386 protein-coding genes, 6 tRNA genes, 3 rRNA genes, 1 other RNA gene and 13 pseudogenes (2 of these 409 running past the window's edge) are annotated in these 461,373 nt (G+C 69.6%); 179 read left to right on the top strand and 230 right to left on the bottom strand.

Annotation, left to right across the window (positions count from 1 at the left end; translation table 11 throughout):
* From QQM39_RS29015 to QQM39_RS28990, 6 genes are all read left to right on the top strand, one after another.
* A protein-coding gene (locus tag QQM39_RS29015; RefSeq protein WP_302000504.1) for a hypothetical protein crosses the window boundary here: on the top strand, positions 1-295 show its end. Its footprint begins 902 nt before the window's first position; only the last 295 of its 1,197 coding nucleotides appear in the window; its start codon lies off the left edge, out of view; the stop codon is at positions 293-295.
* Positions 286-1,908: a hypothetical protein gene (locus QQM39_RS29010; protein ID WP_302000503.1), complete on the top strand. Its 1,623-nt coding sequence runs from the start codon at positions 286-288 to the stop codon at positions 1,906-1,908. Before QQM39_RS29015 ends, QQM39_RS29010 begins: the two co-directional genes overlap by 10 nt.
* Positions 1,905-3,239 carry an AAA domain-containing protein gene (locus tag QQM39_RS29005; RefSeq protein WP_302000502.1) on the top strand — a complete coding sequence of 445 codons (1,335 nt, stop codon included), beginning with the start codon at positions 1,905-1,907 and terminating at the stop codon, positions 3,237-3,239. The genes QQM39_RS29010 and QQM39_RS29005 overlap by 4 nt, the downstream gene beginning before the upstream one ends.
* Positions 3,240-3,592: 353 nt before the next feature.
* Positions 3,593-3,958, top strand: coding sequence for a hypothetical protein (locus QQM39_RS29000; RefSeq protein ID WP_302000501.1), 366 nt, complete (start codon positions 3,593-3,595; stop codon positions 3,956-3,958).
* 154 nt (positions 3,959-4,112) lie between these two features.
* Entirely contained in the window at positions 4,113-4,703 is a 591-nt protein-coding gene (locus QQM39_RS28995) for a bifunctional DNA primase/polymerase (RefSeq protein WP_302000500.1), read from the top strand.
* Positions 4,694-4,767 (top strand) — tRNA-Lys (locus QQM39_RS28990). The genes QQM39_RS28995 and QQM39_RS28990 overlap by 10 nt, the downstream gene beginning before the upstream one ends.
* A gap of 281 nt (positions 4,768-5,048) precedes the next feature.
* On the opposite strand, the gene QQM39_RS28985 is transcribed toward QQM39_RS28990, so the two are convergent.
* Positions 5,049-6,497 (bottom strand): M6 family metalloprotease domain-containing protein, encoded by a 1,449-nt coding sequence (locus QQM39_RS28985; RefSeq protein WP_302000499.1) that lies wholly within the window; start codon positions 6,495-6,497, stop codon positions 5,049-5,051.
* Positions 6,498-6,842: 345 nt separating this feature from the next.
* Here QQM39_RS28985 and QQM39_RS28980 point away from each other — a divergent pair, with 345 nt between their 5' ends.
* Positions 6,843-8,675, top strand: a complete 1,833-nt coding sequence (locus QQM39_RS28980) for a bifunctional diguanylate cyclase/phosphodiesterase (protein WP_302000498.1) — start codon at positions 6,843-6,845, stop codon at positions 8,673-8,675.
* A gap of 12 nt (positions 8,676-8,687) precedes the next feature.
* On the opposite strand, the gene QQM39_RS28975 is transcribed toward QQM39_RS28980, so the two are convergent.
* The 23 genes from QQM39_RS28975 to QQM39_RS28865 all read right to left on the bottom strand — a co-directional run bounded on the left by QQM39_RS28975 (position 8,688) and on the right by QQM39_RS28865 (position 31,693).
* Positions 8,688-9,824 (bottom strand): LLM class flavin-dependent oxidoreductase, encoded by a 1,137-nt coding sequence (locus QQM39_RS28975; RefSeq protein WP_302000497.1) that lies wholly within the window; start codon positions 9,822-9,824, stop codon positions 8,688-8,690.
* A 65-nt stretch (positions 9,825-9,889) separates the two neighbouring features.
* Positions 9,890-11,443 carry a pyridoxal-dependent decarboxylase gene (locus tag QQM39_RS28970; protein ID WP_302003761.1) on the bottom strand — a complete coding sequence of 518 codons (1,554 nt, stop codon included), beginning with the start codon at positions 11,441-11,443 and terminating at the stop codon, positions 9,890-9,892.
* Between the two features lie 60 nt (positions 11,444-11,503).
* Positions 11,504-12,427, bottom strand: a complete 924-nt coding sequence (locus tag QQM39_RS28965; RefSeq protein ID WP_302000496.1) for a DMT family transporter — start codon at positions 12,425-12,427, stop codon at positions 11,504-11,506.
* Positions 12,428-12,499: 72 nt separating this feature from the next.
* Positions 12,500-13,462 carry a quinone oxidoreductase gene (locus QQM39_RS28960; RefSeq protein WP_302000495.1) on the bottom strand — a complete coding sequence of 321 codons (963 nt, stop codon included), beginning with the start codon at positions 13,460-13,462 and terminating at the stop codon, positions 12,500-12,502.
* Positions 13,463-13,469: 7 nt separating this feature from the next.
* Positions 13,470-14,942: a methylaspartate mutase gene (locus QQM39_RS28955; RefSeq protein WP_302000494.1), complete on the bottom strand. Its 1,473-nt coding sequence runs from the start codon at positions 14,940-14,942 to the stop codon at positions 13,470-13,472.
* Entirely contained in the window at positions 14,939-15,391 is a 453-nt protein-coding gene (locus QQM39_RS28950; protein WP_302000493.1) for a cobalamin-dependent protein, read from the bottom strand. The genes QQM39_RS28955 and QQM39_RS28950 overlap by 4 nt, the downstream gene beginning before the upstream one ends.
* Before the next feature lie 81 nt (positions 15,392-15,472).
* Entirely contained in the window at positions 15,473-16,699 is a 1,227-nt protein-coding gene (locus tag QQM39_RS28945) for a fatty acid desaturase (protein ID WP_302000492.1), read from the bottom strand.
* Positions 16,700-16,816: 117 nt separating this feature from the next.
* Positions 16,817-17,092 carry a hypothetical protein gene (locus QQM39_RS28940; protein WP_302000491.1) on the bottom strand — a complete coding sequence of 92 codons (276 nt, stop codon included), beginning with the start codon at positions 17,090-17,092 and terminating at the stop codon, positions 16,817-16,819.
* Positions 17,089-17,988, bottom strand: a complete 900-nt coding sequence (locus tag QQM39_RS28935) for an EamA family transporter (RefSeq protein WP_302000490.1) — start codon at positions 17,986-17,988, stop codon at positions 17,089-17,091. Before QQM39_RS28935 ends, QQM39_RS28940 begins: the two co-directional genes overlap by 4 nt.
* Positions 17,985-18,500, bottom strand: a complete 516-nt coding sequence (locus QQM39_RS28930) for a flavin reductase family protein (RefSeq protein WP_302000489.1) — start codon at positions 18,498-18,500, stop codon at positions 17,985-17,987. Before QQM39_RS28930 ends, QQM39_RS28935 begins: the two co-directional genes overlap by 4 nt.
* A gap of 96 nt (positions 18,501-18,596) precedes the next feature.
* Positions 18,597-19,859: an MFS transporter gene (locus tag QQM39_RS28925; protein WP_302000488.1), complete on the bottom strand. Its 1,263-nt coding sequence runs from the start codon at positions 19,857-19,859 to the stop codon at positions 18,597-18,599.
* Positions 19,859-20,935 carry an LLM class flavin-dependent oxidoreductase gene (locus QQM39_RS28920; RefSeq protein ID WP_302000487.1) on the bottom strand — a complete coding sequence of 359 codons (1,077 nt, stop codon included), beginning with the start codon at positions 20,933-20,935 and terminating at the stop codon, positions 19,859-19,861. Before QQM39_RS28920 ends, QQM39_RS28925 begins: the two co-directional genes overlap by 1 nt.
* Before the next feature lie 34 nt (positions 20,936-20,969).
* Entirely contained in the window at positions 20,970-22,250 is a 1,281-nt protein-coding gene (locus tag QQM39_RS28915; protein ID WP_302000486.1) for an acetyl-CoA carboxylase biotin carboxylase subunit family protein, read from the bottom strand.
* Entirely contained in the window at positions 22,247-23,617 is a 1,371-nt protein-coding gene (locus tag QQM39_RS28910; RefSeq protein WP_302000485.1) for an acetyl-CoA carboxylase biotin carboxylase subunit family protein, read from the bottom strand. The genes QQM39_RS28915 and QQM39_RS28910 overlap by 4 nt, the downstream gene beginning before the upstream one ends.
* 21 nt (positions 23,618-23,638) lie before the next feature.
* Entirely contained in the window at positions 23,639-25,000 is a 1,362-nt protein-coding gene (locus QQM39_RS28905; protein WP_302000484.1) for an acetyl-CoA carboxylase biotin carboxylase subunit family protein, read from the bottom strand.
* 175 nt (positions 25,001-25,175) lie between these two features.
* Positions 25,176-25,943, bottom strand: a complete 768-nt coding sequence (locus QQM39_RS28900; protein ID WP_302000483.1) for a hypothetical protein — start codon at positions 25,941-25,943, stop codon at positions 25,176-25,178.
* Between the two features lie 47 nt (positions 25,944-25,990).
* Positions 25,991-26,290: a 2Fe-2S iron-sulfur cluster-binding protein gene (locus QQM39_RS28895; RefSeq protein ID WP_302000482.1), complete on the bottom strand. Its 300-nt coding sequence runs from the start codon at positions 26,288-26,290 to the stop codon at positions 25,991-25,993.
* 235 nt (positions 26,291-26,525) lie between these two features.
* Positions 26,526-27,545: an NAD(P)/FAD-dependent oxidoreductase gene (locus tag QQM39_RS28890; protein ID WP_302000481.1), complete on the bottom strand. Its 1,020-nt coding sequence runs from the start codon at positions 27,543-27,545 to the stop codon at positions 26,526-26,528.
* A 10-nt stretch (positions 27,546-27,555) separates the two neighbouring features.
* Complete coding sequence (locus tag QQM39_RS28885) at positions 27,556-28,479, bottom strand: 2-dehydropantoate 2-reductase (RefSeq protein WP_302000480.1); 924 nt, start codon at positions 28,477-28,479, stop codon at positions 27,556-27,558.
* A 132-nt stretch (positions 28,480-28,611) separates the two neighbouring features.
* Positions 28,612-29,196 carry a ScbR family autoregulator-binding transcription factor gene (locus QQM39_RS28880; RefSeq protein ID WP_302000479.1) on the bottom strand — a complete coding sequence of 195 codons (585 nt, stop codon included), beginning with the start codon at positions 29,194-29,196 and terminating at the stop codon, positions 28,612-28,614.
* A gap of 229 nt (positions 29,197-29,425) precedes the next feature.
* Positions 29,426-30,157 (bottom strand): SDR family NAD(P)-dependent oxidoreductase, encoded by a 732-nt coding sequence (locus QQM39_RS28875; RefSeq protein WP_302003760.1) that lies wholly within the window; start codon positions 30,155-30,157, stop codon positions 29,426-29,428.
* 22 nt (positions 30,158-30,179) lie between these two features.
* Entirely contained in the window at positions 30,180-30,878 is a 699-nt protein-coding gene (locus QQM39_RS28870; protein WP_302000478.1) for an HAD family phosphatase, read from the bottom strand.
* Between the two features lie 146 nt (positions 30,879-31,024).
* Complete coding sequence (locus tag QQM39_RS28865) at positions 31,025-31,693, bottom strand: ScbR family autoregulator-binding transcription factor (RefSeq protein WP_302000477.1); 669 nt, start codon at positions 31,691-31,693, stop codon at positions 31,025-31,027.
* A 221-nt stretch (positions 31,694-31,914) separates the two neighbouring features.
* Between QQM39_RS28865 and QQM39_RS28860 the strand changes: the two genes are divergently transcribed.
* On the top strand, positions 31,915-32,820 hold the full coding sequence (locus QQM39_RS28860; RefSeq protein ID WP_302000476.1) for a ScbA/BarX family gamma-butyrolactone biosynthesis protein: 906 nt from the start codon (positions 31,915-31,917) through the stop codon (positions 32,818-32,820).
* Between the two features lie 73 nt (positions 32,821-32,893).
* Here the strand turns inward: QQM39_RS28860 and QQM39_RS28855 are convergent, their stop codons facing one another.
* Together QQM39_RS28855 and QQM39_RS28850 are read right to left on the bottom strand one after the other, a co-directional pair.
* Positions 32,894-33,625: a decarboxylase gene (locus tag QQM39_RS28855; RefSeq protein WP_302000475.1), complete on the bottom strand. Its 732-nt coding sequence runs from the start codon at positions 33,623-33,625 to the stop codon at positions 32,894-32,896.
* 10 nt (positions 33,626-33,635) lie between these two features.
* Positions 33,636-34,445 carry an aspartate/glutamate racemase family protein gene (locus QQM39_RS28850; protein ID WP_302003758.1) on the bottom strand — a complete coding sequence of 270 codons (810 nt, stop codon included), beginning with the start codon at positions 34,443-34,445 and terminating at the stop codon, positions 33,636-33,638.
* Between the two features lie 204 nt (positions 34,446-34,649).
* On the opposite strand from QQM39_RS28850, the gene QQM39_RS28845 reads away from it, so the two are divergent.
* Together QQM39_RS28845 and QQM39_RS28840 are read left to right on the top strand one after the other, a co-directional pair.
* Positions 34,650-35,633, top strand: a complete 984-nt coding sequence (locus QQM39_RS28845) for a D-2-hydroxyacid dehydrogenase (protein ID WP_302000474.1) — start codon at positions 34,650-34,652, stop codon at positions 35,631-35,633.
* 70 nt (positions 35,634-35,703) lie between these two features.
* Positions 35,704-37,104, top strand: coding sequence for an amidase (locus QQM39_RS28840; RefSeq protein ID WP_302000473.1), 1,401 nt, complete (start codon positions 35,704-35,706; stop codon positions 37,102-37,104).
* Here QQM39_RS28840 and QQM39_RS28835 read toward each other — a convergent pair.
* Entirely contained in the window at positions 37,085-37,579 is a 495-nt protein-coding gene (locus QQM39_RS28835; RefSeq protein ID WP_302000472.1) for a DUF3830 family protein, read from the bottom strand. The genes QQM39_RS28840 and QQM39_RS28835 overlap by 20 nt on opposite strands.
* 47 nt (positions 37,580-37,626) lie before the next feature.
* Between QQM39_RS28835 and ehuB the strand changes: the two genes are divergently transcribed.
* The 6 genes from ehuB (at position 37,627) to QQM39_RS28805 (ending at position 41,847) form a co-directional block, all read left to right on the top strand.
* On the top strand, positions 37,627-38,559 hold the full coding sequence (ehuB, locus tag QQM39_RS28830) for an ectoine/hydroxyectoine ABC transporter substrate-binding protein EhuB (RefSeq protein ID WP_302000471.1): 933 nt from the start codon (positions 37,627-37,629) through the stop codon (positions 38,557-38,559).
* Positions 38,556-39,278 carry an ectoine/hydroxyectoine ABC transporter permease subunit EhuC gene (gene ehuC, locus QQM39_RS28825; RefSeq protein WP_302000470.1) on the top strand — a complete coding sequence of 241 codons (723 nt, stop codon included), beginning with the start codon at positions 38,556-38,558 and terminating at the stop codon, positions 39,276-39,278. The genes ehuB and ehuC overlap by 4 nt, the downstream gene beginning before the upstream one ends.
* Positions 39,275-39,925: an ectoine/hydroxyectoine ABC transporter permease subunit EhuD gene (ehuD, locus tag QQM39_RS28820; protein ID WP_302000469.1), complete on the top strand. Its 651-nt coding sequence runs from the start codon at positions 39,275-39,277 to the stop codon at positions 39,923-39,925. The genes ehuC and ehuD overlap by 4 nt, the downstream gene beginning before the upstream one ends.
* Before the next feature lie 10 nt (positions 39,926-39,935).
* Positions 39,936-40,712 carry an ectoine/hydroxyectoine ABC transporter ATP-binding protein EhuA gene (gene ehuA / locus QQM39_RS28815; RefSeq protein WP_302000468.1) on the top strand — a complete coding sequence of 259 codons (777 nt, stop codon included), beginning with the start codon at positions 39,936-39,938 and terminating at the stop codon, positions 40,710-40,712.
* Positions 40,713-40,886: 174 nt separating this feature from the next.
* Entirely contained in the window at positions 40,887-41,645 is a 759-nt protein-coding gene (locus tag QQM39_RS28810) for an IclR family transcriptional regulator (RefSeq protein WP_302000467.1), read from the top strand.
* A 128-nt stretch (positions 41,646-41,773) separates the two neighbouring features.
* Positions 41,774-41,847, top strand: a tRNA-Lys gene (locus tag QQM39_RS28805).
* Between the two features lie 238 nt (positions 41,848-42,085).
* Here the strand turns inward: QQM39_RS28805 and QQM39_RS28800 are convergent.
* From QQM39_RS28800 to QQM39_RS28780, 5 genes and pseudogenes are all read right to left on the bottom strand, one after another.
* A pseudogene (locus QQM39_RS28800) lies at positions 42,086-43,784 on the bottom strand (AMP-binding protein).
* Positions 43,785-43,824: 40 nt separating this feature from the next.
* Positions 43,825-44,340 (bottom strand): hypothetical protein, encoded by a 516-nt coding sequence (locus QQM39_RS28795; protein WP_302000466.1) that lies wholly within the window; start codon positions 44,338-44,340, stop codon positions 43,825-43,827.
* A 133-nt stretch (positions 44,341-44,473) separates the two neighbouring features.
* A complete protein-coding gene (locus tag QQM39_RS28790; RefSeq protein WP_302000465.1) occupies positions 44,474-45,079 on the bottom strand; it encodes a lytic polysaccharide monooxygenase in 606 nt (201 codons plus the stop codon).
* Positions 45,080-45,250: 171 nt separating this feature from the next.
* Complete coding sequence (locus QQM39_RS28785; protein WP_302000464.1) at positions 45,251-46,378, bottom strand: SPFH domain-containing protein; 1,128 nt, start codon at positions 46,376-46,378, stop codon at positions 45,251-45,253.
* A 57-nt stretch (positions 46,379-46,435) separates the two neighbouring features.
* Positions 46,436-47,887, bottom strand: coding sequence for a peptidoglycan-binding protein (locus QQM39_RS28780; protein ID WP_302000463.1), 1,452 nt, complete (start codon positions 47,885-47,887; stop codon positions 46,436-46,438).
* Between the two features lie 185 nt (positions 47,888-48,072).
* On the opposite strand from QQM39_RS28780, the gene QQM39_RS28775 reads away from it, so the two are divergent.
* The 4 genes from QQM39_RS28775 to QQM39_RS28760 all read left to right on the top strand — a co-directional run bounded on the left by QQM39_RS28775 (position 48,073) and on the right by QQM39_RS28760 (position 53,484).
* Positions 48,073-48,146 (top strand) — tRNA-Lys (locus QQM39_RS28775).
* A gap of 361 nt (positions 48,147-48,507) precedes the next feature.
* The gene (locus QQM39_RS28770) at positions 48,508-49,224 is read left to right on the top strand and encodes a FadR/GntR family transcriptional regulator (RefSeq protein WP_302000462.1); all 717 of its coding nucleotides are present in this window, start codon (positions 48,508-48,510) and stop codon (positions 49,222-49,224) included.
* A 325-nt stretch (positions 49,225-49,549) separates the two neighbouring features.
* A complete protein-coding gene (locus tag QQM39_RS28765; protein WP_302000461.1) occupies positions 49,550-51,550 on the top strand; it encodes a glycosyltransferase family 2 protein in 2,001 nt (666 codons plus the stop codon).
* The gene (locus QQM39_RS28760) at positions 51,547-53,484 is read left to right on the top strand and encodes a kelch motif-containing protein (protein WP_302000460.1); all 1,938 of its coding nucleotides are present in this window, start codon (positions 51,547-51,549) and stop codon (positions 53,482-53,484) included. The genes QQM39_RS28765 and QQM39_RS28760 overlap by 4 nt, the downstream gene beginning before the upstream one ends.
* A 52-nt stretch (positions 53,485-53,536) precedes the next feature.
* Here QQM39_RS28760 and QQM39_RS28755 read toward each other — a convergent pair whose 3' ends face one another.
* Positions 53,537-54,568, bottom strand: coding sequence for a glycoside hydrolase family 6 protein (locus QQM39_RS28755; RefSeq protein WP_302000459.1), 1,032 nt, complete (start codon positions 54,566-54,568; stop codon positions 53,537-53,539).
* A 200-nt stretch (positions 54,569-54,768) separates the two neighbouring features.
* On the opposite strand from QQM39_RS28755, the gene QQM39_RS28750 reads away from it, so the two are divergent.
* Complete coding sequence (locus QQM39_RS28750; RefSeq protein WP_302000458.1) at positions 54,769-55,437, top strand: ANTAR domain-containing protein; 669 nt, start codon at positions 54,769-54,771, stop codon at positions 55,435-55,437.
* A 221-nt stretch (positions 55,438-55,658) separates the two neighbouring features.
* Here QQM39_RS28750 and QQM39_RS28745 read toward each other — a convergent pair whose 3' ends face one another.
* From QQM39_RS28745 to QQM39_RS28725, 5 genes are all read right to left on the bottom strand, one after another.
* Complete coding sequence (locus QQM39_RS28745) at positions 55,659-56,324, bottom strand: class F sortase (RefSeq protein WP_302000457.1); 666 nt, start codon at positions 56,322-56,324, stop codon at positions 55,659-55,661.
* A gap of 2 nt (positions 56,325-56,326) precedes the next feature.
* On the bottom strand, positions 56,327-56,875 hold the full coding sequence (locus QQM39_RS28740; RefSeq protein WP_302000456.1) for a hypothetical protein: 549 nt from the start codon (positions 56,873-56,875) through the stop codon (positions 56,327-56,329).
* A 129-nt stretch (positions 56,876-57,004) separates the two neighbouring features.
* A complete protein-coding gene (locus QQM39_RS28735) occupies positions 57,005-57,784 on the bottom strand; it encodes an HAD-IIA family hydrolase (protein ID WP_302000455.1) in 780 nt (259 codons plus the stop codon).
* Positions 57,785-57,896: 112 nt separating this feature from the next.
* The gene (locus tag QQM39_RS28730) at positions 57,897-58,730 is read right to left on the bottom strand and encodes a hypothetical protein (protein ID WP_302000454.1); all 834 of its coding nucleotides are present in this window, start codon (positions 58,728-58,730) and stop codon (positions 57,897-57,899) included.
* A gap of 119 nt (positions 58,731-58,849) precedes the next feature.
* Complete coding sequence (locus tag QQM39_RS28725; RefSeq protein ID WP_302003757.1) at positions 58,850-59,950, bottom strand: ROK family transcriptional regulator; 1,101 nt, start codon at positions 59,948-59,950, stop codon at positions 58,850-58,852.
* A 162-nt stretch (positions 59,951-60,112) separates the two neighbouring features.
* Here QQM39_RS28725 and QQM39_RS28720 point away from each other — a divergent pair, with 162 nt between their 5' ends.
* Both QQM39_RS28720 and QQM39_RS28715 read left to right on the top strand, forming a co-directional pair.
* On the top strand, positions 60,113-61,186 hold the full coding sequence (locus QQM39_RS28720; RefSeq protein ID WP_302000453.1) for a Gfo/Idh/MocA family oxidoreductase: 1,074 nt from the start codon (positions 60,113-60,115) through the stop codon (positions 61,184-61,186).
* Positions 61,183-61,701, top strand: coding sequence for a heme-degrading domain-containing protein (locus QQM39_RS28715; RefSeq protein WP_302000452.1), 519 nt, complete (start codon positions 61,183-61,185; stop codon positions 61,699-61,701). Before QQM39_RS28720 ends, QQM39_RS28715 begins: the two co-directional genes overlap by 4 nt.
* Before the next feature lie 98 nt (positions 61,702-61,799).
* On the opposite strand, the gene QQM39_RS28710 is transcribed toward QQM39_RS28715, so the two are convergent.
* From QQM39_RS28710 to QQM39_RS28695, 4 genes are all read right to left on the bottom strand, one after another.
* Positions 61,800-62,657, bottom strand: coding sequence for a fumarylacetoacetate hydrolase family protein (locus QQM39_RS28710; protein WP_302000451.1), 858 nt, complete (start codon positions 62,655-62,657; stop codon positions 61,800-61,802).
* A 142-nt stretch (positions 62,658-62,799) separates the two neighbouring features.
* Positions 62,800-63,513 carry a YidC/Oxa1 family membrane protein insertase gene (locus QQM39_RS28705; RefSeq protein WP_302000450.1) on the bottom strand — a complete coding sequence of 238 codons (714 nt, stop codon included), beginning with the start codon at positions 63,511-63,513 and terminating at the stop codon, positions 62,800-62,802.
* 108 nt (positions 63,514-63,621) lie between these two features.
* Positions 63,622-63,933, bottom strand: coding sequence for a DUF6412 domain-containing protein (locus tag QQM39_RS28700; RefSeq protein WP_302000449.1), 312 nt, complete (start codon positions 63,931-63,933; stop codon positions 63,622-63,624).
* Positions 63,930-64,793, bottom strand: coding sequence for a class E sortase (locus QQM39_RS28695; RefSeq protein WP_302000448.1), 864 nt, complete (start codon positions 64,791-64,793; stop codon positions 63,930-63,932). The genes QQM39_RS28700 and QQM39_RS28695 overlap by 4 nt, the downstream gene beginning before the upstream one ends.
* Before the next feature lie 251 nt (positions 64,794-65,044).
* Between QQM39_RS28695 and QQM39_RS28690 the strand changes: the two genes are divergently transcribed.
* The 3 genes and pseudogenes from QQM39_RS28690 (at position 65,045) to QQM39_RS28680 (ending at position 68,056) form a co-directional block, all read left to right on the top strand.
* Positions 65,045-66,517 (top strand): glycoside hydrolase, encoded by a 1,473-nt coding sequence (locus QQM39_RS28690; RefSeq protein ID WP_302000447.1) that lies wholly within the window; start codon positions 65,045-65,047, stop codon positions 66,515-66,517.
* A 10-nt stretch (positions 66,518-66,527) separates the two neighbouring features.
* Complete coding sequence (locus tag QQM39_RS28685) at positions 66,528-66,941, top strand: hypothetical protein (protein WP_302000446.1); 414 nt, start codon at positions 66,528-66,530, stop codon at positions 66,939-66,941.
* Between the two features lie 93 nt (positions 66,942-67,034).
* Positions 67,035-68,056: pseudogene (locus tag QQM39_RS28680) on the top strand (SEC-C domain-containing protein).
* A gap of 498 nt (positions 68,057-68,554) precedes the next feature.
* On the opposite strand, the gene QQM39_RS28675 reads toward QQM39_RS28680, so the two are convergent.
* Positions 68,555-69,631: a YDG/SRA domain-containing protein gene (locus tag QQM39_RS28675; protein ID WP_302000445.1), complete on the bottom strand. Its 1,077-nt coding sequence runs from the start codon at positions 69,629-69,631 to the stop codon at positions 68,555-68,557.
* Between the two features lie 118 nt (positions 69,632-69,749).
* Here QQM39_RS28675 and QQM39_RS28670 point away from each other — a divergent pair, with 118 nt between their 5' ends.
* A complete protein-coding gene (locus QQM39_RS28670) occupies positions 69,750-72,911 on the top strand; it encodes a DEAD/DEAH box helicase (RefSeq protein WP_302000444.1) in 3,162 nt (1,053 codons plus the stop codon).
* Between the two features lie 4 nt (positions 72,912-72,915).
* On the opposite strand, the gene QQM39_RS28665 is transcribed toward QQM39_RS28670, so the two are convergent.
* Positions 72,916-73,560 carry an ATP-binding protein gene (locus tag QQM39_RS28665; RefSeq protein ID WP_302000443.1) on the bottom strand — a complete coding sequence of 215 codons (645 nt, stop codon included), beginning with the start codon at positions 73,558-73,560 and terminating at the stop codon, positions 72,916-72,918.
* A 224-nt stretch (positions 73,561-73,784) separates the two neighbouring features.
* Between QQM39_RS28665 and QQM39_RS28660 the strand changes: the two genes are divergently transcribed.
* From QQM39_RS28660 to QQM39_RS28645, 4 genes are all read left to right on the top strand, one after another.
* On the top strand, positions 73,785-74,633 hold the full coding sequence (locus QQM39_RS28660; protein ID WP_302000442.1) for a helix-turn-helix transcriptional regulator: 849 nt from the start codon (positions 73,785-73,787) through the stop codon (positions 74,631-74,633).
* Positions 74,634-74,665: 32 nt separating this feature from the next.
* Positions 74,666-74,848 (top strand): DUF397 domain-containing protein, encoded by a 183-nt coding sequence (locus tag QQM39_RS28655; protein ID WP_367669704.1) that lies wholly within the window; start codon positions 74,666-74,668, stop codon positions 74,846-74,848.
* An 80-nt stretch (positions 74,849-74,928) separates the two neighbouring features.
* On the top strand, positions 74,929-75,225 hold the full coding sequence (locus tag QQM39_RS28650) for a DUF6247 family protein (protein ID WP_302000440.1): 297 nt from the start codon (positions 74,929-74,931) through the stop codon (positions 75,223-75,225).
* Positions 75,222-75,509: a hypothetical protein gene (locus QQM39_RS28645; RefSeq protein ID WP_302000439.1), complete on the top strand. Its 288-nt coding sequence runs from the start codon at positions 75,222-75,224 to the stop codon at positions 75,507-75,509. The genes QQM39_RS28650 and QQM39_RS28645 overlap by 4 nt, the downstream gene beginning before the upstream one ends.
* Before the next feature lie 139 nt (positions 75,510-75,648).
* Here the strand turns inward: QQM39_RS28645 and QQM39_RS28640 are convergent.
* Positions 75,649-75,783 (bottom strand): annotated as a pseudogene (locus tag QQM39_RS28640) (aldo/keto reductase); the annotation flags it as partial.
* Positions 75,784-75,896: 113 nt separating this feature from the next.
* Here QQM39_RS28640 and QQM39_RS28635 point away from each other — a divergent pair.
* The 5 genes from QQM39_RS28635 (at position 75,897) to QQM39_RS28615 (ending at position 81,370) form a co-directional block, all read left to right on the top strand.
* Positions 75,897-76,235: a Scr1 family TA system antitoxin-like transcriptional regulator gene (locus tag QQM39_RS28635; RefSeq protein WP_302000438.1), complete on the top strand. Its 339-nt coding sequence runs from the start codon at positions 75,897-75,899 to the stop codon at positions 76,233-76,235.
* A 102-nt stretch (positions 76,236-76,337) separates the two neighbouring features.
* Positions 76,338-77,093, top strand: a complete 756-nt coding sequence (locus QQM39_RS28630) for a hypothetical protein (protein ID WP_302000437.1) — start codon at positions 76,338-76,340, stop codon at positions 77,091-77,093.
* A 620-nt stretch (positions 77,094-77,713) separates the two neighbouring features.
* Positions 77,714-79,312: an ABC transporter substrate-binding protein gene (locus QQM39_RS28625; protein ID WP_302000436.1), complete on the top strand. Its 1,599-nt coding sequence runs from the start codon at positions 77,714-77,716 to the stop codon at positions 79,310-79,312.
* 6 nt (positions 79,313-79,318) lie between these two features.
* Entirely contained in the window at positions 79,319-81,067 is a 1,749-nt protein-coding gene (locus tag QQM39_RS28620) for an ABC transporter permease subunit (RefSeq protein WP_302000435.1), read from the top strand.
* Positions 81,068-81,163: 96 nt separating this feature from the next.
* Positions 81,164-81,370 (top strand): hypothetical protein, encoded by a 207-nt coding sequence (locus QQM39_RS28615; RefSeq protein ID WP_302000434.1) that lies wholly within the window; start codon positions 81,164-81,166, stop codon positions 81,368-81,370.
* A gap of 93 nt (positions 81,371-81,463) precedes the next feature.
* On the opposite strand, the gene QQM39_RS28610 is transcribed toward QQM39_RS28615, so the two are convergent.
* Positions 81,464-83,185, bottom strand: coding sequence for a sigma-70 family RNA polymerase sigma factor (locus QQM39_RS28610; protein ID WP_302000433.1), 1,722 nt, complete (start codon positions 83,183-83,185; stop codon positions 81,464-81,466).
* Positions 83,186-83,427: 242 nt separating this feature from the next.
* Between QQM39_RS28610 and QQM39_RS28605 the strand changes: the two genes are divergently transcribed.
* Entirely contained in the window at positions 83,428-83,841 is a 414-nt protein-coding gene (locus QQM39_RS28605) for an SsgA family sporulation/cell division regulator (protein WP_302000432.1), read from the top strand.
* Positions 83,842-83,843: 2 nt separating this feature from the next.
* On the opposite strand, the gene QQM39_RS28600 is transcribed toward QQM39_RS28605, so the two are convergent.
* Positions 83,844-84,305, bottom strand: a complete 462-nt coding sequence (locus QQM39_RS28600; protein ID WP_302000431.1) for an Lrp/AsnC family transcriptional regulator — start codon at positions 84,303-84,305, stop codon at positions 83,844-83,846.
* A 107-nt stretch (positions 84,306-84,412) separates the two neighbouring features.
* Between QQM39_RS28600 and QQM39_RS28595 the strand changes: the two genes are divergently transcribed.
* On the top strand, positions 84,413-85,303 hold the full coding sequence (locus tag QQM39_RS28595; protein ID WP_302000430.1) for a bifunctional 2-polyprenyl-6-hydroxyphenol methylase/3-demethylubiquinol 3-O-methyltransferase UbiG: 891 nt from the start codon (positions 84,413-84,415) through the stop codon (positions 85,301-85,303).
* A 47-nt stretch (positions 85,304-85,350) separates the two neighbouring features.
* On the opposite strand, the gene QQM39_RS28590 is transcribed toward QQM39_RS28595, so the two are convergent.
* The 3 genes and pseudogenes from QQM39_RS28590 to QQM39_RS28580 form a co-directional block, all read right to left on the bottom strand.
* A complete protein-coding gene (locus tag QQM39_RS28590) occupies positions 85,351-86,118 on the bottom strand; it encodes a PE-PPE domain-containing protein (protein ID WP_302000429.1) in 768 nt (255 codons plus the stop codon).
* Between the two features lie 222 nt (positions 86,119-86,340).
* On the bottom strand, positions 86,341-87,996 hold the full coding sequence (locus tag QQM39_RS28585) for a hypothetical protein (RefSeq protein ID WP_302000428.1): 1,656 nt from the start codon (positions 87,994-87,996) through the stop codon (positions 86,341-86,343).
* A 523-nt stretch (positions 87,997-88,519) separates the two neighbouring features.
* A pseudogene (locus QQM39_RS28580) lies at positions 88,520-88,609 on the bottom strand (helix-turn-helix domain-containing protein); the annotation flags it as partial.
* A 419-nt stretch (positions 88,610-89,028) separates the two neighbouring features.
* On the opposite strand from QQM39_RS28580, the pseudogene QQM39_RS28575 reads away from it, so the two are divergent.
* The 5 genes and pseudogenes from QQM39_RS28575 to QQM39_RS28555 form a co-directional block, all read left to right on the top strand.
* Positions 89,029-90,024 (top strand): annotated as a pseudogene (locus QQM39_RS28575) (BTAD domain-containing putative transcriptional regulator); the annotation flags it as partial.
* Positions 90,025-90,716: 692 nt separating this feature from the next.
* A complete protein-coding gene (locus QQM39_RS28570) occupies positions 90,717-91,430 on the top strand; it encodes a DUF6585 family protein (RefSeq protein ID WP_302000427.1) in 714 nt (237 codons plus the stop codon).
* A 126-nt stretch (positions 91,431-91,556) separates the two neighbouring features.
* Positions 91,557-91,736 (top strand): annotated as a pseudogene (locus QQM39_RS28565) (LLM class flavin-dependent oxidoreductase); the annotation flags it as partial.
* Positions 91,737-91,836: 100 nt separating this feature from the next.
* Positions 91,837-92,334, top strand: coding sequence for a hypothetical protein (locus QQM39_RS28560; protein ID WP_302000426.1), 498 nt, complete (start codon positions 91,837-91,839; stop codon positions 92,332-92,334).
* A gap of 63 nt (positions 92,335-92,397) precedes the next feature.
* Positions 92,398-92,724 (top strand): hypothetical protein, encoded by a 327-nt coding sequence (locus tag QQM39_RS28555; RefSeq protein ID WP_302000425.1) that lies wholly within the window; start codon positions 92,398-92,400, stop codon positions 92,722-92,724.
* A 207-nt stretch (positions 92,725-92,931) separates the two neighbouring features.
* Here the strand turns inward: QQM39_RS28555 and QQM39_RS28550 are convergent, their stop codons facing one another.
* Complete coding sequence (locus QQM39_RS28550; RefSeq protein ID WP_302000424.1) at positions 92,932-93,333, bottom strand: VOC family protein; 402 nt, start codon at positions 93,331-93,333, stop codon at positions 92,932-92,934.
* 100 nt (positions 93,334-93,433) lie between these two features.
* Here QQM39_RS28550 and QQM39_RS28545 point away from each other — a divergent pair, with 100 nt between their 5' ends.
* Positions 93,434-94,921 carry an alginate lyase family protein gene (locus tag QQM39_RS28545; RefSeq protein ID WP_302000423.1) on the top strand — a complete coding sequence of 496 codons (1,488 nt, stop codon included), beginning with the start codon at positions 93,434-93,436 and terminating at the stop codon, positions 94,919-94,921.
* A gap of 66 nt (positions 94,922-94,987) precedes the next feature.
* Here QQM39_RS28545 and QQM39_RS28540 read toward each other — a convergent pair whose 3' ends face one another.
* Together QQM39_RS28540 and QQM39_RS28535 are read right to left on the bottom strand one after the other, a co-directional pair.
* Positions 94,988-96,463 carry an MFS transporter gene (locus tag QQM39_RS28540; protein WP_302000422.1) on the bottom strand — a complete coding sequence of 492 codons (1,476 nt, stop codon included), beginning with the start codon at positions 96,461-96,463 and terminating at the stop codon, positions 94,988-94,990.
* An 86-nt stretch (positions 96,464-96,549) separates the two neighbouring features.
* Positions 96,550-97,947, bottom strand: a complete 1,398-nt coding sequence (locus QQM39_RS28535; protein ID WP_367669184.1) for a DUF445 domain-containing protein — start codon at positions 97,945-97,947, stop codon at positions 96,550-96,552.
* 202 nt (positions 97,948-98,149) lie between these two features.
* Between QQM39_RS28535 and QQM39_RS28530 the strand changes: the two genes are divergently transcribed.
* Positions 98,150-99,487 (top strand): SGNH/GDSL hydrolase family protein, encoded by a 1,338-nt coding sequence (locus QQM39_RS28530; protein ID WP_302000420.1) that lies wholly within the window; start codon positions 98,150-98,152, stop codon positions 99,485-99,487.
* Between the two features lie 187 nt (positions 99,488-99,674).
* On the opposite strand, the gene QQM39_RS28525 is transcribed toward QQM39_RS28530, so the two are convergent.
* The 4 genes and pseudogenes from QQM39_RS28525 to QQM39_RS28510 all read right to left on the bottom strand — a co-directional run bounded on the left by QQM39_RS28525 (position 99,675) and on the right by QQM39_RS28510 (position 103,052).
* Positions 99,675-100,367: a DUF1707 domain-containing protein gene (locus QQM39_RS28525; protein ID WP_302000419.1), complete on the bottom strand. Its 693-nt coding sequence runs from the start codon at positions 100,365-100,367 to the stop codon at positions 99,675-99,677.
* 33 nt (positions 100,368-100,400) lie between these two features.
* Positions 100,401-101,419: pseudogene (locus QQM39_RS28520) on the bottom strand (ATP-binding cassette domain-containing protein).
* 9 nt (positions 101,420-101,428) lie between these two features.
* Entirely contained in the window at positions 101,429-102,193 is a 765-nt protein-coding gene (locus QQM39_RS28515) for an ABC transporter permease (RefSeq protein WP_302003756.1), read from the bottom strand.
* Positions 102,194-102,251: 58 nt separating this feature from the next.
* Positions 102,252-103,052 carry an ABC-2 family transporter protein gene (locus QQM39_RS28510; RefSeq protein ID WP_302003754.1) on the bottom strand — a complete coding sequence of 267 codons (801 nt, stop codon included), beginning with the start codon at positions 103,050-103,052 and terminating at the stop codon, positions 102,252-102,254.
* A gap of 227 nt (positions 103,053-103,279) precedes the next feature.
* Here QQM39_RS28510 and QQM39_RS28505 point away from each other — a divergent pair, with 227 nt between their 5' ends.
* Entirely contained in the window at positions 103,280-105,661 is a 2,382-nt protein-coding gene (locus QQM39_RS28505) for a transglycosylase domain-containing protein (protein ID WP_302000418.1), read from the top strand.
* A gap of 92 nt (positions 105,662-105,753) precedes the next feature.
* On the opposite strand, the gene QQM39_RS28500 is transcribed toward QQM39_RS28505, so the two are convergent.
* Positions 105,754-106,110 carry a co-chaperone GroES gene (locus tag QQM39_RS28500; RefSeq protein ID WP_128428777.1) on the bottom strand — a complete coding sequence of 119 codons (357 nt, stop codon included), beginning with the start codon at positions 106,108-106,110 and terminating at the stop codon, positions 105,754-105,756.
* Positions 106,111-106,166: 56 nt separating this feature from the next.
* A complete protein-coding gene (locus QQM39_RS28495; RefSeq protein ID WP_302000417.1) occupies positions 106,167-106,496 on the bottom strand; it encodes a DUF3618 domain-containing protein in 330 nt (109 codons plus the stop codon).
* 95 nt (positions 106,497-106,591) lie between these two features.
* Here QQM39_RS28495 and bcp point away from each other — a divergent pair, with 95 nt between their 5' ends.
* Together bcp and QQM39_RS28485 are read left to right on the top strand one after the other, a co-directional pair.
* Positions 106,592-107,059: a thioredoxin-dependent thiol peroxidase gene (bcp, locus tag QQM39_RS28490; RefSeq protein ID WP_302000416.1), complete on the top strand. Its 468-nt coding sequence runs from the start codon at positions 106,592-106,594 to the stop codon at positions 107,057-107,059.
* A 39-nt stretch (positions 107,060-107,098) separates the two neighbouring features.
* Positions 107,099-107,185: transfer RNA gene (locus tag QQM39_RS28485), tRNA-Leu, on the top strand.
* Between the two features lie 16 nt (positions 107,186-107,201).
* Here the strand turns inward: QQM39_RS28485 and rdgB are convergent.
* The 4 genes from rdgB to QQM39_RS28465 all read right to left on the bottom strand — a co-directional run bounded on the left by rdgB (position 107,202) and on the right by QQM39_RS28465 (position 109,595).
* The gene (rdgB, locus tag QQM39_RS28480; protein WP_302000415.1) at positions 107,202-107,807 is read right to left on the bottom strand and encodes an RdgB/HAM1 family non-canonical purine NTP pyrophosphatase; all 606 of its coding nucleotides are present in this window, start codon (positions 107,805-107,807) and stop codon (positions 107,202-107,204) included.
* A 168-nt stretch (positions 107,808-107,975) separates the two neighbouring features.
* Positions 107,976-108,380, bottom strand: coding sequence for a hypothetical protein (locus QQM39_RS28475; RefSeq protein ID WP_302000414.1), 405 nt, complete (start codon positions 108,378-108,380; stop codon positions 107,976-107,978).
* Between the two features lie 150 nt (positions 108,381-108,530).
* On the bottom strand, positions 108,531-109,268 hold the full coding sequence (gene rph, locus QQM39_RS28470; protein WP_302003753.1) for a ribonuclease PH: 738 nt from the start codon (positions 109,266-109,268) through the stop codon (positions 108,531-108,533).
* Positions 109,269-109,361: 93 nt separating this feature from the next.
* Entirely contained in the window at positions 109,362-109,595 is a 234-nt protein-coding gene (locus tag QQM39_RS28465; protein WP_031478364.1) for a glucose PTS transporter subunit EIIB, read from the bottom strand.
* A gap of 127 nt (positions 109,596-109,722) precedes the next feature.
* Between QQM39_RS28465 and QQM39_RS28460 the strand changes: the two genes are divergently transcribed.
* Together QQM39_RS28460 and QQM39_RS28455 are read left to right on the top strand one after the other, a co-directional pair.
* A complete protein-coding gene (locus QQM39_RS28460) occupies positions 109,723-111,012 on the top strand; it encodes a PTS transporter subunit EIIC (RefSeq protein ID WP_302000413.1) in 1,290 nt (429 codons plus the stop codon).
* A gap of 132 nt (positions 111,013-111,144) precedes the next feature.
* Positions 111,145-112,398, top strand: a complete 1,254-nt coding sequence (locus QQM39_RS28455) for a PTS transporter subunit EIIC (RefSeq protein WP_302000412.1) — start codon at positions 111,145-111,147, stop codon at positions 112,396-112,398.
* A 69-nt stretch (positions 112,399-112,467) separates the two neighbouring features.
* On the opposite strand, the gene QQM39_RS28450 is transcribed toward QQM39_RS28455, so the two are convergent.
* The 3 genes from QQM39_RS28450 to QQM39_RS28440 all read right to left on the bottom strand — a co-directional run bounded on the left by QQM39_RS28450 (position 112,468) and on the right by QQM39_RS28440 (position 115,061).
* A complete protein-coding gene (locus QQM39_RS28450) occupies positions 112,468-113,220 on the bottom strand; it encodes an MBL fold metallo-hydrolase (protein ID WP_302000411.1) in 753 nt (250 codons plus the stop codon).
* A gap of 208 nt (positions 113,221-113,428) precedes the next feature.
* Complete coding sequence (locus QQM39_RS28445) at positions 113,429-114,466, bottom strand: site-specific integrase (RefSeq protein WP_302000410.1); 1,038 nt, start codon at positions 114,464-114,466, stop codon at positions 113,429-113,431.
* 100 nt (positions 114,467-114,566) lie between these two features.
* Positions 114,567-115,061 (bottom strand): helix-turn-helix domain-containing protein, encoded by a 495-nt coding sequence (locus QQM39_RS28440; RefSeq protein WP_302000409.1) that lies wholly within the window; start codon positions 115,059-115,061, stop codon positions 114,567-114,569.
* Between the two features lie 143 nt (positions 115,062-115,204).
* Here QQM39_RS28440 and QQM39_RS28435 point away from each other — a divergent pair, with 143 nt between their 5' ends.
* From QQM39_RS28435 to QQM39_RS28405, 7 genes are all read left to right on the top strand, one after another.
* On the top strand, positions 115,205-115,384 hold the full coding sequence (locus QQM39_RS28435) for an AlpA family transcriptional regulator (RefSeq protein ID WP_302000408.1): 180 nt from the start codon (positions 115,205-115,207) through the stop codon (positions 115,382-115,384).
* Positions 115,381-115,590: a hypothetical protein gene (locus QQM39_RS28430; RefSeq protein WP_302000407.1), complete on the top strand. Its 210-nt coding sequence runs from the start codon at positions 115,381-115,383 to the stop codon at positions 115,588-115,590. The genes QQM39_RS28435 and QQM39_RS28430 overlap by 4 nt, the downstream gene beginning before the upstream one ends.
* On the top strand, positions 115,580-115,852 hold the full coding sequence (locus tag QQM39_RS28425; protein ID WP_302000406.1) for a hypothetical protein: 273 nt from the start codon (positions 115,580-115,582) through the stop codon (positions 115,850-115,852). Before QQM39_RS28430 ends, QQM39_RS28425 begins: the two co-directional genes overlap by 11 nt.
* Positions 115,853-115,948: 96 nt before the next feature.
* The gene (locus QQM39_RS28420; protein ID WP_302000405.1) at positions 115,949-117,409 is read left to right on the top strand and encodes an AAA family ATPase; all 1,461 of its coding nucleotides are present in this window, start codon (positions 115,949-115,951) and stop codon (positions 117,407-117,409) included.
* A 414-nt stretch (positions 117,410-117,823) separates the two neighbouring features.
* The gene (locus tag QQM39_RS28415; RefSeq protein ID WP_302000404.1) at positions 117,824-118,354 is read left to right on the top strand and encodes a hypothetical protein; all 531 of its coding nucleotides are present in this window, start codon (positions 117,824-117,826) and stop codon (positions 118,352-118,354) included.
* Between the two features lie 48 nt (positions 118,355-118,402).
* Entirely contained in the window at positions 118,403-118,624 is a 222-nt protein-coding gene (locus QQM39_RS28410; RefSeq protein WP_302000403.1) for a hypothetical protein, read from the top strand.
* Between the two features lie 777 nt (positions 118,625-119,401).
* On the top strand, positions 119,402-120,148 hold the full coding sequence (locus tag QQM39_RS28405) for a hypothetical protein (protein WP_302000402.1): 747 nt from the start codon (positions 119,402-119,404) through the stop codon (positions 120,146-120,148).
* A 53-nt stretch (positions 120,149-120,201) separates the two neighbouring features.
* Here QQM39_RS28405 and QQM39_RS28400 read toward each other — a convergent pair whose 3' ends face one another.
* The gene (locus QQM39_RS28400; protein WP_302000401.1) at positions 120,202-120,477 is read right to left on the bottom strand and encodes a hypothetical protein; all 276 of its coding nucleotides are present in this window, start codon (positions 120,475-120,477) and stop codon (positions 120,202-120,204) included.
* Between the two features lie 309 nt (positions 120,478-120,786).
* Positions 120,787-124,761, bottom strand: coding sequence for a type VII secretion protein EccCa (gene eccCa, locus QQM39_RS28395; RefSeq protein ID WP_302000400.1), 3,975 nt, complete (start codon positions 124,759-124,761; stop codon positions 120,787-120,789).
* A 394-nt stretch (positions 124,762-125,155) separates the two neighbouring features.
* Between eccCa and eccD the strand changes: the two genes are divergently transcribed.
* The 5 genes from eccD (at position 125,156) to QQM39_RS28370 (ending at position 130,586) form a co-directional block, all read left to right on the top strand.
* Positions 125,156-126,589 carry a type VII secretion integral membrane protein EccD gene (eccD, locus tag QQM39_RS28390; protein WP_302003752.1) on the top strand — a complete coding sequence of 478 codons (1,434 nt, stop codon included), beginning with the start codon at positions 125,156-125,158 and terminating at the stop codon, positions 126,587-126,589.
* Positions 126,590-126,702: 113 nt separating this feature from the next.
* Positions 126,703-128,247 carry a type VII secretion protein EccB gene (gene eccB / locus QQM39_RS28385; protein WP_302000399.1) on the top strand — a complete coding sequence of 515 codons (1,545 nt, stop codon included), beginning with the start codon at positions 126,703-126,705 and terminating at the stop codon, positions 128,245-128,247.
* Between the two features lie 17 nt (positions 128,248-128,264).
* Positions 128,265-129,515: a type VII secretion-associated serine protease mycosin gene (mycP, locus tag QQM39_RS28380; protein WP_302003751.1), complete on the top strand. Its 1,251-nt coding sequence runs from the start codon at positions 128,265-128,267 to the stop codon at positions 129,513-129,515.
* A 344-nt stretch (positions 129,516-129,859) separates the two neighbouring features.
* The gene (locus QQM39_RS28375; RefSeq protein ID WP_302000398.1) at positions 129,860-130,225 is read left to right on the top strand and encodes a WXG100 family type VII secretion target; all 366 of its coding nucleotides are present in this window, start codon (positions 129,860-129,862) and stop codon (positions 130,223-130,225) included.
* A 64-nt stretch (positions 130,226-130,289) separates the two neighbouring features.
* Entirely contained in the window at positions 130,290-130,586 is a 297-nt protein-coding gene (locus QQM39_RS28370; protein ID WP_062720929.1) for a WXG100 family type VII secretion target, read from the top strand.
* 182 nt (positions 130,587-130,768) lie between these two features.
* Here the strand turns inward: QQM39_RS28370 and QQM39_RS28365 are convergent, their stop codons facing one another.
* Both QQM39_RS28365 and QQM39_RS28360 read right to left on the bottom strand, forming a co-directional pair.
* Positions 130,769-131,158, bottom strand: coding sequence for a DUF6463 family protein (locus tag QQM39_RS28365; protein WP_302000397.1), 390 nt, complete (start codon positions 131,156-131,158; stop codon positions 130,769-130,771).
* A gap of 2 nt (positions 131,159-131,160) precedes the next feature.
* Positions 131,161-131,664, bottom strand: coding sequence for a DUF3995 domain-containing protein (locus QQM39_RS28360; RefSeq protein ID WP_302000396.1), 504 nt, complete (start codon positions 131,662-131,664; stop codon positions 131,161-131,163).
* 67 nt (positions 131,665-131,731) lie between these two features.
* On the opposite strand from QQM39_RS28360, the gene QQM39_RS28355 reads away from it, so the two are divergent.
* From QQM39_RS28355 to QQM39_RS28340, 4 genes are all read left to right on the top strand, one after another.
* On the top strand, positions 131,732-132,328 hold the full coding sequence (locus QQM39_RS28355) for a TetR/AcrR family transcriptional regulator (protein WP_302000395.1): 597 nt from the start codon (positions 131,732-131,734) through the stop codon (positions 132,326-132,328).
* 403 nt (positions 132,329-132,731) lie between these two features.
* Positions 132,732-133,874 carry a hypothetical protein gene (locus tag QQM39_RS28350; protein ID WP_302000394.1) on the top strand — a complete coding sequence of 381 codons (1,143 nt, stop codon included), beginning with the start codon at positions 132,732-132,734 and terminating at the stop codon, positions 133,872-133,874.
* Positions 133,871-135,055 (top strand): hypothetical protein, encoded by a 1,185-nt coding sequence (locus QQM39_RS28345; RefSeq protein ID WP_302000393.1) that lies wholly within the window; start codon positions 133,871-133,873, stop codon positions 135,053-135,055. Before QQM39_RS28350 ends, QQM39_RS28345 begins: the two co-directional genes overlap by 4 nt.
* A gap of 874 nt (positions 135,056-135,929) precedes the next feature.
* Entirely contained in the window at positions 135,930-136,124 is a 195-nt protein-coding gene (locus QQM39_RS28340; protein ID WP_302000392.1) for a hypothetical protein, read from the top strand.
* Positions 136,125-136,330: 206 nt separating this feature from the next.
* Here the strand turns inward: QQM39_RS28340 and QQM39_RS28335 are convergent, their stop codons facing one another.
* The 7 genes from QQM39_RS28335 to QQM39_RS28305 all read right to left on the bottom strand — a co-directional run bounded on the left by QQM39_RS28335 (position 136,331) and on the right by QQM39_RS28305 (position 146,136).
* On the bottom strand, positions 136,331-136,855 hold the full coding sequence (locus QQM39_RS28335; protein ID WP_302000391.1) for a hypothetical protein: 525 nt from the start codon (positions 136,853-136,855) through the stop codon (positions 136,331-136,333).
* Positions 136,856-136,911: 56 nt separating this feature from the next.
* A complete protein-coding gene (locus tag QQM39_RS28330) occupies positions 136,912-139,212 on the bottom strand; it encodes a hypothetical protein (protein ID WP_302000390.1) in 2,301 nt (766 codons plus the stop codon).
* Between the two features lie 100 nt (positions 139,213-139,312).
* Positions 139,313-139,828, bottom strand: coding sequence for a hypothetical protein (locus QQM39_RS28325; protein WP_302000389.1), 516 nt, complete (start codon positions 139,826-139,828; stop codon positions 139,313-139,315).
* A gap of 147 nt (positions 139,829-139,975) precedes the next feature.
* Entirely contained in the window at positions 139,976-141,169 is a 1,194-nt protein-coding gene (mycP, locus tag QQM39_RS28320; protein WP_302003750.1) for a type VII secretion-associated serine protease mycosin, read from the bottom strand.
* A 1,873-nt stretch (positions 141,170-143,042) separates the two neighbouring features.
* On the bottom strand, positions 143,043-143,570 hold the full coding sequence (locus QQM39_RS28315) for a hypothetical protein (protein ID WP_302000388.1): 528 nt from the start codon (positions 143,568-143,570) through the stop codon (positions 143,043-143,045).
* Positions 143,571-143,968: 398 nt separating this feature from the next.
* On the bottom strand, positions 143,969-144,763 hold the full coding sequence (locus QQM39_RS28310; protein WP_302000387.1) for a hypothetical protein: 795 nt from the start codon (positions 144,761-144,763) through the stop codon (positions 143,969-143,971).
* A complete protein-coding gene (locus QQM39_RS28305) occupies positions 144,760-146,136 on the bottom strand; it encodes an AAA family ATPase (RefSeq protein WP_302000386.1) in 1,377 nt (458 codons plus the stop codon). The genes QQM39_RS28310 and QQM39_RS28305 overlap by 4 nt, the downstream gene beginning before the upstream one ends.
* Before the next feature lie 262 nt (positions 146,137-146,398).
* Here QQM39_RS28305 and QQM39_RS28300 point away from each other — a divergent pair, with 262 nt between their 5' ends.
* From QQM39_RS28300 to QQM39_RS28290, 3 genes are read left to right on the top strand one after another with little or no spacing between them, the layout of a single operon-like run.
* Entirely contained in the window at positions 146,399-149,293 is a 2,895-nt protein-coding gene (locus tag QQM39_RS28300; RefSeq protein WP_302000385.1) for a type I restriction endonuclease subunit R, read from the top strand.
* The gene (locus tag QQM39_RS28295; protein WP_302000384.1) at positions 149,290-150,987 is read left to right on the top strand and encodes a restriction endonuclease subunit S; all 1,698 of its coding nucleotides are present in this window, start codon (positions 149,290-149,292) and stop codon (positions 150,985-150,987) included. The genes QQM39_RS28300 and QQM39_RS28295 overlap by 4 nt, the downstream gene beginning before the upstream one ends.
* Positions 150,987-152,576: a class I SAM-dependent DNA methyltransferase gene (locus QQM39_RS28290; RefSeq protein WP_302000383.1), complete on the top strand. Its 1,590-nt coding sequence runs from the start codon at positions 150,987-150,989 to the stop codon at positions 152,574-152,576. Before QQM39_RS28295 ends, QQM39_RS28290 begins: the two co-directional genes overlap by 1 nt.
* A gap of 178 nt (positions 152,577-152,754) precedes the next feature.
* Here QQM39_RS28290 and QQM39_RS28285 read toward each other — a convergent pair whose 3' ends face one another.
* Positions 152,755-154,965 carry a DUF262 domain-containing protein gene (locus QQM39_RS28285; protein WP_302000382.1) on the bottom strand — a complete coding sequence of 737 codons (2,211 nt, stop codon included), beginning with the start codon at positions 154,963-154,965 and terminating at the stop codon, positions 152,755-152,757.
* A 318-nt stretch (positions 154,966-155,283) separates the two neighbouring features.
* Here QQM39_RS28285 and QQM39_RS28280 point away from each other — a divergent pair, with 318 nt between their 5' ends.
* Positions 155,284-155,592, top strand: coding sequence for an NIPSNAP family protein (locus QQM39_RS28280; protein ID WP_302000381.1), 309 nt, complete (start codon positions 155,284-155,286; stop codon positions 155,590-155,592).
* On the opposite strand, the gene QQM39_RS28275 is transcribed toward QQM39_RS28280, so the two are convergent.
* The gene (locus QQM39_RS28275) at positions 155,593-159,096 is read right to left on the bottom strand and encodes a WD40 repeat domain-containing protein (protein ID WP_302000380.1); all 3,504 of its coding nucleotides are present in this window, start codon (positions 159,094-159,096) and stop codon (positions 155,593-155,595) included. It abuts the gene before it with no gap.
* A gap of 827 nt (positions 159,097-159,923) precedes the next feature.
* On the opposite strand from QQM39_RS28275, the gene QQM39_RS28270 reads away from it, so the two are divergent.
* Positions 159,924-160,136, top strand: a complete 213-nt coding sequence (locus QQM39_RS28270) for a hypothetical protein (protein WP_302000379.1) — start codon at positions 159,924-159,926, stop codon at positions 160,134-160,136.
* A 70-nt stretch (positions 160,137-160,206) separates the two neighbouring features.
* On the opposite strand, the gene QQM39_RS28265 is transcribed toward QQM39_RS28270, so the two are convergent.
* A complete protein-coding gene (locus tag QQM39_RS28265) occupies positions 160,207-160,401 on the bottom strand; it encodes a hypothetical protein (protein ID WP_302000378.1) in 195 nt (64 codons plus the stop codon).
* A gap of 33 nt (positions 160,402-160,434) precedes the next feature.
* Complete coding sequence (locus tag QQM39_RS28260) at positions 160,435-160,626, bottom strand: hypothetical protein (RefSeq protein ID WP_302000377.1); 192 nt, start codon at positions 160,624-160,626, stop codon at positions 160,435-160,437.
* Positions 160,627-160,999: 373 nt separating this feature from the next.
* On the opposite strand from QQM39_RS28260, the gene QQM39_RS28255 reads away from it, so the two are divergent.
* Together QQM39_RS28255 and QQM39_RS28250 are read left to right on the top strand one after the other, a co-directional pair.
* A complete protein-coding gene (locus QQM39_RS28255; protein ID WP_302000376.1) occupies positions 161,000-161,125 on the top strand; it encodes a hypothetical protein in 126 nt (41 codons plus the stop codon).
* 45 nt (positions 161,126-161,170) lie between these two features.
* Entirely contained in the window at positions 161,171-161,731 is a 561-nt protein-coding gene (locus tag QQM39_RS28250; RefSeq protein ID WP_302000375.1) for a type II toxin-antitoxin system PemK/MazF family toxin, read from the top strand.
* 34 nt (positions 161,732-161,765) lie between these two features.
* Here the strand turns inward: QQM39_RS28250 and QQM39_RS28245 are convergent, their stop codons facing one another.
* The 7 genes from QQM39_RS28245 to clpS form a co-directional block, all read right to left on the bottom strand.
* The gene (locus QQM39_RS28245) at positions 161,766-162,716 is read right to left on the bottom strand and encodes a PLP-dependent cysteine synthase family protein (RefSeq protein ID WP_302000374.1); all 951 of its coding nucleotides are present in this window, start codon (positions 162,714-162,716) and stop codon (positions 161,766-161,768) included.
* Positions 162,717-162,723: 7 nt separating this feature from the next.
* Positions 162,724-163,002, bottom strand: coding sequence for a MoaD/ThiS family protein (locus QQM39_RS28240; protein WP_302000373.1), 279 nt, complete (start codon positions 163,000-163,002; stop codon positions 162,724-162,726).
* Between the two features lie 114 nt (positions 163,003-163,116).
* A complete protein-coding gene (locus QQM39_RS46290) occupies positions 163,117-163,212 on the bottom strand; it encodes a putative leader peptide (protein ID WP_019759525.1) in 96 nt (31 codons plus the stop codon).
* A gap of 86 nt (positions 163,213-163,298) precedes the next feature.
* Positions 163,299-163,721, bottom strand: coding sequence for a M67 family metallopeptidase (locus QQM39_RS28235; RefSeq protein ID WP_302000372.1), 423 nt, complete (start codon positions 163,719-163,721; stop codon positions 163,299-163,301).
* 143 nt (positions 163,722-163,864) lie between these two features.
* On the bottom strand, positions 163,865-165,289 hold the full coding sequence (locus QQM39_RS28230) for an amino acid permease (RefSeq protein WP_302000371.1): 1,425 nt from the start codon (positions 165,287-165,289) through the stop codon (positions 163,865-163,867).
* Between the two features lie 341 nt (positions 165,290-165,630).
* Positions 165,631-166,239: a DUF2017 domain-containing protein gene (locus tag QQM39_RS28225; RefSeq protein WP_302000370.1), complete on the bottom strand. Its 609-nt coding sequence runs from the start codon at positions 166,237-166,239 to the stop codon at positions 165,631-165,633.
* Positions 166,240-166,283: 44 nt separating this feature from the next.
* Positions 166,284-166,601 (bottom strand): ATP-dependent Clp protease adapter ClpS, encoded by a 318-nt coding sequence (clpS, locus tag QQM39_RS28220; protein WP_024885384.1) that lies wholly within the window; start codon positions 166,599-166,601, stop codon positions 166,284-166,286.
* Between the two features lie 109 nt (positions 166,602-166,710).
* On the opposite strand from clpS, the gene QQM39_RS28215 reads away from it, so the two are divergent.
* Entirely contained in the window at positions 166,711-168,069 is a 1,359-nt protein-coding gene (locus tag QQM39_RS28215) for a nicotinate phosphoribosyltransferase (protein ID WP_302000368.1), read from the top strand.
* Between the two features lie 138 nt (positions 168,070-168,207).
* Positions 168,208-168,798, top strand: a complete 591-nt coding sequence (locus QQM39_RS28210; protein WP_302000367.1) for a nicotinamidase — start codon at positions 168,208-168,210, stop codon at positions 168,796-168,798.
* A gap of 161 nt (positions 168,799-168,959) precedes the next feature.
* Here QQM39_RS28210 and QQM39_RS28205 read toward each other — a convergent pair whose 3' ends face one another.
* The gene (locus tag QQM39_RS28205; RefSeq protein ID WP_302000366.1) at positions 168,960-169,304 is read right to left on the bottom strand and encodes a hypothetical protein; all 345 of its coding nucleotides are present in this window, start codon (positions 169,302-169,304) and stop codon (positions 168,960-168,962) included.
* Between the two features lie 121 nt (positions 169,305-169,425).
* Positions 169,426-171,774 carry an immune inhibitor A domain-containing protein gene (locus QQM39_RS28200; protein WP_302000364.1) on the bottom strand — a complete coding sequence of 783 codons (2,349 nt, stop codon included), beginning with the start codon at positions 171,772-171,774 and terminating at the stop codon, positions 169,426-169,428.
* Between the two features lie 399 nt (positions 171,775-172,173).
* On the opposite strand from QQM39_RS28200, the gene QQM39_RS28195 reads away from it, so the two are divergent.
* On the top strand, positions 172,174-172,422 hold the full coding sequence (locus QQM39_RS28195) for a hypothetical protein (protein ID WP_302000362.1): 249 nt from the start codon (positions 172,174-172,176) through the stop codon (positions 172,420-172,422).
* Between the two features lie 27 nt (positions 172,423-172,449).
* Here QQM39_RS28195 and QQM39_RS28190 read toward each other — a convergent pair whose 3' ends face one another.
* Positions 172,450-173,121 (bottom strand): RDD family protein, encoded by a 672-nt coding sequence (locus QQM39_RS28190; RefSeq protein WP_302000361.1) that lies wholly within the window; start codon positions 173,119-173,121, stop codon positions 172,450-172,452.
* A 90-nt stretch (positions 173,122-173,211) separates the two neighbouring features.
* A complete protein-coding gene (locus QQM39_RS28185; RefSeq protein WP_302000359.1) occupies positions 173,212-174,789 on the bottom strand; it encodes an RDD family protein in 1,578 nt (525 codons plus the stop codon).
* Between the two features lie 297 nt (positions 174,790-175,086).
* Between QQM39_RS28185 and QQM39_RS28180 the strand changes: the two genes are divergently transcribed.
* On the top strand, positions 175,087-175,566 hold the full coding sequence (locus QQM39_RS28180; protein WP_302000358.1) for an SsgA family sporulation/cell division regulator: 480 nt from the start codon (positions 175,087-175,089) through the stop codon (positions 175,564-175,566).
* An 80-nt stretch (positions 175,567-175,646) separates the two neighbouring features.
* On the opposite strand, the gene QQM39_RS28175 is transcribed toward QQM39_RS28180, so the two are convergent.
* Positions 175,647-177,053: an FAD-binding oxidoreductase gene (locus QQM39_RS28175; RefSeq protein WP_302000357.1), complete on the bottom strand. Its 1,407-nt coding sequence runs from the start codon at positions 177,051-177,053 to the stop codon at positions 175,647-175,649.
* A 103-nt stretch (positions 177,054-177,156) separates the two neighbouring features.
* Here QQM39_RS28175 and QQM39_RS28170 point away from each other — a divergent pair, with 103 nt between their 5' ends.
* Positions 177,157-178,644 (top strand): lipopolysaccharide assembly protein LapB, encoded by a 1,488-nt coding sequence (locus tag QQM39_RS28170; RefSeq protein WP_302000356.1) that lies wholly within the window; start codon positions 177,157-177,159, stop codon positions 178,642-178,644.
* A gap of 6 nt (positions 178,645-178,650) precedes the next feature.
* Here QQM39_RS28170 and QQM39_RS28165 read toward each other — a convergent pair whose 3' ends face one another.
* Both QQM39_RS28165 and hppD read right to left on the bottom strand, forming a co-directional pair.
* Positions 178,651-179,520 (bottom strand): Teichoic acid biosynthesis protein C (Precursor), encoded by an 870-nt coding sequence (locus tag QQM39_RS28165; protein WP_302000355.1) that lies wholly within the window; start codon positions 179,518-179,520, stop codon positions 178,651-178,653.
* Positions 179,521-179,630: 110 nt separating this feature from the next.
* Positions 179,631-180,776, bottom strand: a complete 1,146-nt coding sequence (gene hppD, locus QQM39_RS28160; protein ID WP_302000354.1) for a 4-hydroxyphenylpyruvate dioxygenase — start codon at positions 180,774-180,776, stop codon at positions 179,631-179,633.
* Between the two features lie 128 nt (positions 180,777-180,904).
* On the opposite strand from hppD, the gene QQM39_RS28155 reads away from it, so the two are divergent.
* From QQM39_RS28155 to QQM39_RS28125, 7 genes are all read left to right on the top strand, one after another.
* On the top strand, positions 180,905-181,384 hold the full coding sequence (locus QQM39_RS28155) for an Lrp/AsnC family transcriptional regulator (RefSeq protein WP_302000353.1): 480 nt from the start codon (positions 180,905-180,907) through the stop codon (positions 181,382-181,384).
* Positions 181,385-181,409: 25 nt separating this feature from the next.
* Positions 181,410-182,057, top strand: a complete 648-nt coding sequence (locus tag QQM39_RS28150; protein WP_302000352.1) for an ABC transporter permease — start codon at positions 181,410-181,412, stop codon at positions 182,055-182,057.
* A complete protein-coding gene (locus QQM39_RS28145; RefSeq protein WP_302000351.1) occupies positions 182,050-183,300 on the top strand; it encodes a betaine/proline/choline family ABC transporter ATP-binding protein in 1,251 nt (416 codons plus the stop codon). Before QQM39_RS28150 ends, QQM39_RS28145 begins: the two co-directional genes overlap by 8 nt.
* On the top strand, positions 183,297-184,193 hold the full coding sequence (locus QQM39_RS28140; RefSeq protein WP_302000350.1) for an ABC transporter permease: 897 nt from the start codon (positions 183,297-183,299) through the stop codon (positions 184,191-184,193). Before QQM39_RS28145 ends, QQM39_RS28140 begins: the two co-directional genes overlap by 4 nt.
* A gap of 647 nt (positions 184,194-184,840) precedes the next feature.
* The gene (locus QQM39_RS28135) at positions 184,841-185,779 is read left to right on the top strand and encodes a glycine betaine ABC transporter substrate-binding protein (RefSeq protein ID WP_302003749.1); all 939 of its coding nucleotides are present in this window, start codon (positions 184,841-184,843) and stop codon (positions 185,777-185,779) included.
* Between the two features lie 52 nt (positions 185,780-185,831).
* Positions 185,832-186,416 carry a transcriptional regulator gene (locus QQM39_RS28130; RefSeq protein ID WP_302000349.1) on the top strand — a complete coding sequence of 195 codons (585 nt, stop codon included), beginning with the start codon at positions 185,832-185,834 and terminating at the stop codon, positions 186,414-186,416.
* Between the two features lie 14 nt (positions 186,417-186,430).
* Complete coding sequence (locus tag QQM39_RS28125) at positions 186,431-186,631, top strand: hypothetical protein (RefSeq protein ID WP_302000348.1); 201 nt, start codon at positions 186,431-186,433, stop codon at positions 186,629-186,631.
* 46 nt (positions 186,632-186,677) lie between these two features.
* On the opposite strand, the gene QQM39_RS28120 is transcribed toward QQM39_RS28125, so the two are convergent.
* The 6 genes from QQM39_RS28120 to QQM39_RS28095 form a co-directional block, all read right to left on the bottom strand.
* Positions 186,678-187,463: a S16 family serine protease gene (locus QQM39_RS28120; protein ID WP_302000347.1), complete on the bottom strand. Its 786-nt coding sequence runs from the start codon at positions 187,461-187,463 to the stop codon at positions 186,678-186,680.
* A 121-nt stretch (positions 187,464-187,584) separates the two neighbouring features.
* Positions 187,585-188,694, bottom strand: a complete 1,110-nt coding sequence (menC, locus tag QQM39_RS28115; RefSeq protein WP_302000346.1) for an o-succinylbenzoate synthase — start codon at positions 188,692-188,694, stop codon at positions 187,585-187,587.
* Positions 188,691-189,491 (bottom strand): chorismate synthase, encoded by an 801-nt coding sequence (locus QQM39_RS28110; RefSeq protein WP_302000345.1) that lies wholly within the window; start codon positions 189,489-189,491, stop codon positions 188,691-188,693. Before QQM39_RS28110 ends, menC begins: the two co-directional genes overlap by 4 nt.
* Positions 189,492-189,593: 102 nt before the next feature.
* The gene (locus QQM39_RS28105; protein ID WP_302000344.1) at positions 189,594-190,235 is read right to left on the bottom strand and encodes an IclR family transcriptional regulator; all 642 of its coding nucleotides are present in this window, start codon (positions 190,233-190,235) and stop codon (positions 189,594-189,596) included.
* A gap of 372 nt (positions 190,236-190,607) precedes the next feature.
* Positions 190,608-192,401 carry a DEAD/DEAH box helicase gene (locus QQM39_RS28100; protein WP_302000343.1) on the bottom strand — a complete coding sequence of 598 codons (1,794 nt, stop codon included), beginning with the start codon at positions 192,399-192,401 and terminating at the stop codon, positions 190,608-190,610.
* A gap of 503 nt (positions 192,402-192,904) precedes the next feature.
* On the bottom strand, positions 192,905-194,359 hold the full coding sequence (locus QQM39_RS28095; protein ID WP_302000342.1) for an MFS transporter: 1,455 nt from the start codon (positions 194,357-194,359) through the stop codon (positions 192,905-192,907).
* Positions 194,360-194,561: 202 nt separating this feature from the next.
* On the opposite strand from QQM39_RS28095, the gene QQM39_RS28090 reads away from it, so the two are divergent.
* Both QQM39_RS28090 and QQM39_RS28085 read left to right on the top strand, forming a co-directional pair.
* Positions 194,562-194,633, top strand: a tRNA-Cys gene (locus QQM39_RS28090).
* 145 nt (positions 194,634-194,778) lie between these two features.
* On the top strand, positions 194,779-196,047 hold the full coding sequence (locus QQM39_RS28085; protein WP_302000341.1) for an LPXTG cell wall anchor domain-containing protein: 1,269 nt from the start codon (positions 194,779-194,781) through the stop codon (positions 196,045-196,047).
* A gap of 55 nt (positions 196,048-196,102) precedes the next feature.
* Here QQM39_RS28085 and QQM39_RS28080 read toward each other — a convergent pair whose 3' ends face one another.
* The 13 genes and pseudogenes from QQM39_RS28080 to QQM39_RS28020 all read right to left on the bottom strand — a co-directional run bounded on the left by QQM39_RS28080 (position 196,103) and on the right by QQM39_RS28020 (position 209,748).
* Positions 196,103-196,603 carry a GNAT family N-acetyltransferase gene (locus QQM39_RS28080; RefSeq protein ID WP_302000340.1) on the bottom strand — a complete coding sequence of 167 codons (501 nt, stop codon included), beginning with the start codon at positions 196,601-196,603 and terminating at the stop codon, positions 196,103-196,105.
* Positions 196,604-196,640: 37 nt separating this feature from the next.
* Entirely contained in the window at positions 196,641-197,870 is a 1,230-nt protein-coding gene (locus QQM39_RS28075; protein WP_302003748.1) for an SUKH-4 family immunity protein, read from the bottom strand.
* A 203-nt stretch (positions 197,871-198,073) separates the two neighbouring features.
* Positions 198,074-198,570 (bottom strand): annotated as a pseudogene (locus QQM39_RS28070) (phosphotransferase).
* A gap of 95 nt (positions 198,571-198,665) precedes the next feature.
* Positions 198,666-198,788: a hypothetical protein gene (locus QQM39_RS28065; RefSeq protein ID WP_279616769.1), complete on the bottom strand. Its 123-nt coding sequence runs from the start codon at positions 198,786-198,788 to the stop codon at positions 198,666-198,668.
* Positions 198,785-201,094, bottom strand: a complete 2,310-nt coding sequence (locus QQM39_RS28060) for a xanthine dehydrogenase family protein molybdopterin-binding subunit (RefSeq protein ID WP_302000339.1) — start codon at positions 201,092-201,094, stop codon at positions 198,785-198,787. The genes QQM39_RS28065 and QQM39_RS28060 overlap by 4 nt, the downstream gene beginning before the upstream one ends.
* Positions 201,091-202,767, bottom strand: a complete 1,677-nt coding sequence (locus QQM39_RS28055; RefSeq protein ID WP_302000338.1) for a 2Fe-2S iron-sulfur cluster-binding protein — start codon at positions 202,765-202,767, stop codon at positions 201,091-201,093. The genes QQM39_RS28060 and QQM39_RS28055 overlap by 4 nt, the downstream gene beginning before the upstream one ends.
* Positions 202,764-203,657, bottom strand: a complete 894-nt coding sequence (locus tag QQM39_RS28050; protein WP_302000337.1) for a xanthine dehydrogenase family protein subunit M — start codon at positions 203,655-203,657, stop codon at positions 202,764-202,766. The genes QQM39_RS28055 and QQM39_RS28050 overlap by 4 nt, the downstream gene beginning before the upstream one ends.
* A gap of 225 nt (positions 203,658-203,882) precedes the next feature.
* Positions 203,883-205,508, bottom strand: coding sequence for a beta-N-acetylhexosaminidase (locus QQM39_RS28045; protein WP_302000335.1), 1,626 nt, complete (start codon positions 205,506-205,508; stop codon positions 203,883-203,885).
* A 1-nt stretch (position 205,509) separates the two neighbouring features.
* Positions 205,510-206,361, bottom strand: coding sequence for a carbohydrate ABC transporter permease (locus QQM39_RS28040; RefSeq protein ID WP_302000334.1), 852 nt, complete (start codon positions 206,359-206,361; stop codon positions 205,510-205,512).
* 5 nt (positions 206,362-206,366) lie between these two features.
* Positions 206,367-207,266: a carbohydrate ABC transporter permease gene (locus tag QQM39_RS28035; RefSeq protein WP_302000333.1), complete on the bottom strand. Its 900-nt coding sequence runs from the start codon at positions 207,264-207,266 to the stop codon at positions 206,367-206,369.
* Positions 207,267-207,372: 106 nt separating this feature from the next.
* Positions 207,373-208,666, bottom strand: a pseudogene (locus QQM39_RS28030) (extracellular solute-binding protein).
* A 186-nt stretch (positions 208,667-208,852) separates the two neighbouring features.
* Entirely contained in the window at positions 208,853-209,146 is a 294-nt protein-coding gene (locus tag QQM39_RS28025) for a DUF3039 domain-containing protein (protein WP_302000332.1), read from the bottom strand.
* 29 nt (positions 209,147-209,175) lie between these two features.
* Positions 209,176-209,748, bottom strand: a complete 573-nt coding sequence (locus tag QQM39_RS28020; RefSeq protein ID WP_030054423.1) for a YqgE/AlgH family protein — start codon at positions 209,746-209,748, stop codon at positions 209,176-209,178.
* A 309-nt stretch (positions 209,749-210,057) separates the two neighbouring features.
* Here QQM39_RS28020 and murA point away from each other — a divergent pair, with 309 nt between their 5' ends.
* Positions 210,058-211,398, top strand: a complete 1,341-nt coding sequence (gene murA, locus QQM39_RS28015; protein ID WP_302000331.1) for a UDP-N-acetylglucosamine 1-carboxyvinyltransferase — start codon at positions 210,058-210,060, stop codon at positions 211,396-211,398.
* Between the two features lie 108 nt (positions 211,399-211,506).
* Here the strand turns inward: murA and QQM39_RS28010 are convergent, their stop codons facing one another.
* From QQM39_RS28010 to QQM39_RS27970, 9 genes are all read right to left on the bottom strand, one after another.
* A complete protein-coding gene (locus tag QQM39_RS28010) occupies positions 211,507-211,788 on the bottom strand; it encodes an HU family DNA-binding protein (RefSeq protein ID WP_007498188.1) in 282 nt (93 codons plus the stop codon).
* A 396-nt stretch (positions 211,789-212,184) separates the two neighbouring features.
* Positions 212,185-213,609, bottom strand: coding sequence for an NAD-dependent malic enzyme (locus tag QQM39_RS28005; RefSeq protein WP_302000328.1), 1,425 nt, complete (start codon positions 213,607-213,609; stop codon positions 212,185-212,187).
* A 333-nt stretch (positions 213,610-213,942) separates the two neighbouring features.
* Positions 213,943-216,255, bottom strand: a complete 2,313-nt coding sequence (locus QQM39_RS28000) for a UvrD-helicase domain-containing protein (protein ID WP_302000327.1) — start codon at positions 216,253-216,255, stop codon at positions 213,943-213,945.
* A gap of 69 nt (positions 216,256-216,324) precedes the next feature.
* Positions 216,325-217,098, bottom strand: a complete 774-nt coding sequence (locus QQM39_RS27995) for a zf-HC2 domain-containing protein (protein WP_302000326.1) — start codon at positions 217,096-217,098, stop codon at positions 216,325-216,327.
* A gap of 59 nt (positions 217,099-217,157) precedes the next feature.
* Positions 217,158-217,679 carry a sigma-70 family RNA polymerase sigma factor gene (locus tag QQM39_RS27990; RefSeq protein ID WP_010039908.1) on the bottom strand — a complete coding sequence of 174 codons (522 nt, stop codon included), beginning with the start codon at positions 217,677-217,679 and terminating at the stop codon, positions 217,158-217,160.
* Positions 217,680-217,998: 319 nt separating this feature from the next.
* Positions 217,999-218,595, bottom strand: coding sequence for a CGNR zinc finger domain-containing protein (locus tag QQM39_RS27985; protein ID WP_302000325.1), 597 nt, complete (start codon positions 218,593-218,595; stop codon positions 217,999-218,001).
* A 270-nt stretch (positions 218,596-218,865) separates the two neighbouring features.
* Entirely contained in the window at positions 218,866-220,017 is a 1,152-nt protein-coding gene (locus QQM39_RS27980) for a uroporphyrinogen-III synthase (RefSeq protein ID WP_302000324.1), read from the bottom strand.
* Positions 220,018-220,181: 164 nt separating this feature from the next.
* Positions 220,182-221,564, bottom strand: coding sequence for a NarK/NasA family nitrate transporter (locus QQM39_RS27975; RefSeq protein ID WP_302000323.1), 1,383 nt, complete (start codon positions 221,562-221,564; stop codon positions 220,182-220,184).
* Between the two features lie 199 nt (positions 221,565-221,763).
* Positions 221,764-222,837: a hypothetical protein gene (locus QQM39_RS27970; protein WP_302000322.1), complete on the bottom strand. Its 1,074-nt coding sequence runs from the start codon at positions 222,835-222,837 to the stop codon at positions 221,764-221,766.
* Positions 222,838-223,164: 327 nt separating this feature from the next.
* On the opposite strand from QQM39_RS27970, the gene QQM39_RS27965 reads away from it, so the two are divergent.
* Positions 223,165-223,314 (top strand): hypothetical protein, encoded by a 150-nt coding sequence (locus QQM39_RS27965; protein WP_302000321.1) that lies wholly within the window; start codon positions 223,165-223,167, stop codon positions 223,312-223,314.
* Between the two features lie 193 nt (positions 223,315-223,507).
* Here QQM39_RS27965 and QQM39_RS27960 read toward each other — a convergent pair whose 3' ends face one another.
* Complete coding sequence (locus QQM39_RS27960; protein ID WP_302000320.1) at positions 223,508-224,311, bottom strand: phosphatidate cytidylyltransferase; 804 nt, start codon at positions 224,309-224,311, stop codon at positions 223,508-223,510.
* Positions 224,308-226,089: a histidinol-phosphate aminotransferase family protein gene (locus tag QQM39_RS27955; RefSeq protein ID WP_302000318.1), complete on the bottom strand. Its 1,782-nt coding sequence runs from the start codon at positions 226,087-226,089 to the stop codon at positions 224,308-224,310. Before QQM39_RS27955 ends, QQM39_RS27960 begins: the two co-directional genes overlap by 4 nt.
* Positions 226,090-227,097: 1,008 nt before the next feature.
* Between QQM39_RS27955 and QQM39_RS27950 the strand changes: the two genes are divergently transcribed.
* The gene (locus QQM39_RS27950) at positions 227,098-229,497 is read left to right on the top strand and encodes a proprotein convertase P-domain-containing protein (RefSeq protein WP_302000317.1); all 2,400 of its coding nucleotides are present in this window, start codon (positions 227,098-227,100) and stop codon (positions 229,495-229,497) included.
* A gap of 78 nt (positions 229,498-229,575) precedes the next feature.
* Here the strand turns inward: QQM39_RS27950 and QQM39_RS27945 are convergent, their stop codons facing one another.
* Positions 229,576-231,981, bottom strand: coding sequence for a proprotein convertase P-domain-containing protein (locus QQM39_RS27945; protein ID WP_302000316.1), 2,406 nt, complete (start codon positions 231,979-231,981; stop codon positions 229,576-229,578).
* A gap of 176 nt (positions 231,982-232,157) precedes the next feature.
* Positions 232,158-233,747, bottom strand: coding sequence for a phospholipase A2 (locus QQM39_RS27940; protein ID WP_302000315.1), 1,590 nt, complete (start codon positions 233,745-233,747; stop codon positions 232,158-232,160).
* 339 nt (positions 233,748-234,086) lie between these two features.
* Here QQM39_RS27940 and QQM39_RS27935 point away from each other — a divergent pair, with 339 nt between their 5' ends.
* Positions 234,087-234,689, top strand: a complete 603-nt coding sequence (locus QQM39_RS27935) for a hypothetical protein (protein ID WP_302000314.1) — start codon at positions 234,087-234,089, stop codon at positions 234,687-234,689.
* 183 nt (positions 234,690-234,872) lie between these two features.
* Here QQM39_RS27935 and QQM39_RS27930 read toward each other — a convergent pair.
* A pseudogene (locus tag QQM39_RS27930) lies at positions 234,873-235,332 on the bottom strand (bi-functional transferase/deacetylase); the annotation flags it as partial.
* Positions 235,333-235,594: 262 nt separating this feature from the next.
* Between QQM39_RS27930 and QQM39_RS27925 the strand changes: the two are divergent.
* The 3 genes and pseudogenes from QQM39_RS27925 (at position 235,595) to QQM39_RS27915 (ending at position 240,238) form a co-directional block, all read left to right on the top strand.
* Positions 235,595-236,798, top strand: a pseudogene (locus QQM39_RS27925) (IS110 family transposase).
* Positions 236,799-236,975: 177 nt separating this feature from the next.
* Positions 236,976-239,228: an alpha-xylosidase gene (gene yicI / locus QQM39_RS27920; RefSeq protein WP_302000312.1), complete on the top strand. Its 2,253-nt coding sequence runs from the start codon at positions 236,976-236,978 to the stop codon at positions 239,226-239,228.
* A complete protein-coding gene (locus QQM39_RS27915; RefSeq protein WP_302000311.1) occupies positions 239,228-240,238 on the top strand; it encodes a LacI family DNA-binding transcriptional regulator in 1,011 nt (336 codons plus the stop codon). Before yicI ends, QQM39_RS27915 begins: the two co-directional genes overlap by 1 nt.
* Positions 240,239-240,779: 541 nt before the next feature.
* Here QQM39_RS27915 and dacB read toward each other — a convergent pair.
* From dacB to ftsE, 9 genes are all read right to left on the bottom strand, one after another.
* A complete protein-coding gene (dacB, locus tag QQM39_RS27910; RefSeq protein ID WP_302000309.1) occupies positions 240,780-242,381 on the bottom strand; it encodes a D-alanyl-D-alanine carboxypeptidase/D-alanyl-D-alanine-endopeptidase in 1,602 nt (533 codons plus the stop codon).
* A gap of 49 nt (positions 242,382-242,430) precedes the next feature.
* Entirely contained in the window at positions 242,431-243,426 is a 996-nt protein-coding gene (locus tag QQM39_RS27905) for a PHB depolymerase family esterase (RefSeq protein ID WP_302000308.1), read from the bottom strand.
* Positions 243,427-243,531: 105 nt separating this feature from the next.
* Entirely contained in the window at positions 243,532-244,560 is a 1,029-nt protein-coding gene (locus QQM39_RS27900; RefSeq protein ID WP_302000307.1) for a DUF4232 domain-containing protein, read from the bottom strand.
* A gap of 67 nt (positions 244,561-244,627) precedes the next feature.
* A complete protein-coding gene (locus QQM39_RS27895; protein WP_302000306.1) occupies positions 244,628-245,923 on the bottom strand; it encodes a hypothetical protein in 1,296 nt (431 codons plus the stop codon).
* Between the two features lie 167 nt (positions 245,924-246,090).
* Positions 246,091-246,459: a transfer-messenger RNA gene (gene ssrA / locus QQM39_RS27890) on the bottom strand.
* Between the two features lie 129 nt (positions 246,460-246,588).
* Positions 246,589-247,131, bottom strand: coding sequence for an SsrA-binding protein SmpB (gene smpB, locus QQM39_RS27885; RefSeq protein WP_302003747.1), 543 nt, complete (start codon positions 247,129-247,131; stop codon positions 246,589-246,591).
* Between the two features lie 59 nt (positions 247,132-247,190).
* On the bottom strand, positions 247,191-248,357 hold the full coding sequence (locus tag QQM39_RS27880) for a S41 family peptidase (protein ID WP_302000305.1): 1,167 nt from the start codon (positions 248,355-248,357) through the stop codon (positions 247,191-247,193).
* Positions 248,358-248,424: 67 nt separating this feature from the next.
* Positions 248,425-249,342 carry a permease-like cell division protein FtsX gene (ftsX, locus tag QQM39_RS27875; protein ID WP_302000304.1) on the bottom strand — a complete coding sequence of 306 codons (918 nt, stop codon included), beginning with the start codon at positions 249,340-249,342 and terminating at the stop codon, positions 248,425-248,427.
* A gap of 36 nt (positions 249,343-249,378) precedes the next feature.
* On the bottom strand, positions 249,379-250,068 hold the full coding sequence (gene ftsE / locus QQM39_RS27870) for a cell division ATP-binding protein FtsE (RefSeq protein ID WP_062706418.1): 690 nt from the start codon (positions 250,066-250,068) through the stop codon (positions 249,379-249,381).
* Between the two features lie 233 nt (positions 250,069-250,301).
* Here ftsE and QQM39_RS27865 point away from each other — a divergent pair, with 233 nt between their 5' ends.
* A complete protein-coding gene (locus QQM39_RS27865; protein ID WP_302000302.1) occupies positions 250,302-250,493 on the top strand; it encodes a hypothetical protein in 192 nt (63 codons plus the stop codon).
* A 105-nt stretch (positions 250,494-250,598) separates the two neighbouring features.
* On the opposite strand, the gene QQM39_RS27860 is transcribed toward QQM39_RS27865, so the two are convergent.
* From QQM39_RS27860 to QQM39_RS27845, 4 genes are all read right to left on the bottom strand, one after another.
* Positions 250,599-251,231: an LPXTG cell wall anchor domain-containing protein gene (locus tag QQM39_RS27860; RefSeq protein ID WP_302000301.1), complete on the bottom strand. Its 633-nt coding sequence runs from the start codon at positions 251,229-251,231 to the stop codon at positions 250,599-250,601.
* Between the two features lie 293 nt (positions 251,232-251,524).
* Entirely contained in the window at positions 251,525-252,631 is a 1,107-nt protein-coding gene (prfB, locus tag QQM39_RS27855; protein WP_302000300.1) for a peptide chain release factor 2, read from the bottom strand.
* A 437-nt stretch (positions 252,632-253,068) separates the two neighbouring features.
* A complete protein-coding gene (locus QQM39_RS27850) occupies positions 253,069-254,310 on the bottom strand; it encodes a serine/threonine-protein kinase (RefSeq protein ID WP_302000299.1) in 1,242 nt (413 codons plus the stop codon).
* 222 nt (positions 254,311-254,532) lie between these two features.
* Positions 254,533-256,203: a serine/threonine-protein kinase gene (locus QQM39_RS27845; RefSeq protein ID WP_302000298.1), complete on the bottom strand. Its 1,671-nt coding sequence runs from the start codon at positions 256,201-256,203 to the stop codon at positions 254,533-254,535.
* 364 nt (positions 256,204-256,567) lie between these two features.
* On the opposite strand from QQM39_RS27845, the gene QQM39_RS27840 reads away from it, so the two are divergent.
* The 8 genes from QQM39_RS27840 to QQM39_RS27805 all read left to right on the top strand — a co-directional run bounded on the left by QQM39_RS27840 (position 256,568) and on the right by QQM39_RS27805 (position 272,766).
* Complete coding sequence (locus QQM39_RS27840; protein ID WP_302003746.1) at positions 256,568-260,122, top strand: FHA domain-containing protein; 3,555 nt, start codon at positions 256,568-256,570, stop codon at positions 260,120-260,122.
* 293 nt (positions 260,123-260,415) lie between these two features.
* Positions 260,416-261,798, top strand: coding sequence for an ABC transporter substrate-binding protein (locus QQM39_RS27835; RefSeq protein ID WP_302000297.1), 1,383 nt, complete (start codon positions 260,416-260,418; stop codon positions 261,796-261,798).
* A gap of 67 nt (positions 261,799-261,865) precedes the next feature.
* Complete coding sequence (locus tag QQM39_RS27830) at positions 261,866-263,149, top strand: carbohydrate ABC transporter permease (RefSeq protein WP_367669174.1); 1,284 nt, start codon at positions 261,866-261,868, stop codon at positions 263,147-263,149.
* Positions 263,146-264,060, top strand: coding sequence for a carbohydrate ABC transporter permease (locus tag QQM39_RS27825; protein ID WP_302000295.1), 915 nt, complete (start codon positions 263,146-263,148; stop codon positions 264,058-264,060). The genes QQM39_RS27830 and QQM39_RS27825 overlap by 4 nt, the downstream gene beginning before the upstream one ends.
* Before the next feature lie 171 nt (positions 264,061-264,231).
* Positions 264,232-266,490: a bifunctional glycosyltransferase family 2 protein/CDP-glycerol:glycerophosphate glycerophosphotransferase gene (locus QQM39_RS27820; RefSeq protein ID WP_302000294.1), complete on the top strand. Its 2,259-nt coding sequence runs from the start codon at positions 264,232-264,234 to the stop codon at positions 266,488-266,490.
* Between the two features lie 189 nt (positions 266,491-266,679).
* Positions 266,680-268,881, top strand: coding sequence for a CDP-glycerol glycerophosphotransferase family protein (locus QQM39_RS27815; protein WP_302000293.1), 2,202 nt, complete (start codon positions 266,680-266,682; stop codon positions 268,879-268,881).
* A 1-nt stretch (position 268,882) separates the two neighbouring features.
* Complete coding sequence (locus QQM39_RS27810; protein WP_302000292.1) at positions 268,883-271,114, top strand: bifunctional glycosyltransferase family 2 protein/CDP-glycerol:glycerophosphate glycerophosphotransferase; 2,232 nt, start codon at positions 268,883-268,885, stop codon at positions 271,112-271,114.
* Between the two features lie 50 nt (positions 271,115-271,164).
* Positions 271,165-272,766, top strand: coding sequence for a hypothetical protein (locus QQM39_RS27805; protein ID WP_302000291.1), 1,602 nt, complete (start codon positions 271,165-271,167; stop codon positions 272,764-272,766).
* 32 nt (positions 272,767-272,798) lie between these two features.
* On the opposite strand, the gene QQM39_RS27800 is transcribed toward QQM39_RS27805, so the two are convergent.
* Complete coding sequence (locus QQM39_RS27800) at positions 272,799-273,098, bottom strand: hypothetical protein (protein WP_302000290.1); 300 nt, start codon at positions 273,096-273,098, stop codon at positions 272,799-272,801.
* A gap of 190 nt (positions 273,099-273,288) precedes the next feature.
* Positions 273,289-273,702, bottom strand: a complete 414-nt coding sequence (locus tag QQM39_RS27795; RefSeq protein WP_302000289.1) for an organic hydroperoxide resistance protein — start codon at positions 273,700-273,702, stop codon at positions 273,289-273,291.
* Between the two features lie 127 nt (positions 273,703-273,829).
* Between QQM39_RS27795 and QQM39_RS27790 the strand changes: the two genes are divergently transcribed.
* The 3 genes from QQM39_RS27790 (at position 273,830) to galE (ending at position 277,224) form a co-directional block, all read left to right on the top strand.
* Positions 273,830-274,309: a MarR family winged helix-turn-helix transcriptional regulator gene (locus tag QQM39_RS27790; protein ID WP_302000288.1), complete on the top strand. Its 480-nt coding sequence runs from the start codon at positions 273,830-273,832 to the stop codon at positions 274,307-274,309.
* A 166-nt stretch (positions 274,310-274,475) separates the two neighbouring features.
* Positions 274,476-276,146, top strand: coding sequence for a glycosyltransferase family A protein (locus QQM39_RS27785; RefSeq protein WP_302000286.1), 1,671 nt, complete (start codon positions 274,476-274,478; stop codon positions 276,144-276,146).
* A gap of 97 nt (positions 276,147-276,243) precedes the next feature.
* Positions 276,244-277,224 (top strand): UDP-glucose 4-epimerase GalE, encoded by a 981-nt coding sequence (galE, locus tag QQM39_RS27780; protein WP_302000285.1) that lies wholly within the window; start codon positions 276,244-276,246, stop codon positions 277,222-277,224.
* A 41-nt stretch (positions 277,225-277,265) separates the two neighbouring features.
* Here galE and QQM39_RS27775 read toward each other — a convergent pair whose 3' ends face one another.
* The gene (locus tag QQM39_RS27775) at positions 277,266-277,775 is read right to left on the bottom strand and encodes an ATP-binding protein (RefSeq protein ID WP_302000284.1); all 510 of its coding nucleotides are present in this window, start codon (positions 277,773-277,775) and stop codon (positions 277,266-277,268) included.
* Positions 277,776-277,941: 166 nt separating this feature from the next.
* Here QQM39_RS27775 and QQM39_RS27770 point away from each other — a divergent pair, with 166 nt between their 5' ends.
* Genes QQM39_RS27770 through QQM39_RS27760 form a run of 3 tightly spaced genes read left to right on the top strand, consistent with a single transcriptional unit; the run spans position 277,942 to position 279,907 of the window.
* Positions 277,942-278,754, top strand: a complete 813-nt coding sequence (locus tag QQM39_RS27770) for a DUF5753 domain-containing protein (protein ID WP_367669171.1) — start codon at positions 277,942-277,944, stop codon at positions 278,752-278,754.
* A gap of 11 nt (positions 278,755-278,765) precedes the next feature.
* On the top strand, positions 278,766-278,972 hold the full coding sequence (locus QQM39_RS27765; RefSeq protein WP_302000282.1) for a DUF397 domain-containing protein: 207 nt from the start codon (positions 278,766-278,768) through the stop codon (positions 278,970-278,972).
* Positions 278,969-279,907 (top strand): ADP-ribosylglycohydrolase family protein, encoded by a 939-nt coding sequence (locus tag QQM39_RS27760; protein WP_302000281.1) that lies wholly within the window; start codon positions 278,969-278,971, stop codon positions 279,905-279,907. Before QQM39_RS27765 ends, QQM39_RS27760 begins: the two co-directional genes overlap by 4 nt.
* A gap of 581 nt (positions 279,908-280,488) precedes the next feature.
* Here the strand turns inward: QQM39_RS27760 and QQM39_RS27755 are convergent.
* The 10 genes from QQM39_RS27755 to QQM39_RS27705 all read right to left on the bottom strand — a co-directional run bounded on the left by QQM39_RS27755 (position 280,489) and on the right by QQM39_RS27705 (position 294,496).
* Complete coding sequence (locus QQM39_RS27755; RefSeq protein WP_302000280.1) at positions 280,489-285,270, bottom strand: putative T7SS-secreted protein; 4,782 nt, start codon at positions 285,268-285,270, stop codon at positions 280,489-280,491.
* The gene (locus tag QQM39_RS27750; protein ID WP_302000279.1) at positions 285,270-285,878 is read right to left on the bottom strand and encodes a hypothetical protein; all 609 of its coding nucleotides are present in this window, start codon (positions 285,876-285,878) and stop codon (positions 285,270-285,272) included. The genes QQM39_RS27755 and QQM39_RS27750 overlap by 1 nt, the downstream gene beginning before the upstream one ends.
* Positions 285,875-286,366 carry an SseB family protein gene (locus QQM39_RS27745; RefSeq protein ID WP_367669169.1) on the bottom strand — a complete coding sequence of 164 codons (492 nt, stop codon included), beginning with the start codon at positions 286,364-286,366 and terminating at the stop codon, positions 285,875-285,877. Before QQM39_RS27745 ends, QQM39_RS27750 begins: the two co-directional genes overlap by 4 nt.
* 195 nt (positions 286,367-286,561) lie before the next feature.
* Positions 286,562-287,947, bottom strand: a complete 1,386-nt coding sequence (locus tag QQM39_RS27740) for a glycosyltransferase family 39 protein (protein WP_302000277.1) — start codon at positions 287,945-287,947, stop codon at positions 286,562-286,564.
* A 416-nt stretch (positions 287,948-288,363) separates the two neighbouring features.
* Positions 288,364-288,909 carry a hypothetical protein gene (locus QQM39_RS27735; protein ID WP_302000276.1) on the bottom strand — a complete coding sequence of 182 codons (546 nt, stop codon included), beginning with the start codon at positions 288,907-288,909 and terminating at the stop codon, positions 288,364-288,366.
* 109 nt (positions 288,910-289,018) lie between these two features.
* Positions 289,019-291,250, bottom strand: a complete 2,232-nt coding sequence (locus QQM39_RS27730; RefSeq protein WP_302000275.1) for an ABC transporter permease — start codon at positions 291,248-291,250, stop codon at positions 289,019-289,021.
* A complete protein-coding gene (locus QQM39_RS27725; protein WP_302000274.1) occupies positions 291,247-291,948 on the bottom strand; it encodes an ABC transporter ATP-binding protein in 702 nt (233 codons plus the stop codon). The genes QQM39_RS27730 and QQM39_RS27725 overlap by 4 nt, the downstream gene beginning before the upstream one ends.
* Before the next feature lie 96 nt (positions 291,949-292,044).
* Positions 292,045-292,458 (bottom strand): hypothetical protein, encoded by a 414-nt coding sequence (locus QQM39_RS27720; protein ID WP_302000272.1) that lies wholly within the window; start codon positions 292,456-292,458, stop codon positions 292,045-292,047.
* Positions 292,459-292,566: 108 nt separating this feature from the next.
* Complete coding sequence (locus QQM39_RS27715; protein ID WP_302000270.1) at positions 292,567-292,956, bottom strand: hypothetical protein; 390 nt, start codon at positions 292,954-292,956, stop codon at positions 292,567-292,569.
* Positions 292,957-293,869: 913 nt separating this feature from the next.
* The gene (locus QQM39_RS27705; RefSeq protein WP_302000269.1) at positions 293,870-294,496 is read right to left on the bottom strand and encodes a TetR/AcrR family transcriptional regulator; all 627 of its coding nucleotides are present in this window, start codon (positions 294,494-294,496) and stop codon (positions 293,870-293,872) included.
* 218 nt (positions 294,497-294,714) lie between these two features.
* Here QQM39_RS27705 and QQM39_RS27700 point away from each other — a divergent pair, with 218 nt between their 5' ends.
* The 4 genes from QQM39_RS27700 (at position 294,715) to QQM39_RS27685 (ending at position 300,664) form a co-directional block, all read left to right on the top strand.
* On the top strand, positions 294,715-295,635 hold the full coding sequence (locus QQM39_RS27700) for an ABC transporter permease (protein WP_302000268.1): 921 nt from the start codon (positions 294,715-294,717) through the stop codon (positions 295,633-295,635).
* A gap of 127 nt (positions 295,636-295,762) precedes the next feature.
* On the top strand, positions 295,763-296,572 hold the full coding sequence (locus QQM39_RS27695) for an ABC transporter ATP-binding protein (RefSeq protein ID WP_302003744.1): 810 nt from the start codon (positions 295,763-295,765) through the stop codon (positions 296,570-296,572).
* 163 nt (positions 296,573-296,735) lie between these two features.
* On the top strand, positions 296,736-298,955 hold the full coding sequence (locus tag QQM39_RS27690; protein ID WP_302000267.1) for a CDP-glycerol glycerophosphotransferase family protein: 2,220 nt from the start codon (positions 296,736-296,738) through the stop codon (positions 298,953-298,955).
* A complete protein-coding gene (locus QQM39_RS27685) occupies positions 298,952-300,664 on the top strand; it encodes a glycosyltransferase family 2 protein (RefSeq protein WP_302000265.1) in 1,713 nt (570 codons plus the stop codon). The genes QQM39_RS27690 and QQM39_RS27685 overlap by 4 nt, the downstream gene beginning before the upstream one ends.
* Here QQM39_RS27685 and QQM39_RS27680 read toward each other — a convergent pair.
* Complete coding sequence (locus QQM39_RS27680) at positions 300,573-301,886, bottom strand: hypothetical protein (RefSeq protein WP_302000264.1); 1,314 nt, start codon at positions 301,884-301,886, stop codon at positions 300,573-300,575. The two genes, QQM39_RS27685 and QQM39_RS27680, sit on opposite strands and share 92 nt — an antisense overlap.
* Positions 301,887-301,952: 66 nt before the next feature.
* On the bottom strand, positions 301,953-306,887 hold the full coding sequence (locus tag QQM39_RS27675; protein WP_302000263.1) for an NAD-glutamate dehydrogenase: 4,935 nt from the start codon (positions 306,885-306,887) through the stop codon (positions 301,953-301,955).
* Positions 306,888-307,839: 952 nt separating this feature from the next.
* Here QQM39_RS27675 and QQM39_RS27670 point away from each other — a divergent pair.
* Positions 307,840-308,406, top strand: a complete 567-nt coding sequence (locus QQM39_RS27670; RefSeq protein WP_302000262.1) for a DJ-1/PfpI family protein — start codon at positions 307,840-307,842, stop codon at positions 308,404-308,406.
* 157 nt (positions 308,407-308,563) lie between these two features.
* Here QQM39_RS27670 and QQM39_RS27665 read toward each other — a convergent pair whose 3' ends face one another.
* Positions 308,564-309,229 (bottom strand): HAD family hydrolase, encoded by a 666-nt coding sequence (locus QQM39_RS27665; protein WP_302000261.1) that lies wholly within the window; start codon positions 309,227-309,229, stop codon positions 308,564-308,566.
* A gap of 96 nt (positions 309,230-309,325) precedes the next feature.
* Positions 309,326-309,841 carry a hypothetical protein gene (locus QQM39_RS27660; RefSeq protein WP_302000260.1) on the bottom strand — a complete coding sequence of 172 codons (516 nt, stop codon included), beginning with the start codon at positions 309,839-309,841 and terminating at the stop codon, positions 309,326-309,328.
* A gap of 342 nt (positions 309,842-310,183) precedes the next feature.
* Between QQM39_RS27660 and QQM39_RS27655 the strand changes: the two genes are divergently transcribed.
* Positions 310,184-310,987, top strand: coding sequence for an Rv3235 family protein (locus QQM39_RS27655; protein WP_302000259.1), 804 nt, complete (start codon positions 310,184-310,186; stop codon positions 310,985-310,987).
* 154 nt (positions 310,988-311,141) lie between these two features.
* On the opposite strand, the gene secA is transcribed toward QQM39_RS27655, so the two are convergent.
* On the bottom strand, positions 311,142-313,961 hold the full coding sequence (gene secA, locus QQM39_RS27650; RefSeq protein WP_302000258.1) for a preprotein translocase subunit SecA: 2,820 nt from the start codon (positions 313,959-313,961) through the stop codon (positions 311,142-311,144).
* 274 nt (positions 313,962-314,235) lie between these two features.
* Here secA and QQM39_RS27645 point away from each other — a divergent pair, with 274 nt between their 5' ends.
* Both QQM39_RS27645 and QQM39_RS27640 read left to right on the top strand, forming a co-directional pair.
* Positions 314,236-314,835: a GNAT family N-acetyltransferase gene (locus QQM39_RS27645; RefSeq protein ID WP_302000257.1), complete on the top strand. Its 600-nt coding sequence runs from the start codon at positions 314,236-314,238 to the stop codon at positions 314,833-314,835.
* A 339-nt stretch (positions 314,836-315,174) separates the two neighbouring features.
* A complete protein-coding gene (locus QQM39_RS27640; protein ID WP_302000256.1) occupies positions 315,175-316,392 on the top strand; it encodes a winged helix-turn-helix domain-containing protein in 1,218 nt (405 codons plus the stop codon).
* 64 nt (positions 316,393-316,456) lie between these two features.
* On the opposite strand, the gene QQM39_RS27635 is transcribed toward QQM39_RS27640, so the two are convergent.
* The 7 genes and pseudogenes from QQM39_RS27635 to QQM39_RS27605 form a co-directional block, all read right to left on the bottom strand.
* Positions 316,457-317,203 carry a response regulator transcription factor gene (locus QQM39_RS27635; protein WP_062156068.1) on the bottom strand — a complete coding sequence of 249 codons (747 nt, stop codon included), beginning with the start codon at positions 317,201-317,203 and terminating at the stop codon, positions 316,457-316,459.
* A gap of 202 nt (positions 317,204-317,405) precedes the next feature.
* A complete protein-coding gene (gene raiA, locus QQM39_RS27630) occupies positions 317,406-318,131 on the bottom strand; it encodes a ribosome-associated translation inhibitor RaiA (protein ID WP_302000254.1) in 726 nt (241 codons plus the stop codon).
* 756 nt (positions 318,132-318,887) lie between these two features.
* A pseudogene (locus tag QQM39_RS27625) lies at positions 318,888-319,607 on the bottom strand (ComF family protein); the annotation flags it as partial.
* Between the two features lie 176 nt (positions 319,608-319,783).
* Positions 319,784-321,625 carry an LpqB family beta-propeller domain-containing protein gene (locus tag QQM39_RS27620; protein WP_302000252.1) on the bottom strand — a complete coding sequence of 614 codons (1,842 nt, stop codon included), beginning with the start codon at positions 321,623-321,625 and terminating at the stop codon, positions 319,784-319,786.
* Complete coding sequence (mtrB, locus tag QQM39_RS27615; RefSeq protein ID WP_302000251.1) at positions 321,615-323,690, bottom strand: MtrAB system histidine kinase MtrB; 2,076 nt, start codon at positions 323,688-323,690, stop codon at positions 321,615-321,617. The genes QQM39_RS27620 and mtrB overlap by 11 nt, the downstream gene beginning before the upstream one ends.
* Position 323,691: 1 nt before the next feature.
* A complete protein-coding gene (mtrA, locus tag QQM39_RS27610) occupies positions 323,692-324,381 on the bottom strand; it encodes a two-component system response regulator MtrA (RefSeq protein ID WP_199812060.1) in 690 nt (229 codons plus the stop codon).
* Positions 324,382-325,366: 985 nt separating this feature from the next.
* On the bottom strand, positions 325,367-326,104 hold the full coding sequence (locus QQM39_RS27605) for a GntR family transcriptional regulator (protein WP_302000250.1): 738 nt from the start codon (positions 326,102-326,104) through the stop codon (positions 325,367-325,369).
* 228 nt (positions 326,105-326,332) lie between these two features.
* Between QQM39_RS27605 and QQM39_RS27600 the strand changes: the two genes are divergently transcribed.
* From QQM39_RS27600 to QQM39_RS27550, 11 genes are all read left to right on the top strand, one after another.
* Positions 326,333-326,665: a hypothetical protein gene (locus tag QQM39_RS27600; RefSeq protein ID WP_302000249.1), complete on the top strand. Its 333-nt coding sequence runs from the start codon at positions 326,333-326,335 to the stop codon at positions 326,663-326,665.
* Positions 326,666-326,667: 2 nt separating this feature from the next.
* Entirely contained in the window at positions 326,668-328,005 is a 1,338-nt protein-coding gene (locus tag QQM39_RS27595) for an FtsK/SpoIIIE domain-containing protein (RefSeq protein WP_302000248.1), read from the top strand.
* Positions 328,006-328,028: 23 nt separating this feature from the next.
* Complete coding sequence (locus QQM39_RS27590; RefSeq protein WP_302000246.1) at positions 328,029-328,205, top strand: hypothetical protein; 177 nt, start codon at positions 328,029-328,031, stop codon at positions 328,203-328,205.
* Positions 328,206-328,282: 77 nt separating this feature from the next.
* Entirely contained in the window at positions 328,283-328,918 is a 636-nt protein-coding gene (locus QQM39_RS27585; RefSeq protein WP_302000245.1) for a DUF2637 domain-containing protein, read from the top strand.
* A gap of 19 nt (positions 328,919-328,937) precedes the next feature.
* A complete protein-coding gene (locus tag QQM39_RS27580) occupies positions 328,938-329,120 on the top strand; it encodes a mobile element transfer protein (protein WP_302000244.1) in 183 nt (60 codons plus the stop codon).
* Positions 329,121-329,136: 16 nt separating this feature from the next.
* Positions 329,137-329,490 (top strand): hypothetical protein, encoded by a 354-nt coding sequence (locus tag QQM39_RS27575; protein ID WP_302000243.1) that lies wholly within the window; start codon positions 329,137-329,139, stop codon positions 329,488-329,490.
* 92 nt (positions 329,491-329,582) lie between these two features.
* Entirely contained in the window at positions 329,583-329,762 is a 180-nt protein-coding gene (locus QQM39_RS27570; RefSeq protein WP_302000242.1) for a hypothetical protein, read from the top strand.
* A 5-nt stretch (positions 329,763-329,767) separates the two neighbouring features.
* Positions 329,768-330,595, top strand: a complete 828-nt coding sequence (locus QQM39_RS27565) for a phosphoadenosine phosphosulfate reductase (RefSeq protein ID WP_302000240.1) — start codon at positions 329,768-329,770, stop codon at positions 330,593-330,595.
* Positions 330,592-332,013 (top strand): replication initiator protein RepSA, encoded by a 1,422-nt coding sequence (gene repSA, locus QQM39_RS27560; RefSeq protein ID WP_302000238.1) that lies wholly within the window; start codon positions 330,592-330,594, stop codon positions 332,011-332,013. Before QQM39_RS27565 ends, repSA begins: the two co-directional genes overlap by 4 nt.
* Positions 332,010-332,198, top strand: coding sequence for a helix-turn-helix domain-containing protein (locus QQM39_RS27555; RefSeq protein WP_302000236.1), 189 nt, complete (start codon positions 332,010-332,012; stop codon positions 332,196-332,198). Before repSA ends, QQM39_RS27555 begins: the two co-directional genes overlap by 4 nt.
* Positions 332,198-333,406 (top strand): tyrosine-type recombinase/integrase, encoded by a 1,209-nt coding sequence (locus QQM39_RS27550; RefSeq protein WP_302000234.1) that lies wholly within the window; start codon positions 332,198-332,200, stop codon positions 333,404-333,406. The genes QQM39_RS27555 and QQM39_RS27550 overlap by 1 nt, the downstream gene beginning before the upstream one ends.
* Positions 333,407-333,659: 253 nt before the next feature.
* On the opposite strand, the gene mtnA is transcribed toward QQM39_RS27550, so the two are convergent.
* Positions 333,660-334,802, bottom strand: coding sequence for an S-methyl-5-thioribose-1-phosphate isomerase (mtnA, locus tag QQM39_RS27545; RefSeq protein ID WP_302000233.1), 1,143 nt, complete (start codon positions 334,800-334,802; stop codon positions 333,660-333,662).
* A gap of 140 nt (positions 334,803-334,942) precedes the next feature.
* On the opposite strand from mtnA, the gene QQM39_RS27540 reads away from it, so the two are divergent.
* From QQM39_RS27540 to QQM39_RS27510, 7 genes are all read left to right on the top strand, one after another.
* Entirely contained in the window at positions 334,943-336,271 is a 1,329-nt protein-coding gene (locus QQM39_RS27540; protein ID WP_302000231.1) for a glycerophosphoryl diester phosphodiesterase membrane domain-containing protein, read from the top strand.
* Positions 336,272-336,275: 4 nt separating this feature from the next.
* The gene (locus QQM39_RS27535) at positions 336,276-337,052 is read left to right on the top strand and encodes a DUF4129 domain-containing protein (protein WP_302000230.1); all 777 of its coding nucleotides are present in this window, start codon (positions 336,276-336,278) and stop codon (positions 337,050-337,052) included.
* On the top strand, positions 337,049-338,251 hold the full coding sequence (locus QQM39_RS27530; RefSeq protein WP_302000229.1) for a DUF4350 domain-containing protein: 1,203 nt from the start codon (positions 337,049-337,051) through the stop codon (positions 338,249-338,251). Before QQM39_RS27535 ends, QQM39_RS27530 begins: the two co-directional genes overlap by 4 nt.
* Positions 338,251-339,240: a MoxR family ATPase gene (locus tag QQM39_RS27525; RefSeq protein ID WP_302003743.1), complete on the top strand. Its 990-nt coding sequence runs from the start codon at positions 338,251-338,253 to the stop codon at positions 339,238-339,240. Before QQM39_RS27530 ends, QQM39_RS27525 begins: the two co-directional genes overlap by 1 nt.
* Complete coding sequence (locus QQM39_RS27520) at positions 339,240-340,550, top strand: DUF58 domain-containing protein (RefSeq protein ID WP_302000228.1); 1,311 nt, start codon at positions 339,240-339,242, stop codon at positions 340,548-340,550. The genes QQM39_RS27525 and QQM39_RS27520 overlap by 1 nt, the downstream gene beginning before the upstream one ends.
* Before the next feature lie 86 nt (positions 340,551-340,636).
* A complete protein-coding gene (locus QQM39_RS27515) occupies positions 340,637-341,758 on the top strand; it encodes an IS630 family transposase (RefSeq protein WP_367669156.1) in 1,122 nt (373 codons plus the stop codon).
* Positions 341,759-341,804: 46 nt separating this feature from the next.
* Complete coding sequence (locus QQM39_RS27510; RefSeq protein ID WP_302000226.1) at positions 341,805-342,377, top strand: S1 RNA-binding domain-containing protein; 573 nt, start codon at positions 341,805-341,807, stop codon at positions 342,375-342,377.
* A gap of 212 nt (positions 342,378-342,589) precedes the next feature.
* Here the strand turns inward: QQM39_RS27510 and rrf are convergent.
* The 4 genes from rrf to QQM39_RS27490 form a co-directional block, all read right to left on the bottom strand.
* A 5S ribosomal RNA gene (gene rrf, locus QQM39_RS27505) occupies positions 342,590-342,706 on the bottom strand.
* A gap of 69 nt (positions 342,707-342,775) precedes the next feature.
* Positions 342,776-345,895, bottom strand: a 23S ribosomal RNA gene (locus QQM39_RS27500).
* Positions 345,896-346,201: 306 nt separating this feature from the next.
* A 16S ribosomal RNA gene (locus tag QQM39_RS27495) occupies positions 346,202-347,729 on the bottom strand.
* Together the 16S, 23S and 5S rRNA genes form the textbook arrangement of a ribosomal RNA operon.
* Before the next feature lie 564 nt (positions 347,730-348,293).
* A complete protein-coding gene (locus QQM39_RS27490; protein WP_302000225.1) occupies positions 348,294-349,301 on the bottom strand; it encodes a stage II sporulation protein M in 1,008 nt (335 codons plus the stop codon).
* A gap of 130 nt (positions 349,302-349,431) precedes the next feature.
* On the opposite strand from QQM39_RS27490, the gene QQM39_RS27485 reads away from it, so the two are divergent.
* Positions 349,432-350,499, top strand: a complete 1,068-nt coding sequence (locus QQM39_RS27485) for an RDD family protein (RefSeq protein ID WP_302000223.1) — start codon at positions 349,432-349,434, stop codon at positions 350,497-350,499.
* 154 nt (positions 350,500-350,653) lie between these two features.
* On the opposite strand, the gene QQM39_RS27480 is transcribed toward QQM39_RS27485, so the two are convergent.
* The gene (locus QQM39_RS27480) at positions 350,654-351,268 is read right to left on the bottom strand and encodes a hypothetical protein (protein ID WP_302000222.1); all 615 of its coding nucleotides are present in this window, start codon (positions 351,266-351,268) and stop codon (positions 350,654-350,656) included.
* A gap of 151 nt (positions 351,269-351,419) precedes the next feature.
* Positions 351,420-352,877, bottom strand: a complete 1,458-nt coding sequence (ahcY, locus tag QQM39_RS27475) for an adenosylhomocysteinase (RefSeq protein ID WP_302000221.1) — start codon at positions 352,875-352,877, stop codon at positions 351,420-351,422.
* Positions 352,878-353,383: 506 nt separating this feature from the next.
* Between ahcY and QQM39_RS27470 the strand changes: the two genes are divergently transcribed.
* A complete protein-coding gene (locus QQM39_RS27470; protein ID WP_302000220.1) occupies positions 353,384-355,480 on the top strand; it encodes a fructose-specific PTS transporter subunit EIIC in 2,097 nt (698 codons plus the stop codon).
* Positions 355,481-355,647: 167 nt separating this feature from the next.
* Complete coding sequence (gene lepB, locus QQM39_RS27465) at positions 355,648-356,316, top strand: signal peptidase I (RefSeq protein WP_302000218.1); 669 nt, start codon at positions 355,648-355,650, stop codon at positions 356,314-356,316.
* A 105-nt stretch (positions 356,317-356,421) separates the two neighbouring features.
* Here the strand turns inward: lepB and QQM39_RS27460 are convergent, their stop codons facing one another.
* The 7 genes from QQM39_RS27460 to QQM39_RS27430 form a co-directional block, all read right to left on the bottom strand.
* Positions 356,422-357,402 carry a cation diffusion facilitator family transporter gene (locus tag QQM39_RS27460; protein WP_302000217.1) on the bottom strand — a complete coding sequence of 327 codons (981 nt, stop codon included), beginning with the start codon at positions 357,400-357,402 and terminating at the stop codon, positions 356,422-356,424.
* Between the two features lie 196 nt (positions 357,403-357,598).
* Entirely contained in the window at positions 357,599-358,750 is a 1,152-nt protein-coding gene (gene manA / locus QQM39_RS27455) for a mannose-6-phosphate isomerase, class I (protein ID WP_302000216.1), read from the bottom strand.
* A gap of 235 nt (positions 358,751-358,985) precedes the next feature.
* The gene (locus QQM39_RS27450) at positions 358,986-360,113 is read right to left on the bottom strand and encodes an SIS domain-containing protein (protein WP_302000215.1); all 1,128 of its coding nucleotides are present in this window, start codon (positions 360,111-360,113) and stop codon (positions 358,986-358,988) included.
* A gap of 422 nt (positions 360,114-360,535) precedes the next feature.
* Entirely contained in the window at positions 360,536-360,706 is a 171-nt protein-coding gene (locus QQM39_RS27445; protein WP_225074871.1) for a Trm112 family protein, read from the bottom strand.
* A 385-nt stretch (positions 360,707-361,091) separates the two neighbouring features.
* The gene (locus tag QQM39_RS27440) at positions 361,092-362,456 is read right to left on the bottom strand and encodes a phosphomannomutase/phosphoglucomutase (protein WP_302000214.1); all 1,365 of its coding nucleotides are present in this window, start codon (positions 362,454-362,456) and stop codon (positions 361,092-361,094) included.
* A 113-nt stretch (positions 362,457-362,569) separates the two neighbouring features.
* Positions 362,570-364,186: an L-lactate permease gene (locus tag QQM39_RS27435; RefSeq protein ID WP_302000213.1), complete on the bottom strand. Its 1,617-nt coding sequence runs from the start codon at positions 364,184-364,186 to the stop codon at positions 362,570-362,572.
* A gap of 151 nt (positions 364,187-364,337) precedes the next feature.
* The gene (locus QQM39_RS27430) at positions 364,338-364,715 is read right to left on the bottom strand and encodes a DUF3499 domain-containing protein (protein WP_031481227.1); all 378 of its coding nucleotides are present in this window, start codon (positions 364,713-364,715) and stop codon (positions 364,338-364,340) included.
* 342 nt (positions 364,716-365,057) lie between these two features.
* On the opposite strand from QQM39_RS27430, the gene QQM39_RS27425 reads away from it, so the two are divergent.
* Positions 365,058-365,507, top strand: coding sequence for a metallopeptidase family protein (locus QQM39_RS27425; RefSeq protein ID WP_302003742.1), 450 nt, complete (start codon positions 365,058-365,060; stop codon positions 365,505-365,507).
* Positions 365,508-365,786: 279 nt separating this feature from the next.
* On the opposite strand, the gene QQM39_RS27420 is transcribed toward QQM39_RS27425, so the two are convergent.
* The 3 genes from QQM39_RS27420 to QQM39_RS27410 form a co-directional block, all read right to left on the bottom strand.
* The gene (locus QQM39_RS27420) at positions 365,787-367,295 is read right to left on the bottom strand and encodes a DUF5719 family protein (protein ID WP_302000212.1); all 1,509 of its coding nucleotides are present in this window, start codon (positions 367,293-367,295) and stop codon (positions 365,787-365,789) included.
* On the bottom strand, positions 367,292-370,984 hold the full coding sequence (locus tag QQM39_RS27415; protein WP_302000211.1) for a glycosyltransferase: 3,693 nt from the start codon (positions 370,982-370,984) through the stop codon (positions 367,292-367,294). Before QQM39_RS27415 ends, QQM39_RS27420 begins: the two co-directional genes overlap by 4 nt.
* A gap of 235 nt (positions 370,985-371,219) precedes the next feature.
* A complete protein-coding gene (locus QQM39_RS27410) occupies positions 371,220-371,483 on the bottom strand; it encodes a WhiB family transcriptional regulator (protein WP_003975777.1) in 264 nt (87 codons plus the stop codon).
* 651 nt (positions 371,484-372,134) lie between these two features.
* Between QQM39_RS27410 and QQM39_RS27405 the strand changes: the two genes are divergently transcribed.
* The 4 genes from QQM39_RS27405 to QQM39_RS27390 all read left to right on the top strand — a co-directional run bounded on the left by QQM39_RS27405 (position 372,135) and on the right by QQM39_RS27390 (position 376,067).
* Positions 372,135-372,641, top strand: a complete 507-nt coding sequence (locus tag QQM39_RS27405) for a cysteine dioxygenase family protein (protein WP_302000210.1) — start codon at positions 372,135-372,137, stop codon at positions 372,639-372,641.
* A 33-nt stretch (positions 372,642-372,674) separates the two neighbouring features.
* Complete coding sequence (gene cofD / locus QQM39_RS27400; protein ID WP_302000209.1) at positions 372,675-373,634, top strand: 2-phospho-L-lactate transferase; 960 nt, start codon at positions 372,675-372,677, stop codon at positions 373,632-373,634.
* Positions 373,631-374,941, top strand: coding sequence for a coenzyme F420-0:L-glutamate ligase (locus tag QQM39_RS27395; RefSeq protein ID WP_302000208.1), 1,311 nt, complete (start codon positions 373,631-373,633; stop codon positions 374,939-374,941). The genes cofD and QQM39_RS27395 overlap by 4 nt, the downstream gene beginning before the upstream one ends.
* A 124-nt stretch (positions 374,942-375,065) precedes the next feature.
* On the top strand, positions 375,066-376,067 hold the full coding sequence (locus QQM39_RS27390) for a DNA-3-methyladenine glycosylase (protein ID WP_302000207.1): 1,002 nt from the start codon (positions 375,066-375,068) through the stop codon (positions 376,065-376,067).
* Positions 376,068-376,511: 444 nt separating this feature from the next.
* On the opposite strand, the gene QQM39_RS27385 is transcribed toward QQM39_RS27390, so the two are convergent.
* Positions 376,512-377,594: an NDP-sugar synthase gene (locus QQM39_RS27385; RefSeq protein WP_302000206.1), complete on the bottom strand. Its 1,083-nt coding sequence runs from the start codon at positions 377,592-377,594 to the stop codon at positions 376,512-376,514.
* A gap of 164 nt (positions 377,595-377,758) precedes the next feature.
* Positions 377,759-379,255 carry an N-acetylmuramoyl-L-alanine amidase gene (locus QQM39_RS27380; RefSeq protein WP_302003741.1) on the bottom strand — a complete coding sequence of 499 codons (1,497 nt, stop codon included), beginning with the start codon at positions 379,253-379,255 and terminating at the stop codon, positions 377,759-377,761.
* A 141-nt stretch (positions 379,256-379,396) separates the two neighbouring features.
* Here QQM39_RS27380 and QQM39_RS27375 point away from each other — a divergent pair, with 141 nt between their 5' ends.
* From QQM39_RS27375 to QQM39_RS27360, 4 genes are all read left to right on the top strand, one after another.
* The gene (locus tag QQM39_RS27375; protein WP_302000205.1) at positions 379,397-380,152 is read left to right on the top strand and encodes a TIGR03089 family protein; all 756 of its coding nucleotides are present in this window, start codon (positions 379,397-379,399) and stop codon (positions 380,150-380,152) included.
* A gap of 926 nt (positions 380,153-381,078) precedes the next feature.
* Positions 381,079-382,287: an LCP family protein gene (locus QQM39_RS27370; protein ID WP_302000204.1), complete on the top strand. Its 1,209-nt coding sequence runs from the start codon at positions 381,079-381,081 to the stop codon at positions 382,285-382,287.
* A gap of 227 nt (positions 382,288-382,514) precedes the next feature.
* Positions 382,515-384,314 (top strand): LCP family protein, encoded by a 1,800-nt coding sequence (locus QQM39_RS27365; protein WP_302000203.1) that lies wholly within the window; start codon positions 382,515-382,517, stop codon positions 384,312-384,314.
* 337 nt (positions 384,315-384,651) lie between these two features.
* Positions 384,652-386,238, top strand: coding sequence for an LCP family protein (locus QQM39_RS27360; protein ID WP_302000202.1), 1,587 nt, complete (start codon positions 384,652-384,654; stop codon positions 386,236-386,238).
* Positions 386,239-386,259: 21 nt separating this feature from the next.
* Here the strand turns inward: QQM39_RS27360 and QQM39_RS27355 are convergent, their stop codons facing one another.
* Positions 386,260-387,288: a glycosyltransferase family 2 protein gene (locus QQM39_RS27355; RefSeq protein ID WP_302000201.1), complete on the bottom strand. Its 1,029-nt coding sequence runs from the start codon at positions 387,286-387,288 to the stop codon at positions 386,260-386,262.
* A gap of 143 nt (positions 387,289-387,431) precedes the next feature.
* Between QQM39_RS27355 and QQM39_RS27350 the strand changes: the two genes are divergently transcribed.
* Entirely contained in the window at positions 387,432-388,886 is a 1,455-nt protein-coding gene (locus tag QQM39_RS27350) for an LCP family protein (RefSeq protein WP_302000200.1), read from the top strand.
* Positions 388,887-389,090: 204 nt separating this feature from the next.
* Positions 389,091-389,453, top strand: coding sequence for a four-helix bundle copper-binding protein (locus QQM39_RS27345; RefSeq protein WP_302000199.1), 363 nt, complete (start codon positions 389,091-389,093; stop codon positions 389,451-389,453).
* A gap of 91 nt (positions 389,454-389,544) precedes the next feature.
* On the opposite strand, the gene QQM39_RS27340 is transcribed toward QQM39_RS27345, so the two are convergent.
* Complete coding sequence (locus QQM39_RS27340) at positions 389,545-390,837, bottom strand: LCP family protein (protein WP_302000198.1); 1,293 nt, start codon at positions 390,835-390,837, stop codon at positions 389,545-389,547.
* Positions 390,838-390,956: 119 nt separating this feature from the next.
* Between QQM39_RS27340 and QQM39_RS27335 the strand changes: the two genes are divergently transcribed.
* The 6 genes from QQM39_RS27335 to QQM39_RS27310 all read left to right on the top strand — a co-directional run bounded on the left by QQM39_RS27335 (position 390,957) and on the right by QQM39_RS27310 (position 394,816).
* Positions 390,957-391,514 carry an acyl-CoA thioesterase gene (locus tag QQM39_RS27335; protein ID WP_302000197.1) on the top strand — a complete coding sequence of 186 codons (558 nt, stop codon included), beginning with the start codon at positions 390,957-390,959 and terminating at the stop codon, positions 391,512-391,514.
* Between the two features lie 462 nt (positions 391,515-391,976).
* Positions 391,977-392,168 (top strand): hypothetical protein, encoded by a 192-nt coding sequence (locus QQM39_RS27330; RefSeq protein WP_240121885.1) that lies wholly within the window; start codon positions 391,977-391,979, stop codon positions 392,166-392,168.
* Positions 392,152-392,676 carry a DUF6879 family protein gene (locus QQM39_RS27325; protein WP_302000196.1) on the top strand — a complete coding sequence of 175 codons (525 nt, stop codon included), beginning with the start codon at positions 392,152-392,154 and terminating at the stop codon, positions 392,674-392,676. The genes QQM39_RS27330 and QQM39_RS27325 overlap by 17 nt, the downstream gene beginning before the upstream one ends.
* Positions 392,673-393,503, top strand: coding sequence for a helix-turn-helix transcriptional regulator (locus tag QQM39_RS27320; RefSeq protein ID WP_302000195.1), 831 nt, complete (start codon positions 392,673-392,675; stop codon positions 393,501-393,503). The genes QQM39_RS27325 and QQM39_RS27320 overlap by 4 nt, the downstream gene beginning before the upstream one ends.
* A gap of 535 nt (positions 393,504-394,038) precedes the next feature.
* Positions 394,039-394,263, top strand: a complete 225-nt coding sequence (locus QQM39_RS27315) for a DUF397 domain-containing protein (protein WP_073757712.1) — start codon at positions 394,039-394,041, stop codon at positions 394,261-394,263.
* A gap of 85 nt (positions 394,264-394,348) precedes the next feature.
* Positions 394,349-394,816, top strand: coding sequence for a hypothetical protein (locus tag QQM39_RS27310; RefSeq protein WP_302003740.1), 468 nt, complete (start codon positions 394,349-394,351; stop codon positions 394,814-394,816).
* A 52-nt stretch (positions 394,817-394,868) separates the two neighbouring features.
* On the opposite strand, the gene QQM39_RS27305 is transcribed toward QQM39_RS27310, so the two are convergent.
* The 4 genes from QQM39_RS27305 to QQM39_RS27290 form a co-directional block, all read right to left on the bottom strand.
* A complete protein-coding gene (locus tag QQM39_RS27305) occupies positions 394,869-396,134 on the bottom strand; it encodes a DUF3987 domain-containing protein (protein WP_302000194.1) in 1,266 nt (421 codons plus the stop codon).
* A 175-nt stretch (positions 396,135-396,309) separates the two neighbouring features.
* Positions 396,310-397,056, bottom strand: coding sequence for a histone-like nucleoid-structuring protein Lsr2 (locus QQM39_RS27300; protein ID WP_302000193.1), 747 nt, complete (start codon positions 397,054-397,056; stop codon positions 396,310-396,312).
* Between the two features lie 500 nt (positions 397,057-397,556).
* Positions 397,557-397,901: a hypothetical protein gene (locus QQM39_RS27295; RefSeq protein WP_302000192.1), complete on the bottom strand. Its 345-nt coding sequence runs from the start codon at positions 397,899-397,901 to the stop codon at positions 397,557-397,559.
* A gap of 165 nt (positions 397,902-398,066) precedes the next feature.
* Positions 398,067-398,978, bottom strand: a complete 912-nt coding sequence (locus QQM39_RS27290) for a hypothetical protein (protein ID WP_302000191.1) — start codon at positions 398,976-398,978, stop codon at positions 398,067-398,069.
* Positions 398,979-399,020: 42 nt separating this feature from the next.
* Here QQM39_RS27290 and QQM39_RS27285 point away from each other — a divergent pair, with 42 nt between their 5' ends.
* Complete coding sequence (locus QQM39_RS27285; protein WP_302000190.1) at positions 399,021-399,308, top strand: hypothetical protein; 288 nt, start codon at positions 399,021-399,023, stop codon at positions 399,306-399,308.
* Between the two features lie 14 nt (positions 399,309-399,322).
* On the opposite strand, the gene QQM39_RS27280 is transcribed toward QQM39_RS27285, so the two are convergent.
* From QQM39_RS27280 to QQM39_RS27270, 3 genes are all read right to left on the bottom strand, one after another.
* A complete protein-coding gene (locus QQM39_RS27280; RefSeq protein WP_302000189.1) occupies positions 399,323-399,595 on the bottom strand; it encodes a helix-turn-helix domain-containing protein in 273 nt (90 codons plus the stop codon).
* A gap of 909 nt (positions 399,596-400,504) precedes the next feature.
* Positions 400,505-400,678 (bottom strand): helix-turn-helix domain-containing protein, encoded by a 174-nt coding sequence (locus tag QQM39_RS27275; protein WP_302000188.1) that lies wholly within the window; start codon positions 400,676-400,678, stop codon positions 400,505-400,507.
* Positions 400,679-400,748: 70 nt separating this feature from the next.
* Positions 400,749-401,300 (bottom strand): hypothetical protein, encoded by a 552-nt coding sequence (locus QQM39_RS27270; protein ID WP_302000187.1) that lies wholly within the window; start codon positions 401,298-401,300, stop codon positions 400,749-400,751.
* 57 nt (positions 401,301-401,357) lie between these two features.
* Between QQM39_RS27270 and QQM39_RS27265 the strand changes: the two genes are divergently transcribed.
* Positions 401,358-402,611 carry a site-specific integrase gene (locus QQM39_RS27265; protein ID WP_302000186.1) on the top strand — a complete coding sequence of 418 codons (1,254 nt, stop codon included), beginning with the start codon at positions 401,358-401,360 and terminating at the stop codon, positions 402,609-402,611.
* 199 nt (positions 402,612-402,810) lie between these two features.
* Here QQM39_RS27265 and QQM39_RS27260 read toward each other — a convergent pair whose 3' ends face one another.
* On the bottom strand, positions 402,811-403,968 hold the full coding sequence (locus QQM39_RS27260) for an acyl-CoA dehydrogenase (RefSeq protein ID WP_302000185.1): 1,158 nt from the start codon (positions 403,966-403,968) through the stop codon (positions 402,811-402,813).
* A gap of 218 nt (positions 403,969-404,186) precedes the next feature.
* On the opposite strand from QQM39_RS27260, the gene QQM39_RS27255 reads away from it, so the two are divergent.
* The 3 genes from QQM39_RS27255 to QQM39_RS27245 all read left to right on the top strand — a co-directional run bounded on the left by QQM39_RS27255 (position 404,187) and on the right by QQM39_RS27245 (position 407,852).
* The gene (locus tag QQM39_RS27255) at positions 404,187-405,530 is read left to right on the top strand and encodes a UDP-glucose/GDP-mannose dehydrogenase family protein (RefSeq protein WP_302000184.1); all 1,344 of its coding nucleotides are present in this window, start codon (positions 404,187-404,189) and stop codon (positions 405,528-405,530) included.
* A 375-nt stretch (positions 405,531-405,905) separates the two neighbouring features.
* Positions 405,906-406,490, top strand: coding sequence for a hypothetical protein (locus QQM39_RS27250; protein ID WP_302000183.1), 585 nt, complete (start codon positions 405,906-405,908; stop codon positions 406,488-406,490).
* A gap of 642 nt (positions 406,491-407,132) precedes the next feature.
* Positions 407,133-407,852, top strand: coding sequence for a plastocyanin/azurin family copper-binding protein (locus QQM39_RS27245; RefSeq protein ID WP_302000182.1), 720 nt, complete (start codon positions 407,133-407,135; stop codon positions 407,850-407,852).
* 101 nt (positions 407,853-407,953) lie between these two features.
* On the opposite strand, the gene QQM39_RS27240 is transcribed toward QQM39_RS27245, so the two are convergent.
* Positions 407,954-408,454: a CGNR zinc finger domain-containing protein gene (locus QQM39_RS27240; protein WP_302000181.1), complete on the bottom strand. Its 501-nt coding sequence runs from the start codon at positions 408,452-408,454 to the stop codon at positions 407,954-407,956.
* Positions 408,455-408,570: 116 nt separating this feature from the next.
* Between QQM39_RS27240 and QQM39_RS27235 the strand changes: the two genes are divergently transcribed.
* On the top strand, positions 408,571-408,930 hold the full coding sequence (locus QQM39_RS27235; RefSeq protein ID WP_302000180.1) for a VOC family protein: 360 nt from the start codon (positions 408,571-408,573) through the stop codon (positions 408,928-408,930).
* Positions 408,931-408,964: 34 nt separating this feature from the next.
* The gene (locus tag QQM39_RS27230) at positions 408,965-409,351 is read left to right on the top strand and encodes a VOC family protein (RefSeq protein WP_302000179.1); all 387 of its coding nucleotides are present in this window, start codon (positions 408,965-408,967) and stop codon (positions 409,349-409,351) included.
* A gap of 21 nt (positions 409,352-409,372) precedes the next feature.
* Here the strand turns inward: QQM39_RS27230 and QQM39_RS27225 are convergent, their stop codons facing one another.
* Both QQM39_RS27225 and QQM39_RS27220 read right to left on the bottom strand, forming a co-directional pair.
* Entirely contained in the window at positions 409,373-409,498 is a 126-nt protein-coding gene (locus tag QQM39_RS27225; protein WP_302000178.1) for a hypothetical protein, read from the bottom strand.
* 20 nt (positions 409,499-409,518) lie between these two features.
* Positions 409,519-409,878 (bottom strand): MerR family transcriptional regulator, encoded by a 360-nt coding sequence (locus QQM39_RS27220; RefSeq protein WP_302000177.1) that lies wholly within the window; start codon positions 409,876-409,878, stop codon positions 409,519-409,521.
* 69 nt (positions 409,879-409,947) lie between these two features.
* On the opposite strand from QQM39_RS27220, the gene QQM39_RS27215 reads away from it, so the two are divergent.
* Positions 409,948-411,078, top strand: coding sequence for an alkene reductase (locus QQM39_RS27215; protein WP_302000176.1), 1,131 nt, complete (start codon positions 409,948-409,950; stop codon positions 411,076-411,078).
* Here the strand turns inward: QQM39_RS27215 and QQM39_RS27210 are convergent.
* The 3 genes from QQM39_RS27210 to QQM39_RS27200 are packed head-to-tail and all read right to left on the bottom strand — an operon-like array spanning position 411,027 to position 413,907.
* Positions 411,027-412,217 carry a dipeptidase gene (locus QQM39_RS27210; protein ID WP_302000175.1) on the bottom strand — a complete coding sequence of 397 codons (1,191 nt, stop codon included), beginning with the start codon at positions 412,215-412,217 and terminating at the stop codon, positions 411,027-411,029. The genes QQM39_RS27215 and QQM39_RS27210 overlap by 52 nt on opposite strands.
* A 5-nt stretch (positions 412,218-412,222) precedes the next feature.
* Positions 412,223-412,750 (bottom strand): 5-(carboxyamino)imidazole ribonucleotide mutase, encoded by a 528-nt coding sequence (gene purE / locus QQM39_RS27205; protein ID WP_302000174.1) that lies wholly within the window; start codon positions 412,748-412,750, stop codon positions 412,223-412,225.
* Complete coding sequence (locus QQM39_RS27200; protein WP_302000173.1) at positions 412,747-413,907, bottom strand: 5-(carboxyamino)imidazole ribonucleotide synthase; 1,161 nt, start codon at positions 413,905-413,907, stop codon at positions 412,747-412,749. Before QQM39_RS27200 ends, purE begins: the two co-directional genes overlap by 4 nt.
* A gap of 175 nt (positions 413,908-414,082) precedes the next feature.
* Here QQM39_RS27200 and QQM39_RS27195 point away from each other — a divergent pair, with 175 nt between their 5' ends.
* Positions 414,083-414,643: a GtrA family protein gene (locus QQM39_RS27195; RefSeq protein WP_302000172.1), complete on the top strand. Its 561-nt coding sequence runs from the start codon at positions 414,083-414,085 to the stop codon at positions 414,641-414,643.
* Positions 414,644-414,785: 142 nt separating this feature from the next.
* On the opposite strand, the gene QQM39_RS27190 is transcribed toward QQM39_RS27195, so the two are convergent.
* Together QQM39_RS27190 and QQM39_RS27185 are read right to left on the bottom strand one after the other, a co-directional pair.
* Positions 414,786-416,060, bottom strand: coding sequence for an ATP-binding protein (locus QQM39_RS27190; RefSeq protein WP_302000171.1), 1,275 nt, complete (start codon positions 416,058-416,060; stop codon positions 414,786-414,788).
* A gap of 159 nt (positions 416,061-416,219) precedes the next feature.
* The gene (locus QQM39_RS27185; protein ID WP_302000170.1) at positions 416,220-416,897 is read right to left on the bottom strand and encodes a response regulator transcription factor; all 678 of its coding nucleotides are present in this window, start codon (positions 416,895-416,897) and stop codon (positions 416,220-416,222) included.
* Between the two features lie 485 nt (positions 416,898-417,382).
* Here QQM39_RS27185 and QQM39_RS27180 point away from each other — a divergent pair, with 485 nt between their 5' ends.
* Complete coding sequence (locus tag QQM39_RS27180; protein ID WP_302000169.1) at positions 417,383-418,888, top strand: peptide MFS transporter; 1,506 nt, start codon at positions 417,383-417,385, stop codon at positions 418,886-418,888.
* Between the two features lie 78 nt (positions 418,889-418,966).
* On the opposite strand, the gene QQM39_RS27175 is transcribed toward QQM39_RS27180, so the two are convergent.
* Together QQM39_RS27175 and QQM39_RS27170 are read right to left on the bottom strand one after the other, a co-directional pair.
* Positions 418,967-419,257, bottom strand: a complete 291-nt coding sequence (locus QQM39_RS27175; protein ID WP_302000168.1) for a DUF397 domain-containing protein — start codon at positions 419,255-419,257, stop codon at positions 418,967-418,969.
* On the bottom strand, positions 419,239-420,081 hold the full coding sequence (locus QQM39_RS27170; RefSeq protein ID WP_302000167.1) for a helix-turn-helix transcriptional regulator: 843 nt from the start codon (positions 420,079-420,081) through the stop codon (positions 419,239-419,241). Before QQM39_RS27170 ends, QQM39_RS27175 begins: the two co-directional genes overlap by 19 nt.
* 191 nt (positions 420,082-420,272) lie before the next feature.
* Between QQM39_RS27170 and QQM39_RS27165 the strand changes: the two genes are divergently transcribed.
* Both QQM39_RS27165 and QQM39_RS27160 read left to right on the top strand, forming a co-directional pair.
* The gene (locus QQM39_RS27165) at positions 420,273-420,419 is read left to right on the top strand and encodes a hypothetical protein (protein WP_302000166.1); all 147 of its coding nucleotides are present in this window, start codon (positions 420,273-420,275) and stop codon (positions 420,417-420,419) included.
* A gap of 169 nt (positions 420,420-420,588) precedes the next feature.
* Positions 420,589-420,774 carry a hypothetical protein gene (locus QQM39_RS27160; RefSeq protein ID WP_302000165.1) on the top strand — a complete coding sequence of 62 codons (186 nt, stop codon included), beginning with the start codon at positions 420,589-420,591 and terminating at the stop codon, positions 420,772-420,774.
* A gap of 136 nt (positions 420,775-420,910) precedes the next feature.
* Here the strand turns inward: QQM39_RS27160 and QQM39_RS27155 are convergent, their stop codons facing one another.
* The 6 genes from QQM39_RS27155 to QQM39_RS27130 all read right to left on the bottom strand — a co-directional run bounded on the left by QQM39_RS27155 (position 420,911) and on the right by QQM39_RS27130 (position 426,435).
* Positions 420,911-422,257, bottom strand: coding sequence for a hypothetical protein (locus QQM39_RS27155; RefSeq protein ID WP_302003739.1), 1,347 nt, complete (start codon positions 422,255-422,257; stop codon positions 420,911-420,913).
* 62 nt (positions 422,258-422,319) lie between these two features.
* Positions 422,320-423,402, bottom strand: coding sequence for a hypothetical protein (locus tag QQM39_RS27150; RefSeq protein WP_302000164.1), 1,083 nt, complete (start codon positions 423,400-423,402; stop codon positions 422,320-422,322).
* Complete coding sequence (locus QQM39_RS27145; protein ID WP_302000163.1) at positions 423,399-424,223, bottom strand: hypothetical protein; 825 nt, start codon at positions 424,221-424,223, stop codon at positions 423,399-423,401. Before QQM39_RS27145 ends, QQM39_RS27150 begins: the two co-directional genes overlap by 4 nt.
* A 40-nt stretch (positions 424,224-424,263) precedes the next feature.
* Entirely contained in the window at positions 424,264-424,953 is a 690-nt protein-coding gene (locus tag QQM39_RS27140) for an LPXTG cell wall anchor domain-containing protein (RefSeq protein ID WP_302000162.1), read from the bottom strand.
* Positions 424,954-425,204: 251 nt separating this feature from the next.
* Positions 425,205-425,807, bottom strand: coding sequence for an ATP-binding protein (locus QQM39_RS27135; RefSeq protein WP_302000161.1), 603 nt, complete (start codon positions 425,805-425,807; stop codon positions 425,205-425,207).
* A gap of 241 nt (positions 425,808-426,048) precedes the next feature.
* Positions 426,049-426,435: an STAS domain-containing protein gene (locus QQM39_RS27130; protein ID WP_302000160.1), complete on the bottom strand. Its 387-nt coding sequence runs from the start codon at positions 426,433-426,435 to the stop codon at positions 426,049-426,051.
* 239 nt (positions 426,436-426,674) lie between these two features.
* Here QQM39_RS27130 and QQM39_RS27125 point away from each other — a divergent pair, with 239 nt between their 5' ends.
* Together QQM39_RS27125 and QQM39_RS27120 are read left to right on the top strand one after the other, a co-directional pair.
* Positions 426,675-427,652 (top strand): RNA polymerase sigma factor SigF, encoded by a 978-nt coding sequence (locus QQM39_RS27125; protein WP_302000159.1) that lies wholly within the window; start codon positions 426,675-426,677, stop codon positions 427,650-427,652.
* A 211-nt stretch (positions 427,653-427,863) separates the two neighbouring features.
* Positions 427,864-429,429, top strand: coding sequence for an RICIN domain-containing protein (locus tag QQM39_RS27120; RefSeq protein WP_302000158.1), 1,566 nt, complete (start codon positions 427,864-427,866; stop codon positions 429,427-429,429).
* Here QQM39_RS27120 and hutI read toward each other — a convergent pair whose 3' ends face one another.
* The 4 genes from hutI to hutU form a co-directional block, all read right to left on the bottom strand.
* Complete coding sequence (gene hutI / locus QQM39_RS27115; RefSeq protein WP_302000157.1) at positions 429,430-430,725, bottom strand: imidazolonepropionase; 1,296 nt, start codon at positions 430,723-430,725, stop codon at positions 429,430-429,432.
* Positions 430,722-432,071 (bottom strand): formimidoylglutamate deiminase, encoded by a 1,350-nt coding sequence (locus QQM39_RS27110; RefSeq protein ID WP_302000156.1) that lies wholly within the window; start codon positions 432,069-432,071, stop codon positions 430,722-430,724. The genes hutI and QQM39_RS27110 overlap by 4 nt, the downstream gene beginning before the upstream one ends.
* A complete protein-coding gene (locus QQM39_RS27105) occupies positions 432,068-433,270 on the bottom strand; it encodes an allantoate amidohydrolase (RefSeq protein WP_302003738.1) in 1,203 nt (400 codons plus the stop codon). Before QQM39_RS27105 ends, QQM39_RS27110 begins: the two co-directional genes overlap by 4 nt.
* A 107-nt stretch (positions 433,271-433,377) precedes the next feature.
* Positions 433,378-435,096, bottom strand: coding sequence for a urocanate hydratase (gene hutU / locus QQM39_RS27100; RefSeq protein WP_302000155.1), 1,719 nt, complete (start codon positions 435,094-435,096; stop codon positions 433,378-433,380).
* A 141-nt stretch (positions 435,097-435,237) separates the two neighbouring features.
* Between hutU and QQM39_RS27095 the strand changes: the two genes are divergently transcribed.
* From QQM39_RS27095 to QQM39_RS27075, 5 genes are all read left to right on the top strand, one after another.
* Entirely contained in the window at positions 435,238-436,674 is a 1,437-nt protein-coding gene (locus QQM39_RS27095) for a diaminopimelate decarboxylase (RefSeq protein WP_302000154.1), read from the top strand.
* Positions 436,675-436,855: 181 nt separating this feature from the next.
* Positions 436,856-437,248, top strand: a complete 393-nt coding sequence (locus QQM39_RS27090; protein WP_302000153.1) for a hypothetical protein — start codon at positions 436,856-436,858, stop codon at positions 437,246-437,248.
* On the top strand, positions 437,245-438,042 hold the full coding sequence (locus QQM39_RS27085; RefSeq protein ID WP_302000152.1) for a transcriptional regulator: 798 nt from the start codon (positions 437,245-437,247) through the stop codon (positions 438,040-438,042). Before QQM39_RS27090 ends, QQM39_RS27085 begins: the two co-directional genes overlap by 4 nt.
* A 37-nt stretch (positions 438,043-438,079) precedes the next feature.
* A complete protein-coding gene (locus QQM39_RS27080; protein WP_302000151.1) occupies positions 438,080-438,619 on the top strand; it encodes a roadblock/LC7 domain-containing protein in 540 nt (179 codons plus the stop codon).
* Between the two features lie 14 nt (positions 438,620-438,633).
* On the top strand, positions 438,634-439,008 hold the full coding sequence (locus QQM39_RS27075; RefSeq protein ID WP_302000150.1) for a hypothetical protein: 375 nt from the start codon (positions 438,634-438,636) through the stop codon (positions 439,006-439,008).
* A gap of 23 nt (positions 439,009-439,031) precedes the next feature.
* Here the strand turns inward: QQM39_RS27075 and QQM39_RS27070 are convergent, their stop codons facing one another.
* The 3 genes from QQM39_RS27070 to QQM39_RS27060 all read right to left on the bottom strand — a co-directional run bounded on the left by QQM39_RS27070 (position 439,032) and on the right by QQM39_RS27060 (position 442,027).
* A complete protein-coding gene (locus tag QQM39_RS27070) occupies positions 439,032-439,586 on the bottom strand; it encodes a hypothetical protein (RefSeq protein WP_302003737.1) in 555 nt (184 codons plus the stop codon).
* Positions 439,587-439,697: 111 nt separating this feature from the next.
* Positions 439,698-440,558 (bottom strand): MurR/RpiR family transcriptional regulator, encoded by an 861-nt coding sequence (locus QQM39_RS27065; RefSeq protein ID WP_302000149.1) that lies wholly within the window; start codon positions 440,556-440,558, stop codon positions 439,698-439,700.
* The gene (locus QQM39_RS27060; RefSeq protein WP_302000148.1) at positions 440,555-442,027 is read right to left on the bottom strand and encodes an aromatic amino acid ammonia-lyase; all 1,473 of its coding nucleotides are present in this window, start codon (positions 442,025-442,027) and stop codon (positions 440,555-440,557) included. Before QQM39_RS27060 ends, QQM39_RS27065 begins: the two co-directional genes overlap by 4 nt.
* Positions 442,028-442,886: 859 nt before the next feature.
* Between QQM39_RS27060 and QQM39_RS27055 the strand changes: the two genes are divergently transcribed.
* Together QQM39_RS27055 and QQM39_RS27050 are read left to right on the top strand one after the other, a co-directional pair.
* Positions 442,887-444,158, top strand: coding sequence for an MFS transporter (locus QQM39_RS27055; RefSeq protein WP_302000147.1), 1,272 nt, complete (start codon positions 442,887-442,889; stop codon positions 444,156-444,158).
* 738 nt (positions 444,159-444,896) lie between these two features.
* Complete coding sequence (locus QQM39_RS27050; RefSeq protein ID WP_302000146.1) at positions 444,897-445,499, top strand: DUF402 domain-containing protein; 603 nt, start codon at positions 444,897-444,899, stop codon at positions 445,497-445,499.
* On the opposite strand, the gene QQM39_RS27045 is transcribed toward QQM39_RS27050, so the two are convergent.
* From QQM39_RS27045 to QQM39_RS27010, 8 genes are all read right to left on the bottom strand, one after another.
* Positions 445,496-446,851 (bottom strand): TldD/PmbA family protein, encoded by a 1,356-nt coding sequence (locus QQM39_RS27045; RefSeq protein WP_302000145.1) that lies wholly within the window; start codon positions 446,849-446,851, stop codon positions 445,496-445,498. The genes QQM39_RS27050 and QQM39_RS27045 overlap by 4 nt on opposite strands.
* Positions 446,848-448,269, bottom strand: a complete 1,422-nt coding sequence (locus QQM39_RS27040; protein ID WP_302000144.1) for a TldD/PmbA family protein — start codon at positions 448,267-448,269, stop codon at positions 446,848-446,850. The genes QQM39_RS27045 and QQM39_RS27040 overlap by 4 nt, the downstream gene beginning before the upstream one ends.
* Positions 448,270-448,282: 13 nt before the next feature.
* Entirely contained in the window at positions 448,283-449,350 is a 1,068-nt protein-coding gene (locus QQM39_RS27035; RefSeq protein ID WP_302000143.1) for a methyltransferase domain-containing protein, read from the bottom strand.
* Entirely contained in the window at positions 449,347-450,723 is a 1,377-nt protein-coding gene (locus QQM39_RS27030; protein ID WP_302000142.1) for an MFS transporter, read from the bottom strand. Before QQM39_RS27030 ends, QQM39_RS27035 begins: the two co-directional genes overlap by 4 nt.
* The gene (locus QQM39_RS27025; protein ID WP_302000141.1) at positions 450,720-451,505 is read right to left on the bottom strand and encodes a hypothetical protein; all 786 of its coding nucleotides are present in this window, start codon (positions 451,503-451,505) and stop codon (positions 450,720-450,722) included. Before QQM39_RS27025 ends, QQM39_RS27030 begins: the two co-directional genes overlap by 4 nt.
* Complete coding sequence (locus QQM39_RS27020; RefSeq protein ID WP_302000140.1) at positions 451,502-452,158, bottom strand: TfuA-like protein; 657 nt, start codon at positions 452,156-452,158, stop codon at positions 451,502-451,504. Before QQM39_RS27020 ends, QQM39_RS27025 begins: the two co-directional genes overlap by 4 nt.
* Positions 452,155-453,384, bottom strand: a complete 1,230-nt coding sequence (locus tag QQM39_RS27015; RefSeq protein WP_302000139.1) for a YcaO-like family protein — start codon at positions 453,382-453,384, stop codon at positions 452,155-452,157. Before QQM39_RS27015 ends, QQM39_RS27020 begins: the two co-directional genes overlap by 4 nt.
* 89 nt (positions 453,385-453,473) lie before the next feature.
* A complete protein-coding gene (locus tag QQM39_RS27010) occupies positions 453,474-453,614 on the bottom strand; it encodes a hypothetical protein (protein ID WP_302000138.1) in 141 nt (46 codons plus the stop codon).
* Positions 453,615-454,022: 408 nt separating this feature from the next.
* On the opposite strand from QQM39_RS27010, the gene QQM39_RS27005 reads away from it, so the two are divergent.
* Positions 454,023-454,466: a hypothetical protein gene (locus QQM39_RS27005; protein WP_302000137.1), complete on the top strand. Its 444-nt coding sequence runs from the start codon at positions 454,023-454,025 to the stop codon at positions 454,464-454,466.
* 430 nt (positions 454,467-454,896) lie between these two features.
* Here QQM39_RS27005 and QQM39_RS27000 read toward each other — a convergent pair.
* Positions 454,897-455,361, bottom strand: a pseudogene (locus tag QQM39_RS27000) (CBS domain-containing protein); the annotation flags it as partial.
* A gap of 103 nt (positions 455,362-455,464) precedes the next feature.
* On the opposite strand from QQM39_RS27000, the gene QQM39_RS26995 reads away from it, so the two are divergent.
* The gene (locus QQM39_RS26995; protein ID WP_302000136.1) at positions 455,465-457,111 is read left to right on the top strand and encodes a recombinase family protein; all 1,647 of its coding nucleotides are present in this window, start codon (positions 455,465-455,467) and stop codon (positions 457,109-457,111) included.
* A 113-nt stretch (positions 457,112-457,224) separates the two neighbouring features.
* Here the strand turns inward: QQM39_RS26995 and QQM39_RS26990 are convergent, their stop codons facing one another.
* On the bottom strand, positions 457,225-458,676 hold the full coding sequence (locus tag QQM39_RS26990; protein WP_302000135.1) for a replication initiator: 1,452 nt from the start codon (positions 458,674-458,676) through the stop codon (positions 457,225-457,227).
* Between the two features lie 246 nt (positions 458,677-458,922).
* Between QQM39_RS26990 and QQM39_RS26985 the strand changes: the two genes are divergently transcribed.
* A complete protein-coding gene (locus QQM39_RS26985) occupies positions 458,923-459,726 on the top strand; it encodes a GntR family transcriptional regulator (protein WP_302000134.1) in 804 nt (267 codons plus the stop codon).
* A 536-nt stretch (positions 459,727-460,262) separates the two neighbouring features.
* Here QQM39_RS26985 and QQM39_RS26980 read toward each other — a convergent pair.
* Positions 460,263-460,379 (bottom strand) — tRNA-OTHER (locus QQM39_RS26980).
* 774 nt (positions 460,380-461,153) lie between these two features.
* Positions 461,154-461,373 carry the 3' portion of a hypothetical protein gene (locus tag QQM39_RS26975; RefSeq protein WP_302000133.1) on the bottom strand. 107 nt of this gene lie beyond the right edge of the window, so 220 of the gene's 327 nt are visible here — the last part of the coding sequence; its start codon lies off the right edge, out of view; the stop codon is at positions 461,154-461,156.

Raw genomic sequence — 461,373 nt, 5'->3', positions numbered from 1 at the left:
CTGCGAGCTGGCCTTCCACTGCCGCGCCCGCTCCCGCGCGTCCGGCGCGGTGACGTCGCTGGGCCGTTCGGTGCGGGCCGAGCTGGGCGGCCTGACGATGGTCGAGGACGTCCTGTCGGCGGCCCGCGGCGAGTCCGGCGACCCGGACGACCCGGCGGTGGCGGCCCTGCGCCGGGCGGCGCGGCTGCGGGCCGAGGCCCTCGGCCGGGAAACCGGGGCGCCCGGCCGTGCGGCGGATGCCCTCGGGAGTGAGTCGGAAGCCATCGGCACGGAGGCGGTGGCCCCGTGTCACTGATCTCCACCCTCGCCCGCCTCGAAGCCGTCAGCACCGGCCGCGCCCAGCCCGCCGCCACCGTCCGCCACCGGCACCTGTCCGACCGCCCCCTGGTCTTCGTGCCGCTCACCACCGCCGGTGAGGCCGGCGCCCCGCTCGGCGCACTGGTCGGCACCGACCGGGACGCCCCGCACCTGCTGGTCGTACCGCAGCCCCGCGACCGCGACCTCAGGTTCGCGTTCCTGTCCGAGCTGGCGGACGTCGTCCTGCCGTACATCGACGCCCACGCGGAAGTCGTCGAGGCGGCCGAGCGCAATGAAACCGATCCGGAGACCGGCAAGCGGGTCAAGGTCGAGGTCGAGCTGTGCGCCGATGCCCCTCAGCTGATCGTGCCGAGCCGCGCGGGCATCGACTTCGTACGGCTCCTGGGCCGCTCCATGCGCTTCAGGCGTACGGCGGAACAGGACCCGGAGGCCCCCTATCCCGCGCCCCCGCGCGTACCGCTGCTCGGCCGCTGGCTGACCCACTTCGGCGAGCGGGCCCGCGTACCCGGCTCCTCGCTGCTGCTGGCCATGACGGACGTACTGGCCCGGCACTGGGTGACCGGCCAGTCCACCCTGGAGGACCAGCACCTGGGCGCGCTGCTCGCCTGGCTCGACCGGCCGGACGGTGAGACGGGCGCCGAGGCGGCGCTGCGGGCGGAGCTCGCGCGGGACCGGGAGGGCCAGTTGCTGTGCCCACCCGCGGGCCCGGCCACCGACCCGGCCTTCGACAACAAGCTGCTCGCCCCCGCCATCGAGCGCTACGACCGCGCCCGTACCGCCCTCGCCGCCGCCGAGGACGGCTTGGAGGCCGACGACCGGCTCGGTGACCTCACGGCCGCCGAGCGGGAGATCCGCGCCCTCGTCGAGACCCGGACCCGGCCCACCTGGGACGCGGTGTGGCGCGGCCTGGACCTGCTGCGGTCCCACCTGCCCGAGGCCGGGCAGCACGTCGAGGAGCGGTGGACCCGCGACCGCTGGTCGTTCACCGGCCACCGCGACCGCGTCCTCGCCGGCGAGCCCCCACAGCCGCGCCGGGACGACGCGGTCACCGCCGCCAACAAGCTCGCCGCGCGCGAGCGCGAACAGGCCCGCCTGGACGCGCAGGAGGCGCTCGACGACCCGCTGGTGATGGCGGGACGGCGGCTGGCCGGGGAGGCGTTCGCGGGCGAGGTCACCGAGGTCGTCATGGCGTACAGCGAGAGCAAGCGGCCGAGCCCGCGCCCGCTGGTCACCGTCCGCACGGACGACCGGCCGCATCTGGGCGAGCGGGCCAAGGTGTTCCGGTCGCTGGGCGGGAAACCGCAGGCGGCGGAGTTCGTCGGCCACGAGGATGCCCCCGACGAGAACGGCGAGGACGGCGGTGCGCTGGTCGTGCTGCGCGTGCTGGACAAGATGGGCCGCGGCAAGGAGCCGGAGGCGGGGTCCGTGCCGGAGAAGGGCGACCTGGTCTGCTTCACGCTGTTCGAGCACGAGCAGCGGGGCGGGGCCAAGCTGCCCGACCCGGAGCAGACGCCGTGGACGCACGGCGGGCCGCCCGGGGAGCAGGAGTCCGAGGCCGCCGATCCCCTGACCGAGGAGGATGTGCTGTGACCGCCGTGTTCGACCCCGGTGCCGCGGCGACCGAGGCCACCGACGCGATCCTCAGCGACACGCTGCACGGCACCGCGCGCGGTGTCGTCGTCGACTCCCCGCCCGGCGCCGGCAAGTCCACGCTCGTCGTCCGCGCGGCCCTGGAACTCGCCGACGCCGGACGCCCGCTGATGGTCGTCGCGCAGACCAACGCCCAGGTCGACGACCTGGTGCTGAGGCTCGCCGAGAAGAACCCCGAGCTGCCGGTGGGCCGGCTGCACAGCAGCGACGCCGACCCGTACGACAAGGCGCTGGACGACCTGCCGAACGTACGCAAGTCGGCGAAGGCGGGCGATCTGGGCGGCCTCTCGGTCGTCATCTCCACGGCGGCCAAGTGGGCGCACGTCAAGGTCGACGAGCCCTGGCGGCACGCGATCGTGGACGAGGCGTACCAGATGCGCTCGGACTCGCTGCTCGCGGTGGCCTGCCTGTTCGAGCGGGCGCTGTTCGTCGGCGACCCGGGTCAGCTGGACCCGTTCGCGATCGTGGGCAGCGAGCAGTGGGCGGGCCTGTCGTACGATCCCTCGGCCTCCGCCGTGACCACCCTCCTCGCCCACAACCCCGAGCTGCCGCAACACCGCCTGCCGGTGTCCTGGCGGCTCCCCGCGTCCGCCGCGCCCCTCGTCTCCGACGCCTTCTACCCGTACACGCCGTTCCGCAGCGGCACGGACCACGGCGACCGTCACCTCTCCTTCGCGGTCCCGTCGGACGGCTCGGGCCCCGACCGGGTGATCGACGAGGCGGCGGAGTCGGGCTGGGGCCTGCTGGAACTGCCCGCCCGGCACACGCCGCGCACGGACCCCGAGGCGGTACGGGCGGTGGCGACGGTCGTACGGCGTCTGCTGGACCGCGGCGGCGCGGCGACGTCGGAGCGCTCGCCCGACCCCGCGCCCCTCACCGCCGACCGGATCGCGGTCGGCACGGCACACCGGGACCAGGCGGCGGCGGTCCGGGCGGCACTCGCCGAGCTGGGCGTGACGGACGTCACCGTCGACACCGCGAACCGCCTCCAGGGCCGCGAGTACGACGTCACGGTCGTCCTCCACCCCCTCTCCGGCCGCCCCGACGCCACCGCCTTCCACCTGGAGACGGGCCGCCTGTGCGTCCTCGCCTCCCGCCACCGTCACGCGTGCATCGTGGTGTGCCGGGCCGGGGTGAGCGAGCTGCTGGACGACTATCCGTCGACGGAGCCGGTGCAGCTGGGGACGGTGGTGAAGTTTCCGGATGGTTGGGAGGCGAATCACGCGGTGTTGGCGCGGCTGGCGGAGCATCGGGTGGTGTGGCGGCCGTGAACGAACACGGCACGCGGGCCATCGGCGCAGACCGCAACGCCCCCCATCGCCGGACGCCCGCCGCGGCAACGGCATACCGATACCGCGGCACGCCGCCGGAGGCGGCCAATGAACACAGCCCGGATGGTTGGGGGGCGCATCACGCGGTGTTGGCGCGGCTGGCGGAGCATCGGGTCGAGTGGCGGCCTGGGTGACGGCAGCCCGGCTGACCTGTCACGGCGCCCACTTGCGCGAGCGCGGGACAATGGACTGTGGACCGGTTCACCGGGGGGTGCCCGGTTGCGGGGGTTGGTCGCCGGGGAGCAATGAGATCGGTGACGTACCAGATCGGTGATGCGGGAGAAGGAGAAAACATGGCGGAGCCCACGCCGCGTCGGAACGAACCGCGGCTACGCCCCGCGCCCCTGCTCTTCGAGCCCGCGGAGGTGGCCGCCGACCCGGAGCACTTCTTCGACCTGGAGTCGATCGACGACCCGCGGGCGCTGCTGGCGCGGGCGACCGAGCTGACGCAGGCGTTCCGGGCGGCGACGGACCGGGCGGTGGAGTTCCAGGCCATCGCGGCGGCCCAGCTGGCGGACCCCCGGCGGTTCGACCGGCTGACGCCCGCCGACATCGCCGCGCAGGCCGAATGGACCGAGGACTACGCCAAGAAGATGGTGGAGTTCGGCAGGGATCTCATGCGGGGGGTCGAGGGGCCCGGCCACGTCGACCCGGTGTGACCTTCGCGGACCGAGAGGGACCGACGAGAGGGACCGACGCGGGTGCCCCAAGGGCATATGCCAGGCGGGCAAGATACGCCCTGCCACCCCGCCCTGTCCCGATTTCCGGGAACTCTCGGGAACCGCGCGCTCACCGTCGGTAGATGTATCTGCCATGAGCAGCACACGCAACGCCCCGCCCTCCCCCGCCTCCCTCACCGCCGCCTCCCTCACCGCGGACGGCGCCGCCTGGCTCGCCTCCGCAGAACCGTATCCGCGCAGCATCCGGGCGCTCTGGGACGAGCAGCCGACGGCCCCCGTGGTCCTGGCCTGCGGTTCCGTGTTCGACATCGTGAGCGCGCCCACGGTCTTCGGGCGACGCATGGTCGACCAGCTGTGGGAGGAGGGGCCCGGATCGGGGCCGGTGGCGATGTTCCGGGGCCGGATGCTGCTGTTCGCCGCGCCCGGCACCGCCCAGCGGCTGCCGTCGCTGCTGCGGTGGGAGGAGTTCGGCCGCGCGGGTGACGTCCCGCCACTGCTGTGCCACGGCACGGGGGACGCGGTGACCGTCCCGGCCGGGTCCGGCACGGACGCCCCCTCCGGCTCCCGCTGGCTGGTCGCCCCCGACACCCGTCATCCCTGGTTACCGGGCCCCGAGGTGCTGCTCTGGGCAGCCGTGCGGGCGGCCCGCGCGGCCGTTCGGATATCGATTTTTCCCCACGCCGACCAGGGTGCTAAGGTCTACGACGTCAGCAGGCGCCGCTAGCTCAGTTGGTTAGAGCAGCTGACTCTTAATCAGCGGGTCCGGGGTTCGAGTCCCTGGCGGCGCACAGACGGTGAAGGCTCCTCGCGGAAGCGAGGGGCTTTCGCTTTTGAGGTCGGCTCTCCCGGTCCCGCAGGGGCGGCTGGGGGTCCGGGGTCAGCCCCCGGGGAATGCAGCATCAGCGGGTCCGGGGTTCGAGTCCCTGGCGGCGCACAGACAGTGGAAGCCCCTCGCGGAAGCGAGGGGCTTTTCGCGTGCGCCCCGGCGTACCGTTTCGCCCCGGCGCACCGCCCGGCCGTCACGCACCCCTCCCCCCGGCGTGAGCGTTACCCGAACCCGGCGCAGGCGCTATCCGACCGCCGTGATCTTCACCGTCCACGCCCCCGAAGCCGTACGCCCCTCCACCTCCACCCGCACCCCGTCCCCCGGCACGGTGAAGCTCTCCCCGAGCCCGACCGGCGCGTCCGCGAGGGGCGGATACACGGATTGCTCCCAGCAGGCCTCGCTGCGCGGGTGGGCGTCGATCACCTCGACCGGCCCGCCCCCGGAGTCGGCCTGGCTGCGCACCCGGTACACCAGCACCCCCTGCCGACAGGCCTGCGCGTCGTTGCCCACCGGGCCGCGCACCTCGAAGGCCAGGGCGCTTTCGGGACCGGTGCGCACGACGGCGAGCTTGGTGCCGTTGCCCAGCCCGAAGCCCGGCACTGCCCCGACCGCGCCGACCCCGCCGAGCGCGCCGTACGCACCGGCCGCACCGGCCGCGCCGAGCCCACCGACCCCATCGAACGCCCCCGGCGGCCAGGGCACCCCCGCAGCCCCCGCCGCACCCGTCCGCACAGGCATGGCACCCGGCCCCACCGACAGCGGCTCCAGCGTCAGCCGCGTGCCTCTGGTGCCGCTCCCCCGCACGCACACCACCTGCCGGGGCTCCAGCCACCCCAGTTTCCACTTGTGCCAGCCGAACAGGTCCGGAGCCATCCCGAACTGGCTGCCCATCAGGTCCCAGTCGCCGACGTAGGTGTCCCAGTCGCCCTTGCCGTCCGCCGGGCGGTGGTACAGGTCCGGCAGGTCGAAGACGTGGCCGGTCTCGTGGGCGAGGACCAGCCGGTCCGGCGGATGGTCCTCGAACACCGTGACGACGCGCCGGATGTCCGTGCCGTCGGCCCGCAGCGGGGTGTCCAGGTTGACGACCTTCGTGGCGTCCGAGTCGACGCCGGGCGCGTCCGGGTCGGCGACGAAGTAGACGACGTCGTAGCGGGAGAAGTCCACCTTCCGGTCCGCCGCGGCGAGCGCGTCGCGCAGATAGGCAGCCCGGTCGTCGACGTGCCAGTCACGCTGTATGGCGTACGCGGTGGACGGCTTCGGCATCGGGATCCAGTGCCGCAGTGGATGCGGGCGCAGGGTGAATCTGCCGTAGGAGGCGCGTTCGAAGAAGCGGGTGGTGGCCGGGAAGTGGTCGGCCGTCAGTTCGGCGGGTGTCGTCCGGGGTGCCGAGTCGGGGAAGGACAGGAACACCATGACCGCGTCGAGTTCGCGGGTCGGGCGCGGATAGGCGGCGTTCCAGGTGTCCAGGCCCTCGGAGTGGTGGGCCTCCGTGCGCTCCAGGGCGCAGGGCGTCGTGTCGAAGGGTTCGGCGGTCGAAGGGCCGGCGACCAGGGACGTCGCGGCGAGTGCCGACATCGTGGTGAACAGTGCGGCGGTGCTGCGCAGTCGGGGCCACTCCCACAGCCGGCCCATGCCGGGGAGCAGGGGGAACTGACGCGGCACGTCGACCTCCGGGAGCGGTTCACGGGACACCGCACCCAGCCTCAGTCAGATTGTCGTACTACGCCCTGTTTGCCTGCACCGGATGGGTGAGAGGGCCGAGGGATCGCCAGAATCGACCCCCCCGAATCGCTCACGGAACGTCACAATCGGTCGAGGGCCCGAAGAAGCCGTCCAGGTGCGGGCAGAAACGATCTGTCAGAAGGTCGGGTCACATGGGAACACTGAACAGTGGCTGGAAGGGCCCGGGACCAGCCTCTATGATCGGCACACTTTCCTGACACTTTCCTGCACGGACACGGCCTGGCGGCCGACCACCCCCCGGCCGGCCATTCCGATGAGACCCATCCGAGATCGAGTGCACTGCGGGAGCGAGCGGTGAGCGGAACGTCCGAAGGGCCGACGCCTACGGCAGACCTCATCCGGCCGGCCGTCACAGAGAGTAACGCACAGACACCCCCCCGTACCGGGGCGCCACCTCTGACGCCTCCCTACTCCTCCGTCTTCTCGGCCGCCCCCCTGGCAATGGCCGTGGTCGACCGCGAGGGTCTGGTGACCGGTGCCAACCCCGCCTTCGCCGAGCTGCTCGGTAAAGGGCCCGCGGAGCTGGCCGGTTGCGTCGCCGCCGATCTGGTGGACCTCACCTCCGACGCCCGCGCCTGGCACGCCTACCGCGAGGTGCTGCGCGGCCGCCAGGCCCAACTGCGCTGCACACGCCGCCTGAAGCACCCGGACGGACACTCCCTGTGGGTCCAGGTCACGGTCGCCCCCCTGCCCGCCGAGGAGCCGGGCGGCGTCCTGCTCTCCGTCGCCGACATCAGCGACCACCGCGAACTCCAGGCGAAGCTGCGGCACTTGCAGATGCACGACGCGGTGACCCGGCTGCCCAACCGCACGCTGTTCTTCGAGCGGCTGTCGGCGGCGCTGGAGGCGGAGTCGTACGAGGAGAACGGCACGACCGGCCGAATCGGGCTGTGCTATCTGGACCTTGACGGCTTCAAGGCGATCAACGACACCCTCGGCCACCGCGTCGGTGACAGCCTGCTGGCCGCCGTGGCCGAACGGCTCACGCACTGCGCCGAGGAGGCGGGGCTGACCAGGTCGATCCCGCCGCTGGTGGCCCGGCTCGGCGGTGACGAGTTCGCCCTGCTCGTCGAGGACTCGACGGGCACCGAGCAACTGGCCGACCTCGCCGAGTCGGTACTGGAGTCCCTGCGGGCGCCCTTCGACCTCTCCGGCCGGCGCCTGTCGGTGTCGGCCTCGATCGGCGTCGTGGAGCGCCAGGCAGCCGGCACCACCCCGACCGCCCTGATGCAGGCCGCCGACACGACGCTGTACTGGGCGAAGGCCGACGGCAAGGACCGCTGGACGCTCTTCGACCCCGAACGCAACGCCCACCGCATGACCCGCCAGGCCCTCGCCTCCACCCTGCGCCCGGCCATCGACCGCGGTGAATTCGCCCTGGAGTACCAGCCGTTGGTGAGCATGGGCGACGGCAGGCTGCGCGGCGTCGAGGCGCTTGTCCGCTGGAAACATCCTCAGTTCGGCGTACTGGCGCCGAATCGGTTCATCGGACTGGCCGAGGAGGACGGCTCGATCGTGCCGCTCGGCCGCTGGATCCTGGCGACCGCCTGCCGCCAGGCCCGCGCCTGGCAGGTCACGCACCCCGACGAGCCGCCGATCTTCGTGAGCGTGAACGTGGCCGTACGCCAGGTCTGGGACTCCGACCTGGTCGCGGACGTGGCGCGGATCCTCGACGAGACGGAACTCGCCCCGCACCTGCTCCAGTTGGAGCTCACCGAATCGGCGGTGATGGGTTCGGCGGGACGGCCGCTCCAGGCCCTCCAGGCACTCAGCGACATGGGCGTGCGCATCGCGATCGACGACTTCGGCACGGGCTACTCGAACCTGGCCTACCTCAGTCGGCTGCCGGTCTCGGTCCTGAAGCTGGACGGTTCCTTCGTACGGGGCTTCCAGTACGAGAGCGACAACAGCACCGCCGTGCCGCCGAACCCCGCCGACGAGGTCGTGGTCGAGGCGATGATCCAGCTTGCCCACCGGCTGGGGCTGACGGTCACCGCGGAGTGTGTGGAGACGCTGGCGCAGGCCTCGCGGCTGCGCCGGATCGGCTGCGACACCGGCCAGGGGTGGCTGTACTCACGGCCGGTGCCGCCGGATCGCATCTCCGAGTTGCTGGGTGTGCGGGTGTGAGGTTCCGGGGGCCTACGCGGCCGTGGGCAATCCGTAGGCATCCGCGAGGAGTTCGTACGAGCGCAGGCGTATGTCCGTGCCGGGCGCGTTGCTCGTGATCATCAACTCGTCGGCGCCGGTGCGCTTTTGGAGGTCGTCGAGGCCGGCGCGGACCTCGTCGGGGGTGCCGTGGATGACGTTGGCGTTCCAGGAGTCGGCGAACTCGCGCTCCAGCGCAGTGAATTCGTAGGCCTCGGCCTCTTCGGGAGTGGGGATGAGGCCGGGGCGGCCGGTGCGCAGGCGGATCATGCTGAGGGCGGCGGCCCTGATCTGGCGGCGGGCCTCCTTCTCGTCGTCGGTGGCGAGGGCGGAGACGCCGATGAGGGCGTAGGGCTCGTCGAGGACGGCCGACGGCTGGAAGGACTCCCGGTACAGGTCCAGGGCCGGGACGGTGTTCCGTGCCGAGAAGTGGTGCGCGAAGGCGAAGGGCAGGCCGAGGACGGCGGCGAGGCGGGCGCTGAAGCCGGAGGAGCCGAGCAGCCAGACCGGCGGGCGGTGCGGGGACTGGACGCCGCCGGGGGACGTCGCCTGGACGGGGCCGGGGACGGCGTGGATACGGCGGTAGGGGTGGCCGTCGGGGAAGTCGTCGTCGAGGAAGCGGGTGAGCTCGGCGAGTTGCTCGGGGAAGTCGTCGGCGCCCTCGTTGAGGAGGTCGGTGCGGCGGAGGGCGGCTGCTGTGGCGCCGTCCGTGCCGGGGGCGCGGCCGAGGCCCAGGTCGATGCGGCCGGGGGCCATGGCCTCCAGGGTGCCGAACTGTTCCGCGATGACGAGGGGGGCGTGGTTGGGGAGCATCACGCCGCCGGAGCCGAGGCGGATGCGGGTGGTGTGGGCGGCGAGGTGGGCGAGGATCACGGCCGGGGAGGAGGAGGCCACGCCCGGCATGGAGTGGTGCTCGGCGACCCAGTAGCGGTGGAAGCCGCGGGACTCCGCGAGGCGGGAGAGTTCGACGCTGGTGCGCAGGGCGTCGGTGGCGGTGCGGCCGGAGCTGACGGTGACCAGGTCCAGGACGGAGAGGGGGACGGGGGCGGTGCCCTGGGTGGTGCCCCGGATCCCGTCGGCCTGGGTCTCCCCGCCTCGTGCCGTGTCGCCCCTGGTCTCGTCTGCCGCCACGGTGGGTGCCTCCTGTTGTGGTGCCGTGCGCTGTCCGCACCCATCCAACAGGAGGCACTCTCCGGTTATTCCGCTCCAGGGGCGGAACGGCCGGCGCCCGCCCGCGCCCTCGCCTCCCGGACCTCCGTGGCCGCGGTGACGACGTCGTCCAGGAGTGCGTCGATCTCAGCGGTCGTGGTCGCCGGGTTCAGGAAGACCAGCTTCAGGTGCACCTGGAGCTCGCCGTCCGGGCGCCGTACCTTCGTGCGGGCGAGGAGGGCCCGTCCCTCGGCCATCAGGTGCCGCCGGACCGCGGCGTTCCAGGCGCTCTCGTCGTCGATGGGCCCACTGGTCCGGCACCGGAAGATCACGGTGCTGAGCACCGGTTCGGCGAGCAGTTCGAGGTCGGGGTCGCCGGCGATGCGGGCGGCCGCATGCCTGGCCTGCGCGTGGCAGGCGTCGACCCAGTCGCCCATGCCCTTGCGGCCGAGGGCGAGCAGCGACGCCGCGATTTTGAAGGCGTCGGAGCGGCGGGTGGTCTGCAGCGACGTCCCCAGGAGCGCGGTGTATCCCTCCGCCTCGTCGTCCGGCGGGTTGAGGTAGACGGCCTGCTGGGTGAGCGGGCTCATCCGGGCCCGGTCACGCACCAGCAGCACGCTGGAGGACGCCGGGGTCCAGCCGAACTTGTGCAGGTCGAAGGCGATGGAGTCGGCCTCGGCAAGACCGTCGAGGTGCGTGGCGAGGGTCTGGGAGAACAGGGCCCCGATCCCGTACGCGGCGTCGACGTGCAGCCATGTCCGGCGCTCCGCGGCCAGGGCGGCGAGCTCCGGCAGCGGGTCGAAGGAGCCGTGGTCGGTGGTGCCCGCGGTCGCCACCAGGGCGATGGGTGTCTCGTCCGGGCCGAATCCGTCGAGCAGGCGGCGGGCCTCGTCCGGGATCATCCGGCCCATGTCGTCCACCGGCACCTTCACCACCGCGTCGCGCCCCAGCCCCAGGAAGCCGGCGGCACGGGCGATGGAGAAGTGGGCGGCCGCGGAGCACAGGATCCGCGGCCGCGCCCCCTGACCGACCAGTCCCGTCTGCGAGACGTCACCGTCGGCGATGTCCCCGAGCGCGTGGTCGCGGCTGAGCAGCAGCCCCATGAGGTTGGAGATGCTCCCGCCGGGAGTGAGCGTCCCGGACGCCGCCTCCTCGTCGTAGCCGACCCAGCCGGCTATCTCGCGGATGAGCCGGCGCTCCAGTTCGAGGGCGAAGGGGCCGCTCTCCCACGAGTGGAGGGACTGGTTGAGGACGGCGGCGAGCAGTTCGGCGGCGACCGCGGCGGGCGTGGGCGCGCACTGCATGCGCGAGACGGCCGCCGGATGCGTGAGATCGGCGGCCCAGGTCGCGTACGCCTCGAACAGCTCGCCCACGCGGTCCGGTCCCGGTGCGCCGGTCAGGAATCCGTCCTGGCGCACCAGGTCCCGCACGGCGGCGATCGCCGCGCCGGGGCCGCCCGCGACGACCGGGCCACCTCGTTTGACGGCCGCGTCGCAGACCGCGTCGAGGGCGGTGTCCACCAGCGTGCGCAGCTGCTCGATGCCGTCGGCGGTGCCCGCCAGTGCCACGCGCCGGTCGGTGCCGGTGGTGGCGGGGTTCATGTCGTTCACGAATCTCGTCCTTCTGTGGGGTTCGGTGCTCGGGGCGGAGCCGGGGCGGGTTCAGGAGGCGGTACGGGTGCTGCGGATGACCCCGATCGACGCGACGACGACGGACGTGAGGCCTATCACCTGACCGGGCGACAGGGTCTCGCTCAGCACGATCAGCGCGACAACGGCGCCGATCGCCGGCTCCAGGCTCAGCAGCACGCCGAAGACCAGCGCCGACACCCGGCGCAGCGTCTCCATCTCGCAGGTGTAGGGCACGAGCGAGGACAGCATCGCGACGCCGAACCCGAAGGCGAGCACCCATGGGTCGGCCAGGGCCGCCCCGCCCTCGGCGAGTCCGAACGGCAGGGCGCACACGGTGCCGAAGAGCATGGCCAGGGCGAGCCCGCCACCACCCGGCAGCAGCGCGCCGACCCGGGCGGACATGGGCACATACGCACCCCAGAACACGGCGCAGGCGGCGGCGATCAGCATCCCCGTCAGGCCCGCGGCGCCTCCCTGCCAGCCGAGCATGGCGATGCCCGCGCCGGCCAGCAGGGTCCACAGCCGGTCGCGCGCCCGCCGGCTGGACAGCGCGGCGACCATCAGCGGTCCGGCCATGCCGACGGTCAGCGCCACGCCGACGGGCATGCGGGCCATGGACAGGTAGAAGCAGATGTTCATGCCCGCGATGGTGATCCCGAGGCCGGCCACCGCGAGGGCGGTGCGCCGATCCAGGCGGAACGAGGGCCGCCACCACAGCAACAGCACCACGGCGGCGAAGCCGAGACGGAGCACCGTCATGGCGGCGGGGCCCACCGTGCCGAACAACTGCTTGGCGAAGACCGCGCCCAGTTGGGTGCTGACCATGCCGATCATCATCAGCAGCGGCGCCGGGACCGTGCCGAGCCCTCTGGCCCGCGGGCCCGCCGTGTCCGTGCTGCCCACCGTGACGGCGGCATGCGCGGCCTTCGTCCCGACTCCCGCTTCGACACTCATGATTCAGCCTTCCTCGGCGCTCTTCGGCACCGTCCTCGGCGCTTCCTTCGTGCAGTCCGCCGCGCCGCGCCGTCAGGGCGTCAGCAGGACCTTCCCGGTCGTGCCCCGGCCCTCGAGCAGGTCGTGGGCCCGCGCCGCCTCGGCCAGGTCCAGCTCGACCTGCACGCGCGGCCGTACGACGCCGTCGGCGACGTAGCCGAACAGCTCCGCGGCGGCGGCGCGCAGGGACGCCGCGTCGGGCACGTGGTCGGCGAGCGACGGCCGGGTCAGGGTCACGGAACCCGCCGTACGCAGCCGTTCGACGTCGATCGCGCCGACCGGGCCGCTGGAGAGCCCGCAGACCACGAGGTGGCCGCGGCGGCGCAGCGAGCCGAGGCTGCGGTCGAAGGTGTCCGCGCCCACCGAGTCGTAGACGACATGGGCGCCTTCGCCGCCGGTGATCTCCCGGACCCGCTCGTCGAAGCCGTCGTAGGGCAGGGCGTGCTGGGCACCGGCCGCCAGCGCGATCCGGCGCTTTTCCTCGCTGGAGGCGACCGCGATCACGGTCGCCTTGCCGTGCGCGGCCAGCTGTACCAGCAGCTGGCCGAGGCCGCCGGCCGCGGCGAGGACGACCACGTTCTCACCGGTGACGATCGGGTGTGTGGTGTGGGTGAGGTAGTGCGCGGCCAGGCCCTGCAGCAGCACGGCCGCGGCGTCACGGAGTTCGACGCCCTCGGGGACGGGCACCAGCTTGGCGGCCGGTACGGCGGTGAGTTCCGCGTAGGCGCCCAGCTGGGTGGCGTAGGCGACCCGGTCGCCCACGGCGACGCCCTCGACGCCCTCGCCCACGGCGGTGACGGTGCCCGCCGCCTCCTGGCCGGGGACGAACGGATACGTCGTGGGGTAGGTGCCGTCGCGGAAGTAGACGTCGATGAAGTTGAGTCCGATCGCGGCGTTGCGCACCACGACCTCGCCGGGTGCCGGCGTGGGCTCGGCCAGTTCGGTCGGGTCGAGGGCCGCGGAGCCGCCTGCCCCGCTCACCTGGATCGCGCGCATGGGTACCTCACTTGCTCGCTGGGATGTCGGCACTGGTTCCGCCCAGTGACGTTGTCTGGTCGGTCTCTTCGAAAACATGGCGGAAGTAGTTGATGTCACCGGTGAGTCCGGCCATCAGGTTTCCGAGCCCGGCCTCGGCGTCGGGCACTGCCTGGAGCAGTTCCTCGTTGCGGCGGCGGTTGGCCGCGGAGAACGGCAGGGACCCCGCCGACAGATAGCGGATGGCGCCCTCGGCGTCGCGCCGCGGGATGATGTCCGAGCGGGCATGGCGGCTGGCGCTGAACGGGATGTCCAGCCGGCCCCGGTCGAACGCCTCGGCGACCGCCTCGATCAGGTCGGCCCGCTCGATCAGCGGTTCGACCAGGTCGGCGACCTCCGCCAGGATCCATTCCCGCTCGTCGGCGATGCTCGCCTCGTCGACGGTGAGGAAGCCCAGCAGCGGTGAGTTGGCCCGGTCCGCGAGCCTCAGGCCCGCCACGTTGGCCCCGGTGTCGGGGATGCCGTACGCCTCCTGGTAGGTCTTGGTGATGAGCTTGGAGGCGCCGCCGAGCCGGGCCACCAGCGCGCCGTAGAGGATGAGGTCCTCGGCGTTGCCGCGCTGCCGGGGGAAGACCCCCATGAACTCGTGCAGCACGGCGTGCACCTGGACACCGGCGGGCAGGTAGCGCTCGGCGAGGACGGGGATGCAGCGCAGCGCCGCGATGTCCTGGGCGAGGTGGCCGCCCTGCGGATACGCGACGGAGACGCAGCGCACGCCCGCGCGTGCGGCCAGCACCGCCTCGATGACGCTGATGGCCAGGCTGATGGAGGGCGGCACCAGGACGGCGGTGAGGGTGCCGAACAGCTCCCGGTCGATGATCACGCCGTGCTCGGCGAGCTCGCCGCAGCGGCGGTCGACGTCCTGCCAGGCCGCGAGGGACTCGGTGAGCGGCACCGCCTTGGAATACGGCAGGTTGTACGAGATCCCGCCGCCCTCGAACGAGGTGATCCCGGACGCGACGGAGACGTCGAAGAGCCGCCTGGCGTCCGGTGAGCCGTGCCGGATCTCCAGGGGAGCGGCGACCGACTCGTTCAGCTCCCGGCCGCGCCGCCAGCCGTGGGCGACCAGGGGATAGCCGTTGAGGTCGGCGGGGCGCAGGTTGAGGGTGCGCAGCGCCTCCTCGAACCGCTTGAGCCGGGTGTGCGAGTCGATGGTGAGGGTGAGGATGTCGGGGCGGGCCTCGGCCTCCAGGGTGGTCAGCAGGTGCATCATCTCGGCGTGCCCGCCGACCCCGCACCGGGGCTGGATGGCCACCCGGCCCGAGGCACGGCAGGCCTCGAGGACGTCGGCGGCCGTCGGTTTGCCGAGCGCGCCGATGTAGGCGGCCGACTCCGCGAGGGTGGGCAGGCCCGGGTCCGTGTCCCCGGCGGGGGTGTGCGCCGAGGGGCCCTTCCCGGCGGGGGCGCCGAGAAGGGCCAGCGGCTTGTGCGTCCTCGTCATGACGCCGTACGCATGGGCGCCGCGTGCTCCCGCGTGGCGCGCAACAGGTCCAGGAGCGCGGGCAGTTGGGCCGGGTCGGCCAGGATGTGGTCGACGCCGAGGGCATAGAGGCGCTCGTGGTCCGACGCGTCCTTGTGGCTGCCGACGGAGAGGTTGCCGCCGACGATGACCGGGCAGGCGATCTGCCCGGAGTTCTTGGCCTCCGCGAGTCCGCGCAGGTCCTCGTGGACGTGGCCGTTGAGGCTGCCGATGATGACGGCTTCGGCGTCGGGATGCTCGCCGCACGCTGTGGCGAACTCTTCGACGGGGGTGCATGTGCCGAGGTTGACGACATCGAAGCCGACGCCGCGCAACGAGTACGCGATCAGATGGTTGGCCACGGCGTGGCTGTCGCTGGCGGCCACGCCGAGGATCACCGTGCGGGTTGCTGTTGCTTGCTGGCTCTGCATGAACCTGTTTCCTCGTCCCACGTTTCTGTCTGCGGTCTTGTCCGTTGTCGATCGCGCCGGCCGCACCGGTCGCGCCGGCCGTCAGTCGTCGAAGGCCGCGAACAGTTCGCGCTTGCTGACCGCCTTCAGATGGTTGATGTCGTACTCCTGGGCGTCCGCGCGGGACAGCGAGTCGAAGACGTGGCTGATGGCGGGGACGAGGCCCCAGACCTCGTGGTACGGGGGCCAGCCCTGGTGGCCGGTGTCGATGTCCTCCTGGCGGGCGAAGATGTAGTTCGCCCAGTTCCGGGCCGCCGGGTAGCGGTGGTGGTAGTCGTGCACCACGGTGTCGCCGGTGAGCACCAGGTAGCGGGACGGCGCGTGCAGGAACACCAGCCGCAGCGTCCAGCGGGCCCAGGCCGAAAGGCGCTGCCCGAGGGGGAGGCCGACGGCGGGGACGGGGTCGCCGATGAAGATGGCGTTGGTCAGGCTGGAGAAGTACTCACGGCCGTGGCGGACCTCCACCCCGGGTTCGGGGAAGGTGTGCTTGACGCACAGGCGCAGCGTGTTGCTCATCTGGAACAGCGGGATCAGCGGCACGAACCAGATCACCAGCAGGGCCGGCCAGGCGCCGGTGAGTATGCCGGCCGTGACGGCGGCGCCGTACAGCACCAGCGCGGAGACCTTCTCGCTGCGGGCCGACTCGCTCCAGAAGGCACGGGTGCGGGCGACCGCGAAGGCGAAGTGGAAGCGCGGGGAGACGAGTTTGCCCAGCAGCCGGCGCCACATCTGACGGCGCGTCATACCAGGGTGCAGTTCGAGGCTTACCAGGAACGCCTGGACGGTGGGGTCCTTGAGCGTCATGTGCCCGGCGGCATGGTGGTCCTTGACGTGCTCGCGGCTGTAGCGCTGGAAGTTCTGGATGATGAGCAGGCTGGAGATGCCGTGCCCGATGAAGCGGTCCAGCTTCCGCTGCCGGTACATGTTCCGGTGCGAGCACTGGTGGTAGATCATCATCCGCAGGTTGCGCATGCCGTGCAGCGTGCTCGCCCAGCCGGGTATGAGGAGCAGCAGCCAGCCACCGCCCAGCACCCAGCCCAGGGCGCCGATCAGGACACCCGCCACCGTGGAGGAGAGCGCCGTGGCCAGGTGCAGGGTGGGAGTCCAGCCCGGGGCGGCCTGGCCGGGCAGCGCCTTTCCCGTGAACAGGGTCAGCGGGTACTGGAGCGCCTTCGGCAGGCGGGCCATGGACTCGCGGGCGTCACCGGGCCCGGGCGGGGACGAGGGTTCGACACCGGCACTCCGGACTGCGGAGTTGATCGCCGACACAACAGCTCCAATCGGTTCCGTGGTTCTCTGTTTCCGTGCTTGTCTGTTCTTCCGCTGCGGTTCTTCCGGTGCGGTTCTTCCGCTGCGGTTCTTCCGGTGCGCTGTTCGTCGTTGCGTTCAGCAGGCGGCCGTGCTCAGCGCCGAGGGGCGGGAGTCGAAGCGGACGCCCACCGAGCAGGGCACCGTCTGGCTGCGGTGATTGACGCCGCGCAGCGTTTCGCCGAGTTCGCCGGCGTGCTCCGGACCCAGGACGATCTCCACGTAGTCGCCCCCGCCGGCACCCGAGAGCCCGACGTCTCCGACGAGGACGTGGAGAGTGACGTTTCCCGCGTGGTCGAGCGAGACGGACACCGTCCCGTCGACGACCCCCGGGATCATTGCGTGTTGATTCATCGGACCTCCCCCAGACGGTTCACGTTCTTGAACGCGGTGGCGACCCGGTTGCCGTAGAGACCGACCACCAGGCCGAGAATGATCAGAGCCATGGAGAGCGACTTGATGCCCGGCAGCCGCTCGTCGAAGATCAGCACCGACCCCAGCAGCCCGAAGACCGGCACCAGCAGCGACAGCGGGGCGACGGTGGAGACGGGGTACTCCCGCAGCATCCAGTTCCAGACGGCGTACGCGAAGACGGTGTTCGGGTAGGCCTGGAAGAGGATCGACAGCACGGCCACGGAGTCGAGCCCCGACACCAGATCCGTGAACACGGCCGACCCCCCGGTCGCCCAGCCCAGGGCGAACAGCGGCAGCGGTGAGAAGAGGCTCGACCACACGAGGAACGCCAGGACGTCCTTCGGCGCCGACTTCTTCAGCAGGATGTTGGCCACGCTCCACGACAGGGCACCGCACAGCACCAGCACCACGCCCAGGGCGGTGACGCTGCCGTCGGTGACGAAGGCGATGGCGCCGAGGCCGAGCAGGGCCAGCAGAGCGCCCGCGTACTGGTGACGCGACACCCGCTCCCGGAACACCGCCGCGCCGAGCAGGATCGTGCTGAAGGCGCTGAACTGCAGCACCAGCGACGCCACCCCGGAGGACAGCCCGGTCGCGATACCGAGGTTGACGACGCCCCACAGGCCGACGCCGAAGACCAGGCCGTACCCGGCGACGTACCGCATGGGCACGTCGGGCCGCCGGATGAAGAAGACGGCGGGCAGGGCGCAGAGCAGGAACCGCAGTCCGGCCAGGACGAACGGGTCCACCGAGTCCAGCCCGATCCTGATCACCGAGAAGTTGACCCCCCATACGGCGGTGATCAGAACGGCGAGCAGCACGTGGGCCGGTTTCACGAGGCCCTCCGGGTGGAGCGGAACGCGCGCTGGTACCACAGCAGAGGCGGCGCCGAGCCGGGTGTGAGGACGCCGGTCAACTCGCCGATCAGCAACAGGTGGTCGCCGACCGGGACGCGGTCCACCGTGGTGCACCGCAGCACGGCGTTCGCGTCGGTCAGATACGGCAGTCCGCACCCCGGCCAGCTGCCGAAGTCCTGCTCCGCGAACCGGTCCACGTCCCGCGCGGCGAACCGGCCGGCGACCTCGGCGTGCTGCTCGCCGAGCACGTTGACGACGAAGCCGTCCGACTGGGTCAGCGCCGGCCGGCAGCTGGAGGTGTTCGACAGGCCCACCAGCAGCAGCGGCGGTTCGAGGGACGCCGACGTCACGGAGCTCGCGGTGAAGCCCTGGCGGTGACCCTGGGCGTCGAGCGTGGTGACGATGGTCAGCGGGGCCGCGAGCAGTGCCATCGCGTCGCGGAAGACCGCCGGATCCACCGGCCGCCGCACGTCATCGGCCAGCACGTTCATGACTTGCCCCCTTTCTTCTGGTCTTCTGGAATCCGGTGCGACCGGGGAGTCCGGTGCGACCGGTGCGTCCGGTGGCTCTCGTGGAGTGCGTCTCGCTCATGCCTCGACCGGGACGGGTGGTGTGCTCTCGCGTGCGGCGAGAGCCGTGCGGAAGCTGCGCATGGTCAGCGGCAGCAGCACCGCGCCGAAGGCGGTGAGCAGCAACGCCAGCAGTGCGACGAGCCGCTGCGGGCCGAGCGAGGCGCCGAAGGCGCTGATCAGCAGGCCGCCGATGGGGAAGGAGAGCAGGTTGAGCAGGAAGAACGGGCCCATCACCTTCCCCAGGTGCTCCTTGGGGATGACCCGCACGCGCTGGGTGCGGTTGTAGATGTTGAAGTAGGCGACGCCGCACATGCCCAGCACGAACGCCGTCCCGTAGACGCCGAAGGTCGGTGCGAGGCCGAGGACCAGCAGCGCGGCGCACAGCACGGAGAAGCCGAGCGCCCCGACGAACCGCACGTCGAACCGCTTCAGCAGCAGCGGGGTGAGCATCAGGTTGAGGAAGCCCGCGACGCCGACACACATGTTGAGCAGGGCGAAGGACGACTCCGGTGCCTTGAGCACCCCGGTCACCACCGCTGCGTTGGCCCCCAGCACGGTGGCGAACACCAGGTTGATGGAGAAGTTCACGCAGGCCAGCAGCATCACCGGCCGGTTGCCGGCCAGCAGCCGCCAGCCGAGGGCGAGTTCGGCCAGCGTCGCGCGGGCCGTGCCGGTGGCACCGTCGGCCGCGGCCGGGGCGGGTTCGCGGGCCGGGCGCGGCAGCGGCAGCCAGCACAGGGCCGCGACGGCGAACATGGCGGCGGCGAGCCCGAGGAGCCACAGCTTGCCGAGGACCACCACGGCGCCCATCGCCAGGCCCGGCCCCAGAGCCTGGGCGAGCAGCTCGGTGTTCTGCACCAGCGCCTGGGTCTTGGCGAGGTCGTCGCCCTTGGCGAGCAGGGGGACCACCTTCTCAATGGCCATGCGCACGGGCGCCACCAGCGTCGCCAGCAGCGCGCCGTTGACCATGAGCACCGCTGTGGTCCAGGACGGCCTGGCCAGGCACAGGGCGACGGCGCAGGCCAGCACGAGGGCGCGCCCGGTGTTGGCCCGGAGGAACAGCCGCGGTCCGCCGTCCCGGTCGGCGAGCACGCCGGCGAAGGCGTAGGCCAGCAGGCAGGGCAGCCATTCGACGGCGTAGGCGACGCCGAGGGTCGAGACGTTCCCGGTCTCCTGGTAGATGAGCAGGGGGACGCTGAAGAGCACGACCTGCTCCGCCGTCAGTCCCAGCAGCACCCCGCCGGCGAACAGCGCCCGCACTGTGCGTTCGGCGGCCATCAGCGTGCCGCCAGTGGGGCCTGGGCGCGCTGTTCGAGCTCGCGCACGCGCGGGACCACCTCGGTGAAGAAGTGGCGCATCTCGTCCCGGGCGGGCCAGCCGGAGAAGATGAACTGGCTGACCCCGGCCGCCTTGTACTCCATCAGGTAGGCGGCGACCTCGTCGTAGCTGCCGACCAGGCACAGCGCGGGACCGCCGCGGTAGGCGACGGCACCGGAGTAGATCAGCGGCGAGAGCCAGCCGTGGTCGGACTCGTCGGCCAGCCGGAAGGAGTTCTTCACGGCCTGGGAGTCCGCGGCGGCCACGAACCGGGCGACGAACTCCCGATGGTTCTCGTCCGTCTCGCTCATCACCTCCGCGAGATCGGCCAGCGCCTCCTCGCGCGTCCGACGGGCCAGCACCTGCATCCGTACGCCGACTTCGGTGCCCTGAGCGAGCAGGGGCTCGGCCGCCTTGGCGATCTCCGCGGGAGTGTCGCCGTAGCGGAACCAGCAGTCGCCGTGGGTGACGGCCGTGTGCTGGGCGACGGCGGAGGCGCCGCTGATGTAGATCTCCGGCCGGCCGCCCCCCTTGTGCCCGAGGCCGAGCTGCGCCTCCTCGAGCCGGTAGTGCCGGCCCTCGTACGACATCGGGGTCTCACCCCGCCAGAAGCGGTGCAGGATGTCGAGGAACTCACCGGCGCGCGCGTAACGGTCGTCGTGCGCGAGGAAGTCCCCGTAATAGGCCTGCTCGGCCGGGGAGATGCCCGCCACCACGTTCAGTGCGATCCGCCCGTCGGACATCCACGACAGGGTGTTGACGATCTGGGTGAACAACGTGGGGGACATCAGACCCGGGCGGTAGGCGAGGATGAACTTCACCTTCCGGGTCTCGCGGACGAGGGCCCCGATGACCGGCAGCGGGTCCGGCAGGCTGTAGCTCTGTGCCATCAGGAGGGATTCGACGCCCAGGGCCTCCGCGTCCTGGGCGTACTCGATCGCGCCGTCGAGGTCGAGCAGTTCGGACCAGTACTGCTCGGTCGACTTCTTCTGCCCACTGTCCAGTGCTGAGCCCCAGTGGAACCGGAGTGCTTCCATGGCTGTTGTCTGCTTTCTGTGGTCGAACGCCGGGTCAGGCGCGCGCGGCGGCGGCCACCGCCGGCTCGGTCGTGGGGCTGGGCCGGGAGGTACGGACGCGCAGGGAGGCGAACAGGCGTGCCATCCACTCCCGGGTCGCGTCGGGGGAGGCGGTGCGAGCGATGCCGGCGAGCGCCGTCTCGTGCGCGCCGTAGGTGATGTGGTCCGGCATCGGCGCGCCGACCGCGAGTTCCTGCCAGGTGACGGCCTCGGGTGCGGTGCGGAACGCCTCGGCGCCGTCGAGCCCCTCGAAGACGTGTCCGCTCAGGTGGTGTCCGGGGTGGACGAACCATCCGTACCAGGAGCGGTCGGTGGGGTCGGGCGGCGCGGGCAGCAGGTCGCCCACCTGTTCGCCGAGCAGGATCCGCAGCTCCCAGGAGGGCAGGTGGATGCCGGTGGCCAGTTCGAAGGTGGCGGCGACGTCGGCCCCGCCGACCCGGTTGCCGACCTCCAGGAAGACCAGCTCCTCGCCGTCGACGATCGCCTCCAGGTGGAAGCAGCCGTCGTGGACGCGTACGGCATCGAGGGCGCGGGCCACCCAGTCACGCGTCTCGTCCGTCAGCTCGATCTGGTACGAGCCCATGGGCTCGCCCCGCGCGTAGTCCAGGCAGGTGCCCAGGTACTCACTGGCGCCCAGGGCCAGCACCCGGCCCCGCTCGACGAGCCCGTCGAAGTGCCGGATCGGTCCGGTGACGAACTCCTCGACCTCGAAGTCGCCCACGCGGCCCGCCTCGTCCAGCTCCGTCACCCCGGACCGGCGGGCGGTGATCGCCTCGTACGTCTCGGCCGGGCCGTCGAACACGACGACATCGACGCTGGAGGCGCCGCTGTGCGGCTTCAGCACGGTCGGCCCGGACCAGTCGGCCCGCTCCGGGCCGGCGAGCAGTTCGGTCAGCGGCAGGAACCGCGGCACCCGTAGGCCGGCCGTTCGTACGGCGCTCTTCATCAGGACCTTGTCCCGCGCGAGCCTGACCTGTGCCACGCCGGCGCCTTCGACGCCGTACCGCTCGCGCAGCCGGGCCGCGTCGAGCAGTTCGTACTCCGACATCGAGATGATCCGGTCGAAGGTGCGGGGCTCGGCGGCGAGCCAGGCGGACGCCTCGTCGGAGGCCGTGGCCTCGCCGGGCCTTTCGACCCGCGTGCACCGCAGGTCCGCGGGCAGCGTCGCCAGGGCGGCGCCGGTGCCGAAGTAGGTGACGTCGTGCCGCTCGTGGTCGATGCCGCGGTGGTACTCGATCTTGGGATACGGGATGCGGTGCAGGATGAGGATGTTCATCGCGTGACTTCCAGCTCGGTCCGACGGTCCTGGTGGGAGGTGGCGTGCGCCGGGGCTGCGGCGGGGCCGCAGCTGCGCTCCAGCGCGGTCGGCCAAGCGGCGCGCAGCGTGTCCACGACCTCGCGCGCGGGGACGCGGTCCGTCCGCAGGACGACGCAGCCCATGGCGGCGAAGTCGGCGTTGTCCCGGGGGACGGCGTGGATCGGCCGGCGCCCGGGGCTGAGCCAGGCGAAGTCCATGGCGGACAGTTCTCCGGGGGCCAGCCCGTGGTGAGCCGCGGCCCGGTCGACGGCGTCCTCGAACGGGGTGGCGCCGGGGGCGACGTCGTCGGGGCCGAAGGTGCGGTCGCCGGCGACGCCCAGCATCACCGCCGCCGCGGAGCAGCCGGGTGCGGGCAGTTCGACGTCGCCGGAACGGCCGTAGGCCGCGTCCACCCAGAGCCGGTACAGGTCGACTCCGTACACCCACTCGGCCAGGGACCAGATCCGCATGCCGGCCGGGCGGCGGTTGGGTTCGACGACCGCGGCGTACTGGCCGTCGTCACTGAGCTTGATCTCGTTGTGGAACGGGCCGTCGCACTGGCCCACCAGCAGGTTCGCCAGTCGGCCGGCCCGTTGGAGCGTGCCGCGTTCGGCCCGGTCCACCCGCGCCGGCAGAATCTGCGCGACCTCCACCGGGTAGCGGCCGGTGGCGCTGACCTTCTCGGTGAGGAAGGACAGCCCGCCCAGCCCGTCGTAGGAGTACTCACGCCGGTAGGGGATGACCGTCTCGCAGATCACGCCGTCCTCGAGGTACGGCAGCACCTCGGCGAACGCCGCGTCCACGTCGTCACCGGGGCCGACCAGGACGACGCCCCGGTTGTTGCCCTCCTTGGTGGGCTTGACGACGAAGCCCTCCGGGTGCCGGGCGGCGAAGTCGTCGAGGCCGGCCCGTGAACGGATCCGGGCGAAGTCGGGGACGAGGACACGCTGGGCGGTGAGCAGGTCGCGGGAGCGGGCCTCGGCGCTGCGGTAGGCGTGCTTGCAGAACGCGCCGTCGGCGAGCGCGGGCGAGTCCACGGCGAGCCCGAGCCGCTTCAGCAGTTCGGCACCGCCGGCCACCGCGTTGTCGGAGAAGACCACGCCCGCCGCGAACTCGTGGCTGCGGTCGGCGAGCAGCTTCTCGCCCGCCTCGACGAAGTCGGTCCGCAGGGGGTCGAGGTCGATCACCTCGTCGCAGATGCGGTGGTCGGTCGCGGTCGGGTTCGGGCGGATGAGGGTGACCGCGGCGCCGTAGGCGCTCCGGGCGTACTCCGCCATGCGCTGGACGTCACCCACCCGGCTCAGGTTGTAGTCGATGATCAGGAACCGTGTCGCGGGTTCCGGCATGGTGCGCCTCCTGGGGGCCTGTCAGAGATCCGGCGTGGCGTCCGCGTACCGGACGTCGAGGGCGTGCGCGGACGTGCGGGCGAGTTCGGCCAGGTGTGCGGTGCTCTCCTCGCGGGGGAAGCTCCACAGCAGCTGGCCCAGGAAGACCTCGCGTGCGGCGGCGTCGACGACGTCACCGGCCTTGAGCAGCACGTGCGTCACCGTGGGGCGCAGCGGCAGGTCCTCGCGCGGTCCGATGTGCTCGATGCGGCCCTTCTCGGCGAAGAAGACCCGGAAGAAGGTCGCCGTCCGGGCGGGCGTCGAGCCGTCCTGCGCGTACGCGAGCGCCGCGAGCCGGTCCCGGAAGGCCGCCCGCTGCGAGAGCCCGCCGGCCCCGGCGAGCAGCGCGTCCATCCAGAGGTCCAGCATCCCGGCCTGTCCGGTCAGCTCCCTGACGCTGTGGGAGATCAGGGCGCCGCCGACTCGGGGGTTGATCTCGATCAGGTCCCAGTGCCTGCCGTCGTGCCGGGCCTCGATGTGGAAGCAGCCCCACCGCAGCTCGAAGTGGGCCAGCACCTCACGCACCCAGGACAGGCCCCGGGCCAGGTCGTCCTGGCCGACGCCGCGGGGCGGGCTGACGCAGGCGTTCTCCAGTACGGTGTCCGCTGCCTCGGTGACCTCGCACTTCTCGTGTACGGCCACGACGGAGACGGCACCGTCGTCGGCGATCACCTCGAAGCTGAACTCCCGCCCCTCGACGTAGTCCTCGACGAGGAAGGTCAGTCCGTCGTCGCCGAAGGCGGAGGCGTAGACGGTGTCGCCGCCGGCCTCCCGCACGATCCGCTCGATGTCGTCCCAGGTGGTTCCGGGCGACAGCGGGAAGGCGCCGTAGGAGGCGATGCCGCTCACCGGTTTGACGAACTGCCGCCGCTTGAGGCCCTGATGGGCCGCGAGCGACTCCCTGGTCAGCTCGGCCGCACGGGACCGGGTCAGTCCGGCGTCGGCGAGCCGGTTGCGCACGGTCAGTTTGTCGCGGAGCGTCAGGACCTGCTTGGGGTCCAGGTCGGGGACACCGAGCGCGGCGTTGGCGTGTGCCATCAGATGCCGGTAGCCCTCCCACACGCTGACGCAGGCGACCACGTCCTCACCACGTTCGCGCAGGTCGGCCAGGTACGCCTCGACGTCCTTCTCCGTCAGTTCGTGCCGAGGGACGATGCGCACGTCGTCGGCCTTCTCGCGCATCTCGCGCGGCCTGTCGAGCTGGTGCTCGGGCAGGGGCAGCGAGGACAGCACGTAGGACGCGAGAGAACGGGCGTCCAGTACTTCGACGAGGTCCTCCAGGAACGAGAACCCGACATGGCTGAGGACGAGTACTCCCTGGGCCTTCCCCGTGGCCGACTGCATGATTTCCCCCTGTCTGTCGTGGGCTCCACCGCGGGACGCGGAGTGGGATCCGAGCGGGTCCGGCGTGGCCGGCTGCGGTTCGGCCGCGCCCCTGAGGGGCGCGGGGAACCGCGCGACCAGCCACGACGGACCCGCAGCAGACCTACGGCCTGTCGCGGCCCTTCCAGCGGAGCGCTCAGGCGGCGGCCGTCTCCGCGACGGGCTTCTGGGAGGCCGAGAGGGTGTCCTCGTACAGCTCCTTGAAGTACAGGGCGAGGATCGACTGGTGCTCGCGCAGGTACGTGCGGAGCGCCTCGATGTCCTCCTCGTCACGGATCAGGAAACGCAGCGCCGCCCAGACCTCGCCCGGGTGGTCGTCGTTGATGTCGGTGTGCGAGTGGCTGATCTGGCCGCCGATCTTCTGCTCGCCGACCGACTCCTTGAGCGCGACGAGCTTGACCGGCTCGAGCTTCACGTTCACGTACTCGACGAGGTACGAGTACGCGACGACGCCGAGCGGGCCCTCGTGGTCGAGCAGATACGAGAAGTACCCGGCGAGCAGCTTCGTCGACAGATACGGCTCGGTCGCGAGGAACTCCTCGCGGGAGACGCCGACCTTGGCGAGGTCGTCGATGAAGAGCTCGTCGTGGAGCATCTCCTCCTGCTCGTAGGTCGCCCAGATCTGCGCGGCCTGCGGGTGGCGCTTGGCTATCTCGGTCAGCGCCTTGGACTCGGCGACGCGCAGCAGGCGGATGCGCCAGGCGGTCTCGACGAGGTGGCGCTTGTAGTACGCCGAGTCGACGTTCTTGCCCTCGAGGTGGGCGGCGGCCGGAACGGTCGCGTACCACTCCTCGATCTGCTGGTCGATCTGCTTGTCCATCTGCGCCCGCAGCTCGACGGAGGCGGCGGCGTTCAGGAACGGGGTACCGGCTTCGTACCCGACGTGGGCAACTCGGTTGCGCATGGCTGCTTTCTCTCCCTTGTGAATCGTGCGGTGAATTACGTGGGGGGTCACTGGTCGTCCGCGACGCGGACCGTCGCGGAGCTGATGAGGCGGCACTGGCAGGCCAGGCGGTAGTTCCCGCCCGTACGGCCGAGGTCCTCGAGGAAATCGGCCTCTTCGGCATCCATCTCGCCGAGTGACTCGAAGCCGTCGAGCACCTCGATCACGCAGGCCCCGCACGCGCCCGACTGGCAGCCGAACGGAATGACTCGCCGCGAGGTCTCGTATTCGAGCTCGGTCAGGGGCGAGCCCACTGGAAGGAGGACTTCCAGGCCGTGCGGCATCAGGGTCAGTTTCTTGAGGTCCATGTGCTGCGTGACTCCCTGAGGGCAGGTCGGATTCCGGCCGTGCCGGGCCGGGGACGGATGTCCGGAGGTGTCGGGCCGCACGGTGCCGTGGCACCTCGTGCGGTGTGTGGTGCGGGGTCCGGGGTGTGGGCGCGGGCGTGGAGGCGCGCCGAGGCGTGCCGCGCCGCGCGGAGAATCGCGCCGCACAGGGGTGGGCTGTGCCGGACTTCGCCGGCGTGTGGGGTCGGCGCGGGGGTCAGGTGACGGCGGCGGCCTGGAGCTGCGGCTCGGGCGCGGGCACGGCGTCGGAGGAGTGCTCCGGTGCCAGGCGCTCGCCGGGCCGCAGGGCCACGGCCGCGTGGTTGACCGCGGTGGCGGCCTCTCCGAAGCCGACCGAGATCAGAGGCACCCGGCCGGGGTAGGTACAGCCGTCCCCGGCCGCGTAGACCATGGGCAGACTGGTCTGCATGGTCGCGTCGACCTTGATCTGCCGGTACTCCAGTTCGATGCCCCAGTCGGCGATCGGTCCGAGGTTGGCGGAGAAACCGAGCGCGGTGATCAGGGTGTGCGCGGGCAGCGTCAGCAGCTCGTCACCGGCCCGGATCTCGACCCCCGCGAGCCAGGTCTCCCCCAGGCAGCGGGTGATCTGAGCGTCCGTGAGGACGCGTACCGGCGCGGCATGCAGCTGCCGCACGCTGTGCTCGTGGGCGCGGAACGTGCCGCGGCGGTGCACGAGGGTGACGGAGCGGGCGAGGGGAGCCAGCGCGAGCGCCCAGTCCACGGCGCTGTCACCGCCGCCGGCGATCACCACGTCACGGCCTCGGTGCTCCTCGAGGCGCGGCACGTGGTACATCACCCCGCGGCCCTCGAGGTGCACGGCGGCCTGCAGCTTGCGCGGGACGAACCTGCCCAGACCGGCTGTGACGAGCACCGCACCGGCGTGCACCTGGGTGCCGCGGTCGGTCCGCAGCGTCCATCGAGGTCCGGTCCGGGTGAGCGTGGTCGCGGTCTGGCCGAGGAGGTAGTGGGGTTCGAACGGGGCCGCCTGGCGGACGAGGTTGTCGACGAGGTCGCGTCCCTTGATCGCGGGGTGCGCGGCGACGTCGTAGAGCAGCTTCTCCGGGTACATCGCAGCCACTTGACCGCCGACGTGCGGCAGGGTGTCCAGGACGGCGGTGGTCAGGCCCCGGAAGCCGGCGTAGTAGGCGGCGTAGAGCCCGCTGGGTCCGGCGCCGACGATGGCGAGGTCGACGGTCGACTCGGCTCCTGAGTGCATGTCAATCTCCTTACGCATGCTCGGCGTTGGCGAGCGAGCGTGTCTCACGCACACTCAGCACGTCGTAGAGGAAGGAGTTGACCGGGGTCGCCACGCCGCTCTCGGCGCCCAGCCGCACCACCGCGCCGGTGAGCGCCTCGAGTTCCGAGGGCCGGCCGGCCAGCAGGTCGCGCTGGAACGAGGAGGTGCCGGCGGCGGGCTGCTGGTCGACGAAGTCCAGGGACCTGTGCACCACGTCGTGCGCCAGGTTCACCTTCCGGGCCCGGGCGACGCGCTCGATCTCGGCCATCGCCTCCGTCAGCAGCCGCCGGGTCCGCGGCAGGGTGCGCAGTTCGCCGATGGTGGCGTCCGCCGCCGCGCCGAGTCCGCCGAACGGCACGACGAAGAGGAACTTGGCCCACAGCTCGGCCCAGATGTCCTCGAGCAGCCCGCCCTGGATCCCGGCGCCCGCGAGGGCGTCGGACAGCCGGCGGGCGCGATCGGAGGGGTGACCGTCCCATTCGCCGAAGCCCAGGAGGCCGAGGCCGCCGAGGTGGCGGACGCGTCCGGGCGAGTCGAGCAGGGTGATCACCTTCGCGATCCCGGGCATGACCGCCGCGGTGCCGAGCGCCTCGGCCACCTGGTCCGGTGCCTCGACGCCGTTCTGCACGGTGACGACCGCCGTCTCCGGGCCCATCAGCGGCTGCACGGTCTTCAGGGCCGGCTCCAGCTGCCAGGTCTTCACACAGAGCAGCACATAGTCGACGACTCCGATCTCCGTGCTGTCGTGTGTCGCCCGCACCGGAACGACCGAGACGTCACCGTCCGGGCCCTCGATGGCGAGCCCGCCGCCGCGAAGCGCTTCGAGGTGGGCGCCGCGCGCCACGAAGTGCACGTCCTCACCTGCCGCGGCGAGGCGGCCTCCGAAGTAGCCGCCGATACCACCTGCTCCCACCACCGCGATTCTCACGGCACTTCCCCCCGTTCTTGTCCTGCGGTCCTGCTTGCCCTCAGAAGAATAGAGAACGATCGCTTTTTTTTCTAGAGCTTTCTCGACGAAAACCGGTCGACCACCCAGAAACGCAGGTCAGACACGGGTCGCGACCCCGCGCAGCACCACCGCCCACAGGCGTTTCATCTGTGCCGCCACCTCCACCGGCGCCTCGTCGACCCCGGTACGCACCGCCGCCTCCGCCCCGGCCACCAGATGCACCACCAGAGCGGCCATGACCTGCGGATCCACCTCCGGCCGCAGCTCCCGACGGCACTGCGCCTCGACCACCAGCCGCCGCACCACGGGCAGCCAGGTGTCCACCCAGCCGTCGCCGTCGGGACAGTCCCGGGCGAGCCGGGCCGCGGACCGGACGACGCCATCCGTCTCCAGCAGCTGGACCAGTCCGACGGTCAGGCGGACCAGCGAGGTCAGGGCGGGGGCGGGGGCGCTCACCAGCTGCCGCGTCCGGTCGTCGACGATCGCGCGGGCATCGGCCCGCACCGCGTCGGCGAGCTCACGCTTGGAGGTGAAGTGAAAGGTCAGCGCCCCCATGGACACGTGGGCGCGGCTGCAGATCCGGGCCAGCGTGGCTCTGTCGTAGCCGTTCTCGTCGATCTCGGCGGCGGCAGCCAGGACGAGGCGTCGACGGGTCCGGGCGGACCTCTCCTGAATGACCAAGGGTCACCTCCGGTTCACTGACGGGAAACAATACCGAAGCGATCGTTCGCTTTGTTTTCCTGGCCTTTCATTGTCCAGGACCTTGCCCCGTCCCGTAAGGCGGCCCGGGCGGCCGGGCTCCTCCGTGCGGCGGCGCGGGTTCCCGCGCCGGACGCGACGAGGGGCGGCCCCCCGGGGAGGCCGCCCCTCGTGTTCCGCCCCGATGTGGCATCGGGGCCCCTCGCGAACGTCAGACGGCGGTCCTCCCACCGTCCACGGGCATCGCCGTACCGGTGACGAATCCGGCCCGATCGCTGCACAGCCAGGCGGCGGCCTGGGCGATCTCCTCCGGCGCGGCCATGCTCCGGCGCAGCGTGTGCGCGACGAACCGCTCCTCCAGCTGGGGCGAGTCGGACAGCACCCGGTCCATCATCTCGGTCCGTGTGCTGCCCACGACCAGCGCGTTGGCCCGGATCCCGCGATCGCCGTACTCCCGCGCGGCGGCCCGGGTCAGACCGATCACCGCGTGTTTGGCGGCGACATACGCGGCGGACGCGCCCGAGGCGAGCACGCCGGCGACGCTGGAGGTGTTCACCACGGCCCCGCCGCCGGACGCCAGCATCGCCGGGATCTGGTACCGCAGGCAGTTCCAGACGCCCCGCACGTTCACGTCCATGGTCCGGACGTAGTCCTCCTCGGCCATCTCGTGCAGGGAAGGGCCGACGGTGGCATAACCGGCGTTGTTGAAGGCCGCGTCGAGCTTTCCGAAGGCGTCGACGGCCGTCTCGACGCACCGTTCGACGGCCGCGGACGAGGTCACGTCACCCTCCACCACGACCGCCCGTCCGCCCGCCGCACGGATCTCCTCCGCGAGGCTCGCCAGCCGGTCGCCGCGCCGCGCCATGAGCGCCACGGCCGCTCCCTCGGCGGCGAACAACCGAGCCGCCGCCGCTCCGATGCCGCTGGACGCCCCGGTGATCATGGCGACTCTGCCGCTCAGCACGTCAGCCCCGCCAGATGTCGCCGAGGGCCGCTTCGTGGTCCACCGTGCGCAGCAGGTCCTCGTCGATGGCGTCCAGGGAGCCGACCAGGTGCCGCACCCCGGTCTCGCGCATCAACTGCGGCTGGAAGCTGGCCTCGTAGTCGGTGGGATGGCCGATGAACGGGACGCCCAGCTCCTTGGCCACACGGCCCACGTTCGCCACGTCGTCGATGAAGACGGCCTCGTCGTACCGCAGCCCGAAGTACTCGGTGACGATCTCGTGGATGCCCGGACGGAACGCGTCGGTGCAGATGTACCCGGGCTCATCGAAGAGTTCGGCGTGCGCGCCGAGGAACTCGTCGAAGTGGTCCTTGGCCAGGCCGCCGTAGCAGACGGTCCGGAGCCCCAGGGCGCGCAGCCGCCGCAGGAGCTCGACGGCACCGTCGTTGAGCCGCACCGGGTGGTTCGCCAGGTACTGGGCGCGTTCCCGGAAGTACACCTCCAACGCCTCTTCCGGCGTGATCGGCCCGTCGATCGCCTCGGCGAGGAACTTGCTCGCGACCTGGCGCGACTGCGAGAAGATGCTGCGCTCCACCTCGGCGGTGTAGGCGCGCCCCCGGCTCACCAGGAACTGGTGGATGACGGGGCTGAACGTGTCGTTGAGCAGAACACCGTCGATGTTCACCGCGGCCAGGCGCAGCCGACTGAGCGTACGAACCATGAATTCCCCCTGCTGACGTCGCAGCCGAACACCATGAAAGAGCCGCATCGCCATGAGCATGGCGACGCGGACCCGGTGCACCTTACTTGGCGACGGCGGACGGATCACGGGGATTGGGCGATCTCGGGCCGGCTGTCAGGAGAACGTCATCCGACGGCCTCGTCCGAGGAGGTGGTCCGGACCATGGCCTCCATGGCCGGATCGACCCGTGCGGGATCCAGCTCGGTACGGGAGATCACCGCCGGTACGGCGACACCGGGCAGCAGCAGTCGCCACATCCGCACCACCCGGTCCGGCAGGTCGGCCCGGCCGCTCTTCGCCGCCGCGTACATCTGCATGCCGGTACAGGCCTCGACGACCAGCTCGGCGAATTCCCACGGCTCGACGCCCGCCTGCAGCTCACCCTTCTCCTGGGCGACCCGCAGGCAGTCCTCCATTATCTGACTCCACTCCTGGTAGGGGCTGGAGTCGCGCAGGCCGAAGGAGTCCTGCTCGCCGGTGAGCCGGACCCCTGCCCGCAGCAGCGGGTCCGCCTGCAGCCGGCGCGCCCAGAGCAGCGTGATGTCGACCAGCCGCTGCAGCCCCTGCGAGTGGAGCAGCGGGACGATCGTGTCCGGCTGGGCGTTCATCACCGCCTTGGCCAGGCCCTCCTTGGAGCCGAAGTGGAAGTAGAGGGCGCCCGCCGTGACCCCGGCCCGCCGGAGGATACGACTGATGCTGGCACCGGCGAAGCCGTACTGGTCGAACACCTCCGCGGCGGCGCGGATGATCGCCTCGCGCGTCTGGATCGCCCGCTCCTGTTTGGGTTGCCGCATAGCGCACCCTCCTTCACATTATGGAAACGTTCCTTATGTTATCGCGCAGCGGAACCTGCGCGTCCACCTGTCACCTCATCCCCCTTGGCCATTTCCTCACCCTTCCTTTGCCCGCACTTTACCGAAAACAAAACGAGCACTCTTTATGTTGTGGACGCATCAACGCAGTACCTCCATGTCCCTGCACACGAGGATCTGACGTTCATCACAGGGGGATCCGCATGTTCGCCACAGCCCAGGTGCCACGCGAGTACGTACACAAGAGAGTCCAGTCCGAGGTGCTCCTCACCGGATGCCGCACCGTCGGAACCGACAGCTTCCACATCACCGCGCGCTGGCCGGCCGACCACGACTTCTACCGTCCCGTACACGGCCTGTTCGACCCGATGCTCGCTGCCGAATCGATACGTCAGGCGGTGCCGCTGCTCAGCCACACCGCCTACGACGTCCCGTTCGGACACAAGCAGTCCTGGCACTTCTACCGGCAGACGCTGCAGCCCGGGGCCCTGGCCGGCGGCGGGACGGCGGCCGAGATCGACCTGTTCGTCTCCTGCGCCGACGTCACCCGCCGAGCCGGTCGACTGGCCTCGCTCACCATGCACGTCGAGATGGTCCGCGACGGCCTCCCGCTCGGCACGGCCGAACTGGGCTTCCGCGATCACGCGCCGGCCATCTACCGGCGGCTGCGCGGCCGGTACGCGGACATCGACGAAGCCGTCGCGGGGGCCATCCCGCTCGCACCCCCGGTCGCCCCCGAAAGGGTCGCCCGCGAGCAACTCACCGACGTCGTGCTGTCGGCGACGGACTCGCCCAGCCGCAGTCAGCTACGGGTCGACCTCTCGCATCCCGTGCTCTTCGACCACCCGGTCGACCACGTGCCGGGCATGCTCCTGCTCGAGGCCGCACGCCAGTCGGCCCACAAGGCGGCGCACCCGGTCCCGACCGTGGCCGTCGGCCTGGAGGCCGTCTTCAACCGCTATGTGGAGCTGGACGCCCCGTGCTGGATCCAGGCCGACCGCGAGCCGGCGGACACCGACCGGCAGCGGGTGCGCGTGGAGGCGGTGCAGAACGGAGAAAGCCGCTTCACCGCCACCGTCGCACTGGCTCCGGTCTCCTCGCGCTCATGAGACCTGTGAGGTCGTGAGACAGGTGAGGTCATAAGAGGGCTCCGTGGTCGCCATGTCGATCACGGAGCCCGGATCACACCTGCACGATCGGCTCCCGCGTGAACAGCGCCCCCAGTGCCGGCGCGTTCACCCGGCGGTCCGCCAGGCGCAGGGCCTCCCAGACCGTGACCTGGTTCGCCGTGAGGACCGGCTTGCCGAGTTCGGCCTCCAGGGCCGGGATGTGGGCCGCCGTGTGCAGTGCCGTGTCCGGCAGGAGCACGGCCTCCGCGTCCCCGGTGTTCGCCTCCTTGGCCAGCGCGAACACCTCGGCCTCGCCCCAGGTCCCGACCTCCGCGGCGGTGATGATCCCGGAGTCGCGCACCGCGGCCACCTCGACGCCCCCGGCCGTCAGGAACTGGGCGAAGAGCCCCGCCACGTCGTCCGGATACGTCGCCCCGACCGCCACCCGCCGCACCCCGAGCTCCCGCGCCGCGTGCACGAAGGCGAAGGACGTCGACGACGCCGGCATCCCGGCCGCGCGGGCGAGGGAACGCACCTGCTCGTGGGCGCCCTCCCAGCCGTAGACGAAGCTGCCGGACGTGCACGCCCACACCACCGCCTCGGCGCCCGTCAGCCGCAGTGCCTCCACGCCCTCGGCGAGGCGCTCGGCCGCGCCCATCCGACGCAGCGCGTCCACCCGGTGTGCGTCCTCGCCGATGTCGGTGTGCACCAGGTCGAGCCGGATGTCGCTGGCGAGCAGCTGCTCGATGCGTGGATAGTCGTCCTCGGCGGAGTGGCCCGGGTACAGAAATCCGAGTGCGGTCATGTCAGCCTTTCTACTGCTGTTCCTGTTCGGGAACATCCGGCACGTCCGGAAGCACGGGCCCGCTCCGGGCCGCCGGGTCGATCCGCGCCGCCGGATCGATCAGCGCCTGATAGGGCCCCACGGCGCGAGTACCCAGCCTGCGCAGCGCAGCCCACATCGTCACCTGGTTGGCCGAGAGGACCGGGATGCGCAGCTCCGCCTCCAGTTGGGGGATGACGTCGTAGGTGGGGAGGTTGGTGCAGCTGATGAACAGGGCGTCTGCATGGCGGCGTACGGCCCTGCGCGCCATGTCCGCCACATCGCGGTACGGCACCTTCCAGATATGCCGCGTCAGCCCCATGAACGCGCACCCCGTCACCACGGCCCCCGCCTCCGCCACGTACTCCTCGAGGGCCCGCGTCACCGACACGGTGTACGGCGTCACGAGGGCCACCCGCCGTATGCCGAGCTCGGCCAGCGCCTCCAGGAGCGCCCCGGACGTGGTGACCGCGGGTATCGCGCCCGCCCGTGTCATCGCCTCGCACATCGCCCGTTCGCCCGCGATGCCGCCGACGAAGCTGCCGGAGGTGCAGGCGTAGGCGACGACCTCGGGCGCTACCGCCGTCAAGGTGCGGACGCCGTCGCCGAGCGTCTCGTGTTCACTGACCAGGCGGGCGAGGTCCAGGCTGACCTCGACCGGGACGAACGGCGTCCGGGTCAGATGCAGCGAGACCTCGTCCGGCACCCAGCGCCACAGTTCCCGGTCCAGCGCGAAGTCGAAGGGGGCGATGACTCCGACGCCGCGCTGGGGGCGGGGGCCGCCGAGGAAGGAGATGTCCATGGCGCTCATGGCTGGCACCGTCCTCACTACGAGAAACAGGTGAGCAACGGACCGTACGTACGCCCGTGTTGACGAAGGTAGGTTCGGGTGCGAGCGTGGTCAAACCTCGCATGTCAGACGGCCATCACTTCCAGTAGAACCCCGAGAAACGGCCCCGCGCACCCCCGAAAAGACGACCCCCGCACCCCCGGAGAGACGACCCGCATGACCGCTGCCACCCCCGGTCCGCCGCCCGCCTCCGACGCCCCGCCCACGCTCCTGGTCCTCGACGCCGACCCCCTCCCCCGCCTCGGCCGCCTCACCGGCCGCGCCCGTGTCGAGCACGCGGACGAGTCGACCCTCGCCGAGCGCCTGCCACGCGCCGACGTCCTGCTGGTCTGGGACTTCACCTCGCACGCCGTACGCCACGCCTGGCCCGGCGTCGGCCCCCGGCCGCGCTGGGTGCACACCGCGAGCGCGGGTGTGGACCATCTGATGTGCCCGGAGCTCACCGCGTCGGACACGGTGGTGACGAACGCGCGCGGGGTCTTCGACCAGCCGATCGCCGAGTACGTCGCCGCGCTGGTGCTGGCGATGGCGAAGGACCTGCCGAGGACGCTGGAGTTGCAGCGCTCCCGGGAGTGGCGGCACCGCGAGGGGCAGCGGGTCGCGGGCACGCGCGCGTGCGTGGTCGGATCCGGCCCCATCGGGCGTACGATCGCCCGCACGCTCAAGGCCCTCGGCATCACCACCGCGCTGGTCGGCCGGACCCCGCGCACCGGTATCCACGGCCCCGACGACCTCGACCGGCTGATCGCCCGCGCCGACTGGGTGATCGCGGCCGCGCCGCTCACCGAGCAGACGTACGGCATGTTCGACGCCCGCCGCTTCGGCGTGATGCAGCCGTCGGCCCGGTTCATCAACGTCGGGCGCGGGCAGCTCGTCGTCGAGGACGCGCTGGCCGAGGCCCTCGCCAAGCGCTGGATCGCGGGGGCGGCGCTGGATGTCTTCGAGCACGAACCCCTCACCGCCGACAACCCGTTGTGGCGGGCGCCGGGTCTGATCGTCTCGCCGCACATGAGCGGGGACACGGTCGGCTGGCGGGATGAACTGGGCCGTCAGTTCGTGGAGTTGTACGAGCGATGGGAGGCGGGCAGGCCGCTGCTGAACGTGGTCGACAAGCAGCGCGGGTACGTACCGGGACGCTGAACTCCCTGCGGATTCTCACGGATTCACACGGATTCTCATGGTTTATCGCGAATTCGAGCCTGGAGGACGCATGACGGATCTCACCGAACTGACGGCCGTACAACTCCTCGACGGCTACCGCAAAGGAGAGTTCAGCCCCGTCGACGCCACCCGCGCGACCCTGGAGCGGGCCGAGCGGATCCAGCCGGAGGTCAACGCCTTCGTCCGCCTCACCGCCGACGAGGCCCTCGCGCGGGCCGGCGAGTCCGCCGGGCGCTGGCGGCGCGGCGAACCGTCGGGCCTGCTCGACGGCGTTCCGGTCACGGTGAAGGACATCCTGCTGATGCGCGGAGCCCCGACACTCAAGGGCTCGAAAACCATCTCCGAGAAGGGCAGTTGGGACGAGGACGCCCCCTCGGTGGCCCGGCTGCGCGCGCACGGCGCCGTCTTCCTCGGCAAGACGACCACCCCCGAGTTCGGCTGGAAGGGCGTCACCGACTCGCCCCTGTCCGGCGTCACCCGCAACCCGTACGACCCGACCCGCACCGCGGGCGGCTCCAGCGGCGGCGCGGCGGCGGCCGTGGCGCTCGGCGCGGGGCCGCTGGCCCTCGGCACGGACGGCGGCGGCAGTGTCCGTATCCCGGCGGCGTTCTGCGGCATCTTCGGCCTGAAACCGACGTACGGCCGTGTCCCGCTGTACCCCGCGAGCGCCTTCGGCACCCTGGCGCACGTCGGCCCGATGACCCGCGACGCGGCCGACGCGGCCCTGCTCCTCGACGTCATCGGCAGCCCCGACTCCCGCGACTGGTCGGCGCTCCCGCCGGCACCCGGTTCCTACGCGTCGGGCCTGACCGGCGGCGTGCACGGCCTGCGCGTCGCCTACTCCCCCTCCCTCGGCGGCCAGGTGGCGGTGCGTCCGGCGGTCGCGGCGGCGGTACGGCGGGCGGTGGAGCGGCTGGCGGGTCTTGGCGCGTACGTCGAGGAGACCGACCCCGACTTCACCGAGCCGGTGGACGCCTTCCATGCCCTGTGGTTCACGGGGGCGGCCCGGGTGATCCAGCATCTCGGGCCGCACCAGCGGGAGTCGCTCGACCCGGGCCTGCGGGAGATCTGCGACGCCGGCGCCCGTCTCACCGCGCTCGACTATCTGGCCGCGGTGGACGTCCGCATGGAACTCGGCCGCCGTATGGGCCGTTTCCACGACACGTACGACCTCCTCGTCACCCCGACCCTCCCCCTCACGGCCTTCGAGGCGGGCACGGAGGTCCCCAAGGGCTCGGGCCACCGCCGCTGGACCGGCTGGACGCCGTTCACCTACCCCTTCAACCTGACCCAGCAGCCGGCGGCCACCGTCCCTGTCGGCACGGACGGGGACGGTCTGCCGATCGGCCTCCAACTCGTGGCCGCCCGGCACCGGGACGATCTGGTGCTGCGGGCGGCGCACGCGCTCTACGAGGCCGGAATCGCCGGGCTCACACCCTCCGGAAGCTGAGCGACTCCCCCAGCGCCCCCGACCGCCACAGGTCGTTGCAGCCCTGGGCCATCTCCTCCAGCCCCGCCACGACCTGGCCCCAGACGATGCCGGGCACCCAGCCCACGTCGCCGTTCAGGAGCAGGTTGTTGCGCTCGTAGAACAGGGCCAGGTCGACCACCGTCGTGCCGGGGCGGACCTCACGGTCGTAGCCGTAGGACTTGGTGCCCAGCTCCGTGCCCGCGAAGGCGAAATAGCAGAGATCTCCGGGGATGGGGGTGACGGTCGGGTTTTCCAGGGGCGGCTCCGTTTCCGCGAAGGGCGGGAAGAGGGCGTAGATCTCGTTGCGGGCGTATTTGGCGTGGTAGACGTCGCTGGTCAGGGGCAGGGCGTCCCAGACGGCCGCGCAGGTGAGCGGGGCGCGGTCGTCCAGGAGTTTGGCCGTGCAGTGGATTCCCCGCTTGACCAGTGACACCTCGATGAACCGTTCAGTCATGCATTCCAGGGTGCATACATCGCATGGTCTCGGGTAGCCGCGCCGCCATGGCTCCACCACTGGAACATGTCGAAACACATGTCGGACACAGATCGGGCACCCCTACACGCCGGTCGCTGCTCGCGGGGGTGGCGGCGCTCGGCGCGCTGGGCGCGGCAGGCTGCTCACGCGTGGCCACGGCCTCCACGAAGGAGGGTGGCGAGCTGCTCGACCGGCTGCGCGCCGCCGGCGTGGTGCGGCTCGGGATCGCGGGTGAGATTCCCTTCGGGTACATCGACAAGAACGGTGAACTCACCGGTGAGGCGCCGGAGCTGGCGAAGGTCATCTTCAAACGGCTCGGCGTGGACCGGGTGCAGCCGGTGCCCACCGAGTTCGGGTCGCTGATACCCGGGCTGAACTCGCAGCAGTTCGACGTCGTCGCCGCCGGGATGTACGTCAATCCCGAGCGCTGTGAGCAGGTCATCTTCTCCGACCCCGACTATCAGATGCTCGATGCCTTCATCGTGCGCAAGGGCAATCCGAAGGGCCTGCACGACTACAAGGACGTCGTCGAGAAGAAGGCCAAGTTCGCCACCGGGACCGGCTATGCCGAGATCCAGTACGCCGTCGAGGCGGGGTACACGGAGAGCGACATCCTCATCGTCCCGGATCAGGTCGCGGGGCTGAACGCCGTCGAGGCGGGGCGCGTGGACGTCTTCGCCGGTACGGCGCTGACCGCCCGCGAGGTCGTCAAGAAGTCGGCCAAGGCGGAGGCCACCAAGGCCTTCGCGCCCCTCGTCGACGGCAAACCGCATGTCGACGGCGGCGCTTTCGCCTTCCGGCCGACCGAGACCACATTGCGGGACGCCTTCAACGTCGAGCTGCACAAGCTCAAGAAGAGCGGCGAGTTGTTCCGCATCCTTCGGCCCTTCGGCTTCACCAAGGCCGAGATGACCGACCTCACCGCGAAGGAGCTGTGCGCAGGGGGGACGGGCGGATGACCTCGGGACTCTGGGAACTCGTACTTCAAGGCATCTGGGTCACCGTCCAGCTGCTGGTACTGAGCGCACTGGTGGCCGCGGCGGTCGCCTTCGGGGTCGGCATGGCCCGCACGCACCGGCTGTGGATCGTCCGCTTCCTCGCGGGCTTCTACACCGAGGTGTTCCGCGGGACCTCCGCCCTGATCATGATCTTCTGGGTGTTCTTCGTGCTGCCGGTCGCGTTCGGCTGGCAGCTGGTCCCGCTGTGGGCCGGCACCCTCGCGCTCGGACTGACCTACGGGGCGTACGGCGCCGAGATCGTGCGCGGCGCGCTGAACTCGGTCGACCCGGCGCAGAAGGAGGGCGGGATCGCGCTCAGCTTCACGCCCTGGCAGCGGATGCGGCTGGTCCTGCTGCCGCAGGCGGTGCCGGAGATGATCCCGCCGTTCTCCAACCTGCTGATCGAGCTGCTCAAGGGCACCGCGCTGGTGTCCGTCATGGGCATGGGCGACCTGGCCTTCAGCGCCAACCTGGTGCGGCTCGCGCTGCAGGAGAGCACGGAGATCTACACGTACGTCCTGCTGATCTACTTCGTCATCGCCTTCCTGCTCACGCGGGGGATGCGCGGACTGGAACGCAAACTCAAGGCAGGGCTGGGCAAGCCGGTCGGGCGGACGCCCGAGCAGGAGCTGCGCCGTCCGGAGACGACCGGTGTGGGCGCGGGAGGTGCTCTCGGATGACCTGGGACTGGGGCGCTGTCGCCGACTTCATGCCGCGCTTTTGGGACGGACTGCTGCTCACGCTGCAGATCCTGGCCCTCGGCTCGCTGATCTCCTTCGCGCTGGGCCTGGTGTGGGCGCTGCTGATGCGCACGCCGACCCGCTGGGTGCGCTGGCCGGTCGGGGTGGTCACGGAGTTCATCCGCAACACCCCGCTGCTGGTGCAGCTTTTCTTCTTCTTCTACGTGCTGCCCGAGTGGGGCCTGACGTGGTCGGCGCTGACCACGGGCATCTGCGCGATCGGGCTGCACTACTCGACGTACACGATGCAGGTCTACCGGGCCGGCATCGACGCGGTCCCCGCCGGCCAGTGGGAGGCGGCGACCGCGCTGAACCTGCCGGTGCGGCGCACCTGGACCGTGGTGATCCTGCCGCAGGCGATCCGCCGGGTCGTCCCGGCGCTCGGCAACTACGTCATCGCGATGCTCAAGGACACCCCGATCCTGATGACGATCACGGTCATGGAGATGCTCGGCGAGGCGCGGCTGTTCGCACAGGAGAACTTCCAGTTCACCGAGCCCCTGACGGTCATCGGGGTGGCCTTCGTCTTCATCGCCTACCCGGCCTCCCTTCTCGTACGAGCCCTGGAGCGACGCCTTGTCCGCTGACACGCCTTTGATGAAAGAACCCGACGCGAGCGCCAACCCGCCGGTGGACGGCAGCGAACTGATCCGCTTCGAGAACGTCACCAAGCGCTTCGGGTCCAACACGGTCCTCGACCGGCTCGACTTCTCCGTCGAGTCCGGCAAGCACGTCACCCTGATCGGCCCGTCCGGCTCCGGCAAGACGACGATCCTGCGCATGCTGATGACCCTGCTCAAGCCGGACGAGGGCACGATCACCGTCGCCGGGGACCAGCTCTTCCCGGCGCCGGAGAAGCGGATCCGCGAGGTCCGCAAGAAGATCGGCATGGTCTTCCAGCAGTTCAACCTGTTCCCGAACATGTCGGTGCTGCGCAACATCACCGAGGCCCCGGTCACCGTCCTCGGCATGTCCAAGGACGAGGCGGAGGCACGCGCCCGTGAGCTGCTGGACCTGGTGGGCCTCGCCGACAAGTGCGACGCCCGCCCGACCCAGCTGTCCGGCGGCCAGCAGCAGCGGGTGGCGATCGCGCGGGCGCTGGCGATGCGGCCGCAGGTGCTGCTGCTGGACGAGGTGACCTCGGCGCTGGACCCGGAGCTGGTCGCGGGCGTCCTGGACGTGCTGCGGGACATCGCCCGCACCACCGACATCACGATGCTCTGTGTGACCCACGAGATGAATTTCGCCCGGGACATCTCGGACCAGGTCCTGATGTTCGACTCCGGCCGGGTCATCGAGTCCGGCTCACCGGAGAAGATCTTCAACGACCCCGAGAACGACCGCACACGGGAGTTTCTCAGCGCTGTGCTGTGACTTGGGAAGGCGGCTCATGACTGCGGCATATGCCAATGGGCTGGTACCGCAGTTGAGGGCGTCGCAATCTCGACAACAACCGCTCACTACAGGCCTCTTGCCCGTTATCGTGAAGGGGATTGGCTGACTCGAACCTGCCCCATTGAGAAGCGACGTGCGACCGCAGGGGGAACCGTGGCGCTGCAGCACGAGCCGACGACGCCGTACCACTCGGCCCAGGACGCCCTACGCGTCCTGGAGACCGTGGCGCGGCACACCACCGGAGTCACCGACACCGAGCTCGCCCGGCGCACCCGCATCGGCATGGAGCGCCTGACCAGCCTCCTGCGGATGCTGCGCCGCGAGGGCTACGTCGAGCAGGTCGCCGACGGGGCGTACGTCACCGGCGACGCCCTGAACCGCCTCGGTTCCGCGCAGGGCCGCGACCAGGCCCTGCGCGAGAACCTCCAGCGCACCCTGGACCGGCTGCGCGACTCGGTCGGTGCCGCCGTCTACATCAGCCGGTACATCGACGGGGAGGTCAAGATCGACCAGTACGCCGCCGGCCCGGGCACCCCCGTGGTCAACGAGTGGGTCGACTTCCGCTTCTCCGCCCACGCCACCGCGATCGGCAAGAGCCTGCTCGGGCAGCTCGACCACAAAGGCCGGCGCGACCATCTCTCCCGCCACAAGATGGCCCGGCTCACCTCGCGCACGATCACCAACGACAAGGTCCTGCTCTCCCGACTGGAGTCCCAGCCGCCGACGGTCCCGCACCTCGACCTCCAGGAGTACGCGGTGGGCACGGTGTGCGCGGCGGTCCCGATCACGGCCGGATCGTCGGTCGGCTGCCTGGCCCTGTCGCTCCCGGTAGAGCACGCCCACCGGCTGCGCCAGGCGGCGGACGCCCTGAACCGGAACGCGGCACCGGTGCTGCTGTCGCTGGCGATCTAGGGCCCTAGGGGTGCTGTCGGCGCTTCCCGGGCCTGGTCCGGGGTGGTCGGAAGCACCCTCGTGGACCAGGTAGTATTTTCTTCGTCGCCAGCCGCGAACCCCCTGGGAACGCGGTCGGCGGGAGTCATGCGCCGCTAGCTCAGTTGGTTAGAGCAGCTGACTCTTAATCAGCGGGTCCGGGGTTCGAGTCCCTGGCGGCGCACAGACAGTGAAGGCCTCTCGTGGGAGCGAGGGGCCTTCGCCTTTGAGACGGGCCCGGCAAGGCGGCTGGGGGTCCGGGGGTCATCCCCCGGGAAACGCAGCATCAGCGGGTCCGGGGTTCGAGTCCCTGGCGGCGCACAGACAGTGAAGGCCTCTCGTGGGAGCGAGGGGCCTTCGCGTTTGAGACGGGCCCGGCAAGGCGGCTGGGGGTCCGGGGTCATCCCCCGGGAAACGCAGCATCAGCGGGTCCGGGGTTCGAGTCCCTGGCGGCGCACAGACAGTGAAGGCCTCTCGTGGGAGCGAGAGGCCCTTCGACGTATGCCAGGACGTCCGCCTCGGTCAGCCTCCGGTACGCCCGCTCCCCGGCCGGCCGCCACCACACCGGATCGGCGCACCGCAGCCCCTCCCGCCTCAGCGCCGCCCGCTGGATCTTGTTCGTGGCGGTCACCGGCATCCGCTCCACCACCCGCACGAACCGGGGCGCCATCTTCGTCCCCAGATCGGGCTGGGCCTGCAGGAACCCGGCGAAGCCGTCCGGATCGAAGTCCCCCGCGACCGTCGCCATGACCTGGTCCCCGGTCACCGGATCCGGCACCGCGTACACGGCGACGGCCGCCGCTCCCTCGTACCGGTCGAGGATGTTCTCGATCATCGCGGCGGACAGGTTCTCCCCGTCGACCCGGAGCCGGTCGTCGCCGCGCCCCGCGAAGTACAGATAGCCGTCGGCGTCCCGGCAGAACAGATCCCCCGTCCAGTACCAGCCCTCCCGCCGCCGCGCCGCCTCCGCCTCCGGATTGCGCCAGTAGCCCTCGAAGGGGTTCGGCCCCCGGTTGACCAGCTCCCCGATGGCCTCGTCCCCGTTGACCAGCCGCCCGCCCGCGTCGAAGACGGCCGACGGACACTCCGCACCGGTCTCCGGATCGAGTACGACGAGCCCGGGCGCCGCCCGCCCCACGGCCCCCGCGGGCGTCCCCGGCGACCACTGCACGGCCGCCCCGCCCTCCGACGAGCCGTACCCCTCCACCAGCCGCACCCCGAACCGCCGCTCGAAGGCGGCGGCGTCCACGGCGCCCGCCTCGGTGCCGAAGCCGAGCCGCTGGGGGTCCCCCCGCTCGAGCGAAGCCGAGAGTGGGGGAGTGTGGGCCCGTCGTCGGGGCGCGGCTCGGTGGCGAGGAGGTACTGGATCGCCCGGCCCACGTAGGTGAAGTACGTCGCCCGATATCGCCGTACGTCGGCCAGGAACCCCGACGCCGAGAACCGCCGCCGCAGCGCCACGCCCGCGCCGGCCGCCAGGGCGGGTGCCCAGTCGGCGATCACCGCGTTGCCGTGGAACATCGGCATGCAGATGTAGTGCACGTCATCGGGGCGGACACCGAACTGCCCGGCCAGTGAACGCCCGGCCGCCGCCAGCCGCCCCTGGGTGCAGATCGCGGCCTTGGGGGCGCCGGTCGAGCCGGAGGTGAAGTAGAGCAGGAGCCGGTCGTGCGGGGTGGCACGGTCGGCATCGGGCCGGGCGTCGGCGTACGGCGCGAGCAGGGCGTCGTACTCCGCCGTGCCGGTCAGCAGCAGGCGCACGCCGGGCAGGTCGAGGCCGGTCAGGAGAGGCAGGTGGGCCCGCTCGGTGACCAGGATCCGGCACTCGGTGTGCAGGATGTCGCGGGCCAGTTCGGGGCCGCGGCGGGTCGGATTGGTACCGGCGACGGCGGCGCGGGCGAGGGCCGCCGCGCTCAGCCACAGGGGGTACTCGGGCGTGTTGTCGAGCAGCACCCCGACGTGCGAGCGGGGCGGCGCCAGGTCGGCCAGCAGTGCGGCCCGGGCCGCGGCACCCGCCGCCACCTGGTGATGGGTGAGCGTCTGCCCTCGAAACCACAGCCCGGGCCGGTGGTCGTCCCACCGGCCGGCGACGAGTTCCGCGACCGTACGCCTGTTGGACTCCATGGCGGCGCACGGTAGTTGATGGAGCGTCAGATGGGGAGGGTCACGGGGTGATCGTGACCCCGTCGACGACGACGGTGTCGGTGGTGTCGACCCCGTCCTCGCCGAAGCCGAAGCCGTCGAACACCTGGCTGTACGTGACCATGAAGCCGACGCAGAACACCGCGATCACCCCGAGGAACGCCAGGATGGCGATGGTGGACGCCGCCAGCCCGGCGCGGCCCGGGGACTTGGCCGTGGCGACGACCTCGTGCCCCTCGGCGTAGTGGACGGTGACGATGTCGCCCTCGATCGTCGTCGCCGGGCCACCCTCCTCCTCGAAGCGGACGAGGCGGCCGTCGCGCGCGGTGAACTCGTAGACGTGGTGCAGCGTGGTGCTCACGGACGTGTCGTTGCCGCCCCCATGGGTCGTCGTGAACATCCGCAGACAGCGCGCCTCAGCCGTCAGCCCGCTGTTCCAGGCCCGGCGGATCTGCAGCGAGCGGCGCACCACGCGGTACCCGCCGAAGAGGACGACGGCCAGGATGAGGCCGGGCACGGCGTAGAAGAAGAAATCCATGGCGCTTCCCCCGAGGTCAGGTACTGCTGGTCGTGGGGAACCTACCCTCGGGGGAAGCACACTTGTCTCAAGTAACGCTCAGAGATCCGGAGCCGGATCAGAGCGTTCAGGCCGCTCGGAACGCCCAGAACGCTCAGAACGTGACGTCCGAGCACGCGTAGAACGCGTTGCCGGTGTCGTGGACCGTCCACACCGCGAGGATGACGTGACGGCCGCTCAGCCCGGACGGCAGGGTGCCGCTGTGGGAGAGCGTGGACGGGGGTCGCTGGCCGCCGTACGGGACGGTCAGGAACGGGGTGAGGTTGAGGTCGGAGCGGGCCAGGTTGTGGTTCTGGTTCCAGCCCGGCTTGGTGACGTAGTACTTGAAGTCGGTCGTGGCATGCATGGCCGTGAACTGCCAGCGGAACGTGTAGCTCTGACCGCCGGTCACCTTGGTGGCGGGCCAGGCACCGCCGGACGGCGTCCTCGGGGCGCTGAGCTGGGCGAACTGACCCAGTCCCGCGTTGCATATCTGACCGTCGGACGGTCCTGAGCCCGGGAAGCCCTTCGGGCCCTCGACGCTCTGCGGCTCCCACTGGATCGAGCCGCAGTTGGTCACGGTGCCGTTCTGACAGAGCTTCTGCCGGCTGATGGGGAGGTCGGTGTAGCCGTGGCTGCTCGCGCCTCCGGCGGAGAGCACGAGGGCCCCGGCCGTGGTGAGTCCGAGTGCGGCGGCGTACAGCTTGGTCTTTCTGCGCATGCTGCGGCTCCTGGGAACGTGGGGGAAGTTCGGTGAGCTTGCAGGTTTAGACCAAGTGCCAGATTATTGCTGATCGTTGACAGTGTCCATATCAAAGACATGTCCATACCAATCAAGGGGCTTGTTCGACGGGTCGCCAGGGGCCCGTCATGGGGTCCGCCAGGGGCTCCGTCAGGGGGTCGCCTCTCCCCGTCCCGCGCAGAACGCCACCGTCAAGTCCTTGACCAGCGCCTTGCGTTCGTAGTCGTCGAGCTCGACCAGGCCCCGCACGGTCAGCCGGGTCACCGTGTCCTCCACCGAGTCGACGACCGAGGTGAGCACGGTCGCCCGGTGCTGCGCGTCCAGCGCGGCGATACGGCGGCGGTGCATGGCGGCGGCGACCTCGGGGGCGTACTCCACCCGCACCGGCCGTACCGAGAACACCTCGACCCCGACCGCCTCCGCGTCCCGCGTCACCAGCCGGGTCAACGCATCCCCGGCCATCTCGACGGACCCCCGCGAGGCACCCGGCATCTCCACCGGCACCCGGGCCAGCGCCGCCTCGACGCACTCACGCAGATATGTCTCGTGGTCGTCCACCCCGAGCGCCGCCCGCGCGGTGTCCCGCACCCGCCACACCACCAGTACGACCACCCGCAGCGCGACCCCGTTGCCGTCGGCCGCCGGCATCGGCTCGCTCCGCCAGTGCCGCAGCCGTACGTCGACCCGGCGGCGCAGCAGCAGCGGGTTGACCCACAGCAGACCAGTGCGCCGGACCGTCCCCCGGTAGCCGCCGAAGAGCCCGAGCACCCAGGCCCGCCCGGTCCGCCCCCGCGCCAGCCCGCCGAGGCCGACGAGCCCGAGGGCCCCGGCCCCCGTGTACGCCGCCCACTGCGCGGGCCCCAGCCCAGCCGCGGACGCCGGCAGCCGCAGCGCCTCCACCACCAGCGGCGGCAGCACCCCGGCCCACCACGAGGTGGCCAGGCATCCCCCCGCCCCGCAGGCCCCGGCGAACACCCCGGCCACCCCGGGCAGCACCCGCCCCGGCCGCTCCACCAGCTCGGGGTCGACCTCCGGCGCGGGGGGCGGCTTCGGCTGCACCGGGCGGCGCAGGCGCGGCTGCTCCCCCGTGCCCTGCCGACGCGCCACGACCGTCGGCCGGAGCGGCACGGACACCGGGTCGGGGCCGTCACGGAACAGCAGATGGACGGGGATCTCAGTGGTCCCCTCGTTCTGGATCAGCCGGGTGGGCCGGGCAGGCCCCTCGGCCGGCCCCGCGAGCCCCTCGGGCTCGGGTGTGGGTGAAGTGGTCGTGGTCATGCGTGCCTCCAGCCTCCGCGCCAGATGCGTCACAACGGTGAGCGTCGCGATGTCGGGTTACGAGAAGAGCCGCCGCCAGGTCTCCGGCCCCGGATAGCCGTCCGCCGCGCCGCCCCGCCAGCCCTGGGCACGCTGGAACGCCTCGACGCCGCGCCGGTCCGCCTCGCCCCAGCGCGGTCCCGGCCCGGTCTTGTAGTGCCTGCCGAACCCCTTCTTCACCAGCTGCTCTCCGAGCCGGGTGACGTACTTGTTGCTGACGCCCGGCCGGAACATCGCCCGACCCGGATAGCCCGGCACCCCGTGCGACGCGGGTGACGCCGTCGACGCGTGCGATGCCGTCGACGCGTGCGATGCCGGCGACGCGTGCGATGCCGGCGACGCGGGGGCACCGTGCCCGCCCGGCCACGTCGCCTGGATGTTCTTGCCCTTGCCCGTCACCAGCAGCGCCCAGGTCCGCGGCCCCGGGAACCCGTCCGCGTCCCGGCCCCGCCAGCCCTGCGCCAGCTGGAAGGCCTGCGTGGCCCTGCGGTCCGTGTCCGACCAACGCGGCCCCGGCCCCGCCGTGTAGTACCGGCCGGCGCCGCGCTCGACGAGCATGCGGCCCAGCTGGGTGACGTACTTGTTGTTGGCCCCGGGGCCGAAATACGCCCGTCCCGGGTAGGGCGCCCCGCGCTTGGGGCCCTCCGGTTCGGCGGTGTCCGGCTGCCCACCGCCCGGTCGCCCGCCCTCCGGCCGCCCGCCCTCCGGCCGCCCGGTGTCCGGTTTTCCACCGGTCGCGCCGCCCACGAGTCCCTTGTACCGGTAGGCCAGATAGCGGTCGGAGTGACTCCAGTAGGCGTACGGGGTGGCCTGCCGGCGGACCTGCGGGCGGGTCGCCTCGTAGGCGATGTAGTAGCTGTGCGTGTAGTCCGTCCAGCCGCCGAAAATAACGACGTGCGACCCTTTCTCGGGGTCCGCCGGATTGTGGAACAGCAGAATGTCACCGGGCTGAAGGTCCTCCTTCGAGATGCGTACGCCGTACTGGTCGAGGCTGCCGGTCCATTCGTTCCCGGGCAGCTTCCAGGCCATCGAGACGAAGCCGGAGCAGTCCTGCCGGTAGCCGTCCGACCAGTACTTGGACATGCTGTACGGCACCCGCGCGGCGACCCATTTCTTGGCCCGCCTGATGATCTCCGCGCGGCTCGTCGCGGGCGTCTCGACCACGCCGCCCGGCTTGGCCGGCTTGCCGCCCGGGCCGTGCAGCGGAGCCTTGCCGCCCTGGGGCGTCGCGGGCTCGTCACCTGCGGGAACGCCCGGACGGTCGGGGGCGTGGGGGGCGGCGAGGGCCGGGGCGGTGTGACCGACGGCGAGGGTGGCGGAGGCGGCTGCGGCGAGAATCAGCGCCCGGTGCGCCGCAGGGTGGCGGCCGGTCGTGGAATGCGGCAGAACACGTCGCCAGTGAACGCATCCGGGGCAGTCGCAGTCACTCGCCGGATCGAATTCCTCGAATACCGGAGTCCGAGCCTCCATGCGATTCCCCTCACACTCCAGTTGGAAATGTCCGCGGCTGTACACACCGTCAGTTTCACAACTGTCTTCCGGACTCGCATGTTGACGGTCCGAATGGTTTACGGCCGCCCCGGCCACCCTCCACCGCCCCCGCCCGCCGGTCCGGAGCACGCCCGGAGGTCATGTAGAGTTAACGCCGTCAGCGCGCGCCGCTAGCTCAGTTGGTTAGAGCAGCTGACTCTTAATCAGCGGGTCCGGGGTTCGAGTCCCTGGCGGCGCACCGACAGTGAAGGCCTCTCGCAACCGCGGGGGGCCTTCGCCTTTGGGACGAGGTTTCCCCGGCATTGCAGGGGCGGCTGGGGGTCCGGGGGTTACCCCCCGGGGAATGCAGCATCAGCGGGTCCGGGGCTCGAATCCCTGGCGGCGCACCGACAGTGAAGGCCTCTCGCAACCGCGGGGGGCCTTCGCCTTTGGGACGAGGTTTCCCCGGCATTGCAGGGGCGGCTGGGGGTCCGGGGGTTACCCCCCGGGGAATGCAGCATCAGCGGGTCCGGGGCTCGAATCCCTGGCGGCGCACCGACAGAACGGCCCCTCGTGCAAGCGAGGGGCCGTTCTCGTGTTTGGCCGGATACCCTCTGGCCATGGCAGCGCGAGACCTCCAGGAGCGGATCAAGAAGCTCATCATCGACCGCCGGCTGGCCTCCGGGGCACCGCTGCCGACGGAGCCCGAGCTGATGGCGCATCTCGGTGCCAGCCGGAACTCCGTGCGCGAGGCGCTCAAGGGGCTGCAGGCGATGGGCATCGTGGAGATCCGGCACGGGTTCGGGACCTACGTCGGCACGATGTCGCTGGCCCCGATGATCGAGGGCCTCGCCTTCCGTACGGTCGCCGGGCACTACCGGGGCGAGGACACCCTGCTCCAGCTGGTGCAGCTGCGGGAGGCCGTGGAGACGGGGCTGGTGTCGCGGCTCGCGGGGCGGGTGCCGGAAGCCGATCTCGTTGAACTGGACGCGCTGGTCGACCGTATGGAAGAGCAGGCGGCGCACGGCGGTGACGGCATCGCCGAGACCGACCGGGCGTTTCACGCCACTCTCTACCGAGGGCTGGACAACGCGCTGCTGGGCGAGGTCATGGAGGCGTTCTGGGACGCCTTCCACCGCGTCCACACCGACCTCGGGGGTGCGCCACAGGATCCGCGGGTCACCTGCCGGCAGCACCGGGAGATCGTGGACGCGGTGCGGTCGGGCGATGCGATACGGGCGGAGGAGGCCATAAGAGACCACTTCGGCAACATCCGCGCCCGCGTATCCACAACGGGTACACAACACCCCCACAGGTGCCACAATGAGCGCGTATGACCGGTAAACACCTCGTTTCGCATCTTGCGATCATGTGGAACGACGTAGAACCCTGGTGATTGGTTTTTCAAGATGCTGCGGATACGCGGCAGTTGGGGGGCAAGGAGCCGGTTGCCGGTTTTTTCCGGGAGGTAGGGGACCCGGTTCATGACCGCATGCCGAGGGGGGCATGATGCAACCGGAAGGTCGCTGTTCCATGTCTATGGTGGAGAAGATGTGGTGACTGCGGCCCACCACTGATACGCCTGTGAACGGTCGAGGGGGACCGGAGCAGTCGTAAAGGAACCGACAGACACGCGGTGACCTGCGTGTGGGGGGATGACTCATGACGTCGACGCCGACGGGCGCCCGGCACAACTACGACCCGTCTCAGACAACTCAGCTCAGGGTGCCTTCGCAGACTCGGACCGGCGCGTTCCGCCGGATCAAGAAGACGCTGCCGAAGTACGACTACGAGCACTACAGCCGACTGGCAGGTCCCCTCACCCAGCCCGACCCGAACAAGCCGTACCGGGTCCAGTACCGCTCGCTGATATCGCAGGAGCCGCACCGGATCAGGGTCGCCCTGATGCTGGCGGCCGCTCCGCTGCTCTCGCTGGTCCTGCTGTTCTGGCTGCTGCAGCCCGAGCACTGGACCGAACGTGACTATCCCGCCTTCGACTTCCTGCCGGCGCTCGACATCGTGATGCTCGTCTCGATCGGCCTGATCGAGTTCTTCCGCTGCATGAACGTACTGTCCAACGCGCACGCCACGCTGGTCGCCCGCGACCCGATCCCGGTGGTGCCGGAGACCGGCACGAGAGTGGCCTTCCTCACCTCCTTCGTGCCCGGCAAGGAGCCGCTGGAGATGGTGACGAAGACCCTGGAGGCGGCCGTCAAGCTGCGCCACCGGGGTCTGATGCACGTCTGGCTGCTCGACGAGGGCGACGACCCGGAGGTCAAGGAGGTCTGCGCCCGGCTCGGCGTGCACCACTTCTCCCGCAAGGGCATCGCGAAGTGGAACCAGGTCAAGGGCCCGCACCGCGCCAAGACCAAGCACGGCAACTACAACGCCTGGCTCGACGCCCACGGCGACGACTACGACTTCTTCGCCTCGGTCGACACCGACCACGTGCCGCTGCCCAACTACCTGGAGCGGATGCTCGGCTTCTTCCGCGACCCGAACGTCGGCTTCGTCATCGGCCCGCAGGTCTACGGCAACTACGACAACTTCGTCACCAAGGCCGCCGAGTCGCAGCAGTTCCTCTTCCACGCCCTCATCCAGCGCGCCGGCAACAAGTACGGCTCCCCGATGTTCGTGGGTACGTCGAACGCCGTACGCATCAAGGCGCTCAAGCAGATCGGCGGCCTGTACGACTCGATCACCGAGGACATGGCGACCGGCTTCGAGATCCACCGCCACAAGAACCCGGCGACGGGCAAGAAGTGGCGGTCCGTGTACACGCCGGACGTGCTCGCCGTAGGTGAGGGCCCGAGCGCCTGGACCGACTTCTTCACCCAGCAGATGCGCTGGTCGCGAGGGACGTACGAGACGATCCTCAAGCAGTACTGGAAGGGCTGGTACTCGCTGCCGCCGAGCAAGCTCTTCAACTACACGATGATGATCATCTTCTACCCGATGTCGGCCCTCAACTGGATCCTGGCCGCGCTGAGCTGTGCGCTGTTCCTGGGCCTGGGCGCCTCGGGTGTGAACATCGACCCGACGATCTGGCTGATGCTCTACGGCAACGCCTCCGCGCTCCAGATCGGCCTGTACGTCTGGAACCGCCGCCACAACGTCTCGCCGCACGAGCCCGAGGGCTCCGGCGGTGTGGCCGGCATGGTGATGTCCGCGCTGTCGGCGCCGCTGTACGCGAAGGCGCTGATCGACTCCGCGCTGCGCCGCAAGAGCAAGTTCGTGGTGACCCCGAAGGGCGATTCGGCCAGCCCCGACCGGTGGTTCGGGACCTTCCGGTACCACTGGTACTTCATCGCGATCTTCGGCGCGTCCATCACCGCCGGGTTCGTGTACGGGCACGCGCACCCCGCGATGATCACCTGGGCGACGTTCGCCATGCTGATCACCGCGACGCCGATCTTCGCCTGGCGGTACATGCTGCGGCAGGAGAAGAAGAAGCCCGCGGCGACCGTTCCGGCTCAGCCGACGCCGGCTCAGCCCGCGGCGTACCAGCCGGAGCCGCAACCGCTGCCCGCGCAGCACGCTTCCCACGCCCCGCACGCGGCGCACGCGCCGCAGCACAAGCCGAGTTGGGCCGCCTCTGGCAGTAGTGGTAACGATCAGACGATGCAGATCGCCCTTGGTGGACTTGGGGGACGTAAGGAATGAACGACCGTGCAGGCCGCCGCCGCGCCCGTCGACTCGCGATAGGTACGGCGGTGGTACTCGCGCTGGCCGGAATGAACGGGCCGTGGCTCTATCGCGTCGGCACCGAGAAATACCACCAGTACCAAATCAACAAGCCCGAGTACAAAGCCGAGAACGGCAAGTGGGAGATCGTCGATTTCCCGGAGGAGTACCGCCAGAACACCATCCACGCGGCGCTCCTGCACACCGGCAAGGTGCTGCTGATCGCGGGCTCGGGCAACGATCAGGACAACTTCGACGCGAAGAAGTACGACACCCGGATCTGGGACCCGGTCAAGGGCACGATCAAGAAGGTCCCGACGCCGAACGACCTGTTCTGCACCGGCCACACCCAGCTGTCCAACGGCAACCTGCTGATCGCGGGCGGGACGAAGCGGTACGAGAAGCTCAAGGGTGACGTCACCAAGGCCGGCGGCCTGATGATCGTCCACAACGAGAACCCGGACAAGCCGATCACGCTGCCCGCGGGCACCAAGTTCACGGGCAAGGAGAACGGCAGGACGTTCGTCTCCAAGGACCCGGTGCTGGTGCCGCGCGCGAAGAAGGTCTTCGACAAGGCGACCGGCAGGTTCCTGCGCAACGACCCCGGTCTCGGCCGGATCTACGTCGAGGCGCAGAAGAAGGGCGCCAAGTACGAGACCGGCACCCAGGACAACTACCGGATCCAGGGTCTGAGCGGCGCCGACGCGCGTAACACGTACGGCATCGCGCAGAAGCTCGCCCTCGACAAGAAGGACTTCCAGGGCATCCGGGACGCCTACGAGTTCGACCCGGTCGCCGAGAAGTACATCAAGGTCGACCCGATGCACGAGGCCCGCTGGTACCCGACGCTCACCACCCTGAGCGACGGCAAGATCCTCAGCGTCTCCGGCCTCGACGACATCGGGCAGCTGGTGCCGGGCAAGAACGAGGTGTACGACCCGAAGACCAAGAAGTGGACGTACACGCCGAAGGTGCGCCAGTTCCCGACGTACCCGGCGCTGTTCCCGCTGGAGAACGGCAAGATCTTCTACTCGGGTTCGAACGCGGGCTACGGTCCTGACGACGTGGGCCGCGACCCGGGCATCTGGGACGTCGACACCAACAAGTTCACCAAGCTGCCCGGGCTGAGCGACCCCAAGCTGCTGGAGACGTCGGGCACGGTGCTGCTGCCGCCGGCGCAGGACGAGAAGTACATGGTGATCGGCGGCGGTGGCGTCGGCGAGTCCAAGGAGTCCAGCGAGAAGACGCGGCTCATCGATCTGAAGGACGACAGCCCGAAGTTCGTGGACGGGCCGTCGCTGGAGAAGGGCACGCGGTATCCGCAGGCGTCGGTGCTGCCCGACGACACCGTGCTGGTGTCGGGCGGTTCCGAGGACTACCGGGGGCGCGGGGACTCCAACATCCTCCAGGCGCGGATCTACCACCCGGACACGAACACCCTCGACCAGGTCGCCGACCCGCTGGTGGGCCGCAACTACCACTCGGGGTCGATCCTGCTGCCCGACGGCCGCGTGATGTTCTTCGGCTCGGACTCGCTGTACGCCGACGCGGCCAACACCAAGCCGGGCAAGTTCGAGCAGCGGATCGAGATCTACACGCCGCCGTATCTGTACCGGGACGCGCAGCCGTCGCTGTCGGGCGGCCCGCAGACCATCCAGCGCGGCGGGACGGGCACGTTCACCTCGCAGCACGCCTCGTCCATCCAGAACGTACGGCTGATCCGGCCGAGCGCGTCGACGCACGTCACGGACGTGGATCAGCGGTCGGTGGCGCTGGACTTCAAGAAGTCCGGGGACAAGATCACGGTGACCGTGCCGAAGAATCGGAACCTGGTTCCGTCGGGGTGGTACATGGTGTTCGTGACGGACGATCAGGGGACGCCGTCGAAGGCGCAGTGGGTTCGGGTGCCGTAGCACTCCCGCGGGTTCGCAGCCCCGCGCCCCTTTCGGGGGCGCGGGGCTGCCGTTACTCAGAGGCTTTCGCGAGGCTCAGGGCGTACTCCGCCCACCACTCGCCCGCCTTCGGACCGCCCTTGCACTCGCCGTCCGACTCGCCCGGCCGCTTGACCCACACGTACGCGTCGACCAGCGGGTCCGCCGTCTTGGTCGTCGGCGTCTCCCCCAGCGCGCGGCCCGGCGGGTTGCACCAGCGCTCGTCCGGGTTGCCCCCGGTGTAGGGGCCGTTGCCGTTGCGGCTGGTGTCGATCACGAAGGGCTTGTTGCCCACCTTGGCGGAGAGTTCCTTGCCGTACGCGATCGAGTCCTGGGTCGTGTAGAAGTTGGAGACGTTGACCGAGAAGCCGTCGGCCTGGTCGATGCCGGCCCGCTTCAGGGGCTCGAAGATCTGGTCGGGGTGGCCCCAGCCGGCGTTGCCCGCGTCCAGGTAGACCTTGGTGTTCTTCAGCGCCTTGAGCTTGGCGACGGCGCCGCTGAGGAGGTCGTAGCGCTCCTCGTGGTACTCCTGCGCCGTGCAGTTGTCCACCATGTGCAGCACCGCGTCCGGCTCCAGGATCACCGTCGCCGCACGGTCGCCGATGCCCTTGGCGACGCTGTCGACGAACGCCCGGTAGGCGTTGCCGTCGGCGGCGCCGCCCTCCGAGAACTGGCCGCAGTCGCGGTGCGGGATGTTGTAGAGGACGAGCAGCGCCGTACGGTCCGCCTTGTCGGCTGCCTCGGTGAAGCCGCGCGCCTGCTCTTCCGGGCTCTCCGGGCTGATCCACTCGCCCGTCGGCTGTTCCGCTATCTTGCGGATCTGCTCGGCGTCCTCCTTCTTGCCGGCCTTCTCGAAGGCCGCCAGTTGCTCTGCCGCGTTGCCGTCCGGGTTCACCCAGAACGGATCGGTCTCCTTGGGCTGTTGGCTGATCCCGGCGTCGGCGTTGTCCTCCGGCTCGTCGCCGTCCCCGGAGGACGAACAGCCCGCGATCAGCAGTGCGGCCCCCAGCACCACCGCGGACGTCCGCGCGCGAGCGACCCTCCAGGCCCCCCTCTTCAGGTACATCCAGCTCCCCCTCGGGTGCACTGTTCCAAGTCTCAATCCTGACATACCTGTCGTGGGGCACACGAGGTCGCCGAGCCTTGTCGGGGAGCTGTTACAGCCACGGTTCGGGGAGCTGTTACAGCCGCTGCGGCGGTTCCGATGAGCGGGGTGGGGCGCGCCCGCGGAGGGCGGCGTCAACAGGGGCCCAGGCGAAGGGGAGTGTGCGGTTGCTGGCCGCGCGGGCCGCCGGGTTCATGCTGATCGGCGAGGGCCGGACGGTGTCGCTGGCGGTGCGCGGCGCGCACCGGGAGGTCGCGACGGAACTGCTTCAGGCGCAGCGCGACGGCGGGCCCTGTCTGGACAGCTACGGCTCCGGCCGGCCGGTGCCGCCGGTCTCGATCAGGGCGGCCCGGGAAGCCGCCCGCCGGCCGGAGTTCACCGAGCGGGCACTCGTCCACGACATCGCCGCCACCTACGCGGTCCCCCTGCGCCACCGGCGACAACTCCTCGGCGCCCTCAACGTCTTCGTCCCCGGCCTCCCCGCCGAGGGCGACGACGGTACGGCGCTGCGGCTGGCCCAGATCGTCGCCGACTGCGCGGCCCTCGGACTGCGGAACAACACGTCGTACGTCCCATGCCGCACCGTCGCCGACCAGTTGCAGCAGGCGCTGTCGAGCAGGGTGCGCGTCGAGCAGGCCAAAGGCATGCTCGACGAGCGCTGGAACACCGCGGCCGACCGCGCCTTCGCGGGGATGCGGCAGTACGCGCGCCGCCATCGGCTGCCCCTGGACCGGGTCGCGCAGGCGGTCATCGACCGGGTCGCGGACGACGCCGCGCTGCGCCGGGAGGCGGAGGGGGCGGAGGAGGCGGACGGCGAGGGACGCGCGTAGTACGCCCTTCACCTTCCTCTGGGCCCCGCCCGTCATCCGTTCTACAGTCTTCTCCGGACGACCCCAGCCCCCGGTCGGACGAGTCCCCACTCTGGTCACAAGCCTCCCGCGCCGGTCGCCGGGTTACTCCCGCAGCCCGTGCGTGCGCGGTCGAGGACCGGCCCGGTCGGCGACTTCGGGGGGAGCGGGTCGCCGACCGGGCCAGGTGCGCCCCGGGTCGCTCACAGCCCCGTGCCCGTGAGGTACGCCGAGACGATCACGTTCGCCGAGCAGCCGCGGGTCGCCCGGTCGAAGGGGCCGCCGCAGGTGATCAGGCGCAGTTCGGCCCGCCCGGAGCGGTGGGCGCCGTAGGCCTGCCGGGCGTCGAAGCGGTCGCGGGCGACGACCTGGACGTCGTCCACGGTGAACTCGGCGAGCCTGCCGTCGTCGCGGAGCACCCGCACCGTCGCGCCCGGCTTCAGCGCGCCGATCCGGCGGAAGACGGCGGGCCGGGTATCGGTACCGGCATACCCCACCATCAGCGCGGCCCCGGCGGCTCCCGGCTTCACCCCGGCCGCGTACCACCCGACGACGTCGGCCTGGTCGTAGGGCGGCGGATCGACGGCGCCCTGCCGGTCGAGTCCCCGGGCGACGACCGGGGCCCGCACATCGAGGCCCGGCAGGTCGAGGCGCTGCGGCAGCGCTGCCCCCAACGGCCGTGCGGCGGGCGGCAGTTCCACCTGTGGTGGCCGTCCGACGGCGGCGACGTCGCCCGACACCGGCGCGGACAGACCCTGCTGTACGTCGCCGGCCTCCCGCCCCCACAGCCACAGCCCGAGCAGCAGCACGACCCAGGCCACGCCCATGAGGAGGCGGCCGCCGTAGGCGGGGCGTTCGTGGTCGGCCATGGTCAGCGGGGCTCGCGTCTGCGGCGGGCGCTGCGCAGCGCCACGGCGGTGGCGGCGACGCCCGCGAGGACCAGCCCGGTCACGGTGTGCGCCGTGCCGGGGCCGGCCGCGCGGGCGTCCACGGCGGCGGCGTGTGCGGTGCCACCGCCGCCGGCGGGGACGGGGGCCACGGGAGAGGCGGGGCCCGAGGGAGAGGCGGGGGCCGAGGGCCGCGCCCCCTGCCGTACGACGGTGACGGCGCCCGTGCGGGAGGTGTCCCCGCAGGCGACCTTCACGTCGTACGTGCCCGCCGTGAGCGTGGAACGGATGCGGCTGTCGCCGACGAGCGTGCCGTCCGCTCCGGCGGTGAGGCGTGCGTCGGCGACGAACGCGGTGGAGGCGGCGGTGGCCGTCTTCTGCGCGCAGCCGCTCATCCGCAGCGCGATGTCGCCGCCGGGGCGGGGGGACGACGGACTGACCGAGACACCCCCGTCCGCCGCGTAGGCCGCCGGGACGGCGGCGACCGCACCAAGGGCGGCGACCGCACAGAGAGAGACCCGCAGTGATCCCATCGTGAACCTCCAGATATCTGGAGACTCCCCCCGGGGCACCGGCCCCGCATCCTCAGCGGGGCCTTTACTGCTCCGTACGGGTCGTGTTCCGGGCCGGCCGCCACGCGGCGGAGCCGCTTTCGGCCGCAGTCATATCCGGTCGACGAGGTCCGCGATCGAGTCCACGACCTTGGACGGCCGGTACGGGAAGTTCTCGATCTGCGCGGGCCGGGTCAGGCCGGTGAGCACCAGGAACGTCTGCATCCCTGCCTCCATGCCGGCCAGTACGTCGGTGTCCATACGGTCGCCGATCATGGCGCTGGTCTCCGAGTGGGCGCCGATGGCGTTCAGGCCGGTGCGCATCATCAGCGGGTTCGGCTTGCCCGCGAAGTACGGGCTCTTGCCGGTCGCCTTGGTGATCAGCGCGGCCACCGCACCGGTCGCCGGGAGCGGTCCCTCGGCGGAGGGGCCGGTCTCGTCGGGGTTGGTGCAGATGAAACGGGCGCCGTCGTTGATGAGGCGGACCGCCTTGGTCATGGCCTCGAAGGAGTAGGTGCGGGTCTCGCCGAGGACGACGTAGTCCGGCTCGTGGTCGGTGAGGATGTAGCCGATGTCGTGCAGCGCGGTGGTCAGGCCCGCCTCGCCGAGGACGTACGCCGAGCCGCCCGGACGCTGGTCGTCGAGGAACTGGGCGGTGGCCAGTGCCGAGGTCCAGATGTTCTCGATCGGCACTTCCAGGCCCATGCGGTTCAGCCGGGCGTGCAGGTCGCGCGGGGTGTAGATCGAGTTGTTGGTGAGGACGAGGAAGGGCTTGCCGGACTCACGCAGCTTCTTGATGAAGGCGTCGGCGCCGGGGATCGGTACGCCCTCGTGGATGAGCACACCGTCCATGTCGGTGAGCCATGACTCGATGGGCTTGCGGTCTGGCATGTTCGCGCTCTCCTGCCGTGCGTGCTGCGTGAGCCCCACCCTAAGCACAGGCCCGATCTTCAGGGAACGGTCAGTTTCCAGTGGCTTCCTTCCGTTCACCGGGAAGTCCGGCTCAGCGGCGCCTCCGGGCGACCAGCAGCGCGGCGCCGGCCAGGAGCATGGCCACGGTGGCGGTGAGGGTGGCGCCGTTGGGTGACGCGAGGCCGGTGCGGGCGAGTTCGTCGGCGAGGGTGAGCTGGTTGCGGGCGGTGCCGGGGCCGGGGGTGGCCGAGGGGCCCGGAGAGGCGGAGGGCGCGGGGTCGGCCGAGGCGTCCCGGGCTGCCGGGTCGGTCGCGTCGGCCGCGTCATCGGCCGCATCGGCCGGGTCGGCTTCGATGGTGAAGCGGTAGTCGTTGGACTGGCCGACCCAGTCGCCGTCGCTGTCGTGGCGTTGCACGACGGCCGCGTTGGCGATGACCTCGTTCGGTACGGCGTCCGAGGTGATGGCGAGGCGGACCTTCACGGAGACGGTCCTGCCGGGACCGACGGTGAATCCGGGGAAGCCGCGCGGGCCGCCGAAGGCGCCGACGAGTTCGTCCTCGTCGGTGGTCTCGAAGCGGACGGGGTGGGGGCGGGTGCCGTCCGGGCTGCCGTCCGGGCTGCCGTAGAACTCCAGGCGGGGCTGGGACGGCTTGAGGGCACGCTCGCCGTCGACGAGGACGACTACGGGGTGGATGCCGGTGCAGGTGCGGCCGGTCGTGTTGGTGAGGTCCAGGTACCAGATGCCGAATCCGCCGCCGGCGGCGTAGGAGGCGGGGCCGCCGTGGAGGCGGGTGGTGAGGGGGAAGGCCCCGTCGTCGGTGGCGCAGCTGGGGAGCGCGGCGAGGGGTTCCGCGCGCACCGGGGGCGCTGCGGCGAGGAGGGCGGCTGCTGCGAGGCAGAAGGGAACGGGTGAGTGCAGTCGCATAAACACATGACCATGCCGGGCGGGGGCGGCTTCCGGAGGGTGCCATTCCGTACGGCCCCCGCAAGTCCCCTCGATCAGCGCACGGGGATCAGGGCACGCCGATCAGCACCGGCACCCCCTCACCCCTCGGCCCGCCCGAACAGCGGCGCCAGCAGCAGCTGAGCCGCCCCCTCGGCGACCCCCCGCCCCCCGCCGGAGGCGACCCGCACCGGTACCGCGTCCCCGCCCGCGCGCCGGGCGCGTTCGTCGAGGACGGCGGCGACTCCGCGTACGAAGGTCTCGGGCGCGGCGGCGACGGTGCGGCCGCCCAACAGGACGAGGTCGACGTCGAGCAGGGCGACCAGGTTGCCGGCCGCGGTGCCGAGCACACGGGCCGCCTCCGCCGTCTCGCCCCGCGCCACGGCGGCCAGGCACAGCGCCTCGACGCAGCCGCGGTTGCCGCACCCGCAGGGCGGCCCGTCCAGCTGGACGACCTGGTGCCCGAACTCCCCGGCTCCCGTACGGGTGCCCCGGTGCACCGCTCCCCCGATGACGAGCCCGCCGCCGAGCCCCGCGCCGAAGTGCAGATAGGCGAAGGACGCGAAGGCCCCGGCCTCTCCGCCGACCGCCAGCCCGAGGGCGGCGGCGTTGGTGTCCTTGTCGACGACGACCGGCAGGGAGAGGCGCCGCGCGAGCACGTCCCGCAACGGGAAGCCGTTCCACTCGGGGAACCCGGTGACCCGGTGCAGCACACCGCGCCGATGGTCGAGGGGCCCGGGCAGCGCGACGCCGACCCCGAGCACGGCATCCGGTCGACGGCCGCTCCCGGCCGCCCTGTCCGCCCCGTCCGCCAGCTCCTCCACCTCACGCACCGCCCGCTCGACGACCGTCTCCGCACCGGCCCCCAGATCCAGCGGGGCCCGGCGCTGAGCGACCACGGCTCCCGTCAGATCACAGAGCACGGCCGTCAGCTCGTCCCGGTCCAGATGCAGCCCCACCGCATGCCCGGCCCCCGGCACCAGCCGCAGCACCGTACGCGGCTTGCCGCCCGTCGACGCCCGGCGCCCCGCCTCCGCCGCGAGCCCGTCCTCCCGCAGCCGGGCGGTGATCTTGCTGACCGCCTGCGGGGTGAGGCCGGTGCGCTCGGCGAGTTCGAGCCGGCTGATGCCCTCGGGGCCTGCCGTGCGCAGCAGGTCGAGCACGAGGGCGGCGTTGTGGCTGCGCAAGGCGCCCAGCTGCATCGAATCGCGGCTCCGCCGCGCGGCGCCGCCGACGGTGCCGCCGCCCGTGCCGCCCTTCATGGCGCCCGCCACCTCACCGCCGGAACCGCCCTTCGTCCTGTTCACGCCGCCCATTGTCCCCGGCGCTTGCACTTTGGCAACAGCGTTGCGAAAGTGGGCGGCATGAGTGCTACTCCCCTCCGCGTCGGCCTGGTCGGCTACGGCCTCGCAGGCTCCGTCTTCCACGCGCCGCTGATCGCCACCACCGAGGGGCTCGCCCTGGACACGGTGGTCACGTCGAACCCCGAGCGGCAGCAGCAGGCCCGCGCCGAGCACCCGGGCGTACGGGTCGCCGCCGACCCCGACGAGCTGCTCGCCCGCTCCGCCGACCTCGACCTGGTCGTCATCGCGTCCCCGAACAAGACGCACGTCCCGCTCGCGACCGCCGCCCTGGAGGCGGGCCTCCCGGTCGTCGTGGACAAGCCGATCGCCGGCACCGCGGCCGAGGCACGCGAGCTGGCGGCGCTGGCCGAGGAGCGCGGCCTGCTCCTCTCCGTCTTCCAGAACCGCCGCTGGGACAACGACTTCCTGACCCTGCGCCGGCTGCTGGCCGAGGGCGAGCTGGGCGACGTATGGCGCTTCGAGTCCCGCTTCGAGCGCTGGCGGCCGCAACTCAAGGGCGGCTGGCGGGAGTCCGGCGACCCGGCAGAGATCGGAGGTCTGCTGTACGACCTCGGCAGCCATGTCGTCGACCAGGCACTGGTCCTCTTCGGCCCCGTCACGCGGGTCTACGCGGAGTCCGACGTCCGCCGCCTGGGCGCCGAGACGGACGACGACACGTTCATCGCCCTCACGCACGCGAGCGGCGTCCGCTCCCACCTCTACGCCTCCGCGACGACCGCCCAGCTCGGCCCCCGCTTCCGGGTGCTGGGCTCGAAGGCGGGCTATGTGAAGTACGGCCTGGACCCGCAGGAGGCGGCACTGCGGGAAGGGCAGCGCCCGGACACCGCCGCCGAGTGGGGCACGGAACCCGAGTCGATGTGGGGCCGAGTGGGCTCCGGCGATTCCCCCCTGACGGGCGGCGGCCGCGTCGAACCCACCCTCCCCGGCGACTACCCCGCCTACTATGCGGCCGTGGCAAAGGCTCTGCTGGACGGCGGCCCCAACCCGGTGACGGCCCTGGAAGCGGCCGCCGCCCTCGACGTACTGGAAGCGGCCCGCCGTTCGGCCCGTGACGGAGTGGCGGTGGCACTGTGACGACGCACAAGACGCACAACCCGGAGATCACCCCGAAGTTCCACCCGGAGCTCACCCCGCCCCTGGAGGAGCTGGAAGCCCAGGAACGCCGTCTGGTCTTCCGGCAGTTCACCTACGACGACGCCTGGGCCCTCGGCTCCCTCCTGGTCGAGATGGCCCGCGAGCGCCAGGCCCCGGTCGCCATCGACATCCACCGCGCCGGCCAGCAGCTCTTCCACGCGGCCCTCCCCGGCTCCACCCCCGACAACGACGCGTGGATCGCCCGCAAACGCCGAGTGGTGGAGCGCTACGGCGCCTCGTCGTACGTCGTCGGCGCCCGCTTCCGGGCCAAGGGCACGACGTTCGAGGAGTCCTCCCGCCTGGACCCGGACACGTACGCGGCCCATGGGGGCTCGTTCCCGATCAACGTCGAGGGGGTCGGCGTGATCGGGTCGGTGACGGTGAGCGGACTGCCGCAGCTGGAGGACCACCGGTTCGCGGTGGAGGCGCTGGAGGAGTTCCTGAGCAAGCAGTAAGGGCAACGCCCTCGTCTTTCGTCTTTCAGGGGCGCGGGGAACTGCGCGACAAGCCACGACGAAGCCGCGGCCGCCCCATCACCGCAGCTCCCCGCCCCTCAGGCATCCTTGAATTCCTGCCGCTGCCGACCGAGCCCCTCGATCTCCAGCTCGACAACGTCCCCGGCCCGCAGGAACGGCTTCGGCTCGGGCTCCCCCAGGGCAACCCCCGCCGGCGTACCCGTGTTGATGACGTCACCGGGGTAGAGGGTCATGAACTGGCTGACATACCGCACGACTTCCGCCACCGGGAAGATCTGCTCGGCCGTCGTCCCGTCCTGCTTCAGCTCACCGTTGACCCACAGCTTCAGCGAGAGGTTCTGCGGGTCCGGCACCTCGTCCGAGGTCACCAGCCACGGCCCCAGCGGGTTGAACGTCTCGCAGTTCTTCCCCTTGTCCCAGGTCCCGCCCCGCTCGATCTGGAACTCCCGCTCGGACACGTCGTGCGCCACCGCGTACCCGGCGACATGCGCGAGCGCCTCCTCGGCCGACTCCAGATACCGGGCCGTACGCCCGATGACGACCGCGAGCTCGACCTCCCAGTCGGTCTTCGTCGACCGGCGAGGCACCAGCACGGTGTCGTTCGGGCCCACGACCGTGTCCGCGGCCTTGAAGAAGATGACCGGCTCGGCGGGCGGCTCGGCGCCGGTCTCGCGGGCGTGGTCGTGGTAGTTCAGGCCGATGCACACGATCTTGCCGATACGGGCCAGCGGCGGTCCGACCCGCAGCCCGGTCGCGTCCAGCGCGGGCAGCTCACCGGCGTCCGCGGCGGCGCGGATCCGGCCGAGCGCGGCGTCGTCGGCGAGCAGCGGTCCGTCGACGTCCGGCACGACGCCCGACAGGTCCCGCAGGGTCCCCTCGGCGTCGAGCAGCGCAGGGCGCTCCGCTCCAGCCGTACCGACTCGCAGCAGCTTCATGATCACAATCTCCCTCGATCGCGGGCCGCCCGCCGATGTGTGCAGCCATCGGAGGACTGGTCGATCCTCCAAGGTCGACGGCCATCCCGCAATACCTGGTTCACGTACTGGACCGTAGGTGCCCTCGGGACCGTGAACCGGGTCAGCGATAGAGCACAGCCCGCTCCACCGCGCTCCAGGTCGTGCTGGTCACCACGTACAGCGCGGCCGCCAGCGGCACCACCGCCACGGTGAAGAGCGTGAAGAAGGACATGAACGGCATGACCTTGCTCACGGCCCCCATCCCCGGCACCGGCTCACCGTCGACCACCGGCACCGCCGGATTCACGGCCATCATCCGCTTCGTACGGCGGTAGTTGAACGCGGCGACGCAGGCGACGACCACGAACAACCCGACGTACACGAGCCCCGCTCCCCCGAACGCCCCGCCGTCGCCGAGCGCGTCCTTCCAGTGGCCGCCGAGGGGCGCGGCGAACAGCTGGTGCGTGAGCAGTTCGTTCGCCTGCCCGCCGATCGTCGTGTTCGAGAACAGGTGGTAGAGCAGGAAGAACGCGGGCAGCTGGAACAGGCTCGGCAGGCAGCCGGACAGCGGCGACACCTTTTCCTCGGCGTGCAGTTCGAGTACGGCCTTCTGCAGTTTCTCGGGGTTCTTCGCGTGCTTCTTCCGCAGCTCGGCGATCTTCGGCTGCAGTTCGGTACGGGCCTGCTGCCCGCGCGCCGCCGCACGGGACAGGGGGTGGACGAGGAGCCGTACGAACGCGGTGAACAGGACGATCGCGGCGGCGGCCGCGGTCGCGCCGAACAGCGGGTGGAGCAGGTCGGCGAGTTGCTGAACAAGGTCGGCGAAAACGGACATGGGTGAGCCCTCCGAGGGTCTCGTCGTGCCGGAGTGATGAGCGAAATGCCGGGATACGGCATGGCGGCATGACGACCCGCGTGGGGTCACCCGTGGTGTCGGTGGGCCCTACGCGACGGTCGCCGGGAGGGCGTGCCCGGGCGCCCGGGGCCGTGGCCGACCCGAGGCGTCGGGGTCGCGTTGCGGCAGGAACGCCGTACGGCGGGCCCGGTCGCGGATGGCCGTACGCACCCGGGTGGGCGGCACGGCGGGCGCGGCGCGCGAGGCGAGGAGGGAGCAGACGGCGAACGCGGAACCGGCGGCGGCGGTCGCGGCGAGCGCGACGGTCGCGGAGAGGCTGCCGGTGTCGAGCAGCACGATCTCGAGGAAGAGGAGCAGCAGCACGGCGGCGGGACGCGGATTCGCGCACTTCCGCGTCATCGGTGCCCCTCCCCTCGTACGGCTCGTTCATCGCGCACGACTGGTTCCGCGCGCACGGTGCTCGTCCTGATGTTACCGGGGCCGCATGGAGACGAGCTTCCCCACACCACCAGCCGGTACTTCGACGTGTACTCCGGTGTGCAGGTGGTGAGGGTGAGGTAGTAGCCGGGGTCGTCGTAGCCGTGGCCGGGCCGGACGGTGGAGCGCGGGATCGGCCGGATCACGCTGCCGTCATGGGCGGCGGTCCACGGCAGCGTCTTGTCGACGGCGTACGTGTACGTCGCGCTGCTCGTCTCGACCCGCACGGTGTCCTTGGGCGCGAGCCGGTTGATGTACCGGAAGGGCTCGCCGTGGGTGTTGCGGTGCCCGGCGAGGGCGAAGTTGCCGGCCTGGCCCGGCTGTTGGGTGCCGGGGTAGTGGCCGACGTAGCCCTTGTTGAGGACGCCGCTCTTGCCGACGCCCTCGGCGACGGGGACGCGGAGGTGGAGGCGGGGGATGGTGAGGATGGCGTAGGCCTGGGACCAGTCGGGCGCCGGGGCGGGGTCGGCGGCGGACCAGTGTCGGCTGCCGCCGGACTGCTCGGGCGAGCCGGTGGACGCCGGCGCGGGCGGGGTCGTAGCCGACGGTACGGCCGCCGCACCGGAGTCGCCGCCTCCCCCGTCCCAGGCCCGCTCCAGTGCCCTGACCTCCCGCTCGGCGCCCGCCCTGGCCTCCCGGTTGGTCCACCACACCTGATGGACGACCAGCAGCAGGAGCACCACCCCGACGGTGACGAGAACCTCCCCACCGCCCCACACCACGCGCCGCCGACGCGCACGCCGCCGAAGACCGCTGTGCCGCACGACGCGAACCCGCACCATCCGAGAGCCTCCTCCACCGGGGCCGCCCGCACGATAGGGGCTGGGGCGAAAGGTCTCCAGACCCGTGCGCGGCCGGTTCGCGCAAGGTGGGTGTCCGGTACCCCGAACACTTCCTCCACAGGTTTGAGAAAGGGCTGTTGGAACCCTCGACAACCTCACCCGTCACACCCGATGCTTCCTGTCGGCATCAGCGGGACAGGCCACGACGCCGGTTCGACGACGACCGGCCGTTGAGCGAAAGCGGAGAAGTCATGATCCGACGCAGAACTCTGCTGGCGGCGACAGGCGGCGCATTCCTCGGGAGCGCCCTGGCGACGGGCACCGCACACGCGGACGCGACGATCGCCGTCAACCCCGGCACGTCGTACGGCACCTGGGAGGGCTGGGGCACGTCCCTGGCCTGGTGGGCCAACGTCTTCGGCGGCCGGAACGACTTCGCCGACCTCTTCTTCACCACCAACTCGGTGACGTACAACGGCACGACACTGCCCGGCCTCGGCCTCAACATCGCCCGCTACAACCTCGGCGCGTGCAGCTGGAACACCGTGAACGGCGAGGCGATGGTCGAGTCGCCCAACATCCCCGGCTTCAAGCAGATCGAGGGCTTCTGGCAGGACTGGAACAACGAGGACCCCACCTCCTCCGCCTGGGACTGGACGGCCGACGCCAACCAGCGCGCGATGCTGCAGAAGGCGACGCAGCGCGGCGCGACGACCGAGCTCTTCGCCAACTCCCCGATGTGGTGGATGTGTTCCAACCACAACCCCTCCGGCGCGGCGGGCGGCGGCAACAACCTCCAGACCTGGAACTACCGCCAGCACGCCTCCCACCTGGCGGCGACCGCGCTGTACGCCAAGAACAACTGGGGCGTGAACTTCGCGACGGTCGACCCCTTCAACGAGCCGGCCTCCACCTGGTGGACCGCCACCGGCACCCAGGAGGGCTGCCACATGGACCCGGCGGTCCAGGCGGCCGTACTCCCGTACATGCGCAGCGAGTTGGACAAGCGAGGCCTGACGGGCATCCGCATCGCGGCGTCGGACGAGACGAACTACGACACGGCCCGCTCGACGTGGTCGTCCTTCAACTCCGCCACCAAGGCCCTGGTCAGCCAGGTCAACGCGCACGGCTACCAGGGCTCGGGCGGCCGCCGCGACCTGCTCTACACGGACGTCGTCACGACCTCCGGCAAGAAACTCTGGAACTCGGAAACAGGCGACAGCGACGGCACGGGCCTGACCCTGGCCTCCAACCTCTGCTACGACTTCCGCTGGCTGCACCCGACCGCGTGGTGCTACTGGCAGGTCATGGACCCGTCGACGGGCTGGGCGACGATCGCGTACGACGCGAACACCTTGCAGCCGACGACCATCCAGACGAAGTACTACGTGATGGCCCAGTTCAGCCGCCACATCCGCCCCGGGATGCGCATCCTCGACACGGGCGTGAGCTACGCGGCGGCGGCGTACGACGCGTCGGCGCGCCGCCTGGTGATCGTCGCGGTGAACACGTCGACGGCGGCCCAGACTCTCACTTTCGACCTGTCCCGCTTCACGACGGTCTCCGGCGGCTCGGGCGGCCTGGTCCCGCGCTGGAACACGGTGACGACGGGCGGAGACCAGTACCGGGCGTACTCGAACACGACTCTGAGCGGGAAGTCGGTGGCGGTGCCGTTCGCGGCGAAGGCGGTGCAGACGTTGCAGATCGACGGGGTGGTCATCTGACGCGACGGGTGTGACGCGACCGGTCGTAGAAGTGAACGCCGACGACGAGGACGAGCGCGGGCGCCGGCACGGCCTGCTCCGGCACGGCCTGCTGGCGCCCGCCCTGGCGAACCTGGCCCTCGGCGTGCCCGCGATCCTCCCGCTCTACCTGACGTACTGGCTGTGGACCGAGTACGCGCCGCTGAGCTGCGACGCCTTCGCGACCCGGCCGGACATGTCGAACTGCGACTACCACACGCTCGATCACGCACCCGTGATGATGTTCCTGCTCGCACTGACCGGGGCCCTGCTGCTGATCCTGCTGCTGGCGGTGGACGTCCTGGGCCCCCGCGCCCGCGGCGACGCCCGTCCGGGCAGATGGCTGGCCATGGCGACGCTGATCCCGGTCCCGTTCCTGGTGCTGCTGTGCCTGGCGAAAGCGTGACCGAGGTCGGCGCCGCCTCGACCAGGCAATATCTGCACCCTGTTCCCCCCTCCGTTCTCCGCACCGCCATCCCTGGGCAGTACCGTGTCCCCCATGCGCCCCGACACGCCTGCCGAAAACGTCGACCACACCGCCGAAGCGGCACGCCTGGAACGAACCGCCGGCCTCTACCCCGAGGACGCCGAAGCCCTGCTCCTCCAGGCCGCGGCCCACCTGGAACTGTCCGGCGACCGCCCCGCCGCGACCGCGCTCTACGACCGCCTGCTGTCCTCGCCGACCGGCCTGGAGAACCCCCACCTGGTACGAGCCCTCAAGGCATCGAACCTCTGGGAGTACGGCCACGAGGCGGAGGCGAGAGCGATCATCGAGGGCGTCCGAGCGGCCTCCCCCGGGACCCGGCCCCGTGGGTGATCGTCGCGGAGGCCCTGGAGTCGCACGACGAGCTGGAGCAGGCGCAGGAGACGTTCACGGAGGGAGCCCGCCTGCTCCTCACGGACGTACCGGAGCCCCCGTACTCCACGCATCCGCTGATGTTCGGCCGCCATCGCGTACGCCGCATGCTGGGCCTGGCCCACGACGAGTGGGACACCCTGGCGGACACCCTCCACTCGATGCCGATCTCCCTGGACGAACTCCACGACCCGAAGCGCGTCTGGTCCCTCGGCTCGGAGAACCCGGCGGAACTGGAGGCGGAGATCTCCCGGCTACGAGCGGAACTGGGCGCGTACCGGGAGGCGCTGTCCCGCCCCTTCCCTGTAGCGGTACTGCACTGGACGGCGGATGAGCTGGCGGAGCTGGTGGCCGCGTATCCGTCGCTGGCGGTGGAGTACCCCTCTCACGGGGAGCACCTGACGACGATAGAGGCCTCGCTCCGGGAGCTGTCCTCCTCCGGCACCCCGAACCTGGGGATCGTGACAGGGACGGTTCCTTCGTACGAGGCCTTCGCCGCCTCGGAGGGCGCCTCACCGGAGGACACGACCCTGCTGCCGCAGTACGCGACGACGCTGGCGGCGCGCGGGCGGGCCGTGGCTTGGCCGCCGCAGCGGGGGGCTGGGTGTTGGTGTGGGTCGGGACAGGCTTACGGAGGATGCCACGGGGCGGAGTCGCAGGTCTGACGCCCCAACCGGCCTCCTGATGACTCAACGCCGCCGCGGCCTGGACTCACACCCCTCTCACACCCCTGGGCCCCCTGCGCATACCGCTGAGCGGAGGCGGCTCGACGCCGCCCCCCGATGCACGCGCTGGGGCTGTCGCGCGTAGGCCGCGCGGTCCTCACTCGCGATAGACGGGTGGGGCGTTGGCTGGCAGGCCATGCAGCCAACCCCACCGCAACCAACCTGGGCCACCCACCTTTCCGGGCGCCCGCTCGCTTCTCCCCCGTGCTGGAGCGGGCCGGGTCAAGGGTGGCCCGGAGGGCCATCGGTGCAGCCGACGCGGAACGCAGCGCAGCGGAGTGAAGCGCCCTTGACGCGACCCGCGGAAGCACGACACTGCCCAGAGAAGCGGGCGGCCCCAACGGTACGGGGGAACTCCGTCCGGCACGCTGAACGGAGGCGGGCTGTGACTTGGCCGCCTTGCAGCGGCCGCGGCTGCGGCCTCACTCCATGCTGGGGTCAAGCTTTCCCTTGCCACCGCTGGCGGTGATAGCGGATGTAGTCCAGGTGGATCTTGTGCTTCCGATGCCTCTTGAGTTTTGGCCGAACGTTTCCGCCAAGCGCTCCCGCGCGCACCACGATCGACCAATCGTCCTCAATGACGATGGCCCCAATATCGAGCCGCACATGGCAGTTCGGGCACAGGCACAGGACGTTCGGTTCCACATCCGGGCCTCGATGCGGCTTACCGAGTGGACGGATGTGTGCACCCTCGCTGTAGGGCTTCTCATCCGGACCCAGCAGACGCAGGCTACACACCTGACATTCTCCGTCGTAGAGCGCCTTCACGTTCCTTATCACTGCAGCGTCGCGCACCAGACGCTGCACTCGCGCAGAACGCGTCTCAGGGAATTTCTCCTCCCGTAGGAGCTCTTCCTCCGCCCCCTCTTCGAGCTCATCCTCCAGGGGCTCCAGCTCTTCTGGCTGCAACTCTTCCTGCCGCTCCAGCAGGTCAGAGATCTGACGTTCCACCGAGGTCGGATCTTGGAGTTTGTCAGGGAGACGCTTCAGGTCAAACTGGCAGATCTCGATAGGCGTGCCATCTGGTGCGGGCGACTTCGATATCGCCGTACGGATCTCCGTGATCTCGTACAGACCGTCGTACCTGTAGCAATCAATTGGAGAGTACCGCGGGTCACCCTTCCAACCACGAATGATCCGAATAGGGTGCCCTCTCTCATAGCTCCGCTTCAGAGCTGCATTGTCTTGGTATGACCATGATTGACTGGCTAGGAGCTTTGTAACCCCATTCGCCTTGTACTTGTCGGCATCGCGCGAGGCGCCCGTGTACCGAACCCAGGTCCAGTGGTCCTCATCGTCTTCGTATCCGCCGTGCAGGACGATGGCGTCAGCGACATCGCTACCGTCGTCCGGGTCCGCAAGCCAAGAGATCCCCCTCTGATTGTCTCCATGCAGCTTGGCCCGCTGCAGGGGTATCCGGCGGTGGTACTCCGCACCTGGGGCGATGCCTTCTATGTGACCGATCCTTCGCTCTCCCATAGCGGCATACTGGATCCTATTGATCACTTCTGTCACTTCAGAATCGATAGTTGATCGACTCACCCACCTCTGATCGCCTCCAACCCAGAGGACTTGCCAGTGACGTCTGTTACAACTGGGCGTGGTGGCAAGAGAGCGATCGAGGTGGCCCAGCGTGACCCAGCCAGGGGATCTGTCACAGCCTGTCGCGGGCGTGTATGAGGAGCTCATCACACTGCGATGTGAGCAGAAGTTGAAGGAGCTCTCAGACCTCGGTTGGCATCCCATCAGTGACTCGGTTGGAGCTGAATCAGTTCCTCACGTCCTGGCGAGGCACGTCGCACGGACAGTAAGGCGCGTGCTGTTGGGCCTCCCAACCGACGAGCGGGTATACGCGGCCAACCACATCCTGGAGTCCGTCAGCACCCTCGAAGGTGCCCAGGAGTGGGTGGACCTGGTGGCCGACGGCCCTCGCCAACTCCTTGCGCTGACACGGCAGGAGGCTCCCGGAGTCTTCGCCGTACGCCCAGGTATCCCGCTCTCCGACACAGCTCTCATCACCAACTCACCGGAAGACCCCAGCCTGGGCTTCGAGTTGCGTGCCGAACTCGCCACCGCTGACCGTGTCGATCTGCTCTGCGCCTTTGTGAAGTGGCACGGACTGCGCATCATCGAGCAGTCCTTGACAGCAGCTCGTGAACGCCACGTGCCGATACGTGTCATCACCACTACATATATCGGCGCAACCGAACGGCGCGCGCTAGATCGGTTGGTGCAGGAGTTCAACGCCGAGGTCAAGGTCAACTACGAGACTCGGTCAACGCGACTGCACGCAAAGGCGTGGCTGTTCCGTCGTGAGAGCGGCTACGACACGGCGTACGTCGGTAGTTCCAACCTTTCTAAGGCTGCACTACTCGATGGCTTGGAGTGGAACGTCCGGCTGTCCTCCATCGCGACGCCCGACGTGCTGCGGAAGTTCGAGGCAACCTTCGAGGCGTACTGGAGTGACCCGTCTTTCGAGTTGTACGACCCGGAGGCTGACGGCAGCCGCCTGCAGGAAGCGCTGGCGATCGCGGGAGGCACCTCCTCAACCGCCGCGGCAGAGCGCAGAATCACGCTGTCCGGTCTTGAGGTACGACCGTATCCGCATCAGCGCGACATGCTGGAGCGGCTGGAAGTCGAGCGTGAGGTTCATGACCGGCACCGGAATCTGCTGGTGGCAGCAACGGGAACCGGCAAGACGGTGATGGCTGCGCTCGACTACAAGCAGTTGCGTAAGAAGCATGGCCGAGACCTGCGGCTGCTGTTCGTGGCCCACCGCAAGGAGATCTTGCAGCAGTCCCTGCGGACGTACCAAGACGTCTTGGTAGACCCGAACTTCGGCGAATCGCTCCACAGCGGAGAGATCCCGGAACGCTGGACGCATGTCTTCGCCAGTGTCCAGTCGCTGAACGCGCGGGCGTTGGATCGACTCGCCCCTGATCACTTCGATGTGATTGTGATCGACGAGTTCCACCACGGAACCTCACCGACGTATCGGAAGATCCTCGACCACTTCGAGCCGTTGGAACTAGTGGGCCTGACCGCCACGCCCGAGCGTATGGACGGCAAGAACATCCAGGACGAGTTCTTCGGTGGTCGGATCGCGGCTGAAATGCGACTGTGGGAGGCCCTGGAGAACGAACTCCTCAGCCCATTCCACTACTTCGGCATCAGCGACAACACCGACCTGAGCACTGTGGAGTGGAAGCGAGGAACGTACGATGCAAACGCCCTGAGCGATGCGTTGTCCGGGAACACGACGCGTGCGCTGTTGGTGGTGAAGGCTGTCAAGGAGAAGATCGCCGAGCCGGACAGCATGCGGGCGCTGGGCTTTTGCGTCTCGGTGAGTCACGCCCACTTCATGGCGGATACCTTCCGCACAGCCGGCCTCAACGCCGTTGCTCTGTCTGGCAAGACGCCAGCCGACCAACGTAAGCAGGCACTCGCTGACCTCAAGTCGGGAGCGCTACAGGTCATCTTCTCGGTCGACCTCTTCAACGAGGGCCTAGACATCCCAGACGTCGACACCTTGCTCCTGCTGCGCCCCACCTCCAGCGCGACCGTATTCCTTCAGCAGCTTGGCCGTGGTCTCCGCCGTACCGAGGACAAGGCCGTGCTGACCGTGCTGGACTTCATCGGCCAACACCGTAAGGAGTTCCGCTTCGAGAACCAGTTCCGCGCTCTGACGAACCTGACCCGCAAGAGGCTCCTGGACCACATTGAGCATGACTTTCCGCAGCTTCCGTCCGGCTGCGAGATCATCCTTGAGGAAAAGGCCAAGAAAATCATTATCGCCAATGTCAAGGAACAAATCGGGGTCAACGTCACGGCATTGGCGCGCGAGGTAGCCGATTACGCAGAGCCCCAGCTCGACCGCTATCTCCATGAGAGTGGGCGTGACGTCAGGGAGCTCTACAAAGGCAGTGGCAACTCATGGACTGGGCTGCTTCGCCGTTCTGGCCTGTTGAAGGGTGGGGCGCCGGAAGGTGAAGCTGCGCTACTCAAGCGCGTCCCCGCCTTCCTCCACGTAGATGACCCTCTGCGGGTAGCGGCGTACACGCGCATGCTGGAAGACGACGCACCTCCCTACAGCGAGCTCGACGAGCAGGATCAGGCCTACGCCCGCATGCTCTTCTTCCAGCTGTGGCCCCTGGGTGGCATCACCCGCAAGGGCTTCGCGACATATAACGCTGGGTTCGCGATTCTCCGCAAGCAGCACGCCTTCCGCAGCGAGCTGCGCCAGGTGCTGGCGTACAACCTCGCCCACACCGAGCATGTTCCGATCCCACTGCGAGGAATCGGTGGTCCCAGCGGCCTCCCTCTGACGGTGCACGCCTCGTACAGCCGCGAGGAAATCCTCCCCGCCCTTGGCCAGTCCTCCATCGGCGGCTTCATGCCGGGGGACTTCCGCGAGGGCGTGAAATGGTGTGCGTCAATCAAAACCGATGCTCTCCTCATCACGCTCGAGAAGGACGAGAAGGACTTCTCCCCACAGACCCGCTATCACGACTACGCTCAGAGCGAGACCATCTTCCACTGGGAGTCCCAGAACCAGACCTCAGCCACTTCCCCCACCGGCCTGCGCTACCAGCATCACGCCGGCGAAGGAAGCCACGTCCTGCTGTTCGTACGCCGCTACAAATCCACGGATATCGGCGGAGCCCAGCCGTGGATGTTGCTCGGCCCGGCCGAGTACAAAGGACACACGGGCAGTAAGCCAATGGCGATCACCTGGGAGCTGAAGCACGAGATCCCAGCGGATGTCTGGACGTACTCGGCCATCACAGCCGGGTGACGTCTCACATGACGTCGGCCGTGACGCTTACTTCAGCCTCGTAGTGGGTCTGAGCGCGGTCGAGCACTTCATCCGGGTCGCAGCCATGCGCCCGAAGCCAGTGAAGAAAGTCTGTGATTACGTCGATCACCGCCTCCACGGCCATGGCGGCACTTAGCCTGTTCGGACTCGACGCGCGGGGCAGCTTCGCCTCCAAGTAGAGGTCAAGCAACGCCTCGGCCCGCATCACGCCCGGCGTTCTGACATGGCCGTTCGTGGAGGTCAGCCCGGTCGCCAGCTCGCACCAGGTGACCTTCCGGTCGGGGTAGAGCTGGACACCCCAGCGATCGGCGAGGGCGTCGACGAGAGCCATGCCGCGCCCACCCTCGGAGTCGAGAGTTGCGTCGATGAGGGTGGGGAGGGCACGGGTGTCGGGGTCGTGGACTTCGATACGCAGGTATGTGCCGTTCATGGAGACCGCGAGCATGGCCGGAGTGCCGTAGCCGACATGCGTGATGACGTTGGACACGAGTTCGCTCACGCAGAGTTGGGCCCCGTCGGTGACATCGTGCAATCCCCAGAGCCCCAGGTGCAGCCGCATGATGCGGCGCAGGGCGGCTACTTCCTCGGGTTCAGCCGTGAAGTCCAGGCCCCACGACTTTCGTGACATACACGCTTCCTGAATCACAAGACCCCTCTCATAGCGTGCCGATTCCGCCAGTCCCGGATGGTCAGCGGAGGGCCACAAGCGCTCACGGTGAGTCGCGTTGCTGGCAAGCGTGCCGGAGCGCATCCCGTCGTGCAATGTGCACAACGGGATTCCCACTTCTGAGTGATTGGCAAGCACGCCCCTTGGCGCGAGACTGAACTCCCGCTACCAGGAAGAGGGTTGGGATGGCCGGTTCACCGACGGCAAGACGTCGTCGTCTCTCGATCGAGCTGAAGAAGCTCCGCGAGAAGAGCGCGCTCACCTGCGCCCAGGTCGGCGAGGCTCTGGACTGGAGCGGATCCAAGGTCAACCGCATGGAGACCGGCAGCGGCCGCGTACAGCCGTCCGACATCGACGCCCTGTGCCGGTTCTACGGAACCAGCGACGAACTGCGTGAGTTTCTCAAGTCACTTGCCCGGCAGGCCAAGACACGCGGTTGGTGGCAGGTGCACGGGGCCGGCGTGCCCGAGTGGTTCAACATCTACATCGGGCTGGAGCAGGACGCCTCGACCATCCGCCAGTACCAGTGCGAGTTGATTCCCGGCCTCATGCAGATCGACGCTTATGCGCGCGAGCTCCACACGACCGGCGCACACATGTCTGCCGAGGACATCGACAGGGCCGTACGTGTACGCATGGAACGCCAAACCATGCTGACGCGATCTGACGCGCCGGATGCCTGGTTCGTCGTGAACGAAGGCGCTCTTCGCCACGTGATCGGAGACCGGGCGATCATGCGAGAGCAGCTCGAACGTGTCCTGGAAGCCGCCGCTTTGCCCACCGTGATCCTCCAGGTCCTGCCCTTCGATGCAGGCACGTATCCGGTCACAGGCTCATTCACCATGTTGGGCTTCCCTGCCCAGGAAGACCCGGACATCGTGTACCGGGACGGCATCACCGACGCCGTGTACCTGGAAGGCGAACATCATGTTCGTGAGTACACCAAGGCGTTCGACGGCCTGCGAGCCGCAGCCCTGAGTCCTCAACGCTCCATCCAATTGATCAAGACAGTGCTGAAGGAATACGCAAGTTGAGCATTGCAGCCGCCGATGTCAGCCACGCTCCGGTGTGGTTCAGGTCGTCGTACAGCAACGGTGCCGGAGGAGAGTGCGTCGAGTGCGCGCTGGCCGCGAACGACGCCTTCGTGCGCGATTCGAAGTGTGAGACGGGGCCCGTCATCACTCTTAGTAGCGGCGCGTGGCGCGCCTTCCTGGGTGGTGTTCTGGAGCACGGACGCTTGGCACAGTGACGAGGGAGTTTCTACCGCGGCACTCGTTCCGCTGTAGGACACTCGTCCATAGGACAGCGGAGAGCAAGGAGCTGACGATCGTGAGCGCACAGTACGAGGAGACGCCCCGGCCAGCGGCACTGCCGTTGAAGACCATCGGCGACATTCGAGCGGCTCTTCGGTCCGGACACGGCTTTCCGGGCGACCGGGAGTCCTTTGAAGCAGATCTGCAGCGTGCACTGGAGGCTTCGTCGGAGACGGACCTCAACGCTGTCGCCACGGTGATCGTCGACTACCGAGGCAGGATCCGGCTCTACCAGGATCCCGACTTCGACATCGCCGTGCAGGAGGGTATCGACCTCGGGGCACGGTTGAAGCAGGAGGCACAGGGCCGGTGAGCGGCGTGATCGCGGCCGTGACGGTGCGGGCGGCAGATCGAGCGAAAGCTCTCGGAGCCGAGCAGGCGCTGGAGACACTCCGGCAGGAACTGGAACAGGTGCCCAGGCTCGGGGTCCTGCTCGGGCCTCCCCGTCAGGACGGCACCGAAGTCCGCAAGACGAAGATCGAGCCCCGGGGCGGAGTGCCAGGGCTGGCAGTGGCGTACGTGTATACACCGGCACCGCCGCCTCCCACTGTGGCCATCGTCGCGGTTACACCTGACGACGGCCTTCCCGCTGAGTAATTCCTCCCCTCGTCTACCGATCCCAATGGCCTCCACGCCAGCGAGAGCCCGGCACGGAAGGCGTCCATGGCCTCCATAACGCCCGTGCAGCTCATCAAGCTGAGCCTGGCTGAAGTCCCCCGCTGTTACGGTCGGGTAAGCCCACCTTTGTGGAGAGCGTGAACTCCGGCAACAGATTGCCGGCTGTCCGCGCCAGCACCTCATGGGAGCGGAAGCCGAGATAGTTGGTGCTGGTGTCGATCGCTGTGACGCCGACGTCCAGTGCTCCGGTCAGGAGACGGCGTTCGTGACGAGACCGGTGTAGCCCGAGGACAACTCGGGGGTCAGCGCCGCGCATATCTCCTCCCTCACCAAGATCTCGGCTACGTCGGTGAGCATCACTACGACGTGATCCTCGGCGAACAGGCCCTGTACACGAACATCGGCGGGCCGGTCGTGATGCGTGGACAGATGGAGCGTCTCCTCCGCGGCATCGACCTGTCCTCTCTCACGCTCGGCGGGCTTCCCACCACCGCCGAGGTAGGCGTGGTCCCCATGCCCGGCTTCAACATGCACGGCGACGACCGGGCCCACTACGAACTCGTCTCCACCGGGGTGGACATCACCGACCCGGACGAACTTGCCCTCTACGACAAGGCGTTCAACGCCCTGAGTAATGCCGCGCGTTATGGGGACGCCGCGAAAGAGCTGATCAGCAAGGCCCTGGCCTTCTGGAGCACCGCATGACGGCGTCGTAGGGGCAGCCGCCACCGAAGGCGACCAAAGTCGCAGCCGCCGTAGACCATCGGCCGACGACAGCACGTGCGGCTGCCCTTCAGACTCGGCGGTGTGGAGCCGGAGATCAGACGCGTAGGGGCGGGGGACATGAGGGACACGGGGGATCTTTCGAAGAAGGGCGGGGCGGTGGACGGCGACGTCACCGTGATCGCTGAGTCGGCCTGGCTTCTCGCGCTCTTCTGTGTGGGGTGCGGGGCCGGGATCGGCTGGCTGGTGACCGTTCTCGCGAGGTGGCTCGTGACGTTGCGCTGGGCGCCGTTCAAGGGGCCGGCCGAGTTGCTGACCTCTGTTCCGGAGCCGTGGCTGAGCGTGGGAGGCGTCGCGGTGGGGGCGCTGCTGGGGCTGGTGGTCGGGTTTGTCGCGGTGCATGAGTCGCTGGCGGTCAGCGTCTCTCGCAGTCGCGTCGCTCTTGGCATCAGGGATGCGTCGCAGGAGTTCGAGGGCGATGAGATCGGGCTGGTGGCGCGGGACGGCAAGCAGCTCGTGTTGCTCGGGGCGGACGGCATGGAGCTTGCTCGGGAGGATTGCCGGCTGCCCTGGCAGCGGCTTGCCGGTGCCTTCACCGAGCACGGTTATCGCTGGGCTGATGAGGATCCGTACCGGGAGGAGTTCCGGCGCTGGGTTCCCGGGACGCCCGGTCTGCCCGAGGGAGCGGACGCGCTGTTGCAGGCTCGTGCCGCGGCGCGGAAGAAGGGGGAGGAAGATGCCGATGACGCCCGGGAGCTGCGTAGGGAGCTGCTGAGGCTGGGGGTTGTCGTACGGGACGAGAAGAAGAGGCAGTACTGGCGTATGCCTCAACTGCCCTGACGTCGGGACTCTCTCAGCCGGTGGCGGCGATCGGTCCGGTCGATTCGCCCCAAGTCGAACGCAATGGCCAGGTCTTTCCGTGCCGCCCCACTCCGGTGGGGCCGGACGGGAGCAGCCCACCGAGGCATCTCCCGGATCCGCGTTCACCGGAACCAACCGGAAGGACCGACACGCTTTCCCTACGCACACACCGCGCCCGCACACACCGCGCCCGCGCCCTCGGCGCCCTGGCAACGCTCGTTCTCGGCGGCGTCCTGCCGGAGCGCACTCCGCGTCCGCCGCGCCGCCGCGCCGCCGTGCAACGCCGGGGAGATCTGCCTCTTCCATCTACTGAAACCCGGCGGAATTCGGCAAGGTCGCCATCGGTGACTACTCCGCGGCCTGCAAGGCCGACGACAGGTTCGGCAGTCGTATCCACGCTCTGAACGAGTACGGCCACTGCCGGCCTTAGCCCCGCCGTCACGTGCGCTGTGGTGCGCTGTGGTGCGGTGTGGTGTGGGGCTTGAGTGGGGTCTCGTCTCAGTGGTTGAGGATTCATCAACCCGGTGAAGAGTTGGTAAGGCTTGCCTTATAGGCTGACGCGGCCCCGCCGACGCAGCACGAAACAGGACCCTGCCACCATGCGAACCATCCGCACCACCACCGGCACCACCCGCGCCACCATCGGAACCAACCGCTCAGCCAGCGGCGCCCCCCGCACCACCCCCCGAAGGCTCATCGCGGCGCTCGCGCTCACCCCCCTGCTCACCGGCTGCTTCGTATCTTCGAGCGAAGGCGGCTCGGACGCGGAAGGCGCCGCAGGATCGAGCGGGCGGCTGCGGGTCGCTCTCGCCGTGCCGCCCGTGCAGGCGCTGTCGCCGTACAGCAACGACGCCACCGTGCTGAGCAAGCTCTCCGTGGCCGAAGGTCTCACCGCGCTGGACGAGGACGGGGCCGCCGCGCCCGCGCTGGCGAAGTCCTGGAAGCGGGAGAATGCCACCACCTGGACCTTCGAGCTGCGAAAGGCCACCTTCCAGGACGGCACGGACGTCACCGCCGAGTCCGTGGTCAACGCGCTCGGCAAGGCGGGCGCCGCCGAGACCAAGCCCCGTGTCCTCAGCGACGTGACGCTGACCGCCAAGGCCGAGGACGCCGACACCGTCACCATCAGTACCAAGGCCGCCGACCCCGTGCTGCCGCTGCGGCTCGCCAGTCCCGCGCTGGGCATCCTGTCCCCCGAGGCGTACGCGAAGGACGGCACCGTCAGCCCGGTCGGTACCGGTAGCGGTCCCTTCGAGATCACGAAGCTCACCGGGAAGAGCAAGGCCACGCTCGACCGCTTCGACGGGTACTGGGGCGGCAAGGCCAAGGCGCCCGGCATCGACGTGACCTGGATCGCCGACGGCACCGCCCGCGCCAACGCCCTGCGCGGCGGCGACGTCGACATCGCGGAGTGGATCCCCACCGCCCAGGCGGGGTTGCTGGACGCGGACACCCGGCATGAGGTGCCCTCCGTGCGGACCGACAGTCTCGTTCTCAACACCGGCAGCGGCATCTTCACCGACGCGTCCCTGCGCGCGGCCGCCCGTGCGGCCGTGGACGGTTCCGCGCTCGTCAAGTCTGTCTTCGGTGGGTACGCCGATCCCGCGCAGGGGCTCTTCGGGCCTGCCGTCTCCTGGGCGGCCGAGAACCGGGTGGCGGTGAGCGGGAGGGCCTCGGCCGCGGCCTCCGCCGACGTCAAGGCGAAGACCAAGGGGAAGACGCTGCGGCTGGCCACCTACACCAACCGCGCCGAACTGCCCGAGGCCGCGACCGTCCTGCAACAGCAGCTGGAGAAGGCCGGGTTCACGGTGAAGCAGGACGTACGCGAGTACACGCAGATGGAGGCCGACCTCCTCGCGGGCAAGTACGACGCGCTCGTCTTCTCCCGGGTGACGCTCCTCGACACCGGCGACGCGGTCGCCTACCTCGCCAGCGACTACATGAGCGACGGCGTCTACAACATCGCGGGACTGAAGGACGCGGCTGTCGACAAGGCCGTCGAGGCGGCGGGCGAGGAAGGCGACACCGAGCAGCGCCGGGCGAAGATCATGCGGGCCGAGGCGGAGATCCTGCGCACGGACGCCGTCGTGCCGCTGGTCCACGAGAAGGTCGTGCAGGGCATCGGCACCGATGTCGAGGGCGTGCTCCTCGACCCGCGTGAGCGGTCCCTGGTCGATGCCGACACGCACCTGAAGTAGGCGGGCATGGCGACGGCTGGTGCCGACACCCATCCCGCTCCGTGGCGTACGGTCGCCGGCCGCGTCGTGGCCGGGGCCGCGCTGCTGGCGGCCGTCGCCCTGCTGCCCTGGCTGTCCGGGACCGATCCCGCGCTGACGGTCCTGCGGGCCCGCTCCGCCGACCAGGACCCGACGCCGGCGCAACTGGCCGCCGTACGGGAGCAACTGGGTCTGGACCAAGGGCCGTTCACGCATCTCGCGCACTGGCTGGGCGGGCTGCCGCGCGGTGACGCGGGCAGCTCCTGGGTGTCGGGCGAACCGGTTCTGCCGCAGGTGACGACCGCCTTCGCGGTCTCCGTGACGCTGATGCTCGGCGCGTTCGTGGTCACGGTGGCGGTGGCCGCGCTGGTCTGCGGCCGCACCCTGTACCTCGGCTCCCGGCGGCGGCTGCGGCGGGCGCGGGCGGGCACCGGGGCGGCCGTTCTCGCCGCGCTGCCCAAGTTCCTGCTCGCGTCGCTGCTCGCGACGGTGTGCGGGGTGTGGCTGGGCTGGTTCCCGTCCAGCGGGTGGGAGGGGCCGTCGTCGATGGTGCTGCCCGCGCTCGCCCTCGGCGTGCCGTCGGGGGCGATGATCGGCGGTCTCCTCGACCAGTCGCTGCCCGGCGCCTTCCGGGAGCCCTGGGCGCGGACCTGGTACGCCTTCGGCTTCTCGTCCGACGCCATCGCCCGCAACGCCCTGCGCCGCGCCCTCGCCGGTGTGCTTCCGCAGCTTCTGCCGACCGTCGTGGCGCTGGTCGGTGGCGCGGTCGCGGTGGAGAAGATCTTCAACATTCCGGGGCTCGGCCGACTCGCCCTGGACGCCGCCATCGCCCAGGATCTGCCACCGCTGCAGACGGCGACGCTGGCCCTCGTCCTGCTCGGCGTCGTCGCCGGCCTGCTCATCCAGGCCCTGCGGCGCGCGCTCCTCGGCCCCGCCCTGCGGGACGGCGCCCTGACCGCCCCGCCCCCGGCGGCCCTCACGCGACGGCGCTCCACGCGCTGGATCGCCGGGTTCTGTGCCGTCGCACTGCTCGCCCTGGTCGTGGCGGGGCTGTTGCGCGACCCCTTGCGGGTGGACACGGCCGCCCGACTCCTGTCGCCTTCCGCCGCACACCCGTTGGGCACGGACTCGCTCGGCCGTGATCTGCTGGCCCGGCTGGGCCACGGGGCGCTGCGCACGGCGGGCGTGGCCCTCGCGGTGACGGCGGTCGGCGTCCTCGTGGGGTTGCTGCTCGGCAGCGTGGCACGGGCGAGCGCGGGACTGGTGGAGGTCACGTCGACGCTCCCGGCCGTTCTCGCCGGACTGTTGACCACGGCGGTGACCGGGCCGTCGGTGTGGGGTGCCGCGCTCGCGGTGTGCCTGGTCGGCTGGACGCCGTACGCCGCCCAGGCCGCGGCGCTGATCGAAGAGGAACGGGCCAGTGGCCACATGCTCGCGTCGCTGTCGTTCGGCGCCGGGCCGCTGTACCTGCTGCGCCACCACTACCTGCCCGCGGTCCTGCCCGCCGTCCTGCGCAACGCCCTGTTGCGGCTGCCCACCACGGTCCTGGTGCTGGCCTCCCTCGGCTTCCTGGGGCTGGGCGAGCAGCCGCCCACGCCGGAGTGGGGGCGGCTGCTGTCGGAGAACCAGCCGTACTTCGAGCTGGCGCCGTGGACCGTACTCGGGCCGGCGTGCGCGCTCGTCCTGCTCTCCGTGCTCGCCGTGTCGGGTACGGCGTCGGGGCGCGGGCGCGCGTGAGGAGGGCGTGCAGGTTCGGCGTCGAGTGCCGACTGCGGTTCGAGGGACTGCTGTGCCTGCTGAGAGGATTGCGCGGACCGTGAAGGAAGAACGGGGATGAGCATGTTCGAGATCGTCGTCTTGTCCGGCGTGCTCGCGCTCGTCGTCGGAGGGTACGTCTGCGTCGTGTGGGCGGAGCGGGGCGGGCCGCGCTGGGTGCGTGGGGTGGCCGCTGTGACCCTGGGGTTGAGCCGGTTGGTGCGCTGGTTGGGGCGTTCCAGTGGGAGATCGGGATCGAGTTCGAGTTCGAGTTCGGACGACTGAAGGCGTCCCGCCGATCACCGGGCCACGGCGCAGGAAAGCGGGCCGCGCCGACAGGAAGTGGAACCGGTCGGCGCAGCCCGCGTGCAACTCAGGTCAGTTCGCGCAGCCGTTTCCGGGGTCCTCGGGTGTTGGTTGCGGGGCGGGAGCCGGGGCGGGTGTGGGTATGGGGTCGGCCGTCTCCGGCGGGGTGGGGGGCGCCGGGGGCGCCGGGGGCGCCGGCGTGGGCGTGGGTGAGGGTGAGGGGGCCGGCGCCTCCGGCTGCTCGTCCACCGGGGCGGCCGGTGCGGGGGCGGCCGGTGCGGGGGCGGCCGGTGCGGGGGCGGCCGGTGCGGGGGCGGCCGGTGCGGGGGCGGCCGGTGCGGGAGCGGCCGGGTCTTCGATTCCCGGCGTCGGCTCGTTCTGCGGAGGCGTGTCGTTCTGCGGAGGCGTGTCGTTCTGCGGGGGTGCGGGGTCCGCCGGGGGGTCAATCACCGGCCCGGCAGGGGGCGATGCAGGTGCACCGGCAGGAGGCGGTGCGGGCACATCGGCAGGCGGCGGTGGCGCGGGTACGTCGGCAGGCGGCGGCGGTGCGGGCACATCGGCAGGCGGCGGCGCGGGCACATCCCCGCCCGGCAGTTCGGCGTCCGGCTCCGCCTCAGCCACCCCGCCACTCACCGCCGTATCAGAACCAGCGTCAACAGCGACATCGGCGGCCAGAACCCCAACCCCGCCGTCCGTCCCGCGCTGCTCGGCCTGCTTCGTCACCGGCCTCTCCGCCCCGGCGACCGGCCCCTCCGACGGCCGGGCGACGACCGGCGCGTCCGCGCGCGGTACCCGGTCCGGGAGCGGCGTCGGAGACGACGGGTTGCCCGTCCCCAGGGCGAGCATCATCGCGAGGGCCGCGCCCGCGACCGTCGCCCCCGCCGCGATCGCCGTCGGCACCTTCGCGCCGCCCGTGCCGCCGGTCACCGCCTGGCGGGCCGCGTGCAGTGCGGTGCCGGCCTGGCCGCTCAGGGCGGCCGTGGCGCCGGCGGACCCGGCGATGAACGGCAGCAGGAACTTGCCCGCGCCGCCCATGGCGAAGACCAGCAGGGCCGGGCCGACCAGGGCGGGCAGGCGGTCGTTGGCGCGCATGAGTACCGCGAGCCGGCCGCGGCAGTCGGCGCAGGCGTCCACGTGGGCGAGCAGGCGTTCGGACTGGCGGGGCGTCGCGTTGCCGCGGACGTACGCCGGCATGCGCACCCAGTGGACCTCGCACGCGGGGTCGTCGGGGGCGCCGGTCTGGGAGCGGAGGAAGGCCTGACGCATGCCCTCGCGGGCACGGTGCAGGAGTACGGCCGTCGCGCCCTGCTTGGCGCCGATGCGCTGCCCGACCGTCTCCAGCGGCTGGCCCTCCGCCTCCGCCAGCCACAACGCCTGCACCCAGCGCTCGGGCAGTTGGCCCAGTACCCGTACCAACAGGTCCACGGAGGAGATCTGTTCGGCCGGGTCCGCCGTGTCCCCCGCGTGAACGGCGATCTCCGTGCGCTCGGCGGTCCGCGGGTCGTGCGGGGTCTCGCGCGTCTCGCCTACGACGGCCGTCGCCGCCAGGTGCCGGACCGTCGTCATCAGGTACGCCGGCACGTTCTCGATCTCGTGGCCCGCCGACAGCCGGCGCCAGACACGGAAGTGCGCCTCGGCGACCAGGTCCTCGGCGGCCCAGGAGTTGTTGCGGGTGAGCGAGCGGGCGTAGGCGACCAGGCGCGGCTGCTGTTCCTCGTAGATACGGGCGTACGAGGCGGTGGCGGACGCGGGCGGTGACGCCTGGGCGGGCACCTTCGGGGAACCGTCGGACATGGCTGGAACGCTCCGGGTTGCCTGCGGGCTGGTGGGCGCGGACGAGTTTGTCAGCGTAGATGACTTAAAACTCAACTAAATGGTTCACGTGAGTTAGATCACAGGGGCGGGGTTGCGGTTCCGCGTAATCAACGGGCCTGCGACGCGGTCGAGAAGGCGCACAGACATCAACAGCAGACATCAACAGCAGGCATCAACAACAGACACCCGACAACAGACATCGGTAACGGAGACGACCGACCATGCGCCTCGCCCTCGAACAGCCCGTCCGCGCCCGCCTCGTCACCCCCGAGTTCCCGGAGCTTCCGATCCGCCCCACGCTGCGCTACCGCGCCGCCGAACCCTTCGCCGTGCACATCGACTTCCCGGCCCATGTCTCGGCCGACGAGGACGGGGTCACCTGGACGTTCGCCCGCTCGCTGCTGGAGGAGGGACTCGACGGGGCGGCCGGGCTCGGGGACGTACGGATACAGCCGTGCGGCCGGTCCCGCACGGTCGTGGAGTTCCACGCGCCGCACGGCATGGCCGCGATCCGGTTCGGTACGGCTTCTCTGCGACGGTTTCTGCAGCGGTCGTACGCCGTCGTCGAGCCGGGAAGAGAGGATCTCGGGCCGGAACTCGACCATGGCCTGATGTCCCTGCTCGACGGGGTCTGAGCTCAGTGGGTCTCGATGGGCGTCAGTACGCGCGTGCCGGTCTGGTGGTAGATCACCGAGCTGCGAAAGCTCACCACCTCGCGGCGGGCGCTGAAGCGGTCCATGAGGAAGGCGTGCAGGTGCTCGATGTCCGGGACGGCCACGTGGACGACGAAGTCGTCGTCGCCGGAGACCACGAAGACCGAGACGACCTCGGGGAGTTGGGTGAGGTAGCTCTCGAAGTCATGGATCACCTCGCGGCTCAGGGGGCGCAGCCGGGCGAAGACCAGGGCCTGGAGCGAGCGGCCCAACAGGCGTGGCTGTACGGCCGCGTGGTAGCCGGTGATCACACCGCGGGCGCGCAGGGCGCGGACCCGTTCCAGGCAGGTGGAGGGGGCGATGCCGACCCTGCGGGCGAGTTCGCGGTTGGTGAGCCGTGCATCGCGCTGGAGATGGGTGAGGATCGCCGAATCAGTGTCGTCCATGGCCGTCATTCTTCCCGGGGTTCCGAATTTGGTTCGGTCGAGCCGCCCAACTCCCGTATTGCGCCCTAGATTTCCCTCGCCTGTCGGACCGAAGGGAGCCCTCGTCCATGACGATCGCTGTGCCAACCTCAGTGACGACCGCCGCCGCTCAAGCCGTCGCCCCACCTGAGGGCCGACCCGTCGATCAGGCCGTCGACCACTACGACCGGTTTCTCGCCGAGCACTACACCTGGATGCTCGGCGGCGATCTCGACGCGCTCGCGGCGGTGCAGCGCGCCTCCCTCTCGGGGTGGGGTGTGACTCCCGATGCGGCTGCCTGTCCGGCAGCCGGGTCGCTCGCCGTGGATCTGGGGTGCGGGCCGGGGCAGGCGAGCCTCGCGCTGGCCGGGCTCGGCTTCGACTCCGTCCTCGCGGTCGATCTGAGCCGGCCGTTGCTGGGCGAACTCGCCGCACACGCCGCCCAGGTGCCGGCAGTGCGGGTGATGCGGGCGGATGTGCGGACCGCGTTGCGGGAACTGGTGCGGCCGGGGTCGGCGGGGGCCGTCGTATGCCTCGGTGACACGCTGACCCATCTGCCGACCCGAGGGGATGTGGCCGCCCTCTTCGCCGACGTCGCCGCCGCGCTCGCGCCCGGAGGGACGGCCGTGTTCGCCTACCGGGACCTGACGGTCCCGCTCACCGGCACCGACCGTTTCCTGCCGGTCCGGGCCACCGAGGACCGGATCATGACCTGCTTTCTGGAGTACCCGGACGACTACGACGACTACACGGTCGTCGTGCACGACCTGATCCACACCCGCGACACCCCTGACGCCAACTGGACTCTCACCGCCCGCAGTTACCGCAAACTGCGGCTCTCCCACACGTGGGTGGTGGAACAGCTCCGCACGGCCGGGCTGCGCGTCAGGCACGAGGAGAGCGGGCCGGGGGGCATGCGGACGGTCGTACTCGAGCGTGGGACGCGGGGCGTGGGAACGCCCAGGTCAGGGCCTGCCTGAGCCTGCCTGACCTGGGCGTTCATGTCCGGGGCGGGTCCCGGCGTACGTCAGGACTCGTACCAGAACACCCCGTCGAGGCCGTCCTCGGCGATGGTCCGGGCCATGACGTTGCCGTCCTGGACGTAGCGCCCGTGCTTGTCGGTGAGGAAGAAGTCGAACGCGGCCACGGGCGTCGTGGCGTCGCAGGCCAGGTCGCCGCGGATGCAGAAGCGGGCGACCGGGACGCCCGGGAACTCCTTGGGGCCGGGGCCGGCGGAGGTGAAGCCGAAGGCGCCCAGGCCCTTGGGGACCTTGGCCCACATGCCGGTTTCGGGCTGCTTCGGGTCGGCGTACAGCATGCCGTTGACCTGGTCCCGGGGGATGTCCGTGGCGCCGTTCGCGATCGTCTCCAGGACCGCGTCCGCGGCCTGCGCGCCCTGCGAGTAGCCGACGATCGTGAGACGTGCGGTCGGGTCCTTGCGGTGGGTCTCCACGGCGGCGGCCAGGAGGTTCTCGTAGCCCTGGGCGACGCTGCTGTCGTAGCTCTGCGCGGTGATGTCCGGCGTGTTCTGGCCGTTGAGCCAGGGGCCGGCGCTGGCCGGGTAGCAGACGGGGACGACCTCGGCGCCCGCCTCCAGGTGCTGGTTGGCGAAGCCGTACGTGCGGGTGCAGTCGGGCGCGGGCAGCGCGGAGCCGGTGCCGCCGAGCTCGATGTAGTAGTGGCGAGGGGCGTCGTCGGCCTGGGCGACGGTGGGTGTGAGGGCGGCGGCTGCGGTCATCGCCGCCGTGACGGCGACGGCCTTGACGCGTCGCGTGAGTCGGTTGGTCTTCCGCATTGGGTGTTCCCCCGGTTCCGATGGCGTGCGGGTGCAGGTGGTTGGTGGGACGGCGCCAGACGTTAGGAACGGGCGATGAAATCGTCGTGAACCTCGATCCGGCGGAGGCGCGAGACGCCGGGGGCTGGGCACTGGGCACTGGACGCCCGGCACTGGGCGTTGGTCGTTGGTCGTTGGTCGCTGATCGCTGATCGTTGGCCGTTGGCCGTTGGTCGTTCGTCGCTAACGCTGTTGGTGGGCCTGGGCGAGGTGATCTTGCAGGCGGGCGTGGCGGAACTGGTAGACCGCGCCGGCCTGGCGCAGTACGCCGCGCTGGTAGGCGTCCTCCAGGAACGCGACCACGTTCCAGGGCAGGCGGCCGGTCAACGGCAGCCAGATGCGGGTGAGGACCAGCCACTGGCCCCAGGCGGTCAGGGTGAGGGCGAAGCCGAGGGCGCCGCCGAGGCCGCTGATGGTGCCGAGTACGAGGCCGGCCGTGGGGCTCCAGACGAGCTGGCCCAGGTGGCCCTGGAGGAGGTCGACCACGAATCCGGCGCCGACTCCGACCACCACGCCGAAGAGGGGCGCCCCGATCAGCAGTTGGGTGAGGACGGTGCGGCGGTTCGTGTGCAGGAGGCGGCGCGGGTTGACGGCGGACTTGAGGTCGAGAGGAGTTTCCAGGTGGTCGAGGAGGCAGAAGGTGATCGCGGCGCCGCCGCAGAAGACCAGGCCGTAGACGACCCCGTCGACCAGCGCGAGATCCAGGCCGACCGAGAGTCCGGCCTGCCAGTGGAACGTGTTGACCATGCCGACCACGAACCCGTAGCCGAAGCCGAAGGCCAACCCGCCCAGTCCCCCGATGAGGTGGCGGTGCCCGGACTTCCACTGGACGGTCGCGGGCCTGCCGCGGATGCGCAGGCGCATGGCGGACGGCAACACCGCCCTGTCCTTGACCGCGAACATGAGCCAGTACGCGAACCCGAACATGAGTCCGGAAAGGAGCCCTACGGCCGTCGCGTCCACGATCGGGAACGGCAACGGGTTGCCGATGGCGAAGGAGACGGCACAGTCGACGAGCGCGATGACCAACCCGGTCATCACCGCGGTGACCAGTGTGCGCGCGGCGGGGCGCAGTCCGCTGCCGAGCCGCCACCAGGCCAGGTCGGGGGTGTCGAGTCGGGTCAGGTGATGGGCGAGGTAGCCGAGCCAGTGGCGGGCGCGGTCGGGGTCGAAGGCGGGGCGTGGTTCGGCGCCGGGGGGTTGCGGGAGCTGGTGGCGGTAGACGGTGGGGAGGAAGTTTTCGAGGAGGTGGTCCTCCAGCTCCTCGGCGCTGCGGAACCGTTCGGTGTCCAGCAGCGAGGCCGGATCGTGGTCGGGGGTGTCGCTGTAGATGGTGCGGGCGAGCGTGACCATCAGTGGGGTCGTCAGGACCGTGGCGAGGGGGGACGCGGCCCCGTCCTGTGACTCCTCGCCCAGTTCGGTCAGGACGTGCTTCCAGGCGTTCGTGTCCGGGTCCGCGCGGCCGGTCTTGCGGGTGGTGAGGGGCAGGTAGTCGGCCAGGTCGTCGAGGGTCAGGTCGGTGAGTTCGATCGCGGCAGCGGCGGTCAGGACGTCGGTTTCGGCGACCGCGGCGGCGTATTCGTCGGGGCGGCTGGTGAGCAGGAGGGGGAGGGTGGTGGCGTTGAGGGCCTCCAGGGCGGGGCGGTGCAGGCCGTCGGCCATCTCGTCGAAGCCGTCCAGTACGGGGAGGATACGACCGGACTCGACCAGCGCGGAGGCCAGGCTCTCCCCGCCGGGGCCCTGTGCGGCGTAACCGGGGTGATCGCGCGTCAGCCGAGCGGTCAGCCAGTCCCGCAAGGTGATCTTGGTGGGGTTCCAGGCGCCGATGCTGAAGATCACCGGGACGGGGTCCGTGGGGCTGCGTGCGGCCAGGCAGTCGAGGACGAAGCGCAGGGCCAGGATCGTCTTTCCCGAGCCCGATCGGCCCCAGCACCACCAGTCGTCCGGACGGGATGCGCCGGAACGTCTCGGTGATCTCGTCCAGTTGGCCGTCCAGGTCGACGGGGTCGGCCGGGGCCGTGTCCCCGGGGCGGCGCCGGAGGATGATGTCCCAGTGGTCGGTCAGGGTCTCGGGGGCCGTCCGCCAGCGGACCGGGAGGGGGGAGGGGTCCTGGACCTGCCGCTGTTCTTCCTCGCGCTGCCAGCGGGCGGCCACCAGTCTTGCGAGTTGCTCGGCCGGGTCGGGGGGCGAGGCGGGGGCTGCCGGCTCGGGCTTGGGATCGGGCTCGGGCTCGGGCTCGGGACCGGAATCCGGATCAGGTGGTGCGGGCTGTCCCGGGTCGAGCAGGCCGGCGGCGATCAGTAAGGTCTCTCGGTCCTCGGGGCCCAAATTCATGGCGCCGGCCAGTTGCTCCACCGTGTTCATACGGGGGTTGGAGCGCTTGCCGGTTTCCAGGCCCCGGATCGTGCTCACACTCAACCTGGAGCGCTCCGCCAGCTGCTCCTGGGTCATCCCCTTCTCGCGCCGCAGCCGCCGTAACTCATCGCCGAACTCATTGGCCACAGTTCACGGCCCTTCCCCCTCAGAAGTCGATTTCCGCAGGTGGGGGACAGTAGCGCGGCTACCGGTCACATATGAACGGTTCGATGGCCTGTCCACGCTTCCTCCACCTCCGCGACCTTCGATGGCATCGACGGGATCGACATGGATCGACATGGATCGACCGGGTCGAGTGCATCGACCGGTCCGGAGAACGGGGAACCACCATGCCTTCGACGACCTCACGCCAGGGGCGCCCGAGCCATCCGAACCACCCGAGCCATCCGAACCACCCGAGCCACCCGAGCCACCCGAGCCACCCGAACCAGCGGAACCACCCGAGCCACCCAAGCCGCCCGAGCCCCACGGCCCTCACCGCTCGGGAGCGCGAGGTGCTCTATGCGCTCGGATGCGGCCTGGGGGACGCCGAGATCGCCGACGCCCTCGCGCTGCCCGAACATGTGGTGGCCGGACAACTGGGCCGCGTGCTGGTGAAGTTGGGGCTGCGGGACCGGGCCGCCGCCATCGTGTACGCCTTCGACTGCGGTCCGGTCCGGCCCGGCCAGGGCCCGCGTCGGCAGGCGGCGACGCGGGCCCTGGCCGGGGGCCGGCAGCGGACAGGCCCCGCGTCCGGGCCTTGGCTTCGGGTCTCCGTGCTCGGTCCGTTGCGGGCGTGGCTCGCCGGGCAGCCCGTGGACGTCGGCCCGCTGCGGCAGCAGGCCGTCCTGGCGGCGTTGGCGCTGAGCCCGGACCGGTCGGTCAGCCGACGGGAACTGCTGGACGGCGTCTGGGGGATGGAGTCGCCGGGCGGGAACGTCGTACCGGTCTATGTGTACCGGCTGCGCAAGAGCCTGCGTCTCGGGGAGAGCCCGGACTCGGTGATCCGGAGCGACCGGTACGGCTACGGGCTGGTGCGCGGTGTCGCCGAGGTGGACGTGGCGTGCGTGGAGGAACTCGTCACCGAGGCCGGGGCGGCCGAGCGAGCCGGTGACCTGTCCGAGGCGGTACGGCTGTGCGCCCGGGCACTGGAACTGTTCCGGGGCGAACCGCTCGCCGGACTGCCCGGCCCCTTGGCGGAGTTGGAGCGGCTGCGGCTCACCGAGCGCAGGGTCGCGCTGGCACAGCGGAAGGCGGAGTGGCTGCTGCGGCTCGGCCAGAACGCCGAGGCGATCGCCGAACTGTCCGCGCTGGCCCTGGAAGAGCCGCTGAACGAACCGGTCGCGGCACTGCTGATGCACGCGCTGCAACGCGGCGGCCGACGCGCCGAGGCCTTGTCCACCTTCGACCGCACGACCCGGCGGCTCAGGGAGGACCTGGGGGTGGCTCCGGGGGAACTGCTGGTGCGGGCGCGGTGGTCGGTCCTTCGTGGGGGTGGGGCGGGTCCGGGGCGGGGTGGGGCGGGTCCTGGCCGGGAGGGCTCGGGTTCCGGCCGGGGCGGCTCGGGTTCCGGCCGGGAGGGCTCGCCTTACGGCCGGGAGGGCTCGCCTTACGGCCGGGAGGGCTCGCCTTACGGCCGGGGCGGCGCGACTCACGGTCAGGGCAGCGCGACTCACGGTCGGGGCAGCGCGGCTTCCGGCCGGGCTGGCGGGACTCACCGTGGGGACGGCTCGGCTCAGAGCCGAGACAGCGCGACTTCCAGCCGGACCGGCACAACCCACCATGGGCACGGCTCGACTCAGAGCCGAGACAGCGCGACTTCCAACCAGACCGGCACAACCCACCATGGGCACGGCTCGACTCAGAGCCGAGACAGCGCGACTTCCAGCCAGACCGGCACAACCCACCATGGGCACGGCTCAACTCCCGGCCGGACCGGCACGACCCACACTCGGGACAGCCCGGCTCCCGGTCGGGACAGCACGCCCCACAGCCGGGACAGCACGCCCCACAGCCGGGACACCTCGGCCACCAGCCGAGGCAGCGCGACTCCCGACCGGACCGGCGCAACCCACCGTGGGAACAGCTCAACTCCCGACCGAACCGGCACGACCCCCAGCCGGGACAGCGCCACCCCCAGCCGGGACAGCGCCACCCCCAGCCGAGACAGCGCGGCTCACCTCCGTAGGCAGGCCGGTGCCGCATGAGTGAGCAGACTCCCCCGGGCCGTGCCGGCGACCGCGCCGACAAGTTGCTGCTGGCGAGGGTTTCCGAGGCCGCGGGCCGGGCACGGCTCGGCAGGCGGCGGGCCACCTATCGGGCGCCGCTCGCCGAACCCGGCCTCTGGTGGGCCGCCGCCGGGGGACTGCGTCGCCTGCTGTGGGCCGGCGGCAGGACGGAGGCGAGGGCGGGCGCGGGCGCGCGGCTGGACTTGTACGAGCACGGGCTGACGGTGACCGTCGACGGGCGGATCCGTGTCGTCCGCTACGACACCACCGTGGTGCGTCGACGCAGGGTGCTGTCCCCGCAGGGCCTCGCCCGCGCCCATCTGCTCGTCGACGTCGACGGTGAGCGGATCGTGCTGCGCTCCGGCGACTTCGGCCACCCGGAGGCGTGGGAACCGGAGATCCGCCGGGCCGTCACCGCAGCCCAGGTACCGCGGGCTCTGGCCGCGCTGGCCGAGGGGGCGCGACTCGTCTTCGGCCCCGTGTGGATCACCCGGGACAAGGTCGGCTCCCGAGGGACCTCCCTGCGTTGGGCGCAGATCCAGCGGATCGAGATCCTCAACGGCTCCGTCGCCGTACGCGCCGCCGGCCGGTGGCAGGTGTGGGGAACCGTCACCTCCGGGATCCCGAACCTCTGCGTCCTCCACGCCCTCGCCGAGCACCTGACCTCCGCTGACCGGGACGACGACTGACGTACAACCCCCTTTGACGTACAGCCCCTTTGCCGTACGACGCCTCGCACGTACGCCCCTCGTTTCACGGCGATTTCACCGCCCGCTCCTAGCGTCCGACCGGACGCGCCGGCGGCCCAACCCCGCATGCACGCGTACTACGCCTTCACCGGCGTGGCCGACCGCATGGTCGCCGGCCTGCTCACCACCCCGGCCGAGATCCGCGCCGCGCTCACCGCCTTCGCCGACCTGGGCGCGGACGAGGTCATGCTCTACTGCTACGGCCTCGACCCGGACCAGGTCGACCGCCTCGCCGACGTGCTGTAACGCCCCTGTTGCCGGAACTGTGGGCTCCACCACAGCCGGGTGCGCCGGGCCCTGTTGGACTCGGCTCACCCGTCCGTCGTCCGCCCGGCCCGGAGGCCACGTGTTCCTGCTGATCCTGCTGTTCGCCGTGGTCGCGGTGATCGTCGCCGTGGGTCTGTGCGGATACGGCGGCCGCACGCTGGCCGACCACGGCCTGCGGCGCGCGAGCGCTCCCGCCGCGCTGCGCGGCGTCGCCGCCCTCGCGGGTGCGGGCGCCTGCGCCCTGTGCGCATGGGGGCTGCTCGCCGTCTGCGGCGCCGTCATGACGGCCGAGGACGGCGGCACCGACTCGTCGCCGCCCCGGTCCTGCCGTACGGCGGGCTGGTCGGAGCGGCACCAACAGGGCATCGAGATCGTCGACTACAAGATCCCGTACGTCCCGCTCGGCTTCGTCTGCGAGACGAGCGACGGCGGAAGGTACGACAACGGTGACGTGCCCGGGTACGTCAACCCCGCCGTCCTGGGCCTGGCCCTCACCGCCGCCGGGGGCGCGATCGGCTCGGGGTACGTCTCGGAGCTGCGCGCCCGGGCGGAGTTGCGGAGGGGCGGGGCCGGTTAGCCTCGGTTCTCCAGGGACCGGCAGAAACGGTCGGGGCCCGGCAGAAGGTGGTGGGAGGCAGACATGGCGAAGATCCCCAGCGCGGTGGTCGCCGGGGGCGGGCTCGTAGGTGCCCGCCGCGCAGCGGCTGTCGGATGCAGCGAGGTGGCCCGCTGGACCAGGAAGCGTCAGCTGGGCGGGGCCGTACTGGCCGTCGCGGGGGCCACGGCCGCGCGGCAGTGGCGGCAGCAGGCGGGCGGCAAGGCCGCGGGGGCGCTGACCGCCGCGTATGTGGCCGCCTTCGCCGGGTCGCATCCGCTGGCCAAGAAGGTGGGTGCCTGGCCCGCTGTCTTCGGGGTGGCGGGGGCGGTCGCCCTGGCGTCCTGGGCGGTGGCGGACCGCAAGGGCTGAGGCGACGGGCTTGCCCCCCTCCGAGCTGGTGGTGGACCTGCGGGGACGGTCGTTCGACGCGCTCGACGACTTCTGGGACGCCCTCGCCGGCCCGCTCGGGCTGCCGGAGGGGTTCGGCCGGAACACAGCGGCCCTGCGGGACACCCTCCAGGTCGGGGACATCTCCGAGGTCGTCGACAGCTACGACGTGCGTTCGCGGGCCCGCGGTCACGGCTGGTCACCCACGTCGTCCCGGACTGACGTCCGTCCGGCGGGCAGGTGCGTCAGCACATTCACCACCCGTCCGTTCGGATCCCGTACGAAGAACCGCCGTACGCCCCATTCCTCGTCCCGAAGCTCCCGTACGACCTCGGCGCCCGACGCCACCACCTGCGCGTACACGGCGTCGACGTCCTCGACCTCCACACTCAGGTCGGGGACGACGGGCGCGGTGCGTTCCTCGGTGAAGAAGCTGATCTGGGCGGTGGGGTTGGCGGGGGAGGCCATCGTCATCATCCAGCCCATGTGCATCACCTCCTCGAAGCCGAGCAGGCCGTAGAAGTCCCGGCTTGTCGCCATCTGTTCCTCGGCGTCGACCTTGATGTCGGGCATGATCCGGCGGATGGTCATCGCTGCGGCTCCTGATCGGCGTCCGGAGTTTCTGTTATCCCCCGCAGTCTCCCCCGTCTCCTCACCGTCCCCAGCCGCAGGCACGCGAGGAATTGACGACGTGACACGACAGATCAGCCGCCGGAGCATGCTCAAGGCCGCGGGCGCGGCAGCCGGAGCCGTCGGTATCGGTACGGCCGTGCTGCCCACCCCTGCCGCGGCGGCCGGCGCCTACGCCCACCCCGGCCTCCTGCACACCCGCGCCGACCTCGGCCGTATGGCCGCCAAGGTGAAGGCCGGCGCCACTCCCTACACGGCCGGGTTCGCCAAGCTGACCGCCAACCGGCACTCCCGGAGTGGCTGGGCGGCCAACCCGCAGGAGATCGTGTACCGGGGGGCCGGCACGCCCCAGAACTACGCGACCCTCTACAACGACGTGCACGCCGCCTACCAGAACGCCCTGCGCCACCACGTCAGCGGCGACAGCGCCCACGCCGACACCGCCGTCGCGATCCTCAACGCCTGGTCGGCCAAACTGACCGCGCTGCACGGCAGCGCCGACCGCTTCCTGGCCGCCGGTCTGTACGGCTACCAGATCGCCAACGCCGCCGAACTCGTCCGCGACCACCCCGACTTCGAGCTCGACCGTTTCCAGGAGATGCTGACCGGCGTCTTCGCGCCGCTCAGCGACGACTTCCTGCTCAGGCACAACGGCGCCGTCGTCTCCAACTACTGGACGAACTGGGACCTCGCCGCAATGTGCTGCGTCCTGGCGACCGGCATCTTCTGCGACGACAAGGCCCAGGTCGCCCGCGCCGTCGACTACTTCAAGAACGGCGAGGGCCTCGGCTCGATCAAGCACGCCATCCCCGTCGTGCACGACGACGGACTCGCCGAGTGGCTGGAGGCCGGCCGCGACCAGGGGCACGCCCTGCTCGGCGTCGGCCTGATGGGCACCTTCTGCGAGATGGCCTGGAACCAGGGCATCGACCTGTACGGCTACGACGACAGCCGCTTCCTCAAGGGTGCCCAGTACGTCGCCAAGTGGGCCATGGGCGGTGAGGTGTCGTTCACCGCGAACACCCGCAGGAAGGGCGCGATCAACGGCTGGTCGGGATCGGAGACCGTGACCTCGGCCGCGCCCGTGGACCCGGCGATGGCCCGCCCCATCTGGGCGATGATCGCCAACCACTACACCAAGCGCCGGGGCCTGTCGGCGTCGTACCTCACGCAGGTCGCCGCGAAGTCCGCGCCGGAGGGCGGCGGCGGGGACTACGGTCCCAACAGCGGCGGCTACGACCAACTGGGCTTCGGCACACTGGCGTTCACCCGGGACAAGGCCACGGGGACGTCAACCGGCGGTTCGACCGGTCCGGCGGCGTCAGCGTCCGCGTCCCCCGCTGCCGGTTCGGGGTCGGACCCCCGACCGCAGACCGGCGGCTCCACGGCATCGCCCTCCGCGTCCGCCTCCTCCGCGTCCGGCGGTGACCTCGCCGCCACCGGCTCGAACGACGTCATCGGCTGGACCGCCGCCACGGGCATCACCGCCCTCGCCGGCGGCGTGCTCCTGCTGCGCCGCCGCGACCGGGCCCGGCGCGCCTCGCAGTAAGGGGCGAGCGAAGGACTCCGGTCCCGGCTCTACACCGGGGGAGAGCCGGGGCCGGTGCCAGGTCCCCTACGCCCCCGCCCGAGCCGGCCTGGCCACCGCCGTGAGCGGGCGGGCGACGTCCTCCAGCGACCGGCGTTCCGCGCGTACCGCGAGGAACGCCGCGGCCAGGCCCGCCAGGCACATCAGGGCCGCGCCGATCTGGAAGGCGAGGACCGTGTCGCCGACCCTGCCGGTTTCGGTGAGGTCGGCGAACAGCAGCGGCCCGCTGATGCCGCCGGCCGCCGTGCCCAGGGCGTAGAAGAAGGCGATGGACATCGCGCGGGTCTCCATCGGGAAGACCTCGGAGACCGTGAGGTAGGCGCTCGACGCGCCCGCCGAGGCGAAGAACAGGACCGCGCACCAGCAGGCCGTCAGCGTGGCCGCGCTGAGCGCGCCCCGGTCGAACAGCCAGGCGGTGCCGAAGAGCAGCAGGCCCGAGAGCAGGTACGTCGACGAGATCATGACCCGTCGGCCGACCGTGTCGAACAGCTTGCCGAGCAGCAGCGGGCCCAGGAAGTTGCCGACCGCGATGACGGCGAAGTAGTAGCCGGTGTTGCCGCTCGGGACGTCGAAGAACGTGGTCAGGATCGCGCCGAAGCCGAAGGTGATGGCGTTGTAGAGGAACGCCTGGCCGATGAACAGGGCGAAGCCGAGGATCGCCCGCCTGCGGTACTTCGAGAAGACCGTGCGCCCGATCTCCAGGAACGTCACGCTCCTGCGCTGGTGGATGGTGATCTCGCCCTCGGCGCGCGGCAGCGGCTCGTTCCGCTCGGCCTCGACCTTCCGCTCGATGGACGTCACGATCCGTTCCGCCTCGTCGTCGCGGCCGTGGATCAGCAGCCAGCGTGGGCTTTCCGGGACGTGCCGCCGGACAAGGAGGATGACCAGGGCGAGGACGGCGCCGAGCGCGAACGTCAGCCGCCAGCCGAGGTTCGCGGGCAGGACCGCCGTGTTCAGCGCGACGATCGACAGCAGCGAGCCGCCGACCGCGCCCAGCCAGAAGCTGCCGTTGATCATCAGGTCGACGCGGCCGCGGTACTGGGCCGGGATCAGCTCGTCGATCGCGGAGTTGATCGCCGCGTACTCGCCGCCGATGCCGAAGCCGGTCAGGAAGCGGAACAGGAAGAACCACCAGGTCTCGAAGGAGAGCGCGGTCAGGGCCGTCGCCGCCAGGTAGACCGCCAGCGTGACCATGAAGAGCTTCTTGCGGCCCCATAAGTCGGTCAGGCGGCCCCAGAACAGGGCGCCCAGGCAGGCACCGGCCACATACAGCGCGGCGGCCAGGCCGGTGACCTGACCGGAGGTGATCGGCAGTCCGCTGCCGGGCTCGGAGAGCCGGGGCGCGATGTTGCCGACGACCGTGACCTCCAGTCCGTCGAGGATCCACACGGTGCCGAGACCGATCACGATCGTCCAGTGCCAGCGCGACCACGGGAGGCGGTCGAGGCGGGCGGGGATGTCGGTCGTCACGGTACGGCCGGTCTCGGCCTGCGCGGTGGTCATGGGCTCCCTCCTCGTCGAGCGGAACCCGGGTCGGGTGCCCGAAGGGGGGTGTCCTACGCCCCACTACGCCACCACTACGGCTCCGTCTACGCCCCCAACGCCCGCGACACCGTGTAGATCACCAACCCGGCCAGCGACCCCACCACAGTGCCGTTGATCCGGATGAACTGCAGGTCGCGACCGATGTGCGCCTCGATCTTCTTCGTCGTGTGCTCGGCGTCCCAGCTCGCCACGGTGTCCGTGATCAGGGACGTGATCTCCTTGCGGTAGGTGGTGACGACGTACACCGCCGCGCCCTCCACCCAGCTGTCGACCTTGGCCTGGAGCCGCGGCTCGACCGCCATCCGCGATCCCAGCGACAGCAGCGAGGCACGCACGCGCAGGCGCAGCTCACTGCGCTCGTCCTCCGCGGCCGAGACGATCATCGACCGTACGGCGGTCCACGCGGACGCGATCAGGTCCTGGACCTCGCCGCGCCCCAGCACCTCGCCCTTGAGCCGCTCGACACGCGTGCGGGTGTCCGTGTCGGACTGCAGGTCGGAGGCGAAGTCGGTGAGGAAGCGGTCGAGGGCGCCGCGGGCCGGGTGGGAGGGCATGTCGCGCATCTCGGTGACGAAGCGGAGCAGCTCCTTGTAGACGCGCTCGCCGACCCTCTTGTCGACGAACTTCGGGGTCCAGCCGGGGGCGCCGCCCTGGACGGCGTCCATGATCTCCTCGTCGTGCAGGATCAGCCAGTGCTGCGCCCGCGCGACGATCAGGTCGACGGCCCGCTTGTGGCCGCCGTCCGCGACGATCTTCTCCAGCATCTTCCCTATGCCGGGCGCGATGTCCTGGGCGTCGGCACGACGGGTGATCGCCTCGCCCACCACCGCCTGGACGTCCGAGTCGCGCATGACCGTCAGGGCACCTCTCAGCGCCGCCGACAGCTCCGCCGTCACCCGGTCCGCGTGCTCGGGATCGGCCAGCCATCCGCCCAGCCGGCTGCCGATGCCGACGGCGCGCAGCCGCTGCCGTACGACGTCCTCGGAGAGGAAGTTCTCCCCGACGAACTCACCCAGCGAGACCCCCAGCTGGTCCTTCTTGTTGGGGATGATCGCGGTGTGCGGGATGGGGATGCCCAGCGGGTGACGGAACAGGGCCGTGACCGCGAACCAGTCGGCCAGCGCGCCGACCATGCCGGCCTCGGCGGCCGCGGCGACATAGTTCGCCCAGTCCCCCGCACCCGCGTTCGCGGCCCACTTGGCGAGGACGTACACCAGCGCCACGAACAACAGCATCCCGGTCGCGGTGATCTTCATCCGCCGTACGCCGCGCTGTTTCTCCTCGTCGGCGGCGGTGAACGTGGTCATCGCACGTACGGCCGATACGGGGACGCGCCGGTTATCGGCGGCATCCGGCCGGGCATGCTCCTCTATGTCAGATGTTCCCATTACATCCGGATTCGTACGTTCCATCCGCTCCACCCGTCCAGTGATCCCCCGCACACATTGTCCCTTCCTGACCGACTCCTGGAACGAATCAGGAGTTCCCGGCGTCTGTCGGATGGGGGGAGGTCGATGGCGAACTCCGGATGAACTCCGGCGGCCCAATGGGGGGTCCGTGCAACTCCCCTCTGCCTCATGACGCATCATGAGGTGATCACATCGGAGCCTCGGGCTCCCATCCGCCCGAGGAGACACGCACCGCATGACCAGGCGTAACGGTTATGCCTTGCTCGCCGCGATGGTCGCTCTGATCGTCACGCTTTCGGCCGCCATATACATCGGATTCGCCTCCGACGAGGGCAGCGCCACCGGCAAGAGCGCCCCCGCCCAGGAAGGCGCCGCGCGGGGCCCCGCCGCCCCCGCCTCCACCGGCATCTGGGTCGGCGCCTGGTCCGCCTCCCCCGTCGGCGCCGAGCCCGGCACCGAGGTCGCGGGCCTGGCGGGCAACTCGGTCCGCAACGTCGTGCACACCAGTGTCGGCGGCAAGAGCGCCCGGATCACCCTGTCCAACCTCTACGGCCAGTCGGCACTGACGATCACGCACGCGTCGATCGCCGTCTCCGCCGGCACCGGGACCGCGGCGGCCGTCGCGGACACCATGCGCAGGCTGACCTTCGGCGGCAACCCCACGGTCGTCATCCCGCCGGGGCAGCAGGTGCTGAGCGACGCCGTGCGCCTGGCGATCGCCGCGGACAGCGACGTCCTGGTCACCACCTACTCCCCCACCCCGTCCGGCCCGGTCACCTTCCACCCCCACGCACGCCAGACCAGTTACGTCGCCCAGGGCGACCTCACCGAGGACACGACCGGCGTGGCGTACACCGGGCGGGTCGAGGCCTGGCGGTACCTGACCGCGCTGGACGTCCTCAGCAACGAGTCCGACGGCACCGTCGTGGTCTTCGGCGACTCGCTGACCGACGGCATCACGTCCACCGAGAACGCCAACCGCCGCTGGACGGACGCCCTGTCGCGCCGGCTGCGCACGGCGATCGCGGCCGGCGAGAACGTGCCGCGCTACAGCGTCGTCAACCAGGGCATCAGCGGCAACCAGATCCTCGCCAGCGGCTCCGGGCGCCCCGCGGACAACCAGGCCGGCATCGGCCGGTTCAACCGCGACGTCCTCTCCCGTACCAACGTCAAGGTGGTCGTCATCGACCTCGGCGTCAACGACATCCTGCGCAACCCGAACCTCGCCGACCCCGACCGCATCCTCGACGGCCTGCGCACCCTGGTCCGCCAGGCCCACGCCCGCGGCCTGAAGGTCATCGGCGCGACCCTGATGCCCTTCCAGGGCCACCGCGGCTACACCGACGCCCGCGAAGGCGTACGCCAGCAGATCAACGCCGAGATCCGCGCGGGCCGGGTCTTCGACGCGGTGGCGGACTTCGACAAGGCCGTCCGCGATCCGTACAACCCCCGCAAGTTCCGCCCCGACTACGACTCGGGCGACCACCTCCACCCGAGCGACAAGGGCTACGAGCGGATGGCGGAGGCCTTCAACCTCCAGGACCTGAAGGGCGCGGCACCGGCGGAGCTGTAGGGGCCGGCCAGCCTGCGGGCCGTCGCGGCCTGCTCAGCCCGCGGGCCGTCGCAGCCTGCTCAGCCTGCGGGCAGTCGTGCCGCTGGGGCGGCGCCCGTCCCAAGGAAAGGCGGCACCCCGCCAGCGCCGGGCCGCGCGACCCACCCCGCCCAGCCACAACGCCGGGCAGCACACGGCAAACGGCAGCTCAGTCCAGCTCCCGCCGCCCAGCCTTCCGCTCCAACTTCTCCCGCCGCCGCGCCTCCCGAACCTCCTGCCGCTGCGCCCGCGTCAGCTTCCGCTCGACCCCGACCCCACCCCAGAAGGCGAACCCGGTCACGATCACGCGCGGCGCGCCCGGATCCCCCGGCACGCCCTCCTCACGGTGGTCGAAGCCCCCCATGATCCCGAACCCGCGCACCACGACCTCGACCCCGGGCGGCACCACGACCTGGACCCCGCCCATGATCGCGACGCAGTTGATCTCGATCTCCCGGTCCGCGAAGTTCGCCTCCCGCAGATCGATCTCCCCGCCACCCCAGAAGGCGAGGCAGTTGAACCGCCTCGGCGCCGTCCACCGCCCCTTGCGCTGGAACCCGGACATCACGGCGACACCCCACGTCGACGACCCCTCACCGCCGACGATCCGATCCGCCCAACTCCCCTCCGAGAGCTCGGCCTTCTTCACCATGTCGACCTTCGGAACGGCGACCGCGCCGACGGGCAGATCCCGGGTGATCGGCGCCAGTTCCCCGTACGTGCGCGCCTTGTACGTGGCGTCCAGACGTTCCCCGAACTCCTCCATGTCGAGCCGCCCCTCCGCGAGGGCGTCCCGCAGGATCTCGGCGACTCGTTCACGATCGGCGTCGGAGGCGCGAAGCTCCGGGGCATCGTCGGTCATGCACAGCAGCCTACGAGCAACCCCGCCCCGGGGCTACGAGACCGCCTTGCCCGAGTTCCCCGCGTTCGCCGCCTTCGCCGCCTGCTCGGCGTACATCTTCGCGATCACGGCCTCGATGTCCGGCTCCCGCACCGACAGATCCACCAGCGGATACTCCGCCGCGATCCGCGCCACCAGCACCGCCGCCGACTCGGCCGCCGGAAACGCCAGCCACTGCCGCGGCCCCTCCACCTTCACCACCCGCGCGGGCGGCGCCTCGATCGGCGGGAGCTCGCGCTCCAGGTCGACCACCAGGGTGCGCTCGCTCTCCCCACCTCGTGCAGGCCGGCGAGCGGACCGTCGTACATCAACCGCCCGTGGTCGATCACCATCACCCGCGAGCACAGCTGCTCGATGTCCTGGAGGTCGTGCGTGGTCAGCAGCACCGTCGTGCCGCGCTCGCTGTTCAACTCGCGCAGGAACTCCCGGACCTTCGCCTTGGAGATGACGTCGAGCCCGATCGTCGGCTCGTCCAGGTACAGCACCTCCGGGTCGTGCAGCAGCGCCGCAGCGATGTCGCCGCGCATCCGCTGGCCAAGGGAGAGCTGGCGCACCGGGACGTCCAACAGGGCGGACAGATCGAGGAGTTCGACGAGACGGTCGAGGTTCTCGCGGTAACGGGCGTCCGGGATGCGGTACATGCGGTGCATCAGCTTGTACGAGTCGATCAGCGGCAGGTCCCACCACAGGGTGGTGCGCTGCCCGAACACCACCCCGATGCGGTGCGCGAGCCGCATCCGCTCACGGGACGGGTCGATGCCGGCCACCCGGAGCCGGCCGCCGCTCGGGGTCAGGATGCCGGTCAGCATCTTGATCGTCGTCGACTTGCCGGCGCCGTTCGGCCCGATGTAGCCGACCATCTCGCCGCGCGCCACGCGGAAGGAGATCGAGTCGACGGCCCGCACCTGCCGCCGCTCCCGCTTCAGGAAACCGGTCTTCTTGCGTACGTCGAAGACCTTCTCGACGCCGTCGAGTTCGATGAACGCGTCCGCGTCCGTGTTCGTGTCCTCCATCGTCTGCCCCTAACTTCCCGTACTCCGATACGACCGCAGCCCGGCCCGCCACGCCAGTCCCGCCGGCGCACAGCACGCCGCCGCCACCAGCGGGGAGACGAAGGCCGCCCACTGCGGCAGGTCGAGCGGATACGGCCGCTCCAGCACATAGGCGGCCGGCACCCAGTTGACGAAGGCGAGCGGCAGCATGAACGTCACCCCGCGCACGAAGTCCTTGCCGAACACGGTCGGCGGGTACTGCAACAGCGTGGTGCCGCCGTACGTGAACGCGTTCTGCACCTCGGCGGCGTCCTGCGCCAGGAACTGGAACGCCGCGCCCGCCACGAACAGGGCGCAGAAGATCACCCCGCCGCTGACCACCATCACCGGCACCAGCAGCACCTTCGCCGGGGTCCAGTCGACGTCGACCGCCGACAGCCCCCAGCCCAGCACCAGTACCCCCTGGGTGATCCGGCCCAGGCGGCGCAGCGCGAAGTGGTCCGCGGCGACCTGGGCGAGCACCGGGGCGGGCCGCACGAGCAGCGTGTCGAAGGAACCGTCGCGCATCCGGCCGCCGAGGACGTCCATCGAGCCGAACGTCAGGTCGGCGAGCCCGAACGCCGTCGCCGAAAGCCCGTACAGGAAGGCGACCTCGGCCAGCGGCCAGCCGCCCAGCGAGTCGACCTGCGAGAACATCAGCAGGATCGCCACGAAGTCCAGGCCGGTCACCAGCAGGTTGCCGAAGACGGTGACCACGAAGGAGGCGCGGTAGGTCATGGTGGACCGGATCCACATCCCGGCGATCAGCCGATAGGCCCGCAGCCCCTCACCCGCCCTGGCGACACCGGAGAACTCAGCCACCCTGCACCACCACCCGCCGCGTCGCCGCCGACTGCACCAGCCGCCCGGCCGCCAGCAACGCCACCGCCCACGCCGCCTGGAAGGCGTACGCCCTCAGCGGGTCGGTCTCCCCCATGAGCACGTCCGCCGGCATCTGCAGCTGCGCCGCCCACGGCAGCACCCGCACGATGTCGCCGAACACTCCGGGGAAGGCGTTCAGGGGCAGCACCATGCCGGAGAAGAAGATCCCCGTGATCATCAGGGCCTGGTTGACGCCCATGCCGTCCATCAGCCAGAACACGCTCAGCGCCGCCAGGTAGCGGATCGCGAAGCTGACGACCGTCGCCAGCAGGAGGGCGACCACGAAGGCCGCCCAAGGGGTGACGTCCGTCGGCAACGCCATCGGGAAGAAGACGGCGCCGAACACGAACGGGAGCACTCCCCGCCCCAGCATCTGGAACAGCGCCCGCCCCACGTCGCCCGCCAGCCACCACAGTTGGAGATCGGCCGGCCGGTACAGGTCGACGGCGATCTCACCGGTGCGGATGCGCTGCATCAGGTCCTTCTCGGCACCGCCGCCCTGAATGGCCAGCGTCGCGTAGAGGCACTGGCCCAGCCACACATAGGTCACGGCCTGCGCCTGGTCGTACCCGCCGAGATGCGGCTTCTCGTCCCACAGCGCCAAGTAGGTGTAGACGAGGATCACGCCGAAGACGGTGTTGGTGAACACCCCGGCCGCCGTCGCCGCCCGATAAGTCGCGTATCTTCTGAACCCGCCCACCGCGACGGCTAAGTACAACCGCCCCGATCCCACATCCACAGCCCTCCTCGCCCGCCCGGCGAAGCGCAGGAGCCTAGTGCGCGCGAGACGGGGGCTGCCAGCCAATTTCGGGGACGCCCGGCGCGAGAGCCTGCTCACTTTCCGGGGACTCGCGCCGTTTCCGGGAACGGAACGCCCGGTGCGAGAGTCTTCAATGGGGGCGCAGTAGGCGTACGAGGCGTACGGGAACGTACGACGCGAAACAGGAGTCCGTGCACGACATGAGCGACGAGCAGCAGCCGCCACAGCAACCGACCCGGAAGCCGGGGCGGCCGAAACGCACGGGCTGGCGACGGATCATCCCGACCTGGCGCACCGTGCTCGGCACCTTCGTCATCGGCGCACTGCTGCTCTTCGGCCTGTTCTTCCTCGGCTACTCCATGGTCAAGATCCCGCCGGCCAACGCGCTCGCCACCAAGCAGGCCAACGTCTATATGTACGCGGACGGCACCGTGATCGCCCGCGACGGTCAGGTCAACCGGGAGAACGTCACCCTCGCGCAGATGTCCAAGGCCGCCCAGCACGCGATCCTGGCCGCCGAGGACCGCGACTTCTACACCGAGTCCGCCATCGACCCCAAGGCGATGCTGCGCGCGGCCTGGAACACGGCCACCGGCAAGGGCAAGCAGTCCGGCTCCACGATCACCCAGCAGTACGTGAAGAACTACTACCTGCGTCAGGACCAGACCGTCACCCGAAAGGTGAAGGAGTTCTTCATCTCGATCAAGCTGGACCGTGAGGTGACCAAGGACGAGATCCTCGAGGGCTACCTCAACACCAGCTTCTTCGGCCGCAACGCCTACGGCATCCAGGCCGCCGCCCAGGCCTACTACGGCATGGACGCCAAGGACCTGGACCCGGCCCGCGCCGCCTACCTGGCCGCGCTGGTCAACGCGCCCAGCGAGTACGACGTCGTCGCCCACCCGGAGAACAAGTCCGCGGTCGTGGCCCGTTGGAACTACGTCCTCGACGGCATGGTCACCAAGGGCTGGCTGTCCGAGAGCAAGCGGGCGGGCATGAAGTTCCCGATGCCGAAGGAGGCCTCGGGCTCCACCGGGCTGTCCGGGCAGCGCGGTTACATCGTGGGGATCGTCAAGGACTATCTGACCAAGAACAAGATCGTCAGCGCCGAGGAACTCGAGGCCGGCGGTTACCGCGTCACCACCACCCTGCACAAGGACAAGCAGGACGCCTTCGTCGACGCCGTCAACGACCAGCTGATGTCCAAGCTGGACAAGAAGAACAACAAGGTCGACACCTACGTCCGCGCGGGCGGCGCCTCCGTGGACCCGAAGACCGGCAAGGTCGTCGCGATGTACAACGGCATCGACTACGTGAAGCAGTACACCCCGAACGCCACCCGCCGGGACTTCCAGGTCGGCTCCACCTTCAAGCCGTTCGTCTTCACCTCGGCCGTGGAGAACGGGTCGACCACGCAGGACGGCCGCCAGATCACCCCGAACACGATCTATGACGGCACCAACAAACGCCCCGTCCAGGGCTGGAGCGGCGGCAGCTACGACCCCGCGAACGAGGACGACGTCTCCTACGGCGACATCAACGTCCGTACGGCCACCGACAAGTCCGTCAACTCGGTGTACGCGCAGATGGCGGTCGACGTGGGTCCCGAAAAGGTGAAGGACACCGCTGTCGAGCTCGGCCTGCCGGCGAGCACCCCGGAGCTGTACCCGTCCCCGTCCATCGCGCTCGGCGTGGCCACCGCCAGCGTCCTCGACATGGCGGAGGCCTACGCGACGCTCGCCAACCACGGCAAGCACGGCACGTACACCATGATCGAGAAGATCACCAAGGACGGCGCCGACGTCATCGAGATGCCGAAGCGCAAGACCTCCCAGGTCGTCAGCCGCGAGGCCGCCGACACCACGACCTCCGTCCTGCAGAGCGTCGTCGACAACGGGACCGCCACCGCCGCCCAGGCCGCCGGCCGCCCGGCGGCGGGCAAGACCGGTACGGCGGAGGAGGACCAGGCCGCCTGGTTCGCCGGCTACACCCCCGAACTCGCCACCGTCGTCGCCGTCATGGGCCAGGACCCGGTCACGGCCAAGCACAAGTCGCTGTACGGCGCGATGGGCCTGGACCGCATCAACGGCGGCGGCGCGCCCACCGAGATCTGGGCCCAGTACACGAAGACGGCGCTGAAGGGGAAGCCGGTCAGCGACTTCGACCTGGAGCTCCAGGAGGGCGCCGACCAGCCCCAGTACCCGACGACCGACCCGACCCAGGGCGACCCGGGCACCGGTGGCCAGGACAACGGCGGCACCACCGGGGACACGACCACCGGCGGGACGGACACCGAGGGCCAGACCGGTGGTGAGACGCCGGGCCAGACGGACGGCGGCACGACGGGCGACACGACGACCGGCGGCACGACCGACGGGGGTACGACCACCGACGGCGGCACCACCGGCGACACCGACACCGGCGGCACGACCGACGGAGGCACGACCACCGACGGCGGCACCACCGGCGACACCGACACCGGCGGAACGGGCACCGGAGGCAGTACGGCCGGCGACACCACGACCGGCGGGACGGACACCGGAGGCGGCGGAACGACGGGAACCACGGGCGGGCCGGACTAGCGGCCGCCGGTCGCCGTCAGCCCCCCGACCGCGACCAGCAGCACGGAAGAAGGGGCTGGTGACGATGGTCACCAGCCCCTCGAACCACTGAATTACAGGTAGAGCCCCGTCGAGTCCTCCGACCCCTCGAACCGGTCGGCGGCCACGGCGTGCAGATCACGCTCGCGCATGAGCACATACGCGACCCCGCGCACCTCGACCTCGGCACGGTCCTCCGGGTCGTACAGGACCCGGTCGCCGGTCTCCACGGTCCGTACGTTCTGCCCCACCGCGACGACCTCGGCCCAGGCCAGCCGACGGCCGACGGCGGCGGTGGCGGGGATGAGGATGCCGCCACCGGAACGCCGCTCGCCCTCGCTGGTGTCCTGCCGCACGAGTACACGGTCGTGCAGCATCCGGATGGGCAGCTTGTCGTGGTGGGTGCTGTGCTCGTTTCTGTTGGCGCTCACGCCTTTGAACCTACCTGCCTTTGCCGCGTCCGTACGCCGGTGGGTCCGCCGACCGCTCAGTCCCTGCGGCGCCGGGTGCCGAGGGCCAACAGCCCCACGAGGCCGACGGCGACGAGTGCGACGGGCACGATCCGCTCCAGGCGGGGCGCGCCCTCCTCGTCGGTGAACTTGGCCTTCACATCGCTCACGGCCCGGTTGACCCCGACGTAGGCCCGTCCGAGCGTGTGGTCGATGTTGGAGACGACCTTGGCCTTGGCGTCACCGACGATCGTCTTGGGGTGCACGCGCACCCCGATCTCGTCGAGCGTCTCGGCCAGCGCTGCGCGGCGGGCTTTGATGTCCGCCTCGATCTGCGCCGGTGTTCTGGTGTCCGACGTGTCCGCCACCGTACGGCCTCCGAAGTGAAGCTGATGCTGTTTGCGGACAGTCTGTCAGCTCTACGCCGGACCGCACTGTCAGGCTCCCCGGTTACGCTGGTCCGATGAGCGAGCGACTCCAGCCGGGGGACGTGGCCCCCGCCTTCACCCTGCCCGACGCCGACGGCAACGAGGTGTCCCTTTCGGATCACAAGGGCCGCAAGGTCATCGTGTACTTCTACCCGGCGGCCCTGACGCCCGGCTGCACCAAGCAGGCCTGTGACTTCACGGACAACCTGGAGCTGCTGGCCGGCGCCGGGTACGACGTGATCGGCGTCTCCCCCGACAAGCCGGAGAAGCTCGCCAAGTTCCGCGACCAGGAGTCCCTGAAGATCACGCTGCTCGCCGACCCGGAGAAGTCCGTCACCGAGGCCTACGGGGCCTACGGCGAGAAGAAGAACTACGGCAAGACGTACATGGGCGTCATCCGGTCCACGGTGATCGTGGACGAGGAGGGCAAGGTCGAGCGGGCGCTGTACAACGTGCGGGCGACCGGCCACGTGGCGAAGATCATCAAGGATCTGGGCATCTGACCACCCGGCCCGGCCAGTAGCATGGCCGGGCAAGGTCACGCGGCCGTGGTGGAATTGGCAGTCACGCTGGGTTTAGGTCCCAGTGGGGTAACACCCGTGAGGGTTCGAGTCCCTCCGGCCGCACCACCGCACCACTTACCGCTTACTGCGCGAGGAGTTGGCGCACGACCGGCACCAGCGCCCGGAACGCCTTGCCCCGGTGGCTGATCGCGTTCTTCTCCTCGGGGCTCAGCTCGGCGCAGGTCCGCGTCTCCCCCTCCGGCTGGAGGATGGGGTCGTACCCGAAGCCGTTCGTGCCCACCGGCGTGTGGCGCAGGCTGCCCCGCAACTGCCCCTCGACCACCCGCTCCGTCCCGTCCGGCAGAGCGAGCGCCGCCGCGCAGGCGAAGTGGGCGCCCCGGTGGACGTCGTCGATGTCGGACAACTGGGCCAGCAGCAGCTCCAGGTTGGCCCTGTCGTCACCGTGCCGGCCGGCCCAGCGGGCGGAGAAGATGCCGGGGGCGCCGTTCAGGACGTCGACGCACAGCCCCGAGTCGTCGGCGACGGCGGGCAGCCCGGTCGCCCGGGCCAGGGCGTGCGCCTTCAGCAGGGCGTTCTCGGCGAAGGTGACGCCGGTTTCCTTGACGTCGGGGACATCCGGGTAGGCGTCCGCGCCGACGAGGTCATGATGCAGCCCTGCGTCGGCGAGGATCGCCCTGAGCTCGGTGATCTTCCCGGCGTTACGGGTGGCGAGGATGAGACGGGTCATGGGCACCAGTATCCCGGGGCCGCGCGTCCCGGGGCGCCGCAGGCACCCAGGGGCGCGGGGCTGTATCGACCTGCGGCTCCGCCGCGTGGGCGCGACCAGCCACAACAAACCCGCAGCCCCCCACCCGCAGTACCCGGCACACGAGAGGCCCGGCCCAGCCAGCGGCAGCTACGACGTGCAGACCTTGGTCAGCTCGCCCGCCGCATCCGTGACCGGGCTGACGTCCGGCGTCTCGTCACCGTTCTTCACGGCGTCACGGACGTTGGTGACGGCCTGCTGGAGGTCGTCCACCGCCTTGTTGACGTCGGCGTTGTCCGTCTTGTCGCCGATCTTGTCGAGGTTCTTGTCGATGGAGTTCAGGGACTCCTCGAGCTGGGTCGGGTCGTTCGACGCGTTCTCCACGGCCTGTTGGAGTTCCGTGACGCTGTCGGCGATGGCGTCGGCGGTCTGGACGCAGTCCAGCGCCTTGTTGACGGCGTCGCAGCCGGTGGTCAGCCCGGCCGTCAGCCCGACTGCCGCAACGGCTGCGGCGGCTATGGCGATACGGCTTCGGCGGCGTCGGCTCGTGGCCATGGTTGACGTTCCCTCCCTGCTCCCAGGCCTCGCAGGGCCCCCGTTGGTCACTGGCCGGGCGCACGGTGGTGTGCCGTACGCCCGTACTCCTAGTGACGCCAGGAAAGGCTGCGCGGTTGCCCGGAGCTGCGGCTCTTCTTGGTGCGTCCTTTACTTTTCGAGGACGGTATCAAGTGCCTTGCGCTGCGCTTCCGCCAGCTCCCCGCAGCCGGAAACCGCGAGGTCCAGCAGGGAGTTGAGCTCCTCGCGGGCGAAGGGCTCGGCCTCGGCGGTGCCCTGGACCTCGACGAAGCGGCCGTCGCCGGTGCAGACGACGTTCATGTCGGTGTCGGCCTTCACGTCCTCCTCGTAGCAGAGGTCGAGGAGCGGTACGCCGCCGACGATGCCGACCGAGACGGCGCTGACCGTGCCGGTGAGCGGCTTGCGGCCGGCCTTGATCAGCTTCTTGCCCTGGGCCCAGGAGACGGCGTCCGCGAGCGCGACGTAGGCGCCGGTGATGGCCGCCGTACGCGTACCGCCGTCGGCCTGGAGGACGTCGCAGTCGAGGACGATCATGTTCTCGCCGAGCGCCTTGTAGTCGATGACCGCGCGCAGGGAGCGGCCGATGAGGCGGCTGATCTCGTGTGTGCGGCCGCCGATCTTGCCCCGGACGGACTCACGGTCGCCGCGGGTGTTGGTGGCGCGCGGCAGCATGGCGTACTCGGCGGTGACCCAGCCCTCGCCGCTGCCCTTGCGCCAGCGCGGGACACCTTCGGTGAAGGAGGCGGTGCACAGGACCTTCGTGTCGCCGAAGGAGACGAGGACGGAGCCCTCCGCGTGCTTGCTCCAGGCGCGTTCGATGGTGACCGGGCGGAGCTGTTCGGGGGTGCGGCCGTCGATTCGAGGAATTGAGGAGGTAGCTGCCATGGCGCGAGCCTAGCCCCCCATACGGAGGGGGCCGCTCCCTGTCCGGGAAGCGGCCCCTTCAGCGAGCTCGCAAGCTCACATCATGTCTTCGATCTCCGCCGCGATCGGGTCGGCGTCGGTGCCGATGACGACCTGGATGGCGGTGCCCATCTTCACGACGCCGTGGGCGCCGGCGGCCTTCAGGGCGGACTCGTCGACCAGCGAGGGGTCGGAGACCTCGGTGCGAAGGCGGGTGATGCAGCCCTCGATCTCCTCGATGTTGTCGATGCCGCCGAGCCCGGCGACGATCTTCTCAGCCTTGCTGGCCATGTCGGTCTCCTCACGCACTGTTGGCCCAACTTCACGAGCGATTGTGTCGTGCGTACCGAAGGATGACGTCACAGCAACCCAATCGTCGGTAACTGGTCTACACCACGTGACAGGCGGTCGCCAACCCATGAGTGCCGAGACCGAGATCTCCCCCGCGCGCAGGCGGTGGCAGGCGGCGTTCCAGGGCCTGCAGAAGATGGGCCGCAGCCTCCAGCTCCCCATCGCGGTCCTGCCGGCCGCCGGCATCCTCAACCGCCTCGGCCAGCCGGACGTGTTCGGCGACGACGGCCTGGGCTGGGACAACGTCTCGAAGGTGATGGACGGCGCGGGCGGCGCGCTGCTCGACGGCTCGCTCGGGCTGCCGTTGCTGTTCTGTGTCGGCGTGGCCATCGGCATGGCGAAGAAGGCGGACGGTTCGACGGCGCTCGCGGCGGTGACGGGCTTCCTCGTCTACTACAGCGTGCTGCGCGAGTTCCCGGAGGACTGCCCGGAGGGGACGAAGGAGATCCCGGACATCGGTTGCGCGGCGGCCGAAGGGGCGGTGAGCGCGTACGAGTACCAGAACCCGGGTGTCTTCGGCGGCATCGTGATCGGCCTGCTCGCGGCCTTCTTCTGGCAGCGCTACCACCGTACGAAGCTGGTGGACTGGCTCGACTTCTTCAACGGGCGGCGTCTCGTCCCGATCATCGTGGCGTTCGTGGCGATCGTGGTCGCGGTGCTGTGCCTGTGGGTCTGGCCGCCGATCGGTGACGCGCTGGAGAGCTTCAGCGACTGGATGAGCGACCTGGGCGCCTGGGGCGCGGGTGTGTTCGGCATCGCCAACCGCGCGCTGCTGGTCGTGGGCCTGCACCAGTTCCTCAACGTGCCCATCTGGTTCCAGTTCGGCAGCTACACCACGCCCGACGGCGAGGTGGTGCACGGCGACATCAACATGTTCCTCGCGGGCGACCCGGACGCCGGCCAGTTCACCTCGGGCTTCTTCCCGATCATGATGTTCGCCCTCCCGGCGGCGGCCCTCGCCATCACCCACTGCGCCAAACCGAGCCGCCGCAAGGAGGTGGGCGGTCTGATGCTGTCGGTGGCCCTGACGTCCTTCGTCACCGGCATCACGGAACCGATCGAGTACTCGTTCCTCTTCATCGCCCCGCTCCTTTATGCGGTGCACGCGCTGCTGACGGGTGTGTCGATGGCGGTGACCTGGGGACTGGGCGTGCACGACGGCTTCAGCTTCTCGGCCGGACTGATCGACTACGTCATCAACTGGAACCTGGCGACGAGACCCTGGGCGATCATTCCGATCGGCCTGTGCTTCGCGGCCGTCTATTACGTGATCTTCCGTTTCGCGATCACGAAGTTCGATCTCAAGACTCCGGGTAGGGAGCCGGAGGAGGAGGTCGAGGACGTCACAAAGGCCTGAGAAGGGCCTGAAAAGGGCCTGAAAGGGTCCGGAAAATCCCGCGGAATCGCGGGTTCCTTATCTCACCTTCATCGTGCTACAACAGGTCTACACCACTGAGTGGTGTAGACCACCACCCGATGGAGGAAGTCTATGAGCACCGCCACCTCGCCAACGGCGGCCCCCACGAAGAAGTGGGGATCAGGCCTGTTCCAGGGCCTGCAGAAGGTCGGCCGCAGCCTGCAGCTGCCCATCGCCGTGTTGCCGGCGGCGGGCCTGATGGTCCGGCTCGGCCAACCGGACGTCTTCGGGGTCGAGGGCCTCGGCTGGGACAAGGTCGCCGCGGTCTTCGACAAGGCGGGCGGCGCCATCACCGGCAGTCTCCCCCTGCTCTTCTGCATAGGCGTCGCCATCGGCTTCGCCAAGAAGTCCGACGGCTCGACCGCGCTGGCCGCGCTGGTGGGCTTCCTGGTCTACAGCAAGGTCCTGGAGGCCTTCCCGGTCACCGAGGCCAAGGTCCAGAACGGCGCGGACATAGCCGCGACCTACAACAACCCCGGTGTGCTCGGCGGCATCATCATGGGTCTGCTCTCGGCGGTCCTGTGGCAGCGGTACCACCGCAAGAAGCTGGTGGACTGGCTCGGCTTCTTCAACGGCCGGCGTCTCGTCCCGATCATCATGGCGTTCGTCGGTGTGGCCGTCGGCGTCTTCTTCGGACTGGTCTGGGAGCCGATCGGCGAGGCCATCGGCGACTTCGGCGAGTGGATGACGGGCCTCGGCTCCTTCGGCGCCGCCCTTTTCGGCGCGATCAACCGCGCGCTCATCCCGATCGGCATGCACCAGTTCGTGAACACGGTGGCGTGGTTCCAGCTCGGCGACTTCAAGGACGCTGCCGGCGAGGTCGTGCACGGCGACTACAGCCGCTTCCTGGCCGGTGACCCGACCGCCGGAATGTTCATGTCCGGCTTCTTCCCGATCATGATGTTCGGCCTGCCGGCCGCCGCGATTGCCATCGCACACTGTGCTCGCCCCGAGCGCCGCAAGGCCGTGATGGGCATGATGATCTCGCTCGCGCTGACGTCCTTCGTGACGGGTGTGACCGAGCCGATCGAGTTCTCGTTCATGTTCATCGCCCCGCTCCTGTACGTCATTCACGCGGTCCTGACCGCGGTGTCCATGGCGGTCACCTGGGGACTGGGCGTCCACGCGGGCTTCAACTTCTCCGCAGGCTTCATCGACTACGCCCTGAACTGGAACCTGGCCACCAAGCCATGGATGATCATCCCGATCGGCCTGGTCTTCGCGGCGATCTACTACACCGTCTTCCGGTTCGCGATCATCAAGTTCAACCTCGCCACCCCGGGCCGCGAGCCCGAGGAGGAGATCGAGGACCTCACCAAGGCGTGAGCCGCTCCTGAACAGCACTGAGGCTCCCGGAGCCATCCAGCTCCGGGAGCCTCAGTCACGTCGTACAGGTCAGATCTCGTACGTCATCCGCGGAGCCGCCAGTTCCACCGGCCCGTCGTACACCGCCCGCGCATCGGCCAGGTTGACCTCAGGGTCGGTCCACGGCGGGATGTGGGTGAGGAGCAGGCGGCGGGCGTGCGCGCGGGCCGCGGTCTGGCCTGCCTCGCGGCCGTTGAGGTGCAGGTCGGGGATGTCTTCCTTGCCGTGCGTGAAGGCCGCCTCGCACAGGAACAGGTCGGCGTCGCGGGCGAGTTCGTCCAGGGCGGTGCTGATGCCCGTGTCGCCGGAGTACGTCAGGGTCTTCCCGCCGTGCTCGATCCGGATGCCGTACGCCTCCACCGGGTGGGCCACGCGTTCCGTGTGCACGAGGAACGGGCCGATCTCGAAGGTGGACGGCTTGACCGTGTGGAAGTCGAAGACCTCGCTCATGGACGAGGCGGTGGGGGTGTCGGCGTAGGCCGTGGTGAGGCGGTGCTCGGTGCCCTCGGGGCCGTAGACCGGGATCGGGTCGCAGCGGCCGCCGTCGTGCCGGTAGTAGCGCGCGACGAAGTACGCGCACATGTCGATGCAGTGGTCGGCGTGCAGATGGCTGAGGAAGATCGCGTCGAGGTCGTAGAGACCGCAGTGGCGCTGCAGCTCGCCAAGGGCGCCGTTGCCCATGTCGAGGAGTAGCCGGAAGCCGTCGGCCTCGACGAGGTAGCTCGAGCAGGCCGATTCCGCGGACGGGAACGACCCCGAGCAGCCGACGACGGTGAGCTTCATGAAACAGAAACCTCCGCTGGCGGAAAAAGAGAGGATCGAGGGATGGGGCGTCGGGGGTCGTGCGGTTTGTCGAGCGTAAGGCGCAAAACCTCCGGTCGCTCCTCCGCCTAGGGCTGTTGTGGGCGAACTCACCTACAGGGCGCTGCCATCCGGGCTACCAGGCGCTCAGCCGTTCGACCAAGATCAGAGGGCACATCGAGGGCACATTTCAGGCAGCCTCCTGCAGGAACTCCTCGACCGCCTCGCGGGTGTCCTCATCGTCGTCGGGGAACAGGTGCGCGTAGATTCCCATCGCCACGACCACGGTGTCGCCCAGTCGCGCTGCCACGGTCTTCGGCCCCTTGCCGTGCTTGATCAGGACGCTTGCGTACGTGTGCCTCAGGGCATGCAGCCGCGTGCCCTTGGGGAGCCCGGCCGCCTTGACCGCCGGACGCCAAACGGTGTCGGCGAAGTGGTCCGCGTTGACGGGTCCTGCGAACAGGAAGCCGTCTTGTTCCGCCGGGTACGCCTTCAGGTGAGCGGCAAGGGCGTCGATCACGCGCTGTGGCACAGGCACAGTCCGATACGAGTGCTTCGTCTTGGGCGGACATACGACCACGCCGGGATGCGCCCTCTGAACCTGCTGTTCGACCCGAACGGTGCGGCGAAGGAAGTCGATGTGCTTGACCTGGAGGCCGAAGAGTTCTCCCGCCCGGAGCCCGCTTCCGACTGCGAGGATGACCAGCACCCGGTACCGGTCCGGCATGGCGCCGGCGAGCTTGTGCACCTCCGCCGAGGTAAGCGGGGCGACCTCGGTGTGGGGGACCTCCACGGCCTTCAGCCCGGCGCAGGGTGACGCCGGTATCAGCCGGTCGCGCACGGCCGCGTTGAACACGGCGGAGACCTTCTGCTGAACCTTCCTGGCGGTACGTGGGGCCAGCCCCTTCACCCGGACCAGACCCGTCAGCCACGCCTGCAGCTCACCTTGCCGGATCGATGTCAGTTGCCGGTCGCCGAACCTCGGATAGACGTACAGCCGCAGGACGGTCTCGACGTCCCGAGCGGTGGTCGCCCGGTGCGGTTGCGCCTTACGCCATTGCTCGGCGTACTCGCGGAAGGTGATCCGCAGCTCGCTGGGACGGACGTATGTCCCCTTGTCCAGCTCCATGGCGATCTCGGCCGCCCTGCGCTCCGCCTGGGGCTTGGTGGTGAAGTTCTCCTTCACCTGCTTCCGGTCCGGATCGCGGTACCGGACCTGCCAGCGCATGCCCTTATCGTGGACGGCGCTGGGCACAAGCGTCTTGGTCTTGGTGCTGTGCGCCTTACACGGCCGGGCGGCCTTGTCGAGCCGCGTCAGGTGCCAGCGATCAACTACCTGGGCCATCGTCTTTCATCTCTTCCCACGCCTCGACCGAGAATTGAGTCGGCCGCTCGAAGGGCTGTTGCTTCAGTTCCTTCTCGTTCAGATACGGCTGATTGGTCGCGCGCCACGGCAGCAACGCGACCCAGTCCTGACTGGCCGCCACGGCGGTCTCGCCGCGCACCCAATTCCACGCCGTCCGCCACTCGACGGACATCCGACTCGCCAGGGACACCGGCATGCCTGGATCCTCGTGCGGGAGCAGGAGCGCCGGAACGGAGACGCGCAGGACCGCAGCGAGGGCAACCAGGTCGTCTGCGTCCACGCGGCGCTCGCCTGCCTCGATGCGGGAGAGCCCGAGCGGGGGGATCTTCCTGCCGATCTTGTCGAGCCTCCGGGATACCTGCGCAAGCGAGAGGTTCTGCTGCTCGCGGAGCCGTTGCACGTTGCGCCGCACGTTCTCGCCGACTGGCCCCAACGGGTTCCTCTTGTCCGATGCCATAGCCACAGCTTCGCATCATGATGATAGATACACAAGCCCTCACGATCGACAGTGGCTCCCTCTTGACGCGACGCGTTAGGTCGCTCAACATCGAGCGAGAGGCATCGATGATGATGCCGATGTAACTCGAAAGGAGAGCATCGATGGCCGGACTCGCCACGCCCGACGAAGTGGCCGACTACCTGAAGATCCCCAAGCGGACACTCGACCAGTGGCGCTATCTCGGAATCGGACCGAAGTCGGTCCGGGTCGGCCGCCATTGCCGGTACCGCTGGGCCGATGTCGAGCGGTGGCTGGCAGAGCACGAACGGGGGGCAGCGTGACCAGCGAGCACACCCGGATGCCGGATGACTGCCGCTTGTGCGGCACTTTTGTCCCGGATGCGGAATTTTCGAGTGTCGTTCATGACACGGGCCGGCACTGCTCGGTGCAGTACCCCGTGTGCAAGGACTGCCACACACCCGAGTTCCAGGCCTACCTGGACGAGCTGTGGGCGTTCTGGAAGGGGCGGACCAACGATGCCGCCTGAGTACGACATCACCGCCGCCGACGTCGGCGGCCAGAGGGCGATGGTCATCCAGCCGTCGATCCTCGACGACCTCGACCCAGACCTGAAGTCCGCGCTCGCCGCCCGCCGGGTCGCGAACGTCACCGGGGAGTGCCCGGCGTGCGGCGCCCGCGTGCGGTGGCCCAACCGGGCGGAACGGCGGGCAGCGGCCAGGGCGGGGCGGGCGATGACCATCGTTTTCGTCCACGAAGACGACTGCGTTGCCCTGTGCGACGGGGACTGACATGCGACCGCCCCGGGCCGACGAACCCGGGGCGATGACCAAAACCCATAACCCGAACGTCCGCACGCGGGAGGGGCATCAACAGAGAGACACAACATGGCAAGCGTAGCCCCGTTCAACCCCAAGCGGCCCGTCGTGACGGCGGACGACGACAACCTCTCCGACACGGATATCGACAGCTCCACGACGCACCCGCCGGCGGCTGCACCACCGTCGGAAACGGCCAGCGTCCGGGACCTGCTAGATCAGTACAAGGACTCCGCGCGAGTGGTCAAAGCACTCCAGCGCGGCGACTTCTATGACGCCGACCTCGATGCGCTTTGGCGACTTGTTCCGCCTCATGTCGGCGACCAACTCAGCCGGGCCGCAGACGCGCTGGGCACCCCACTGGACGCGGTGGAACGGGGCCTTGAGGACCGGCGGCTGAGGGACGAGATCGAGCGGCGGCATCAGGCCGAGCGGCGGCTCGCGGCGGAGTCCGACGAAACCACTGATGCCGACGAGCAGGCCCTCGCCGCCATGGCCGCCGACACCTACACCAGCGACCGCCTGGACGAGCTGCCGCAGCCGGAGTGGTTGATCGACGGCGTTCTCCCCAGGGGCAAGCTGATCCGCACCAACGGTCCGCCGAAGTCGCTGAAGAGCTTCGTCACCCTCGACATGGCGGCGTCCGTCGGCACGGGCTGCGATTGGCACGGCCACAAGGTCGCTCCGGCGCGAGTCCTGTATGTGGTGGCCGAAGGGGCGTCCGGCACGAGGCAGCGGGTACGGGCGTGGGAGGAACTGCGCGGCTGCAACATGACCGATGTGGACTTCTACCCCCGGCCCGTGCAACTCGGTGACGACCCTCAGCTCCGCCTGCTGCGGCTGTACGTCCAGCGGGGCGGATACGGCCTCGTCGTCTTCGACACACAGGCCCGCTGCACCGTCGGCGTCAAGGAGAACGACGCGGCCGAGATGGGCGTGATCATCGACCGGCTGGGGCTGATCCAGGAGCGGACCGGCGCCTCGTGCTGGCTCGTCCACCACACGCCGGTCGGCGACGACGAGCGTGGCCGGGGGTCGTCGGCGGTCCTTGGGGCCGTCGACACCGAGTTCGCCGTGAACCGCAACCGGCAAGCAGGCACGGTCACGATCAAGAACACCGCCCAGAAGGACGCGGAGGAGATGGCACCCGCCACGTTTGACGTCGTGGAGTCCGGGACCTCGATCGCGCTCACGACCAGTGGCGGTGCGGGTTCGGCGCCCGTCCCGGAAGTGACCAACAACCAGCTCGCATACCTTCGGGCGTTGGCCGACTTCGAGGAAGTTGGTGCGACGGCTACGGAACTGCGTGAAGAGATGGGGATGGCCTACAAGGACCGGAACAAGGTCAGCAAGGTCCTCGGGGCGCTGGCGAAGAAGGGCCTCGTCCGCCGAACCGGCAGCCGCCACGCGATCAGCGAATTGGGGCGCCGCGCCATCCAACGGCACCGTCTCGACGAGTACGTCCAGGACGACCAGAAGGAACCGTACGAACAGCAACAGCTCCTCAATGGAGAAGGTGACTCTTCATGATCAAGTCACCCCGAAAGTCGCCCTCCCCGATGGGCGACAGTCACCCTCGGTCGCCTTTTGCGGTCACCCCTCTGACCTGCGAAGTCACCCTTGGTCACCCCCTACAGTCACCCCCGACGCACTTCGGAGTCACCCTCCCACCCTCGGTCTAGGAAGACCGAGGGGAGGTGACCGTGCCGGTGACCAGGAGCGTGAGACCTACCGAATAACCCTCTGGGCGATCAACGTCCAGGCCCGAATGGCGAAATGGCTGCCATCGGGGCAAGAGACGCCCTTCTCTGGAACGGGAAAACGCTGCTCCAGCTGGCAAGGAGCGGCCAGCCCGACGCTGACCGTCCAGCAGCGCGGCTGCCTAGCAGCCGCGGTCATCCAGCCAATTCGCATGCCTCGAACAGCGAGCGCAGGATGGTGTGTATGGCAACTGTAGAAGCGGGTGGACCCGCGTCAGTTCCGCCGATGCTCACGCCGCCTCAGATCGAATTGCGCCCGTCCGATAGGGGCGTTAAGCGAGACGAGATGGTCCTGCGGTTCCACATTGAGAACAGGGACCAGGTGATCGTTAATGCCCTGGGTTCCTGGCACGAATACGCGCCCATCTTGGCCTCGCTCGGACGGCACGAATCCGGTGCGCTCGTACTGAGCACCTTCGCACTGCGGGATGGCTGGACAGTTGATCGTATCGCTGCGTATGACCGCTGGCCGCGACCCAGCCTCCACGCCAGCGGATCAGCTCTACTCGATCAAAGACTAGAGATCTGGCCGACGTCTTTGACAAGTCCTGACGGGGAATCCGACCCTCGCAACGAGATCCACTACGACGTAGTGGTCACTACTGATGAACAGCTTGTGACCGTTAGCGTTCTGTCCGGCCAGAAGCACGAGAAGCGCGAAGGCCGGGCCCGCATACGTCCTGTCATCGATCCCATCCTCGACCTGTGGACCTGACGCATCTACCATCGAAGCAGCACCCCACACGTAGGAAGGGGCGGGTCCGTGTCAGACGCGCTCATGCCTGTACTCACGGCGAATCTAGATGGCTACGTATCGAGCAACGGCATCACGTACATCCATGATCATGCGCTCGACGGGGACGAGGACCTTTCCATCGACATGCCGGTTCTGATTAGCGACGGCTGTGGGCACACCGCCGAGGCCAAGATCATCGGCCGTGACGAGAAACTGGGCTATTGGTACTTGCAGTTCACCAAGCACTGACCCACGCCTTCGCAAATCCGACCTGCGCGAATAAAAAACGCCGCGCAAAAAAACGCGGTCGAGACCGCGTCGACCGGCTTCGCAAGGCTAACGCGCGACCCCCTCCCCCTTCCTACCCACACTCGGCTCCACATGGCTATAGGCCAGGGCAAGGGCAGGGCGTCGATCGCGTTGGATTTCATTCTTTCATCTTTTCATTAATTGATTGATTTGCTTTTCTGTGTAACAACTTGCGTCTGTCAGCAATAGCTGTAGGCAGTGCGGGTGGGGGTGGCAGGCCAGGGGTACGAAGGGACGACCTGGCACCCCCGCCGTCGGCCCGTCCCCGAGCCTTGCGGCCAGGGGCACCCGTCAGCAGACTGCCCCCTGTCCTGAAGTCGGCCGTAGACGGCCGCGGGCGCTGACGCCGCCGTCGGCCGAGCGGGGTAATCGCCAACCATTCGGTCTTCGCCTCCTCGTACGCGGTGTCCTGGGCGCCGACCTCGACACGGGCAGGCTTGCTTCAACCGCCGGCCGGCCAGGTGCGCCGACGGCGGGCCGCCCCTGTCCATCGGCCGACAGGGCGCCTGCTCCCATCACGGCGGTGTCGCTCCCGCCAGGATCTGGGCCGTCCTTAACTTCTGAATCGGTAGATCCAGGACCACCCGGTGGCCATGGTCCGACGTTGAGTAACAGATTGGCGTCTGACATTTGAGAAGTCTGCGGCCTTCATTACATTGACGCGCAAAACGCACCGGCGGGGATCGTGCCCCGATCGCAGTGACCTCGGGGAGAATCGTGTCCGCACCGCTGCCGCTGACAGATGTGCCGATACCGGGCTATGCACGTCGCTGTGTTGGCCGGGTGCTTGTGCCGATGGTGTCGGTAGGGATTTTCTCCTGGGCGCCTTTTGCCTGGACGGCGGTACGCCAGCGTTCATTCGCTGACGCCGTCCTCGCGGCGATCTTCTTCGTGGCCGTGATCGGCACGATGGCATACGGCTACAGCGGGGGGAACGGTGTTGCCATCTGGGTGGTGCTGGTGATGTTGATGCTGGGCGGCAGTGTGCTGGCTGGTATCCGCACTCCGCGCACGGAGAATGTGCGCACCGGTGGCAAGCCTGCCGCGGTCTGGCTGGTCGCCAGTCTGACAGTGGTTTACCTCGTCACGGCCGGGGCTCTCGCACCGGGCGAGTCACCGGACCACGATGAGACCACGCCGCCTCCTGTATCTCCTGCTCCTTCGCTGTCGCCTGAGCTAGAGCCCACCGCAGCGGTGACCGAGTCCGTTGCTCCACCCGACGTCCCAGAGACGGAGGAAGCAGAGGAATCCGACGCCCCAGAGACAGGGGAAGAGGAAGAAGCGGAGGCAGATGACAACGGCAGGACGAGCGGCCAGGACTTCGACGGTCAGGCGAGTATCCAGTTCGGATACGCCTGCTCCCCGGTCGGCGCTCTCGGTATCGCTGAGGACGGACGTCCCGCCAAATGCTTCATGGGCAAGGACGGCCGGGCTCGGTGGGGCTACGACTCGAACCGTGGCTAGCGTCGAGGTGGGGACTCCCGACGGCGATCCTTGCTCCGTACGGTGCTCGCGTTTCACGCCACTCCACCACCCCTACGGGCGGTGGCTTTGGCGGCTCGTGCGCGCGAGGAAGCCAGTGCCAAGCGCTGGAAGTACGCCTTGCGTGCGTGCTCGGCACGACGCGAACGTTCCTCCGGCGTCAGGCGGCCCTCGGGGTCCACCTCACGTTCGAAGCGGTCGAGGAAAGCCCGCCTCGCGGGGGCCGTGTGGGCGGCGGGGTCGTCGGTCTTCGCCCAGAGAGAGTGGGTGGCGATACGTGCGCGCATCGTGCGCTCGGCGGCGTTGGACATGGCAAAGAAGCCCCTCGACTGCATGGCGCCGGAAGAAGATGGGTGAGCGCTGTACGAGCGACCGTTACTCCTAGCAACAGAGCCACTCCACCGGCGCCCGTGCCAGCCTGGAGCCGGCATCCGGCGCTTCCAGTGGCGATTGTCTCGCGGTTGTGTGGAGGATGTTCTTGACTTCCCGAGCGCCCCAGCCATGGCAACGACATCACCGATGGCGTCGGACAGGACGGGACCCGGAAGTGAGCCACGGTGCTCAGCATGGCGCGGGCAAGGGCCGATCCCAAGGTGCTGGTGGGCTGGGCGTATCGGGCCTCAGCGACGACTTTCCTCTCCGATGAGCCCTGTCTGCACCAACAGGTTTCCACGCCGTCGCGAGACGAAGATCCCCCGCCCCGCCGGCATCGGGCGGGGGCGTACGTTGCCGAGGATGTCGCCCTCATTCAGGTCGCCGGAGAGCACGACGCCCTGTGCGCCCAGTTCCTTGATGCGCTGCATGAAGGGTTCGTACGACGAGCGGCCGGCGCCTGCGCTGTTTCTGGCGACGATGAAGCGGATCCCCACGTCGCGGGCGAACGGGAGGAGCTCCGTGAGCGGGGCGAGCGGGTTGCCGCCGGAGGTCGACACCAGGTCGTAGTCGTCGACCACCACGTAGATCGTCGGGCCGCTCCACCAGTTGCGGGCCCGGAGCTGGTCGGCGGTGACGTCGGGCGAGGGTGTGCGCCGCTGCATGAGGTCGGCCAGCGCCTGAACGTGGTGGTCCATGGCGTTGGACATGGGCACATACTCGGCCAGGTGGGACGCCGGGGCCGCGTCCAGCAGCGAGCGGCGGTTGTCGATCACGAAGAGCTTGCAGGAGTCCCCGTCGTGCAGGTCGGTGATCTGTTTGATGAGGAGGCGCAGCAGGTTGGACTTGCCGGACTCGCTTTCGCCGAAGACGAGGAAGAAGGGGTCCTGGTCGAAGTTGACGTGGACGGGTTCCAGGTTGTTCTCGTCGAGGGCGAAGGCGACGCCGCGGTCCGGCTGGGCGAGTGCTGCGGGCAGGTCGGCGAAGGAGATGTGACGTGGTAGGAGGCGTACCGCCGGTGCGCCGGGTGCCGTCCAGTGGCGGTCCACGTCGCGACTCATGGCGGCGGTCGCCTCGGACAGGTCGGCGTCGGAGTGGATGCCGTCGATGCGCGGCACCGCGCCCATGAAGTGCAGTGTCTCGGGAGTGACGCCCCGGCCGGGGACACCTGCCGGGACGTTTCCGGCCGCCTTGCGGTCCAGTTCGGAGTCCATTGGGTCGCCGAGCCGCAGTTCGAGGCGGTTCATCAGCAGGTCCTTCAGATTCGCACGGACCTCCATGGCGCGGGAGGCGGCAAGGATCAGGTGGATGCCGTAACCGAGGCCTCGGGAGGCGATGTCGAGGACGGCGGCTTCCAGGCCCTCGTACTCGGTGCGGAAGTTGCCCCAGCCGTCGATGACCAGGAAGACATCGCCCCAGGGCTGGTCCGCCACCGAAATCTCTCCGCGGGCCCGCAGCTTGCGGAAGGTGGCGATGGAGTCGATACCGGAGCTGCGGAAGTACTCCTCGCGGCGAGTCAGGATGCCGTACACCTCGGCGACTGTGCGGCGTACCCGCTCCGGGTCCAGGCGTGAGGCCACCCCGCCGACGTGCGGCAGCCCGGCGACGGCGGACATGCCGCCACCGCCGAAGTCCAGGCCGTAGAACTGAACCTCGTGCGGTGTGTGCGTCAGCGCGAACGCGGAGATGATCGTCCGCAGCAGCGTCGACTTGCCGGACTGCGGGCCGCCGACGATCTGCATATGGCCCGCGGCGCCGGAGAAGTCCCGATACAGCGGGTCACGCCGCTGCTCGAAGGGCTTGTCGACGACACCGAGCGGCACGATGAGGCGGCCCGCGCCCTCGTAGCCGGGCTTGGTGAGGCCTCGGCCCTGCTCCGCGGCGAGTCCCGGGAGGAGGGCGTCCAGCGACGGGGGGTTGTCCAGCGGCGGCAGCCACACCTGGTGCGCGGCCGGACCCTGCCCGGCGAGCCGCCGGACGATGACGTCGAGCACGGTGTCGGCCAGGGCGTCGTCCCCGCCCGCCCGCGGGTCCGGCACCTGGGCCCGGGGGTCGACCTGTGCGTACTGGACCGGCACGGGGGCGGCGGTGAAGGGCACAGGACGACGGTCCACCGGCAGCGGGCCGTCCCCTGCCGTGGCCCGGGTGGAGGTCGGCCGGTGCGCGCCGGAGACGTAGGCGGCCTTGAAGCGGGCCATCTCGTCGGTGCCGTACTTCAGATAGCCCGAGCCCGGGACGTTCGGCAGGTGGTAGGCGTCCGGTACACCGAGGGCGGCGCGGGACTCGGACTCGGAGAACGTCCGCAGTCCGACGCGGTACGACAGATAGGTCTCCAGACCTCGCAGGCGGCCTTCCTCCAGGCGCTGCGAGGCGAGCAGCAGGTGGACGCCCAGGGAGCGGCCGATGCGGCCGATCTGGACGAACATGTCGATGAAATCGGGCTTGGCGGTGAGGAGTTCGCTGAACTCGTCAATCACCAGGACGAGGGACGGGATCGGATCCAGAGCGGCGCCGGCTGAGCGGGCCTTCTCGTAGTCGTGGATGTTGGCGTAGTTGCCCGCCTTGCGGAGCAGTTCCTGGCGGCGGTTGAGTTCGCCGCGGATCGAGTCGCCCATGCGGTCCACGAGGGTCAGGTCGTCCGCGAGGTTGGTGATCACCGCGGCGACATGTGGCAGGTCCGCCATGCCGGCGAAGGTTGCGCCGCCCTTGAAGTCCGCGAGGACGAAGTTCAGGGTCTCCGAGGAGTGGGTCACCGCGAGGCCGAGCACGAGGGTGCGCAGCAGTTCGGACTTGCCGGATCCGGTGGCGCCGACACACAGGCCGTGTGGGCCCATGCCGTCCTGCGCGGCTTCCTTCAGGTCCAGCATCACCGGCGTGCCGTCCTCGCCGACGCCGATCGGGACACGCAGGCGCTCGGCACGGGAGCGCGGGCGCCACGTGCGGCCGACGTCCACGGATTCCGCGTCGTCCAGGTCGAGGAGATCGGTGAACTCCAGGTTGGCGAGCAGCGGTTCGTCCGAGTCGCCACCGGACGCCATGTACAGGGGCGCGAGCTGGAGGGCGAGTGCCTCGGCGGCCTCGGGACTGAGACGGTCGGGCGTCCCTTCGTAGACGAGGCCGTCGCCGGACTCCAGGCGCAGCGCATGCGGATGCACCACGACCGAGAGACCGCCGCGTGCCCCGGTGAGCCTGGCTGGCACGACCTCGACGATCGTGACACCCTGCAGCCCTTCGGCCGCAGCCAGCGCCGACAACGGCGACAACGCCTCTCCGTCGAGTACGACGACGATGTGCGGCTGCTCCAGCAGGGGCTGACCGCCGGCCTGGAACCGGGGACGCCCTTCGAGCTCCTCCTTGAGCAGCAGCTCCAGATCCTGCGCACTGGACGTGATCAGACGGCGGCTACCCGCTCCGTCACTTCCCTCGGTCTGGACGTGAGGCAGCCACTTGGCCCACTCCCAGTGCGGAGCCGCGTCCTGCCCGGCGGCTACAGCCACCACCAGGTCGTCGGGAGAATGCATGGTGGCCAGGGAGGCCACCATGGCGCGCGCCGCCGCTCTGACGTGAGTTTCGTCCCCGCTGATAGTGAGGTGGTAGAAGGCCCGCAACGAGATCGCCATGGGCAGGCCCTCGATCGTGCTGTGCGCGTTGAGGAACTGCTTCATGGCCCCGGCGGTGAGCGGCTCCAGCTCGTCCACCGGAGCGGTCTCGGGTGCGACCAGTGGGGTGGCGAGTTGTTGACTGCCCAGCCCGATCCGGACCTGCCCGAAGTCGTCGTCGCTAATACGGCGCTCCCAGAGGCGGCTGCCCTCGGCGACCAGCGCCCACAACTGCTCGGGAGCCGGATGCAGATAGAACTGGGCGTCGCGCTGCAGCCGCGCCGTACGCAGAACCGTACGGCGGGATTTGGCCAAGTACTTCAGGTAGTCCCGTCGCAGATCGGCGAGTTGGCCCTGGGTGCCGCGCCGGTACCGGACGAGCATGGCAATAGCCAGGGCGATCGTCGATGCGATCATGACCATGCCCATGATGCGCATGATCGGGTTCGGCGTCATGAAGAAGAAGACGACGGAACCGCCCATGCCCAGCATGGGCAGCAGCTGCATCAGGGCGCCCTCCTGCTGCCCTCTGGGCAACTCGGGCGGGGATTGCAACTGCACTGGATCGGCAGGCACATCCCTGGGCAAGGCCCTCGGCGGCCGTTTGACGACGATCTGGCTCAAAGCTGACCCGTCCCCCTCGCGGACTGAAGAGCCCTTGTCCGCACCCCCGTGGCGCCGACTCCATCCGGACCGGATCCTACTGGCGGGCACTGACATTGCGGACGATAGGGTGGCGCCACGCGTGTGCACACCCGCGAATAATCAATGGATTCAGGGTCATTCACGGTCATTCGGAACCGGAATGAGAGCGGACACGCGAACGGGACAGGGGCGCGGCCCGCGAGTTGAGAAGCACCGCGAGGGGGAGACGTACGTGCCTGCGACAGTTCGAGCGGCAGGAAACACCGGCGGTCACCCGGGACCATGGGGCCAAACGGGGTCGGGGGCTCATCCGGGACCGGGGCAGCCCTGGGGACCGGGGACGCCGACCACGCGCAGCACCGGCTTCCGCCGGATCATCGTGGCGGCACCCGACAGCCGCATCGATGTGGCGCTACCCGACGACATTCCCCTCGCGCACCTCTTCCCGGAAATCCTGCGCCTGTCCGGACAGACTCCGGCACCTGGCGCCCCCGTCGGATACCACCTGGTACGTCGGGACGGCACGGTCCTCGACGAGGCACGCTCACTCGCCGCACAGCGCATCGCCGACGGCGACTTCCTCCTGCTACGCCCGTTCTCCGACTCCCTCCCGCCCGCGGTGTTCGACGACGTCACGCACGCCACGGCCAGCGCCGTCACCCGCGACCGCACACTCTGGAACGACGAACTCCTGCGCACCGCAGGACTCTTCGGTAGCTGTGTCCTACTGATGCTGCTCGCCTTCGTGGCTTGGAGTTCCGACGTCCGGCACGACATGCACGGGCTCCCGGGCATCGTGGCCACGGTCTCAGGCCTGGTCCTCCTGGCGATCGCTGCGGTACGCGCACGGGTCTACGGCGACCGCGGCTCGTCCGTGGCCTTCGGCATCGGCGCCCTCGCCAACCTGGGAGTCGCCGGCAGCGGACTGCTCGCGCTGCCGGCCGGAGAGGGAATCGGAAGGCTGCAGTTCCTGCTCGCCTGCGCCGCCGTACTCGTGGGATCGGTGGTGCTGGTGTTCCTCACACCGAGCGGCGACGGCCCCTTCGTCGCCTTCGCATTCGCCTCGGCCCTCGGCATGCTGTTGACGTTCGTGTCCATCCTCGCCGAGATGAGCCCTGCAGAGACCGCGGCAGTCTCCTCCCCGCTCGCCCTGGGCGCTCTCGCCTTTCTGCCGGGCCTGGCCACGCGTTTCGCCCGCCTTCCCATCGGCTTCGACCCGCCGCGCACCGCCATCGGCAGCGACTACGCCGATGCCGATAATGACGCCGCCGAGGTGTCGGACGTCATCGACGCCGAGCGCATCGCCGCTCAAGCGCGGCGCGGCCACGAGTTGCTGCTCGGCCTGGTGGGTGGATGTGCGTTGGTCGCAACAGTTGCAGCCGCGGTGCTCGGGTTTTCCGACGACCTGTGGGCCCAACTCCTTGCGCTCGCCACGGGCTTGGCCCTGCTGATGCGCGCCCATCTGTTCCGACACACGGTTCAGGTGGGCTGCACGCTCGCGGCGGGCCTCGCCTCACTGGTGCTCCTGGGACTCGGGCTCTCCCTCAACCCGCCCGCTCGAATGGTCCTGGAGGCGCTACGGGGTGACGGCACGGCCATGGCAATCAGGCTGGTGTGGCTGTCGGTCGCGGTCGCCGTCGTCGCCGGTGCGATCGCCGCGATCGCGCTGGTCGTGCCCAGCAAGGGGGTCCCCCCGTTCTGGGGCCGCTTCCTGGAGATCGCAGAGAGTTTCGTGCTTCTGACGCTGCTGCCGCTGTGTCTTGCGGTGTTCGGCGCCTACCAGCAGATGCGCTCGCTCTCATCGTGAGAGCCGACGGGGCCTTGGCGAGCAGAGCGAGGCCACATCGACGTACGGGACCTGCTCCTCGTACGAGACCAGAACAACCAGATCAATCAGCGGGGGAATGAGGCAGCGGAACGATGGCATCGCGGCGGGATGAGTTGAACGCCTACACCTTCGCGCGACGGCGCCTGGTCGGGCAGTTCCTGCAGCCCAGTCCGAACGGCACCGAGGAGGGTTGGCCACGGCCACTGCGTGCGGTCGTGCCGGGTGCGATCGTCACCGCTGTCATCCTGGCCGGCTTCGGGGCCTGGGGCATGTTCAAGCCCGCCGCACCGCAGGGCTGGGACAAGGCCGGGGAGAACGTCATCATCTCCAGCAAGTCGACCACCCGGTACGTGATCCTCAAGACCGACGGCAAGACGCAGCTGCACCCGGTGTTGAACATGTCCTCGGCGAAGCTCCTCCTGCAGCCCGACAAGGGCAAGGTCATCAACGTCGATGAATCGGTCCTGGACAACGGCACGATCCCGCACGGCCCCACCCTCGGCATCCCCTACGCCCCCGACCGTCTGCCCGACGCCGACGAAGCCGGTTCGAAGAAACGCTGGGTGGTCTGTGAGCGACCCGGTGAGGGCGGCCGTGCCATCCAGAAGGCGGCGTTCATCCTGGCCGAGCGTGACATGGACCGGCCCGAGGGCGCGGAGCGGCTGCGGGGCGGCGAGCTGATGTATGTGGCAGGCCCGGGCCCGGACCGCACCCGCTACGTCGTCGACGCCCAGGGGACGGCGTACCCCGTGCAGAACGAGGAGCTGCTGCTGCGCACGGTCGTCGGCGAGGGCCGGGAGCCCCAGCGGGTGTCGGCCGGCTGGCTGGCGACCTTGCACAAGGGCGACCCCATCACCTTCCCGGAGATCCCGGGCCAGCCCGGCGCCGACGCCGGGATCCAGGGCCAGCTGCCAGCGGCGGCCAACAAGGTGGGCATGGTCCTGGAGGCCCCCTCCGGGACCAGGATCCAGAAGTACGTCGTCCTGCAGGGGCGGGTCGCCCCGGTCTCCGACTTCACAGCGAAGCTCCTGCTCAGCAGCAAAGCCCTGACCATCCTCGGACAGGCGAGCCGGGCGATGCCGGTCAGCGCCGGCAGCTTCACGCCCGGGACGCCCTTCGGCGCCGAGAAGACTTGGCCGCAGCAGGAGCCCGAGCCGGTCAACTCGGCGAGCACCGACGAGGGCAGCCGCAACACGGTGTGCAACGTCCTGCGCGACGTGGACGAGGACAACGGCGCCACGACACTCAGCACCTGGGCGGGCAGGAACTTCCCCGCCACCCTCCCCACCGGGTCGAGCAGCGCGTACGTCACCCCCGGATCGGGCCAGTTCTTCCGCCAGTTCACGGGTTCGTCGACTCGCTCCGGCTTCTTCTTCCTCGTCACCGACACCGGCCTGCGCTACGCGATGCAGTCCAACGGCGACAGCGAGACGGACGACGCGGGCATCGGCTCCTCCGGCTCGGCAGCCGAGCGGCGGGAGCAGCGTGAGGCAGCGCTGCAGGAGGCCCAGCAGGCACAGAACCGCCTCGGCTACAAAGACGTAACACCAGCGCCGATCCCGGCCGCGTGGTCCGCGTTCCTGCCGACGGGGCCACGGCTGTCGACGGGCGCGGCACGACAGCCGCAGGGGTCATGAGGGGGCGGGCCGAGCGGATGTGGACGCATCGCCACTTGGGCGGGCCGGGCCGTGTGCGTCTACTCGCCGCAACGGGGGCCGCCGCCCTCGTGTTCGTAGGCGTACCGATGACTCCCACCGCTACCGCCGCCGATCAGTGCACCTTCCCCGGCAAGCCGTACGAGGGCCGCCCCTGGGCGCTACAGCGGGTCCTACTGGACGAGGTGTGGAAGCAGTCCAGGGGCAAGGAGGTCCGCGTCGCGGTCATCGACACCGGTGTGGACGTCAAGAACCGCCAGCTCGCCCCGGCGGTAGACGTCAAGAGCGGCCGCAACTACCTGCCGCTGAACCTCAAGGACGACAACGGCAACAAGATCGCACGAGGCAGCGAGAACGGCACCACCGACACGGTGGGCCACGGCACGAAGGTCGCCGGAATCATCGCCGCTAGGCCAGCGAAGGACACCGGGTTCGTCGGCCTCGCCCCCGAGGCGACGATCATCCCGATCCAGCAGAACGACGCCGAGGGCCACGGCGACACCGACAGCCTGGCCAGGGCAATCAACTATGCCGCCAACGACGCCGAGGCCGACGTCATCAACATCTCCCAGGACACGGTCAACCCGATCACAGCCACCTCCACACTGGAACGCGCGGTGGACAACGCCCTGGCCAAAGAGATCGTCATCGTGGCCTCGGCGGGCAACGACGGCCTCGACGGCAACGTGAAGAAGACCTACCCGGCCTCATACGACGGCGTCCTGGCCGTGGCCGCCTCCGACCGCAACAACGAACGCGCCGCCTTCTCCCAGTCCGGCGACTTCGTCGACGTCGCAGCCCCCGGCGTCGACATGGTCTCCACCGTCCCCGGCGGCGGGCACTGCGCCGACAACGGCACCAGCTTCTCCGCCCCCTACGTCGCCGGCGTCGCCGCCCTCATCAAAGCCAAGCACCCCCAGTGGACGCAGAAGCAGATCACCGCCCAGATCATGCAGACCGCGGAACGCTCCATCCCCGGCCACGACCGCCTGGTCGGCTGGGGCATCGTCGACCCCGTACGCGCCCTCACCGAGGACGACAAACCGATCGACCACCCCGTACCCAGCAACGAAGGAGCAGGGCAGGCCAAGGCCCCCGCCGTGGCCCAACTCCCGCTCGGCGAAACCCCACAGGAACGGGCTACCCGCCTCGGCACCTACGTGGTGGTGGGCAGCCTGGTGCTAGTGGCAGTCATCGCAGGCGGGGCGGTGGGGATGCGCGACGGCCGGAGGAGAACACCCTCCGGCTAGCCGAGAAGGCCGTTGGTCCTGTCACTGGTAGTGGCTAGAGTGACACGCATGCAATCGGTGATGTTCACGTCACCGCGATCGCAATGACCCGCGGTCGTAGCTAACGGGGAGAACGGGGAGGGTGAGCGTCATGGCGCGCGCCGACGATGTTCGCAGCGGTGAGGGGCAGCCACGGGGCTGCAACGCTTCATGAGCGGGCCGGCCCCTCGGCCTGACAAGGAATGCGAACGCCTCACCACAGCCCACTGCGGCGGATCACACCGGACGAACTGCGCGCGTTCGCCATGCAGCCTCCCCAAGCCGCCGGGCCCACCACTGAACCGGAAATCGGGAAGGAAGAACAGATGGCAGGAACCCAGAAGGTCACAGACGACGTACTACGGCAGTTCGAGCAGGAGCTCAACGAGCGCTTCGGATCGGTGAAGCAGCAGCTCCAGCAGCTCCACGCCGTGATCGACAGTGTGGAAGGCAAGTGGCAGGGCCAGGGCGCCGTGTCCTTCGACCGCAAGCAGACCGAGATCAACGAGCGCATGGCCAACATCGGCAACCTGCTCGTCCGATTCCAGAACGCGGTCAACGACAACCGCCGCATCGCCGGCAGCACCGACGAAGAGATCTACCAGGCCCTGGCGGGCATCGACACGGGCGGCTCCGGCTCGGCCAGCGGCAGCGCCCCGTCCGGAAAGACCTCGGCCTTCTCCGGCATGTAGCGCAGCAGCACCGCAGCACTGCAATACACCGGAACACCGGCTACGAAAGGAAGTTGGAGCAGCCATGGCAGTGGACAACGGCACCATGCTCGTCACCTACGCGGAACTTGAGCGCGCCGCGGGGGACATCACCTCCCAGGCCAAGAAGCTGGACACGGACCTGGAAGCCCTCCAGCAGCGGATGAAGGACCTCTCCGCCTTCTTCGAGGGCGAGGCCAAGACCGCGGCGGACGGCCTCCACCGCGAGTGGGACATCAAGGCCAGGGAGATCCACCAGGCCCTGAACGCCATCGCGAACGCGGTCCGTGAGGCGAGCGCGGCGTACAGCGCCGCCGACCGTAAGGCCGCCGCCAACTACTGACGCGGCAGGCCTGATTCAAGACTCGGGGTGGGTACGCACGGGAGGTACCCACCCCTGAGTGGCTCCAGTTGAGTACGCGTACGCACTCCTTACCGGCCATCAGCGCCCATTCGCCGCGCTGCCCCGCCGCCATCCCTCCGGCACCCGCCTGGACAACCTGGACTACCCGGTGCTGCCATCTCCTAGTCCGCTGCTGCTGTTGTCCGACGGCTGTCTCCCGCACTGTCCCGCCGGACCGCGATCAGGGCCAGTACCCCGAGCACGATCAGTCCCGGTGCGCCGGAGACGGGGTAGAGAATCTGCAGCGGCACGCCGATGGCAAGCAGATACCAGCCCAGCTGCGCCGGGAGCCTGCCGGTGTCACGGACGATGCGTTGGCTGAGTGTGCCAAGGGCAAGGAGACCGAACCCGGCGAGGAAGAACCACATCTCGTACTCACGCTGCGGCTTCCCGGGGACGGCGTTCCAGAATCCGTCGTGGGCCACATCACCGAAGGTACTGGAGGCGATCAGGGATACCGCGAAGTGCACGGCAGCCAGTCCGATCACCAGTCGGGGAATCAAGCATGTCATCGTCAGCCTCCCTGATTCCTGCGGCCCTTGAGGCTCCTCATGACATGGCGCCGGTTCTGGCGGTGAGGAACGCGAGTGGAGGCGGCGACGTATGCCGTCAGCCCTCCGAGCGCCAGACACAGCGGGGAATACCGCATGAGGTCCCAGCGGGTGAAATCGGTCGGCCGGTTGGTCAGGGCGGACGAAGCCAGACCAGCGGCACCTCGCAGAAGCAGCACGCCTGCGACGACCCATACGCCCTGGCGCACCAAACGACGTGGCCGCACCCCCGAGAGCTGAGGGACCAAGTCGGCCTGGGCTGCGACTACATAGGACGCCGCTCCGAGCGCCGCCGCGACCGCGGCCGTCAACTCCGGTGTCGGCAGGTCGGCTTCGGCGACCCCGACGACCGTACGGGCGAAATCGGCACGGCTGGCCAGCGGCCAGGGAGAGAAGGTCCAGATCCCGTGCAGCGCCCCGACCGCACCGAGGCCGACTGCGGCCGTCCCACCAGCGAGTTTCGTCATCGTCATACGGCTCCCCCATCCACTCCATACAAGCCTGTATGGATCGACCATACAGTACTGTATGGGCATGACTAGAAGGCACCTCACCCCCCAGGACTGGTCGACCGCGGCGCTGCGCGCGATGGCACGCGGCGGGGTCGCCGCAGTGTCGGTCAACGCGCTCGCGGGCGAGCTGGAGGCGACACGAGGCAGCTTTTACTGGCACTTCAAGGACCGCGACGCGCTGCTGACGGCCGCACTGGAGACGTGGGAGCGGGACGACACCGCAGCGCTGATCGCGGAGTTGGGCGACATCACCGAACCCCGGCAGCGGCTGACGGCTCTGTTCACCATCGCGCTGGGGCAGGAAGACATCAACGGCCTGGAGCCCGCGATCGTCGCCCACGCCGATCACCCCGCCGTCGCCCCGGTCCTGCGCCGGGTCACCGAGCGGCGGATCACCTACCTCACCGAGCTCTACACAGACCTGGGCCTGAACACCGCCGCGGCCAGACATCAGGCGGTCACCGCGTACGCCGCCTTCCTCGGCTGGCTCGAACTACGCCGCTCCGCCTGCGACATCGTGCCTGAAGTCGCCGCCACCGGCACGACCGCCGCTGCCGCCCTGGACCACCTCATCACCCAGCTGGCGCGACCCGCCTTGCGCGAGGCAGGACCGGAGTAAAGCGGGTCGGGTACGAGGCTACGAGGCTGCTGGGTCTCCTCGTACAACACTCCTCGACTTCGGCGAGCACGGCTGCCAGCGCCTTGAAGGCGGGCCCGTTCGGTCGGCCAGCGCGTACCAGGAGGAGCACGTGGCTCAGCCCTAGGTACCTCACCGCGGCGCGACCCCGCGCGCTGCGCCCCACTCCCCACCGCGCTCGGCATCAAGATTCGGTGTCCGAAGCGAGCGCCGCCTTTGCTGCTGTCAACCGATGAATACACTGCTGGTCAAGATCCGCAGGCGCCCACTCCGACGTGCAGGACATGCGCTGTTGGTGCACCCGCGGGTGAGTGTGTGGTTACGGGAACGGCGCACGTGGGGGACCGGTTTGCGGCACCTGCCGGCGCCGAAGGGGGAACACGGGGTGAGTGAGACGGACGAGGCGCCCTCGGCGCCCGGTCGGTTGCGTCGAGTGCTGCCGACCAGCAGGCGCGGCCGGTTGTCGCTGATATCCGCGCTAGTGCTCGCGCTTGCGGGCACCGGCCTCGGCACGTGGGCGGCGCACACCTGGCCGTGGCCAAAGGAGCGTTACTGCTGGGGCGCGTGGGAGGAGGACAGCGGCCCGGAGTTCCTCGGTGACGAGGCCTTCGGCGACGATAACGACGGGTCACGCACCAGCGAGGAGATGGCGCCCACTCGCGAGCGCCCGACCGGCAGCTGCGAGGTCTCCATCGCCGGCGACTACAAGAGCAGTTACGACGGCGACAAGGTCTCCATCCGCCAGCAGGTGTCCGTGGAGTACGGCCCGGTCCCCAAGGCCGCGGAGGCCAGGCTGGCGATGGTCCAGGATGGTTTCCTGGGCGGCGACATGGTCCCGCTCCCGGACGGCCTGCCGGGCACGGTGAACGGGCGCGGTGGTCTGCTGGTGCTCCCGAAGTCCTGCGATACGAAGGACGGCAGGCCGACCGTCGTCACGATGCAGGCGTCCGGCACGTACTCCAGCGGAAACCCCTCGTACATCCAGAACGATCCGGCCGGTCTGGGCGGCGCCCGTGAGGCCGCGGTGCTGCTCGTCGCGGCGGCCAACCGTGGGATGGCGGCGGCCGGTTGCGCGCCGGACGAGCCGCTAAGGGTCAGCTCTCCCATCTACGACCTGCCGGGCAAACCGGAGGACAACTACAGCGCCTCTGAAGACGTCTGCGGCATCCGCGGCCTGAGCCTCGGCATGGAGGACATCACGGACCAGACCGGCGCGGTCACCCGGGACCTTCAGACGTGCAGCGTCCGTGGTGACGGCGTGCCGTACCTGGAGCTGGCGATGGTCGCGCAGCCCCGGCTGGCCGCCGTATTCGACGGAATCACGGGCGAACGCCCCGTGGCCCGCGGCTGGCGCGGCACGGGCAGCATCGGCGAGGACCACGCGATCGTACGCGCCGACTGCGCCGGCCAGCCCGCCACCTTCCTGATGGGCGCCTCCACCGACCCCGACCACCTCGCCGCCTTCGCCAACGCGGCCGCCGCCCGCCTGGGCTGCGCCCCCATCGCCCCCGAGGGAGCCGCCCGGTGAGCAGCACCGCGGACCAGCCGAACCGCTACGACCAGCCCCTGCCCGCCGACCGGGAGTCGCTCAGTGAGCGGTATCGGCGCCTGCGCCGGGAGCGGTGGCGCCGACGCCGCCAGCGTTTGCACTGGCGCCACCTGCTGCGTGGCCGGGTCCGGCCGCTGCTGGCCGCAGGGCTCGCCGGAGTGCTGCTCGGTGCCGGCGGCACGGCCTGGCAGACGCAGGCCGGGCCGTTCGCGCCCGACGAGGTGTGCTGGGGCGCGCTGTCCCGCGATGACCTCGCCACGACGTTCCGCGAGCCGGAGAACGTCAAGGCGGTCGAGGCGCCCGTGCTGCACGGTGCGCGCTCTATGGACGGCCCCGCCGGCAGCTGCCAGCTGACGAACAGCGACGGCGACGAATGGGCGCTCACCGCCCGGGTGCACCGGCTGGACGACCGGGCTGGCGACGACGGCAAGTGGGCCGATGAGTTCCTCTCCGCCCGTCTCACCCCGCTCGGCGGCGGCCTGCTGGGCATGGCCTCGGACAACCGCGCCTGGCTCGCCATCCCGGACGGCTGCCTGGGCCGCCCCGGTGATCTCGACGGGCCGACCGTCGTGGACATCGCCCAGGGGACGTGGATCGGCGACCTGGAGCCGCGTACCAAGGAGCGGGACGCGATGGCCCGCATGGTCGTGAAGCTCGTCAACAAGGTCAGTGCGGACCTGGGCTGCACCGGCACAATCGCCGATCCGGTCAACCGCCTGCCGGAGGCCGCCCGCTACACCCGCACGGAGAAGCCGGACGCGCTCTGCGGCGTCAAGGGGCTGACCCTGGGCAAGAAGCGCAAGCCGGACCAGTACCCCATGACCACCGACGGGGACGGCCCGGTGCGCACCTGCGACCGGGACTTCACCGGCTCGCAGCCGGAGCAGCGCCTGATGACCGTCGAGGACCCGCGGCTGGCCGCGATCTTCACAGGGATGACGCTGGACGCGGGCGACCGGGTGACCTCCACCGTCGGCTACGGCGGTCTCGGCCCCAACCTCGGTGTCTTCCGGACCCGTTGCCAGGCGGGCGAGACGGTGTTCCTCGTACAGGCCAACGACGGCGGGATGAGCGCGGACCTGCGCACCCTCTTCCCCCGCTACGTCGAGGCCGAGGCCGCCCGCCTCGGCTGCGGCCCGCTGAAGCTGAAACTGCCATAGCAGGGGGCCGGAGCCGCTGACTCCGCCCGGCCGTGTGCCGCAATGATGCGTAACGCCACGCCCTCGGCAGCTCGAATGCGGGGGCGTGGTCTACGAGGACGGCAGGAAGGCCAAGGGCTGGCACCTGTCCGTCCAGCGGGCCGGCGGGGATGCCACGCGTACCATCGCCGAACTCCGCACTGCCCTCACCATGGGCTACGGCTTCCCCGGAGACGCCGACGCTTTCGACACCGAACGGGCCCGCGAGATCAATCGCGTCGACCCGGCCGACCTCACCGGCATCGTCCGCCTGGTTGACGAGTTCCGCGTCCGGATCATCGCTCGCAGGTCATCGCGGAGTCACGCAGGAGATGCTCGCCCGCTTGCACATCCCCACCCAGCACAGGGACATAGCCGATTGCCTTGTCAAAGAGCGGTTTGGCTTCAAACTCGGCAGTCTCAGGGTCGCCCTGCGGCTTGGGGGCTTCCTCCAGGAAGCCAACTGTCCGGCCGGTGCATATACGGCGGACAGGGGCAACCTCCCCTGTGGAAGGGGCGATGTCGTCATGTCCTCAGCCTCACCGACCCGCCCCGCCGATGTCCTGAACGCCCCCACTAAGACCCGAGCGCTCCAAAGTCATTCCGGCGAGGAGTCCCGGGTGACACCAGGCGGCGGAGGGGGAGGCGGGTAAGGCGGCCGAGGCGGGATCCGGGGCCCGGGCGGGGGCAGTGGTGGCGGCGGCTGGGGTTCCAGAGACCGCCGGGGGCGGGGTGGTGGCTGCCGGGGCGTGAGAGGTGGGGCTGGGGACGGCGGTGGCGGCGGAGGCTCGATGGCCGGCAGCACCGGTCCGCCCGCGCGCAGCCTTTCGATGGTCTGCTCGGCTCGGCGGCGAGCATGCGGGGCGTCGTCGCGTTCGTAGCGGAGCAGGACACCAGCGCGACCGAGGTTCTCGGTGGCGATCAACCGGTAGCCGAGCTCGTAGGTGATCTGCTCGATCCGGCGCTGTCGCGACGCGTCCATGCGCCCGGGCAGCAGCTCGACACGGCCGCGTCCGTCGAAGTGCCGGACTATGTCCTCGTCCTTCACTAATCCCCGCCCGTCTCAGTTGCCCTTGTCCGACTTGGCCTGCATTGCTTTGCTGACCTTCTCCTCACGGGCGAGCATCAGTCCGAAACACATTGCGATGGATTAGGCGCATGCGATGGCACCTTATCCGCAGCGACCACTGCTATCACAATCAGGAAGCTGGCGAACGAAATGACACAACATGGGAGGATATCGGCCGAGCTGGAGGATCAGCGACATTCACCGGAGCCCTCAAGCGCCTTGGTGTAGGAAGTAATAAGGTTCTTCATTGCATCGGAATCAGATCGACCCGATGCAAATACCTGGATAACAGCATACAAATCTTGCCCTGGATGCTCCGTGGACTTGCAAGAATCCGTAGTCTTCCCAACCCCGCCAGCACCCGAATAGAAATAGCGATCACCATCCACTACTTGACCGCTGTCCATTTTTGCGTACGCAGCAGCAACAGAGGTAACGCTCTCCCCTTCATTCCACCACACCTGCACTTCTCGAACTACCGTCTCGCCATCGACAATCACGTCGCATCGTTTCGTCCCACCGTTTGGAGACGATTGCTTTACGTCCATCACCTCACCTCCTGGCAGGAATGGGTCAAGCAGTTCGGGATTAAATGAGATGCCGCATTGAGTGCGAGGGACTGTGTAGTTCTTTTCATCTCCGCCGCCGCTTGAGCAGGCAGTTGCGACCAGCGCTCCTGCAAGAGCGACGGAGACTGAAGTCGACGCACGCACGAGTGCTGAGCGTGAGCTACTTTGAGGGCAGAGCGCCATGCTTCCTCTCACTGATGTCAGATGTCGGTCTTGAGGTGCGGCGCCATGAACTGAGTGTTTGTGCCCGCATCCCTGAAGCCCGCCTGCGCCGCTGTGCGGGCCTTTTCGTCGATGCTCACGGCTTCCAGGTCGGTCCGATTGTGCGCCTTTGCCGCATGTTCAGCAGCTTTCTCACTGTATGACGCATTCTCGTCCAGACCGCTCTCCCACATCTCCCCCATAGAGGCTCCCGCGTTTTCCTTTGCATGGGCCTCGGCATTCGTGAACAGCGACTCAAGAACCGTGCTCCCGACAGTGGCTGCGACACCGCCCGCTACTGCACCAACTACCGGGCTAGCGACGAATGTTGCGCCGATGCCAATACCCGTACCCACGACACCAGACGCGACGTTCTTCCACTGAGCGACTGACTGATCGAAGATCTTGTCATCCTCATCTGCAGGACCGGCGACAGCTTCCTGGCGCCCGATGGCAAGCGTTCCCGAGACCTCGCCAGACCCATGGGCAATCTGGGTGATGGCGAATTGCGTATCCTTGGAGTATCGGTGGTCAGCCGTCAGGTCCGGCCTCATGTGATAGTCCATCAAGTTCGCCATGTAGGCCTTGTTTCCCACTTCGACGGCTGCGTACCCCTCTGGGTTCTGCCCGACGGAAACGAGTAGCGCAGTCACGTCCCGGTGATTGAGCGAGGCGGACGATCCAACCACAGGGAAGAGCTTGTCCGTGTCTCCGTCGGGGTCATCTGTCATGGCTCGGTTGATGTCGGGGAGATACTCGGAAGTAATCTGCCCGACGCTATCCGACATGTATCCGTGATCTGTAAGGCGCGCTGGGTCATCTGCAACAGAGGCCACGATGCTCTCGAACAGCTTGGTCTGATCGTCGTTGTGCGCAGGCGTATCCGGAGTGGGCATTTCTCCCGCCGGGTGTCCTGTAGTGGCAGCCTCCAGCGCCATCGCCAGGTTGTTTTGCCCAGTGTGCAGATCCTCTCCGTCGAGGCTCGTCTCGCTTGGCCAGTCCCGTTCCTCAAACAGGTACTGGAAGTTGGACAGCGGGACCTTTCCGTTTTTGCCGTTACCGTCCGTGTCCCGCTCGAAGGGGTTGTCCGGGTTGTCCTTCGCTACATACTCCTGGTTGAAGAAGGACGTCGCAGCGTCTGGGCTGTTGGAGAGGCCACGCAGGTAGCCGGCGAGCGGATCGGCACCGCTGTCCTCGCCAATGCGATTCAGGTACTGGCTGGGACCGGCGCCTCCGCCGAACTGCCAGACGCGGTTGGGGTTCTGGCCGTATCCTGTGATCTCTTTCTCTGCGGTCATGAGCTTCGTGCCGTAGTCGACCATGAATCGGTCGTCGTAGTCGCCGACGCGCATGAGGTTGCTCATGACTTGGAAGCCCATGGGCCCGGTCCCGCCTCCGCCGATCCGGGTCGTCCCGAGGTCGATCACGTCCCGCTTCCAGCTGGCCATGGCGGTGGAGTCACTCTGTGAGGCGTTGGCCAGGGTGAGGCTCAAACCACGCTGGAGGTCGTCGAGTTTGTCCATGCGGTTGGAGGAGATGTCGTAGTTGCGTGGGTCGGTGACACCTGTCCAGAACTCCAACGTCTTCGTCGGGCCGAGGGTCGTGGCGAACCTCTCTGCAAACAGCGGGTCATTGCTGTAGTCCTTGAGCCCGGCAGTGAGCTGGTCAAACTCCTTGACGGTGAGGTCCTGCGGGTCCTTCCTTGCCAGCCTGGCCATCTCGTCGGCCTTCTTGATGGCCTCCGCCGCGGTGTCACGGTCCTTGTAATCAGCCCCGGAGAAGCCTGTCTGACTCTGGTCGGCAATGGCAATGAGGGCAGTTTTGGCGGAGGTGTCGCTCTCGGTGGCCTTGTCGAGGATGCCCTGAATTTTGTCGCGGAGAGCGGTAACGTCGGCGGCGTTGTCAGGTGACTCGCCGGTCTTGGCCTGCGAGGGGACGTTCGAAGTAACGGTGAAAGCGTCCCCAGTGGGGAAGACAGCGAGGCTCTTGGCGCGGCCTTCGTCGACTGCTTCGACAAGCTGCTGATGGTAGCCCTTCAGTTCGCCGAGGGTGTCGCTGAGAATCCGGTGAATGGTCCTGGCTTGTGTGTGCGCGTCAGTGAATTCGCCAGCCGTCTTGCCGATGAATTCCTTGGTGACCTGGGAATTGATACCCGCCCAATCAGCTTTGTTCGCTGCCTGGTGAAGTCCGTCCTCGGCGTCCTTCTTCAGCCGCTCAAGATTGTTGGCGAGCGTGGACCAGTCCGCGACGGCGTCGGAGAAGAGTTTGAAATTCGCGTGGTACAGGGCGTCGAAGTTCATTTGGTTTCAATTCCTGGGAGTCAGAGGCCGGTTGTGGGTGCCGAGAGAGGCTGTTGGCGGGACGGTGAGTCCGCCGCCGCTCGAAGACCTCGGCCGCTTGCTACTCCTGCTTCTTGTTCGGCTCGCCGTACAGGTCGTTCTTCTTGCCCGGATCACCGACGCGCTCGTTGAACCCCGCATCGAGCAGTGCGATGCTGCTCATTTGCCGCGCAATGTAGTCCTCGGTCCCGGCGTGCAGCTTCTTCGTTACGTGCATGTGGTTGGAGATATGCGCGACCGCATCCATCAAGGACTTGAGCTGCTGCTCCCAGCGCTTCGATACATGCTGGAGCCCTGCCCCGAGCGCGAACCCCTGCTTCGACAGATCGGCCGCCGCGGAGTCACTGCCGGGCACGGCAACGCGTGCCCGGTCCCACAGGTCGTTGTACAGGGTGTGTGCCTTCTTACCGATCGCGGCGAGGTCTGCGTCGCTGGCTTTGAGCACCCCGTACTCACTAGGCATAACAAAGGGTCCGTACGTGCCGCCACTACCAGCGTCGGCACTATCCAACTGCATGCGCGCCGACTGCCGTTCAGCTGCCTGCGCCTTGAGCTGCTCCCACTCCTCCCACGCCATGCGTGGCCCCTCCCCGTTGCCTTGTCGTGTGCCGTCGAACAGTTATGAACGTGCGACCGCAATGCTGCGGTAGTCAAAAAGTACGGTAGCGCCACGGCACCACATGCCTCATCCGTAACTGCCGCCAGCGCGTCTGAGCATCTGTACTCAGTGCCCGAGGAACGCCGTGTTGCGGCGCCGGGCGCGCACTACAGGGACCGCGATGGCAGCGCCCAGCAGAGCGGCAGCGCCTACGCCCAGCGTGATCCAGAGAGCCGTGTCGCCGTCATCCTCCCGTGCAGGGACGGCGGCGGACTGCTGGTCCTCCTCGTCCTTGGTCCCAGCGGACTCAGACTCCTTCGGAGACGGCGACTTGGGCTCCGCGGCGGCCAGGTCGGGGAGCGGGTACTCGTCGGCTGGGCCGGGATCGCCGGGAGTCTTCAGGGCGATCCGGGGACGGACGACTCCGTAGCCGACGTAGTCGTTCCGCTTGGCGCCGCTGGTGGGGCCGGCTGCGGTGTTGAGCATGACCCGGAGGACCTGGTTGTTGGTCCAGTCAGGGTGCTTCGACCAGATGAGGGCCGCACTGGCGGAGGCGATGGCGGTCGCGTCACTCGTACCACGGGTCTCGCACAAGCCCGTCTTACCGCCACATGCATGCAGCATGTCGACGCCTGGAGCAGCTAGGTCTACCTGAGGGCCGTACTGGGATTCAGGGGCTTTACGGAGGTCTTGGCCAATTGATCCCACCGCAACGACCCCAGGGGTGGCAGCGGGGGACACGAGAGACGAGTCACCGTCGTTGCCTGCGCTTGCGAAGATCAAAGCTCCCTTACTCAAGGCGTACCTCACAGCCTCGCTCTCTTCCTCCCCTCCAGCGCCTCCTCCTACCGACATGGAAATGTTGATGACCTTGGCCCCTGCATCGGCGGCATACCTAATCGCCTCGGCGAATACGGTTGCTTTCAGGGGCACCCGAATGGGCAGAATCTTTGCCCCCGGGGCGAGGCCGAAAGCACCATCGCCTCCCCCGCTCTCGCCGGTTCCGGCGATCAATCCGGCCATGCCTGTCCCGTGGCCACTGGAGTCAGTGTGCTGATCGCCTGGGGCGTCTAGCGCAAAGTCCTTCCCCTTCAGTACTCGGCCGAGGAGGTCAGGGTTCTTGTCATCGACCCCGCTGTCGATCACCGCGACGGTGATGCCCTCGCCCTTGGTGACCTTCCACATCTCGTCCGCCTTCATAGCGGTCAGGTGCCACTGCTGGGAACGGATGGACTCCGCATGGGACGGCGTCGTGGCAATGCCCACCAGCAGGGCTGCCAGTACTCCCGGCAGCAGGGTCCGGTGAGTGACACGCTGCATTTTGCTGGTGGGCATCGGCATTCCTCTAGCGGTCCTCATGGAGTTCAGTCCACGACGGGCGGTGTGGCGCGACGTACGCCCTGCTGCCAGGTCTCTTCGTCTTCAGTGAGGTAGTCGGGGCGCTCGCCTCGGCGATCCTCAGGACGAGACTCCGCCGAGCGAGAGCCCGGGGGCACCACGGGTCCGCCACACCCAACAGGTCCTGCACCGTGCTGCGGATCGCCTGCCCGTCGCACCGTGCTTGAGACCGGCTGACCGCGGCGCGTGCCGCCCTGACCTGCAGGACTTGCGGGGCGCCCGCTGCCGCCCGGAACACCGTGGACCGCTCCAGAGCCGCCTGGGGTGAAGGGGCGTGCGCTCCCCATCCCGGTCTGCTGGGGATGGCCGCCGACGATGCCTCCGGTCTCCGGGGCGAAGCGACGACCACCCGTTCCACCGCCGGGTGTAGAGGGAGCCGTGCCACGTGCCGTGGAGGAGCCGCCGGCACCGATGGGACGGGCATTTACGCCCCCCGACCCCTGCGTGCGACCGCCGACAATGCCGTCGGGCTGCCCTGGGATGCGCCGGCCACTGCCCGTTCCGCCCTGGACGGCCGCTGGCCTTCCGGTACCGATGGGCTGACCCGCTTGACCACGGCCGGACACACCCTCACCGCCAATCACAGTGCCCCGAGGGATACTGCCAGTGGCCCTCCCCGGAGAGGGAGACACGGGCCTGCCGCCCGTAATGCCTCCACCCGTGGCGGGACGCTGCGCGGAAGGTCCGGTGCCCATCGGAGTCTGTCCAGAGGCTACCGGGGGTCGGAATCCAGGAGACGGGCGGCCTGTCCCTGACGAAGGGCCGGTTGGCCTTTGCGTGCTCCCGGTCACCGGAGGTACTACTCCGGGAGGCATCGTCGCAGTTCCCTCCGGGCGTCCCCCGGCCATCGGCGGGCCACTCGCCGGCGCCGACGGCGCAGTTGGCGCCTCGGGCAGGGTCGCGACGCTGTCGATCTCCATCCCCGTGGGCGGCTGTGGACGCACAACTCCTCCGGCAGGGGCTCCGGGAGCATCGGCTGAGGTCTCAGGAGCGCCAACTTGCCCGTTCACCCCACCGCTCTGGCCCGCCGAGCCACTGGCACGCCCACCGGATCCGACCGGTCCGGCCGTATCAGGTGCGGCTGTACCAGTGCCACCACCGGAACGCACGCGACCTTTACTCGTCATGTCGTCCCGCTCCGGCGGTAGTACAGCCTTGGGCGGCGGCGGGAACTTCGGCTTCTCCAACCCGTCCATCTGCTCCGCAGACAGCGTGTACGACTCCGCGAGCTTCTTCATCTGCCGAGCAGCCTCTTGCCGCTCCGACTCCCGCTTGGCCAGGACCATCTCAATGTCCCGGGTGGAGTCGCGAGTGACGGAAGCCGAGTCCGGGTCCTTGGGCGTCGCCTTCGCCGCTTCCAAGTTCGCCTGCGCTGTGGCCAGGGTGGACTGGCCGTACGACGTGTTCCGGGGGATCGACGCCTGGACACTCCCGATCGTGCCCGCAGCCTCGGTGAGCCACTTCGACGCGCCTCGGCTGTATTCCGCCAGTCTCAGGGTCGCGTTCGCGAGGTCCGCGCTCCAGGTGCGGAACGCATCCGCCCCCTCGCCCTTCCAACTCACCCACTGGGGGCGTGTCTTCAGTTCTTCGCCAGCCTTCTTGATCTCCTCGGCCACCAACACCAGCTTGGCCGCGGCAGCCAGCACCATGCCGGCGTCGGCCTCATCCAGCCAGGCGAGCATGTCCTCGTGGCTCATGCTCTCGAACGGTGTCTTCCCGCCACCCTTGCCCTTGTCGCCCATCTCGTCTCCCCGCTATCCCCGTGAGTGGCCCCGCGACGCGTGACCAGCCGCCGTCAGAAGCCCGACGCGCCGGACGTGTCGCCGCTTCCGGAGGCATCGCCGGGCTTCGTGGTCTTCCCACCCGGCGCACCCGGAACCTGCGGCTCGTAGCTTCCGCCGTAGTGCTCGGCCGTGTCCTTGCTGATCGCCAGCATGCGCCGGCTGACGTCCGCGTCCACGTTCTCGTAGCCCTTGTGCGAGGCCAGGACCGCGATGCTCATACCCTCGATGGAGTCAGTGAGCAGCTTCGAGAGCTTCTCCAACTCCGACATCACCGTCTCGTGAGCCCCAAAGATGTTGGCCGCCTCGGCCCAACCGCCGGATCCGCCACCGAAGTTGGCTCGCGAGGCCACGGTCTGCCCCACCTGTTTCGGACCGGCCGCGCTCTCCCGCAGGTCACGCAGGAGGGCGTCGATACGGTCCCGGAACTTCGTGAACGACTGCAGCTCGGTGATGACGTCGCCAACAGCCGAAACCGTTGCCTGGAGGCCCGACCCGACGCCGAACACGTCTGCAGCCGCGCGTGCTACTGGTCCCCCCAAGAGGCCCTCCGCGTATGCGGCTGGGTCCGCCACAGGTACGTCGATCGCCCCGTCCTCCGCCACAGCACCCTCCCCGTTAGCCAAAGCGTCAGGTTTCACTCTAGCTGCGGGCGCGGACAATTCGCCTCCCGCCTTTGCGGACGCAAGTAAGTGCATAATTGGGCAAGTTGAGCGCAGTCGGTCGCAACCGAACGTCACGAATGCGTGACAGTCGATCCCGTCGCAGATGCCGCCGGTGGCCAAAAAGCATTGCTGTGGACCGGTAGCCTCGCCCAGCAGCGCAAGAGACACTCCTTGCCTCCCAGCCAGATCACGAGTCCCACTCGGCGTCAGGTTTCGTGATGCGAATGCCGAGGACTCGGAGGGGCCGTGTTCAAGTCCATCGGGGACGAGGCCCGTCAGTGATCCACAGCCAGTGCCCCCTGGACGGGGAACTCCACCAGTGTCGCGGTACGCAGTTCTTCATCGCGCAGCAGGCGCAGCACTTCGGGTTGCTCGTCGCCAAGGACGAGGTCGGCACCGGGCAGCACGGCCTGTCGCAGCATCGACTGCCATACGTCGGCGAATGGCTGGTTGCGCAGCACGTCGAGAGCGTCGCGCATGCCCGCCTCGTCGCTGTCGCGCCTGGCTCGATCCCAGTCACGGATGAGGATCCGGGCTTCCTTGCGTGCTAATACCCGAGCCACGGGAAGGCGTCGCTCGTCCAGGTTCAGGCCCAGGACCTCGATGGTCTTCTGCCCCTTGGAAGTCAGCTTGCGGTAGGTGCCCTTGCCGAGTTCGAGGAAGAGATGGGCGAAGGGGTCCTCGCGTGTCGGGTCGATCAGCAGAGGCTCCCCGGTCTCGGGGTCGCACTCCCACCAATCATTCTTGTACGTACTGTTGCAGTCCCCGCAGGCCAACAGGTGGTTGGGCCAGCGAAAGGTCTGGAGCGGGTTCTTCTCTCGCGGCTCGAAGTGCTCGATGGCCATCCCCGTGGTGCCGCCGCAGTACATGCAGCAGCCGAGCACGCCGGGCGCCATGCGGTGAAGCACCGTACGTATGGACTTCTTGACGTCGCGCTCCTTCTTCCACAGGTCGTCGGCGTAGCTCTTGCGTCTGCCGTTGGCCTCGTCGCGCTTCTCGATGCGTCCGGTGAGGACCGCCATGCGCTCTTCGGTGGTGTCCGGGAGCGCCAGCCGCTGGATCGGAATCACGCCTCGCGCTCCCGGGAGGTGCGGTAGCGCCCCATCACCTCGTCCACGCGGGCCACCGGTGAGCTGGCGAGGCGGTCGCGTACACGCAGGTACTCCGCGGTCTGCTCGGCGTCGGCCTGCCCGAGGAGGACGGCGTATTCCAGCTCGGCAAGTCGGTCACGTAGTTCGCGTGCCGTTTCGGAGTACGGAGAGTCCAGGCCGAACAGTTCGGACAGAGCTGCGTCGTCACCCGTCCCGTACACGATCCGGCCGTACAGGTCCCCGTCCACTGCACGGGGAGGTTCCGAATCGCCGGGGCCGGGCAGGCGGATCAGGCCGCCGGGGTCGGCGGCCTGGCAGATGTATGGGCTGTGCGTGCTGACGATGAACTGGACAGCCGGGAAATGAGACTTGAGCCACTCCCCGATGTGCTGCTGCCACCAAGGGTGAAGGTGCGCGTCCACTTCGTCGATCAGGACGACTCCGGGGTGAGGCAGGCGAGGTGGCCCGCCTTGGTTGCCGAGGCCTTCGAAGGTGAGGTCGTCGTAGGCCGCGTGCATCTGCCGCACGATGTCCAGGACGAGGGCCACCGTCGTGCGCTGGCCGTCGCTCATCCGCCGCAGTTCAACGCGCGGGCCCGTGGGGCCCGACTTCGTCCATCTACGCAGCCACATTCCTTCGGAGTCCACGTCCTCGATCACGTAGGAGTCCGGTACCAGGCCGTCGCTGAGCAGCGCCAGGACGCCGGCCTTGAGTTCGCGGGCTCCTGGCCGCTCTTCCAGGGTGCGCAGGTGGACGGCGACCAGCCAATCGAATGCCTCGGTGAGGGCGGACTGTTCCTCGAAGAGCGTGCGTAGCGCGGCACTCCGGTCGAGCTGTGCGGCATTGCGCTCATAGAGCCCGGTGCCGGTCTGGCGACGGAACGGGCCATAGCCGGCGTGGAACCAGCCGGGCGGTGGGGCGGACGACCACAGGAAGGACAAGGGCGAGCGGGGGGCGGGAGAGATGAACTTCACTTCGGTGGGTGGATCGTCGTCGTCGGCATAAGCATCCGGCTCCGGCTGCCAGCGGAGGCTGGCTTCCGAGGTGCCGTCGCGGTCACCACCCGCACCGGTATCGATGCCGCTATCCGCCCGTACAGTGACGTCCACCCGGCCGGACGTCTGGCCGAAGGAGAGGTTTTCCTCCAGATCGCCGTCCAGCTGCGCTGCGCGACGTGGCCCGGCGAGCGCAACCCCGATGGTCCGCAGCAGCGTCGTCTTGCCCGATCCGTTGCGCCCGGCGAGCACGGTCCAGCCGGCGTACGTCCCATCGGGGCGGGCGAAGTCGAGGTCGCAGGCGCGTGGCCCGAAGAACCCTCGCACCCCGTCGATCCTGACTCTCGTCACGTACATAGCCCCGACCTCCTTTCGCCGTGCTGCGGCAGATGCCTGCGTGTGCCACGTGCTCCAGGGCCGTCACGTTGCGCGCGCGTGTTGTGACTACGCCCACTAACTGTATGAAGCAGCGCTGACAGCGGCGCCCTGGGGCCCAGCGCAGCCTTGAGCGGGGCTGCGCTGGCCCGATCTTTCCGTACCCTCCTGCCACGTGTACACGGCCTGCTGTAATCGATGTGCTCGGATGTACACCGTGTGACGTGCAACGTGGGGAGGGATCGTGAGCAGCACCGTGCCGCAGTGGGCCACGGAATCGGCAGCGAGTCTGGAGGCCGCGGGGTGGCGCGTGTGCACGCCCGGTACCCGTGAACTCGGCACACCGTACGAGGCCGTACAGACGAAGCCGCCCGAGCCGGACGTTGTGCTGTTCGTCCTGTACGTACGCGGTCAGATGTGTGGAGTCGTGGTGGCAGGGGCACCGCAGCGCGTACCCGAGGACCTCAGTGAGGAGACCGGCCGGCTGGCGGCCCGGGCGGCCGCCCTCGGCGGGTCGGGCGGCTGGCGCGGCGGCCTGCCGCTGCCGTTCCGGTATGTCACCGACGGCGCCCGGTGGTGGTTTCGCAACATCCTGGACGCCGAGCGCGTGGACGGCACGCTCCTCGTGGGTGCCCCGGAGGGCGGCGCACGCAGCCGCCGGGTCTTCGCCCCGCACCAGGGCGCCACGCTGGAGCGGTGGATGCGTCAGGCCCAGGCTCTCGCGGACACCCCGACGCTCCAGGCCCGCCTGCGGACCCTGCCCTCGAAGCCCCTCACCCGCAGGCGTCTGCGGGCGGCCCAGTACCGGTCGATCAAGAACCTGGAGAGGTCCCTGGCCCGCGGCGACCGCCGCTCCCTGATCCAGATGGCCACGGCCGCGGGCAAGACGTACACGGTGGTCGAGGAGAGCTACCGCCTGCTGCGGCACGCGCAGGCTCACCGCGTGCTCTTCCTTGTCGACCGCTTCAACCTGGGCGAACAGGCCTACAACGCCTACCGGGGTTTCACCCCCCTCGGCTCGAACCGGTCGCTGCACGAGCAGATGCCGCTGCGCCTGTTCACCAAGGGAGCGGTCGCGGAATCCGACAAGATCGTGATCTCCACGATTCAGCGGATGTGGTGCAGGATCTCCGGCACCGAGATGCCCGCTCCCGACGACGAGAACTTCGAGACCGAACGCGCCGACAAGCTGGCCGGGGACGTCGCCACCGTCCGCTACAACCCCGAGCTGCCGCCCGACTTCTTCGACTTCATCGTCGTCGACGAGTGCCACCGCTCGATCTACAACCGCTGGCGCCCGGTTCTGGACTACTTCGACGCACATGTCATCGGCCTGACCGCGACCCCGACGTTCCGGACCTTCGCGTTCTTCGATGACAACATGGTCAGCCAGTACTCGTCCGCCGAGGCGGTCGCCGACGGCGTCAACGTCGACTACGACATTTACAAGATCGCCACCCGTATCACGCAACAGGGCTCCACGATCCCCGCTCAGAAGGATTTCAAAGCCCCGGACGGCACGGTAGAACGCGTCAACTCAGTGATTTCCAAGATCCACAAGCCGACGCGCGCTGAGCGCTGGCACGCGGTGGATGACGACGACCCCTACGCGCGCACCGAGCTAAACCATCGGGTCCGCTCAAAGGACCAGATCCGTTTGGTGATCGAGACATTCCGCGACCGTCTGTTCACCGAGATCTTCCCGCCCGTCGTCGACAAGGAGACCGGCGAGATCTACAGCCGCCAGGAAATCCCGAAAACCCTCATCTTCGCGCACAACGATCTGCATGCCGACGCCATCGTGGAGGCGGTCCGCACCGCGTTCCCCAACAAGGGCGACGGCTTCTGCCGGAAGATCACCAGCCAGGCGCCGGGCGCCCGACACTCGCTGAGCGACTTCCGCAACAAGTCTCAACCCCGCATCGCGGTCACCGTCGACATGATCGCCACGGGAACTGACATCCCCGCCCTCGAATGCCTCTTCTTCATGCGGGACATTCAGTCGTGGGCGTACTTCGAGCAGATGAAGGGCCGGGGCGCACGCACCGTCTCGGACCACGACCTGCGCAAGGTCACGCGGGACGCCGTCCACAAGGACCGCTTCGTGATCGTCGACGCGGTTGGCGTCACCGAGCACGAGAAGACCGATGCCCGCCCCCTGGTCCGGGACAACGACGAGCCCGTCCCCAGCCTGGAGAAACTGCTGAGCGCCTGCGCCGAGCGCCGCAGGCTGCACGTGGACGACGTCGCGACGCTGGCCGGCCGGCTCGGCCGCCTGGGCCGCCGCCTCGACGGGAACGCTCGCGCTGCGATCGAGGAACACCTCGGGCCCGACGAGACGTACGAGGACCTGGTGCGCGGCCTCGTACATGCCGCCGACACCGACCGTCGCCTGGAAGCGCGGGCAAAGGGTGAGCCGGTGGACGAGGCCGCAGAGATCTCCGGCGCGGTGCGCCTCCTCGTCGAGAGCGAGGAACTGCGCGAGGCCCTGCTGTCCGCCGCCCGCGACAGCTGGCTGCTGATCGACGACATCAGCCTCGACCAGATCCTTGAGGCGCGCGGGCTGCGCAATGAGGAGGAGGCCCGCAGTGTCGTCGAGGACTGGCATACGTACATGACCGAGCACGCGGACGAGATCACCCCGTTGCGCATCGCTTTCCGCGAACGCCGGCGGCCGCGCGAGGTCCTCGACGCACTGAAGGAACTCATCGCCAAGGTCAGGGCGACTCGCCGTGAATGGACCGAGGCGAGGCTCTGGAAGGCGTACGTCGACCTGGGCATCGCCCGGGGCACCACACGCCGAAACGCGGGCCTGATCGAGTTCCTAACGGTGATGCGCTTCGAGCTGGGACTCGATGGCGATGAGTTCCGGCCATATCGCAGTACTGTGGAGGGTCGCCTGGAGGCGTGGCTGGCACGCCAGGACACGGCGGGCGTCACGTTCGACGAGCGGCAGCGAGTATGGCTGAGCCGCATAGCGGACGCGGTCGCCGCCAACGCCACGGTCAGCGTCGCGTCCCTGGACGAGGGAGCGCGGCGCCGGGCCGGCGGCTACGGCGCGTTCGTGGACGCCTTCAAGGACAGCCGGTGGGAGCCGGAGAAGCTGGTGGACGAGTTGGACAGGGAACTGGGTGCGTGAGCGGACGTATGACCTCCGGCCAAGGTACGGCCTCCGACGGGGCAGGTGTCTCTGAGGGCGCGGAGGGCGTCGGGAACGCGCCGGGCGAAGGCGACGGCAGAGACGAGCTCGGGGAAGGGGCTGTCGAGCAACCGGAGCTTCCGGCGGGGTGGGCCTGGGCGACAGTCGGGGATGTCGGCGATGTCGACCTTGGCCGCCAGCGGCATCCCAATTGGCATCACGGCCCTGAGATGCGCCCGTACCTGAGGGTGGCGAACGTCTTCGAGGACCGCATCGACACGACCGACCTCAAGGAGATGGACTTCTCCGGAGTCTTCGAGCAGTACCGCCTGCGCCCAGGCGACGTCCTGCTGAACGAGGGCCAGAGCCCGCACCTTGTCGGCCGGCCTGCCCTGTATCGGGGCGAGCCCGCCGACATGGCGTTCACCAATAGCCTGATCCGCTTCCATCCCAACACCGGGCTCCTGCCGGAGTGGGCGCTGCTCGTGTTCCGGCGGCACATGCACTTCGGGCGCTTCCTGCGCGAGGCCCGCATCACGACGAACATCGCGCACCTGTCGGCGGTGCGGCTGAAGTCGGTGGAGGTCCCGGTGCCGCCTACCGAAGAGCAGCGGCGGATCGTGGAGGTGTTCGGGGAGCGGGAGGCGCGGCTCAACGCCATCGAGACCAAAGTGCTCTGCGCTCAAGGTGACCTTGAGCGGCTGGAGAACGCTGTCATGACGGCGGCGGCAACGGGCCTGCTCACCTCGACGCGAGGGCGTGTCCCCGGGAAGATCGAGAACGCGCCAGGGGTTACTGACGGTGTGCTGTCCGACACGGCACCCGGTTGGGTGTGGCGCCGTCTGGACGAGATCGCTGAAGTCGTCGGTGGCGTAAGCAAGGACGCGAAGCGGCAGAGCAATGAATCGTGGCCTGAGGTCCCCTACCTTCGGGTGGCGAACGCTCAGAGAGCACACCTTGACCTGTCCCATGTGGCCAACATTCGCGTCCCGCGTAAGACCCTCGACAAGCTGCGCCTCCGTGAAGGCGACATCCTCATGAGCGAGGGCGGTGACCGGGACAAGCTAGGGCGAGGTTGGGTCTGGGAGAAGCAACTCGATGAATGCATCCACCAGAATCACCTCTTTCGTGCTCGGGTCGAAGGAGAGGCGACACACCCCAAACTGCTGTCCTGGTACGCCAATTCGGCGGCGCGGCGCTGGTTCGAGGTAAACGGAAAGCAGAGTGTCAATCTCGCTTCAATCAGCATTTCCAAGGTCAAGAAACTGCCCGTGCCGATTCCGCCGCCTGGTGAACAAGAGGGCTTGGTCCGGTCCGGTGAGCAAGCACTCCGCCGGGTGGCGTTCCTGGCTGAGCGCTGCCGGCGTGCACTGACTGATCTGGCCTACCTGCGCCGCGGCCTCCTCCAGGAAGCTTTCAGCGGCAACCTCGTCCCCCAGGACCCGGACGACGAGCACGCAGAAGAACTCCTCAAGCGGATTCAGGTCGAGCGCGAGATCGCCGAGGCGGAGCGCAAGGCGGCCCGGCGTGCTGCCCGTGTAGCCCAGCACGCGGAAGGCCAGCCGCAACGAAGCGTCCGGCGTAAGCAACGGAAGGCGAGTCCATCCGCAAGGGCAACCCAACCTCCTCCGCCCCACCGTGACACCTCTGCCTTTGACGGCGAACAGACCGCCCTTCCCTTGGAGTTCAGCTAGTGAAAACGGCCGCACGGCAACTCGTCGACCGCCTCTGGAACTACTGCAACGTCCTGCGCGACGACGGTGTGTCCAGTCAGGACTACCTGGAGCAGCTCAGCTTCCTGATCTTCCTCAAGATGGCCGCGGAACAGGAAGAGGCGAACGCGAAGAAGACCAACCCCGCGGACCACAAACACATCCTCCCGGTCACAGGCAAGTGGAAGAATCGTGGCTGGACCAAGCTGCTTGATCTCGAAGGCGAACCTCTGGAGGAGGCGTACACCCAACTCCTCGCCGACCTCGGTCATCGCAGCGCAAACGAGGACCACACCACCCTCAGCCTGATCTTCAACCGGGCTCGCAATCGCATCGAGAACCCTGCCAACCTGCGCCGCCTGATCGTCGACCTGATCAACGAGGAGAAGTGGCTGCACGCCCGCTCCGACATCAAGGGCGCCGCCTACGAGGCCCTCATCGCCCGCAGCGCGCAGGACACCCGGGGCGGGGCAGGGCAGTACTTCACACCGCGCGTACTGATCGAGTCGATCGTGCGGTGCATGCGCCCGACCCCGTACGACACGATCACCGACCCTGCCTGCGGGACGGGCGGATTTCTGCTGGCGGCGCACGACTACATCACCCAGGAGTACGAGAAGGACGACCTGCCCGACTCCGACTGGAAGGAGCTGCGGACTAAGCGCATCTGGGGCACCGAGATCGTCCCAACCACCGCCCGCATCGCCGCGATGAACCTCCTGCTGCACGATATCGGCGAGGCGACCGGTGCCCCTGTCATCGAGGTGACCGACGCGCTGCGCAAGCAGCCGACCCGCGACGCCAGCATGGTCCTGGCAAACCCGCCCTTCGGCCGGAAGTCGTCGGTCACCGTCGCAGGGAAGGGCGATGAGGACAGCGACGACGCCATCGGTGACGCCACGTATTACCGCCCGGACTTCTGGCTCGGCGAACGGACCACAACAAACAAACAACTCAACTTCCTTCAGCACATCGGCACCTTGCTGACCGATAAGGGCCGTGCCGCTGTGATCGTCCCGGACAGCGTCCTGAACGAAGGCGGGGAGAAGAGCGCGGGGGCACTAATCCGCCGAGAGCTGCTGACCAACTACAACCTGCACACGATGCTGCGACTGCCCGAGAACATCTTCCAGGCGGGTGGGGTGAAGGCGGTAGTGCTCTTCTTCGACGCGGTGCCCGGTTTCCGCGCAGAGACGGACCCTCCGCGCACTGGGAAGTTGTGGGTCTATGACCTCCGTACTGGCAGCAACTTCACGCTCAAGCAACGCCCCTTGCAAGCTGAGCACCTGGCCGACTTTGAGAAACAGGCGTTCAGCAAGGACGATCCCGATCGCACTCAGCGGAAGGAATCCGAGCGCTTCCACGCGTTCGACGCGAAGAAGCTGCTTGCCGACGCATCGGTGAACCTGAATGTGGGCGAGATCGACGCAGCTTCCTCCGACGGGCAAGGGCCCATGTCCATCAGCGAGTTGACTGTCAACGTCGCGCAAAATCTGCGTGAAGCCATGTCCGAGATCGAAGCGTTCGCTAAGGAACTGGGCGTGGAACTGCCCAAGGCGCAACAGGGCTGAGAAGCTTTTCGTTTCCAGGGCTGCCGTGCGCAAAGTTTGGGTTCGACAGGGAAGGAGAGCTTGTCAGCCCAGTTAGCAAGGGCCGCGGGCCATCGTTGATGGCGATGGGCGCCCCCGAAAACGCGTTCAGTCTGAGCGGAGGCCGTCAGTAAACTGACGGCCTCCGCGAAAGATCGAGTCAGCCCTGATCGAGCAGTCCTTGCGCGATCGCCTTCTGGCGTATGGACTTCAGAGGGATCAAATTCCCGCCAGAATCCTCGACATGCCAGAAGTCCCAACCGGGACACGAAGTGCCACCTAGTACGGCTTTTCCGGCGCCGGAGAGCGATCCAAACTCTTCGCCGCTCGACTCGATCCGCACACGGCCTCCCGAGATCAGGGTGGCGTCATGAGGGTAACCGCTGCGCTTGGATCCTCCGCGAATCTTTGCACCTTCTTGGACAAGACCTACCTGGATAAGGTCACTGACCTGCACGCCGTAATGCGTCTTCTTCCGTTGAGGCAGCTGCCGTTCCCGGGAAGGAGTCGCTACAACAGCCTTCGAGAATCCGATCCTCTGAGGGCTCCAGATGAGCTCGCACAGCTTCCGGTAAAGAGCTGAGCGGGATTCAATAGCTTCCTTGTCGAAGTTGTCTGCGAAGGCTGAGAAGTGCTCCTCAAGGCCGTGGTTCTTCCGAAATTTACGGAAGGCTGGTGTCCGCGAGTACGTGTTGGGGTGCAGGGATGCCGCAAGGAAGTTCTGGCGGTGGTAATGCGGCAGCTTGTCCATGTAGCGATCAGCGCCGAAGCTGGCGTTGTCGGGCTTCTCCAGCAGAAGGAGGGCGCCAAGACGGTTTCGAGCCTGCTGAAACTCTTGCTCGTTAGCGATTCCACTCTGAACGTGCAGGCTGTATTTGTTTGCCCATATGTGTTCAATTTCCCATGGCACGGCTTCTTCGCCTGAGGGATCTGTTCGGAGTCCGAGGTACCGGTCAACCTCATCGCTTCGACCGCACCCTACCTCGACGAAAGCGGTCAGCCGCGCAAGAAGGTATCGGACCTGCCGTCGGTTGTTATGCAGGCTGAATTTTTGGACCGCTTCGAAGCTGTAGGAGAGATCCGATGCTTCGTGGCCGAGCAATTCGCGCAACTCGTCTAGAGACGAGGTCTGCCGCACGGCCGGAAGTAGCCGATAGGCCTCTTCACGGAAGTGAAGCGGCTGAACCGCCGTATCGTTGTTCACTGTGCGGAGAATGAACAACAGATCCATGTAGGCAGCTAGGAGGCGCGCCTTCTCCCTAAAATTGGACTCAGTGTCATTGCTCCTCGCGGCGGCCATGATGAGCAGATACTGAGAGTCGATCCCATTCGAAGCGTTGTAGAAGATTTCTTCGAGCCCCTGAGTGCGAATGCGCGCGGCATCCAAGAGCGAGCTGAACTGAGTCGCCGCAGGTGATACGACCTCAAGCACGAAGTCGCTATAATCCTTCCCTTGGAGTCGAAGCCCCATGCGTTCCGGATTCGCCCGCACCCACTCATGGAAGGCGCGTGATATTTCAGTCACATCGCTTCCATCTATGGCTGCATACTTGGCTATTAGAAGTGCTTCGAAGAATTCGCTAGGGACCTGTCGGCCGTGACTGCTGAGCTTCGCAACGGTATCGCGCCACGCTGCGTTTAGAGCGGCCTGTTCCTGGCTCGCATGGGACAGGATGAAGCTCTTGAGGAGATCCAAAGATGTGAGGCCGGCCCCGCGGTCATTCATACGTTCAAAGATCTCCCAGCCCAGATCGCGATCGGCGGCAGTGATCTCTACGAGAAAGACTCGGTCAGCCAGCCAATCGGAAAAGGTGGCAAGGCAGTCGTCGACGAGCTCTTCCGGTATTGCTTCGGAAATGTCCTGAGCTCTCAGCCAGAGATTCTGTACCGATACGGTCTGGCCGGATGTGTCGAACTCTTCCCCGCTACGCAAGGCCTCCAAGCAGGCCCTCCGCTCATCAACGTCAATGGTGTAGTGATGGACCCCGCCGGCGTAGCGTCGGACCATCGCTCCCACCATGTGAGCGGAGTCAGCGTCTCCCTGCTCTGAGAGCAACTTCTCAAGGTGGATGAGCAGCAAATGGAGCGTTGTAAAACGCTGTTGCCCGTCCACCAGGTTCTTCTTGATGCCGGCAGAGTGACAAACGAAGGGGCCAAGGAAGTACGGTCGATACGTCGCGTACTGCTGACGGTCGTGGCCGGGATGCCAGTCCCTCAAGAAGGCGGACGTTAGGTCGTTGACCAGCTCTACGACGTGACGGCGCTCCCAGGTGTACTCACGCTGGTAGTACTCCAGCCCGTACTGCCTGCTGAACAGATCCCGGACTGTGTGTTCGCGGCCGTGCACACTCTGCTGAACGCCAGCATTCATCCCCGTGCTCCTGCGGTTCGTCACCCAGTGCGCATGATCGAGTGCGCCTGGCTTTCAGTTCTACAGCATGCGACTGACAGCCAGGGCAGTTTCAAAGTCCTGGCTGTCAGTGATCGCGCTGGTCACGCCAGTGTGACGATGTTCCGACGGACAGTCACCCCACGCAACGAAGCTCCTGCACGGTGAAAGGCCGCCACCCTTGTGCACCGGCGCATGACCTCCGCCCATCGATCCCGATCGTGCTGCGAGATCTCTTACCTTCGGCCGCTCTGCGACACGTACGCTGCGGTCGGGAGCTACGACTCGGGAGGGACTCGCATGGCCAAGACCACTCAGCTGCGCACCTACACCGTCCGGGAGGGCATGCTCGACGAGTGGGTGGAGCGGTGGCGTGCGGAAATCGTGCCGCTGCGCCTGGAGTTGGGCTTCGCCATCGGTGGCGCCTGGGTGGACCGGGAGCGTAACCAGTTCGTGTGGCTCATCTCGTATGACGGCCCGGAGTCGTTCGCCGAACGGAACGCGCTCTACTGGGCCTCGCCGGAGCGCAAGGCGATGAACCTCGACCCGGACGAGTACCTGGTGCACACCGACGACTGCACGGTCGAGACGGTCGACCTGCAGTTGTGATCAAGGGCTGAGCGGCAGCATGTGGTGCCGTCGCTCCTCGTCGCTGAGGACGCGGAAAACCCGGCCGCGTGCTTCCGCTTCAAGGCGGTCGAAGTCGGGCTCGGCGGCCCACACTCGGGCGGTGCCGTCGAAGGAGCCGGTGAGCAGGCGTGTGCCGTCCTGGGACCAGGCGACCGAGGCCACTTTGTCCTGGTGCACGCCGACGATCGCGATCTCCTCGAAGGTGGCGGACGACCAGAGGCGCACCGTGCGGTCGTCGGATCCAGTGGCGATGAGCCGGCCGTCCGGAGACCAGGCGATGGCGCGGACGCGGCCCTCGTGGCCCTTGAGGACATCGATGCGGCGGCCCGTCGTGGTGTCCCACACGGCCGCCGTCCAGTCCCCGGACGCGGTGGCAATGCGTTCCTCGTCGGGGGACCAGGCGACGTCGTCGACGTAGTTGTCGTGTCCGCGTAGCACGGTCAGCTGCCGGCACTCGGCAACGTCCCAGAGCCGGCACGTACGGTCGTCCGACGCGCTGGCCAGAAGGCGGCTGCTGGAGGACCAGGCGATGCGGCTGACCCAGTCCTGGTGTCCCGCCAGGGAGGTGAGTTCGACCCCGGCCTGTGCCGACCAGACTTTCACCGTGCCGTCGTGGCCACCGGTGGCGATGCGGCTGCCGTCGGGGGACCAAGCGACGGACTCGACTACAGGTCCCCGGCGATCGAAGGCACTGGCCTGGTTCTCCTGGACGAGGCGGAACACACCGTCGTTGGTGCTGAGGGCCAGGCGGTCGTCGAGCGGCGACCAAGCGGCGCTCCACACGCGGTCTGCCTGCTCGACGACATGGTGGGAGAGGGCGCCCGTGGTGGCGTCCCATACGCGGACCGTTCCGTCGTCCGAGGCGGTGGCAATGCGGGTGTTGTCGTGTGACCAGGCCGCTTGGTTCACAGGCCCGTGGTGTCCGTCGAGGAGCAGGCGTTCGGCGCCCCTCGGGCGTAGGTCCCAGATGCGGCCCGAGCCGTCGGTGGAGCTGGTGGCGAGCCGGTCGCCGTCGGGGGACCAGGTCACGCCCCACACCGTGTCGGAGTGTCCCCGCAGCACGGCGATCACCTTCGCATCGTGGGCGTCGACGATCCGTACGCTTTGGTCGGAGGAGGCCGAGGCGAGCGTCTGCCCGTCGGGCGACCAGGCGATGTTCCAGACGTAGTCCGTGTGGCCGCGGACCAGGAGCCGCTGCGCGCCGCTTTCGGCGTCGAAGATGCGCACCGTGTGGTCACCGGAGCCGGTGGCGATGCGGCGTCCGTCCGGGGACCAGGCGATGCCTTCGACGAAGTCGGAGTGGCCGGACAGCGTCGTCACCGAGGCGCCGGCGGCCAGATCCCACACGAGGGCGGTCTGATCGTGTGACGCCGAGGCCAGGCGCGCGCTGTCCGGGGACCAAGCGAGGCCCCACACGTCACCGCGGTGTCCGTGCAGCTCGTGGACGAGGTCACCCGTCTCGGCGTCCCATACGCGCACCGTCTGGTCGCGTGAACTGCCAGCTATCCACCGGCCGTCGGGTGACCAGGCAACCTGCCGCCCGATGTCAGAGGCGCCGGTGAGCAGGCGCAGGGGCTCTCCGGACGCAGCGTCCCAGATACGTACGACGCAGTCGCGGCCCACGGTGGCGGTCCGGGTGGAGTCCGGCGACCAGGCCACGCTCTCGACCATCACGCCCTCGGACGGCAGAACCCGCACCGAGCGGCCCGACCGGGCGTCGAAGACCCTCGATGTGCCATCCCTGGACGCCGTGGCCAGAAGCAGCCCGTCCGGGGACCAGGCGATGTGCCGGACGGTGTCCGTGTGCCCGTCGAGCTGGGTGCGCAGGTGACTGAACGCCAGAGCCGTCATCAGGCCACGCCGGGCGGTCGGAGTCGGCGCGCATTCGCCCAGCGCGGCCAACGTCAGCAAGACGGACTGCTCCGGCTGGTGTTCCACGGCGCCGAGCGCGTGCTGGCCGATGCTGTCCGAAACACGGCGCAGGAATGCGAGATCACGCCGTTGCGACGACTCGACGAGCGACTGCGCCGCCTCCGATGCCTGCCCGCTCTCCTGCAGCGCGAGCAGCCACCGCTGGGCCAGAGCCAGCCTCTCCCCGGTGAGCAGGTAGTCGGCGCCGCGCCCGGAGCGCTCCCAGTCCTCCGCCCACCGTTCGAGTTCTGCGCGTTGACGCAGCTGTTCGGCGCGCGCCTCGACCTCCTGCCGCAAGGGCGCCCACTGGCGGAACAACGCCTCGTGCGTGACCTGGGCGTAGGGCTCCTGGTGACCGGTGCGGACGTCGGACATCAGCAGGCGTGCCTCGACAAAGGCGTCCACGACGCGTCGCTCCTGTGCCGTTAGCTCGGCGAGCGGCACGCGACGCCGGGCCACCTCCTGGCCCTGGACAGTGACGAACCTCAGCAGCACCCGCAGCACGAAGTCGATGCCATCGTCCCCGGAGCCAAGCTCCGCCACGGTGTGGTCGGCCTGCCGGGCGAGGGCGCCGGCCACGCCGCTGAGACTGCGGTACAGCTCCTCGGTGACCGTCCCGCCGGGGCCGGAGGCGAAGTACAGCTCCTGCAGCAGGTAAGCGAGCAGCGGCAGCGCGTCGTCCGTGCCCGCGTCGTTGACGATGGCCTCCACGACGCCGGGCGCGAAGGACAAGCCAACAAGAGCGCCCGGCCGCTCGACCACCTGGGCGAGCTGGCTCCTGCCGAGCGCGCCGATGGCGACCGGGTGCTGGAAGAGGTCGGCGTGGGCCGTGGCGAGGAGCGGGCCCAGGAAGTCCACGCGCAGGGTGGCGAGTATGCGGATCCTTGTATCGCGGGTGACGCAGGTGTGGAGGGCGTCGAGGAACTGGGTGCGTTCTCGTTCGCCGGCGAGAGTGATGAGTTCTTCGAACTGGTCGACCACGACGAGCATGCGGCGGAACCTGCCTCCGCGTAGCCGGGACAACTCCGCGGGCAGTGAGGCGGGCTCCTGCCGAAGGCGCCGTAGCACTGTGCTCACCGGTTTGCGCTCCCCATCGGCCGCAGAGATGGCGGAGGCCAGGGACGCCAGGGGGTTGGGGCCCGGGGAGAAGGCGGGGAGGATCGACCATCGCCGACCGCGCAGCCGCGGCATCACCCCTGCTCGTACCAGCGACGACTTCCCGCTCCCCGAGGCCCCCACGAGGACGAGGAACCTGTCGGCGGGCCGGTCCTGCGCTTCGTGCAGCCGACGCGTCAGATCCTCGGACTGGGCCTCCCTGCCGAAGAAGACCGCGGCCTCATCCTCCACGAACGCGTCCAGCCCGGGGTACGGAACCCTGTCGCGGGGCCAGTCAGTCGGCGGAGGCGCAGGGTTCTCCAACCGATAGACGACGACCTGCACGACCACCATGGTGACGATCAGCAGTCCGATGGCCGGTATCGCGACCCGCTGGAGCACATGCAGGAGCCACGGCACGTCGTTCTCGTTGGTGGCGTAGTTGGTGACGATCCCAAGCAGACTTGCGACGAGCACCAACAAGACCTGAAGCAATAACTGCAAACGGTTCCTCATGGCGCACCAGTCAGCACGCCGCTACGTCGCCGCAGCACCCCACGCCCCCGCTCCGCTGCCACCGTTGCCCGCATCGGGTCACCGACACCCTTTGAACATCATCTGCGGCGGGCGGCGTGATCTCAACAGCGCCTGAGAAAACCAGTCACGGCGCCCCTCTCTTCGCTGACCCCAGGCTCGCCGGTTGTCTGGAGGGATGACTTCATCGGCCGCGTGGGCCTCGGCTGGGCGAGGGTGGTACTCGATCTTGCGCGCGCCCAGCAACACTCGGTGGTCTTGATGACGTGGTTGATCTTTCGTCGTAGACACCTACGAGTAGACGGCCAAGGCCATGCGGGCCCTGCGACGGCGAGGAAGAAGAGCAGGAAGCCGGAGCGGCCGGGGCTGCCTCTGTGTGCTTACGGTGCCCCATAGTGCAACGTAAACCTTCAACACTCATGGCTTCGGCTACAGTTACGGCTGCAGACCAATCCGCCGAGAGCCCGGGTTCCGACGTACCTGGGTAGGGCCGCTGGTGCGCCTTTGGAGAGGCAGTTGCATCAGCATGCCACCCTCGGGCTGGCTGACAGGGCCGGTTGGGGTCAAATGCGATGGCACTCGCACGACCGTCATCTACCCAACGCACGCGCTACCCCAATCGAAGGACGATGGACCAGCCGGATTAGCCCTGGCAAGGCACCGAGACCCTGAACGTCGGCACGGCCTCAGCAAGACCTCACGTTGTCACGTGGTGGTCGGGCTGAGAGCTGCGTGCCGAAGGTCCGATCACCGGAAAGGTACTCGGATCTTTGAAGCTCTCGTTCGGGGTCAAGGTGTTGATCGTCGTCATCTGCGCCTTGGTCTCCGTCATCGTCGGCGCACTGGCTGGCTATCTGAGCCACGAGCCAGGGGCACGTCACCGCCACGCCGTTCTCTTCGGAGGCGGAGTGTTCATTGGCGTCATGACACTTTGCCTGACTGTGCTGGGCTCTCTCGGTGTGTTGTCCACCGACGCCGCATGAACGGGCGCAAGCCCCGGAGACCAACCCTCCGGTGCTTCGTACGGTCGTCATGGCGTCAAGACCCACTCCTTCAGTGATCGGCCGCACCGCCGTCAAGCTGCCAGAGATCGCGGTAGAGAGCCACGACCATCCTGCACTTGTCGATCAGATCGAGAGCCTCCTCGGGAGGCACGCTCTCGCAGTAGTCACGGATTTCGGCGAGGGTCTTCGCCAACGCGGGATCGATCTCCTCTGCGAACGCGAGTCCTTCGTCTTCGCTGGCCATAGTGATCACTTCTTCGCGCGGAGGACGCGGCGCTCAGTCCCGGAGATACGGCCGGTGCCAGTGACGTTCGCTGAGGACCTTGGTCCACTCGGCAGCGAGCCGCTCCCGCCTGTCGTCAGGAAGATCGTCCAGGTTGGGGCGGAGTCCCTCGACGATCTTCGCGACCTCCTGCGGGTCGCGCCGGACGGGCAGACCGAGGTGATGGGCGATGGTGCGGAGAGTCATCGTGATCAGCTTCTTCGGGGGCTGTGCTTCCAGTGTGCGCCCCGCTCCTGGCATCCAGCCGAGGGCACATCGAGGGCACATCGGTGCGGGAAGTGCCACGAAACCGTGAGACCCACCGAGAGACGTTTTCGCACGTCAGCGGTCCTTCCCCGACATCCGCCCAGCTCACAAAACCACCCAAATCAGTTGTGGGCGAACTCACCTGTGGTGTCACCGGTTCGGCTGCTGACGCTGGCCAGTTGTTCGAGGTCGGCCCCGGGTGGCGTAGAGAGGTGCTTCGACCGGGCGATCCCGGATCGCACGAACCCGCCCGCCGGACTCGTCGCACACTTCGGAGCACCTGCCGAGGGGGGGTGGGTGGCAGGTCATCGACGTGTGGGAGTCGGAAGAACAGTTCCGACGCTTCCTGGAGGAGTCGGTCATCCCGGCCGCGAAGGCGGTCGGAGCGCCGCCGTTCGACAGTCAGGTGGTCGAGCTGTACAACTCCCTGATCCCGTAGGGCCGTGACGCGCGGGGGTGGTGGGGCGCCGGTACCGTCGTCCCTATGGACACGTCATGGTGGCTGGCGCTCGCGGCGGTGATACTGCTCGCGCTCGTCGCCGCGCTCGTGGACGGGTGGGGGCGCGGGCGGCGTCCCGAGAGGCGGCGGACGCGTCCGCCGGGGCGGTCGGACCGGCGTACTCCGGCTCGTCCGAAGGGGCGTGGTGCCGCTCGTCCGGCGCCCGCGGAGATCTGGTGGGCGAACGTGCCCTACGAGGACGGGCCAGAATCAAGAGGGGCCGCGCGATGGGGGTCCCCCCACGCTTTCGGCAGTGGGGGAGCGTCGGGTAGGGCGGTGACGGGAGACGGGCGGGCGAAGGACCGGCCGTGTCTGGTGCTCGCGGTGCGCGGGCAGCGGGTCACCGTCGCGAAGATCACCAGCAAGTATCACGGCGAGCGGGGCGGAGTGATCCCCCTGCCGCCGGGCTCCGTCGGGGACACCCGCGGGCGGGCGAGCTATCTGGAGACGGGCGAGCTGCGGGACGTACCGGTGCGGGACTTCCGGCGGCGGGTGGGGGTGATGGACCCGGTCGTGTGGGACCAGGTCCGTCACCTCGCGACGTAGGCGCTCCGCCGGGAGGGCCGGTGCAGGGCGCTGCTCATGCCCAGAGCTGACCCTGCAAGGTCTCGATCGCTTCCTCTGTCGTGGCCGCCGTGTAGACGCCGGTCGAGAGGTACTTCCAGCCGCCGTCGGCCACGACGAACACGATGTCCGCGCTCTCGCCCGCCTTCAGCGCCTTGTTCCCGACACCGATCGCGGCGTGCAGCGCGGCGCCGGTGGAGATGCCCGCGAAAATGCCCTCCTGCTGGAGGAGTTCGCGGGTACGGGTGACCGCGTCGGCCGAGCCGACCGAGAAGCGGGTGGTCAGGACGGAGGCGTCGTACAGCTCGGGTACGAAGCCCTCGTCGAGGTTGCGCAGGCCGTAGACGAGATCGTCGTAGCGCGGTTCCGCCGCGACGATCTTGACGTCCGGCTTGTGCTCGCGCAGGTAGCGGCCGACGCCCATCAGCGTGCCCGTGGTGCCGAGGCCGGCCACGAAGTGGGTGACCGAGGGGAGGTCGGCGAGGATCTCCGGGCCGGTCGTGGCGTAGTGCGCGCCCGCGTTGTCCGGGTTGCCGTACTGGTAGAGCATCACCCAGTCCGGGTGCTCGGCCGCCAGCTCCTTGGCGACCCGTACGGCGGTGTTGGAGCCGCCCGCGGCGGGGCTGGAGATGATCTCCGCGCCCCACATGCCGAGCAGATCGCGGCGCTCCTGCGAGGTGTTCTCGGGCATCACGCAGACCATGCGGTAGCCCTTGAGCTTCGCCGCCATCGCCAGCGAGATCCCGGTGTTGCCGCTGGTCGGCTCCAGGATGGTGCAGCCGGGGGTGAGGCGGCCGTCCTTCTCCGCCTGCTCGATCATGTGCAGGGCCGGGCGGTCCTTGACCGAGCCGGTGGGGTTGCGGTCCTCCAGCTTGGCCCAGATGCGGACGTCGGCGGACGGCGACAACCGCGGCAGGCGCACCAGAGGGGTGTTGCCCACCGCGGCGAGCGGGGAGTCGTAGCGCATACCGGTCTCAGGCCATGCCGCCGGCGACGGCCGGCAGGATCGTCACGGTGTCGCCGTCGGACAGCTTGGTGTTGATGCCGTCGACGAAGCGGACGTCCTCGTCGTTCAGGTAGACGTTGACGAAGCGGCGCAGCTGGCCGTCGTCCACGATGCGGGCCTGGATGCCCGTGTGCCGGGTCTCGAGGTCGGTGAACAGCTCGGCGAGGGTGTCACCGCTGCCCTCCACCGCCTTCTGACCGTCGGTGTACTGGCGGAGGATGGTCGGGATGCGGACCTCGATGGCCATGGCTCAGGGCTCCTGTCGGGAGTAGTCAGTCGGGGGCGCGCGGCAGCGCAAGTACAGCAGGTGGTGCGTGTGGGCAGCGCCGCGGCTCACGGCCGTACGGCGGCAGGGGCAGCGTCAACAGATGGCGCTGGCGAGCCTGCACAGGTCGACGTGCAGCCGCGCCACGAGCAGCATGCCCGGCGTCTTCTCGCTCACGTCATGGGAAACCATGGGCTCATCGTATCGATTCCCGGTCGGGCACCCGGAGTGTGATCTCGCATGGTGGACCGATTCTGGCCAGATAGTGGGACGAAGTATCAGTAGGCCGCTACGACCTCGACGTCCTCCTCCGTCACCTCACCGTCCACGATCCGGAACGAGCGGAACTGGAACTCGCCGAGGCCGTCGGTGTCGGCCGTGGAGACCAGGACGTAGTGCGCGCCGGGCTCGTTCGCGTAGGAGATGTCGGTGCGCGAGGGGTAGGCCTGGGTCGCGGTGTGGGAGTGGTAGATGACCACCGGCTCCTCGTCGCGGTCGTCCATCTCGCGGTAGAGCTTGAGCAGGTCGCCCGAGTCGAACTCGTAGAACGTGGGCGACATGGCCGCGTTCAGCATCGGGATGAAGCGCTCCGGGCGGTCCGAGCCCGCCGGGCCCGCCACGACGCCGCACGCCTCGTCGGGGTGATCCTTGCGCGCGTGGGCGACGATCTGGTCGACGAGGGCCTGGGTGATGGTCAGCATGCTCGTCAGGATAAGCAGAGGGCCGTCCCATACCGAAGGGTGGTACGGGACGGCCCACATGCCGGACGTCCTGAGCGGCAGCCGCCGGGGGCGCCACGAGTGCTCCCCGCGGCTGGACGTCCTCGACCGGGAGTACGGCGGACTCAGCCGACCTTCTCGAACTCCGGCTCCTCGCCGCCGCGCTCGGTGATCTGCGGGTTGCGGCTCTTGAGGACCGCCCAGCCGATGCCCAGCGCGACGGCCCAGCCGGCCGCGACGTACAGGCAGATCCGCGCGTCCTTGTCGTACGCGATCATGAAGGTCACGCCGATGAGGAAGAGCAGCGCGACCCAGCTGAACAGCGCCCCGCCGGGAGCCGGGAAGGACGAGGCGCGCAGCCGGCCGGCCTCGACCGCGGCGCGGTAGCGGATGTGGCTGACGAGGATCATCATCCAGGTCCAGATGCCGGCTGCGGTGGCGACGGAGGTGACGTACTGGAACGCCTTCTCCGGGACGACGTAGTTCAGGACGACGCCGATGCCCATGAGCGCCACGGAGACCGCGATGCCGACGGCGGGCGTCTTGCGGGCGTTCAGCTTGCCGAACGCCTGCGGGGCCTCGCTGTTGGCGGCCAGGTCGCGCAGCATCCGGCCGGTCGAGTACATGCCGGAGTTGCAGGACGACAGGGCCGCGGTGAGCACCACGAAGTTGACGATGCCCGCGGCGAGCGGGATGCCGATCTTGCCGAAGGCGTGGACGAACGGGCTCTCGCCGTCATGGAACTCGGTCCACTTGACGACGGAGAGGATCACCAGGAGCGCGCCGACGTAGAAGACGATGATGCGCCAGGGCAGGGTGTTGATGGCCTTGGGCAGGGTCTTCTCGGGGTTCTCGGACTCGCCCGCGGTGACGCCGACGAGCTCGACGGCGAGGTAGGCGAACATGACGCCCTGGAGCGTCATCAGGCTGGAGCCGATGCCGTTCGGGAAGAAGCCGCCGTGCGACCAGAGGTTGGAGACGGTGGCGGTGTCACCGGCGTCGGAGAAGCCGAGGGTGAGCACGCCGAGGCCGATGACGATCATGCCGATGATGGCCGTGACCTTGATCATCGAGAACCAGAACTCGACCTCGCCGAAGATCTTGACGGAGATCAGGTTGACGCCGAAGAGCACCACCAGGAACACCAGGGCGCTGACCCACTGCGGGATCTCGGGGAACCAGAAGTGGATGTAGATCGCGGCGGCCGTGAGCTCGGCCATGCCGGTGACCACCCACATGAGCCAGTACGTCCAGCCCGTGACGAATCCGAAGAACGGGCCGAGGAATTCACGGGCGTACTCGGCGAAGGAGCCGGAGACGGGCCGGTAGAGGAGCAGTTCGCCCAGCGCCCGCATGATGAAGAAGATGACGACGCCCGCGAGGGCGTACATGAGGATGATGCTGGGGCCGGCCTTCGCGATGTTCGCTCCGGCGCCCATGAAGAGGCCGACGCCGATGGCGCCGCCGATGGCGATCATCTGGACCTGACGGCTGCCGAGCCCGCGCTCGTAACCCTCTTCAGGGGTGGCGGTGACCTTCTCTGAGGTCATGTGTGGTGCACCCTTTCTCCATGCCGACCCAGGCCTTTCGTCGGCCTCGGATCGGGCCTCGATCCCCCCGGACTGCTGGAGCTGTGCCTGACCGGCGATCCGCCGGCCACGTGGCGCACCCGGCGGACATAAGGGTGGTGTTCGCCGGGCGGTCGTGAAGATTTATCACGGCCGCAATGGTGATCGGCTACGAGACATGTGGCGCATCACACAGGAAGAAGCGGACAAACCGATCGCCGCCCCCCAGAGCGGGCGGCGGCGGTGACACGATCGTTATCCGGATTTGAGCGTCTGCTGAGCGAACACAAAACCATCACATACGGCTACAAGAACATCGCGATCTACGGCAGGAGCGTGGCGACCAGCGTCTCCTGGAGCCCGCCCAGCCACAGATACGCCATCACCATCGGCTTGCGCGGGTCCTCGTCCGGGAGCCGGTAGAGCAGGTCGGTGTCGTCCTCGGCGGTGATCTCCAGGCGGGAGCCGATGGCCAGGCGCAGGTCGTTGAGGGCGCCGAGCCACTGCTGGGACTCCTCGGGGGAGAGCTTGAGCACCGCGCCGCCCTCGCCGGCGGAGGCGGAGCTGAGCTCGTCCAGGGAGCGGACCACCGCGAGCGCGTTGTCGCGCTTGCCGCTGCGCAGGTCGTTCTCGGTGTAGCGGCGGAACTCCGCGGAGTACGCCCGCTGCTCCTCGGCCTCCTTGGCCTGGGGTGTGCCCTCCGGGTCGATGTAGGCGTCCGGGAAGAGGCGCCTGAGGACCGGGTCGGCCGGCGGTTCGCTCGGGCCCTCGGCGAACAGCTCCGCGAGCGGGTCGTCGGAGGCGTCCTCGGCGGGGCCGGGGCCGATGAGCTCCAGGAGCTGGACGGCCAGCGACCGGATGATGGAGATCTCGACGTCATCGAGGGCGACGGCCGCGCCGCCGCCGGGGAGCGGTTCGAAGGTTCCTGGCATGGAGGCGATTCGCTACTTCCGGTCCTGCGGGCGTGGGCGAGCGGTCATTTGCGGTCGTGCTGGAGGGTGGCCCACAGACCGTAGCCGTGCATGGCCTGCACATCGCGTTCCATCTCCTCGCGCGTACCGCTGGAGACGACCGCCCGGCCCTTGTGGTGGACGTCGAGCATGAGCTTGGTGGCCTTGTCCTTGCTGTAGCCGAAGTACGACTGGAAGACGTAGGTCACATAGCTCATGAGGTTGACCGGGTCGTTGTGGACGATCGTGACCCAGGGGACGTCCGGCTCGGGGACGGCGAAGACCTCCTCCGCCGACTCGGTTCGTTCGATCTCTAGGGGAGCGGGTGACGTCACAGAGCCCATGCTGCCACCCGAGGGGGGTGGTCGCACAAACGGGCTGCGCAAGCGCGTCTGTTGTGACCTCCGCCCCATAAATCGTCAGACTGACGAAATGGGGGTAGCATCTACCCCCATGAACACAGCGGACCTTGGGCTGCCGGTGGACGTTCCCTCGACGGCGCTCTTCACGGATCACTACGAGTTCACGATGCTGCAGGCCGCCTTGAAGGCGGGCACCGCTGAGCGGCGGAGCGTGTTCGAGGTCTTCACCCGGCGGCTTCCCGAGGGGCGGCGCTACGGCGTCGTGGCCGGCACCGGCCGCGTGCTGGACGCCGTCGAGAACTTCCGCTTCGACGCCGGCGTCCTCGGCTTCCTGCGCGAGCGGAAGATAGTCGGCGAGGAGACCCTGGCGTGGCTCGCGGACTACCGCTTCTCCGGCGACGTCTGGGGCTACCCCGAGGGCGAGGTCTACTTCCCGGGCTCGCCGATCATGCGGGTGGAGGGCACCTTCGCCGAGTGCGTGCTGCTGGAGACGGTGATCCTGTCCATCCTCAACCACGACTCCGCGATCGCCGCGGCCGCCTCCCGCATGGCGTCGGCCGCCGGTGACCGCCCGATCATCGAGATGGGCGCCCGGCGCACACACGAGCTGGCCGCCGTCGCCGCGTCGCGCGCCGCGTACGTCGGCGGCTTCACCTCCACCTCCGACCTGGCCGCCGGCTTCCGCTACGGCATCCCCACCGTCGGCACCAGCGCCCACGCCTTCACCCTGCTGCACGACCGTGAGCGGGACGCCTTCCAGGCTCAGGTGAACTCCATGGGCCGCGGCACCACGCTGCTCGTGGACACCTACGACGTCGCCGAGGCGGTCCGTACGGCCGTGGAGGTCGCCGGGCCCGAGCTGGGCGCCGTCCGTATCGACTCGGGCGACCTGCTGCTGGTCGCGCACCGGGTCCGGCAACAGCTGGACGAGCTGGGCGCGACGCACACGAAGATCATCGTGACCTCCGACCTGGACGAGTACGCCATCGCCTCGCTGGCGGCGGCGCCGGTGGACGCGTACGGCGTCGGCACCCAGCTGGTGACCGGGTCCGGGCACCCGACCTGCTCGATGGTCTACAAGCTGGTCGCCCGCGCCGAGTCCGCCGACCCGGGAGCCCCGCTGGTACCGGTGGCGAAGAAGTCGAGCGGCGGCAAGACCTCCATCGGCGGCCGCAAGTGGGCCGCGCGGCGCCTCGACGAGTACGGCGTCGCGGAGGCCGAGGTCGTCGGCACGGGGCAGGTGCCGGACGGGCTCGCCGACCGGCAGCTGCTGGTCGAGCTGGTCAAGGGCGGTGCCGTGGTGGCCCGTGAGCCGTTGGACGTCGTACGGGACCGGCACACGGCCGCTCGCGCGAATCTGCCGCTCTCCGCGACCCAGCTCTCGCGCGGGGAAGCCGTCATTCCGACGGAGTATGTCAATGGGCGCACGGGGAGCCGTACGGGGGCGTGAAGTGAGCGCGCCCGGCGTGCTCACTCCATGCCCCCTCCCGCGCGGCACCCGAAGTCTCTAGGCTCGGAAGTTCACGGCCGGGCCAGCACCGATTTTCACCGTCCCGACCCCAGCGTCCATAACCGAAGGACACCTCCCATGCGTCGCGCCTTGATCGTCGTAGATGTGCAGAACGACTTCTGCGAGGGAGGCAGCCTCGCGGTGCCCGGCGGTGCCGACGTGGCCGCCGCCGTCACCGAGCTGATCGGGCAGGCGGGCGGATCCGGCTACCAGCACGTCGTGGCCACCCGTGACCACCACATCGCACCCGGCGGCCACTTCTCCACGAACCCCGACTTCGCCCACTCCTGGCCCGCGCACTGCGTCGCCGGCACCGAGGGCGTCGGCTTCCACCCGAACTTCGCCCCGGCCGTCGCCTCCGGCGCGGTCGACGCCGTGTTCGACAAGGGGGCGTACGCGGCGGCGTACAGCGGGTTCGAGGGGGCCGACGAGAACGGGGTGCGGCTCGCGGACTGGCTGCGGGCCAGGGAGGTCTCGGAGGTGGACGTGGTGGGGATCGCCACGGACCACTGCGTGCGGGCCACTGCCGTGGATGCCGTGCGGGAAGGCTTCCGTACGCAGGTGCTGCTGGACCTGACCGCGGGGGTGGCCTCCGAGACCACGGAGCGGGCACTGGAGGACATGCGTGAGGCGGGCGTGGAGCTGTCCGGGAAGCCTGTTGTCGCGTAGCGCTCTACCGGGCGCTCCACGGGGTGCCTCGTCCGGCCGTCTGGCGGCTGCGGCGCCGTGGGGGCTGGTCGCGCCCACGCGGCGGTAGCCGCACATCGACACAGCCCCGCGCCCCTTTAGGCCGTTGCGGGTGCCGCATAGTGATGCAGTCCCGCGCCCCCTCAAGGCGTGGCAGCCGGGCGTCTCAGCAGCGCCCTGATCGGGTGCCACAGTTCCTGGGTCGGTTCCGGGCCCGCTACGACACCGTTGTCGGGCGCCGTTCGCCATATCAGGCCGTCCGGGTGATGCAGGACCGCCGTGATCTCGTCCGGGGTCGGCGGGGCGGCGTTGCCGCGCAGGTAGACGGCCCGCATGCCGAGGTTGCGGAGCCTGGTCAGGGCTCGGGCGCGGTTGTGGGCGTGGACGAGGACACGGACGCAGCCCGTGCCGTCGGCGGTCGGTCTGGGCAGGTTCAGCGCCACCACCACGCTGCCGGTCGGCAGCTTGCAGAAACCTCCTGCGGCCATGCGGTCACACCCCCGTGCGAGTCGGTGTCAATAAGAGAAGCACAGGGTGCACCTAAACACGATCGGCGGCAACCCGCCAGGGGGCTGCCGCCGATCACGCTCCGACCTGCGAAGATGCCGTTTACTTCACCGCGGCGCCGACCTCGACCGTGACCGTCGAGCCGTCCTTGGCCTCCTTGATGATCTTGATCTTGGTGTTGGTGTCAGTGATCTTGACGCCCGCGGTCGGGGTCGCCGCGTCGTAGTACGTGTGGGTGCGGTCGTTGAAGACCGGCACCCCCGCACGCGACGGGATCCGGGTCGCGACGTCCGCGTTGTGCAGCGTCATGCCGTCCGTGCGGAACCGGCTGAACGGCGAGTCGTAGGACTGGATGCGGTTGCGCATCAGCGTGCCGTCGGACCACTTCAGCGGCGTCGGGTGGGAGTCGACCGGCAGGACCAGGCCGACACCGGGGTGCTGGCTGGTGTTGTTGTCCGCCTGGGAGGTGTCCCACTTCCAGATCAACAGGCCGTTCTGGTACGCGTAGTGCTCCACCCAGTCCGGACGGGTCTGCGAGAAGCCGTAGTTGTACGGGCCGGTCTTCAGGGTCTTGTCGTACGACACGTACTGACGGTTCTCGGCGATGTAGTACTGCGCGTAGTCGTCCGTGATGGACGCGCCGATACGGGAGAAGCCCTTCGTCGCCCAAGCCGCGTCCGCGGTCTCCGCGTTGTCGGAGAACAGGGCCGTACCGTCGGCCGTCACGGTGATCTCGTCGGCCGCGAAGCCCTTCTGGGCCACGCCGCCGTCGGTCTGGTAGCGGAAGCGCAGGTCGATCTTCTTGCCCGCGTAGGCGTCGAGCGGGAAGACCAGCTTCTTGTAGGCGTCCACGGTGCCGGTGAGCGCGGGCTTGTTGCTCGCGTCGCGCGGGATGGCCGCACCGTCGACCGTGCCGTCGACCGCGGTCCAGTTGGCGCCGCCGTCGGTGGAGACCTCGGTGTAGAGGTAGTCGTACTCGGCCTCGATGTCGTACCAGCCGTCGAGGGTCAGCGAGGCCGCCGACTTGCCCGTGAGGTCCACGGAACGGGTCAGCGTGTTGGCGAGGTTGTCGCCGCTGCCGCTCCACCACTGGTTCGCGCCCTGCGCCGGGGCGACGATCTCGGTGGTGACCTTCTTCTTGGGCAGCTCGACCACGAGGGCCTGCTTGTGCCGGGTGTTGTACTCGGCGACGCCCAGCTTGTGCTCGGACTCCGTCGCGGCCTTCGCCTTGTCGTAGTTCAGCCAGCCCAGCTGGAGCTTGTCCCAGGCGGTCATGTCGCCGGGCAGGTCACCGATCTCGCCCTTGCCCGTGCCCAGCCAGGAACCGGAGGACATCAGGGTCCAGAAGCCGGTGGAGTTCTCGCCGCCGGAGGTGTCGTAGTGGTCCGGCAGACCGAGGTCGTGGCCGTACTCATGGGCGAAGACGCCCAGGCCGCCGTTCTCCGGCTGGACGGTGTAGTCGCCGACCCAGATGCCGGTGGAGCCGATCTGCGCGCCGCCCAGCTTGTTGTCGGCGGGGCCGGTGGCACCCGCGTCGGTGCCGAAGGCGTACCAGCGGTGGGCCCAGATCGCGTCGGTGCCCTGCGCGCCGCCGCCCGAGGACTCGTCCTCACCGGCGTGCACGATCTGGAAGTGGTCGATGTAGCCGTCGGCCTCGTTGAAGTCGCCGTCGCCGTCGAAGTCGTAGCGGTCCCACTGGTCGAACTGCGCGACGTCCGACTTGATCTCGGCGTCGGTCTTCCCAGCTGCCTTCTGCTGGGCGACCCACGCGCTGAGACCGTCGCTGACGACGTTCCACACGCTGGAGCAGTTGGTCTGGCCGCAGGCGTTGTTGCCGTAGCGGGCCTCGTTGTAGGGGACCTTGACCCAGTCGGTGACCTCGCCGTCGACCGAGTAGCGGCCCGAGGACTGCTTCTCGTAGTACTTCTTCAGCGACTCGGTCTTCTTGCCGGTGCCGAAGTAGAGGTCCTGGTAGTGCTTCTGGTTGTAGTCCGCCTGCCAGGCCGTCGAGTTGTCCTTCTTGCGGTCGGGCTCGGCTATCTGGTTGTGGGCCGGGCCGGGCGTGCCGCCGAACTCGCTGATCTGGTCGCCGAACTCGACCAGGATCGTGAAGATCTTGTCGGTCTGCTCGCGGCCCAGCTCGACGTACTTGCTGTCGCCCTTCTTGCTCTTGAGCTCGACGACCTGCGAGCCGGCGCGCTCCTTCACCTTGGCCTTGCCGGATATGACCTGGTTCAGGGCTTCTTCGCGCTGAGCCTCCTGGGTCTTGCTCAGGGGGCCTTCCAGGTCGTGGTCGGCGTGAGTGTGCTCCGCCGGGTCGTGCCGCTCCACGGATGCCGTCGAGGTGTCTTCGCCGGCCTGCGCCACCGCGTAGGTCGAGCCCGTCGCCGCGGCCGCCGCGAGCGCGACGGCGGTTGCCGCCGCTCTGAACGTCCAGGGTCTGCTGGTCACTTGCTTCCTCCCCCGCGTCCGGGCGCACGGAGGGAAGGGTCCCGGTCATGGAGGGTTCCGCGCGCACCTGATCAACGCGTGTAGTCAAGTGACGACATTTGACTAGAGGTTAAGCAGAAAAGACAGACCTTGACTTGCACACCTCAATTGCACTATGCGGAGCCGGTGTTCGTTTAACGGACAACGATCTTTCGCCAACGGGCGCGTGGCGCCGTCCACTTGATGGACGACATGACTCCGTGCGCCCCCCGTGCACCGGCACTGTTGGTTAGGTCACGCTTACGGTTTGTTCCCCTCGGGCATGCACGCGGTTAGAGTCGGATGGCGGAACGCCCGGACGTCGGCGGAAAGCCAGGCCGAGACCCCCCGTGCACCCCTGATTCCGAGGACACGATGATCATGCCTCGTCCGACTGCCGCACAGCTCTCCTACGGCTCGTGCACCGTGATCTTCTCGACGCTCGCCATGCTGCTGCTGTCCCAGACGAGTTCGGGTGTGGGGATCGCGGTCATCGCCGTCTCGGCGCTCCTGCTCGGGCTGCTGGTCGCCATGACGGTGCCCATGCCGAAGAAGCCCCGCGTGGTGGCGGTGCGCAAGCCCGCCGCGAAACGGGAACAGACCGAAGAACCGGTGCTGACGCGCCCCTGACGCACCTCAGGTGTTCCCTGACCCGCCTCAGGTGTCGGTGCTGACCACCACCGTCTTCGCCGCCTTGTCGTGCAGGCCCTGCTTGTAGGGCCGGTCGAAGAAGCTCCAGCCGCCGCAGAGCGCGGTCCAGAGGCAGGCGCAGCAGAACGCGAACGGGATCCACAGCACCGCCGCCCGGATCAGCGCGGTCTGCACCAGCGGTGTGGCGCCGTTGTCGAGGTTGGCCACCCGCATGTTGAGCAGCTTCTTGCCGAGGGTCTGCCCCGTCCTGACGGTCATGAAGGTGTCGTAGCCGATGAAGAGCAGGGCAGCGACCAGCGACTGCACGAAGGACTTGCCGTACTCCACGTCGTCGGCGTCCACGTCGTACTCGGTGACGCCGAATCCCCACGTGAGCAGCCAGACCACGACGCCCACCAGGATCATGTCGATGATGCGGGCCAGCGTGCGCTTGCCGCTGTCGGCGAGCGGCGGCATCCCGGCGAGCGGGTCGGTGGGGTGACCGCCGCCGCCGTACGGGTCCCCGCCGTAGGGACCGCCGCCGTAGGGACCGCCGCCGGAGGGGGGCGGCGGCTGGCCGCCGTACGGGGGCTGTTGGCCGTACGGCGAACCCGAGCCCCCGGGCGGCGGCGGCTGCTTCCTGAACGGGTCGTCTTCCGGGGGCTGCTGACCGGAGCCGGGAGGCGGTTCACTGCTCATGGCCCGAGTCGACCGCGAACCCCGCGACTTCGCATCCGGCGCGGGGCCGTCCGGGGTACGTAAATCGTCCGGGCCGTTCGCCGTACGCGGTCAGCCTGCGACGAACGTACGCGCCGCCTTGTCGTGCCAGCACTGGTGCCACGGCCGGTCGAACAAGCACCACAGCACGCCGACGACCCCGATGCCGAGCAGGCCGGGGATGCTGTAGACGAGCCAGCGGCGCAGCGCGGGACCGAAGGTCGGGGGCTCGTGGGCCTCGATGTCCCGCACCTCCAGACCGAGCACCTTCTTGCCCAGCGTGCGGCCCCACTTCATGGTGGGCACGACCTCGTAGACGACGCCGAACAGGAGCAGGACGGCCAGGACGATGCCGAGATACATGGAGGTCGTGCCGTCCAGCAGCCAGACGGTGACCGTCTCGCCGGACAGCTTGGCCTCGTCGATCTTGTCGTTGACGTGGTCGAGCGCCTGGGTGCCGAGCGGCACGGCGGCCACCGCGGTGACGGCGGCCAGCACGACGGTGTCCAGCAGCCGGGCGGCCAGCCGCTTGCCGAGGCCGGCGGGGCGGGCGGCGGCCTGGCGCCTGGCGGCCGCCTGGAAGATGTCCTCGACCGGGGGCTTCCAGGGGGCGACCGGCTGGTCGTCGTCGGCCGGGCCCGCGAGCCGGTGCACCTGCTGCGCCCAGGAGGACTGGCCGCCGCCGACACCGGAGCTCATGGGCGGGGCGGACGCCCCGGCCGCGGACTGGGGGCCGGACTGCTGAGGGACCGTCGGGGCGGCCTGCTGCGGGCCGGAAAGGGCCGTGGGGGCGGCACCGGGCGCCTGGGCGGCAGCCGCGGCCTGAGCGCCCGCCTGGGCCTGTCCCTGGGCCCCCGCGGCGCGCTCGGCGGCGGCCTTCCCGGCGCCGAAGCCGGGCCCCTGCGGGGCGCCGGGCGCCGAGGGGTGGTGGGCATCCGGATGTGCGGCGCCCGGGCCGGCGGACGCGCCCGTGCTCCCGGCCTGCGCCCCGGCCGCCCCGCCCTGCTGCCCCGTGCGCGGGGACAGCGCGCGGATGGCCATGGTGCCGTCGACGGGCGCGGAACGGGCCGGGTTCGGGATATGCGGGGCGGCCTGCCCCGAGGCGCCGGAGGACGGCGCTCCCCCGGACTCCGCCACCGGTCGGCGGATCATGAACGTGTCACCGGAGGCGACGCCCCCGGCGCCCACGGCGCCCGCGTCCGGCTCGCCGGGCGGGACGGAGGCGGCACCGTCCGCCGCGCCCGGGTCCCTCGGGTCGGCGCCCTGCGGGGCGCCCCAGGAGACGCGGCGGTCCTGCTCGCCGCCGAAGCCGGACTGGTGGGCGGAGTCGGCACCCCAGGCGGACGCCGGCTCGGGGCGGCCGCCGTGCTGGGCGTCGGCCTGCGGGGGCTGCTGGGCCGGGTCCTCGTCGAAGAAGTGGGGGCCCGTCTCCTCGACCGAGGCGCCCGGGGCGGGCGCGGCCGAGGCGGGCTGGGCCGGGTTCGCGCCCGGTGGCGGGCTGAGCGACTCGCCGTCCGTCGGGGCCGGACGGCTGGTGCCCGGTACCCAGGAGGCACCGTTCCAGTACCGGACATATCCAGGAATGGACGGGTCCGGATAATACCCTTCGCGGGGCCTGTCGTCACCGGGGGCCGGGGTTGGGGCGCTCATGTCCGTCGTCCGGTATCTGCTCGAGGGTCTATTGGGGGCCTCCACATCTATCAGACCGGCGCAACAAGCACCGCCAGTCCCGTCGGACCCACACTTTTGAGAAGCCTTGTGTGTACCTCGGCCGGAGGTCCGGGGGTTGCCCCCGGGTCTCATGCAGCACACGTACGGAACCGCCCCGGGACAGGGCCGGAAAAAAGTTCCGCGAACCCGCGTAATGATCCACCCCTCTCCTCGCTCTCCACTCGTACGGGCCCGCCCACAGGACCCGCACGCGTCACGAGAGAGGACACCCACGCCATGCACCACGCCGTCGTAGAGCGCGAGCTGGAGCTCAAGCTCATCCTGTCGCCCGAGCGCAGCATCCCCGTCCCGGCCAGGCTGAGCTACCACAGCGACGATCCGTACGCCGTCCACGTCACCTTCCACATCAACTCCGAGCACCCCGTGTACTGGACGTTCTCCCGCGATCTGCTGGTCGAGGGGGTGTTCCGGCCGTGCGGGCACGGGGATGTGCGGGTGTGGCCGACGAAGGTCGACGGCCGCAGCGTCGTGCTCATGGGGCTGAGCTCGCCCGACGGGGACGCCCTGCTGGAGGCGCCGGCGGCGCAGGTGTCGGCCTGGCTGGAGCGGACGCTCAGGGTGGTGCCGCCGGGGACCGAGGGCGAGCAGTTGGGGATCGACGACGCGCTCGCCGAGCTGCTCGCCCCCACCCCCGCCGACGACCTGTGGCAGCGAGACCCGTGGCCGAGCAACGGGTCAAAGGATGAAAGTGAGTGAGCCGCAACCATCAATTGAGGAACCACGACGGCGATCAGCCACGTCCGCGAGAGCGGCGGCGGTTCAGCCGCAAAGGGGAGTCAGAACAACTTGCCCGGGTTCAGGATGCCCAGCGGGTCGAAGACCTGTTTGATCCCGCGCTGCATCTCCACCCCCACCGGGCCGATCTCGCGCGCCAGCCACTCCTTCTTCAGGACGCCCACGCCGTGCTCGCCGGTGATCGTGCCGCCGAGTTCCAGGCCGAGGGCCATGATCTCGTCGAAGGACTCGCGGGCGCGCCGGGACTCGTCGGGGTCGGCCGCGTCGAAGCACACGGTGGGGTGGGTGTTGCCGTCGCCGGCGTGCGCGACGACGCCGATGGTGAGCTGGTGCTTCTCGGCGATCCGCTCGACACCTTCGATGAGGTCGCCGAGCCTGGACCGGGGCACGCACACGTCGTCGATCATCGTCACGCCCCGCACCGCTTCGAGCGCGGTGAGGGACAACCGCCGTGCCTGGAGGAGGAGTTCGGACTCGGCCGCGTCGTCCGCCGGGACCACCTGGGTGGCGCCGGCCGCCTCGCACAGCGCGCCGACGGCGGCGAGGTCGGGAGCGGGGTCCGGGGTGTCGAAGGCGGCCAGGAGGAGGGCCTCCGTCGTCTCCGGCAGTCCCATGTGCGCCAGGTCGTTGACGGCCTTGACCGTCGTACGGTCCATCAGTTCGAGCAGTGACGGGACATGCCCGCCGGCCATGATCCGGCACACCGCGTCGCAGGCGGCGGCCGCGGACGCGAACTCGGCGGCGAGGACCAGTTGCTGCGGCGGCTGCGGCTTGAGCGCCAGGACGGCCCGTACGACGATGCCGAGCGAGCCCTCGGAGCCGACGAAGAGGCGGGTCAGGTCGTATCCCGCGACGCCCTTGGCCGTACGGCGGCCCGTGGACATCAGGCGTCCGTCGGCGAGGACGACGTCCAGCCCGAGGACGTACTCCGCCGTCACTCCGTACTTCACGCAGCACAGGCCGCCAGAGGCGGTGCCGATGTTGCCGCCGATCGTGCACATCTCCCAGCTGGAGGGGTCCGGCGGGTAGTACAGGCCGTGTTCGCCGACCGCGCGGGAGAGGGCGGCGTTGATGACGCCGGGCTCGACGACCGCGATCCGGTCGACCGGGTTGATCTCCAGGATGCGGTCCATCCTGGTCAGGGACAGCACGATGCAGCCGTCGGAGGCGTTGGCCCCGCCCGACAGGCCCGTGCGGGCGCCCTGTGGGACGACCGGGACGCGCAGCTCGGTGGCGGTGCGCATGACGTGCTGGACCTCTTCGACGGTGCGCGGCAGCACGACCACGGCGGGGGCGCCGGCCGGGCAGAAGCTGGCCATGTCGTTGGCGTAGGAGGCCGTGACGTCGGGGTCGGTCAGGACGGCCTCGGCAGGCAGACCCGCGAGCAGCCGCTCGGTGAGGTCACCCCGGGCCTGGTCGGGTGCGGCTTCGGTACGGCTCATGATCACAGCGTGACACCCGGGGCCATCGGTGTGAACCCCGCGTACGGCAGCCGCCGCCGGACGGGTGTGGTCGTCGTATTGACGCAAGGTTTCACGCACAGTGATCGCCATGGAGAACAGCGCCACGGAGAACGCCGCCTCGAAGAACGAGAACGACGCCGCTGGGGATGACCGGCCCACGCCGGACCGTCCGCGCGTCCGGCGACGGGTGCTGGTCGCCGCGGTGGCGGGGTGTGCCGTGCTCGGTGTGGTGCTGGCGCTGCTGCCGTGGGGGACGACCGGGACGCGGGAGCCCGCACCTCCGGCGCCGGGGGCGCAGGCGCTCACCGCGGTCACCACGGGGGTGCCGGCCGCGCTGCCCGATCTGGCGGTGCTGATCGACGAGCGCGAGGCCCGGGTGCGGACGCATCCCAAGGACGCGAAGTCGTGGGCGGTGCTGGGCGCGGCGTATGTGGAGCAGGGGCGGCGGACCGCGGAGCCGGTGAACTACCCGAAGGCCGAGAAGGCGCTGCGTACGTCGCTGAGGCTGCGGGCGAGGAACGCCGAGGCGCTGGACGGCATGGCGGCGCTGGCGAACGCGCGGCGGGACTTCCGGGCGGCGCTGACGTGGGGCGAGGCGGCGCTTCAGGTGGACCGGAAGCGGTGGACGACGTATCCGCAGCTGATCGACGCGTACACGGGGCTGGGCGAGTACAAGGCGGCCAAGCGGACCCTGGACCGGCTGCTGAAGCTGCGCTCGGGGCCGGCGGTGCAGGCGCGGGCGGCGGCCGTCTACCGGGACCGGGGTCACCGTGAGGACGCGGCGGCGGCCCTGTCCGACGCGGCGGCGGCCGCCGAGGCACCGGCCGAGCGGGCGGCGTATCTCGAACGTGCCGGTCAACTCGCCTGGGAGCGCGGCGACTTGGAGGTGGCGCTGCGGCACTTCCAGGAGGCCGTACGCCTCGACCCCGACCAGCGGGCCGCGCTCGCCGGGCAGGGGCGGACGCTGGCGGCGCTGGGCCGCACGACGGAGGCGCTGAACGCCTACCGGGTGGCGCTCGCCAAGCAGCCGCGCCCCGAGTACGCGCTGGAACTGGGCGAGTTGTACGAGTCGCTGGGGCTGGGGCAGGCGGCGGGGGTGCAGTACGACCTGCTGCGGGAGCGGGCGGCGCGGGCCGCGGCGGGCGGGGTGGACGAGGAGCTGGTGCTGGGCCTCTTCGAGGCGGACCACGGCGACGCGTCGCTCGCCGTACGGCGGCTGCGGACCGAGTGGCGGCGCCAGCCCGGCATCGCGGTGGCCGACGCGTTGGGGTGGGCGCTGCACCGGTCCGGAGAGCACAAGCGGGCGCTGAAGTTCGCCAGGATCGCCACCGACAAGGCGCGTGGGGGTGGGGTGCGCAGTGCGCTGTACGCCTATCACCGGGGGATGATCGAGCGGGAACTGGAGCTGACGGGGCCCGCGCGGCGGCATCTGCGGGAGGCGCTGCGGATCAATCCGCACTTCTCGCCGACCCGGGTGCCCCTGGCCGAGGCGGCGTTGGAGGAGTTGGGCGAGCCGTCGGTGGAGGACGTACCGGACATGGACGCGGCAGTGGACGCGAAGCCGCGGCGGGGGTGAGCCGGGCTACGACTCGCGCTTCTCCTTGACGAAGATCGAGAAGCGACGTGCCCCCAGCTTCCCGGAGGCGAACCCGAGGTACACCCGCGGATTCGACCCGCCGCGCACGGCGATGCCCTCCGGCTCGCGGTGCACGAGGCTGTACCCGGCCTCGGTGCGCTCCTGCTGGAGCAGTTCGCCGGTATGGACGTCGAGGCTGGACACGTACGCGTTGCCCCGCCCCGCGACCGGGTTGCTCTTCGCGTCATAGGCCGTGCCCGCCAGCTGGTAGACGCGGTCGCGGTGGAGGGCAAAGCCCTGGAAGGGGATCTTCGGGTCGGGGTGTGCACCGGTCTGGGGGAAGTCCGCGACGGGGTTGTCGTAGTCGCGGGCGACGAAGGCGTCGAGGTCCCAGACGCGGTAGCGGGGCTCGCCCGCCGCGGTGCGGTAGCGGACGGCGATGCGCCTCGATGCCATGCAGACCGAGGGCTGGTTGTTGACGGAGCCCGGTATGGGGTGGCGGATCTTGACGTCCGCGCCGGTGCGGACGGCCCCGCCTGCGAAGTGGAAGCGGGTGACGCCCTGCCCGTAGCCGTTCTCGGCATCGGCCTCGGTCCAGATCCAGATCCTGCCGTCGGTGTCGTCGCGCTGCAGGCCCATGCTGACGCCGTGGCCGAAGCCCTTCAGGTACATGTGGCCCAGCCGGTTGCCCTTGTAGTCGAGCTTGTTCAGACACAGGTCGCCGGCCGCGTGGCCGGTGGCGGTGACCTGGAGGACGTACAAGTGCTTGCCCACCTCGTCGAAGGCGAACGACTGCAGAACCGTCGGCTCCTTCAGCGTGCCCTTCTGCCACAGCCAGCGGTGCGACGGTACGGCGAGGTCGATGCGGGTGGTCACTGAACTCCCCCATGTCCTGTGGGTGCCCCCGTGGCACCCACAGGACATGAGAGCGTCAACTGCCGTTGGTTGGTTGCATGTTCTACGAATTCACAGCAGTCGCACAGGCCTCAGAGGTTCCCTCGCTTGGCCTGCTCCCTCTCGATCGCCTCGAAGAGCGCCTTGAAGTTGCCCTTGCCGAAGCCCATCGAGCCGTGCCGTTCGATGATCTCGAAGAAGACGGTCGGACGGTCCTGGACCGGCTTGGTGAAGATCTGCAGCAGATAGCCGTCCTCGTCGCGGTCCGCGAGGATCTTCAGCTCGCGCAGGGTCTCCACGGGGACGCGGGTGTCGCCGACCCACTCGCCGAGGGTGTCGTAGTACGAGTCCGGGGTGTCGAGGAACTGCACGCCGGCCGCGCGCATCGTCCGCACCGTCTGGACGATGTCGTTGGTGTTGAGGGCGATGTGCTGGACGCCCGCGCCGCCGTAGAACTCCAGGTACTCGTCGATCTGGGACTTCTTCTTGGCGATGGCGGGCTCGTTGATCGGGAACTTGACCTTGAGCGTGCCGTCGGCCACGACCTTCGACATCAGCGCGCTGTACTCGGTCGCGATGTCGTCGCCCACGAACTCCTTCATGTTCGTGAAGCCCATGACCTTGTTGTAGAAGCCGACCCATTCGTTCATCCGGCCGAGCTCGACGTTGCCCACGCAGTGGTCGATGGCCTGGAAGGTGCGCTGGGCGGGCGGTTCGACCATCGGCGCGGCGGAGACGAAGCCGGGGAGGTACGGGCCCTCGTAGCCGGTGCGCTGGACGAGGGTGTGGCGGGTCTCGCCGTAGGTGGCGATGGCGGCCAGGACGACCGTGCCGTGCTCGTCCTTCAGCTCGTACGGCTCGGCCACCGAGCGGGCGCCGTGTTCGAGGGCGTAGGCGTACGCGCGGCGGGCGTCCGGGACCTCGATGGCGAGGTCGATGACGCCGTCGCCGTGCTCGGCCACGTGCTGGGCGAGGAAGTGGCCCCAGGTGGTGGCGGGCTTGATGACGGAGGTGAGGACAAAGCGGGCGGAGCCGTTCTCCAGCACGTAGCTCGCGGTCTCGCGGCTGCCGTTCTCCGGTCCGGAGTAGGCGACCAGCCGCATACCGAAGGCGGTCGAGTAGTAGTGCGCCGCCTGCTTGGCGTTGCCCACGGCGAAGACGACCGCGTCCATTCCCTTGACCGGGAAGGGGTCGGCCTGCCGGGCGGTGTCGGGAGTGTGGTGTGTGGTCTGCGTCATAGGCGCAGCCTCACTCCGGTGCGGCAAGGTGCGCAATAGTTCGCGTATTCACTGGGCAATATGACCAGTGCAGTGCACGTTTCTGCGGGCTCTCTGTACAGGATGACCACCGCGCTCGGGAGGTTGCTGTGGGGATCGATCATCTGGACGGGCGGATCATCGTGCTGCTGGCGCGGGAGCCGCGGATCGGGGTGCTGGAGATGTCCCGGCGGCTGGGGGTGGCACGCGGGACCGTGCAGGCCCGGCTCGACCGGCTTCAGTCGAACGGAGTCATCCGCGGCTTCGGGCCCGAGGTGGATCCGGCCGCGCTCGGGTATCCGGTCACCGCCTTCGCCACGCTGCAGATCAGGCAGGGCCAAGGGGCGGACGTACGGGCGCACTTGGCGACCGTGCCGGAGGTGCTGGAGCTGCACACGACCACCGGGAGCGGGGACATGATGTGCCGTCTCGTGGCGCGTTCCAACGCCGATCTCCAGCGTGTGATCGACCGGGTTGTCGGTTTCGATGGGATCGTCCGGGCCGCCACCGCGATCGTGATGGAGAACCCCGTTCCGCTGCGGATCATCCCGCTGGTGGAGCAGGCGGCCCAGGACCGGGAGAGCAGCTAGCCACGACCTGGTGGGGTGAGTCCGAGTGAGCTTCTGGGAGTACCTGGGCAACCGCCACCAGCAGCTGCTCACCGACGCCTACCAACATGCGAGCGCCGTCTTCCAGTGCATGGTCGTGGCGACCCTGCTCGGGGTGCTGATCGGCGTGGCCACCTACCGCAGCGACCTGGCGGGCAACCTCGCCACGACGTCCACCTCGACCGTCCTGACCATTCCGTCGCTCGCCATGATCGGTCTGCTCATCCCGATCGTGGGGCTGGGCGTGGCGCCCACGGTGATCGCGCTGACCCTGTACGGGCTGCTGCCCATCGTGCGCAACGCGATCGTCGGGCTGCGCGGTGTCGATCCCTCGCTGGTGGACGCCGCCCGGGGCATCGGGATGTCCCGGCCGGCCCAGCTGCTGAGGGTGGAGCTGCCGCTGGCCTGGCCGCCGATCCTGACCGGGATCCGGGTCTCGACGCAGATGCTGATGGGCATCGCGGCGATCGCGGCGTACGCCTCCGGCCCCGGCCTCGGCAATGTGATCTTCCGCGGGCTCGCCTCGCTGGGCAGCGCGAACGCGCTCAATCAGGTGCTCGCGGGCACCCTCGGGATCATCGTGCTGGCGCTGCTGTTCGACGCCGCGTACGTCTTGCTCGGACGGCTGACCATTCCCAGGGGGATCCGTGTCTGAGACGTCCGCTGCCGCTGCCACGACGGGTGCCACGATCGAGCTGGAGAACCTCAGCAAGCGGTACCCGGGCAATCCCAACCCCGCCGTCGACAACGTCACCATGGAGATCAAGGCGGGCGAGACGGTCATCTTCGTCGGCCCGTCCGGGTGCGGTAAGTCCACGACGCTCAAAATGATCAACAGGCTGATCGAACCGACCGGCGGCCGGATCCGCATCAACGGCGAGGACGTCACCGACATCGACCCGGTGAAGCTGCGTCGCAAGGTCGGTTACGCGATCCAGTCCGCCGGTCTGTTCCCGCACATGACGGTCGCGCAGAACATCGGACTCGTACCGAGGATGATCGGCTGGTCGAAGGCGCGGATCGCGGCGCGGGTCGAGGAGTTGCTCGACCTGGTCGGCCTGGACCCCGGGGAGTTCCACGGCCGCTATCCGCGTCAGCTCTCCGGCGGGCAGCAGCAACGTGTGGGGGTGGCACGGGCGTTGGCGGCCGATCCTCCTGTCCTGCTGATGGACGAACCGTTCGGCGCGGTCGACCCGATCACCCGTGATCATCTCCAGGACGAGTTGATCAGACTCCAGCACGAGCTGCACAAGACGATCGTCTTCGTCACGCACGACTTCGACGAGGCGATCAAGCTCGGCGACCGTATCGCCGTTTTGCGCGAACGCTCCCACATCGCGCAGTTCGACACCCCCGAGGCGATCCTCACCAACCCGGCGGACGACTTCGTGTCCGGGTTCGTGGGCGCCGGAGCGGCGCTGAAGCGGCTGAACCTGACCCGGGTCCGGGATGTGGAGGTCACCGACTATCCGACGGTGACCGTCGACGACCCGCTCCAGGAGATCTTCAACCGGCTCCGATCCAGCGGCACCAACGAGATCCTGCTCCTCGACAAGCGGGGCCGGCCGTACAAGTGGCTCAGGCGCGGCGATCTGATGCGGGCCAGGGGTTCGCTGGCGCGGGCGGGGACGCTGGTGCACGACACGGTGACCCGGGACGCCACGTTGCGGGACGCCCTGGAGGCGGTCCTCATCGACAACGCGGGGCGGGTCGCGGTGACCGGGCGGCGCGGTGAGTACACCGGTGTCGTCGACATGGAGACGCTGATGAACTCCGTGCACGAGCTGCTGGAGGCCGACCGGCTGGAGGCGCTGGAGGCCCAGCACGAGCTGGAGGGCGCCCGGGCCGACCGGACCCATGCCGAGCAGGAGGGCAACGGAGGGGAGGCGAAGGCGTGAACGCTCCCGAGGCGCGCAAGACGAGCGGGGTTGAGGAGATGTCCGGGGTTCCGGAGGCCGCCGGGACTTCCGCGTCGAGGCTTGCGGAGGGGGCGGAGAGGGCCGAGGAGGCGGAGGGAGCCGAGGAGACCTCCTCCCCCACAGCCGCGAAGTCCCCGTCCCGGAAGGTGAGTTGGCAGAAGCTGACCGTCCTGCCCGCCCTGCTGGTGGCGATGCTGCTCGCGACCTGGCTGTGGTTCCAGCAGGCCGACCTGGACGCGGTCTCCGAGAACGCGCTGTCGGGCGGGCAGGTCTCCAAGGCCCTGTGGCAGCACATCGAACTCACGGTGATCTCCACGTTCTTCGTGCTGATCATCGCGATCCCGCTGGGGATCCTGCTCACCCGGCGGGCGTTCCGAAAGGCCACCCCGGTGGCCATGGCGTTCGCCAACATGGGCCAGGCGACCCCCGCGATCGGTCTCCTCGCCCTGCTGGTGATCTGGCTGGGCATCGGCCGCAGGGCGGCCCTGATCGGCATGATCGCCTACGCCGTCCTGCCGGTGCTCTCCAACACGATCGCCGGCCTGAAGGCGAACGACCCGACGCTGCTGGAGGCGGCGCGCGGCATCGGCATGTCCCCGACGGGGGTCCTGACACGGGTGGAACTGCCGCTCGCGGTCCCCCTCATCCTCGCGGGCGTGCGCACCGCCCTGGTCCTGAACGTCGGTACGGCCACCCTGGCGGTCTTCGGCGGGGGCGGCGGCCTGGGCGTCCTGATCACGGCCGGCATCACCAACCAGCGCATGCCGGTACTGGTGCTGGGCTCGATCCTCACGGTCGCCCTGGCCCTGCTGGTGGACTGGCTGGCGTCACTGGCGGAACTGCTGCTGCGGCCGCGGGGGTTGGGGACGTGAGGCGGCTTACGGGATCTTCGGGGGCGGGGGTGCGGGCGGCGCGGGTGCCGGGGGTGCCGGGGGTGCCAGGGGCAGGACTGCGGGCGGCGCGGGTGCCGGAGGCACCGGAGGCGGGACTGCGGGCGGCGCGGGTGCCGGAGGTGCCGGGGGTGCCGGGGGTGCCGGGGGTGCCGGGGGTGCCGGGGGCAGGACTACGGGCGGCGCGGGTGCCGGAGGCACCGGAGGCAGGACTACGGGCAGCGCGGGTGCCGGAGGCACCGGGGGTGCCGGAGGCAGGACTACGGGCAGCGCGGGTGCCGGAGGCACCGGAGGCAGGACTACGGGCGGCGCGGGTGCCGGAGGCACCGGGGGTGCCGGAGGCAGGACTACGGGCGGCGCGGGTGCCGGAGGCGCCGGGGGTGCCGGGGGTGCCGGAGGCAGGACTACGGGCGGCGCGGGTGCCGGAGGCACCGGAGGCAGGACTACGGGCAGCGCGGGTGCCGCGAGTGCCGGGGGTGCCGGGGGCAGCACTGCGGGCAGCGGGACTGCCGGAGGCGGGGCGGCGGGCAGCGGGACTGCCGGAGGCGGGGGCGCCGGTGGCCAGGTTGCTGGTGGCGGGTGCGCCGACGACAAGGCTACGAGCGGTGAGGCTACCGGCAGCGAGGCTGCTGGCGGCGGCGTTGCTGGTGGCGAGCTCCGGCTGCGGTCTGAGCAGCGGCTCCCCGCTGGTCGACGACGTACGTCCCGGCGTGATCGGACAGGGCGAGCCGCTGAAGGGCGCCGACCTGACGGTGACGTCGAAGTCCTTCACCGAGCAGCTCATCCTCGGCGCCATCATGGGCATCGCCTTCGAGGCGGCCGGCGCGGAGGTGCTCGACCGCACCGGGATCCAGGGCTCCATCGGCAGCCGCGAGGCGGTCAGGAAGGGGGACGCGGACGCCGGGTACGAGTACACGGGCACGGCCTGGATCACGTACCTGGGCCGCAGCGAACCCATTCCCGACCCGCAGGCGCAGTGGGAGGCGGTGCGCGAGGCCGACGCGAAGAACGGGGTGAGCTGGCTGGCCCCCTCCGCGCTGAACAACACCTACGCCCTGGCGATGAACCAGGACAACCACAAGAAGTACGGCACGAACACACTCTCCGACGTAGCCGCGCTGTCGAAGTCCGACCCCGGCGCCGTGACGCTGTGCGTGGAGGTCGAGTTCGCCAACCGGGCGGACGGGTTGCCGGGCATGCAGCGGGAGTACGGGATGAGCGTGCCGACGAAGAACATCACACAGATGGACACCGGGATCATCTACACCCAGGCCGCGAAGGGGAGTTGCACGTACGGAGAGGTCTTCACCACGGACGGCCGCATCAAGTCGATGAACCTCGCGGTCATGGAGGACGACAAGAAGTTCTTCCCCAACTACAACGCCGCCCCCATGATCAACTCCAAGACCCTGAAGAAGTGGCCGGCGATCGCGGACGTCCTCGACCCGATCACCAAGAAGCTGAACAACGCGGTGGCGCAGGAGCTGAACGCGAAGGTGGATGTGGATGGGGAGGATCCGCATCAGGTGGCGTTGGACTGGATGAAGGAGGAGGGGTTCGTGAAGTAGTCATGCAAAGGAGTCGTTGCAAAGAACTCTTTGCAACACTATCTTTGTAAGTGTGACAGAGCCGGAACAGCCGAAGGTCCACAGCCTCGACGCCCGCTCCCTACGCGGGCTCGCCCACCCCCTGCGCATGCAACTGCTCGACGCCCTGCGTTTCGGCGGCCCCGCCACCGCATCCCAACTCGCCGAGAAACTGGGCGAGTCCAGCGGGTCCACGAGCTACCACCTGCGCCAGCTCGCCGCCCACGGCTTCGTCGAGGACGCGCCCGAGCGGGGCAAGGGCCGGGAGCGGTGGTGGAAGGCGGCCGTACAGGGGCTGGAGTTCGACGACGCGCTGCTCCGCGACCCCAATCCGGCCGTGCGCGGAGCAGCCGACCTGTATCTGCACGAGGTCGCCACCACACAGACCCGGGAGCTGTCGACCTGGCTCGGCACCCGCCAGGAGTGGTCCGAGGCGTGGAACCGCAGCTCGGACATGAGCAGCATGACGCTCCGCCTTACCCCGGAACTCGCTGACGAACTTGCCGCGAAGATGCACGAGTTGGTGGACAGCTACCGCGATCTGCCCGCCATTGAGGACCACCCCGAGGCCGAGACGGTCCGCGTACAGACACGAACCTTCCCCATGAAGACGGATTGAGAGGCCGAAGCCCGATGCAGCACCCCGAGACCCGCCTCGCCCTGCACCACGCCCGTGCCGCCGACCTCCGTGCCGAGGCGCACGCACACGCCCTCGCGGCCGGAGTCGAACCGGCCCGGGACCTGCGTACGAGGGTCGGCTGGACCCTCGTAGAAGTCGGCCTGCGCCTCGCCACCCCCAAGCCGGTACTCGTACACCAGCAGTTAGGGCACTAGGGAGCGCCCACGGCAAAAGGTTTCCAGCACGACGGACCTGGCCGACCTAGCAGCCAGGAACCGAACCCTTCCCCGACTCCAACGCCTCCAGCGCCCCCACCGCCCCCTTCAGCGTGGTCACCGGAATCAGCCGCAGGCCCTTCGGGAGTTCCGCCTTCGCGTCGGAGCACTCGTCCTTCGGTACCAGGAAGACCGTCGCCCCGTCCCGCTTGGCCGCCTGGGTCTTCAGGGACACGCCGCCGACCGCGCCGACCTTGCCGGCGGCGTCGATCGTGCCCGTACCGGCGATCGTGCGGCCGCCGGTGAGGTCGGCGCCGGTGCCGTTGAGCTTGTCGATGATCCCCAGGGAGAAGAGGAGGCCGGCGCTGGGCCCGCCCACGTCCGCGAGCTTCAGGGTGACCTTGATGTTCTTGTCGTTCAGGTCCAGGTAGTTCAGCGCGGCCTCGGTCGCGGCGTCCTGGGACTCCTTCATCTGCTCGGTGTTGTACTTCTCGATCTCCCGGGTGCTCTTGCCGCTCGGATAGACCGAGTCGCGCGGCATGACCGCCCTGTCCGTGCGGAACCAGGCGTCGATCACGTCGCCGAGGGTCACCTCGGTGTCGGGCGAGGTCGCCACGATCGTGGTCATGCGCAGCTCGCCGCCCGTGTCACCGGTCGGCGCACCGGAGATCGTGATCACCGGGTCGCCCTTGTCCTCGCCCAGTACGTCCGTGGTCTGGCCGGGCTGCGCCACCGAGAACGGCAGCGGCGCGAAGGCGGCCGTGGCGAGCAGGGCCGCGACCGGCAGGGCGCAGACGGCTAGGGCCTGGGGGCGCGTGAGACGAGAGAACACGGGATCAATCTAACGTGGCGGCGAGTTCCGGCCTGGCGCAGGTCGGAGCTGCCCACCACTGCCCAGGTCAGCTGCCCACACTGCCCACGTCAGCCACCCACCACTGCCCAGGTCAGCCGACTCAGGCCCCGTACAGGTCCCGCCGCTGCCTGGTGAAGCGCCGCAGCGCCTCCGGCAGTGGCTGCACCCCGATGCCCGGCGACCTCGGGACCGGCAGATGGCCGTCGACCAGCACGAACGGCTCCGTGATGTCCTCGGCGAAGTAGCGGCTGGAGGCGGAGGTGTCGCCGGGGAGCGTGCAGCCGGGCAGGGCCGCCAGGGCCAGGTTCGGTGCGCGGCCGATGCCCGTCTCCAGCATCCCGCCGCACCACACCGGCACCCCGTGCGCGTACGCCACGTCATGGACCCGCCGCGCCTCCAGGTACCCGCCGACCCGCGCGGGCTTGACGTTCACGACCCGGCACGCGTCCATCGCGATCGCGGACGCGGTGTCGCGGGCGTTGTGCAGGGACTCGTCCAGGCAGACGGGGGTCGTAAGGCGCTGCTGGAGGCGGGCGTGGGCGTACAGGTTGTTCTCCGCGAGCGGCTCCTCGATCAGCAGCAGCCCGAACTCGTCCAGCCGCCGCAGATGCTCGGCGTCCGCGAGCCTGTACGCCGCGTTGGCGTCGACCTGGAGCGGCAGCTGCGCCCCGAAGCGTTCGCGTACGGCCCGTACGGGCTCCAGGTCCCAGCCGGGCTCGATCTTCAGCTTGATCCGGAGGTACCCCTCGGCGAGATACCCCTCGACGGCGTCCAGCAGTTCCCCGACGCTCTCCTTGATCCCGACCGACACCCCGGCCGGCACCCGCTCCCGCACCGCCCCCAGATACGTCGCCAGCGGCATGCCGTACGACCGCAGCTCCGCGTCGAGGACCGCCGTCTCCAGCGCCGCCTTCGCCAGCTCGTGCCCCTTGATCTTCTCCAGCGCCGGGGCGAGGTGGGCCGTACCGAGCACGGGGAGGGCGGCGGCGCGCGGCAGCAGGAAGTCGCGCAGCACGATCTCCGCGCCGGCCACGAACTCCGAGCAGTACAGCGGCTCGGGGTCGGCCGCGAACTCCGACCAGCCCTCGGCCGTGTCCGTGACGACGTGCAGCAGGAAGGTGTCCTTCGCCGTCATCGTGCCGAAGGAGGTACGGAAGGGGGTGACCAGCGGGATCGCCACGTGGACGATCTCGACGCGTTCGAGTTTCACGAGGCGGCCTCCGGGCGGGTCAGCGTGTACCAGCCGTCACGGGACATTCCCGTCGCGGTGAACCCTTCGGCGAAGGCCTTCGTGAACACCTCGCGGACGGCCCGCCGCCAGCGCAGCGCCAGCTGTGGGTCGGCGGCCCGCAGCGCCACGATGTCGTCCGGTACGCGGCACCAGACGTACCGGTCGCCCAGGTCCCGGCGGGCGAGCGGTCCGCCGTCGGGGGCGGTGTGCGTGCCGGGTGCGGCCTCGCGATCAACGGTGTCGCCGGGGTCGCCAGTGCCTCCGGTGTCGCCGGTGTCGTACGGCTGTCCCGGTCCGGTCAGGTCCCAGACCACCGTCAGCCGGTCGCTCTCGTCGCCGTCGTTCACGCCGTCCGCCATGGGGCCGTAGAAGTCGACCAGGTACTCGGTGCCCACGGCGCCCAGCTTGACGAAGTTGAACCGGGCGTTGCGCCCGACCAGCGGGTCGAAGGTCCAGCGCATGGTGCGCGCCCCGAGCTCCACCGCCCAAGCCCGCTGCGCCTGCTTGACCCGCACCCCGAGCCCCTGGTCGGCGGCGGCGACCAGCGAGTACGCCTCCCTGGACGCAGGCTGCCCGAACACCGCGACCGACGCCCCGGCCAACCGCACGCCGTCGTACGCGGCATGCACGGCCCCGCCCGCGTGGACAAGGCTGTGCAGCACCTCGGCCGGGTACGGCGGGGTGCTGCGGGGCGTCTGCCACACGTCGCTGAAGTGGTCGGCGACGGCGGAGAGACCGGTGACGTCGTGGACGGTGCGGATGCTGACAGGGGTCATGTACCGAGTGTCGGAGGCGGTGCCGACCCTGCCTAGAGGGCCTGACGCACACCGTCCCGGCACACGTCGGCGCAACGCCCCCCGCCACCGCCCCGGCACACGTCAGCGCAACGCCTCCGCCACCTCCCGCGCCGCGTCCATGACCCGCGGCCCCACCCGCTCCGGCACCGCGTCGGCCAGCATCACCACACCCACGCTGCCCTCGACGCCCGTGACCCCGAGCAACGGCGCGGCCGCCCCGCTCGCCCCGGCCTCCAACTCGCCGTGGGTGAGGGTGTATCCGGGTTCCTCCAGCGACTGCTGCCGGGCGGCGAGTATGGCCCGGCCCGCGGCCCCCCGGTCCAGGGGGTGCCGGAAACCGGCCCGGTAGGCCACGTGATAGTCCGTCCACGTCGGCTCGACCACGGCGACGGCCAGCGCCTCCGTACCGTCCACCAGTGTCAGATGGGCCGTCGCCCCGATGTCCTCGGCCAGCGAGCGCAGCGCGGGCAGCGCGGCCTCCCGCACCAGCGGATGTACCTGCCGGCCCAGTCGCAGCACGCCCAGCCCGACCCGGGCGCGGCCGCCCAGGTCACGGCGTACGAGGGCGTGCTGTTCGAGCGTGGCGAGCAGCCGGTACACAACGGTCCGGTTCACGCCCAGTTTGTTGGAAAGCTCGGTGACGGTCAGCCCGTGGTCCGTATCGGCCAGCAGCTTGAGGACGCGCAGTCCTCGGTCGAGCGTCTGAGAGGTCTCCGCGGTCACGACGCCCACTCCTTAGTGGTGAGGTCGGCAGCCTCCTCGCGGCGGGTGCGTCACCGAGTCCCGTCAGTGACGCGCTTCAGAGGCCGCCGATCGGCCGGCGGCCCGGGCTGTCCCGAACCGCGTCGCTTCACGGCTGCGCTCCGCGGCGGCGCTGCCACGGGGCGTGTGCGTAGCGGGACATTAGCGAAGGCGGTTCGCTGAGCGGAAGGCTCCGTCCAGAATCCGGGCAGCGGCGGGTACGGACCACGTCCCTTTGCCCTGATACGCACGGCGCGTGGCGGCCCGTAAGGGGCGCGGGACCGTATCAATGTGCGGCTCCGCCGCGTGGGCGCGACAAGCCCCCACCGGCCCGCAGCCGAAATACAAGCGCCGTCACTTCATCCGCGTGGCCCACTCCTGCACCTTGGCGATGCGCTGCCGCAGCTGCCCCGCCGTGGCCTCGGCGCTCGGCGGCCCGCCGCACACCCGCCGCAGCTCGGTATGAATGACCCCGTGCGGCTTGCCGCTCTGGTGAACGTACGCGCTGACCATCGTGTTGAGCTGCTTACGGAGCTCCATCATCTCCTTGTGCGAGACGACGGGCCGCCGCTCAGCGGGCAGCTCCAGCAGGTCGGCCTCGGCGTCCGGCTTCTTACGGCTGTGCGCGATCTGCCGCGCCTGCCGCTTCTGCAGCAGCAGCTGGACCTGATCCGGCTCCAGCAGCCCCGGAATCCCGAGGTAGTCCTGCTCCTCCTCACTCCCCGGGTGGGCCTGCATACCGAACTCGGCGCCGTCGTAGAGCACCCGGTCGAAGACGGCCTCGGACTCCAGCGCCTCGAAGGAGAACTGCTCCTGCTCGCCGGTGTCCTCGTCCTGCTCCTTGTTCGCCTCCTCCATCTCCTTCTCGGACTCGGCGTACGGGTCCTCCTCGCCCTCCTTCTTCGGCTTGTCGAGGGCGTGGTCGCGCTCGACCTCCATCTCGTTGGCGAAGGTGAGGAGATCGGGGACGGTCGGGAGGAACACGGAGGCGGTCTCACCGCGCCGGCGTGACCGTACGAAACGTCCGACGGCCTGCGCGAAGAAGAGCGGGGTGGAGATGGTGGTGGCGTACACCCCCACCGCCAGCCGAGGCACGTCGACCCCCTCGGACACCATCCGCACCGCGACCATCCACCGGTCGTTGTTGCCGCTGAAGTCGTCGATCCGCTTGGACGCGCCGGCGTCGTCGGAGAGGACGAGGGTCGCCTTGGTGCCGGTGATCTCGCGGATGAGTTTGGCGTAGGCGCGGGCGGAGTCCTGGTCGGAGGCGATGACGAGGGCGCCGGCGTCCGGGATGGCCTTTCTGACCTCGGTCAGCCGCTGGTCGGCGGCGCGCAGCACGCTCGGCATCCACTCACCGCGCGGATCCAGCGCCGTACGCCAGGCCTGACTGATGGCGTCCTTGGTCATGGGCTCGCCGAGCCGAGCGGCGATTTCATCGCCGGCCTTGGTCCGCCAGCGCATGTTGCCGCTGTAGGAGAGGAAGATGACGGGCCGCACGACATGGTCGGCCAGCGCGTTCCCGTACCCGTAGGTGTAGTCGGCAGCGGACCGCCGGATCCCGTCGTTGCCTTCCTCGTACGTCACGAAGGGGATGGGGTTGGTGTCGGACCGGAAGGGCGTACCGGTGAGCGCGAGCCGCCGCGTGGCGGGCTCGAAGGCCTCGAGGCAGGCCTCGCCCCAGGACTTGGAGTCACCGGCGTGGTGGATCTCATCCAGAATCACCAGGGTCTTGCGCTGCTCGACCCGATTCCGGTGCAGCATGGGCCGCACACCGACACCGGCGTACGTGACGGCGACGCCCTGGTAGTCCTTGCCGAGCGGGCCCGCGCTGTACTCGGGATCCAGCTTGATCCCTATCCGCGCGGCCGCCTCCGCCCACTGCTTCTTCAGATGCTCGGTCGGCGCGACCACGGTGACCTGCTGCACGACATGGTGGTGCAACAGCCAGGAGGCGAGCGTCAGGGCGAAGGTCGTCTTCCCGGCGCCGGGCGTGGCGACCGCGAGGAAGTCACGCGGCTGCTCCTGGATGTACTTCTCCATCGCCCCCTGCTGCCAGGCACGCAGCTTGCTGGCGGTGCCCCAGGGGGCGCGGCCGGGGAAGGCGGGGGAAAGGTGGTGCGAGGAGGAGGCGGCGGTGGTAGTCACGGTCTCCGTAAGGGGGTCGGGCTCGGCTACGTATGACAACCGGGCCACCCTACCGGCGGCCCGGTGGTACCGATGCGCGAACGAGGCCGGGTCACGCGCGGGTGGGACCGACGTCACAACGTCGCCCACCCACCCCCTGGGGGACTCCACCTCTCGGCACCGGCCCGTGTCCTTCAGCCCGTCCGGCGTTCGAGGACGGGGCCGCACCACCCCTGGCCCCCCGGGGGGCTCCACCTCTCGACGTCGGCCCAGGCAATCCCAGCCCGTCCGGCGTTCGAGGACGGGGCCGCACCATCCCTAGCCCCACCCACCCGGCTGGGGGCTCGACCTCTCGACGCCGGCCCAGGCATTCCAGCCCGTCCGGCGTTTGAGGACGAGGCCCGTTCAGGGCCGAAGCGGGGGTCTGGGGGCCGCAGGCCCCCAGGGACCGGGGTCGAAGGGGCAGCGCCCCTGGAGGATGGGACGGGTAGGGGCGGCGGGGGCGAAACCCCCCGGCGCCCAACTCACCGCTCCCGCACCCGAGTCGTCACCCAAGCCCCCACCAACGCCACCCCCGCCATAGGCAGAAACACCGCCGCGAACGCCGCCGTATGCGCCCCACCACCGGCCACCCCCGTCGCCGCATGCCCCACCGCACCACCCCCCAGGGCCGCGAAGGCAGCACCCCCGGCAGCCAGCAGCACGACATTGGACAGCCCGTCGGAGATCTGCAGCGCGGCGGAGTTGGTACCGGCCTCCTCGGGAGCGGAGAGACGGAGCAGCAGCACACTGGTGGACGAGATGACCAGCCCCATCCCGAAGCACCCGAAACTCCACGCCACGGCGACGGTCCAGGCCGGCACGGAGTCGATCAGCACACTCGGCGCGGCGGCGATGGAGGCCGCCACCAGCACCATCCCCAACGTCATCAGCCGTTCCTGATACGGCTCCACCCGCGCCCGCGACTGCACCCACGACCCCAGCGCCCACGTCCCCCCACCCGCCGCGAGCGAGAACCCGGCGAGCGTCGGCGACAACCCCCGCTGGGTGACCAGCATCAACGGCACAAAGGACTCGGCGGCGATGAACGACCCCGCGGCGACCCCACGCAACAGCACCACGGACGGCAGCCCGCGCGCCGCCCGGTACGTGCCGCGCGGAAGCAGCCCGAGCACGGCCGGCACGAGCAGCGCGGCACCGGCGACGCCGGGCACGAGGGAGAGCCACCGCAGGTCCTGGGCGGCGTACTGCAACAGCCCCGCGCCGAGGGAGATACCGAGGGCGAGCCGGATACGCCGCCGGTCGAAGGAGGCGCTGCCCGCCGAGCCGTCGACCGGCCCCGCCGCCCGCCGCCGTATCTGCGGCAGCGCGAGCGCGAGCGGAAAGACGGCAAGCACCGGAATCCCGAGAAACACCCAGCGCCACCCGAGATGCTCGGTCACCGCGCCGGAAGCCAGCGGCCCCACGATCGACGGCACGACCCAGCTCGCCGAGAACGCCGCCATGATCGCCGGCCGCAACCGCTCGGGGTAGGCCCGCCCGACGACGACGTACAACGCGACGATCACCAGCCCGCCCCCGAGCCCCTGCACGGCCCGCCCGAGAATGAACAGCCACATGGCCCCGGCGGTCCCGGCCAGCAGCAGCCCCACCCCGAAGGACGCGATCCCGGCGGTCAGCGGCCCCAACGGCCCCCGCCGGTCCGACCACTGCCCCGCCAGCACCATCCCGAACAGGCTGGTGGTGAAGTACCCCGAGAACGCGAAGGCGTACAACGACACCCCGTCCAGCTCCCGCGCGGCCACCGGCATGGCCGTCCCGACAGCGGTGGCCTCGAAGGCGATGAGCAGCACGACGGAGACGATCCCGACACTGAGCGCCCGATAGGTCCGACTCAGCACGGTGTCCTCAGGCCCGGAAACCAAAGAAACATCGGGTGTCTTCGCGACACCGGCGTCGCGCGGATCGAGGGCAGCCATGCCCGCCAGCGTAAGGGCCACAACCAACTTTGACCCCTGTCGAGAGACGGCCCCACCCTGAGACCTTGGTCGTACGACCGCCGGTGTTCATGAACGGCGTGTGGCAGTCCCATTGCAGGGTCGGCGGGTCCCTTGAGCGGTTGACGTGCCCGCGCTTACGGTCACATCACTGACCAGGGCCGAACACCCGAAGTCAGAAAATGGCCGTGTGCCCGAGTGGTTCAGGGGCTCGCCTGCAAAGCGAGTTACGCGGGTTCGAATCCCGCCACGGCCTCCCTCTCTCCCCCTTGCCCCCAACCTCTCCCCACCGTCTCCTCAAACGGCAGCACAACCCTGGACGCCCTCCAGCTGTCCAGGACATGACTGGACGGCAAACCTCCGGTCGCCGTGCTTCCTGTTCCCGACGAGGAGACCCACCCGTGCGCCAGCGCCTCCGCCCCTCGCAGATCCGCCACTCGGCGGCCTTCGTGGCCGCTGCCGCGATCGCCGCGGCCGTTCCCGCGGTCGTCGCTCCCGCGGCGCATGCCGAGGAGGCCGAGCCCTCCCTGGTGATCTCGAGTCTGCCGAGTACGTCTCCCAAGCCCGGTGAGGTGTACGACGAGTCCGTCGTCATCACCAACAAGGGCACCGCGGCCGTGGACGGCCTCACCTTCCGGATCCGGCTGACCCGGGGGCTCGACTTTCCCGAGTCCGTCGAGGGCTGCGCCTACTCGACCATCGAGGACCAGGTCCGACAGGCGCTCTGCGAGCTCGACACGGTCATCGAACCCGGTGCCTCCGTCGAAACCCCCGTGCGGTTCAAGGCGCTGCCCAAGGCACTGATGGAGGCCGTCGAGTACGGCACCGGGCCCACCGGCGAAGCCCCCGGCGAGGGGTTCGGCGACAGCTACCGGCGTCTGGCGCTGACCGCGGACAGCTCGGCCGATCTCGTCGCGGTCGGCGAGTGGACCGAGGCGCTCGCCGGCGACAAGCAGTCGGTCACGGTACGGCTCCGCAACGACGGCCCCGGCTGGATCCAGAACAACGAGAGCGACGACCAGCCGGCGCTCATGGTGCAGATCCCGCCGGGCGCCTCCGCTGTGGAGGTCCCCAAGGAATGCGCGCCGTTCGGCATCGACGGCCCGTCCGGCCCCGGGGGAACGCCCGGCAAGTCCAAGTACGTCTGCTCCCCCGCCGACCACACCATCGAGGTCGGCGAGTCGCTCGCGTACACCTTCATGCTGAAGATCGGCGCCGATGTGAAGGGCACCATCAAGGGCGAGGTGAAGGCGACCTCCGTCTACGACATCCACCCGGCGTTCGACAAGAACACCGCCAACGACAAGGACTGGCTCCGCATCGACATCCCGACCGACAACGAGGACGGCCCCGCCACCTCCGGCGGCTCCTCCACCGGCGGCTCGACGGACGGCGGCTCCACCACGGGCGGCGACGGCAACGACCCCGACGGCCAGTCCACCGGCGGCACGGGCGGCACCGGCAGCACGGGCGCCACGTCGGCCGGCACCTCCACGGGCACCTCGACCGGCGGTTCCACCAGCGGATCCGTCGACGGCAACCTGGCGAGCACCGGCTCCGACGGCACCCCGCTCATCGCCGGTGCCGCGGCCACCGCAGCAGCCCTCGGCGGCGCCCTGGTCCTGACCGTCCGCCGCCGCCGCACCGCCGCCAGGTCCTCGTCCTCCTGACGACACCTGCCCCCGAGGCCGACAGCCGGCGGCACCCGGCCTCGGGGATACGGCCTCAGTGATACGGCACAGCCCGTGTGACGTGGGCCTGGAGGAGGCGCGGCGGGTTCTCGAAACCCTGGCGGGCGTACGCGGGGATCGCGCGAGGTGAGGAGTGGACAGTGACCCGCTCCAGACCGAGGTCCCTCGCCCTGGCCAGGGTCTCGGCAATCAGTCGGCCACCCAGCCCCGCGTCGCGCGCCTCCGGGACCACGTACACGCACTGAAGATCACCGGACGCCCGGTGCAGCGCGTGCGGCGTCGGTACGCGGTGGACCACCGCCAGCCACGCCATGCCGATGATCCCGAGGCCACCGCTGACGTCCCCGTCGACGAGGACCATGCAGCGGTGCGAGGAGGCGTTCTCCTCGGCCCAGGTGACGAAGTGACGGACGAAGGCGTCGCGGTCGACGGCTGCCGGCGCCGCACCGTCGTTCTCGAGGATCCACTGCCACCGCAGTCCCGCGACGGCTGCCAGCTCCCCCGGCCCGGCCGGGCGGACGATGACGTTCTCCATACGGGCATTGTCGATCTCCCGCACCACGGCCCGCCCCTCACCTCATCCCACCCACCGACTCCAGCACCCCACTCGCCTCGTCCTGGAACACCTCCGTCCAGTAATGCCGCCCATCCCCGCCGGCGGCCCTGGTGCCGGTCGGGTCGACCGTCGACAGGACCTGGAGCATCGTCATGGCCAGTTGGTCGTAGGTGTCGGTCGTCAGCTCATGGCCCGACTGCTCGTCGATCGCCTGCTCGCGGTGGAGCAGCCAGAGAGTGAAGGCGAGGGTCGAGACGTCCGTGTTCAGGGGGAACAGCCTCGCCTCGGGCTCGCTCCAGTTCAGGACCGCGCCCGTCTCGCCGTCGACGACCAGGCTGTCGTCCTCGACGAGATGGCCGAGGCGTATCAAGTGATCGGCCCGCGCGGGCAGTTCGGCGACCGGCTCCTCGTCGGCGTAGTACTCGGCCAGCGTCTGCAGCGGCACGTCCGTTTCCAGCGAGAACAGGAAGCCGTCCTCCGGCAGGCCCACCTCGCGCAGGAAGCGGCGGGTCGGCTCGTGCGTGAGCGTGACGGGGAAGTCGACCTCCTCGACGCGCACCACCTTGCCCTGGCCGAACTCCTGGTCCAGCAGGCGCGGCGGCAGGTCCAGGGCCAGCCCCGACTCTCCGGCCCGGCCCGCGACGAGCGCCAGGGGACGGATCAGGGCCGCCATCTTCCAGTACGGCGCCGGCTCGCCGTCCGCGCCGTCCTCGAACACCGCCAGCAGGTGTTGCGAGGCCTGCGCCACCGCCTTGGGGCCGTAACGGCCGACGTAGGAGGCGAACTGGCCGCGCAGGCCGGCCAGTTCGTCCGTCGCCTCCGCGAATCGGACCAGCGTCCGCAGGGACGGTGCCAGCGGGCGGCGGTCCATCAGGTCGGGGCGGTCGTGCAGGAAGTACGTCGTCGAGATCTCGCCCGTCGCGCCGTCCAGCAGGACCGACTCCGTCTCCAGACCGCCGGGGCCCAGCAGCCCGCCTATCACCAGCTGGTCCCGCAGCTCCGCCGCCAGCCGGCCGTCCGGACCGCCCGTCGAGTCCGCCACCGTCCGCAGGCCCTCCCGACCCTCACGGCACAGCTCGGCGAAGCTCAACACGCCGCTTTCGCACGGCAGTCCGGGTCCCGTGAGCCAGCGCCGCGTCGACGCGTGCGTGACATACGGAGCCAGCTCGGCGTCGGTCAGGATGATCGCCGTGTCGCTGACGCAGGTCGTACCGGCGTAGGCCGTACTGGCGTAAGTCGTAATCATCGTGCTCATGGCTCCCCCGCATGCGCTTGCCCACCGCCCCCGGGCAGGGCACGGCCGACCGACCGGCCCGCCGGCTCCGGCTGCCGTCCCCACTGCTCAGAACACTACGCGCCACCACTGACAACGCCCCGGATCAGCACAACCGCTGAACAACACCCCCGGCCCAGCACGGCCACTGACAGCGCTTCACATCAGTAAGACGCTCAGTCCACCCTCGCGCGTTCCCGCCCCGCCAGAATCGCCTCGACGGTCTCCCCCACGGTCAGCTCCGACGAGTCCACCCACAGCCCGACCCGCGGCGTCTGCGCCCGCAGCGCCCCGTCCAGTCGCTCGACCGTCCAGGCCCCGTACCCCGTCTTCGCCCGCCCTGCCTCCCGCGCCGCCACGGCCGCGGCGCCCGGCGCCAGGACCACCACGTACAGCGGACGCGTGCGCAGCAGCCGTACGTACGCCGCCAGCTCGGCACCCAGCACGACGTCCTGCACGACCGCCGTGAACCCGGCCTCCGCGTAGGCGTCCGCCGTCGCCGCCGACAGCCGGTACCGCAGCCGCAGTTGGGCCTCACCCTCGCCGCGCACGCCGGGGTCGTACTCCTCGCGTCCGGAGACGATCATGCGCCGGAAGACGTCCCCGCGCACATGAGCCGCCCGCGGCAGCTTCCCCCACTGCCTTAAAGGCGTGGGGGGACCCCCATGGCCAGCGCCTGCGCGACCGTCGACTTCCCGGCCGCCTCCCCCGCTGCCTGAAGGGCGCGGGAGGTGCCCCCATCGCCGGTGATCAGCACGACCCCGCGCCTCACGTGAGGTACACGCCGCCCAGGACGACGGCGATCGCGGCGAGCAGGAACAGCAGGATCCACAGCGCCAGCCTGCCCACACCGGGGGCCGGTTCGTAGCGCGGCGGATCCGGCTCGGTCACTGCCCCGTCACCACCGCCGCCTGCGGCCGGATCGGCAGGCGGTTCACCGGGCGGCCCGTCGCGGCCCGTACGGCCGAGGCGATGGCCGCCGGCGACGTCACCACCGGCACCGCGCTCACCGCTTTGGCGCCGAAGGGCGCGACCACGTCGCGTTCCTCGACGAGCTTCACGATCCGGATGTCCGGGGCGTCCAGGGCCGTCGGCAGCGCATAGCCCGTCAGGTCCGGGTGGCGGATCACGCCGCGTGCCGAGCGCAGGTTCTCCGTGAGCGCGATGCCCACGCCCTGCGTCACCCCCGCCTCGATCCGCGCCTCCAGCTGGGCCGGGTTCAGCACATGGCCGACGTCCTGGGCGAGCGCCAGCTCTACGACCCGTACCGAGCCGAGTTCGATGTCGACGTCCACCACCGCGCGGATCGCGCAGAAGGACATGCCCACGAAGGCGTCGCCCTGGCCGGACTCGTTCAGCGGCTCGGTCGGGTGCGGGCGGCACTGAGCGGTCGCCCACAGTTCCTTGCCGTCCAGCGCCTCGGTGACGGTGGTCGACAGGACGCCGTCGTACGAGGTGATCTTGCCGTCGGTGATCTGGAGCAGCTCGGTGGACATGCCGAACTTGTGCGCCAGGGGCTGGAGCAGCTGCGTACGGACCATCTTCGCCGCCCGCTCCACCGCGCCGCCCGACACCCAGGTGTGGCGGCCGCGGCAGCCCGCACCCGCCGGGGGCTGGTCGGTGTCCACGGGCGCCACATGCACCTCGTCGATGCCGAGCGTCTCCTGGACGATCTGCCGGGCCAGTGTGGTGAAACCCTGGCCGGTCTCGACCGCCGCGCACAGCACGGTCGCGACGCCGTCGTGGACCTTCACGGTCGCCGTGGAGACCTCGTCGGCGCCCTCGGCGCCGAGCATGTGCACCATGCCCAGGCCGTAGCCGACGCCGCGGCGCACCGCGCCCGGCTCGCCCGCGCCCTCGGGGCCGCCGGGCAGCAGCCACTCGTCCTCGGGCGTGTCCTTGGGGAGGGCGGGGAGCGGGTAGTCCCGTACGGCCTGGAGCAGTTCCGCGACCGGGGCCGGGCAGGTCACCGTCTGGCCCGTGGGGAGTACGTCGCCCGTCGCCATCACGTTGCGCAGGCGCAGCTCGGCCGGGTCCAGGCCGAGCTTCTTGGCCAGCTTGTCCATCTGCGCCTCGTAGGCGGCGCACACCTGCATGGCGCCCTCGCCGCGCACATGGCCGGAGGGCGGGTTGTTGGTGCGTACGGCCCAGCCCTCGATGAAGGCGTTCGGGACGACGTACGGGCCGCAGGCGAAGGCGACCGCGGCGGCGAGGGCCTCGGAGGAGGTGTCGGCGTACGCGCCCGCGTCCAGCAGGATCTGCGCCTCGACCTTCACGAGTCTGCCCTCGACGTCCGCGTGGTGGCGGTAGCGCAGGAGGGTGGGGTGCCGGTGGGTGTGGCCGAGGAAGGACTCCTCGCGCGTGGCCGTGAGCTTGACCGGGCAGCCCGTCTTCAGCGCCAGCAGGCCGAGCGGGAGTTGGAAACCCTGGTCCTCACGGTCGGCGGTGGCGCCGGGGACGCCGGTGACGACGACCTTCACGCGCTCGGGCTCCAGGCCGTAGCAGGCGGCGGCCCGGTCGCGGTCGGTGTGCGGGTCGGTGGAGGCCAGGTAGAGCTCGACGCCGCCGTCGGGGCGCGGAACCGCGAGGCCCGCCTCGGCTCCGATGGGGGCCGGGTCCTGGCGGCCGATGCGGTACAGGCCCTCCACGACGATGTCGCCGACCGCGTCGGCGTCGCCGTGACGCAGCGGGATGTGGCGGATCAGGTTGCCGGCGGGGTGCAGCGGCTCGGCCTCGAAGGCCTGCTCGGGGTCGGTGATCGGGTCGAGTACCTCGTACTCGACGATCACGGCCGCGGCGGCCAGGCGCGCGGTGTCCGGGTGGTCGGCGGCGACGGCGGCGATGGGCTCGCCGTGATGGCGTACGACCTCGGAGGCGAAGACCGGGCGGTCCGCCGTGCCACGGCCGAGCAGCGGGCTGCCGGGGACGTCCTCGTGGGTGACGACGGCCCGTACGCCGGGCATCTCGCGCGCGTGGGAGGTGTCGATGGACGTGATGCGCGCGTGCGGGTGCGGCGAGCGCAGGACGGCCGCCCAGAGCAGGCCCTCGGCCCACAGGTCGGCCGCATACGGGAAGGTGCCCTCGGTCTTGGCGCGGGCGTCGGCGGCCGGCAGGGAGGCGCCGATGCCGTGCGGGATCAGCTCGGGGGCGGGTGCTGCCTCCGCGGCTGTGGTCGCGGTGGCGGCTTCGTTGCTCACGCCTGGCCTCCGTCCTGTCCGTACGCCTGGTCATGCGGCCGCGCAGGCCCCGGGTTCATCGCTCCGGGTGCCTCGAACGCCGACGGGTTGACCCCGCCGGCCCCCGGGCCCGCCTGGTGAGGGATACGCGGCTCGTCGCCGTCCTGTTCGCCGTCGTCGGCCGCCGTGTGCGCCTCGCGCTCGGCGACGACCTCCTTGACGGCCTCCAGGACGCCCCGGTAGCCGGAGCAGCGGCACAGGTTGCCGCACAGCGCCTGGCGGGCCTCCAGCTCGGTCGGCGCCGGGTTGCCCTCCAGCAGGTCGTGCACGGTCATCGCCATGCCCGGCACGCAGAAGCCGCACTGCACGGCGCCGCATCGCGCGAGCGCCCGCTGCACGTCCGAGGGCTGACCGTCGACGGCCAGGCCCTCGACCGTACGGACCTCGCTGCCGGCGGCGGTCACGGCGGGCACCAGGCAGGACGCGACGAGCCGCCCGTCGACCTGCACGTTGCACGCCCCGCACTCGCCCTGCGAGCAGCCGTCCTTGGCGCCCGCGAGCCCGAGCCGCTCGCGCAGCACGTAGAGCAGCGATTCGCCGATCCAGGCGTCGGAGACGGGCCGGTCGGCGCCGTTGACGCGCAGGACGTAGGAGGCGAGGGGGTGTTCCTCGCCGTGGGGTGCCGGTACGTCGTCGGAGGCGGCTGCCTGCGCTGGGTCCTCGGCGGCCTGCGGGTCGGTGTCTCCGCCCTGGGTCGCGGCGGGCTCGGCGGAGGCCTCTGCGGGGCCCTCGGCGGCCTCTGGGGCGCCTTGGGCGTCCGTGGCGGCCTCGTCGGGCTCAGGAGCGCCCTGGGAGGCTTCCGAGGCGGTCTCGGCCGACGGCTCGGACGCGGTCGGCTCCCCGGGAGCGTGCGCGCCGGAACCGGGCTCCACGCGCGCGTGCGGGTCCGGGCCGGGCTGCTCGCCGGGGTGGTCGGTGGTGTGTACGGCGTGCTGGTCGCCGGCGTGCGTCCCGGGCTGTCCCGGGTGCCCGGGCGCGTGCCCGGCTCCCGTCAGCTCTCCCGTCGCCGGAGCGGCTCCGAGCGCCTCGTCGGTCGCCGCCGCGGCCTCGGCCTGCTGCCCCCACGGCTGCCCGGTCGCCTGGGTCGCCCAGGGTGCGGGCGCGCCGCCAGGCAGTGTGGCCGGAGGCGTTCCGCCCCACTGCTCGACGAGCGACGACGTGGTGAACTCGCCCGACTCGTCCGGGAGATCACCGCCGGCGACGGGGATCGACCACTGCCCGGTGACGTCCTGACCAGGTGCGGGAGCCGCCTCCTGGCCTGTCGCGGTCTCCGAGAAGTTCCACTGCTGGGTGGCCCCGGGGTTGTACGTGAACTGGCCGGTGCCCGCGTCCTGCGGGGCGGCGTTCGGATCGGGCCACTGGGCGCCCTCGACGGGCGCTCCCGCGACCGGCCAGGCACCGGGGGCCGCGGGGTCGGTGCCCTCGGCCGGGCCCGGCGCGACCGTTATCTGCGGCGGCACGTACCCGTGGCCGGGCGCCGCGAGCGGACTGTCGGAGGAGGCCAGGAGGGCGTCGATGCCCCCTTCGGGGAGTTTGACGAAGGCGGTGGCACCGTCGTCGTAGTCACCCTGGGGCAACGGGTCCCAGCGGCTCCCGCCCTGGGGCGTGCCCTCTCCGTGCTGGTCGTCGGTCATGACAGTGCCCTCCCCAGTGCTCGTCGGGCCAGCGCGGCGACGGTGCGCCGCAGGTGCAGTACGGCGGGCGGATGCTGGGTCACGGAGCCGTCCTCGGCCGGGACCGGGTCGGGGATGCAGGCCGCGGCGACGTACTCCCCGAAGGCGCTCAGCGCCTCGGGGACGATCGCGCGGTTGTTGTCCCAGTCGATCAGCTGGGCGACCCACTGCTCGGCCTCCAGCGGCCTGAGCGCCATCGGCGCTATGGCGCCCACGGCGCACCTGACCCCGCGCCGGGCGGGGTCGAGGACGACGGCGACGGACGCCATCGCGCGCCCCGGTCCGGTGCGGCCGGTGGCCTTGAGGAAGACCTGCGGGGCGTGCAGCAGCGGCACGCGCACGTAGCCGATGAGTTCGCCGGCGCGCAGCATCTCCATGCCGGCCAGCAGGTGCGACACCGGGATCTCCCGGCGGGCTCCGCCCGGGCCCGCGATGATCAGGGTCGCTTCGAGGGCGGCGAGGACCGGCAGCGCGTCACCGGTCGGGGACGCCGAGGCGATGTTGCCGCCGAGGGTGCCCGCGTTGCGGATCTGCGGCGGGCCGGCCGCGCGCGCGGCGGCCGCGAGCGCCGGGATCAGGGCGGCGAAGTCGGGGCGGCCCATCCGCGCGTGCGTGAGTCCGGCACCCAGCAGGGCGTGGCCGTCCTGGTACTGCCAGCCACGGATCTCGCTGATCCGGCCGAGGCCGACGAGGGCGGCGGGCCTGAGCTGCCCGGAGTTGACTGCGGCCATGAGGTCGGTGCCGCCCGCCACGGGCACGGCGGCGGGCGTGTCGGCGAGTGCCGCCACGGCCTCGTCCAGCGTCGTGGGCAGCGTGACGGCCTGCGCCGCCTGCGGTGTGTGCGTGGTCAAACCGGCTGCCCCTTCCCGCTGCCCCACCTGGTCCCACCTGTGCTGCCGTACGGTACGTGCTGACAGGGCGGACGTGGCAACTCTGGCACATCTTCGCAGGACCCGAAGACAGGGGTCCGCTAGGAGGCATTCGCCCACCTCACCGGGCAGATGGTCCGTTTTCGCACCCCATCACCGGTGCATACCGATTGACACTCTTCGGTGACACTGTGCCGGTTTTTTCCATTACCTGTTCGGGGGCGGGCCGTCGATCGGACGGCCGAGCACACCGGGGCGCCGCTGCCACGGCCGCGGTCCCGTCGGCGGCCGGTACGCGACTCCCAGGGCGTCAAGTCGCCGGTAGTGGGCGGCCATCCGCCGCTCGAAGTCGGCGAAGTCCCGTTCCGCCGGGGCCGGCAGGCGGCTCCAGGCGACCTCGGCGAACGCGGCCAGGCGCGGGAAGGTCTGGTAGTCCACGCGCGCGTGGTCCTCCATCACCTCGGTCCACACGTTGGCCTGCGTCCCGAGCACGTGCCGGGCCTCGTCCGGCGTCAACTCCGCGGGAACGGGCTCGAACCGATAGACGTCCTCCAGGGTGCGGACGTAGCCGATGGGGACCGGCTCGTCCGCGCCCTCGTCCTGCCGGTGGTCCAGATACACCTGCTGCTCGGGGCACATGACGACGTCGTGGCCGGCGCGGGCCGCCGCGATGCCGCCCGCGTACCCGCGCCAGGAGGACACCGCCGCGCCCGGGGCGAGCCCGCCCTCCAGGATCTCGTCCCAGCCGATCAGCCGCCGCCCGCGCGCGGCGAGCCAGGTGTCGAAGTGGCCGATGAACCACGCCTGGAGCTCGTCCTCGTCCTTCAACCCGAGTTCCCTGATGCGCTCCTGCGCGGTGCCCGACCGCCGCCACTGGTCCTTGAGGCATTCGTCACCCCCGACATGAATGAACTCCGAGGGGAACAGCTCCAGGACTTCCTCGAACACCCCCTCGTAGAAGCGCAGGGTGTTGTCAGTGGGGGCGAGTACGTTCGGATTGATCCCCCAGGTGTCCCAGACCAAGAGCGTGGAGGTGTCGATGACGTCGGTGTTGCCGAGTTCCGGGTACGCGGCGATGGCGGCCTGCGAGTGGCCGGGTACGTCGATTTCGGGGACGACGGTGATATGCCGCTCGGCGGCGTAGGCGACGATCTCGCGGATGTCGTCCTGCGTGTAGTGGCCACCGTGCGGCTTCTCGTCCCACAGCGGGGAGGCCCGGTGGCCGAATTTCGTGCGCGCCCGCCAGGAGCCGACCTCGGTGAGCCGGGGGTACTTCCTGATCTCGATGCGCCAGCCCTGGTCGTCCGTCAGGTGGAAGTGGAAGACGTTGAGTTTGTGGGCGGCCAGGAGGTCCAGGTAACGCAGGACACCGTCCTTGGGCATGAAGTGCCGGGCGACGTCGAGCATGAGGCCGCGCCAGCGGAAGCGGGGGCTGTCCTCGATCGTGACGTGCGGCACGGTCCAGCCGCGGTCGCGGCCGATCGGCGCCCTGCGGTACGCGTCGGGGCCGAGGAGCTGCCGCAGTGTCTGGGCGCCCCAGAAGACGCCGGCCGCGCTGCCGCCCTCGATGAGGACGCCGCTCCAGTCGCTGACGAGGCGGTACTCCTCGGGGCCGAGCCCGGGATCGAGCTGGAGCCCGATGCCATCGCCGTCGGTGTCGTCGAGCTCCCGCCCCTCGCGCAACGGCAGGCCGGTGGCCTGATGGAGGACGGTGCGCAGCCAATGACCGACGCCCTCCGTCGCGGTGCCGGCGTAGAGCCGGGAGTGCGCCGTCAGCCGCACTTCGCCGGAACCGGTGACGACGCTGCGGGGCGCTGGAGTCAGTTCAGTCACGTCAGTCCTTTACCGCTCCGCCCAGCCCCGACACCAGCCGTCGCTGCACGAGCACGAAGAAGATCAGCACCGGAATCGTCATCACCGTGGACGCCGCCATCACCCCGCCCCAGTCCGGCTCGTCCGGCTTGTAGAAGACGAGCAGGGCCATCGGCAGGGTCGACTGCGAAGTGTCGCTGATGATGAAGGACTTGGCGAAGAGGAAGTCGTTCCAGGCCGAGATGAAGGAAAACACGCTCGTGGCCACGAGCCCCGGGAAGACGAGCGGGAAAAGGATCTGCCACAGGAATCGCGACCGGCTCGCCCCGTCCATGTACGCGGCCTCCTCCAGGGCCTCGGGAACCGCCTTCACAAACCCCCGCAGCATCCAGATCACGAAGGGCAGCGAGAAGGCGATGTGCGGCAGGATCAGCGCGCCGAGCGTGTTCAGTTGGCCGAAGTCCCGCATGAGGAAGAACAGGGGGATCGTCAGGGCCTCCACCGGCACCATCTGGGCCACCAGAAACATGATCAGCAAGGTGGTCCGGAAGCGGAAGCGGAATCGTGTCACCGCGGTCGCCGCGAGAAACGCGATCAACGCCGAGACGATCACCACAGTGCACGCGACGACAAGGCTGTTGAGGAAGTAACGGCCGAATTCGTTCTGCTCGAAGACCCGCCGGAAGGAATCCAGGGAAGGCGCGAGCGTCCAGGGCCGCGGCTCGCTCGACTCGATCTCCCCGGCGGGTTTGAAGGCGCTGAGCACCATCCAGTACAGCGGAAAGGCCACCACCAGGGCGATCAGCAGCGCGGACGCCTCGGCGAACAGCCGCCAGGGACGCCGTACGAATCCCACGGACCTCGCGGAACTCATGGACCTCACAGTTCCTCCCCCTGCCTGCGCAACAGCCGCAGATACACCAGCGTCACCGCCAGCAGGATCAGCAGCATCACCACACCGATCGCCGAGCCCAGGCCGTACTGCGAGGACGCGAATGCCTTTTGGTAGGCGTACACGTTCAGGACGAGGTTCTGGCCCGCGATGCCGCCGCCGTTCGTCATGACGTAGATCTGCGTGAACACCTTGAAGTCCCAGATGACGGACTGGATGGTGACGACCACCAGGATCGGCCGCAGCATCGGCGCCAGCACCGACCGCCAGATCCGCCACTGCGAGGCACCGTCCAGCGCGGCGGCCTCCAGCACCTCCGCCGGTACGGCACGGATGCCGGCGTACACCGTCACCATCACGAACGGGAAGGAGCACCAGACCACTTCGAGCAGGACCAGGAAGAAGGCACTGAAGCGCCCGTACGTCCATGAGTGGTCGCCGAGGCCCAGGACGCGGTTCACCGGCCCGAAGTCCGGGTCGAACAGGAACAGCCACACCGTGGACCCGGTGATGGCGGGGGTCGCCCAGGCCCCGAGCGCGGCCAGCATGAGCGCCAGCCGGGGCAGCGCCCGCACGCGTGTGAGTAGTACGGCGAGAGAACAGCCGACGGCGAGGGTCGAGACGACGCAAGCTGCCGCGAAGACGACGGTGGCGACCAGCACCTGCCAGAACTGCGAGTCCGAGAACAGGTCCGCGTAGTTCCCGAATCCCTGAAAGGTGGTCGGTTCACCGCCACTGACCTGCGCCTGGGTGTACTGGAAGAGCGAGATCAGCCCGAGCTGACAGATGGGGTAGACGAGCAGCCCGCCGAGGACGATCAGGGCAGGGGCAAGGTAGAGCCAGGGAGCCGCGGGACCCTTCCGGCGCCCCGCGCCGCCACGCCCCAAGGGCGCGGGGCTGTGCTGAATATGCGGCTACCGCCGCGTGGGCGCGACAAGCCACGAACTACCGGCAGCCGCAAACGATCCGCAGCCCCCGAGCTGTGGGGCGCCGTCATCCGGCGGAGCCGAACGCGTCGTCCATCTTCTTCGCCGCGTCCTTCGAAGCCGCCGCCACGTCCTTCTTACCGCTGATGACCTCCTGGAACATCGTCGGCAGCACCAGCGACGAGTCGATCTGCGCCCACGCGGGCGAGGCAGGGACGAACCTGGTCCCCGCAGCGAGGGTCTCCGCGAAGGGCTTCACATACGGCTCCTCAGCCGCAACCTGATGCCTGACGTCGGAGAAGGTCGGCAGGAACCCCATCGCCTCGAACATCGAAGCCTGCGTCTTCTTCGAGGCCAGCTCCTCCATCAGCTCAACGGCCAGCGTCCGATGCGACGTGCTCTTGAGCACCCCGATGTTGTTGCCCCCGGCGAACGCCGGCGCAATGGACCCCGCCTTCACCCCCCGGCAACGGCACGACCGCGTACTTGCCCTTCACCTTCCCGGCCTCCACGGCGGTATGGCTGAAGTCACCGCCGATCGCCATGCCCGCCTTGCCGGCCGCGAACGCGGTGACCGTGTCGTTGCCGCCCATGCCCGCGCACTTGGCGGCGGGACAGTTGTCGTCGGTGAAGAGCGAGGTGTTGGCCTTGATGCCCTTCCGGGCGGCCGCGCTGTCGATCGCCGAGGTGTACGAGCCGCCCTTGTCGGCCGCGATCTCGCCGCCGTTGGCCCACACGAACGGCATCGCGCCGTACGTGTACGCCCCGCCGACCACGAGCCCGTACAACTCGGGCTTCGCGGCGCGGATCTTGCGGGCCGTGATCGCCAACTCGGCCATGTTCTGCGGGACTTCAAGGCCGAGTTCCTCGAAGACGTCCGAGCGGTAGTACAGGGCGCGGACGCCGACGTAGAAGGGCGCCCCGTAGATCCTGCCGTCCACGGTGACGGACTGCTCGGCGGTGGGGTCGGTGTCCTTGGCCTCGCTCCAGTCGCCGAACTCCTCGGTGACGTCGAGGAGTCCGCCGTCCTTGACATAGCCGGCGGTGTCGGTGTTGCCGTACTCCATCACGTCGGGGGCGGAGTCCGGGTCGTTGAAGGCGGCCTTCACGCGCTGGGCGCGGGTCTCGACGGGGATGTACTCGACGTCGACCTCGGTGCCCTCGTGGGCCTTCTCGAAGGCGGTGACGACGGAGTCGACCACCTTCTCCTTCGGCTTGTTGCCGACTTCCTGGAAGAGCCAGACACGCAGGGTGCCGGTCTTCTCGTCCTTGTCGGAGGAGGAGTTGGCGGAGGTCTGCGGGGCGCAGGCGGTGACGGCCAGGGCGGTGAGCAGTACGGCGAGTCTGGGGGCGAGCTTCATGGAGCGGTCCTCCGAGCGTGCGTTGCAACATATGCAATGACGGTTTCGCTCTGCACAACGCATCGGAGCCTAAGGACTACGTGAACATGCCCACAAGAGGTCTCAACCACTTCGTGACACGCGAAAGCCCCCGGGGCGCGCCGAAACGCACCCCGGGGGCCTCGCGGAACTCAGCCGAGGGGAGGGTTACTTCTTGTCGCCGCCCTTGCCCTTGTCGTCGCCGCCGCCGCCGGCGCCCATGGACTCGTAGATCTCCTTGCACATGGGACACACCGGGTACTTCTTCGGGTCGCGGCCGGGCACCCAGACCTTGCCGCAGAGCGCCACGACGGGGGTGCCGTCGAGGGCGCTCGCCATGATCTTGTCCTTCTGGACGTAGTGGGCGAAGCGCTCGTGGTCGCCGTCGCCGTGGGACACCTGTGGCGTCGGCTCTACGAGGGTCCCCGTACCAGTCCCGCGCTCGGGCTCGAGAGTGCTCATACCGCCAAGAGTACTGAAGCTCACACGCATCAGTTGAGCGACGGGTCGTCGGGGTACGTGGCCACCATCGCGAGCTCGTTGCGCTGACGGCGCAGGACCTCGCGCCAGAGTCTTTCCGGCGACGGCGAGGAGACGTCCCCGGGCTCGGACTCGACGACGTACCAGGCGCCCTCCACCAGCTCGTCCTCCAGCTGGCCGGGTCCCCAGCCGGCGTATCCGGCGAAGATTCTCAGACTGCCGACGGCCGAGGCGAGCAGCTCCGGCGGTGCCTCCAGATCGACGAGCCCGATCGCGCCGTGCACCCGGCGCCAGCCCAGCGGGGCGCTCTCGCCGTTCGCGTCGCCGGGGATGACGGCGACGCCGAGCGCCGAGTCGAGGGACACCGGGCCGCCCTGGAAGACGACGCCCGGCTCACCGGCGAGGTCCGCCCAGCCCTCCAGAATGTCGCCCACGTCCACGGGGGTGGGACGGTTGAGGACGACACCGAGGGAGCCCTCCTCGTCGTGGTCGAGAAGGAGCACCACCGCGCGGTCGAAGTTCGGGTCCGCCAGGGCGGGCGTTGCCACGAGCAGCCGCCCTGTGAGCGAGGACACCTCGGTCATGCCAGACATGATCCCGCATCTTCCCTTCGTGTGGGGAGGCAATGCCGGTTCGGGAGTGAATGCAGCCATGAATTGAAGGAGCGGCCTGGTAAGGCCTCGTTTGAGGGTGGTGGTGGGAGACGGCAGGGCGGAAAGGAGCGCCGAGCGGCGCACGGCCGTGATGGTGACCGCTTGTGCCCGGCAGGGAACGGTTCGTGTTGTGACAGAGCTATGACGTTCCTGGGCCGTCCTCGGGCTTACTGAAGGGGGGTCGGCGGCGATTACCCTTTCCCTCCTGGCCCCTGCCCAACTCATCGGAACGCGAGATACATGACCGTCAACGACGATGTCCTGCTTGTCCACGGCGGAACCCCGCTGGAGGGCGAGATCCGTGTCCGCGGTGCGAAGAACCTCGTACCGAAGGCGATGGTCGCCGCTCTGCTGGGCGGCGAGCCAAGTCGACTGCGCAACGTGCCGGACATCCGTGACGTGCGCGTCGTACGCGGACTGCTGCAGCTGCACGGGGTGACGGTCCGCCCGGGTGAGGAACCGGGCGAGCTGGTGATGGACCCGTCGCACGTGGAGAGCGCGAACGTCGCTGACATCGATGCCCACGCGGGTTCGAGCCGTATCCCGATCCTGCTGTGCGGCCCGCTGCTGCACCGCCTCGGGCACGCCTTCATCCCGGGCCTCGGCGGCTGCGACATCGGCGGCCGGCCCATCGACTTCCACTTCGAGGTGCTGCGCCAGTTCGGCGCGACGATCGAGAAGCGGGCCGACGGGCAGTACCTGGAGGCTCCGACGCGGCTGCGCGGCACGAAGATCCGGCTGCCGTACCCGTCCGTGGGCGCGACCGAGCAGGTGCTGCTGACGGCCGTGCTCGCCGAGGGCGTCACCGAGCTCTCGAACGCGGCTGTGGAGCCGGAGATCGAGGACCTCATCTGCGTCCTGCAGAAGATGGGCGCCATCATCGCGATGGACACCGACCGCACCATCCGCATCACCGGTGTGGACAGCCTCGGCGGCTACAACCACAAGGCCCTCCCGGACCGCCTGGAGGCCGCCTCCTGGGCGTCCGCGGCGCTGGCGACCGAGGGCAACATCTACGTCCGTGGCGCCCAGCAGCGCTCGATGATGACGTTCCTGAACACCTACCGGAAGGTGGGCGGTGCCTTCCAGATCGACGACGAGGGCATCCGTTTCTGGCACCCCGGCGGCCAGTTGAAGTCCATCGCGCTGGAGACGGACGTGCACCCCGGCTTCCAGACGGACTGGCAGCAGCCGCTGGTGGTCGCCCTCACGCAGGCGACGGGCCTGTCCATCATCCACGAGACGGTCTACGAGTCCCGCCTCGGCTTCACCTCGGCCCTGAACCAGATGGGCGCCCACATCCAGCTCTACCGCGAGTGCCTGGGCGGCTCCGACTGCCGCTTCGGCCAGCGCAACTTCCTGCACTCCGCGGTCGTCTCGGGCCCCACCAAGCTCCAGGGCGCCGACCTGGTCATCCCCGACCTGCGCGGCGGCTTCTCGTACCTCATCGCCGCCCTGGCGGCCCAGGGCACGTCCCGCGTCCACGGCATCGACCTCATCAACCGCGGCTACGAGAACTTCATGGAGAAGCTTGTGGAGCTGGGCGCGAAGGTGGAGTTGCCGGGCAAGGCGCTCGGCTAGGCGCCACGACCCGGTCGTAGACACGACGATGGGGCGGCCCCCGGTGAAGGGGGCCGCCCCATTGGCGTTACTGAGCCTCGTACGTCGTCCCGAGACGCACCGTCAGGCTTACTTGCCCTTGGCGGCTTCCTTGAGCTTGCTGCCCGCGGAGACCTTGACGCTGTAGCCGGCCGGGATCTGGATCGGGTCGCCGGTCTGCGGGTTGCGCGCGGTGCGAGCGGCACGGTGGGTGCGCTCGAAGGTAAGGAAGCCAGGGATGGTGACCTTCTCGTCGCCCTTGGCGACGACCTCGCCGACGGTCTCGGCGAACGCGGCCAGCACGGCGTCGGCGTCCTTGCGGGTCACCTCGGCGCGGTCGGCCAGCGCGGCCACCAGCTCACTGCGGTTCATGTTGTTACTCCCGTGTTCTTCTTGCTGTTGAGGCGTGCCACGCGGCGGAGCCGCATAGTGGGCACAGCGAAAAGCCGATGCTGCCAGGGTCCTCGGACAGTCCCCGGACCCGGGTCCGTCCGTCAGACCCTCGCGCCCAGGGACGCATCCTGCCCCTACCTGCAGCGGGAAAGCCAATCCGGCACCCGGAGGAGTCGTGAGAACACCCTTGGGAGTCACACGAAGAGAGGGCCTGAGCTTTCGCGTCACGATAAACGGCGGCTGGAGGCCCTTGGTTCCACGACGCGCCGTTACAAGGGCTTGCCGTGGCGATCCTCACAGCCGCCACACACTTTCCGGGCGCAGCGGGGGCCGGGAGCGGCAGCCCCCGGCAACGCCCGCCCCGGCGCCGGGTGACTACTCGTCCGACGCGACGGCGCTGACGGCCTTCGCCGCTTCCCGCACCGCGCCGGCGACCGCTCCCGCGACCTTGTCGTTGAAGACGCTCGGGATGATGTAGTTCGGGTTCAGCTCGTCCTCGGTCACCACATCCGCCAGCGCCTTCGCGGCCGCGAGCATCATCTCGGTGTTGACCGTGCGGGACTGCGCGTCCAGCAGACCGCGGAAGACGCCCGGGAAGACCAGCACGTTGTTGATCTGGTTCGGGAAGTCGGAGCGGCCGGTGGCCACAACTGCCGCAGTCTGACGGGCGATTGCCGGATCGACCTCGGGGTCCGGGTTCGCGAGCGCGAACACGATCGCGTCGTCGGCCATGGCGGCCACGTCGTCGCCGTCCAGGACGTTCGGGGCGGAGACGCCGATGAAGACGTCCGCGCCGCGCACGGCCTCCTTCAGCGTGCCGGTCAGGCCCTCGGGGTTGGTGTTGTCGGCGATCCAGCGCAGCGGCGAGTCGGCGGGGGCGTCCCGCAGGTCCTCGCGGCCGGCGTGCACGACGCCGTGGATGTCGGCGACGACGGCGTTCTTCACGCCCGCCGCGAGCAGCAGCTTGAGGATGGCCGTACCGGCCGCGCCGGCGCCGGACATGACGACGCGGATGTTCTCAATCGCCTTGCCCGCGACGCGAAGTGCGTTGGTGAGGGCGGCGAGGACGACGATCGCCGTGCCGTGCTGGTCGTCGTGGAAGACCGGGATGTCGAGGGCCTCGCGCAGCCGCGCCTCGATCTCGAAGCAGCGCGGGGCGGAGATGTCCTCGAGGTTGATGCCGGCGAACCCGGGGGCGATCGCCTTGACGATCTCGACGATCGCGTCGGTGTCCTGGGTGTCGAGGCAGATCGGCCAGGCGTCGATGCCGGCGAACCGCTTGAAGAGGGCCGCCTTGCCCTCCATGACGGGCAGCGCGGCCTTCGGGCCGATGTTGCCGAGGCCCAGCACCGCCGAGCCGTCCGTCACAACCGCAACGGAGTTGCGCTTGATGGTGAGGCGGCGGGCGTCCTCGGGGTTCTCGGCGATGGCCATGCAGACGCGGGCCACGCCCGGCGTGTAGATCATCGAGAGGTCGTCACGGTTGCGGATGGGGTGCTTCGACGCCATCTCGATCTTGCCGCCGAGGTGCATCAGGAACGTACGGTCGGAGACCTTGCCGAGCGTGACGCCCTCGATGGTGCGCAGCTGCTCGACGATCTCGTCGGCGTGCGCGGTGGAGGTGGCCGCGATGGTGACGTCGATGCGGAGCTTCTCGTGCCCGGAGGCGGTGACGTCGAGGCCGGTGACCGAGCCTCCGTGGGACTCGACGGCTCCGGTGAGCTGGGACACCGCGGTTCCGCTCGCGGGCACCTCCAGCCGGACCGTCATCGAGTAGGAGACGCTGGGCGCCGTTGCCATGGCCGACTTCCTCTGCTTTCACCGTGTGACGCTGGATGCCGTCCGATCGTCGCACCTACCGTCGAGTAGGAGTTAGCCGGGCTTGGATTGCGAACGTATTGTTCGCCACGTCTTCCTATAAAAAGAGGTCCACGTCACATCGTGACGTGGACCTCTTCAACGTTCATGACACCGGCCCGCCATGCTCGCCTCGCGGCAAGTGGTCGCTCGTAGCGACGAAGGTTGGGCCCGGGGGCTTGGATCGAGCCGGTGCCACACCCAGGCTAACAAACAGATCCCGTAAGGCCATTCCCGCACCGCGAGTTCGTTTTCCTGCCGCCCACGATGACCCGATCAGTCCCTCAGCAGGTCCGGCACCCCGGTCGCGTCCGGCTCGTCCCGCTCCCCGGACACCACCGTCAGCTGCTGGGTGGCCCGGGTCAGCGCGACGTACAGCACGCGCAGGCCGGCCGGGGACTCGTCCGCGATCTCCGCCGGGGAGACGACGACCGTGGCGTCGTACTCCAGGCCCTTCGCCTCCAGGCTGCCGAGCGCCACGACCCGGTCGCCGAGACCGGCGAGCCACTTGGCCGCCTCGTCACGCCGCTGCATGGCGACGACGACGCCGACCGTGCCGTCGACGCGGTCGAGCAGCCGCGCGGCCTCCTCGCGGACGGTGTGCGCGAGGGAGTCCCGTACGACGGTGCTGTGTCCTTTGTTCGTTGTCACGAAACGAGGCTCGACGCCGGTGGAGCGGACCGCCGACGGGGACTGCGAGCCCGGCATGGCGAGGGCCAGCACCTTCGCCGCCAGCTCGGCGATCTCGGCCGGGTTGCGGTAGTTCACGGTGAGCTGGAAGCGGCGGCGTGGACGGGAGCCGAGCGCCTCGTCGCGGGCCTGGGCCGCCTCGTCGACGTCGGACCAGGAGGACTGGGCCGGGTCGCCGACGATCGTCCAGGTGGCGTGCCGGCCGCGGCGGCCCAGCATGCGCCACTGCATCGGCGTGACGTCCTGGGCCTCGTCGACGATGACATGGGCGTACTCGACGCGCTCGGCCGCCAGCCGCTCGGCGCGCTCGCGCTGCGACTCCTCGCGGACCGGCATCAGCTCCTCCAGGCCGGTGAGCTGGTCGAGCGGGTCCAGCTCGCGCTTCCGCTTCGGGCGGGCCGGGCTGCCGAGGATGGCCTGGAGCTCGTCGAGCATGGCGATGTCGTGCACGGAGTGGCCGTCCCGCTTGAGCGAGCGGGCGACCTTGCGGACCTCGCCGGGGTTGAGGATCCGGCGGGCCCAGCGGCCGAGCCGCCGATCGTCGGCCATCGCCTCCAGCACGGCCTTCGGGGCCAGCTCCGGCCACCAGGCGTCGAGGAAGGCGATGAAGCTGTCCTCCGAGGTGACGTCCTCGTCGAAGGAGGAGCGCAGTTCGGCGGCGAGCTCCGGGTCGGAGTGGCGGGTGGCGCCGCCCGACTGCGCCCACAGGGCGTCGAGCAGCAGCTTGCGGGCGCGTGGGCGCAGCAGGTTCACGGGTGCCGTACCGCCCAGGGCGTTGCGGCGGATCCGCTCCAGCTCGGCCGCTTCCAGTTCGAGCCGGCGGCCGAAGGCGACGACCCTGAGCCGGGCCGGCGAATCGTTCAGCTCCAGGGCGCCACGGGCCGCCTTCCGCAGCACCTTGAGCATGCGGTACGAGCCCTTGGCGCGGGCCGTGGCCGGGGAGTCGTACAGCGTGGCCTCGGCTCCGTCGACGAGTGAGCCGATCGCCCGGATGGCGACCTGGCCCTCCTCGCCCAGCGACGGGAGCACGCCCTCGGTGTACGCCACCAGCAGCGGGGTCGGCGAGACGATCAGGATGCCGCCCGCGTACCGGCGACGGTCCTGGTAGAGGAGGTAGGCGGCGCGGTGCAGCGCCACGGCCGTCTTCCCTGTCCCCGGCCCGCCCTCGACGTACGTCACGGAGGCGGCGGGGGCGCGGATGACCAGGTCCTGCTCGGCCTGGATGGACGCCACGATGTCCCGCATGGTGTGGCTGCGGGCCTGGCCGAGGGCGGCCATGAGGGCGCCGTCGCCGATGACGGGCAGCTCGTTGCCGCCGAGGAAGGCCTTGAGCTCGGGGCGCATCAGGTCGTCCTCGACGCTCAGCACCCGGCGCCCCTTGGAGCGGATGACCCGGCGCCGTACGACCCGCCCCGGATCGACCGGGGTGGAGCGGTAGAAGGGGGCCGCGGCCGGGGCCCGCCAGTCGATGACCAGCGGGGAGTAGTCCTGGTCGAGTACGCCGATGCGGCCGATGTGCAGGGTCTCGGCGATGTCGGCGGTGTTGTCGTCGCGTACGGCACCCTCGGCGGGCTCGACGGCGGTGTAGGCGCCGTCGGGTCCCTTCTTGCCGTCCTTGCCGAGGAGCAGGTCGATACGGCCGAAGAGGAAATCCTCGAACTCGTTGTTGAGCCGGTTGAGGTGGACACCGGCCCGGAAGACCTGTGCGTCCCGCTCGGCGAGTGCGCCGGGCGTGCCGACCTGGCCGCGCTTGGCCGCGTCGTTCATGAGGAACTCCGCCTCGTGGATCTTCTCCTCGAGCCGTTGGTACACCCGGTCCAGGTGTTCCTGTTCGACGCCGATCTCTCGGTCTCTCAAGGAGTCTTCGAGCGCGGTTTCCTGTGGAGCCTGAGCGGCCACCGGGCCCCCTTCTGACGTGCTGGGCAGCCGTCAACCGTACGCGAAGGGGACCCGGAAAAGCTACGGCGACTACACGTCGACCTCGACCAGCTTGTCCCCGCCCTGCTCCACGACCTCGAACTTGTCGATCTGGTTCGGGCTCGGCGCGGCGCCGCCACCGATGTACAGGGGCTGCTTGGACTGCTCGGTCTTGCCGTCCGGGAGGCCGTAGCCCCACTTGCCGACGGACCAGGAGGACACGGTCCAGCGCTCGCCGTTGGTGCCGACGGCGATCAGGGAGCACTTGAGCGGGCCCTTGACGCCTTTGAGTTCGAGGAAGGCCGAGGTGCCCCAGTCCTTCTCCTCCATGGCGACGGTCGCGCTGACGCCGGTCGCGGCGTCCTTGCCCGACACCTTGGTTTCCATGGAGTCGAAGATCTGCTTGGCGGAGCTCGACAGGACACGCGGCTGGTCGCTGCCTCCGGATTCACCACCGCCGGCGGCCATCGCGGCGAACGGACCGCCGACGATCAGCGCGGCGGCCGCGGCCACCATGTAGAAGCTGCGTCGGCGCTTCTGGGCGCGGCGCTCGGCGACCTCGTCGACGAGCTTGTTCACCAGACGCGGGCTGGGCTTCGCCGACAGGGACTCGCCGATCGCGGGCGAACCGGAACCCGGCAGGTCCGCGAGCGCGGCCAGCATCGGCTCCATCCCGGCGAGTTCGTCCAGTTGCTGGGCGCACCATTCGCAGGTCGCGAGGTGGGCCTCGAAAGCGGTTGCTTCGGCGTCGTCGAGAATCCCGAGGGCATAGGCACCGACGGTTTCGTGCTCGCTCGGGCCCGGATGTCCCTGCATGGGGCTCATGGACCCAGACATACCCGAACCGCCCATCCCGAATCCCTGGTTTCCCCCGTAAACACTCATCACGCCGTCACCCCCCGCTCCTCCAGAGCAAGCTTCATCGACCGCAGGGCATAGAAGACCCGTGAGCGAACGGTGCCACTGGGTATGCCCAGCGTCTCGGCCGCCTCATTGACGGTACGCCCCTTGAAGTACGTCTCGACCAGGACCTCCCGGTGGGCGGGGGTCAGGTCGTCGAGTGCGTCCGACAGCGTCATCAGCCACAGCGCCTTGTCGATCTCGTCCTCCGCGGGGATGACCTCCAGCGGCGACGGATCGACCTCCTGCGGCCGGGCCTGCCGGCTGCGGTGGCCGTCGATGACGATGCGCCGGGCGACCGTCACCAGCCAGGGGCGTACCGATCCGGTCGCTCGATTGAGCTGTCCGGCGTTCTTCCAGGCACGGATGAGCGTCTCCTGCACGACGTCCTCTGCTCGTTGCCGATCACCGGCGACCAGTCGAAGGACATACGCGAGGAGGGGTCCGGCGTGCTCTCTGTACAGCGCACGCATCAGCTCCTCATCAGGTTCCGAGGGCTGGGACATGCGATGTCGGGCCCTCGATCCACGTTCATTGGCCACGACGGAATCCTTGCGCACGCCCACCTCCGATGTCCGAGGGTTCCCCCAGTCGGTCGCTCGACTACCCGTACGCAAGCGGTCGGTTGAGTGTTCAAAGCGATGCGACAGTTTTCTTCGGAGTGACCTGACGAGCGGGACATGGCGGCACATTCCCACCGTGCGATCTTTACATTTCCACCACATCGACAAGATCGAGCCGCCGCTTCCCTACGGGCGCGTAGGTAAACGGCATGTAATCGAAATCACTTCGACAGCCGCTCCACAGAAGCCGCATAACGGACCGTCAGGTGCGGGCGAGGGCGGCGCGACGACGGTGCCGGGCGACCCTTTCCCGATTCCCGCAGACCTCACTGGAGCACCAGCGCCTCCTGCGCCCGCGGGACGAATCGAGATAAACGATCGGGCAGTTGTCGCCCTCGCACTCCCTCAGCCCGGCCCGCGCGACCGGATCGGTGAGCAGTTCCACGGCGTCCCGCGCGATGGCGCCGAGCAGCGCGGCGCACTCGGGCGGATGATCCAACTGCCTCACGAGGGTGCCGTCTTCACCCCGTACGGCACGGGGGGCCGGGGGCGCGGTGCGGGCGATGTCGTTCACGTGGGCGAGCGCGATGTCGTACGACGGCCAGGGCTCGGGGGCGATCCCGCCGCGCACCAACTGTCCGATACGTCCACGCAGTTCGCGGAACCGGACGAGCCAGGAGGCGTCGGCGTGGGCCAGCGTGGTGCCCGGCGGGACGAGCCCGACGCCGGTGATCCAGGCGCACAACACCTCGACGGAGTCGAACCGTTCCTCGGGGTGCGTGGTCGCGAGGAGATCCAGACAGATCCGCCCGGCGTCGAATCGCAGCTCGTAGGCGTCCGTGACCGTACCCAGTGCCATGTGCCTGTCACCGCCTAGGGGGTCACCCCGGGAGAACTGGGAGAAGCGTTCCCTCTAACAGTGCCTGCCCGATGGCGAGTCCCGGAACCCCTCGTACCGGACGGCCCCACCTCTCAACGCCGGTCCGGGCATTCCAGCCCGTCCGGCGTTTGAGGACGAGGCCCGTTCAGGGCGGGAGCGGGGGTCTGGTGGCCGCAGGCCCCCAGGGGGCAAGGTCGAAGGGGCAGCGCCCCCTTCAAGGATGGGACGGGTAGGGGCGGCGGGGGCGGCTCACGTGTCCGCGTACTTCGCGTCCGCCGCCGGATCCAGGGCCAGCCGGTACCCCCGCTTCACCACCGTCTGGATCAGCTTCGGCGCCCCCAGAGCCGTACGAAGCCGCGCCATCGCCGTCTCCACCGCGTGCTCGTCCCGCCCCGCACCCGGCAGCGCGCGCAGCAGCTCCGCGCGGGGCACCACCCAGCCCGGCCGGCGGGACAGGGCCCGCAGCAGGGACATGCCCGCGGGCGGCACGGGGCGCAGTACGCCGTCGACCAGGACCGCGTGCCCGCGGATCTCCACCTGGTGCCCGGCGATCGGCAGGGACCGAGCCCGGCCGGGCAGTTCCTGGCACAGCAGCTGGACCAGCGGACCGAGCCGGAAGCGCACGGGCTGGACGGTGTCGACGCCGAGTGCCTGCAGGGGCAGCGCGGTGACCGGGCCGACGCAGGCCGGGAGGACGTCGTGGTTGAGGGCGGCGAGCACTTCGGGAAGCAGCCCGCGCTCCTCGGCCCGCGACAGCAGGGACGCCGCGGCCGGGGCGCTGGTGAAGGTGAGGGCGTCCAGGCCGCGCGAGACCGTGGCGTCCAGCAGACGGTCGACGGGGCCGATGTCCTCCGGCGGCAGCCACCTGTAGACGGGCACCCCGAGCACCTCCGCTCCCGCGGCCCGCAACGACTCCACGAACCCGGGCAGCGGCTCACCGTGCAGCTGGATGGCGACCCGGCGCCCGTCGACGCCCTCCTCCAGCAGGCGGTCCAGTACCTCGGCCATGGACTCGCTGGACGGCGACCACTCCTCCGTCAGCCCGGCGGCGCGTACCGCGCCCTTGACCTTCGGTCCGCGCGCGAGGAGCTCGACCCCGCGCAGCCGTTCCAGCAGGTCCTCACCCAGTCCCCACCCGTCGGCGGCCTCGATCCAGCCCCGGAAGCCGATCGCGGTCGTGGCGACCACGATGTCCGGCGTGCGCTGGATGATCTCCTTGGTGGCGGCGAGCAGCTCGCTGTCGTCGGCGAGTGGCACGATGCGCAAGGCAGGAGCGTGCAGCACGGCGGCGCCGCGTCGCTGGAGCAACGCCCCGAGTTCGTCGGCCCGGCGTGCGGCGGTCACGCCCACGGTGAACCCCGCGAGGGGCCCGTGTTCGGATTGCTGCTGTGTGTCGTACATAACTCTCGTCCCGCACTCGAGTTGTGGTGCCTGCGCCAGGTGGTCCACCGGGGGTGACCGGGAGCGGCTCCTGATCGCACCCTTGGTGGGTACACCTGCATGCCGAGCGAGCCTGTCAACGGTGCGTGACAGGCTCGGTTCGGCTTGATGTCAGCGGTGTTACGTCACACTTCTGCGTAGCTGAGCTGCGGCTTTGCCTCCGAGGCCGATGTGGTGTGCGTCTCCGAGGCGGCCGGGCGGCGAAGGTATACGGCCCAGGTGACCAGGAAGCAGACGCCGTAGAAGGCCAGGAAGGCGCTGAAGGCGCCGGTGCCGGAACCTACGGAGAGGAAGGACTGGCGGAAGGCGAGGTTGATGCCGAGGCCGCCGAGCGCGCCCACCGCGCCGATGAGGCCCATGGAGGCGCCGGAGAGACGGCGGCCGTAGGCGGCGGCCTCCTCACCGGTGAGTCCCTTGGCGAGGGCCTTGTTGTGGAAGATGCCGGGGATCATCTTGAACGTCGAGCCGTTGCCGATGCCGGTCAGGACGAACAGGGCGATGAACGCGATGGTGAACAGCGGCAGCGACTTCTGCATCGAGGCCACGATGATGACGCCGGTCGCGGCGGCCATGGCGACGTAGTTCCACAGCGTGATCTTCGCTCCGCCGAACCGGTCGGCGAGCGAGCCGCCCACGGGCCGGATCAGCGAGCCCAGCAGCGGGCCGATGAAGGTGACGTAGGCGGCCTGCAGTGGCGTACGGCCGAACTGGGTCTGCAGGACCAGGCCGAAGGCGAAGCTGTATCCGATGAAGGAGCCGAAGGTGCCGATGTACAGGAAGGACATGATCCAGGTGTGGGCCTCCTTCACAGCGTCCTTGGCGGCGCCGGTGTCGTTCTTCACCGACGAGATGCTGTCCATCTTGAGCCACGCGAGTACGGCGGCGATCACGATGAAGGGGATGTAGATACCGAGCAGCAGGCGCGGGCCGCCGCTGGCACCGATGACCGCCAGACCGATCAGCTGCACGACCGGCACGCCGATGTTGCCGCCGCCCGCGTTCAGACCGAGCGCCCACCCCTTCTTACGCAGGGGGAAGAAGGCGTTGATGTTGGTCATGCTGGAGGCGAAGTTTCCGCCACCGATACCGGCCAGCATCGCGCACAGCAGGAACGTGGTGAACGACGTCCCCGGCTCCATCACGGCGAAGGCGGCGACGGTGGGCACGAGCAGCAGGCTCGCCGAGATCACCGTCCACAGCCGGCCGCCGAAGACGGCGACGGCGAAGGTGTACGGCACGCGGACGATGGCGCCGACCAGGGTGGCCATCGAGACGATGGTGAACTTGTCGGCGGGGGTGAGCCCGTACTCGGGCCCCATGAAGAGCACCATCACGGACCACAGGGTCCAGATCGAGAAGCCGATGTGCTCGGAGAGGACGGAGAAGAAGAGGTTCCGCTTCGCGACCTTCTCTCCGGTCTCCTTCCAGAACGTCTCGTCCTCGGGGTCCCAGTGATCGATCCAGCGGCCTCCCCTGCTTGCAGCGGGGGCTGTGCTAGGGGCTGTCATGACGCCTCCACGGTACTTCGGGGCTCGGTCGCACTTCGAGTGGCTGATCCCGAAGGTAGGGAGGGCTCGTTTCCGCCCTGTGGCAGCGGGTGACCGGAAAGGAACTTTGCTCTCACCCGGCGGGGAGGGTGGATGAGAGGTTGTGTGCGTCCCTACATGCGGCGTCCCTATATAGGGGCGCGATGCGGGGACGGCGGTGTCAGGGCTGCGGGGGCTGCCAGTGGGGGTTGTGCTGGGGGTTCTGCTGCGGGTAGGGCTGTGGCTGGCCGTACGGCTGCTGGGGCTGGTGTGGCGGCTGGTGCTGTGGGTGCGGCTGCGTCTGGTGCTGTGGGTGCGGCTGCGCCTGGTGCTGTGGGTGCCGCTGCGGCTGCGGCTGCGGTGTGGCGTACGGGCCCTGGGGCTGGGGGGCACCGTAGGGGCTGGGGGCGGGCTGGTCGCCGTACGGGGGGAGGGCGGCCGCGGGCTGAGCGGGATAGGGACCCGGGGCTGCGGGCTGAGCGGCGGGGTACGCCCCGGGGGCGGCGGGCCGGCCGGGGGCGGGGTACGCCCCGGGGGCGGCGGGCCGGCCGGCGTACGGCCCGGGGGCCTCCTGGCCGTAACCGGCGGGGGCGCCCGGGGTGGGAGCGGCAGCCAGGGGCTGGTTGCCGTACGGCCCGGCGGCGAAGGGCTGCCCGGGCAGCCGGGTGCCCGGCGGCAGGTAGCGCACCCGCCCGGACTCCTCGGTGAACGGCATGAACCCGGCGGACCGCAGCCGGGCGGCGAACTTGGCGTTGCGCTTGCGGTTGACGAGGAAGACCACGCCGAGGATCGCCATGAAGAACGCCCATGTGAGCAGCGCCGCGATCCAGGCGGAGGCGTCCCCGCCGAGCCGCACCCCGAGGATCCCGGCGCCGAGGGTGACGCCCACGGCGGCGTAGCCCGCCCGCTTCTCGGCGTTCTTGCCGGTGAGGTCGAAGTTGATGCGGGCCTTGAGAAGCTCGAAGGCGTCCGGCACGAGGGGTGGCACGGAGACCCCGTCGTGGGCGTTCGGATACTGCGCCCGGTTCTGCGCGGCGCGGGCGCGGGCCTGAGGGCTGGGGTCGGGCGCGATCATCATGATGAGCGCGCCGTTGCGCCCGGTGCTCTGCCGTACGTCCAGGTACTCGTACCCGAACTGCTGGGCGACGACGGCGAGTTTGGCGAGCTTCTTCACGGAGGCCATGGGGCTGGTGAGCTCGACGGGCCCCCCGCTCGCCATCAGCTGCAGCATCTTCTGCACTTGCCGCTTGCTCATTGCCGTCCGCTCCCCACCGACCACCTGGGCCACTCGGCCCACCCCGTTCACTTGGGCAACGTCGTCAGTGTTCCACGGGGGTCTGACAGTCGGGGCCTGGGTGGGCGTGCTTCACGGGATCTTGGGGGAACCTTGCCGCGGGGATGATGTGCACGCGAACAAGGTCATTGCTCGTGGCGGGTGAGCGGTGGATCACTGAGGAATGGCCCGCATTGCAGCCTTGGGTGCGCCATCGGGTCCCCACGCGGCCAGGGCGAGCCGTGTGCTGCGGATGCCCATCTGCGCAAGGGCATCGCCGGCTCCGGCGGCGGGGTCAGCCTCGCATCCTTGGGCAACGCCGGAAGTTCGGCCGACGGCCTCGACAGCGAGTACGGCGCCTCGGGATGGGCGGTCACCAACTTTCCGCTGCTGATGGGGTCCGGCACAGAGGTCATCGCCCCGGCGAGTTCCTGGAAGACACGCATCGCCATCGGGTGACGCCCACGACCGCAGAAACGGTCCAGGGCCATGGCCCGGCTCGGCCCGGCCCGGCTCGGCTCGGCTCGGCTCGGCTCGGCTCGGCTCGGCTCGGCTGGAGGGTGACAGGGGCTCGCCCTCCGCGTCAGTCCTCCGTCAGTCCCTCGTCAGTCCCTCGTCGCCGTCTCCGCCGCCCGGCCGGGGGCGATGAGGGTCAGCCCAGGACAAGCAGGACTGCCAGTGCGATGAGCAGTGAATCGATCCTGTCCAGCAGGCCGCCGGAGCCGGGTAGCCAGCGGCCGGCGTCCTTGGCCTGCGCTCCTCTTTTGATCATGGATTCGAGGAGGTCGCCGGCCGGGCCGCCGACCGCCACCGCAACCGCCATCGGCCAGCTCGGCGTGGACAGCACGGCGAGCACGCCGAGGCCGGCCGCTGCCCCGGCCAGAGTGCCGCTCCACCGCTTGGCCGGTGACAGGGGCGACAGCCGTGGCCCGCCGAGCCGTTGACCGGCGAAGTACGCCGTGATGTCGGCGATCGAGACCGCGACGAACAGCGCCAGCGCGCTCGCCCCGAGCGGCACGAGCGCGGCCAGCACGCTCAGCCAGGCCAACCCGAGCAGACCGGCGCCGAGCCGGTGCAGGCCATGGTCGGCGTCGCCGGCCAGGAGCGGCACCGCGGCCACCGCGAGCGCCCCGACGGCGGCCACCCGGAGCACCTGTCCGGGCGCCAACCAGGTGGCCAGCACCACGCCTGTCACCGCCACGGCCAGTACCGCCCGGTCTGCCCGGCCCAGCCTCATCAGCCCGCCGTACTCCATCACCGCGATCACCGCGGCCACGATGGCGAGGGCCGCCGCGCCCGGGCGGCCCAGCAAGAACGCACCGGTGACCAGTGGCACTCCGACCGCCCAGGCGCACCACCGGATCAGCAGCTCACGACGCCGGGACGCCGCCGCCGCGATGCCGCCCAGCACCAGCGCCCCACCGAGGTAGGGCACCAAGGAGTTGACGGTGATCACCGAGCGGAGCCAGCTGCGGGAACTGACTGAGGCATCGGAACGGGCGAGGTCGAACCCGGCCTCAGCGCATCCAGGGCGGCCCGGCACGCGGCCACAATGCGGGCGTTCTCGGCGGTGTCCCTGACCGCGATGCGCACGGTGCGTCCCTGGTACTCCGCCGACAACGGCGACAGGTCGCGCAGGTATACGTCGTGGCGGCGGCACTCGCTCACCAGTTGTGCGGCGCTCGGCCCGGCCGACGGCAGAGTCACGGTCAGGAAGTTCGCCACGGCCTCCTCGACCGTCAAGGTGTCGTCCAGCCCGGCCAGGTCGGCGGCCAGCTGCCGCCGTAGCGCATGGGTGCGAAGCCAGCGGTCGCTGTAGTAGGCAGGGTCGCGCAGGGCTGCCACCGCGGCCAGTTGCGCCGGCAGGCTGACCGGCCAAGGTGGTGTCCATCGGCGCAGCCGCGCCGCGGTGACGGGCTCGGCCACCAGGTACGCGGCCCGCATGCCGGACAGCGCATACATCTTCGACAGTGAGCTGCAGACCACCACCCGCGGGTCCGTTGCGGCGAGGTCGGCCAGCGACTCGGTGATGCCGACGTATCCCAGGTATGCCTCGTCGATCCACCAGCGGGTTCGGGTCGGCGCGGCGTCGATCAGGGAGCGCAGCTCCGCGGCCGGCGCGTGGCGTCCGGTCGGGTTGTTGGGGTTGACCACCACCACGAGGTCGTAGTGCTCGGAGCTGACGGCGGCGGCCAGCCGGGCCGGATCGATCCGCCAGCCGTCTTCGCGGCGCAACCGGAGCCGGTCCACCCGGCATCCGATCACCCTCTCCGTGACGTGGGCGTACTCGCCGTAGCACGGGTCTGTCAGAAGCACCCTGCTGTCCGGGGTCAGCCACTGGCCGAACGCCCTGAAGATCAGGTCGGAGGAACCGGCGCCGACCGCGAGGGTCTCCACCGGCAGCGCCCGGGCCATGGCGATTTCCGCCAGCAGACCCTCGGCGCCGGTCGGCGGCGAGGTCCGGGCGGCCCAGGCGGGATCCTCCGCGAGCGCCGCCCGCACGCCGGGGGCCGGCGGGAACCAGGCGTCCAGCACATCGGCCGCGACCACCTGACGGCGCCGGTGCAGACTGCGGAAGTCCGTGCCGATCGCGTCGAACGAGACGCCACCGTGTTCGCAGCCGTCCGGCCGGGGTGCGAACGCCATGTCCAACCGCCAGTCCACGGCGGACCGCAGACGCTCCAGCGTGGCGCCGTACCGGTCCATCGCCAGCTTCGTCAGCTCGGGCACGCCGCCGGTCAGCACCTCGAACGTCACCGCACCGCTGCGGACAGTACGGCCGACCGGGCGCAGCCCGACGGCCAGGTACATGTCGAGCAGCTCGGTGCGCCCCATCGCCACCACCCGGCGACCGCCCCGAGCGGCGATCCAGCGCAGTGCCGCGTACATCAGCAGCGGCGCCGCCGCGGTGGCCCGCCAGCGCGGCTCGACGGTGAGGATGCGCACCTCGAACAGACCGCCCTCGGCCAGCAACGGCAGCTCGTCGCGGGTCAGGTACTTGTCCAGCGCGTACCGCCCCAGCCAGGGCGGAGTGAGACTGACAAAGCCGATTCGGGCCGCTCCTCGCGCCGCGACCAGATAGACGTTGTCGCCGTCCAGCCCGTCGCGAAGCCGCCCGGACGGGTCCGGGACATGCTGGCCCAGCTCCTGTGCGTACACCCGGTGACGCAGTTCGTGGATCCACTCGAGATCCTCCGGAGTCGCAGCACGCAGCTGCAGCAGGTCACGGCCCATCAGCACCTCTCTCGTTGCCTGGCGAGATCCCGGCGAACCCCACGCGTCCTGTGCGAGCGGGGGCTCGCAGGACGCGCCACGTCCATTCCCTCCCGCCCGGAGCGGCCGGGAGGACACTCGGGAGGGGCTGCCGCGCGCCGGGCGACGCGGCAGTCGCGATCCTCGTGGCGAGGGCGCCGGGACCGAAAGGGACGACCACTCCCAGGGTTGCCCGTGGTGAGCGCGAGGAACCGGCGCGGGCGCGGGTGGCTGCGCGGGCGGCAGGCATTCGGCATCGCGGGTTCCTTCGGATCGGGCCGGGGTCGGGTGCTCAACGGTGGACCGGAAAGCGCGCTCAGGCATGAGTACAAGTACTCATCCCTGCACAGGAGTTTCAGAAAATTCCGGAGCTCCCACCCGCGACCCGTCACGGCAGCAGGGTTTCTCACTTTGGCGCGACCGGCGAGAGGCCGCCGCGCCACGACAACTACCTGGAAAATTCCGGCAGTTATGGCCGTCAGGGTGATGGCGGTGCCCCCCAGAACGGCTCTGACCGCCAAGTCGGCGCCCCTGATCCGCGGTTCGCCCTACGAGATAGCCAGTGTGATCGCGATCACATCAATAGGAAATCACCGCTTCTGCTTCACGGACGCGAACGGCGGCCATCGCAAGAATCGCCCCCCTATTGGCCATCGGCTATTGGCTATTGGGTCCAGTTGACAACTTTCGCCGCTGCAACCAAACGGAACCCCTAACTCCCTATATCGGGGCTTGCGAAAGCACTTACAGGGCCTTTACGTTTCCCGGCGATCCATCAAAGGATCTTCAAAGGGGGGATTCAGTGCGCAGAACTGTGCCCCGGCCTGTACTTCGACGCGATACCACGGCCACGTCCTCCTCGGCAGCACCCGCTGACGAGCAAACGCGACTCAGGCATGAAGGCCGGATGGCACATCTCACCGTCTGGCCTTCGGCTTCACCGCCCATCCCCGCGGGCACGACGGTGCCCGCTTCCTCGATGGAGAGAAATTGAAGAGACCCCTGTGGTCCTCCGCGATCATCATGGCGCTGGCCACCGTGTCCCTCGGTGCGTTGCCGGCCCACGCCGCCGTGCCGCAGAGCATCCCCGCGGCTGCCGAGGCAACCACCGACCCGATCGACCCGCCGCTGTACGACGAGACCGCCGACGGCGGCACCGTCCGCGTCAACGTCGTCACCGAGAGCCGAACGGACCTGTCCGGCGCGGCAACCGCCGGTGAGACGCTGCAGACCTTCGACAGCCTGCCGATCGTCACCCTCAAGGTGGACAGCGGCGGACTGGACGAACTGGCCGCCCAGCCGGGCGTGGTCAGCGTGACCGAGGACGTTCCGGTGCCGCCGTCCCTGGACCAGAGCGTCCCCCTCGTCGGCGGTGCCCAGACCGCCGCGGCGGGCAAGACCGGCGCGGGCAGCGCGATCGCCGTCCTGGACACCGGCGTCGCCACCGGACACCCGTTCCTGGAGGGCCGGATCATCGCCGAGGCGTGCTTCTCGCCCGTCGACGCCGAGTACTCCGCCACCAGCCTGTGCCCGAACGGCACCGCGGCGCAGGAGGGTCCCGGCACGGCCGACTCCGAGACCGGGGCGTGCGCGACCATCGCCGGCTGCTCTCACGGAACCCATGTGGCCGGTATCGCCGCCGGTAACGGCGCCGGCGTAGCCGGAGCCCCCGCGCGCGGCGTCGCGCCCGGCGCCGACATCGTCGCCGTCCAGGTGTTCAGCAAGTTCACCTCCGAGGACTACTGCGGCGCCGGCGCCGCTCCCTGCGTGCTCAGCTTCACCAGCGCCCAGATAGCGGGGCTGGAAAAGGTGCTGGAGCTCCGGCAGTCCGGAACCCCGGTCGTCGCGGCCAACCTGAGCCTGGGCGCCGGACGGTACGCCGCCGCCTGCGACAGGGACCCGCGGGGGCTGGCCATCGACGACTTGTTCGACGCCGGTGTCGCCACCGTGGTCGCGTCCGGGAACAACGGCTACGGCGACGCGATCAGCGCACCCGCCTGCATCCCGTCGGCCATCGCGGTCGGCTCCACCACCGACGACGACCAGCTGTCCTCGTTCGGCAACCGGGGCCCGCTGCTGGACCTCCTCGCCCCCGGCACCGCCATCGTCTCCTCCGTTCCCGGCGACGGCTACGCCTCGAAGAACGGCACTTCCATGGCCGCGCCGCACGTGGCCGGTGCCTTCGCGATCCTGCGCGAGGCGTTCCCGGCCAAGAGCGTCGGGGAACTGGAGTCGCTCCTGGAGACCAGCGGGAAGGCCATCACCTACACCGGCGCCACCACTCCTCGTATCGACATCGGCAAGGCGCTCGGCGGAACGCAGCCGGAACCGGAGCCGGAACCCGAACCGGCCACCAAGCCCCGTGCGTCCAGGATCATCAATGACGCGGACTACGTCGTTCCCGACCCCGGCACCGTGGAGTCGCCGATCACCGTCAGCGGCATCTCCGGTAACGCTCCCGGGGCGTTGCAGGTCTCCCTGGACCTCACGCACGAGTGGCTCGGCGAGGTGAAGATCGACCTGGTCGACCCGAACGGCAAGGCGTACGCCCTCAAGACGACGAACGGCACGGACCCCGGCGGCACGCTCAGCAAGACCTATACGGTCGACGCCAGTTCGTCCCCGGCCAACGGGACCTGGAAGCTCCAGGTCCAGGACAGGTCCGCGGGCGCCGACGGCACCCTCGACAAGTGGTCGCTGACGTTCCCCTCGCACGAGAACCAGACCGACTTCACCATCCCGGACCCCGGCACCGTGGAGTCGCCGATCACCGTCAGCGGGCTCACCGGCTCCGCCCCGCAGGCACTGCAGGTGTACGTGGACGCCACTCACGAATGGCGCGGTGACCTGGAGATCAGCCTGGTCGCCCCGAACGGCACGACGTACGCGCTCAAGTCGACGTCCTCGACGGAGACCGGCGGCACCATCCGCCGGCTCTACACCGTCGACGCCAGTGCCTCCCCGGCGAACGGCACCTGGAAGCTCCGCGTCAAGGACACCTCCGCCGGCGCCACCGGCACCCTCACCGGCTGGTCGCTGACGTTCCCCGCCTCGTACGAGAACCAGACCAGCCACACCGTCCCCGACCCCGGCACCGTGGAGTCGCCGATCACCGTCAGCGGGCTCACCGGCTCCGCTCCACAGGACCTGCAGGTGTACGTGGACGCCACCCACGAATGGCGCGGTGACCTGGAGATCAGCCTGGTCGCCCCGAACGGCACGACGTACGCGCTCAAGTCGACGTCCTCGACGGAGACCGGCGGCACCATCCGGCAGGTCTACACCGTCGACGCCGCTGCCTCCCCGGCGAACGGCACCTGGAAGCTCCGCGTCAAGGACACCTCCGCCGGCGCCACGGGCACCCTCACCGGCTGGATCCTGGCGTTCTGAACGATGTTGCAGGAGCACGCCCCCGCACCGTGAGCCGGTGGCGGGGGCGTGCTGTTCGCCGTCGGGCAGGAAGGAGGATCAGAACCTGACGACGAAGTTGTTGACCGTTCCGGTCTTGCCGGTGGTCACGTCATCGACGCGCAGCTTCCACCAGCCGTTGGCCGGAAGACCTTCCACGTTGACGGTGTAGATCTTCTTGATGACGCCTGCCTCGTTCGGCGAGCCGTTGGCCTTGAGCAGGCGCAGCGAACCGTCCGGCGCGACAAGGTCGATCTTGAGGTCCTCCAGGTTCTGGTGCTCGACGTGCACGTACACCTGGAGCTTGGCCGAGGCGATGCCGGACAGGTTCTCGGTCCTGGTCCAGATCTCGGTGTAGTTCTTGTCCGGTACGGCCTTGACGGTCTGGTTCTCGTACGACGGGAAGCCCAGGGACCAGCCCTTGAGGTCACCGGTGGAACCGGAAGCGGAGTCGCTGACCTTGAGCGTCCATGTTCCGTCCGCGACGGCGTCGGTGGCGTCCACGCCGTAGGTGGTCTGAAGGGTGCCGCCGGGCTCGGAGCCGTACGGCTTGAGGACGTAGCTCTTGCTGTCCGGGCTCGTCAGCGTCAGCCGCAGGTCGCCGATCTTGGTGTGCGCGATGTTCGTGTACACCTGGAGCGGACCGGAGGCGTTGCCGCCGATGTTGTTCACGGCGATGGTGGAGGTCAACGTGCCGGTGTCGGGGACGGATTGGGTGGTGGTCTTCTCGAAGGGCGTGGGGAAGACCAGCGACCAGGTGTTGAGCTTGCCGGTGTCGACGTCGTCGATGTCGGTCATGCGCAGGTTCCACTGACCGTTGGCGGGCTCGGTGGAGGCGTCGACGGTGTACGCGGCGGCGATGTTGTCCGCGCCGTCGGAACCGCTGGTGTTCTTCAGCAGGAACACCTTGCCGGTGGGCGAGAGGAGTTCCAGCTTCACATCGCCCCGGTAGGTGTGGGTGATGTCGACGTAGGCGGTGAGCTTGCCGGAGGCGTTGCCGGGGTATTCGGCGACGGTGACCGGGGAGGTGACGGAGGGGCCGGGGGCCGGTGAGCCGACGCCGTCCGGGATGGTGACGTCCTTGTCGTTGTCGACGCGGAAGGCGCGGGGCTTGGTGTCCGCGACGGGCTTGGGCTCCACGGCGGTGACAGCCTTGGCGACGTCGATGCGCGGGGTGGCTGCCCCGGTGTAGGTGATCCGGGTGCCGCCGGTGGCCAGGAGTGAGACGAGGCCGTCGATGGTCTCGGTCGGGTAGGTCTGCTTCAGGACGGCGAGTGCCCCCGCGACGTGGGGAGCGGCCATCGAGGTGCCGTTCTTGGACGCGTAGGCGCCACCGGGCACGGAGGAGACGATGGAGGTGCCGGGGGCGAGCAGGTCGAGCAGCGGACCACGGTTGGTGAACGTGGAGAGTTGGTCGTCGTCGGTGGTGGAGCCCACGGTGACGGCGGAGGCGACACAGCCGGGGGCGTTGACGGCGTCGCTGTAGCCGTTGTTGCCGGCGGCGGCGACGGTGGCGACACCTTCGGTGAGGAGGGCGTCGATGATGTACTTGCGCGGGTCGCTGGTGCAGGCGGAGGTCCAACGTCCGGCGCCCAGGCTCATGTTGGCGGCGACGATGTTCACGCCCGCGCTCTTCAGTGCGAGTACCTTCTCCAGGCCCTTGATCTGGGAGGAGGTGAAGGACAGCACGCACGGGCTGCTTCCGGCTCCGCAGTAGTTGTCGGAGTCGAACTTGGAGAACACCTGGATGGAGACGATGTCCGCGCCGGGGGCGACGCCCCGGGTGGGTGCTCCGGTGAGGCCGGAGCCGTTTCCGGCGGCGATGCCGGCGACGTGGGTGCCGTGGGAGCAGGCGGAGCCGAGCGTGGCGCAGGGGCCGGTGTCGGTATCGGCGGCTCCTGGGCCTTCCTGGTCGGTGGTGCCGTCCGGGCACAGGGTGGTGGCGCCGTAGGCGGCGTCGTCGGAGGAGAAGCAGGCTTCGGTCTTGACGCGGCCGGAGAAGAAGGGGTGCTTGGCGGAGATGCCGGTGTCGAGGATGGCGACGGTGGCGCCGGCGCCGGTCTTGCCCGCGGCGGCGGCTTTGTCGCTGCCGATCTTGACGGTGGATTCGTTCAGCGTCGGTGGGACGGGAAGGTCTTCGGTGACGCTGACGACGCCCGGTTCGTTCTGGAGCCGGCTCAGGCCGGCGGAGTCCACGCGCAGGGTGACGAGGGGCACCGTGTCGTAGGAGACGAGCGTGGTGCCTGCTTCGGCCGCGCCGGAGATGTCGGTGCGCTGGTCGGTGAGGACGTTGACGCGGATGGTGGAGCCGTCGGCGGTCTTGTCGAACAGGGCGGCGTCAACGGGGCCTGTTTCATCGGCCGTTGCCGTGCTCGTTCCGGTGAGCGGGTTGGTGTTTGCCGGGAGGGCGGAGAACAGCACAGCCGCTGCCGTGGCGGTGACGGCAGCCCATATGGGTCTCTTCACGTAGTGACTCCGTGCAAGAAGAAAGGGGTCCGAGGTGCCCATGTGGGGGGACGACGGCGGTCCGAGTGGGGAATCGCATGACCGTCGACAAGGGTTCAGGTGCGCGAGGAGGGGCCGGGCAGCGAGGCGCGCTCGCTGCCCGGCCCCGTGTTCAACTGGCCGGTGCAGCCTGCAGGTCAGGTGGCGTCGGCGCCGTTCTTCGGGCGGCCGAAGTAGAAGACGGCCGTGTAGTACGCGTACGCGGTGATGCGGCAGCGGGTCTTGGAGCTGTAGGCCGGGCACGTGTAGTTGTACAGGGTGGTGTAGAACGTGGCGTCGGCCTGGACGCCCTTGCCACGGTCGAGGTAGTACCTGTAGCCCTTGTACGCGTTGCCGATGGTGCCGTAACCGTAGTCGTGGCTGTCACACGCGGCGCGGAAGTCCCAGCCGTTGGGCTTGTCCTTGGCTGAGGTGCAGTGGTCGTGGTTGATGCCCACGATCCAGTGCCCGGTGGGAGTCTTCTTCCAGTAAGGGTTGTGCCAGCCGTAGTGGGCGACCTTGGTGGCGCAGCCCTGGTAGACGTACCACATCCAGTGCGAGGCGTGGGAGCAGTAGCGCGGGTACGCCTGCGGGTCGGTGATCTCGGAGCCGGTGAAGTCCTCGGCGGCCGGGGTGACGCCCTCCTCCTGCTCGATGGAGGGGGCACCTTCGAGCGAGGTGCCGCCGTCCGGGACGGTGCCCGTGGTCTCGGTGGCGCTCGGCGCGGCGGTCGAGCCGCTGAACGAGAGCTCCCAGCGGGCACCGGTGTCGGCGGTGGCCGTGGAGACGCGGTCGCCGGCGTCGTAGGTGTAGGCGTTGAGGTCGCTGCCCTCGGCCGGGTTGCTGACCTTGCGCAGCAGTCCGGAGCTGTCGTAGGAGTAGCGGGCGAGGGTCTGTACGTCCTGGCCGACCGTGAGGGTGATCTCCTTGACCTGGCCGTTCACGTCGCCGGGCGTGGAGGCGGAGGCCGTGGTGGCGGTGGCGTAGGTGACCTTGATCGACTGCGCGGAGCTCTCGCCGCGGGCGGGGTCGCTGACGGTGGAGACGCGGCCCTTGGCGTCGTAGGTGACGGTGGACTGCTTGAACGCCTTGGTGCCGACCGCGGTGACGCGCCAGTTGTCGCCGCTGCCCGAGACCTGCTTCCACGTGTAGGAGGGCTTGAGGTCGGCGGCCGAGATGGGGTTGCCGAGAGCGTCGACGGGCTGGTCGTCGTCGGCTGCCCCGGCGGTGAGGTCGACGTTGAGGGTCTCGGTGACGGTGGTCTTCAGGTCACCCGCGAGATCGTCGAAGACGGTGTTCTCCACCAACGTGGAGCCGTCGGCGGCCTTGTAGGTGTTGACCGATCCGCCGTCGGGTCGCGCTACGGAATCGGTGAGGTCGTAGCGGGTGGCGGTGCCGGTGTCGAGGTCGGTGGTGGTGATGACCCCGGCGCCGGTGGTGAGCTTGCGGTTGAGCTGGCCGCCGAGGAACTCGGCCTCCCAGCTCGGTCCGAACACGCCGAGGTCGGCGCGGTCGGTGGGGGCGTCCTGGGCCTGGGAGACACCGGTGCCCTGGCCGACGATGGTGTGGGAGCGGCCCATCAGACCGGCGGGAACGTCGTTCTCGTTGATCTGGAAGGTATTGCCGGCGGACTCGTAGACGCCGGGTCCGATGGTGGTGATCTCGCCGTCGGCGAGGGGCTGCGCGGGTACGTCGGTGGCGGACGCCGACTGCTGCGGGAGCAGCATGGCCATCGCCGCGGCGGCCACAACAGGGAATGCAGCGTATCTTCGCAAAGTAATCCCCCTCTGAATTACGCCGATCGCTTGATCGGCGAACGATCACGGACACTAAGTGAGGGGACGATCACCGCGCAAGAGCCTAAAAAAGCGGAGGAGTTGGTGCCGCTTTTGGGGTTTGCCGGTAGGGCGTAAACATGAGTACGGATACTCATAGGCAGAAACTGCCGGAGCCCCGATCATGTCCTCATGCGACCCACGTCCCTCCCCAAGTCCCTTGCCGCCTTGGCGATCGGCTGTATGGCCGTCACCGGCTGCGGCACGGTTCAGGCGAACGATTCCGCGCGTACCCGACCGGCTGGTGCCTCAGTGAGCAGCTCCCCTGACAGCACCGATGCCGAAGTACGCTTCCTCGACCTGGTGAACCGATTCGCCCAGGAGTGCACGCCCGACGCCCCCAGCTCTTCCGGCTCAGGCGCGCCGGATCCGGAGTCGCTGCCGGACGCCCCGACCGGCGCTCCCGCCTACGGCCCCGGCCAGACCCCGCCCGGCACCCCGAACGCCGATGGTGACATCCCCGTCCCGGTGGAGGACGCGGCGTCTTCCGCACCGGAATCCAGCACTCCGGGCGTGGTGGACGAGGTTCCGCTGACGGGCATCGAGGTGTGCTCCGGCGCCAAGCACACCGAGCGCATCACTCAGGCGTTCGGGAAGAAGGGTCCGGCCACCTACCAGAAGCTGGTCCGCAAGCTGCGTTCGGCCGGGTATCCGGCGGAGCGGATCCACCGCATGGCCGACCATGGCGGAGCTCCCCGGGCTCGGCTGGATCTGCGGGTGGCGGACAGTCACCTGGCGCTTGAGGTCACCGGCACGGCCCGGAGCGTGATCGTGGAGTCGTTCGGTGCCCCGTCCGGTGAGGCGGTCAGCGTGCTGGAGGTGCGCCGTAAGCCGAACTTGGACGCACCCAGCTGAGGCCGGCCACCTGAACCAGGCGCCGCAGCCGAAAGTTTCGGCACTTTCGTACCGACCGCACCGAGCGGGAACGCACGGTGCGGCCGGCATTTCCGGTTTCCCATTTCCGGTTTCCCCTTCCCCCTTTCCCCCCTTCCCGACCGCTGGAATTCCCCGGGGAAACCGCGCATCCCATCGCCGTCACTATTGCCGCAATTGTCGTGGCGACGGCTCAATTCCGGTTCCAGCCGTCCGCTGCCTCGGCACCGGACCACCCGGCGCCTCGACAACCCCCGTACGCCGCAGCTTCCGCCAGCGCAGCGGCCTCCGGGGCCGTGATCCAGGACTGGAGCAGCACGACGTACATGAGCTGGCGGTAGAGGAGCTGCTGGAGGGGCAGCGAGACGAGGTGGGTCATGGGTTCGCGGTCGAGGCGGAAGGCGTACGCCGCGCAGACCGCCTGGATCGCGAGGACGCCCAGCCAGGCGACGATCGTCTTCCCGGTGGGGCCGAAGACCAGGCCGTAGATCAGGAATACGTCGATCAGCGGGGCCAGCAGCGGCGCCACGACCATGAACAAGGACACCAGCGGCAGGCCGACGCGACCGAAGCGGCCCGACGGGCCCCGTTCCACGAACGCCTTGCGGTGCTTCCAGATCGCCTGCGACGGACTTCCCTCGGGCATGCCCCCCCATTACCTTTTTGGTAGCCCCGCAATGGGGCGCCCGGCCTTCGGAGTTGGCATGACTTTCTCCCCCTGTCGATCGCATGTCTTGGGGGGTGGTGTCACCGGCTCCGGAGGCATCGACAGACCGCTGATTAGGGGCATGACCACCGGCTTCTTCGCAGGTCGGGAGGCTCTTCGTAATGTGGATGTGGCGATCGGTGCCGTGGGACGGCCGGGCGAGGACGACCGAAGGACGCACGTGATCGACGTCAGTGACATCGGCGCTTTCCTCGGCCTGGACGTCGGCAAGGGCGAACACCACGCCACCGCCGTCACCCCGGCCGGGAAGAAGGCCTTCGACAAGCGGCTGCCCAACAGCGAGCCGAAGCTCCGCGAAGTGTTCGGCAAACTGCAGGCCAAGCACGGGACCGTGCTCGTGGTGGTCGACCAGCCGGCCTCGATCGGGGCTCTGCCGCTGGCGGTGGCCCGGGACATGGGCTGCCCGGTCGCCTATCTGCCCGGCCTGACGATGCGGCGGATCGCCGACCTCTATCCCGGCGAGGCCAAGACAGATGCCCGCGACGCGTTCGTCATCGCAGACGCGGCCCGCGTCATGCCTCACACGCTCCGCTCGGTCGACCTCCAGGACGAGACCATCGCCGAGCTGGAGATGATCGTCGGCTTCGACGACGACCTGGCCGGCGAAGCAACCCGCATCAGCAACCGCCTGCGGGGCCTGCTCACCCAGATCCACCCGTCGCTGGAACGGATCCTGGGCCCACGCGTCCAACACCCGGCCGTGCTCAAGCTCCTCGACCAGTTCGGCTCCCCGGCCCAGATCCGCAAAGCCGGACGCCGACGGCTCATTGCGTTGATACGCCCGAAGGCACCGCGGATGGCCGAGCGGCTCGTCGAGGACATCTTCACCGCACTGGACGAACAGACCGTCGTCGTCCCGGGCACCGACGCGGCCGCTCTGATCGTCCCCAGCCTCGCCAACTCGCTCCGAGCGGTGCTTGACCAGCGGAAACTCTTGGCCACCCGGATCGAAGGAACTGCTGGAGAACCACCCTCTTTCCAAGGTCCTGACGTCCATGCCGGGGATCGGCGTCAGGACCGGAGCCCGCATCCTCATCGACGTCGGCGACGGCCGTTCGTTCCCGACCGCCGCCCACCTCGCCGCCTACGCCGGCCTCGCCCCCACAACCCGCAGTTCTGGCTCCTCGATCCGCGGCGAACAACCATCCCGCCGCGGAAACAAGCAGCTCAAACGGGCCTTCTTCCTGTCCGCGTTCGCGGCTCTGGCCGACCCGGCCTCCCGGACCTACTACGACAAGAAGATCAGCCAGGGAAAACACCACACCCAAGCCCTCCTCTGCCTCGCGAGACGACGAGCCGACGTACTCTTCGCGATGCTCCGCGACGGCACCTTCTACGACCCCCAACCCGCCCCATCAGCTTGACGAAACCCATAGGGGCACCCCCCCCCGCTCCCCGCCCCAGTCCCGCGCAAGCCATTGACGCACTCTCAGGCCGCACATACCTTCGACTGTCGAAGCGCTTCGACACATCCCGTCGAAACGATTCGACGAAACGGAGCGGGGAATCACCGTAGGCGCAGTCGAGTAAGGACCCCCCACATGAAGTTCACGGACGGCTACTGGCTCCTGCGCGAGGGAGTCACCGCGGATCACCCCGCCGAAGTCCTCGACGTCACCGAGTCGGACGGCGCGCTGGAGATCCACGCGCCGACCCGGCCCATCCGCACCCGCGGCGACCTGATGACGGGACCGGTCATGACGATCAACGCCCACACCCCGATGCCCGACGTCATCGGCCTCACCCTCACGCACTTCAGCGGCGAGCAGCCCCGCGGCCCCGAGTTCGAGCTCGCCGAGTCGGAGGAGACCGCCCCGCGGATCTCCTCCGACGACGAGCACGCGACCCTCACCTCCGGCGCCCTGTCGGTCCGAGTCGCCCGCACCGGCCCCTGGCACGTCGAGTTCCTGGCCGGCGGCCGCACCCTCACCTCCAGCGGCGCCAAGAGCATGGGCATCATGCGGGACGCGACCGGGGCGCACTACCTGCGCGAGCAGCTGCGCCTCGGCGTCGGCACGTCCGTCTACGGCCTCGGCGAGCGCTTCGGCCCGCTGGTCAAGAACGGGCAGGTCGTCGACATCTGGCAGGCCGACGGCGGCACCTGCAGCGAGCAGGCGTACAAGAACATCCCGTTCTTCCTCACCGACGCGGGCTACGGCGTCTTCGTCGACCACCCGGGCAAGGTCTCCTTCGAGGTGGCCTCGGAGGTGGTGTCCCGGGTGCAGTTCAGCGCGGAGACACAGGAGTTGACGTACTACGTCATCCACGGCCCGACCCCGAAGGACATCCTCCGCAAGTACACGGCCCTGACGGGCCGCCCCGCTCTCCCGCCCCCGTGGTCCTTCGGCCTGTGGCTGTCGACGTCCTTCACGACGTCGTACGACGAGGAGACGGTGACGTCCTTCGTGGACGGCATGCGTGAGCGCGAACTTCCGCTCTCCGTCTTCCACTTCGACTGCTTCTGGATGCGCGAGTTCAACTGGTGCGACTTCCAGTGGGACCCGCGGGTCTTCCCGGACCCGGAGGGGATGCTGGCCCGGCTGAAGGCGAAGGACCTGCGGGTCTGCGTCTGGATCAACCCGTACATCGCCCAGCGCTCCCCCCTGTTCGCGGAGGGCAAGGCACTGGGACACCTGCTGAAGCGACCGGACGGCAGCGTCTGGCAGTGGGACCTGTGGCAGCCCGGCATGGCGCTGGTCGACTTCACCTCCCCCGCCGCCCGCGACTGGTACGCCGCCAAGCTGGAGGCACTGCTCGCACAGGGCGTCGACTGCTTCAAGACCGACTTCGGCGAGCGGGTACCGGTCGACGTGGTGTGGTCCGACGGCTCCGACCCGGAGCGGATGCACAACTACTACACGTACCTCTACAACCGCACCGTCTTCGACGTGCTGCGCAAGCACCGGGGCGAGGAGGAGGCGGTGGTCTTCGCGCGCTCGGCGACGGCTGGCAGCCAGCAGTTCCCCGTGCACTGGGGCGGCGACTGCGAGGCGACGTACGAGTCGATGGCGGAGTCGCTGCGCGGAGGCCTCTCGCTCGGCCTGTCCGGCTTCGGGTACTGGAGCCACGACATCGGCGGCTTCGAGGGCACGCCGTCGCCCGCGCTGTTCAAGCGGTGGCTGGCGTTCGGCCTGCTGTCCTCGCACAGCCGCCTGCACGGATCGTCCTCGTACCGCGTCCCCTGGCACTTCGACGACGAGGCCGTGGACGTGGCCCGGCACTTCATCCGGCTGAAGCTGCGCCTCATGCCCTACCTCTACGAGGCCGCCCGCACCGCCCACACCGAGGGCGTGCCGATGATGCGGGCGATGGTCCTGGAGTTCCCGGACGACCCCGGGTGCGCGCATCTGGAGCGGCAGTACATGCTCGGGTCCGACCTGCTGGTGGCGCCCGTCTTCAGTGACGAGGGAGACGTCTCGTACTACGTCCCCGAGGGCACCTGGACCCACTTCCTGAGCGGACGGACGGTGACCGGCCCGCGCTGGGTGCGCGAGCAGCACGGCTTCCAGAGCGTGCCGCTGCTGGTGCGGCCGGGCGCGGTGATCCCGGTGGGCGCGGTGGACGACCGGCCCGACTACGACCATGCCGACGGGGTGACTCTGCGGGCGTTCGGGTTGGAGCGGGGCGCGCAGGTGGCGGTGCGGGTCGGGGAGGTGGCCTTCACGGTCGTACGGGAAGGGGGCACGCTCAGGGCCTCGTGCAGTGACCCGGCCGCGCCCTGGGGTCTGGCGGCGGGCGAGCGCGAGGTGCGGGCCAAGGCGGGGGCCGGGTTTCTCTCCCTGGAGCTGGGCTGATGGTGAAGATCACGGATGTGGCGCGGCACGCGGGGGTCTCCCCCAGCACGGTCTCGTACGTCGTCAGCGGCAAGCGCCCGATCTCCGAGGAGACCCGGCGCCGCGTCGAGGAGTCCATCCGCCAACTCGGCTACCGCCCGCACGCCGGCGCCCGCGCGCTGGCCGGCGGAAGATCGAACGTGCTGGCGCTGATGGTGCCGCTGCGGGCCGGGATCAATGTGCCGGTGGTGATGCGGTTCGCGGTGTCGGTGGTGACCACGGCCCGTCAGTACGGCCATGATGTGCTGCTGCTGACCCAGGAGGAGGGCGAGGCGGGGCTGCGGCGGGTCGTGGACACCGCGTTGGTGGACGGGCTGATCGTCATGGACGTGCAGCTGAACGATCCGCGGCTGCCGCTGTTGCGCGGCCTGGACCGGCCGTCGGTGATGATCGGGTTCCCTGCCTCCTCCGAGGGGCTGACCTGCATCGACCTCGACTTCATGGCGGCCGGCGAGGCGTGCGTGGAGCATCTGGCGCGGCTCGGGCACCGGGTGGTGGCGCTGGTGGGGTCGCCGCCGGAGGTGTATGTGCGGGGGACGGCGTTCGCCCAGCGGGTGGTGCAGGGGTTCACGGCCGCGGCCGATCGGGGGCGGCTCACCTCAGCCGTACATCCGTGCGAGGCGTCGCCCGCGGCGGCGCGTGCGGTCGCCGAGCAACTGCTGCGGGAGCAGCCCGCGCTGACGGGGGTCGTCGTCCACAACGAGACGGTTCTGGAGCCGCTGATCGATGCCTTCGAGGGGCTGGGGCTACGGGTGCCGACGGACCTGTCGGTCACGGCGATCTGTCCGGACGAGCTCGCGGAATCGCTGCGGGTGCCGGTGACGTCGATCGCGCTGCCTGCCGCGGAGGTGGGGGCACGGGCGGTGGAGCTGCTGATGAAGAAGCTGGACGGGAAGGCCGTGTCGGAGGCGACGCTGCTGGCGCCGAGGATGACGGAGAGGGGCAGTACGGGGCGGCGGGCGGTGGCGTGAACGGTCGCTGATCGTGCTGCCGGGCGGGGGGCTCGTGTGCTGTACTTGGAGGCGGAGAGGGCGCCGCCTGGGCGGGTAATCCAGTACTCGGCCGGAGGCCCAAGCTCACCAGGAGCGTGTCGTATGTCCCTTGGCCCGTGGGGGATATCCGGCTACCTGGTAAGCCACCAAAGAAGGTGGGCCCCACTCGGAGTTGGTGCTCCGAGAGGGGCCCGGCTCACCAGGAGCCTGTCGGATGTCCCCAAGCCGTGTGGGGATATCCGGCTACCTGGTAAGCCACCAGAGCAGCCACCTCCTCGCGTGCTTTGCCGCACGCTCCGGCAAGAGCCGGATCAGCCGCATGACGAGAGTCGGTTTCTGCTCCTCGTGACAGCCCATGCGGGGGCGTCCTCCCTTCGACGTGAGGCGGTCAGTCACGGTCCCGGGACCGCTCTCGTCGGGCCGGGCCCCGACGAGGTGGGGCCCGGAGTGAAGGGAGGACGCACCCAACTGGCGCGTCACGACGTCACACTATCGGTCACAGCGCACTTGCCGTGCGTAATCAGCAGATGTCCGGCTTGCGCCAAGTGCACTCGACGTCGGTGTTCGTCCCGCCCCCACGAATCGACGTCGAAACGGCCGAACCCGCCGCCTCCGCAGTCGACTTGGCCAGCGTCACCACGATCGCGTCCTCCAACGGCTTCACGGACGAGGCCAGATAGTTGTTGAGGACGATGCCGTAGACGAGTTCCCGTCCCCCGGCGTCCGTGACATACCCGGACAGCCCCGACGCCCCCGTCAACGACCCCGTCTTCGCACGGGCGTTGAGCGCGGCAGCCGTACCGCACATCCGCGACCGCAACGTGCCCCCGACGAACCGGTCCGGGGCGCAGGCGACCGGCAGCGAGCGGTACCAGTCGGCGTACCAGGGCTCGGCGCGCACGGCGAGGAGGAGCTCGACGAGCTGTCCGGCCGGGAAGTTGTTCATCCGCGAGAGCCCGGAGCCGTCGACCTGCCGTACCTTGCCGGAGTCGACGCCGATGCCCTTGAGATACCCGCTGACGGCACTCAGTCCGGCGCTCCAACTCCCTTGCTTCGACACCTCGTAGCCCATGGCTTTGACGAGGATCTCGGCGTGCATGTTGTTGGAGAGCTTCATGAACGGGACGAGCAGGTCCTTGAGGGGCATGGAGTCGTGCGAGGCCAACTCCCTTGCGGTTGCGGGGGTCTGGCGGCCCAGGCGAGTCGGGCCGGTGACCTTGACGCCGTGCTCCGCGAGCGCGTCCCGGAAGACGGCGGCGGCGTATCCGGTGGGCCCCCAGACGGTGACCCACTCCTTCGCGCCGGCCCCGCCGACGGGTGTCGTACCGCTGACGACGATGGTGTTCGTGCCGTGCTCCCGCTCCACGGTGAGGTCGTTCGCCCCACCGGCGGCGACGGTCGTGGCCCGCACGTCGAGGTCGACGTAGTCGGTGTCGGGCGTGACGGTGACGACCGGTTCGTCACCGGCCTCCTCCCCCGGCGCGACCGTGACGATCACGGTCCCGGTGTCGTAGTCGGTGTCCGGGGCCACGCTGAGGGCGCTGATCTGGGCCGAGTAGTAGGAGGACTCGTCGTCGGCGGCCCAGGAACGGCCGAGACGCTGGTCGTCGAACCGGGTGTCGTCGGCGACGAGGCGCCCGGCGACGCGGGTGACGCCGGACGCGGCGACGTCGGCGGCGAGCCGGTCGTAGTCCTTGGCGAGCAGGGTCGGATCGCCGGTGCCGCGCAGGTAGAGGTCGCCGTGGAGAACCGAGCCCTGCCGTCGGCCGGTCGACAGCACCTCCGTCGTGAACCGGTACCCGGGGCCGAGGATCTCCATCGCGGCGGCCGACGTGGGGAGCTTGGTGTTGGAGGCGGGCATGAGGCGGGTGGAGGGCAGATGCTGGTAGAGGAGCTCGCCGGTGCCGGCGTCCGCGACCACGACGCTCGCCACGCCGCCCTCCATCCGCGCATCGCCCAGCACGGTGTCGATGGCCTCCGGCAGGCCACTTCGGTCGGCATCCGCACCGGCCTGCGCGCCGGGGCCGAGGACGGCGGCGACGAGCGCCACGGCGACGGGCCAAATCCACAGTCTTCCACGGGAGTTGAGGCGTCTCCCGGAATCGCTCACGGGTCTGCTCATGCTTCAGCAGCATCCCGGACAACCGCCCGCGGCGACAGAGCACGTCGGCTCAGCCCAGCCCCCAGGCCCGCCCCATCCGGTACGCGGCACACAGGTTCACGTCGAGGACATACGCCCCGGCGCTCCCGCACTGCTCACTCGCGCTCCCCGGATCGACGGGCTGCCCGTGCCCCATCCCGGTGACGCTGTACGCCTCCACGACGGCACGCCCGCCCGCGTCCCGGAAGACCTGGTGCGGATACCCGGCGACGGTGTCACTCATGTCGGCCGCCTGATCGGCCCCCTGCACATCGGTCCACTGCCGCGTCAGGTCGGTCATGTTGACGGGCTTCACGGTGTAGTCGGCCGTGCCCTGGAAGGCGATCAGCGTGGGCCAGGGGCCGGTGTACCCGGGCCGGGCGGCGCGCACCCGGTCGCCCCACTGCCGCGGGGTCTGCGTGGCACCCACGTACATGCACACGTACGGCGACCCGGCGGCCTGCGCGCACCCGTACGGCAGCCCGGCGACGATCCCGCCCGCCGCGAACCTCTCCGGATACGCCGCCATCATCACGGCGCTCATCCCGCCCCCGGCGGACAGTCCGGTGACATACACGCGCGACGCGTCACCGGAGACGTCCGCGAGCTGCCGGTCCACCATCTGTGCGACGGACGCGGCCTCGCCCTGGCCGCGGGCGATGTCGCCGCTCTGGAACCAGTTGAAGCAGGACGAGGCGTTGTTGGCGGTCTGCTGCTGCGGCAGGACCACGGAGAAGCCCCAGCGGTCGGCGAGTTGGAGCCATCCGCTGCCGGTGCCGTAGCCGGCGGCGTTCTGGGTGCAGCCGTGCAGCGCGACGACCACGGGCCGGCCGGCGGGCAGCCTGTCGGGGACGTACCGGAACATGCGCAGGGCACCGGGGTTCGGCCCGAACCCGGTGACTTCCTGGAGGGAGGCCGCCTCGGCCCGGCCGGGCGTGAGGACGGCGGCGATCAGGGCGACGAGAAGGGTCGCCAGGACGGGGATACGACGGCTTGCGGCTCGGCTTGCGGCTCTGGTCTGAGTCATGGGGAGGGACCGTAGAAGCGTGAACGGGCCGTCGATATGGGGTGGGACAACACAACGGACGCGTCCGCCATGGGTGGGCACACACCGCGAGGTCGGGGTGCGCGATCACGGGCGCCGGGTGGCGGGGGCTGTGGGGGCGGCACTGGGGTCCCGGTACGTCTCGTCCTTCTTCCACGGTCCGACGCCGAGCTTCCCCGTCGTCCCGAGGTCGAGTTCCGGCACCACCATCACGGGGTCGGCCCCGGGCTTCGCCCACACGCGGAGGTACGGCGCGTTCACCGGATCGCCGACGCCGGCCTCGGTGGTGTTGCGCCACGCCAACCCGGCCTCGGCGGCCTCCCCCGGACGCAGGACGACGGGTTGCGGGCTGCCGCTTCCACCGGTGGCGGTGCTGATCCGATCGGTCCCGTGGAGGATCCGTACGCTGTCCACGGTGTCGTGGTCCTCGTCGTGGAGTTCGAGCTTCGGGTAGCCGTTGAGCTGGTAGGGCCGGGTGCCGCAGTTGACCAGGCGCAGGCCGGCGACGCGCAGCCCCATCGCGGCGTCCCCGTCATCGGCGTAGAGGCGCACGCCGGACTTGGGGCAGGGCCCCGAGTCGGACGACGCCTCGGCGGCGGGAACGCTGCGTACCTCTACCACCTCGACGCCGGACACCTCGGGTGCGTGCCCGACCGTCTGCGCCATGACGACGCTGCCCTTGACGGTCCGGCCCGGCCCGACCGCCTCGACGACCCCTTCCCCGTCGTCGGCCACGCCTCCCGCCGCCGAGAGGAATCCGAGGGTCACGGTGTAAGTGGCGGTCTCCGTCTCCCGGTTGGTGACCTCGAACTCCGCGCTGTACTCGACCCCCGCGCAGCCGCTCTGCGGCCCCCAGGCGTACAGGGCGGTGATCTTCACGCCGTCCTCGGCCGGACCGGCGACGGAGGGCACGGGCAGCGGAGTCGGCGTACCGGAGGGGCCGGCGGACGATTCGGCGGACGGCGCACCGCCGTACTGCGAGAAGTCCGAGGGGCACAGCGTCTCGGCCCGCACCCCACCGTCGTCATCGCCCGGCGAGGCGCTCTGGGAACCGCACGCGGCGAGCAGCAGGACACCGGCGAGAGCGGCGGGAACGGCACGGGAGGTGGTAGGCATCCGCCCACCTCACCAAGGTCCGGTCGCACTGGCTGTGGTGGAACCCACACCTCCGGTCACAGCGGTGTCACAGATCACTCTGGATGAACCCGTCGACCAGGGAGACATGGAACTCGCCAAGGCCGAACCGCTCCCCGAGCGCGTGGTAGCGGGCGTACCGCTCCTCGGTGAGGGGCATCCACAGCGCGAGCAGGACCCGCAGGAACAGACGGAAGCCAAGGTCGGGATCCACCTGGACGACGACCTGCTCCAGCGCCCTCGCCGCGTCGGAGCCCGTTACGCCCTGCCAGTGGGGCTGTATCGTGCTGGACGCCAACTCGGGTGCGACGTCATGGAGTTCGCGCAGCACCTCGTCGGCCAGTTCCGTCCGAACCGGCGCCGGGTCGGGGCGGTACTCCGGCGCGACCTCCCGCAGCCGCTCCCGGCAGACCTCGGCGATCTGCTGCAGCCACTGCCGTACGTCGATGTCGAAACGGTCGGGCCGCAAGCCGCAGTCGGACGCCGCCAGCCACAGCGTGGTGAGCGTGTCGGTGGACAGCGGTGAGGCGTGCAGTCGCGTCACGTCCTCCAGCAGGACGGCGGCCGCGCTGCCCGGCGACTGCCGGACGTCGTCGGCGGCGGCGACATCGCGGAGGCGCTCATGTGCCGTGCCGTCGTGCCAGTGCGCGAACCGCCCGGCGACCTCCGAGAACCCGAAGTCCCAGTCGGCATCGCGCCGGGCCGGGTCGACGGGCGGCCAGTCGACCTCCAGGCCGTCGTGGACGACCGCGAAGCAGTACTCGAAGGGCTCGCTGAGCTCGATGAACCGGTCGTAGCGCGCCTTGTCGACCCGCACGGAGTGCGCCTTCAGGATCCGCAGCAGCAGCCGGAAGCCGAGATCGGCGCCCGCCTCGACGACGGCCCGCCGCAGAACCGGAACGACGTCCGGCAGCGGCACGGCCCGCGCCAGGTCCACCTCGACCGCTCCGATCTCGGCGAGTACGGCGTCCCGCATCTCCTCCCCCACCAGCACGGGCCGAGGGGGTTCGACGAACATGGTGCTCCGGTACTTCACAAAGGTCTTCGGGCGTTTCGGCGGCGGCGCTGGATACGTCTCCGACCAGCCACGCAGCCAGTCACGCACGGTCGCACCCCGGGCGACCGGATCGAACCGCTCCCCGTCGGCGGCCAGCCACAGCATGCGGATCATGTCGTCCGGCAACGACGACTCCAACAGGCTCCGGGCATCCTCCCCGACCTGCTCGTCCCCCTCACCGTCGTTCCCGGGCAAGGGCAGGGTGGTTCCGGGCCTCCCGGCGAGGCCGCTGAGCCCGAAGTCCGCGTCGTACATCACGTAGTACGGCTCGTCCGGCTGCGTCATCATCCCCCGTGCTTCATCCCCGTGCTTCATCCCCGTGCTTCATCCCCGTGTTTCATCCATCGCCGTGCTTCATCGCCGTGCTTCGCGATTCCGGCATGACAAAGGCCCCGCTGCCCGGAGGCGGCGAGGCCTTTGCCCACATGGGTGAGAGAGGTTCGGAAACCTCCCGATCGTGGAGATGGCGGGAATCGAACCCGCGTCCAACGGTGCAGAATCAGGGCTTCTCCGTGTGCAGTTCGCTGTGATTTTCTCGGCCCCGGCGATCACGCGAACAAGTCGCCGACGGGCCCAGTCACTGTTAGATTTCCCTCTTCACCCCGTGACCGGGATCAAGGTTTAGTTCCCTAGCTGATGCCAGGATCCGGGTCGGGAACAGCCCCGGGCTGACACTTCGCAAGTCGCTACTTAGGCAGCGAGGGCGAAGGAATCGCGCTTGGTGTTGGCGATTATTTTTTGCGACATATGGTTTACGAGATCATTGCCGCTTCCTCGACACGCTTCCCCTGCTTCAACAGCCGCTGTCGAAACCGATCATCCCCATGTGCTTTTTTCAATCCCCACCGGAAAGATCCGGCGAGGGGCGCGCACCCTCTGTGAGGTGCAGTGCCATCGTACGTGACCAACGCACGACGATGCCAGCGTATTCCCGGCAGCCGCCTGCTGGCCCCCTACTGGGCCCGCTGCCGTCGCTTCGCCGCCGCGATCGCCCGGTCCGACTCCCGCCGGTCCTGCTTCTCCCGCAGGGTCTGGCGCTTGTCGTACTCCTTCTTGCCTCGCGCGAGAGCGACCTCGGCCTTCGCCCGGCCGTCCTTGAAGTAGATGGCGAGGGGCACGATCGTGTGACCCGTCTCCTGGGACTTGGCCTCCAGCTTGTCGATCTCCTCACGGTGCAGGAGGAGCTTGCGCTTGCGGCGCGCTGAGTGGTTGGTCCAGCTGCCCTGGTGATACTCCGGGATGTGGGCGTTGTGCAGCCACGCCTCGCCCCGGTCGATCTGGACGAAGCCGTCGGTGAGCGACGTCCGTCCCTCACGCAGCGACTTGACCTCGGTGCCCATGAGCACCAGGCCGGCCTCATAGGTGTCGATGATCGCGTAGTCGTGCCGGGCCTTCTTGTTCTGGGCGACGATCTTGCGCTTGCCGCCCTTCTCGCCGTCCCTGGTCTTCGCTGCCGCCCCGCCCTGCTTGGGCTGGGACTCCTTCGGTACGTACATTCCCTTGCTCATAGTGCCGTCCATTTTCGCACTACGAAGGGGGTGCGCGGAAAGCCGATTTACGACTCGCCGAGTCCGCTGAGGACCGTCTCGGCCCGCTCCACGACCTGCTGGTCGGCGTCCAGGTCAGGGGTGATCCCCCGGCCGTCGACGGCTCGGCCGGAGGGGGTGCGGTAGTGCCCGACGGTCAGCTCGGCGACGGAGCCGTCGGGGAGGCGGCTCGGCATCTGGACCGAGCCCTTGCCGAAGGTGCGGGTACCCACGACGACCGCGCGGCCACGGTCCTGCAGGGCGCCGGTGAGCAGCTCGGCCGCGCTCATCGTGCCGCCGTCGACGAGCGCGACCAGGGGTCTGCGGGTCTCGCCGCCGGGTTCGGCGTGCAGGGCGCGCTGCTCGCCGTCGACGTCGTATGTGGCGACGAGGCCGCCGTCGAGGAAGACGGAGGCGGCGGTGACGGCCTCGGTGACCAGACCGCCGGAGTTGCCCCGCAGGTCGAGGATGACGCCGACGCCGGCCGGGGCTTGGCGCAGGGCGTCGCGGACGGCGTCGCCGGAGCCCTTGGTGAAGGAGGCGATCTTGACGACGGTGATGCCGCCGGCGAGTTTTCGAACGGTGACCGAGTCGGTGGACAGGGTGGCCCGGCGCAGTGTGAGGTCCCACGCGCGCGTGCCGCGCTCCAGCCCCACCTTCACCGCCGTACCGGCGGGCGCGTCCGTCGCGTCACCGCGCAGTAAGGAGACGACCTCGGTGACCGGACGCCCGGCGACCTTCTCGCCGTCGACGCTGCGCAGCCGGTCGCCCGCACGGATCCCGGCGGCCTCCGCGGGCGATCCCGCCCGCACCTTGGTCACTTCGATACGGCCGTCCCGCTCGCGTCGCGCCCACAGCCCGACGCCGGTGTACTCGCCGTCGAGGGCCTCCTCGAACTCCTCGTACTCGCCCTCGGAGTAGACGGCGCCCCAGCGGTCCCCGCTGCGGCTGACCGCGCGCTCGGCGGCCTCCATGGGGGACTCGCCCGCTGCCATGGCCTCTGCGGCTGCCTCGGCGACGTCGACGTGCCTGCCCGCGGGTGCGGCCGATCCGGCCGCGTCGGCCGAGGTTTTCCGGTCAGGGCCGGGCAGGGAGCCGGTCGCGGCGCCCGCGACGAGCACGCTCGTGAAGAGCAATGTCAGGGCGGCCCCGCGGCGGAGGCGGCGGGGCTGACAGAACAGGTCACGACCTGACATGCCGGTGAGTCTAGGACAACGCGAGGGGCCGTACGGTGCGTTGCCCGTCCGGCCCCCTTGGCGTTCGTCACACCTTCAGATACTTGCGCAGCGCGAAGAAAGCCGCCAACGCGGGCATCAGCAGGCTCGTCGCGAGGATGAGCGGCAGCTTCGTCAACACCGCGTCCCAGCCGATGAAGTTGATCAGTGTCAGCTTCTCCGACAGGGCCAGGCCGTGGTCGATGATGAAGTACCGCGCCATCACCAGGAAGGCACAGGCGACCGACCCTCCGATGAGTCCGGCGACCGCGGCCTCCATGATGAACGGCGCCTGGATGTAGAAGCCCGAGGCGCCGACCAGGCGCATGATCCCGGTCTCACGCCGGCGGCTGAACGCGGACACACGCACGGTGTTGACGATCAGCATCAGCGCGACGACCAGCATCAGCGCCATGATCGCCCGGGCGGCCCAGTTCATGCCGTTCAGCAGCCCGAAGAGGTTGTCCAGGATCCCCTTCTGGTCCTGCACCGACTGCACGCCGTCACGCCCGTCGAAGGCGGTCGCGATGACCTGGTACTTCTCCGGGTCCTTCAGCTTGATCCGGTACGACTCCTGCATCTGGTCCGGCGTGAGCGAGGCGGCCAGCGGGGAGTCGCCGAACTGCTCCTTGTAGTGCTTGTACGCCTGGTCCTGCGACTCGTACGTCACCTTCTCGACGACCGTCATCTTGTCCAGGTCGGCGAGGATCTCCTTCTTCTGATCGTCGGTGACCGCGCCCTTGGCGCAGTTGGGGTCGGACTCGGCGTCGCTCTTGTTGCAGAGGAAGACCGAGACGTTGACCTTGTCGTACCAGTAGCCCTTCATGGTGGTGACCTGGTCGCTCATCAGGAGCGACCCGCCGAACAGGGCGAGCGACAGGGCGACGGAGACGATGACGGCGAAGGTCATCGTCAGGTTGCGGCGGAGACCGACACCGATCTCGGACAGTACGAACTGGGCGCGCATGGCGTCTTCTTCAGGCCTTTCCGTGGACGGTCGCGGTCAGTGCTGGTAGCCGTAGACGCCGCGTGCCTGGTCGCGGACGAGGCGGCCCTTCTCCAGCTCGATGACGCGCTTGCGCATCTGGTCCACGATGTTCTGGTCGTGCGTCGCCATCACCACGGTGGTGCCCGTCCGGTTGATCCGGTCGAGCAGCTTCATGATGCCGACGGAGGTCTGCGGGTCGAGGTTGCCGGTGGGCTCGTCGGCGATGAGCAGCTTGGGCCGGTTGACGAAGGCCCGGGCGATCGCCACCCGCTGCTGCTCACCACCGGAGAGCTCACCGGGCATCCGGTCCTCTTTCCCGCCCAGCCCGACGAGGTCGAGCACCTGCGGGACGGACTTGCGGATCTCGCCGCGGGACTTGCCGATGACCTCCTGCGCGAAGGCCACGTTCTCGGCGACGGTCTTGTTCGGCAGCAGCCGGAAGTCCTGGAACACCGTGCCCAGCTGGCGCCGCATCTGCGGCACCTTCCAGTTGGACAGGCGTGCGAGGTCCTTGCCCAGAACGTGCACCTGACCGTGGCTGCACCGCTCCTCGCGGAGGATCAGCCGCAGGAAGGTGGACTTTCCGGAGCCGGAGGACCCCACGAGGAACACGAACTCGCCCTTGTCCACTTCCAGGGAGACATCCCTGAGTGCGGGGCGGTTCTGCTTGGGGTAGACCTTGGAGACATTGTCGAATCGGATCACGGATGCACCACGGGTCGCCGGGGGTAGATGAGCGTGACCATACGCGAACCGGGTGCGCGCGCGCAGTCGCCAGGAGGGGTTGTGTGGGGCTTGTGCGTTTTTGTGCTGGGTGAGGTGACGCCCTGAGGGAAGCGCCCGAGCCCTTTCCGAAGGAACCTGGCATTGTGGAAGGGGGAACGTTCCCGGGGCCGAACCCGTTGAACTCCCGGAGGGACTCGCAAGGAGGGTGGCGCATGACGTACGACCGGCTGGTGTGCGCGAACTGTGCCGCGCCCGTGAGTGAGGGTCGCTGCCCCGTGTGCCGGGCGAACCGTGAGCGGCTGCAGCAGGAGAACCCGTTCGCGGGCCTGAACCCGATGACGCTGATCGCCCTGCTGGCGATACTGATCACGGCGATGGCACTGCTGGCGCACCAGACCGCATAGGCGACGCCCACACCGTAAGCGGACGTGGCGAGGGGCCCGGAGCGAAGCGCTCCGGGCCCCTCGGCCGTACGGCGTTGATTACGCGGCGTAAACGGTGGGCTACCGTCAGGCAGCCGCACCGCCGCGGCCACCCGCGAGGCGCGGGAGGATGCGGAAGCCGATGCCACCGGCGATCATCGTGGCGGCGCCGACCAGCAGGAAGGTGGTCTGAGCGGCACCGGTCTCGGCGAGCTCGTCACCGCCGCCCTGGGCGGAGGTGCTGGTGCCCGTGCCGGTACCGGTGGTCTCCGTGCCGGTGTCGGTGAGCGAGGAGGAGCCCTCCTCCTGGGTGGAGGTGCCACCGTCGGGGTCGGTGTTGTTGTTACCGCCGCCGTTGTTGCCGTTGCCGTTGCCGTTGCCGTTCCCGTTCCCGTTACCCGGGTCGGTCGGGGCGGTGGTCGGGTCCTCGGTGGGGTCCGACGGCTCGGTCGGCTCCAGCGTCGGGTCCGTCGGGACCGTGGGGTCCTCGGTCGGGAGACCCGGGTCGGTCGGGATGTCGGTCGGGATGCCCGGGTCGGTCGGAACCGGGTCGGTCGGCGGCTCAGTCGGGTCCTCGGGCCCGCAGAACAGACCGAGCACGCAGCCCTCGCCCGGCTCCTCGGCGGCAGATGCGGCACCCGCAGCGGTCAGCGAGGCACCGGCCGCGATCACGGCACCGGCCGCGAGGCGCGCGATACGGATCCGCGTCTTCTTTGTCATGTGGTTGCTACCCCCAGTAGCTGAATCGTCAGTGAGGCGGCGCTCGGGGGCCGTGATCGACGGGGGTAGTGCTGAACTCAAGCCCCCCGGTTCACATGCGCCCCAGAGATACGCATGCCACGCTTTACCCTTCCCATTTTTCAAAGACACGTCAAGGCCGTTTACATGCGCCATGTCCAAATACGGGAGCTATGCCAGGGATTAGAGTCTGTGAGTGTGATGTAAAACCCAGACATGCAGGCACAGAAAAGGCAACTGCCGCCGAGGTGGCGGCAGTTGCCTTGTCGACAAAGTTACTTCTCCTGCTGCTTGCGCCAGCGAATTCCGGCTTCGAGGAATCCGTCGATCTCACCGTTGAACACGGCCTCGGGGTTGCCGACTTCGAACTCGGTGCGCAGGTCCTTGACCATCTGGTACGGGTGCACCACGTACGACCGCATCTGGTTGCCCCAGGAGTTGCCGCCGTCGCCCTTCAGGGCGTCCATCTTGGCCTGCTCCTCCTGGCGTCGCCGCTCGAGCAGCTTGGCCTGGAGGACGTTCATCGCGGTGGCCTTGTTCTGGATCTGCGACCGCTCGTTCTGGCAGGAGACGACGATGCCGGTGGGGAGGTGGGTGAGCCGCACCGCGGAGTCGGTGGTGTTCACGCCCTGGCCGCCGGGGCCCGAGGACCGGTACACGTCCACGCGCAGCTCGGACTCGTCGATCTCGATGTGGTCGGTCTGCTCGACCACGGGGAGCACTTCGACACCGGCGAAGGAAGTCTGCCGCCGCCCCTGGTTGTCGAAGGGCGAGATGCGCACGAGCCGGTGGGTGCCCTGCTCGACGGAGAGCGTGCCGTAGGCGTACGGCGCCTGCACGGCGAAGGTGGTCGACTTGATGCCGGCCTCTTCGGCGTACGACGTCTCGATGAGCTCGGTCTTGTAGCCCTTCTGCTCCGCCCAGCGCAGGTACATCCGCTGCAGCTTCTCGGCGAAGTCGGCGGCGTCGACGCCACCGGCTTCCGCGCGGATGTTCACGAGCGCCTCACGGGAGTCGTACTCCCCGCTGAGCAGCGTCCGCACTTCCATCTCGTCCAGCGCCTTCTTGACGGCGGCGAGCTCGGACTCGGCCTCGGCACGGGTGTCCGGGTCGTCCTCCTCCTCGGCCATCTCGAACAGCACGGCGAGATCGTCGATCCGCGAGCGCAGGGCCTCGGCCTTCCTCACCTCCGCCTGGAGGTGGGACAGCTTGCTGGTGATCTTCTGCGCCTCGTCCGGGTTGTCCCACAGGGACGGCGCTGCCGCCTGCTCCTCGAGCACGGCGACATCTGCCCTCAGCTTGTCGAGGTCCAGAACGGCCTCGATCGACTCCATGGTCGAGGAGAGGGACTTGAGCTCTTCGGATACATCGACGACTGCCACGCCTCCAGCGTAACGGCTCCGCCAAGCGCCGAGTCCCGAGCGCCCTCGGCCGAGACACACCCGGCGTCACCACTGAGCTACCAGGGGGCTCCACCCCCTGGACCCCCGGGCCTTTGCCCACCCACCACCCGACTCGGCCGGCCAAGAGGCTGAACTCGAAAAGCCTTGGGGATCGGCTGTTCCAGCCCATCCAGCGTTCAAGGACGAAGCCACACCACCCCCAGCCCCCACCCACCCGCTGAGGACCAAGCCTCGCGGCACCAACGGCCACTTCCCGGCGCCCGGCCCGCGTCATTCAGCCCGTCCGGCGTTTGAGGACGAGGCCCGTTCAGGGCCGAAGCGGGGGTCTGAGGGCCGCAGGCCCCCAGGAGGGGCGGGGTCGAAGGGGCAGCGCCCCTGGGGGATGGGACGGGTAGGGGCGGCGGGGGCGAAGGAAACTACGGGGTCGCCGGGGCCGAGTTGTTGGTGTCCTGGGGCGTCCCCCCGGAATCGTCCTCCGCGGTCGCCAGCCACGTACCCACCCCGGCCGCAGCCACCAGCGCCACCGCCGCCGCCCCCAACACCACCCGCCGCCGCCGAGCCACCGCCCGATGCCGGGCGGAGCCCGGCCGCGGCGCACCCGCCGCCCGCGGCACCCGTGCCGTCCCGCGCGCACCACCCGCCAGCTCGTCGGGCCCCGGCACCCTCATCGACGTATGCGTGTCCCGGTTGGAGTCGGCCGGCTTCGCGCCCGGCACCAGCGGCACCGCCCCCCGCCGCCGAACCCGCTCCCCCACCGGCGCCGCCGCCTCAGCAGCCGGAGCCTCTTCCTCCGCCGGCTCCACATCCGGCTCGTCCACGTCCAGCGGCGGCATCCCGGCCACCAGCGGCAGCAGCTCCCGCAGCCGCGCCCCCAGCTCCGACGCCCGCAGCCGCGAGGCCGGCGCCTTCGCGAGGCACTGCACGACCAGCTGCCACAGCTCGTCGGGGATCCCGGGCAGCGGCGCCACCGACTCCGTGACGTGGCGGCGCAGCACCGCGCCCGGGTGGCCCCCACCGAACGGCGTGAAGCCCGCCAGCAGCTCGTACAGCACCGTGGCGAGGGCGTAGATGTCGACCGCCGCCCGGGGCGGCAGGCCCTCCACGATCTCCGGCGCCAGGTAGTCCGGCGTCCCGATGATCTTCGTCGCGCGAGTGCGACGCGGTGAGTCGATGAGTTTCGCCACACCGAAGTCCGTCAGCAGGGCCGGGTGGGAGCCGCCCGGCCCCAGCGGCCCCTGCATGTCGAGCAGCACGTTCTCCGGCTTCACGTCCCGGTGCACGACCCCGGCCGCATGCGCCGCCGCCAGCCCGTCCGCGATGTCCGCCACGATCGCCACCGCCGACTCGGGCGAGAGCCGCCGGTCGCGGTCGAGCCGGGTGCGCAGGTCCGTGCCGCGGACGAGGTCCATGACCAGCGCGAGGTCGTTGCCGTCGACCACCAGGTCGCGTACGGAGACGACGTTCGGGTGTTCGAGGCCGAGCAGCGCCGTGCGCTCCTGCACGAAGCGTCCGACGAGTTCCTGGTCGGACGCGAGATCCTCGCGCAGCAGCTTGATGGCGACGGGCCCCTCGGGCCCCTCACCCAGCCACACCGTGCCGGCGCTGCCCCGCCCCAGGATCTGGTTGGCGGTGTACCGGCTACCGATCTTCCGTGCCAAGACTGCTCCTACCGACGCGTGTTGTCGCGCTGCGTCATTCCGGGGGCCGACCCCCCGGACCCCCAGCCGACAAAACCGGGACCCCCGGTCGACAAAACTACGCGCCCAGCGAGCCAACCTTCACCACGGAGACGGAAATCACCCGCCAGATGTCGACAAATACCCAAACCAGCCGACGCCGCGCCGCCTGCGGTCGGTAGCCGCCTACGTCAGTCGCCGCGGTCAGTTGGTGCCCGAACCTCCGCCGGAGCCCCCGCCCAGGTCCCCGATCCACCCACTCACGGTGCTGACCCAGTCGCTCAACTGCTCCCAGTAGCTCTTGCCCGTGCCGATCCACTCCTGCAACGGGCTCAGCTCCCAGATCAGCCAGCCCGCGACGAACAGGATGACGATCGTGAACAGGCACCCCTTGAGGCAGCCGAGCCCGGGGATCCGCATCGGGTTGGCGCTGCGCTGCCGCGGCTGACGAGGCTCGCGCTCCGGTCGCTCCGGTCGCTGCGGTCGCTGCGGCTCCGGCGCGGGCGGCGGGGTATACCGCTGCGGCTGCTGCTGCGGCTGGCGCGGTGGGGCGTACGGCTGCGGCTGGTGCTGCTGGGGATGGCCGTACCCCTGCTGCCGGCCCTGCGGGGGCCGCTGCTGCGGCTGCTGCGGGCGGGCGACCTGCCGCTGGGGGCGGCGGCGCAGCGGGTCCTGGTTGGGGTCGAGGTACTGGACCTGCGTCTGCTCGTTGCGGTCCCGGGCGGCGCGCAGCTGGTTCTGCCAGGGGTGCGGTTCCTCGGGCCCGGGCTGACCGGGCTGCTGACCGGGCCGGCCCTGCGGCATCGGCGGCATGACGGCCGTCGGGTCGGCGGCGCCGGCCGGACCACCGGGGGCGCCGGTGTGCGGCAGGACGCTGGTCGCGCCGTTCGGGTCGTACGTCCCCGGGGCCGGGCCGTGCGGCAGTACCTGCGTGGGGTCGGCGGAGCCCGGCACGGTGGCCGGCGCTGGGTCGGGGGCGAGCAGCGCGGCGACGCCCTCGGCCGCCGCGATCTGCGCGGAGTTCGCGTGCACGCCGATGCCCTCGGCGACGACGCGCAGGCCGCGGGCGAGGTTCTCGGCGCTGGGGCGTTCGTCCGGGTTCTTGCTCAGGCAGCGTTCTATGACCGTCCACAGGGGGTCGGGGACCGTGGACGGGCGGCGCGGCTCGGCGCTCAGGTGCTGGTGCAGGACCTCCAGCGCGGAACCGCCGCCGAAGGGCGGACGGCCGGTGACCAGCTCGTACAACAGGATCCCGGCGCCGTAGATGTCGACGGCGGACGTCTGCGGGCGGCCCTCGGCGGACTCGGGCGCGACGTACGCGGGCGTGCCGACGAACTCGTGGGTGCGGGTCAGCCCCGGGGAGTCGGCGAGGCGGGCGATGCCGAAGTCGGTCAGCATCGGGTGCATCTGGCCGCCGTTCTGCTGGAGCAGGACGTTGGCGGGCTTCAGGTCGCGGTGGACGACGCCGTCGGCGTGGCTGGCGGCGAGGGCGTCGGCGATCTGCGCGGTCAGCAGGGCGGCGGCGACCGGGGTGAAGGGGCCGTTCTCGCGCAGGTAGCGGTGCAGGTCGGGGCCCTCGATGAGGTCCATGACCAGGGCGAGCAGATCGCCCTCTACGACCAGGTCGCGGACCCGGACGATGTTCGGGTGGGTCAGGCGCAGCAGGACGGAGCGCTCGCGCAGGAACCGCATGACGATGTCCGCGTCGCTGGCGAGCTCCTCCTTGAGGACCTTGATCGCGACGGTCTCGCCGGGCTGCCCCTGTACGGCCGCCTCGGCGCCTGCGGTCTCCCGCTGGCGGGCTCGCCAGACGGTCCCCGTGGCGCCGCGACCGAGCGGCTCCTCGAGGAAGTACTTGCTGCCTACCGGCCGCACGTCGCGCTCCCTGCTGCTCGCCTACGTTCCGAACCACTGTAGTGCCGTGCCCCCGGGCACCGGCCTTTCGTCATTCTGTGCGTCTTACGTACGGCTTCCCGTACATGTTCGAAGGAAAGACGCTCGGCTCTGTCTCGTGGTTGCCGGGAAGCGGACGTGACCGATCTCAAGCGGTCGCCGGTAGGTCACTTGTCAGGCACTTTTGCGGGCAGAGCCGACCAATCAAGATCACTTGCCTTCGGGCGGGGGGCGCGTTGTCAGTGGCAGGTGCGAGGATGCGTGCAGTACGTGGAGTACTGGCCGATGTGCTCGTGTGGGGTGGGGGAAGTCCGCCGCGCCCTCGCAGAAGGGACCGCTGACGCCGATGCAGATCCGGCTGACCGTCGTAGACCCGCTGGCCCCGCCCGCCCCGGCGCGAGGTCGCGCCGCGAGCTGCGATGTGCTGGTCACGGCGCCCGCGGGCACCGCCCTGGCCGCGGTGGCGTCGGCGCTCGCCTCGGCGGTGTCCGGGGGCGACGGCCCGATCGTGCTGTACGCGGGCGCGGAGCGGCTCGACGACCGGCGCAGCACACTCGGCGAGCCGCCGCTGATAGACGGTGCGGTGCTGTCCCTGGGCGCCCCCGCCGCGCCCGAACCCCATCCCGAGCTGGACGACGCCCCGACCCAGCTCCATGTCGTGGCCGGCCCGGACGCGGGCGGGGTCCACCTGCTGCACGGCGGCGAGATCCGCATCGGCCGCTCCGCCGACGCCGACGTCCCGCTCGACGACCCGGACGTCTCCCGGCTGCACTGCGCGGTCACGGTCGCCGCCGACGGCCATGTCTCGGTCACCGACCTGGACTCCACGAACGGCACCACGCTGGACGGCACCCTTGTGACCACCCGCCCGGTGCGGTTCGCGCCGGGGGCGCTGCTGCGGATCGGCGAGTCGGCCCTGCGGCTGGCTCCGGCCGGGGGGCCGGGGGCGCGGGTGCCGACGGAGCCGGACGGGGAGGGGCATGTGCGGGTCCCTGCCGGGGACGACCCGGGACAGGACGGTGACGCCGGGGCGCGCGGCGACGGGCGGGCCGCGCCGGGCGCCGGTGCGGACAGCCCCCCGCGGGCCGGCGCGGCGGTGTCTCACGCGCGTGTGGCGGACGGTGGCGACGCGACCGCGGGGGGCCGGTCGGCCGGTCAGGAACACGGTTCGGTCGAGCCGCCCGTCGTGCCGGGGCAGGGCGGGGCACCGCGGATCGAGAGCCACGGCGGGTCCCGGAGGGCGGTTCCCGGACCGCGCGGAGGCGAGACGCACGGCGCGGGCTTCGAGGTGGGCACCCTCGACGGGGGCGACGGGGGTCACGGCGGTGCGGGCGCCGACCGCGCGTCGGGCGACGGCGCCCCGGCGAACGGCGGCAGCAGCCGTAAGGGCACCCCGCTGAGGGGCACCGACGTCCCGCAGGGCGTGCGCAGGCGCGGCGGGCTCACGGCGTGGGCGCGGCGGCTGGCCGGCGGGCGCGGGGAGCAGGAGGCGACGGCCGGGCGTGGGACCTACGACGATGACGAGCTGCCCGAGGCGACCGAGCTCCCCTCGACGGCGCGCGGCCCCCGGCTGCCGGAGGCCTGGCCGGACCCCGCGTCCCTGCTGCTGACGGCCCTGGGCCCCGGACCCCGGCTGTGGGAGCGCGCGCCGAGTCACCCGGAGGCCCTCACGGTGCGGCTCGGCACCGCCGACCGGGCGGCGCCCGACGGTTCGGGACTGCTGCCCGCGGTGCCGGTGACCGCCGATCTGCGTGAGGTCGGGGCGCTGGGGCTGGCCGGTCCGCGCGAGCGGCTCGCCGGGCTGGCCCGCGCGGTGCTCGCCCAGCTCGCCGCGCTGCACTCGCCCGACTCCCTGGAGCTGGTGCTGATCAGCGCGGACCGCTCCCGCCCCCTGGAGGAGCGCACCGCCGAATGGGCCTGGCTGGGCTGGCTCCCGCATGTCCGCCCCGGGCACGCCCAGGACTGCCGCCTGCTGCTGGCCTACGACCGCGAACAGGCCACGGCCCGCACGGAGGAGCTGCTGCGGCGCCTGGAGGACTTGTCGCCGCAGCCGCAGGGGGTGGGCGGCGGGGGGAACTCCGCCGAGGGCAGGACCACCGGCACCGCCGCCGTCCCGGACGGGCGTGCCGTTCGGCGGCCCTCCTGGGCCCGGGACGACGGCCCGGCCGACGGGGCGGAGGGATTCGCGGGGCCGTACACCGTGGTCGTCGTGGACGGCGATCCCGGGGGCGCCGACGTGCGTGAGGCGGTGGCGCGGCTGGCACTGGAGGGACCGCGGGCCGGGATCCACGTGGTGTGCCTCGCCGAGACGGCTTCGGCGTCGCCCGCCTCGCCGGTGACGGACACCTACGAGGCGGCGTGCACGGTGTCGCCGGCGTTCCGGGAGTGCGGTGCGGTCGCGCTGCTGAGCGGTGACGTGGCGACGGCGCTGCGGCTGATGCGGGTGGCCCGGGCCGGGACCGCCGGGAGCGGCGCGGAGACCAACCCGCGCGCGGCGGACGCGTCCAGGACGAGTGCCGCCGATCACGGCACCGGCACCGGCACCGCCGGATACGGCACCACCTCCGCCGCCCCCTCCCCCTCCCCCGCCCCCATCCACGGCCCCATCGGCCACGGCACCGTAGCCGTCGTGGACGCCGTTTCCCTCGCCTGGGCGGAGCGGTTCGCGCGGGCTCTGGCGCCGTTGCGTCCGCAGGAGGGCGCCGGGGAGCGGCACGCGCGCGTGTCCGTGCCGTTGCCCCAGGCGGCGCGGCTGCTGGACGAGTTGGGCCTTGCCCGGGCCACCCCGGCGTCGCTGATGACCCGCTGGGCCGACGCGGCCGATGACGCGCAGGCCCTCGGCGGGCGGGTGTGTGCCGTGCTCGGGGCCGGGCCGCGCGGGCCGGTCGGCGCGGACCTCGGCACCGACGGGCCGCACCTGCTGATCGAGGGGCCGCCCGGCAGCGGGCGTACGGAGCTGCTGCGGGCCGTCGTCGCGTCGCTCGCGGCGGCCGAGCGGCCGGACCGGCTGGGCGTCGTACTGATCGACGGCCGGGACAGCGTCGGCGCCGGCGGCGGGCACGGCGACGGGCTGCGGGTCTGCACGGACGTACCCCATGTGACCACCCACCTCACCGCCAACGACCCCGTCCGCATGCGGGAGTTCGCCCAGTCGCTGAGTGCCGAGCTGAAGCGGCGCGCGGAGCTGCTCGGCCGGTCCGACTTCGCCGAGTGGCACACGGGGCGTGAGCTGTCGGGCCGGATGGTCGCGCAGCGAGCGGCGGGGACCGGAACACGGGCAGCTGCCGGTGCCGGTGACCTCTCGGGGGATCTCGACTCGCCGTCCAGCTCCACGATCCGGCTGCGGCCGGGGGCGGCCCGTCGGCAGGCCGAGGCCAAGGCAGTGCCGCCGCTGCCGCGGCTCGTCGTGGTCGTCGACGACCTGGACGCGCTGGTCTCTCCCGCGCTGGGGTCGCCGGGCAGGCCCGCGGCGGGCTCGGTGATACGCGCACTGGAGGCCGTCGCGCGGGAGGGCGAGCGGCTCGGGGTGCACCTGGTGGCCGCCGCCGGGGTCGGGGGCCGTACGGCGGAGTCGGAGCCGGCGCGGCTGGCGACGTTGCGGGTGACGCTGGACGCGGTGGCGGCGGGACCGGACGAACCGGCGCCGGGGCGCGGCCGGCTGGCCTGGGCGGACGGGCGAGTGGTGCCGTTCCAGGGCGGGCGGGTCACCGGGCGTATCCCGCGGACGGCGACGCTGCGGCCCACGGTCGTGCCGCTGGAGTGGCACCGCATGGGCGACCCGCCCACCCGGCGCCCGGTCCGCGAGCTCGGCAACGGGCCTACGGATCTGGCGTTGCTGGCCAGCGCGCTGGAAAGGGCGGCGCGGGAGGTCTCGGCGACCGAGGTGCCGTCACTCCTGTAGCGCCGCTGGTCAAAATCAGCCCGTCTGGGGGTACCCCCTCTGGGGGAGCTTGAGGACGAGGCCGTTCAGGCCGATAGCGGGGGCTGGGGGCGCAGCCCCCCAGAGACCCGAGCCCCCGCGCACCCGCACGTCTTCGACCCAGCCGTCGGAGACACGCGGCACCTGGTCACGAGGCGGTCACGATCCCCCGCTTGACAGCGGACGCGGTCTTGCCGCCCCCAGACCCAAGGCGTAGACCAGATCGCACGGGACAGCGCTCGAACGTTCGACGAGGCACGAAGAACGGGGCAGTGATGCGCAGCACGAGCAGCAAGAACCGGACAAGCAGGGCCGCCAGGACCGCGGCAGCCGTGGCCGCGGGCGCCCTCGCACTCTCGCTCACCGCATGCGGAGGCGATGACAACGACAGCAGCGGCAACGAACAGGGCGGAACCGGTCAGGAGACCGCCGGCACCGTCACCCTTCCCAAGCTGAACGGCGAGTCCCTGGAGGTCGCCGCCGTCTGGACCGGAGCCGAGCAGGACAACTTCAAGAAGGTCCTCGCGGAGTTCGAGAAGCGCACGGGCGCCAAGGTGACCTTCGTGCCCGCCCAGGACCCGATCATCAACTTCCTCGGCTCGAAGGTAGCGGGCGGCCAGCCGCCGGACATCGCGATGCTTCCGCAGCCCGGCGCCATCAAGCAGGCCGTCGACAAGAAGTGGGCCAAGCCGCTGGGCGCCGACGCGGTCAAGGAGTTGCAGGAGAACTACTCGCAGGGCTGGCAGGACATCGGCAAGGTCGACAACAAGCACTACGGCGTCTACTACAAGGCCGCCAACAAGTCCCTGATCTGGTACAACAACGCGGTCTTCGAGAACGCGGGGGCCACCGAGCCCAAGACGTGGGACGAGCTGCTCACCACGGCCCAGACCGTCTACGACTCCGGCGTCACACCGTTCTCGGTCGGCGGCGCCGAGGGCTGGACCCTGACCGACTGGTTCGAGAACATCTATCTCTCCCAGGCCGGTCCCGAGAAGTACGACCAGTTGGCGAAGCACGAGATCAAGTGGACCGACGCGTCCGTGAAGAACGCGCTCACCACGCTCGCCCAGGTCTGGGGCAAGAAGGACTATGTGGCGGGCGGCGCGACCGGCGCGCTGCAGACCGACTTCCCGGCGTCGGTCACCCAGACGTTCACCGGCGGCGACCAGCCGAAGGCCGCCATGGTCTACGAGGGCGACTTCGCGCAGGTCAACATCACACAGGCCAAGGCGGAGGTCGGCACGGACGCGAAGGTGTTCCCGTTCCCGGCCGTCGGTGACACCGCGCCCGTGGTCTCGGGTGGTGACGCGGCCGTGATCCTGCAGGACTCCAAGGCGGCGCAGGCCCTGGCCACCTTCCTGGCGTCCCCGGACGCGGCGACCATCCAGGCGAAGCTGGGCGGCTACCTCTCGCCGAACAGGAACGTCGACAACTCGGCGTACCCGAACGACGTCCAGCGGAAGATCGCCAAGGCCCTCATCGACTCGGGCGACGACTTCCGCTTCGACATGTCCGACCAGGCCCCGCAGGCCTTCGGCGGCACGCCCGGCAAGGGCGAGTGGAAGGCCCTGCAGGACTTCCTGAAGAACCCGTCGGACATCGCGGGCACACAGCGGAAGCTGGAAGCCGACGCGGCCGCGGCGTACGGAAACTGACGCCGTGGCGTCGGCGGAAGCGGCAGGGGGCTCTCCGCCCTCTGCCGCACCCAGGTCGCGCAAGAGCGTGACCGGCACGCGCAGGCTGGTGGCAGTGCTCTTCCTGCTGCCCGCCCTCGTGCTGCTCGGCGCGCTGGTGGTCTACCCGATCGGGTACTCGGTCATCCGCAGCTTCTACGACCAGTCCGGCGACGGCTTCGCCGGATTCGACAACTACGAGGCGCTCTTCACCGACGACGGCATCCGCACCGCCCTGAAGAACAACGTCATCTGGGTGGTGTTCGCCCCGACGGTCGCCACCGCGCTCGGTCTGGTCTTCGCGGTGCTGACCGAACGGGTGCGCTGGGGCACGGCGTTCAAGCTGGTCGTCTTCATGCCGATGGCGATCTCGATGCTGGCGGCGGGCATCATCTTCCGGCTCGTCTACGACCAGGACCCGGACAAGGGTGTCGCGAACGCGGTGTGGGTGGGCGTCCACGACACCTTCGCGCAGGCGTCCGCGTTCCCGAAGGCGCACCCTGGACGGGAGTCGCCGCTCCAAGCGGTACCGGGCGGCGGCTTCATCACCAAGGCCACCGTCAGCGCGGGCACCCCGGTCACCCTGCCCCTCGTGGGCGTCGCCCCCGACCTGATGCCGGACGACGCCAAGAAGGCCGTACAGCCGAAGGCCGAGCCGGGGAAGGTCACCGGCACCACCTGGCAGGACTTCACGCGCGGCAAGGGCGTCGGCACGCTCGGCGGGGTCGACGCGTCCGAGCTGGGCTATGCCGGCATGGAGATCGAGGCCGTCAAGGACGGCAAGGTCGTGGCCTCCGCCAAGGCCGCCGACGACGGCACGTTCACGCTGCCGGCCGCCGCCGACGGGGCCCAACTCCGGCTCCCGGCGGACAACTTCAAGGAGCCGTACAACGGTGTGGACTGGCTGGGCCCGTCCCTGGTCACGCCGGCCATCATCGGGTCGTACATCTGGATGTGGGCCGGTTTCGCGATGGTGCTGATCGCGGCCGGGCTCGCGGGCATCCCCCGGGATCTGCTGGAGGCGGCCCGGGTGGACGGGGCCAACGAGTGGCAGGTGTTCCGCAGGGTCACGGTGCCGCTGCTGGCGCCCGTGCTCGCGGTCGTCACCGTCACCCTGATGATCAACGTCCTGAAGGTCTTCGACCTGGTCTTCATCATCGCCCCCGGCTCCTCCCAGGACGACGCGAACGTCCTCGCGCTGGAGCTGTACCGCAAGGGCTTCTCCGAGGATCAGCCGGGCATCGCCAGCGCGATCGCGGTGTTCCTGCTGCTCTTGGTGATTCCCGTGATGTGGTTCAACATCCGTCGGCTCAGGCGGGAGGTGCGGCGATGAGTGCCGACGTCGGCGGGCTCAGGAAAGGGGCACCCGAGCCCCTCCCTGTCGTCAAGCCCGAGCAGTCCCTCGGCGCCCGGCTCGCCTCCTTCGTCAGTGGCGGGCTGGTGCGGGTGTTCCTGATCGTCGTCGGCCTGTTCTGGCTGGTGCCGACGATCGGGCTGCTGGTGTCCTCCCTCCGGCCGCCGGAGGAGATGACCGCGAGCGGCTGGTGGGAGGTCTTCAGCAAGCCGTCCCAGCTGACCTTCGACAGCTACGACAAGCTCCTGAGCAACAGCGACATCACCGACTCGATCCTCAACACGGTGCTGATCACGGTCCCGGCGACGGTCCTGGTCGTCGTCATCGGCTCGCTCGCGGGATACGCGTTCGCGTGGATGGAGTTCCCGGGCCGTGACTGGTGGTTCCTGGGTGTGGTCGGCCTGTTGGTCGTGCCGGTGCAGGTGGCGCTGATCCCGATCGCCGAACTGTTCGGCAACATCGGCATCTTCGGGTCCATGACCGGCGTGATCCTCTTCCACGTCGGCTTCGGGCTGCCGTTCGCGGTGTTCCTGCTCAGGAACTTCTTCGCCGAGATCCCGAGGGAGCTGCTGGAGGCGGCACGCCTGGACGGCGCCGGTGAACTGCGCCTGTTCTTCCGCGTCGTGATGCCGCTCGGCGGTCCGGCGATCGCCGCGCTCGGCATCTTCCAGTTCCTGTGGGTGTGGAACGACATGCTGGTCGCGCTGATCTTCACGGACTCCGGGAGCCAGCCGATCACGGTCGCCCTGCAGACCCAGGTCCGCCAGTTCGGCAACAACATCGACGTCCTGGCACCCGGGGCGTTCATCTCCATGGTGATCCCGCTGGTCGTGTTCTTCGCGTTCCAACGGCAGTTCGTGTCCGGCGTGATGGCGGGCGCGGTCAAGTAGCGGCAGGCGCACCACGCTTGGGGGGCGGACCGTCATCGGTCCGCCCCCTGTCGTGCGCTCACGGTCCCTCGTATGCCTTAGGTCCCGTAACCAAGTCACTCCATTGGCCGTTCCCGGGCAAGGCGCTACGGCGACAGCGCCCACCGTCCCGGCCGACCCAGTGGATGTCCCTTGCCCAGGTTCAGTGTCATTGTCCCCGCCTACAACGTTCAGGCGTACCTGCACGAGTGCCTGGAATCGGTGCTCTCACAGTCGTACCCGGATCTCGAACTGATCGCCGTCGACGACTGCTCGCCGGACGCGTCCGGCGCGATCATCGACGAGTTCGCGGCGCGCGACGCGCGCGTGCGTCCCGTGCACCTCGCCGAGAACCGGGGCCTGGGGCCCGCCCGCAACGCCGGTATGGCCGAGGCCACCGGCGACTACCTGATCTTCCTCGACAGCGACGACAGCCTCACCCCCGACGCCCTGCACGCGATCGCCGACCGGCTGAAGGAGACCGGCGACCCGGACGTCCTGGTCTACGACTACGCGCGCATCTACTGGACCGGCGAGACGGTCCGCAACCAGGCCGCGGCCCAGCTCGCCGAAGAGGGCCCGGCGCCCTTCCGGCTGGCGGACCGGCCGGGGCTGCTGCGGCTGCTGATGGTCGCCTGGAACAAGGCCTACCGGCGGGAGTTCGTCGAGGAGGAGGGCTTCGCCTTCCCGTCCGGCTACTACGAGGACACGCCCTGGACGTACCCGGTCCTGATGACGGCGGAGTCGATCGCGACCCTGGACCGGGTGTGCGTGCACTACCGGCAGCGGCGCCGGGGCGGCATCCTCGGCACGGTCAGCCCGCGGCACTTCGACATCTTCGAGCAGTACGACCGTGTCTTCGCGTACGTCGACCAGAACCCCGAACTCGACCGGTGGCGGCCCCTGTTGTTCCGCCGGATGGTCGACCATTTCGTCGTCGTGTTCGCCCGCCCGGACCGCCTCCCGCGCCGCAGCCGCGCCGAGTTCCTGCGCAAGGCCCGCACGCACTACCGCCGTCACCGCGCGCCCGGCGTCCCCGTCGCCCTGCGCAGCCGGCTCCACCACACCCTGGTCCGCCTGGGCCTGCACCGCACCTACCGCGTCCTGCGGCTGACGGCGGCCCTGGTCCGGCGTATCACCAAGGTCACCAACCGTCTGCTGAAGGGCGTCCGTGCCGCCGCCCTGCGCCTGCACTACCGCATCCAGCGCTGTCTGCCGGTGCGCGCCGACCGCGCCGTCTTCGCCGCCGACGGCGTGCGCGGCCACGGCTGCCACCCGGGCGCCCTGGAGCAGGCGTTCCGTACGCACGCCCCGCGCGTCCGCACGGCCTGGATCGCCGCCGAGCAGCACGACTCCGTCCCCGCCGGCACCCGCCGTCTGCGCCCCGGCACGGCCGCCTACTGGACGGCCCTCGCCCGCTCCAAGTACCTCGTCCACAACGCCGCCTTCGACCGCCGCCTGGTCAAGCGCCGCGGCCAGGTGCTCGTGCAGACACAGCGGGGCACCCCGCTCAAGCACATGGGCCTGGACCTGCGCGAACGCCCGGCGGCCGCGGGGGACACGGACTTCGACGAGCTCCTCGACGACGTCGACAAGTGGGACTACGTCCTGTCCGCCAACCGCCACTCCACCCTGGTCTGGGAGCGTGTCCACCCGGGCGGCTACACGACCCTCGAGTACGGCAGCCCGCGCGCCGACGTCTTCCAGCAGGCGACCTCGGCGGACGTGGCCCGGATCCGGGAGTCGCTGGGCATCCCCGAGGGCACGGTCGCGATCCTCTACGCCCCCACCCACCGCGACTACCGCCGCACCCAGCCCACCACCCTCGACCTGCACCACGTCCTGCGCCGTCTGGGCCCCCGCTTCGTCGTCCTGGCCCGCGCGCACCACCGGCACGGCGGGCCCCTCGCGCCCACCGCCGGCCAGGTCATCGACGTCAGCGACCATCCGAGCGTCGAGTCGCTGTGCCTCGCCTCGGACGCCCTGGTCACGGACTACTCGTCGATCATGTTCGACTACGCCGACCTGGACCGGCCGATCGTGATCCACGCCGACGACCGGGAGGCGTACGAGGCAGCCCGTGGCACCTACTTCGACCTGCGCTCCTTCCCGCCGGGAGCGGTGTCGCGCAGCGAGGACGAGCTGATCGACATCTTCGCCACCGGCCACTGGCGCGGCTCGCGCTCCGCCCAGCTGCGGTCGGCGTTCCGCGAGCGTTTCTGCCCGTACGGCGACGGACGCGCCGCCGAGCGTGTCGTCCGCCATGTCGTGCTGGGCGAGACCACCCGGCCCTCCGTCGTGCCGCTCGACAAGCGCCACCCGGTGCCGTCGCCGGCCGCGTCGCTCGCGCACTCCCCGCTCGCCACCGTGCCACAGCCGACGGGCGCCCGTACCGTCACCGAGAGCCACTGAACGCCGTTCTCACGGAAACGGAAGAGGAGCCAGAAGGGGAGTCGCATGCCCTCCAGCCCGTCGCGGCCCACGCCGAGCCGGCCGCACACGTGGCGTCCGGCCGGGCGGCCCGGCCGTCGTCGCACCGCGTGAGGCTGACCCCGGCCTCCTGAAGAACCCGGCCGCCAGCACATCGACAGAAAGAGCAGTATGCCCCGCTTCAGCATCATCGTTCCGTCCCACGGGGTCGCGGGCCGGCTGTCCCAGGCGCTGGACTCGGTCCTCGGCCAGTCCTTCGGCGACTTCGAGCTGATCCCGGTCTGTGACGCCCCCGACTCCCCGGCGGCGCATGTCGTCACCGGGTATGTCGAACGGGACTGCCGGGTGGCGCCCGTGCACTCGCCGCCGGCGGCCGGGCTGGCCGGGGCGCGCAATGCCGGGCTGCGGGCGGCGATCGGTGACTGGGTGCTGTTCCTGGACGGCGACGACGTGCTGGTGCCGGGCGCTCTGGCGGCGCTGGACGCCCGGCTGGGCGAGACCGGTGACGCGGATGTCCTGCACTTCGAGCACGAGCGGACCCCGTGGTGGGTGGGTGAGCCGACCAACCCGGCCGCCCTCGTGCTGGCGCGGACGCCGGCCGGGGTCTTCTCGCCCGAGGAGGCCGCCGAGCTGTCGGGGGTGCAGCTCCCGGCGTGGAGTGCGGCATACCGGCGGGCCTTCCTCGCCGAGCACCAACTCGCCTTTCCCGACGGCCACTTCACCGACGTCGGCTTCGGCGGCCTGGTCGTGATGAGCGCCGCGCGCATGACCGTGCTGCGCCAGGTCGTCGTGCGGCATCTGCTGCGGCGGCAGGGCAACCGGCTGGGCCTGCCGGGGGAGCACCACTTCGAGCTGCTGGACCAGGCCGAGCTGGTGCTGACCCGGGCGGCCGAGCAGGGGCTGTCCGAGGAGCGGCGGGCGGCGCTGTTCGAGCAGCTCTTCGCCGCGGTGCTGAAGACGGCCGCCCATCCGCGACGGCTGCCGCGCGGGCGCCGTGCCTTCTTCCGGCGGGCGGGCAGTCTCTACCGGCGGCACCGCCCCGCCGGGTTCCGGACGCCGGACGGCAGTCTCGGGGTGCAGCACCGGCTGCTGGCGAGCGGGGCGTACGCGGCGTTCCGGGCGCTGCGCCGGGCCAACCAGGCGGCGGCGCGGACGGCTTCGGCGGTGCCGCGTCCGCGCGGGCTGCGCACCCGGCTGCGCTACCGGCTTCAGCTGCGCCGCTCGCTGGATCAGAACCTCGCCGTGTACTGCGCGTACTGGGGGCGCGGCTATGTCTGCAATCCGGCGGCGATCCACGCCAAGGCGCGCGAGCTCGCCCCGCACATCCGCTCGGTGTTCCTGGTCGAGGCGGACCAGGCGCACACCGTGCCGAAGGACGTGGAGTACGCGGTCATCGGCAGCCGTGCGTACTGGGATGTGCTCGCCCGCGCCAAGTACCTGATCAACAACGCCAACTTCGCGGACGCCGTCGTCAAGCGCGAGGGCAGCGTGCATCTGTCGACCCAGCACGGCACCCCGCTGAAGAAGATGGGCGCCGACCAGGCGACGTACCCCGTGGTGGCCGCCGCGACCGGCAGCTTCGCCAAGCTGCTGGCCCGCGTCGACCGCTGGGACTACAACCTCACCTCCAACCGGCACTCCACTCAGATGTGGGAGAGCGCGTACCCGTCGGCGCACGAGCCCCTGGAGTACGGCTATCCGCGCAACGACGTCTATTACACGGCGACCGCCGCAGACGTCGCCCGCGTCCGCCGCGAACTCGGGGTCCCCGAGGGCAAGAAGGCCCTCCTGTACGCGCCCACGCACCGCGACTACGCCACCGGCTTCGAGACGAGCCTCGACCTTCAGGCGCTGTGCGAGGAGATCGGCGACGAGTACGTCGTGCTGCTGCGCGCCCACTACTTCTACGACCAGGGCGCCGCGCGCGGCACCGGCCGGATCATCGACGTCACCGCGCACCGCTCCTCCGAGGACGTGTGCCTGGCCGCCGACGCGCTGATCACCGACTACTCCTCGATCATGTTCGACTACGCCAACCTGGACCGGCCGATCGTCGTGTACGCGGACGACTGGGAGGTCTACCGGGAGCTGCGGGGCGTCTACTTCGACCTGATGGAAGCGCCGCCGGGCCGGGTGGCGCGGACGCCGGGGGAGCTGGCGGCCGTCTTCCGCGACGGCTCGTGGGCGGACGAGGAGGCCAGGGCCCTGCGCGCCGCGTTCCGGGAGCGGTTCTGCCAGTTCGACGACGGGCAGGCCGCCGAGCGTGTCGTACGCCGGGTGCTGCTGGGCGAGCCGCCCGAGGCGATTCCGCCGGTGATCCCCCTCGCCGAGCGCATCCCCGCCCCCGCCGCGACGACCCTCGTGAGGAACTGACGTGCCCCGCTTCAGCATCATCGTCCCCGTCTTCAAGGTGCAGGGCTTTCTGCGGGAGTGCCTGGACTCGGTGCTCGGGCAGTCGTACACCGACTTCGAGGTGGTCGCCGTCGACGACCGCTCCCCCGACGGCTGCCCCGCCATCCTGGACGCCTACGCCGAGCGCGACGCACGCGTGCGCGTGCTGCACCTCCCGGAGAACGTCGGTCTCGGCCGGGCCCGCAACGCCGGTCTGGAGCAGGCGAGCGGTGACTACGTCCTGTTCCTCGACAGCGACGACGCCTACACGCCCGGACTGCTGGCGGCCGTCGCCGCGCGTCTGGAGGCGACCGACGACCCGGACATCCTGGTCTTCGACCATGTGCGCACCCACTGGTGGGGCCGCGGCGGCCGCAGCTCGGCGGCGGACCTGCTGGCCGCGGCCGGCACGGACACCTTCAGCGTCCGCGAGAGCCCGCAGTACCTGCACCTGTTCCTGGTCGCCTGGAACAAGGCGTACCGGCGGGACTTCTTCCTGAAGCACGAGCTGCGCTACGCCCCGGGCCTGTACGAGGACGCGCCCGTCACCTACCGCTCGATGGTGCTGGCCGACCGCATCGCCTGTCTGGAGCGGATCGGGGTCGAGTACCGGCAGCGCCGGCAGGGCGCGATCACGAAGACGCCGGGGCGGCGGCACTTCGACATCTTTCCGCAGTACGAGGGCCTGTTCGCGTTCCTGGAAGAGCGCCCGGACCTCACGTGGGCGCGCCCGCTGCTGTTCGAACGGGCCCTGGACCACATGCTGTTCGTCCTCGCCCGCGAGGACCGGGTGACGCCCGCGGACCGGCCGGACTTCTACCGCGAGATCCGCTCCTTCCACACCCGCCACCTCCCGGACGGCTTCACGCCGCCCGACGGCTGGCGCGGCAAGGAGATGCGGCTGCTGGCGACGGCGCCCTACGCGTCGTACGCCCTGGCGCGCGGCCTGCGCGACGTGCGACGGCTGGCGGGGGCCGGCAAACGGCGCGTGACGGGGGCGGTCTCGCAGCGGGCCCAACGTGCCTGGTACGCGGCCCGGTCGAGGCTTCCGCTCGATCCGCACCTGGCCGTCTACTCGGCGTTCTCGCATCGCGGGGTGCTGGGTGATCCGGCGGCGATCCACGCCAAGGCCGGTGAGATCGCCCCGCACATCAAGGGCGTGTGGGTGGTGCAGGAGGACGCGGTGGACGCGCTGCCGCCCGGCATCGACTTCGTGACGCCCGGCTCGCGGCGCTACCACGAGGTCATGGCGCGGGCCACGTACTGGGTGAACAACGTCAACTGGCCGGGCACCCTGGCCAAGCGCCCCGGCAGCGTCCACATCCAGACCCACCAGGGCACCCCGCTCAAGTACATGGCGGCCGACCTGCTGACCAAGCCCGGCGCCCGGCACGGCTTCGACGTGCCGAAGATGCTGTGGCGGGCCGACCGCTGGGACTACAGCCTGGTGGCCAACCGGCACTCGGAGCTGGTGTGGGAGCGGGCGTATCCGTGTCACTTCACGTCGCTCAGGACGGGGAGCCCACGCAATGACGTGCTGGTCACCGCGGGTCCGGAGGCCACCGAAGCCGCCCGTGCGCGGCTCGGTGTGCCCGCCGGTGACACCGTCGTGCTGTACGCGCCGACCCGCCGCGAGTACCGCCGGGGCGGCCCTGTCGACCGGATCGACCTCGCCCGGTTCGCCGCGGATCTCGGCGCGGACCACACGCTCGTCGTACGCCTGCATCCGTCGCTGGCGCAGGGCACGGCGCGCGGGATGGGTCTGGCCGATCTGCACCGGCGGGGTGTGCTGATCGACGCGACGGACGAGCCGCACGTCGAGGACGTGCTGCTCGCGGCCGATGTGCTGGTCACCGACTACTCGGCCCTGATGTTCGACTACGCCAACCTGGACCGGCCCATCGTGATCCACGCCGACGACTGGGGGGCGTACGCCGCGAGTCGGGGCGCCTACTTCGACATCACGGCGGACGCGCCGGGTCATGTGTCGTGCTCCTACCGGGAGTTGGCGTGGCTGTTCGCGTCCGGGACATGGCGGGACGGGGAGTCGGCGCGGTTGCGGGAGGGGTTCCGGGAGCGGTTCTGCGAGTTCGACGACGGGCTGGCCGCGGAGCGGGTCGTACGGACGTTGATGCTGGGTGAGTCGATGCCGGAGCATCCGAGCGGGGTGCGGGTGCCGGCTCCGGCGGACGCGAGGGCTCACTCGATGAGGTGATGTGAGGTAAAGCCGTTGACCCGACCGGCCCGACCGGGAACATACGGCAAATGCCTCAAACCCACACAACCTCCACTACCAGAGCCGCGGGCGCCGTTGTCGGTGTCCTCGTGCGGAGGACCGTGCGCGGCGCGAGTGCCCTGCGCGGCGGCCGCGGCCCACGTCCGACGCCGTACCAGGTCTTCGGCCTTCTGTTCTGGCTGGTGATGACGCTGGCGTACTGGCGCGTGCCGCTGTGCTGCGACGCGGGCCAGCACGCCGCGGTCGTCGAACGCCTCAAGGCGAACCTGCTCCACCCGCGCCATCCGATGGCGGACCTGCCGGGCGCGGGCAGCCCGTACTACTCGCCGTACACGGTCGCGCAGGGCGCGTTCGCCCGGCTGACCGGGCTGGGCGGCTGGGAGGTGGTGCGGCTGGCCGGTCCGCTGAACCTGCTGGTGCTGCTGACCGGCATCGGCCGCTTCGTGCGGGTGCTGACACCTCGGCCATGGGCGCCGGTGCTGGCGCTGGGGGCGATGACGCTGCTGTGGGGGACCGAGCGGGCCTGGTGGAGCGGCTATCTGAGCCTGATGTCGATGACGGGGAACCTCGGCTATCCGTCGGCCTTCGCCATCGGGCTCACGTTCTGGGCGTGGGCGCTCACGGGGGCGCGGGCGCGCGGGGAGGGGCTCGTGAGGTACGTCGGGCCGAGCGGGCTGCCGGGGTTCGCCGGGTACGCGGGGATCGGCGCGCTGTACGGGCTGGTCCTGCTGATCCATCCGATCAGTGCGGCGGCGGCGGTGCTGGGGGCGGTGGCGTTCGTCGCGGGGTGGCAGCGGGGGTGGCAGGCCGCCGTGGTCGTGCGGTGGGGGGTGGCGGCGGGGGCGGCGGTGCTGGTCGCCGGGTGCTGGCCGTACTTCGATGTGTTCGCGCTGGCCGGGGACCGCAGCGTGGACGGAATTCACCGGCAACTGTACGAGCACCTCGGCGGGCAGTTCTGGCTCGCGCTGCTCGGGCTGCCGGCGCTGTGGTCGCGGTGGCGGAGAGGTTCCTGGCGGGATCCGCTGGTGCTGCTGTTCGCGCTCGACTGTCTGCTCGTGGCGTACGGCTGGGTCAGCGGCCACTACACGTACGGCCGGATCCTCGGGCTCACCCTGGTGCCGTTGCAGTTCGCGCTGGCGGTGGAGCTGGCGGCGCCCCGGCCGTGGAGCAGGGTGCGCCAGGTGCTGGGCGGGGCCGCGGCCGTCGGGGCCTGCGTCGGGTTCCTCACCGTGCAGGGCGGGGCGGTGGTGCCGCGCTCCCTGGATCCGATCGGCTTGGAGCAGCCGTCGCGCTGGCCGTCGTACGCCTGGGTGGCGCGGCATGTCGGAAAGGGCGAGGTGGTGATCTCCGACGGGCACTTCGCCCCTCGCGCCGTCCCCGGGTACGGGCCGAACCTCGCCGCGCCGATCTGGCCCGACCCCGCCTTGGACGAGCGGGAACGGGAGCGCCGGCTCGCCGACGTCCGCGCCTACCTCTCCGACACATCGACCCGCGCCGAGCGCACGGCCGTCGCCCGGCGGTACCACGCGCGCTGGCTGCTGCTGACGCGGTGGAAGAAGGTGCCGGAGGAGGCGGTGGTGGTGGCGTGGAGCCGGGGGACGGGGGAGGTGTTGGCGCGGGTCGGGAGGTGAGGGGAGCCGCCCGCCCGGAAGCGCCGGCCTCGTCACAGAACCGGGCGTCTGCTCATCAGCCAGGGCCAGGCGCCCGCATCCCGTTCCAGCCAGGTGCAGAGCACGTCGGTCGTGGCGCGCAAGGCGCCTCGGCGCGTTTCCGCGCCGAAGTCGTCCGGCAGGTTCGGCAGATGGTGGAAGGGTCGTTCGCCTCGGTTGAGCCTGGCGACTCGCTCGGCGTCCACGTCCATCACGACGCAACGCCGGCCGGCTCTGGCGAGAGCGCCGGCCAGTGAGTAGCCGATCAGTCCGAGGCCCCAGATGCACAGCTCCCCGTTGTCGGTCGTGCTCATGCACACTCCCCCCGGAGACCTGCGCGCCACAGAGGGCTATGCCCGCCGGGGCCCGGAGTATGTCAGCCGGGCCCAGGTAGCGCCGTCGGCATCGCGCTGCCGGGGCCCGGCTGGACTTCACGCGTCGGACCATGCCGGAGCTCGCGGCCGCACCCAGCGACCGCGAGCTCCTGTGAGACCGGTACTCGAATTACTCGATGACGAGGTCGACGTCGATGTTGCCGCGGGTGGCGTTGGAGTAGGGGCAGACCTGGTGGGCCTGCTCGACGAGCTTGCGGCCGGTCGCCTCGTCCAGGGTGTCGGGGAGCTCCACGCGCAGCGTCACCTTCAGAGCGAAGCCCTCGCCCTGCTTGCCTATGCCGACCTCGGCGGTGACGGCGGCGTCGGAGACGTCGACCTTGGCCGCGCGGCCGACGAGGCCGAGGGCGCTGCCGAAGCAGGCGGCGTACCCGGCGGCGAACAGCTGCTCCGGGTTCGTGCCCTGGCCGTTGCCGCCCAGTTCCACCGGCATGGCCAGCGCGAGGTCGATCTTGCCGTCGTTGGTGACGGCGCGACCCTCGCGGCCGTGGGTGGCGGTGGCGACAGCGGTGTAGAGCGCATCCATGGAAAACCATCCCTCTCGAAGTCATCTGCGATCCGGCGGCTCCGTTGGCGGCCGCCGCACGACTGCAAGTAGAGCACACAATTCAATTGCACACAACTAAATGGCGGACACGAGCTACCCTGGAGGCATGACGACCACGCCCACGGCCGACTGGCTCCGCCTCGACCAGCAGATCTGCTTCTCCCTGAACGCCGCGTCGCGCGCCTTCGGCGGCGTCTACCGCGTCGTCCTGAAGGACCTGGGGCTCACCTACCCGCAGTACCTGGTGATGCTGGTGCTGTGGGAGCACGGCGACCTGCCCGTGAAGAAGCTCGGCGAACACCTGCGGCTCGACTCCGGCACGCTGTCGCCGCTGCTCAAGCGGCTGGAGGCGGCCGGCCTGGTACGCCGGGAGCGCAGCGCGCGCGACGAGCGCTCGGTGGAGGTGCGGCTGACGGAGGAGGGCGCGGCGCTGCGCGAGCGGGCCCTGCAGGTGCCGCGCCGGATCGCCGCGGCGACAGGCTTCGACGTGGACGAGATCCGCGAACTGCGAGCGCGGCTGGATCAGCTCACCGAGGCGCTGGACGCGGCGGCGGTGGACGAGGCGGCGGCGGGGCACGGCGCGTAGCCGGGCGACGCGCGCGGAGCCGTGGGGGCGATGAGGCCGCCACCTCCGAAACGCCACCGCCCGCGAATGAACCCGCCTTCGACTCCCGCCGTCTTCCGGAACGCGCCCCAAGTCCCCTCTAACGGGTGATTGCGCATCATTCCTACGATTCCGGAACGTGGCCCCCATGCGCCCTCACGCCACACACACCGCACGCGCCCCGCAGGTCGGCGTCATCGTCATCGGCTACAACGACGCCGCGCATGTGACGACCGCCGTCCGCTCGGCGCTGGCGCAGGGGCCCGCCGTCCGGGAGATCGTCGCCGTCGACGACTGCTCGACGGACGACAGCGCGGACCTGCTCGCCCGCCTCGCCGCGACCGAACCGCGCCTGCGACTGGTCCGGCGCCGGGTCAACAGCGGCGGCTGCGGCAGCCCCCGCAACACCGGGCTCGACCGGGTGACCTCGCCGTACGTGATGTTCCTGGACAGCGACGACGTACTCCCGCCGGGCGCGGTGGACGCGCTGCTCGCGGCGGCGACGGGAGCGGGCGCGGACGTGGCGAGCGGGCTGTGTGTGCGGCGGGAACTGCCCGAGGGGCGCGAAGTGCCATGGCAGGCGTCTCTTTACGCCGCGCACGCCGTGTTCGAGCGCCCCGCGCAGCGCCCGCGCCTGGTCCACGACACACTCTGCGTCAACAAGCTCTACCGCACCGACTTCCTACGCGACCACGGCATCCGCTTCCCCGAAGGCCCCTTCCTCTACGAGGACTTCGTCTTCACCGCGCGCGTGCTCGCCGCCGGACCACGCCTCGCGCTCGTCCCTGACCGGGTGTACGTCTGGCACGTGCGCCGCTCCGCCGGCCGGCTGTCGATCTCCCTGGACCGCGCCGACATCACCAACTGGCGGGCGCGCACGGAAGCGTGCCGACTGGCGTACGAGATCCTTCTGGGCGCCGAGCAGAAGGAGCTGGCACGGGCGGCGCGCGCCAAGTTCCTCGAACACGAGCTGCGTATGTACGCGCGTGAGCTCAGATCGCGCGACGCGCAGTACCAGCACGCGTGGTGGGCGCACACGCGGATGTACCTCGCGGACTACGAGGCGTCCGACTGGACACACAACCCCACGGCGCCCGGCCGCCTCATCGGCCGAGTCATCCTGGCCTCCCCCGAGCCCCGCGACCTGCTCCGCCTCAGAGACCTCGCCGCCCGCCCCGCCCGCCTCCTCCCGCCCTACGCACATGCCCCCGACGGCACCCCTGTCTGGTCGGCCGACCTCCCCCAGGTCACCCTGGAGCCGCTGCTGACCGTCCCCGTCCGTCTCCTCCCCCTCACCGTCGACGCCGAACTGCGCCCCCGCGCGCGTGGCACCCTCCTCCGGCTACGCCTGCACGAGCTGTACGGCCGGGTGGCGCGAGCGGGCCCCGAGGAGGTGGAGGTGGAGTGGCGGCACCGGACACGCGGGCACACGAGGGACTGCCGTACAGCCCGATTCGCCCCTGCACTCGACGGCAGCTGGTCGGCGGAGACGACTGTCGATCTGGCGGCGCTCTGTGCGGGCGGTACGAGCGGTACGAGCGGTACGAGCGGTACGAGCGGTACGAGCGGTATCAGCACCTGGGATCTACGCCTGCGCGTACGCTTCCGCAACGGCGCGTACCGCGAGGTCACGGCGCACACACTCACGGGCGCCGGGCTCCCGCGTCGCCGCATCATGGTGAGCATCCGGTACGCCGTCGTACTCGTGCAGCCGTACGCCGCGCCGTCGGGAGCGTTGGCACTACGTATGGCCCCGGGTTTACGGGGAGTCATGTCAGTGGTGCGCGGCAGACTCCGCCGCCTGCTTCACTGTCTCTGACCACTGACGATTGACCACTGACGATTGACCACTGACCACTGACCACTGATGACCAGTGACCACGGACCACGGACCACGGACGAGGGGACGGCCGCACATGACCTGGCTGATCACCGGCGGCGCCGGCTATATCGGGGCACACGTCGTACGGGCGATGACCGAGGCGGGCGAGAAGGCAGTGGTCTACGACGACCTGTCCACCGGCCTCGCCGACCGCGTCCCCGACGGCGTACCGCTGGTCGTCGGCTCGACCCTGGACGGCGACCGCGTCGCCCGCTGCCTCACGGACCACGCGGTCACGGGCGTGGTCCACCTCGCGGCGAAGAAGCAGGTGGGCGAGTCGGTTGCCCGCCCCCTCCACTACTACCGCGAGAACCTCGAAGGCCTGCGCGTCCTCCTGGACGCGGTGACGGCGACCGAAGTCAGGTCTTTCGTCTTCTCCTCCTCAGCAGCCGTGTACGGCGTGCCGGACGTGGATCTGGTGACGGAGGAGACGCCCTGCGTGCCGATGTCGCCGTACGGCGAGACGAAGCTGGCCGGTGAGTGGATGGTGCGGGCGACGGGCCGGGCCGCGGGTCTGGCCACGGCGTCTTTGCGCTACTTCAACGTAGCGGGCGCCGCGAGCCCCGAGCTCGGCGACGTCGGCGTCTTCAACCTCATCCCCATGGTCTTCGAGAAACTGACGGAGAACGCGGCCCCGCGCATCTTCGGCGACGACTACCCGACCCCCGACGGCACCTGCATCCGCGACTACATCCACGTGGTCGACCTGGCAGAGGCCCACGTGGCCACGGCCCGCGCCCTCCAGTCCTCGCCCAGCCTCGACCTCACGCTGAACATCGGCCGCGGGGAGGGTGTCTCGGTCCGCGAAATGATCGACATGATCAACGCCATCACCGGTTACGACCGCCCCCCGACCGTCACCCCCCGCCGCCCCGGCGACCCGGCCCGCGTCGTCGCCTCCGCCGACCGCATCGCCACTGAGCTGGGCTGGAAGGCCAAGCATGATGTGCGGGACATGATCACTTCGGCTTGGGAGGGCTGGGTGCGGATGCATCCGGAGGCGGCGCGGGGCTGAGCCTTCGCCCGCGCCGGCCGCGCGGGAGCGCAGCTGTACGGTCATCGTCCACGCCCGGACGGCCCCGGCGTCCCGAGCTCGAACCAGACCCCCTTCCCGCCCTCACCCCCGCCACGCCCCGTCCGCCACCCACCCCGCTCGGCACCCCACCGCCCCGCGGTGACCGAGTCGAGGATCCACAGCCCGCGCCCGCTCTCGGCGTCGTATCCCTCCCTCATGACCGGCAGGGTCACATCCGCGTCGAAGACCGTCGCGCGCACGCCGGCCGGGTTGGTGACCAGGAGCAGTCCGGCGCCGGTTCCGGCTGCGGTTGCGTGGACGCAGGAGTTGGTGACCAGTTCCGAGACGCAGAGCGCCGCGTCGTCGACGATGCCGCCGAGGCGCTGCGCTTGCAGGACGGAGGTGACGAAGTCGCGGGCGATGCGGGGGAGGTGGCGTGGGAGGGGATGCGGAGGCTGTATTCGGGCATGGGGGATCAGCTCCAAGTCGCCTTGAGTGAAGGGGAGTTGCCAGCGGACGAGAGCGCTCGCAACCGAGAGTGTCGCCCGCATCACTGAAGGTAGGGCACAATCCATACCCGTCACAACCTATACCCAGAAAATGCCGACCCTCCGTGTACCCCGTGCCATGCTTGCCCGGCACGCTCGTACGCTGGAAAGGACCAGGGGGACGCCAGAGATGCCACCCAGGAGCAATCCCACCTATCGGCAGGAGCGATTGGGGGCCGAACTGCGCAAGATGCGCGAGCGCGCGGGCATCACCGCGCGAGCCGCAGCCGCGCTGCTCAGCTCAAGCCCCATGCATCAGAGCCACGTTGAGACAGGCCGCAGCGGCATCAGCGAGGACCGCCTCCGGCGCCTGGCGAGGCACTGCGCCTGTGATGACTCCGCATTTGTGGATGCGCTGGTCGGCATGGCTCAGGAGCGGGGCAAAGGCTGGTGGGAGGAGTACCGCGGCATCATCGTCCCCGTCGGCCTCGACCTGGCCGATCTGGAGCACCACGCCGTGCGCATCCAGACCTTTCAAATGGCGCACATTCCCGGCCTGTTGCAGACGGAGGATCACGTGCGAGCCGCGTTCCGCTACGGATCGCCGGAGCTGACACCCCAGGATCTGGAAGCGTATGTGGCGTTCCGCCTACGCCGCCAGGAGATCATCACGGACTCACCCGCGACACCGTACGAAGCGATCATCCACGAGGCTGCCCTGCGCCTTCTCGTCGGCGGCCGCAAAACAGCCCATGCACAGTTGGAACGCATCATCGAACGCTCCGAGTTGGACCATGTGACCCTGCGCGTCCTGCCGTTCACTGCCGAGGACTTCGCGGGAGCCGGGCACTCGATGGACTACCTGCACGGCCCCGCTCCCCAACTGGACACTGTGCAGACCGACAGCGGTCACGGCAGCGTCTTCTTCGATGCCGAGCCGCTGCTCAAGCGCTACCGCAAGCGGTACGACAGGGTGGCAGGCTCAGCCTTGGACCCGGCCAAGTCCCGGGACTTCATCGCCCACATGCTTCAGGAACTCTGAAAGGTGTCACCATGACCACATCCCTCACCTGGCAGAAGTCGTCTTTCTCCGGCGGCAGCACAGGCGATAGCTGTGTCGAACTCGCTCTGCCCAACTCCTCCCCCACCTCCCTGCACCTCCGCGAAAGCGATATCCCCACCACCATCCTCACCACCACCCCCACAGCCATACACGCCCTCCTGACCACGATCAAAGCCGGCAACGACCTCCCTGGATGAGCGCCCCCTCCCGAACGAACCGCGCCCTCGGCACAGTCATCGGGTCCGCCGTAGGCGATGCCCTGGGCGCACCCTTCGAGTTCGGGCCCGAAGGCGCCTTCTCCGCCCGCTTCCCGAACCCAGGCCACGGCGGCGAGATGTGCGGGGGCGGCGGCTGGGACCCGGGCGAGGCGACCGACGACACGCAGATGGCCGTACTCGTCGGCGAGTCACTACTGGAGTGCGGCGGGCTCGAACTCCCCGACGTCTTCCGGCGCTTCCAGCGCTGGGCGGCGGCCGAGCCGAAGGACATCGGCCTGCAGACGGAAGCCGTACTGAGCAGCGGCGACCCCTGGGACACGGCTGCGGCGCTGCACTTCCAGGTCAGCCAACGGGCCGCGGGCAACGGCGCGTTGATGCGGGCGGCGACCTCCGCCGTGCACTTCTCCCGCGCCGGCCGCGAGGCCACGATGGACGCGGCTCGCCGACTCGCCGCCCTCACGCACGGGGACCGCGCGGCCTGGGAAGGCACGGCCATCTTTCACGAACTGGTCCGGGTCGCCCTCGCCGGAGACGACCCCCTGGCCGCGGTCCCGGACACCCTCACAGCCGTCCACCCCGACCACCGCGACCGCTACGCCACCGTCCTCGCCCCCTCCTGGCACCCCGACCAGGCCACCGAGTTCAACGGCGCCGTATGGCCCTGCCTCGGCTCCGCCGTATGGGCCCTGCGCACCACGACCTCCTACGAGGACGCCGTACGCGCCGCCATCGACCTCGGCGGCGACACAGACACGGTCGCTGCCGTGACCGGCGGGCTGGCCGGGGCGGCGTACGGCATCGACGCCGTACCCGAGCGGTGGACGGCGGCGCTGCACGTGCCGTTGCCGGGTTTCGGTGAACGGGTACTGCGGATCGGGGAGTTGGCAGACCTGGCCCGGCGGCTGAGCGGCTGAGCGGCTGAGCGGCTGAGCGGCTGGCCAGGCTCACCGGAAGGGGATGTTGAGCCAGGGGCTGGCAGGGTCGGACATCAGGACCCGGTGGACACTGACGCCAGTGGCCGAAACATATCACCATGGGCGCAAATTCAGACAAAGAGAAGCAGATCCTTAATGGCGAGAGCGTCATGGGAGAGCACAATGGTCTCTTTTCCTTCCAGGTCTGACTTCCGACCATGGTGAGCCTGCCGTACAGAAATCACCGAACGGCCGATACCGTGAGTACGATATCCCGGAGTTACCCCGAGAATCCGACCTCAAGCTCACTAATTGTGATCCCTTTGACCAGCAAGGAAACTCCACTTCCGGCAAGTTGCACTCTGGCACTGTGAGGGGGATCAAGGAATTCTACTCGCCGCCCATAGCACTCAATCCAGTCAAGTGAGAGATGGAAAGCTGCACTTGAAGGGCCGACGGTGGGCTCGACGATGAACTGTCGCCCAGGACGCACAACGCCACCCACGCACCTGACAATGCAGATTGCACTCGCAGGTTCAATCTCCTCAACCGCATAGATCTGCAGCTGTCCGGCGGCCTCATCATCCATGCGCGTACGCCTCTCTTACGAACTGCTTTATCTGCTCTGGTGACAGCTTAGGGACGTCCCACTCCAAGGCATCGGTGATTCCGCCGTAGGCGTTCACCTTTGGCACTTGGATTCCCATCTTGCCAAGAATATCTCTGGCTACATCCACTGGCACTTCGACACTGGCTCGACGAGCCAGTTCTCCTGCAGACAGTCGCACACCAACCTCTGCCTCTGCTCTGATATATCCACTCGCAGTTTCAATCCCTTCAAGTGCGCTTCTCGGGATCACTTGCACCACGGCCTCACCATATTGCTCTGAATGCCTTGCGAAAGTCGCTGCAACGCCCGGGTCTGTCGACGTGGGCGTGAATCCGACATCCTGGTTCCCGCTGCTCGCATCCCAGCCCCGGGTGGTCCCGCGGAACAGGTGTTCTTCTTCAGTGCACGCTTTGGGTGCCAACCCCAGCGGGTCAGTCCATATATGCGGGTTTCGCACATATGTGACAGGATTCGGTGCCGGCGCCAAGCCCAGCGGATCCGTTGTGAGGTAGCGGGCGGTTTCGGGGTCGTAGTGGCGGAAGTAGTTGTAGTGGAGGCCGGTTTCGGGATCGTGGTACTGACCAGGGAACCGGAGGGGGGTGTGGGCGGTGGCGGTGCGGTTCCAGGTGGTGGTGCCCCAGAGCGTGGTACGGGTGCGCCAGGCGATGGCGCCGTGTTCGTCGACCAGTTCGGTGGGCGTACCGATCAAGTCGGTGACGATCGCGTAGAAGCGGGAGTCGATCTCTTCCTGGGGTGCAGTGGCCGCGTCCGCCGTCGTTTTTCGTTCGGTTTGGGTCAGGGGGCGTATGCCCTGGTGGTCCCAGGTGAGAGTGATGGTCGGCTGAACTGTACCGGGGGTGTGCGTGGTCTGTTCGGCGAGGGTCGTGCCGTCCCAGGTGAAATCGACCTGTTCCAGGACCGTCTCGCCATCGGCGGCGAGCCGTTGTTTGGCGATGCGGCGGCCGAGGGGGTCGTATCGGTAGCGCCAGGTGGTGCCGTCGGGGGTGACCACGTGGGTGAGGTGGTCTTCGGCATCCCACGTGTAGCGCCAGGTGTCCGGTTTGTGGGACAGGCGGGTCTTCTGGCGCAGGGTGATGCGGCCGGCTTCGTCGTGTTCGTAGCGGACGTTGCCTGCTCGGGTGATGCGGGTGCCGGTGTAGGTACGGTCGCCGGTTGATTCCTGGCCTGGCATGGGGGTCGGCCAGGTGGCGTGGGTCTGGTTGCCTGCCGCGTCGTAGGCGTAGGACTCCGTCCAGTTCGCGGCGTGGACTGCGGTGACCCGGCCCGCTGCGTCTAGGTCGAAGCGGCGGGTGCCGTTCAGGTGGTCGTCGATGGCGGTGAGGTTGCCGTCGGCGCGGTAGGTGTAGGCGCGGTGCTGTAGGCGCTGGCCGGTGGGACCGGTGAGGTCCTGCTTCGTCAGGCGGCCCAGGGGGTCGAAGGCGTTGGTGAGGGTGAGGGTGTCGCCTATGTGGCGGGTCAGTTCGCGGCCTGCCGCGTCGTGGGTGAAGGTGAGGGTGCGGCCGGCGGTGGTGAGTTCGGTGCGGTTGCCGGCCGCGTCGTAGGTCCACGTGCTGGTGGTGCCGGTTGGGGTGGTGCGGCCGGTACGGCGGCCCAGGACGTCGTACGTGTAGGTGAGGGTGCGGTCGTTGACCGTCTCGGATATCAGGCGGCCCGTGTCGTCCCGCTGCAAGGTCAGGACCGCGTCCGGGTTGGTTGCCCGGGCCAGGGCACCCGTCGCGTCGTACGTGTAGGTGGTGAGCGCTCCGGCCGCGTCCTTGCGTACCGCACGGCCCAGCACGTCCCTGTCGAAGCAGATGGTCTCGCCGGAGGCGGTGGTGCTGGCGGTCAGTTGGCCTGCCGCGTCGTGTGTGTACGTCAGCGTGCGGTTGTCGAAGTCCGTCTCGGCGACCAGACGCCCGGCCGGGTCGTACTCATAACTCCAGGTCAGTCCCTGGGGGTTGGTGACCTGGGTGAGGCGTAGCTCGGTGTCGTGGGTGAAGGCGTAGCGAACGCCGTCCGGGCCCGTGCGGGCCGACATCAGATCGAAGTGGGTGTACTCGTAGCGGGAGACCGCGCCCATGGCGTCGGTGTGGCTGGTGCAGTTGCCCTCGCCGTCGTACGTCCAGGACTCTGTGGTGCCGTCCGGGGCGGTGCGGCGGGCGGGCTTGCCCTCGACCGTCCACTCCAGGTGGGTGATCGCACCGAGGGGGTCCGTGATCGTCGTCGGGCGGCCGAACGCGTCGCGTTCGTAGCGCGTCACCGCGCCCAGCGGGCCCGTGACCTCCAGAGGCAGGCCCGCGGTATTGCAGCGGATGGTGGTCGTCGCGCCCGTTGCGTCCGTTACCGCGCTCAGGTGGCCGAGGTCGTCGTAGGTGAAGCGGGTCGTGGCCCCCGAGGAGTCGGTCACCGTCGTGCGGTTGCCGAACTCGTCGAACTGCTGGCTGACGTGCGTGCCGTCGGGGCCGGATATGGAGACGGGCAGGCCCTGGTCGTTGTAGCCGATGCTGGTGTAGCGGCCGTCGGGACGGACGACCATGATCGGGCGGCCCGCCTTGTCGTACGCGTAGCTGGTGGTGCGGCCGAGCGGGTCGGTGATCGTCAGTGGGTGGTCGTAGCGGTCGTGCGTCGTGCGGGTTGTCGATCCGTCGGGGCCGGTCTCCGCTACCACCTGCAGGTCGCCGTTGATCTCGTAACGGGTGGTGTGGCCCAGGGAGTTGGTCGCGGTGATGGTGCGGTGGCCGGTGTGCGGGTCGGTGTCGCCGTAGGTGTACGTGTAGCGCAGGTGGCCTGCGTCACCGCCCTGCGAGGTGCAGCGGTCCTGGTCGTCGTAGACGTAGTGGTAGGACGAGTTGTTCGTGTCGGTCCAGGCGGTGATCCGGCCCCGCTCGTCGTTGGTGAACCGGGTCGGCAGGCCGGAGGAGTTCGTCACCGCCGCCAGGTGGCCGTGGTCGTCGTAGCCGAAGCGGACCAGTTCGATGTCGCGTTCGGCGGCGGCGTCGGCGAGGTGCAGGGCAGTGATCCGGTCCCCGGCGGTGGTGATCTTCAGGTGGTAGCCGGCCGAGTGCACGATCGCCGTGGGGGCGCCCTCGGCGTCGTATTCGAAGGTGAGCCATTGACCCGAGCGGTCGATGAGCTGTGCCAGCAGGGCGATGCCGTTGCCGTCGCCGCCCGGGGCCGCGAAGTCCCAGATGCGGCCCGACTCGGGGTCGGTGACGGTGTAGTCGCCGTAGGCGTCGATGGTCAGCGGGTAGCGGTCGCCCTCCAGCGGCAGGGTCGGCAGATCCGGCACGGGGTGGGGGTAGGCCAGCAGGGAGCCGTCCTCGCGGACGAAGATCACGCCCTCGGCGTCGATCTCCAGGCGCTGATCGGCGGTGGACGTCCACCTCGGACCGAACCAGCGGCCGGCTCCGTACGACGACTCGAACTGCCGGGAGAAGACCAGCGGCAGCTTCGCGGGCAGGGTCACATCCGTCTGCGGCAGCGACATCCGGCCGGTGGCCATGTCGATCGGATCACTGCCGAACAGCTTGCACCACAATTTCCGGGCGGTGTTGCGGATCGACGCGCTCACGCCGTCACGCGCGGCTCCTGCCGCCGCACCCTTGGCCAGCCCACGCGCCGCACCCCGGCCCACGGCCCCGGCGCCCTTGCCGCCGATCAGGTTCGAGGCCAGATAGCCCGCCGCGTCGCCCGGGTCGCTGCTCCAGCCGCTGCCGATGATGGCCTTGGGCAGGCGTTCGGGATGAGCCGCGGTGCCCACCAGCCCGGCCAGCACCATGTTGGAGTTCTTCAACCACTCCCCGGGATGCGAGAGGTTGTAGGAGTCCATCGGGTTGACGGTTCGGAACAGCTTCACCATGTCCGCCCCGCCCTTGAGGAAACCCCCCACCACGTGGGCCTGGTTCAGCTGCATGCTCACGAAGCCGTCGACGGCGTCGGCCTTCAACCGGTCGGTGAACTCCGGCTTCGGCGGAGCCAGCTCCAAAGCATCCGCCACCCGGCGCCGCGCATCACGGGCAGCATCGCGGCGCTGGCGGCGCGCCTCGGCCAGGATCTCCTCCGCCTCCTGCCGGCGCGCCACGCCCGGATCGACGAAGTCACCCGGCTCGGCCGGTTTCCGTCCCGTCTCGCGCCCCGCCAGCGCGGCCGCCATGTACTGCTCGGCCGCCTGCTCATACGCCCTCACCTGAGCGCCGTGCGCGTCCTGCGCCCGCCGGCTGGCCTCCTGCGCATCTCGGTAGACGTCGATCGCCACCTGCGCCCGCTGCTGCGCCCAGCGCACCGTGTCCGCGTACGCCTCCAGCGCCCCGGCCGCCGCCTCACAGGCATCGGCCGCCGTCAGCCACTGCTTGGGATGCATGTCGAACTTCTCACGGAAGGCGTCCGCCGCCTGGCCCTGCCAGCCCTCGCCGTCCAACGAGCGCATCCCCTGACCGACGTTCTCGAACGCCCGGGAGAAATCCCGCAGATGCCTCGCCCGCGCCTCCAGCGCACCCGCACTGCCATGGACCAGTTCCTTCGGGTCCTCGCTCTCACCCAGAGCGCGCTCGGCGACATCGCCGCCCAGCCGGTTGTTCACACCCTCGCCGAAGTCACGCACCCCTTCAGCCGCGCCATCCGCACCGACCGCCGACAGGACATCCGCCCCCCGGTCCGTGCCCCAGTTGACCGCCTCCCCGGCGCCCCTGCTCACACCGTCGGCGACATTCCCCAGGCCGTCCCCGAAGTCGTCGACCAGATCCCCCAGGCCCATCAGCGCTCAACCTCCCCGAACGAGGTCTCCTTGGGGCCGTCCCACTGCCAGTCCGTCCGCGGATCGAACAGCGCGTCCGGGGTCACCGTCGAACTCTCCACGTCCTCCCCGGCCTGCGCCCATGCCTGCCGGGCCGCCGCGTCGGCCTCCCGCATGGACTCCGCGCTCAAATCAGCGTTCATGACATGGGAGACGGGATTGTCCTTCAACGTCTCCGACCAGGAACGCTGCTCAACCTCCTCCTGGGACAGGGACGGATTGCCCGCCGTCGCCGTCCACAGCGTCTTCAGGGTGTTCGACGCGTACTGCTCCTGCTCGTGATACAGCCCCGCCGACAGGTTCAGCCGCCCCGCGAACTCATTGGCGTCTTGCAACAGTGAGCGCACTCCCCAGCCCCACCGCTCACAGAAGTCCGCGAACGTCTCACGCAGCGCCGCATCCCCCACCTCCAGGCCCGCCAGCTCCAACTCATCGAAACCGCGCCCCTGGCCCGCCTCGATGTCGAAACCCAACTCCTTCAACTCATCCGTCGCCTGGTTGATGCCCCGGGTGATCCGCTCCAGCGCCTCCGGATCAACCCGGTAACCACCGCCACCGCCCCCGCTCACGGACCCGCTCCCTCAGCCCCCACACCCACACCCACCGCCACCGCCACCGCATCCGGCACAATCCCCGCCACCGGAGGCAACACCATCCCCGCCGCACTGCCCGCATCCACCGCAACCCCCACCGGCCCACCCACACGCGGGATAACCCGGTCCAGCAGCCATGCGCCGTACGCCGGGACGCGCTCGTCGATCGTCTCGCCCCGAGCCTCAGCGAAACGTGTCAGCGCCGCATCGTCCGTGAACGCAAACAGCCAGCGGATACCGCCCGCCTCAACCGAGAGCAGCGAGCCGTCCACAACCGGCACCAGCAACTCACTGCGTCGGAACTCCCCCACCACCGCCCGCAGATCACCGCTCCCGGCCTCCGCCACATCCTCCAGATCGGCCACAGCCTCCAGATCGGCCACAGCCTCCAGATCGGCCAGATCCGCCAGGTCCGCCAGATCCCCCAAATCCGCCAGTAGCAGCCGCAATGCGTCGGCGCTCACGTCAGCCCCCGTCGTAGATGTCACCGCTTGGCCTGCGCCAGCTTCACGTACGAAATCGATCGACTTTGATCATCACTGATGCGAATCAGTACCGTAACTCACGGGTCTGACAGGGTTCCAAGCAGTTCAAGCGACTTTGCGTTCACTTGGCTTGAACCCGCCTTCGAGGGAGTCAGGGGCGCCGACGCCCACCTGTCATCGAAGGGTGATCACCGTGGCATCACCGACAGATCCGCTGGTACAGATGGTGCGAACGCTGGTTTCCCGCCCATCGATGAGGCGCTTGAGCGCTGTCCGGCCGGGCTGTAGTCGTCCTCGCTCGAAGAGAACAAAGTGGATCGCGGTGTCTGCGGGTGGCGTCATCTTTCTGAATTGGCTGTACGTGACGGCGTCACAACCTGAGTACCACCCCATCTCGGGCTCGTATCCGGTAACGATGAGACACGGCCCGTCGGAGGCGAGTTGTTGTGCGACAGGCCTGGTGGAGTCGCCCAGACGCTCAGGGCCGGGCATGGCTCCGTGCCCGACGACTTGCATGGTTGCCAGAGTTGTCACCGCAGCCAAGAGAGCGATGGACAGGAGGACAGGGGAGGCCCAGGGGCCTACACGATTGGCTATCGCGGTCACGCCGAGGATCGTGAGAAGAATGACGGGCAGGTAGATGAAACGAGGCTCGCCGTCCGTCGCGAATCCTAGGATGACGCAAGTCAGAACAGCGGTCGTCCCGAGGAATATGGTTCGCCGGTCGTCCACTTGCCGGTCACTGCCATTGCCCTGACGAAAACGCCGGACCCGTCGCACGGCCGCGAACACCGCGACGAGTCCTGCTGCCATGACGATCGCCCCCAGGTCGCCGGCGAGCCGGTAGGGAAAGATGGCGATGTAGTACAAGAGGCCGTCGCCGATGAATGTGCGCTCCGCCTGGTCAGTTGCCCAGAGGATGAGGCCCAGCGGGGAGCCGGTCTTCTCGAATGCGTAGATGAAATGCGGCAGAAGGCCGACTCCCAGGACTATCGCCGCGAAAGCGATACGTCGCCTCTCCGCACCCCAGGCCCGAGGCCCGTAGGCCAGCACGGCGGCCAAAGTGATCGCCAGCATGTTGCCGACGATCCCGTAGCGCAGATAGAAGGCTGCCAACACGACGAAGGGAAACACGAGCAGGGCTCGCGAGTGCCTCTTCTCCTGTGCTCTGACAAGGAGGAAGACGACTATGAGCAGGAGACCGGTGGAACCTATGTCGTTCAGGAACTCCGGGACCCTGCGGAGGAATCCGAGCCCGCTGAGCAGCAGCAACACCACCACGACCGCACGGCGGCGCGACATCCACTGAGCGGCGACAAGGTACACGGTCGTGAGCGTGAAGAGGCTCAGGAGCAATGCGACCACGCGCAGCGCGCCCACATCATTGTGCAGTGTCAGCGCCAGCCGTCCGAGGGCCGGGAGTCCTATGGGCCGGTACAGGCCCCATCCCGCGTCCGGGGTGTCATCGAGCCAGGAACGAGCCTTGTTGGCGTAGACGGCTTCTTCGTGCGCGAAATGCGGTTCTCTGTCCTGCAGCCAACTCCAGGCGCCGACGGCCAAGAGGAGCGTGCCCGCGAGACAGCCCCGAACAGGCAGGCGCCTGGCCTGGTCGACTATTCGCTGTGCCGACTCCGGAACTGCCGACCGCGCCCATTGAGGCCGAGCCAACAACCAGGCGGGAGCCGCACCGAGGAGGAACGGCCAGGGCTGCCATCCCGGCAGCAGGCCTCCCATCCCGGCGCTGATCACGAGCTGTTGGAGGACGGCAGCCGCTGTGAGAGTGATGGCCGTGCCCAGCATCAAGCGTTGCGCGCGAGAACCTGTGGCCGAGGGATCGGTGGGCTTCTCCGCGGTCGCCGCGGTCGCCGTAGTTCGATTGTGACTCATGCGTATGGATCCCCTGGCGCCGGCCCAGCGCAGGGTGGCGGACTGAAGCGCCTGCGTTTGCCTTGACGTAACTCAGCACTTGACGTAACTCAGCAGGCGTATCTGCTGAGGACTTCACGGGTGTGGCTGTCGGCGGGAATCAGCCCGTCCTTCGTGCCGTCAAAGAGCAGCGCCCGATTCTCTCCGCCCCCTTGGGGGACAACTTTCATCCGGTCACCGGAAATTGACGGACTTTCAGCGAGCTGGGCCCGTTCACTGGCATACGGTGTTTCGGAAAGGCACGCTCCCGCGCCACCGTAGTTCCGCGCGTATTGACCGTGGTGGTCCATGTACGCCCATGCGAACAGGGTGGCCGCTGCCACGGCTACGGCAACGCCGACGCTCGCCAGCGCGCTCAGTGAGCGCGCCGCTGTGGTCCGTACGCGACGCTTGACGGACCATGCGGCCCACGCGGCCCCGCCGACGGCCATCCCGGTCACGGTGATGCCGAGCGCGATGAAATCGATCATCGCGCTCGATTCGAGTTGGGCCGCCTGCCAGATGGCAACGGCGGAGGCGATCATTGCTGCTGCCGCGACGGCACTCGTCAGCCGCATCGTGGGGAACTCGCGCGGACGGGCGTCGGTCGTGTTCATAGCAATACCTTCAGGGTGCTTATCTCTTTGCATGGCGCGGATTGCCGATTGCCGACTGCCGCTTACTTGCGGGGACCCGGGCGCGTCGGCATGACGAGAAACTCATCGCTCACGGCTGCCAGTTGCGTGCCTGTTTGCCTGCGATCCCGGCAGCCCACCACCACATCACGACGGACACAGCGAGCACCACGCCGACAGCCGCTGCCATCAAACCCATGGGTACGAAGTACGTGATCCCGGGTCGGGACACCGGTCGTGCGAGCCAGGCGGCAATGACGCTACCCGCCACACCGGCTGCGCCCAGCGGCGCGATGATCGCCAACGCGGCGCTGCTGCGGAAGACTCGGTGGCCGCCGGTCAGGACGGTCAGCGGCCCCAACGCCCGCCCCTGCCTCAAGAACTCCGCCTTGCCGCTGAGTCCCAGAGCCAGTACGAGGAGTCCCATGCCCAGAACACCGAAGAAGCGGATCCACCGGCCCTGATCTCGGTCGGGCATGCTGTCCGCCACCCATTCCTCACCGGGAAAACGGACCTGGGCGCCACGGGGGTAGGCGGCGTAGGAAGCCTCTTTGAGGGCCGGCACGGCAGGGCTCCCGCCATCGGCTTTCACCACGGCCAGGGTGGAACCGCTGGTCACGGCTTGCTTGGCAACCTCAGCCCGGTCCGCCCGGACCACCTCCAGATAGGTGCCGCCCTTCGTGTTCCATTGGAGCAGTGTCTGCAGCCGGTGGTCGAGAACGAGGTCCACACGCGTCTTGGTTCGCGGGCATGGCAGGCGCAGGCTCTCCAGGGCAGGACAATCTCCGCGGATGCTGACGGGCTCACTGGCCTTCTCCGCGCTGGTGAGGAGGACCGGCACGTTGCCTTCCGGCAGTAGCCTCAGGAAGTCAACGGTGTCTTTGGCGGTGACCGTTTCCCTGGGGCCGATCTCGGCGACCTGCCTACTGGTGGTGCTCAGGGATCGCTCCACCTGCGCGTTGTAGGTCGCGAAGATTCCTTGCCAGGCGAGGACCTGAGCGAAAACGATCAGACCCACGACCACTCCCGTTACCAACCGAGCCGTGGCAGCCGGATAGCGAATCATCCTGCGACCCGCGATGAGAGTGCCGGCCCACCCTCGTTCCCGTCCCGTCCGTTCCAGGACCGTGCCAAGCCTGGCCACCACAACGGCCACGGCAGAGGGAAGCGTGAGCACGACAGCTGCTATGCCGATCCCGCTGATCCATGTCCGGAGCTCTGTGTTCTCACCGGTGAGTTGCGGTCCCCGGGTGGCCAACAGGATCGCAAACGGACACACCATCGCGATGCGGAGCTGCCAGCGTGACCCGTGGATCCCGCGGGGCCGGGTTCCCGTGGCGCGGCTGAATACACGGTCACTGACGACAGCCAGAGCCAGCGCCACAACGATGCTGACGACCGGAGCCAGCAGAGCGGTCCAGCCATGCTGACGCACATCGGCCGAGGAAAGCAGATATCCGACGTAGGGCACCTTGATGTCTACCGCCATGGCCACCGCAATGACCGGAGTCGAGGCGAAAACGCCCCACGCCACCGGGCCTATGGCCTCCCCGATGGCGATCAGGGCTCGATCTCGCCGTCGGCCTCCCAAGGCATCAACCAAGGCGCTCCGGCGATCACGGCTGTGCGCCCCGGTTCGAAGCGCGATGAACAGCAACACGAGGCTGGGCAGGAGCAGCAGTCCCATGACGACGGACCGGAACATGCCCTCGGACTTGTCGTCGTCACGTCCCATTCCCGGCGCCAGGCCCTCGGCCAACTCGGTACCCGGCTGGGGCCCGAATCCCACGACCGACTCGACCGGGGCCTGCGGCTTGAGGCCGGCCGCAGGGTGGACGTACGCGAGCCATTCGCCCGGATCCTCCAGTCCCTCCTGCCCGATCGTGCCTGAGAGCTTCCCGTAGCGACTGGCGATCCGTTCAGCAGCCCCTGCCTTCAGCAGGCCGGGAGAAAGCACCGCTTCACTCGGCGCCGGCCACCGCTCCACACCCGGGGGAAGGGGGGCATCCGCCGAACGCGGCGCCAGAAACACGACGCTGAAACGCCGCTGATCCTTCAACGCGTCCGTACCGACCAGCCACATGGTGGCCGACTTGCCGTTCAGTTGCCCGCTCTGCCACGCAGGGGTCCTGGCCTCGCGCCGTTCCTCCTTGCCGGTATAGGCAGCGTGCACCATGACCAAGACGCCCACGCACAACGCGACAGCGAAAGCCGAGAAGGCCAGGGCTGCGTATCGGATACGCGCAGCCTCCGAGCGGCGCCCCGAGTCGCGGCCCACGCGCAGCAGCCGTCGTGCCAGACCGCCCGCAATCGGTCCGCTCATGCTGCGATCGCTTCCTGTTGAGCCGGAACCAGCGCGCCGTCCTGGAGGCTCAGGACCCTGTCGGCGCGCGCTGCCACCCGCGCATCGTGCGTGACGAGCAGCAGTCCGCAACGCCGTCGGCGGGGGAGGTCAAAGAGGAGATCCGCCGTACGCGCGGCCGTGTCGGGGTCGAGCGCGCCCGTGGGCTCGTCCGCCAGGAGCAGCGAGGGCGAATTGATCAACGCGCGAGCCACGGCGGTGCGCTGGTGCTCCCCGCCAGAGAGCTCCTCCGTCGTCTCGGCGTGGGGAACTCCCAGTTCATCGAGGAGTTCCTGAGCCCGACGGTGGCTCCCCGCGCGCTGGGAACGTGACAGGAGGGCTGCCAGGGCAACATTGTCGACAGGACTGAGTTCTGGGAGCAGTTCGCCGAACTGGAAGACCGTGCCGATGGTTTCGCTGCGCATGCGGGAGATCTCTGAGCGGCGCAGCCTGGTCACCTCTGCATCGCCCACACGAATGCTTCCGCTGTCGGGCTTGATCAGGCCGAGGATCGACGACAGCAGCGTGCTCTTGCCTGAACCGCTCGGGCCCGTGATCGCCACAGCCTCGCCGATACCGACGCTGAGCTTCAGGTTGTCGAAGAGAGGTCGATTCCGGACCGCGTAGTGCAGGTTGTCGATTTTCAGTACGGGCGCAGGCCCGGCGTCAGACTGGCTCACTTGACTGCCCTCAGGTTGATCTTGCTGCAATGCGCCGAGGTAATTAGCGGGCCCGCGGGGGCAAAGATTGTGGCCTTTGCCCCCGCAGGAATTGAATCAGCGGCCGTCGCCCGGGCGGTCGTCCGGACCGCACGTGTCGGGCGCATTGTTCACCTGTTCGCAGGCAGTGACCTTGACGACGTAGTTGGTCGCGGAAGAGTCGCTGTACGTCTTGCTGTTGTAGATGTCCTTCGTGTTCCAAAGGCGAAGACCCTTGGTGTTCTTCCGGTCAAATTCCGAGTAGACGGCGGCGCCGTTCTCGAACTTGTCCTGGACGGCCACATTCTTGTTGCCGTTGCTCTTCAGGCTGTAGGCGTACGCCCACGGCGCGCCGTCGGATGCGCCTCCGGCCCTGAGCGTCGACGTCACGTCTTCGCCCGCGTCGGCAAAAGCTGTCGAGGAGGCTCCTGCGAGCGCGCCGCCGATGGCGATAGCAGCCACGGCCTTTCCGAATCCACGAACCATCTTCACGACGTCTCCCGTTTGTTGTGCAGAAACTACGAAGTGCCTGACGGCGTATTGAAGTGCCTGACGGCGTATTTCAGAGCGCGGCTTGCACAGCCGGGCTCCAGGACGGTGTCAGCGGCCGTCGCCGGGCCGGTCGTCCGGTCCGCAGTCGTCCACGTTGCCCGCGATGTCCCAGCAGGCGGTGACCTTCTGGACGTAGTTGCTGGTGGACGAGCCGCTGTACTTGGTCGTCCCCTTGTTGTCGTTGTCCAGACGCAGGCCGTGGGTGTTCACGCGGTCGTACTCCGTGTATGCGGAGTGCGTGCCGGACACCCACTTGATGGCGACGTTCTTGTTGCCGGCGGACTTCCAGCTGTAGGCATCGATCGCGATGCTGCCATCGATGTTCGTTCCGATGGACCTGAGATCTTCACCGGCACTGGCTACGGCCGGCGATGCGCCTGCGAACGCACCCAGAATTGCGGCAGCTGCCACGAACTTCCCGGCCTTCTTGGCGATCAACACAATACTTCTGCCTTCCGTTTGCGCGAGCCTTCGGCCGCACGAATGCGGCCGCGGTCGTCGCGGAGAACGGCCCCCGGATACGAGCACGAGCGAGGGAAGAAAACGCAGGCAAAGCCCCGTCTACATACGCCCCCGTGTACGCAAGGTGGGTCAGTTCCTCGCGATCTATTCAGACCCTAGAACACATGGATGGCTCGGTAAATAGAACTGCGGGGGAGGGCCGGCCATCCGTTCACAGACAGTAATAAGGATGAGACGGATCAACATCGGACAAATGTTTCGATGTATTCACGCCAACCCATGAGATTTGAGGAGCAGTTGAGCATGCGAACACGGTGTGCACATGCAATCGATGGTGTGACTTAAAGCACACATAATTGTGGGGCCTTGTCCTCATAAATCGGGCAATTGGCGCCTGTCTGCATTCATTGACTCCGTTACGCAGAAGGTAGCGGCCCCTTTCGTTCTCGCCACGCAGTCCGATTCTCAACGGCCCTCATTCGAGGCGGAGTTGGAGCCGTTTGAGGGGCGGCTTGCTTCCAATCGTCACTGTCGGTGTGCGGCGGGCTCGAACTCCCGGACGTCTTCCGGCGGCGACACGGACACGGTCGCGGTCGTGACCGGCGGGCCGGCCGGGGCGGCGTACGGCGTCGCCGTGCCCGAGCAGGGGAGGGCGGCGCTGGATATGCCGGTGCCGGGGTTTCGGCTACGAGTCGTTCAAGTACGTCAGCACAGCCGGCACCCTCCGATGCCCACCGCCACTGTCGTGGCCCTCGGGCAACAGGGCGTTGTCCTCGGCGGTCAGGACACTCACGGCGGCTCCGCCTCTACGCCGGCCCCCTTTACTCCGGCCCCGCACGCGCGCGGTGACGCCGCCTCGATCAACCGGCGGTCGCTGCGCGCAGCCCGCTCACAGCGCCTTGAGCGCCTCGGTGGTGGACCGGGCCAGGGCGTCCAGGTAGCCCTTGGGCAGCTTCGGGCTGCGGGCCACGACCATGCGCCAGTACAGCGGGCCCGAGATCAGGTCGAGAGCCAGTTCGTCATCGTGGCCCACGCGCACCTCGCCCCGCTGCTCCGCCCCGACCAGGATCTTGCTGGCGACGCCCTCCTGCCCCTGCTCCAGCGCCTTCTGCAGGGCCTCGGCGATCTCGGGGTTGCGGGCCGCCTCCGCCTGGAGGTCGGGGATGATCTGGGAGACCACGGGGTGCCGCAGGGCGCGCGAGGTCACCTCGTACAGCATCCGCAGGTCACCCTCCAGGGATCCCGTGTTCGGCGCCGGCAGCCCCATGACCGCCACCGCGGACACCACGTCCAGCACCAGGTGCAGCTTGGAACGCCAGCGCCGGTACACCGCGGTCTTGCCGACGCCCGCCCGGCGCGCGATGCCCTCTATCGACATCCGCGCGTAGCCGACGGCCGCCAGTTCCTCGAAGACGGCCGCCCGGATGGCCTCCGTCACGTCCTCCCGGAGTACGGCTGCGCCGGCGGGGGTACGGCGGCGCGGACGCGTGTGGGGCTGGTCGGCGTTCGTCGTCATGCGGGCAAGCATAGGGCGTTGCGACGATACGGTGCCGTCCCCACGCTGCCGTTACGCCGGTCACGTCACGACGAAACGGTTGCGTCCCGACGCTCTTTGGATCTACGCTCACGTTGCGACGATACGGTCCCGTCCCGACGTAAGAAGACGTGAAGAGTCACGTAAGAGAACGTCACCGCACGGCGCCGCACCCCTCCCCCCGAACGAAAGCAGCGGATGTGAGCCAGGTCCTCCACACACCGCCCCAGACGACACCCGCCCCGCCCGAAACCGACCTCGCGGCCCTCGCCGCCCGGCACGGCCTCTCGGTCAGCGGTGCCCGCCCCTCCCTGCCCGAGTACATCCGTCAGCTGTGGGCGCGCCGCCACTTCATCACCGCGTTCGCCACGGCCAAGCTCACCGCCCAGTACAGCCAGGCGAAGCTCGGCCAGGTCTGGCAGGTGCTGACGCCGTTGCTGAACGCGGCGGTGTACTACTTGATCTTCGGCAAACTGATGGGCACCAGCCGCGGTGTACCGGACTTCGTCCCGTTCCTGGTGACGGGGGTGTTCGTCTGGACGTTCACGCAGAGCTCGATCATGGCGGGCACCCGCGCGATCTCCGGCAACCTCGGCCTCGTACGCGCCCTGCACTTCCCGCGGGCCGCGCTGCCGATCTCCTTCGCGTTGCAGCAGCTCCAGCAGTTGCTGTTCTCGATGGCGGCCCTGGTCGTGATCCTGCTCTGCTTCGGCGTCCCGGTCGCCGCGTCCTGGGTGCTGGCGATCCCGGCGCTGGTGCTGCAGTTCGTCTTCAGCGCGGGCGTCGCGATGATCATGGCCAGGATGGGCGCGAGGACGCCGGACATCGCGCAGCTGATGCCGTTCGTGCTGCGTACCTGGATGTACGCGTCGGGCGTGATGTTCAGCATCAGCCACATGATGGCCAAGCACACGGACACGCCGTCCTGGGTGACCTCGGCCCTGCAGGCCAACCCGGCCGCCGTCTACATCGACCTGATGCGCTTCGCACTCATCGACAGTTTCCACCGGGACCAGCTCCCGCCGCACGTGTGGCCGCTCGCCATGGGGTGGGCGCTGCTCGCCGGCGTCGGTGGCTTCATCTACTTCTGGAAGGCTGAGGAGACGTACGGCCGTGGCTGACAACGCAAAGATCACCCGAGAGCCGCTCCCGCACGGGCCGGTCCCGCACGACGTCCTCCCGAACGAGCCGCTCCCGCACGGCCCGCTCCCGCACGAGCCACTCCCCCACGGCCCCGCCCCCACCGTCATCGCCGACAGCGTCGACATCGTCTACCGAGTCAACGGCACCGGCGCCGGCCGAGGCTCCGCCACCGCCGCCCTCAACCGCATCCTGCGCCGCCAGCAGACCGAGAAGGCGGCCGGCGTACGCAAGGTGCACGCCGTCAAGAAGGTCTCCTTCGTGGCGTACAAGGGCGAGGCCATCGGCCTCATCGGCACCAACGGCTCGGGCAAGTCGACCCTGCTCAAGGCGGTCGCGGGCCTGCTCCCGGTCGAGAACGGCCATATCTACACCGACGGCCAGCCCTCCCTGCTCGGCGTGAACGCGGCCCTGATGAACGACCTCACCGGCGAGCGCAACGTCCACCTCGGCGGCCTCGCGATGGGCATGTCGCGCGAGCAGGTCAGGGAGCGCTACCAGGAGATCGTCGACTTCTCCGGCATCAACGAGAAGGGCGACTTCATCACCCTCCCCATGCGCACGTACTCCTCCGGTATGGCGGCCCGCCTGCGCTTCTCCATCGCCGCCGCCAAGGACCACGACGTGCTGCTGATCGACGAGGCGCTGGCGACGGGCGACCGTTCGTTCCAGAAGCGTTCCGAGGCCCGGATCCGCGAGCTGCGCAAGCACGCGGGCACGGTGTTCCTGGTCAGCCACAACAACAAGTCGATCCGCGACACCTGCGACCGCGTCCTGTGGCTGGAGCGCGGGGAGCTGCGCATGGACGGCCCGACGGATGAGGTGCTGAAGGAGTACGAGGCCTTCACGGGTGACAAGCCGGCCAAGCCGGCCCCGAAGCCAAAGGCGAAGCCCGCCCCCGCCACCCTTCCCTCGTAAGCGAAGCCCGCCCCCGCCACTCTCCCTCGTGAGCCAAGCCCGCCCCCGCCACTCTCCCTCGTGAGGCGTAACTGCGGGTCACCCTTTCATCCCATTAGTGACACTATGTCCTAGGTCGGCCAAGGTGCGCCCGGCGCGATGAATCGGTGAAGGAGTCCCCGCGATGCCCGAGCTCAGCCTCATCGTCCACGGCCCCAACACCCAGGACCGCCTGACCGGCGTCCTCGCCTCGCTGGCCACGCACCCCCACCCCGACGTCGAGGTGATCGTGGCCGCGGTCGGCGCCTGGGCGCAGGAGACGGCAGGGGCGTACGCCCCCGAGATGCTGGTGCTGCCCCTGCCGGACGGCACGGACGACGCCACGGCCCGGTCGGCGGGGGCGGCCCGGGCCTGCGGCCGCTGGCTGCACTTCGTGCACGCCAAGGACGGCCTGCCCGCCGGCGCCCCGCGCACCATCGCCGAGCGCGCCGTGGAACTGCCGGACGACGTGGACGTCCTGCTCTTCGACCACGTCCGCTCCACCTGGGAGACCTCCGGCCTGCCCTCCGAGGACGGCCGCCTCCTGGCCCGGCCGGGCCGCGCCTCCCACGCCCTCGACGACATCGCCCGCACCGCCCTCCGCGTCACCCCCCTGCTGGGCAACCGCGCGCTGCGCACCCCCTTCTGGCAGGCGCACGAACACCGACTCACCACCCCCGACGAGCCGTTCGCCGCCTACGCCACCCTCCTCCTCGCCGACCACATCGCCGCCCTGAACCAAGTGGCGTACGAGCACCACGAGTTGCGCCCCGAGAGCCGGCCCCCGGTCACCGCCGAGGAGCGCTACGCCCTGATCGACCGCTACGACACGCTCCTCACCCTCGCCCGGAACCGCCCCGCCGCCCGGCCCACCGCCGGCCCCGCCCCCGACGCCGTCCTGTACGACGTCATGGTCCAGGAGTGCCTGCGCACCTTCGCCCGCACCGCCATGCCGGACCCTGTGGCCAGGGAGTTCTTCCGCCGCGCCGGCGAAGCGGCCGTCCGGCACCGCCCGCCCGGGCACCGTCCCCCCAACGGCCCCGAGGCCATCCGCCGCGCCCTCCTCGAAGAGAACGCGTACACCAGGTACCGCGCCTTCCAGGCCGCGAACCGCGCCCGCCGCGCCGCGAAGTCGGCCGTACGAACCCGCGGCCGCCAGGTGGCCACCGCCCTCGGCGACCACCACTACCGCAAGTCCCTCTCCCGCCCGGTCGACCCCAACCTGGCCGTGTTCGCGGCGTACTGGAACCGCGGGGTGGCCTGCAACCCGGCAGCCATCGCCGCCAAACTCACCGAACTGGCGCCGCAGATCCACCCGGTGTGGGTGGTGACCCCGGACAACGCGCCCCTCCTCCCGCCCCACACCGACCACGTACTCCCCGGCACCCGCCGCTACCGCGAGGTGCTGGCCACGGCGAAGTACCTGGTCAACAACGTCAACTACCCCAACGCGATCGTGAAACGCCCGGACGCGGTCCACCTCCAGACCCACCACGGCACCCCGCTCAAGCGCATGGGCGTGGACCAGATGGAGTTCCCTGCCGCCGCCAAGGGCCTCGACTTCCCGGCCCTGCTGGCCCGTATCGACAAGTGGGACTACAGCGTCTCCGCGAACAGCCACTCCACCCGCATGTGGGAGCGCGCGTACCCCTCACGCTTCGTCTCCCTCGACCACGGCTATCCGCGCAACGACGTCTTCTACACGGCCACCGCCGACGACATCCGCTCCGTCCGCGACCGCCTGGGCATCCCCCCGGCCCACCGCGCGATCCTCTACGCCCCCACCCACCGCGACTACGAGGCCGGCTGGACCCCCCGCCTCGACCTCGCCACCCTCGCCGACCAACTCGGCGAGGACACGGTCCTGCTGATCCGCGGCCACTACTTCTACGACGGCAGGCCGTCCCCGCTGACCGCCCTGCGCCGCACGGGCCGGATCATCGACGTCTCCGCCTACGACCCGGTCGAGGACCTGTGCCTGGCCGCCGACGCGCTGGTCACGGACTACTCGTCCATCATGTTCGACTACGCCAACCTCGACCGCCCTATCGTCATCTACGCCGACGACTGGGAGACCTACCGCTCCACCCGCGGCGTCTACTTCGACCTGCCGGCCGAGCCACCGGGCCAAGTGGCCCGCACCCAGCGGGAACTGGCGGAGATCCTGGTCACCGAGGCATGGCACGACGAGGGCGCGACGAAGGCACGGGCGGCCTTCCGGCGCCGCTTCTGCGAGTACGACGACGGACGCGCCGCCGAACGGGTCGTACGCCGTGTGTTCCTGGGCGAGAGCGAGGACGCCCTGCCGCCGGTGATCCCGCTGGAGGAACGCACGCCGGCGCCCAGCCCCCGGGAGGCGATATGAAACCGGATGTCACGCCCCAGGACACGGATGTCACACCCCAGGACACCACCGTCCCCGACGTCACGGTCACGGTGATCGTCTACAACGACGCGGCACGTCTGACCCGAGCCGTGGAGTCGGTACGCCGTCAGACCCACGCCGACATCGAGATCGTCATCAGCGACGACCACTCGACGGACGAAACACCGGCCGTGGCAAGGGAGTTGGCGTCCCGTGACCCCCGGATCCACTACCTCCGTCTCCCGCGCAACAGCGGCGGCTGCAGCGCCCCGCGCAACCGTGCCCTGGAGATCGCCCGGGCGCCGTACGTGATGTTCCTGGACAGCGACGACGATCTCCCCGACGACGCGGTGGAGCTGCTCCTCGCCGCCCACCGTGAGCGGGAGATCGACTTCGCGATGGGCGCGGTGGTGCGGATCCGGGAGGACGGCGGACGGCGGACGAAGTGGATGCCGCACCTGGTCGCCGAGCGCCGCACGGTGGTCGGCATCGAGTCCGAACCCCGGCTGCTCTTCGAGCACCTGTCGACGAGCAAGATGTACGCCCGCGCGTTCCTGGACCGGCACGACCTGCGGTTCCCGGAGGGCATCCACTACGAGGACCAGCTGTTCACGACGCAGGCGTACTGCCTGGCCAAGGAGTTCACGATCATCCCGGAGCCGGTGTACCGCTGGTACATCGCGCCGTACGCGGCCACGGACGCGGCATCGATCTCCAACCAGCGCCACCGGCTCGACAACGTCCGCGACCGTGTCCAGGTCCAGCGCCTCATCGACGATTTCCTCGCCGAGAGCGGGCACGGGGCGCTGCGCGAGGACAAGGACTACAAGTTCCTCAAGCACGACTTCCGGATGTACGCCGGGGACCTGCCGTACCGTGACGAGGAGTGGCTGGCCGGCTTCGCGGACCTCATGACCCCTTACCTGGAGACCGTGTCCCCCGCGGCCTACGCCCGTCTGCCCCGCGCGGAACGCGTGGTGCTCCAGCTGATCCGCGAACGCCGTTTCCCCGAGGCCCGGCTGGCGGCGCGGGGACTGGGCCACGGGGTGGCGCCGAGGCAGGTGACACCGGACGCCGAAGGCCACACGTACTGGGGCGACAGCCTCCCGACCACGGACCTGTCCCGCCGCGAACTGGACGTCACCGACCTGGAGCTGGACACCCGCCCGTTCCGCAGCGCCCAGTTCCGGCACGAGATCACGGAGATCACCCGCGGCCCGGGCGCCTCGATCGACCTCACTGTCCGGACCTACGACCCCGGCCTGCGCCTCCCGGTGGGCCCTCACCGCGCAAGCCTCCTCATCCGCCCCGGCCGGCACCGCCTCAGGACCCCGTTCCGCCTCTCCCCCGTCCGCCCCGGCGTCTTCGAAGGCCACGTCCACCTTGACCTGTCGTCGGCGCCCGTCCCCCTCCACGGCTTCGCCGGCGTCCGCCACCCGCTCCTGCGCATCGAGCACCAGGGCCTGGCCCATACGGCCGTACTCCTGGCCCCCCTGTCCTTCCCGCCCATGACGGCCCGCGTCGACTACCGCACCGGCGCGGCCCCGCACCGCGTCACGATCGAACCGGAGGGCCGCGGTCCGGGCCGCCTCCAGGTGCGGTGGCAGCCGGTGGGCGTCACGGCGAGGGTGGTGCGGCCGGTGGTGCGACGGATCGCGCGGCCGAAGGTGAGACGGGCGGCACGACTGGTGCGCAGCGCCCTGCGCTGAACCTCGTCACCGCCAGCGGAAGACCGATCACCGCGATCAGCCATACCGGGACGTACAGCCGGTCCAGCTCGACCGCCAGCGGATGCGCCACCGTCGCCGCGAACCCGGTCGCCCCCACCGCGATCACGCACAGCGCCACCGGCACCGAGCGCTGCCACACGCCCCACGCCCCCACCGCGAGCAGGAAGAGCAACAAGGGCGCCAGGGCCTCTTTCTGGAGCCACTGCTCCCAGTAGTGGCGATTGAGGCGGGCGAGGGCGGACCACGGGTCGGCGATCTCGGGCCGGGTCCAGTGCAGGGTGAAGGTGTCCTGGAGCGAGTCGCTCATGCCGGGCAGATCCAGTGCCCTGCTCAGCCCCAGCGCGACCGCCGTGCCGCCCGCCGACAGGCCGACCAGCCACCAGGTGCCGCGGTGCCGGGTCCGCCGGACGAACAACAGCGCGGCGCACGCCGCGGCCGCCAGGGCCGGTGCCGCCATCAGAGAACTCGAGTACCTGACGGCGAGCCCGAACACGAAAGCACCCGTGAACAGCAGCACCCCGGCCGGCACACGACGCTGGAGCAGCCATACCGAGGCCAGCAGCAGCGCGGTCAGCCCCGCGAGAGTCGGGCCTTCGGTGAGCGGTCGGCCGCCCCAGGAGGCAAGCGGTGTCACATACGACAGGATCTGGCCGAGTACGGCGGTGGGAGGCGGCGCCCGCAGCGCGCGGAGCAGCAGGTACACGAGGTATCCGGTCAGCGTGGTGAAGGCGAGGGCGACCAGCGTGAGTCCGGCCTTCGCACCGAGCAGCGCCACGAAAGGAGCGGCGATCAGCGGGTATCCGGGCCTGGTGTGGAAGATCCTCTCGTAGCGCGGGTCGGTGGGCTCCAGCCCGTTCGCGTACCTGTGCTCGCACCGCCGCGTGTACTCGGCCTCCCCGCCCGGGTCCCGGAACGCGAGCTGGTCGAGCCTGCGGTTGCGGTGGACCAGCCTGGCGGTGTCCGCGCAGTAGGCGGCCACCGCCTTCCGGGTGGCCTCGCCCGGGGTGTCGCCGAGGAACTCGTACGCCTCGCGGGTGTAGCGGTACGAGTCGTTGGAGAAGCGGGTCGCCGGGTAGCCGAAGACGTGCAGCAGCACGAAGGCGGCGGCGACGAGTGCGGGAAGCGCACGTCGCAGGCGGCGGCTTCTCCCGGTCCCCCGCTCCGCGGAGTCGGAGAGGAGGCCGGAGAGGTTGGCAGTCACCTCTCCAGCCTTAGCCGGAGGCGCCCCGGGCCGTCACAACCCGGGGCGCCCTGAAACTCGTACGGCCTACGAGTGCGTCCGCAGCAGCGTCCGCATGGTCCGCATGGCCACCGAGAGGTTGGCCAGGTCGAAGGCCTCCGAGCCCTGGATCTCCTCCAGGGTCGTGCGGGCCCGGCCCAGAATCGCCGCGTTCTTCTGCTCCCACGCCTTGAAGCGCTGCTCGGGTGTCGCGGTGCCGTTGCCAGCCGCCAGGACGTCCGAGGTCAGGGCCGCGTGGGCGGCGTAGAGGTCCTCGCGGATGGAGGCGCGGGCCATGGACTGCCAGCGGTCGGCACGGGGCAGCTCGATGATGCGGTCCATGAGCTGGGTGATGTGGAGGCGGTCGGCGAGGTCGTAGTAGACCTCGGCGACGTCCATCGGGTCCCGGCTCATGCGGTCGGCCACCGAGACGATGTCCAGCGTCGGGAAGGCGGAGGAGAATCCGGCCACCCGGGTGGCGAGTTCGTCCGGGACGCCGGCGCCGGACAGCTCGTCGTAGATCTGCTGGTACCAGTCGAGGTCCGCGCCGCGCAGCAGCTTCGGCAGCTGCGACCAGACCTGCTCGACACGCTCGGCGAAGAAGTCGACGGTGTCGACGAGCTCCAGCGGCTGCGGCCGGTTGTTGAGCAGCCAGCGCGTGCCGCGCTCGACGAGTCGGCGCGAGTGCAGCCTGATCCGGGTCTGGACGTCGGCCTGCGCCTTGTTGTCGAGCGCCTCGACCGCGTCCCAGACGGCCGCCGAGCGGAAGATCGCGCGGGCCACGGTCTGCGCCCGGACGATCTCCTCCAGCGAGGCACCGGTCTCCTCGCGCAGCCGGTGCAGATACGTCGTACCGCCCGTGTTGACCGTGTCGTTGACCAGCACGGTCGTGGTGATCTCACGGCGCAGCGGGTGGCTGACGAGGTGCTCGGGGAACCGCTCGCGCAGCGCGCTCGGGAAGTACGAGTGCAGCAGGGTGCTCAGGTACGGGTCGTCGGGCAGCGAGGTGTGCAGCAGCTCGTCGGCGATCGTGATCTTCGTGTACGCCAGCAGGACGGCCGTCTCCGGGCCGGTCAGGCCGTGGCCGGCGGCGAGGCGTTCGCGGATCTGGCGGTCGGTGGGCAGGAACTCCAGCGCACGGTCCAGGTGGCCCTCCCTGACCAGGTGCTTCATGAAGCGCTGCTGGGCGTGGAGCATGTCCTTGGACTGGGCGAGGGCGTTGGCGATCGCCGTGTTCTGGGCGTAGTTGTTGCGCAGGACCAGGTGGCCGACCTCGTCGGTCATCTCGGCGAGCAGCTTGTTGCGCTGCTTGACGGTCATGTCGCCGTCCGCGACCAGGCCGTTGAGCAGGATCTTGATGTTCACCTCGTGGTCGGAGGTGTCGACGCCGGCGCTGTTGTCGATGGCGTCGGTGTTGATCTTGCCGCCCTGCCGCGAGAACTCGATCCGGCCGAGCTGGGTCAGGCCCAGGTTGCCGCCCTCGCCGACGACCTTGACGCGCAGGTCGGCGCCGTCGACGCGGATCGGGTCGTTGGCCTTGTCGCCGACGTCCGCGTGGGTCTCGGTGGACGCCTTGACGTACGTACCGATCCCGCCGTTCCACAGCAGGTCCACCGGCGCCTTGAGGATGGCCTTCATCAGCTCGGCCGGCGTCATCTTGGAGACCTTGCCCTCGATGCCGAGGGCTTCGCGGATGTGGGCGTTGACCTGGATCGCCTTGGCGCTGCGGGGGAAGACGCCGCCGCCGGCCGACAGCAGCGCGGTGTTGTAGTCCTCCCAGCTGGAGCGCGGCAGCTCGAAGATGCGGCGGCGCTCGGCGTAGGAGGTGGCCGCGTCCGGCTTCGGGTCGATGAAGATGTGCCGGTGGTCGAAGGCGGCGACCAGGCGGATGTGCTCGCTGAGCAGCATGCCGTTGCCGAACACGTCACCGGACATGTCGCCGATGCCGACGACCGTGAAGTCCTCGCTCTGCGTGTCCACGCCCAGCTCGCGGAAGTGCCGCTTGACGGACTCCCAGGCACCGCGGGCGGTGATGCCCATGCCCTTGTGGTCGTAGCCGGCCGAGCCGCCGGAGGCGAAGGCGTCCCCGAGCCAGAAGTTGTACTGCTCGGCGACTCCGTTGGCGATGTCGGAGAAGGTCGCGGTGCCCTTATCGGCGGCGACGACGAGGTAGGTGTCGTCCTCGTCGTGCCGGACGACGTCGGCGGGCGGCACGACTTCCCCGGCCACCATGTTGTCGGTGATGTCGAGCAGCGCCGAGATGAACGTCTTGTAGCTGGCGATGCCCTCCGCCAGCCACGCGTCCCGGTCCACGCTCGGGTCCGGCAGCTGCTTGGCGACGAAGCCGCCCTTGGCGCCGACCGGCACGATGACGGTGTTCTTCACCATCTGCGCCTTGACCAGCCCGAGGATCTCGGTGCGGAAGTCCTCACGCCGGTCGGACCAGCGCAGACCGCCGCGCGCGACCTTGCCGAAGCGCAGGTGCACGCCCTCGACGCGCGGCGAGTAGACCCAGATCTCGTACGCCGGGCGCGGCGCGGGCAGGTCGGGGATGGCCTGCGGGTCGAACTTCATGGAGACGTAGTCGTGCGGCTGGCCGCCCGCCGCCTCCTGGAAGAAGTTCGTCCGCAGCGTCGCCTTGATGACGGTGAGGAAGGACCGCAGGATCCGGTCCTCGTCGAGGCTCGCCACCTGGTCGAGCGCCGCGTCGACCTCTTCGAGCAGCGCGTCCACGATCTCGCGGCCCGCGCTCTGGCGGTCCGGCGACATCCGCGCCTCGAACAGGGAGACGAGGAGGCGGGTGGTGTGGACGTTGTCGCGGAGGGTGTCCTCCATGTAGTCCTGCGAGAAGGTGGAGCCCGCCTGCCGCAGGTACTTGGCGTACGCCCGCAGCACCATCGCCTGCCGCCAGGTCAGCCCGGCACTCAGCACGAGGGCGTTGAAGCCGTCGTTCTCCGCCTTGCCGGTCCACGTCGCGGCGAAGGCCTCCGAGAACCGCTCGCGCGCGTCGTCGCCGAGATAGTCCCCGGCGCCCGCCGACCTGGGCATGCGCAAACCGAAGTCGTAGATCCAGGCGACACTGCGGTCGGAGCAGCGCAGTTCGTACGGCCGCTCGTCCACGACCTCGACGCCGAGCCGGCTGAGGACCGGCAGCACCGCGGACAGGGAGACGGCCGCGCCCTTGCGGTAGATCTTGAACCGGCGCTCCTCGGGGGCAGCGCCGACCGGCTCGTACAGGCTCAGCGAGAAGTTGTTCTCCTCGGTGAGCTGTTCGAGGTGGACGAGGTCGGAGACCGCGGAGCGCGGGCCGTGGTCGGCCTTGTAGCCCTCGGTGAAGGCGCCCGAGTAGCGGCGCAGCAGCTCGGCGGCGCGCTCCTCGCCGAGTTCCGCGTTGAGCGCGTCGGCGAACCCGTCGGCCCAGGAACGGGCGGCCTCGACGAGACGCGCCTCGATGCGTTCCTTGTCACTGTCGCTGAGCTGCGGCAGCTCGGTGCCCTGCGGGACGCGGACGACGAAGTGCAGCCGGGAGAGGATCGACTCGGTGTTCCAGGCGGTGAAGTCGACGCTGGTGCCGCCGAGTTCCTCCTTCAGGATGTCGATGATCCGCAGGCGTACGCCGGTGGTGTAGCGGTCGCGGGGAAGGTAGACGAGGGCGGAGTAGTAGCGCCCGTACTCGTCCTGGCGGAGGTAGAGGCGCAGCCTCCTGCGCTCCTGGAGGTAGAGGACGGAGGTGGCGATGCGCTGGAGCTCGGGGACCGGGGTCTGGAAGAGCTCGTCGCGCGGGTAGGTCTCCAGGATCTGGAGCAGGTCGCGCCCGTCGTGGCTGTGCGGCGAGAACCCGGCGACCTGCAGCACATCGTCGACCTTGCGCCGGACGACGGGTACGCGCCGGACCGACTCGGTGTAGGCGGCGGAAGAGAACAGACCCAGGAAGCGCCGCTCGCCGACGACCTCCCCGTTCTCGTCGAACTTCTTCACGCCGACGTAGTCGAGGTACGACGGCCGGTGCACGGTCGCCCGGCTGTTGGCCTTGGTGAGGATGAGGAGCTTGTGCTCGCGGGCCTTGGCGCGGGCGTCGGCGGGCAGCCGCTCGAAGGACGGGCTGACCGGGTGGCTGTCGGTCTCGGAGTGGTGCGGGTCGGAGCGCAGGATGCCGAGGCCGGTGCCGGGCACGGCGGCCAGCGAGTCGTCCTCGCGCAGCTCGTACTCGCGGTATCCGAGGAAGGTGAAGTGGTCGTCGGCCAGCCAGCGCAGCAGTTCGCGGGCCTCCTCGATCTCCTGTTCCCGCAGGTCGGACGTCGGCTCCCGGGGCAGTTCGTCGGCCATGCGCAGGGCCGCGTCCCGCATCTTGCTCCAGTCCTCGACGGCCTCGCGGACGTCGGACAGGACGCGCAGCAGGTCGGCGGTGATCTGCTTCAGATCGGCGCGGTCGGTCTCACGGTCGATCTCGACGTGGATCCAGGACTCGGTGTGCGTGTCGTGCGGCAGCTCGCCGGCGGGCGCCTCGGGCAGCACCTCGATGAGCTTGCCGGTGACGTCGCGGCGGACGCGGACCTGCGGGTGGATGACCACGTGGATCCCGCGACCCTGCCGGGTCAGCTCGTTGGTCACCGAATCGACCAGGAAGGGCATGTCGTCGGTGACGACTTCGACGACGGAGTGGCTGCAGGTCCACCCGTTCTCTTCCACGGTGGGCGTGTGCACCCGCACGTTGGCCGTGCCCTGGGGGCGGTTCTCGGCCAGACGGTAGTGCGAGAAGGCGGCTCCGAAGATGTCGACCGGGTCGCGGTCGCTGAGGTCCTCCGGTGCGGTGTGCAGGTAGTAGCGCTGGAGGAACGCGAGCACGGTGTCGTGGTCCGGGGTGCCGGCGGTGCTCTCGTCCGTCGTCCCGGTCGGTAGATACCCCCCGACCGGGCTGTTCTCAGCTACCCGGGCGGCCCTCTCGAGCAGCTCGGCCTTGGCTTCGTCCAGCTTGGTCTGCATTGTCCTCTGGCTCCTGTCGCGCGCCGTTGCGTGACGTTGAAGGAAGTTCGGTCTCTTCCCCTCCGGCGTAACGCCGCGACGCGGGGTGTCCGGTCTGCTTCGACGCTATGCCGAGAGGTGAGATGAGCGGGGATATATGAGCCAATCTTGAGCTGCCCACGGGGTGTGACGCCGCTCTCTGCGGAGCCCGGGCCCAAGGTGTGCATGGCGTCCCGGGAGCCCTTACGCCCCCCTCCCGCCCGCGAAGACCAGCGACCGCCGCCCGGTCACGGATGTCGTCCGTGCTCGCCGGGCGCAGGGCAGGAGCAACAGTGCTCCCGCGAACTATCGCGCTGATCACGCCACTAAGGCTATCGCTCCTTACAGGGGGTCCGTCATGAGCCGTATGTGTACAAAACCGGGGGTGGAACTTTGACGTTCTGCACAGGGGCAAAGGGGGTGGGTAGGGCGTAACTGGCGGGGTGGGATACGGAGGGGGAGGGTGGAGGGTGGGGTTGACACGGCGGCCGAGCCAGAAACCCGAGCCGGAGACAGGCCATCCGGAGGCAACCCGTGTCCGAAAACAGCTGTGCGCTACAGCCGCCGAGGAACGCCCACCCACACAGCGGCAGCGGCAGCGGCAGCGGCAGCGGCAGCGGCAGCGGCAGCGGCAGCGGCAGCGGCAGCGGCAGCGGCAGCGGCCGAACGGCTGCACGGCGCGCTTGGCTGCGGGCAGTCGTGCCGCTGGGGCGGCACGGGCGGGCGCAGGCGGCACCCCGCAAGCGCCGGGCTGCGCGACCCACCCCGCCCCGGCAGCAACACCGGGCACCCAGTAATCACCGGCAAGCGAAACCCCCCGAACCCAGCACCCCCGCGACGCACGGCCCCTTGGCAAGCCCCCGCCCCCGAGGCACGTTGCCCCTAAGGCCCCGACGGAGACGCAGACCACGGCAAAAAGAGGAGCGCACCCGACATGACAGCGAAAATCCTCATCGTCACCGGCGACGCCGCGGAGTCACTGGAGGTCCTCTACCCCTACCAGCGCCTCCGCGAAGAGGGCTACGACGTCCACATCGCCGCCCCCACCCGCAAGAAGCTCCAGTTCGTCGTCCACGACTTCGAACCCGGCTTCGACACCTACACCGAGAAACCCGGCTACAGCTGGCCCGCGGACCTCGCCTTCTCCGAGGTCGACCCCGGCGACTACGTCGCCGTCGTCATCCCCGGCGGCCGAGCCCCCGAGTACCTCCGCAACGACCCCGAACTCCGCAAGATCCTCAAGTCGTTCTTCGACGCCGACAAACCGGTCGCCCAGATCTGCCACGGCCCCCTGCTCACCGCCGCGATCGACAACCTCCGCGGCCGCCGCGTCACGGCGTACCCCGCCCTGGAACTGGACATGCAGGCGGCCGGCGCCACCTTCCAGGACGCCGAGGCCGTGGTCGACGGCACCCTGGTCTCCTCCCGCGCCTGGCCGGACCACTCCGGCTGGATGCGCGAGTTCCTGACGGTACTGCGCGCGAAGGCACCGGTGACGTAACGGGACGGCTGGTTGGATGCGGGCGGCGGTGCCGCTGGGGCGGCCCGAGGGGGCCCGGGGCGCTCCCCGCTCGGAGAGCTGTGGGGAGGCACCCCGCGCGACCACCGCCGCCCAGCCCCGCCGCCGGGCACCCCGCAAGCGCGCCGCGCCTGCTCGCTTACGCCGCCAGCCGCTCCGCCTCCGCGACGGCCTCCCCCAGCGTGTCCACCACCGGCACCCCCACCCCCTCAAGGCTCGCCCGACCGTGCGACCCCCCGGTGTAGAGCACGGCCCGCGCCCCCACATGCAGTGCCGCGACCGCGTCGTCCGCCGCGTCCCCGATCACCACCGTGCGAGCCGGATCCACGCTCACGAGCGCCTCGATGTGCCGCACCATGTGCTCGGCCTTGCTGCCCCCGGACGGCCCGGTCCGCCCGTCGACGCGTATGAAGTGCTCCTCGATCCCGAACCCCCGTACCAGCGGGACGAGTTCCTCATGCCCGTACATGCTGAGGATCGACTGGCTGCGCCCGGCCGACCGCCACTCCACGAGCAGCTCCGCCACACCCTCGGTGAGCCCGCATCTCACTCGGTGCTCCGTGTAGTACCGGTGGAAGGTCTCGTCCATGACCTCCCACTCGACGTCGGTCGGCAGCCGACCGAGCAATCGCTCGTAGAACTTCGGCACCGGCACGCAGTACATCGCCCGGTACTGCTCCATCGTGATCGGATCCAGCCCCAGCTCGGCGAACGCCGCGTTCGTCGCCCCGATGATCGCGTCATTGTCGTGGAACAGCGTCCCGTTCCAGTCCCAGACGATGTGCGCCCCTACCTGCTTCCCCATGCCAAAAACCGTACCCGCCACCACTGACAATCAAGAGAACAGCAGGTCAAAGAGGCACCCGGGCGCACATCCGGATGTCGGGGGACGCCGCCGGGCTCAGTCCCCCAGCCCCACCAGATTCGGAATCTCCTGAGTCGCGTACCACAGCAGCTCGTGGTCCTCGGCCCCGTCCACGACGAACTGCGCGTCGTCGTCCCCGCCGTCCGCCGCCTCCAGCGCCTCGGCGGCCGCCGCCACGTCCGCCTCCGCGTCACCCGAGTCGACATGCACGGCGGCCGCCTTGGCCAACGCCACGCCCCCGGCGATCCGCACCTCACCCAGCGCCGACGGATCCAGTCCCCGGTCGGGATCGGCGACCGCCGCCCCGTCGGGCACGTCGACGGCGACGACGACCCGGCGCCGCGCCGCCCCGGACTCCGCCGCCAGCAGCCGCAGCGAGGCCAGCGCGGCCCGGTTCAGCGCCGCGTACTCCAACTCCTCGATGTCGTCGGAGAGATACCACTCGCGCAACGCGGGCGTGACGCCGTACGCGACGAGCGGCCCGGTCCCCAGCTCACCCGTCTTGTAGGCCTCGGCGAGACCGGGGAGGGTCAGGGGGACGTAGACGCGCATGGCTGACCACTTTCGTCGTTCGTAAGGCTCCGCAAGGACTCGGCAGGGCGGGTCCCGCACCTCCGGTCCCGCACCTCCCGGACGGCCTTCAGGATACGTGCGGGCGTCCCCTTTCGAGTCCCCACCACCACCTCGCCCGGCGTCCACTCCGGTCCGGAAACTCACCCGGTGCAGGCCCGCCATCGCGGCCTTCCGCGTCCGTGCGTCACCCAGATAAGTGAACATTCCGGCCGCCCGCCCCGAGCCCCCGCTTCCTTGCCGTCGGCACCCAGAACCCCGTACAAGATCACCGACCGAGAAGTTACTGCCCGGTATCACCCGGGTTCAGCGAACGGGGATTCCATGAACAAGGTCATGACCAGGGCTCAGCACCGCCCCGGCACCCGCCCGCCCAGCCGCCGCGACACCCGCCGCCCCGGCGGGATCCCGCCCCGCACACCGAGCCACGGCGCGTCCCGTACGACGTCGCCCGAGGGCCGCCCACCGAACTCACCGGGCACGCCGGAAACCCTCACCCGCACAAGGCCCACCGACAACCGGCCGCCCACCACTGCGGGGAGCATCGCCGCGCCCGCCCATTCCCACCCGCGGGCAGCGGTGTCCGCAGACAGTCACGCCGTCGGGCTAGCCCCCGTCCCAGAGCGGGGCGGCACCCCGCCGACGCCGGTCCACGCGGCCCACCCGACCGCCCCAGCCCCGACGTGGGGCGCCCCGCAAACTCCGGCGAGGCAAGCGACCCAAGGGGCTCACACACCCCACCTCGTCCCGGCGCAGGCCTCCCCAAGGCCGATCGCCCAGATCCCCCAACCCCGCCCCACCGACGTCTTCGCCGACCGCCTGCTTCTGGTCCTGAGCGGCCAGCGCCCCGTCCACTCGATGCTCCGCCACACCGCCGGCCGCGCCTACGACGAACTCGCCTGGCTCGCGGAACGCGGCCCCCTGCGCGCCCGCGGCACCCGCCCCGTCGTCCGCGACATCGGATACTTCGAGCCCCGCCCGGGAGCCATCGAGGCCTTCGCCCGCATCGGCGCCGGCGACCAACTGCGTGCCATGGCCTTCCGCCTGGAGCAGGGCGGGGACCTCCGCTGGCGCTGCACGGCGGTGGAACTGGGTGGCCCGCGCAGGCCACGCCCCGCCGACGACTGACCGACGCGACGGGCCACCGCGAGCCACCACGAGGGGTCGCCGCGAGCTGCAGCGGGCCACGCACACCGAAGGGCCGGGCCCCCATAGGAGACCCGGCCCTTCCAGTCGCTACGACGCCACAGGTACCGGCACCGTCACCGTCTTCCCGACAGCGCTACTTCTTGCGGCGCCGACCACCACGCGACTGCTTGCGCCGCTCCGCGCGCGTGAGGCCGTCGGCCTCGGAACGCACCGGCTCGTCGTCGTTGGTGAAGTCGCCCTCGACGATGTCGCCCTCGCCGTCCACCTTGGGCGCGGTGTAGTGCAGCCGGTCCGGACGGCGCGGGGCCTCGAGGCCCTTGGCACGGATCTCGGGACGCGCGCCCGCCTGCGCCGGCACCGCGTCCTTCTTCTCGAGGTCGGCCACCGGCTTGGTGTCCTCGACCGGGACCTCCTCGACCTGCTGCTCGACCTGGACCTCCAGGTTGAACAGGTAGCCGACGGACTCCTCCTTGATGCCCTCCATCATCGCGGTGAACATGTCGAAGCCCTCGCGCTGGTACTCGACCAGGGGGTCCTTCTGCGCCATCGCGCGCAGGCCGATGCCCTCCTGGAGGTAGTCCATCTCGTAGAGGTGCTCGCGCCACTTGCGGTCCAGGACCGACAGGACGACCCGGCGCTCCAGCTCACGCATGATCTCGGAGCCGAGCTGCGCCTCACGCGCCGCGTACTGGTCGTGGATGTCGTCCTTGATGGACTCGGCGATGAACTCGGCGGTCAGGCCGGCGCGGTCGCCGGCCGCCTCCTCCAGCTCCTCGATGGTGACCTTCACCGGGTAGAGCTGCTTGAACGCGCCCCACAGCCGGTCCAGGTCCCACTCCTCGGCGAAGCCCTCGGCGGTCTCCGCGGCGACGTACGCGTCGATCGTGTCGTCCATGAAGTGCTGCACCTGCTCGTGCAGGTCCTCGCCCTCCAGGACGCGGCGCCGCTCGCCGTAGATGACCTCACGCTGGCGGTTGAGGACCTCGTCGTACTTCAGGACGTTCTTACGGGTCTCGAAGTTCTGCTGCTCGACCTGCGACTGGGCGGACGCGATCGCGCGCGTGACCATCTTGTTCTCGATCGGCACGTCGTCCGGGACGTTCGCCATCGACATCACGCGCTCGACCATCTGGGCCTTGAACAGGCGCATCAGGTCGTCACCGAGGGAGAGGTAGAAGCGGGACTCGCCCGGGTCGCCCTGACGGCCGGAACGACCGCGCAGCTGGTTGTCGATACGACGCGACTCGTGCCGCTCGGTGCCGAGGACGTAGAGGCCGCCGAGGTCCTTGACCTCCTCGAACTCCGCCTTGACCGCCTGCTCGGCCTTCTCCAGGGCGGCGGGCAGGGCGGCGGCCCACTCCTCGATGTGCTCCTCGGGGTCGAGGCCGCGCTGGCGCAGCTCCGCCTCGGCGAGGTCGTCGGGGTTGCCGCCGAGCTTGATGTCCGTACCACGGCCGGCCATGTTGGTGGCCACCGTCACGGCACCCTTGCGGCCGGCCTGGGCGACGATCGTCGCCTCACGGTCGTGCTGCTTCGCGTTCAGCACCTCATGCTGGATGCCGCGCTTGCTCAGCTGCTGCGACAGGTACTCGGACTTCTCGACCGACGTCGTACCGACGAGGATCGGCTGGCCCTTCTCGTGCTTCTCGGCGATGTCGTCGACGACCGCCTCGAACTTGGCGACCTCGGTGCGGTAGATCAGGTCCGACTGGTCCTTGCGGACCATCGGCCGGTTGGTCGGGATCGGGACCACGCCGAGCTTGTAGATCTGGTGGAACTCGGCGGCTTCGGTCATCGCCGTACCGGTCATGCCGGAGAGCTTGTCGTAGAGGCGGAAGAAGTTCTGCAGGGTGATCGTGGCGAGGGTCTGGTTCTCGTCCTTGATGTCCACCCCTTCCTTCGCCTCGATCGCCTGGTGCATGCCCTCGTTGTAGCGGCGGCCGGCGAGGATACGGCCGGTGTGCTCGTCGACGATCATGACCTCGCCGTCGATGACGACGTAGTCCTTGTCCTTCTTGAAGAGCTCCTTCGCCTTGATGGCGTTGTTCAGGTAGCCCACCAGCGGCGTGTTCACCGACTCGTAGAGGTTGTCGATGCCCAGCCAGTCCTCGACCTTGGCGACACCGGACTCGTGGATGGCGACCGTGCGCTTCTTCTCGTCGACCTCGTAGTCGCCGGTCTCCTCGATGCCCTTGAGGGGGTTACCCGCCTCGCCCTTCTTCAGGCGCGTGACCAGCTTGGCGAAGTCGCCGTACCACTTGGTGGCCTGGTCGGCCGGGCCGGAGATGATCAGCGGCGTACGGGCCTCGTCGACGAGGATGGAGTCGACCTCGTCGACGATGGCGTAGTTGTGCCCGCGCTGGACCAACTCGTCCTTCGACCACGCCATGTTGTCGCGCAGGTAGTCGAAGCCGAACTCGTTGTTCGTGCCGTAGGTGATGTCGCAGTTGTACTGCTCGCGGCGCTGGGCCGGCGTCATGTTGGCGAGGATGCAGCCGACGGACAGACCCAGGAACTTGTGGACGCGGCCCATCATCTCGGAGTCGCGCTCGGCCAGGTAGTCGTTGACCGTGATGAGGTGAACGCCGTCTCCGGAAAGAGCGTTCAGATACGCGGGCAGCGTGCCGACGAGCGTCTTGCCCTCACCGGTCTTCATCTCGGCGACGTAGCCGAGGTGGAGGGCGGCACCGCCCATCAGCTGCACGTCGTAGTGCCGCTGCCCGAGGACACGCTTGGCGGCCTCGCGCACGGTGGCGAAGGCCTCCGGGAGCAGATCATCCAGGCTCTCACCATCGGCGTACCGCTGCTTGTACTCATCGGTGAGGGCCCGCAGCTCGGCGTCGGAGAGGTCGACGAAGTCCTCTTCGATGGAGTTGACCTGGTCCGCGATGCGGTGCAGCTTGCGCAGGATCTTGCCTTCGCCTGCACGCATGATCTTCGAGAGGACGGACACGGGGGTTGGTCTCCTTGCCGGTCGGGCCTGGGACGGTCGGTTTCCATTTGACTTGACTGAGCAACGGCCATCGTATGCGAGGACCCCGCCACGCCGGGAGCCTGCCGGTGACGCCGACCGTCCGATGCTTCAAATCTCCGTCAAAGGGGACAACGGCCGGGGGTCGCAGATGGTGCCGCGTTCCGCCGACGAATTGCGCGAAATGCGATCACACGCTCACACACCGCTCGGTAAAAAATGGCACTTGCTACGCCCCCCGGAGCAGAATCGGCCGATGGAACCCGTCACGCTCACCACCGGCCGCCTCCTGATGCGCACGGTCGGCCCGAAGGACACCGACGCCGTGTACGAGGCCGTCCAGGACCCCGACATCCAGCGCTGGACCACGCTCCCCTCGCCCTACCTGTACGAGCACGCCCACAGCTTCACGGACCAACTGGCTCCCGAGGGCTGGAGGAACGGCTCGATGTTCACCTGGGGACTCTTCCTCCCCGAAGGGGAGGACCTGGTGGGCATGCTCGGTCTCACGATGCGTTCCATGAGCGGGGCCGAGATCGGTTTCTGGGGCACGAAGAAGCACCGCGGCAATGGCTACATCACCGAGGCCGTCCTCGCCGCGTCCCGCTGGGCCTTCGCCCACCTCTCCATCGACCGCCTCGAATGGCGCGCGGAGGTCGGCAACAACCCCTCCCGCGCAGTAGCGGAACGCGCCGGCTTCACCCTTGAGGGCACCCTCCGCGCCGCCCTCGTCCACCAGGGCGTCCACCGAGACTGCTGGGTCGGCTCCTTGCTCCCATCGGACCTGGGCCTACCGTCGACGGCACCGTACCTCCCCGCGCCAACCCCCTCCGCCCCGTCCGACACCACAGCCTGAACACAGCCGCCCGAGCCCTCACCGGCACGAACGTCGCCTCCCACCCCGCCCGCCGGTGGGCACGCTGCCGTCCCCGCAGGGGGCTTCACCTCTTGAGGCCGACCCGCACCACTCAGCCCGGCCGGCGTTTGAGGACGAGACCCGTTCAGGGCCGAAGCGGGGGTCTGGGGGCCGCAGCCCCCCACCTGGGACCGGGGTCGAAGGGGCAGCGCCCCTGGAGGATGGGACGGGTAGGGGCGGCGGGGGCGAGACCCTCCCGACACCGCCCCAGCATTGGCCCCCACCCCCAAACCCCAGCTCACTCCCCATTATCAGTGCCACCCCCTATCGTCCGAACCCATGACGACCCCGCGCCCCACCACCGACCTCTCGGCAGACGAAGCCCGCCGCATCACCCTGAGAGCCCAAGGCTTCCTCGGCACCCCCAACCGCAGGTCCGGCGTCCGCGGCATCCTCCGTCACCTCGGCGCGGTCCAACTCGACACCATCTCGGTCCTGGCCCGCTCCCACGAGCTCATCCCGTACGCCCGCCTGGGCGCGGTAGACCGCAAGACGATCGAGACCGCCTACTGGACGACGACATCCACCACATCCACTGACGCGCCCCCGGTACAACCGCCCCACCCCCACGCCTTCGAATACTGGTCCCACGCCGCCTGCATCCTCCCCATCGAGGAATGGCCCCACTTCGCCTTCCGCCGCCGCGCCTACCGAAACCGCCCCCACTGGAACCACGAACTCCCCGACGGCGCCTACGACCAGGTCATCAAGCAGCTCCGCACCGAAGGCCCCCTCACCGCGACAGAACTGGGCGGCGCGAAGAAGACCAGCGAGTGGTGGGACTGGTCGGGCTCGAAGGTCGCCGCCGAACGCGCCCTGATGTACGGCGAGGTGGTCTGCGTCGAGCGCCGCGGCTGGAAGCGCGTCTACGACCTCGCCGAACGCGCCATCCCGCAGACACTGCTGCACGACGAGTTGGACGACACCGAGTGCCTGCGCCGCCTGGTCCGCCTGGCCGGCCAGTCCCTCGGCGTCGGCACACGCGCGGACATCGCCGACTACCACCGTCTCAAGGGCGAGCAAGTAGACGCGGTGATCGCCGACTCGGGCCTGGTCCCGGTCACGGTCGAGGGCTGGGGCAAGCCGGCCTGGGCGGACCCCGCGGCCCTGGAGACACCTCCGCGCGGCCGCCACCGCACGACGCTCCTGTCCCCCTTCGACTCCCTGATCTGGGAACGGGCACGCACGGAGCGGATCTTCGGCTTCACCCACCGCTTGGAGGCCTACGTCCCCAAGCAGAAGCGGGTCTACGGCTACTTCGCGATGCCGGTCCTGGCCGGCGGCCGCCTCGTCGGCCGCGTCGACCCGGCCCGCGAGGGCAGCACACTGGTGGCCAAGCAGGTCACCTTGGACGGCCCGAAGGCGGTCCCCGCGGTGGCCCAGGCACTGGCCGAGGCGGCGAGCTGGGTGAACTGCACGGACGTACGCGTGGAACGGGTGGACTCACCCCACCTGCGCGAGCCGCTCGCCAGCGAGCTCACCCGCATAGTGGCGTGACCCTCAGAAGCCCTCCCGGACCCGCCTCCAGGACCCCGCGCCCGTCAGGACCGCGTCCGCGCCCTCAACGGATCTCGAGGATCTTCTCCCGCATCGCATACACCACGGCCTCCATCCTGGAGTGCAGCTGCAGCTTCTCCAGGATGTTGCGCACATGGTTCTTCACGGTGTTCTCGGAGATGAACAACTCCTTGGCGATATCGCGGTTGTTCATCCCCGTGGCGACGAGTTTGAGGACCTCCAGCTCACGGTCCGTCAGCCGCGGCGCGGGCACCAGTCGGCGCTCGTCCGTCCGCTGGATCATCGACTTGAACTCGGTGAGCAGTTTCGACGCCATGGACGGACTGATCTGCGACTGCCCGTCGGCCACCGCGCGAATGGCGGTGGCCACCTCGTCCGTGGAGATCTCCTTGAGGAGATAACCGGTCGCGCCCGCCTTGATCGCGTCGTAGAGATCGGCCTCCTCATCGCTGATCGTCAGCATGATGATCTTCGCGCTGGGGGCCACCTCCTTGATGGAGGTGCAGGCCTCGATCCCACCCCGCTTGGGCATCCTTACGTCCATCAGGACGATGTCCGGCAGCAGGTCCGCGGCCTTGTCGACGGCCTCCGCACCGTCTCCCGCCTCTCCTACGACCTGGATGTCCTCCTCGGCCGCGAGCACGATCTCCAGTCCACGGCGGAACAGGGCGTGGTCGTCCACGACGAGGACTCTGATCGGCTCCTTGCGTGGAGAGCCCGCGTCCGGGCCCATGCCGACGACGTCACCGTCGGCATCCTCGTCCCGCATCGGTCCGAAGCTGTCCGCCATCGTTCCTCCCCCTGAAGGCTGTGGCTGGTCGTTTGCCATCGCCAACCCAAGGCAACGGCCCACCGGTTGGGCCGGTAGCGGCCATGATTTCATGCCCGGCCGACACTGCGGTGACTACCGGGGCGCGAAGTGGTCGCACACCGGTGCCCCTGGGGGCGCACACGCGCTCCAGGGGCACCGGCTCAGCTGTCAGCCGGGTTGGTCATCCGCCCAGCGTGCCACCAGCCGCGGGAGACTGCGCCTGGGTGACCATCGGGTCCGTGTTGAGATGGATGACCCCGTAGTCGTAAGCGTGCCGCCGGTAGACGACACTCGGTTCCTTCGTCTCGGAGTCGACGAAGAGATAGAAGTCGTGCCCGACCAGCTCCATCTCGTAGAGGGCCTGGTCGAGGGTCATCGGGGAGGCGACGTGCGTCTTCTCGCGCACGATGAGAGGGCCTTCGCCCTTTACTTCCAGCGAGCCGATCTTCTTGGTGGGAACTCCGTCCGACTCTTCTTCCTGGAAGGTGTGGCCGTTGCCGTTGAGCGTCGCCGCGCCCGGAACGTGGTCGGGGACCTCGGCCGCCGTGAGCCGGCGTGCGCCTCGGCGCGAGAAACGCTTGTCGTGCTGCTTGCGCAGCCGGGCATCCAGCTTCTCCGCCGCCAGGTCGAGCGCCGCGTACGGATCGCTGGCCGCTGCCTCCGCCCGGATCACCGGACCGCGGGAGCGGAGCGTGATCTCCACTCGATCACTGCGGTCGGCCTGTCGGGGGTTGGGCTCCTTGGACACCTCGACGTCGAGGCTGATCACCTTGGCATCGAGCCTCTGAATCTTCTCCAGCTTCAGCTTCTCGGCCACGTGCTTGCGGAACCGCTCGGGCACCTCGGTCTTGCGGCCCTTGACGACGATGTCCACGCAGAACTCCGTTCCCGGATCGCCCCGCTCCATCGGCGGAGCATCTCCCTTTTGCACCAGGCTCCGGTGAACCCCGGAACCTCGGACTCGGTGACTTCCACCTCCTCCTCCCCCATGGGCAAGATCTCCACCCCATCGCCGCGACTGCTTCCGTAAAACCCGCAGCACGGCATTCGGATATGGCAGGGATGGCCTGCGCCTTTCCCTCACAACCGAACATATCTCGCCCGGACGGATGTCGTCACCCTCTACTCCGGCGTACCTCCGTTCAGGTGAATTGACCCTCTCGTTACCTGCAACGATGCAAGTTCGCAGTCAGTTCCGGTTTATTTCGAAAGAATCCGGCGACGCAGCGACCACGGCCGCGCAGATCACGTCACCGGCCCATCCGGCGCCCATGATTCCCGGCCTCTCGCACGTCCGCCGTACAGCGCCCTCCATCGATCCAACCCTCCGTTCCCATGTGCTTTCCCGAGTTCCCGCCCCGTACACAGCGGTTGTCCCGTCACCACTCGCACCGGACTCCGCGCTCACCCATCCATACGTGCCCACCTCCTCCGCCGTTCCGCCGTATGCGCCCGCTTCCTCAGCCTGCCCCCTGCCGACTCCCGTGCCTGCTCCCGTGCCTGCCGCCCTGCCGTGCGCGACCGACCGCACCGCGCAGCCGTGGGCTGCCGACTCCGCCGTACGGCTGCGCAAGTCTCCTCTCCCGGGGCTGCACGTGTCCGCTCCCCCTGGGCTACGCGGATCCGCCCCGTCCGGCCTGCAGGATTCCGCCCCCGCCGCCAAGGCCGCCCGCACAGCACGCGCCGCCTCCGCCAGGGACGCGCCCGTCGTCATCAGGTCGTCGACGAGCACGACCGGGCCACCCGCGAGCAGCCGGCCGCCCCCGGGAGCCACCGTCAGCGCGCCCGCGAGATTGTCCAGCCGCTGCCGCGAGTTGAGCCCCGACTGATCGGCCACCGCACGCCGCTGCCGCAGCACCGCGAGCACCCGCGCCGGTGTCCCGGCCCGCCGCAGCTCACCCGCAGCCGCGAGGGCGATCCGCCGCGCCGGATCATGCCCCCTTGCCCGAACCGCCCCTCGCGCGGACGGAACGGGTACGAGCAGCACAGACGCACCGGCACCGCCGAACTGCCCCGCCGCGTCGGCACGCACCTGCGAACCCCGGGACCGCGCAGCCCGTACGGACGCCCCGTCGCCGTACGCCCAGGCCTCCCGCAGCCCCGCCCGCACGGCTCCCGCCAGAGCCGTCCCGAGCGGAGCCGCGAGCGCCAGCGCCCCGCGTTCTTTGTGGGCCAGCAACACGGCCCGCACCTCGTCCGAGTACCGTGCCGCCGCGTGCACGACCGGCAGTCCGGACGGCTCCGGCACCGGTCGCACCCGGCTCGGTACGGTCCCGCTCAGGACGGCACGGCACTCCGGGCAGAGCACCGTGCGAGGCCTTGCACAGCCTCCGCACTCGGCCGGCAGCACCAGGTCGGTGAGGTCCTGCCACCACCCCCGCATGCCCACCACTGTGCCAACACCCGCCCCGAGCGACCACCCCTGTGGATAACTCCCTGTGGAAAACTCCGGCTCCCCAAAAACGGAAGCGGCCGCTTTCGGCCGGAGTCCCACTCCGGCCGAAAGCGGCCACCACGCTCATCGCCCCCGCACCTCAAGGGCTCGGCCCGGACAAAACCTCACCCCGGATAAACCGGCGCCGTCCCGTCCGTCACGACCTTCTCCCACTGCGTCCCGGACGGCAGCCGTACGATCCCGTCCTCCGAGTACCCGACCAGCGGCAGCCGTGCGTCCTCGGACGCGGTGATCTCCTTGACGCCGCTGAGGGCCGCGGGCGCCGGCTCTTCCGGTGTGGAGCCGTCGACCTGGACGTACCGCATCGTCTGCACGCCGCCCTGCTCACGCCCGACCACCACGAGCCGGCTGTCACCGGCCCACGACATGGCGGTGACCTCCTCCAACTGCGGTGTCGCGGAGCGCAGTTCGTGCACCGAGACGGCCGAGCGCTCTCCCGCCTTGCCGTCCTCGATCCGTTCGATCCGCCCGATGAGCAGCGACGATTTATCGCCCTGCTCCACCACGAGCGCGATCCGCACCCCGTCGGCGGCCACCCGTACGGACTCGATGCGCCCCTCCAGCCCCGGCGGCGTCTTCACCACCAGCGGATCGTCCACGCCCTCCTTCAGCAGGAGCAGCCGAGGGTTGTCGGGGTCGCGGTCGGCCACCCACAGGTCGCCCTGGGCGTCCCAGCTGGGCGCCGACAGCCGTTCATCCGCCGTCGGGCCCGCGCTGGTCAGCTCCGACTCCCCGAGCGGACCGCCCGACACCAGCGCCCCGACATACAGCTCCTTGCCGTCGAGGCCGACCCCGGCAGCCATGTCCTCGTCACGCGACACCGCCACCGACCCGAGCTGCGCATCGCCCTCGCCCAGGGCGCCCGGCACGGGATCGGGCGTCGTGTCCATGGTCGCGGCGGCCAGCCGTACGAGCTGGTGCTTGGCGTCGAGGAAGTACAGGTAGTCGGCGCGCTCCACCGACCCGCGCGTGGCAATGGCCTCCGCCGATTTCTCCCTGAGCGCGCACAGCTGCCTGCCGCCCGCCTTGAGCTCGACCTCGTCCACCGTGGGGGTGAGGTTCTGCAGGGTGAACAGGAGCTGGGCCGCCATCTCGTTGCACTGGGCCAGGCCGACCCGGGCCGCCTTGTCGTTCAACGGCACGGTCAGGATGTTCTGGTCGTTGGGCGTCAGCGAGGTGACGCTGTCCTTGAGCGCCGCACCGGTGGGGAAGCTCGACCTGACCACCGGGTTGAGCCAGCTGGTGGGCCCCGCGAGCAGGGAGCGCACCATCTGCGTCATGGGGTCCACGTTCCTGCGCACGTAGACGGGGTCGGCGACGGCCGCCGTGTGCGGGGAGGTCCCGAGCGTGGTGTTCGTGGCGAAGTAGTACTTGTCGACGGACATGTAGTTGCGCTGGAAGTCCGACTTGCCCATGACGACGCCGCGCGGCGGCACATCGATGCGCCACTGCTTCGTCTTCTTGTCCCGGGTGAGGTGCATCGGCTCGCTGTAGTCCCCACTGGCGGGCGCGTACGACTGCTGCGCGTCGACCGTGGCGACCTTGGTGCCGGACAGCGTGTACGAAAGGTTGTCGGTCTCCTCCCGGCCTCCCACGCGTTCGGCTTCGGCGCCCGGTCCGTCGGCGAGCACCGTCGTGGACAGCAAGGGCTGCCACCTGTCCGACGCTTCCTCGGTCAGGTACTTGCGCGCTATCTCATAGTCCGGATCGTCGCTGGTCAGTGCCTCCAGGAAGCCCGACACGATCTCCGAGGACGAAGCGTCCTCGCGCGGCGGCATGGCGAAGACCCGCACCTGCGTGTCCTGGCGCGGCGTGGACTCGACGCCACGCAGGTCGCCGCTGTCGGGCATCGAGGCGCACCCCGCCAGCAGTACGACTCCACAGGCGGCGTACGCCACCGCGCGCCCCGGCGTGCGCCGGGCTCCCCCCTCGCGGTCAGCGCCCACGAGATGCCTCCCCATGCTTGCTCGACTCCCCGGCCTGCCCGGCCTCCTCGCTCGGCGGCCCATCAGCACCGGACGTGTCGTCCTGTATCCGCGCACCCGATGCGGGCCGGGGGACCACCCGCGCGCCGTTGCCGGGCAGCGCGGTCGGATCGGCTTTGGGGAGCGAGGCGCCCAGACGCGGCGCGATCGGGTCCCTCGACGGCATCGTGGACGCCTGGTTCCCCGTGGGCTGCGCCGGTACCGTCGCGGCCTTCTCGCCGCCGCCACACGGCAGACCGGCGTCATTAAGTCCACGATTGCGGCGCGAGTCCTTGGGCTCCAGGGGTATCGGCGAGCCCCGCAGCGGCTCGTCCGCGGTCCGCGGCAGCGTCAGCCGGAACTGCGAACCGCCCCCCGGCTCGCCCCACGCCTGCAGCCAGCCGCCGTGGAGCCGCGCGTCCTCCAGCGCGATGGACAGCCCCAGCCCCGTACCGCCCGTCGTACGCGCGCGTGCCGGGTCCGCCCGCCAGAAGCGGCTGAAGACACGGGTCGCCTCACCGGGCTTCAGCCCGACGCCGTAGTCGCGCACGGCGACCGCCACCGCCCCACCGGCCGCGGCGAGCTTGACGACGACGTCCTTGCCCTCGCCGTGCTCGACGGCGTTGACGACGAGGTTGCGCAGCACGCGCTCGACGCGCCGCGCGTCGGCCTCGGCGACGATGGGCTGCTGATCGCCGACGATGCGTATCTGGGAACCCTTGCGCTCGGCGAGCGGCTCGGCCCCGCTGACGACGCGCCGTACGACCTCCCTGAGGTCGATCGGCTCGGCCTCCAGCGCCGCCGCGCCCGCGTCGAAGCGGCTGATCTCCAGCAGGTCGGCGAGCAGCGACTCGAACCGGTCCAGCTGGTCGGCGAGCAGCTCCGCCGACCGCGCCGTCACCGGATCGAAGTCCTCCCGCGCCTCATGTATGACGTCGGCGGCCATCCGTACGGTCGTCAGCGGCGTCCGCAGCTCATGCGACACGTCGGACACGAACCGCCGCTGCATCCGCGACAGGTCCTCCAGCTGCTGGATCTTCAGCTGCAGGTTCTGCGCCATCTTGTTGAAGGCCTCGCCGAGCCGCGCGATGTCGTCCTCACCGGTGACCTTCATCCGTTCCTGCAGCCGCCCGGCGGACAGCCGCTCGGCGATGCCGGCCGCCATCCGCACGGGCGTGACGACCTGGCGCACCACGAGCCAGGCGATCGCCCCGAGGAGTACGACGACGAAGAGCCCGGCGGTGGCGAGCGTCCCCTTGACCAGGCTCAGCGACTTCTCCTCCTGGGTGAGCGGGAAGAGGTAGTAGAGCTGGTACGGGTCGCCGTTGGGGTCGTTGACCTGCTTGCCGATGACCAGGGCCGGCTGCGACTCCTTGTCGGCGGTGGGCTTGTAGACGATGCGGGTATAGCTCTGGAACGCCCCCGTAGTGCTGTCGATCCGCTCGCGCAGGTCTTCCGGCACGCTCGCGGTGGGATCCACGCCACCGGAGGCACGCGGCCCGCGCCCACCGGTGTCGCCGCCCGCGGAGGCCGGAAGGGACACCACGTCGAAGGCGCCCTGGCCGCCGCTGGACAGTGAGGAGACAAGGTCGCTCATCCACTGGATGACGTTCTGCTCGGAACGCTCGTCCACCGTAGCGCCGTCGTCGGCGGTCCCGGCCGCGGCCTCGTCGGACCTCTGCTTGGCGGCCGCGAACCCGCCGGTGGCCTGGCTCTGCGAGGCCTTCACCTTGGCGTCCAGCAGGCCGTTGCGCACCTGCCCGATGACGACGAAGCCCAGCAGCAGCACGACACCGAGCGACATCAGCAGGGTCGTGACAACGACCTTGAGCTGGATGTTGCGCCGCCACAGCCGCATGACGGGCAGCAGCGGCCGACGCACCCAGCGCAGCACCAGACGAAGAACCGGGCTGCCCTGGACGCCGCCCTGCAGCAGCCCGCCCTCGAGAAACCGTCCCCAACGGGAGCCCGACGTCTTCCGGCCGACAGGCCGCTCCGGACGGGCCCCGGTCCGACCGGGGGCCGAAGCGGCACTGTCCCCGGACATGTCAGCTCGGCCCTGCCTTGTAGCCGACACCACGAACGGTCACCACGATCTCCGGCCGCTCCGGGTCCTTCTCGACCTTGGAACGCAGGCGCTGCACATGCACGTTGACCAGACGGGTGTCGGCCGCGTGCCGATAGCCCCAGACCTGCTCCAGCAGCACCTCACGCGTGAACACCTGCCAGGGCTTGCGCGCGAGCGCGACCAGCAGATCGAACTCCAGCGGGGTCAGCGCGATCGACTGCCCGTCCCGCTTGACGGAGTGCCCGGCCACGTCAATGACGAGATCACCGATGGCGAGCTGCTCCGGCGCCGGCTCCTCCGACCTCCGCAGCCGCGCCCGGATCCGGGCGACGAGCTCCTTCGGCTTGAACGGCTTCACGATGTAGTCGTCGGCGCCGGACTCCAGGCCCACCACGACATCGACGGTGTCGCTCTTGGCCGTCAGCATCACGATCGGCACGCCGGACTCCGCCCTGATCAGACGGCACACCTCAATGCCGTCCCGCCCGGGCAGCATCAGGTCGAGCAGCACCAGATCGGGCTTGCTCTCCCGGAATGCAGCCAGCGCCTTGTCGCCGTCGGCTACGAAAGACGGCTCAAAACCTTCACCACGCAGCACAATGCCGAGCATCTCGGCCAGTGCGGTGTCGTCGTCGACGACAAGGACTCGTCCCTTCATGAATGCCATCATCCCATTCTCATAACGGTGGCGAAGGCTCAGGTGAGGTAGCTCACCGGCCAGTGACCTTAGTCGTACTGGGCCGTCACTGTCTGCCCTCGTCCGCCGACGTTGATGTCAACCGTGGATGTCAGCTCGACACCCACCTCGCGAGCGTGCCCACGTGATCGATGGAGTGACTTTGGGCTGGAGCTGCTTTGGGGGGAGTGATCATGGCCCCGTAAGCTTCCGGCGAGTCGGGCAGTCTGTGGACCTGCCCGTTAAAGCACGACGTTGGGGCCATGATCTTCGAGGCTCCCCCCAAAGTGGCTGCCTAAAGTCACGGAGTCGATCACCCCAGCCAGCCACGATCCCACCCACCACGGCCCGCAGGTTCCGGCAGAGCTCCCAGCCGTCGCGCACCTGCTTTTGGGTCAAAGCGTCTGTTGGTCCGTGGCGGATCATGCATGCGGACCTTTGGGCAATGCCGTCCTCCCCAGGTCCGGGCCTGGTGGTGTGGGGCAAGGGTGGGAATCAGGCTCGGTCCGGTGCATCGGCCCTTGGCGGGCCAGAGCGTGAAACGGGGATCACCCCGGGGCACTGGTGGCGCGGGGCCGGTGCCGGGGCGGCGCGCAGCCGAAGGCGGGAGCGAAGCCCCGAGCACCGAGCCCGCGCAGGCCCGCAGTGCGGGCCTGTGGGGTGTGTGTCCCCGTAGCGGCGGCCGGAAAGCCGTTGGGACAGCGCGACCGGATGGCGAAGCCAAGAGCCCCCATCCGTGGCTCCTGGCCGCTTTGGGCCTGGTGACCGAGGGGATGGAGGCTCTAGCCCTGAGGGGCTGTGAAGCGTGGGGGAGCTGAGGTTCCTAGGGGTGCTGTCGAGTCCTGTTCTCCCAAGTGCGCGACGGCTGGGAGCTCTGCCGGAACCTGCGGGCCGTGGCGGAACGGGATCCCCCTCCCCCGCCGGAACGGCGGGGCTTGATGAGGTAGAGAAATCTGTAACAGGTCCTGCTGCCTTGCCGTCAATCGAGGGCGTACTCGGCGGAGAGTTCGCGCCCGGCTCCGAGGAAGTCTTGGGCGTACTCGGTGACCTCGCCGTGCTGGTCAAAGTACTGGTTGGTCATGGTCAGAGCCTGAGTCCCGACTTCGGCACCGAGTACCTCGGCGATGTCTCCAGGGACTGGCGCCATGGCCACTACGTCACGTCGTCGAACTGCGCGCCGCCCTGTGCGATCTTCGATCAAGCCAAAGGTCATCTTGGGAAGGGGGCCGACCTCAAGCAACTCCGGGGCTGCTTCGGCCAGGCTGCCAGCCAGCCACGATGTGGACACAGCTACCACCCCGTCATCGTCGCGGTAGACACGGCGACGCTGAACGGCCGGGTCCCCCTCGGTGATCTTCAAGCCCTCTGCTACGTGCGCCGACGCAGGGATCAACTCTGCGCTCAAGATCTCGACGGTTTCCCCGAGCCGGAACCCGCTGCCCGTCGCCCGCAGCATCTGAAGGCGGTCTGGGCCACTCGTCAGCTTCCGTCCCAGGTCGACGAACGTTCCCTGCGACGAGGATCGTACGTAGCCCTCCTCCTGAAGCTGCTTGATCGCCTTTGCGGCTGTGGCGGTGGCGACTCCCCATTCTCGCGCGATGTCCGCGATGGAAGGGAGCTTGGATTCCTGGGGCAGCTCCCCCTCTTTGATCTTCACGCGGAAGTGATCGGCGATCTGCATGAACGGGGGCGTGGCGCGTTGCACCTTCGGGGTCATCTTCCTTCTCCTTCTCCCTTCTGGGCGTGCTAGTTCCTGATCTCCTCGCGTTCTAGCTCGCATACCCACACTAACGCGTACCCCATGGCATAGCCATGGAACTTCGGCCTACCTGCCGCGAGCGGGCCTTGACAGGCGTGTACTAGTACGCGCATCATCGACGCAAGCTAGTACGCGATCGAGGTGTGCGAGCTAGCACACTTCGCCCCTACGTGAGGAGAGGCTGAGATGCCGTCCTTCAAGATCGACCTTTCTACCGCTGTGGTGTTCGTGGCGACCGCTCCGACGCCGAAGCTGGTCAACAAGCAGACCGGTGAGATCGCGATCGACCGGGAGACTCAGGCACCGCTGCACACGGTGGGCCTGCTGGTCTCGGATGAGGGTGAGGGCAACCTCTACCAGGTCACGATCCCGGCGAGCGGCCTTCCCGACAGCCTGACACCGGGTATGCCGGTGGCGGTGACGGGGCTGAAGGCGCGTGACTGGGAGAACGAGTTCAACGGCCAGAAGCGACACGGGATCTCGTTCCGGGCGGTCGCGGTCACCCCGATTGGGGCCTGACCATGAGCGATCTGGCCACCTGGTTCGAGGTGGGGGGTGCCGCGGCCGCTGCAGGTGGCCTCGGCATCGCCAAGTACCGCGCGCCGCGGCTGTACTGGTCGGCGGTCGGTCTGCCGGTCACGTGGGGCCGGTTCACCTGGACCTACGGCTCGACGATGGACGTGTGCGGGCTGACGGTGCAGCCGTCCGGCTTCCGTGCCTTCATGACCCGCAACGTCGCCCGGCGCGAGGTCCGCCCGGTGCCGCCGAAGGTGCGCCGCGTCCGTCCGACCGCGACCGGACTGCGCGTCACCCTCCGCCTGCCCGCGGGCCTGGAGCCTGCTGACATCGCCGCATCCTCCGAGCGCCTGCGCCACGCCTGGGGTGTGCACTCGGTGACCGTGCGGGAGACCAAGCCCGGCTACGTCGAGCTGCGGATGACCGGCTACGACGTCCTCAACCGGGTGCGGATGCCGCGCAAGGCCATACCCCGTGGCCTGATCGTCCCGGTCGCGCTGCGGGAGGACGGCACGGTCTTCGAGCGGGACTACCGCAAGATCCCGATGGCGCTCACGCTGGGGGCGAACTCCTCGGGCAAGTCGATGTACCAGCGCAACCTGATCAAGGGCTTGGCGAAGCTGCCGGTGGGACTGGTCGGGATCGACTGCAAGCGCGGGGTTGAGCACAGCCGCTACGCGCCCCGGCTGTCGGCCCTGGCCACCACCCCGGCCATCGCCGGGCAATTGATCGACGCGCTCGTCACGGAGATGGAAGACCGCTTCGACCTGCTCGCCCTGTACGGCGTCTCGGACCTGTGGGAACTGCCTCCAGAGTTGCGGCCTGTGCCGCTCGTCGTGCTGATCGATGAAGTGGCGGAGCTGTTCCTGGTGACCTCCAAGAAGGATGAGCCTGCTCGCGATCACACGGTCATGCAGCTGGTCCGGCTCGGCCAGATGGCCCGTGCGATCGGGATCTATCTGGAGGTGTGCGGACAGCGCTTCGGCTCCGATCTGGGCAAGGGCGCGACCGCCCTGCGCGCTCAGCTCACCGGCCGCGTGGTGCACCGCGTCAACGACAAGCAGACGGCGGAGATGGGCCTGGGCGACATCGCCCCGGACGCCGTGGTCTCCGTGACTGGCATCCGTGCCGACCGTCCCGGTGTCGCGGTGGCCGGTGACGCCTCCGGCTACTGGTCGCGGATCCGCACCCCGGAGGTCACTCCAGCTCAGGTGACGGCGGTCTGCCGTGAATTCGCCTGCCTCACCCCCGAGTTGCCATTCCTGACCCCTTTCCGGCCGGTCGGTCAGCTCTCCGTTCCGCCGATGCCCGCCGCTCCGCCGCTCGTGCAGTCCCAGCCGTAGCCAGTGCCGGAAGGAGATCGCTCATGGCTCCGCGCAAGTCCACAAAGCCCAAGGTCACGAAGTGCCTGGAGTGCGACGGCAAGGGCGAGACCGCGGAGACCGTCCGCGTCGGCGCCCGCAAGGGCCGCGCCACCGACCACCGGCAGACCGCCATGTGCCTCACGTGCTGGGGCTCCGGCGAGATCCCCGCCGACGACTGAACGCCTGCCGGGGCCGGGCGGCCGGACATGTGATCCCCGCCCCGCCCCCGGCTCAACTCCCCGAAGGAGGTGAGGACATGCCCCGCCCACTCCGCATTGACGCCGTGCTTGTACAGGCCGTGATCGCTGGCGCGCTGTCCTTCGCCCACCTGCACGACCTCGCCGAAGCCGCCGGGCAGACCGGATGGAAAGCCTGGGCCTACCCCGTCTCGGTCGACCTGCTCTTGGTCGCCGTGTGGCGCCGACTTCGTACGGAGCGGTCCCGGATGGCCTGGTTCTGGTTCCTGGTCGCCCTGGTGGCTTCGCTCGGCGCCAACATTGCCACCGCCGGGCTCCTCGACCTGGACCACGTCCCGGCCTGGTTGCGCATCCTCGTCGCCGGATGGCCCGCGCTCGCGTTCCTCGGCGGCACTCTGCTTGCCCACTCGCCGACTCCGGCCGGGGACCGGGTGCCGGTTCCGCCGGCGCCCGCAGCCCCGGCACCCGTCCCTGAACCGATCCCCGAGCGTGAGCCGATCACTACCCCCGAGCCCGCACCGGCTCTGCCCGAAGCATCCGCCCCGGCGGTGCCTCCGGCGCTGATCGACCACGCGCGGAAGGTCGCGACCGAGCACCGCACCCGCACCGGCACGGACATTGACGCCGCCACCTTGCGCGCCCGCCTCGGAGTCCCGGATGCCCTCGCCGGAGCCATCGTCGCCCAACTCGCCTGACATCCAAGGAGGTTCCACCGTGCGCCCGAACCGCTTCCACAACGTGATCCGCATCGGCCCCGTGCAGGTCGGCACGTTCAACAACGGCCGTGGCCAGACCAAGCACACCGCCGCCTGCACCGCCCCCAAGTGCGGCTTCTCCACCGAGCACACCGAACGCTCGGCCGCCGAACTCGCCGCCCGCACCCACCGCTGCACCTGACCCGGAGGGCTGAACCGTGCAGTTGCCCGACGAACAGTTCCGCGCCGGTCACATCCCCGCCGACCTCTACCGGCAGATCCCGCCCGGCACCGACGTGCGCAAGGTCGTGATCGTCCAGGAAGCCCCCCGCTCCTACAAGGGCCCGATCGTCCTGACCCTGGTCATCGCCTCCGCGGCCGTGGTCGTGCTGCTGGTGATCGCCTTCGTCGCTCAGGTCGTCGCCGCCTCGGCCGTCGCGGTCCTGTCGGCCACCGGCGGGCTCAGCTACACGATCAACCGCGCCTCCAAGAAGCGGGAACTGCCCCGCTCGCCGCGCAAGCACCCGGTCCGCTCTCGGCCCGTCCGGTCCAAGAGCCGCTACCGCAAGTAGCGCCCCCGGGGCGGCCTCTCTCGCCAAAGATCCGCCGCCCCGGACGGCTCCACCTCGTCCAGATCCATCGATCCGAAAGGGCTCCACTCATCATGCCTTCCCGCGTCCCGAACCGTCCGGTCTGCCGCAACTGCGACAACTTCCCCGTCGCCTCGATCACCACCGGCGACCGCCACCCCGACGGCTCCCGCGTCCTGCTCCGCGTCGTCTGCCACGCCTGCCAGGGCACCGGCCACACCCTCCCCGCTGGCGTCGTTCGGGCCGCGAGGTGACCGCCATGGAGCGCTCGGCATCTGCTGCCCCGGGCCTGCGCGCCTTCTCCTTCGGCGGTGGCTGGCAGTCCATGGCGGCTCTGGTCCTGGAAGCTCAGGGCCGCATCGACTTCCAGACCTTCCTCTTCGCCAACGTCGGCCGGGACTCCGAGAACCCTGGCACCCTGAGCTACTTCGAGCGCTATGCCGCGCCGTTCGCTGCCGCCCACGGCCTGACGCTGATCGAGCTGGAACGCCGCATCAGTGGCGGCCGACAGGAAACGATCTACGGCCGGATCACCAACAGCAACGGCAGCCGCCAGACGATCCCGGTCTTCCTCAGCAACGGCAAGCCCGGCAAGCGCAACTGCACCTACGACTTCAAGATCCTGGTCACCGGAGCCTGGCTGAAGGCACACGGCGCCACCGAAGCCCACCCGGCCACGGTCGCCATGGGCATCAGCCTGGACGAGATCAGCCGCGCTAATGCTGGCAAGGCCATGCCGTATGAGCGGCTCGTCTACCCGCTCCTTGACCTCAAGATCCGTCGGGCCGACTGCCCCCGCATCATCCGCTCCGCGGGCCTGCCCGTGCCCCCGAAGTCGTCCTGTGACTTCTGCCCGATGCGGAAGATCCCCGAATGGCTGGCCATGCGTGCGCAGGATCCGGCGCGCTTTGAGCGGGCCTGCAAGGTCGAGGAGACCATCAACGCCCACCTGGCCGCCAAGGGCAAACGCCCCGTCTATCTGACCCGGATGGGGCGCCCTTTGCGGGAGCTGTTCAAGGGCGGGGACCAACTGCCGCTGTTCGACACCGACGATGAGGGCTGCGACAGCGGGTGGTGCTGGACATGACCGACACCGCCACCCTGGCGGGCCTGGATGCGGCCACCCTCGGCGACGTGCTGAGGGTGGCCGGATCGGCCGACTTCGACCGCTGGCAGGAACAGATCCGCCGTACCGGCGGCTGCTCCGACCCGATCCGCCTCATCGGCGGCACCAAGACGATCGACCCCGCCACGAAGACCGTGCTGCACTCGTACACGACCGAGCACGAGCCCGGCGGCATGCTCCGCGTGGCCTGCGGCAACCGCCGCGCCTCACGCTGCCCGGCCTGCGCCTGGACCTACGCCGGAGACACCTACCACCTCATCCGCGCGGGCCTGACCGGTGATCCTGCCAAAGGCACCCCCGAGACGGTGCGGGATCATCCCCGTGTCTTCGCCACCCTCACCGCGCCCTCGTTCGGTCCGGTTCACAACCGACCCGGCAACCGGGCCTGCCGCTGCGGTCAACGCCACTCCGAGGACGCGCCCGAACTCGGCACCCCGCTCGACCCCGAGTCGTACGACTACGCGGGCGCGGTGCTGTGGAACAACCACGCCTCGGAGCTCTGGCGGTACTTCACGATCTACCTGCGCCGCGAGATCGCCAAGCGAGCCGGGCTCACGCAGAAAGCTGCCCGCGAACAGTCCCGTGTCTCGTTCGGCAAGGTCGCGGAGTACCAGAAGCGCGGGGCCGTGCACTTCCACGCCGTGATCCGCTTCGACGGACCCGCCGGGCCTGACGATCCGCCCCCGGCCTGGGCCACCCTCGACCTGCTCACCAACGCGATCCATGCCGCCGCTGCCCGTGTCGCGGTCGACGTGCCCCCGGCCCGGTATCAGCCGGACCCCGACCAACCAGCCGTCACGCAACCGGCCCGCACGCTCCGGTGGGGCACCCAGCTCGACGTCCAGCCGATCGGCGCCTTCGGCCACGGCGAAGAGATCACCGAACAGGCCGTCGCCTCCTACGTCGCCAAGTACGCCACCAAAGCAGCCGAGACCACCGGCACCGTCGACCGCCGCATCGGCAACAAGGAAGCCCTCGTGCTCCTCGGAGTGCCCGACCACCCCCGCCGGTTGATCGAAGCCTGCCTCGACCTGCACCCGCTCTACCCCGACCGCAAGCTCCGGGACTGGGCGCACATGCTCGGCTTCCGCGGCCACTTCTCCACCAAGTCCCGCCGCTACTCCACCACCCTCGGCGCCCTGCGCCAAGTGCGTGCCGACTACCGCGCTGCCCAGCAACGCGAAGCCCTCGGCCTGCCCGACCCCGACGGCACGGAGGCAACCACCCTGACCCTCGCCCACTGGACCTACGCCGGACACGGCCATACCCCCGGCGAATCCTGGCTCGCCGCCAACATCCACCGCGACATCCAACTCAACCGCGAAACCGCCCGCGAGGAACTACCCGCCCTGCTCGACCTGGAAGGAGCTGCCGCATGACAACGGCCCCGGTAGAGCTCCTGACTGTGGATCAGGTCATGACGCGGCTGAAGTACGGGCGCAGCAAGGTCTACGACTTGATCCGCTCGAAGCGGCTCGCGTCGTTCACCGAAGGGCGTTGCCGCCGGATCCCTGACAGCGCGGTTCAGGAGTACATCCGCGCCCGGCTTGAGGAGGCTGACTGATGCCTCCACGCAAGCGGAATCCCAACGGCTCCGGCACGGTGACGAAGCGGACTGACGGCCGCTATCAGGCAGCCGTGTACGTCCCTCAGCCGGACGGAACCACGAAGCGGAAGTATGCATACGGCAAGACCTACGAGGAGTGCGACCAGAAGCGTCGGGACTTGATCGACCGTGCCAACGGCGGCATTCCGACTCCCACACGGGATATGACGCTGGGCCAGTGGTTCGACTACTGGCTTGAGATCGTTGTGAAGCCCAATCTTGCTGCGAACAGCTACCGGGCCTACGAAACGACGGTGCGTCACCACTTGCGCCCGCGCCTGGGCTCGAAGGTCATGCTGAAGCTCGGCGTCAAGGAGCTGCGAGGCGTCATGCAGGCGCTGGCGCAGGATCATGGGGTCAAGACAGCCAAGCGAGCCCTACGGGTCCTCTCAGCGGCACTCGCGGCCGCGATGGTCGAAGACATCGGCCTGACCCGGAACGTGGCCAAGCTCGTCCATGTCCGCGCGAGCACAGACAGCGGCAAGAGCTGGGACGCCGTGGCGGTGCTCCGCTTCCTGGCTGCGGCTCGACGCCTCACGCCGTACTACCCGGTCTTCCTGCTGCTCTGCCTCCTGGGCCTGCGACGGGCCGAGGTGTGCGGACTGCGCTGGGACAACATCGACCTGGACAATCGGATCATCTGGGTGGAACAGCAGCGGCAACGCAGCAGCGCGGGCACGATCGACGACGCGGGCCTAAAGACTCAGACCTCCAAGGCGCCCCTGCCTTTGCCAGCGCAGTGCATCGCTCCCCTGCGCTGGACACGGATGCGGACGGCCATGCTGCGCGAACGCGCGATCAGCAGGGGGCGTCCCTGGTTCGAAGATCCCGACAGGCACGTGTTCGTGACCCGGACTGGTCGCCCGCTCACGCCAGCGCACCTCTACATCGTGCTGGACCGGATCATCAAGGCGGAAGGGCTCGGCAAGATGAATCCCAAGGGGCTGCGCAAGTCCTGCGGCACGCTCCTGGTCCACCTCCGGGTTCACCCGAGGATCGTCAAAGCCATCCTTCGGCACAGCCGGATCGCAACGACCCTGGACATCTACGCTGAGGCTCTGGACCCTGACGTGATCGAGGCGGTGGGGCAGCTCGACCGGCTGCTTCGCCAACCGGCACGGCTACGGGAACTGGAGACTTCGTCGGGCCTGGAGACCGCCGCTTGATGTAGCCGTTGGATGTCACGGCCCCTCGCCTCGCGCATCGTCGCAGGCAGAGGGGCCGTTTCCGTTGATCAGAGCGGGAGCATCCCATTCTCATAACAGTGGCGAAGGCAGTGGTGAGATAGGTCACCGGCCAGTGACCTTAGTCGTACGCAGTCCCTACTGTCTGCCCTCGTCCACATCACAGGGCGTGACCCACGGGCGGGTAGGCCACGCCTTGCCCGCCCGATTGATTCCGACCCCTACCTCACAAGCTCTACGTCACCTGCCGCGACCTGGCACACAACTGGGCCAGCGCCTCGGTCGTCACGGGCGACGCGGTTCCCTCCTCGGTGACGATCGCCGTCACCAGCTCGGGCGGCGTCACATCGAACGCCGGGTTGTACGCCTGGGTCCCCAGCGGCGCCACCGGAATCCCGCCTCCCGGTTCCGCCCCCGCCACCGGCGCATGGGGCGCCACGACTTCGGTCACCTCGAATCCGGGGCGCTGCTCGACCTCGATGGACGCCCCGTCCGGCGTCTGCGGATCCACCGTCGTCAGCGGCGCCACCACGATGAACGGCACATGGTGGTAGCGCGCGAGCACCGCGAGCGGATAGCTCCCCACCTTGTTCGCGACCGAACCGTCGGCCGCGATGCGGTCCGCGCCGATCAGCACGGCGTCCACTTCTCCGGCGGCGAACAGGGACCCCGCCGCGTTGTCCGTGAGCAGGGTGTACGTCATGCCGCGACGCGCCGCCTCGTACGCCGTCAGGCGAGCCCCCTGCAGCAACGGCCGCGTCTCGTCCACCCACAGCCGCCTGAGCCGCCCGGACCGGTGCGCCGCGAGCGCCACCGCGAACGCCGTGCCCTCCCCGCCCGACACCAGCGCCCCGGTGTTGCAGTGCGTGAGGATACGGTGCCCACCGCCTGGCAGCAGCTCGTCCAGCAGCGCCAGTCCCCGCTCGGCCATCCTGGAGCTGGCCTCGGCGTCCTCCTGGTGCAACGCGCGCGCCGCGCTCAGCGCCGCAGCAGCGGCCCGCTCGGCATCCCCGCTCTTCGCGAGCTCGGCCCGGTACGCGGACTGGGCCCTGCGCACACCAACGGCGAGGTTCACCGCGGTGGGCCGAGCGCCCGCCAGCGACTCCGCGGCGTCGTCCACGTCGAAACCGCGCGCGGCGGCGAGCGCGACACCGTACGCCCCGGCGATCCCGAGCAGCGGCGCCCCGCGCACGGCGAGCGAACTGATCGCCTCCACCAACGCGGGCGCGTCCGTACAGACCAGCTCGACCTCCTCGGCCGGCAGCCTCGTCTGGTCGAGAAGGACCAGTACGGGACCTTCGGGTGGTTCGTCCCATCGGATCGCCGGTATCTCGGTCGGCCTGTTGTCCTCGCCGGATTGCGCGTACTGATCAGCCATGCAGCCAGTCTGCCCTTTGTCCGGCGGACAATTGAAGGTGCACAGCCCATACCGCGGCCGGTACCTCGCCGACCACCCCATGGCACGATGGCTGCCAACCTGCCACCGCGACCGCGGACGGGCACCGTGAAGGAGCGACGATGAAAGACACTCCGGGCTGGGCCTCGCCCGGATCCGCCCCGTCCGACGGGCAGGAACCCGGCACGTCCGGCACGTCCGAGCCCGCAGACCGTCCCGACCCCGCGCAGCAGCCGGGACCGGACCCGCAGGGCCCCGGCCCGAAGTGGTCCAAGGACCAGCCGCCACCCGGCCAGTGGTCCGCCCCGACGGGGCCCCAGGCTCCGGGCCAGGCCCCGCCACCCCCACCGCCCGGCCCCGGCTGGGGCACTCGCCCTCCCGCCGGCCCCGGCGGATACGGCGGCGGCCACCAGGGCTACGGCGCCCCGGGCGGATACGGCGCTTGGGGAGGCGGCTGGGGCGGCCCTCCGCCCGCGGCAAAGCCCGGCGTGATCCCGCTGCGCCCCCTCGGCGTCGGAGAGATCCTCGACGGCGCGGTCTCCACCATGCGCACCTACTGGCGCACGGTCCTGGGCATCTCCCTGACCGTCGCGATCGTGACGGAGATCCTCGTCATCCTGGTCCAGGGCTTCGTCCTGAACGACCTCGTCAGCACCGAGGCCCTCAACGACCCGAACGCCACCCTCAGCGAGCTGACCCGCGCCACAGGCGACGCCCTGCTCAGTTCCAGCGTGATCTTCCTGATCTCGGTGATCGGCGCGATCATCGCGACCGCCCTGCTGACGACGGTTACCAGCCGCGCGGTCCTCGGCAAGTCGGTGACCATCGGCGAGGCCTGGCGCGACGCCCGCCCTCAGGTGCTGCCTCTCTTCGGCCTGCTCGTCCTGCTGCTGCTCATGACCTTCGGCCTGGTGCTCGCGGGCGCCGTACCCGGCATCCTCGTGGCCGCCACGGGCTCCGGTGACGCGGGCGGGGCACTCGCCGTCCTGGGCATCTTCGGCGCCGGCATCATCGCACTGTGGCTGTGGTTCCGCTTCTCCCTCGCCTCGCCCGCGCTGATGCTGGAGAAGCAAGGCATCGTGAAGGCGCTGAGCCGCTCCGCGAAGCTGGTGCGGGGCTCCTGGTGGCGCGTCTTCGGCATCCAACTGCTCGCCACGATCATCGCGAACATCCTCGCGGCGATCGTCGTCATCCCCTTCACCTTCCTCGCCGGCGCACTCAGCGGCGACGGCGCCACCACCTTGCTCAATGGCACCACCGAGTTCGGCTGGACGTTCCTCATCATCAGCGGCGTCGGTTCGGTGATCGGCTCCATGATCACTTTCCCGATCACGGCCGGCGTCACCGTCCTGCTCTACATGGACCAGCGCATCCGCCGCGAGGCCCTCGACCTCGAACTGGCCCGAGCCGCCGGCGTCCAGGGCTACGGCACCGACACCCCGGGGAGCTGAACCGGTGAGCCTGGCGGGGGGAGTTCTCACAACGGCGTCAGCACTGCCGGACGCGGCCGTACACGCATCTCTGCGCATCGGCGACACGTCCGTCCTGTCGCTGGCGACGGGCTCCGACGACGAGCCACCGCTCACGATCCCGCGTGATCCCGCGCGGGAAGCGGCCCGGCGCGAACTGTCGAAGCACATGTACCACGAGAACGAACCCAGTTGGTTCCAGCGCGCCCTGGACACCTTCTGGTACTGGGTCGAGGACTTGTTCAGCAGCGCCTCGACCGTGACACCCGGGGGCCCGCTCGGCCTGATCGTCGTCATCCTGGTCGTCCTGGCGGTCCTAGGCGCTATCTGGTGGCGCCTAGGCACCCCTCGCCGCCGACCCACCTCCTCCGCCGCCCTCTTCGACGACCGGCCCCGCAGCGCCGCCGAACACCGAGCCGCCGCCGAAGCGCACGCCGCCCAGGGCCACTGGAACCAGGCCGTCCAGGAACGCATGCGCGCCATCGTCCGCTCACTCGAGGAACGCGCGCTCCTAGACGTCCGGCCCGGCCGCACCGCGGACGAGGCCGCCGCCGAAGCAGGCCGCTCACTGCCCTCCCACACAGACCCACTGCGCACCGCTGCCCGGGACTTCGACGACGTCACATACGGCGGACGGACCGCGACCCAACCGGCGTACCAGCGCATCGCCCAACTCGACCGCGACCTGGAGAGCACCAAGCCACAGCTCGCGAGCAGCGCCCCCAGCACGGCCCACAACGCCCACCTGGGAGCCCCCGAATGAGCACCGAGGCCGCGCTCCCGTCCACCTCCGCCTCCCCCACCGCACGCCAGGTGTGGACCCGCACGCGAGGCGTCGCCCTCGCTGTCGTGCTCCTGCTGGCGGCGGCCGTCGTGATCGCCACGATCCGCTCCGACGCCCGGCACGGCGCCCTCGACCCACGCTCCGCCGACCCCAAGGGCAGCCGGGCCGTCGCCGAGCTCCTCGCCGACCGCGGCGTGGACACACGCGTCGTTACCACCCTGGACGAGGCACGCGCCGCGTCCGCCCCGGACACCACCCTCCTGGTCGCCGCTCCCGACCTGCTGACGCACCGTCAACAGTCCTGGCTGCGCTCGGCGACCGCCGGAGCCGGCGGCCGAACCGTCCTCGTCGCTCCAGGCAGCTGGTCCGTCGAAAGGCTCGTCCCCGGGGTCACCGCGGACCCCGCCACCAGCCTCGACTCGGAGCTCACCCCCGACTGCGCCCTGCCCGCCGCCCAGCGCGCGGGCACCGCCGACCTGGGCGGCGTCCGCTACACCACCACCCACCTCGACGCCGATCAGTGCTACCCCAGCGAGCGCCTGGCCACCCTCCTGCGCGTCCCGGAGACCACCGGGGACGGCGACTCCATCGTCCTCGGCGCGCCCGACATCCTCTACAACGACCGTCTCGACGAGCAGGGCAACGCCTCCCTCGCCCTGCAACTCCTCGGCTCCCGCCCTCACTTGGTCTGGTACCTCCCCTCGCTCTCCGACACGTCGGCCGCCGACGCGGACGACGAACGCAGCTTCTTCGACCTGCTCCCCTCGGGCTGGCTCTGGGGCACGCTGCAGCTCTTCATCGCAGCAGCCCTGGCCGCCCTCTGGCGGGCACGCCGACTCGGCCCCCTGGTGCCCGAAAAACTCCCCGTGGCGATCCGCGCCTCCGAAACCGTCGAAGGCCGCGCCCGCCTCTACCGCAAGGCCAACGCCCGCGACCGCGCGGCCGCCGCTCTTCGCTCCACTACCCGCACGCGCCTCGCCCCCCTCGTAGGTGTCCCCGTCTCCCAGGCGTACGCGCCCGAGGCCCTGCTCCCCGCTCTGTCCGCCCACCTCCACAACCACGGAGACGGGCAGGCCCTGCACGCTCTCCTCTTCGGCCCGCCGCCCAGCGACGACACGGCCCTCATCGCCCTCGCCGACCAACTCGACGCCCTCGAAAGAGAGGTACGCCGTCCATGATGGACCCGACCACTGACAACGCCGGGACCACCGGGGACCCGGGCACCGCCCGCGCCTCCCTGGAAGCCCTGCGCGCCGAGATCGCCAAAGCCGTGGTCGGCCAGGACCCCGCCGTGACCGGCCTCGTCGTCGCCCTCCTCTGCCGCGGACACGTTCTCCTAGAAGGAGTCCCTGGGGTCGCCAAAACGTTGCTCGTCCGCGCCCTCGCATCCGCCCTCGAACTCGACACCAAGCGCGTCCAGTTCACCCCCGACCTGATGCCGAGCGATGTGACGGGCTCCCTCGTCTACGACACCCGCACCGCCGAGTTCTCCTTCCAGCCCGGCCCGGTCTTCACGAACCTTCTCCTCGCCGACGAGATCAACCGGACCCCGCCGAAGACCCAGTCGTCCCTGCTGGAGGCCATGGAGGAACGCCAGGTCACAGTCGACGGCACCCCCCGCCCGCTGCCCGAGCCGTTCCTGGTCGCCGCGACGCAGAACCCAGTGGAATACGAGGGCACGTACCCCCTCCCCGAAGCCCAGCTGGACCGTTTCCTCCTCAAGCTCACCATCCCGCTGCCCTCCCGCCAGGACGAGATCGACGTCCTCACCCGCCACGCCGAGGGGTTCAACCCCCGCGACCTACGCGCCGCCGGCGTACGCCCCGTAGCGGGCCCCGCGGACCTGGAAGCGGCACGCGCGGCAGTGGCCAAGACGACGGTCTCCCCGGAGATCACGGCCTACGTGGTCGACATCTGCCGAGCCACCCGCGAATCGCCGTCCCTGACGCTGGGCGTCTCCCCACGCGGCGCCACGGCCCTCTTGGCCACCGCCCGCGCGTGGGCCTGGCTGACGGGCCGCGACTACGTCACCCCCGACGACGTCAAGGCACTGGCCCTTCCCGCCCTCCGCCACCGCGTGCAGCTCCGCCCGGAGGCCGAGATGGAAGGCGTCACCTCCGACTCCGTCATCAACGCGATCCTCGCCCACGTCCCCGTCCCCCGCTGATGGCACTCACCGGACGCGCCGCACTCCTCGCGGCCCTAGGCTCCCTCCCCGTAGGCATCTGGGATCCCAGCTGGATGGGCATCCTCGCGGTCAACGCACCCTTGGCCGCGGCCTGCGCCTGCGACTTCGCCCTGGCAGCGCCCGTACGCCGGCTGGGCCTGACCCGATCCGGCGACGCCTCCGTGCGCCTGGGCGAGACAGCGGACGTCACTCTCACGATCACCAACCCATCCCCACGACCGCTCCGCGCCCACCTCCGCGATGCCTGGCCACCCAGCAGCTGGCAGCCCGGCACGGAGGTGGCGTCATCCCGCCACACAGTGACGGTCCCCGCCGGCGAACGCCGACGCATCACCACCCGCCTACGCCCCACCCGCCGCGGCGACCGCCAGGCCGACCGCGTGACGGTTCGCTCGTACGGCCCCATGCGCCTCTTCTCCCGCCAGGGCACCCACAAAGTCCCCTGGACGGTACGCGTCCTGCCCCCCTTCACAAGCCGCAAGCACCTGCCATCCAAACTGGCCCGCCTGCGCGAACTCGACGGCCGCACCAGCGTGCTCATTCGCGGCCAGGGCACAGAATTCGACAGCCTGCGCGAATACGTCCCCGGTGACGACACCCGTTCCATCGACTGGCGCGCCACAGCCCGACAGTCCGCGGTCGCCGTACGCACCTGGCGCCCCGAACGCGACCGCCACATCCTGCTCGTCCTGGACACAGGCCGCACCTCGGCGGGACGCGTCGGAGACGCTCCACGCCTCGACGCCTCCATGGACGCGGCGCTACTCCTGGCCGCCCTCGCTTCCCGAGCCGGCGACCGCGTGGACCTCCTTGCCTACGACCGCCGAGTACGCGCGCTCGTCCAGGGCCGCACAGCAGGCGACGTCCTCCCCTCCCTGGTCCACGCGATGGCCACTCTCGAGCCGGAGCTGATCGAAACGGACGCGCGAGGCCTGACGGCCATGGCGCTCCGCACGGCGCCCCGCCACTCCCTGATCGTGCTGCTCACGACTCTCGACGCAGCCCCCATCGAGGACGGCCTGCTCCCCGTCCTGTCCCAGCTCACCCAGCGCCACACCGTCCTGCTGGCATCCGTAGCGGACCCTCACATCGCGCACATGGCAACCGCACGTGGAAACACGGACGCCGTGTACGAGGCCGCAGCAGCCGCCCAGGCCCAGAGCGAACGCCACCGCACGGCGGAACAACTCCGCCGGCATGGCGTCACGGTCGTCGACGCGACACCGGAGGAACTCGCACCGGCCCTGGCAGACGCGTATCTGGCCCTCAAGACAGCGGGCCGCCTGTAGCTAGTGCTCTGACCGGGAAGGTTCGCCGGGTTCGCGGTCGTGGCGGTTGGATGTGCGGTGATGTCCGTCCGACCGCTGGAGGCGCGGTGGCTGAGCCTGTCCGTGTGCGCAGACTGACTGACCAGGAGGGGCAGAAGCTGCAGCGGATCGTGCGCCGCGGCAGTACGAGCTCAGTGCGCTACCGGCGCGCGATGATGCTGCTGGCTTCGGCCGGCGGGAACCGGGTGCCGGTGATCGCCCAGCTGGTACAGGCCGACGAGGACACCGTCCGCGATGTGATCCACCGCTTTAACGAGATCGGCCTGGCCTGCCTGGACCCTCAATGGGCGGGAGGCCGTCCCCGCCAACTCGGCCCTGACGACGAGGACTTCGTCATCCAGACGGCCACCACCCGCCCCACCAAGCTCGGCCAGCCCTTCACTCGCTGGTCACTGCGCAAACTCGTCGCCTACCTGCGGAAAGTCCACGGCCGGGTGATCCGCATCGGCCGCGAGGCGTTACGCAGCCTTCTCGCCCGCCGCGGTGTCACCTTCCAGCGCACCAAGACCTGGAAAGAATCACCCGACCCGGACCGCGAGGCGAAGCTGGACCGGATCGAGGAGGTCCTGGACCGCTTCCCCGCCCGGGTGTTCGCCTTCGATGAGTTCGGACCGCTCGGCATCCGGCCTACCGCAGGATCGGGTTGGGCCGAACGGAAGCATCCCGACCGGGTGCCGGCCACCTATCACCGCACTCACGGGGTGCGCTACTTCCACGGCTGCTACTCGGTCGGCGACGACCGCCTGTGGGGCGTCAACCGCCGCAAGAAGGGTGCGGCGAACACACTGGCCGCGCTGAAGTCGATCCGCGCCGCCCGGCCCGACGGCGCCCCGATCTACGTCATCCTGGACAACCTGTCCGCCCACAAGGGAACGGACATCCGCCGCTGGGCGAAGAAGAACAAGGTCGAGTTGTGCTTCACCCCGACCTACGCCTCGTGGGCGAACACCATTGAGGCCCACTTCGGACCGCTGAGGCAGTTCACCATCGCCAACTCGAACTATCCCAACCACACCGTGCAGACCCGGGCCCTGCACGCCTACCTGCGCTGGCGCAACGCCAACGCCCGCCACCGCGACGTCCTGGCCGCCGAACGTAAGGAACGCGCCCGCATCCGCAGTGAGAAAGGCATCCGCTGGGGCGGACGTCGCTTCAGCACCGCAGCGTGACCGCATTTGCCGCTCAGTGCACAGCTGCTCGTGAAAAGCTGGTTGCATGATCGGCGGGCCGTCTGAGTACCCAGAGCTCTGGGCGGTTTTGGAGTCACTGCACTGCGGCGAGTCCCTTTCCGGCACCGTTACAGCGATCGAACGGTTCGGCGTGTTCGTGGCGCTGGACGATGGCCCCGGCCACCCGATCTTCCCCGGCGTCGGATTCATCTCATGCGCCGAGCTGTCCTGGCGCCGCTTCGAAGCAGCCTCCGACGTCGTGCAGGTCGGACAGCGCGTTTCATGCGAGTTCCTCCAGTTCGACACCTGGAACTTGGAGGCCAGACTGTCCTTGAAAGCGATGCAGCCAGACCCCTTCCAGGCATTTGCCGACAGCACCGCGGTGGGGCAGAAACTGCAAGGACAGGTCACCAAACTGGTCCCGTTCGGCGTCTTCGTCCAGGTCGCGGACGGCATCAAGGGACTGGTCCACCTACGAGAGCTCGCCTGGACGCTCGTGGAGGATCCGTCGGACGTCGTCCACGTCGGCGACAAAATCGCGGTCGTCGTCACTGAGATCGACCGGCAACGACGCACACTGTCGCTCTCCCGACGAAAAGGCTCATCCCGCCACCAGTGACTCCTTTGCGCCCTGTGACGCTTTCCTTGCACGAGCGTTCCGGAGGTTGCTTGATGAAGGGGAGGCGCAGACTAAACCCGGTGAACCTTGCTGGTCAGAGCACTAGGGAATAGAGGGGCTCTCCTGTGGAGCGCCCCTCATCGAGGCACAAAAACCACAAACGCAGAAAGCCCCCGTGCCGGTATCCCCGGCCGGGGGCTTTCTCAAAATTTGTTCGGCGGCGTCCTACTCTCCCACAGGGTCCCCCCTGCAGTACCATCGGCGCTGTAAGGCTTAGCTTCCGGGTTCGGAATGTAACCGGGCGTTTCCCTCACGCTATAACCACCGAAACACTATGAAGTCAGACCGGAAAAAACACGGTCGTTGCCTCAGAACTAACACAGTGGACGCGAACAACTGAGGACAAGCCCTCGGCCTATTAGTACCGGTCACCTCCACACCTCACGGTGCTTCCAGATCCGGCCTATCAACCCAGTCGTCTACTGGGAGCCTTACCCCATCAAGTGGGTGGGAGTCCTCATCTCGAAGCAGGCTTCCCGCTTAGATGCTTTCAGCGGTTATCCCTCCCGAACGTAGCCAACCAGCCATGCCCTTGGCAGAACAACTGGCACACCAGAGGTTCGTCCGTCCCGGTCCTCTCGTACTAGGGACAGCCCTTCTCAAGACTCCTACGCGCACAGCGGATAGGGACCGAACTGTCTCACGACGTTCTAAACCCAGCTCGCGTACCGCTTTAATGGGCGAACAGCCCAACCCTTGGGACCGACTCCAGCCCCAGGATGCGACGAGCCGACATCGAGGTGCCAAACCATCCCGTCGATATGGACTCTTGGGGAAGATCAGCCTGTTATCCCCGGGGTACCTTTTATCCGTTGAGCGACGGCGCTTCCACAAGCCACCGCCGGATCACTAGTCCCGACTTTCGTCCCTGCTCGACCCGTCGGTCTCACAGTCAAGCTCCCTTGTGCACTTACACTCAACACCTGATTGCCAACCAGGCTGAGGGAACCTTTGGGCGCCTCCGTTACTCTTTAGGAGGCAACCGCCCCAGTTAAACTACCCATCAGACACTGTCCCTGATCCGGATCACGGACCCAGGTTAGACATCCAGCACGACCAGAGTGGTATTTCAACGACGACTCCACGAACACTGGCGTGCCCGCTTCAAAGTCTCCCACCTATCCTACACAAGCCGAACCGAACACCAATATCAAACTGTAGTAAAGGTCCCGGGGTCTTTCCGTCCTGCTGCGCGAAACGAGCATCTTTACTCGTAGTGCAATTTCACCGGGCCTATGGTTGAGACAGTCGAGAAGTCGTTACGCCATTCGTGCAGGTCGGAACTTACCCGACAAGGAATTTCGCTACCTTAGGATGGTTATAGTTACCACCGCCGTTTACTGGCGCTTAAGTTCTCAGCTTCGCCACCCCGAAGAGTGACTAACCGGTCCCCTTAACGTTCCAGCACCGGGCAGGCGTCAGTCCGTATACATCGCCTTACGGCTTCGCACGGACCTGTGTTTTTAGTAAACAGTCGCTTCTCGCTGGTCTCTGCGGCCACCCCCAGCTCAGAGTGCAAGACTCATCACCAAGCGTGGCCCCCCTTCTCCCGAAGTTACGGGGGCATTTTGCCGAGTTCCTTAACCATAGTTCACCCGAACGCCTCGGTATTCTCTACCTGACCACCTGAGTCGGTTTAGGGTACGGGCCGCCATGAAACTCGCTAGAGGCTTTTCTCGACAGCATAGGATCATCCACTTCACCACAATCGGCTCGGCATCAGGTCTCAGACTATTGCCAGGCGGATTTACCTACCTGACGTCCTACACCCTTACCCCGGGACAACCACCGCCCGGGATGGACTACCTTCCTGCGTCACCCCATCACTCACCTACTACCAGATAGGTTCGTCGGCTCCACCACTCCCCTTTGCCCGAAGGCTCCAGGGCGGCTTCACGGACTTAGCATCATTGGATTCAATGTTTGACGCTTCACAGCGGGTACCGGAATATCAACCGGTTATCCATCGACTACGCCTGTCGGCCTCGCCTTAGGTCCCGACTTACCCTGGGCAGATCAGCTTGACCCAGGAACCCTTAGTCAATCGGCGCACACGTTTCTCACGTGTGTATCGCTACTCATGCCTGCATTCTCACTCGTCAACCGTCCACAACTACCTTCCGGTGCTGCTTCACCCGGCAGACGACGCTCCCCTACCCATCCACACAGGCGTTGGCCCTATTGTGTGAATGACACGACTTCGGCGGTACGCTTGAGCCCCGCTACATTGTCGGCGCGGAATCACTAGACCAGTGAGCTATTACGCACTCTTTCAAGGGTGGCTGCTTCTAAGCCAACCTCCTGGTTGTCTCTGCGACTCCACATCCTTTCCCACTTAGCGTACGCTTAGGGGCCTTAGTCGATGCTCTGGGCTGTTTCCCTCTCGACCATGGAGCTTATCCCCCACAGTCTCACTGCCGCGCTCTCACTTACCGGCATTCGGAGTTTGGCTAAGGTCAGTAACCCGGTAGGGCCCATCGCCTATCCAGTGCTCTACCTCCGGCAAGAAACACACGACGCTGCACCTAAATGCATTTCGGGGAGAACCAGCTATCACGGAGTTTGATTGGCCTTTCACCCCTAACCACAGGTCATCCCCCAGGTTTTCAACCCTGGTGGGTTCGGTCCTCCACGAAGTCTTACCTCCGCTTCAACCTGCCCATGGCTAGATCACTCCGCTTCGGGTCTTGAGCGCGCTACTAAAACGCCCTATTCGGACTCGCTTTCGCTACGGCTTCCCCACACGGGTTAACCTCGCAACACACCGCAAACTCGCAGGCTCATTCTTCAAAAGGCACGCAGTCACGAGAAACAAGCAAGCTTGCTTCCGACGCTCCCACGGCTTGTAGGCACACGGTTTCAGGTACTATTTCACTCCCCTCCCGGGGTACTTTTCACCATTCCCTCACGGTACTATCCGCTATCGGTCACCAGGGAATATTTAGGCTTAGCGGGTGGTCCCGCCAGATTCACACGGGATTTCTCGGGCCCCGTGCTACTTGGGTGTCTCTCAAACGAGCCGCTGACGTTTCGACTACGGGGGTCTTACCCTCTACGCCGGACCTTTCGCATGTCCTTCGCCTACATCAACGGTTTCTGACTCGTCCTGTTGCCGGCAGACAACAGAAGAGAGATCCCACAACCCCGCATACGCAACCCCTGCCGGGTCTCACACGTATACGGTTTAGCCTCATCCAGTTTCGCTCGCCACTACTCCCGGAATCACGGTTGTTTTCTCTTCCTGCGGGTACTGAGATGTTTCACTTCCCCGCGTTCCCTCCACATACCCTATGTGTTCAGGTATGGGTGACAGCCCATGACGACTGCCGGGTTTCCCCATTCGGAAACCCCCGGATCAAAGCCTGGTTGACGACTCCCCGGGGACTATCGTGGCCTCCCACGTCCTTCATCGGTTCCTGGTGCCAAGGCATCCACCGTGCGCCCTTAAAAACTTGGCCACAGATGCTCGCGTCCACTGTGCAGTTCTCAAACAACGACCAGCCACCCATCACCCCCAACCAAAGGCTGGAGTGCACTGGGGCCGGCATCACGAGGGAAATCATTCCCTCAGATACCCAACAGCGTGCCCGGCCAGCTCCCGTCCGAAGATCATGCGTTCCACACTCTTGCGAGCAGTACTAGCAGCCTCCGACCCGTGAACCCGGCCGAATAATCAACGTTCCACCCATGAGCAACCAGCATCAGACACTCGCTGATGTACTGGCCTCTGAACCAGGCAAGCCCGGCTAAGAAGTGCTCCTTAGAAAGGAGGTGATCCAGCCGCACCTTCCGGTACGGCTACCTTGTTACGACTTCGTCCCAATCGCCAGTCCCACCTTCGACAGCTCCCTCCCCACAAGGGGGTTGGGCCACCGGCTTCGGGTGTTACCGACTTTCGTGACGTGACGGGCGGTGTGTACAAGGCCCGGGAACGTATTCACCGCAGCAATGCTGATCTGCGATTACTAGCAACTCCGACTTCATGGGGTCGAGTTGCAGACCCCAATCCGAACTGAGACAGGCTTTTTGAGATTCGCTCCACCTCACGGTATCGCAGCTCATTGTACCTGCCATTGTAGCACGTGTGCAGCCCAAGACATAAGGGGCATGATGACTTGACGTCGTCCCCACCTTCCTCCGAGTTGACCCCGGCGGTCTCCTGTGAGTCCCCATCACCCCGAAGGGCATGCTGGCAACACAGGACAAGGGTTGCGCTCGTTGCGGGACTTAACCCAACATCTCACGACACGAGCTGACGACAGCCATGCACCACCTGTACACCGACCACAAGGGGGCGACCATCTCTGGCCGTTTCCGGTGTATGTCAAGCCTTGGTAAGGTTCTTCGCGTTGCGTCGAATTAAGCCACATGCTCCGCTGCTTGTGCGGGCCCCCGTCAATTCCTTTGAGTTTTAGCCTTGCGGCCGTACTCCCCAGGCGGGGAACTTAATGCGTTAGCTGCGGCACCGACGACGTGGAATGTCGCCAACACCTAGTTCCCACCGTTTACGGCGTGGACTACCAGGGTATCTAATCCTGTTCGCTCCCCACGCTTTCGCTCCTCAGCGTCAGTAATGGCCCAGAGATCCGCCTTCGCCACCGGTGTTCCTCCTGATATCTGCGCATTTCACCGCTACACCAGGAATTCCGATCTCCCCTACCACACTCTAGCTAGCCCGTATCGAATGCAGACCCGGGGTTAAGCCCCGGGCTTTCACACCCGACGTGACAAGCCGCCTACGAGCTCTTTACGCCCAATAATTCCGGACAACGCTTGCGCCCTACGTATTACCGCGGCTGCTGGCACGTAGTTAGCCGGCGCTTCTTCTGCAGGTACCGTCACTTTCGCTTCTTCCCTGCTGAAAGAGGTTTACAACCCGAAGGCCGTCATCCCTCACGCGGCGTCGCTGCATCAGGCTTTCGCCCATTGTGCAATATTCCCCACTGCTGCCTCCCGTAGGAGTCTGGGCCGTGTCTCAGTCCCAGTGTGGCCGGTCGCCCTCTCAGGCCGGCTACCCGTCGTCGCCTTGGTGAGCCATTACCTCACCAACAAGCTGATAGGCCGCGGGCTCATCCTGCACCGCCGGAGCTTTACACCATCAAGGATGCCCAAGACGGTCATATCCGGTATTAGACCCCGTTTCCAGGGCTTGTCCCAGAGTGCAGGGCAGATTGCCCACGTGTTACTCACCCGTTCGCCACTAATCCCCACCGAAGTGGTTCATCGTTCGACTTGCATGTGTTAAGCACGCCGCCAGCGTTCGTCCTGAGCCAGGATCAAACTCTCCGTGAATGTTTTCCCGTAATCGGGACGACACCACGAGAGCGGAACAGTCAGGCGGAATAAGCCCGACCGTTCACAGCGTCCTCGCTGTGTTTTTTCAAAGGAACCTCGCCCCAACCGGTAATCCGGCCGGAGACGGGGTATCAACATATCTGGCGTTGATTTTTGGCACGCTGTTGAGTTCTCAAGGAACGGACGCTTCCTTTGTACTCACCCTCTCGGGCTTTCCTCCGGGCGCTTCCCTTCGGTCTTGCGTTTCCGACTCTATCAGATCCTTTTCCGGTCCGATTTCCTCGGTGCTTTCCAGGTTCCCGCTCTCGCGTTTCCCTTTCCGGCGACTCTGACTTTATCAGAAGTTTCGGACCAAACTGACCGGCCACTCATTTCCGAAATCATGGGGAGGGGCTTCTTGGGAATCGATGTTCCACTGAAGCAGACAGATGCTCACTCCGCCCGGGTGGGATGTACATCCTCTTCCAGGCAACTGTTCGAATCTACCTCCCCACGCGCTCCGTGTCAACGGCTCTTGTGGGGCGAGGAGGAGACTAGCAGCTCAGCAGGGGTGGTCGCACATCAGGCGGCCGTCGGCACGGCGGCGCTTCGCTCGGACGCCTCGACGTCCCCCGTCTCACCGGCGCGGGCGGCACGTCCGCCGAGGACATAGACGTAGGCGAGGAAGGCCAGCTCAGCGGCGATACCGATGCTGATGCGCGCCCACGTGGGCAGGCCCGACGGGGTGACGAAGCCTTCGATGGCGCCGGAGACGAAGAGGACCAGGGCGAGACCTATAGCCATGCCGATTGCGGCTCGGCCTTCCTCGGCGAGGGCGAAGCGTCGGGTACGGGGGCCCGGGTCTATGAGGGTCCAACCGAGGCGTAGGCCTGTTCCGGCGGCAACGAAGACCGCGGTCAGTTCGAGGAGGCCGTGCGGCAGGACGAGGCCGAGGAAGGTGTCCAGGCGTCCTGCCGAGGACATCAGGCCGAAGCCGACACCGAGGTTGAGCATGTTCTGGAAGAGGATCCAGAGCACAGGGAGGCCGAGGAAGACGCCGAGTATCAGGCACAGGGCGGCGGCCCAGGCGTTGTTCGTCCAGACCTGGGCCGCGAAGGAGGCTGCGGGGTGGCTGGAGTAGTACGTCTCGTACTGGCCGCCGGGGCGGGTGAGCTCGCGCAGTTCGCTGGGGGCCGCGATGGTCGCCTGTACTTCGGGGTGCGTGCCTATCCACCAGCCCAGGAGAGCCGCGACGAGGGTGGACAGGAGCGCTGTGGGTACCCACCAGTGGCGCGATCGGTAGACCGCGGCTGGGAAGCCGTGGCCAAGGAAGCGGGTGACATCGCGCCAGGAGGCGCGTCGCGTGCCTGTCACGGCGCTACGCGCGCGTGCCACCAATTGGCTGAGCCGGCCCGTCAGCTGCGGGTCTGGGGCACTGGACTGGATCAGGGAGAGGTGGGTGGCTGTGCGCTGATAGAGGGCGACGAGTTCGTCGGCCTCAGCGCCTGTGAGGCGGCGCTGGCGCCCGAGCAGGGCGTCGAGGCGGTCCCACTCGGCTCGGTGGGCGGTGACGAAGACGTCGAGGTCCATCTGCTTTCCTGCTCCCCGGCTGTTCGTCGGCGACTCGTCGTAGATGTCAGCTTGTCGTACTGCGACGCAATGCGCCCTCAGCTTGGCAGACTGGCCATTCCAGGGGCAGGTCAGGGGAAGGACAGACCGCGTGAGTGAACTGGTGACGGGCGAGGCGGTGGCGCTGGAGTTGCGCCCCGCGAAGCTGCCCAGCAGGGCGCTGGCCGTCCTGCTGGATCTGGCCGTGGCCGTGATCGCCTACATCGTCGTGACCATTGGGGTGGTGGCGGCCACTGCTTCTCTGGACGAGGCGGCGCAGACCGCGCTGTCGATCGCGATGTTCGTTCTGCTGCTGGTCGGCGGGCCGATCTCGGTAGAGACGCTCAGCCACGGGCGCTCCCTTGGGAAGTTGGCGTGCGGGCTGCGGGTAGTGCGGGACGACGGCGGACCGATCCGGTTCCGGCACGCTCTGGTGCGTGGCCTCATAGGTGTGATCGAGATTCTGATGACGCTCGGCGTCGTCGCCGTCATCGCTTCGCTGGTGTCCGCGCGTGGGCGGCGGCTCGGTGACGTGTTCGCCGGAACTCTCGTCGTACGGGAACGGGTGCCCCTCGCCCGGACGGGCTTCGTTCCTCCGCCTCCGCCGTGGTTGGCCGGACGGTTCTCGGGGCTTGACCTGTCGGCGGTTCCGGATGGGCTGTGGCTGGCCATTCGTCAGTACCTGACGCGGATGCAGCAACTCGACCCTCAGGTCGGACGGAGCATGGCGGAGCGGCTCGCGACGGACCTTGCGGCGCGTACGGGCACTCCGGCGCCCCAGGAGGTGCCGCCGGCGGCATATCTCGCGGCGGTTCTCCAGGAGCGGCAAGCGCGGGAGGCGCGGCGTGCGTTCGGCAATGGGTGGACTGTGGGTGGGGCGGCTGCGGGTGCCGGCGCGGTAGGCGGTGCTCCCCCTGTGGGTGGGATGAGCCCAGGGGGTGATGCGGGTGCTGCGGCTGGTGCGCCTGGGGCGTACGGCCCGCCGGTCATGGCGCCCGCCGCTGCTCCGCCTCTGCCCGGCGCGTACGGCGCAGGGGAGGTTCCGCTCGGCGCTCAGCCCTCAGGTCGGGCGGAAGGGGATCGCTCCGAGGTACCGCAGGACGCGGTGCAGCAGGTCTCGGCGCCGGAGGAGGCGCCGTCGACCGACCGGCGCACCACCGGCTTCGTCCCGCCGGCGTAGCGCCTCTACGGGTAAGCACGGGGTGCCGCAACGATCGGCGGTTCGGCATGTCCGGCTGCTCGACCCTGCCGAACTGCCCGCGCCCGGGCCCGCTCTCCGCGCCGGCTCCCTGCCTGCCTGCCCCCGCCTGGCCTTCCCATCTGCCCGGCGTCGCTCAAGCGAACGTCGACGGTGGCGAGTCCAGGTCCTCCAGTTCGATGCCGGGTGCCGCGAGGACCACGTCGCCCGCGATGTGTACGGCGTGCTGCTCACCCGTGTCCAGGGCCGTGACCTGGTACTCGTCCACGGTCAGGGGGGCGTTGTCAGTGGCGTGTGTTTCTCTGTTCACCAAGGCCCAGGACTGGTCCACGGTGCGCGGGGCGAGGACCGGGTCTGTGAAGGCCACGAGGCGTACGCGGGTCGCCGAGGCGGAAGGGGTGAGGCGAAGGAGGCGAGTGGTGGCGATGAGGAACGCGGGGGATACGCCGGTGAAGGCATGGGCGCGCACATTGCCTTCCGTGGCGTGAGCCCCGGTGGGGTCGGTGCGGACCCACGTGACGCCGTCGAGGGCGGCGCCGCGTACCTGCCAGCCGGCCGCGTGCAGTTCGAGACGGATGGGGCGGCCGAGTTCGTCCAGGGCGAGGTCGACGGAGCCGCTGTGATCGCCCGCAGGGGTGGTCAGCTGGGAGACGTAGCGCCAGCCGGAAGGGCCGGGGGCGCAGTGGAAGTGCTCTTCTGCGAGGGGGGTGTGATCGTGCGGATCGTGGAGCGAATAACGGCCGCGGGGCATCGGAGTCCTGGGTCTTGACGGGCTGGTCCGGCCACACGGCCGAAGTGGCCACGCGGGCCAATGGGGCAGGCCCCCGGCACGGGGGTGCGGGGGCCTGCCTCTGAGGATCTGCTGCTGAGGGGCGTGCCAGTGCACGCGGCAGCGGCTCGGCTCAGTACCGGTAGTGGTCCGGCTTGTACGGGCCCTCGACCTCGACGCCGATGTACGCGGCCTGCTCGGGGCGGAGCGTCGTCAGCTTCACGCCGAGCGCGTCCAGGTGGAGGCGGGCGACCTTCTCGTCCAGGTGCTTGGGCAGCGTGTACACACCGGTCGGGTAGGCGTCCGGCTTGGTGAACAGCTCGATCTGGGCCAGGGTCTGGTCCGCGAAGGAGTTGGACATCACGAAGGACGGGTGACCGGTGGCGTTGCCCAGGTTCAGCAGGCGGCCCTCGGAGAGGACGATGAGCACCTTGCCGTCGGGGAAGGTCCAGGTGTGGACCTGCGGCTTGACCTCGTCCTTGACGATGCCCGGGACCTTGGCGAGGCCGGCCATGTCGATCTCGTTGTCGAAGTGGCCGATGTTGCCGACGATCGCCTGGTGCTTCATCTTGGCCATGTCCGAGGCCATGATGATGTCCTTGTTGCCGGTCGTGGTGATGAAGATGTCGGCCTTGTCGATGACCTCGTCGAGGGTCGTGACCTGGTAGCCGTCCATCGCCGCCTGCAGGGCGCAGATCGGGTCGATCTCGGTGACGATCACGCGGGCGCCCTGTCCGCGCAGGGACTCCGCGCAGCCCTTGCCCACGTCGCCGTAGCCGCAGACGACCGCGGTCTTGCCGCCGATCAGGACGTCGGTGGCGCGGTTGATGCCGTCGATCAGGGAGTGGCGGCAGCCGTACTTGTTGTCGAACTTCGACTTCGTGACAGCGTCGTTGACGTTGATCGCCGGGAAAAGGAGGACGCCGTCGCGCTGCATCTCGTACAGGCGGTGGACGCCGGTCGTGGTCTCCTCGGTCACGCCGCGGATCTCGGAGGCCAGCTGGGTCCACTTCTGCGAGCCGTCCGTGATGGTGCGGTGCAGGAGTTCGAGGATGACGCGGTGCTCGTCGGACTCGGCGGTGTCGACGTCCGGGACCTTGCCGTCCTTCTCGTACTCGACGCCCTTGTGGACGAGGAGGGTGGCGTCACCGCCGTCGTCCAGGATCATGTTCGGGCCGCCGGTGGGGGTGTTCGGCCAGGTCAGGGCCTGCTCCGTGCACCACCAGTACTCCTCCAGGGTCTCGCCCTTCCAGGCGAAGACCGGGATGCCCTGGGGGTTGTCGGGCGTGCCGTTCGGGCCGACGGCGATCGCGGCGGCGGCGTGGTCCTGGGTGGAGAAGATGTTGCAGGACGCCCAGCGGACCTGCGCGCCCAGGGCGGCCAGGGTCTCGATGAGGACGGCGGTCTGCACGGTCATGTGCAGGGAGCCGGTGATGCGGGCGCCGGCCAGCGGCTGCGCCTCGGCGTACTCCTTGCGGATCGACATCAGGCCGGGCATCTCGTGCTCGGCGAGGGTGATCTCCTTGCGGCCGAACTCGGCCAGGGAGAGATCGGCGACCTTGAAGTCCTGTCGGTTCTCGACAGTCGTCATTACGAGCTGCTCCTCGGGGGTTGGGTCGAGGGTGGGTACGGCTGGTCTGCGCGGCGGCGGACACCGGGGTGCCCGAAGAGGACACAGGCATGCCCGCGTACGCGCAGCGCAGTTCGTCGGAGGCCCTCTCTCCCTCGGCCGGTCCTTTGTCGGGACCGCCCGACCGCCATCAGCAGCGACGTCTGGCTCTGTCCCAAGCTACACCGGGAGGCCCGGCCGTCCCCAGTCCGCCTCCGAACAGATCAGGCCATCACGGGAGTCGGGTGGGGACGGACGAGGGGGCGTTCACGGGTGGGCGGGAGGTCAGGTGACGGTCGGATGCGGGGGCGATAACAGGACACCAACGAACCGCGAACAGGAGCCCGCAGACCGGGATGATGCGGGACCTTTGCGCCTTTGAGCCTGCGGTGGGGTGGTGCAGGATGCCAGGGAATCGGAAGATCTGATCGATCTTGCGGGATGTCCGGGACGGCGTTTCCGCATGACAAAGGCGTTAGGAGATCGACGTGACAAGTCCGGCCGACCCTCCCCCCAAGGGCAGCGGCGGTGGCGAGCGCAAGCGGTTGAAGCTGCTCGCGGTGACAGCGTGCCCGACCGGCATCGCGCACACGTACATGGCGGCGGAGAAGCTCGCGCAGGCTGCCGAGAGCCGCGGTATCGAGATGAAGGTGGAGACCCAGGGGTCCATCGGGGCTGAAAACGTCCTCGATGACAACGATGTCAGCACCGCGGACGGAATCATCGTCGCCGCGGACAAGGACGTGGACCTGAGCCGTTTCGCGGGCAAGCGGGTCCTCACGGTCGGGGTGGCGGAGGGCATTCACCACCCCGAGCGGCTGATCGAGCGGGTGCTGGCGGCGCCCGTGCACACGGCCGCGGGCTCCACTACGACCCCCGCGGCCGGCGGCAAGGAGCGGAGCGTCGGGTACAAGGCGCTGATGAACGGGGTCAGTTACATGATCCCGTTCGTCGTGGTCGGCGGGCTGCTGATCGCGATCTCGCTCTCGCTGGGCGGGCACACGGACCCGTCGGGCGGTCTGGTCATCCCGAAGGACTCCTTCTGGATGGACATCAACAACATCGGCGTCATCGGCTTTACGCTGATGGTGCCGGTTCTGTCCGGCTACATCGCGTATGCCATCGGGGATCGGCCCGCGCTCGTGCCGGGCATGATCGGTGGCTGGATCGCCAACACGGGTTCGCTGTACGACTCCAAGGCGGGTGCCGGGTTCATCGGGGCGATCGTGACCGGGTTCCTCGCCGGGTATCTGGTGCTGTGGATCAAGAAGGTCAAGGTCCCGAAGTTCGTGCGGCCGATCATGCCGATCATCGTGATCCCGATCGTGGCGACCACGGCGCTCGGGCTGTTCTTCATCTACGTCATCGGGAAGCCGATCTCCTGGGTGTTCGAGCACCTGACCAGCTGGCTCAGCGGGATGACCGGCACGAGTGCGATCCTGCTCGGTGCGGTTCTCGGGCTGATGATCGCGTTCGACATGGGCGGGCCGGTCAACAAGACGGCGTTCCTGTTCGGCGCCGGGCTCATCGCGACCGGCAACCAGACGGTCATGGGCATGTGCGCGGCCGCCATCCCGGTCATGCCGTTGGGTCAGGGTCTGGCCACGCTGATACGGAAGCGGCTGTACACCGAGCAGGAGCGGGAGACGGGGCTCGCCTCGCTGTTCATGGGCTGCTTCGGCATCTCCGAGGGTGCGATCCCGTTCGCCGCGGCGCGGCCCGCGCAGGTCATCCCCGCCAACATGCTCGGCGGCGCGATGGCCGGTGCGATCGCCGGGGTCGCCGGCGTCGAGGACGCGGTCCCGCACGGCGGGCCGATCGTGGCCGTGCTGGGCGCGGTGAGCGGCGTGCCGATGTTCTTCGTGGCCGTGGTGATCGGCTCTGTCTTCACCGCGCTGACGACGGTCACTCTGGTCGACCTGGGCGAGCGCAGGCGGCGTGGGGAGGCGCTCGCCGGTGCGGGTACGGCCGGGCCCGAGCCCGCGCTGGTCGGGGCGGGCGTCGGAGGGCCTGGCGCTGGTGCCGTCGGCGAAGGGCCGGGTGCCGCCGGTGCCGTCGCGGCGCAGCGGGTCGTACATGAGTCAGAGCGCGAGTCAGAGGCGGTCGACAACGCAGGCGCCGCCCCGGTCGAGGTCCTCTCCGGCTATCTCACCGAGCAGACCGTGAAGGTCGAACTCGTTGCGGCCGGCAAGGAGTCCGCGATCCGGGAGATGGCCGAGTTGCTGGCACGGACCGGGAAGGTCGCGGACGTGGACGAGCTCGTGGCGACCGCGCTGCGGCGGGAGTCGCAGGGGACGACCGGGCTCGGGGAGGAGATCGCGATTCCGCATGCCAAGACGGATGCGGTGACCGCGCCGGTCGTCGCTTTCGCGCGGTCCGCGGAGGGCGTCGAGTGGGGCTCGCTGGACGGTACGAAGGCGGGGCTGGTGTTCATGATCGCCGTACCGGAGGCGGCCGCGGGGGACGAGCATCTGCGGATTCTGGCGCTGCTGTCGCGGAAGTTGATGGGCGCGGGGTTCCGGGAGCGGCTGCTGGCGGCCGGGGACGAATCCGCGGTGCTCGGTGTGCTGAGCGAGATCCAGTAGCCGAGGCGACAAACAGGAGGAGACAAACAGGCAGAAGCGGGCGAGACGCCCGGGGGAGAGGGCGAAGTGCGGGCCCGCGGCCGTAACGCCGGGGGCCCGCGCGGACGCTGCACGGAGGGCGGCTGCTTGCTGCCGTCGCGGACGTTCCGCCTGGGGAGGAAGTGCTGATGGAGCAGGGACGAAGACTCGCGGTCACCGCGTGGGTGCTGGGCCCTCTGGGGCTGATGCTGGTGATCGGGTCCGTGCTGTGGCTGCGGACGGGTTATGTGCTGTCCAGCGTGTCGAGCGAGAACATGCGACCCACGTACGACATCGGTGACCGGATCGTCGTCGAGCGCGTGGGCGCGGACGAGGTGGGGCGTGGCGACGTCGTGCTGTACACGGCGCCGGAGCGCTACCAGGACCGGGCCTCCATGCAGCGCGTCATCGGCGTGGGTGGCGACCGCATCGTCTGCTGCGAAGGCATGGACACGGCGCGGGAGCGGATCACCGTCAACGGCAAGCCGCTCAGGGAGCCGTACGTGAAGGACGGCATCGCCGACGGGATGCACCGCCCATACGACGTGACGGTGCCGGAAGGCCGGCTGTTCCTGCTCGGCGACCACCGTCAGAACTCGCGCGACTCCCGCTTCTTCGCCGAGGACCACGGCGGGACGGTGCCCGTCGGTGCGGTCGTGGGCCGGGTGACCGACCGCTATGTGGGGCCGATGCTGCTCGCCGCGGCCACGCTGCTCGGGCTTCTCCTCGCGATCGTCGGGCTCGTCCTCGGGATCACGGCACGGGGCGTACGGCGGCGGCCGGCGGCGCAGGTTGCCCTGTGGCCGCAGCACTTTTGACGGATCCGCCGACCGCAGGGATACGCGACGGGGGCCCGCCGATCGACTCGGCGGGCCCCCGTCGCCGTACGGACAGGTGCCGTACGGAGAGCTGTCGTACGGGAATCAGTGCTCGGCGCCGTGCGACGTCGGCCCGCCGGGCGTCGCCTCGCGGTCCGCGCCCTTGGCTGCCTCGGCCTCGCTGTAGATGTCGGGCTCGAGGTAGATCACGCGGGCGATCGGGACGGCCTCGCGGATGCGGGCCTCGGCGGCGTCGATGGCGGAGGCGATCTCGGTGGCCGTGTCGTCGTGCTGGACGGCGATCTTGGCGGCGACCAGGAGCTCCTCGGGGCCGAGGTGGAGCGTGCGCATGTGGATGATGCCGGTGACCTTGTCGCCGTCGACGATGGCGGCCCCGATCTTCTTGGTCTCCTCGACGCCCGCGGACTCGCCGAGCAGCAGCGACTTGGTCTCGATGGCCAGGACGACCGCGATCAGGACGAGCAGGACGCCGATGCAGATGGTGCCGATGCCGTCCCAGACGCCGTCGCCGGTGAGCAGAGCCAGGCTGACGCCCCCCAGGGCGAGGACCAGGCCGACCAGCGCGCCGAGGTCCTCCAGGAGGACGACGGGCAGCTCGGGGGCCTTGGCGTGGCGGACGAACTCCTTCCAGGACTTCCTGCCCCGCAGGACGTTGGACTCCTTGATGGCCGTCCGGAAGGAGAAGGTCTCGGCGATGATCGCGAAGACGAGGACGCCGACCGGCCAGTACCAGTGCTCGATCTCGTGCGGGTGCTTGATCTTCTCGTAGCCCTCGTAGAGGGCGAACATGCCGCCGACGGAGAAGAGGATGATCGAGACCAGGAAGGCGTAGATGTAGCGCTCGCGGCCGTAGCCGAAGGGGTGCTGCGGGGTCGCCTCGCGCTTGGCCTTCTTGCCGCCGACCAGCAGCAGGGCCTGGTTGCCGGAGTCGGCGAGCGAGTGCACGCCCTCGGCGAGCATCGACGACGAGCCGCTGAACGCGAACGCAACGAACTTCGCTGCCGCGATCGCGAGGTTGGCGGCGAGTGCCGCCACGATCGCCTTGGTACCGCCTGACGCGCTCATGTGTCGCGTTGTCCCTTCGCCTTCGGAGCCTTCTGAGCCTTCGTGGCCTTCATGGCCTTCGTACGTACGCCGGTGCGCCGTCCAGGGCCTCGCCGAGGGGAGCGTGCGCCCCATCGGCTTTGCCCGTCCTTTGCCGGTGGGCCATTGTTGCAGCCTGGTCCGACAGTGACGCGCCGGGTGGCCGGACGGCTCCCGGTCAGGCCACGACCGTGGCCCGGAAGACCGTACCGGCCCCGGACACTTCGGCCTTTTCGCCCGCCGGTACGAAGACGGACTGACCGGGGGTCAGCTCATGCTCACCGGCGCGGACGGAACCCGCCGTGCAGAGCAGGATCTGCGGGGTCACGCGCGTGAGGTCGTGCGCGGCGGTGCCCTCCGGGAGGACGTACCGGGACAGCCGGAACTCGTCGATCGGGGTCTCGTAGACCTCCTCGCCGTCCGGGGCGGCCTCGGGGCGCAGCACGCCCGGGTCGCCCGCCTCGAAGCGGACGATGCGCAGGAGTTCGGGGACGTCGACGTGCTTGGGGGTCAGGCCGCAGCGCAGGACGTTGTCGGAGTTGGCCATGATCTCGACGCCGAGGCCGTTGAGGTACGCGTGCGGGATGCCGGCGCCGAGGAACAGGGCCTCGCCGGGCTGAAGGCGGACGTGGTTGAGGAGCATGGCGGCGATGACGCCGGGGTCGCCGGGGTAGTGGTGGGCGATGTCGGCGTACGGGGCGTAGTCGCCGCCGAGGCGGGAGCAGGCGGCCGCGGCCTCGGCGACGGTATGGGCCATCTCGTCCGGGTCGGCGGTGAGTACGGCGGTGAGGACCTCACGCAGCGCCGCCTCCTCGGGGTGTGCGTGCAGCAGGTCGACGTACGGCTTGAGGGAGTCGACGCCGAGGCCGTCCAGCAGGTCGGCGGCCCGGAGCGGGTCACGGAAGCCGCACAGGCCGTCGAACTCGGTGAGCGCGCAGATCAGTTCGGGCTTGTGGTTGGCGTCCTTGTAGTTGCGGTGGCCGGCGTCCACGGGGATGTCGCGGCGCTCCTCGTCGTCGTAACCCTCCTTCGCCTGCGCCAGGTTGGGGTGCACCTGGAGGGAGAGCGGGGCGCCGGCGGCGAGGATCTTAAGGAGGAAGGGGAGGCGCGGGCCGAACTTCGCCACGGCCGTGGCGCCCAGCTCGCGCTCCGGGTCTGCCTCGATGACCTCGACGAGCGTCCCGCGCTCGGTACGCGAGGGTGCCCCCGGGTGCGCGCCCATCCACATCTCCGCCTGCGGTTCGCCGGTCGGCTCGATGCCGAGGAGCTTCGGGATCGCGGTGGTGGAGCCCCAGGCGTAGGGGCGGATGGTGTTGTCGAGGCGGTCCATGCGGTTTTCTGCCTGCTCTCTGTGCGTGACGCCGGGTCTCTTCGGGGTCGCTTCGGGATCTCTTCGGGGGCGCTTGGGTGGCTCTTGGCGGCTCTTCGGGGGCTCGGAGTCGCTTCGGAGTCGCTTCGGAGTCGCTTCGGAGTCGCTTCGGAGTCGCTTCGGTAGGACGCCGGGTTCGCCTTGTGTACGGCTGCTGATTCCTTGTGCGTACGGCTGTCAGGCGTCCTGAGAAAGATCAGGCTCCCGAGGCGAGCGCCAGGTAAACGGCGGCGAAATCCGTGATGGCGATCAGTTCCGCGAGGGTCTCGAGTTCGCCGCCGGGCTCCGGCTCGAGTTCGCTGATCGGCGTGTCATGGCTGAGGGCCAGGTCCCGGGCGGCGGGCGCGGCGGTGAGGCCGCCGAGCGGGCGATCGCGCAGCAGCACCACGCGCGCGTGCAGGGCCGGTGCCTCCTCCACGCGGTCGCGGAAGAAGTCGTCGGGGTCGGCGCTGCCCGCGAGCGGGCCCGCGAGCAGGGCGTTGTGCGAGGCGAGCGCTTCGGGCAGCTCGGCTACGAGGGCGGGCTGGCCGGCGAGTTCGGCGAGCGCGGCGGCGAGACGGCGGCCGGCCGGGCCGGCGGAGACGCCCTCGGTCCAGATCAGCGGGAGCGTGTCGGCGAGTTCGGCGGCCAAGGTCTTGGCGGGGTTGCTGTAGGTCGCGGTGGCGGGGCCGCAGCGTTCGGCGATGTGGTCGAGGCGGTCGGCGACCTTCTCGATGGCGTCGGGCGGGGCGGTGAGCAGGCCCGTGCGGTCGAGGAGCGCCAGCAGCGGGGTGAGCAGCGCCCACAGGACACCGGGGGCGGAGGCCGCGAGGGGTTCGTCCTGCTCGTACGGGGCCGTCGCCATCGGCACGAACAGGCCGTGGTTGTTGTGCACCGCCTCGGTGAGCGGGGAGTCGGCCGGGGCCACGGCGACGACCGTGCAACCGCGGCGGTAGGCCTGCTCGGCGAGCAGGGACAGGCCCGGCTCGGAGCCGTCGGGGGTCGTGATCAGCAGCAGGTCCACGGAGCCGGCCCAGCCGGGCAGCTCCCAGCGCAGGGCGCCCGCGGCGGGGGCGACACCGGCCGGGGCCAGTCGGGTGACGGGGCTGGTGGCGCCGGCGAGCGTGCCGAGGAGGTCGGCGACGCAGATGGCGGCGGCGCCGGGGCCCGCGATGAGGATGGCGCGGGGGCGGCCGTCGGGTTTGAGGTCGTGGACGCCGGACTCGGCGGCGTGCCGGGCGGCGGTGCGGACACGGGCGCCTGCTTCGGCCGCGCCGCGCAGCAGGGCACGGCGGTCGGCCTCTGCGAGCGCCTTCGGCGTGTCCAGCAGCGATTCGTCGAGCATGGGCGGCAGCCTCCGATCGCCGGGTCGTCTGGGGCGTGTTTCTGCGCGGGTGTGTTCGACGGGGTCTTTGCTCGGTCGCGGGGGGTCTTTGGTTGTCTTGGCGCGGGGGTGGTGTCTTTATGCGGGCGGGGGGCTGTTTTTTTGCGGTTGCCCATCGCCCATTGGCCGTGCTCGTTGCTCGTCGCTCGCCACTGGTTGCTGGTCGCCGTCGGCGGGGTGCCGGATGGTGTGCGCCTGGCGGGGTGCCTCTGTGCCGGTGGCTTGGTCTGTATGCCGGTGGCCGGTGGCTGGGAGGTCTGTATCCGGTCGGCTGTGGGCTCATGCCGGTGGCCGTGGCCGGATGTCCGTACGGCGGTGGTCGGCTTGTCGTTTTGACGGGGACCGGTCGTCTTTGCGCCGGTGGTCGTGGCCGTGGCGTCGTGTTACGCGGGGCGGCGGGCCTCGTCAACGAGCAGAACGGGGATGCCGTCGCGGACCGGGTACGCCAGGCCGCAGTCCTGGCCGGTGCAGACCAGCTCGGCGTCCTGCTCCTTGAGGGGGGCGTGGCAGGCCGGGCAGGCGAGGATCTCCAGGAGGCCGGCTTCCAGCGGCATGAGGGGTCCCTTCTGGGGTGGTGTGTGCGGTGCGTGCGGGTGTGTGGATGTGCCTGGTCAGCGTACCGCCGGTGGGGGCGGGGTGCCGGGGTTGGGCGCTGGGAGGGTTGCGCCCCCGCCGCCCCTACCCGTCCCATCCTTGAAGGGGCTCCGCCCCTTCGACCCCGGCCAGGGGGCTGCCGCCCCCTGGACCCCCGCTTCGGCCCTGAACGGGCCTCGTCCTCAAACGCCGGACGGGCTGAAATGCCTGGACCGGCGCCGAGAAGGACGGCGCGGCCTCGTCCTCGAACACCGGGCAGGCTGAAATGCCTGGACCGGCATCGAGAGGCGAAACCCGTTGAGAAGCGCAGGTGTCGTCCCGCCCTCAGCCCTCAGCCCTCAGCCCTCAACCCCTGATGATCGCCAGCGCCTCATCCCGTACCTTCGCCATCGTCGCCTCGTCCCGTGCCTCCGTGTTCAGGCGCAGCAGCGGTTCCGTGTTGGACGGGCGGACGTTGAACCACCAGTCGACGGCCGTGACGGTCAGGCCGTCGAGTTCGTCCAGTTCCACGCCCTCACGGGCCTCGTACGCGGCCTTGATGGCGGCGAGGCGGCCCGCCTGGTCGGCGACGGTGGAGTTGATCTCGCCGGAGCCGGCGTAGCGGTCGTACTGGGCTACCAGGCTGGAGAGCGGGCCGTCCTGGCCGCCCAGGGCCGCGAGGACGTGGAGGGCGGCCAGCATGCCCGTGTCGGCGTTCCAGAAGTCGGCGAAGTAGTAGTGCGCGGAGTGCTCGCCACCGAAGATGGCGCCGGTCTTGGCCATCTCGGCCTTGATGAAGGAGTGGCCGACGCGGGTGCGGACCGGCGTGCCGCCGTTCTCCTTGACGACCTCCGGGACCGACCAGGACGTGATCAGGTTGTGGATGACCGTGCCCTTGCCGCCGTGCTTGGCGAGCTCGCGCGAGGCCACCAGGGCGGTGATGGCGGACGGGGAGACCGGGGCGCCGTTCTCGTCGACGACGAAGCAGCGGTCGGCGTCGCCGTCGAAGGCGATGCCGAGGTCGGCGGATTCGTCGCGGACCCGCTTCTGGAGGTCGACGATGTTCGCCGGGTCCAGCGGGTTCGCCTCGTGGTTCGGGAACGTGCCGTCCAGCTCGAAGTACATCGGGACCAGGGTGAGGGGCAGGCCCTCGAAGACCGTGGGGACCGTGTGGCCGCCCATGCCGTTGCCCGCGTCGACGACGACCTTCAGGGGGCGGATGGAGGTCAGGTCGACGAGGGAGCGGAGGTGGGCCGCGTAGTCCTCCAGCGTGTCCCGCTGCGTGATCGTGCCCTGCGTCGCCGCCGGCTGCGGGGCGCCCGAATCGCTCCACCGCTCGGCCAGTTCGCGGATCTGCGCGAGGCCGGTGTCCTGGCCGACCGGGGCCGCGCCCGCGCGGCACATCTTGATGCCGTTGTACTGGGCCGGGTTGTGCGACGCCGTGAACATCGCGCCCGGCAGGTTCAGCGCGCCCGAGGCGTAGTACAGCTGGTCGGTGGAGCAGAGGCCGATCTCGGTGACGTCGACACCCTGGGCCGCGGCTCCGCGCGCGAAGGCACGGGACAGGCCTGGGGACGAGGGGCGCATGTCGTGCCCGATGGCGATCGCGCTCGCGCCGGTCACCTGGACGAAGGCGGCCCCGAAGAGCTCGGCCAGAGGCTCGTCCCACTGGTCGGGGACGACCCCGCGGACGTCGTACGCCTTCACGAGCTGTGACAGATCAGCAGCCACGGCCAACCCTCCTGAAAGTCCTGTCGGTCACCCCAAACTACCCGCCCTCACTGACAGTGCGCTGTGTGCCCACCGAGTGGACTCCGAGCCGTAACCTCAGGTCAGCGCGGAGGTCAGGGCAGCATCCAGCCCAGCACCGGTGAACTCTGTCCGACCACGATCAGACACATCACCAGCAGCAGGCCCAGACTCCACGGCAGCACCCGCCGCAGCAGGTCCCCCTCCCGGCCCGCGAGCCCTACCGCCGCGCACGCGATGGTGAGGTTCTGCGGCGAGATCATCTTGCCGAGCACACCACCTGAACTGTTGGCGGCTGCCAGGAGTTCCGGCGACAGCCCCGATTCCCGCGCCGCCGTCACCTGCAACGCGCCGAACAGCGCGTTGGCCGAGGTGTCCGACCCGGACACGGCCACACCGAACCACCCCAGCACCGGCGACAGGAACGCGAGCCCGGCGCCGGCCGCCGCCACGAAGTAGCCGATGGTGGCGGCCTGTCCGGAGAGGTTCATGACGTACGCGAGCGCCAGCACGGACGTCACGGTGAGGATGGCGAACCTCAACTCGTGCACGGTCGCGGCCCACTCCTTGACCGCCACGCGCGCGTGCACGCCGAGGACGACCGCCGTGCACACGCCGGCGAGCAGCACGAGGGTCCCGCCGGTGGACACGATCGGCCAGCTGAAGACATTGCCGCCGACCGGCTCCCCGTCCGGGTTCACGACGTTCAGGAAGGGCCAGTCGTACGTCTGGGTCGCCCCGGCCAGCCAGTCCTTGACCACCGGGATCTGCGCGAGGGAGAAGATCACCACAATCAGCGCGTACGGCGCATAAGCCCGCACGACCTCCCGCCGCGGATCAGCCTCGTCCAACTCCTCACTCCGCACACCGGTCAGCACGGACGCGCGTACGGCCTCGGTGGCGGGCACACGCGCGTGCGGTACGGCGACCAGGGCGCCCGCACCCGCCAAGGCGGCGCCGATGTCGGCGAGTTGCGCGGAGACGTAGTTCGAGGCGGCGAACTGGGCGACGGCGAAGGCGATTCCGCACGCCATGGCGGGTACCCAGGTCTCCCGCAGCCCGCGCCGCCCGTCCACGAGCCCCACGAGCACGAGCGGCACCACCAGGGCCAGCAAAGGCGTCTGACGCCCCACCACAGAAGCCACATCGTCCAGTGGCAGCCCGGTGACCTGTGCCAGCGTCACGACCGGCGTCCCCATCGCGCCGAAGGCCACGGGCGCGGTGTTGGCGACCAGCGCGACGACCGCCGCGCGCACCGGCTCGAACCCGAGCGCCACCAGCATGACCGAACAGATCGCGACGGGTGCCCCGAACCCGGCAAGGGCCTCCAGCAGGGCTCCGAAGCAGAAGGCGACGACGAGCGCCTGGATGCGCGGATCGTCGGACAGCCGCCCGAACGACCGCCGCAGGATGTCGAAATGACGCGTCCGGACGGTCATCCTGTACACCCACAGGGCGTTGACGACGATCCACAGGATCGGGAAGAGCCCGAAGACAGCCCCCTGCGCGGCGCTGGAGAGCGTCTGACCGAGCGGCATGCCGTACGCGAGCCAGGCGACCAGTACGGCCGCCACCAGCCCCGTGAGCCCCGCCAGGTGCGCCTTGAGCCGGACACCGCCCAGCAGGACGAGGACGATCACGAGCGGCAGCGTCGCCACGAGCGCGGACAGGCCGAGCGAGTCGGCGACGGGTTCCAGTTCCTGGACGTACACGGGCGCCTCCCCGGATTCCGCTATGCGGAAAGCGATTTCTCGTCCGGCATACGGAATGGTCGTGTCCGCGCCAATGACACGTCAATGCCTGCGCATCACCCAACGAAACGAGCACACGGGAAACACCCGCACAGGCGGAGAAAACCGACCGTCAGTTGTCGGGCGACCGCAGCACTCGCAGATGCCCCCGCCGCGCGACCTCCATCGGATCGGCGCCACGCGCCCCGCCCCCACCGGCTTGGGCCGCCCGCTCCTGCGGACGGGCCGCCTCGCGCACGGCGTTGGCAAGCGCTTCCAGATCATCACCGCTGGGACGGGCCGGAGCCGAACCGTCCAGCAACCGCACGACCTCCCACCCGCGGGGCGCGGTGAGGCGCTCGGAATGCTCGGCGCACAGGTCGTAGCAGTGGGGTTCGGCGTAGGTGGCGAGCGGGCCGAGGACCGCGGTCGAGTCGGCGTAGACGTACGTCAGCGTCGCGACGGCGGGACGGCCGCAAGCGGTGCGCGAACAGCGACGTACAGGGCTCACGACGTTGGACGGTACCGCACTCTTGAGCGGGCCGCGACGACTCTCCCCCAGGTCACCCCACCGTGTCGTGCTGTGAAACACCCCACACGCCCCTGCGGCCCCACGTCACTGACCTGCGCGGAAGCCCTCCTCCGAGATCCCGAACGCCCCCGAAGGCGGTCATCACTTACCACAAACCACATCAAACACCTCGACCCCGCCAGTCTCGGAGAGATACGGAATCGAGCCCAAGCTTGGCTGGAATGGTCATCTGCCGACATGCCGTACGACGCGTGGACGCCACCCCTTCCACGTCACCGTGATCGGACACGTACCGGCCCCGAGGACTACGCTTCATCAGTGATGGACACCCCCGTACCGCCCCGTGCCGTCGGCCCCGGGCCCCGCCGCCGTGATCGCCACGGGCGAGGCATGCGCGGCCCGATCGCACCACCCCAGGTCCCGCTCGCCGCAAGCCGCGCCGACGCCTTCGCCGACCTGGTGCAGGACTCCGTGGAACGCCTCGAACGCCGCTGGCCCCAGCTGGCCGACATCGATTTCCTGGTCCTCGAGGTCCCCCGCCTGGACGGCCCCGGCCGCACCTGGAACGACGAGGCGGTCCCCCTCGGCGGCACGATCCCCGCCCGCGAGGGCCGCCCCGCGCGCGTGGTCGTCTACCGCCGCCCGGTGGAGATCCGCACCAAGGGCCGAGACGAACGAGCCGCCCTGGTCCACGAGGTGGTCGTAGAACAGGTGGCCGAGCTGCTGGGCCTGACCCCGGAGACGGTGGACCCCCGCTACGGCGAGGACTGACGGCTTCGGCCAGCACGGACCCAGACCGGCGCGGGGTGACTGCGTCGGCCGGCCCGATTCACAGACGCCGTTCGCTGTGCGGGTTGCCCGGCGTGAGGGCCTGGGCGGGGGCGGGTCGCGCGGCCCGGCGCTGACGGGGTGCCGCCCCTCTGTGGGTCGGGAGCCGCCCCAGCGGCACGACTGCCCGCGGCTGGGGCGGCACGGCCCCGACCCACCCACCGCCCGCAGGCGCTACCCCAACCCCCACTCACCAGCACAGGCCGCCGCAGGCACCCCGCCCTACTTCTGCAGCACCGACAAGTCCTCGTCCGCCTCCGGCACAGCCACCATCCCCCGATCATCCGGCAGCGTCTGCACGGTGAAGCCGGGCACCCCGTCCTCCGTCACGGCCAGCGTCCGAGCCCCGTACACCGGCCCACCCGACACCGACTCCACCGTCAGCGCGTACGTGCCCTTCAAGCCGCTCGGCACCGGGACCTCGACGTCCTGGGTCGTCCCGGACTTGATCGTGTACGTCTTCGACGCCGCCGTACCCCCCTCGCTCCCCGCCGAGGCAGTCACCTTGACCTTCGCCGTGCCGGAGGGCGCCGTAAGAGACAGCGTCGTGCCCTTCGCCCGGTTGTCCACGACCGTCGCGCGCGTGCCCACCGGCCGGGTCGCCGGAATGAACGCCGTCTCCTGCTTGGCCCCCTCGCCACGAACCACCCGCACCGCCGCGACCACCGGCACGGACCGATCCGTAGGCGTCAGCACCAGCGACCCCGCCTCGCCCCGCATGACGTCCCCGAGGTCCACCGCACTGGTCATACCGGCCTTGACGTGCAACGTCTCGTTCCCGGCAGGCGTGATCGCCCCGGACGGCGAGGCAAGCCGCACCTTGAGGTCCGCATCCGAGTCCCCCGGCGTGAAGGCGACCAGCCGCACGGACGTGGCGTCCTTCGGGATGCCGGGCAGAACGAGAGTCCCCGCGGGGTCGACGGACGCGGCCAGCCAGTCCCCACCGAGCTTGTCGTCCAGCGCCTGCACCGAAGCACCCACCCGACCGCTGCGCACACTCACGTGCACGGTCATGTTGGTCTGCTTCTCACTGGTGAGCGTGGACAGCAGGATCGACTCACCGGAGTGCGGCTGAACCGTGATCCCCTCCCCCACCGTGGTCTCGAGGGCCCCGCCCTTGCCGTACAGCTCGATGTCGACGACGGCGGCGGAGTCGTCGGGGTTGGTCAGATGGACGTAGTCCGTGCGGTCGGCAGCCGTACTGGCGCCGGGGAACCAGAACTCGGTGTCCGGCGCGGTGCAGTTGACGCCCTGCAGGCCACGCCCCGTGCCCGCGGCGACCTCGGTCGTCTCCTGCATGGTCCAGCCGGGCGCGAACTTCCCGTCGGCGGTCCCGACGAGCGCCGGCGAGTCGCCCCCGGATGCTTCCCCAGTGGCCGGCGTACCGGGCTCCTTGGCTTCCAGGACGGGCTTGTCGGCCTTGCCGGCGGCACCGGTCTTCTTGTCCTTGGCGTCCGCACCGGCGTCCGACTCCTCCGCCGCGGACTGCAGTTCCGCCTTCCCGCCGCTTGCGGTCCCCTTCGTGACGGGCGTGAACGACGTGTACGTCGTCTCCGCGAGGTCCGAGATGCTCGGCGGGGGGCACAGCAGGCTCGTGCGCTCCACGGGCAGTTCGGCGGCCGCCTCGGCGGTCTTCACGCCGGACGCGTCGGGCGTGGTGAGCGTCGAGATCCCGGTGATGGCGGCGAGGGCGGTGACGCCGACGATCAGGGACAGGGTGGTGCGGTTCACTGCTGGCTCCCGTCGGAACGCTCACTGCCGTTCGGATGCGGCTGCGCCGGGTCGTACGTGGCGTCGTAACCCTGCTGGTACGTCTGGTCGTACGACGAGGTGTCGTAGGACCCCTCGTACGACCCCGTCGATGACTGCCCGCCGTACGCGTACGGGTCGTACTGGCCGCCCTGGTATGGATCCGCCTGATATGTCCCGTCGTAGGTGCCGCCCGCCGGATACTGCTGGCCGCCCTCGTACTGCTCGCCGCCGTAGCTGCCGTAGTCGGCGCCCGCGTAACGGGGCGTGCCCCACTCGCCGTAGGGCTGCTGCGGAATCGCCGCAGCCGGCGGTTCCGTGGGAGGAGCGGGGAACTCGCCGCCCTGCCCGGCCTCTTCGGCTTCGGCCTCGGCCTGGGCCCGAAGTCGGCGGGCCCGTCGGCCCTCGCCGGCCATGGCCTCGGCCGGGACGGCCGGCTCCTCGGGCAGGTCGTCGTCGACGTCGCGGCGGCGTCCCGGAAGGGCCATCACGACGAGGACGAGGGCGAGGAAGCCCTGGGTCCACAGCCAGGCGGTGTGGCCGATCGGGTCGTCGTAGGTGACGTCCAGCCTGCCGCCGGCTGCGGGGAGCTCGAAGCCCTGGGCCCAGCCGTCGACCGTGGTCGCGGTGAGCGGCCTGCCGTCCAGGGTGGCCGTCCAGCCGTCGTCGGCACTGTCGGCGAGGCGCAGGACACGCCCCTCGGGGCCACTCGGAATCGTGGTGTGGATCTCGACGGGCCCGGCGGCGACGGGCTGAGGCTCGGCGGAGCCGGAGCCGGAGCCGGAGCCGGACCCGGAGCCGGCGACGACGGCCGCCCGCGACACCTGCCGGTCGACCCGCCACAACGCGCTGCCGTTCTGCTCGCTCAGCCGCGACAGCCCGGGCGTGGCGTCCAGCACGCGCGCGACCTCGCGGGGCGCGCCCTTGTGGACGAGGACGTAACGCACCGCGAACGCGCCCAGTTGGTCGGCCTGGTCGGCGCCGGAGCCGGCGACGAGGTTGGCGACGATCTTGTCGAGCTTGGCGTTCTCCCCGTCCTCGGCGGCGAGTTCGGCGTCGCCGAGGCGGGCGCCGGAACCGCGGACGAGCATGTAGCCGACGTGGGCCGGGGAGTCGCTGTCGAGGACGAGGGTGCGGGCCTGGTCGCGGGTGTTGCTCTCCTCGGCGACGAACGCGGGCACCTGCACGGGGTCGCGCCGCTCCAGCGGTCCGTCGGCGCCGCGGATCATCCAGCCGGCCGCGACGAGCAGCGGGCCGGCGGCCGCGGAGAAGGCGATCAGCGCGGCGACCGGCTGGCGCCAGCCGAAGCTCTGCTCGGCCACACGCGAGCGTGCCCCGTCGGCGCCGAGCAGGGCGGCGGCCAGGAGGGCGATGCCGTAGACGAGGGTCGCGGGGCCGGACCAGGTGGAGCTGTTGGACAGGACCGCGAAGAGGAGGCCCACCAGGGCGACCGCCCACGCGGTCCGGATTCCGAACTGGCGCTCGGAGCGCATCAGGGCGGCCAGCGCGGCCAGCACGACGCCGATGAGCATCAGCCCGCTCACGGTGCCGGGCCCGCCGGGACTGGCGCCGAGCAGGTCCAGGGGGGACGCGGCCGAGGCGCCGTACTTGAGACCGGCCTCCTGGAAGAAGCCGAACGGAAGCAGCGACAGGGACCAGGGCGCGAGGACCAGCAGGGGCACGCCGAGCTGGGCCAGGAAGCGCAGGCCGTACGCGGTGATGTCGGCGCGCCGCACCGCGAGCAGCCCGAGTCCGAGGACCAGCGCGGTGGGCCACACGATCGGCGTGAAGGCCGTGGTGATCGTCAGCAGCAGCGCGTACGCCCAGGTCGCGCGCCAACTGCCGCGCGCACCGGAGCCGTTGGCCAGGCCGCTCGCCGCGATGCCCGCGCGGGCGATGAGCGGCAGCAGGACGGCGAGGACGGCGGTGCCGATGCGGCCGCCGGCCAGGGCGCCGGTGGCGGCGGGCAGGAAGGCGTAGGCGACGGCCCCCCACGCGCGCAGGAGGCGCGACTCGACGAGCGGTCGGGAGACGAAGTAGGCGGTGAGTCCGGCCAGCGGCACCGAGCAGACGAGCAGGACGGTGACCGCGAGCCCGGTCGAGCCCAGCAGTGTGGAGGCGAGCATCGCGACGATCGCCAGGTACGGCGGCGCGGACGGTGTGCCGCCGACGCCCACCGGGTGCCAGGCGTCCACGTAGTGCGACCACAGCTCACCGGAGTCGGCCGGAGCGGGCAGCAACGCGCCACCCGCGAGCGCGCCGCCGCCGAGCAGTTCCCGGCAGGCGATCAGCGAGACGAACAGCAGGACGAGGAAGAGCACCGGGCCGGGCTTGCGGGCGATGCGCTTGAGCCGGGCGAACTGTTCTATCTCGAGGAAGTCCGCGTCGTCGCCGCCGGGGCCGGACTCGATCGCGCCGCCGTGCCGTCCCGCGCCTGCGGCCACCTCGGGGTCGGAACGGCCGACGAGGCTGCTCGCGACCTGTTCGACGGTGGCTCGCACGGTCGCGCCGGGCGGCGGGAACAGCGCCCGCAGCTCGCCCTTGTCGACGGCGGGGCTCCCGCGCCTGCGCCGCCCGGCGATGATCCGCTCGGGGCGCAGCAGGGTGCCCATGAGGCCGCGGATCTCGTCGAGGGCCTGGCCCGGGACCTTGCCCACGAGGTAGGCCAGGGTCCGCAGGACGGTGCCGAGCACGACGCGCAGCAGCACCCAGGGCAGCACGGCCGTGCGGCTGTTGACGAGCAGGGTGTAGACGGCGCCCGCCTTGTCGACCTTGTGCGGGGAGGCGGCGGTGCGGCCCACGCAGTCGACGGTGCGGCGCTCTCGGGAGGCCGCCTCGGCGTGTCGTACGACTGCCTCGGGGGCGACGAGGACGCGGTGGCCGGCGGCCGTGGCGCGCCAGCACAGGTCGACGTCGTCGCGCATCAGGGGCAGCCGTCGGTCGAAGCCGCCGAGCTGGTCGAAGATGTCGCGCCGGACGAGCATGCCGGCGGTGGACACGGACAGCACGGGGCGGACGTGGTCGTGCTGGCCCTGGTCCTGTTCGCGGCGGTCGAGGCCGGTCCAGCGGCGGCCGGAGTGAGCGATGGTGACGCCGACCTCGAGGAGCTGCCGGCGGTCGTACCAGCCGCGCAGCTTGGGGCCGACGACGGCGACGTCGTCGCGGCCCAGCTCGTACTCGTTCTCCACGACGCGCAGCAGCTGGGCCAGGGCGTCGGGTTCGGGGGCGCAGTCGTCGTGCAGGAGCCACAGCCACTGCACCGGCTCCCCGTGGGGGAGTTCGGGCATGTCGTAGGCGTCGTCGCGCCACGTGCGCGTGACGGGGTCCCAGCCGCTCGGCCGCTTCAGATAGGTCAGCTCGTCCGGGGTGAGGACGGGGGCCGTGCGGTTGGCCTCCTCGACGGCCTGGCCGAAACCGGTGCGCCGGGCGAGGTGCAGTACGCGATCGTCGCCGAGGGCCTCGGCGACCAGCTGGGCGGAGTGGTCCGCGCTGCCGGTGTCGGCGGCCATGGCGAACTGGACGGGGCGCTCCTGGCCGAGCAGCCCGGCGAGCGCGTCGGGCAGCCAGCGGGCGCCGTCATGGGAGACGAGGACCGCGGTCACCACATGACGCGGGAACTCAGGTGTGGCAGCGGAGTCGTGATGGGCTGCCGTGTGGCTGTGCACGGACATCGAGGTACGGGCCCCGGTTCGGTGGACTGCGGTGGACGCCTGTGCCCCGAGGGGGCAGCGGGGCGTCTCGGACGAGCGACCACACTATCGGCTGGGCATGACGGCGGCCCGCCGCCTGTGGATAACCACCTGCGACGGGCCGTTCAAGACGTGTGCGAGACGTGTGCGAGACGTATGTACGCGTGGATTACGCGCGGATGTGGCCGATGTACCCGTGGACGCGGCCGGGGGCCGGTCAGACGGCCGCCTTCTTCAGTCGGCGGCGCTCACGCTCGGACAGGCCGCCCCAGATGCCGAAGCGCTCGTCGTTGGCGAGGGCGTACTCGAGGCACTCGGAGCGGACCTCACAGGCGAGGCAGACCTTCTTGGCCTCGCGCGTGGAGCCGCCCTTCTCGGGGAAGAAGGACTCGGGGTCGGTCTGGGCGCACAGCGCGCGCTCCTGCCAGCCGAGTTCCTCGTCCGCGTCGTCGACCAGCAGTTGCTGCACCAGCTCGGTCATGTGCGCCCCTCGTCTGTTCTTTCCGCGTCCCCGTGATGTAGCCGTTACCGATTTCGGCTGAACGACACGAGTGAAATTACAAGTGTGCTGCTCCGGGCGAGTCAAGCCGAGATCTGCTATTGAGCCCCTTATTCACTCTGCGGAACCAAGGCCTAGCGGAAAGTGTTCAAATCGGCATAAACCTTGACAAGCAGACGAGGCCCGGGAGGACGTCCAGCCCCGCACAGAGCCTGTACGGAAAAGGACGCCCAGAAGTTCGATCTCGTTGCACACAACCGCAGAAGCGAACCGGATCACAGTCGGATCACAGGATCACAACGGCGCCGTGCGCCCGGTTGTGCGCCATGTGTCCCGGTCAACCCATGAACAAACCTTTCGCCACAGAGATGAACCGGATGAGGTGAAACACGTCCCACTCAACGGGCGTCGAGTTGACAGTGGAGGTGCAAACCGCTGTCCTTGTGGGCATGCTCGCGAACTTGGCACTCACCTCGACCCGCACCGCCGGGTCCCTCGGTGCTGCCCACGTTCGCTGTAGCTGTTGTTGCTGTTCCAGCTGTTGAGCCCCACCTGCTCCAGCTGTAGGCCGAGTCGGCCGCGACTCGGCTTTTGTTCCCTCTGACCTTCCTTCACTGAGGAACCACGCATCCGATGAACAGCGACAGCGACCTCCAGATCGCCGGCGACATCCTCGAAGTCCCGCACCTCCTCCAGGCTCCGCGCGAGCACCCGGCCACCGTCGCCGAGTTCGCCGGCCTGGCCCGCTCCATCGCCGCCGACCGCGCCCAGTGGGAGCACCTCGTCCGGTACGACGCCACCACGCGCTGGTACCACCGGCTGCGCACCGGCCCCGGCTACGAGGTGTGGCTGCTGTCCTGGGTGCCCGGACAGGGCAGCGGACTGCACGACCACGGCCCCTCCTCCGGCGTCCTGACGGTCCTGGACGGCACGCTGACCGAGCGCACGGAGCGCGGCACGCGCGTGTTGGCGGCGGGAACGCAGCGGGTGTTCGCGCCGGGGTACACGCACGAGGTCGTCAACGACGCGCTGGAGCCGGCGGTGAGCCTGCACGTGTACTACCCGGGCCTGACGGAGATGCCGATGCACACGTCGTCGGCCTGCGAGGCGCGTACGGAGCCGCGTCCTGTGACTGCCTGACGCGTTGTCGTACCCGCCTGCAAGACTGCTCCCATGCGCATTGTGGTTCTGGCAGGCGGCATCGGTGGTGCCCGGTTCCTGCGCGGTCTGAAGCGGGCCGTGCCGGACGCGGACATCACGGTCATCGGCAACACCGGGGACGACATCCACCTCTTCGGGCTGAAGGTCTGCCCGGACCTCGACACGGTGATGTACACGCTCGGCGGCGGCATCAACGAGGAGCAGGGCTGGGGCCGGGCCGACGAGACCTTCCATCTGAAGGAGGAGCTCGCGGCGTACGGCGTGGGACCGGAGTGGTTCGGGCTCGGCGACCGGGACTTCGCCACACACATCGTGCGGACGCAGATGATCGGCGCCGGATACCCGCTCAGCGCGGTGACGGAGGCGCTGTGCGACCGCTGGAAGCCGGGAGTGCGTCTCATCCCCATGACCGACGACCGCGTCGAGACGCATGTCGCGATCGAGGTGGACGGCGAGCGCAGGGCCGTCCACTTCCAGGAGTACTGGGTGCGGCTGCGGGCCTCGGTGCCGGCGGAGGCGATCGTGCCGGTCGGCGCGGAGCAGGCCAAGCCGGCGCCGGGCGTCCTGGAGGCCGTCGCCGAGGCGGACGTCATCCTCTTCCCGCCGTCCAACCCGGTCGTCTCGGTCGGCACGATCCTCGCCGTGCCCGGCATCCGGGAGGCGATCGCCGAGGCCGGGGTGCCGGTGGTGGGCCTGTCCCCCATCGTCGGGGACACGCCCGTGCGCGGGATGGCCGACAAGGTGCTCGCGGCGGTCGGCGTGGAGTCGACGGCCGCGGCGGTCGCCGAGCACTACGGCTCGGGACTGCTGGACGGCTGGCTCGTCGACACCGTCGACGCGGGTGCCGTGGAGCGGGTCGAGGCGGCCGGCATCCGCTGCCGGGCCGTACCGCTGATGATGACCGACGTCGACGCGACCGCGCAGATGGCCCGGGAGGCGCTGGCGCTGGCGGAGGAGGTGCGGGGGGCTTGAGCGAGGTGTCTGCCGACGGCTACCGGGTCTGGGCCGTCTCCGGTATTCCCGAGGTCCAGCGGGGCGACGACCTCGCGAAGCTGATCGCCGCCGCCGAACCCGGGCTGGTCGACGGGGATGTCCTCCTCGTCACCTCGAAGATCGTGTCCAAGGCGGACGGGCGGATCGTGGAGGCGAGTGATCGCGAAGCCGCGATCGACGCGGAGACCGTACGGGTCGTGGCGCGTCGCGGCGCGCTGCGTATCGTCGAGAACCGGCAGGGGCTGGTGATGGCCGCCGCCGGCGTCGACGCCTCCAACACCCCGGCCGGGACCGTGCTGTTGCTGCCCGAGGACCCGGACGCGTCCGCGCGGGCCATCCGGGACGGGCTGCGGGACGCCCTCGGCGTCGACGTCGGGGTCGTGGTCACCGACACCTTCGGGCGCCCCTGGCGCTCCGGGCTCACGGACGTGGCGATCGGCGCCGCGGGCGTGCGTGTGCTCGACGATCTGCGCGGGGGCACGGACGCGTACGGCAATCCGCTCAGCGCGACCGTCGTGGCGACCGCGGACGAACTTGCCGCCGCCGGTGACCTGGTGAAGGGCAAGGCCGCCGGGCTGCCCGTCGCCGTCGTGCGCGGGCTGGCGCACGTGGTGGCCGAGGATCACGGGGCGGGGGCTCGGGCCCTGGTGCGTGGCGCGCGTGACGACATGTTCCGGCTGGGGACGTCGGAGGCCGTACGGGAGGCGGTCACCCAGCGGCGTACCGTACGGGCCTTCACGGACGAGCCCGTCGACCCCGGGGCCGTGCGGCGGGCGGTCGCGGCGGCCGTGACGGCGCCGGCGCCGCATCACACGACGCCCTGGAGGTTCGTGCTGCTGGAGTCGGAGGAGTCGCGGACACGGCTGCTCGACGCGATGCGCGACGCGTGGGTCGCCGATCTGCGGCGGGACGGCAAGAGCGAGGAGTCCATCGCCAAGCGGGTGCGGCGCGGGGATGTGCTGCGGAACGCGCCGTATCTGGTCGTGCCCTGTCTGGTGACGGACGGGGCGCATACGTACGGGGATGTGCGGCGGGATGCCGCTGAGCGGGAGATGTTCGTCGTCGCCGCCGGGGCCGGAGTGCAGAACTTCCTGGTCGCGCTGGCCGGGGAGCGGCTGGGCTCGGCGTGGGTGTCCTCGACCATGTTCTGCCGGGATGTGGTGCGGGAGGTGCTCGGGATACCGGAGGACTGGGATCCGATGGGGGCGGTGGCGGTCGGTCATCCGGCGGAGGAACCGCGGGCGCGGCCGGAGCGGGATGCGGGGGGTTTCATCGCGGTGCGGTGACGCTCCGCTGGGTGGCTGGCGGCGGGGTCGTAGCCCGCGGCGGGCTTGTGCAGGGGTGCACCTCTGTGCCGTGGGACCGCCTAGGCTCGTAGCTCTCGTCGGTACCTAGTTCCCGGGACTCTTCGTGGCAGGACGTTTCGCTCCGCGGCCCACGCGTACGACTGTGCGCGGCGGGCAGGTCGCTGTGCCTGCGGGTGTGCCGCGGCAGGCTGTCGCTCCCGCGAAGGTGCGGACGGTGGTGCCGGACGGACCGCTCGATCTCGGGCTGGTGCTGGGGCCGCTGCGGCGTGGGCCTGGGGATCCGACGTTCCGGGCGATGCCGGACGGGTCCGTGTGGCGGGCCTGCCGCACGCCTGCCGGGGCCGGGACGCTGCGGGTCACCGCGCGGGGTGCCGAAGTTCGGGGCGAGGCGTGGGGGCCCGGGGCGGAGTGGCTGCTGGAGCAGTTGCCGGAGTTGCTCGGGGCCGCCGACGATCCGTCCGTCTTCGTGCCGCGGCATCGGCTGGTGGCGGTGGTTCGGCATCGGCGGCCGGGGTTGCGGTTGACGCGGACCGGGTTGGTGCTGGAGTCGTTGATTCCGTCGATTCTGGAGCAGAAGGTCACCGCTGATGAGGCGTATCGGGCGTGGCGGTTGCTGGTACGGAGGTTCGGGGAGCCGGCGCCGGGGCCCGCGCCGGACCGGATGTGTGTGATGCCGGATGCGGGGACCTGGCGGCTGATTCCGTCCTGGGAGTGGCATCGGGCCGGGGTCGACAACAAGCGGGCGTCGACGATTCTGCGGGCTGTACGGGTCGCTGGGCGGTTGGAGGAGGCAGTGCGGATGCCTCCGGCTCAGGCGCAGGCTCGGTTGGAGGTCGTGTCGGGGATCGGGCCGTGGACGTCTGCGGAGGTTGTGCAGCGGAGTCATGGGGCGGCGGATGCCGTGACTGTGGGGGATCTGCATCTGCCGGGGATCGTGGGGTGGGCGTTGGCCGGGGATCGGGATGCGGATGACTCCGTGATGCTGGAGTTGCTGGAGCCGTATGCGGGGCAGCGGCATCGGGCGGCTCGGTTGATTCTGCTGAGTGGGCGAGTGCCCGCGCGGCGGGCGCCGCGGATGCCTCGGGGGGATATCGGGCGGTTGTGACGGGGGCCTGTGCGCTGTGGTTGCCGCCGGGGTTTCGCCCCCGCCGCCCCTACCCGTCCCATCCCCAGGGGCTGCCGCCCCTTCGACCCCGCCTCTGGGGGCCTGCGGCCCCCAGACCCCCGCTTCGGCCCTGAACGGGCCTCGTCCTCAAACGCCGGACGGGCTGAAATGCCTGGGCCGCCGCGGAGAAGTGACGGCCGGTGTCGCACGGCCGCCGGGAAGTGACCGTTGGCTCCGCGAGGCAGAGACCCCAGCGCCACACGGCAGAGTCCCCAGCGGGTGGGGGATCGGGACGGCCGTGATCGTCCTCGAACGCCGGGCTGGCTGGATGATGCCGGCCCGCGCCGGGAAATGACCGTCCGCGCCCGTCCGCCCCCACGGCACAGACCCCTCCTCGAGCGCCGGACCGGCCGGGATGCACGGACCGGCGTTGCGAGTTGGGTTCTACAGGTCCGGGGAGAAGCGGACCGCTCCCGCCGGGATTCGGGCGTCGCACCACACCCGTGCGCCCTCCCTGAGCTCGTTGTCGGCGCCGATGACCGCGCCGTCGCCGATGACCGTGCCGGTGAGGACGGAGCGTTCGCCGACGCGGGCGCGGGTGCCGATGAGGGAGTCGGTGATGATCGCGCCGGGTTCGATGACGGCGCCGGGGAGGATCGTGCTGCCGAAGACCCTCGCACCCTCCGCGACGAAGGCGCCCTCGCCCACCACCGTGCCGCCCGTCAGCTTGGCGTCGGCGGCGACCGTGGCCGTGGGGAGGATCAGGCGGTCGCCGCAGCGGCCGGGGACGGCGGGGGACGGGGCGCGGCCCAGGACCAGGTCCGCCGAGCCGCGGACGAAGGCGGCCGGGGTGCCCAGGTCCAGCCAGTACGTCGAGTCGACCATGCCCTGCAGGTGGGCTCCGGCGGAGAGGAGGTCCGGGAAGGTCTCGCGCTCCACCGAGACCGGGCGGTTCGCCGGGATCGTGTCGATGAGCGAGCGGCGGAAGACGTATGCACCCGCGTTGATCTGGTCGGTGACGATTTCTTCGGGGGTCTGCGGCTTCTCCAGGAAGGCTGTCACCCGGCCCGTCTCGTCCGTGGGGACCAGGCCGTACGCCCTCGGGTCCGTCACCTTCGTCAGGTGGAGGGAGACGTCCGCGCCGGTCGACTCGTGGGTGCGGACCAGTGCCTTGATGTCCAGGCCGGTCAGGATGTCGCCGTTGAAGATGAGGACGGGATCGTCGGGCGCGGAGTGCAGCCGGGACGCGACGTTGCGGATCGCGCCGCCCGTGCCGAGGGGCTCCTCCTCCGTCACGTACTCCAGGTGGAGTCCGAGCGCGGAGCCGTCGCCGAAGTACGGCTCGAAGACCTCGGCCAGGTACGAGGTCGCCAGGACGATGTGCTCGACGCCCGCGGCTCTCGCTCTCGCCAACTGGTGCGTGAGGAAGGGGACTCCGGCCGCCGGAACCATGGGCTTGGGCGTGTGCACGGTGAGCGGACGCAGCCGAGTGCCCTTGCCGCCGACCAGGAGGATCGCTTCTGTCACCTGTCGTCTCTGCTTCCTGCCGGGACCGGCCGAACTGTCTTTCGGCCGGCCAGTGTATGCAGACCGTTGTACGGCGCCCTCGTCGGCAGTGCGGCGTTCCGCCTCTTGTCCCCCGACGGCGGTGAATGCGTCCCCCGTGTAGCCCGTGTACCCGCCCCCCCGGCTCAACGTCCCTGGTAGCGGGCCGCCGTGGCGCGGGCCGTGCCGAGTTTGCGGTAGAGCTGCCGTCCCGGGCACTCCGTCAGGAAGCCGTCCCGATGGCCGGAGATCGCATTCAGTCGTACGTTCTTTCCCTTTCGGTAGAGATTGCCACCGGCGGACTTCAGGTATGTCTTTCCGCGCGGATTGACGCCGAAGAGACCCAGTTTCCACGCCGTGAGCCGGGCCACGGCCTTCACCGACGCCTTGGTCGGCTTGGTGGAGCCGTAGCTGCCGAGGACGGCGATGCCCATGCTGTTGGTGTTGAAACCGAGAGTGTGGGCACCGAGGACCGGCTTCGCCACTCCCCCGGCGCGTCCCTCGTAGATGTTTCCGCACTTGTCGACGAGGAAGTTGTAGCCGATGTCGCGCCAGCCCATGCTCTTGACGTGGTAGCGGTAGATACCGCGGATGAGCGAGGGCACCTGCGAGCACCAGTACTTGCTGCCGGTCGCCGTGTGATGGACGAAGGCCGCCTTCACCTTCTTCGTGTAGACGAACTGCCGCTCCCGCCACCCCTCGTTCGCGCCCCAGCCGCGCCGGGTGACGATGCGCGGCCGCGGCCCGATGTACGGCTTCGCCCGCTGCGCCTGCGTCAACTCGTCACCGCGCAGGGCCAGCAGCTCCCGTTCGGTCTCGGCCCGGCCGAGTGCGGGGATCGCCGCGATGCCGAGGGGCGCGAGTTCGGCGTTGGCGGCGGAGGCGGCCGTGTCGGCGGCGGAGGCGCCGAGCGCCTCCGCGGTCTCGGCGGTCTCGGTCTGCAGGGATCCGGGACGGGGGGCGCCGGGGTCGTCCGGCGCGGGGGCGGCTTCGCCGGGATCGACGAGTTCGAGGCGAAGGCCGGCGGGGAGCGGAGAGACGACGCCGGTGCCGGCCGGCGGGGTCGGATCACCGCTGCCCGGCCCCCGTGCGCCGTCCTTGGACCCGGCCTCGACGGCCTGCGCCGTCACCCGCACCTCCACGGCGTCCGACTCCCCGACCCACAACGGTGCCGTGGAGCCGCGCACCCGGCCGGAGGTGCGTTCGACGCTGCCGGGGTCGGCCGCGTGCTCGCCGTTGTGCGTCTCGACGTCCTGCCAGTCGGACCAGGTGCCCGTGCCGACGGCGCGGGTGCGGACCTGGACGCGGCCGTGCAGTTCGGCGTCCGGGTCGTCCCAGACGACGCCTACGAGGGAGAAGTGCCGTACGTCTCGTGGGGACAGGCCCTCTATGGCGGGGGCGCCGACGACGCGGTCACGGGCGAGGGGGGTGAGCGGGGCGAGGGGCATCGACTGGGTGCTGCCGGGAACGTACGACTCGGCGTCCTCCTGACGCACCGCCGGCCCGGCCACCGCCTCCCCGCGCGTGGCCGCTTCCGCACTGAACGCCGGTCTCGCGGTCGACGCGACGGCGGGTGGGGTGAGCGGGAGGGCTAGAGCGGCCGCGCACGTGACACCGATCAAGGAAGCAAGAAATCCACGCATACCCCAGATGTTGGACATAGCCATACAAACCTGTCCATCCAGGAGTTGACGGGGTGTCGGCGTCCGATTCGCCCGAACCGGTGGTGGCGGGGTGCCCCGAGCGGGGGGTGCGCGCCTGTGTGTCCGCGTACGCTTGCGCGGGTGAACGCCACCGATCGCACCCCTGCCGACCTGCTGCGTTCCGCGCTCGCCGCGGATCCCGGACGTCCCCTGGTGACCTTCTACGACGACGCCACCGGGGAACGCGTCGAATTGTCCGTGGCCACCTTCGCCAATTGGGTGGCCAAGACCGCGAATCTGCTCCAGGGCGACCTCGGGGCCGGGCCGGGTGACCGGGTCACGCTGCTGCTGCCCGCCCACTGGCAGACGGCGGTCTGGCTGCTGGCGTGTGCGTCGGTGGGCACGATCGCGGACGTGGGCGGGGATCCGGCGGCGGCCGACGTGGTCGTGAGCGGGCCGGACACGCTGGAGGCGGCGCGGGCGTGCCGGGGGGAGCGGGTCGCGTTGGCGCTACGGCCGTTGGGGGGCCGCTTTCCGCAGCCGCCGGCCGGCTTCGCCGACTACGCCGTGGAAGTGCCGGGTCAGGGCGACCGTTTCGCCCCGTACGCGCCGGTCGACCCCGAGGATCCCGCCCTGATCGTGGCCGGCCGGGAGTTCAGCGGCGCCGAGGTCGTCGAACGCGCCCGCGCCGAGGCGACGGGGCTGGGCCTCACGGGCCCGGGCTCCCGCATCCTGTCGTCCCTTCCCTACGACACCTGGGAGGGCCTCAACGCCGGCCTGTACGCGGCGCTGGCGACCGACGGCTCGGTGGTCCTGTGCCGCCACCTCGAGTCACTGAACGAGGACGCCCTCGCCAAGCGCATCGAAAGCGAGCGGGTGACGACGACGGCGCGATAGCCCTCACGGGCAGCTGGGCCGAGGTCACTGGCGCCGTCCACTTCTGGGGTTGCCCGGCGTGAGGGCTGGGCGAGCAGGGTCTCGCGCCCGGCACCGGGTGACTGCGTCGGCCGGGCCGAGTCACAGGCACCGTTCACTTTGCGAGTCGCCCGGCGTGGGGGCTGGGCGGGGGTGGGTCACGCAGCCCGGCACCGGATGACCGCGTCGGCCGGGCCAAGTCACAGGCACCGTTCACTTTGCGAGTCGCCCGCCGTGGGGGCTGGCCGAAGGTGGGTCACGCAGCCCGGCACCGGATGACCGCGTCGGCCAGGCCAAGTCACAGGCACCGTTCACTTTGCGAGTCGCCCGCCGTGGGGGCTGGCCGAAGGTGGGTCACGCAGCCCGGCGCTGACGGGGCGCCGCCCGCGCCCACCCGTGCCGCCCCAGCGGCACGACTGCCCGCGGATTGGGCGGGACCGCCCGCGGCCGGGGCGTGGGACGGGCCTCCGGCTAGGGCGGGACGGCCTGCGGCTGCGGCGTGGGACTGACTGCCCGCGGCTAGGGCGGGACGGCCTGCGGCTGCGGCGCGCGACGGCCCCCCGGCCGGGGCGGGACGGCCCGCACCCGCGTACGGCGGCAAGGGGACGTGCCGGGGGGTGTCCGCCCGCAGAGTCGGGCGTCAAGAAACGGCACCTCTAGCCCAACGCCCACCGCCCGACCGAGGACGGACACCCCCCGGCACGGCCCCGACCCACCACGCAACCCAAGGCGCTACCCGCACCCCCACCGGACAACAACAGGCCGCCGCAGGCACCCCCGCCCAACCGCCGGAGGCACCCGTCACCCATTCAGCCCACCACCACCCACCCCCCACCCCCCATCCAAGCCATGGTCGTAACAAGCAGCCCACACCACACGCACTACGCCATGAGGGGTGGACCCAGCCGATGACCGACTCCGCACGCACGCGCCGGGGGGCGTCGGCCAGCAGCAGGGGGCCCATGCGGCGGTGGGTGCGGCGTGGGGCCCTGGGGATCGGGCTCGTGCTCGTCGCCGCTGGCGGGGCGGGGTGGGCCGTATACGCCAAGCTCGACTCCAACATCACGCCCGACGAGGCCGCCGCCGCCGAACTCACCCGGTACGAGAAGGAGCGCCCCACCTCACTGGTGCGCGACGCGCGGAACATCCTGCTCATCGGCTCGGATTCGAGGGCGGGCAAGGGAAACCGGCGCTACGGACGCGACTCCGGGACCGAGCGGTCCGACACCGCCATCCTGCTGCACCTCTCCGCGGGGCGCCGCAGCGCCACCGCCGTCTCGATACCCCGCGATCTGATGGTGGACGTCCCCGGCTGCCGGCGCCCCGACGGCAGCCGTAGCAAGCCCATGTTCGCGATGTTCAACTACGCCTTCCAGGTCGGCGGTTCGGCCTGCACCGTCCGTACCGTGGAGCGGCTCACGAACATCCGCGTCGACCACCATGTGGTCGTCGACTTCCACGGTTTCAAGGAGATGGTCGACGCCCTCGACGGCGTGGAGATCTGCCTCACCGAGCCCATCGACGACAAGGCCGCCAAGCTGAGGCTCCCCGCCGGAAAGGTGACGCTCAACGGCGAGCAGGCCCTCGGCTACGTCCGCGCCCGCAAATCCCTCGGCGACGGCAGCGACACCGACCGCATGGAGCGCCAGCAACGATTCCTCGCCGCGCTCGTCCAGAAGGTGCAGAGCAATGACGTACTGCTGAATCCGGTCAGGCTCTACCCCGTCCTGGACGCCGCCACGTCCTCCCTCACCACCGACCCCGCCCTGGCAAGCTTGCGCGGTTTGTACGAACTCGTCCGCGGCGTGCGCGACATCCCCACCGAACGCGTGCAATTCCTCACCGTCCCTCGGGAGTCGTACATCTACAACGCCAATCGCGACCAACTCGTGGAGCCCGAGGCCGAGCGCCTCTTCGAGCGCCTGCGCGTCGACGCCCCGGTGGAAGTCGTGAATTCGCCCGAAACATCCCCCGGCGCTCCGCACACATCTCCGCACAGGAGTTCGCATTACGGCGACGGAAAGGCAGCCGCCGAGCGTCCCGACGACCACGCGGGACCCACTCCCCCGGCACCCACCTTCCGCGGTAACACCGCCGCCGAGAACCCCTGCGAGTAAAGCGCTCACCAAGTCGGCGAACCCCAGTTCAAAGAAATGGGATGGATTGCCCAGTTGTAGGGACGTGGAATTTGTCACCGTCGTGGCTTGACGCTGAACTGGGCGGATAGTGTGAGCGATCCGGTGCACCCGGCCGTAGTTAGGCTTGCGCACTGTTTGAACCGAGAGACCCGAGCGCCTTGGAGGGGGAAGGCGCCGCGTGGCCCCGACGGAGGAATCAGACAACCGTGGACGCGCAAGGCCGTGGGCGGGCGGACGACATCGACCCCGCAGACCAGTGGGTGCTCAATCCGAATACCGGCGAATACGAACTGCGACTGACTCCTTCCGCACCGCAGTCGTCGGTTCCGGGACCCCGTAGATCCGCTTCCCGCGCAGGCGCCGGAGCGCGTGCCGCCGGGGCGCCGGCCACCGCGGGCGCCGGAGGTTCAGGCGCCGGTGGCGCTGGGCGCGGCCGGACCACGACCCCGGGGCGCGAGACGCGGCCGGCGTCGCCGGGCCGTGAGGTCCCCCCGCAGCGCAGGCGCCGGGGCGCGCCCGAGGAGCCGCCGCCGGGGCGGCGCGGTCGCCGGGCTCCGGTGAAGAAGAGCAAGGCGAAGAAGGCCGTGCTCTGGACCGGCGGAATCATGGCGTTCGTGGTGGTGGCCGCGGCGACCGGCGCGTACCTCTACATCGAGCACCTCAACGACAACATCCAGTCCGTCTCCGACGACGGCGCGAGCACCGGTGGCTTCCAGAAGGACAAGGCCATCAACATCCTGCTCATCGGCACGGACAAGCGCACGGGCGCGGGCAACGACAAGTACGGCGACTCGGGCAGCGCCGGGCACGCCGACACCACGATCCTGCTGCACGTCTCCAAGGACCGCTCGAACGCGACCGCGCTCAGCATCCCCCGCGACCTGATCGTCGACATCCCGGACTGCCAGACCACGCAGGAGGACGGCACCCAGAGGGTCATCCCGGGCGAGACCGGCGTCCGCTTCAACACCAGCCTCGGCCAGGAGGGCCGTACGCCCAGCTGCACCATGCGAACGGTCACCGAGCTGACCGGGATCAAGCCGGACAACTTCATGGTGGCCGACTTCAACGCGGTGAAGACGCTGACGACGGCGGTCGGCGGCGTCGAGGTGTGCCTGGCCAAGGACATCGACGACCCCGACTCCCACCTCAAGCTCAGCGAGGGCAAGCACGTCATCGAGGGCGAGCAGGCGCTGGCCTTCGTCCGCACCCGGCACTCCGTGGGCTTCGGCGGTGACCTGAGCCGGATCGGGCTCCAGCAGCAGTTCCTCAGCGCGCTGATGCGGAAGCTGAAGTCCAACGACACGCTCACCAGCCCGTCCAAGATGATCAAGCTGGCCGAGGCGGGCACCGAGGCGCTGACCGTCGACAGCAACCTCGACAGCATCGACAAGCTGAAGGACCTCGGCCTGGAGCTGGGCAAGCTCAACACCAAGAACCTGACCTTCACCACGATTCCGGTGATCGACAACCCGGCCGAGAAGGTGAAGGCGACCGTCGTACTCAACGAGACGACAGCCCCCCAGGTCTTCCAGGCGATCCAGAACGACGTCTCCTTCACCGAGGTCAAGCAGCAGAAGAAGAAGGAGGCCGCCGCCGTGTCCGCCCGGCTGAAGGGCACCAAGGCCGACCCCTCCGAGGTGCGGGTGCAGGTCTACAACGGCGGGGCGCCCGCGGGCAGCGCCCAGGAGACCCTCACCTGGCTGCAGACCGAGGAGGGCGTGACCAAGTCCGAGAACGCGGGCAACGCCTCGACGACGCTGTCGAAGACGACGCTCGAGTACGCACCGGACCAGGCGGACCAGGCACGCCGGCTCGCCGCCATCATGGGGCTCTCCGGGTCCGCGATGAAGCCCGGCAAGAGCGTGACCAACTCCCAGGGCCTGCCCACGATGACCCTGACGCTGGGCAAGGACTTCAAGGGTGCGGGCGTGTCCCTCACGGCTCCGACCAAGGCACCCGACGTGGAGAAGTCCACGGCGGACAAGGTCGAGTGCGCGAAGTAGGTACGCGAGCTCCGGTACGGAATCTGCGGCGGGGAACGCAACTGTGCCGGACCCTCGTTGGTCTGACACAGGACACGGTGGTGTCAGGCGCGTTGGCCTGGCACGCCGCGTAGCCGTGCAGGGCGTGGATTTTGCCGACACGTGGCCAACCCGGTTCGGACTCATACAGGTCTGACAGGTTGCGAACCGGTGTCGGACAGGGTGGCCCGACATGGTTCGCTCCGCACGGACAGGGAGGTCCGCCGCGAGGCGAAGCCGTGTCGGGCCAAGGGTGGGGAAGGGCGAACAGTTGGCGCAGAGCAGTGTGCGGGGGGAGGCCCCCGCGGTGGAGGACACCATGTCCCTCACACCGCGGGCCGACCAGGACACGCCCGCCGACCAGGGCGGCCGGCACGGTGGCGGGGGTCGCAGGGGCGGCCGCGGAGCCGACGGCAGACGCCGCAGACGGCGTGCGCTGCGCTGGTCGGCGACGGTTCTGGCGGTGGTGATACTGGGCACCGCGGGTGCCGGGTATCTCTACTACCAGCACCTCAACGACAACCTGAAGAAGGACGACCTCAACATCGGCGACGCGAAGGACCGCGCCGCCGAGAGCGAGGCGAACGCGGCCGGCCAGACGCCGCTGAACATCCTACTGATCGGCTCGGACGCGCGGGACAGCAAGGAGAACCAGAAACTCGGCGGCGCCAAGGAGACGTTCGGCGCCACTCCGCTCGCCGACGTCCAGATGCTGCTGCACGTCTCCGCCGACCGCACCAACATGTCGGTCGTGAGCATGCCGCGCGACACGCTGGTGGACATCCCCAAGTGCACGGACCCGGACAGCGGGGACGTCTACGAGGCCGTCGACCGCGCGATGACGAACCGGTCGCTGGGCCGCGGCGGCCCGGGGTGCTCGGTGGCGACGTGGGAGAAGCTCACCGACATCCACATCGACCACTTCATGATGATCGACTTCTCCGGTGTGGTGTCGATGGCCGACGCGATCGGCGGCGTGCCGGTCTGCGTGAACGCCAACATCCTCTCCAAGGACAGCGAGGGCCACGGCTCCGGGCTGAAGCTGGAGAAGGGCACGACGTACGTCCAGGGCGAGCAGGCCCTGCAGTGGCTGCGCACCCGGTACGGCTTCGAGGACGGCAGCGACCTGGCCCGCGCCAAGGCGCAGCACATGTACATGAACTCGATGGTCCGCGAGCTGCGCAAGAACGCGAAGCTCAGCAACCCGGGCAAGCTGCGCGCCCTCGCCGAGGCGGCCACCAAGGCACTCACCGTCGACCCGGGCCTGGGCACGGTGGCGAAGCTGTACGACCTGGCCGGCGAGCTCAAGAAGGTGCCGACCTCGCGCATCACCATGACGACGATGCCGAACGAGTACGACACGGTCCAGACCGGCCGGGTGGTGCCCACCGAGGACGCGACCAAGCTGTTCCGGCTGGTGCGCGAGGACGTCGCGCTCGACGGCAAGGACAAGAAGAAGTCCACCGAGGAGAAGGCCTCCACCGACCCGGCCGCGGCGGACGGCGAGATAGCCGTCCAGGTGCGGAACGGCACCCGCACCGACACCCTCGCGCCGGTCCGCGGCCGCGCGACCACCGTCGCCGGGCTGCTCGTCGGCAAGGGCTTCACCCAGGCCGTGGCGGACGCCTCGGCGACGCCGGTCGAGGACACGACGCTCGTCCGCTACCCGAGCGCCGACCTGGAGGGCGACGCCCAGCGGGTCGCCAAGGCCCTCGGCATCCCGACCAGCGCCGTGGAGAAGTCCACGGACGTCTCCGGCGTCACCCTCGTCGTCGGCGCCGACTGGCGGGAGGGGACGGCGTACAAGGCGCCGAGGCAGGACGACAAGACGCCGGACACGGCGGACGCGCTGAACGCCTCCGACACCAAGGCCTGCATGAAGGTGAACCCGAACTTCACGTGGTGACGGCACCCGATACCGGCGGGCTCAGTTGGCGCTGAGCACCGCCGGGCGGCGGGAGGCGATGACCTTCTTCGCCAGGGACCGCGGGCTGGTCAGGAAGCCGTAGCCCCAGGACATGTGCATGGTGGCGAGGGCGACGGGGATCTGCAGGCGTGCCTTCACCGGCAGGCCCTTGCCGGCCGGGATCGAGCCGGCGGTGATGGCCGCGAGGTAGCCACCGGGGACCACCAGCGCCCACGGGGTCACCAGGGCGCCCAGCACGAGGCCCGCCGCGATCGCGCACACCGCCGTCGGCGGGGCGAGGTAGCGCAGGTTGATGGAGCCGGCGTGGTAGCGGGCGACGACATGGCGCCAACGGCCGTAGTCCTTGTACTGCTTGGCGAGGGCGCGCACCGAAGGACGCGGCCGGTACGACACCTTCAGCTCGGGCGAGAACCAGATCAGCCCGCCCGCTTCCCTGATCCGGAAGTTGAGCTCCCAGTCCTGGGCGCGGATGAACTCCTCGTTGTAGCCGCCCTGTTGCTCCAGCGCCTCGCGCCGGAAGACACCGAGGTAGACGGTCTCGGCCTGCTGCGCCTCGCCGCCGGTGTGGAAGGCGGCGTTGCCGACCCCGATCTTCGAGGTCATCGCGGCGGCGACGGCGTGCTCCCAGTCGTTCTCGCCCTCGGCGTGCATGATGCCGCCGACGTTCTGCGCGCCGGTCTCCTCCAGGAGCCGTACGGCGGTGGCGATGTAGTTCGGTGAGAGGATCCCGTGGCCGTCGACGCGGACGACGATCGGGTGGCGGGAGGCCTTGATCGCGGCGTTGAGCGCGGCGGGCGTACGTCCGGTCGGATTCGGAACCGTATGGACACGGGAGTCCTCGGCGACGAGCTGAGCCGCGATCTCGTCCGTGCGGTCCGTGGACGGACCGAGGGCGATCACGACCTCCATCTCGCCGGCGTACTCCTGCGCGAGGATCGCTTGGACTGCTCCGCGCAGATGCCGCTCCTCGTCGAGGACGGGCATGATGACGGACACGGCGGGGAGCTGCACGTCGGGATTGGCGTTCATAGGGGGCTCACGTTACCGCGAACGGGGGACACCGGTGCGCCCCGCCGGGGTCGCTGCCCCGGTCAGCAGATCGTATGGGCCTACGGTGCTCACGGATCCCACGTACGGCCCCCAGGGCAAGCCCCAGCGGAAGGTAGCCCCCCATGCCCACGCCGCCCCGCCGCTCCCCCGCCCCTCCGCAGCGCCGCCCGCAGCCGACCCGCGGCGGGGCGCGGCCGGTCGCGCCCGCGCGGCGGAGAAGGCCGCGCTGGGCCATGCGGGCGGTGACCACGCTGTCCGTGGTGGTGCTCGCCTCCGCCGGGATCGGGCACGCGGTGGTGACCAGCCTGGACGCGAAGATCGCGCGCGTGGACCCCTTCAAGGACATGAAGAACCGGCCGCAGGCCGGGCACGGGATGAACGTCCTGCTGGTCGGCACGGACGGCCGTGACCGCATCAGCGAGGAGGAGCGGCGCAAGTACCGGCTGGGCGGGGCGCCCTGTCACTGCACCGACACGATCATGATCGTGCACATCTCGGAGGACCGGGAGCGGGCGAGTGTGGTGAGCCTGCCGCGCGACTCGTACGCCGAGGTGCCCGCCGGTGAAGGGCGCAAGGCACACCCCATCAAGATCAACGCGGCGTACGCGGAGGGCGGCCCGAACCTCACCGTCGCCACGGTCGAGCACATGACCCGCATCAAGATCGACCACTATCTGGAGGTCGACTTCACCAGCTTCATGAGGACGGTGGACGTGGTCGGCGGGGTGCAGATCTGCACCGCCGAGCCGATGAAGGACTCGTACACCGGCCTCGACCTGCCGGCCGGCACGCACCGGCTGATGGGCGGGGAGGCGTTGCAGTACGTGCGCTCGCGGCATGTCGACAGCGCCTCCGACCTGGGCCGGGTGCAGCGCCAGCAGCGTTTCATGGCGGCGCTGATCGAGCGGGCGACGTCGTCCGGGATCCTGCTGAACCCGATGCGGTTCCGGGATGTGACGCGGGCGGTGCTGGGTTCGGTGCGGGCCGACGAGGGGTTCGGGACGGGCGAGTTGCTCGATCTCGGGCGGGCGATGCGGAACTTCTCGCCGTCGTCGTCGGAGTTCACGACCGTGCCCATCCAGCAGCTGGAGCACACCGTGAAGGGCGTCGGTTCCACGGTGAAGTGGGACGCCGCGAAGTCCGAGCGTCTGTTCAGGGCGCTGCGCGAGGACGAGCCGCTGTCCGTGCACCGGCCGAGGCGCAGGCCGGTCCGGGTGGAGGTCGCCCCACAGGAGATCCACGTCCAGGTGGAGAACGGCACTCAGGCCGCCGACCTCGGCAAGCGCGTCGACGCTGCGCTGGCGGCGACCGGGTTCCGGACGACGGGGCGGCCGGTGAGCGCGGCGGACCGCCCGGTGAAGCGCACGGTCGTCGCCCACGACCCGCGCTGGGACCGCTCGGCGAAGTCCCTGGCCGCCGCGGTGCCGGGGAGCGAGCTGCGCGCGGTGAAAGGGCTGGGGCCGACGCTGAAGATGATCGTCGGGACGGACTTCAGGCAGGTACGCAAGGTACGGGCCGCGGACTCGACCGAGGGCGAGTCGATGGTGGTACGGGGCGACGAGGCGGGGTGCTCGTAGGGGATCACGCTCCTCACCTGCACCGAGGCGGGCCGTAACCTCAATGGACCCGTGCGGCGACCTCCGGCGTAACGCCGGGCACCTTGCCGTGTGCGGCACCCGGGGTGAATCGTTCGCGTCCGTCCGATGGCGCGGTGCGGCGGGCGGGCGTAGGACGGAAGGGCACGGGGCCCGCCCCGGGCTTCCCGCACCCCAGGAGGAGCCATGACCCAGCAACGAACCATGACCGCCATGAGCAAGGAGATGCAGGCCTGCGTCGACGCGTGCATGTCCTGCCACGTGGCCTGCGAGGAGACGATGAGCTCCTGCATGCAGATGGGCGGCCAGCCGCAGATGCAGATCATGCGGGCGCTCATGGACTGCGCCGAGACGACCCGTATGTGCGCGGACATGATGATGCGCCGCTCGCCCATGTCGGCCGAGATGTGCGCGATGTGCGCCAAGGCCTGTGACATGTGTGCCGAGGCGTGTATGTCCATGCCGGACGACCCGCAGATGATGCGCTGTGCCGAGGCGTGTCGCCGCTGCGCCGAGTCCTGCCGCGCGATGTCGGGCGCCACCATGTGACGACAGTCCGGCGCCCCCCGGAAACACTCGAGGGCACCCCCTGGGGTGCCCTCGACTGCTGTGCGCGGACGCCGCTCGGGCCGCGCGCCGCTCAGTTGCCGGAGACGGTCACCGTCTCGTCGTTCTTCAGCTGCTCCACCAGCGTCTTCACCTTCGCCTTGTCCCAGACGAGGTTGCCGCCCGAGGAGCCGGAGATCGGCATGTTCATCGACTTGCCGTCGCCGCCGCTGACGCCCTTCATCGACCAGAACATGTCCGCCAGGTCGAACAGGCCCATGTCCTTGTCGACGATCAGCGAGTCCAGCCCCGCACCCATGGTCGGGTACAGCTTGAACGGGTTGAGGATCGTGCTCGGCGTCGCCACCTGGTTGGCCAGGGCCGAGAGGAACTTCTGCTGGTTCTTCGTGCGGTCCAGGTCGGAGCCGGCCAGCGCGTAGCGGGTGCGGACGAAGGCGAGCGCCTCCTCGCCGTTCAGGGTCTGCGTGCCCTTCTTGAAGTCCGCGCCGGACTTGGAGTCCTTGATGTCCTGCGGGATGTCGATCTCGACACCGCCGACCGCGTCCACGATGTTCGCGAAGCCGGCGAAGCCGATCTCGACGTAGTGGTCGATGTGCAGCCCGGTGTTGTACTCGACGGTGCGGACCAGCAGCTCCGGGCCGTCCTCGGCGTACGCGGCGTTCAGCTTCACGTGCCGGCCCGTGCCCTTGTACGTCTTGCCGGACTCGGAGCCCACGAAGGTCGGTATCTCGACGTCCGAGTCACGCGGCAGCGAGATCAGCGTCGGGCCGTTGTCGCCGGTGTGCAGGATCATCATCGAGTCCGTGCGCTTGCCCTCGGCGGAGCCGGTGTGCAGTGCCTTCTTCTCCTCGGCCGACATGCCCTCGCGGCTGTCGGAGCCGACGATCAGGTAGTTGGTGCCCTCGCCCGCCTCCGGCCGGTCGATGACCTTGGACAGGTCGACCTCGCGGTTGAGCTTGGAGTCGGCCCAGAAGTAGGTGGCGACGGACGTCACGACGAGGACGGTCACGACGGTGATCGCGGTCACCTTGATACGGCGCCGCCAGTTCGGCGCGGGCCGCGGCTCGCGCATCCCGCGGCCCCCGGGGCCACCCGGGCCGCCGGACCCGCCGTAGACCTGACCGGTGTTGTAGCCGCTGTCGTACCCGTCGTCGTGGACGGTGTCGTCGCCGTAGCCGCCGTGGCCCTGGCCGTTCACGTACGACGGCTGCTGCGGCACCCCGCCGTACCCCTGGCCGGGCGGCGCCGCCGGACCGCGGCGGACCTGCCGCATCACGCGGGCGCCCTCGGGCTGTGCCCTCGAGCTGCCGCGTCCGTAGCGGTTACCGCGATTGTCGTCGGACCATCCACCGGGCCAGTCATTCATGCGCCCCAGTGTGCAGGGCACGACCAGGTCCCTTACAAGGTTCGGGGGAAAATAGAGGCACGGCTGTTGCGAACCCAACACAAAGTCCGCGAATCTCGGGGCGGCATAAGGTGGAGGCCATGACAGACCAGGTCACCGCCGCAGAGTCGGGCACTCCGGAGATCCCGGGCAAGCCGACCTCCGCGTCCCGCACCACCCTCAGCCACATCATGACCCACAACGACACCAACCTGCTGGGTACGGTGCACGGCGGCGTGATCATGAAACTCGTCGACGACGCGGCGGGCGCCGTGGCCGGCCGGCACAGCGGCGGCCCCGCCGTCACCGCGTCCATGGACCAGATGGCCTTCCTGGAGCCGGTCCGCGTCGGCGACCTCGTCCATGTGAAGGCCCAGGTCAACTGGACCGGCCGGACCTCGATGGAGGTCGGCGTACGGGTCCTGGCCGAGCGCTGGAACGAGTCGGCGCCGCCCACCCAGGTCGGCTCGGCCTACCTGGTGTTCGCGGCAGTGGACGCCGACGGCAAGCCACGCCGTGTCCCCCCGGTGATACCGGAGACCGAGCGCGACAAGCGCCGCAACCAGGAGGCCCAGATCCGCCGCACCCACCGCCTGGCCCGCCGACGCGCCATCAAGGAACTGCGCGAGAAGCGGGCGGCCGAGGGTTTCGACGACTGAACGCGCCGCCGACCCGGTGGACACCCCGACACCGACAAAGCCCCCGGCATGATGCCGGGGGCTTTGTCGTGCGAGAACCCTGTTAGCGTGCGAGAACCCTGTCAGCGTGCGGGAACCCTGCCGGAGGGCTACGGCAGGTTCCGCGCCATCACGATGCGCTGGACCTGGTTCGTACCCTCGTAGATCTGCGTGCTTTACAGGCCATACAGCTCTGACCTGCACGAACACCCCTCCCTGGAGGGGCCTCCCCAGCATTTCCCCATGATCGTCAGCAGTCTGCCCAGGTGGGCGCCGTACCAGAGACGCCACCACACGCCGCGCGACAGACGAGCGGGCTCGTGGCAGGTTACGCGGTTTCCTGTTCCATCAACCGTGATCGCTTGACCCACGCACCTCACCCTCGGGAGCATCGAGCCACACGCGGGGTAAATGGCAGCAGCACGCGAGAGGGGAACCAGGACCATGAAGGTCACCAAGCTGGTCAGCACGTGCGACATCAAGGACTGCCCGACGATCTACGCGACGGATCGCGGCACCTTGCTGGTGCAGGGCGAGACTCCGACCGATCACGGGCTTCAGATTCCCGCTCACGAAACCCTCGTCGAGATCCCGGTGGAACTGATCCAGAAGGCCATCCGTGACAACCTCATCTAGGACCCTCGGCGACCTCTTCGACGCGTTCGAGCGTGAGGCGTTCCGGCTGGAAACCCTGGACGACTACAGCAAGTCCGGGAACGTCGACGCTTATCACGCGTTCCTGGCCGGGGAGCCGCAGCCGGACGACTACAACGCGGGCTGGGTCGAAGAACTCCGCTCACACACAGGAAGAGGGAAACGAGTCTACCGGGTTCACATTCTGCGGCTCCCACTCACGGACTATCTTAGGTTCGAACTCGGGTGGGGGTACCAGAAGAACATGTCCGGGGGTGAGGAGTTCTTCATTCTCGACATCACCGATAGGCCGAACCCCCTAGAGAACGTACCTGATTTCTGGCTCTTCGACTCCGAGTCCGTGGCCGTCATGAACTACGACGGCACCGGAAAGTACCTGGGTTCGGAAGTCCTGCCACCGGAACGCGCGCCGGAATTCGCCGGGCACCGTGACTTGGTGCTGGCGCACGCGGAGCCGTTCACCGAATGGTGGGCCAAGCACGGGGCGTGAACAGGGCACAGCTTGGGGCCGCGCTGCGGGCCCTGCGAGTGGCATCCGGCAAGGAAGCCAAAGCAGTGGCCCGCAGCGCCCTCATGTCTCCGTCCAAGCTTTCCAAGATCGAGAATGCCAAGCTCGCGGCCAGCGCGACGGACGTAGAGCGCATCCTGGCCGCCATCGGCGTCTCGGACGAGGTGAAGGCGGAGTACACCGAGGCTGCGCGGGCATCGGCAACGGAAGCGACGGCATGGCGCCTGTTGAAGCGCATCGGAGTCCACAAGGGCCAGCAAGCCGCCAAGGCCCTTGAGGCCCAGATGTCCACGCTCCGGCTGTTCCAACCGGCCCTGGTGCCGGGGCTGCTCCAGACACCGGAGTACATCCGTGCCGTCCTCCAGCGTCATGATCTGAGTGAGGACTCTCTCTCCCGGACGATCAACGGCAGGCTTGAACGTCAAGCGGTCCTCTACGACAACACCAAGTCGCTGCGGTTCATAATCACAGAACCTGTCCTGCGGTGGCGCATTGTCCCGCCACAGATGATGGCGGCACAGCTCGACCGAATCGTTTCCATTTCCCGCCTGTCTCATGTGGACATCCGCATAGTCCCGTTGCGGATTCAGCAGCGCGACATTGCGAATCATGCGTTCGTCATCCGCGACGATCGAATGGTCACGGTTGAGACCGTCCACGCTGAGGTAGTCGTGACGGACCCAAGGGACGTTGGCCTCTACGTCGAGAAGTTCGAGGGATTCGAACGAGTGGCATTGTCCGGTGACCACATGCGGGGCCTGGTCGAAGGTATCCGCGACGACTTTTTGCGGGAACAGGAAACAGGCTAGAGCCGCATCCGTGGCCCGCCGAAGATGGCGCCATGGAGAGCGAAGAGAGAACTTCCGATCCTGGAACCCACACGACAGCACGAACGTGCCTGTCGGAGTCACCTCGCGAGCCGTCACCCAAACCCGGTTGCGCTGACTGCCTGTCCATATCGGTAGCCCGCGAGAACGCCCGCTCCACGTTCGACTACAGCGCCGTATCCGACGCCAACGTACGGATGCGCCAGCACCACGCAGAAGCGCACGCGTCATGAGCAAGGGAACGGGCTCAAGGCTCTTCGCCGACCGCCCCCTGATGACCATGCGGGTCTCTCGCGACTCAGGGCAGACCTGGGGGCCGGAGCAAGCCGTGGCCACGACGGACGATCTTCCGCCCCTGCTCACGAGCGCTTGGCCGCCATGCGAGTGCTGGCGCTGCACGGAACGCGGCCAAGGTTCCGGACGCTGAAGTCTCTCCCTCTCCTCCCTTGAACTCCCGCCCGGAATGGGCGGCGGCGGTCAGCCATGGCCGCGATTAGTTGAGCAGGAAGGTGCAGTAATGCTGAACGGAACCGACCTGTACGGGCTCGACATCGACGGGGCCTCGTTCGTGAAGGCGTGCGGCGGCCCCTGTACCGAGGGGTGCGTGACCCTGGCCCGGATCGGCGACGACGCCTGGGCCCTCGGCGACAGCAAGCGGCCGGACGCGCAGCCGCTGCGGTTCACCACGGAGGAACTGGACGCGGCCGGGATCGACCCGGCGCGGTTCGGCCTCAACGTCTGATCCTCCCTCTCCGTCAGCCGGGCCGGGTCCATCCCCCGTCCCTGGGCCCGTGCCCGGCTGGCACTTCTCGAAACGGGAACGACTCGTGCACCACCACGGCTATCTGTGGACCGGCCCGAAAGAGCGCTTCGACAACGAGGCCCTACGGCGGCCCCCGCACCCTGAGCCGCCCCCGGCCGGGAGTAGACCGGAGCTGATCCAGCGGTACCGGGAGGTGTCGGCCGAGTTCCCGACCGTTGACCTTCCCCCGCTGGAAACCGCGTACTGGCTCATCAAGCCGCGTTCGCTGGTTCGTGCCACGTGGGATGAGGCGAAGGAAGCGGCGGCCTGGCTCGGGGAACGGTTGGCGGAGTACGCGCCCCGGTTCGCGTCGGAGCCGGAGCGGGACACCACCCATCTGACGCTTCTCGTGAACTCCGCCGATGAGCGGTTGAGGGAGGGCGGTGACGTGTCCCACGGCTTCTACCTCGAACGACCCTCGTACCTGTCCCTGGCCGTCGTGACGTGCTCTCCAAATCGCTCGATGCCTGAACTGGCGTGCCCAGTCAGGTAGTCGAAGCAACAAAGAAGCCCCGGCCAGTGGCCGGGGCTTCTGCATTCGTTGGTTAGAGCAGTGCGCGAAAGGGGTTGGAATCGCTCACCGGTTCCTGCCGCTTCGGTTCGGGCGTGGGCTCCGGCGCTGTGCGGATCGGACGGTAGGCGTCGAGACGGACGACCTTGGTTCCGTTGCTTTCCATTACGGTCCGCTGGGCCGGCGCTGACTCCTCGTGCTGGGAAGTGTTCCCACGGAGTGTGAAGACTGTGGCCGGTCGGCCGGTCTTCCCCGACCGTTCTACGGTGAAGGCGATTTCGGGGAGTGCCTTGACCTCACTGGCGGTTGCCCCCACGTACGGCAGCACCTGAGACGACGTGGCCCGACCGCCGTGCAGTTCGATGCGGGCGCGTACTTTGTCGGCGAGGCTGAGCGGCTGACGCTTCACCTTCGGAGAATCAGCCCCCTTGGTGATCCGTACCGCGTCCTGGACAGAGCGGCGCACGAGCGTGAAAGCGGCCGACAGCATGTCTTCCGTGATGGTCTCGGAGCACTCGGAGGCGGCCAGACAGGCCGCGACCCTGAGCGTCTGCTCTGCGGTCCGTTCGATGAACACGGCCTGCCCTTCGGGCAGGGTCTCGCCCAGGATGCGGGCGTAACGGCGAACGATGCGCCACAACGGGCGGGCATCCTCCGCGAGCGTGATTACTCGGGGCCGAGCGGTGGCCCAACCGTACGCGTCGGACAGTTCCCTGCCGTCCACCTCGGGCAGGCTCACGCGGTCGTCATCGAGCATCGGCACGGCCCCGAGCAAGAACGGGAGGATGCGGTTGTACGAGCCTCCGGCCGCTTCCGACTCACCCACATACTTGGCCCAGTCAGAGGGTGTGATGTGGGAGTGGAGGACCATGGAAGGGTCTCGTACTTCCTGAGCCTCTTCCTTGGTGGTGTTGCGCAGCGTCGTCCCGTCCCACGCTGCCCGCAGCTTGGTGGTGAACGACGGGTCACGCTTCACTCGGCGGAGCACTTCCGACCATTCCTCTTCCACCACCAGGGCGCGCACGTCGCGCCCGTGCTCGGTCTCGGCGGTCGCTTCTTGCTGCTCCCACAGGTGGTTGACCATGCTCGCACCGGACGTGATCCCGGACGTGGTGTGTGTTGCCAGAAAGCGGCCCAGGGACTTGTCCAGGACGTGATGGGCGGCACGCAGCGCCGTTCCCTTGCCCCGCCCCGTTCCGGCCACCAGGGCGGACCACAGCAGCACGGGGCGGGTGTTGCCACGGGATGACACGTGAACCGTTCCGCCGATAGCGGCCGACCACATCGACAGGGCGGCCACGTACACCCCCAGCGCGTCCGCTTCGAGGAACGGGGCGATCTTGCGGACGGCTCGGCCGATCGGGCCGTAGAGAACGGGGGTGCTCATGCTGCCTCTATCTCAAGAAGGGTTAGTTGGGTGGCCATTGGCCGGGGGTGCCGGGCGCTCAGTGCGCCCGGCATGATGGGTGCGGCACTCAGGCCGCTGCCGCTTTTCCCTCGGAGCCGTCTCGGTGCGTCAGCTCGTACGCGTGGCGCACGCTCATGGGGATGCGTCCCTTGGTCGGTACGGCGTGCCCGTTCTCTCGCGCCCACGCTCGTACGGCACGGTTGCGCTCACGCTCGGACATGACCTTGGGGCCGGTCTTGGCAGGCTCGGGAAGCGGGTCACCACCGACCAACTCACCAGCCTGGACAGCCGACTTGAAACGGCCCGGAGTGCGCACGTCCATGCACGGGATGCCACGCTCGGACGCGTCCCTCAGCTTGGTGCCGTTGCGGTCGCCACCCTCGCCCAGGATGAGCAACACCGTGGAGTCATCGGCACGGCCGACAACCTCATACCCAAGGTTGCGAACAGCTTCGCGGGCATCGTTCCACTCGTAACCCGGAACCTCACCAGCGATCATCACGGACCGGACAGGCTCCGGCTCCGGCTCCGGCTCCGGCTCCGGCTCCGGCTCCGGCTCCGGCTCCGGCTCCGGCTCCGAGACAGCCTCCACGATTGGGGCAGTCTCAGGCTCAACCGGTACAGCCTTGGCACTCTCAGGCACACCAAGAGCGTCCATCAGGTACCTGCCGAAGATGATGGAGTGTTCAAGGCAAAGGTCCCAGGTGTGATTCCCCAGCGTCAGAGTGTCCCTGGCCTCTTCCTCACTGCTATCACGCGCAATGTGAGCATCGCAAAAGGTGTGCTGAACGGGGACGAGGACCGTCTTACGCATCGCTGGGAATCCTTTGATTCGGTCGGGCAGTCGGAAGTCTCAGTGTGTGGCCGGAGCGTTGCTCTTACAGCCGCCGCATCGTGTGATGCGAACTGATCACATCCTGCCTAAGCCTTATCACGGAATGATCACGAACGAATTTCTAAACGATTACTCAAATGAATGCAATAGCGGGGGTATTGGGTAATAGAAAAGAAATGGGGACCGCCGGGGGCGCCTCCCTTCCATCGCGTTCGCCAATCAAATCCCCGAGCTGAAAAGGGAGGGTCTGGAGCCCTCCCCCTCAGTTCACATCTGGCGACACACATAACACTTCTTCGGCTGGTGCTTCAGTTCGTCACCCCACGGCCTCACCTTTCCGGTCAGTTGCCAGCCGATGTGAATAGCGAACTCTTGGACGCACCCTGAGCACTGAGGCTCAGCCCATGGGCACTCGTACCCGGCTCGGCGTATTCCGTCGTGGGCGCCTGCGGCCCCGGCCTTGGCCGCTCTGCGGGCGCTCACTGCGCATCACCCTGGAAAGTCCATCCCAGACGCTTCATGCCCTCAGCAGTGAGCCCCAGGGCTCCGGCAAGCTGCCTGTACTCGGTCAGATGGTCCCTCGTCGCGGTACCGTCCAGGATCTTGCCGTAGTACGTCAGCATCACGGCCACACTCGGGACGAACGATTCATCCCACATAGCGGCCTGCGGACTGCTCCACCACTGCCGCCACTGTTCGCGCTCAGCCTCGGTCCATTCACGGCCCGATGGCGTGTCGGGTACCGGTAGGCCATGCTCCCAGGGCAGTTCAACCAGACCCTTATATCGGCTGTGGGGTGAATCGGGGTTACGGAACCTGGGCATCACTGACCTCCAAGTGGTTTGGGTCCGTTGGTTTCCATTACTGTCCGCTCGGGCCGGCCTCGGCCCGTTGTGGACGCTGAGTGACGCAGACCGTCTCGGGTCCGTGCTCACAAACGGAGAAGCGGGGCCCCCACCATTTCGGCAGAGGCCCCGTTCTCCAGTACGTCAGGCAGGCCACGTAACTGCGGCCTTGACGATTCCCTTCGTGGGCTTCGTCTCGTCAAAGGTGTTGTCGGTCTTCTTGGTGTCCATCCCCGGGAATCGCACGATCTTCCCGCCATACAGGTGCAGTGTGTCGATGTAGTCGGCCCGGTACTTCTCACTCTGCCCCTCACGGAAGCCCGTGAACTGGGATGCGTAGGTGGCGAATTCACTGTGACCGGCCACGATGTCTACCCCGGACGGCATAGCGGTGGTGGAGGCCACCGTGAAACCAGCCAAACGAGCCACAACGCCATTGGCGGTCACGCCGCCCTCACCGTAGGCCGCAGCATTGGCAATGGAGGGGTGCTCGATGAGGTACCGCTTCACCTTCGGAGATACGACCACGTAACGGCCACCCTCTGGAACGTCGTTGTCATCGAGAGCCAGCATCATGTCAAGAATCCCCGAATAGAGAGTCTGGGGAATGCTCCCCGCAGTGGGAGCGATGTTCGCCAGCGCCGTAGCAGCAGAAGCAATCACATTGCCCATAAAAGTGTCAGCCTGGCGGGCGAGAGCGCGAATCATCTGCTTGTTGATCGGAGAGTTGAAGTCGTCCGAAGCAAGCTGTACCCGCTCCGCATCTTCGATCAAGATTTGCAAGTACTTCGCCTCGGTGATCGGAAGTTCCTGGTCCACCGTCTCAGGCCGCTGTGCGGTCATGCCGTCAGGCAACTTGTAGTCGCCAACGGTCGGACGCAGAAGCGAGTTGATGTGCACAACGTCGCCCTGCTTCCTGATCGTGCCTTCATACTTCCGGTTACTCACGAGGCGAGAGCCCCAGACGAGCAGCGGATCGAACTGGGTCAGAAGCTCGGCATCCCAGATCTCAGGAACAAAGGTATGGGTAGAGGCATTCTGATACGTGAAAGCCATAGGTGGATCTCCTTCTTATCGGTTGCGTGCATCAAGGGAAACGTGGCGCTGCGAGATATGAACGTCATCGCTCTGGCGGCCAAGTCCGATCCCCTGCGCGTATCCCGGCGTCCGGGGCTGGAAAGGCTCAAGAACATGGGCTATGGCCTCGATGGACGGCTGTCCGTCCTCTCCGAGGAGCTTGGAGGCATCCAGATAACCTGCGAACCCTTCTGGCAGGCTGATACCAGCCTTGGCGGCCTGAGCCTTCAGTTCGGCCTGAGCCAGCTTCCCGGAATACTCGCGCTGCATCTCGGCTGCGATGGCATCGGATGGTTCCTGCGCCGCTGATGTGTGGCTCTCACTCATGCCTCAATCTCCTTGTGCATGTCGAGTCGAAGGATGGAATCCAGCGCCACGGCAATACGGCGGTCCTCGGAACCGTCGTCCTCGATCAGAGCCAGAAGAGGTACGCAGAGAATCCTGCTGGCCGCTATCAGCACGCGCAGGCTCGGGCACGTTGACCCCGATTCCCATCGATATACGGTCGACGGGGCTACCTGAAGCTCATCGGCTAGTTCCTCAACGGAGAGGCCGAGAGCAAGACGACGTGCGGTGAAGTGATGACGATTGAACATGCTTCTCCTTGCGGGCCGTTGCCCGAATGCGAATCTGTGACCAAAAGAGAAAGCCCCGGCCTCCCAGAGGTAAGAGGAGGCCAGGGCCGAGTACAGAGAATTCCTTGAGAACGTCTCTCACTGTGTATGTACGTGTCCTCTGCTCCGAAACAGGACACGTTGGCCGGCGGTGAGGTGCAGTTCACACGCTCCGGGGCGGAACAAAATCTGCGGTGTCGTTGGTCTCCAACTCCACTTTCCTTGGCTGGGTTCAGGACCCCCAAAGGTCCTGGACCTGATGTCAGAAATGAGAAGAGGCCCCGACGGAGGGGACTCCTTCTCACTACTACCTACGCTCTATGAGCTATGTACTACCTACTTCTAACTAAGTCCCCGCTCTACCGGGGAAATGAGGACCTTCGAGGGGGGAACCTTGCTGCCAAGGTGGCAAAGGATCTCCCCAAGGGGGTGCCTTGGGGAGCCGGGTGGGCGTTTTCAGCGCTCCCTTGCCCCTTGAGGGATTGGTGTCCGTAACGGTGAGTACGTCGCCATAGGCCGAGTCCGTCAAAGTCGGGTACGTCGCCAGAATGTCCGTGGGGGCAGAGAGCCGCAGATTGGCGGCTCTCCCCTTCTTGCCATGCTGAGTGAAGAATCCCAACCGTGTCAGCACGTCCCGGCACCGCTTCCCAGGATGATCCTTGGTGTTGTAGCCCAGCCGTTGAGCTATCTCCGTGTCGCCGGTGAAAATCGCCCCTGTCCGGCCATTGACGCACCGGAGCTGAACCAGGGCCCAAAGCAAATGTTCCCGCCGGAAATCGTCAGCCTCGGTGGCGATCAATCCTCCCGGCCCGAAGGCGTCAAGGAGTGCACGACTCCATTCCTCCTTCACGTCGTACATGGCGACAAGCAAGCGGCGAGGGTTCGGCTCATTCACTCGGCCCCCTGCTCGTCCAGCCACCGGTCAAGGTCACTCGGTCGGCACCGAAGCGACTGCCCCACCTTCTTGAACGGCAGTCCCAGGGCCTTCCAATTGCCGTACACGAACGACCGGGGCTTGTTCAGGTAGTCGGCCACGTCGTCAACGGTCATCAGCTTCGTGCGCATAGGTCCCCCTAAATGAAAAGCCCCCAGTTGCCTGGGGGCTCATTAAGTACTGCTTCAGTAGTAGCGGACGTCAGTTCTGCTCGTCATCAGAATTAACGAAGGCCGCGAGGACCTCCGTGGTCTTCTCGGTAAGTTCACCGCCAGCCTTGCCCGCAACTGTGGTCAGGTAGCCCTCTCTTCGAGCGCGCTTGAGATGGTCCTTAACAGTCTCGGGACGGCGGCCGACAAGTCGGGCCAGCCACGGAACAGGAGCCGGAGCGCCCAAGTCGGCCATGGTCTTGTAGGTCGAAGCCAGCATGGCCAAGTACGGCTCTGACACACCTTCGTTGGTCAGCAACACGCCCGCCGCCAACCCCGCTTCCTCGACCTTCGCCGTCACCTCCTCCATGCCCTGCTGAAGCTCAGGCGCCTTCTCTGCCAGCTTCATGGCCGCCGCAAGGTCGAGTCTCCGCAGAACAGTCGTAGAGATCCCACGCGCCACGTCACGCGCGGCGGAGCCATCCGCCGCCTCGACAGTGATCCGCTGCGGCCCTCCGGTGATCGGTCCCGTCGGCCACCACATACGGATCACCCAAGCCCCTTGCTTCTGGGTGATCTCGAACCCGCTCTCATTCGCTTCCACGCTTCTGAACGTACCACACAGGGTGAGCCACCCCGTGTTGACAACCCAGGGTGGACCATGGCAGACTGGATCACGCCGGACAACCGGCGCGACGCCGGGCCGTCCGTGCGTCATCGACAGAGGGGGGCTGCCTCAGTGGCAAGGGCATGGGTCGCGCGATCCAAGGACGACCCGAAGAAGTGGACGACGTTCTGGTACGACCCTGACGGGAAGCAACGGCAGAAGACGTTCGCCACCAAGACGCGGGCAGACGACCAGCGCAAGCGCAAGGAACAGGAACTCGACGCCGGAACGTACCTCGACGATCGGTTGGGCAAGCAGCCGGTGACGGCCGTCTGGGAGCAGTGGACCAATCAAAGGAAGCTGGAGAACAGCACCAAGAAGCAGTACCGATCCATCCTCAACACCACCATTGAGCCGTTCTTCAAGGCCCGTTCGATCGTGTCCCTGAAGGTTGCCGACGTTGAGCAGTGGCTCTTGTGGATGGAGCGGGACCGGAAGCTGTCGGCACGCACTCGACGCCAACGGTTCTCGTTCTTCTCCGGGATGATGGACTGGGCCGTCGTTAACGAGATCATCGGCCGGAACCCGTGCAAGAAGGTCAAGGGTGCCGGGAGCCGTGCCAAGGAGATCAGGGAGCACAAGAGCACCGCGCGGCGACTCACGACGAGGGAAGTCCTGGCGATGCTGGATGCCGCTCCTCCGCGATACCGCGCAATGCTGTGGCTAATGGCCGGGTGCGGTCTACGGCTGGGTGAGGCCATGGCGGTGTCCCGTGATCAGATCGACTTCAAGGCCGAGACGCTTCGCGTCGACTTCCAGATTGCGGAGGACGGCGACACGGAGTCGGGCAAGAACAGCGCGATCCAGCGTCGGCACATCAAGGCCCGGGACGAAGGCGAGCCAGGGCGTACCGTCCCCCTCCCTCCGAACGTCGCCTTCGAGCTTCGGCGACACATCAAGAACCACGGCGTATGGGGGCCGGAACGGCTTCTCTTCCCCAACGTGACTCGGACCGGCTACCTCTACGCGTCGTACTTCTACCCGAAGATCTGGATGGAAGCTCTTGGCAAGGGACAGGTGAAGTACTGCAAGGCTCACTCACTCCGGCACTACTACGGGTCTCGGCTGCTGTACGCCGGAGTCCCCGAGAACGACGTGGCCGACTGGATGGGCCACAGCAGTACGGACGTGCTGAGGGAGCACTACCACTACATCTTTGAAGGGGCCGAGCAGCGCGGCCGGGCCGCCATCGCAACGATGCTGACGCCCGGCGCCGACGACCCTACGGAGGCGTCAGAGGTCGCCTGATCCGCATACGACAACAGCCCCCGGCGTCACGCCGGGGGCTGCGTTGTTTGTGCAGGTCAGTGGCCATTTCCAGCCCGGCATCCGCCCAGGATTCCCCCAGCATGACGCCCAGGAACGGTCCTGATCAGGCCGCAACAGACAGAGAGCCCAGGATGCCTCTGCGACCCCTCGAAACCACCTTTGACCTGCAAAAACCCTGCTAGGGGAGGTTCCTCGCCATAACGATCCGCTGGACTTGGTTCGTGCCCTCATAAATCTGCGTGATCTTGGCGTCGCGCATCATCCGCTCCACCGGGTAGTCACGGGTGTAGCCGTAGCCACCGAGCAGCTGGACGGCGTCAGTGGTGACCTCCATCGCCACGTCGGACGCGAAGCACTTGGCGGCGGCGCCGAGGTAGGTGAGGTCGGCGTCGCCGCGCTCGGAGGCGGCGGCGGCCTGGTAGGTCAGGGCGCGGGCGGCCGAGATCTTCATGGCCATGTCGGCGAGCATGAACTGGATGCCCTGGAAGTCGGCGATCGGCTTGCCGAACTGCTTGCGCTCCTGGACATAGCCCTTGGCGTAGTCCAGGGCGCCCTGGGCGATGCCCAGGGCCTGCGCGGCGATCGTGATGCGGGTGTGGTCCAGCGTCTTCATCGCCGTGGCGAAGCCGGTGCCCTCCTCGCCGATCATGCGGTCCGCCGGGATGCGAACGTTGTCCAGGTAGACCTCGCGGGTCGGGGAGCCCTTGATGCCGAGCTTCTTCTCGGGGGCGCCGAAGGAGACGCCCTCGTCCGACTTCTCGACGACGAAGGCCGATATGCCCTTCGAGCGCTTGGCGGGGTCGGTGACCGCCATCACCGTGTAGTACTCGGAGACGCCGGCGTTGGTGATCCAGCGCTTCACGCCGTTCAGGACGTAGTGGTCGCCGTCGCGGACCGCCTTCGTCTTCATGCCGGCGGCGTCGGAACCCGCGTCCGGCTCGGAGAGGCAGTACGAGAACATGCCGTCGCCCTTGGCGAGCGGGGTCATGTACCGCTTCTTGAGGTCCTCGGAGCCGGAGAGGATCACCGGGAGCGAGCCCAGCTTGTTCACCGCGGGGATGAGGGAGGAGGACGCGCAGACGCGGGACACCTCCTCGATCACGATCACCGTGGCGAGGGCGTCCGCGCCCGCGCCGCCGTACTCCTCCGGCACGTGCACCGCGTGCAGGTCATTGGCGACCAGTGCGTCCAGCGCCTCCTGCGGGAAGCGGGCCTCCTCGTCCACCGCGGCAGCGTGCGGCGCGATCTTCGCCTCGGCCAGCGAGCGGATCGCGTCGCGGAGCATGTCGTGCTCCTCGGACGGGCGGTACAGGTCGAAGTCAGCCGATCCGGCCAAGGTCTCTCACGCTCCAGGGACGCTGTGTGGTCTAGCGGATGCTGTGTGGTCTAAGTGCACTGCTGGCGCTAATTACCGTTAAGTAACTCAAATTTTAGGGGGCCGCTCACGGGAGTGATACGTGAGCTTGGCGACAGCGGGAAAGTTGCCCGTCGAACGGCCCGACTATGCTCGGGGCCGCATCACCGCCGGACTTCCGTAGACCTCTGGAGTACCCCATGGCCCTCAAGATCACCGTGATCGGCACCGGTTATCTCGGCGCGACGCACGCCGCGGCCATGGCCGAGCTCGGCTTCGAGGTGCTGGGGCTCGATGTCGTGCCCGAGAAGATCGAGATGCTGCGGCGCGGCGAGGTCCCGATGTACGAGCCGGGACTGGAGGAGCTGCTGCGCAAGCACGTGGCCGGGATCGAGGGGTCGACCGGTCGGCTGCGGTTCACGATGGACTGGGCCGAGGTCGGGGCGTTCGGCGATGTGCACTTCGTGTGCGTGAACACGCCTCAGCGGCACGGCGAGTACGCCTGCGACATGTCGTACGTCGAGCGGGCCTTCGAGTCGCTCGCCCCGCACCTCACCGGCCCCGCCCTCGTCGTCGGCAAGTCCACCGTCCCCGTCGGCTCCGCCGACCGCCTCGCCGCCTACCTCGCCGCGCACGCGCCGGCCGGTGAGGACGCCGAGCTGGCCTGGAACCCGGAGTTCCTGCGCGAGGGCTTCGCCGTCGACGACACGCTGCACCCGGACCGGATCGTGGTCGGCGTGCGCAGCGAGCGGGCCGAGAAGCTGCTGCGCGAGGTGTACGCGACGCCGATCGCCGCCGGCTCCCCCTTCGTCGTCACCGACTTCCCCACCGCCGAGCTGGTCAAGACGTCCGCCAACTCCTTCCTCGCCACCAAGATCTCCTTCATCAACGCGATGGCGGAGGTGTGCGAGGCCGCCGACGGCGATGTCGCCAAGCTCGCGGAGGCGATCGGGTACGACGACCGGATCGGCAAGAAGTTCCTGCGGGCCGGGATCGGCTTCGGCGGCGGCTGCCTGCCCAAGGACATCCGCGCCTTCATGGCCCGGGCCGGTGAGTTGGGCGCCGACCAGGCGCTGACCTTCCTGCGCGAGATCGACTCGATCAACATGCGCCAGCGTGGCCAGATGGTGGAGCTCGCCCGGCAGGCGCTGGGCGGCGGCCCCTTCCTGGGCAAGCGGGTCGCCGTGCTCGGCGCCACCTTCAAGCCCGACTCGGACGACGTCCGGGACTCGCCCGCGCTGAACGTCGCCGGGCAGATCCACCTCCAGGGCGGCCAGGTCACGGTGTACGACCCCAAGGGCATGGACAACGCCCGCCGCCTCTTCCCGACCCTCGGCTACGCCGACAGCGCGATCGACGCCGTACGGGGCGCCGACGTCGTACTGCATCTGACGGAATGGCGGGAATTCCGCGAGTTGGACCCGGCGGCGCTGGGCGATGTCGCGGCGGCTCGGGTCATTCTGGACGGGCGCAATGCCCTGGACCCGGAGTTGTGGCGGAAGGCCGACTGGACTTATCGGGCGATGGGGCGGCCGACGGCCTGAGAAAGGGCGGACCGTTCGCGCGGGCCGTCCGGGCAAGGGAATCGTGCTCGGGCGGCCTTCCCCATGGGGGACGGGCCCCCGGGCGCCCGGGGCCCGCCCATGGCAGACCTGCACAACGGGCATATGGCGTTCTCTTTGAAATCCCCACGCGGCTGCGAATTCTATTCGAGTAGCGTGTGGGAAGAGAAATGTTCGCACACTAATTCTTCACAGCCGCATTGCGCGGAATAGTAACGGTCTCACCCGGTCTCACAGCGGGGGTCCCGTCGAAAGAGAGGCGCCGCAACAGGCGTTTTAACTGACGCGTAGCCGCACGGAATTCGCGCGCCACTCCACTGGTCGTCGTTCGCTGGTTTTGAACAGACCATGCCAGGAGTGACCATCCCCCTGTTCCGCCGGGCCCTGTGGCCGCACGACCACCGTGACGAACTGGTCGCGGGAGCGCTCGTCGGTGCCGTGGTGGTCGTACTCGGATACGCGTCGGGCATCGGCGCCCCGGCCGCCTCCTCAACCCCGAGCGCCGCACCGCCCGCGGCCACGACACCGGCCACTCCGGCCGAGTCCGCCCCGCCGGCAGCTCCTGGGGGCACCGCGGGAGGCATCCCGGGCGATCAGCCGGGCACCAGGGGGCTGCCGGTCACCGGCGGCACCGGCGTCTTCTATCCCGGCGGCACGGGCGAGGACCACGCGGGCCACACGGGCGACTCCAGCCACCCCGGACACGGCGCCTCCCCCATCCCGCCCGGTTCGGAGCCCACGCCCGCCACCGAGGGCGGCGGCACGATCCTCGACGACACGCTCAGCGTGTTGCTGAACCACATCAACAAGGCGCACCTGGAGGAGTCGCCCGGGCAGCAGGTCGCCGATCTGCTGAACGCCGACGGCTACGTGAAGATGCACACGGTCTGGGCCGGGCAGCTGCTCGCCCCCACCGAGGACTTCCTCACCAACAGCTGCTGACACCGCCCGCGCGGAAGACGGACGCCGGTCCGGCCGAGGCTCAGTCGGCCGGACCGGCGCTCCCCCATTGTCCCCGTCACCGCCGCCCTTCCGGAACCGCTTCCCAAGGAGACCGGGATGACAACCGTCACCCTGCCCAGCAACCCGACCCCGCCCGGGGCCCCCGGCTCGCCCCCCCCTGGCTGCCCCTGCCCGGCCGCTACACCGTGGCCCCCGGCCGCTCGCTCGTCGAACTCACCGCGCTGTGCGGCCCGTTGCCGCTCCGACGCCGCCGCCTCGCCCTCACGGTGGCCTCGCTCACCGTCCCCGAGACCGACGAACACCCCACCTTCCGCTTCGAGTTCGACGACGCCCACCTCAAGGGTGCCCTCAGTGCCCTCAGCCTCGACCACGTCCACGCCACCGCCCACGAGGGCACCGGTACCACGGTCCAGCTGACCGGCGACCTCGGCATCGACCGCACCGACGGCGCCGACTTCCCCGCGCTGCTACGGCTGCGGTCGTCGAGCGGTCCGACGACCGGCTGCTCGTGGTGGGCACCGCCCGGCTGCCGTACCGGCTGCTGCGCCGCGCCACCGGCTTCCGGTTCGACCGGGTGCGGCCCACCACCCTGCTGCGGCTGCTGGTCGCCGGGGAGTTCGCGTGAGGGCGGCACGGCGAGCGGTCCAGGGGACCGTCCTCGCCCTGGCCGTACCGTCGGTCCTGTCCGTCCTGGTCGGGCTGCTGCTCGTGCTGCCGGCCGGCCGGGCCTCGGCGGCGACGTACCGGGTTGCCATGAGCGGGCACGCGTTCAGCCCCGCGACCCTGACCGTCACCGCCGGTTCCACGGTCACCTGGACCAACCAGGACACCGCCTCGCACGACGCGAAGACCACGTCGGCTCCGGCCGCCTTCCACTCCCCCATGCTGAACAAGGGCGGAAGCTGGAGCTTCACCTTCACCACGCCGGGGACGTGCGCCTACTACCGCACCGTCCACCCGAACATGACCGCCCGGATCGTGGTCGAGGCGGCAGCACCGGCACCGACGCACGACCACTCGGGTACGGGGTCATCGACGGGACAACACACGTCCGGTCATCACGCGAGCCAACCGAGTCGTACAGCGGCAACACGCTCACCGACCCCCTCGCCCGCACGGTCCATACCGTCACCGTCGCACCAGGCCGCTGCACAGTCCCCGGCACCGTCATCCACGCCGACGGCCACCCCATCCCCAGCACCGCAAGCCCAGATCGCCGCCTCGCCAACCCGCCGACTGGATCCCTTGCTGGTCCTGACCGGGATAGTGGCAGGGGTCTCGGTCCTGTGCCTTCTGCTGGTGGGCTCAAGGGCGTCCCGGCCCCGCGAAGAGGAGACCTGACGGCAGCGCCCCTGAAGTGGCGCGGGGAACTGCGCGACCAGCCCCAACGGCGCCGCACCCGCCAGACGGCACAACCCGGCACCCCAGCGGGCGTCATGGCGTCACTTGGCCCGATACCGCCGCATCTTCGCCCGCGCCCCACACACCTGCATGGAGCACCACCGACCACGGCCCCCCGGGCTGCGGTCGTAGTACGCCCAGTGACAGTCGACGGCCTCGCAGGCCTTCAGCCGGTTCCAGGTGCCCTCGACCAGGGCCCGGGCGATCGCCGCCGCCACCCGCGAGGCCAACGGCCCCTCCTCGGCCGGGGCGAGTGTCGCCGAACCGTCACCCGCGTCCACCGCGACCACCAGCGGGCCCGCCGCCAGCAGCTCACCCAGCGGCGTCACGGCACGATGCGGCGGATGCCCCGCGTGCGCGAGCAGAGCCACCCGCAGGGACTCGCGCAGCTCCCGCGCTCCAGGTATGTCCTCCTCGGCCAGCCCGAAGCGTGCCCGGCCCTCCGCCGTGTCCAGCGAGTCGGCACCCGACTCGATGTCCAGCGTGTTGACCAGGGACTCGACCAGCTCCAGGCCCCCGGGCGCGGGCGATCTCTCACTCATGGCTGCACGCTACCTCCCGTTTCCCCTTGCGACGTTACCGCCAATGATGCAGTATGCAGTAACGGAGTTACCCTCTACAGAGCTGTAGGGGTAACCAAGACTTCGAGGAGGAAGTCATGGCCATCGCCGAACTGGGCGCCGTCGTCCTGGACTGTCCCGACCCCCGTGCCCTCGCTGACTTCTACGCGCGCGTGCTCGGCGGAAACGTCGAGGGCGAAGGAGACTGGGTGGACCTGAAGGTGCCCGGCGGGCAGTCGCTGGCGTTCCAGGCCGTCCCCGGGTTCGTACCGCCGCAGTGGCCGGCGCCCGATCACTCGCAGCAGTTCCATCTGGACCTGACCGTCGCGGACCTGGACGCGGCCGAGGAAGGCGTACTGGCACTGGGGGCGAAGCCGCTGGACGCCGAGGACCGTTCGCGGACCTTCCGGGTTTACGCGGATCCGGCCGGGCACCCGTTCTGTCTGTGCGCCTGCTGATCACACCCTGACCGACTGACCACCGGGAGGACCCATGGCACCCATCGCCCGCCTGTACACCGTCGCCATCGACTGCCCCGACCCGCGCGCCCTCGCCCGCTTCTACGCCGACGTCGGCGGCGGGACACCCGAGGACGACGACCCCGACTGGGTCGTCCTGCAGATCCCGGACGGGCCACGGCTCGCCTTCCAGCCGGCGCCCGGGTACACCCCGCCGGAGTGGCCGCGGGCCGACCGCAACTCGCAGCAGTTCCACCTCGACTTCGACGCCGGGTCCACCTGGGAGGAGGTCGACGCGGCTGAGGAGAAGGTGCTGAAGCTGGGGGCGCGGTTGCTGCACGCCGACGACAAGGAGGACTGGCGGGTCTACGCCGATCCGGCGGGCCATCCGTTCTGCCTCTGCCGGATCGAGCACCCGTGATCTGGCCTCGCTGACGGCTGGCTACCCGTCCGACTCGGCGCTCTTCACCGTCGACGGCTCGCTCCCGGCGCCGCCGTGCCCCCGGGCCGTGAAGTCGGCTTCGCGCAGGACGCGCTGGACGTTGCCCAGGTCAGCAGTGGTCTGCAACGGCGGGCTGTCGCGGGCGGTCAGCTTTCCCGCGCCGCCTCGATCACCTCGTTCAGGGTCTCCCTGGAGCGGACGAGGTCGGCGATCAGGCGGTCGATGCGGTCGCGTTCGGCGGTGAGGTCCTCGACCAGCCGGGGCGTGGCGACGGCGGAGGGGCCGCCGTCGGCGTCCCGCATGCAGGGCAGCAACTGCACGATCCGGCTGCTGTGCAGCCCGGCGGCGAACAGCTCCTGGATCCGGACGACCCGGTCCACGGCCGCCTCGGGGTAGTCGCGGTGCCCGCCCGGGGTGCGCTCGGCGCGCAGCAGGCCCTGGGTCTCGTAGTAGCGCAGCGACCGCTCACTCACGCCGGTGCGCCGGGCGAGTTCCCCGATCCGCATCTCCGCCTCCGCCTCCGTCGACTGCCCGGACTTGAATCTGACACTGATGTCAGGTTTTAGCGTACGGGCATGACGCAGACGACGGATCTCCTGGCACCGGCCCGGCTCGGCCGGCTCTCACTTCCCCACCACCTGGTGATGGCACCGCTCACCCGCAACCGCGCGGCGGCGGACGGCACCCCGACCGACCTCATGGTCACCCACTACACCCAGCGCACCACGGCCGGTCTGATCATCGGCGAGGCCTCGACACCGAACGCGGTCGGGCAGACGTACCCGAACATCACCGCGATCCACACCGACCGGCACCTGGCCGGGTGGCGGCGGGTGACCGAGGCCGTGCGGGAGGGCGGCGGGCGGATGTTCCTGCAGCTCCAGCACGGCGGGCGGGTCAGCCATCCGGAGACCACCGGCCTGACGCCCGTCGCGCCCTCCCCCGTGCCGCTGCCGGAGAAGATCTTCACGCCGCGCGGGCACCTGCCGGCCGTCGTCCCCCGGGAGATGACGGTCGACGACATCCGGGCCACCGTCGCCGACTTCGCCGCGGCCGCCCGCCGGGCCGTCGACGCGGGCTTCGAGGGAGTCGAGGTGCACTCGGCCAACGGGCATCTGCTGCACCAGTTCCTCGCCGGGAACACCAACCGCAGGACGGACGGATACGGCGGGCCGGCGGAGCGGCGGGGGCGCTTCACGGCGGAGGTGACCGAGGCTGTCGCCGATGCGATCGGCGCCGACCGGGTGGGGGTGCGGATCTCCCCGGGAAACACCGTCAACGGCATCGAGGAGTTCGACACCGACGTCCTCTACCCGGCGCTGGTGGCCCGGCTGCGGGCTCTGGACCTGGCCTACCTGCACCTCGTGCACGCCGACCCGGGCACGGCGGTCTACCGGAGGATCCGCGCGGACTGGCCGGGCGTCCTGATCGGCAACCCGGTACTGCCCGACCTCACCACCGAGGGCGTCACCCGGGCCGCGGCCGGCATGCTGGCCGCCGGGGCCGATCTGGTCGCCCTCGGCAGGCCGTTCCTCGCCAACCCGGACCTGGTCACCCGCCTGCGCCTCGGCGCACCGCTCAACCCTGTCCGGGACCGGTACCTGATGTACACGGGCGGGGCGACCGGTTACACCGACTACCCCGCCCTCGACGATCAGCCGTCCAGCGCCTCGATGGTCGCGTTGGACGGCCCCCGCGTCGCCTGAAGGTCGCGCGCCACGTCCTCCGCCGCGCCCAGCACCCGTACGGCGTTCTGCCAGGTGAGCTTGGCCAGGTCGGTCTTCGACCAGCCGCGGTCCAGGAGTTCGGCGATGAGGTTGGGGTAGCCGGAGACGTCGCCCAGGCCGTCAGGGGTGAAGGCGGTGCCGTCGTAGTCGCCGCCGATGCCGATGTGGTCCACCCCGGCCACGTCACGCATGTGGTCCAGATGGTCGGCGACCGTGGACACCGTGGCGATCGGGCGCGGGTTGCTCTCCTCGAAGGCGCGGTGCACCTTCATCGCCTCGGCGGTCGTGTCGAGGTGGTGGAACCCGTGGGCGCGCATGTTCTCGTCGGCCGCGGCCGTCCAGTCCACGGCCGCCTGGAGCACGAACTTCGGTACGAACGTCACCATCGCGACGCCGCCGTTCCCGGGGAGGCGTTCGAGGACGTCGTCGGGGATGTTGCGCGGGTGGTCGCACACCGCGCGGGAGGAGGAGTGGGAGAAGATCACGGGGGCCGACGTGGCGTCCAGCGCGTCGCGCATCGTCGTCGCCGCCACGTGCGAGAGGTCCACGAGCATGCCCTCGCGGTTCATCTCCCGGACGACCTCGCGGCCGAAGGCCGACAGACCGCCCACCCCGGGCTCGTCCGTCGCCGAGTCGGCCCACGCGATGTTGTCGTTGTGGGTGAGGGTCATGTAGCGGACACCGAGCGCGTACAACGCCCGCAACGTGGCAAGCGAGTTGGCGATGGAGTGACCGCCCTCGGCACCCATCAGGGAAGCGATACGGCCCTCGGCGCGGACGGCTTCCATGTCCGCCGCCGTCAGCGCGGAGCGCAGGTCGTCCGGGTAACGCGCCAGCAACTGCCGTACGCAGTCGATCTGTTCGAGGGTGGCGCTGACCGCCTTGTCACCGGCGTAGTCCGAGCGGACGTACACCGACCAGAACTGCGCGCCCACGCCGCCCGCGCGCAGGCGCGGGATGTCGGTGTGCAGGTGGGCGCCCTGGTGGGCGGCGATGTCGCGGGCGTCGAGGTCGTAGCGGACCTGTGCGCGCAGGGCCCACGGGAGGTCGTTGTGGCCGTCGACGACCGGGAACTCGCGCAGGAGTTCCCGGGCCGCCTCCGACGAGGCGGGGGTCATCGCCGTCACTTCCCCGAGCCGAAGCCGAAGCCGCTCGCGCCCTCTACCTTGGCGCGCAGGCGCTTGCCCTTCTCGGTGGCCTGGTCGTTCAGGTCCTGCTGGAACTCCCGCATCTTCTGCAGCAGGTCCTCGTCGTGGGTGGCGAGGATGCGGGCGGCGAGCAGACCGGCGTTGCGGGCGCCGGCGACCGAGACGGTGGCCACGGGCACGCCGGCCGGCATCTGCACGATCGAGAGCAGGGAGTCCATGCCGTCGAGGTACTTCAGCGGCACCGGGACGCCGATGACCGGCAGGGGCGTGACCGAGGCGAGCATGCCGGGGAGGTGAGCGGCCCCGCCGGCACCGGCGATGATCGCCTTCAGGCCGCGCTCGGCCGCCTGCTCACCGTAGGTGACCATCTCGCGCGGCATCCGGTGCGCGGAGACGACGTCGACCTCGTACTCGATCTCGAACTCGTCGAGGGCCTTGGCCGCCGCCTCCATGACGGGCCAGTCGGAGTCCGACCCCATGACGATGCCAACAACAGGGCTCATTCGGTGATCGTGCCTCTCAGGTAGCCGGCAGCGTGACGGGCGCGCTCCAGCACGTCGTCGAGGTCGTCGCCGTAGGTGTTGACATGACCGACCTTGCGGCCGGGCTTCACGTCCTTGCCGTACATGTGGATCTTGAGCTTGGGGTCGCGGGCCATGCAGTGCAGGTACGCGGAGTACATGTCGGGGTAGTCGCCGCCGAGGACGTTGACCATGACGGTCCACTTGGCGCGCGGGCGCGGGTCGCCGAGGGGGAGGTCGAGGACCGCGCGGACGTGGTTGGCGAACTGGCTGGTGATCGCGCCGTCCTGGGTCCAGTGGCCCGAGTTGTGCGGGCGCATCGCCAGCTCGTTGACGAGGATGCGGCCGTCGCGGGTCTGGAACAGCTCGACGGCGAGGTGGCCGACGACGCCGAGTTCCTTGGCGATGGTGAGGGCCATCTCCTCGGCCTTGAGGGCGAGGGCCCGGTCGAGGTCGGGGGCGGGGGCGATGACGGTGTCGCAGACGCCGTTGACCTGCCGGGACTCCACCACCGGGTAGGCGACGGCCTGGCCGTGCGGGGAGCGTACGACGTTCGCCGCGAGCTCCCGTACGAAGTCGACCTTCTCCTCGGCGAGCACGGGCACGCCGGCGCGGAACGGCTCGGCGGCCTCCTCGACGGAGTCGACGACCCAGACGCCCTTGCCGTCGTAGCCGCCGCGGACGGTCTTCAGGACGACGGGGAAGCCGTCGCCCTCGGCTCCCTCGGAGAGGCCTTCGGCCGCGAAGGCCGCCACATCCTGTGGGTCGGTCACGAGTCTGTGCCGTGGGCACGGCACACCGATCGCGTCGAGCTTCACGCGCATCACGCCCTTGTCCTGGGCGTGCACGAGTGCGTCGGGGCCCGGGCGGACGGGGATGCCGTCCGCCTCCAGAGCCCTGAGGTGCTCGGTGGGTACGTGTTCGTGATCGAAAGTGATCACATCGCAGCCCCTCGCGAAGTCGCGCAGCGTGTCGAGATCGCGATAGTCGCCGATGACGACATCGCTCACGACCTGCGCCGCGGAATCCTGAGGGGTGTCACTGAGGAGCTTGAACCTGATGCCCAGCGGGATGCCTGCCTCGTGTGTCATACGAGCGAGCTGGCCCCCGCCGACCATGCCGACTACCGGGAACGTCACGCCCCTAGGGTATCGGCCGCGTGAGGGCGACCCTCTTACCGGTCTTTTCCAGGTCTCTTCCCGACCTGTCTCCCGACCTATGAGTTCGCCCACAGGCAATCGAGGAGGGGGGTGGTTAGCATGGCTGGGTTGACGATACCGACCGACAAACCGACCGACAGGAGCCTTCACGACCATGGGACGTGGTTCCTCGGGGCTTCATGCGGCGCCTCCAGTACCTCGCAGTGCGGTGCGGCAACGCTTTGACCGGCTGATGCGTGAGGTCGCCAAGTTCGGCGCGGTGGGTGGAGCGGGGCTGCTGGTCAATCTCCTCGTGTTCAACCTGGTGCGGCATGTGACCGACCTCCAGGTGGTGCGGGCCAGTGTCATCGCGACCGTCGTCGCGATCGTGTTCAACTACGTCGGGTTCCGCTACTTCACGTACCGGGACCGTGACAAGAGTCGGCGTACGAAGGAACTGGGGCTGTTCCTGCTGTTCAGCGTGGTCGGTCTCGTGATCGAGAACGGTGTGCTGTACGCGGCGACGTACGGGTTCGGCTGGGACAGTCCGCTGCAGAGCAACATCTTCAAGTTCCTCGGCATCGGTATCGCGACGCTGTTCCGGTTCTGGTCGTACCGGACGTGGGTGTTCCGGGCGCTTCCTGCGGAGCAGGAGCAGGCGGTGGCCGGCGCGGAATCGTTCCTGGGGCCTCGGCCGGGGGCCGCGAAGCCGCGCGTGCGGCAGCGAGTGGGCTGAGTTTTTCGCCCCCGCCGCCCCTACCCGTCCCATCCCCAGGGGCTCCGCCCCTTCCACCCCGCTGGGGCTGCCGCCCCAGACCCCGCTTCGGCCCTGAACGGGCCTCGTCCTCAAACGCCGGACGGGCTGGAATGCCCCCCTGCTACCTGACCGTCGGCCCCGCGTCCCCCGGCTGCTTCTTCGGTGGAGGTGTGCGGGAGAGGAACAGGGCGAGTACCGGGGGGTTCGTCTGGAGCATTTCCAGGCGGCCGCCGTCCGCTTCGGCGAGGTCGCGGGCTACCGCGAGGCCGATGCCTGTGGAGTTGCGGCCGCTGATCGCGCGCTCGAAGATGCGGGCGCCGAGGTCCGCCGGGATGCCCGGGCCCTCGTCCGTGACCTCGATGACCGCCTGGTTGCCGGTGACCCGGGTGCGCAGCGCCACCGTGCCGCCGCCGTGCATGAGGGAGTTCTCGATCAGGGCCGCCAGGACCTGGGCGACCGCCCCCGGGGTGCCGACCGCCGTGAGGTGGCGTTTGCCCGAGCTGACGATCGCCCGCCCGGCGCTGCGGTACGCGGGGCGCCACTCCGCCAGCTGCTGCTGGATGACCTCGTCGAGGTCGAAGGTGACGGCGGAGCCGTTGCGCGGGTCGCGGGAGTTGGTCAGGAGGCGTTCGACCACGTCCGTGAGGCGCTCGACCTGCGTCAGGGCGATCGTCGCCTCCTCCTTCACCGTGTCGAGATCCTCGGTGAGGGTGATCTCCTCCAGGCGCATGGACAGTGCCGTGAGCGGCGTGCGCAGCTGGTGCGAGGCGTCCGCGGCCAGGCGGCGTTCCGCCGTCAGCATGCGGGCGATGCGCTCGGCGGAGGAGTCCAGCACGTCGGCCACGCGGTCCAGCTCATGGACGCCGTACCGCTTGTGACGGGGGCGGGGGTCGCCCGAGCCGAGGCGTTCCGCCGTCTCCGCCAGGTCGGTGAGCGGGGAGGCGAGACGGTTCGCCTGGCGGATCGCCAGCAGGACCGCCGCGATCACCGCCAGCAGCGCCACCGCCGCGATGATCAGCAACGTACGGCCGACCTCGCGCGTCACCGACGAACGCGGTTCCTGCACGGTGACCGTCTCGCCCTCCTCGCCCGTCTCCTCGGCGCTGATGACGTCACCGGTGGGCCGGGGGCCCACCTCGATCACCGGCTTCCCCGGGATCCGGATCTCGGCGTAACGGTCCCCCTGAATCTGCTCCCGCAGCACCGCGGCGTCCACGGTCTCGTCCCCGAGCAGCCGGCTGTCCACGATGCTGACCAGCCGCACGGCCTCGGTGTCCACCCGCTCCTGCGCGGTGCTGGTGATCGTCCGCGTCTCGACGATGACGAGGGACACACCGAACACGGCGATCACGACGAGAACGACAGCGAGGGTCGACTGGATGAGACGGCGACGCACAGGGCGATCCTTAGGGCGGTAACTTCAAAACGACCAGTACGGAGCGCCCCGACAGGGGCGCGGGGCTGCATCGACATGCGGCTCAGCCGCGTGGGCGCGACCAGCCACGACGGTCCGCAGCCGCGCACTCGCCGTAGCCCCAGGGCGGTAGGGCGCCGCCTAACTCTTCTCGAACCGGAAACCCACACCCCGCACCGTGGCGATGTACCGCGGATTCGCCGCATCGTCGCCGAGCTTCTTCCGCAGCCACGAGATGTGCATGTCGAGCGTCTTGGTTGACGACCACCAGGTCGTGTCCCAGACCTCCCGCATCAGCTGGTCCCGGGTCACCACCCGCCCCGCGTCGCGCACCAGCACCCGCAGCAGGTCGAACTCCTTGGCCGTGAGCTGGAGTTCCTCGTCGCCCATCCACGCCCGGTGCGACTCGACGTCGATCCGCACCCCGTGCGTGGCGGGCGGCTGCTGCGGCTCGGCGGCGCCGCGCCTCAGCAGGGCCCGGACCCGCGCGAGCAGCTCGGCGAGCCGGAACGGCTTGGTGACGTAGTCGTCGGCGCCCGCGTCGAGGCCGACGACGGTGTCCACCTCGTCGGCGCGTGCGGTCAGGATGAGGATCGGCACGGCGTGCGCCTCGGCACGCAGCCGGCGGGCCACCTCCAGGCCGTCCATGCCGGGCAGACCGAGGTCCAGCACGACCAGGTCGATCCCGCCCTGCATTCCAGCGTCGAGCGCGGTGGGGCCGTCCTCCCGCACCTCGACTTCGTACCCTTCCCGGCGCAGTGCGCGGGCCAGCGGCTCCGAAATGGACGCGTCGTCCTCGGCGAGCAGTACACGGGTCATGAGCTGATGGTAGTCCGCCCACGACAAGAGCTGGGGTGTGATCGGGCGCCTTGATTCTTACCCTCCTCTGGCGTGTCTCTTACCTGCGCCCCGCTGCGGTACAGACCAGCACCCGAGAGGTGCGATCCTGTAAGGACCTTGGAAACCATGCCTACGGTTCCCTCGACACCTGTGATACGTATCTCAAGTCCTTCCATATCCGGCGGTGTCCTGACGTATGGTGAATCAACGCCCGTAGCACTGCGGGGACCTTCGGCGGCACTTGACGCTGGGGGTCTCTTTTGTGTCTGCCTGGAATGACCTGTGGCCGGGCCCCCAAGGACGGGGGCGTGGATCCCGGTGGCCGCCGTCCTTCGCTCCGTGACCCGGAGCGGAACTCCCCGTGGGCGTGGGGGTGGGCGACTGTGCCCCGCCGGTGCCGGCCGCCCCCCACCGGGCGCGTGACAGTCAACGTCGGTGCGCGTCCCGACCAGCAAGGATCGACCATGGCGTCCAGCCTGACGAAGGACTCGGCCCGCCCGGGCACCCCCGGCTCCGAGAAGACCTTCTTCGGCCACCCCCGCGGACTGGCCACTCTCTTCATGACCGAGATGTGGGAGAGGTTCTCCTACTACGGCATGAAGGCGCTGCTCCCGCTGTACCTGGTGGCCGACAACGGCCTCAACCTCGACGGCGCGACCGCCATCACCATCGCCTCGGTATACGTGTCGCTGGTGTACCTGCTCACGCTCCCCGGCGGCTGGGTCGCGGACCGCATCCTCGGCCCTCGCAAGACGGTCGCCCTGGCCGGCCTGATCATCATGCTCGGCCACCTGACTCTGGCCCTGCCGTCGGCCGGCATCTTCTACGTGGGCCTCGCCCTCGTCGCGATCGGCTCGGGTCTGCTGAAGGCCAACATCTCCACGATGGTCGGCCATCTCTACGACGGCCCGAACGACCCGCGCCGCGACGGTGCCTTCACCGTCTTCTACATCGGCATCAACACCGGCGCCTTCGCCGCGCCGCTGATCATCGGCACCGTCGGCGAGAAGGTCAACTGGCACCTCGGCTTCGCCCTGGCCGCGCTCGGCATGGCGCTGGGCCTGGCCCAGTTCCTGCTCGGCACCCGCCACCTGAGCGACCGCAGCGACATCGTCCCGACCCCGATGGACGCCGACGAGAAGCGCAGCACCCTGCGCAAGGGCCTGCTGTGGCTGGCCGTCCCCGTGGTGTTCTACGGCATCGTCGGCGCCTCCGGTCACTTCACGGAGAACTGGGCCACGATCCCGCTCACGGTCATCGGCCTGATCGTCCCGATCTGGGTGATCGCCCGCATAAAGCGGGACAAGGACCTGAGCTCCACCGAGCAGTCGAAGATGTCGGCGTACATCTACTTCTTCGTCGCGGCCGCCGTCTTCTGGATGATCTACGACCAGGGCGCCACGACCCTGTCGATCTTCGCCAAGTCCTCGGCCGACAACACGGTCTTCGGCTGGGAGTTCCCGGTCTCCTGGTACCAGTCGGTCAACCCGGTCCTGATCATGGCCGTCGCGCCGCTGTTCGCCTGGCTGTGGGTGTGGCTGAACCGGCGCGGCAAGGAGCCGAGCACGGCCGTGAAGTTCGCGTCCGGTCTCCTCCTGATCGGTGCGTCCTTCTTCGTGTTCCTCATCCCGCTGTCGATCGCCGAGGACGGCCAGAAGGCCGCGGCGATGTGGATCGTGGCGATCTACTTCGTCCAGACGCTCGGTGAGCTGACGCTGTCCCCGGTGGGTCTGTCGGTCACCTCGAAGATGGCGCCGGCGAAGTACGCCTCCCAGATGATGGGCGTCTGGTTCCTCGCGGTCACCGCGGGCGACTCCGTCACCGCGCTCCTGTCCAACCCGGCCGTCGGCGGCGTCAACCTCGACAAGCGCGGCTTCGTCGCCATCGAGGCCGTCCTCGCGGTCCTCGCCGGTGTCGCGGTGTGGATGTACCGCAAGAAGGTCAAGTCGCTCATGGGCGACGTGCGGTAGCGCCTGCGGCTGGGCTGAGCGGCCGGAGGCCGTCGCACTCACGTGAGTGCGACGGCCTCCGGCCTTTTGCGGGTCAGGTCAGTGCGGCAGCTCGTCGCGGCGTACGGCCGTGACGAACGAGGCCCAGGCCGTCGCCGGGAGGATCAGGGCGGGGCCGTGGGGGTTCTTGGAGTCGCGGACGGGGACGACGGGGGCGGGGAGGTTGTCGGCGACTTCGAGGCACGCGCCGCCGTCGGGGTTGCTGTAGCTGCTCTTGCGCCACGCGGCCCCGGCCAGGAAGTCGTCGGAGACCTCGACGCAGTTGCCGCCGTCGGGGTTGCTGTAGCTGCTCTTGCGCCACGTCACGGCCGTCAGGTCGATGGATCGCACTGTGCTTCCTCCAGCATCTGCAAGATGAACTTCAGCGACTCGGCCGGGGACAACGCCAGGTCACGCATCGAATCGTACGCACGTTGCAGCCGGTCAACGTCCCTACTTTCCTGGACAAGTTCGCCGTGATACGCGGTCTCGGTGTAGGCCACGGTTCGACCGTCCTGCAGCTTGAGGAACATCACGTCAGTCCCGACCAAGCCGTGCAGACCGGAGCTGTGCGGTAGCACCTGGAGCGTGATGTTCGGGCGCTCGGCCACCTCCGCGAGATACCCAAGCTGCTCCCGCCAAGCGCCGGCGTCTCGCGGCGGTGTGCGCAGCGTCGCCTCGGCCAGGATGGCGCGGAACGGCGGCGCGTCCTCACCCATCAGCAGCGCGCGACGGCCCAGCCGTGCGTCCACCTGTTTGGCGAGCTCCTCGCCCTTGATCCCGCCTGTCGAGAGCACCTCCTGCACGTACCCCGCCGTCTGAAGCAGACCCGGCAGGACACTCACGGAGAACTGCCACAGGCCCACCGCCTCAGCCTCCAGCAGCATGTACCTCCGGTACTGCTCCTTGAACTGCGTCGGATCCCCCACCGCCAGCTCCCACAACGCCAGCAACAACCCCGGCGTCCCGTAGAACTCGTCCAGCGCCTGAGCCACCTCAGGGCTCCCCAGCGTCTGGCCCCGCTCCAGCTTCCCCAGCGTCGACCAGTCCCAGCCCAGTTCATCGGCGAGCTCCCGCAGGGTGAGCCCTCTCCCCTCGCGCAGCCGCCGCACCTCCTCCGCGTACCTCAATCGCGGCTCATGGCTGCGGCTCGTCACCGTCCGTCGCTGCGGCACCCTGTCTCCCCCTCCGCCAGGCTGTGGAATTTGTGGAATTTGGAGTGCCGAGCGTGGAACTAGCGCGTCTCAGCAGCCTTTTCGCCTCCCCGACACGGCATGCTCGTATCCGGCACCTGAACACGCAGCGTAATCCAGCGATTGCGTGCAGCACAGGCGTTCCCCGGAACGCGAACCTCAAGGAGTGAGCCATGCAGTCCACGACTCTCCCCCGACTCCCCCGCCGCACGCGCCCGAACCGCTCGACCGTCGCCTGGACGCCGCCCGGCGGCTGGGCGCGGCCGACGCCCGCCGTGCTGCGTACGCTCGAATCGGCGCTCGCACGGTGGTCCGCGTGACCGCGCGCACGGCATGGGTGGCGGCGCCCCCGCCGCCGCCCGCGTGTGACGTGTGCGGGGCCTTACTGGCCCAGCGGGAGGCGGCGAGAGAGGCGGGCCGGACCGCCGAAGCCGGTGCCTGCGAACGGGAGTTGCGGGAGCACTGGAGCGTCGGACGGGGGTGCGCGCCGTGACGGAGCCGCCGCCGTACCCCTCGTTCGACGTGAGCCGCTCGCCCGTCCCCGTGGAGGGCTGCGAGTCCTGCCGGAAACTCGCGGCCCGACGGGCGGCGGCCCGGACCGTGTTCGACCACAGCGCGGTGGCCGACGCGAACGTCATGATGCGGACGCATCTACGGCTGGATCACGGCAGGTGAGGAGAGGGCGTCGTCGACCCCGCGCCACCGCCCGCGCCCCAAAGGGGCGCGGGGCTGCGTTGGATATGCGGCTTCCGCCGCGCGGGCGGCGACCAGCCACGACGGCGCCGCAGACGACCGACGACATCGCGGCACTTCAAGCGGAGCGCTTACGCAGACGACGCCCCGGCATGAAGGTGAACACCGCTCCCCCGAGGAGCAGTGCCGTCCCCGCCACCAGCCCCAGGGCCTTCAGCGAGCCGTGGTCCTCCGCGCCGGTCGCCGCCAGGCCGCCGTCGGTCGACGAGCCTCCGGCAGAACCTCCCGCCGAACCTCCCGCCGAACCGCCGGAGGCCCCGCTCGCCTGCTCCGTCGTGTCCAGGGTCAGGGACACCTCGGTCTTGGCCGGTGTACAGGTCGTCGTCGTACCGAGGGCCTCGATGGTCAGGACCCCCGGGGAGAGCGTCGACTCGCCGCTCGCGCCGGGCTTGTACGTGCCCGTCAGGTCCGGTATCTCGATCGGCTCACCGGACTTGATGTCCTCGGAGTTGGTGGGGCCCTCGACATGGACCGTGCCCTTGTCCGCGCCGCCCAGGACGACCTCCATGGACGGCTTGACCGAGTCCTTGGGGATGTCGGCGGGGCTGTCCATCACCGACTTCTTGAACTGGACCGTCAGATCGAAGCTGCCGCCGCTCTTCTTGGCATTGATCTGGACCGGCGAGGTCGCCTCCTTGTCCCCGATGGGCGTCTTGCACTCGTACGGGACCTGGACCTCCTTGCCCGTGAAGTCGGTCTGACCGCCGTCGCCACCGCCAGTGCTCGAACCGCCGGAGTCCCCGCCCGTCTCGCTCTCACTCGGCGTCGGATTCGACGGACTCGTCGGGCTCGACGTCCCCGTCGGGGGACCTGTCGGCACGTCGGTCGGCACACCCGTGGGCAGGGTCGGGACGACCGTCGGCAACCCTCCCGTCGTACCGCCCGAACTCCCGCTCCCGTCCGTCACCTTGATCGTCGCCGCCGACTTCACCGTCTCCTTCGGCGTGCACTTGGTGTCCGTGGAGATCGGCTTGTTGACGTTGATGTTGTACGCGTCCGGCGTCAGGGTCACCTCCCCCGGCGCCGTCAGCTTCAGCTTGCCCTTCATGTCGGACAGCTTCATGTCGCTGTTCTTGGGGATGGGCGGGTTCTGCCGCGGCCCTTGCATGGCGATGTCGGCCGTCTGCGCGCCGGCCGCCTTCAGCGTCCCCGTCGGCTGGACCGTGTCCTGCCCGAGGTCGAGGATGTTCGGGTTCTTCGACGCCGCCTGGACGAACTTCCAGACGATCTCCACCTCGTCGCCGACCTTCGCCTCCGCGGGCGCGGTGATCTCCACCTTCGTCGTGCCCTGGACCGGCGGCAGCCCGGAGATGGCGGGCGGGACGCACTCGGTCGCGTACGCCACCTCGGCCGCCTGTGCGGGTGCGGCGGCCACGCCGAGCAGCACGCCCGCGCCGCCGAGCATCAGGGCGGCGCCCGCCGCGGTCGCTCTCCGGGGGCGTACCGGTGTGACTCTCCTTGACTTGCTCACGGGGGTCCCTTCCTGGTGGGGGTGGCAGGGGTCGTCGGGCTGTCGTCGTGCGGTGCGGAGAGCAGACCGGCCGTGCCCGGGTCGTTGTCCGGGGTGAACCACGGCAGGGTCGAGGGGGAGGGAGAGGCGTGCCTCGCCTGTTGGCGGGGCTTCAACCCCGGGATGCGCAGGGCCACTTCAGGCAGGCGGAGCCCGCGGCGGCGTGCGGTCTGCCGCGGCCGTACCCGGTCCACCGCCGCCATCCCGACGCGGAACAACGCCGCCGGGACGACCAGGCCGGCCAGGATCCAGAACAGCGTCACGCCCCAGGGCCGGCCCACGCCCCAGGGCTGTTCGACCATCACCTTGCCGCCGTACTTCAGGGAGACGGTGTAGCCGCCGTGCGCCCCGGCGGCGAGTTCCACCGGCAGCTCGATCCGCGCCTTCCTGCCCGGCTGGATCGTGCCGCGCCACTGCTGTTCCTGCCACTGCGGGGCGAACACGCCGTGGGAGGTGCCGACTTGGAACACCGGGTTCTTCACGGCGGAGGTGCCCACATTGCCGACGGTGAAGACGAGCGTCCGCGCCGGCGGTGCGCCGAACCACGTCAGCAGGCCTCCGGAGCCCTCCAGCCGGGTGTCCGTGAGGACGGACAGGCGCCCGCCCGCCGGCTCCGCGGGCAGCGGCTCGACGGCGTGCCCGGCCACCTGGAAGACGGCGTCGGCCTCGGCCTTCGCCCCGGTCACCGTCGCCACGTGCACCACGCACGGGCACGGCACGGGCGGCTCGGCCACCGGCAGCTTCCTGCTGAAGCGCCCGTCGGCGTCCGTCGTCACGGCCCTGCCGTCCGCGTTGGCACAGGAGTTGGTGCCACCTGTCACGCCGGTCGACGGCACGGACTGGCCGCAGATCAGGATCATCAGCAGCGCGCGCGACCGCCAGCCACTGCCGGTCACGGTGATCGAACCGCCCGTACCGGCCTGGGACTTGGAGAGCTTCGCGGTGGGTGGGTCGGCGGCCATGGCGGGGGCGGGCGCCAACAGCAGCGCCAGCAGGGGCAGCACGGCCAGCGACACCGACATCCGCACCCTGCCGTTCACGTCCCCGCTCCCGTCAACTCGACTTGCTTGTGAGGTCGTTCGGCCGGCTCGCCGACGGTCGGCGCACGACGCCCGCGATGCCGTACGACGAACAGGGCGCCGATCACGGCCGCTGCCCCCGTGAGCGTGCCCCACGGCACGAACCGCACCGACACCTGAGCCGTGTCGCCCGCCCCGCCCGCCGCCGTCACCGTCAGCCGCACGTCGACCGCGTCGAGGGCGGGCCGGTCGGGCCACGGCTCGGTGAGGTTCGTACGGCTGCCGGGCGGCAGGTCGACGGAGAGGGTGCGGGGCGTACGGTCCAGGACGGGACCGAAGACCCCGTCCGCGTGTACGGACAGCCGCGGTGTCAAGATCGTCGTACCGCGGTTGACCAACTCGTACGTGATGCCGTCGGCACGGACGGACACTCGCTCGACGGTCAGCGCGGCCACCTCCGGGACGGATGCCCGCAGATGGAACCGCAGGCGCTGGGTACGGCCGTCCGTGTCCCGCGCCACGATCTCGGCGGTGCGGTCACCCTCCGGGACGGTCACCGAGAAGGGCACGTCCGCTCGGGTGCGGGCGGGGACCCGCACCTCGCGCTCCGCGAAGGTGACCGGCACGCCGGTACTCCGGAGCCGTACGCCGACCGATCGACCGCTGCCGTTGGTCACGGACACCGTGTCCTGCAGGACCGTCCCGGGCTCGCCCTCGGCGTAGAAGGACGGCCGCCCGCCGCCGGAGGGCGCGACGGACCAGCCCTCGGCGGCGGTCGCCGTGGGGGCGGTGACCAGCAGAGCCGGCAGGGACAGGCACAGGACACGGACGGCTGACGACATCGGCGGCTCCAGCGGCGTCATACGAAAAGGTACGAAACGGTCAGCGGCGTACCGTCTGCCCCCTCCGCGTCAGCCACAGCGCACCCGCCGCGCCCGCGAGCAGGACCGTGCCGCCGAGAGTGCCGAGGGCGATCGCCGAGTCCTCGGGGCCGGTCTGCGGGAGCTCGGCGCCGGAGCCGGAGCCGGAGCCGCCCTGGCCGCTGCCGCCGCCCGCGCCGGCCGCCGCCGTCACGTCGAGGGTCAGCGACGGGCCGGGGTTGTTGGTGGGGGTGCACGTGGTGGTCGTGCCCAGGGCCTTGATGGTGAGCACGGCCGCCGTGAAGGTGACCCTGCCGGTCTTCTTCGGGGTGTACGTGCCCGTCAAGTCGTTGATCTTGATGGGGGTGTTGGCGGGAATCGCCTCTTGGTTGGCCGGGCCGGTCACCGCCAGGGTGCCGCTGTCGGCGCCGCCCAGCTTGATGGTGGCGCTCGGGTTCATCGCACCCTTGCCGAGTTCGACCGGGCTGGAGGAGACGCCCTTCTGCCACGACATGGTGATCTTGTAGGCGCCGCCGCTCTTGACGCCCTTGATGTCGATGGGCGAGACGGCGCTCTTGTCGCCGATCGGCGTCTTGCAGGCGTAGTTGACGTCGACAACCTCGGCCCGGGCCGCGGGGGCGGCCATCAACACCGCCGAGCCGGCCAGGGCCGCGGCGGTCGCGAGCGCGGCGGTTCGCTTCTGCTTCGACACGGTCCCCTCATTCCTGACGGCATATCAGATCGGCCGTCAAGGTACGCCCGGGGCCCAGAGGAAGGAAGACGCGGCGCACACCCGAGTTGTGGCGATCCGGCGTGCGCGTGAGGGGGTTCGGGTGGAGAGGGTGACCCTTGGTAACCCAGGCTCAGCGGGGCGGAGACGAATTTCTCGTACGCGCGCAACTCGTACGCACGGAAACGGCCTCGCGGAAACGGCCTCGCGGAAACGAATCTCCCGTGCTTCCGCTACGCCGGTGCTCCCAGTTCCGCCCACACCGTCTTGCCCGCGACCCCCGACGTCCGTACGACTCCCCAGTCCAGGCACAGCCGCTGCACGATGAACATGCCGTGGCCGCCGGGGCGGCCCGCGCGGTGCGGGGTGCGGGGGGCCGGCTGGCCCGTGCCCTTGTCGGAGACCTCGATGCGGATCACCTTGTTGTCGCAGGCGATCCACAGCTCGTCCGGCCCCTCGGCATGCAGACAGGCGTTGGTGACCAGCTCGGAGACGACAAGCAGCACATCCTCGGCGGCGGCCCGCTGGTCGGCGGTGGCGGCGGGCAGCCAGCCCCACGCGTACAGCGCCTGGCGGGCGAAGTCGCGGGCGAGCGGGACGACCCCGCTCTGCCCCTCGAAGCCCAGCCGACGGACCTGACGCGCCACCGACGCCTCGACGGACGACTCGGCTCCCTCGGGCCTCGATGACGACATGGGGCCGCCCTCGGACGCTCCGGCCGCCGGGGCGCCCTCCTCGGCGCCGCCCGCGGCCGGTACGCCCCTCTCGGACACCCCGGAAGCGCCGCTGGGCTCTGGGCCGCGGTCGCCCGGCGAGAAAGGCCGGGTGGTGCTCATCAGCGCTTCACCTCACCGATTCACCAATTCAACAGTTCAACGTTCACACGATTCACAAGTCTGTACGCAGAGCCAGTACGCCAGTGCACGTCCTTGCTTGATGTCGGTCACAGTCCCCCACCCCCGGTGGCCGACGTCACAGCCGACAGGTTCAGGATGTCTCCTGCCCGACCGCGCCGAGGGAACACCCCGGATTTCGGCACGTTGATGTGACGTCCGATGCGATGCCGGACGCGAGGGGTCAACCCGACCCGTCGGACTCACCGGCCAGGGCGTCGTCGAGCGAGTCGTGGACCGTGAAGACCGCTTCGGCCCCTGTGATCTCGAACACGCGCGCAACGACGGGCAGCATGCCCGCGAGGTGCACCCCGCCACCGGCGGCCTCCGCCTTCAGTCGCGCCCCGAGCAGCACGTTCAGCCCTGTGGAGTCACAGAACTCGAGCCGGGAGCAGTCGACGACCAGTCGGCTGAAACCCTTGCCGAGGCAGTCCTCGAGTGGCTCACGCAACAAATCGGCGGTGTGGTGGTCCAACTCACCCGCCGGGGTCACGACGGCACTGGAGCCCTCTTCCCGCACTTCGACCAGAAGCCGGCCAGACTGTGCGCTGCCGACGGTCCCGCGGTCCATGCCGTCTCTCACTCCCGACGTCGTGGCTGCTGACTGACGCTCTCGAACACTACGCCTTCCCTACGCCCTCCAACACCCGAACATCCACCCAGAAACGGACATTTCGGAACAGAGCGCACTTGCGGTGGGCTCACGAAAACGGGTAGGGCTAGTAGAGACACGTAACCGACTCGGCCGGCTTTGGAGGCGCCGCACACCGCAGTGCACGCACAGGCTTCGGCAGCCATATGCCGAGAACGATGGAGGACATCATGTCACCCCGGCTCGACGCATCGCATACCCAGACGGCGACGTCGGCACCCCGACCGGAACATCTGGATCCCATCGAGCGCAGCAGCGACGTACATCACGGACAGGACTTCGCTCAGGAGTTCGGCCGGCAGTTCGGCCAGGAGTCCGCTCAGGACGACGTACTCGCCGGGCTTCCGGACATCCCCCCTTACGACGAGGTGGGGCCGATGGACGCGCGGGCCCTTTCCAAGACCCTCTTCGAGCGGCTGGAGTCGCTGGAGGAAGGGACCCACGAATACTCGTACGTCCGCAACACGCTCGTCGAACTCAACCTCGCCCTGGTCAAGTTCGCCGCCTCCCGCTTCCGCTCGCGCAGCGAGCCGATGGAGGACATCATCCAGGTCGGCACCATCGGCCTGATCAAGGCGATCGACCGCTTCGAGCTCAGCCGTGGCGTGGAGTTCCCCACCTTCGCGATGCCGACCATCGTCGGTGAGATCAAGCGCTTCTTCCGCGACACGTCGTGGTCGGTGCGGGTGCCGAGGAGGCTGCAGGAGCTGCGGCTCGACCTCGCCAAGGCCGGCGACGAGTTGGCCCAGAAGCTGGACCGCGCCCCGACGGTGGCGGAACTGGCGGAGCGCCTCGGCCTGACCAACGACGAGGTCGTCGAGGGCATGGCGGCGTCGAACGCGTACACCGCCTCCTCGCTGGACGCCCAGCCCGAGGAGGACGACGCCGAGGGCGCGCTCGCCGACCGGATCGGCTACGAGGACCACGGCATCGAAGGCATCGAGTACGTCGAGTCGTTGAAGCCGCTCATCGCCGAACTGCCGCACAGAGACCGGAAGATCCTGTCCTTGCGGTTCGTCGCGGGCATGACCCAGTCGGAGATCGGCGACGAACTCGGCATCTCGCAGATGCACGTGTCGCGACTGCTGTCGCGTACCTTGATCCGGCTCCGGAAGGGGCTGACGGTCGAGGAGTGACGACCACTCACCCAGTGGCGACCGGCTCCCGCTGATCAGCGCTGTGCCCGGTGCCCCGCCGAATCGGTCGGCCGGGCACCGGGCACAGCGCGTTCTGGGGTTACCCACAGAAACTCTTTCCCCAGAGCTTCCCTTCCTCCACTATGAGCCCTCATACCCGCCGGTAGGCCAGATCTCCGGGCGGGTCGCACGGCTGCAAGGAGGCAGGCGGATGGCTCGCGCCGACGACGGCAGGGACTCCGGCCCGGGGGTGCACACGGGAGCGTCCGACGCGCGGCTCACCGAACTGCTGCGCGCCGACACGGCCACCGCGTACCTGGCACTCCAGGAACTCCGCGCCCGCCATCACGCACCCGTCCTCGCCTACGCCCGTCAGTGCACCCCGAACGAGTCCATGGCACGGCAGTTGGCGGCCCAGGCGTTCACGCTCGCCGCCCGCCAGACGGCACGCGGCGTCGACCCGGGCCTGCCCTGGCGGCACCAACTGCTGCTCCTGACCGCCCGGTCGGCCGGGACCTGGGCCATGGACGAGCGGGCCGCGGGCCTCGACGCGAGCCTGCTCCTCGTCCTGAACACGGCGGGCCCCTCCGGCCCGGTCCCGCCCCTGCTCACGGCGTTCCAGTCCCTGCCGTCCCGTACGCAGGGCCTGATCTGGTACGGAGTCGTGGAGCGGGAGCCGGTGGAACGAACGGCCGCTCTCCTCGGCCTCACCCGCGAGGACGTCACATACGGCACCGACCCGGCGCTCCAGCAGCTGGCCCGGGCCTGCCTGCGCACCCGCCTCGCCGCCTCCGACGACCCCGACTGCCCCGACTTCGGCCGCCTCATCGAGGAGTCCGTACGGCCGGACAGCCCCCGCGACAGCGCCGACCTGCACACCCACAGGGCGCGCTGCCCGCACTGCACGACGGCCTACGAGGAGCTGTCGGCGCTCCGGGACACTCCGCGCACGGCGCTGGCGGAGGGGCTGCTGCCGTGGGGCGGGACGGCGTATGCGGCGGGCGGCGCGGGAGAGCGGGGCGGCGTCGGCCGTGCGGCAGAGGGGAGTCGGCCGGAGCGAGGTGGGCCACTGGACCGCCGCCGGGTCGTGCTGGTGTCGGCCGCGATCGGGGTGGCGTTGCTGCCGCTGGTGGCGTTCCTGATGGCGCGGGGCGGATCGCCGTCGCAGGACCCGGTGGCTTCGGTGAGCACTCCGGTGAGCGTGCCGCCGGTCGCGGTGACGGTGACGGCCACCGCCACGGTTTCCGCGAGTCCGTCCCCTTCCCCTACCCGTACCCCTACCCCCACCCCTACCGCCAAGTCGCCGTCCCCCACGAAGAGTTCGACCCCCTCGAAAACAGCACGCCCGAAGCCGCCGCCCTCTCCCACGCCTCCACCGGGCGCCACATACGCCCAGGTCGTGAACGCGGCCTCAGGGCTGTGCCTGGACGTCGACGGCAACCCGGAGAACGGCACGGACGTCGTCACGGCCACCTGCACGTCCGCCCCCGACCAGCGGTGGCGGGTCGACTCCGAACGCGGCGTACTGCAGTCGTACGCCTACCCCGACTACTGCCTGGACAGCCGCGGCTCCGTGGACCGGGGCGTCGGCATCTGGACCTGCGACTCCGTCCATGGGCCCAACGGGCAGAACCTGAGGTTCGCGGTGGACTCCCTCGGGGTGATCCGCCCGGGGATCGCCCCGGACCATGCGGTGACGCCGGGCGGGGACAAGTCGCTGGCCCTCGTGCGGGAGGCGGCGCGGGGGGATCAGCGGTGGCGGGCGGGGGCTGTGTGATCAGGCCTCGCGCACACCCCGTCGCCACACCTGGCTGACCAGCGGCACCCCCGGCCGATAGGCCAGGTGCACATGGCTCGGGGCGTCGAGGAGGAGCAGGTCCGCGCGGGCGCCCGGGGTGAGGCGGCCGATGTCGTCGCGGCGGAGGGCCGCCGCACCGCCCGCCGTGGCCGACCAGACCGCCTCGTCCGGGGTCATCCCCATGTCCCGTACCGCGAGCGCGATGCAGAAGGGCACGGAGGAGGTGAAGGACGACCCCGGGTTGCAGTCGGTGGAGAGGGCGACGGTGACACCCGCGTCGAGGAGGCGGCGGGCGTTCGGCCACTGGGCGCGGGTGGAGAACTCGGCGCCGGGGAGAAGGGTGGCGACGGTGTTGCCGCTCGCGAGGGCGTCCACGTCGGCGTCCGTCAGGTGGGTGCAGTGGTCGGCGCTGGCGGCGTCCAGCTCGACGGCCAGCTGGACGCCGGGGCCGTAGGTGAGCTGGTTGGCGTGGACGCGGGGGTGCAGGCCCCTGGCCTTGCCCGCGGTGAGGATCGCGCGGGCCTGGTCACCGTCGAAGGCGCCCTTCTCGCAGAAGACGTCGATCCAACAGGCGTACGGGGCACAGGCGTCGAGCATCTCGCCGGTGACGAGGGCGACGTAGGCGGCCGGGTCGTCGGCGTAGTCGGGAGAGACGATGTGGGCGCCCAGGTACGTGACCTCGTCCGTGTGCGCCGACGCGATGCGCAGGGCGCGGGCCTCGTCCTCGACCGTCAGGCCGTAGCCGGACTTGGTCTCGAAGGTGGTGGTGCCTTGGCGCAGGGCCTCACGGAGGTAACGGGTGAGGTTGGCCTCGAGTTCCTCGTCGCTCGCGGCGCGGGTGGCGGCGACGGTCGTACGGATGCCGCCGGCGGTGTAGCTGCGGCCGGACATGCGGGCGTTGAACTCCCGCGTCCGGTCGCCCGCGAAGACGAGGTGGGAGTGGGAGTCGACGAAGCCGGGGACGACCGCCCGGCCGCCTGCGTCGACCCGATTGTCAGTGGCGGGTGCTTTGCTTTGATCACCGGTCCACACGACGCGGTCGCCTTCGATGACGACGGCCGCGTCCTGGATCAGTCCGAGGGGGGATCCGTCACCTAGGGAGGGGTTGTTGGTGACCAGGGCGGCGATGTTGGTGATGAGCGTGCTTGCGGTGCTCGCGGAGTGGGCGGGGCTGACGGTCGTCGCGTTGCTCATGGCGTCCTTGGTTGCCTGGTCGGCGGTCGGGTCGGGTTCGGGGGCGGAGGCGGGCCGCGCGGGTGGACGGCCCGCAGTCATCCGCGCAAGGCTTCGACGGCGTCCGCGAGGGCTTTCGGCACATCCGGTACGAGGGCGTGGACCCCGTCCCGTACGACGTGCCGACCCCCCACGACCGTATGCGACACGTCTGCTGCCGACGCAGCGAATACGGCCGTCTCGGCCCCGAGCCGCGGAAGCGGCCCTGCCGTCCTGACCGAGTCGAGCGCGATGGTGGTGAAGTCGGCGAGTCCTCCGGGCTCCAGGGTGCCCGCCCCGTCCCAGCCGAGAGCCGCGTGGCCGTCGGCCGAGGCCGCCCGCAGGAGGGCCGCCGCCGTCCAGTGACCTCGCGTGCGGGTGCGCAGGCGCTCGTTCAGCTCCATCGCGCGCGCCTCTTCGAGCAGGTCGATGACGGCGTGGCTGTCGGAGCCGAGGGAGAGCGGGGAGCCTTCGTTCTGCAGGGCGACGGCGGGTCCGATGCCGTCCGCGAGGTCCCGTTCGGTGGTCGGGCACATACAGGTGCCGGTGCCGCTGCCGCCGATCAGGGAGATGTCCTCGGCGGTGAGGTGGGTGTTGTGGACGCCGGTGGTGCGCGGGCCGAGGACGCCGTGCAGGGCGAGGAGCTGGGTGGGGGTGCAGCCGTGGACCTCCAGGCACGCCTCGTTCTCGGCGGTCTGCTCGGACAGGTGCACATGGAGCGGGGCCCGCCGCTCCTCGGCCCACCGCGCCACGGTCGCCAACTGGTCGGCGGGCACGGCCCGTACGGAGTGGATCGCCGCCCCGATCCGTGCGTGATCCTGGTCCTTGAGAACTGAACAGCGTTCGGCCCAGGCCTCGGCGTGTCCGTCGGAGAAGCGGAGCTGGTGGCGGTTGGGCGGCCGGCCGAAGCCGGCGGAGAGATAGGCGGTGTCGAGGAGGGTGATCCGGATGCCGGCGTCGGCGGCGGCCGCGACGAGGGCCTCGCCCATCGCGTTCGGGTCCGCGTACGGGGTGCCGCCCGGGGCATGGTGGACGTAGTGGAACTCACCGACGGCGGTGATCCCCGCCAGCGCCATCTCGGCGTACACGGCGCGGGCGAGGGCGTGGTAGGTCTCCGGGGTGAGCCTGTCGGCGAACGAGTACATGACCTCGCGCCAGGTCCAGAAGGTGCCGGAGCCGACCTGGACGGTGGAGCGCAGGGCGCGGTGGAAGGCGTGCGAGTGGGCGTTGGCCAGCCCGGGGAGCGTGAGCCCGCGGAGGACCTCGGCGCCGGGGGGCGGGGCCTGCGCGCCGGTGCGGACGGCGGTGACGCGGCCGTCGCTCACATCGAGGGCGACGCCCGGCTCGACGTGGGTGTCGAGCCAGGCGTGTTCCAGCCAGTACGTACGGGTCCGCTGGGTGGGCGTCACGTGCAGGCCAGTCCTTCCAGTACGTCGGCGAGGGCGATGACTCCGGCCACGCAGTCGTCCTCGGCGGCGAACTCGGCCGGGGAGTGCGAGACGCCGGTGGGGTTGCGTACGAACAGCATGGCGGTCGGGATGGTCCCGGAGAGGATTCCGGCGTCATGTCCGGCACCGGTGCCCAGGACCGGGACGGTGAGGTCGGAGTCCTTGCCCAGGATGCGGGCCAGTTCGTCGCGCAGGGCGTGGTCGAACTCGACGACGGGCGTGAAGGACTCACGGACGATGTCGAGGTCGATGCCGTGGGCCGCCGCGTACTCCCGGGCCGCCTTCTCGATGCCGCCGACGACGGTGTCGAGGCTCGCCTGGTCCTCGGCCCTGGAGTCGAGCCAGCCGCGCACCAGGGAGGGGATGGCGTTGACGCCGTTCGGCTCGACGGAGATCTTGCCGAACGTCGCGACGGCACCGGCGAGTTGCGCCTCCCGGCGGGCGGCGAGCACGGTCTCGGCGTACGTCAGCATGGGGTCGCGCCGGTCCATGAGCCGGGTGGTCCCCGCGTGATTGGCCTCGCCCCGGAAGTCGAACCGCCATCGGCCGTGCGGCCAGATGGCGCTGGCGATGCCGACGCGGTCGCCGGACAGGTCCAGGGCCCGTCCCTGCTCGACATGCAGCTCGACGAAGGCACCGATGCGGGCGAGCCGCTCCGGGTCGGCGCCGATGGCCTCGGGGTCGTACCCCGCGGCCTCCATGGCCCGGGGCAGGCTGACCCCGTCCCCGTCGGTCAGCTTGTGGGCGTCGTCGACGGTGAGCTGCCCGGCGGCGAGCCGGGACCCGACACAGGCGAGCCCGAACCGGGCACCCTCTTCGTCGCCGAAGTTGACGATGGCGAGGGGCTTGGCGAAGTGCACGCCCCTGCCCCGCAGTTCATCGAGCGCGGCGAAGGACGACACGACCCCGAGGGGCCCGTCGAAGGCACCCCCGTCCGGCACGGAGTCGAGATGCGACCCGGTGACAACGGCGTCCCCGGCGGCGGGATCCCCGAGCCAGGCCCACTGATTCCCGTTCCGGTCGACCTCGTAGGCGAGCCCGCGTCCTTCGGCCTGCTCCTTGAACCAGGCCCGGCAGTCGAGATCGGCGCCGGTCCAGGCGAAGCGTCGATAGCCGTGGGAGCCGGGGTGCCGGCCGATGGGGAGCAGCTCACGCCACATCTCGTGGAACGACCCACCACCCACGCCAGACCGCACTGCGCCGCCCGCACCCGGCGACGAGCCCTCAGCCCCCGCCGGAGAGTTGCCGTGCCCGCCCCCATGCTGAGTCACGCGTCGTCACCCTCGCGCATCGGGACGCGCACGCCCCGCTCATCGGCAACCGACTCCGCGATGTCGTACCCGGCGTCGACGTGCCGGATGACGCCCATCCCGGGGTCGTTCGTCAGCACCCGGCGGATCTTCTCGCCCCCGAGCTTCGTACCGTCGGCCACCGTCACCTGCCCGGCGTGGATGGACCGCCCCATGCCGACGCCGCCACCGTGGTGAAGGGAGACCCAGGAGGCGCCCGAAGCCACGTTCACCATGGCGTTCAGCAGCGGCCAGTCCGCGATCGCGTCGGACCCGTCGAGCATGGCCTCGGTCTCGCGGTAGGGAGAGGCCACCGAACCGCAGTCCAGGTGGTCACGCCCGATCGCGAGCGGCGCGGCCAGCTCACCGCTCGCCACCATGTCGTTGAACCGCTCACCCGCCTTGTCCCGCTCCCCGTAGCCGAGCCAGCAGATGCGCGCGGGCAGCCCCTGGAAGTGCACCCGCTCGCCGGCCATCTTGATCCAGCGGGCCAGGGACTCGTTCTCCGGGAAGAGGTCGAGGATCGCCTTGTCGGTCTTGGCGATGTCGGCCGGGTCGCCCGAGAGAGCAGCCCACCTGAAGGGGCCCTTGCCCTCGCAGAACAGGGGGCGGATGTAGGCCGGCACGAACCCGGGGAAGGCGAACGCCCGCTCGTACCCGGCGAGTTGGGCCTCGCCCCGGATCGAGTTGCCGTAGTCGAAGACCTCGGCACCGGCGTCCATGAAGCCCACCATGGCCTCGACGTGCTTGGCCATGGACTCACGGGCGCGGGTGGTGAAGCCGGCCGGGTCCTTGGCGGCGTAGGACGCCATCTCGTCGAAGTCGACGCCCAGCGGCAGGTACGCCAGCGGGTCGTGCGCCGAGGTCTGGTCGGTGACGATGTCGATGGGGGCGCCCATGGCGAGGAGCTGCGGGACCAGCTCGGCGGCGTTGCCGAGGACGCCGATGGAGAGGGGGCGGCGGGCGTCACGGGCCTCGACGGCCAGTTGGAGGGCGTGGTCGAGGGAGTCGGCCTTCACGTCCAGGTACCGGTGCTCGATGCGGCGCTCGATCGCGCGCGGGTCACAGTCGACGCAGATCGCGACACCGTCGTTCATGGTCACGGCGAGCGGCTGGGCGCCGCCCATGCCGCCGAGACCGGCGGTGAGGGTGATCGTCCCGGCGAGGGTGCCGTCGAACTTCTTCGCGGCGACGGCGGAGAAGGTCTCGTAGGTGCCCTGGAGGATGCCCTGGGTGCCGATGTAGATCCAGGAGCCGGCCGTCATCTGGCCGTACATGGTGAGGCCGAGGGCCTCCAGGCGGCGGAACTCCTCCCAGTTGGCCCAGTCGCCGACGAGGTTGGAGTTGGCGATGAGGACGCGCGGCGCCCACTCGTGGGTCTGCATGACGCCGACGGGGCGTCCGGACTGGACCAGCATGGTCTCGTCCTGCTTCAGCCCCTTCAGCGTGCGCACCATCGCGTCGAAGGAGCGCCAGTCGCGGGCCGCCTTGCCGGTGCCGCCGTAGACGACGAGCTTGTCGGGGTGCTCGGCGACCTCGGGGTCGAGGTTGTTCTGCAGCATCCGCAGGGCGGCTTCCTGCTGCCATCCCAGGGCACTCAGTTCCGTACCGCGCGGCGCTCGGACTCCACCAGGGGGCGGCCCGTAGGGCCTCGTTTGAGGGTGGTGGGGGGAGACGGGCGGGCGGGGTCCTGACATGGTCTGCCTCCCAGCGGACTGTGACTGCGAAGTGTGACTGCGAACTGTTGAGGTGGTTATTCACATCCTGGACGTCTGAATAGAGCTAGTCAATACGTTCGCGGGCCAGCGCTCGCGCGTCACGGATGTTTGGCTGGATGCATGGGCTCGGACAACGACAGGACGGGGGATGTTGTGGACATCGGAGCGGGCGACGCAGTGGGCGGCGGAGTCGAGATACCGGCGTATGACGCCGACCGGGTGGCCCGGCGGGACGACGCGGTGCGGGCGGCCGTGGAGCAGGGGCTGCTCGGGCCCGGCACCCCCATCGTCGGCCTGCTCGACGTCACCGGCATCCGGGAGTCGGCGGCGGCGCTGCGGGCGGCGTTCGACGCGGTGGTGGCGCCGGGCACGCCCGTGCTGCACGCCTTCGCGGTGAAGGCGACCCCGCTGGTGCCGGTGCTGCGGCTGCTGCGCGAGGAGGGCATCGGCGCGGAGGTGGCGAGCCCGGGCGAGCTGGCGCTGGCGCGGGCGGCGGGGCTCCGCCCGGAGATGACGGTGCTGGACTCGCCCGCCAAGACGCCGGCCGAGCTGCGCGAGGCGCTGGCGCTGGGCATCGCCGTCAACGCGGACAACCCGCAGGAGCTGGACCGCATCGACGGCATGATGAAGTCCGCCGTCAGCAGCTCCCCGCTCGGGATCCGGGTGAACCCGCAGGTCGGCGGGGGTTCGATCGAGGCGACGTCCACGGCCACGGCGACGTCGAAGTTCGGGGTGGCGCTGCGCGACGAGGGGGCGCGGGAGTGGGTGGTACGGGCGTACCAGGACCGCCCGTGGCTGACGCGGCTGCATGCGCACACCGGCTCGCAGGGCATCCCGCTGGCGCTGATGGCCCGGGGGGTCGCGGAGGCGTACGCGCTGGCCGAGGAGATCAACCGGCGGATCGGGCGGCGGCAGATCGACACGCTCGACATCGGCGGCGGGCTGCCGGTGAACTTCGCCTCGGACACGACCACGCCGACGTACGCGCAGTACGCGCGGCTGCTGGGCGAGGCGATGCCGGGGCTGTTCGACGGGCGCTACGGGCTGGTCACGGAGTTCGGGCGGTCACTGCTGGCCAAGCACGGGACGGTCGTGGCCCGCGTCGAGTACGCCAAGAGCGCGGGCGGGCGGCCGGTGGCGGTCACGCACGCGGGCGTGCAGGTCGCCACGCGCACGGTGTACGCGCCGGGGAGCTGGCCGCTGAGGATCACCGCGTACGACGGCAAGGGGCGCCCGAAGGAGGGTCCGGCCGTGGTGCAGGACGTGGCCGGGCCGGCCTGCTTCTCGGGTGACCTGCTGGCCGAGGGGTGCGCGCTGCCGCTGCTGGAGCAGGGGGACTACGCGGCGGCGGTGGACACGGGGGCGTACTACTTCGCGCACCACTACGCGTACAACTCCCTCGCCCGGCCCGGCATTTACGGCTTCGCGCCGGACGAGGCCGGGGGCATGGCCTTCGCGACCGTGCGCGAGCCGCAGTCGCTCGACGAGATCGTGGCCGAATCCGGAGGGGCGCACGCGACATCGCTCACCACCCTGCCCGCGCCGCAGCGCCGTTGACGTACGGCGATGAGGGTCCGTACGCCATACGCGATCAACTGGAGTGAAAACAGGGCCAGTTGACCCACCTTAGTCACTCGGCGCATGTTCCACTGGAAAATGCCCGAACGCTCACTCGCCGCACACACGTTGCGTAGTTTGGCCCTCACTCAGCCGAACCCCAGGCGGGAGGGGAGCGACGGTGCCCGGAATCGACAAGTGCTTGCTGGAGGCGATGCGGCTGCCCGGTGCACGGGGCGCCGCGCTGGTCGACTGGACCAGCGGGCTGGCCCTGGGCACCGTGGGCGATCCGCCGGGCGGTGACCACGAGACGGCGGCCGCCGAGGCGGCGGAGCTGGCGCGGCTGGCCGCCGAGCAGCACGCGTTCGGGCCCGGCGACGACGGCGGCGCCGCGGATCCGCCCGTCGAGGACGTGATCCTCAGCAACCGGGACAGCTACCACGTGCTGCGGTTCGTGCCGACGGCCTTCGACAGCAGCGTGTTCCTGTACCTGTGGCTGGCCCGCGCGGACGGCAACCTCGCGCTGGCCCGTATCCGGCTGGGCGAGATGGCCGAGCGGCTGGTGCTGGGATGACCGTGGTCGGAACCACACCGCCACCGCGTCTGCCGGTCCGGGACCGGACGACGGCGCACCAGCGGGCCGGGGGCGTCTCGCCGATGCTGACCCGGCTGGCGGACGAGCGGGCCACCGGCGTCCTGGACCGCGAGCACGGCACGCTCCATCTCGCCGAGGGCCGGGTGGTGCACGCCGAGAGCCCGCTCGCTCCCGGCCTCGGCGTGCTCCTCACGCTCCACGGCGCCCTCGACGCCGAGACCTGGCAGGACGCCGAGGACAGCGCCGACGAGGGGCGGCTGCTGCGGCACGGCGTCACGTCGGGCGCGCTGGAGCTGGCGCAGGCGAGCGCGCTGTACGACGCCGCGTACTTCGCCCTCGCCCCCAGCAGTACGCCCGGCCGCTTCCGCTACGGCCCCGCGCACTGGCTCGCCTCCGTGCGTCCGGTGCCGGTCGCCGCCCTGGAGCGCGAGACGCTGCGCCGCCGCGCCCTGCTGCGCCGCATCTGGCCCGACCCGGCGACGGACGCCGCACCCCTGATCCGGGCCGACCCGGTCGCGGCCCCCGCGGTCCCGCCGAGGCAGGCCGCCGTACTCGCCCGGGTGGACGGCGTACGGCGGGCCGCCGACATCGCGCGGGAGCTGGGCAGGCCGGCGTTCCACACGCTGGTGCACATAAGGCGGCTGGCCGCGGCGGGGCTCGTGTCCCCGCAGCCGCCACCCACCGCCCAGGGCCACCCGCCCGACGACGCCGTCGCCGCCGATCCCTATGTCGCGCTGCTGAAGAGGGTCAGGGATGCGCTGGAGGCCCTTTGACCGCAAGCCCTTCGCGGGCGCCGAGAGGAGACACCTGATGGCGGCCGAGTCCCCGATACTCGACGAGTTCCGCCGACTCAGAGCCCGAGTGCCCCAGCTGACCGGAGCGCTCGCGGCCGGCGTGGACGGCCTCGTCCTCGCCCACGACACCCCCGGAGTCGAACCGGACGGCCTCGCCGCGCTCACCGCCGCCGCGCTCGGCGTCGCGGTGCGGATGACGGACGCGACCGGCCGGGGCGACCTCCGCGAGCTGCTCGTGCGCGGGGCGGACGGCTATGTGGCGACGTACGCGGCGGGCCGCACCGCCGTACTGACGCTGCTCGCCACGGACGGCGTCAACGTCGGCCGGCTGCATCTGGAGGGCCGCCGCGCCGGTGCCCGTATCGGAGAGCTCGTCGACGCGCAGGCGGCGGCGCCCAGGAGGAGCCCTGCCAAGAGCTCCGCCAAGAGGCCCGAGGAGCCCAAGGAGCCCAAGGGGCCCAAGGAGCCCGCCAAGCCCATGCCCACCCGCACGAGAACCGCGCGTCCCGCACGCGCCACCACCACCACCAACGCGCGTACGACTACCGAGAGTTGAGAGGAACACACGTCATGGCCAACACCGAGACCACGCTGAAGGAATGCCTCGCCTCGATCGAGGGGGCGACCGGGGTCGCTCTGGTCGACTACACCAGCGGGATGGCGCTGGGCACGCTGGGCGGCAGCAAGAGCTTCGACCTCAATGTCGCCGCCGCGGGCAACACCGACGTCGTCCGCGCCAAGATGCGCACGATGGAGCACCTCGGCCTCAAGGGCGGCATCGAGGACATCCTGATCACCCTCAGCGACCAGTACCACCTGATCCGGCTGATCGCCGGGCGCGGCGGCAACGGCCTCTTCCTGTACCTGGTCCTCGACGCCAAGCGCGCCAACCTGGCCATGGCCAGGCACCAGTTGAAGAAGATCGAGCAGGACCTGGAGGTCTGAGCCGCACCGCCGAGAGGGCCGGCCTACACCAGCGCCGCGGTGCGGCGGCGGGCCCCGCCCGGGGCCGCGTCGCCCGCCGCGATGCCGGTGCTGCGGTAGCCCTTGACCGCCTTGCCCGCCGGCCGGCCGCCCCGGCGGTCGAGCCAGTCCACCCGCACCCACAGCAGGGCGTTCTCGGCCCGCTCCCGCCGTCCGAGCCACGCGGCCTTGAGCCGGAGCCCCGCCCCGCACCCCGCCAGCAGCATCCCGCCGGCCGCCGGCACGGCGAACGCGCTGCCCAGCGCGGCGACGAAGGCGAGCAGCAGCCACCAGCGGTGGCCACGGCGCCAGTTGCGGACGGCGACCGCGCGGTCCTGGAGCACGTCGTGCTTGCCGGCGCGGGCGGCCGAGCGGGTCAGGGCGGTGTACCGCTTGCGGCGTACGTACGCGACCACGGCCGTCGCGAGGATGAAGAGCGCCGCCCCGGCCAGCACCCCGATCCGGCGCCCCGTCAGCCCCGGCACCAGCACCCCGACGCCCGCCGCGAACACCCCGAGCCACCACAGCGGCGCCGCCCCGGCCCGTACGACGACGGCCACCCGAGCCAGCCCGTGCCCTCCTGCGCGTACCACGTTCAGCCTCCCGTCCCAGGTCTGTCCAGACGCTTTGCGCGCACGCTAGCCAGCCAACGTGAGACGAGTCTTAAGAACTCACTCGACGAACAGCCCTCGCACCGCCGCCCGCGCGTCGAACTCCTCCAGTCGCGCCTGGGCGTCGGGCAGGTCGTCGCACATCGCCTCCAGCAGGACCCGGCCCAGCAGCATCGGCGCGCAGGCCGTGTCGAAGGCGAGGCCCGTGCCGACGGCGGCGGGCAGCAGCAGGTCGGAGACCTTGGCGACCGGCGCGAAGGCGGAGTCGGCCACGGTCACCACCGTCAGCCCGCACTCCTTGGCGTACGCCAGGGTGTCCACGACCTCGCGCGGATGCCGGGGCAGCGCGAAGCAAAGCAGGGCCGTCGCGCCGGCCCGTACGGCGGCGTCGATACGGTCGTGGATCATCGTGCCGCCCTCGTGCAGCAGCCGTACGTCCGGGTGGACCTTGGCGGCGAAGTAGGAGAAGCCGTACGCCTGGGAGGCCGCGGCCCGCAGGCCCAGCACGGGCAGGGGGCGGGAGGCCGCGAGCAGCCGCCCCGCCTTCTGCACCGGGCGCGGGTCGGCCAGCACCTCGGCCAGGTGCCTGAGGTTCTCGATCTCGGCCTCGACGGCCTGCTGGTACTCGTTGTACGAGCCCGCGTCCGGCGCCGGCTCGACGGGTGCGACCTCGCGCAGGTGCCTGCGCAGCGCCGGGTAGCCGTCGAAGCCGAGGGCGACGGCGAAGCGGGTCACGGAGGGCTGGCTGACCCCGGCCAGCTCGGCCAGCTCCACGCTGGACAGGAACGGCACGTCGGCGGCCCGGCGCACCATGCTGTGCGCGATGCGCCGCTGGGTCGGTGTCAGCCGGTGCCCCTCGAAGAGCGCCTGAAGTCGCGCGGCGGGACTGTCCGCCCCGCTGGTGTTCCTGTCCGCGCTCATGCCGCGCTCCCCCTCCAGATGTCCGTGAACCGGTCCAGCAGTGCGGCCGCCGCCGTCACGTCGTCGGTGAGCGGCCGGTCGGCCAGGTCGTCGTCGAGCACCGACTCGGCCAGCTCCAGCGCCCGGCCCACGCCGAGCTCCGGGTCGGGCCTGAGGTCGCGCAGCCGCAACGCCCGTACGGCGGCGACGAGTTCGCAGCCGACGACCAGACGGTACGCGCCGCACGCGCGCAGTGTCTGCCGGGCGGCGAGCGAGGCGAAGCTGGCCTGCTCCTCCACGCCCCGGGAGAGTACAGCGTGGCCGAGCGAGGCGGGGGCGGAGAAGGCGCGCAGGTCGCCGAGGGCGGCCGCGGCGGCGTACTCCAGGATCATCACGCCGGACGAGGCGGGCTCGTGGTCGGCGAGGAAGGGCTTGAGGCGGGTGTAGGCGGGCTCGTTCAGGGTCGACAGGCGGGACGTGGACAGCCGGGCCACCTGGGTCAGCGCCAGCCTGAAGTGGTCGAGGGCGAGGGCGAGTTGGGCCTGGTAGAACCCGCCGTGGTGGTAGGCGGCCATGTCCTCGGGGGAGATGAAGGGGTTCTCGGCGGCCGCGTTGATCTCCACCGCGAGCACCTCCTCCAGGGCGTCGGCCGCGTCGTGCGCGGGGCCGTGGATCTGGGGCAGGCAGCGGAAGCCGTACGGGTCCTGGATACGCCCCAGCGGAGGGGTGGGCCGGTCCTCGGCGCCGATCAACTCCCGCATCCGGCGGGCGACTTCGGTGCTGCCCCGGTGCGGGCGGGCGGCGTGCACGGGGGCGGCGTACGCCTCGTGGGAGCCGTCGACGGCGAGCAGCGACAGGGCGGCGACGACCTGGGTGGCGGCGACGAGCCCGCGCAGTTCGTGCAGGGCGAGCGCCGCCTGGCCGAGGGTGAGGGCGTTGCTGCTGATGAAGGCGAGGGCGTCGTTGTTGTCGAGCTGCTGCGGCTCGGGGGCGCCGGAGCCCCGCCAGGGATGCTCACCGGCGAGCGCGAGGCCGGCCTGCGCCAGCGCCGCGAGGTCTCCGGTGCCGACCGAGCCGAACTCGTTCACGACCGGGTGGGCCCCGCTCTCCAGCGCCTCGCAGAGCGCCGTGGCGACGGTGGGCCGCAGGCCGGCACCCCCCGCGAGCAGCTGGTTGGCGCGGACGGCGAGCATGGCCCGCACCTGCCGGGCGGGCAGTTCCTCACCGATGGCGCCGGCGTGGCTGCGCAGCAGGCGCAGGCCGTGCTCGGCGGCGGCGTCGGTGGGCACGTCCTCGTTCCGGTTGGCGCCCACGCCGGTGGAGCGGCCGTAGACGCGTCCGGTCGCGGCGATGAGGCGGGCGGCGTCCCAGGACTCCTCGGCACGCTTCATCGCGTCGGCCGCGGGAACCGGGCGCGCGGCCCCTTCGGCGAGGCGTACGACGTCGTCGACGCCGAGCCCGATCCCGTCGAGGACGACCAGAGACGACATAAAGCCCAGACACCCCGCAATCCATGCAGCATCGTCGACCTATTCAGACAACAAGAACTCTGCATGACGCTATACAGCCGGGCAAGGGCATCTCATGATCCCCTAGGGTCGGGGGAGAGCCGAAGCTCGGAATGAGACGGGTCAGGCTCTCCTCCTCGTGCCGGTACCGGGCGATCCTCCAGCGCCGTATGCAGCGACTGGAGGATGTTCCGGCCGCCGTCTGGGTGGCCAGATCTGGCGGGCTGCGCCGGTGGCGGGAGGAGGGCCCGCCTCCAGAACAGCCCGCTGCTCAGCGAGGGCGGCCCCGCCATCCCGATCCGCCGCAGCGCCGTACGCGCCGTCCAGCAGGGCACCGAGGCCATCACACGCGAGGTCATGGACTCCATCGCTGTCGCAGCGGGGATCCGGAGAACGCGCGGCCCGACGAGCCGAGGCCGGCGGCCGCGAAGGCGGCTCGCAGAACACGTACCGAAGCGACCTCTCCAGGGGAAATCCTGATTCCAGGCGGTCACAGAACTCGCGTGCGAGCCGACCAGGCTCCGGTACCGTCACAGGACGCAGTCGCCGCCCACGGCCGTCCTCCCGGGAACCAAGTGACGAGATCCGGGATTTCCCTGACCTCACGCCCACGCCGGCTCCAAGATGTGCGCAACCGGCTCCAAGATGTGCGCAACCGTTTCCAGGAGATGCACGCCACCGGTTCCAGCACTTGGCACCTCCACCGAGGATGGCCGCGGCGCCGGCAACGGTTCCCGGAGGGTCGGCCCAATGTCCTGCGCGAAGTACGGACTGGAGGTTCCGGTCGACGGCGGAGGCCCAACACCAATGATCACCGGAGTCACCAGGGGGAGCCCGCAGCATGACCGGCACCACGGAGGCCCTTGGCGGGTCGGCTGCAGTCGACGATGCAGCACGAAGCGTCACGCGCCCGTTCTACGTATACGCCGTGCTCACCAACTCGCTGTTCCAACGCGGCGTATTCGTCATCTTCCTTTATCAGCGAGGCTTCTCCGCCGGGCAAGTGGCCCTGCTGCAGACGCTGCTCTACCTGGTCAGCGGACTTGCGGAGGTGCCGACGGGAGTCATCGCCGACCGAATCGGCAGGCGTGCCGGCATCGTAATCGGCCAGGTGCTGATAGCTGGATGTCTGCTCGGTCAGGTGGCGTCCTCCAACTACTGGGTTTTCCTGGCGCTGTTCATCGGGCAGGGCGTGGGCATGGCATGTGTGTCCGGTTCGGACACCGCCCTGCTGTACGACCTGCTCGTGCGTCGTGGCGCAACGGCCGGCTACGTCAAGATCAAGTCCCGGTTCACCATGCTCGGGACGGTCACCTCGGGAGCCGCCATCGTCCTCGGCGGCCAACTGCAGCGGATTTCCTGGGGAGTCGTCTACGTCGGTTCGGCGGCGTGCCTCGTCCTGGCCGTGGTGGTGCTGATCTCACGAGTGCCCGAGATCCGCGGCGCGGACGCGGTGGACGAACAGGACGGAGCCGGGAACGAGCACGGCGACGCCACAGCATGGCGGGCGATGCTTCGGGTCGCCACGCCGGCGCTCGTGACGCTTGTCGTGGTGTCCGGATTGATGCATGCGACTTTGACGCCGTACATCATTTTTACGCAGAAGACCCTCTCCGATCAGGGAGCGGGCACCGCATTGGTCAGCGTGGTCATATCGGCGGGATTCTTCGTCGGCGGACTCACTCCCTTGCTGTCGGACCGCGCGGACCGGCGCATCGGGTATCGGGTCATCGTCCCGGTGTCTCTCCTGACGCTCGCCGTGGCGCTCGGCCTGAGCGGCCTCGGCCTTGTCTGGGTCACCATCGCCGCGTTCCTGGTCCTGGTCGGAATTCCCGAGATCACCGCCGTGATCGTGGACAACGTGTTCAACGAGGCAGTGCCGTCGCGCCACCGGGCGAGCCTGCTGTCGATGATCGCATTCGTGGAGTCGGCGCTCATCGGCATCGGCTATCTCGTCCTCGGCGCGCTCATGGACGGGTTGGGCTCCAGTGTGGGCATGGCCGCCTACGCCGCGGCCCCCCTGCTGGCATGTCTCCTGTGGCTCCCGGTGCTCTTCCGAGGGGCACGGGTGACCACCGAGATCGAGAAGCCCGCCGGCCAAAAGGCGTCCTGAAACGGAGACTTCAGGCAGCAGGGGTGTTCCTCCTCCCGAGGAGGAACCCGAACGGTGGTGTCCTGGAAGGGCTTTGCTGCGAGAGGGACGAGCAGGGCTTCCTGCGCACCGGCCCCGCCGGGCGCATCAGCCGCCCGGTCTCTGGGCCGCTCAACCACGAGTTGGTCGAGGAGGTCACCGAGCGGGATCTCCGCGCGCACCGTCCCGCCACCGGCCGCCCACTCCAGGGTGCCGACACCGGTTCCTTGACCTCGCGCTTTCCCGAGGTGAGCTGTCCGACTGGTGATCACGAAAGCGGAAAGTGCCTCTGCCCAGCGAGAATGAGGATTACCGAAGTCCTTGTTCCCGCCACCGTCGGAGGCACTTTCCAGGTGAGGAAGCGCATCGGGTCCTACCCGCGTGTCCGTATCGAGGGCGGCGGCCGGGCGGTGGTCTCACAGGCCGGGGGTGTGCTGCTGGTCGAGACAGTCCGCAAGACCGGCCTGGAATGGAGCCGGTGCGGAAACGTAGCCGGAAAGAAATGGCGTGGAGAATCGGTTCGCGGGCAGGTGCGCGTCGTACTCGGTGTGGGTGTCGGCGGGCGGCGGGTTTCTCGGCAAGAGCCTCGACGGAGACTGGGAAGTGCGGTGCCAAGGGCCGCTACAGCAGGACCATCCGCGAGCGACGTGGACGGGCTGGACACGTTGCGTCAGCGGCGGCTCTCAAAGGGCATCTCACGATCCCCTAGGGTCGGGCGTCATGAGGTCACGGTTCCGCAGTGGTGAGGTCATCGTCCGGCGGGAGATTCTGGCCGGACGCGAATGGCTGGTGTACCCGGTGCGGGTCGCGAGTGACGACGAGCGTGCGCTCGCCGTGTACCTGGCCCAGGGCACGCCGCTCACCTTCGGGCGCGGCGACTTCCGCTGGGGCCCGCACCCCTGGACCGAGTTCGAGCACGTGTGGCAGTCCAGCGGCGTCCTGCAACTACAGCGCCCGGGGGACGGCTATGCCGTGTGGGGCCGATGGGAGGACGGCGTCCTGTCGGAGTGGTACGTCAACTTCCAGGCGCCCCTCGTCCGTACGGAGCGCGGGTTCGACACGCTCGACCACGAGCTGGACCTGATCATCCCCGGCGACGGCTCCCCGTACCGGTGGAAGGACGTCGAGCACTTCGAGGAGCGGGTGCGCACGGGCGGCTTCGACGCCGGGGAGGCGGACGCCGTGCGTGCGGCGGCCGCCTCCGTCGTGGATCTCGTCGAGCGTGGCGCGTGCTGGTGGGAACAGTGGCGTGACTGGCGGGCGCCGGCCGACTGGGCCGTTCCCGCCCCCGTGGCCCTCTATGACGACGCCTCGCGCCGCTAGCGGCCGCCGACGGAGAGCTCGGACACCAGCAGAGTGGTTCCTCGGGCCGTCCCGGGCAACGGGACGCTGTCGCTGCCCACTCCCCGAACGCCCTGAAGGAGCGACGGGACGGTGGACGCGAGGGTGGTGTGCGGGACGTGCTCGGCGAGTTCCCCGCCCCGGACCACGCGTCCGCTCACCGCGACCGAGAACCGTCCGGTCAGGGGGTCCGCCCCGGCGGGCAGGCCGGTGACGCTGTGCACGAGGAAGCCGTGGCCCAGACGGGCGACGGCCGCCTCGGGATCGAGGTCGCCGGGCGCGAGGGCCAGGGCACGGGCACCCGGCCCGGGCAGGCTCTTGTATCCGGCCCGCAGCGCCGCCCCGTTCGACGCCACACCGGCGCGCCGGCCCCCGGCGGCGTCGTGGAGGCGGTCGGCGGCACAACCACGGTCGATGAGCAGATTGCGGCGCGTCGCCAAGCCCTCCGCATCGAAGCGCGCGGCGCCGAAGCTCGTCGGATCGGTGGGATCGTCCATCAGCGTCACGCACGGCGCGGCGACACGGCTGCCGCGGGGCGCGGATGCCAGTGCCTGGTCCGGGTGGGCGGCCGGTCTGCTGAGCATGCCGCTGACTACGGCGAGGAACGCGGCCGTAGCCGACGGGGCGAGCAGCACAGGCAGCCGCCCCGGCGCGACCGGCGCCCGGTCCGCGTCGGGGAGCGCGTCGACTGCCTCCCGCGCGGCACCGGGCAGGTCGAGGTCCGCCGGGCAACGGCCCGTCGTGTAGGCGGTGGAGGTGGCCCGCCTGCCGGAGTGCGAGGCGCCGAGGACGTAGCCCGAGAGGAAGCAGGACGTACGGCGCGAGTAGCTCTCGATGCCGAGGCTGGACACCACCGCCGACTCGGCGGCGGCGTCGCCCCAGGAGACGGACTTCACCCCGCTGACCCGTGGCGACGCGGTGATCAGGCGTTCCAGGTCGATGGCGTGGGCCACCTTGTCCCCCAGAGTGAGGACGGTGCACTCCTCGCGCCACAGGTCCAGGGGGGCGGCGGGCACCCCGTCCGGGTCCGGCAGCACGGCGTCGTCCGAGGGCCGGGTGTGGCGCGCGTTCTCGCGGGCGTCGGCCACGACCTGGTCCAGGGCGGTGCCGGTCAGCCGGTTGGTGTGGGCGAATCCGACGCGGCCGCCGTGGCGCACCCGCACCCCGGCGCCGCCGCTGTCCGCACCGGTCACCGATTCGACGCACCGGTCCCGCACCAGGATCTGGGTGTCCGCGCCCCGGGCCACGAAGGCCTCGATCTCCTCGCCGGTGCGGGCCCGCGAGGCGATCGCGCGCGCGATCCTCAGTGCGGTGCCGTCCGCCTGCCAGGTCATGCCGCCGTGCCTCCGAGGGTCAGGCCGCGCCGCACTCTGAGGGTGGGCTGGCCGTATCCGACGGGGAGCGTCTGGCCGTCCTTGCCGCAGTTGCCGGGCGGGCCCAGGGTGAAGTCCGTGCCGATCGCGTCGATCTCGCGCAGCACTTCGAGGCCGTTGCCCACGAGGCTGCAGTCGGCGAGCGGCTCGCGGAGCCGGCCGTCCCGGATGGCGTACGACTCCTTGGCCGCGAAGACGAAGTCGCCCGTGGCCGTGTTGACCCGTCCGCTGCCCAGCCGGGCCACGTAGACGCCCTTCGGGGTGTCGGCGACGATGTCGTCGGGCCCGACCGTGCCGGGCAGCACGAGCGTGTTGGTCATTCTGGGCAGGGGTGGGCACTGGTAGTTCTGCCGCCGCCCGTTGACCGGTCGGACGTCTCGGCCGGCCGGCGCGTGGGCGAGGTCCCACAGGAAGCCGACCAGTACTCCGGCCTCGACCAGCGGCGTGCGACCGGCCCGGTGGCCCTCGTCGTCGAAGTGGGCGCTCCCCCAGGCCCCGGGCACACTGCCGTCGTCGACGATATGCAGGTCAGGGGGGCCGATGCGCCGGCCCAGCAGGTCGTGGAAGACCGAGCTGCGGCGAGGCAGGTGATCGGCTTCGAGCCCGTGCCCGAGCGCCTCGTGGATGAGGACGGCACCGGTCCCCGCGGCGAGGACGACCGGCACCTCCCCCGTCGGCGCGGGCACCACGTCGGTCCGCGCCCGGGCACGCCGTACGGCTTCTCGTACCGCTTCCCGCACGTCGTGCTCCGTCAGACGGGCGTCGGGGGCGTTCACGCCGATCGAGGCCCGGCCGCCCGCCGGCGAGGTACGGGAGCCCAGGACCACCGTGACAGCCAGGCGTTCCCTGGCACCGTCTCCCGCGGCGCGCTCACCCCGGGAGTTGGCGATCTCACGCACCCGGTGGTCGGTGCGCAGCACGGCCGACAGCGAGACGATGTCCCGGCCGTCCTCGACCAGGTCGGGCACGGAGCTGATCAGGTCGGCCTGGCGCTCACGTTCGGTGGGGACCACCGCGGCCTCCGGCAGCGCGTCCTCCCCACCGCCCGGCTCGGCGTCGGGTGGGCCGGCCGCCAGGTTCGCCCGCAGGGGCGGCGCGTCGTCGGGCGGCAGCTGGGCCGCGAGACAGGCCGCGGCACGGGCCGCGGCGAGCACCGCGGAGGCGGCGATGTCGCCGGTGTGGCTGTAGACGAGGGAACGACCGCGCCGCATGCGAATCCCGGCGCCGCTTTCGCGGCCCGACGTCACGTCGACGATACGGCCGTCCTTGAGCACCATGGCCGAGGTGGCCGTCCGCTCCGCGTACACCTCCAGCAGGTCCAGCGGCAGCGTTCGGTGCGCGGAGACGACGGAGGCGAGCACATCCGGGTCGAGCAACATGTCGTTCCCCGCCTCAGGTCCGGGCGAACAGCACGGCGTCGACCAGGTACAGCCGCCAGAACCGGGAGTAGTCGCGCCACATCCAGGGGGTCTGCCGGTCCTCCCAGACGACGCGCAGTCCACGGGCCGCCGCGGCGGCGCGCAGGGCATCCGGTGAACTCTCCTCCGCCGAGCCGCCCAGCCGGCGGTCACGGGCCACGTCGGACCAGCCGTAGGGGGATGTGATCAGCACGTGCCCGGTCTCGCTCGTCTGGGAGAGCAGGGTGTCGAGGAGGCGGGCCGGGTCGGGCACCAGGTCGATCAGGTTGACCGCGCAGGTCAGTTCCACCGGTTCGGCGACGGTGGGTGCGAGCGCGGAGGCTACGACGAAGTCGGCGTGGTCCGGCTTCGCCGCCACGGACAGGGCGTGCTCCTGGTAGCGGTCGCCCTCCCCGTAGGCGCGGTAGGCGTCGAGCGGGGCGGGGGCGGACAGCACCGCGCGGCGTGCGGCCAGGACGGACAGGAAGGAGGTGTCGAAGCCGAGGGTCCTGCTGCGCCGCTGGGAGAGCAGCGCGGTGAGGCCGCCCACGCTGCACCCCGCGTCGAGGGCGCTGGCGGGCTGCGCCTTGTCGACGAGGGTCGCGCAGTGGGCCCACAGATCCCGCGAGGCGGTGGCGGCCAGCAGCTCGGCGAGGGGGTTGTCGTGGTCCTCGGCGGGCGGTGTGCGGTCGTAGTGCGCGCCCAGGAAGGCGTTGACGTACCGGTCCTCGAGTTTCATGCTGCGGCGGACGTATCGGGCGTCGGTGTGGTCCGGTGCCCGCGAGGTGAGCCAGCTCGCCATCCCGGTCGAGGGCGGTGTCTGTGTGAGGTGCAGGATGACGCCGAGGTGATCCTTGAGATACGCCGTCAGGTTCTCGATCAGCAGGAGCACGCCCGCCACGATCGGATAGTCGCCGCGACAGCCCGTGCAGGAGACGACGCCTTCGACGAAGTCCCGCTCCCCGCCGGGGAGTTCGGTCTCGGCCCAGATGTCGGCCGTGAGGGAGGACTGCTCGCACGCGTCCTTGGGACAGCGCAGGAGGGGCAGCGAGGAGGCTTTCATGCTCGGGTTTTCTCGATTCGTGGCGTGGAGGCGTCGAAGGCGCTCGGGAACTCGCGGAGATAGGCGTCGTCGAGCTGCTCGTCCGGCAGGTCGAGGAACCGGGTGAGCTGCCTGTCGTACGCGGCGACGGCGGCGCACACGCAGATGGCCGCGCCGAGGGCGACCAGGGTCCACCACTGCCCGGAGGCGCGGGAGAGCAGACCGCTGCTGATCGAACCGAGGGGCATCACGATGCCCGACAGGAAGGACGCGGCGGCGACCATGCGGTTGCGGTACGCCGAGGGAGTGGCCAGCAGGCGTACCGTTCCGGTGTTGATGGTCACCAGGCACAGCCCGGCACCGGACAGCATCAGCAGCAGCGAGCCGCCCGCGGTGAACGCCAGGGGCAGATCCGCGCCGGTGACGCTGAAGAGCACTCCCGTGCCCACGAAGCCGACGCCGAGCGCGGCGAATCCGCCCAGCACGGTACGGCGTCGTCCGAGCAGGGCGTTGCTCTTCTTGGCCAGCAGGGAGCTGCCCAGGATCATGCCCACGGCGAACGCCGATTCGACGACGCTGAGCACCCAGGTCCGGCCGGGATAGTGGGCGGCCACCAGGACGGGAATGACGAGCGCGAAGACCGGGAAGAGCGCGAAGTCGACGACCATGGTGAGCATGGCCAGCCGCCACTCGGGCACGACCCTGCGGATCGCCCGGAACCCGGCTCCGGCCTCGGCCGCCCAGACGGCGAACCCGCGCTCTCGGGCGCCGTCGGTTCGGGCCGGATCGTCCGGCACCCGCAGCAGGGCGGCCAGGGTCGCGCACACGACCACGACCACGCTCGCCGCGCCGAGCACGGCCGAGTAGCCGAGAGGGCCGATCAGCATGCCGGCGACGACCGGGCCGGCGAAGGACGACAGCGACATCATCGCGCTGCGCACGCGCACCGCTCCCGCGACGGCTGACGTGTCCATCAGGCTGCGGATCGTCGACATCAGCAGCGGCTCGCGCACGCCGAGACTGACGCCGAGCAGCGTGACGCCGAGCAGCACGATCCACAGCTGATAGACACCGGCATACGCCAGGCCGGCCAGTGCGCCGCTGACGCAGGCGGAGACGAGGAAGCAGCACAGGATGACCCGCTGCGGCCGGAACCGGTCGCCGACCCATCCCAGGGCGCCTCGGGACAGCACGTCCGCACCGATGCCCAGGCCCAGCACGATGCCCAGCAGCGCGTCGTTGCCGGTGCGGTCCAGCATCCACCACGCCACCGCGATCTCCAGGCAGCGGGTCGCCATGCTTCCGCAGAAGCCGGCTGCCTGGAGCAGCGCGAAGTCGCGGACGGCCCTCGGCGGGTCCGCCGCGTCCCGCCTGCCGATGTCCGCCGTCGTCAACGCCTGGCGCCCGCGGTGACGTCGGCCTGCTGGGCCAGTTCACGGTGACGGCGCGTCAGCGACTCCTGCACCAGGTCCCCGATGACGGTTCCATGGGGGCGCTCGCTCACCGAGGCCAGGCATCCGTCGAGATACCGCGTGAGGTAGTTCATCCGCTCCTCGACCTCGGACTCACCCGCGTCGAGCCGCCGGCGCAGGGCGCTCGCGGCCGCGGCCGCGAAGTGCGCGGCCAGCAGGACGCCCCGGTAGGACTTGTTCGGCGTGCCCGAGGGCAGCACGTAGTCGTGCGGCGCCTCCGCGGTCTGGAGGTCGAACACCTCGGCGATGAAGTGCAGCCAGACATGGGCGTGTTCGTGGATGAGCGTCTCGCGCAGGGTCTCTTCGTCCCGGAAGGCCCGCGGTCCGAGGTAGATGGTCTGCGGGATGAGCACCGAGGTGCTGCTGATGCTGGACTCCATCCGCCGGTACCGCTTGGGCATGTGGAACAGCGGCCCCCACTCCGGCATGGACGCCACGACGAGCTCGGAGGCACGCTCGACCGCCGCGGCCTCGTCCGTGGCGAGCTCGCCCCAGGCCACCGCCTCGGGCTTGGAGGTCGCGTGCCGGCCGAAGACCTGCTCCGCCTTCTCCGGATCCAGGTACTCGACGAGACTGCCGTAGGCCCCCGGATCCGCGCTGCGCCGCACCACGGCCACCGCGGTGAGCAGGGCCTTCGGCTTGAACGTGGCATCGTCGACGAAGGGAACTCCGCCGATCTCGGCCATCAGCTCGGTCTGGTTCATGCGTGTGCCTCCTTGAGGATCCACGGCCGGTCGGTCAGAAAGGATTCGAGGTCGTGCGTCTTGACGCGGAAGCGGTCGAACTCGCGTACGTCCGCCCGCACCGCGTGGTGGCCGAGTCCCTCCAGGTACTGGACCAGCGCCGGGAGTGTGCGCTCCGCGTACCAGCGCCGCTTGAAGTACGCGAGGGCCTGGTCCACCTGCTCCGCCGACAGGGCTCCGGTCGTGCGCAGGTGCTCGAAGTAGGACCGGAGGTGGACCATCGGTTCCGACACCGCACGGAACGGGGGTTCCAGACCGTGCACGAGCGCGACCTCGTCGTCGGCGAAGTCCGGGTCGTCGGCGAACGCCCGGAACACGGACCCGTGGCCGAGCATGCCGAGGGTGTGCATCTCAGCGGCGCGAATGGCGCCCATCGAGCACAGCCCCCACACCCGCCAACCCGACTCCAGGGCATCGCGCAACTCCCGATGTCCCACGGCGGGATAGCTGTGGAACGTGCCGTCCGCGAGCAGGATGACACCGGGTTCGGGCTGCTGGGCGATCAGTCGGTGCACCGAGCCGCGGCGGGCCGGCGGATGCACCTCGACGTCGTGCGGGATCGGGGTCCGCAAGCCCATCGCGGAAGGGCCCACGAACAGATGTGTGCCCGTCATGCGACGGCCTCCTCGCTGCGGTGTCCGGCCGAGGCGAGGGAGGCCAGCCGTCTGCCGACGCGCTGAAGGTCGTGCTGGAACGACTCCAGGCCCGGGGCCAGAACGCGTACGACGTGCAGGCCGGCGTCGGGCACCGGCGTCAGGTCGACCGTCAGTACCTGGTGGATGCCGGCCTTCGAGGCCGTCTCCCGCAGCAGTCGTCCGGCCGTCGCGATCGAGTCGACCTCCGCACCCGGATCCGGGACGTCGGACATCGACAGCAGGCCTTCCCGGTCCGACACCTTGGCCCGCAACTGCCGCGTGGCCTGAGTCTCGGCCTGTCGTGCCGACTTCGCGAAGTAGTCGTGCCGGTCGATGATGTCGTCGCGGCCGCCGTGGATGTGCGAGAGCCGGGACTGGGCGGCCTCCGCGATGGCGCGAACCGCCGCGATGTCGCGGCTGGTGTGCAGACCGGCACCGAAGGCGATGGCCACCGGCGCGGTGTCCTCCCGTTCCAGCAGGTACGCCTGGAAGAAGGGCAGCCCGAACTCGTTGACGCTTGCACGCAGCACCACGTCCAGGTCGGCGGCGCGGGCCAGGCGCACCAGCTCGGCGGGGTGGCCGGTGACGGTGTCGAGGTCAATGGGGCGGGACCTGTCCCGGATGAGGTGAAAGGCGTGTACGTCCCGCTCCAGCAGTTCGGCCAGCCCGTGCACCGCGGCTTCCAGCGCGCTGTTGCCCGAGCTCAGCCCGTTGCTGCTGCTCCCGAAGAGACGCGGTCCCGTCAGGCCGGTGAACGGCTGGAACACGAGCTCGGCGGGAACGAATACCCGCTCGCCCGTCGTGATGTCCGTGGCCGCGACACACGGCAGCTTTTCCGCTCGGTTCACTTTACGACCGAGCAGCGGACAGAGGTCGATGAAATCGAACCGAGCAGATTCCTGACCGGCAATCTCAGAAGGCCCAAGGAATTCGACGCTCCAGTCGCCGGAACGAAACTCCGCGGCGGCAAACTCGATCGCCTCCATATACGCGCCCACTTGCGCCTCTGCCGGGCGCAGGCCCTTTCCCGCATTGACGCACAGCGAACCACGCTGAGCCGACGGCCGGATACTCGCGAACACCGGGATTCCCACCCGGTCCAGCCACGTCGTGTCCGTCACCCGCGTGATGCCCAGCTGCGGCGCGATCGCCCGAGCCTTCGCCAAGGTCTCCTCAAGCGAACACTCGCGCAGGCTGGAAGTCATCCGATGCATGTCCTGACCAGGCCTTCCCCTGTCACCCGTGCCAAGGATGCGGCCAGGCCCGGGGGCCTGGCCGCACAGAACCACGAGGCTCAGGCCTCGTTGAGGTTGTTCGCCTGGTGCGCGACGAAGCCGGCACGCATGACGCCCTCGTCGTTCACGAGCATCGAGAAACGCTCGGTCGTCTCCTCATCGAGAAACAGCGAGGTCTCGACGGAGTTTTCCTGCTCCATACTCATCCCTTTCCGCTAGTCGAAAACAACAACGGCAGGAATCACAACGGAGGAGGTATCACACTCGTGCAATCCCCCGTTAATCCCGCAAAGCAGGCTTTCAAGATCACAAGAGAGAGTCAAGAAGTCGCCCGCAATCTGGCCGAGACGGCATCCATGGCGCCTGGCCTGAAATGAATGCCGCGTCGATCGATACCAGCCATATGAATGTCCGAGTTCACATACGTCTGACCGGACCGGCCGGAATGGGCACGTGCTCGGGGTTCCGCCCACCGAATTGATCACGCCAGTCCGGCCACCCATGCGAACGGCGGGTACGCCGCTTCTCGGCCAGGAGGCGGGCGCGCCCCAGCCGAACAGGGGGCTAACCCCAGTGCGGCCGTCGCCCCCGCTGCCTACCGTGGGCGTATGACCGGAATGGACGCGCGGGACACCGAGCTCAAGAAGGAACTCAACGCCACCCTGCAGGCGCGCAGGGAACTGGGCGACGACTACGAGTCCGCGCTGGTCGACTCGTTCATGGAGAAGGTCGACCAGCGCATCGACGGGGCGGTCGAGCGCCGGCTGCGGCGGCAGCTGGCCGAGCAGCAGATGGTGGCGGCCCGGGGCGCCCGGTCGCCGAAGGCCACGGACTCCTTCGGCGAGCGCTTCGGCTTCGGCATCGTCTCGCTGGTCGTGGCGATCCCGCTGTCCGGCATCGGCGGCGGCGTGGCCGGCCTCTCCGGTCTGCTGGTCACCTGGGTCGGCATCGTCGGCGTCAACGTCGTGCAGGCGGCGCGCACCAACCCGGGTCTGTTCCGCGGCTGGGGACGCCGCAAGTCGTCCAAGGACGAGGACCGCTGGGAGGCCTGACGAACCGAAGTCGCCGAAAAGCAGCGCCGACCACCGCGTCCTCGAAGGACTTGCAGGCCGTAACCATCAATTGAGGAACCACAACGGCGAGCAACCAGGCCCGCGAGAGCGGCGCCGGTTCAGGCGCAAAGGGGTGTGTTGCGCGGGGACCGCCGCACCCCCGTTTCCGGGGGGCGGGACGACGGCGGTCCCCGCGAGGGACGCGGGCCGGGTCAGACCGGGCTTGCGCGTCCTAGGCGTCCATGGAGGTCCGGGAGCCGCTCCGGAGGTCCTTGGCGCCGTTCGGCGCCGGCTGGGGCGGGGAGCCGCTCCCGCCCTGCCGACACCCACTAATGTGCCGGACCCGTGTTAAGCGGGTGCTGCGTGAACATGACGCGCTCGTACCAGTTCCGCGACGGTCCGAACGGCCCTGGCCACCGCAAGTTCGCCGCTACTTCCCGCCCTTGGCGAGGAACGCCAGCAGGTCCTGCCGGCTGACCACACCGGTCGGCTTGCCCTCGACGAGGACGATCGCCGCGTCGGCGCCGCCCAGCACGGACATCAGGTCACCGACCGGCTCACCGGAGCCGACCTGCGGCAGCGGAGCCGACATGTGCTTCTCCAGCGGGTCGTCGAGCGAGGCCCGCTTGGTGAACAGCGCGTCGAGCAGCTCGCGTTCGACGACGGACCCGACGACCTCCGCCGCCATGACGTCCGGGTGGCCTGCGCCCGGCTTCACGATCGGCATCTGCGAGACGCCGTACTCGCGCAGCACCTCGATGGCCTGACCGACCGTCTCGTCCGGGTGCATGTGGACGAGGGAGGGGATGCCGCCCTCCTTGTCGTTGAGGACGTCGGCGACGCGCGCGCTCGGGCCCTCGTCCTCGAGGAAGCCGTAGTCGGCCATCCACTCGTCTAAGTCAATCTGTAAACCGGTAGTCAGATCCCGATCGCCTTGGCACCCTTGATCAGGGACGAGATCACCGCAGGCCACTGGTACAGATCCAAGGGGAGGAACGATGGCAGGCAGCTCCCGCAGCTACCTCAATCCAGAGCTTGTGGCGGCGCTCCAGCAAGGCAAGACGTTCGAGGAGTGGCTAGACGGCCGTGTGCCCGGCGTGGACTACGCCCGTATCAGCGGGGATCAGGCCATCAGGTCGTCCACGCAAGCTCTGTCGAGGGAGAAGGGCCGTGGCGTCCGCCACCAGCATGAGAGCAACGAGGAGACTGCCGCAGCCCACAACATCGCCATCGTCCGCTTCTACGAAGACAACAACATCACTGCGGGTGATCCCGAGATCACCCGGCCCGCCTTCCTGGAGATGACGAAAGCACTCCTCCATCGGAAGGCGCCTGAGGGTTTTCCTGTTCGTGCCATCGTCGCCACCGAGCATGAGCGCGTGTGGCGCCTGCCCGAGGACTACATCCGGTTCCGCCGCGCCGTCATCACCGCCGGAGACGGGATCTTCGTTGAGCGGGGCAAGGAGTACGACATTGCCAGCGTCGGCGGGAACATCGTGGGCCTGGTCAACTCTGGCGTCTCTGAGGGAGAGGTCACAAAGACCAAGGAGCGCATTATCCGCAACATCAACCGCCGGGCACAGGACGGCACTTCGCCGGGGGGTCGTCGTCGCTTCGGCTACCTGCCTCAGGATCCTCGGACGGGCCGCAAGGTTAACGAGAAGCTTTGCCCCGATGAGGGACATTGGGCCATCCAGATGAAGCTATGGGCCATGGAAGGAGCAGCATGGAAGACCATCGCACTCCGACTTCGTGAGCGCGATGTAAAGGGCGCCACCGGAAAGGACTGGAGCGGGGAAACCGTCCGCCAGTACCTCACCAATGCCACGAACTATGGCTACCGCCAAATTCACGGAAAGCTCGTAGTCGACAGGGAGGGAAAACCTGTTGTCGGCAAGTGGGAATCCATCGGCACTCCGGAAGAGTGGCAGTACATCTGCAACCTCTCCAAGCAGAGGGGCGCCAAGACGGGTAGCAGGCTGACCAACGGCGGGGGGAAGAACCCCGGGCCGCCGGAGGGCCGGGCCAGGAAATACCTGTTCAGTGGCTTTCTCCGCTGCGGAAACATCCCAGTCGATGCCGTATGCAACACGAAGATCGGAGGGACCCGCAGGCCCACCAAGAAGGACCCGGACATGCATGAGTATGTCTGCAACGAGCTTGGATGCGGAGGCGTAGCCAGGAACGGCAAAGAGGTTGATGCACACCTTGAAGCCTTGGTAGTGGCAGCCCTGGAAGCGAAGTACAAGACTGTCCCCAAGAAAGTGAAGCCGTGGGATGGTTCCGAAGCACTGGAACAACTCAAGAAAAAGAAAAAGACCCTCACATCCAAGTGGATGGAGGGCGATATCGACGACGACACGTTCTATGAGCTTCTTCCCGACCTTGAGGACAAGATCAAGGGTCTTGAGCAAGACCGGGATGAGCATGCCGTATCAGAGGCTGAAGCCAACCGCTTCAGCGGCTGGGACAGGTCTCGCTGGTACGGGGATCCGGAGAAGGACATACAGCCGATGGACCTTACTCAAAAGCGCATGGCTATCGCCAAGATCATCCGGGCGGTAATCATCATGCCGCTTCCCGAGGGGCGATCCCGGAAGGCTCCGTTCGATCCGAACCTGCTCAAGGTAATTCCCCGACGGTAGTCTCCGAAAGGCCGAGGATCCGACGAAGGTCTCTGTCCTGATCCTCGGACAAGGGCGGGAGCTTATCCAGCTCCCGCTTTACCCATTCTTCGAGAGTTATGGAGAGGCCGCCTTCAGGAGGCATATTTCCACCCCTCGGCGATCATGTCTCGTCTGATTTCGCGGAGGGCCGTGAGGTCTTCGGCGATGCCGTACGCGATATCGGATTCGGCCGGGGAGTGCCCGGAGCCGACATAGCGCCAGGCGGATTCGGTGACGGTCTCTCGGTCCTCTAGAGCGAGGAGGCCGCCGCCGCTCTGGTGGTCGGCGCGGACCGCGCGGAGTGCTCCGTAGGTGGTGGAGTACTGGCGGGATTTCGTCAGGACGTGGCCCCGGTAGCCGAGAGTGTGAGCCCAGGCCCGCAGGTTCAGTGCCTCCAGTTCGGGCAGGCCGCCCAGGCGCCAGCAGGCCGTCATGAGGGCGCGCAGGTGGGTATTCACGGGGGCGAGGCGGATGCTGTCGAAGTCCTGTATGCGGTAGTCGATGCCGCCCGCGTCGCCGACGCTCTTGGAGACGTATTTCGCGACGTAGGCCGCAACGGCGCTGTCGGTGACCGTCGAGGTTTCGGTGAATGCGTCGCTGCGGATCGGGTGGACGTCGATCTGTTCGCCCCACCTGATGACCCGCTCATCGGTCGCCGGGGAATACGGGGTGTGCACCTCCACCTTTGCCGCAGCCGACCGCACCGCGTCAGAGAGCATGTCGGTTGTGGCCCACGGGGGCGGGGGCGACGAAGGCCCGTCGGGACCGTCGAGCCGGATCACCGCGTGGAAGTGCACGGCCCCCCGCTTTTGGTATTCGGCGACCTTGGCGAAGGACACCGTCAGGTGTTCGCGCAGACGGGTTTGGGTGATTCCTGCGGCGGTCGCCAGATGCCGCCTGAGCATGTGGCAATAGCGGTTCCACAGTGCGCCGGCGGAAGCGTGCCACAGGACGTGTCCGGCGTAGTCGTAGCAGTCCGGGCAGAGCGGCTGACCCACCGCCGAATCGGTGTCGGCGTGCTTCTGCCCACAGCCGAGAAGCCGCCCGTGTTCACACATGCCGCCGTCCCGTCGAGGGCGGCATGCAGCCCTCTCAGGGCCGCTGGCACGGTGCACGGCGCCGAACGAGGGGGCAGTGAGGGTGACGAACAGTCGGGGGTGACGCTGCACGCCGTCCGTGACGCCCTTGCCGCCCTGGAGGCCGGAGCGGACCAGGTGGAAGGTGTCGCCCGCGTGCAGGTAGGAGCACGGCTCACAGCGTGTCTCCCGTCGGTTGCGGCAGCGCACCGGCATACGGCCGCCGGGTTCGTCACGGGTGTCGTAGTGCCGCAGCACTTCACCTGTGGCCGCGTCGTGGGTGGTGGTGTGTCCGGCGAGGTAGATCGGGTGCGCGCAGCCGTCAATGGACTTGATCTGTTCCAGCCAGCGCGGGAATCCGGGTTCGTGGACGAGCCGGATGAGGTCACGCTCGGTGGGCGACAGAAGGCGCAGCCGCTCAGCCTCACCGAGGACGTAACGCCGCGCCTCATTCGACAGCGGATACACGGGAGGCCCCCTTTCATGAGGGACAGGCGCAGCGGGCACAGACCAACCCAACCCCGCCCAGTCACTCATCCGGATGAGTTGGGCGGCCATCGTCACCCGGGAATCACTTTCGGGTCAACCACTTATCCGGATGAGTGGAGGGGTACGCCAGAGGGGCAACCACTTATCCTCATGAGTGGCCGCAGTACGGACCTCGCGGACTACTGGCAAGCAACGCGGCACACCCACCCCAGGAGGGCACGAGCCATGGCAGTGCGAGAGCACATCGAGCGAGCCCCGTCGATGTACATGCAGGTTGCTCAGCGCATGGCCGACGACATCCGCAAGGGCCGCTACCAGCCCGGCGACCTCCTGCCGTCCGAGACGCAGATGGTCGAGATGTACGGGGTCGGCAAGCACACCGCGCGCTCCGCTGTCGCCGAGCTGCGCCGCATGGGGCTGGTCGAGTCCCAGCAGGGCAAGGGCAGCATCGTCCTGCCCTCCGCTGGAGCCCTGCCCGCTACCCGCGTTGAACGGTCCATCCACCGTACAGCGAAGGGGAGTTGGAGCCTGCCGGACATGGCGGAGGCGGAGGCGCCCGCTGTCAGCAGAACGACGCTTGACGGACCGCCCGCAGTCCTGCTGGACCAGCAGGACCAGGACGCGATCAGCGTGGACCGCATGCTGCACGACCCTGCGACCGGCGCCCGGATAGCTCACCGTGTGCTGATCCCGCTCGCCACCGCAGCCGACGTGCCCACGCTCGCCGAGCAGCCCGACGCCGAGGTAACCGACCTGTACCGGCAGCTCGCCGAGGCCGGACTCACCCTTGCGTTCACCGAGCACGTCACCGCCCGCACCCCCTACCCGGACGAACGCACGGCACTGGGACTCGGCGACGCAGGTCCCCTGTTGGTCACCTATCGCGTGACCGCCGACGCGGAGCAGAAGCGCCCGCTGTTGTGTGAGGAGCTGAAGGCCCCTGCTGCCACGTGCCAGCTCACTTTTCCCGTGATGCCGACGAAGGCAGCCGCCCAGCGCAGCGCCAAGCGCCGATCCCGATCGGAGTGACTTCTCTTTACTTGTTCAAGGGCGCGCCTTCGGCGCGCCGGGCGGCTCTGGCCGCCTCGGCCGGGCGTGCGGCCTTCGGCCGGTCCCGTCCGGACGGCCAGCCGCCCGGCAGCCAAAGCCCGACCCTGACCAAGCAGAGAATCCCCGGCGTGATCGTCGCGAGTGTGACTGGCCGTCTGTCCTGTCAGTCACCGGAAGGCGAGCAACACGACCGACAAGGCCCGCACTCCTCCAGCACCGGCACCAGCTCCGCCCGCTCACACGCTGGGTTTACCAAGGGATGCCAAGGCCGCTGACCGTCCCTCACAAGGCCAGGACAAACCGTCCATCAGGCCGGTGGTACCAGGGACGCTATAGCGCGCCCCTGGACCCCGCCCAGGCGTGGCAACCTCACGCGCGAATGCGGGTTTCGTCGTAGCTGATATCCGTGCGCGCGTGAGGTCACCACGCACGTGACCTGCGCCTTTCCCCCGTCGGGGGGGTACTGATCCGACCTCCCGCCATGCGCCGGCGAACGCTCGCCCAGTACGCCGCAGTCCCCTTGCCCGGACTCGAACCGGGGTCTCTCCCGGGCGCTACGGTGGTCGCGCGCGCCAGCGACGTTAAGTCGCCCCAAGGAGCGAGGAGGCTCTTCCTGACTGAGCTACAAGGGGATGGTGCCCGTGTCCGGGGTCGGACCGGATGTCAGCCGACGCGGCCGTTGGTTTTCGCGATTCGGCTGTGGTGCACGGGCCCTCCGTCGGTCAACGAGAGGTCCTGTTTGGGGATCGCCCACCCAGGCCACCGACAGAGGAAGTGGAGCCCGCTCTGACCGGAGACCAGGGGGAGGGGGATCATCCGGTCAGAGCGGGGGCTTACGGGGAGTTGGTTCCGCTCGCAATGGCCGACACGATGAAGGTGATTGCGGATCCCCAGATCACCAGGAGCAGCACCCCGCCCCAGAAAGGGCCGTCGGCGCTGAAGCGCCAGGTTCGTAACCGCCGATGGGTACCTGTGGGGCGGTGGTCGAGCTGCGGAGGCCACTTGGTCATTGCTCGGCTACCTTTCGTGAGGTCGGCGCGGGAACCGCGCGTTGCGTCCGCCGGTCGTTCGGGTGGCCGTGGATCATGTGGGCGTGCGCGACGCGTACCAGGTTGCCCGCGCTCGTCGGGCTGCCCAGGAGGACGGCGGCTTTGAGGACGGCGCGCAGTTGTTCGCACACGGGGCACCGATCGGGGTCGACCGGGCCCGGTTGCAGTGTCCGCAGGTCATCCGACGGATTCGGCATATTCGGCTCTTTCTCCCGTACGCCCATCCGGCAAGGTCCATCGGGTCACCGATCGGCCCGTCATGGGCGGGGGCGTCGTGTGGCTTGCGAATGCACCTGGCGATCGAGTCGCGCCCGTCAACGTCTGGTGTGTGTAACTCGGCGCCACATACGCCGTCGATCAGGCGCACCGCTCCCAGGTGTGGCCTCCCAGATGCGCGTCAGGCAGCCAACACAGTGCGCTGGACATGGAGATGCCTACGTGTGACGAGCGGAACGACTCGCAGTAGGCGATGGGCTGCACTTTGATCTCGTCGCCCTCCCACATGACCCACACGGCCCCGTCGAACAGCTCCCGCAACCGCGCGGCATGTTCGCCCTGGTCGTGCTTGTCGAGTTCG

The sequence above is a fragment of the Streptomyces sp. DT2A-34 genome, assembly GCF_030499515.1.
Lineage (GTDB): Bacteria > Actinomycetota > Actinomycetes > Streptomycetales > Streptomycetaceae > Streptomyces.
The sequence above is the reverse complement of the archived record's forward strand: the minus strand, read 5'-3'. Positions and strand labels throughout refer to the sequence as shown.

Coding starts and splice junctions, on each gene's coding strand:
- hutU (WP_302000155.1), bottom strand. CDS start 435,096: ATGTCAGGACCCCGCCCGCCCGTCTCCCCCCACCACCCTCAAACGAGG.
- QQM39_RS27800 (WP_302000290.1), bottom strand. CDS start 273,098: ATGAGCACGACCGACAACGGGGAGCTGTGCATCTGGGGCCTCGGACTG.
- QQM39_RS28190 (WP_302000361.1), bottom strand. CDS start 173,121: ATGAGCAGTGAACCGCCTCCCGGCTCCGGTCAGCAGCCCCCGGAAGAC.
- QQM39_RS27075 (WP_302000150.1), top strand. CDS start 438,634: ATGGCCAACACCGAGACCACGCTGAAGGAATGCCTCGCCTCGATCGAG.
- QQM39_RS28840 (WP_302000473.1), top strand. CDS start 35,704: ATGACGGATCTCACCGAACTGACGGCCGTACAACTCCTCGACGGCTAC.
- QQM39_RS28625 (WP_302000436.1), top strand. CDS start 77,714: ATGCGAACCATCCGCACCACCACCGGCACCACCCGCGCCACCATCGGA.
- QQM39_RS28995 (WP_302000500.1), top strand. CDS start 4,113: ATGAGCAGCACACGCAACGCCCCGCCCTCCCCCGCCTCCCTCACCGCC.
- QQM39_RS27295 (WP_302000192.1), bottom strand. CDS start 397,901: ATGCCCAGGTTCCGTAACCCCGATTCACCCCACAGCCGATATAAGGGT.
- QQM39_RS27760 (WP_302000281.1), top strand. CDS start 278,969: ATGAGCGCCCCCTCCCGAACGAACCGCGCCCTCGGCACAGTCATCGGG.
- QQM39_RS28765 (WP_302000461.1), top strand. CDS start 49,550: ATGACGTCGACGCCGACGGGCGCCCGGCACAACTACGACCCGTCTCAG.
- QQM39_RS27040 (WP_302000144.1), bottom strand. CDS start 448,269: ATGTTGCTCGACCCGGATGTGCTCGCCTCCGTCGTCTCCGCGCACCGA.
- QQM39_RS27045 (WP_302000145.1), bottom strand. CDS start 446,851: ATGACCTGGCAGGCGGACGGCACCGCACTGAGGATCGCGCGCGCGATC.
- ftsX (WP_302000304.1), bottom strand. CDS start 249,342: ATGCGCGCCCAGTTCGTACTGTCCGAGATCGGTGTCGGTCTCCGCCGC.
- QQM39_RS27195 (WP_302000172.1), top strand. CDS start 414,083: ATGGGACGTGGTTCCTCGGGGCTTCATGCGGCGCCTCCAGTACCTCGC.
- QQM39_RS27345 (WP_302000199.1), top strand. CDS start 389,091: ATGACCCAGCAACGAACCATGACCGCCATGAGCAAGGAGATGCAGGCC.
- QQM39_RS28305 (WP_302000386.1), bottom strand. CDS start 146,136: ATGTACGTGACGAGAGTCAGGATCGACGGGGTGCGAGGGTTCTTCGGG.
- QQM39_RS28615 (WP_302000434.1), top strand. CDS start 81,164: ATGAGCATGTTCGAGATCGTCGTCTTGTCCGGCGTGCTCGCGCTCGTC.
- QQM39_RS27165 (WP_302000166.1), top strand. CDS start 420,273: ATGCAGTCCACGACTCTCCCCCGACTCCCCCGCCGCACGCGCCCGAAC.
- QQM39_RS28325 (WP_302000389.1), bottom strand. CDS start 139,828: ATGGCGTGGGAGGAGTGGGAGCAGCTCAAGGCGCAGGCAGCTGAACGG.
- QQM39_RS27785 (WP_302000286.1), top strand. CDS start 274,476: ATGCGCCCTCACGCCACACACACCGCACGCGCCCCGCAGGTCGGCGTC.
- QQM39_RS27690 (WP_302000267.1), top strand. CDS start 296,736: ATGCCCGAGCTCAGCCTCATCGTCCACGGCCCCAACACCCAGGACCGC.
- QQM39_RS27510 (WP_302000226.1), top strand. CDS start 341,805: ATGATCGGCGGGCCGTCTGAGTACCCAGAGCTCTGGGCGGTTTTGGAG.
- murA (WP_302000331.1), top strand. CDS start 210,058: ATGACCGTCAACGACGATGTCCTGCTTGTCCACGGCGGAACCCCGCTG.
- QQM39_RS27905 (WP_302000308.1), bottom strand. CDS start 243,426: ATGACTCAGACCAGAGCCGCAAGCCGAGCCGCAAGCCGTCGTATCCCC.
- QQM39_RS28710 (WP_302000451.1), bottom strand. CDS start 62,657: ATGAAGCTGCTGCGAGTCGGTACGGCTGGAGCGGAGCGCCCTGCGCTG.
- QQM39_RS27055 (WP_302000147.1), top strand. CDS start 442,887: ATGACCGGCACCACGGAGGCCCTTGGCGGGTCGGCTGCAGTCGACGAT.
- QQM39_RS27665 (WP_302000261.1), bottom strand. CDS start 309,229: ATGGGGAAGCAGGTAGGGGCGCACATCGTCTGGGACTGGAACGGGACG.
- QQM39_RS28230 (WP_302000371.1), bottom strand. CDS start 165,289: ATGACCTCAGAGAAGGTCACCGCCACCCCTGAAGAGGGTTACGAGCGC.
- QQM39_RS28450 (WP_302000411.1), bottom strand. CDS start 113,220: ATGAAGCTCACCGTCGTCGGCTGCTCGGGGTCGTTCCCGTCCGCGGAA.
- eccB (WP_302000399.1), top strand. CDS start 126,703: ATGGCATCGCGGCGGGATGAGTTGAACGCCTACACCTTCGCGCGACGG.
- QQM39_RS28705 (WP_302000450.1), bottom strand. CDS start 63,513: ATGTCCGTTTTCGCCGACCTTGTTCAGCAACTCGCCGACCTGCTCCAC.
- QQM39_RS27520 (WP_302000228.1), top strand. CDS start 339,240: ATGGCACTCACCGGACGCGCCGCACTCCTCGCGGCCCTAGGCTCCCTC.
- QQM39_RS28435 (WP_302000408.1), top strand. CDS start 115,205: ATGGCCGGACTCGCCACGCCCGACGAAGTGGCCGACTACCTGAAGATC.
- QQM39_RS28855 (WP_302000475.1), bottom strand. CDS start 33,625: ATGACCGCACTCGGATTTCTGTACCCGGGCCACTCCGCCGAGGACGAC.
- QQM39_RS27555 (WP_302000236.1), top strand. CDS start 332,010: ATGACAACGGCCCCGGTAGAGCTCCTGACTGTGGATCAGGTCATGACG.
- yicI (WP_302000312.1), top strand. CDS start 236,976: ATGAAGTTCACGGACGGCTACTGGCTCCTGCGCGAGGGAGTCACCGCG.
- QQM39_RS28260 (WP_302000377.1), bottom strand. CDS start 160,626: ATGACTCTCCGCACCATCGCCCATCACCTCGGTCTGCCCGTCCGGCGC.
- QQM39_RS27990 (WP_010039908.1), bottom strand. CDS start 217,679: ATGTCCCAGCCCTCGGAACCTGATGAGGAGCTGATGCGTGCGCTGTAC.
- QQM39_RS27095 (WP_302000154.1), top strand. CDS start 435,238: ATGGGCTCGGACAACGACAGGACGGGGGATGTTGTGGACATCGGAGCG.
- QQM39_RS28020 (WP_030054423.1), bottom strand. CDS start 209,748: ATGACCGAGGTGTCCTCGCTCACAGGGCGGCTGCTCGTGGCAACGCCC.
- QQM39_RS28555 (WP_302000425.1), top strand. CDS start 92,398: ATGGCGAAGATCCCCAGCGCGGTGGTCGCCGGGGGCGGGCTCGTAGGT.
- QQM39_RS28375 (WP_302000398.1), top strand. CDS start 129,860: ATGGCAGGAACCCAGAAGGTCACAGACGACGTACTACGGCAGTTCGAG.
- QQM39_RS28440 (WP_302000409.1), bottom strand. CDS start 115,061: ATGGCATCGGACAAGAGGAACCCGTTGGGGCCAGTCGGCGAGAACGTG.
- QQM39_RS28235 (WP_302000372.1), bottom strand. CDS start 163,721: ATGCTGACCATCACCCAGGCCCTCGTCGACCAGATCGTCGCCCACGCG.
- QQM39_RS27640 (WP_302000256.1), top strand. CDS start 315,175: ATGACGACCCCGCGCCCCACCACCGACCTCTCGGCAGACGAAGCCCGC.
- QQM39_RS27410 (WP_003975777.1), bottom strand. CDS start 371,483: ATGACCGAGCTGGTGCAGCAACTGCTGGTCGACGACGCGGACGAGGAA.
- QQM39_RS27340 (WP_302000198.1), bottom strand. CDS start 390,837: ATGAATGACTGGCCCGGTGGATGGTCCGACGACAATCGCGGTAACCGC.
- QQM39_RS27525 (WP_302003743.1), top strand. CDS start 338,251: ATGGACCCGACCACTGACAACGCCGGGACCACCGGGGACCCGGGCACC.
- ehuB (WP_302000471.1), top strand. CDS start 37,627: ATGGCTCCACCACTGGAACATGTCGAAACACATGTCGGACACAGATCG.
- QQM39_RS28040 (WP_302000334.1), bottom strand. CDS start 206,361: ATGAGTTCCGCGAGGTCCGTGGGATTCGTACGGCGTCCCTGGCGGCTG.
- QQM39_RS27335 (WP_302000197.1), top strand. CDS start 390,957: ATGACAGACCAGGTCACCGCCGCAGAGTCGGGCACTCCGGAGATCCCG.
- QQM39_RS28005 (WP_302000328.1), bottom strand. CDS start 213,609: ATGGCAACGGCGCCCAGCGTCTCCTACTCGATGACGGTCCGGCTGGAG.
- QQM39_RS28790 (WP_302000465.1), bottom strand. CDS start 45,079: ATGCGCAGAAAGACCAAGCTGTACGCCGCCGCACTCGGACTCACCACG.
- QQM39_RS28900 (WP_302000483.1), bottom strand. CDS start 25,943: ATGCGCAACCGAGTTGCCCACGTCGGGTACGAAGCCGGTACCCCGTTC.
- QQM39_RS28665 (WP_302000443.1), bottom strand. CDS start 73,560: ATGTCACGAAAGTCGTGGGGCCTGGACTTCACGGCTGAACCCGAGGAA.
- QQM39_RS28695 (WP_302000448.1), bottom strand. CDS start 64,793: ATGGTGCGGGTTCGCGTCGTGCGGCACAGCGGTCTTCGGCGGCGTGCG.
- QQM39_RS28740 (WP_302000456.1), bottom strand. CDS start 56,875: ATGGGATCACTGCGGGTCTCTCTCTGTGCGGTCGCCGCCCTTGGTGCG.
- QQM39_RS27840 (WP_302003746.1), top strand. CDS start 256,568: ATGCAGATCCGGCTGACCGTCGTAGACCCGCTGGCCCCGCCCGCCCCG.
- QQM39_RS28690 (WP_302000447.1), top strand. CDS start 65,045: ATGATCCGACGCAGAACTCTGCTGGCGGCGACAGGCGGCGCATTCCTC.
- QQM39_RS28895 (WP_302000482.1), bottom strand. CDS start 26,290: ATGGACCTCAAGAAACTGACCCTGATGCCGCACGGCCTGGAAGTCCTC.
- mycP (WP_302003750.1), bottom strand. CDS start 141,169: ATGCAGCGTGTCACTCACCGGACCCTGCTGCCGGGAGTACTGGCAGCC.
- QQM39_RS28950 (WP_302000493.1), bottom strand. CDS start 15,391: ATGCAGAGCCAGCAAGCAACAGCAACCCGCACGGTGATCCTCGGCGTG.
- QQM39_RS28845 (WP_302000474.1), top strand. CDS start 34,650: ATGACCGCTGCCACCCCCGGTCCGCCGCCCGCCTCCGACGCCCCGCCC.
- ehuD (WP_302000469.1), top strand. CDS start 39,275: ATGACCTGGGACTGGGGCGCTGTCGCCGACTTCATGCCGCGCTTTTGG.
- QQM39_RS28870 (WP_302000478.1), bottom strand. CDS start 30,878: ATGGTTCGTACGCTCAGTCGGCTGCGCCTGGCCGCGGTGAACATCGAC.
- QQM39_RS27895 (WP_302000306.1), bottom strand. CDS start 245,923: ATGATGACGCAGCCGGACGAGCCGTACTACGTGATGTACGACGCGGAC.
- QQM39_RS27350 (WP_302000200.1), top strand. CDS start 387,432: ATGCCCACGCCGCCCCGCCGCTCCCCCGCCCCTCCGCAGCGCCGCCCG.
- mtrA (WP_199812060.1), bottom strand. CDS start 324,381: ATGATGGCATTCATGAAGGGACGAGTCCTTGTCGTCGACGACGACACC.
- QQM39_RS27360 (WP_302000202.1), top strand. CDS start 384,652: ATGTCCCTCACACCGCGGGCCGACCAGGACACGCCCGCCGACCAGGGC.
- QQM39_RS27585 (WP_302000245.1), top strand. CDS start 328,283: ATGCCCCGCCCACTCCGCATTGACGCCGTGCTTGTACAGGCCGTGATC.
- mtnA (WP_302000233.1), bottom strand. CDS start 334,802: ATGGCTGATCAGTACGCGCAATCCGGCGAGGACAACAGGCCGACCGAG.
- QQM39_RS28660 (WP_302000442.1), top strand. CDS start 73,785: ATGGCCGGTTCACCGACGGCAAGACGTCGTCGTCTCTCGATCGAGCTG.
- QQM39_RS28795 (WP_302000466.1), bottom strand. CDS start 44,340: ATGGATTTCTTCTTCTACGCCGTGCCCGGCCTCATCCTGGCCGTCGTC.
- QQM39_RS26985 (WP_302000134.1), top strand. CDS start 458,923: ATGGCAGTGCGAGAGCACATCGAGCGAGCCCCGTCGATGTACATGCAG.
- QQM39_RS27125 (WP_302000159.1), top strand. CDS start 426,675: ATGGAGGACATCATGTCACCCCGGCTCGACGCATCGCATACCCAGACG.
- QQM39_RS28025 (WP_302000332.1), bottom strand. CDS start 209,146: ATGAGCACTCTCGAGCCCGAGCGCGGGACTGGTACGGGGACCCTCGTA.
- QQM39_RS28355 (WP_302000395.1), top strand. CDS start 131,732: ATGACTAGAAGGCACCTCACCCCCCAGGACTGGTCGACCGCGGCGCTG.
- bcp (WP_302000416.1), top strand. CDS start 106,592: ATGAGCGAGCGACTCCAGCCGGGGGACGTGGCCCCCGCCTTCACCCTG.
- QQM39_RS27705 (WP_302000269.1), bottom strand. CDS start 294,496: ATGACGACGAACGCCGACCAGCCCCACACGCGTCCGCGCCGCCGTACC.
- QQM39_RS27255 (WP_302000184.1), top strand. CDS start 404,187: ATGGCCCTCAAGATCACCGTGATCGGCACCGGTTATCTCGGCGCGACG.
- QQM39_RS28930 (WP_302000489.1), bottom strand. CDS start 18,500: ATGAACGTGCTGGCCGATGACGTGCGGCGGCCGGTGGATCCGGCGGTC.
- QQM39_RS27790 (WP_302000288.1), top strand. CDS start 273,830: ATGACGACCACGCCCACGGCCGACTGGCTCCGCCTCGACCAGCAGATC.
- QQM39_RS28835 (WP_302000472.1), bottom strand. CDS start 37,579: ATGACTGAACGGTTCATCGAGGTGTCACTGGTCAAGCGGGGAATCCAC.
- QQM39_RS28240 (WP_302000373.1), bottom strand. CDS start 163,002: ATGGCCATCGAGGTCCGCATCCCGACCATCCTCCGCCAGTACACCGAC.
- QQM39_RS28250 (WP_302000375.1), top strand. CDS start 161,171: ATGGACACGTCATGGTGGCTGGCGCTCGCGGCGGTGATACTGCTCGCG.
- QQM39_RS27005 (WP_302000137.1), top strand. CDS start 454,023: ATGACCGGAATGGACGCGCGGGACACCGAGCTCAAGAAGGAACTCAAC.
- raiA (WP_302000254.1), bottom strand. CDS start 318,131: ATGGAGCGGGGCGATCCGGGAACGGAGTTCTGCGTGGACATCGTCGTC.
- QQM39_RS28505 (WP_302000418.1), top strand. CDS start 103,280: ATGAGCGACGAGCAGCAGCCGCCACAGCAACCGACCCGGAAGCCGGGG.
- QQM39_RS27865 (WP_302000302.1), top strand. CDS start 250,302: ATGACGTACGACCGGCTGGTGTGCGCGAACTGTGCCGCGCCCGTGAGT.
- QQM39_RS28960 (WP_302000495.1), bottom strand. CDS start 13,462: ATGCGCGCGATCCAGGTGAGCGGGGCAGGCGGCTCCGCGGCCCTCGAC.
- QQM39_RS28915 (WP_302000486.1), bottom strand. CDS start 22,250: ATGAACATCCTCATCCTGCACCGCATCCCGTATCCCAAGATCGAGTAC.
- hppD (WP_302000354.1), bottom strand. CDS start 180,776: ATGACGCAGACCACACACCACACTCCCGACACCGCCCGGCAGGCCGAC.
- QQM39_RS28195 (WP_302000362.1), top strand. CDS start 172,174: ATGCCTCGTCCGACTGCCGCACAGCTCTCCTACGGCTCGTGCACCGTG.
- mtrB (WP_302000251.1), bottom strand. CDS start 323,690: ATGTCCGGGGACAGTGCCGCTTCGGCCCCCGGTCGGACCGGGGCCCGT.
- QQM39_RS27010 (WP_302000138.1), bottom strand. CDS start 453,614: ATGGAGCAGGAAAACTCCGTCGAGACCTCGCTGTTTCTCGATGAGGAG.
- QQM39_RS27670 (WP_302000262.1), top strand. CDS start 307,840: ATGACAGCGAAAATCCTCATCGTCACCGGCGACGCCGCGGAGTCACTG.
- QQM39_RS27085 (WP_302000152.1), top strand. CDS start 437,245: ATGACCGTGGTCGGAACCACACCGCCACCGCGTCTGCCGGTCCGGGAC.
- QQM39_RS28725 (WP_302003757.1), bottom strand. CDS start 59,950: ATGCAGCTGGGCGCCTTGCGCAGCCACAACGCCGCCCTCGTGCTCGAC.
- QQM39_RS27565 (WP_302000240.1), top strand. CDS start 329,768: ATGGAGCGCTCGGCATCTGCTGCCCCGGGCCTGCGCGCCTTCTCCTTC.
- QQM39_RS28730 (WP_302000454.1), bottom strand. CDS start 58,730: ATGCGACTGCACTCACCCGTTCCCTTCTGCCTCGCAGCAGCCGCCCTC.
- QQM39_RS28970 (WP_302003761.1), bottom strand. CDS start 11,443: ATGAACCCCGCCACCACCGGCACCGACCGGCGCGTGGCACTGGCGGGC.
- QQM39_RS27635 (WP_062156068.1), bottom strand. CDS start 317,203: ATGGCGGACAGCTTCGGACCGATGCGGGACGAGGATGCCGACGGTGAC.
- QQM39_RS28125 (WP_302000348.1), top strand. CDS start 186,431: ATGCAGCACCCCGAGACCCGCCTCGCCCTGCACCACGCCCGTGCCGCC.
- QQM39_RS28330 (WP_302000390.1), bottom strand. CDS start 139,212: ATGAACTTCGACGCCCTGTACCACGCGAATTTCAAACTCTTCTCCGAC.
- QQM39_RS28850 (WP_302003758.1), bottom strand. CDS start 34,445: ATGGACATCTCCTTCCTCGGCGGCCCCCGCCCCCAGCGCGGCGTCGGA.
- QQM39_RS28010 (WP_007498188.1), bottom strand. CDS start 211,788: ATGAACCGCAGTGAGCTGGTGGCCGCGCTGGCCGACCGCGCCGAGGTG.
- QQM39_RS28075 (WP_302003748.1), bottom strand. CDS start 197,870: ATGATTACGACTTACGCCAGTACGGCCTACGCCGGTACGACCTGCGTC.
- QQM39_RS28415 (WP_302000404.1), top strand. CDS start 117,824: ATGGCAACTGTAGAAGCGGGTGGACCCGCGTCAGTTCCGCCGATGCTC.
- mycP (WP_302003751.1), top strand. CDS start 128,265: ATGTGGACGCATCGCCACTTGGGCGGGCCGGGCCGTGTGCGTCTACTC.
- QQM39_RS27050 (WP_302000146.1), top strand. CDS start 444,897: ATGAGGTCACGGTTCCGCAGTGGTGAGGTCATCGTCCGGCGGGAGATT.
- QQM39_RS27835 (WP_302000297.1), top strand. CDS start 260,416: ATGCGCAGCACGAGCAGCAAGAACCGGACAAGCAGGGCCGCCAGGACC.
- QQM39_RS27900 (WP_302000307.1), bottom strand. CDS start 244,560: ATGCCTACCACCTCCCGTGCCGTTCCCGCCGCTCTCGCCGGTGTCCTG.
- QQM39_RS27405 (WP_302000210.1), top strand. CDS start 372,135: ATGAACAGCGACAGCGACCTCCAGATCGCCGGCGACATCCTCGAAGTC.
- QQM39_RS27215 (WP_302000176.1), top strand. CDS start 409,948: ATGACGCAGACGACGGATCTCCTGGCACCGGCCCGGCTCGGCCGGCTC.
- QQM39_RS28215 (WP_302000368.1), top strand. CDS start 166,711: ATGAACACAGCGGACCTTGGGCTGCCGGTGGACGTTCCCTCGACGGCG.
- QQM39_RS28570 (WP_302000427.1), top strand. CDS start 90,717: ATGAGTGAGCAGACTCCCCCGGGCCGTGCCGGCGACCGCGCCGACAAG.
- QQM39_RS28920 (WP_302000487.1), bottom strand. CDS start 20,935: ATGGAAGCACTCCGGTTCCACTGGGGCTCAGCACTGGACAGTGGGCAG.
- QQM39_RS27290 (WP_302000191.1), bottom strand. CDS start 398,978: ATGGCTTTCACGTATCAGAATGCCTCTACCCATACCTTTGTTCCTGAG.
- QQM39_RS27755 (WP_302000280.1), bottom strand. CDS start 285,270: ATGGGCCTGGGGGATCTGGTCGACGACTTCGGGGACGGCCTGGGGAAT.
- QQM39_RS28080 (WP_302000340.1), bottom strand. CDS start 196,603: ATGGAGAACGTCATCGTCCGCCCGGCCGGGCCGGGGGAGCTGGCAGCC.
- QQM39_RS27450 (WP_302000215.1), bottom strand. CDS start 360,113: ATGCTCGACGAATCGCTGCTGGACACGCCGAAGGCGCTCGCAGAGGCC.
- QQM39_RS27775 (WP_302000284.1), bottom strand. CDS start 277,775: ATGCGGGCGACACTCTCGGTTGCGAGCGCTCTCGTCCGCTGGCAACTC.
- QQM39_RS27675 (WP_302000263.1), bottom strand. CDS start 306,887: ATGCAGACCAAGCTGGACGAAGCCAAGGCCGAGCTGCTCGAGAGGGCC.
- QQM39_RS27415 (WP_302000211.1), bottom strand. CDS start 370,984: ATGTCCGTGCACAGCCACACGGCAGCCCATCACGACTCCGCTGCCACA.
- QQM39_RS28205 (WP_302000366.1), bottom strand. CDS start 169,304: ATGGCCGCAGGAGGTTTCTGCAAGCTGCCGACCGGCAGCGTGGTGGTG.
- cofD (WP_302000209.1), top strand. CDS start 372,675: ATGCGCATTGTGGTTCTGGCAGGCGGCATCGGTGGTGCCCGGTTCCTG.
- hutI (WP_302000157.1), bottom strand. CDS start 430,725: ATGACTGCGGGCCGTCCACCCGCGCGGCCCGCCTCCGCCCCCGAACCC.
- QQM39_RS27060 (WP_302000148.1), bottom strand. CDS start 442,027: ATGTCGTCTCTGGTCGTCCTCGACGGGATCGGGCTCGGCGTCGACGAC.
- QQM39_RS28340 (WP_302000392.1), top strand. CDS start 135,930: ATGCGGGGCGTCGTCGCGTTCGTAGCGGAGCAGGACACCAGCGCGACC.
- galE (WP_302000285.1), top strand. CDS start 276,244: ATGACCTGGCTGATCACCGGCGGCGCCGGCTATATCGGGGCACACGTC.
- QQM39_RS27540 (WP_302000231.1), top strand. CDS start 334,943: ATGAAAGACACTCCGGGCTGGGCCTCGCCCGGATCCGCCCCGTCCGAC.
- QQM39_RS28225 (WP_302000370.1), bottom strand. CDS start 166,239: ATGCCAGGAACCTTCGAACCGCTCCCCGGCGGCGGCGCGGCCGTCGCC.
- QQM39_RS27685 (WP_302000265.1), top strand. CDS start 298,952: ATGAAACCGGATGTCACGCCCCAGGACACGGATGTCACACCCCAGGAC.
- QQM39_RS27015 (WP_302000139.1), bottom strand. CDS start 453,384: ATGACTTCCAGCCTGCGCGAGTGTTCGCTTGAGGAGACCTTGGCGAAG.
- QQM39_RS27995 (WP_302000326.1), bottom strand. CDS start 217,098: ATGAGCCCCATGCAGGGACATCCGGGCCCGAGCGAGCACGAAACCGTC.
- QQM39_RS27530 (WP_302000229.1), top strand. CDS start 337,049: ATGAGCACCGAGGCCGCGCTCCCGTCCACCTCCGCCTCCCCCACCGCA.
- dacB (WP_302000309.1), bottom strand. CDS start 242,381: ATGAGCAGACCCGTGAGCGATTCCGGGAGACGCCTCAACTCCCGTGGA.
- QQM39_RS28525 (WP_302000419.1), bottom strand. CDS start 100,367: ATGACCGACGATGCCCCGGAGCTTCGCGCCTCCGACGCCGATCGTGAA.
- QQM39_RS27445 (WP_225074871.1), bottom strand. CDS start 360,706: ATGCCGCTGGAAGCCGGCCTCCTGGAGATCCTCGCCTGCCCGGCCTGC.
- QQM39_RS28465 (WP_031478364.1), bottom strand. CDS start 109,595: ATGGCCAGCAAGGCTGAGAAGATCGTCGCCGGGCTCGGCGGCATCGAC.
- QQM39_RS28180 (WP_302000358.1), top strand. CDS start 175,087: ATGCACCACGCCGTCGTAGAGCGCGAGCTGGAGCTCAAGCTCATCCTG.
- QQM39_RS28285 (WP_302000382.1), bottom strand. CDS start 154,965: ATGAATGCTGGCGTTCAGCAGAGTGTGCACGGCCGCGAACACACAGTC.
- clpS (WP_024885384.1), bottom strand. CDS start 166,601: ATGGGCTCTGTGACGTCACCCGCTCCCCTAGAGATCGAACGAACCGAG.
- QQM39_RS27035 (WP_302000143.1), bottom strand. CDS start 449,350: ATGAAAGCCTCCTCGCTGCCCCTCCTGCGCTGTCCCAAGGACGCGTGC.
- QQM39_RS27480 (WP_302000222.1), bottom strand. CDS start 351,268: ATGCCCCGCGGCCGTTATTCGCTCCACGATCCGCACGATCACACCCCC.
- QQM39_RS27805 (WP_302000291.1), top strand. CDS start 271,165: ATGCCTCAAACCCACACAACCTCCACTACCAGAGCCGCGGGCGCCGTT.
- QQM39_RS27595 (WP_302000248.1), top strand. CDS start 326,668: ATGAGCGATCTGGCCACCTGGTTCGAGGTGGGGGGTGCCGCGGCCGCT.
- QQM39_RS28400 (WP_302000401.1), bottom strand. CDS start 120,477: ATGTCCAACGCCGCCGAGCGCACGATGCGCGCACGTATCGCCACCCAC.
- QQM39_RS27145 (WP_302000163.1), bottom strand. CDS start 424,223: ATGTCGTCAGCCGTCCGTGTCCTGTGCCTGTCCCTGCCGGCTCTGCTG.
- QQM39_RS27860 (WP_302000301.1), bottom strand. CDS start 251,231: ATGACAAAGAAGACGCGGATCCGTATCGCGCGCCTCGCGGCCGGTGCC.
- QQM39_RS28875 (WP_302003760.1), bottom strand. CDS start 30,157: ATGATCACCGGGGCGTCCAGCGGCATCGGAGCGGCGGCGGCTCGGTTG.
- rdgB (WP_302000415.1), bottom strand. CDS start 107,807: ATGACCCGTCTCATCCTCGCCACCCGTAACGCCGGGAAGATCACCGAG.
- repSA (WP_302000238.1), top strand. CDS start 330,592: ATGACCGACACCGCCACCCTGGCGGGCCTGGATGCGGCCACCCTCGGC.
- QQM39_RS28925 (WP_302000488.1), bottom strand. CDS start 19,859: ATGGCCGCCGAACGCACAGTGCGGGCGCTGTTCGCCGGCGGGGTGCTG.
- QQM39_RS27570 (WP_302000242.1), top strand. CDS start 329,583: ATGCCTTCCCGCGTCCCGAACCGTCCGGTCTGCCGCAACTGCGACAAC.
- QQM39_RS27370 (WP_302000204.1), top strand. CDS start 381,079: ATGACCGACTCCGCACGCACGCGCCGGGGGGCGTCGGCCAGCAGCAGG.
- QQM39_RS27425 (WP_302003742.1), top strand. CDS start 365,058: ATGGACACCCCCGTACCGCCCCGTGCCGTCGGCCCCGGGCCCCGCCGC.
- QQM39_RS28245 (WP_302000374.1), bottom strand. CDS start 162,716: ATGCGCTACGACTCCCCGCTCGCCGCGGTGGGCAACACCCCTCTGGTG.
- QQM39_RS28280 (WP_302000381.1), top strand. CDS start 155,284: ATGGCCAAGACCACTCAGCTGCGCACCTACACCGTCCGGGAGGGCATG.
- QQM39_RS28700 (WP_302000449.1), bottom strand. CDS start 63,933: ATGACGCGGAAGTGCGCGAATCCGCGTCCCGCCGCCGTGCTGCTGCTC.
- QQM39_RS27550 (WP_302000234.1), top strand. CDS start 332,198: ATGCCTCCACGCAAGCGGAATCCCAACGGCTCCGGCACGGTGACGAAG.
- QQM39_RS28595 (WP_302000430.1), top strand. CDS start 84,413: ATGACGATCGCTGTGCCAACCTCAGTGACGACCGCCGCCGCTCAAGCC.
- QQM39_RS27730 (WP_302000275.1), bottom strand. CDS start 291,250: ATGAGCGGACCGATTGCGGGCGGTCTGGCACGACGGCTGCTGCGCGTG.
- QQM39_RS28955 (WP_302000494.1), bottom strand. CDS start 14,942: ATGACGAGGACGCACAAGCCGCTGGCCCTTCTCGGCGCCCCCGCCGGG.
- QQM39_RS27180 (WP_302000169.1), top strand. CDS start 417,383: ATGGCGTCCAGCCTGACGAAGGACTCGGCCCGCCCGGGCACCCCCGGC.
- QQM39_RS28420 (WP_302000405.1), top strand. CDS start 115,949: ATGGCAAGCGTAGCCCCGTTCAACCCCAAGCGGCCCGTCGTGACGGCG.
- purE (WP_302000174.1), bottom strand. CDS start 412,750: ATGAGCCCTGTTGTTGGCATCGTCATGGGGTCGGACTCCGACTGGCCC.
- QQM39_RS27025 (WP_302000141.1), bottom strand. CDS start 451,505: ATGAACCAGACCGAGCTGATGGCCGAGATCGGCGGAGTTCCCTTCGTC.
- QQM39_RS27275 (WP_302000188.1), bottom strand. CDS start 400,678: ATGCGCACGAAGCTGATGACCGTTGACGACGTGGCCGACTACCTGAAC.
- QQM39_RS27980 (WP_302000324.1), bottom strand. CDS start 220,017: ATGTACGACACACAGCAGCAATCCGAACACGGGCCCCTCGCGGGGTTC.
- QQM39_RS27105 (WP_302003738.1), bottom strand. CDS start 433,270: ATGTGGCGTGAGCTGCTCCCCATCGGCCGGCACCCCGGCTCCCACGGC.
- QQM39_RS28720 (WP_302000453.1), top strand. CDS start 60,113: ATGAGTGCTACTCCCCTCCGCGTCGGCCTGGTCGGCTACGGCCTCGCA.
- QQM39_RS27590 (WP_302000246.1), top strand. CDS start 328,029: ATGGCTCCGCGCAAGTCCACAAAGCCCAAGGTCACGAAGTGCCTGGAG.
- QQM39_RS28475 (WP_302000414.1), bottom strand. CDS start 108,380: ATGGCCACGAGCCGACGCCGCCGAAGCCGTATCGCCATAGCCGCCGCA.
- QQM39_RS27280 (WP_302000189.1), bottom strand. CDS start 399,595: ATGTTCAATCGTCATCACTTCACCGCACGTCGTCTTGCTCTCGGCCTC.
- ehuA (WP_302000468.1), top strand. CDS start 39,936: ATGAAAGAACCCGACGCGAGCGCCAACCCGCCGGTGGACGGCAGCGAA.
- QQM39_RS28360 (WP_302000396.1), bottom strand. CDS start 131,664: ATGACGAAACTCGCTGGTGGGACGGCCGCAGTCGGCCTCGGTGCGGTC.
- QQM39_RS28780 (WP_302000463.1), bottom strand. CDS start 47,887: ATGGAGGCTCGGACTCCGGTATTCGAGGAATTCGATCCGGCGAGTGAC.
- QQM39_RS28110 (WP_302000345.1), bottom strand. CDS start 189,491: ATGACCCCTGTCAGCATCCGCACCGTCCACGACGTCACCGGTCTCTCC.
- QQM39_RS28185 (WP_302000359.1), bottom strand. CDS start 174,789: ATGAGCGCCCCAACCCCGGCCCCCGGTGACGACAGGCCCCGCGAAGGG.
- QQM39_RS27135 (WP_302000161.1), bottom strand. CDS start 425,807: ATGAGCACCACCCGGCCTTTCTCGCCGGGCGACCGCGGCCCAGAGCCC.
- QQM39_RS28735 (WP_302000455.1), bottom strand. CDS start 57,784: ATGCCAGACCGCAAGCCCATCGAGTCATGGCTCACCGACATGGACGGT.
- QQM39_RS27815 (WP_302000293.1), top strand. CDS start 266,680: ATGCCCCGCTTCAGCATCATCGTTCCGTCCCACGGGGTCGCGGGCCGG.
- QQM39_RS28170 (WP_302000356.1), top strand. CDS start 177,157: ATGGAGAACAGCGCCACGGAGAACGCCGCCTCGAAGAACGAGAACGAC.
- QQM39_RS28370 (WP_062720929.1), top strand. CDS start 130,290: ATGGCAGTGGACAACGGCACCATGCTCGTCACCTACGCGGAACTTGAG.
- QQM39_RS27265 (WP_302000186.1), top strand. CDS start 401,358: ATGGCAGACTGGATCACGCCGGACAACCGGCGCGACGCCGGGCCGTCC.
- QQM39_RS27210 (WP_302000175.1), bottom strand. CDS start 412,217: ATGACCCCCGCCTCGTCGGAGGCGGCCCGGGAACTCCTGCGCGAGTTC.
- QQM39_RS28610 (WP_302000433.1), bottom strand. CDS start 83,185: ATGTCCGACGGTTCCCCGAAGGTGCCCGCCCAGGCGTCACCGCCCGCG.
- QQM39_RS28910 (WP_302000485.1), bottom strand. CDS start 23,617: ATGCCGGAACCCGCGACACGGTTCCTGATCATCGACTACAACCTGAGC.
- QQM39_RS27120 (WP_302000158.1), top strand. CDS start 427,864: ATGGCTCGCGCCGACGACGGCAGGGACTCCGGCCCGGGGGTGCACACG.
- QQM39_RS28095 (WP_302000342.1), bottom strand. CDS start 194,359: ATGGCTGCCCTCGATCCGCGCGACGCCGGTGTCGCGAAGACACCCGAT.
- QQM39_RS27065 (WP_302000149.1), bottom strand. CDS start 440,558: ATGAGCGCGGACAGGAACACCAGCGGGGCGGACAGTCCCGCCGCGCGA.
- QQM39_RS27795 (WP_302000289.1), bottom strand. CDS start 273,702: ATGGATGCGCTCTACACCGCTGTCGCCACCGCCACCCACGGCCGCGAG.
- QQM39_RS28755 (WP_302000459.1), bottom strand. CDS start 54,568: ATGTACCTGAAGAGGGGGGCCTGGAGGGTCGCTCGCGCGCGGACGTCC.
- QQM39_RS28785 (WP_302000464.1), bottom strand. CDS start 46,378: ATGACCACGACCACTTCACCCACACCCGAGCCCGAGGGGCTCGCGGGG.
- QQM39_RS46290 (WP_019759525.1), bottom strand. CDS start 163,212: ATGGTTTCCCATGACGTGAGCGAGAAGACGCCGGGCATGCTGCTCGTG.
- QQM39_RS27600 (WP_302000249.1), top strand. CDS start 326,333: ATGCCGTCCTTCAAGATCGACCTTTCTACCGCTGTGGTGTTCGTGGCG.
- QQM39_RS27315 (WP_073757712.1), top strand. CDS start 394,039: ATGCTGAACGGAACCGACCTGTACGGGCTCGACATCGACGGGGCCTCG.
- QQM39_RS27880 (WP_302000305.1), bottom strand. CDS start 248,357: ATGTCAGGTCGTGACCTGTTCTGTCAGCCCCGCCGCCTCCGCCGCGGG.
- QQM39_RS28770 (WP_302000462.1), top strand. CDS start 48,508: ATGGCAGCGCGAGACCTCCAGGAGCGGATCAAGAAGCTCATCATCGAC.
- QQM39_RS28540 (WP_302000422.1), bottom strand. CDS start 96,463: ATGACCACCGCGCAGGCCGAGACCGGCCGTACCGTGACGACCGACATC.
- QQM39_RS27220 (WP_302000177.1), bottom strand. CDS start 409,878: ATGCGGATCGGGGAACTCGCCCGGCGCACCGGCGTGAGTGAGCGGTCG.
- QQM39_RS27300 (WP_302000193.1), bottom strand. CDS start 397,056: ATGCGTAAGACGGTCCTCGTCCCCGTTCAGCACACCTTTTGCGATGCT.
- QQM39_RS28620 (WP_302000435.1), top strand. CDS start 79,319: ATGGCGACGGCTGGTGCCGACACCCATCCCGCTCCGTGGCGTACGGTC.
- QQM39_RS27915 (WP_302000311.1), top strand. CDS start 239,228: ATGGTGAAGATCACGGATGTGGCGCGGCACGCGGGGGTCTCCCCCAGC.
- lepB (WP_302000218.1), top strand. CDS start 355,648: ATGGAGCAGGGACGAAGACTCGCGGTCACCGCGTGGGTGCTGGGCCCT.
- ahcY (WP_302000221.1), bottom strand. CDS start 352,877: ATGACGACTGTCGAGAACCGACAGGACTTCAAGGTCGCCGATCTCTCC.
- QQM39_RS28745 (WP_302000457.1), bottom strand. CDS start 56,324: ATGGCCGACCACGAACGCCCCGCCTACGGCGGCCGCCTCCTCATGGGC.
- QQM39_RS26995 (WP_302000136.1), top strand. CDS start 455,465: ATGGCAGGCAGCTCCCGCAGCTACCTCAATCCAGAGCTTGTGGCGGCG.
- QQM39_RS28940 (WP_302000491.1), bottom strand. CDS start 17,092: ATGAATCAACACGCAATGATCCCGGGGGTCGTCGACGGGACGGTGTCC.
- QQM39_RS27080 (WP_302000151.1), top strand. CDS start 438,080: ATGGCGGCCGAGTCCCCGATACTCGACGAGTTCCGCCGACTCAGAGCC.
- QQM39_RS27230 (WP_302000179.1), top strand. CDS start 408,965: ATGGCACCCATCGCCCGCCTGTACACCGTCGCCATCGACTGCCCCGAC.
- QQM39_RS27605 (WP_302000250.1), bottom strand. CDS start 326,104: ATGACCCCGAAGGTGCAACGCGCCACGCCCCCGTTCATGCAGATCGCC.
- QQM39_RS28860 (WP_302000476.1), top strand. CDS start 31,915: ATGTTCGCCACAGCCCAGGTGCCACGCGAGTACGTACACAAGAGAGTC.
- QQM39_RS27645 (WP_302000257.1), top strand. CDS start 314,236: ATGGAACCCGTCACGCTCACCACCGGCCGCCTCCTGATGCGCACGGTC.
- manA (WP_302000216.1), bottom strand. CDS start 358,750: ATGGACCGCCTCGACAACACCATCCGCCCCTACGCCTGGGGCTCCACC.
- QQM39_RS28905 (WP_302000484.1), bottom strand. CDS start 25,000: ATGCAGTCGGCCACGGGGAAGGCCCAGGGAGTACTCGTCCTCAGCCAT.
- QQM39_RS28055 (WP_302000338.1), bottom strand. CDS start 202,767: ATGACCGACGACCAGCACGGAGAGGGCACGCCCCAGGGCGGGAGCCGC.
- QQM39_RS27735 (WP_302000276.1), bottom strand. CDS start 288,909: ATGAACACGACCGACGCCCGTCCGCGCGAGTTCCCCACGATGCGGCTG.
- QQM39_RS28590 (WP_302000429.1), bottom strand. CDS start 86,118: ATGCGGAAGACCAACCGACTCACGCGACGCGTCAAGGCCGTCGCCGTC.
- QQM39_RS27240 (WP_302000181.1), bottom strand. CDS start 408,454: ATGAGTGAGAGATCGCCCGCGCCCGGGGGCCTGGAGCTGGTCGAGTCC.
- QQM39_RS27490 (WP_302000225.1), bottom strand. CDS start 349,301: ATGGACCTCGACGTCTTCGTCACCGCCCACCGAGCCGAGTGGGACCGC.
- ehuC (WP_302000470.1), top strand. CDS start 38,556: ATGACCTCGGGACTCTGGGAACTCGTACTTCAAGGCATCTGGGTCACC.
- smpB (WP_302003747.1), bottom strand. CDS start 247,131: ATGTACGTACCGAAGGAGTCCCAGCCCAAGCAGGGCGGGGCGGCAGCG.
- QQM39_RS27660 (WP_302000260.1), bottom strand. CDS start 309,841: ATGCGCGTCTACGTCCCCCTGACCCTCCCCGGTCTCGCCGAGGCCTAC.
- QQM39_RS28605 (WP_302000432.1), top strand. CDS start 83,428: ATGCGCCTCGCCCTCGAACAGCCCGTCCGCGCCCGCCTCGTCACCCCC.
- QQM39_RS28965 (WP_302000496.1), bottom strand. CDS start 12,427: ATGAGTGTCGAAGCGGGAGTCGGGACGAAGGCCGCGCATGCCGCCGTC.
- QQM39_RS27655 (WP_302000259.1), top strand. CDS start 310,184: ATGAACAAGGTCATGACCAGGGCTCAGCACCGCCCCGGCACCCGCCCG.
- QQM39_RS27825 (WP_302000295.1), top strand. CDS start 263,146: ATGAGTGCCGACGTCGGCGGGCTCAGGAAAGGGGCACCCGAGCCCCTC.
- QQM39_RS28515 (WP_302003756.1), bottom strand. CDS start 102,193: ATGTGGATCCGGTCCACCATGACCTACCGCGCCTCCTTCGTGGTCACC.
- QQM39_RS28210 (WP_302000367.1), top strand. CDS start 168,208: ATGCGTCGCGCCTTGATCGTCGTAGATGTGCAGAACGACTTCTGCGAG.
- QQM39_RS28760 (WP_302000460.1), top strand. CDS start 51,547: ATGAACGACCGTGCAGGCCGCCGCCGCGCCCGTCGACTCGCGATAGGT.
- QQM39_RS28455 (WP_302000412.1), top strand. CDS start 111,145: ATGAGCACCGCCACCTCGCCAACGGCGGCCCCCACGAAGAAGTGGGGA.
- QQM39_RS28550 (WP_302000424.1), bottom strand. CDS start 93,333: ATGACCATCCGCCGGATCATGCCCGACATCAAGGTCGACGCCGAGGAA.
- QQM39_RS28600 (WP_302000431.1), bottom strand. CDS start 84,305: ATGGACGACACTGATTCGGCGATCCTCACCCATCTCCAGCGCGATGCA.
- QQM39_RS29000 (WP_302000501.1), top strand. CDS start 3,593: ATGGCGGAGCCCACGCCGCGTCGGAACGAACCGCGGCTACGCCCCGCG.
- QQM39_RS28460 (WP_302000413.1), top strand. CDS start 109,723: ATGAGTGCCGAGACCGAGATCTCCCCCGCGCGCAGGCGGTGGCAGGCG.
- QQM39_RS28425 (WP_302000406.1), top strand. CDS start 115,580: ATGCCGCCTGAGTACGACATCACCGCCGCCGACGTCGGCGGCCAGAGG.
- QQM39_RS27185 (WP_302000170.1), bottom strand. CDS start 416,897: ATGACCCGTGTACTGCTCGCCGAGGACGACGCGTCCATTTCGGAGCCG.
- QQM39_RS28265 (WP_302000378.1), bottom strand. CDS start 160,401: ATGGCCAGCGAAGACGAAGGACTCGCGTTCGCAGAGGAGATCGATCCC.
- QQM39_RS28365 (WP_302000397.1), bottom strand. CDS start 131,158: ATGACATGCTTGATTCCCCGACTGGTGATCGGACTGGCTGCCGTGCAC.
- QQM39_RS27765 (WP_302000282.1), top strand. CDS start 278,766: ATGACCACATCCCTCACCTGGCAGAAGTCGTCTTTCTCCGGCGGCAGC.
- QQM39_RS28890 (WP_302000481.1), bottom strand. CDS start 27,545: ATGCACTCAGGAGCCGAGTCGACCGTCGACCTCGCCATCGTCGGCGCC.
- QQM39_RS28445 (WP_302000410.1), bottom strand. CDS start 114,466: ATGCGCTGGCAGGTCCGGTACCGCGATCCGGACCGGAAGCAGGTGAAG.
- QQM39_RS27985 (WP_302000325.1), bottom strand. CDS start 218,595: ATGGCACTGGGTACGGTCACGGACGCCTACGAGCTGCGATTCGACGCC.
- QQM39_RS27380 (WP_302003741.1), bottom strand. CDS start 379,255: ATGCGTGGATTTCTTGCTTCCTTGATCGGTGTCACGTGCGCGGCCGCT.
- QQM39_RS27955 (WP_302000318.1), bottom strand. CDS start 226,089: ATGGGCCGTGACCTGCTGCAGCTGCGTGCTGCGACTCCGGAGGATCTC.
- QQM39_RS27235 (WP_302000180.1), top strand. CDS start 408,571: ATGGCCATCGCCGAACTGGGCGCCGTCGTCCTGGACTGTCCCGACCCC.
- QQM39_RS27970 (WP_302000322.1), bottom strand. CDS start 222,837: ATGAGCAAGCGGCAAGTGCAGAAGATGCTGCAGCTGATGGCGAGCGGG.
- QQM39_RS27355 (WP_302000201.1), bottom strand. CDS start 387,288: ATGAACGCCAATCCCGACGTGCAGCTCCCCGCCGTGTCCGTCATCATG.
- QQM39_RS27020 (WP_302000140.1), bottom strand. CDS start 452,158: ATGACGGGCACACATCTGTTCGTGGGCCCTTCCGCGATGGGCTTGCGG.
- QQM39_RS27460 (WP_302000217.1), bottom strand. CDS start 357,402: ATGAGCGCGTCAGGCGGTACCAAGGCGATCGTGGCGGCACTCGCCGCC.
- QQM39_RS28530 (WP_302000420.1), top strand. CDS start 98,150: ATGACCAGGCGTAACGGTTATGCCTTGCTCGCCGCGATGGTCGCTCTG.
- QQM39_RS27155 (WP_302003739.1), bottom strand. CDS start 422,257: ATGCTCGGCGGCGCGGGCGTGCTGCTCGGCGTGGCCGCCGCACCCGCA.
- QQM39_RS27975 (WP_302000323.1), bottom strand. CDS start 221,564: ATGACAGCCCCTAGCACAGCCCCCGCTGCAAGCAGGGGAGGCCGCTGG.
- QQM39_RS27330 (WP_240121885.1), top strand. CDS start 391,977: ATGAAGGTCACCAAGCTGGTCAGCACGTGCGACATCAAGGACTGCCCG.
- QQM39_RS27130 (WP_302000160.1), bottom strand. CDS start 426,435: ATGGACCGCGGGACCGTCGGCAGCGCACAGTCTGGCCGGCTTCTGGTC.
- QQM39_RS28865 (WP_302000477.1), bottom strand. CDS start 31,693: ATGCGGCAACCCAAACAGGAGCGGGCGATCCAGACGCGCGAGGCGATC.